The sequence below is a fragment of the Paraburkholderia sp. BL23I1N1 genome (genome assembly GCF_003610295.1).
Taxonomy (GTDB): Bacteria; Pseudomonadota; Gammaproteobacteria; order Burkholderiales; family Burkholderiaceae; genus Paraburkholderia.
In genome coordinates this window covers 285248-746620 of record NZ_RAPV01000001.1, presented here as the reverse complement: position 1 = coordinate 746620, position 461373 = coordinate 285248, and the positions used below count along the sequence as shown (strand labels likewise).

The 461373-nt window shown below is 62.2% G+C and carries 417 protein-coding genes, 7 tRNA genes, 2 other RNA genes, 10 pseudogenes and 2 riboswitches (1 of these 438 running past the window's edge); of the genes and pseudogenes, 202 read left to right on the top strand and 234 right to left on the bottom strand.

The window, feature by feature from the left end:
- The 5 genes in view from B0G76_RS03640 to B0G76_RS03620 are tightly spaced (at most 43 nt apart) and all read right to left on the bottom strand, a layout consistent with a single transcriptional unit that may run on beyond the window.
- Positions 1-568 carry the 5' end (the start) of an FAD-binding oxidoreductase gene (locus B0G76_RS03640; RefSeq protein WP_120290177.1) on the bottom strand. The gene continues 719 nt to the left of window position 1, outside the view, so only the first 568 of its 1287 coding nucleotides appear in the window; the start codon lies at positions 566-568; its stop codon lies beyond the left edge, outside the window.
- A 3-nt stretch (positions 569-571) separates the two neighbouring features.
- Entirely contained in the window at positions 572-1300 is a 729-nt protein-coding gene (locus B0G76_RS03635; protein ID WP_120290175.1) for an amino acid ABC transporter ATP-binding protein, read from the bottom strand.
- Entirely contained in the window at positions 1278-2012 is a 735-nt protein-coding gene (locus B0G76_RS03630) for an amino acid ABC transporter permease (protein WP_120290173.1), read from the bottom strand. The genes B0G76_RS03635 and B0G76_RS03630 overlap by 23 nt, the downstream gene beginning before the upstream one ends.
- A gap of 2 nt (positions 2013-2014) precedes the next feature.
- Positions 2015-2713, bottom strand: coding sequence for an amino acid ABC transporter permease (locus B0G76_RS03625; protein WP_120290171.1), 699 nt, complete (start codon positions 2711-2713; stop codon positions 2015-2017).
- Between the two features lie 43 nt (positions 2714-2756).
- Positions 2757-3587: an ABC transporter substrate-binding protein gene (locus B0G76_RS03620; RefSeq protein ID WP_259460492.1), complete on the bottom strand. Its 831-nt coding sequence runs from the start codon at positions 3585-3587 to the stop codon at positions 2757-2759.
- 148 nt (positions 3588-3735) lie between these two features.
- Between B0G76_RS03620 and B0G76_RS03615 the strand changes: the two genes are divergently transcribed.
- Both B0G76_RS03615 and B0G76_RS03610 read left to right on the top strand, forming a co-directional pair.
- The gene (locus B0G76_RS03615; protein ID WP_120290167.1) at positions 3736-4674 is read left to right on the top strand and encodes a LysR family transcriptional regulator; all 939 of its coding nucleotides are present in this window, start codon (positions 3736-3738) and stop codon (positions 4672-4674) included.
- Entirely contained in the window at positions 4602-5561 is a 960-nt protein-coding gene (locus B0G76_RS03610; protein ID WP_259460491.1) for a LysR family transcriptional regulator, read from the top strand. The genes B0G76_RS03615 and B0G76_RS03610 overlap by 73 nt, the downstream gene beginning before the upstream one ends.
- Positions 5562-5764: 203 nt before the next feature.
- Here the strand turns inward: B0G76_RS03610 and B0G76_RS03605 are convergent, their stop codons facing one another.
- A complete protein-coding gene (locus B0G76_RS03605; protein ID WP_120296179.1) occupies positions 5765-6115 on the bottom strand; it encodes a hypothetical protein in 351 nt (116 codons plus the stop codon).
- Positions 6116-6333: 218 nt separating this feature from the next.
- Positions 6334-7044, bottom strand: coding sequence for an IclR family transcriptional regulator (locus B0G76_RS03600; protein ID WP_120290165.1), 711 nt, complete (start codon positions 7042-7044; stop codon positions 6334-6336).
- Between the two features lie 165 nt (positions 7045-7209).
- On the opposite strand from B0G76_RS03600, the gene B0G76_RS03595 reads away from it, so the two are divergent.
- The 11 genes from B0G76_RS03595 to fahA all read left to right on the top strand — a co-directional run bounded on the left by B0G76_RS03595 (position 7210) and on the right by fahA (position 19806).
- Positions 7210-7908 (top strand): RraA family protein, encoded by a 699-nt coding sequence (locus tag B0G76_RS03595; protein WP_120290163.1) that lies wholly within the window; start codon positions 7210-7212, stop codon positions 7906-7908.
- On the top strand, positions 7908-8855 hold the full coding sequence (locus B0G76_RS03590) for an NAD(P)-dependent oxidoreductase (RefSeq protein WP_120290161.1): 948 nt from the start codon (positions 7908-7910) through the stop codon (positions 8853-8855). The genes B0G76_RS03595 and B0G76_RS03590 overlap by 1 nt, the downstream gene beginning before the upstream one ends.
- A 25-nt stretch (positions 8856-8880) precedes the next feature.
- Positions 8881-9810, top strand: coding sequence for an SMP-30/gluconolactonase/LRE family protein (locus B0G76_RS03585; RefSeq protein ID WP_120290159.1), 930 nt, complete (start codon positions 8881-8883; stop codon positions 9808-9810).
- A 106-nt stretch (positions 9811-9916) separates the two neighbouring features.
- Complete coding sequence (locus B0G76_RS03580; RefSeq protein ID WP_259460800.1) at positions 9917-11263, top strand: MFS transporter; 1347 nt, start codon at positions 9917-9919, stop codon at positions 11261-11263.
- A 58-nt stretch (positions 11264-11321) separates the two neighbouring features.
- Positions 11322-12470, top strand: coding sequence for a porin (locus tag B0G76_RS03575; protein ID WP_120290157.1), 1149 nt, complete (start codon positions 11322-11324; stop codon positions 12468-12470).
- Positions 12471-12485: 15 nt separating this feature from the next.
- Complete coding sequence (locus tag B0G76_RS03570; RefSeq protein ID WP_120290155.1) at positions 12486-13532, top strand: amidohydrolase; 1047 nt, start codon at positions 12486-12488, stop codon at positions 13530-13532.
- A gap of 14 nt (positions 13533-13546) precedes the next feature.
- Positions 13547-14815, top strand: coding sequence for an MFS transporter (locus B0G76_RS03565; protein WP_409076744.1), 1269 nt, complete (start codon positions 13547-13549; stop codon positions 14813-14815).
- Positions 14812-16053 (top strand): MFS transporter, encoded by a 1242-nt coding sequence (locus tag B0G76_RS03560; RefSeq protein WP_120290151.1) that lies wholly within the window; start codon positions 14812-14814, stop codon positions 16051-16053. Before B0G76_RS03565 ends, B0G76_RS03560 begins: the two co-directional genes overlap by 4 nt.
- 15 nt (positions 16054-16068) lie before the next feature.
- Positions 16069-17394 (top strand): MFS transporter, encoded by a 1326-nt coding sequence (locus B0G76_RS03555; protein ID WP_120296177.1) that lies wholly within the window; start codon positions 16069-16071, stop codon positions 17392-17394.
- A 4-nt stretch (positions 17395-17398) separates the two neighbouring features.
- Positions 17399-18331 carry an amidohydrolase gene (locus tag B0G76_RS03550; protein ID WP_120290149.1) on the top strand — a complete coding sequence of 311 codons (933 nt, stop codon included), beginning with the start codon at positions 17399-17401 and terminating at the stop codon, positions 18329-18331.
- Positions 18332-18492: 161 nt separating this feature from the next.
- A complete protein-coding gene (fahA, locus tag B0G76_RS03545) occupies positions 18493-19806 on the top strand; it encodes a fumarylacetoacetase (RefSeq protein WP_120296176.1) in 1314 nt (437 codons plus the stop codon).
- Between the two features lie 309 nt (positions 19807-20115).
- Here the strand turns inward: fahA and B0G76_RS03540 are convergent, their stop codons facing one another.
- The 4 genes from B0G76_RS03540 to B0G76_RS03520 all read right to left on the bottom strand — a co-directional run bounded on the left by B0G76_RS03540 (position 20116) and on the right by B0G76_RS03520 (position 23269).
- Positions 20116-20940 carry a Sir2 family NAD-dependent protein deacetylase gene (locus tag B0G76_RS03540; RefSeq protein WP_259460490.1) on the bottom strand — a complete coding sequence of 275 codons (825 nt, stop codon included), beginning with the start codon at positions 20938-20940 and terminating at the stop codon, positions 20116-20118.
- Positions 20941-21224: 284 nt separating this feature from the next.
- Entirely contained in the window at positions 21225-21665 is a 441-nt protein-coding gene (locus tag B0G76_RS03535) for a hypothetical protein (RefSeq protein WP_120290147.1), read from the bottom strand.
- A 116-nt stretch (positions 21666-21781) separates the two neighbouring features.
- Complete coding sequence (locus tag B0G76_RS44685; RefSeq protein WP_120290145.1) at positions 21782-22102, bottom strand: NIPSNAP family protein; 321 nt, start codon at positions 22100-22102, stop codon at positions 21782-21784.
- 288 nt (positions 22103-22390) lie between these two features.
- Positions 22391-23269 carry a porin gene (locus B0G76_RS03520; protein WP_120290141.1) on the bottom strand — a complete coding sequence of 293 codons (879 nt, stop codon included), beginning with the start codon at positions 23267-23269 and terminating at the stop codon, positions 22391-22393.
- Positions 23270-23440: 171 nt separating this feature from the next.
- On the opposite strand from B0G76_RS03520, the gene B0G76_RS03515 reads away from it, so the two are divergent.
- The 3 genes from B0G76_RS03515 to B0G76_RS03505 all read left to right on the top strand — a co-directional run bounded on the left by B0G76_RS03515 (position 23441) and on the right by B0G76_RS03505 (position 27313).
- Positions 23441-24400, top strand: a complete 960-nt coding sequence (locus tag B0G76_RS03515) for a LysR family transcriptional regulator (protein WP_183081980.1) — start codon at positions 23441-23443, stop codon at positions 24398-24400.
- A gap of 117 nt (positions 24401-24517) precedes the next feature.
- On the top strand, positions 24518-25942 hold the full coding sequence (locus B0G76_RS03510) for a sulfatase-like hydrolase/transferase (protein WP_120290137.1): 1425 nt from the start codon (positions 24518-24520) through the stop codon (positions 25940-25942).
- A 72-nt stretch (positions 25943-26014) separates the two neighbouring features.
- On the top strand, positions 26015-27313 hold the full coding sequence (locus B0G76_RS03505) for an MFS transporter (RefSeq protein ID WP_120290135.1): 1299 nt from the start codon (positions 26015-26017) through the stop codon (positions 27311-27313).
- 39 nt (positions 27314-27352) lie between these two features.
- On the opposite strand, the pseudogene B0G76_RS03500 reads toward B0G76_RS03505, so the two are convergent.
- From B0G76_RS03500 to B0G76_RS03480, 5 genes and pseudogenes are all read right to left on the bottom strand, one after another.
- Positions 27353-27532 (bottom strand): annotated as a pseudogene (locus B0G76_RS03500) (3-oxoadipyl-CoA thiolase); the annotation flags it as partial.
- A gap of 146 nt (positions 27533-27678) precedes the next feature.
- Entirely contained in the window at positions 27679-28293 is a 615-nt protein-coding gene (locus tag B0G76_RS03495; RefSeq protein ID WP_120296174.1) for an RNA 2'-phosphotransferase, read from the bottom strand.
- An 82-nt stretch (positions 28294-28375) separates the two neighbouring features.
- Positions 28376-28759, bottom strand: a complete 384-nt coding sequence (locus tag B0G76_RS43440) for a hypothetical protein (protein ID WP_259460489.1) — start codon at positions 28757-28759, stop codon at positions 28376-28378.
- A gap of 174 nt (positions 28760-28933) precedes the next feature.
- Positions 28934-29488 (bottom strand): hypothetical protein, encoded by a 555-nt coding sequence (locus B0G76_RS03485; protein ID WP_147393998.1) that lies wholly within the window; start codon positions 29486-29488, stop codon positions 28934-28936.
- A 271-nt stretch (positions 29489-29759) separates the two neighbouring features.
- Positions 29760-30218 (bottom strand): hypothetical protein, encoded by a 459-nt coding sequence (locus B0G76_RS03480; protein ID WP_147393997.1) that lies wholly within the window; start codon positions 30216-30218, stop codon positions 29760-29762.
- A gap of 217 nt (positions 30219-30435) precedes the next feature.
- Here B0G76_RS03480 and B0G76_RS03475 point away from each other — a divergent pair, with 217 nt between their 5' ends.
- The 3 genes from B0G76_RS03475 (at position 30436) to B0G76_RS03465 (ending at position 31937) form a co-directional block, all read left to right on the top strand.
- A complete protein-coding gene (locus tag B0G76_RS03475; RefSeq protein ID WP_120290129.1) occupies positions 30436-30789 on the top strand; it encodes a helix-turn-helix domain-containing protein in 354 nt (117 codons plus the stop codon).
- A gap of 49 nt (positions 30790-30838) precedes the next feature.
- Positions 30839-31324, top strand: a transfer-messenger RNA (tmRNA) gene (ssrA, locus tag B0G76_RS03470).
- A 244-nt stretch (positions 31325-31568) separates the two neighbouring features.
- Positions 31569-31937, top strand: coding sequence for a hypothetical protein (locus B0G76_RS03465; RefSeq protein WP_120290127.1), 369 nt, complete (start codon positions 31569-31571; stop codon positions 31935-31937).
- A 161-nt stretch (positions 31938-32098) separates the two neighbouring features.
- On the opposite strand, the gene B0G76_RS03460 is transcribed toward B0G76_RS03465, so the two are convergent.
- Both B0G76_RS03460 and B0G76_RS03455 read right to left on the bottom strand, forming a co-directional pair.
- Entirely contained in the window at positions 32099-32365 is a 267-nt protein-coding gene (locus tag B0G76_RS03460; RefSeq protein ID WP_120290125.1) for a hypothetical protein, read from the bottom strand.
- Positions 32366-32474: 109 nt separating this feature from the next.
- Positions 32475-33554: a substrate-binding domain-containing protein gene (locus B0G76_RS03455; RefSeq protein WP_120290123.1), complete on the bottom strand. Its 1080-nt coding sequence runs from the start codon at positions 33552-33554 to the stop codon at positions 32475-32477.
- A 133-nt stretch (positions 33555-33687) separates the two neighbouring features.
- Here B0G76_RS03455 and B0G76_RS03450 point away from each other — a divergent pair, with 133 nt between their 5' ends.
- From B0G76_RS03450 to B0G76_RS03435, 4 genes are read left to right on the top strand one after another with little or no spacing between them, the layout of a single operon-like run.
- Entirely contained in the window at positions 33688-34173 is a 486-nt protein-coding gene (locus tag B0G76_RS03450) for an NAD(P)H-dependent oxidoreductase subunit E (protein ID WP_120290121.1), read from the top strand.
- Positions 34170-35741 (top strand): NADH-quinone oxidoreductase subunit NuoF, encoded by a 1572-nt coding sequence (locus B0G76_RS03445; RefSeq protein ID WP_120290118.1) that lies wholly within the window; start codon positions 34170-34172, stop codon positions 35739-35741. The genes B0G76_RS03450 and B0G76_RS03445 overlap by 4 nt, the downstream gene beginning before the upstream one ends.
- A 14-nt stretch (positions 35742-35755) precedes the next feature.
- Positions 35756-38734, top strand: coding sequence for a formate dehydrogenase subunit alpha (gene fdhF, locus B0G76_RS03440; RefSeq protein ID WP_120290116.1), 2979 nt, complete (start codon positions 35756-35758; stop codon positions 38732-38734).
- 8 nt (positions 38735-38742) lie between these two features.
- Positions 38743-38994 (top strand): formate dehydrogenase subunit delta, encoded by a 252-nt coding sequence (locus B0G76_RS03435; RefSeq protein WP_120290114.1) that lies wholly within the window; start codon positions 38743-38745, stop codon positions 38992-38994.
- 39 nt (positions 38995-39033) lie between these two features.
- On the opposite strand, the gene B0G76_RS03430 is transcribed toward B0G76_RS03435, so the two are convergent.
- The 3 genes from B0G76_RS03430 to B0G76_RS03420 all read right to left on the bottom strand — a co-directional run bounded on the left by B0G76_RS03430 (position 39034) and on the right by B0G76_RS03420 (position 42484).
- A complete protein-coding gene (locus B0G76_RS03430; protein WP_120290112.1) occupies positions 39034-40758 on the bottom strand; it encodes an FAD-dependent monooxygenase in 1725 nt (574 codons plus the stop codon).
- Positions 40759-40826: 68 nt separating this feature from the next.
- Entirely contained in the window at positions 40827-42140 is a 1314-nt protein-coding gene (locus tag B0G76_RS03425) for a cation diffusion facilitator family transporter (protein ID WP_259460488.1), read from the bottom strand.
- Positions 42137-42484: a helix-turn-helix transcriptional regulator gene (locus B0G76_RS03420; RefSeq protein WP_120296171.1), complete on the bottom strand. Its 348-nt coding sequence runs from the start codon at positions 42482-42484 to the stop codon at positions 42137-42139. Before B0G76_RS03420 ends, B0G76_RS03425 begins: the two co-directional genes overlap by 4 nt.
- A 150-nt stretch (positions 42485-42634) precedes the next feature.
- Between B0G76_RS03420 and B0G76_RS03415 the strand changes: the two genes are divergently transcribed.
- Complete coding sequence (locus B0G76_RS03415) at positions 42635-44482, top strand: tetratricopeptide repeat protein (RefSeq protein ID WP_120290110.1); 1848 nt, start codon at positions 42635-42637, stop codon at positions 44480-44482.
- A 164-nt stretch (positions 44483-44646) separates the two neighbouring features.
- On the opposite strand, the gene B0G76_RS03410 is transcribed toward B0G76_RS03415, so the two are convergent.
- Positions 44647-45948, bottom strand: coding sequence for an MFS transporter (locus tag B0G76_RS03410; RefSeq protein WP_120290108.1), 1302 nt, complete (start codon positions 45946-45948; stop codon positions 44647-44649).
- A gap of 307 nt (positions 45949-46255) precedes the next feature.
- Between B0G76_RS03410 and B0G76_RS03405 the strand changes: the two genes are divergently transcribed.
- Together B0G76_RS03405 and B0G76_RS03400 are read left to right on the top strand one after the other, a co-directional pair.
- Positions 46256-46780 (top strand): GNAT family N-acetyltransferase, encoded by a 525-nt coding sequence (locus B0G76_RS03405; protein ID WP_120290106.1) that lies wholly within the window; start codon positions 46256-46258, stop codon positions 46778-46780.
- Between the two features lie 281 nt (positions 46781-47061).
- Complete coding sequence (locus B0G76_RS03400) at positions 47062-48276, top strand: hypothetical protein (protein ID WP_120290105.1); 1215 nt, start codon at positions 47062-47064, stop codon at positions 48274-48276.
- A gap of 90 nt (positions 48277-48366) precedes the next feature.
- Here B0G76_RS03400 and B0G76_RS03395 read toward each other — a convergent pair whose 3' ends face one another.
- The 3 genes from B0G76_RS03395 to B0G76_RS03385 form a co-directional block, all read right to left on the bottom strand.
- A complete protein-coding gene (locus B0G76_RS03395; RefSeq protein ID WP_120290103.1) occupies positions 48367-49083 on the bottom strand; it encodes a DUF2968 domain-containing protein in 717 nt (238 codons plus the stop codon).
- Between the two features lie 627 nt (positions 49084-49710).
- Entirely contained in the window at positions 49711-51219 is a 1509-nt protein-coding gene (locus tag B0G76_RS03390) for a gamma-glutamyl-gamma-aminobutyrate hydrolase family protein (RefSeq protein WP_120290101.1), read from the bottom strand.
- A 128-nt stretch (positions 51220-51347) separates the two neighbouring features.
- A complete protein-coding gene (locus B0G76_RS03385; RefSeq protein ID WP_120290099.1) occupies positions 51348-53105 on the bottom strand; it encodes a cation:proton antiporter in 1758 nt (585 codons plus the stop codon).
- Positions 53106-53325: 220 nt separating this feature from the next.
- Between B0G76_RS03385 and B0G76_RS03380 the strand changes: the two genes are divergently transcribed.
- The 10 genes from B0G76_RS03380 to guaD all read left to right on the top strand — a co-directional run bounded on the left by B0G76_RS03380 (position 53326) and on the right by guaD (position 66578).
- Complete coding sequence (locus B0G76_RS03380; RefSeq protein WP_120290097.1) at positions 53326-54015, top strand: DUF2848 domain-containing protein; 690 nt, start codon at positions 53326-53328, stop codon at positions 54013-54015.
- A gap of 7 nt (positions 54016-54022) precedes the next feature.
- On the top strand, positions 54023-55375 hold the full coding sequence (locus B0G76_RS03375) for an MFS transporter (protein ID WP_120290095.1): 1353 nt from the start codon (positions 54023-54025) through the stop codon (positions 55373-55375).
- 140 nt (positions 55376-55515) lie between these two features.
- The gene (locus B0G76_RS03370; RefSeq protein WP_120290093.1) at positions 55516-56196 is read left to right on the top strand and encodes a GntR family transcriptional regulator; all 681 of its coding nucleotides are present in this window, start codon (positions 55516-55518) and stop codon (positions 56194-56196) included.
- 91 nt (positions 56197-56287) lie between these two features.
- Complete coding sequence (locus B0G76_RS03365) at positions 56288-57667, top strand: amidase (protein ID WP_120290091.1); 1380 nt, start codon at positions 56288-56290, stop codon at positions 57665-57667.
- 132 nt (positions 57668-57799) lie between these two features.
- Positions 57800-58309, top strand: a complete 510-nt coding sequence (locus tag B0G76_RS03360) for a disulfide bond formation protein B (RefSeq protein ID WP_120290089.1) — start codon at positions 57800-57802, stop codon at positions 58307-58309.
- Between the two features lie 487 nt (positions 58310-58796).
- On the top strand, positions 58797-60350 hold the full coding sequence (xdhA, locus tag B0G76_RS03355; RefSeq protein ID WP_183081978.1) for a xanthine dehydrogenase small subunit: 1554 nt from the start codon (positions 58797-58799) through the stop codon (positions 60348-60350).
- Positions 60350-62809, top strand: a complete 2460-nt coding sequence (gene xdhB / locus B0G76_RS03350; protein WP_120290085.1) for a xanthine dehydrogenase molybdopterin binding subunit — start codon at positions 60350-60352, stop codon at positions 62807-62809. Before xdhA ends, xdhB begins: the two co-directional genes overlap by 1 nt.
- A 137-nt stretch (positions 62810-62946) precedes the next feature.
- Positions 62947-63960, top strand: a complete 1014-nt coding sequence (xdhC, locus tag B0G76_RS03345; protein WP_120296170.1) for a xanthine dehydrogenase accessory protein XdhC — start codon at positions 62947-62949, stop codon at positions 63958-63960.
- A 95-nt stretch (positions 63961-64055) separates the two neighbouring features.
- Entirely contained in the window at positions 64056-65108 is a 1053-nt protein-coding gene (locus B0G76_RS03340; RefSeq protein ID WP_120290083.1) for an adenosine deaminase, read from the top strand.
- A 105-nt stretch (positions 65109-65213) separates the two neighbouring features.
- Positions 65214-66578, top strand: coding sequence for a guanine deaminase (gene guaD, locus B0G76_RS03335; RefSeq protein WP_120290081.1), 1365 nt, complete (start codon positions 65214-65216; stop codon positions 66576-66578).
- A 103-nt stretch (positions 66579-66681) separates the two neighbouring features.
- On the opposite strand, the gene B0G76_RS03330 is transcribed toward guaD, so the two are convergent.
- Complete coding sequence (locus B0G76_RS03330; RefSeq protein WP_120296169.1) at positions 66682-67935, bottom strand: NAD(P)/FAD-dependent oxidoreductase; 1254 nt, start codon at positions 67933-67935, stop codon at positions 66682-66684.
- 105 nt (positions 67936-68040) lie between these two features.
- Here B0G76_RS03330 and B0G76_RS03325 point away from each other — a divergent pair, with 105 nt between their 5' ends.
- Positions 68041-68769 carry a class I SAM-dependent methyltransferase gene (locus B0G76_RS03325; protein WP_120290079.1) on the top strand — a complete coding sequence of 243 codons (729 nt, stop codon included), beginning with the start codon at positions 68041-68043 and terminating at the stop codon, positions 68767-68769.
- Positions 68770-68846: 77 nt separating this feature from the next.
- On the opposite strand, the gene B0G76_RS03320 is transcribed toward B0G76_RS03325, so the two are convergent.
- The 17 genes from B0G76_RS03320 to B0G76_RS03240 are packed head-to-tail and all read right to left on the bottom strand — an operon-like array spanning position 68847 to position 85526.
- Positions 68847-69272: a signal peptidase gene (locus B0G76_RS03320; protein WP_120290077.1), complete on the bottom strand. Its 426-nt coding sequence runs from the start codon at positions 69270-69272 to the stop codon at positions 68847-68849.
- Between the two features lie 33 nt (positions 69273-69305).
- Positions 69306-70535: a beta-ketoacyl synthase gene (locus B0G76_RS03315; protein WP_120290075.1), complete on the bottom strand. Its 1230-nt coding sequence runs from the start codon at positions 70533-70535 to the stop codon at positions 69306-69308.
- The gene (locus tag B0G76_RS03310) at positions 70532-71758 is read right to left on the bottom strand and encodes a beta-ketoacyl-ACP synthase (protein ID WP_120290073.1); all 1227 of its coding nucleotides are present in this window, start codon (positions 71756-71758) and stop codon (positions 70532-70534) included. The genes B0G76_RS03315 and B0G76_RS03310 overlap by 4 nt, the downstream gene beginning before the upstream one ends.
- Positions 71758-72483: a 3-ketoacyl-ACP reductase FabG2 gene (locus tag B0G76_RS03305; RefSeq protein WP_120290071.1), complete on the bottom strand. Its 726-nt coding sequence runs from the start codon at positions 72481-72483 to the stop codon at positions 71758-71760. The genes B0G76_RS03310 and B0G76_RS03305 overlap by 1 nt, the downstream gene beginning before the upstream one ends.
- Positions 72480-72965 carry a hotdog family protein gene (locus B0G76_RS03300; RefSeq protein WP_120290069.1) on the bottom strand — a complete coding sequence of 162 codons (486 nt, stop codon included), beginning with the start codon at positions 72963-72965 and terminating at the stop codon, positions 72480-72482. Before B0G76_RS03300 ends, B0G76_RS03305 begins: the two co-directional genes overlap by 4 nt.
- An 8-nt stretch (positions 72966-72973) precedes the next feature.
- The gene (locus B0G76_RS03295; RefSeq protein WP_120290067.1) at positions 72974-74170 is read right to left on the bottom strand and encodes a beta-ketoacyl-[acyl-carrier-protein] synthase family protein; all 1197 of its coding nucleotides are present in this window, start codon (positions 74168-74170) and stop codon (positions 72974-72976) included.
- Entirely contained in the window at positions 74167-76632 is a 2466-nt protein-coding gene (locus B0G76_RS03290; RefSeq protein ID WP_120290065.1) for an MMPL family transporter, read from the bottom strand. The genes B0G76_RS03295 and B0G76_RS03290 overlap by 4 nt, the downstream gene beginning before the upstream one ends.
- On the bottom strand, positions 76632-77312 hold the full coding sequence (locus B0G76_RS03285; protein ID WP_120290063.1) for an outer membrane lipoprotein carrier protein LolA: 681 nt from the start codon (positions 77310-77312) through the stop codon (positions 76632-76634). Before B0G76_RS03285 ends, B0G76_RS03290 begins: the two co-directional genes overlap by 1 nt.
- Positions 77300-77731: a thioesterase family protein gene (locus tag B0G76_RS03280; protein WP_120290061.1), complete on the bottom strand. Its 432-nt coding sequence runs from the start codon at positions 77729-77731 to the stop codon at positions 77300-77302. The genes B0G76_RS03285 and B0G76_RS03280 overlap by 13 nt, the downstream gene beginning before the upstream one ends.
- Positions 77728-79353, bottom strand: coding sequence for a histidine ammonia-lyase (gene hutH, locus B0G76_RS03275; RefSeq protein WP_120290059.1), 1626 nt, complete (start codon positions 79351-79353; stop codon positions 77728-77730). The genes B0G76_RS03280 and hutH overlap by 4 nt, the downstream gene beginning before the upstream one ends.
- Positions 79340-81082, bottom strand: a complete 1743-nt coding sequence (locus B0G76_RS03270; RefSeq protein WP_120290057.1) for a glycosyltransferase — start codon at positions 81080-81082, stop codon at positions 79340-79342. Before B0G76_RS03270 ends, hutH begins: the two co-directional genes overlap by 14 nt.
- On the bottom strand, positions 81082-82788 hold the full coding sequence (locus B0G76_RS03265) for an AMP-binding protein (RefSeq protein ID WP_120290055.1): 1707 nt from the start codon (positions 82786-82788) through the stop codon (positions 81082-81084). Before B0G76_RS03265 ends, B0G76_RS03270 begins: the two co-directional genes overlap by 1 nt.
- Positions 82785-83459 carry a hypothetical protein gene (locus tag B0G76_RS03260; RefSeq protein WP_120290054.1) on the bottom strand — a complete coding sequence of 225 codons (675 nt, stop codon included), beginning with the start codon at positions 83457-83459 and terminating at the stop codon, positions 82785-82787. The genes B0G76_RS03265 and B0G76_RS03260 overlap by 4 nt, the downstream gene beginning before the upstream one ends.
- On the bottom strand, positions 83459-83710 hold the full coding sequence (locus tag B0G76_RS03255; RefSeq protein ID WP_007180827.1) for an acyl carrier protein: 252 nt from the start codon (positions 83708-83710) through the stop codon (positions 83459-83461). Before B0G76_RS03255 ends, B0G76_RS03260 begins: the two co-directional genes overlap by 1 nt.
- A gap of 2 nt (positions 83711-83712) precedes the next feature.
- Positions 83713-84012 carry a phosphopantetheine-binding protein gene (locus tag B0G76_RS03250; RefSeq protein WP_120296168.1) on the bottom strand — a complete coding sequence of 100 codons (300 nt, stop codon included), beginning with the start codon at positions 84010-84012 and terminating at the stop codon, positions 83713-83715.
- Complete coding sequence (locus B0G76_RS03245; RefSeq protein ID WP_120290052.1) at positions 83987-84781, bottom strand: 1-acyl-sn-glycerol-3-phosphate acyltransferase; 795 nt, start codon at positions 84779-84781, stop codon at positions 83987-83989. The genes B0G76_RS03250 and B0G76_RS03245 overlap by 26 nt, the downstream gene beginning before the upstream one ends.
- Positions 84765-85526 carry a beta-ketoacyl synthase chain length factor gene (locus B0G76_RS03240; protein WP_120290050.1) on the bottom strand — a complete coding sequence of 254 codons (762 nt, stop codon included), beginning with the start codon at positions 85524-85526 and terminating at the stop codon, positions 84765-84767. Before B0G76_RS03240 ends, B0G76_RS03245 begins: the two co-directional genes overlap by 17 nt.
- Before the next feature lie 624 nt (positions 85527-86150).
- Positions 86151-86365: riboswitch (yybP-ykoY riboswitch) on the top strand.
- A gap of 12 nt (positions 86366-86377) precedes the next feature.
- Between B0G76_RS03240 and B0G76_RS03235 the strand changes: the two genes are divergently transcribed.
- Positions 86378-86950: a TMEM165/GDT1 family protein gene (locus B0G76_RS03235; RefSeq protein ID WP_120290048.1), complete on the top strand. Its 573-nt coding sequence runs from the start codon at positions 86378-86380 to the stop codon at positions 86948-86950.
- Positions 86951-86973: 23 nt separating this feature from the next.
- On the opposite strand, the gene B0G76_RS03230 is transcribed toward B0G76_RS03235, so the two are convergent.
- Positions 86974-87672 carry a DUF4136 domain-containing protein gene (locus B0G76_RS03230; protein ID WP_120290046.1) on the bottom strand — a complete coding sequence of 233 codons (699 nt, stop codon included), beginning with the start codon at positions 87670-87672 and terminating at the stop codon, positions 86974-86976.
- 211 nt (positions 87673-87883) lie between these two features.
- Here B0G76_RS03230 and pepN point away from each other — a divergent pair, with 211 nt between their 5' ends.
- The 5 genes and pseudogenes from pepN (at position 87884) to B0G76_RS03205 (ending at position 92808) form a co-directional block, all read left to right on the top strand.
- A complete protein-coding gene (pepN, locus tag B0G76_RS03225; protein WP_120290044.1) occupies positions 87884-90580 on the top strand; it encodes an aminopeptidase N in 2697 nt (898 codons plus the stop codon).
- A gap of 208 nt (positions 90581-90788) precedes the next feature.
- Positions 90789-91073, top strand: a complete 285-nt coding sequence (locus B0G76_RS03220) for a type II toxin-antitoxin system RelE/ParE family toxin (protein WP_120290042.1) — start codon at positions 90789-90791, stop codon at positions 91071-91073.
- Positions 91074-91087: 14 nt separating this feature from the next.
- Positions 91088-91537: a HigA family addiction module antitoxin gene (locus B0G76_RS03215; protein WP_120290040.1), complete on the top strand. Its 450-nt coding sequence runs from the start codon at positions 91088-91090 to the stop codon at positions 91535-91537.
- A 122-nt stretch (positions 91538-91659) separates the two neighbouring features.
- A pseudogene (locus B0G76_RS03210) lies at positions 91660-92677 on the top strand (class 1 fructose-bisphosphatase).
- Positions 92678-92732: 55 nt separating this feature from the next.
- Positions 92733-92808, top strand: a tRNA-Thr gene (locus B0G76_RS03205).
- Between the two features lie 205 nt (positions 92809-93013).
- Here the strand turns inward: B0G76_RS03205 and B0G76_RS03200 are convergent.
- Together B0G76_RS03200 and B0G76_RS03195 are read right to left on the bottom strand one after the other, a co-directional pair.
- Positions 93014-93214, bottom strand: coding sequence for a hypothetical protein (locus B0G76_RS03200; RefSeq protein ID WP_120290038.1), 201 nt, complete (start codon positions 93212-93214; stop codon positions 93014-93016).
- 239 nt (positions 93215-93453) lie between these two features.
- Positions 93454-94365 carry a LysR family transcriptional regulator gene (locus tag B0G76_RS03195; RefSeq protein WP_120296167.1) on the bottom strand — a complete coding sequence of 304 codons (912 nt, stop codon included), beginning with the start codon at positions 94363-94365 and terminating at the stop codon, positions 93454-93456.
- Between the two features lie 128 nt (positions 94366-94493).
- On the opposite strand from B0G76_RS03195, the pseudogene B0G76_RS03190 reads away from it, so the two are divergent.
- The 3 genes and pseudogenes from B0G76_RS03190 to B0G76_RS03185 all read left to right on the top strand — a co-directional run bounded on the left by B0G76_RS03190 (position 94494) and on the right by B0G76_RS03185 (position 97151).
- Positions 94494-95609: pseudogene (locus B0G76_RS03190) on the top strand (aldo/keto reductase).
- Between the two features lie 510 nt (positions 95610-96119).
- Positions 96120-96269, top strand: a complete 150-nt coding sequence (locus B0G76_RS42725; protein WP_028200145.1) for a hypothetical protein — start codon at positions 96120-96122, stop codon at positions 96267-96269.
- Between the two features lie 285 nt (positions 96270-96554).
- Complete coding sequence (locus tag B0G76_RS03185; RefSeq protein WP_120290036.1) at positions 96555-97151, top strand: chorismate mutase; 597 nt, start codon at positions 96555-96557, stop codon at positions 97149-97151.
- 124 nt (positions 97152-97275) lie between these two features.
- On the opposite strand, the gene B0G76_RS03180 is transcribed toward B0G76_RS03185, so the two are convergent.
- Both B0G76_RS03180 and B0G76_RS03175 read right to left on the bottom strand, forming a co-directional pair.
- Positions 97276-98430 (bottom strand): exonuclease domain-containing protein, encoded by a 1155-nt coding sequence (locus B0G76_RS03180; RefSeq protein WP_120290034.1) that lies wholly within the window; start codon positions 98428-98430, stop codon positions 97276-97278.
- A gap of 352 nt (positions 98431-98782) precedes the next feature.
- Positions 98783-98986 (bottom strand): cold-shock protein, encoded by a 204-nt coding sequence (locus B0G76_RS03175; protein WP_120290032.1) that lies wholly within the window; start codon positions 98984-98986, stop codon positions 98783-98785.
- A gap of 441 nt (positions 98987-99427) precedes the next feature.
- Here B0G76_RS03175 and B0G76_RS03170 point away from each other — a divergent pair, with 441 nt between their 5' ends.
- Positions 99428-99676, top strand: coding sequence for a hypothetical protein (locus B0G76_RS03170; protein ID WP_120290030.1), 249 nt, complete (start codon positions 99428-99430; stop codon positions 99674-99676).
- Positions 99677-100202: 526 nt separating this feature from the next.
- Positions 100203-101333 (top strand): porin, encoded by a 1131-nt coding sequence (locus B0G76_RS03165; protein WP_120290028.1) that lies wholly within the window; start codon positions 100203-100205, stop codon positions 101331-101333.
- A 189-nt stretch (positions 101334-101522) separates the two neighbouring features.
- Here B0G76_RS03165 and greB read toward each other — a convergent pair whose 3' ends face one another.
- A complete protein-coding gene (greB, locus tag B0G76_RS03160) occupies positions 101523-102092 on the bottom strand; it encodes a transcription elongation factor GreB (RefSeq protein WP_120290026.1) in 570 nt (189 codons plus the stop codon).
- Positions 102093-102212: 120 nt separating this feature from the next.
- On the opposite strand from greB, the gene B0G76_RS03155 reads away from it, so the two are divergent.
- Both B0G76_RS03155 and B0G76_RS03150 read left to right on the top strand, forming a co-directional pair.
- Positions 102213-102289, top strand: a tRNA-Arg gene (locus B0G76_RS03155).
- Between the two features lie 89 nt (positions 102290-102378).
- A tRNA-Arg gene (locus tag B0G76_RS03150) sits at positions 102379-102455 on the top strand.
- A gap of 111 nt (positions 102456-102566) precedes the next feature.
- Here the strand turns inward: B0G76_RS03150 and B0G76_RS03145 are convergent.
- The 5 genes from B0G76_RS03145 to B0G76_RS03125 all read right to left on the bottom strand — a co-directional run bounded on the left by B0G76_RS03145 (position 102567) and on the right by B0G76_RS03125 (position 107540).
- Complete coding sequence (locus B0G76_RS03145; protein ID WP_259460799.1) at positions 102567-103001, bottom strand: DUF2591 domain-containing protein; 435 nt, start codon at positions 102999-103001, stop codon at positions 102567-102569.
- Positions 103002-103191: 190 nt separating this feature from the next.
- Positions 103192-105546 carry a bifunctional (p)ppGpp synthetase/guanosine-3',5'-bis(diphosphate) 3'-pyrophosphohydrolase gene (locus tag B0G76_RS03140; protein WP_120290024.1) on the bottom strand — a complete coding sequence of 785 codons (2355 nt, stop codon included), beginning with the start codon at positions 105544-105546 and terminating at the stop codon, positions 103192-103194.
- 107 nt (positions 105547-105653) lie between these two features.
- Positions 105654-105857 (bottom strand): DNA-directed RNA polymerase subunit omega, encoded by a 204-nt coding sequence (rpoZ, locus tag B0G76_RS03135; RefSeq protein WP_006025620.1) that lies wholly within the window; start codon positions 105855-105857, stop codon positions 105654-105656.
- Positions 105858-105917: 60 nt separating this feature from the next.
- The gene (gmk, locus tag B0G76_RS03130; RefSeq protein WP_120290022.1) at positions 105918-106598 is read right to left on the bottom strand and encodes a guanylate kinase; all 681 of its coding nucleotides are present in this window, start codon (positions 106596-106598) and stop codon (positions 105918-105920) included.
- 18 nt (positions 106599-106616) lie between these two features.
- Entirely contained in the window at positions 106617-107540 is a 924-nt protein-coding gene (locus B0G76_RS03125) for a YicC/YloC family endoribonuclease (RefSeq protein ID WP_120296166.1), read from the bottom strand.
- Positions 107541-107831: 291 nt separating this feature from the next.
- On the opposite strand from B0G76_RS03125, the gene rph reads away from it, so the two are divergent.
- From rph to B0G76_RS03095, 5 genes are all read left to right on the top strand, one after another.
- Positions 107832-108572, top strand: coding sequence for a ribonuclease PH (gene rph / locus B0G76_RS03120; RefSeq protein WP_120296165.1), 741 nt, complete (start codon positions 107832-107834; stop codon positions 108570-108572).
- Positions 108565-109212: an RdgB/HAM1 family non-canonical purine NTP pyrophosphatase gene (gene rdgB / locus B0G76_RS03115; RefSeq protein WP_120290020.1), complete on the top strand. Its 648-nt coding sequence runs from the start codon at positions 108565-108567 to the stop codon at positions 109210-109212. Before rph ends, rdgB begins: the two co-directional genes overlap by 8 nt.
- Positions 109209-110438, top strand: coding sequence for a radical SAM family heme chaperone HemW (gene hemW, locus B0G76_RS03110; protein ID WP_120290018.1), 1230 nt, complete (start codon positions 109209-109211; stop codon positions 110436-110438). The genes rdgB and hemW overlap by 4 nt, the downstream gene beginning before the upstream one ends.
- A gap of 55 nt (positions 110439-110493) precedes the next feature.
- Positions 110494-110583: transfer RNA gene (locus B0G76_RS03105), tRNA-Ser, on the top strand.
- Positions 110584-111108: 525 nt separating this feature from the next.
- Positions 111109-111567, top strand: a complete 459-nt coding sequence (locus tag B0G76_RS03095) for a hypothetical protein (protein WP_120290014.1) — start codon at positions 111109-111111, stop codon at positions 111565-111567.
- A gap of 31 nt (positions 111568-111598) precedes the next feature.
- Here B0G76_RS03095 and B0G76_RS03090 read toward each other — a convergent pair whose 3' ends face one another.
- The 3 genes from B0G76_RS03090 to B0G76_RS03080 all read right to left on the bottom strand — a co-directional run bounded on the left by B0G76_RS03090 (position 111599) and on the right by B0G76_RS03080 (position 113740).
- Complete coding sequence (locus B0G76_RS03090) at positions 111599-112003, bottom strand: RidA family protein (protein WP_120290012.1); 405 nt, start codon at positions 112001-112003, stop codon at positions 111599-111601.
- 86 nt (positions 112004-112089) lie between these two features.
- On the bottom strand, positions 112090-112320 hold the full coding sequence (locus tag B0G76_RS03085) for a hypothetical protein (protein ID WP_054037416.1): 231 nt from the start codon (positions 112318-112320) through the stop codon (positions 112090-112092).
- Between the two features lie 199 nt (positions 112321-112519).
- A complete protein-coding gene (locus B0G76_RS03080) occupies positions 112520-113740 on the bottom strand; it encodes a Bcr/CflA family multidrug efflux MFS transporter (RefSeq protein WP_120296164.1) in 1221 nt (406 codons plus the stop codon).
- Positions 113741-113997: 257 nt separating this feature from the next.
- Here B0G76_RS03080 and B0G76_RS03075 point away from each other — a divergent pair, with 257 nt between their 5' ends.
- From B0G76_RS03075 to B0G76_RS03040, 8 genes are all read left to right on the top strand, one after another.
- On the top strand, positions 113998-114594 hold the full coding sequence (locus tag B0G76_RS03075; RefSeq protein WP_120290010.1) for a hypothetical protein: 597 nt from the start codon (positions 113998-114000) through the stop codon (positions 114592-114594).
- 139 nt (positions 114595-114733) lie between these two features.
- The gene (gene hemL / locus B0G76_RS03070; RefSeq protein ID WP_120290008.1) at positions 114734-116017 is read left to right on the top strand and encodes a glutamate-1-semialdehyde 2,1-aminomutase; all 1284 of its coding nucleotides are present in this window, start codon (positions 114734-114736) and stop codon (positions 116015-116017) included.
- A 72-nt stretch (positions 116018-116089) separates the two neighbouring features.
- Positions 116090-117259 (top strand): bifunctional diaminohydroxyphosphoribosylaminopyrimidine deaminase/5-amino-6-(5-phosphoribosylamino)uracil reductase RibD, encoded by a 1170-nt coding sequence (gene ribD / locus B0G76_RS03065; RefSeq protein ID WP_120290006.1) that lies wholly within the window; start codon positions 116090-116092, stop codon positions 117257-117259.
- Between the two features lie 15 nt (positions 117260-117274).
- Complete coding sequence (locus B0G76_RS03060) at positions 117275-117889, top strand: riboflavin synthase (RefSeq protein ID WP_120290004.1); 615 nt, start codon at positions 117275-117277, stop codon at positions 117887-117889.
- Between the two features lie 201 nt (positions 117890-118090).
- The gene (ribBA, locus tag B0G76_RS03055; protein WP_120290002.1) at positions 118091-119227 is read left to right on the top strand and encodes a bifunctional 3,4-dihydroxy-2-butanone-4-phosphate synthase/GTP cyclohydrolase II; all 1137 of its coding nucleotides are present in this window, start codon (positions 118091-118093) and stop codon (positions 119225-119227) included.
- Positions 119228-119277: 50 nt separating this feature from the next.
- On the top strand, positions 119278-119784 hold the full coding sequence (gene ribH, locus B0G76_RS03050; protein ID WP_115098789.1) for a 6,7-dimethyl-8-ribityllumazine synthase: 507 nt from the start codon (positions 119278-119280) through the stop codon (positions 119782-119784).
- Positions 119781-120215: a transcription antitermination factor NusB gene (gene nusB / locus B0G76_RS03045; protein WP_054037337.1), complete on the top strand. Its 435-nt coding sequence runs from the start codon at positions 119781-119783 to the stop codon at positions 120213-120215. The genes ribH and nusB overlap by 4 nt, the downstream gene beginning before the upstream one ends.
- A 195-nt stretch (positions 120216-120410) precedes the next feature.
- Complete coding sequence (locus tag B0G76_RS03040) at positions 120411-121607, top strand: pyridoxal phosphate-dependent aminotransferase (RefSeq protein ID WP_120290000.1); 1197 nt, start codon at positions 120411-120413, stop codon at positions 121605-121607.
- Positions 121608-121802: 195 nt separating this feature from the next.
- Here B0G76_RS03040 and B0G76_RS03035 read toward each other — a convergent pair whose 3' ends face one another.
- Complete coding sequence (locus B0G76_RS03035; RefSeq protein ID WP_120289998.1) at positions 121803-122975, bottom strand: lytic transglycosylase domain-containing protein; 1173 nt, start codon at positions 122973-122975, stop codon at positions 121803-121805.
- Positions 122976-123583: 608 nt separating this feature from the next.
- Between B0G76_RS03035 and B0G76_RS03030 the strand changes: the two genes are divergently transcribed.
- Positions 123584-125152 (top strand): UbiD family decarboxylase, encoded by a 1569-nt coding sequence (locus tag B0G76_RS03030; RefSeq protein ID WP_120289996.1) that lies wholly within the window; start codon positions 123584-123586, stop codon positions 125150-125152.
- Between the two features lie 126 nt (positions 125153-125278).
- A complete protein-coding gene (locus B0G76_RS03025; RefSeq protein WP_120289994.1) occupies positions 125279-125956 on the top strand; it encodes a LysE family translocator in 678 nt (225 codons plus the stop codon).
- A gap of 80 nt (positions 125957-126036) precedes the next feature.
- Here B0G76_RS03025 and B0G76_RS03020 read toward each other — a convergent pair whose 3' ends face one another.
- The gene (locus B0G76_RS03020) at positions 126037-127002 is read right to left on the bottom strand and encodes a threo-3-hydroxy-L-aspartate ammonia-lyase (protein ID WP_120289992.1); all 966 of its coding nucleotides are present in this window, start codon (positions 127000-127002) and stop codon (positions 126037-126039) included.
- 146 nt (positions 127003-127148) lie between these two features.
- Entirely contained in the window at positions 127149-127451 is a 303-nt protein-coding gene (locus B0G76_RS03015; protein WP_120296163.1) for a hypothetical protein, read from the bottom strand.
- Positions 127452-128220: 769 nt separating this feature from the next.
- On the opposite strand from B0G76_RS03015, the gene B0G76_RS03010 reads away from it, so the two are divergent.
- The 4 genes from B0G76_RS03010 to B0G76_RS02995 all read left to right on the top strand — a co-directional run bounded on the left by B0G76_RS03010 (position 128221) and on the right by B0G76_RS02995 (position 130507).
- Positions 128221-129159 carry a Rossmann-like and DUF2520 domain-containing protein gene (locus B0G76_RS03010; RefSeq protein ID WP_120289990.1) on the top strand — a complete coding sequence of 313 codons (939 nt, stop codon included), beginning with the start codon at positions 128221-128223 and terminating at the stop codon, positions 129157-129159.
- A 77-nt stretch (positions 129160-129236) separates the two neighbouring features.
- On the top strand, positions 129237-129557 hold the full coding sequence (locus B0G76_RS03005) for an EthD family reductase (protein ID WP_120289988.1): 321 nt from the start codon (positions 129237-129239) through the stop codon (positions 129555-129557).
- 229 nt (positions 129558-129786) lie between these two features.
- Positions 129787-130350 carry a YggT family protein gene (locus tag B0G76_RS03000; protein WP_093638987.1) on the top strand — a complete coding sequence of 188 codons (564 nt, stop codon included), beginning with the start codon at positions 129787-129789 and terminating at the stop codon, positions 130348-130350.
- Positions 130351-130433: 83 nt separating this feature from the next.
- Positions 130434-130507: transfer RNA gene (locus B0G76_RS02995), tRNA-Gly, on the top strand.
- An 18-nt stretch (positions 130508-130525) separates the two neighbouring features.
- Here the strand turns inward: B0G76_RS02995 and B0G76_RS02990 are convergent.
- Both B0G76_RS02990 and B0G76_RS02985 read right to left on the bottom strand, forming a co-directional pair.
- The gene (locus tag B0G76_RS02990) at positions 130526-131008 is read right to left on the bottom strand and encodes a hypothetical protein (protein ID WP_147393996.1); all 483 of its coding nucleotides are present in this window, start codon (positions 131006-131008) and stop codon (positions 130526-130528) included.
- A gap of 3 nt (positions 131009-131011) precedes the next feature.
- On the bottom strand, positions 131012-131395 hold the full coding sequence (locus B0G76_RS02985; protein ID WP_120289984.1) for a hypothetical protein: 384 nt from the start codon (positions 131393-131395) through the stop codon (positions 131012-131014).
- A gap of 282 nt (positions 131396-131677) precedes the next feature.
- Here B0G76_RS02985 and B0G76_RS02975 point away from each other — a divergent pair.
- A pseudogene (locus B0G76_RS02975) lies at positions 131678-132942 on the top strand (IS110 family transposase).
- Positions 132943-133236: 294 nt separating this feature from the next.
- Positions 133237-134031 (top strand): tRNA (guanosine(46)-N7)-methyltransferase TrmB, encoded by a 795-nt coding sequence (trmB, locus tag B0G76_RS02970; protein ID WP_120289978.1) that lies wholly within the window; start codon positions 133237-133239, stop codon positions 134029-134031.
- Between the two features lie 83 nt (positions 134032-134114).
- On the opposite strand, the gene B0G76_RS02965 is transcribed toward trmB, so the two are convergent.
- The 3 genes from B0G76_RS02965 to B0G76_RS02955 all read right to left on the bottom strand — a co-directional run bounded on the left by B0G76_RS02965 (position 134115) and on the right by B0G76_RS02955 (position 136045).
- Positions 134115-134951 carry an undecaprenyl-diphosphate phosphatase gene (locus tag B0G76_RS02965; protein WP_120289976.1) on the bottom strand — a complete coding sequence of 279 codons (837 nt, stop codon included), beginning with the start codon at positions 134949-134951 and terminating at the stop codon, positions 134115-134117.
- 81 nt (positions 134952-135032) lie between these two features.
- On the bottom strand, positions 135033-135626 hold the full coding sequence (locus B0G76_RS02960; protein WP_120289974.1) for a DUF1439 domain-containing protein: 594 nt from the start codon (positions 135624-135626) through the stop codon (positions 135033-135035).
- Between the two features lie 89 nt (positions 135627-135715).
- Positions 135716-136045, bottom strand: coding sequence for a YkgJ family cysteine cluster protein (locus tag B0G76_RS02955; protein WP_120296162.1), 330 nt, complete (start codon positions 136043-136045; stop codon positions 135716-135718).
- A 232-nt stretch (positions 136046-136277) separates the two neighbouring features.
- Here B0G76_RS02955 and hemN point away from each other — a divergent pair, with 232 nt between their 5' ends.
- Together hemN and B0G76_RS02945 are read left to right on the top strand one after the other, a co-directional pair.
- Positions 136278-137663: an oxygen-independent coproporphyrinogen III oxidase gene (gene hemN / locus B0G76_RS02950; protein WP_120296161.1), complete on the top strand. Its 1386-nt coding sequence runs from the start codon at positions 136278-136280 to the stop codon at positions 137661-137663.
- 106 nt (positions 137664-137769) lie between these two features.
- Positions 137770-137854, top strand: a tRNA-Leu gene (locus tag B0G76_RS02945).
- Between the two features lie 121 nt (positions 137855-137975).
- On the opposite strand, the gene B0G76_RS02940 is transcribed toward B0G76_RS02945, so the two are convergent.
- Both B0G76_RS02940 and B0G76_RS02935 read right to left on the bottom strand, forming a co-directional pair.
- Positions 137976-138200 (bottom strand): DUF6900 domain-containing protein, encoded by a 225-nt coding sequence (locus tag B0G76_RS02940; RefSeq protein WP_120289972.1) that lies wholly within the window; start codon positions 138198-138200, stop codon positions 137976-137978.
- Positions 138201-138342: 142 nt separating this feature from the next.
- A complete protein-coding gene (locus tag B0G76_RS02935; protein ID WP_120289970.1) occupies positions 138343-139728 on the bottom strand; it encodes an amino acid permease in 1386 nt (461 codons plus the stop codon).
- A gap of 214 nt (positions 139729-139942) precedes the next feature.
- Here B0G76_RS02935 and B0G76_RS02930 point away from each other — a divergent pair.
- Positions 139943-140906, top strand: a pseudogene (locus B0G76_RS02930) (alpha/beta fold hydrolase).
- 206 nt (positions 140907-141112) lie between these two features.
- On the opposite strand, the gene poxB reads toward B0G76_RS02930, so the two are convergent.
- The 10 genes from poxB to B0G76_RS02880 form a co-directional block, all read right to left on the bottom strand.
- The gene (gene poxB, locus B0G76_RS02925; RefSeq protein ID WP_120289968.1) at positions 141113-142837 is read right to left on the bottom strand and encodes a ubiquinone-dependent pyruvate dehydrogenase; all 1725 of its coding nucleotides are present in this window, start codon (positions 142835-142837) and stop codon (positions 141113-141115) included.
- A gap of 152 nt (positions 142838-142989) precedes the next feature.
- Entirely contained in the window at positions 142990-143823 is an 834-nt protein-coding gene (locus B0G76_RS02920; RefSeq protein WP_120289966.1) for a M55 family metallopeptidase, read from the bottom strand.
- Positions 143823-144941, bottom strand: a complete 1119-nt coding sequence (locus tag B0G76_RS02915) for a P1 family peptidase (protein WP_120289964.1) — start codon at positions 144939-144941, stop codon at positions 143823-143825. The genes B0G76_RS02920 and B0G76_RS02915 overlap by 1 nt, the downstream gene beginning before the upstream one ends.
- The gene (gene gsiD / locus B0G76_RS02910; protein ID WP_120289962.1) at positions 144938-145843 is read right to left on the bottom strand and encodes a glutathione ABC transporter permease GsiD; all 906 of its coding nucleotides are present in this window, start codon (positions 145841-145843) and stop codon (positions 144938-144940) included. Before gsiD ends, B0G76_RS02915 begins: the two co-directional genes overlap by 4 nt.
- Before the next feature lie 7 nt (positions 145844-145850).
- Positions 145851-146771: a glutathione ABC transporter permease GsiC gene (gsiC, locus tag B0G76_RS02905; protein WP_120289960.1), complete on the bottom strand. Its 921-nt coding sequence runs from the start codon at positions 146769-146771 to the stop codon at positions 145851-145853.
- 107 nt (positions 146772-146878) lie between these two features.
- On the bottom strand, positions 146879-148441 hold the full coding sequence (gene gsiB, locus B0G76_RS02900) for a glutathione ABC transporter substrate-binding protein GsiB (RefSeq protein ID WP_120289958.1): 1563 nt from the start codon (positions 148439-148441) through the stop codon (positions 146879-146881).
- Between the two features lie 123 nt (positions 148442-148564).
- A complete protein-coding gene (locus B0G76_RS02895; protein ID WP_120296160.1) occupies positions 148565-150487 on the bottom strand; it encodes a dipeptide ABC transporter ATP-binding protein in 1923 nt (640 codons plus the stop codon).
- 75 nt (positions 150488-150562) lie between these two features.
- Complete coding sequence (locus tag B0G76_RS02890; RefSeq protein WP_120289957.1) at positions 150563-151543, bottom strand: isoaspartyl peptidase/L-asparaginase family protein; 981 nt, start codon at positions 151541-151543, stop codon at positions 150563-150565.
- On the bottom strand, positions 151540-152505 hold the full coding sequence (locus B0G76_RS02885) for a MurR/RpiR family transcriptional regulator (RefSeq protein WP_120289955.1): 966 nt from the start codon (positions 152503-152505) through the stop codon (positions 151540-151542). Before B0G76_RS02885 ends, B0G76_RS02890 begins: the two co-directional genes overlap by 4 nt.
- A 156-nt stretch (positions 152506-152661) precedes the next feature.
- Positions 152662-153921 (bottom strand): MFS transporter, encoded by a 1260-nt coding sequence (locus tag B0G76_RS02880; RefSeq protein ID WP_120289953.1) that lies wholly within the window; start codon positions 153919-153921, stop codon positions 152662-152664.
- Positions 153922-154015: 94 nt separating this feature from the next.
- On the opposite strand from B0G76_RS02880, the gene B0G76_RS02875 reads away from it, so the two are divergent.
- Both B0G76_RS02875 and B0G76_RS02870 read left to right on the top strand, forming a co-directional pair.
- Positions 154016-154726 (top strand): pseudouridine synthase, encoded by a 711-nt coding sequence (locus tag B0G76_RS02875; RefSeq protein ID WP_120289951.1) that lies wholly within the window; start codon positions 154016-154018, stop codon positions 154724-154726.
- Positions 154727-154894: 168 nt separating this feature from the next.
- Positions 154895-155083 (top strand): hypothetical protein, encoded by a 189-nt coding sequence (locus B0G76_RS02870; protein WP_120289949.1) that lies wholly within the window; start codon positions 154895-154897, stop codon positions 155081-155083.
- 2 nt (positions 155084-155085) lie between these two features.
- Here B0G76_RS02870 and B0G76_RS02865 read toward each other — a convergent pair whose 3' ends face one another.
- Entirely contained in the window at positions 155086-156105 is a 1020-nt protein-coding gene (locus B0G76_RS02865) for an NAD-dependent epimerase/dehydratase family protein (protein ID WP_120289947.1), read from the bottom strand.
- Between the two features lie 94 nt (positions 156106-156199).
- Here B0G76_RS02865 and B0G76_RS02860 point away from each other — a divergent pair, with 94 nt between their 5' ends.
- From B0G76_RS02860 to B0G76_RS02850, 3 genes are all read left to right on the top strand, one after another.
- Positions 156200-157231 carry a CDP-6-deoxy-delta-3,4-glucoseen reductase gene (locus tag B0G76_RS02860; protein ID WP_120289945.1) on the top strand — a complete coding sequence of 344 codons (1032 nt, stop codon included), beginning with the start codon at positions 156200-156202 and terminating at the stop codon, positions 157229-157231.
- Between the two features lie 386 nt (positions 157232-157617).
- Positions 157618-158802, top strand: coding sequence for an acetylornithine transaminase (locus B0G76_RS02855; protein WP_120289943.1), 1185 nt, complete (start codon positions 157618-157620; stop codon positions 158800-158802).
- An 18-nt stretch (positions 158803-158820) separates the two neighbouring features.
- Entirely contained in the window at positions 158821-159288 is a 468-nt protein-coding gene (locus tag B0G76_RS02850) for a GNAT family acetyltransferase (RefSeq protein ID WP_120289941.1), read from the top strand.
- A 90-nt stretch (positions 159289-159378) separates the two neighbouring features.
- Here B0G76_RS02850 and B0G76_RS02845 read toward each other — a convergent pair whose 3' ends face one another.
- The 7 genes from B0G76_RS02845 to B0G76_RS02815 form a co-directional block, all read right to left on the bottom strand.
- Positions 159379-160095, bottom strand: coding sequence for an ABC transporter ATP-binding protein (locus B0G76_RS02845; RefSeq protein WP_120289939.1), 717 nt, complete (start codon positions 160093-160095; stop codon positions 159379-159381).
- A complete protein-coding gene (locus B0G76_RS02840; protein ID WP_120289937.1) occupies positions 160095-160895 on the bottom strand; it encodes an ABC transporter ATP-binding protein in 801 nt (266 codons plus the stop codon). The genes B0G76_RS02845 and B0G76_RS02840 overlap by 1 nt, the downstream gene beginning before the upstream one ends.
- 20 nt (positions 160896-160915) lie before the next feature.
- Complete coding sequence (locus B0G76_RS02835) at positions 160916-162085, bottom strand: ABC transporter permease subunit (protein ID WP_120289935.1); 1170 nt, start codon at positions 162083-162085, stop codon at positions 160916-160918.
- A gap of 13 nt (positions 162086-162098) precedes the next feature.
- Complete coding sequence (locus B0G76_RS02830) at positions 162099-163049, bottom strand: branched-chain amino acid ABC transporter permease (RefSeq protein WP_074282431.1); 951 nt, start codon at positions 163047-163049, stop codon at positions 162099-162101.
- A gap of 230 nt (positions 163050-163279) precedes the next feature.
- Positions 163280-164479 carry a branched-chain amino acid ABC transporter substrate-binding protein gene (locus B0G76_RS02825; protein ID WP_120289933.1) on the bottom strand — a complete coding sequence of 400 codons (1200 nt, stop codon included), beginning with the start codon at positions 164477-164479 and terminating at the stop codon, positions 163280-163282.
- Positions 164480-165021: 542 nt separating this feature from the next.
- On the bottom strand, positions 165022-165981 hold the full coding sequence (gene ispH, locus B0G76_RS02820; RefSeq protein ID WP_120289931.1) for a 4-hydroxy-3-methylbut-2-enyl diphosphate reductase: 960 nt from the start codon (positions 165979-165981) through the stop codon (positions 165022-165024).
- Between the two features lie 2 nt (positions 165982-165983).
- Positions 165984-166439 (bottom strand): peptidylprolyl isomerase, encoded by a 456-nt coding sequence (locus B0G76_RS02815; protein WP_063497119.1) that lies wholly within the window; start codon positions 166437-166439, stop codon positions 165984-165986.
- Positions 166440-166638: 199 nt separating this feature from the next.
- On the opposite strand from B0G76_RS02815, the gene radC reads away from it, so the two are divergent.
- The 4 genes from radC (at position 166639) to nadB (ending at position 169981) form a co-directional block, all read left to right on the top strand.
- Positions 166639-167481, top strand: a complete 843-nt coding sequence (gene radC / locus B0G76_RS02810) for a RadC family protein (RefSeq protein ID WP_259460487.1) — start codon at positions 166639-166641, stop codon at positions 167479-167481.
- Between the two features lie 241 nt (positions 167482-167722).
- Positions 167723-167956 (top strand): 50S ribosomal protein L28, encoded by a 234-nt coding sequence (rpmB, locus tag B0G76_RS02805; RefSeq protein WP_007180631.1) that lies wholly within the window; start codon positions 167723-167725, stop codon positions 167954-167956.
- Between the two features lie 10 nt (positions 167957-167966).
- Positions 167967-168134, top strand: a complete 168-nt coding sequence (gene rpmG / locus B0G76_RS02800) for a 50S ribosomal protein L33 (RefSeq protein WP_006050116.1) — start codon at positions 167967-167969, stop codon at positions 168132-168134.
- Between the two features lie 248 nt (positions 168135-168382).
- Positions 168383-169981 (top strand): L-aspartate oxidase, encoded by a 1599-nt coding sequence (gene nadB, locus B0G76_RS02795; protein WP_120296159.1) that lies wholly within the window; start codon positions 168383-168385, stop codon positions 169979-169981.
- 94 nt (positions 169982-170075) lie between these two features.
- On the opposite strand, the gene nadC is transcribed toward nadB, so the two are convergent.
- The 6 genes from nadC to purN form a co-directional block, all read right to left on the bottom strand.
- Positions 170076-170975 carry a carboxylating nicotinate-nucleotide diphosphorylase gene (gene nadC, locus B0G76_RS02790; RefSeq protein ID WP_120289927.1) on the bottom strand — a complete coding sequence of 300 codons (900 nt, stop codon included), beginning with the start codon at positions 170973-170975 and terminating at the stop codon, positions 170076-170078.
- The gene (nadA, locus tag B0G76_RS02785; RefSeq protein WP_120296158.1) at positions 170975-172114 is read right to left on the bottom strand and encodes a quinolinate synthase NadA; all 1140 of its coding nucleotides are present in this window, start codon (positions 172112-172114) and stop codon (positions 170975-170977) included. The genes nadC and nadA overlap by 1 nt, the downstream gene beginning before the upstream one ends.
- A gap of 142 nt (positions 172115-172256) precedes the next feature.
- On the bottom strand, positions 172257-173453 hold the full coding sequence (locus B0G76_RS02780) for a fatty acid desaturase (RefSeq protein WP_120289925.1): 1197 nt from the start codon (positions 173451-173453) through the stop codon (positions 172257-172259).
- Between the two features lie 202 nt (positions 173454-173655).
- Positions 173656-175011 (bottom strand): mechanosensitive ion channel family protein, encoded by a 1356-nt coding sequence (locus B0G76_RS02775; RefSeq protein WP_120289923.1) that lies wholly within the window; start codon positions 175009-175011, stop codon positions 173656-173658.
- Between the two features lie 73 nt (positions 175012-175084).
- On the bottom strand, positions 175085-176344 hold the full coding sequence (locus tag B0G76_RS02770) for an RsmB/NOP family class I SAM-dependent RNA methyltransferase (RefSeq protein ID WP_120289921.1): 1260 nt from the start codon (positions 176342-176344) through the stop codon (positions 175085-175087).
- Entirely contained in the window at positions 176341-176994 is a 654-nt protein-coding gene (purN, locus tag B0G76_RS02765) for a phosphoribosylglycinamide formyltransferase (RefSeq protein ID WP_120289919.1), read from the bottom strand. The genes B0G76_RS02770 and purN overlap by 4 nt, the downstream gene beginning before the upstream one ends.
- A gap of 118 nt (positions 176995-177112) precedes the next feature.
- Here purN and B0G76_RS02760 point away from each other — a divergent pair, with 118 nt between their 5' ends.
- From B0G76_RS02760 to dut, 6 genes are all read left to right on the top strand, one after another.
- The gene (locus B0G76_RS02760) at positions 177113-178108 is read left to right on the top strand and encodes a bifunctional riboflavin kinase/FAD synthetase (protein ID WP_120289917.1); all 996 of its coding nucleotides are present in this window, start codon (positions 177113-177115) and stop codon (positions 178106-178108) included.
- A 169-nt stretch (positions 178109-178277) separates the two neighbouring features.
- Positions 178278-181115, top strand: a complete 2838-nt coding sequence (gene ileS / locus B0G76_RS02755; protein ID WP_120296157.1) for an isoleucine--tRNA ligase — start codon at positions 178278-178280, stop codon at positions 181113-181115.
- On the top strand, positions 181115-181621 hold the full coding sequence (gene lspA, locus B0G76_RS02750; RefSeq protein WP_120289915.1) for a signal peptidase II: 507 nt from the start codon (positions 181115-181117) through the stop codon (positions 181619-181621). Before ileS ends, lspA begins: the two co-directional genes overlap by 1 nt.
- 81 nt (positions 181622-181702) lie before the next feature.
- Positions 181703-182917: a bifunctional phosphopantothenoylcysteine decarboxylase/phosphopantothenate--cysteine ligase CoaBC gene (gene coaBC, locus B0G76_RS02745; RefSeq protein WP_120289913.1), complete on the top strand. Its 1215-nt coding sequence runs from the start codon at positions 181703-181705 to the stop codon at positions 182915-182917.
- Positions 182918-182993: 76 nt separating this feature from the next.
- Entirely contained in the window at positions 182994-184013 is a 1020-nt protein-coding gene (locus tag B0G76_RS02740) for an LLM class flavin-dependent oxidoreductase (protein ID WP_120296156.1), read from the top strand.
- 14 nt (positions 184014-184027) lie between these two features.
- The gene (gene dut, locus B0G76_RS02735) at positions 184028-184474 is read left to right on the top strand and encodes a dUTP diphosphatase (protein ID WP_074282416.1); all 447 of its coding nucleotides are present in this window, start codon (positions 184028-184030) and stop codon (positions 184472-184474) included.
- 116 nt (positions 184475-184590) lie between these two features.
- Here the strand turns inward: dut and clpA are convergent, their stop codons facing one another.
- Both clpA and clpS read right to left on the bottom strand, forming a co-directional pair.
- A complete protein-coding gene (clpA, locus tag B0G76_RS02730) occupies positions 184591-186888 on the bottom strand; it encodes an ATP-dependent Clp protease ATP-binding subunit ClpA (protein ID WP_120289911.1) in 2298 nt (765 codons plus the stop codon).
- Positions 186885-187199 carry an ATP-dependent Clp protease adapter ClpS gene (gene clpS, locus B0G76_RS02725; RefSeq protein WP_006050100.1) on the bottom strand — a complete coding sequence of 105 codons (315 nt, stop codon included), beginning with the start codon at positions 187197-187199 and terminating at the stop codon, positions 186885-186887. The genes clpA and clpS overlap by 4 nt, the downstream gene beginning before the upstream one ends.
- 558 nt (positions 187200-187757) lie before the next feature.
- On the opposite strand from clpS, the gene B0G76_RS02720 reads away from it, so the two are divergent.
- Positions 187758-187964, top strand: a complete 207-nt coding sequence (locus tag B0G76_RS02720; RefSeq protein WP_007180614.1) for a cold-shock protein — start codon at positions 187758-187760, stop codon at positions 187962-187964.
- A gap of 74 nt (positions 187965-188038) precedes the next feature.
- Here B0G76_RS02720 and B0G76_RS02715 read toward each other — a convergent pair whose 3' ends face one another.
- The 5 genes from B0G76_RS02715 to icd form a co-directional block, all read right to left on the bottom strand.
- Positions 188039-188590 carry an IS630 family transposase gene (locus B0G76_RS02715; protein ID WP_120289909.1) on the bottom strand — a complete coding sequence of 184 codons (552 nt, stop codon included), beginning with the start codon at positions 188588-188590 and terminating at the stop codon, positions 188039-188041.
- The gene (locus tag B0G76_RS02710; RefSeq protein ID WP_259460486.1) at positions 188587-189048 is read right to left on the bottom strand and encodes a helix-turn-helix domain-containing protein; all 462 of its coding nucleotides are present in this window, start codon (positions 189046-189048) and stop codon (positions 188587-188589) included. Before B0G76_RS02710 ends, B0G76_RS02715 begins: the two co-directional genes overlap by 4 nt.
- Positions 189049-189217: 169 nt before the next feature.
- Positions 189218-190036, bottom strand: a complete 819-nt coding sequence (locus B0G76_RS02705; RefSeq protein ID WP_120289907.1) for a hypothetical protein — start codon at positions 190034-190036, stop codon at positions 189218-189220.
- A gap of 644 nt (positions 190037-190680) precedes the next feature.
- Positions 190681-191985, bottom strand: a complete 1305-nt coding sequence (gene ltrA, locus B0G76_RS02695; RefSeq protein ID WP_120289905.1) for a group II intron reverse transcriptase/maturase — start codon at positions 191983-191985, stop codon at positions 190681-190683.
- A 1041-nt stretch (positions 191986-193026) separates the two neighbouring features.
- Positions 193027-194283: an NADP-dependent isocitrate dehydrogenase gene (gene icd / locus B0G76_RS02690; protein ID WP_120289903.1), complete on the bottom strand. Its 1257-nt coding sequence runs from the start codon at positions 194281-194283 to the stop codon at positions 193027-193029.
- A 365-nt stretch (positions 194284-194648) separates the two neighbouring features.
- Between icd and B0G76_RS02685 the strand changes: the two genes are divergently transcribed.
- From B0G76_RS02685 to B0G76_RS02640, 10 genes are all read left to right on the top strand, one after another.
- Complete coding sequence (locus B0G76_RS02685; protein ID WP_120289901.1) at positions 194649-195218, top strand: pseudouridine synthase; 570 nt, start codon at positions 194649-194651, stop codon at positions 195216-195218.
- A 455-nt stretch (positions 195219-195673) separates the two neighbouring features.
- Complete coding sequence (locus B0G76_RS02680) at positions 195674-195868, top strand: hypothetical protein (RefSeq protein WP_041758551.1); 195 nt, start codon at positions 195674-195676, stop codon at positions 195866-195868.
- Between the two features lie 146 nt (positions 195869-196014).
- Positions 196015-196521 (top strand): DUF192 domain-containing protein, encoded by a 507-nt coding sequence (locus B0G76_RS02675; RefSeq protein WP_120289899.1) that lies wholly within the window; start codon positions 196015-196017, stop codon positions 196519-196521.
- Positions 196522-196841: 320 nt separating this feature from the next.
- Entirely contained in the window at positions 196842-198947 is a 2106-nt protein-coding gene (gene fusA / locus B0G76_RS02670) for an elongation factor G (RefSeq protein WP_120289897.1), read from the top strand.
- Positions 198948-199174: 227 nt separating this feature from the next.
- Complete coding sequence (locus B0G76_RS02665; protein ID WP_120289895.1) at positions 199175-199690, top strand: cupin domain-containing protein; 516 nt, start codon at positions 199175-199177, stop codon at positions 199688-199690.
- Positions 199691-199708: 18 nt separating this feature from the next.
- Positions 199709-200716 carry a HoxN/HupN/NixA family nickel/cobalt transporter gene (locus tag B0G76_RS02660; RefSeq protein ID WP_120289893.1) on the top strand — a complete coding sequence of 336 codons (1008 nt, stop codon included), beginning with the start codon at positions 199709-199711 and terminating at the stop codon, positions 200714-200716.
- 321 nt (positions 200717-201037) lie between these two features.
- Positions 201038-202702 carry an ABC transporter substrate-binding protein gene (locus B0G76_RS02655; protein ID WP_120289891.1) on the top strand — a complete coding sequence of 555 codons (1665 nt, stop codon included), beginning with the start codon at positions 201038-201040 and terminating at the stop codon, positions 202700-202702.
- Between the two features lie 61 nt (positions 202703-202763).
- Positions 202764-203774, top strand: a complete 1011-nt coding sequence (locus tag B0G76_RS02650; RefSeq protein WP_120289890.1) for an ABC transporter permease — start codon at positions 202764-202766, stop codon at positions 203772-203774.
- Positions 203771-204685: an ABC transporter permease gene (locus B0G76_RS02645; RefSeq protein ID WP_120289888.1), complete on the top strand. Its 915-nt coding sequence runs from the start codon at positions 203771-203773 to the stop codon at positions 204683-204685. The genes B0G76_RS02650 and B0G76_RS02645 overlap by 4 nt, the downstream gene beginning before the upstream one ends.
- The gene (locus B0G76_RS02640; protein ID WP_120289886.1) at positions 204682-206853 is read left to right on the top strand and encodes an ABC transporter ATP-binding protein; all 2172 of its coding nucleotides are present in this window, start codon (positions 204682-204684) and stop codon (positions 206851-206853) included. The genes B0G76_RS02645 and B0G76_RS02640 overlap by 4 nt, the downstream gene beginning before the upstream one ends.
- A gap of 436 nt (positions 206854-207289) precedes the next feature.
- Here B0G76_RS02640 and B0G76_RS42405 read toward each other — a convergent pair whose 3' ends face one another.
- Positions 207290-207592, bottom strand: coding sequence for a hypothetical protein (locus B0G76_RS42405; protein WP_147393995.1), 303 nt, complete (start codon positions 207590-207592; stop codon positions 207290-207292).
- 68 nt (positions 207593-207660) lie between these two features.
- Here B0G76_RS42405 and B0G76_RS42720 point away from each other — a divergent pair, with 68 nt between their 5' ends.
- The gene (locus tag B0G76_RS42720) at positions 207661-208266 is read left to right on the top strand and encodes a hypothetical protein (RefSeq protein ID WP_183081977.1); all 606 of its coding nucleotides are present in this window, start codon (positions 207661-207663) and stop codon (positions 208264-208266) included.
- A gap of 296 nt (positions 208267-208562) precedes the next feature.
- Positions 208563-209057 (top strand): hypothetical protein, encoded by a 495-nt coding sequence (locus B0G76_RS02630; RefSeq protein WP_120289884.1) that lies wholly within the window; start codon positions 208563-208565, stop codon positions 209055-209057.
- An 82-nt stretch (positions 209058-209139) separates the two neighbouring features.
- Here B0G76_RS02630 and B0G76_RS02625 read toward each other — a convergent pair whose 3' ends face one another.
- The gene (locus B0G76_RS02625) at positions 209140-209985 is read right to left on the bottom strand and encodes an aldo/keto reductase (RefSeq protein WP_120289882.1); all 846 of its coding nucleotides are present in this window, start codon (positions 209983-209985) and stop codon (positions 209140-209142) included.
- Between the two features lie 236 nt (positions 209986-210221).
- On the opposite strand from B0G76_RS02625, the gene B0G76_RS02620 reads away from it, so the two are divergent.
- Positions 210222-210968 carry a GntR family transcriptional regulator gene (locus tag B0G76_RS02620; protein WP_120289880.1) on the top strand — a complete coding sequence of 249 codons (747 nt, stop codon included), beginning with the start codon at positions 210222-210224 and terminating at the stop codon, positions 210966-210968.
- Between the two features lie 85 nt (positions 210969-211053).
- Here the strand turns inward: B0G76_RS02620 and B0G76_RS02615 are convergent, their stop codons facing one another.
- Positions 211054-212445: a CoA transferase gene (locus B0G76_RS02615; RefSeq protein WP_120296154.1), complete on the bottom strand. Its 1392-nt coding sequence runs from the start codon at positions 212443-212445 to the stop codon at positions 211054-211056.
- 150 nt (positions 212446-212595) lie between these two features.
- Between B0G76_RS02615 and B0G76_RS02610 the strand changes: the two genes are divergently transcribed.
- Positions 212596-213831, top strand: a complete 1236-nt coding sequence (locus B0G76_RS02610) for a citrate/2-methylcitrate synthase (protein WP_120289878.1) — start codon at positions 212596-212598, stop codon at positions 213829-213831.
- A 73-nt stretch (positions 213832-213904) separates the two neighbouring features.
- Here B0G76_RS02610 and B0G76_RS02605 read toward each other — a convergent pair whose 3' ends face one another.
- Positions 213905-214210 (bottom strand): DUF2917 domain-containing protein, encoded by a 306-nt coding sequence (locus B0G76_RS02605; protein WP_120289876.1) that lies wholly within the window; start codon positions 214208-214210, stop codon positions 213905-213907.
- Between the two features lie 216 nt (positions 214211-214426).
- Between B0G76_RS02605 and B0G76_RS02600 the strand changes: the two genes are divergently transcribed.
- From B0G76_RS02600 to B0G76_RS02590, 3 genes are all read left to right on the top strand, one after another.
- On the top strand, positions 214427-215845 hold the full coding sequence (locus B0G76_RS02600) for a PLP-dependent aminotransferase family protein (protein ID WP_120296153.1): 1419 nt from the start codon (positions 214427-214429) through the stop codon (positions 215843-215845).
- Between the two features lie 105 nt (positions 215846-215950).
- Positions 215951-217417: a multidrug transporter subunit MdtD gene (mdtD, locus tag B0G76_RS02595; protein WP_120289874.1), complete on the top strand. Its 1467-nt coding sequence runs from the start codon at positions 215951-215953 to the stop codon at positions 217415-217417.
- A gap of 247 nt (positions 217418-217664) precedes the next feature.
- Complete coding sequence (locus B0G76_RS02590) at positions 217665-218939, top strand: EAL domain-containing protein (RefSeq protein ID WP_120296152.1); 1275 nt, start codon at positions 217665-217667, stop codon at positions 218937-218939.
- Here the strand turns inward: B0G76_RS02590 and B0G76_RS02585 are convergent.
- Entirely contained in the window at positions 218895-219869 is a 975-nt protein-coding gene (locus tag B0G76_RS02585; protein WP_120289872.1) for a sigma-70 family RNA polymerase sigma factor, read from the bottom strand. The two genes, B0G76_RS02590 and B0G76_RS02585, sit on opposite strands and share 45 nt — an antisense overlap.
- A 208-nt stretch (positions 219870-220077) precedes the next feature.
- On the opposite strand from B0G76_RS02585, the gene clpP reads away from it, so the two are divergent.
- Together clpP and B0G76_RS02575 are read left to right on the top strand one after the other, a co-directional pair.
- The gene (gene clpP / locus B0G76_RS02580; RefSeq protein ID WP_120289870.1) at positions 220078-220725 is read left to right on the top strand and encodes an ATP-dependent Clp endopeptidase proteolytic subunit ClpP; all 648 of its coding nucleotides are present in this window, start codon (positions 220078-220080) and stop codon (positions 220723-220725) included.
- A gap of 177 nt (positions 220726-220902) precedes the next feature.
- Complete coding sequence (locus tag B0G76_RS02575; protein ID WP_120296151.1) at positions 220903-222333, top strand: NYN domain-containing protein; 1431 nt, start codon at positions 220903-220905, stop codon at positions 222331-222333.
- A gap of 251 nt (positions 222334-222584) precedes the next feature.
- Here the strand turns inward: B0G76_RS02575 and B0G76_RS02570 are convergent, their stop codons facing one another.
- The 9 genes from B0G76_RS02570 to xseA all read right to left on the bottom strand — a co-directional run bounded on the left by B0G76_RS02570 (position 222585) and on the right by xseA (position 232279).
- The gene (locus B0G76_RS02570; RefSeq protein ID WP_120296150.1) at positions 222585-224327 is read right to left on the bottom strand and encodes a pyrrolo-quinoline quinone; all 1743 of its coding nucleotides are present in this window, start codon (positions 224325-224327) and stop codon (positions 222585-222587) included.
- Between the two features lie 359 nt (positions 224328-224686).
- Positions 224687-225265, bottom strand: coding sequence for a glycine zipper family protein (locus tag B0G76_RS02565; RefSeq protein ID WP_120289868.1), 579 nt, complete (start codon positions 225263-225265; stop codon positions 224687-224689).
- A 349-nt stretch (positions 225266-225614) separates the two neighbouring features.
- Positions 225615-225773, bottom strand: a complete 159-nt coding sequence (locus B0G76_RS42715) for a hypothetical protein (RefSeq protein ID WP_183081976.1) — start codon at positions 225771-225773, stop codon at positions 225615-225617.
- A gap of 387 nt (positions 225774-226160) precedes the next feature.
- Entirely contained in the window at positions 226161-227096 is a 936-nt protein-coding gene (locus B0G76_RS02560; protein ID WP_120289866.1) for a c-type cytochrome, read from the bottom strand.
- The gene (locus B0G76_RS02555) at positions 227093-227788 is read right to left on the bottom strand and encodes a c-type cytochrome (RefSeq protein WP_120289864.1); all 696 of its coding nucleotides are present in this window, start codon (positions 227786-227788) and stop codon (positions 227093-227095) included. Before B0G76_RS02555 ends, B0G76_RS02560 begins: the two co-directional genes overlap by 4 nt.
- 113 nt (positions 227789-227901) lie before the next feature.
- The gene (locus tag B0G76_RS02550) at positions 227902-228933 is read right to left on the bottom strand and encodes a substrate-binding domain-containing protein (protein WP_120289862.1); all 1032 of its coding nucleotides are present in this window, start codon (positions 228931-228933) and stop codon (positions 227902-227904) included.
- 9 nt (positions 228934-228942) lie between these two features.
- Positions 228943-229533 carry a hypothetical protein gene (locus tag B0G76_RS02545; RefSeq protein ID WP_259460485.1) on the bottom strand — a complete coding sequence of 197 codons (591 nt, stop codon included), beginning with the start codon at positions 229531-229533 and terminating at the stop codon, positions 228943-228945.
- A gap of 568 nt (positions 229534-230101) precedes the next feature.
- Complete coding sequence (locus B0G76_RS02535) at positions 230102-230680, bottom strand: superoxide dismutase (RefSeq protein WP_120289858.1); 579 nt, start codon at positions 230678-230680, stop codon at positions 230102-230104.
- Positions 230681-230899: 219 nt separating this feature from the next.
- Entirely contained in the window at positions 230900-232279 is a 1380-nt protein-coding gene (xseA, locus tag B0G76_RS02530) for an exodeoxyribonuclease VII large subunit (RefSeq protein WP_120289856.1), read from the bottom strand.
- Positions 232280-232871: 592 nt separating this feature from the next.
- Between xseA and lpxK the strand changes: the two genes are divergently transcribed.
- The 5 genes from lpxK to B0G76_RS02505 all read left to right on the top strand — a co-directional run bounded on the left by lpxK (position 232872) and on the right by B0G76_RS02505 (position 236948).
- Positions 232872-233888, top strand: coding sequence for a tetraacyldisaccharide 4'-kinase (gene lpxK, locus B0G76_RS02525; protein ID WP_120289854.1), 1017 nt, complete (start codon positions 232872-232874; stop codon positions 233886-233888).
- Complete coding sequence (locus B0G76_RS02520; RefSeq protein ID WP_006050060.1) at positions 233869-234072, top strand: Trm112 family protein; 204 nt, start codon at positions 233869-233871, stop codon at positions 234070-234072. The genes lpxK and B0G76_RS02520 overlap by 20 nt, the downstream gene beginning before the upstream one ends.
- 155 nt (positions 234073-234227) lie before the next feature.
- Positions 234228-235028 (top strand): 3-deoxy-manno-octulosonate cytidylyltransferase, encoded by an 801-nt coding sequence (gene kdsB / locus B0G76_RS02515; RefSeq protein WP_120296149.1) that lies wholly within the window; start codon positions 234228-234230, stop codon positions 235026-235028.
- Positions 235029-235242: 214 nt separating this feature from the next.
- Positions 235243-235908, top strand: coding sequence for an adenylate kinase (gene adk, locus B0G76_RS02510; RefSeq protein ID WP_120289852.1), 666 nt, complete (start codon positions 235243-235245; stop codon positions 235906-235908).
- A 281-nt stretch (positions 235909-236189) separates the two neighbouring features.
- Entirely contained in the window at positions 236190-236948 is a 759-nt protein-coding gene (locus tag B0G76_RS02505; RefSeq protein WP_120289850.1) for a 3-hydroxyacyl-CoA dehydrogenase, read from the top strand.
- Between the two features lie 114 nt (positions 236949-237062).
- Here B0G76_RS02505 and B0G76_RS02500 read toward each other — a convergent pair whose 3' ends face one another.
- Positions 237063-237905: a SirB1 family protein gene (locus B0G76_RS02500; RefSeq protein ID WP_120296148.1), complete on the bottom strand. Its 843-nt coding sequence runs from the start codon at positions 237903-237905 to the stop codon at positions 237063-237065.
- 5 nt (positions 237906-237910) lie between these two features.
- Positions 237911-239461, bottom strand: coding sequence for a murein biosynthesis integral membrane protein MurJ (murJ, locus tag B0G76_RS02495; RefSeq protein WP_120289848.1), 1551 nt, complete (start codon positions 239459-239461; stop codon positions 237911-237913).
- A gap of 556 nt (positions 239462-240017) precedes the next feature.
- Between murJ and rpsT the strand changes: the two genes are divergently transcribed.
- Positions 240018-240296 (top strand): 30S ribosomal protein S20, encoded by a 279-nt coding sequence (gene rpsT, locus B0G76_RS02490; RefSeq protein WP_054034306.1) that lies wholly within the window; start codon positions 240018-240020, stop codon positions 240294-240296.
- A 216-nt stretch (positions 240297-240512) separates the two neighbouring features.
- Here rpsT and B0G76_RS02485 read toward each other — a convergent pair whose 3' ends face one another.
- Entirely contained in the window at positions 240513-240860 is a 348-nt protein-coding gene (locus B0G76_RS02485; protein WP_120289846.1) for a DUF3579 domain-containing protein, read from the bottom strand.
- Positions 240861-241298: 438 nt separating this feature from the next.
- Here B0G76_RS02485 and argF point away from each other — a divergent pair, with 438 nt between their 5' ends.
- Positions 241299-242228, top strand: a complete 930-nt coding sequence (gene argF / locus B0G76_RS02480) for an ornithine carbamoyltransferase (protein ID WP_120289844.1) — start codon at positions 241299-241301, stop codon at positions 242226-242228.
- 250 nt (positions 242229-242478) lie between these two features.
- A complete protein-coding gene (locus tag B0G76_RS02475; RefSeq protein WP_120289842.1) occupies positions 242479-243705 on the top strand; it encodes an argininosuccinate synthase in 1227 nt (408 codons plus the stop codon).
- A gap of 155 nt (positions 243706-243860) precedes the next feature.
- On the opposite strand, the gene murB is transcribed toward B0G76_RS02475, so the two are convergent.
- On the bottom strand, positions 243861-244904 hold the full coding sequence (gene murB, locus B0G76_RS02470; protein ID WP_120289841.1) for a UDP-N-acetylmuramate dehydrogenase: 1044 nt from the start codon (positions 244902-244904) through the stop codon (positions 243861-243863).
- Between the two features lie 188 nt (positions 244905-245092).
- On the opposite strand from murB, the gene B0G76_RS02465 reads away from it, so the two are divergent.
- The gene (locus B0G76_RS02465) at positions 245093-245578 is read left to right on the top strand and encodes a YajQ family cyclic di-GMP-binding protein (protein ID WP_028197943.1); all 486 of its coding nucleotides are present in this window, start codon (positions 245093-245095) and stop codon (positions 245576-245578) included.
- 206 nt (positions 245579-245784) lie between these two features.
- Here B0G76_RS02465 and plsY read toward each other — a convergent pair whose 3' ends face one another.
- Complete coding sequence (gene plsY, locus B0G76_RS02460) at positions 245785-246429, bottom strand: glycerol-3-phosphate 1-O-acyltransferase PlsY (protein ID WP_120289839.1); 645 nt, start codon at positions 246427-246429, stop codon at positions 245785-245787.
- A 113-nt stretch (positions 246430-246542) separates the two neighbouring features.
- On the bottom strand, positions 246543-247034 hold the full coding sequence (ybaK, locus tag B0G76_RS02455; RefSeq protein WP_120289837.1) for a Cys-tRNA(Pro) deacylase: 492 nt from the start codon (positions 247032-247034) through the stop codon (positions 246543-246545).
- Positions 247035-247174: 140 nt separating this feature from the next.
- On the opposite strand from ybaK, the gene B0G76_RS02450 reads away from it, so the two are divergent.
- Positions 247175-248737: a class I adenylate-forming enzyme family protein gene (locus tag B0G76_RS02450; RefSeq protein ID WP_120296147.1), complete on the top strand. Its 1563-nt coding sequence runs from the start codon at positions 247175-247177 to the stop codon at positions 248735-248737.
- Positions 248738-248836: 99 nt separating this feature from the next.
- Here B0G76_RS02450 and xerD read toward each other — a convergent pair whose 3' ends face one another.
- The 3 genes from xerD to queG form a co-directional block, all read right to left on the bottom strand.
- Positions 248837-249772, bottom strand: a complete 936-nt coding sequence (gene xerD / locus B0G76_RS02445) for a site-specific tyrosine recombinase XerD (protein WP_120289835.1) — start codon at positions 249770-249772, stop codon at positions 248837-248839.
- Positions 249769-250239, bottom strand: a complete 471-nt coding sequence (locus tag B0G76_RS02440) for a methylated-DNA--[protein]-cysteine S-methyltransferase (RefSeq protein ID WP_120296146.1) — start codon at positions 250237-250239, stop codon at positions 249769-249771. The genes xerD and B0G76_RS02440 overlap by 4 nt, the downstream gene beginning before the upstream one ends.
- Positions 250240-250379: 140 nt before the next feature.
- A complete protein-coding gene (queG, locus tag B0G76_RS02435; protein ID WP_120289833.1) occupies positions 250380-251621 on the bottom strand; it encodes a tRNA epoxyqueuosine(34) reductase QueG in 1242 nt (413 codons plus the stop codon).
- Between the two features lie 17 nt (positions 251622-251638).
- Here queG and tsaE point away from each other — a divergent pair, with 17 nt between their 5' ends.
- Both tsaE and B0G76_RS02425 read left to right on the top strand, forming a co-directional pair.
- Entirely contained in the window at positions 251639-252211 is a 573-nt protein-coding gene (tsaE, locus tag B0G76_RS02430; RefSeq protein WP_120289831.1) for a tRNA (adenosine(37)-N6)-threonylcarbamoyltransferase complex ATPase subunit type 1 TsaE, read from the top strand.
- Positions 252193-253785 carry an N-acetylmuramoyl-L-alanine amidase gene (locus B0G76_RS02425; protein WP_120289829.1) on the top strand — a complete coding sequence of 531 codons (1593 nt, stop codon included), beginning with the start codon at positions 252193-252195 and terminating at the stop codon, positions 253783-253785. The genes tsaE and B0G76_RS02425 overlap by 19 nt, the downstream gene beginning before the upstream one ends.
- 97 nt (positions 253786-253882) lie before the next feature.
- Here the strand turns inward: B0G76_RS02425 and B0G76_RS02420 are convergent, their stop codons facing one another.
- The 3 genes from B0G76_RS02420 to vapB form a co-directional block, all read right to left on the bottom strand.
- On the bottom strand, positions 253883-254764 hold the full coding sequence (locus B0G76_RS02420) for an EamA family transporter (protein WP_120289827.1): 882 nt from the start codon (positions 254762-254764) through the stop codon (positions 253883-253885).
- 74 nt (positions 254765-254838) lie between these two features.
- On the bottom strand, positions 254839-255240 hold the full coding sequence (locus B0G76_RS02415) for a type II toxin-antitoxin system VapC family toxin (protein ID WP_120289825.1): 402 nt from the start codon (positions 255238-255240) through the stop codon (positions 254839-254841).
- Positions 255240-255473, bottom strand: a complete 234-nt coding sequence (gene vapB, locus B0G76_RS02410; protein ID WP_120296145.1) for a type II toxin-antitoxin system VapB family antitoxin — start codon at positions 255471-255473, stop codon at positions 255240-255242. Before vapB ends, B0G76_RS02415 begins: the two co-directional genes overlap by 1 nt.
- A gap of 185 nt (positions 255474-255658) precedes the next feature.
- Here vapB and B0G76_RS02405 point away from each other — a divergent pair, with 185 nt between their 5' ends.
- A complete protein-coding gene (locus B0G76_RS02405; RefSeq protein WP_120289823.1) occupies positions 255659-256534 on the top strand; it encodes a pirin family protein in 876 nt (291 codons plus the stop codon).
- A gap of 97 nt (positions 256535-256631) precedes the next feature.
- Complete coding sequence (gene trxA / locus B0G76_RS02400; protein ID WP_120289821.1) at positions 256632-257480, top strand: thioredoxin; 849 nt, start codon at positions 256632-256634, stop codon at positions 257478-257480.
- Positions 257481-257548: 68 nt separating this feature from the next.
- Here the strand turns inward: trxA and tcdA are convergent, their stop codons facing one another.
- A complete protein-coding gene (tcdA, locus tag B0G76_RS02395; protein ID WP_120289819.1) occupies positions 257549-258406 on the bottom strand; it encodes a tRNA cyclic N6-threonylcarbamoyladenosine(37) synthase TcdA in 858 nt (285 codons plus the stop codon).
- A gap of 230 nt (positions 258407-258636) precedes the next feature.
- Here tcdA and pdxH point away from each other — a divergent pair, with 230 nt between their 5' ends.
- The 3 genes from pdxH (at position 258637) to B0G76_RS02380 (ending at position 262096) form a co-directional block, all read left to right on the top strand.
- The gene (pdxH, locus tag B0G76_RS02390; RefSeq protein ID WP_120289817.1) at positions 258637-259278 is read left to right on the top strand and encodes a pyridoxamine 5'-phosphate oxidase; all 642 of its coding nucleotides are present in this window, start codon (positions 258637-258639) and stop codon (positions 259276-259278) included.
- A gap of 141 nt (positions 259279-259419) precedes the next feature.
- Positions 259420-260634, top strand: coding sequence for a cyclopropane-fatty-acyl-phospholipid synthase family protein (locus B0G76_RS02385; RefSeq protein WP_120289815.1), 1215 nt, complete (start codon positions 259420-259422; stop codon positions 260632-260634).
- Between the two features lie 103 nt (positions 260635-260737).
- Positions 260738-262096: a DUF72 domain-containing protein gene (locus tag B0G76_RS02380; RefSeq protein WP_259460484.1), complete on the top strand. Its 1359-nt coding sequence runs from the start codon at positions 260738-260740 to the stop codon at positions 262094-262096.
- A gap of 143 nt (positions 262097-262239) precedes the next feature.
- Here the strand turns inward: B0G76_RS02380 and msrA are convergent, their stop codons facing one another.
- The gene (msrA, locus tag B0G76_RS02375) at positions 262240-262788 is read right to left on the bottom strand and encodes a peptide-methionine (S)-S-oxide reductase MsrA (RefSeq protein WP_120289813.1); all 549 of its coding nucleotides are present in this window, start codon (positions 262786-262788) and stop codon (positions 262240-262242) included.
- Between the two features lie 256 nt (positions 262789-263044).
- Here msrA and B0G76_RS02370 point away from each other — a divergent pair, with 256 nt between their 5' ends.
- A complete protein-coding gene (locus B0G76_RS02370) occupies positions 263045-263554 on the top strand; it encodes a flavin reductase family protein (RefSeq protein WP_120289811.1) in 510 nt (169 codons plus the stop codon).
- A gap of 74 nt (positions 263555-263628) precedes the next feature.
- Here the strand turns inward: B0G76_RS02370 and B0G76_RS02365 are convergent, their stop codons facing one another.
- Complete coding sequence (locus B0G76_RS02365) at positions 263629-264138, bottom strand: Lrp/AsnC family transcriptional regulator (protein WP_120289809.1); 510 nt, start codon at positions 264136-264138, stop codon at positions 263629-263631.
- 130 nt (positions 264139-264268) lie between these two features.
- Between B0G76_RS02365 and kynB the strand changes: the two genes are divergently transcribed.
- From kynB to kynA, 3 genes are read left to right on the top strand one after another with little or no spacing between them, the layout of a single operon-like run.
- Entirely contained in the window at positions 264269-264907 is a 639-nt protein-coding gene (gene kynB / locus B0G76_RS02360) for an arylformamidase (RefSeq protein ID WP_120289808.1), read from the top strand.
- 60 nt (positions 264908-264967) lie between these two features.
- Positions 264968-266218, top strand: a complete 1251-nt coding sequence (gene kynU / locus B0G76_RS02355) for a kynureninase (RefSeq protein ID WP_120289806.1) — start codon at positions 264968-264970, stop codon at positions 266216-266218.
- Positions 266219-266228: 10 nt separating this feature from the next.
- The gene (kynA, locus tag B0G76_RS02350) at positions 266229-267161 is read left to right on the top strand and encodes a tryptophan 2,3-dioxygenase (protein WP_120289804.1); all 933 of its coding nucleotides are present in this window, start codon (positions 266229-266231) and stop codon (positions 267159-267161) included.
- Positions 267162-267468: 307 nt separating this feature from the next.
- Here kynA and B0G76_RS02345 read toward each other — a convergent pair whose 3' ends face one another.
- Genes B0G76_RS02345 through B0G76_RS02335 form a run of 3 tightly spaced genes read right to left on the bottom strand, consistent with a single transcriptional unit; the run spans position 267469 to position 268704 of the window.
- Complete coding sequence (locus B0G76_RS02345; protein ID WP_259460796.1) at positions 267469-268068, bottom strand: IS3 family transposase; 600 nt, start codon at positions 268066-268068, stop codon at positions 267469-267471.
- Complete coding sequence (locus B0G76_RS02340) at positions 268052-268417, bottom strand: IS3 family transposase (RefSeq protein WP_147393994.1); 366 nt, start codon at positions 268415-268417, stop codon at positions 268052-268054. The genes B0G76_RS02345 and B0G76_RS02340 overlap by 17 nt, the downstream gene beginning before the upstream one ends.
- Positions 268414-268704 (bottom strand): hypothetical protein, encoded by a 291-nt coding sequence (locus tag B0G76_RS02335; RefSeq protein ID WP_147393993.1) that lies wholly within the window; start codon positions 268702-268704, stop codon positions 268414-268416. Before B0G76_RS02335 ends, B0G76_RS02340 begins: the two co-directional genes overlap by 4 nt.
- 57 nt (positions 268705-268761) lie before the next feature.
- Between B0G76_RS02335 and B0G76_RS02330 the strand changes: the two genes are divergently transcribed.
- Positions 268762-269370 carry a T6SS effector amidase Tae4 family protein gene (locus B0G76_RS02330; protein ID WP_120289796.1) on the top strand — a complete coding sequence of 203 codons (609 nt, stop codon included), beginning with the start codon at positions 268762-268764 and terminating at the stop codon, positions 269368-269370.
- A 611-nt stretch (positions 269371-269981) separates the two neighbouring features.
- Here B0G76_RS02330 and B0G76_RS02315 read toward each other — a convergent pair.
- The 7 genes from B0G76_RS02315 to B0G76_RS02285 all read right to left on the bottom strand — a co-directional run bounded on the left by B0G76_RS02315 (position 269982) and on the right by B0G76_RS02285 (position 278081).
- Positions 269982-270719, bottom strand: coding sequence for an SDR family oxidoreductase (locus B0G76_RS02315; protein WP_120289790.1), 738 nt, complete (start codon positions 270717-270719; stop codon positions 269982-269984).
- Positions 270716-272260 carry an FGGY-family carbohydrate kinase gene (locus B0G76_RS02310; RefSeq protein ID WP_120289788.1) on the bottom strand — a complete coding sequence of 515 codons (1545 nt, stop codon included), beginning with the start codon at positions 272258-272260 and terminating at the stop codon, positions 270716-270718. Before B0G76_RS02310 ends, B0G76_RS02315 begins: the two co-directional genes overlap by 4 nt.
- A 57-nt stretch (positions 272261-272317) precedes the next feature.
- Positions 272318-273412 (bottom strand): alcohol dehydrogenase catalytic domain-containing protein, encoded by a 1095-nt coding sequence (locus tag B0G76_RS02305; RefSeq protein WP_120289786.1) that lies wholly within the window; start codon positions 273410-273412, stop codon positions 272318-272320.
- 34 nt (positions 273413-273446) lie between these two features.
- The gene (locus B0G76_RS02300) at positions 273447-274454 is read right to left on the bottom strand and encodes an ABC transporter permease (protein WP_120289784.1); all 1008 of its coding nucleotides are present in this window, start codon (positions 274452-274454) and stop codon (positions 273447-273449) included.
- The gene (locus tag B0G76_RS02295) at positions 274441-275961 is read right to left on the bottom strand and encodes a sugar ABC transporter ATP-binding protein (RefSeq protein ID WP_120289782.1); all 1521 of its coding nucleotides are present in this window, start codon (positions 275959-275961) and stop codon (positions 274441-274443) included. The genes B0G76_RS02300 and B0G76_RS02295 overlap by 14 nt, the downstream gene beginning before the upstream one ends.
- A 58-nt stretch (positions 275962-276019) precedes the next feature.
- Positions 276020-276973 carry a substrate-binding domain-containing protein gene (locus B0G76_RS02290; protein ID WP_120289780.1) on the bottom strand — a complete coding sequence of 318 codons (954 nt, stop codon included), beginning with the start codon at positions 276971-276973 and terminating at the stop codon, positions 276020-276022.
- A 124-nt stretch (positions 276974-277097) separates the two neighbouring features.
- On the bottom strand, positions 277098-278081 hold the full coding sequence (locus tag B0G76_RS02285; RefSeq protein WP_120296144.1) for an AraC family transcriptional regulator: 984 nt from the start codon (positions 278079-278081) through the stop codon (positions 277098-277100).
- Between the two features lie 386 nt (positions 278082-278467).
- On the opposite strand from B0G76_RS02285, the gene dalD reads away from it, so the two are divergent.
- The 3 genes from dalD (at position 278468) to B0G76_RS02270 (ending at position 282510) form a co-directional block, all read left to right on the top strand.
- Positions 278468-279880 (top strand): D-arabinitol 4-dehydrogenase, encoded by a 1413-nt coding sequence (gene dalD / locus B0G76_RS02280; protein WP_120289778.1) that lies wholly within the window; start codon positions 278468-278470, stop codon positions 279878-279880.
- A gap of 122 nt (positions 279881-280002) precedes the next feature.
- Positions 280003-281484, top strand: a complete 1482-nt coding sequence (gene xylB / locus B0G76_RS02275) for a xylulokinase (protein ID WP_120289776.1) — start codon at positions 280003-280005, stop codon at positions 281482-281484.
- A 78-nt stretch (positions 281485-281562) separates the two neighbouring features.
- Positions 281563-282510 (top strand): sugar-binding transcriptional regulator, encoded by a 948-nt coding sequence (locus tag B0G76_RS02270; RefSeq protein ID WP_120289774.1) that lies wholly within the window; start codon positions 281563-281565, stop codon positions 282508-282510.
- Between the two features lie 45 nt (positions 282511-282555).
- Here B0G76_RS02270 and B0G76_RS02265 read toward each other — a convergent pair whose 3' ends face one another.
- The 6 genes from B0G76_RS02265 to B0G76_RS02240 form a co-directional block, all read right to left on the bottom strand.
- Positions 282556-283665: an ABC transporter ATP-binding protein gene (locus tag B0G76_RS02265; protein ID WP_120289772.1), complete on the bottom strand. Its 1110-nt coding sequence runs from the start codon at positions 283663-283665 to the stop codon at positions 282556-282558.
- Positions 283666-283747: 82 nt separating this feature from the next.
- Positions 283748-284461 carry an HAD family phosphatase gene (locus tag B0G76_RS02260; RefSeq protein WP_120289770.1) on the bottom strand — a complete coding sequence of 238 codons (714 nt, stop codon included), beginning with the start codon at positions 284459-284461 and terminating at the stop codon, positions 283748-283750.
- Positions 284458-285339: a carbohydrate ABC transporter permease gene (locus B0G76_RS02255; RefSeq protein ID WP_120289768.1), complete on the bottom strand. Its 882-nt coding sequence runs from the start codon at positions 285337-285339 to the stop codon at positions 284458-284460. The genes B0G76_RS02260 and B0G76_RS02255 overlap by 4 nt, the downstream gene beginning before the upstream one ends.
- Complete coding sequence (locus tag B0G76_RS02250) at positions 285336-286271, bottom strand: carbohydrate ABC transporter permease (RefSeq protein WP_120289766.1); 936 nt, start codon at positions 286269-286271, stop codon at positions 285336-285338. Before B0G76_RS02250 ends, B0G76_RS02255 begins: the two co-directional genes overlap by 4 nt.
- A gap of 221 nt (positions 286272-286492) precedes the next feature.
- Positions 286493-287815, bottom strand: a complete 1323-nt coding sequence (locus B0G76_RS02245; protein WP_120289764.1) for a sugar ABC transporter substrate-binding protein — start codon at positions 287813-287815, stop codon at positions 286493-286495.
- A gap of 97 nt (positions 287816-287912) precedes the next feature.
- Positions 287913-288695 carry an L-iditol 2-dehydrogenase gene (locus B0G76_RS02240; RefSeq protein ID WP_120289762.1) on the bottom strand — a complete coding sequence of 261 codons (783 nt, stop codon included), beginning with the start codon at positions 288693-288695 and terminating at the stop codon, positions 287913-287915.
- Between the two features lie 380 nt (positions 288696-289075).
- Between B0G76_RS02240 and B0G76_RS02235 the strand changes: the two genes are divergently transcribed.
- Genes B0G76_RS02235 through B0G76_RS02225 form a run of 3 tightly spaced genes read left to right on the top strand, consistent with a single transcriptional unit; the run spans position 289076 to position 291796 of the window.
- Positions 289076-290050: a metal ABC transporter solute-binding protein gene (locus B0G76_RS02235; protein ID WP_120289760.1), complete on the top strand. Its 975-nt coding sequence runs from the start codon at positions 289076-289078 to the stop codon at positions 290048-290050.
- Positions 290047-291021, top strand: a complete 975-nt coding sequence (locus B0G76_RS02230) for an ABC transporter ATP-binding protein (protein WP_183081974.1) — start codon at positions 290047-290049, stop codon at positions 291019-291021. The genes B0G76_RS02235 and B0G76_RS02230 overlap by 4 nt, the downstream gene beginning before the upstream one ends.
- Positions 291014-291796, top strand: a complete 783-nt coding sequence (locus B0G76_RS02225; protein ID WP_120289756.1) for a metal ABC transporter permease — start codon at positions 291014-291016, stop codon at positions 291794-291796. The genes B0G76_RS02230 and B0G76_RS02225 overlap by 8 nt, the downstream gene beginning before the upstream one ends.
- A gap of 37 nt (positions 291797-291833) precedes the next feature.
- Here B0G76_RS02225 and fghA read toward each other — a convergent pair whose 3' ends face one another.
- The 3 genes from fghA to B0G76_RS02210 form a co-directional block, all read right to left on the bottom strand.
- Positions 291834-292685, bottom strand: coding sequence for an S-formylglutathione hydrolase (gene fghA / locus B0G76_RS02220; protein ID WP_120289754.1), 852 nt, complete (start codon positions 292683-292685; stop codon positions 291834-291836).
- 79 nt (positions 292686-292764) lie between these two features.
- On the bottom strand, positions 292765-293871 hold the full coding sequence (locus B0G76_RS02215) for an S-(hydroxymethyl)glutathione dehydrogenase/class III alcohol dehydrogenase (protein ID WP_120289752.1): 1107 nt from the start codon (positions 293869-293871) through the stop codon (positions 292765-292767).
- Between the two features lie 241 nt (positions 293872-294112).
- Positions 294113-295654 carry a xylulokinase gene (locus tag B0G76_RS02210; protein ID WP_120289750.1) on the bottom strand — a complete coding sequence of 514 codons (1542 nt, stop codon included), beginning with the start codon at positions 295652-295654 and terminating at the stop codon, positions 294113-294115.
- Between the two features lie 436 nt (positions 295655-296090).
- Here B0G76_RS02210 and B0G76_RS02200 point away from each other — a divergent pair, with 436 nt between their 5' ends.
- On the top strand, positions 296091-297500 hold the full coding sequence (locus B0G76_RS02200) for a nucleobase:cation symporter-2 family protein (protein ID WP_183081973.1): 1410 nt from the start codon (positions 296091-296093) through the stop codon (positions 297498-297500).
- A 231-nt stretch (positions 297501-297731) separates the two neighbouring features.
- On the opposite strand, the gene B0G76_RS02195 is transcribed toward B0G76_RS02200, so the two are convergent.
- The 3 genes from B0G76_RS02195 to B0G76_RS02185 are packed head-to-tail and all read right to left on the bottom strand — an operon-like array spanning position 297732 to position 303711.
- Positions 297732-299249, bottom strand: a complete 1518-nt coding sequence (locus B0G76_RS02195; RefSeq protein WP_120289744.1) for an efflux transporter outer membrane subunit — start codon at positions 299247-299249, stop codon at positions 297732-297734.
- 1 nt (position 299250) lies between these two features.
- Positions 299251-302472, bottom strand: a complete 3222-nt coding sequence (locus tag B0G76_RS02190; RefSeq protein ID WP_120289742.1) for an efflux RND transporter permease subunit — start codon at positions 302470-302472, stop codon at positions 299251-299253.
- A gap of 15 nt (positions 302473-302487) precedes the next feature.
- The gene (locus B0G76_RS02185; protein ID WP_120289740.1) at positions 302488-303711 is read right to left on the bottom strand and encodes an efflux RND transporter periplasmic adaptor subunit; all 1224 of its coding nucleotides are present in this window, start codon (positions 303709-303711) and stop codon (positions 302488-302490) included.
- A 430-nt stretch (positions 303712-304141) separates the two neighbouring features.
- Here B0G76_RS02185 and B0G76_RS02180 point away from each other — a divergent pair, with 430 nt between their 5' ends.
- Positions 304142-304789, top strand: a complete 648-nt coding sequence (locus B0G76_RS02180; RefSeq protein ID WP_120289738.1) for a TetR family transcriptional regulator — start codon at positions 304142-304144, stop codon at positions 304787-304789.
- Positions 304790-304820: 31 nt separating this feature from the next.
- Here the strand turns inward: B0G76_RS02180 and B0G76_RS02175 are convergent, their stop codons facing one another.
- Positions 304821-305453 (bottom strand): cysteine hydrolase family protein, encoded by a 633-nt coding sequence (locus B0G76_RS02175; RefSeq protein ID WP_120289736.1) that lies wholly within the window; start codon positions 305451-305453, stop codon positions 304821-304823.
- Positions 305454-305632: 179 nt separating this feature from the next.
- Here B0G76_RS02175 and B0G76_RS02170 point away from each other — a divergent pair, with 179 nt between their 5' ends.
- Positions 305633-306628 (top strand): helix-turn-helix domain-containing protein, encoded by a 996-nt coding sequence (locus B0G76_RS02170; RefSeq protein WP_120289734.1) that lies wholly within the window; start codon positions 305633-305635, stop codon positions 306626-306628.
- A gap of 15 nt (positions 306629-306643) precedes the next feature.
- Here B0G76_RS02170 and B0G76_RS02165 read toward each other — a convergent pair whose 3' ends face one another.
- From B0G76_RS02165 to B0G76_RS02140, 6 genes are all read right to left on the bottom strand, one after another.
- Positions 306644-307393, bottom strand: a complete 750-nt coding sequence (locus B0G76_RS02165) for a CoxG family protein (protein WP_120289732.1) — start codon at positions 307391-307393, stop codon at positions 306644-306646.
- A 32-nt stretch (positions 307394-307425) separates the two neighbouring features.
- Positions 307426-307818, bottom strand: coding sequence for a DUF427 domain-containing protein (locus tag B0G76_RS02160; RefSeq protein WP_120289730.1), 393 nt, complete (start codon positions 307816-307818; stop codon positions 307426-307428).
- Between the two features lie 172 nt (positions 307819-307990).
- The gene (locus B0G76_RS02155; protein WP_120289728.1) at positions 307991-308488 is read right to left on the bottom strand and encodes a carboxypeptidase regulatory-like domain-containing protein; all 498 of its coding nucleotides are present in this window, start codon (positions 308486-308488) and stop codon (positions 307991-307993) included.
- Positions 308489-308724: 236 nt separating this feature from the next.
- The gene (locus B0G76_RS02150) at positions 308725-310242 is read right to left on the bottom strand and encodes a DegQ family serine endoprotease (RefSeq protein ID WP_120289726.1); all 1518 of its coding nucleotides are present in this window, start codon (positions 310240-310242) and stop codon (positions 308725-308727) included.
- A gap of 179 nt (positions 310243-310421) precedes the next feature.
- Complete coding sequence (locus B0G76_RS02145; RefSeq protein ID WP_120289724.1) at positions 310422-311723, bottom strand: ATP-binding protein; 1302 nt, start codon at positions 311721-311723, stop codon at positions 310422-310424.
- Positions 311724-311727: 4 nt separating this feature from the next.
- Complete coding sequence (locus B0G76_RS02140) at positions 311728-312390, bottom strand: response regulator (protein WP_120289722.1); 663 nt, start codon at positions 312388-312390, stop codon at positions 311728-311730.
- A gap of 264 nt (positions 312391-312654) precedes the next feature.
- On the opposite strand from B0G76_RS02140, the gene dacB reads away from it, so the two are divergent.
- The 3 genes from dacB (at position 312655) to B0G76_RS02125 (ending at position 316756) form a co-directional block, all read left to right on the top strand.
- A complete protein-coding gene (gene dacB / locus B0G76_RS02135; RefSeq protein ID WP_120289720.1) occupies positions 312655-314268 on the top strand; it encodes a D-alanyl-D-alanine carboxypeptidase/D-alanyl-D-alanine-endopeptidase in 1614 nt (537 codons plus the stop codon).
- Between the two features lie 195 nt (positions 314269-314463).
- Entirely contained in the window at positions 314464-315414 is a 951-nt protein-coding gene (locus tag B0G76_RS02130) for a sterol desaturase family protein (protein ID WP_120289718.1), read from the top strand.
- Between the two features lie 94 nt (positions 315415-315508).
- Positions 315509-316756, top strand: a complete 1248-nt coding sequence (locus B0G76_RS02125) for an SGNH/GDSL hydrolase family protein (protein ID WP_120289716.1) — start codon at positions 315509-315511, stop codon at positions 316754-316756.
- Positions 316757-317095: 339 nt separating this feature from the next.
- On the opposite strand, the pseudogene B0G76_RS02120 reads toward B0G76_RS02125, so the two are convergent.
- The 13 genes and pseudogenes from B0G76_RS02120 to B0G76_RS02060 all read right to left on the bottom strand — a co-directional run.
- Positions 317096-318019 (bottom strand): annotated as a pseudogene (locus B0G76_RS02120) (IS3 family transposase); the annotation flags it as partial.
- A 15-nt stretch (positions 318020-318034) separates the two neighbouring features.
- Positions 318035-319390, bottom strand: a complete 1356-nt coding sequence (locus B0G76_RS02115) for an IS110 family transposase (protein ID WP_120289714.1) — start codon at positions 319388-319390, stop codon at positions 318035-318037.
- 231 nt (positions 319391-319621) lie between these two features.
- Positions 319622-319882 (bottom strand): annotated as a pseudogene (locus B0G76_RS02110) (transposase); the annotation flags it as partial.
- Positions 319883-319942: 60 nt separating this feature from the next.
- Positions 319943-321040 (bottom strand): IS4 family transposase, encoded by a 1098-nt coding sequence (locus B0G76_RS02105; protein WP_259460795.1) that lies wholly within the window; start codon positions 321038-321040, stop codon positions 319943-319945.
- A 242-nt stretch (positions 321041-321282) separates the two neighbouring features.
- Positions 321283-322335, bottom strand: coding sequence for an L-threonylcarbamoyladenylate synthase (locus B0G76_RS02100; RefSeq protein ID WP_120289712.1), 1053 nt, complete (start codon positions 322333-322335; stop codon positions 321283-321285).
- Positions 322336-322345: 10 nt separating this feature from the next.
- Positions 322346-323542: a 5-(carboxyamino)imidazole ribonucleotide synthase gene (locus tag B0G76_RS02095; RefSeq protein ID WP_120289710.1), complete on the bottom strand. Its 1197-nt coding sequence runs from the start codon at positions 323540-323542 to the stop codon at positions 322346-322348.
- Positions 323543-323651: 109 nt separating this feature from the next.
- Positions 323652-324170, bottom strand: coding sequence for a 5-(carboxyamino)imidazole ribonucleotide mutase (gene purE, locus B0G76_RS02090; protein ID WP_120289708.1), 519 nt, complete (start codon positions 324168-324170; stop codon positions 323652-323654).
- Positions 324171-324302: 132 nt separating this feature from the next.
- The gene (locus tag B0G76_RS02085; RefSeq protein ID WP_120289706.1) at positions 324303-325193 is read right to left on the bottom strand and encodes a phosphoribosylaminoimidazolesuccinocarboxamide synthase; all 891 of its coding nucleotides are present in this window, start codon (positions 325191-325193) and stop codon (positions 324303-324305) included.
- A gap of 132 nt (positions 325194-325325) precedes the next feature.
- A complete protein-coding gene (fba, locus tag B0G76_RS02080; protein WP_120289704.1) occupies positions 325326-326390 on the bottom strand; it encodes a class II fructose-bisphosphate aldolase in 1065 nt (354 codons plus the stop codon).
- A 227-nt stretch (positions 326391-326617) separates the two neighbouring features.
- The gene (pyk, locus tag B0G76_RS02075) at positions 326618-328054 is read right to left on the bottom strand and encodes a pyruvate kinase (RefSeq protein ID WP_120289702.1); all 1437 of its coding nucleotides are present in this window, start codon (positions 328052-328054) and stop codon (positions 326618-326620) included.
- A 452-nt stretch (positions 328055-328506) separates the two neighbouring features.
- Complete coding sequence (locus B0G76_RS02070; protein WP_120289700.1) at positions 328507-329700, bottom strand: phosphoglycerate kinase; 1194 nt, start codon at positions 329698-329700, stop codon at positions 328507-328509.
- 272 nt (positions 329701-329972) lie between these two features.
- The gene (locus B0G76_RS02065) at positions 329973-330296 is read right to left on the bottom strand and encodes an AzlD domain-containing protein (RefSeq protein WP_120289698.1); all 324 of its coding nucleotides are present in this window, start codon (positions 330294-330296) and stop codon (positions 329973-329975) included.
- Positions 330293-331039 carry an AzlC family ABC transporter permease gene (locus tag B0G76_RS02060; protein WP_120289696.1) on the bottom strand — a complete coding sequence of 249 codons (747 nt, stop codon included), beginning with the start codon at positions 331037-331039 and terminating at the stop codon, positions 330293-330295. Before B0G76_RS02060 ends, B0G76_RS02065 begins: the two co-directional genes overlap by 4 nt.
- A 194-nt stretch (positions 331040-331233) precedes the next feature.
- Between B0G76_RS02060 and B0G76_RS02055 the strand changes: the two genes are divergently transcribed.
- The 6 genes from B0G76_RS02055 (at position 331234) to B0G76_RS02030 (ending at position 336105) form a co-directional block, all read left to right on the top strand.
- Positions 331234-332157 (top strand): branched-chain amino acid transaminase, encoded by a 924-nt coding sequence (locus B0G76_RS02055; protein WP_120289694.1) that lies wholly within the window; start codon positions 331234-331236, stop codon positions 332155-332157.
- 77 nt (positions 332158-332234) lie between these two features.
- Positions 332235-332429, top strand: a complete 195-nt coding sequence (locus B0G76_RS02050; protein ID WP_042321180.1) for a zinc-finger domain-containing protein — start codon at positions 332235-332237, stop codon at positions 332427-332429.
- 266 nt (positions 332430-332695) lie between these two features.
- A complete protein-coding gene (waaF, locus tag B0G76_RS02045) occupies positions 332696-333721 on the top strand; it encodes a lipopolysaccharide heptosyltransferase II (RefSeq protein WP_120289692.1) in 1026 nt (341 codons plus the stop codon).
- Between the two features lie 176 nt (positions 333722-333897).
- A complete protein-coding gene (locus B0G76_RS02040; protein WP_120289690.1) occupies positions 333898-334344 on the top strand; it encodes a nuclear transport factor 2 family protein in 447 nt (148 codons plus the stop codon).
- A 56-nt stretch (positions 334345-334400) separates the two neighbouring features.
- The gene (locus B0G76_RS02035; protein WP_120289688.1) at positions 334401-335540 is read left to right on the top strand and encodes a hydrolase; all 1140 of its coding nucleotides are present in this window, start codon (positions 334401-334403) and stop codon (positions 335538-335540) included.
- Complete coding sequence (locus tag B0G76_RS02030) at positions 335533-336105, top strand: DUF2946 family protein (RefSeq protein WP_120289686.1); 573 nt, start codon at positions 335533-335535, stop codon at positions 336103-336105. Before B0G76_RS02035 ends, B0G76_RS02030 begins: the two co-directional genes overlap by 8 nt.
- Positions 336106-336234: 129 nt before the next feature.
- On the opposite strand, the gene B0G76_RS02025 is transcribed toward B0G76_RS02030, so the two are convergent.
- Entirely contained in the window at positions 336235-337908 is a 1674-nt protein-coding gene (locus tag B0G76_RS02025) for a M48 family metalloprotease (protein ID WP_120289684.1), read from the bottom strand.
- 134 nt (positions 337909-338042) lie between these two features.
- On the opposite strand from B0G76_RS02025, the gene moaC reads away from it, so the two are divergent.
- A complete protein-coding gene (moaC, locus tag B0G76_RS02020; protein ID WP_120289682.1) occupies positions 338043-338519 on the top strand; it encodes a cyclic pyranopterin monophosphate synthase MoaC in 477 nt (158 codons plus the stop codon).
- 69 nt (positions 338520-338588) lie between these two features.
- Here the strand turns inward: moaC and B0G76_RS02015 are convergent, their stop codons facing one another.
- From B0G76_RS02015 to recA, 8 genes are all read right to left on the bottom strand, one after another.
- A complete protein-coding gene (locus tag B0G76_RS02015; protein ID WP_120296143.1) occupies positions 338589-340373 on the bottom strand; it encodes a Wzy polymerase domain-containing protein in 1785 nt (594 codons plus the stop codon).
- Positions 340374-340509: 136 nt separating this feature from the next.
- Positions 340510-341133, bottom strand: coding sequence for a pilin (locus B0G76_RS02010; protein ID WP_120289680.1), 624 nt, complete (start codon positions 341131-341133; stop codon positions 340510-340512).
- 206 nt (positions 341134-341339) lie between these two features.
- The gene (locus tag B0G76_RS02005; protein ID WP_120289678.1) at positions 341340-342044 is read right to left on the bottom strand and encodes a TerC family protein; all 705 of its coding nucleotides are present in this window, start codon (positions 342042-342044) and stop codon (positions 341340-341342) included.
- 155 nt (positions 342045-342199) lie between these two features.
- Complete coding sequence (gene sucD / locus B0G76_RS02000; protein ID WP_120296142.1) at positions 342200-343081, bottom strand: succinate--CoA ligase subunit alpha; 882 nt, start codon at positions 343079-343081, stop codon at positions 342200-342202.
- 139 nt (positions 343082-343220) lie between these two features.
- The gene (gene sucC / locus B0G76_RS01995) at positions 343221-344387 is read right to left on the bottom strand and encodes an ADP-forming succinate--CoA ligase subunit beta (protein ID WP_120289676.1); all 1167 of its coding nucleotides are present in this window, start codon (positions 344385-344387) and stop codon (positions 343221-343223) included.
- Positions 344384-345124 (bottom strand): DUF2889 domain-containing protein, encoded by a 741-nt coding sequence (locus tag B0G76_RS01990; protein WP_120289674.1) that lies wholly within the window; start codon positions 345122-345124, stop codon positions 344384-344386. The genes sucC and B0G76_RS01990 overlap by 4 nt, the downstream gene beginning before the upstream one ends.
- A gap of 211 nt (positions 345125-345335) precedes the next feature.
- Positions 345336-346016 carry a recombination regulator RecX gene (recX, locus tag B0G76_RS01985; RefSeq protein WP_120296141.1) on the bottom strand — a complete coding sequence of 227 codons (681 nt, stop codon included), beginning with the start codon at positions 346014-346016 and terminating at the stop codon, positions 345336-345338.
- Between the two features lie 7 nt (positions 346017-346023).
- The gene (gene recA / locus B0G76_RS01980) at positions 346024-347100 is read right to left on the bottom strand and encodes a recombinase RecA (protein WP_120289672.1); all 1077 of its coding nucleotides are present in this window, start codon (positions 347098-347100) and stop codon (positions 346024-346026) included.
- A gap of 233 nt (positions 347101-347333) precedes the next feature.
- Here recA and B0G76_RS01975 point away from each other — a divergent pair, with 233 nt between their 5' ends.
- From B0G76_RS01975 to B0G76_RS01950, 6 genes are all read left to right on the top strand, one after another.
- Positions 347334-348146 (top strand): response regulator transcription factor, encoded by an 813-nt coding sequence (locus B0G76_RS01975; RefSeq protein ID WP_120289670.1) that lies wholly within the window; start codon positions 347334-347336, stop codon positions 348144-348146.
- Positions 348147-348155: 9 nt separating this feature from the next.
- Positions 348156-349712, top strand: coding sequence for a sensor histidine kinase (locus B0G76_RS01970; RefSeq protein WP_120289668.1), 1557 nt, complete (start codon positions 348156-348158; stop codon positions 349710-349712).
- Between the two features lie 230 nt (positions 349713-349942).
- Complete coding sequence (locus tag B0G76_RS01965) at positions 349943-351601, top strand: MFS transporter (RefSeq protein WP_120289666.1); 1659 nt, start codon at positions 349943-349945, stop codon at positions 351599-351601.
- An 88-nt stretch (positions 351602-351689) separates the two neighbouring features.
- A tRNA-Met gene (locus tag B0G76_RS01960) sits at positions 351690-351766 on the top strand.
- 98 nt (positions 351767-351864) lie between these two features.
- Entirely contained in the window at positions 351865-352230 is a 366-nt protein-coding gene (locus tag B0G76_RS01955; protein ID WP_120289664.1) for a hypothetical protein, read from the top strand.
- 111 nt (positions 352231-352341) lie between these two features.
- Positions 352342-353664 carry an IS1182 family transposase gene (locus tag B0G76_RS01950; RefSeq protein WP_120289662.1) on the top strand — a complete coding sequence of 441 codons (1323 nt, stop codon included), beginning with the start codon at positions 352342-352344 and terminating at the stop codon, positions 353662-353664.
- Positions 353665-353907: 243 nt separating this feature from the next.
- On the opposite strand, the gene B0G76_RS01945 is transcribed toward B0G76_RS01950, so the two are convergent.
- Positions 353908-354351, bottom strand: coding sequence for a MarR family winged helix-turn-helix transcriptional regulator (locus B0G76_RS01945; RefSeq protein WP_120289660.1), 444 nt, complete (start codon positions 354349-354351; stop codon positions 353908-353910).
- A 168-nt stretch (positions 354352-354519) separates the two neighbouring features.
- Here B0G76_RS01945 and B0G76_RS01940 point away from each other — a divergent pair, with 168 nt between their 5' ends.
- Positions 354520-356058 carry a DHA2 family efflux MFS transporter permease subunit gene (locus B0G76_RS01940; RefSeq protein WP_120289658.1) on the top strand — a complete coding sequence of 513 codons (1539 nt, stop codon included), beginning with the start codon at positions 354520-354522 and terminating at the stop codon, positions 356056-356058.
- A 45-nt stretch (positions 356059-356103) separates the two neighbouring features.
- Here B0G76_RS01940 and B0G76_RS01935 read toward each other — a convergent pair whose 3' ends face one another.
- The gene (locus B0G76_RS01935; protein WP_183082191.1) at positions 356104-356811 is read right to left on the bottom strand and encodes an FCD domain-containing protein; all 708 of its coding nucleotides are present in this window, start codon (positions 356809-356811) and stop codon (positions 356104-356106) included.
- A gap of 208 nt (positions 356812-357019) precedes the next feature.
- Here B0G76_RS01935 and dgoD point away from each other — a divergent pair, with 208 nt between their 5' ends.
- The 3 genes from dgoD to B0G76_RS01920 all read left to right on the top strand — a co-directional run bounded on the left by dgoD (position 357020) and on the right by B0G76_RS01920 (position 359020).
- On the top strand, positions 357020-358168 hold the full coding sequence (gene dgoD / locus B0G76_RS01930; RefSeq protein WP_120296140.1) for a galactonate dehydratase: 1149 nt from the start codon (positions 357020-357022) through the stop codon (positions 358166-358168).
- A gap of 288 nt (positions 358169-358456) precedes the next feature.
- Positions 358457-358759: a hypothetical protein gene (locus tag B0G76_RS01925; protein ID WP_120289654.1), complete on the top strand. Its 303-nt coding sequence runs from the start codon at positions 358457-358459 to the stop codon at positions 358757-358759.
- 30 nt (positions 358760-358789) lie between these two features.
- Complete coding sequence (locus B0G76_RS01920) at positions 358790-359020, top strand: YodC family protein (protein WP_120296139.1); 231 nt, start codon at positions 358790-358792, stop codon at positions 359018-359020.
- Between the two features lie 96 nt (positions 359021-359116).
- On the opposite strand, the gene B0G76_RS01915 is transcribed toward B0G76_RS01920, so the two are convergent.
- Together B0G76_RS01915 and copC are read right to left on the bottom strand one after the other, a co-directional pair.
- On the bottom strand, positions 359117-360046 hold the full coding sequence (locus tag B0G76_RS01915; protein WP_120289652.1) for a CopD family protein: 930 nt from the start codon (positions 360044-360046) through the stop codon (positions 359117-359119).
- Positions 360043-360420 carry a copper homeostasis periplasmic binding protein CopC gene (gene copC / locus B0G76_RS01910; RefSeq protein WP_120296138.1) on the bottom strand — a complete coding sequence of 126 codons (378 nt, stop codon included), beginning with the start codon at positions 360418-360420 and terminating at the stop codon, positions 360043-360045. Before copC ends, B0G76_RS01915 begins: the two co-directional genes overlap by 4 nt.
- Positions 360421-360789: 369 nt before the next feature.
- Between copC and B0G76_RS01905 the strand changes: the two genes are divergently transcribed.
- From B0G76_RS01905 to B0G76_RS01890, 4 genes are all read left to right on the top strand, one after another.
- Positions 360790-361521: a cytochrome c gene (locus B0G76_RS01905; RefSeq protein ID WP_120289650.1), complete on the top strand. Its 732-nt coding sequence runs from the start codon at positions 360790-360792 to the stop codon at positions 361519-361521.
- A gap of 21 nt (positions 361522-361542) precedes the next feature.
- The gene (locus B0G76_RS01900) at positions 361543-362841 is read left to right on the top strand and encodes a cytochrome c (protein WP_120289648.1); all 1299 of its coding nucleotides are present in this window, start codon (positions 361543-361545) and stop codon (positions 362839-362841) included.
- Positions 362842-362962: 121 nt separating this feature from the next.
- Positions 362963-363583 carry a PAQR family membrane homeostasis protein TrhA gene (gene trhA / locus B0G76_RS01895; protein ID WP_074282261.1) on the top strand — a complete coding sequence of 207 codons (621 nt, stop codon included), beginning with the start codon at positions 362963-362965 and terminating at the stop codon, positions 363581-363583.
- A gap of 224 nt (positions 363584-363807) precedes the next feature.
- Positions 363808-365355, top strand: coding sequence for a DEAD/DEAH box helicase (locus B0G76_RS01890; RefSeq protein WP_120289646.1), 1548 nt, complete (start codon positions 363808-363810; stop codon positions 365353-365355).
- A gap of 49 nt (positions 365356-365404) precedes the next feature.
- On the opposite strand, the gene B0G76_RS01885 is transcribed toward B0G76_RS01890, so the two are convergent.
- From B0G76_RS01885 to ggt, 4 genes are all read right to left on the bottom strand, one after another.
- A complete protein-coding gene (locus B0G76_RS01885; protein ID WP_120296137.1) occupies positions 365405-365929 on the bottom strand; it encodes a pyridoxamine 5'-phosphate oxidase family protein in 525 nt (174 codons plus the stop codon).
- Positions 365930-366077: 148 nt separating this feature from the next.
- Complete coding sequence (locus B0G76_RS01880) at positions 366078-366905, bottom strand: ferritin-like domain-containing protein (RefSeq protein ID WP_120289644.1); 828 nt, start codon at positions 366903-366905, stop codon at positions 366078-366080.
- Between the two features lie 338 nt (positions 366906-367243).
- Entirely contained in the window at positions 367244-368608 is a 1365-nt protein-coding gene (locus B0G76_RS01875; protein ID WP_120289642.1) for an MFS transporter, read from the bottom strand.
- A gap of 192 nt (positions 368609-368800) precedes the next feature.
- Positions 368801-370438, bottom strand: a complete 1638-nt coding sequence (ggt, locus tag B0G76_RS01870; protein WP_120289640.1) for a gamma-glutamyltransferase — start codon at positions 370436-370438, stop codon at positions 368801-368803.
- Between the two features lie 365 nt (positions 370439-370803).
- Between ggt and B0G76_RS01865 the strand changes: the two genes are divergently transcribed.
- The 3 genes from B0G76_RS01865 (at position 370804) to B0G76_RS01855 (ending at position 372814) form a co-directional block, all read left to right on the top strand.
- Positions 370804-371583, top strand: a complete 780-nt coding sequence (locus B0G76_RS01865) for a DeoR/GlpR family DNA-binding transcription regulator (RefSeq protein WP_120289638.1) — start codon at positions 370804-370806, stop codon at positions 371581-371583.
- A 307-nt stretch (positions 371584-371890) separates the two neighbouring features.
- Positions 371891-372088 carry a hypothetical protein gene (locus B0G76_RS01860; RefSeq protein ID WP_054034465.1) on the top strand — a complete coding sequence of 66 codons (198 nt, stop codon included), beginning with the start codon at positions 371891-371893 and terminating at the stop codon, positions 372086-372088.
- A 99-nt stretch (positions 372089-372187) separates the two neighbouring features.
- Positions 372188-372814, top strand: coding sequence for a TetR/AcrR family transcriptional regulator (locus tag B0G76_RS01855; RefSeq protein WP_120289636.1), 627 nt, complete (start codon positions 372188-372190; stop codon positions 372812-372814).
- A gap of 78 nt (positions 372815-372892) precedes the next feature.
- Here the strand turns inward: B0G76_RS01855 and B0G76_RS01850 are convergent, their stop codons facing one another.
- Positions 372893-373267 (bottom strand): hypothetical protein, encoded by a 375-nt coding sequence (locus tag B0G76_RS01850; protein WP_120289634.1) that lies wholly within the window; start codon positions 373265-373267, stop codon positions 372893-372895.
- Positions 373268-373483: 216 nt separating this feature from the next.
- Between B0G76_RS01850 and glpD the strand changes: the two genes are divergently transcribed.
- The 4 genes from glpD (at position 373484) to B0G76_RS01830 (ending at position 378448) form a co-directional block, all read left to right on the top strand.
- On the top strand, positions 373484-375013 hold the full coding sequence (gene glpD, locus B0G76_RS01845) for a glycerol-3-phosphate dehydrogenase (protein WP_120289632.1): 1530 nt from the start codon (positions 373484-373486) through the stop codon (positions 375011-375013).
- Positions 375014-375258: 245 nt separating this feature from the next.
- Positions 375259-376758: a glycerol kinase GlpK gene (gene glpK, locus B0G76_RS01840; protein WP_120289630.1), complete on the top strand. Its 1500-nt coding sequence runs from the start codon at positions 375259-375261 to the stop codon at positions 376756-376758.
- A 91-nt stretch (positions 376759-376849) separates the two neighbouring features.
- Positions 376850-377563: an MIP/aquaporin family protein gene (locus B0G76_RS01835; protein ID WP_120289628.1), complete on the top strand. Its 714-nt coding sequence runs from the start codon at positions 376850-376852 to the stop codon at positions 377561-377563.
- A gap of 198 nt (positions 377564-377761) precedes the next feature.
- Positions 377762-378448: an HAD family hydrolase gene (locus B0G76_RS01830; RefSeq protein WP_120289626.1), complete on the top strand. Its 687-nt coding sequence runs from the start codon at positions 377762-377764 to the stop codon at positions 378446-378448.
- Between the two features lie 100 nt (positions 378449-378548).
- On the opposite strand, the gene ribB is transcribed toward B0G76_RS01830, so the two are convergent.
- From ribB to B0G76_RS01810, 4 genes are all read right to left on the bottom strand, one after another.
- Positions 378549-379268 carry a 3,4-dihydroxy-2-butanone-4-phosphate synthase gene (ribB, locus tag B0G76_RS01825; RefSeq protein WP_120289624.1) on the bottom strand — a complete coding sequence of 240 codons (720 nt, stop codon included), beginning with the start codon at positions 379266-379268 and terminating at the stop codon, positions 378549-378551.
- A 146-nt stretch (positions 379269-379414) separates the two neighbouring features.
- Positions 379415-379742, bottom strand: a riboswitch (FMN riboswitch).
- Between the two features lie 120 nt (positions 379743-379862).
- Positions 379863-380552 (bottom strand): helix-turn-helix domain-containing protein, encoded by a 690-nt coding sequence (locus B0G76_RS01820; protein WP_120289622.1) that lies wholly within the window; start codon positions 380550-380552, stop codon positions 379863-379865.
- Positions 380553-380808: 256 nt separating this feature from the next.
- Positions 380809-381975 (bottom strand): MFS transporter, encoded by a 1167-nt coding sequence (locus tag B0G76_RS01815; RefSeq protein WP_120289620.1) that lies wholly within the window; start codon positions 381973-381975, stop codon positions 380809-380811.
- Positions 381976-382006: 31 nt separating this feature from the next.
- Positions 382007-382408, bottom strand: coding sequence for a VOC family protein (locus B0G76_RS01810; RefSeq protein ID WP_120289618.1), 402 nt, complete (start codon positions 382406-382408; stop codon positions 382007-382009).
- A gap of 115 nt (positions 382409-382523) precedes the next feature.
- Here B0G76_RS01810 and B0G76_RS01805 point away from each other — a divergent pair, with 115 nt between their 5' ends.
- The 7 genes from B0G76_RS01805 to lnt all read left to right on the top strand — a co-directional run bounded on the left by B0G76_RS01805 (position 382524) and on the right by lnt (position 390351).
- Complete coding sequence (locus B0G76_RS01805; protein WP_120289617.1) at positions 382524-383507, top strand: LysR family transcriptional regulator; 984 nt, start codon at positions 382524-382526, stop codon at positions 383505-383507.
- A 151-nt stretch (positions 383508-383658) separates the two neighbouring features.
- Entirely contained in the window at positions 383659-385032 is a 1374-nt protein-coding gene (gene miaB / locus B0G76_RS01800) for a tRNA (N6-isopentenyl adenosine(37)-C2)-methylthiotransferase MiaB (RefSeq protein ID WP_120289615.1), read from the top strand.
- A 47-nt stretch (positions 385033-385079) separates the two neighbouring features.
- Positions 385080-386153, top strand: coding sequence for a PhoH family protein (locus tag B0G76_RS01795; protein WP_120289613.1), 1074 nt, complete (start codon positions 385080-385082; stop codon positions 386151-386153).
- A 122-nt stretch (positions 386154-386275) separates the two neighbouring features.
- Entirely contained in the window at positions 386276-386737 is a 462-nt protein-coding gene (ybeY, locus tag B0G76_RS01790) for an rRNA maturation RNase YbeY (protein WP_120289611.1), read from the top strand.
- A 27-nt stretch (positions 386738-386764) separates the two neighbouring features.
- A complete protein-coding gene (locus B0G76_RS01785; protein WP_120289609.1) occupies positions 386765-387445 on the top strand; it encodes a gamma-glutamylcyclotransferase in 681 nt (226 codons plus the stop codon).
- 220 nt (positions 387446-387665) lie between these two features.
- Entirely contained in the window at positions 387666-388559 is an 894-nt protein-coding gene (locus B0G76_RS01780) for an HlyC/CorC family transporter (protein WP_091799238.1), read from the top strand.
- Between the two features lie 49 nt (positions 388560-388608).
- Positions 388609-390351 carry an apolipoprotein N-acyltransferase gene (gene lnt / locus B0G76_RS01775; protein WP_120289607.1) on the top strand — a complete coding sequence of 581 codons (1743 nt, stop codon included), beginning with the start codon at positions 388609-388611 and terminating at the stop codon, positions 390349-390351.
- Positions 390352-390415: 64 nt separating this feature from the next.
- Here the strand turns inward: lnt and B0G76_RS01770 are convergent, their stop codons facing one another.
- The gene (locus B0G76_RS01770) at positions 390416-391174 is read right to left on the bottom strand and encodes a M48 family metallopeptidase (protein ID WP_120289605.1); all 759 of its coding nucleotides are present in this window, start codon (positions 391172-391174) and stop codon (positions 390416-390418) included.
- Positions 391175-391469: 295 nt separating this feature from the next.
- On the bottom strand, positions 391470-392084 hold the full coding sequence (locus B0G76_RS01765) for a glutathione S-transferase C-terminal domain-containing protein (protein WP_183081971.1): 615 nt from the start codon (positions 392082-392084) through the stop codon (positions 391470-391472).
- A gap of 231 nt (positions 392085-392315) precedes the next feature.
- Between B0G76_RS01765 and B0G76_RS01760 the strand changes: the two genes are divergently transcribed.
- From B0G76_RS01760 to ruvB, 8 genes and pseudogenes are all read left to right on the top strand, one after another.
- Positions 392316-393722, top strand: a complete 1407-nt coding sequence (locus B0G76_RS01760; RefSeq protein WP_120289603.1) for an aminopeptidase P N-terminal domain-containing protein — start codon at positions 392316-392318, stop codon at positions 393720-393722.
- 19 nt (positions 393723-393741) lie between these two features.
- Complete coding sequence (locus B0G76_RS01755) at positions 393742-394977, top strand: UbiH/UbiF/VisC/COQ6 family ubiquinone biosynthesis hydroxylase (protein ID WP_120289601.1); 1236 nt, start codon at positions 393742-393744, stop codon at positions 394975-394977.
- A 246-nt stretch (positions 394978-395223) separates the two neighbouring features.
- Positions 395224-396291, top strand: a complete 1068-nt coding sequence (gene dusB, locus B0G76_RS01750) for a tRNA dihydrouridine synthase DusB (protein ID WP_120289599.1) — start codon at positions 395224-395226, stop codon at positions 396289-396291.
- Positions 396288-396521, top strand: a complete 234-nt coding sequence (locus B0G76_RS01745; RefSeq protein ID WP_007180440.1) for a Fis family transcriptional regulator — start codon at positions 396288-396290, stop codon at positions 396519-396521. The genes dusB and B0G76_RS01745 overlap by 4 nt, the downstream gene beginning before the upstream one ends.
- A 46-nt stretch (positions 396522-396567) precedes the next feature.
- On the top strand, positions 396568-398133 hold the full coding sequence (purH, locus tag B0G76_RS01740; RefSeq protein ID WP_120289597.1) for a bifunctional phosphoribosylaminoimidazolecarboxamide formyltransferase/IMP cyclohydrolase: 1566 nt from the start codon (positions 396568-396570) through the stop codon (positions 398131-398133).
- A gap of 179 nt (positions 398134-398312) precedes the next feature.
- Positions 398313-398855 carry a crossover junction endodeoxyribonuclease RuvC gene (ruvC, locus tag B0G76_RS01735; RefSeq protein WP_063497310.1) on the top strand — a complete coding sequence of 181 codons (543 nt, stop codon included), beginning with the start codon at positions 398313-398315 and terminating at the stop codon, positions 398853-398855.
- A gap of 139 nt (positions 398856-398994) precedes the next feature.
- Positions 398995-399577, top strand: a pseudogene (ruvA, locus tag B0G76_RS01730) (Holliday junction branch migration protein RuvA).
- Positions 399578-399698: 121 nt separating this feature from the next.
- A complete protein-coding gene (gene ruvB, locus B0G76_RS01725) occupies positions 399699-400763 on the top strand; it encodes a Holliday junction branch migration DNA helicase RuvB (protein ID WP_120296135.1) in 1065 nt (354 codons plus the stop codon).
- On the opposite strand, the gene B0G76_RS01720 is transcribed toward ruvB, so the two are convergent.
- From B0G76_RS01720 to tyrS, 3 genes are all read right to left on the bottom strand, one after another.
- A complete protein-coding gene (locus B0G76_RS01720; protein WP_120289596.1) occupies positions 400732-401463 on the bottom strand; it encodes a histidine phosphatase family protein in 732 nt (243 codons plus the stop codon). The two genes, ruvB and B0G76_RS01720, sit on opposite strands and share 32 nt — an antisense overlap.
- A gap of 111 nt (positions 401464-401574) precedes the next feature.
- A complete protein-coding gene (gene dtd, locus B0G76_RS01715; RefSeq protein WP_120289594.1) occupies positions 401575-402033 on the bottom strand; it encodes a D-aminoacyl-tRNA deacylase in 459 nt (152 codons plus the stop codon).
- A gap of 53 nt (positions 402034-402086) precedes the next feature.
- On the bottom strand, positions 402087-403331 hold the full coding sequence (gene tyrS, locus B0G76_RS01710; protein WP_120289592.1) for a tyrosine--tRNA ligase: 1245 nt from the start codon (positions 403329-403331) through the stop codon (positions 402087-402089).
- Between the two features lie 206 nt (positions 403332-403537).
- Here tyrS and B0G76_RS01705 point away from each other — a divergent pair, with 206 nt between their 5' ends.
- Complete coding sequence (locus B0G76_RS01705; RefSeq protein WP_120289590.1) at positions 403538-404668, top strand: anhydro-N-acetylmuramic acid kinase; 1131 nt, start codon at positions 403538-403540, stop codon at positions 404666-404668.
- Positions 404669-404751: 83 nt separating this feature from the next.
- Here the strand turns inward: B0G76_RS01705 and erpA are convergent, their stop codons facing one another.
- The 3 genes from erpA to rplM form a co-directional block, all read right to left on the bottom strand.
- The gene (gene erpA / locus B0G76_RS01700) at positions 404752-405117 is read right to left on the bottom strand and encodes an iron-sulfur cluster insertion protein ErpA (RefSeq protein WP_007180424.1); all 366 of its coding nucleotides are present in this window, start codon (positions 405115-405117) and stop codon (positions 404752-404754) included.
- A 280-nt stretch (positions 405118-405397) separates the two neighbouring features.
- Complete coding sequence (gene rpsI / locus B0G76_RS01690) at positions 405398-405790, bottom strand: 30S ribosomal protein S9 (protein ID WP_007180423.1); 393 nt, start codon at positions 405788-405790, stop codon at positions 405398-405400.
- An 11-nt stretch (positions 405791-405801) separates the two neighbouring features.
- Positions 405802-406230, bottom strand: a complete 429-nt coding sequence (rplM, locus tag B0G76_RS01685; RefSeq protein ID WP_007180422.1) for a 50S ribosomal protein L13 — start codon at positions 406228-406230, stop codon at positions 405802-405804.
- A gap of 682 nt (positions 406231-406912) precedes the next feature.
- Here rplM and B0G76_RS01680 point away from each other — a divergent pair.
- Entirely contained in the window at positions 406913-407335 is a 423-nt protein-coding gene (locus tag B0G76_RS01680) for an OsmC family protein (protein WP_063497318.1), read from the top strand.
- Positions 407336-407435: 100 nt separating this feature from the next.
- Here B0G76_RS01680 and rnpB read toward each other — a convergent pair.
- The 3 genes from rnpB to pyrC form a co-directional block, all read right to left on the bottom strand.
- An RNA gene (gene rnpB / locus B0G76_RS01675) (RNase P RNA component class A) lies at positions 407436-407849 on the bottom strand.
- Between the two features lie 54 nt (positions 407850-407903).
- Positions 407904-408764 (bottom strand): DUF3025 domain-containing protein, encoded by an 861-nt coding sequence (locus B0G76_RS01670; RefSeq protein WP_409076696.1) that lies wholly within the window; start codon positions 408762-408764, stop codon positions 407904-407906.
- Entirely contained in the window at positions 408749-409828 is a 1080-nt protein-coding gene (gene pyrC / locus B0G76_RS01665) for a dihydroorotase (protein WP_120289586.1), read from the bottom strand. The genes B0G76_RS01670 and pyrC overlap by 16 nt, the downstream gene beginning before the upstream one ends.
- A gap of 189 nt (positions 409829-410017) precedes the next feature.
- Between pyrC and B0G76_RS01660 the strand changes: the two genes are divergently transcribed.
- The gene (locus tag B0G76_RS01660) at positions 410018-410944 is read left to right on the top strand and encodes a class II glutamine amidotransferase (protein WP_120289584.1); all 927 of its coding nucleotides are present in this window, start codon (positions 410018-410020) and stop codon (positions 410942-410944) included.
- A 194-nt stretch (positions 410945-411138) separates the two neighbouring features.
- Here B0G76_RS01660 and B0G76_RS01655 read toward each other — a convergent pair whose 3' ends face one another.
- From B0G76_RS01655 to B0G76_RS01630, 6 genes are all read right to left on the bottom strand, one after another.
- On the bottom strand, positions 411139-411864 hold the full coding sequence (locus B0G76_RS01655; protein ID WP_120289582.1) for an amino acid ABC transporter ATP-binding protein: 726 nt from the start codon (positions 411862-411864) through the stop codon (positions 411139-411141).
- The gene (gltK, locus tag B0G76_RS01650; protein ID WP_120289580.1) at positions 411861-412538 is read right to left on the bottom strand and encodes a glutamate/aspartate ABC transporter permease GltK; all 678 of its coding nucleotides are present in this window, start codon (positions 412536-412538) and stop codon (positions 411861-411863) included. The genes B0G76_RS01655 and gltK overlap by 4 nt, the downstream gene beginning before the upstream one ends.
- Positions 412538-413278, bottom strand: coding sequence for an amino acid ABC transporter permease (locus B0G76_RS01645; protein WP_120289578.1), 741 nt, complete (start codon positions 413276-413278; stop codon positions 412538-412540). The genes gltK and B0G76_RS01645 overlap by 1 nt, the downstream gene beginning before the upstream one ends.
- Positions 413279-413360: 82 nt before the next feature.
- The gene (locus B0G76_RS01640) at positions 413361-414254 is read right to left on the bottom strand and encodes a glutamate/aspartate ABC transporter substrate-binding protein (protein ID WP_120289576.1); all 894 of its coding nucleotides are present in this window, start codon (positions 414252-414254) and stop codon (positions 413361-413363) included.
- A 312-nt stretch (positions 414255-414566) separates the two neighbouring features.
- Positions 414567-415880 carry a Glu/Leu/Phe/Val dehydrogenase gene (locus tag B0G76_RS01635; RefSeq protein WP_120289574.1) on the bottom strand — a complete coding sequence of 438 codons (1314 nt, stop codon included), beginning with the start codon at positions 415878-415880 and terminating at the stop codon, positions 414567-414569.
- Positions 415881-416017: 137 nt separating this feature from the next.
- Positions 416018-416980, bottom strand: coding sequence for a LysR family transcriptional regulator (locus B0G76_RS01630; RefSeq protein WP_120289572.1), 963 nt, complete (start codon positions 416978-416980; stop codon positions 416018-416020).
- Positions 416981-417129: 149 nt separating this feature from the next.
- Between B0G76_RS01630 and purB the strand changes: the two genes are divergently transcribed.
- Complete coding sequence (gene purB, locus B0G76_RS01625) at positions 417130-418518, top strand: adenylosuccinate lyase (RefSeq protein WP_120289570.1); 1389 nt, start codon at positions 417130-417132, stop codon at positions 418516-418518.
- 87 nt (positions 418519-418605) lie between these two features.
- Here the strand turns inward: purB and B0G76_RS01620 are convergent, their stop codons facing one another.
- Positions 418606-419280: a class I SAM-dependent methyltransferase gene (locus tag B0G76_RS01620; protein ID WP_183081970.1), complete on the bottom strand. Its 675-nt coding sequence runs from the start codon at positions 419278-419280 to the stop codon at positions 418606-418608.
- A gap of 134 nt (positions 419281-419414) precedes the next feature.
- On the opposite strand from B0G76_RS01620, the gene B0G76_RS01615 reads away from it, so the two are divergent.
- Positions 419415-420611, top strand: coding sequence for an IS4 family transposase (locus tag B0G76_RS01615; protein ID WP_120289567.1), 1197 nt, complete (start codon positions 419415-419417; stop codon positions 420609-420611).
- 415 nt (positions 420612-421026) lie between these two features.
- Here the strand turns inward: B0G76_RS01615 and B0G76_RS01610 are convergent, their stop codons facing one another.
- The 4 genes from B0G76_RS01610 to edd all read right to left on the bottom strand — a co-directional run bounded on the left by B0G76_RS01610 (position 421027) and on the right by edd (position 425770).
- A complete protein-coding gene (locus B0G76_RS01610) occupies positions 421027-421530 on the bottom strand; it encodes a gluconokinase (RefSeq protein ID WP_120289565.1) in 504 nt (167 codons plus the stop codon).
- 10 nt (positions 421531-421540) lie between these two features.
- Positions 421541-422926: a GntP family permease gene (locus B0G76_RS01605; RefSeq protein ID WP_120289563.1), complete on the bottom strand. Its 1386-nt coding sequence runs from the start codon at positions 422924-422926 to the stop codon at positions 421541-421543.
- A gap of 271 nt (positions 422927-423197) precedes the next feature.
- Positions 423198-423839, bottom strand: a complete 642-nt coding sequence (gene eda, locus B0G76_RS01600) for a bifunctional 4-hydroxy-2-oxoglutarate aldolase/2-dehydro-3-deoxy-phosphogluconate aldolase (protein ID WP_120289561.1) — start codon at positions 423837-423839, stop codon at positions 423198-423200.
- Positions 423840-423865: 26 nt separating this feature from the next.
- Entirely contained in the window at positions 423866-425770 is a 1905-nt protein-coding gene (edd, locus tag B0G76_RS01595; RefSeq protein WP_120296133.1) for a phosphogluconate dehydratase, read from the bottom strand.
- A 292-nt stretch (positions 425771-426062) separates the two neighbouring features.
- Between edd and B0G76_RS01590 the strand changes: the two are divergent.
- Positions 426063-426909: pseudogene (locus tag B0G76_RS01590) on the top strand (MurR/RpiR family transcriptional regulator).
- Positions 426910-427139: 230 nt separating this feature from the next.
- Here B0G76_RS01590 and B0G76_RS01585 read toward each other — a convergent pair.
- From B0G76_RS01585 to bamE, 11 genes are all read right to left on the bottom strand, one after another.
- Positions 427140-429470 (bottom strand): YadA-like family protein, encoded by a 2331-nt coding sequence (locus tag B0G76_RS01585; protein WP_120289559.1) that lies wholly within the window; start codon positions 429468-429470, stop codon positions 427140-427142.
- 183 nt (positions 429471-429653) lie between these two features.
- Positions 429654-430574 carry a YadA family autotransporter adhesin gene (locus tag B0G76_RS01580; RefSeq protein ID WP_183081969.1) on the bottom strand — a complete coding sequence of 307 codons (921 nt, stop codon included), beginning with the start codon at positions 430572-430574 and terminating at the stop codon, positions 429654-429656.
- Between the two features lie 555 nt (positions 430575-431129).
- The gene (locus tag B0G76_RS01575; protein ID WP_120289555.1) at positions 431130-431546 is read right to left on the bottom strand and encodes a CopD family protein; all 417 of its coding nucleotides are present in this window, start codon (positions 431544-431546) and stop codon (positions 431130-431132) included.
- Between the two features lie 111 nt (positions 431547-431657).
- Positions 431658-432929, bottom strand: coding sequence for a glutamate-5-semialdehyde dehydrogenase (locus B0G76_RS01570; RefSeq protein ID WP_120289553.1), 1272 nt, complete (start codon positions 432927-432929; stop codon positions 431658-431660).
- Positions 432930-433181: 252 nt separating this feature from the next.
- Positions 433182-434300: a DNA polymerase III subunit delta gene (gene holA, locus B0G76_RS01565; RefSeq protein ID WP_120289551.1), complete on the bottom strand. Its 1119-nt coding sequence runs from the start codon at positions 434298-434300 to the stop codon at positions 433182-433184.
- Positions 434301-434370: 70 nt separating this feature from the next.
- Positions 434371-434922 (bottom strand): LPS assembly lipoprotein LptE, encoded by a 552-nt coding sequence (lptE, locus tag B0G76_RS01560; protein WP_120289549.1) that lies wholly within the window; start codon positions 434920-434922, stop codon positions 434371-434373.
- A gap of 92 nt (positions 434923-435014) precedes the next feature.
- Entirely contained in the window at positions 435015-437609 is a 2595-nt protein-coding gene (gene leuS, locus B0G76_RS01555) for a leucine--tRNA ligase (RefSeq protein ID WP_120289547.1), read from the bottom strand.
- Between the two features lie 196 nt (positions 437610-437805).
- Positions 437806-438237 (bottom strand): biopolymer transporter ExbD, encoded by a 432-nt coding sequence (locus B0G76_RS01550; RefSeq protein WP_120289545.1) that lies wholly within the window; start codon positions 438235-438237, stop codon positions 437806-437808.
- 24 nt (positions 438238-438261) lie between these two features.
- A complete protein-coding gene (locus tag B0G76_RS01545; protein ID WP_120289543.1) occupies positions 438262-438984 on the bottom strand; it encodes a MotA/TolQ/ExbB proton channel family protein in 723 nt (240 codons plus the stop codon).
- 78 nt (positions 438985-439062) lie between these two features.
- Positions 439063-439860, bottom strand: a complete 798-nt coding sequence (gene dapB, locus B0G76_RS01540) for a 4-hydroxy-tetrahydrodipicolinate reductase (RefSeq protein ID WP_120289541.1) — start codon at positions 439858-439860, stop codon at positions 439063-439065.
- 189 nt (positions 439861-440049) lie between these two features.
- Positions 440050-440889, bottom strand: a complete 840-nt coding sequence (gene bamE, locus B0G76_RS01535; RefSeq protein ID WP_120289539.1) for an outer membrane protein assembly factor BamE — start codon at positions 440887-440889, stop codon at positions 440050-440052.
- A 157-nt stretch (positions 440890-441046) separates the two neighbouring features.
- Here bamE and fur point away from each other — a divergent pair, with 157 nt between their 5' ends.
- Together fur and B0G76_RS01525 are read left to right on the top strand one after the other, a co-directional pair.
- On the top strand, positions 441047-441475 hold the full coding sequence (gene fur / locus B0G76_RS01530) for a ferric iron uptake transcriptional regulator (RefSeq protein WP_012434340.1): 429 nt from the start codon (positions 441047-441049) through the stop codon (positions 441473-441475).
- 84 nt (positions 441476-441559) lie between these two features.
- Positions 441560-442690 (top strand): annotated as a pseudogene (locus tag B0G76_RS01525) (IS630 family transposase).
- Between the two features lie 196 nt (positions 442691-442886).
- Here the strand turns inward: B0G76_RS01525 and B0G76_RS01520 are convergent.
- The 3 genes from B0G76_RS01520 to B0G76_RS01510 all read right to left on the bottom strand — a co-directional run bounded on the left by B0G76_RS01520 (position 442887) and on the right by B0G76_RS01510 (position 445892).
- Positions 442887-443405: an ureidoglycolate lyase gene (locus B0G76_RS01520; protein ID WP_120289537.1), complete on the bottom strand. Its 519-nt coding sequence runs from the start codon at positions 443403-443405 to the stop codon at positions 442887-442889.
- A 13-nt stretch (positions 443406-443418) separates the two neighbouring features.
- Positions 443419-444429, bottom strand: a complete 1011-nt coding sequence (gene alc / locus B0G76_RS01515) for an allantoicase (protein WP_120289535.1) — start codon at positions 444427-444429, stop codon at positions 443419-443421.
- 134 nt (positions 444430-444563) lie between these two features.
- Entirely contained in the window at positions 444564-445892 is a 1329-nt protein-coding gene (locus B0G76_RS01510; protein WP_120289533.1) for a C4-dicarboxylate transporter DctA, read from the bottom strand.
- A 228-nt stretch (positions 445893-446120) separates the two neighbouring features.
- On the opposite strand from B0G76_RS01510, the gene B0G76_RS01505 reads away from it, so the two are divergent.
- On the top strand, positions 446121-446813 hold the full coding sequence (locus B0G76_RS01505) for a FadR/GntR family transcriptional regulator (RefSeq protein WP_120289531.1): 693 nt from the start codon (positions 446121-446123) through the stop codon (positions 446811-446813).
- A gap of 77 nt (positions 446814-446890) precedes the next feature.
- Here the strand turns inward: B0G76_RS01505 and gap are convergent, their stop codons facing one another.
- Both gap and tkt read right to left on the bottom strand, forming a co-directional pair.
- Positions 446891-447901 carry a type I glyceraldehyde-3-phosphate dehydrogenase gene (gap, locus tag B0G76_RS01500; protein ID WP_106285226.1) on the bottom strand — a complete coding sequence of 337 codons (1011 nt, stop codon included), beginning with the start codon at positions 447899-447901 and terminating at the stop codon, positions 446891-446893.
- 96 nt (positions 447902-447997) lie between these two features.
- Complete coding sequence (tkt, locus tag B0G76_RS01495) at positions 447998-450019, bottom strand: transketolase (RefSeq protein ID WP_120289529.1); 2022 nt, start codon at positions 450017-450019, stop codon at positions 447998-448000.
- Between the two features lie 281 nt (positions 450020-450300).
- On the opposite strand from tkt, the gene speE reads away from it, so the two are divergent.
- The 3 genes from speE to B0G76_RS01480 all read left to right on the top strand — a co-directional run bounded on the left by speE (position 450301) and on the right by B0G76_RS01480 (position 452499).
- Positions 450301-451212 carry a polyamine aminopropyltransferase gene (gene speE, locus B0G76_RS01490; protein WP_120289527.1) on the top strand — a complete coding sequence of 304 codons (912 nt, stop codon included), beginning with the start codon at positions 450301-450303 and terminating at the stop codon, positions 451210-451212.
- 113 nt (positions 451213-451325) lie between these two features.
- Complete coding sequence (locus B0G76_RS01485) at positions 451326-451739, top strand: glyoxalase/bleomycin resistance/extradiol dioxygenase family protein (RefSeq protein ID WP_120289525.1); 414 nt, start codon at positions 451326-451328, stop codon at positions 451737-451739.
- 19 nt (positions 451740-451758) lie between these two features.
- Entirely contained in the window at positions 451759-452499 is a 741-nt protein-coding gene (locus tag B0G76_RS01480; protein ID WP_120289523.1) for a 16S rRNA (uracil(1498)-N(3))-methyltransferase, read from the top strand.
- Between the two features lie 102 nt (positions 452500-452601).
- Here B0G76_RS01480 and B0G76_RS01475 read toward each other — a convergent pair whose 3' ends face one another.
- From B0G76_RS01475 to B0G76_RS01465, 3 genes are all read right to left on the bottom strand, one after another.
- Positions 452602-453162: a barstar family protein gene (locus B0G76_RS01475; protein ID WP_120296132.1), complete on the bottom strand. Its 561-nt coding sequence runs from the start codon at positions 453160-453162 to the stop codon at positions 452602-452604.
- A 16-nt stretch (positions 453163-453178) separates the two neighbouring features.
- A complete protein-coding gene (locus B0G76_RS01470) occupies positions 453179-453595 on the bottom strand; it encodes a ribonuclease (RefSeq protein WP_120289521.1) in 417 nt (138 codons plus the stop codon).
- A 425-nt stretch (positions 453596-454020) separates the two neighbouring features.
- Positions 454021-456360: an NADP-dependent malic enzyme gene (locus tag B0G76_RS01465; protein ID WP_120289519.1), complete on the bottom strand. Its 2340-nt coding sequence runs from the start codon at positions 456358-456360 to the stop codon at positions 454021-454023.
- Between the two features lie 207 nt (positions 456361-456567).
- Here B0G76_RS01465 and thiL point away from each other — a divergent pair, with 207 nt between their 5' ends.
- The 4 genes from thiL (at position 456568) to B0G76_RS01445 (ending at position 459271) form a co-directional block, all read left to right on the top strand.
- The gene (gene thiL, locus B0G76_RS01460; RefSeq protein WP_120289517.1) at positions 456568-457566 is read left to right on the top strand and encodes a thiamine-phosphate kinase; all 999 of its coding nucleotides are present in this window, start codon (positions 456568-456570) and stop codon (positions 457564-457566) included.
- Positions 457556-458128 carry a phosphatidylglycerophosphatase A gene (locus B0G76_RS01455; protein ID WP_183081968.1) on the top strand — a complete coding sequence of 191 codons (573 nt, stop codon included), beginning with the start codon at positions 457556-457558 and terminating at the stop codon, positions 458126-458128. Before thiL ends, B0G76_RS01455 begins: the two co-directional genes overlap by 11 nt.
- Positions 458129-458213: 85 nt before the next feature.
- Positions 458214-458714, top strand: coding sequence for a CinA family protein (locus B0G76_RS01450; RefSeq protein WP_120296130.1), 501 nt, complete (start codon positions 458214-458216; stop codon positions 458712-458714).
- A 32-nt stretch (positions 458715-458746) separates the two neighbouring features.
- Positions 458747-459271 (top strand): cupin domain-containing protein, encoded by a 525-nt coding sequence (locus B0G76_RS01445; protein WP_120289515.1) that lies wholly within the window; start codon positions 458747-458749, stop codon positions 459269-459271.
- 30 nt (positions 459272-459301) lie between these two features.
- Here B0G76_RS01445 and pyrF read toward each other — a convergent pair whose 3' ends face one another.
- On the bottom strand, positions 459302-460117 hold the full coding sequence (gene pyrF / locus B0G76_RS01440) for an orotidine-5'-phosphate decarboxylase (RefSeq protein WP_120289513.1): 816 nt from the start codon (positions 460115-460117) through the stop codon (positions 459302-459304).
- Between the two features lie 136 nt (positions 460118-460253).
- Positions 460254-461306, bottom strand: a complete 1053-nt coding sequence (locus B0G76_RS01435; RefSeq protein WP_120289511.1) for an aldose 1-epimerase — start codon at positions 461304-461306, stop codon at positions 460254-460256.
- Positions 461307-461373: the final 67 nt, after the last annotated feature.

Below are 461373 nucleotides of genomic sequence, written 5' to 3'. Positions count from 1 at the left end.
TAAGCTCCGGCTCCATTTCTGTAATTAGTTCTGCTGAAATTCTTTCAGCCGCCAAACCAAATGAATTCCAGGTTCGCAAAGAGCGACATTTTGCTTCAAGGCCCGCGAGCGTCCGAAACGCGACCAATCCGCCTTCGCGCGTGAGGAGCTGCTGTGCGTTGGCGGCGGTCAGAAGCTCATCAAAGCTCTCGTATGCGAGCGTCGTCATGCTTGCCAGCCCAGTCAAAATATTCTGATAAGAAGCCGGCTTGAGCGCCGCTACTGCCTTGACAGCCCAAGGAATCATCTTGGTTGCATAGTCGGGCTTGATAACCAGGGGGCCTTCTTTCGACAGCATGAATTTCGGCAGCTGGCGCAGCATGTCTGGCGACGCTGGAGGGAAGATGTTGGCTTCCGACAGGTATCCGGCGTTTCCGTAGGATGTGCCATGCATTGGTTCACCCTTTTCGACCACCGTAACCTTGAAGCCATCGAGATGGAGCTTGAGAGCGATGGACAGTCCGACGATTCCCGCTCCAAGGACTGTCACACCACGCGATGCTGCGCCGTTATTTTTCGGATGCGTCATGATTTAATGCGACCGGATGTCGGACAGGAATGCCTTGGCTCGAGCATGCTTCGGCGCAGTAAAGAACTCCTTCGGTGCCGCGCGCTCAAGAATTACACCGTTGTCCATGAACCAGACGATGTCCGATACCTCTCGTGCGAAATTCATCTCATGCGTGACACACACCATCGTCATTCCATCCTTTGCGAGCGACTTCATCACGTTGAGGACTTCTCCGACCATCTCGGGGTCAAGTGCTGACGTAGGTTCATCGAACAGCATGACCGGAGGCTCCATGGCAAGTGCCCGCGCAATTGCAACACGCTGCTGCTGACCGCCGGAAAGCTGCTGAGGGTAAGCATCTGCCTTGTGCGCGAGACCAACCCGCTCGAGAAGCGTCATAGCTTGCTTCTTCGCATCCGCAGGCTTTTTCTTGCCCAGTTTGACGGGTGCCAAGCAAATGTTGTTTGTGACAGACAGGTGCGGAAAAAGGTTGAAAGACTGGAATACGAAGCCGACACCCGTTCGGAACTCATTCACGTTCGTCGACTTCGCATGGACGTCGCGACCGTTCAGTTCTATCGTTCCAGACTGAATCTCTTCCAGCCGATTGATGGTACGAATGAGCGTGGACTTTCCGGAACCCGACGGCCCGCATACCACCACGACCTCGCCCTTCTTCACTTCTGCGGTTACGTCAGTGAGAACGTGGTGTGTGCCGTAAAACTTGTTAACCTTCGAGAACCGTATCATTTTCCAAACTCCTGGTTACAACGTTCGTGCGGGAGCGCCGGCGGGTTACGCTGCGTTCGAGATGGTGGGCCACTTGAGTCAGGGCAAAACATGCCGCGAAGTAAGTCAGCGCCAGAATCATGAAGACAGCGAACGGACGGGTCAGCAGATTGTTGTTCACAGCGTTGGCAGCAAACGTGAGCTCCTGGACGCTGATGACGTAGCCAATCGAAGTCTCTTTGATGGTCGACACAAACTGACTGATGATGCTCGGAACCATGTTATAGAGGGCCTGCGGCAGGAGCACAAAACACGTCGTCCGCCAGTAGCCCAAACCAAGCGCCCGTGCTGCTTCAGTCTGCCCCCTCGGCAACGAGACGAGACCGGCCCGAATAACTTCCGACAGATACGCAGCTTCGTAGATGACGAGCGTGCAAAGCAGCGCGGTCACACCTGAAACGTTATGACCGAGCAGAACCGGCACCAAAAAATATGTCCAGAAGACCAGCATCACCAGCGGAATGCCGCGGACGATGTAGACAAACACTGTCGCCGCAGATGCGAGCCATTTGATTGACCCCGTCCGGCACAATGCGAGGCCAACGCTAATCGGGAAAGAAAGGCCCAGACCGAGAACCGACAGAATCAGTGTCAGCGCGAGGCCGCCCAACGGACCACTCGGATATTGCCCAATCAGAAAAACCAGCCAGTTGTCTCTGATGATGTCAATCATGACTACCTCGTCGGAACGCTGCTACGCCGTGACACAATCGCTCCGAGCGCCATCAGGCCAAGTGAAACAGCAAGATAGAAGCCGGTAGCGACGGCATAGGACTCGAAGGTTCGGAACGTCTGGTTCTCTATCTCACGAACTGCGTAGGTCATTTCTGCAGCGCCCACGACCATGGCCAAGCTGGTGTTTTTGAACAGTAGAACGGTGTGGTTGATAAATGGCGGCATCGAAACGCGAAACGCCTGCGGCAAAATCACATATCGCATCGAGCGCACATAACTCAGGCCGAGAGAGCGTGCCGCTTCATGCTGCCCCCAAGGAACCGACCGCAATCCGCTTCGGATGTCTTCAGAGAAGTAAGCCGACATACAAAGCCCGATTGCGATGCCCGAGAAAAACATCTCGCCGTTGTGCGCGTTGACCCAGCTTTGCCAGCTGTCTGGCAGCAACGTGGGAACGCCGAAGTACCACAGAATGATTTGCACCAGCATCGGCACGTTCTGGTGGTAGGCGACGAAGCCCGCAACGACACGTTCGGCTATCTTGTTCCCGGTGGCTCGTACAACCGCGAGAGCGGTTCCAAGGCCGACGGCCAAAATCCAGCTTTCAGCTGTCAGCGCGAGCGTGACCTTGGCGCCCTTAATCAGCTCCGGCCCGTAAGGCGCGGCGAAGACTGCACTGAAGTCGAGGTGTAGAGACATCAGGAACTCCTGTAATACGACGCCTTGCTGCTTTCGAGCTTGCTCAGTTCGTCGGAATCTGCTCGGTCTTGAAGCTGCGAGCCATCTTCAAACTGGATTTTTCCCCAAGCCATTTCTCAAAAATCTGCTGGGACTCGCCGCTCTTTTCCATGTTGTCGAGAGCAGTGTTCACGGCTTCGAGCAGCTTGGGCTCACCCTTCTTCAAGCCGAGTCCCCAGTATTCGACGCCGACTGCAGGTGTAAGGACGGAAATCTGATTCGCATTGGCGCCGAGCTTTTCGATGAAACGTCGCATCAGGGTTTCCGAGAGCACGAAGCCGTCAACCTTGCTCTGCACCAGAGCCATGAATGCGGACGGGCCATCGTCATAGCTCACGAGTTGTGCCGTCGGAAGGACACGCTCAATCACCGGGATGTTGCTGGAGCCCTTGATGGTGCTGACCCGCTTTCCGGCGAGGTCGTCACGATGCTTGAGGGGACTGGTCGCCTTCGCAGCTATAACCTGCTGGCTGACGAAATAGGCCTTCGAGTATTCGACCTGCTGAGCACGCTGCGGGTTATAGCCAAGAACCGCAGCTAGGATGTCGACACGGCCCTGAGTCAGTTCCGGAATGCGCGAGTCGAGCGACATGACCTTCAGTTCGGGTTTCACGCCGAGTTGCTTCGCAACACCCTTACAGAAATCGACGTCGTACCCGACAACCTCGCGGGTGTTCGGGTCCTGAAATCCAAATGGCGGCAACGTACTCAGCACGCCGCACACCAGGGTACCGCGCGATTTGATGTCGGCGAGTTCGTCGGCGTGGGCGACGCTTGCCCAGGCGCTGGTAGCGAGCACTGATGCGAGGCACAGCAATTTGAAGGTCGTTTTCAATTTCGTCTCCGTAATATGAAGGCCGCGATGAAATCCACGTTGAATCCGCCGCCGTTGAGAAATCATCCCAAAACTCTATAATTAGAGAAAGAGATATTTTTCGATGTTTCTTCATGCGAAATTGAGATGAAACGGGCGGGATTTCCCTATGACGACCTTCCGACAGTTAGAGGCCTTGGTGTCCCTTGCGGAGACGGGCACATTTGAGGGGGCCGCCGAGAGAATTGGCATCGTGCAATCGGCCGTGTCCCGTCATATCAAGGAATTTGAAGAGCTGTTCGGCTGGCCCTTGCTGGACCGAACCGGACGTGCCGCGCGTTTGACGCTGGAAGGCGGAGAGGTGCTGGCGCGCGCACGCACCATTCTTCGGCAGCGGGACGCAATCATCGATGCCGTTGCCAGAAGTGACGTGATTCACAGAAGGGTGCGCTTCGGGGTGACAGAACTCTGCGCGCTAACATGGCTGCCGCGACTCATGGGACTTATGCGCGCCTCCTTTCCCTCGGTGACCACGGAACTTGTTGTTGACCACAGTCTCGCTCTGCACGGGGGGCTGATTGCTGGCGAAATCGACTTGGCGTTCGTTCCCGATGTATTCAAGTCGGCTACCTTGCCCTCATTGCCCTTGGCAAACGTTCGTCATCACTGGTGCTGCAGCCCAACCTTCGATGCACCATCGACAGAGATACCGGCCAGCGCATTGGCTGCATATCCTCTGCTGATGCAACAGGCGCCCTCAGGTATCGCAACTGTCATTGAACCGTGGCTCACAAAAGCAGGAGGCCGCAGCCGAAGCAGCGTCGGAACTGCAAGTCTGGTGGCCCTTGCAGGCATGGCCCTATCGGGGCTCGGGATAGCGCTGCTTCCAACCGCTGTTTGCTCGCCTCTGATAGGTACGGGTGTGTTGTGTGAGGTGAAAGTAAATCCGCCGCTCCCCGAAATCCCTTATGTTGCGTTGACGCGCGCTGATGCAGCGACCGCTTTCCATCAAAGGATTATCGGATTGTCGCAATCATGCTGCGACTTCGAGATGTCGTATCAGTTGCAGGCGCTCGCGAAAGCCGGGAAACACAGCGAGATGCGATGATGTTGACAATAAAGCAACTCGAAGCGTTTTACTGGGTGGCTCGTCTCGGCACTGTTGACCGCGCTGCAAACAAACTGCACATCACACAGTCGGCCGCGACCAAGCGCCTCCAAGAACTCGAAGCCATCGTTGTTGAACCAGTTTTCGAGTCACAACGCACCAAATCAAAACTGTCTGCGAAAGGCCAAGAGCTATTTGAGTTGTGCAAGGACCTATTGGAGAGTGTCGCTAACCTTGAAGAACTCCAGTCCTCGACGCGCAGCGTTGCTCGGATACTTCAAATTGGAATGACTGAGCTCGTTGCAACAACCTGGTTTCCTCGCTTCGTCGGGAAAATGAAGGAAATATATCCCAACGTCCTTGTTCAACCTGAGCTGGTACACCTATCAGTAGAACTTCGTGCGAAGGTACTCGAAGGTTCGCTTGATATGGCTTTCATACCTGATGCTGAGATGCCGAAGGCGTTGACCCGCGTCGAACTGAATTCGGTTCCGTTCGCGTGGTTCTGTGCCCCTGGTATATTCCCCGCAGACACACCGGTCACACTGCAAAAGTTGTCCGAGTCTGCTGTCATTGAACAGGACGAGCGGTCCATCATCACGCAGCTATGCAGGCGCCTGTTTAGTGAAGCGGGCGTGGAACCAAGACGCTTGTTTGGAGGCAGCAGCGTGTTGGCGATGGCGGGATTGATTGAGGCGGGAATTGGCATCAGTTGCTTACCAGAGTCAATCGTGAGCAACTATGTATCGGCGGGGCGTCTGCAGATGGTGCGTACCCGGCCCCCAGCGCCGTCGTTGCGCTACTGTGCCATCTTCATGAACAACCCACAGTCGCGCATCGGGTACTCTGTCGCAGAGATTGCTCGTCAGTGCAGCGCGTCGGCTTAAGTTCGAGCCCCGCCACGTTTATGTCGCAGTTACATCTATCACCATCAGCTCCCTACGGCACGGCTCGCACGCAGAGGACTACTCGTTCCGAATTCACCAGCTGCAATGAGCGATTCTGCGCAGGATAAGTGTTACCGAGGTAGCCGTGGAATAGAACCTGCTGTTTCCGTCGGCTGCGTCGGCTTTCCCAACGGATGGGCTCGCTAGTCGTTGGTCGCAGCCAGCAGTTGCCGCGCGCGCGTCATGACCCAAACCACCTCACGCTGGGAAAAGTCCCATTCACCAGCGTCGACCTTCAATCTCACGCCTTTCTCGGCCCGGGTCAACGTGACGTCTGGCGACAGACCAGCGGTATCAATCTTCCGCGAGACGTACGCGGATAGCTGACTAGCAAGGTCTTCACACGCGTCGAAGCGTACCCACAACTCCCCGTCTGAGAGGGCATTCTGATAACGGCCGTCCATTTCGCGAACAAGAAGCTTCGGTTGAACCCCAGTGACAGCACCGGGGTCCGGTTCTCTCGGAAAGTCTCCAGGCGCACGTGGGTCTGTCATCTCGTTCTCTATAGCTGTGGCAACTGTCGAGTCGGTGTGACCATCGGACACGGCTCACATTTCGTCGCCCCGCGCGCGATTCGGCTCAGGAAAGCGCGGAACACCTGGCTGCCGAAGTGTATCCGCACTATGCGGTTGAGCGGCGCATGGCCGCACTGGTCGAATAGACTGTCGCGAAAAACCGATTATAACCGCTGCCCGGCGAAGGGTCCGTCATCTCAGGCGCCATACATTCTTTCGCAAAATGCCGCACTCGCACCAAGTTTCCGGGACAGCTCAGACGCGGCGTTCAACTGAAGTCGGTCAAGAGCTCCCGATTCTCGCGCGGCGTCGAGTCGAGACCTTACGCCGGTCAAACTAAGCGCAGCCTTAAACGTGTCGCCCTCACCAAACACCGGAGTGGCGAACCCCGCCGTATGCTGGTCACGAGCACCAGACGTGAACAGCGGCAACGTTGGAGGCGTCTCGTATAAAGGCTGCTTTAGCCCCCAGAACTTGAGCACCTGACTAATGGCCGCGTCATCCAGCGGAAACGATGTGCCAGGTAAGCGTGTTTCTCTCAGGCCTTCGGACGGCTCTGCCCTGAAGAGGCATAGTCGCTGCCCGTTGTCGATAACGTAGTACGAAGCGCTTTCCTGCGATTCGGCAGCCAACCTATGCAATATCGGTTCGACGAGCGAGGAGAGATGGAACGATTGCTCGTAGAGTTTGCCGAGGTAAAGAACCCGCGGACCAAGCGAGTACATGCCAGTCTCGGAGCGAACGACATAATTCATTCGTTCCAGGGAATTCATCAATCGATATACCGTCGTCTTGTGCATCCCGGACGACTGCGCGAGTGCGGCCAGCGATAGCGCCTCGGCCCCCGGCTTGAAACAGTCCAGCAACGACAGTGCCTTCTCGACTGCGGCCACCCCTTCGTTTCCCATTTTTGTCTCCCATTACCCGTGCTGGTGATTGTACACAGTACAACCATGGTTTACACGGTAAAAGGGTAAACGCCAGTGGAAACGCACGTTCCTCGCGAGCTATAGTTATTTCACACAGTACACCATAGTTGTACATCGTACAACGCAACTTGCAGAGGTAACGTCATGAGCACCACTTCGAACGGTTCGTCAGCCATTTCCCGCGACATCGAGCGCGTGTCGCCGGAGCTTGTCGCAGAAGCTTCTGAATTTCAGGCAGCCATCCTCGCGGATGTCGCCGGCCGCCGCGGCACCCTGAATAGCAGGGTGAAGCCACTGTCGCCGAAGATGAAAGTGGCAGGTCCGGCTATCACCGTTGAAGTTCGCCCGGGCGATAACCTCGCAATTCACGCGGCGCTTGCCATCGCAAAGCCAGGTGACGTGATTGTGGTGGATGGCAAAGGCGACCAGACCTGCGCCCTCATTGGCGAAATCATGGCCACACAAGCTCACGCAACGGGCATCGCCGGTTTCATTATCGATGCGGCCGTGCGTGACTCGCACGAACTCGCAAACGGCGAGTTTCCGGTGTTCTCGGCCGGTCTTAATCCGTGCGGGCCGACCAAGAGCGTAGCCGGTCGCGTGAACGCCCCCATTTCTGCTGGCGGGACGACCATCAATCCGGGTGACCTTATTGTTGGCGACGCGGATGGCGTGGTCGTCGTGCCGCGCCACGACGTCCCGATGATTCTCGAACTAGCCCGGAAAAAGGTCGAAGCGGAAACAAAGCGTATCGCGGCAATCAAGAACGGCGACACTCGCGCGACGTGGCTTGAAAAGGAACTGCGTGCAGTGGGCATGTTGGCAGACGGCGAGGCTTTGTGATGCAAGCGAACAAGCAAAAGCCAGTCGTTCTGGTCACCGCTGCCGACCTCGCCCCGCAGGCGCTCGAGATGTTGAGCGGCTTCGAGGTAGTGTTTGCTGGCAAGCAGCCCACTGAGGATGAGGTCGTCGCGCTCTGCGCCATGCATAAGCCCGTGGCCATCATCGTTCGCTATGGCAAGGTCAACGCGCGAATCATGGACGCGGCGGGCCAGCTCCAGGTCATCTCCAAACATGGCAGTGGCATCGATGTCATCGACCAGGAAGCAGCCGCTCAACGCGGAATAGAGGTGCGTGCGGCAGTCGGTGCAAACGCAGCTGCGGTCGCCGAGCATGCCTGGGCTTTAATTCTTGCGTGTGCCAAGTCAGTCACGCATCTGCATGTCCGCATGCGTGCGGGCCATTGGGACAAGGCAACCCACAAGTCTGTGGAACTGGAGGGGCGCACGCTTGGCCTGGTCGGCCTTGGCGCCATCGGACGGCGCGTCGCGGCGGCAGGCCTCGCTTTCGGGATGAATGTGATTGCATACGACCCGTTCGCGAAGGAAGCCCCCGCTGGCATGACGCTCGTCGAACTCGATGCCCTGTACTCGAGTTCGGACGTCGTCTCGCTTCATTGCCCGCTGACTCCAGAGAATCGCCAGATGCTGAACCGCCACACGTTCGCCCGCTTCAAGCGGGGCGCAATTCTCGTCAACACAGCTCGTGGTGGACTCATCGACGAAGCTGCTTTGCTCGACGCGCTAGCCGCAGGTCAACTGCGATGCGCGGGTCTGGACAGTTTCGATGTCGAGCCGATGTCGAATCCTCACCCATTCCAGAGCGTTGCCAACCTCATCCTCTCCCCGCACATCGGTGGGGTAAGCGATGCCGCTTACGTGAACATGGGTAAAGGCTCCGCAGCCAATGTGCTTGCAGTGCTCGGAGAGCGGACGCGCGCAACAGTCTGATTTGTTTCTGTAGCCAGAGGTCGACATGTTTTTCCTCAACTCACCCGACGTGCGCTCTGCAGAAGTCTTCACGCGCATGCCCCAAAAATACCGCAAGCCGGATGTTCAGACGGACTGGGCGGTGGCGAACCGGGCCGGACAAAGCACAGACTCGTTTCTCGAAGGGCCAGTCTGGAGTCAGGCCGGCTTTCTTTACGTAACGGACATTCCTCACGGCCGGATATTCCGTATCACACGCACGGGAGAGTGGGAGCTTGTCGTCGAGTATGACGGCGAGCCAAACGGGATGAAGCTTGTTGATGATAGTCATCTGCTCATTACCGACTATCGAAACGGACTGATGTTGCTCAACCTCGAACGCGGTGACGTTCGGCCGTACCTCGAACGCAGAAATAGCGAACGCTTCCGGGGTGTCAACGACCTGACCTTCGATTCGGCCGGCAACCTGTACTTCACGGACCAGGGCCAGACGGGATTGCATGACCCGACAGGCCGCGTGTATCGGCTCAGCCCAGCGGGCAAGCTCGACATGCTGCTCGGTAACTGCCCGAGTCCAAACGGCCTGGTGCTCTCCCCAGATGAAAAGGTTCTTTACGTCGCGATGACGCGCGGCAACTGTGTGTGGCGTGTTCCGCTTCAAGCCGACGGTTCCGTTAGCAAGGTCGGTCAGTACTTCACTTCATACGGTCCGAGTGGCCCCGATGGTTTGACCATCGACGCGGAAGGACGCCTCTTCATCGCCAACCCGGGCCTTGGCCGTGTCTGGGGTCTCAATCATCGTGCCGAGCCTGTCGTCGTGTTGACCAGTCCCGGGGGCGCGTCGCTCACGAATCTCTGTTTCGGCGGTGCCGACATGAAGACGCTATTCATGACCGAATCGGTCAGCGGCACTGTTCTCGTCGCTCAGATGGATGTTGCGGGCGTGCTTCCAAAGCAGGGAAAACCTAGGCTCTAAGGACTGACCCGCGCGGCGGGATTTGTTGGGAAACCAGACTACAAGTCGCGTTCCACGAATCGCGATGGAGGAGTACATCATGCAGATTTCTAACACCGCCCACGGCATGGCACTCAAGGCAGACGAAGAGCCTGTCGCGGATGAAGCCACACTTTCAACGGAATATGCCGCCAGTGAGCGCACGCTTGCCAAGGTGTTCCGTCGAATCCTGCCATTTATCTTCGCGTGCTACGTAATCAGTTATCTCGACCGCACCAACGTGGGCTTCGCCGCGCTCACGATGAACCAGGACCTGGGTTTGACTGCTGAGCAATTCGGCTGGGGTGCAGGACTTTTCTTCATCGGTTATTTCCTGTTCGAGATTCCCAGCAACCTCATCATGCAGAAGGTAGGCGCGCGGATATGGATAGCGCGAATCATGATTACGTGGGGCGTCTTCTCGATGTTGACCGCGTTTGTGGTCGGCCCCAAAAGTTTCGCCGCAGCACGCTTCCTGCTTGGTATTGCTGAAGCTGGATTTACTCCTGGCATCTACCTCTATTTCACACACTGGTTTCCCGGCAAGTGGCGCGCAAAGGTAACGGCTTCGTTTCTCGTAGGTATCCCTGTCGCGAACATGATTGGTTCGCCGATTTCGGGCGCGTTGCTTCAGCTTGGAGGCATGCACGGCTTACGTAGCTGGCAGTGGCTGCTCCTGATTGAAGGTGTGCCCGCAGTTATCCTGGGCGTTGCCTGTCTATTCGTACTGGCTGACCGCCCGGAGAAAGCGAAATGGTTGAGCAGCGACGAGAAGGCCGTGCTCGCGCGCCGTCTCGCAGCAGAACAGAAAGGCATCGCTACGAAGCACGGCGCAAACCTGCGCGATGCGATGACCAACTGGCGGGTTTTCGTACTCGCGTTCGTCAACTTTTGCGGCATCGTTGGCTCCATCGGTGTCGGTCTCTGGATGCCGCAAATCATCAAGCAGTTCGGCGTCAGCCATGCGGTGGTCGGTGGACTGACCGCCGTGCCGTACGCCGTCGGTGCAGTGGTGATGCTCCTGTGGGCACGCCTGGCTAATCGGGCTAGCAATCGGATTCCATATGTCGCAGGAGGACTCGTCGTCGCGGCTATTGCGTTGACAGCGAGCGTAATGACCGATGTGCCCGCTCTGAAGCTGGTCGCTCTCTGCTTCACCGTCAGCGGAATTCTTGCGTTTCAGGCTACCTACTGGGCTATTCCCTCAAGTTTCCTGACGGGCCGCGCCGCTGCTGGCGGCCTCGCACTCATCGTATCGGTTGGCAATCTCGGCGGCTTCGTCGGTCCGTCGATGATTGGTCTCATCAAGCAGATGTCTAACGGATTCACCGCGCCGCTAATGGCGGTGTCTGCCGTGCTCCTCGTCGGCGCAGCAACCATTGCATGGCTCGGCGACCCCGGTGCAGATACAGAGGCGCCGGTCACTGGCCACTGAACTTCCCACAGTGGAAGAACTTAACTCATCAAATTACAAACTCAGTCATGGAGACGTGATGCTGCTGAAAAAGACCTGTAAAAATTTTCGCATCGAACCGCTGGTCGTCTTCGGGGCGACGACAGTGCTCGGGATGTCGTTTGCTACCGCATCCTACGCGCAAAGCAGCGTGACTTTGTACGGCATCGTTGATGTAGGCGTCGAGCACATCAACAACACGACCGCCGGAGGAGGGCAAACACGCCAGGTGTCGGGCAACCTGTCCGGTTCACGCTGGGGGATGAAGGGCATCGAAAATCTCGGCGGAGGGTTGTCTGCCATCTTCGTTCTTGAGGACGGTTTCAACGTTAATGACGGCACCACTGCTCAGTCGACCAAGGGCATCGGTGCAAATGCGACGACAACATCGCGTCTCTTTGGACGTCAATCATTTGTTGGTCTTGCTGGAAAGGGCCAGCAGCTCACCTTCGGCCGTCAAAACTCGCTGCTGTATGACCAGGCTGTCCCGTTTGACCCAATGGGGGCGTCATCGCGCTACTCGACCCTGTCGCTCGATTATGCGATGGCTGGACGGATTGATAATTCAGCAAAATATGTAGGCACCTTCGGTCCGTTGACGGCCGCTGCGATGTACAGCACCCGGTACGACACGGGTTATGGCGCCGAAGTGCCGGGCGCTCAAATCACGGGACGCTTCTACAGCGGCTCACTGACCTATGGCACAGGCCCGCTCGCGGCGAGTGTGTCGTTCGAGCAGCGCAATAGCAACACGGTCGCCACAAACACCTCGAGCGAGCGGCGGGTCACCGCTGCCGCCACGTATGTCATCGGAAACGTGAAGGCGTTCGCAGGGTATCGCTTCCTTCGGGCCTCGCGCGCATTTCTGCCAGTCAACCCGGTTGTTACGGCCAACGGCGCCGATGCCGGGTACGCCAATATGTATTGGACGGGCGCGCAATACCGGGTGACGCCGGCGCTACAGCTCACCGCTGCCGCGTACTACCAGGACGTGCACGCCAGCAGCGCCGACCCGTGGATGGGAGTGCTGAACGCCGATTACTCGCTGTCCAAGCGAACTGACCTGTACGCGACGGCTGCCTTTGCGCGTAACAAGAGTGGCTCTGCCCTTGGCGTCAATGGATACGGCACCGTCGCCGCGGGGTACAACCAGACCGGCTTCACGGTCGGCATGCGTCAGAAGTTCTAACGACCGGAGCCGCTGATGCAAGTCGTAAACGCCCCTCATCTTCCCGTTCGACCGGACTGGCTCGCTCTGCATGACGAGCCAGTCCTGGAAGCACACTGGCCCATCGTCGACGCTCACCACCACCTCTGGGACCGACAGAGCGGACGTTATCTCGCGCACGAGTTTGTCGATGATGTCAATTCTGGTCACCGTGTTGTTTCCACGGTGTACGTCCAGTGCAGGTCAATGTTGCGCGCGGATGGCCCTGTGGAAATGCGTCCGGTGGGTGAGGTGGAGTTTGCGAATGGTGTCGCCGCGATGAGCGAAAGCGGCGTGTATGGACAGACGCGGTGTTGCGAAGCCATTGTTGGTGGAGCTGACCTGACACTAGGAAGCGAGGTCGCACCTGTGCTCGAGACGATGCTGCAGGTATCGGGTGGAAGGCTACGTGGCATCCGCAATCCGCTTGCCTGGCACGAGAGCGCAGCGGTCAGCTCGAGCCCTGTGACGCCGCCTCGCGACCTGATGCAGAACGTCAAATTCAGGGCGGGCGTCGCAACACTTGCAGGGTACGGACTGTCGCTAGATGTATGGGTTTATCACACTCAACTCGATGCAGTCTACGAGCTTGCGCGCGGCGTTCCCGACGTAATGGTCGTCATCAACCACTTCGGGGGGCCGGTAGGCGTCGGGCCACATGCGGGACGACGAGCCGACGTCCTGGGCGAATGGCGCAACAGCCTTCAGCGGCTCGCGAGGCTTCCAAACACCCTCATGAAACTTGGCGGTGCCGGCATGTCGGTGTTCGGGTACGAGTTCGCCAGTGCCGAATTGCCACCCTCATCGCAGCAACTCGCCGACGCGTGGCGGCCCTATTTTGAGGTCTGCGTGGACCTGTTTGGTGCGGACCGCTGCATGTTCGAAAGCAACTTTCCCGTGGACAAGGGGATGTTCAGCTATCGGGTTCTCTGGAACGCCTTCAAGCGATTGGCCGACGGCGCATCGCAGTCTGAGCGTCAATCGCTCTTATGCGGCACAGCGAGCAGAACCTACCGCTTGCGCGGAACAGGAGACAAAGCATGAAATCACCTGTCAGTATGCCGGCACCCGAAGCGGCCAGCGCGCCGGATATTGAATCGCGCCGCTACAGAAGTATCACGCTCCCGGAGTGGCGTTCGCTGACGCTCGCTGGACTGGGATGGACGTTCGAGAGCTACGACTCCTTTCTTCTGTCGCTATTGCTACCTGTCCTCGCGATTCAGTTCGGCTTGTCAAAGGCTCAGCTTGGACTATTCACGAGCATTACGGCGGCGGGTCAGATTGTAGGGGGAATCATTTTCGGATGGGTGTCGGACCGGCTCGGGCGAGTAAAAACGGCGATGCTTTGCATTGGCATCTACTCGCTCTTTTCGGGATTGCTGTCCATTGCGCCGGATGAGCACTGGTTCGCAACGTTCCGGTTCTTTGGTGCACTCGGCATGGGCGGCATGTGGACTTCGGGCGCAGCGCTGGTCGCTGAGACATGGCATGCCAGCCGCAGAGGCAAGGGTGGCGCTCTGATGCAGATGGGCTTGCCGGTCGGCGCGATTCTGGCCATTACCGTTGCGGGTGTTGTCAGCACCTCGTACGGCGGCCTGGCCGGCAACGGATGGCGGTTACTGTTTCTGATTGGCGCATTGCCGTTCTTCATTCTGTTTTTTGTCGCGCGCAAAACCCCCGAGTCAGATATCTGGCGGGAGCGCCGGGTCGCGAAAAAGCAGATATCCGCTTCCGTATCGACACCGTCGGCCAGAACAAATGTTCGCGGATTACTTATCGCGTTTACTTTTATCTTTTTCCTGCAGTACCTCTACTGGGGTGTGTTCACCTGGACTCCGACGTTTCTTCTGACGGTCAAGCATCTCGATTTCGTGCACAGCCTGAAGTTCGTCTTCGCGCTTCAATTCGGTGCAATCGCAGGCTTTCTACTTTTCTCCGCCCTGGTCGACCGGCTTGGACGCCGCCCGATGTTTCTTGCGTACCTGCTGGTGGGCGCCGTCGCGGTCGGCGTGTACATCGTCTCGACGGACCCGTTAGCACTGATGGTCGCAATCTTTCTGACCGGGTTCGGCGTGAACGGTATCTTCGCGGGCGCGGGACCATTCCTCGCAGAGGTCATCGGCAATACCGCGTCGCGCGGACTGCTGATGGGACTGGCCTATAACGGCGGACGACTTGGAGGCTTCATTGCGCCACTTGTCATCGGGGCTCTGGCTTCGACGGCAGGAGGTTTCACCCTCGGGCTTGCAACAACTATCGTGGCATTTGCCGCAGCTGCAATCGTAGTTCTGCTTGCCCCGGAAACACGTGGCAAGGCGCTCGAATGAGTACCACTAGCCAACACGCGCGCTTCTACGCGCGCATGTTTCCCGCGCTTGCAGAGTCCGCCTTGCGCCGCTATCTCAGCGGCCAGGTCGCCTCCGTATTGGGGAGCTGGACACAGAGCGTCACACTGAATCTGCTTGTCTATCATCTGTCGGGGTCGGCCGCGATTCTTGCACTGCTTAATTTCCTGCTCTATGGGCCGCAGCTTGTCGTCGCCCCGCTAGCCGGCTCGCGCATTCGCTCCGCCAACGCGAAACGCGTGACGCTCTGCGTACTGACGACTTCACTGTTGCTGACCTCAAGTCTCTTCACCTTGTCGGTAGTTGGCATCCTGGGAGTGAAGTTGATTCTTGCGCATGCGCTCGCTATTGGAGTGTCAAGCGCAGTGGAAACACCGGCACGCCAGGTGTTGCTGCTAACCAGTTTGCGGGACGTGCGCCTGACGTCCAATGCGGTTGCCATGAACACAATGGTCTACAACGTGGGGCGGATGGTCGGTCCGACCATAGCCGGCTTCATTTATCCGACGCTTGGTCCCGCAATGTCCTTCGTGATTTATGCAGTTGCGCTCTGTTTCATGGCGACGTGCATTCGTTCCATAAGCGCGGTCTCGGAGGCAAGACCGTTGCGTCCGGACAGCGGATTGAGGGACGCGGTCGGATACATCATGTCCGATGCATTCTCCGGGCGCTATCTGCCGATTCTCGCGTGCGTTGGGCTGTTCGCAGGCAGCTATCAGACACTCGTGCCGCTACTTGCTGACCACGCATTCCATGATGCAGCAAGGTTCACGGGGGTGTTCTTCGCCTGCGCCGGTGCCGGCTCACTGACCTCAGCCATCCTGCTGTCATCCGCTTTGGGCCCCCGCGCGTCCGCGCGCTTCATCGCATGGGCGCCCTGGACTGCTGTCCTCGCCCTCGCAGTTCTTGCGGGCACCACCGAGGTATACGAATCCGTACTGGCGTTCTACGCATTGGGATTCAGCCTGACGTTCGCCGCAACGTCGACCAACGCCACCATCCAGCGCCAGTGCCCTGAACACGTGCGTGGTGGTCTCGTCGGCATGTATGGCATGGCCTACAACGGAACGATGCCGATTGGCTATCTGCTGGTCGGCACGGCGTCCGAGGCGTTGGGCGTGCGCAGCACATTCGGAGCAATGGCTGCAGTGCTGACCGTCGGCGTCGTGGCCATCATCGTATTTCCTCAATTCAGAAGGCAGCGCCCAGGCGCACAATAGACTGTGGAGACAAAAATGCAACGTACCAACGATACTGCGATTTCTGCCATCGAGCGGCAGACGGTCCGCAAGGTAGTCTGGCGGCTAGTGCCTTTCCTGATGGTCTGTTACCTCCTCGCCTTTATCGACCGGGGTAACGTGGGTATGGCATCGCTTCAGATGAACAATGACCTTGGCATGTCGGCGAAGGTCTTTGGGTTCGGCAGCAGCCTTTTCTTTGTCTCCTATTTCTTCTGTGAGGTGCCAAGCAATCTGGCGCTGGAGAAGTACGGTGCGCGAATCTGGATTGCTCGCATCATGATTACGTGGGGCATCGTTTCAGCAGCAACGGCGCTGGTGCATAACGCGACTTCGTTTTATGTCCTTCGGTTTCTGCTCGGTGCGGCCGAGGCCGGTTTTTTTCCAGGCGTCCTGCTTTATCTCTCGTACTGGATTCCGGCCACCTATCGCGCTCGCATTGTGGCCACGTTCATGGTGGCAATTCCAGCCGCAAGTTTCATTGGCTCGCCGATTTCGGCATTGCTTCTTCAGATGGACGGTTTCATTGGTCTGAGAGGCTGGCAGTGGCTGTTCATCCTTGAAGGCGTTCCCACTGTCCTGCTCGGAATCGCGTGTCTGTTCCTGTTGACAAACAAGCCGGAAAACGCGAAGTGGCTCAGTGATGACGAGCGTAAATGGCTTGCGGGCGCGCTGGCGTCTGAACAGAAGACTCCCAAAAAAGTCCTGTCGATGCCGTTGATGAAGCTATTCCGCAACAAGTATGTGTTGTGCCTTGCGCTCGTCGACACATGCGCATCGGCAGCCGGTAGCACGCTCTCTGTCTGGCAGCCTCAATTGCTCAAATCGTTTGGCCTCACAGTGATGCAAACCGGGTTGGTCAACTCGGTCCCCTACGCGGCCGCTTCCATACTCATGGTGTATTGGGGGCGGCGTTCGGACCGTCTTGGCGAACGTCGTTGGCACACTGTAGTACCGATGCTGTTGATTGGCGTCGGGTTGTTTGCGACTTCGCTTAGCGGGTCCCTGGTGCCGACAGTGTTTATGCTCTGCGCGGTTCTGGTCGGCGCTTATTCATTCAAAGGCCCATTCTGGGCGCTCGCAACGGACATGCTGTCGAACAGCGCGGTTGCTGCAGGCCTTGCGACGATTAACGCCATCGCGAATTTGCTGGGTGGCGGACTGATGGTCAACGTGTACGGGGCGGTCAAGGAAGCGACGGGTAGTTATGCGCTCGCACTCATGCCACTCGCCATCCTGACGCTCGTGAGCGTAGCCACTCTCCTGTTGCTCACTCGTGCGAGCCGCGCTAAACAACTGCCCAACAAAACCAAGGTCGTTTAAAAAAATGCAGAACAAAACAAGACGCGCGTTTTTGCAGTATGCGGGAGCGGCGATGGCGGCCTCTGCGTTACCTATGATGGCAATGGCAGAAGAAAACTGGTCTAGTGGTTCGGAAGCACCTTCGTTCAAGCTGCCTGAGGGAGCTATCGATTGTCATATGCATATCTACGATGACCGCTTTCCCGTAGCGTCAGGCACGACTCTGCGGCCGCCGAACGCGACCGTCGAGCAATATAAGCTGGTGCAAAAACGGTTGGGAATGCGCAGAAACGTCGTCGTGACGCCATCGACCTACGGGACGGACAATCGTTGCACGCTCGATGCGCTAAAGAAGTTCGGAGTGAATGCTCGGGGCGTCGCTGTCGTTGACTCGTCAGTAACCGATTACGAGCTTCGCAACTTGCACAATGGCGGCGTCCGCGCGATTCGCTTCAACCTTAGCTATCCTGGTGCGACTACCCTTGACATGCTCGGTACGCTGGCGGCTCGAGTTTCATCTCTTGGGTGGCACATTGAACTGGTCGTTCAGGGCGCCCGCCTTCCTGAACTCGAAAGTCATCTCGAAGCCCTGCCGTGTCCGCTGGTCATCGACCACATTGCGCATGTCCCTCAGCCAGGGGGCCTGTCGACGGACGCCTTCCGTACTGCAGCGCGGTTGGTAGATAAGGGAAATACGTGGATTACATTGTCCGGGCCATACGTGGACAGCAAGATAGGTGCACCTACCTATGCCGATGTCGCGCCCGTCGCCAAGAGGTTCATAAGCATGGCGCCAGAGCGGATTCTCTGGGGTTCGGACTGGCCGCATCCCACCGAGAAGTCTTCGAAGCCCGACGATGCACTTCTCCTGGACCTCTTCGCGAACATGATTGAACGACCTGACTGGCAGCAACTGGTGTTTGTTTCCAACCCCTCAAAGCTCTATGGCTTCTCGTGAATTCGGCGGCACGTATGCTCTGTGAGGATGATTCCTCGGTTCCTCGTCTAAGATGTGCGAACGAGACGCCGCTGTCTTAAGAAAAACTCCCTCGTCGGTGCCCCTGCTAGCAGGTGTCAGTATGCTCCGACGCACAGCCACAACGGACTGGAGCAGAAATGCTGACAATCAACGAGACCCATGACGCGGAGATTGCGAGCTGGGTCGCATCAGCGAACGAACCGGAAAGTGATTTTCCTATTCAAAACCTTCCTTTCGCTGTTTTCCGACGGGCAGGTAGCAACGAGTCATTCCGGGGAGGCGTGGCAATCGGTGACCAGATTGTCGACTTGGCTCGGGTCGCACAAATCGGCCTATTTTCCGGACTGACGCAGAAGGCGCTCGAACAGTGCGCGGGCGCGTTCCTGAATGGATTTATGGCCATGGGTGAGGAAGCCTGGTCGGCGGTGCGCCTGGCGTTGTCGCGTGCATTGCGCACCGGTGCGATGCAAGAGCAGGCATTGGCCGAAGCTCTCGTGCCACAAGCGGAAGCGGAGTATGACGTCCCGGCTCAAATCGGCGATTACACAGATTTCTACACGTCGGTGTACCACGCGACAAATATCGGCAGGCAGTTTCGGCCGGACAACCCGCTTACACCAAACTACAAGTGGGTGCCCATCGGCTATCACGGACGAGTATCTTCGATTGGCGTGTCCGGTCAATCATTCCCGCGCCCTGTAGGTCAGTCTTTAGCGCCGGGCGCGATTCAACCAGATTTTGGACCGTGCAAGCGTCTCGATTACGAGTTGGAACTGGGTATTTTCGTCGGACAGGGGAACGAGCAGGGTAAGCAAATTCCGATTGATACGGTCGAGGAGCACATCTTCGGCATCTGCTTGCTGAATGACTGGTCTGCGCGCGACATTCAGGGTTGGGAATACCAGCCACTCGGTCCATTTCTGTCGAAGAATTTCGCCACTACCATTTCTCCATGGATAGTGACGCTGGAAGCGCTTTTACCGTACCGGGTCCCGTTCGTCCGCCCCGAAAGTGACCCGCAGCCACTCGCATACCTCGATTCGATAGCCCAACGCGCGGCCGGGGCGATTGACCTTCAGCTGGAAGTCTCGCTGGAGACCGAGGCGATGCGCCGGTCGGATTTGCCTCCAACCGTTCTGACTCAAACAAGCTATCGGCACGCTTACTGGACGGCCGGTCAACTGGTTGCTCACCATACGGTGAACGGCTGCAACCTGAGACCCGGCGACCTCTTTGGCAGCGGCACGCTCTCTGGCCCTACACTTGACGAGGCCGGTGCTTTGATTGAGCTGACGGTTGGGGGAAAGCAGCCCGTGCATGTATCGCCCGACGAGGCTCGAACGTTTCTTGAAGACGGCGACACCGTCATTATTCGCGGGTGGTGCGAGAAGCAGGGAAATGCACGAATCGGGTTTGGAGAGTGTCGCGGAACGGTTTTGCCAGCCCGAATCTAGGTGTTGCGGGGCGCAGTACACGTAATGTTTGCGTCCTCGGCAGAGTTGCAGGATGACGCTGGCTCTCGACAGCCCCGCAACGCCGCTTAGCTGGACATTGGCAACCTCCTTCCCCTCCGTCTGCTTCCACGTCTTTCGGCTAGCGCCACGTTTTGGCTGTGCAACTGCTGAACGTTCGTAACCGAGAAGGGTTCGGCCGCATCCGGCCGCCCGCGCGAAAACTAATGCACGCAAAGGCCAGAGGACAGCCGAACCAACCTGCGACGAAGTAAGCGCTCTCGAGTCGCGGTTGCTGCCGTTGCACTTAATTCACTGCTGGGCGTCGAGCAGTCCGAGCATCGCCACGGCACCGCCCTCAAGTCCGACACCGTGCGACGTATTGGTACTTGCCTCACGAGGATTAATCCGGATGAGCCGGTTCCGCGCGTTTTTTTCGCTGAACCGTCGCACAGTCGGCAGGGCCTTTCCGGCACCGAGTTCTACGACAACCAGCTTCGCTACCGTTGAAATCCAGGCATCCAAGCGTTGCATTTGCTTTTCATAAGGTGCATCCACCCACCCCCAGTCGCCGAACATCAAAATATTTGGGCGCGCGAGAGACCCGCAGCGCGGGCAACGAGGCATTGGATTTTCCAGAATGGACATCTCCTCATCTACTTGCGGATGAAACTCCTCCGCCGACCATATGGCGTTCGTGCAGGCATTCAAGCATTGAAGTGCGTGAATAGACCCATGGCATTCACGGACCCGGCTTCCCGAGAAGCCAGCTTTTTGGAACTGCCCATCAACGTTGCTCGTGAACACGAACGCGCCACGGGTCATACGGTCCGCCCATCGGCGCAGAATCGTGAAGCCCTCGTGAGGGACAGTCTTACGGTAAAGCTTCAGCCGGTGTCCGTAGAAGCCCCATGCAAGTTCGGGATGCTCCGCGAACATTGCTGGGTTTGCCACGTCCTCGAACGAGAGGCCCTGGTGCCGAAGCGCGGGATAGGCGCACCAGAAGCCGTCTCGGCCGCGAAAGTCAGGAAGGCCCGAATCGACCCCCATGCCCGCGCCAGCGGTGATGAGCAGACCGTCTGCTTCTCGCAGCCAGCCAGCTGCTTTCTCCAGTTTTTCGTCTTGCGAATCGGTCACCTCAATGCTCCCTTTACAATGCGACGACTATCGATGGGCTGAAACGCCGATGCATCAAACTAACGCGCCGCGGGTGCGACGTGTGCGGCAGCTTGCCTTGCGCTCGTCTTCATCGTCGCACCGTCGACGAAATTTGGCCTCGCTGATTAAGCGCAGCACCGTCGCCACGCTTTCATGTCCTCGATGGTCACCCCTTGGACCGAGGATTCCACGGCTCCCGCCAACTCCAGAAGCGACTTCGATTTTGCGCGTGCCGAAGACATCAAGCGCCGGGTTTCCGCGGTTCACACGCTTTCCATTCTGCCTCGTGCGATATTGCCGCCGCATCCTCGCAATGCCAAACCAACGGTGACGGAAATCGCAGCGACAGTCGCCATGTACAGACCAGGTGACGCGGTATTGTGAGTGAACTTGATAACGTTCGTGATGAGGAGGGGCGTGATTCCTGCGAAGGCAATGTTCGACAGATTCAACGAGAACGCGACACCACTGAAGCGTAGGTTGGTCGGAAACAGGTCTGCAACAAGATACGCGTACGTTCCATTGAAGGTCCCTGCTACGACGTCGACGAGTGCAAAGGCCAGCGCAAGACTTATCTCATGGCCGACGAGCTTCAAGGACAACCGGTAAGTAATGGCGCACATCACAAGTGTGCCGATGCGATGAATGATAGCGGGCCGGAGTTTCTGACCGAGCCATGCAAACGTGACAAGAGACACCGCCATACACGCAATGCCAACGTTCTGCCCCAGGCTAAAGCTAGCTCATCTGCTTGAAGAGAGCGCGTCGCATCGCACCACGCTCCTGACTTCCCGCGAAGAAACTCATTGATGCTTCATCGTTACTGCATCTTTGAAAAGCTAGTCGGGCGATAGATAGAGCTTTCTTGCGAAATCAAATGGTTTGATGCGGCCATGCTGCGTAGGAACGTTCGCCACCTGTCGTCCTGCTGCATGGCGCCTCGACGCGCCTCGCGGTCCGCCATGTCTTCGAATCTCCACAGGTGCACGACCTCATTCAAACTCCCGACCTCACTCACGAACCATCCGAGCGGTTCACCAAGGTAATGACGCTGGAGCGGCAGACCTTCTTTCTCGTATGCATCGAGAAACAAGGGCACTGTACCAACTCGGCAGGTATAAGTCCGAATCTCTACAATCACGAGTTCGCATCCTCAATGAAAGACGGAAGCGAGACCTCCGCTTCCAACTGGAATCGTTAGAAAAGTTCGCGCACGCCCACCATCACACCAGTCTGGCCGCGGCCCGCCACTGGAGCGGCCGGGACCGGCGACGTGCTGGACACAGAGAAGGTCGCAGCGTGGCCGTTGAACAGATGTGCGCCCGCAACATAGACCGAGCTTCGTTTTGAGAGCAAATAGGTAACGCGAGCGATGGCTATATCGCCGCGCACGCCGTCAACGGAACTGCGCAAACCGACGTATTGACCGTCAAGCAGGAACGACGGAGTGGCGAGGTAAGTAACACCGGCGAAAAAACAGATTGGTTTGCAACGACACGGTGTCGGCTCTGAGACGGCGATAAATCCATCCTGCACCGAGCTTTAGGTTACCGAACTTGACGAACCCATCAACCAGGAAGCGAGAGTCTTTATCCGACGATGACTTGAAGGCGATAGTTGGCTGACTCGGAATGAGGGTCACCGAAGAAGTTTCGCCGCCGCGCTGCTCGTTATACGCGACGGATGCACCCCAAGCCGCACTGTTATATTGGAGCATTGCTGACCATGCATGACAGGCAACGCCTTCGCCGGGTTGCTGACCTGCGCAGTTACCCGGTGCCAACGTGTCTCTCCCGAGGCTGAACGTCCCGCCCAAGGTGAAATTGCCAAAGGTGTTCGTGTAAGCGACAGAATTGTCCTGGCGTGCGCTTGCCAGGAACGGGTCGAATACAACCATCGAGTACGACGCCGAGCCGATGTTGTCTGCCTGAATCAACGCAGTCCACAGCATCTCCTGCTGTCGACCGAACGTGAGTGTTCCCCACGGATTGCTGCTCAAGCCGACGTAGGCCGAGCGGCCAAACAGGCGACCGCCTTGGTTCAATTGCCCGTTTGAAACGGAAAAGCCGTTCTCGAGGCGAAAGATTGCCTTCAGCCCATTGCCCAAGTCCTCTGCGCCTCTGAAACCCCAGCGGGAAGGCTGCTGCCCAGTAAGCTGGGTCGCCCGGAACAGGTTCTTGTCCGCTGCTCCAACGTTGCTCACATACTCAAAGCCGGTATCCACGATGCCGTAGAGTTCGACGCTGCTCTGTGCCAGTGCCATATGGGATGCGCCGCACAAGATGGCGGCAACTGCGACCTTCTTCATTCGTTCTGTCTCCGATTTTTAATTCTGTGCGATGCGCTTTGTCTATTCGCCTAGGCGTCTGCCAGGCGCGCTTGTTTCGCTGTGGAATAGAGACTATGATTTTTTTCAATAACAAAAAATTGACAATTTTTCCCAAACTCATAACCCCACGGTTATTTCATGAGCAGTCAAGTGAGCGATACGACGCAACCTGCGGCTATTGAGAGATTCTTCCGGGCGGGCCTGAAGCTCCAGCAGTTGCGGATTCTGGTGCGGTTGGCGCAAGTGGGCCAGGTTCGTAAAGTCGCAGAAGCGTTTCATGTCACACAACCTGCAATCTCCAAGCAGATTGCCGAGATGGAAGCGGCGCTTCAGATGCCTCTCGTTCAGCGGGCGGGCCGGCGCTTGAGATTCACAGCGGCTGGCGAGACGCTGGTCACCCATGGCCGGGAAATACTTCATCATCTGGAGCAAGCCCGAATTGAGTTGGATTCGTTGGCCTCAGGCGTTGCGGGGAAAGTGACGGTCGGGGCCGTCGGGACCACGACGCCTGTCCTTGTGCCGCGAGCCATCGCGACGTTTCAGCGGTACGCGCCTAACGCCTCGGTCTTGCTAATAGAGAGCACGACAGACCGCATGTTTCCGATGCTGCTGGAAGGTGAAATCGACATCGTCATCTCTCGGACTCCGCCACCGAACCAGCGAGAGTTCGACCAGACACCGGTTTGCAAGGACCCCATAGTGGTTGTCGCAGGTAAGGACCACCCGCTTGCATACCGTCGCGCTATCACATGGAGAGACGTCCAGGACGTGCCCTGGATATTGCCGCCGACAGGCTCTGCGCTCGACAAAGCGCTCGAACAGATTTTTTCCCGGCATAAGCTGGAATTGCCGCAGGGATGCGTGCAATCCGCGTCACTCCTGGCGTATCCGGTTTTGCTGGAAGCCGGCAATGCGATAACGGTGCTTCCGCACTCGTACGTGCAGCGAAGCGTAGATGCCGGTGAACTTGCAGTGCTGCCTTTGTCGCTGCCTCATCTTTCGTCGCAAATCCTGATGACTCGTCGGCGCAACCACGTCAGCCCCGTTGTCGGATTGATGCAGCGATGCTTTGAGGAAGCTGGCGCAGCAATGCCAGTAGTAACCCGATAAATAACCTGGAGGTAATGGAAAAGAGAAAATTCGTAACTTGTAGCACCGGTCACTTGGAAGCAGGATGCGTATAGCTGGCGGCTTTTCCCGCTTCAGAAAACGAACTTAGTGACCTCAATGAAGCAATCAAATGTGCTGTTCATTTTGTCCGATGAACACCAACACGGCTTGATGGGTTGTGCGGGCAACCAGGTTGTTCACACGCCGAATCTCGACCAACTCGCCGCGCGCGGAACGAGGTTCGAGAATGCGTACACCCCATCTCCCATCTGCGTGCCTGCAAGGGCGAGCCTAGCTACTGGCCGTCACGTCCATGAAATTCGCTGCTGGGATAACGCGATTGCCTATGACGGTGAGCCTAAAGGTTGGGCGCATCGGGTGGGCGAGGCTGGAATTGCGGCTGACTCAATTGGCAAGCTCCATTACCGTAGCGCCTCCAGTCCCACGGGCTTCCGCCGACAAATTTCGCCGGCCCACATCATGGGCGGAATCGGTCAAGTTTGGGGTTCCGTTCGTGACCCGCTGCCGGAGACTATGGGGCGGTCTCCACTGTACGACCAAGTTGGGCCGGGTCACTCGTCATATAACGAGTTCGATGAAGGCGTCGCTGGGCACGCTGTCCGTTGGCTTGCCGAACACGCGGAGCAGGAAGAGCCGTGGGTTCTCTTTGTCGGCTTCGTGGCGCCACATTTTCCGCTCGTCGTTCCTCAACGCTACCTGGACCTTTATCCGATTAACAGCATCGAGTTGCCAACGCTGCATCCTGACCGGGGATATAAGCGGCACCCCTGGGTTGAGCGGCAAGCGCGTTATATGGACCACGACCTGGCTATCGGAAGCGACGAGCAGCGGCGTCTCGCCATCGCGTCGTATCTGGGGCTTGTTTCATTCGTTGACGACAATATCGGGCGAGTCCTCGGCGCCTTGCGGGAGCTTGGCCTGGACGGGTCGACGACGGTCATTTACACCAGCGACCACGGTGAAAATCTCGGCTCACGTGGAATGTGGAATAAGTGCTTGATGTATCGCGAATCCACGGGTATTCCGATGATTCTTGCCGGCCCCGAAATTCCCGCAGGCCGGGTCTGCGAAACCCCGGTCTCGCTGCTGGACGTCCATAACACCATTCTCGATTTGGTCGGCGCGCCCGAAGACATCGCCTCGCCCGGTACATCCATGGCGCGGCTGGCAAATTCGCCAGACGACTCAACCCGAACCGTCTTCAGCGAATACCACGCAGTTGGCTCTGAGTCAGCGGCGTACATGCTTGCGAACAAGAAGTACAAATACCACTACTACGTAGGACTTGAGCCTGAGCTTTTCGACCTCGAGGCCGACCCCGCCGAAACGTCCAACCTTGCATCGCTGCCAGACTATCGCGAACTGGCCTCGGAGTTCGAAGCACAGCTTCGAAACATCGTCGACCCGGAAGCTGTGGATGCGTCCGCCAAGCAAGACCAGAACGCTCTGATTGAAAGCTTTGGTGGACGTGAATCAGCGTTGAAAACCGGAACACCTGGCGCCACGCCCGTGCGTCAGTAGGACGCTCTCACCCGTCCGGCGTCATTGCCGGAACCAGAGCTAGCAGCAATAAAAATCTTAGGAGACAGAGCAATGCTTACAACGAGCACAGCTCAACAACAGGCCGCCTTCTCTATGCGAAAGTGGAAGACTGTCTTTCTGGCGAGCCTCGGCAGTTCGCTGGAGATGTATGACTTCATCGTGTACGGCGTCTTCGCAAAAGAAATCGCATCGCAGTTTTTCCCGTCGTTCGACCCAGTCGTCGCTCTCATCAGCTCGTTTGGCGTCTTCGCCGTGGGATACGTTTCGCGTCCCCTCGGCGCTATTGTTCTCAGCAGTTTCGGTGACCGCCACGGACGGAAATGCGTGTTTCTCGTCTCCGTTCTGGCAATGTCCGCCTCGACCATTGGTATCGGGTTGCTGCCAGGCTACGCATCAATCGGGGCCGTGGCGCCAGCACTGCTCATTTTGTTGAGACTCATGCAAGGCTTCTTCCTCGCCGGAGAGCTGCCCTGCGCCATCACATATGTGGTCGAAGAGGTCCCGCAAAAGGCCGGCTTTGTGAGTGGCCTTGTGCTCTTCTTCTTGAACAGCGGCATTTTCATTGCGACGATGACGAATTTCGTCATCCAGTCTTCTCTCAGCGCTGCAGATGTGCATTCGTACGGCTGGAGAATTGCGTTCTGTCTTGGGGGCCTACTCGGCTTGCTCAGCTACTTCCTGCGACGCTCCCTCGAGGAGACTCAAGAGTTTGCCCGCATGCGGACCCACGTGTCCCGCAAGCCATTCCGCGACCTCATTGCTCGTCACGGTAAGGCAGTATTGATTGGCGTTGGCATCTCGAGCGTGGTGAACGCATCAAATATCATGCTCTTCGTGTTCTTCCCTAACTTTGCCACCAACACATTGCACCACGACCCTCGCGTCGTCAGTGCCTGCCAGAATGTCGGCATCGCGTGCCTCTCCATTTCAATTTTGTTCTCTGGATGGCTTTGCGACCACGTACCTCGCCGGTTCGTGCATCGGATTGGCACGTTGCTGATGATTGGCGGCAGCTACCCGCTGTATATGGCGCTGGTCTCTGGCACCGTCGACCTCTGGACTGCCGTAATCGTTATGGGTCTCGTTGGTGGCCTCGTCGCCGGCGCCTACGCCTGCATCCTCGCGGACCTGTTCCCGACTGAAGTGCGATTCAGTGGCATCGCACTGTCTCTGAACCTTAGTACGGTCATCTTCACTGGTCTCACCCCGGTTGCCATCACCTTTCTCATTAAGGCAACGAAGCACGCGGCGATTCCTGGGGTCTACATCGCTCTTATCGGCCTGCTCGCGCTGTGCGCCGGGCTTTTGCTCAAGCGATTCGGTGGGAAACTGCGTCAAGTCGATGCGTAATGACACTGGGCACGAGGGTCGAAAGGTCTTTTCTGACGCTCGTGCCGCCGCGGTTTCGCTCGCGATGTGCAGCGCGCAAGCTCCGTCGTTCACGCCAGATGCTTTTCCAGCCGTCACACTGTCGTCAGGACGCACGACGCCCTTAAGCTTCGCCAACGCTTCAAGCGACGTCTCATGAGGATGCTCGTTACAGTCGACGACGATATGCGTGCCACTTTCCGATTGTGTTCACCGGCCTGATTAGCGCAGCCGTAAATGACGTCGGCGACTTGCGCCCAGTCGACCGATTTGTTGCGCGCAATCGGTTCTCCAATGAGGACCCGTTGCGCCGTGACGGATTCAACACGGGAACGCAGCTTCGTGACTTAACTGCGCTCGTCCGGCGTTAACTTTGACAGATATGCCGCCGGAACAACTGAAGTAAGCCAGACGCCGTTATCCGAGCGGGTAAACGTATACCCATCGGCGTACATCTGCACGGCATTCACGACCAAAACTAACGGTTGGCCGTGGCGAGCACCTATGCGCGTCGCTGTGTTGACGTCCGTGCTCAGATGGACGGCATGCCGGGTCCGAGGCGTCAATCCATCCGCAGCAATACTCTCCCAGTTCCTCCAAGCGGTGCCGTGATAAAGAACAGCCGGCGGCTCCATATCGGTATATCCGAGGTCCACGCCTATCGAGTGACCCTGTGCCGCGCGTATCCGCAGCCCATCGGGTGAAAGCGAAAAGCGCTGTTTGTCGCTCGTGGCCACGACCGCGAGGATGACGTCTCGCGTGATTGCTGGCAATGTCCTCAGTCGCTTCGACGCACCCGCCTTACGTGCGGTGCGTTCTATTGCGCGTATCAGTTCATCGACAGGTACCCAACCGTGACGGTCAAGACGTATGCCTACCATCTCGGGCTCGTGGCGGAGAACTTTGGAAAGAAGTCTGCTCACGGTGACGTAGTTTTCCGGTGACCGCGAATCGTTGTCCATGTCCATAGAGGTTACAAGCTTGCGGGGGCATCCAGAATGTACAGTGAAGCGAACACGCAGCCGCCGCGGCGTTGCGTTCGTTTCAATCCGGTTTCGGGCGTGCCGCGCGGGACTGTTCCAACTCCTCGCTGAGCGCGTCTATCAGTGCTTGCATGCCGGCCGCTCGTTTCAGTAGCTGTCCGACTTGATACCAGTAGGCATATCCTAAGTCCCCGTCCTCTAGGCCCAATTCGTGAAGCTTGCGAAGCGCAATCTCAAGGTCAATATCGTTATCAGCGTTCATCTCTTTTTCCGCTGATTTTGAGGCGTTGTGGTCGCGCTGCCTCGCAGGCTTGCGCCTAAACAAGACCCCTTCGTTCACGTATCTCCTTTTGATGCGCACCACGACCAGACTGAGTACGAACCCGACTGCCGGCACGACCAGAAGTGCGGGGTTATTGAGCGCGAAGGTCAGGAGTTCTTTCATGGCGAGCAGACGTAAAACTGCGGTCTCGTGCCTACGTGAACAGCCGCGCGTATTGCTTTGCAATGGTCGCGGCTTCCTCAACCACCGGCTCAACATTTTGGAGCCGATGCAGTAGCGGTAAGTCTCGGAGAACGAATTCCAGAATTTCTTCCATGGTCTCGAGAGCAGTTGTGCTCAGCGCTCCGCGAATTCTCCAGCGGCCTTCAGTACAGGCTTGACCTTTTTAATCGCAAGAAATTGGAGGGGCGTCGAACCGCCAAGCGTCTCTGCCGGAGTGGTGAAAAAGTCCCACCTGTTCCACCCGGGTGTATCACCTAGCCTACGTATGACCTTCGCGAAGTCGTTGTGATGAATCATGGGGGAAAGAAAGAATCCTGGGATGTACATCCCTGCGTCCAGTTCAACGCTAAAGACTCTCCCTGAGGCGACTTGCTTACTCAGTTTCTTCTCTGTGACATCTGCCGCCCCAAGGTAGTCCACCATACGCAGCAACTTTCCCTGACGCACGAGGGCGTATCGCTCGGGGTTTGCCGAGGTGCTCTGTACCGCATCCTCATGGTCGGGCGTTCGCGGTTTTGACTGACCGCGAATGCGCTTGCGTAGTTTCGCGTCCTCCTCACGCATCGAGCGGAGGTCTAAGTCGAGTATCGTTGAGACGCCAATGACTTCCCATAGCCGATTCTTCAACATACGACCGAGCTCTTCATCTGGGATGTCGAGAAGTGCCAAGGCGCCTATAGGGTCAACCAAGACTGCAGCGACAACCGCACGATGAATCGCATGGTCTATCCGCGCAAGCCGTGCTTCTTCAAGCGAAGGCGTGTCTCGTCTTTGACGAGGTGGCCGTGGTGTTGGTACTGCCTTGGTTGTGATTCGATTCATGGCGGCAGGGGCTAGTTAGAGAATGTACGATTCCAAGGTCGCTGCAGAGCAGTCAGTCAATCCCATGAACGCCGAAGGCCGCCATCGGGTGCGACTTCTAGCCTCCGAAGCGAAATGCTCAGGGGCTGTCTTCTGTTTCGGCTGTCGATGTCTGGGACCCAGGCGAAACCTTAAGTTTTGCAAGAGCGCGCACGGCAGCCTCCCCATACGTGTACCCGTGAGCGGTAACGCCTTTTACCGTGCAGACAGCGAAGCCATCACCCGCCTCGAAGCTCGCTCCTTGAACTTGGGCATAGTCCAAGGCGGCAAGCATGGTCGATTTTGGGTCAGAGGCAATGTCGACTGCTTTTGTATCCCGCGCGTACACGTGGAGAGTACGAGTGCCGGAATCGAAATGCGCAAACGCGCTTTTTGGGTCGCCCGCCACCTGCAGGCCATCCTTTTTGCAGAGCATGAAAAGTACTTCCAGTATGTCCAGAGAATCGATGTTGGCCGCAGCGGCCGATTCCGGTTTCGGTTGAGTCTCTGGAACAGTTTCGCGCGCCGTAGCGTGCACGATGCTTTCCAAGCGCGACATTACGGCTCTGCGCCTCGCATTGCTCCGGGATTCCATAGCCACCTCGTATAGCGTAAAACGGGCCGTTCGCTGCATGCTGACGGTCCACTCGCGGGTGTCGCCCTCAAGGGAGGGTGTTCCCATAAAAAAACAAATAGTCGAATTTCGACTATAGTCGATTTTGGACTATTCGAGACTGGACCGCAAGCTGTCGCCGTTTTGACACCTTGGCCTCCTCGTGCAAAAGTCCATCTACACCGAGCATTACGGTCTTCTGTTGTCCACGCTACGGGAAGCGCGGAAGAAGGCAGGACTGTCACAAGTCGAACTGGCCAAAAGGTTGGAACTTACTCAGTCAATCATCGGTAAGTGCGAGCGAGGCGAACGGCGCCTCGACGTCATCGAGGTCCGAGAGTGGTGTGTTGCGATTGGTCTTACGCTCAGCGAGCTGGTCAGTGACCTTGAGGCTGCCATCTCGCATGTTGAGCAAGTAAAGGCGACCGGGACAAAAACAGTCCGGAAGACAGCCCGTAAATCAGCCCACAAGTCAGCACGAAAAACGTTACGGAAAAACCGCCCCCGAACGGCTTAAATGTGCCTTTGCCGCTTCCCCGTGTGCACAACTTCGCTGCCCACACCACGAGGGTGTGGACAGCCGCCTGACGGCGGTTCCGAAGTTGCACACACTTGAGGCTGACGCGCCGGCTACGCCGGCTTGCCCAAACATAAATATATAAAACTTACAAAACCGTCGCTCCGGCGGCCACGGCGACTGTCGTTTTCGTCAAAACCCAACACCAAACCCTTCAAGCATCAAGAAGTATGGATGGAATTTAGGGGGGTGGTTCAAACGACGAAACGTTCGCACTGGCAGCCTAAGGGCCGCCGTCCTCTGCCTAGTTCACTGACGGGCTAGAGTCGCAAGACCGGTAGCAATACCGACAGAGGTCATATACGTCAGTTAAGCCTTGGCGGCGTCACGACGCCCGGGTCGAAAATCTAGTGAATCGCCGTCACGCAGCGTGTTCGTCCGCGTCGTGGTGGTTAAATCAAATGACAGAACTAAGTATGTAGAACTAGTCGTAGAGTGCTTCTGGACGCGGGTTCGATTCCCGCCGCCTCCACCAGACGCTGTTTCAAGCTGCACCATCAAGACTCACTCAAAACCCGTAAGTGGCCTGCTGCTTGCGGGTTTTTTGTTGGCTGCCTATAAAACAGAAGGCCCGCTCATCGAGCGGGCCTTTTTGCTCGCGGGTATCACAGCCGCGCAAAGCCAAAGGAATAAACGCACCCCTTCAATCGTTTATTCCCCACGCGCGCCCGCACGCCGCGTTCCGCGCGAGACCAACATCAAAATCAGGAGCCAACATCATGCGCAAGACTCTCTTATGCCTCTCCACGCTGACTCTCCTCGCGCTGCAACAGACTGCCTTCGCTGAAGCACCGAAGATCGTCGACGGCCGCTTCGTCACCGCCGACGGCATGACGCTCTATACCTTCGACAAAGACACCACGCCCGGCGTGAGCGCCTGCACCGGTGGCTGCATGAGCTACTGGCCGGCAGCCGTGGCGGGCCCGTCGGACAAGCCGTCAGGCGACTGGACGCTGATCCCTGCCGCCGACGGCAAACAGCAATGGGCGTACAAGGGTCACCCGTTGTATCGCTACGCGGCAGACAAGCAGGCGGGAGAAATGAAGGGGGACGGCTTCAAGGACATGTGGCACATGGCGAAGCCATAACCGATCGCCATTGAACCACGGGCCAGAGCCGAATGGCTTGATATCAGCCACCCACGAAGGGACCGACGAAGGTACCGACGCAGGCGCCAACGAAAAACGCCGGCAGCATGCCGGCGTCTCAAACAAACACTAAAGCGGAACCCGAAAGCGCCGACTCGCGCTTATTCGTCTTTAGGACACTGCAAATTACACCCGTTCGGATCGCCGTTGTCGCCGCGCTTGCGCATGGCCGACTTTTTGTTGGACTGGTATTTGTCCGAGGGTGCGGAGGCCGCAAACGGCATCTGCGGATGTTCGGCAAGACGGAATTGATCTTGCAGGATACCGCCCGGCACACCCGGCGAATTCTGTGCGCAGGCAACCGAAACAGTAGCGAGAAGCACACCAGCCGTTGCTGCCGCAGCACATGCGTGAAAAAGAGCTTTCATATCGATTCAGCGCGGCATAGCGCGCGGTTAAGGCGTAAGCGGAAAGTTAGAGATTATCCTAAACATACGCCCCACGCAGCGATGACGGCGCCATTTTGTTTACAGTCGCTTACACCGCCGTTGGGCCAAGCCCAGTATCGAGATCGAGCAATTTGCCGCAGTCGTGCGGATCGTAGCCTTCGAGTTGATCGACGCTATGCCGGAACGCGGCGCCGCGCAGCAAACCGAGCACCGTTGCAAGCGGCGTGCGCTCCAGCCGGGCGCGGTCGCAGGCGAAGTAATAGTCTTCGTCGACGATCGGAATGAAGTCGAGCCCGAAGTGATGCGCCGCCGGCTCGACGCCGAAACCCACGTCCGCCATACCGCTTGCCACGAATGCCGCGATCGCCGAATGCGTGAGTTCCGCCGACGCATAACCGTTGACCCGGTCCGGATCGACCCCGACTTTTCGTAGCGCAAGGTCCAGCAGCATGCGCGTGCCGGAACCGGGCTGACGATTGACGAAGCGAATGTCGTCGCGCGCGAGGTCGCTCAGGCCGCCGATTCCCTTTGGATTGCCCTTGCCGAGAAACAGACCCTGCTTGCGCTTCGTCAGATGCACGAGCACGTGGCGCTGCGGATCGAGCCAGCGCCGATACGTATCGGCGCATGCCGCGCGAAACTCGCCGAGCGGTAAGTGGAAACCCGCCAGATCGCATTCGCCACGGGCAAGCGCGCTCACCGCGTCCGCGCTGTCGCGGTATTTGATATCGACCGGCAGATCGTTCGCGACCAGCGCCGTCACCAGCGCCGCCACGGCGTAACCGTGCGACGCGTAGATCCGCACGTCGTCGGCCGGTGGCGCGAGCCAGCGGTTCAGATCGCTGGCGACTTCGCTCGCCAGTGCGTGCATGTTGCCGTCGAGCCGCTCGCCGCACAGACGCTGTGCGCGCAACACGGCCTGCCCGAGTTCGGAGAGCACCGAGCCGCGCCCGCGTTCCTTCGCGATCAGCGGACCACCCAGACGCTCCTCGATGCTGCGCAACAACCCCCACGCATGACGGTAGGACAAACCCTTAAGCGTCGCCGCCTGCGCGATGCTGCCGGATTCGTCCACCAGCGCGAGCAGCGGCACCACGTCCGACAGGCTTGCCTCGCGGCCATCCGGACCTTTCACAACCAGTTGCGCCTGGCACTCGATTCTGATCATATATGTTCAGCTCCTTCCTATTGCACGACGCGTATCACCCGCCTATTGTTCCGCTATCCCCTATCGAATAAACAAAGCATAAGTGCACACATTATGAATGACAAGTGCATATATGACTTTGGAGGAGCCCCACTTGGACGATTCCATTGCCATCGCGCCTGACCAGTTGGTGCAGCGTCACGCACAGCCGGGCATGTCGCTGCTAGCCGTGCTGCACGCCATTCAGGACGAGCTCGGCTACGTGCCGCCCGACACGGTCGCGCCTCTCGCGCGTGCCATGAACCTGTCGCGCGCGGAAGTGCACGGCGTCATCACCTACTACCACCACTTCCGCACGCAGCCCGCGGCCGCTGTCACCGTGCAACTGTGCCGCGCCGAAGCATGCCGCAGCATGGGCACCGAGGCGCTCGCGCAGCATATCGAGGCACACACCGGCTGCCGTTTTGATGCGGAGCATCGGCATGGAGCGACGGTCGAGCTGGAATCGGTCTACTGCCTCGGCCAATGCGCGCTGTCGCCGGCGCTGATGCTCAACGGCACGCTGCACGCGAAAGTGACGCCGAAAAAGTTCGATGCGCTCCTCGCCGCCGCCAACACACGCGTGGAGGAAACGGCATGACGCGCATTTACGTTCCCTGCGATTCGTCAGCGCTTGCGCTCGGCGCCGATGCCCTCGCCCAAGCGATCGAAGCGGAAGCCACACGCCGCGGCGTTGAAATCGACCTGGTTCGCAACGGTTCGCGCGGTTTGCTATGGCTCGAACCGCTCGTCGAAGTGACGACGGCTGAAGGCCGCGTCGGCTACGCGAATGTCGAAGAGAGCGACGTTGCAGCGCTATTCGACGCCGGCTTTATCGAAGGCGGCGAGCATGCCCGCCGTGTCGGTGCGGTCGATGAAATACCGTATCTGAAGAACCAGCAGCGTCTGACCTTCGCGCGCATCGGTATCACCGATCCGCTTTCCATCGACGACTACGTCGCCCACGGTGGCCTCGAAGGTTTGCGCAATGCTTTGCAAACCGACGGCGACGCCGCCTGCGAAGCGCTGATCGAATCCGGCCTGCGCGGCCGCGGCGGCGCAGCCTTCCCCGCCGGCATCAAATGGCGCACGGTACGCGGCGCCAAAGCGGCGCAGAAATACATCGTCTGCAATGCGGACGAAGGCGACTCCGGCACCTTCTCCGACCGCATGGTGATGGAAAGCGACCCGTACGTGCTGATCGAAGGGATGATCATCGCAGGCGTCGTGACCGGCGCGACAGTGGGCTATATCTACGTACGCAGCGAATATCCGCACTCGATCGCGACGCTCGAAGCCGCGATCGCCCGGGCGCGCGCCGCCGGCTGGCTCGGCGATAGCGTGCTCGGCTCGGCGGCGCATCGCTTTGACCTGTTTGTGGCGAAGGGCGCAGGCGCTTATGTCTGCGGCGAGGAAACAGCGCTGCTCGAATCGCTCGAAGGCAAACGCGGCGTCGTGCGCGCGAAGCCGCCGGTACCGGCGCTAGTCGGTCTCTACGGCCAGCCGACCGTGATCAACAACGTCATCACGCTCGCCACGGTGCCGATCATCTTCGCCCGCGGCGCTGCGTTTTACAAAGACTTCGGCATGGGCCGTTCGCGCGGCACGTTGCCGTTCCAGCTCGCCGGCAATGTGAAACAAGGCGGTCTGGTCGAGCTGGCGTTCGGCGTCACGTTGCGTGAACTGCTCTTCGACTACGGTGGCGGCACAGCAAGCGGACGCCCGGCGCGCGCGGTGCAGGTCGGCGGCCCGCTCGGCACCTATCTGCCGGAAAGCCAGTGGGACATCCCCATGGACTACGAAGCGTACGCGGCGGTCGGCGCGGTGATCGGCCACGGCGGCATCGTCGTGCACGACGACACGTCGAATCTCGCCGAACTCGCGCAATACGCCATGCACTTCTGCGCGCTCGAATCGTGCGGCAAATGCACGCCGTGCCGGATCGGCTCGACGCGTGGCGTCGAAGTGATCGGACGGATTCGCAACGGCGATACGTCCACGCGGCAAGTGAAACTGCTGCGCGATCTGTGCGACACGATGGTGTCCGGCTCGCTCTGCGCGATGGGCGGCATGACGCCGTACCCGGTGCTGTCCGCGCTCGACCATTTCCCCGAAGACTTCGGTCTCGATAACGTACACGACCACGCGCCCAAAGCGGCTGCGGCTTGACCCAGGAGCCTCACATGTCCGATGTGCTCAACTCCCCTGCCGGCGTCCCGAAGGAAGTCTCTTTGGGAGGCGGCTGCGGCTCCGGCAACTGCGCGTGCAAATCGCAAGCACTTGCACAACAACGCGCGCCCCGTTCGTTCTTTGACGACGCCGATTACGGCACACCGGCGCGTCATGCCGACGTCGACGTCACGCTGGAAATCGACGGCCAGGCCGTAACGGTACCGGCCGGCACGTCCGTCATGCGCGCCGCCGTCGAAGCCGGCGTCAACGTGCCGAAGCTCTGCGCGACCGATTCGCTCGAACCGTTCGGCTCATGCCGTTTGTGTCTGGTCGAGATCGAAGGCAAGCGCGGCTACCCCGCTTCGTGCACGACACCCGTCGAAGCCGGCATGAAGGTCCGCACGCAAACCGATCGTCTGCAATCGCTGCGCCGTAACGTGATGGAGTTGTATATCTCCGATCACCCGCTCGACTGCCTGACCTGCCCCGCCAACGGCGACTGCGAATTGCAGGACATGGCCGGCGTCACCGGTTTGCGCGAAGTGCGCTACGGCTTCGACGGCGCGAATCACCTGAAGGACAAGAAGGACGAATCGAATCCGTACTTCACGTACGACCCGTCGAAATGCATCGTCTGCAATCGCTGCGTGCGCGCGTGCGAGGAAACCCAGGGCACGTTTGCGCTGACGATTGCCGGGCGCGGCTTTGAATCGCGCGTGGCTGCAAGCGAAAACAAGCCGTTCATGGAATCGGAATGCGTGTCGTGCGGCGCGTGCGTTGCCGCGTGCCCGACCGCGACCCTGCAGGAAAAGACCGTCATCATGCTGGGCCAGGCCGAGCATTCGGTCGTCACCACTTGCGCGTATTGCGGCGTGGGTTGCTCGTTCAAGGCCGAGATGAAGGGCAACGAAGTCGTGCGGATGGTGCCGCACAAGAACGGCCAGGCCAACGAAGGCCACGCGTGCGTGAAGGGCCGCTTTGCATGGGGCTATGCGACGCACAAGGACCGCATCACCAAGCCGATGATCCGCGCGAAGATCACCGATCCGTGGCGTGAAGTCAGCTGGGAAGAAGCGCTCAGTTACGCGGCGTCGGAATTCCGCCGCATTCAGGCGAAGCATGGCCGCGATTCGATCGGCGGCATTACGTCGTCGCGTTGCACGAACGAAGAAACGTATCTCGTTCAGAAGCTCGTGCGCGCGGCGTTCGGCAATAACAACGTCGACACCTGCGCGCGCGTGTGCCACTCGCCGACCGGCTACGGCCTGAAGACCACGCTCGGCGAATCCGCCGGCACGCAGACCTTCGCCTCAGTCGACAAAGCCGACGTGATCATGGTGATCGGCGCGAATCCGACCGACGGCCACCCGGTGTTCGGCTCGCGGATGAAGCGCCGCATCCGTGAGGGCGCGAAGCTGATCGTGGTCGATCCGCGCCGCATCGATATCGTCGATACGCCGCACGTGAAGGCGTCGCATCATCTGCAATTGCGTCCGGGCACCAACGTCGCGGTAGTCAATGCGCTCGCGCATGTGATCGTGACCGAAGGGTTGTTGAACGAAGCGTTCATCGCCGAGCGCTGCGAAACGCGCGCGTTCGAGCAATGGCGTGCGTTCGTCGCCCTGCCCGAAAATGCGCCGGAAGCGACCGAGGAACTAACCGGCGTACCCGCCGCGTCCCTGCGCGAAGCGGCCCGCATCTACGCCACCGGCGGCAACGCCGCGATCTATTACGGCCTCGGTGTCACCGAACATGCGCAAGGCTCGACGATGGTGATGGGCATCGCGAATCTGGCAATGGCAACGGGCAATATCGGCCGCGAAGGTGTCGGCGTGAACCCGCTGCGCGGTCAGAACAATGTGCAGGGTTCGTGCGACATGGGCTCGTTCCCGCACGAACTGCCGGGGTATCGTCACATTAGCGATTCGATCACGCGCGCGCTGTTCGAGGAAGCATGGAGCGTGACGTTGCAGCCCGAACCGGGCCTGCGCATTCCGAACATGTTCGACGCCGCCGTGCATGGCACATTCAAGGGCCTGTACTGCCAGGGCGAAGACATCGTGCAATCCGATCCGAACACGCATCACGTGTCGGCGGCATTGTCGTCGATGGAATGCATCGTCGTGCAGGACATTTTCCTCAACGAGACCGCGAAGTACGCACATGTGCTGCTGCCGGGTTCGTCGTTCCTCGAAAAGGACGGCACCTTCACCAACGCGGAGCGCCGTATCTCGCGCGTACGCAAGGTGATGCCGCCGGTACCGGGTTACGCCGACTGGGAAGTCACCGTGATGCTCTCTCGCGCGCTCGGTTATGAAATGGACTACACGCATCCCTCGCAGATCATGGACGAGATCGCGCGTCTCACGCCGACTTTCCACGGCGTGTCATACAGGAAGCTCGATGAACTCGGCAGTATCCAGTGGCCGTGCAACGAGAGCGCGCCCGACGGTACGCCGACCATGCACATCGACACCTTCGTGCGCGGCAAGGGCAAGTTCGTGATTACGAAATTCATCGCCACGCCGGAAAAGGTGACGCGCAAGTTCCCGTTGCTGCTTACCACGGGCCGCATCCTGTCGCAGTACAACGTCGGCGCGCAGACACGCCGCACCGAAAACTCGCGCTGGCATGACGAAGACCGGCTGGAACTGCATCCGCACGATGCTGAAGAACGCGGTATCAAGACTGACGACTGGGTCGGAATCGAATCGCGCGCGGGACAAACCGTGTTGCGCGCGAAAGTGACCGAGCGGATGCAGCCGGGCGTCGTCTACACGACGTTCCACTTCCCCGAATCGGGTGCGAATGTGATCACCACCGATAGCTCGGACTGGGCCACCAATTGTCCGGAGTACAAGGTGACCGCGGTGCAGGTGATGCCGGTCGAACACCCCTCGCAATGGCAGCAGGAATATTCGCGCTTCAACACGGAGCAGCTCGATCTGCTGAGGCAGCGCGAGCTGGCCAACGCAACGTCGGGTAAGTGAGGCGAGCCATGGACAATCAGAATCTGATCGACATGGCGAACCGGATCGGCGATTTTTTCGATTCAATACCGGACCGCGAAGAAGCGCTCGGCGGCATCGCCGATCATATCGGCCGCTTCTGGGAGCCGCGCATGCGGCGCGCTTTGCTGGCGGCGCTCGATGAGCCGGATGCGAACGGCATCGAGATGTCGGCCATTGTCCGGGAAGCGCTGGTCAAGCATCGTGAGGGGCTGACGCCGGCTGCACCCGCTACGGTGTAGGCGAGCCGCCGCCGTTCAACCAGCGCATGGCGGCCCCCATCACAGGGCCGCCTGCTCCGGTATCACACCGCCCTCTGTGAACCACGCTTCGCAATGCCGCAGCAAGCCGTGCAGATCGGAACCCGTGCGCCCGCGCGCGCAGATGTAGCCGTCCGGGCGCACCAGATAGAACGACGGCCGCGTGCGTCCATATGCTTCGGATAGCGCCGGGGCGCCCTCGCCGGTCGTATCGGTCACGCGCCAGATGCGTACCCCATCCGGCAACAATCGCTCGACTTCCGCAACCAGTCGCTCCAGTTCCGGATCCGGCACCGGCGCGTGCTTCGCGGCGGGATCGAGCGGCGTTTCGTCGGCGGGTAACGGCGGGACCATCAGGAACAATGAGAAGAACGCCGGATCGTGCAAATCGAAAATGCAGCCGACGCCCGGCGCGCGCCCAAGCGGTCCATCCACCACATGCACCAACGCATCCGGCGCACGCTCGCCGGCGCGCGGACCGCCGTCGAGCACACGTTCGAGCGTCAGCGGACTGCGCCGATACTGGATCGACAACTCGCTGATGGTCATCCGCGCCGCGTCGCGCAGCGGACCGAGCGCGGCCAGCACCGGCATCACGCGATCGCGCAGCAGCTTCAGCGGTCCGTGATCGGCCTCGGCCATGTGCGTGACGAAACCAGTCTGCCGTAGCACGTCGCGCTCGATGGGATGCCGTTCGTGGTGGTACGTATCGAGCAGGCGGTCAGACGCCGCGCCTTTCAAAACGCGCGCGAGCTTCCAGCCGAGATTGAACGCTTCCTGAATGCCCGTGTTCATCCCTTGTGCGCCGGCCGGACTGTGCACGTGAGCCGCATCTCCCGTGAGGAAAATGCGGCCGACACGCAGTCTCTCCACCATCCTGCTGTTCAGATGAAAATGCGACGACCATGCCAGCTCCGACACGTCGACGCGTTCTCGCACACGCCGGGCGATCAGCGCCTTGCATTCGGCAAGCGACGGCGGCAACACCTGATCGAGCGGCGGTTCACCGAGCGCAGCAGGCGTCGCCGGCGCAGAGACGGTGGCCGGTTCGGCCGAATGATCCGCAATCAGACGATGACGGCCATGGCCCATCGGAAACAACGCGACGAGACCCTCGCCTGAAGCGAAGATATGGAATTCGTCGTCGGGCCAATCGGTTTCGGCATGCACGTCGGCAAGCAGAAACGTCTGCTCGAAGGCATTGCCCTCAAAGCTCAACCCGAGCCGGTGACGGATCGTGCTATGCGCGCCGTCGGCGGCGATCATGTACGACGGGCGCAGCGTCTCCGTGTGGCCGTCCGCGCGACGCAGCGTCGCCTGCATGCTGGCGGAACCCTGCGAGAACATCGTCAGTTCGACGCCGCGCTCGACCGTCACGCCAAGCGTCGCGAGATGCTCCGTCAGCAGACGTTCAGTCACGGATTGATCGAGAAATAGCAGATACGGATAGCGGGTATGCAGGGGATCGAAATCGAGGCGCGCGAGACGCATGCCATTGGAAAAAAGATTGGCGATGCGCGCGCGATGACCGAGTTCGAGAAATGGCTCGATCAGCCGGTGCTGTTCGAATAGCTCGAGCGTGCGCGCCTGAATGCCGATGGCCCGCGAGTAGGGGTTCGGTTGCAGCGCCTTGTCGATTAGACGCACGGGGATGTGGGCGCGCGCCAGACTCATGGCCGCGGCAAGCCCGGTCGGACCCGCCCCGACGATCAGCACCGGCGACGTATCGTGAGCGGCAGCGTCCATGCGGGCCTCCGGAGACGACAGGACGTCCTAGTGTACGCCGCCGGGAATCCGCTCAACGGTGCGCTGCATCAATCGTGCGGATGATTCATTGCGCATTGATGCTCGGTGGTGCCGAGGTCGACTTGCAGCGTGGCGTGCTGCATCGAAAAACGTTCGCGCAGTGTGACGACGATGCCGTCGATCGACTCGTCGCCGGGATGGCCGGCCGGCATCACCAGATGTGCACTGAGCGCATTGCCGGTGGTCGACAAGGCCCACACGTGCAGGTCGTGCACGTCGGTGACGCCGGGCTGTCCGGCAAGATAGTCGCGGATGGGCTGCGGGTCGACGCCGGGCGGCACGGCGTCGAGCGCCATGCGCACCGAATCGCGCAGCAGGCCCCAGGTACCATAGACCACCACCGCGACCACCAGCAGGCTCATCACCGGGTCGAGCCACGTCCAGTTGGTGTAGAGAATCACGAGGCCGCTGATCGCAACCGTGGCGGAGATGCCGGCGTCCGCGGCCATATGCAGAAAAGCGCCGCGGATGTTCAGGTCTTCTTTCTGGCCGCGCATGAAAAGCCATGCCGAGAAGCCATTCACCACCACGCCAACCGCCGCGACGACGAAGACCACCATTCCCGCCACCGGTGCTGGATTCATCAAACGCCCGATCGCCTCGGCGACGATCACGCCGCACGCGAACAGCAATAACGCCGCGTTGGCGAGCGACGCCAGGATCGACGAACTGCCGTAGCCGAAGGTATAGCGTGCCGACGGACGGCGCATAGCGAGCCATGCTGCGCCCCAGGCGAGCAGCAGGCCGAGCACGTCGGAGAGATTGTGGCCGGCGTCGGCGAGCAGCGCGGTGGAATGGGCGATCACGCCGTAGACGGCCTGGATCACCACGATCGCGATGTTCAGTGCGACGGCGATTGCGAAGGCGCGGCCGTGGCCTGCGACGGGTGCATAGGCGCGGCTGTGGCCGGCGTGACTGTGGCCCGCATGGCTATCGGCGCTGTGACTGTGGCCAGCGTGGTTATCGTGGCCGTGGTCGCTGTGGCTCTGCACACTGCGGCTGTCTGCGCTTTGGCTGTGATCGTGATCGTGGTCATGGTCGCGATCGGCACCGTGGTCGTGATCGTGGCCGGTGGAGGCGCCGCCGTCGTACGAACCGTGCGCGCGTGCGTCGTGCTCCTGCCCGCCACCCTCAAGCGCATCGTCAGCATCGCGACGAGCCGCACCGTGGCGATGCCCGTCTCGACCATAAGCTCCGCGCTCATCGCCCTCGACCTGCGCATCTTCGCTGTCGATCGCGTCGGACTCCCCATCGAGCCACACCGGCGCGTGGTCGTCCTCGCGTTCTTCGGCGCCCCGGTTCGGGGTGGTGGTTTTCTTCATGACGGGTCCAGGGGAAATTCGCCGGCCGGCTCAGCCACATGCTCGAGCATGCCGGCCAGCATCGCGCTGATGTGACGGTCCGCGGCAAGATAGAACACCTGCTTACCCTGCCGCTCCGCGCGCACGATCCGCGCCGCGCGCAACAGCCGCAGATGGTGGCTCACCAGCGACGGCGACAAGCCCAGCCCCTCCGCAATCGCGCCCACCGCGCGCCGCTCGTCGACGCACGCAAGCACGATGCGCAAGCGCGTCGGGTCGCCGAGCAGGCGAAACAGGTCGGCCAGCGGCACGATCGTCTCCACCGGACGGTCTTCGAAACTGACCGACGATATAGCGGAAGTCATGGTGAACATCATCAATGACATACGTATGAACAGGTGTTCATATGTTATAGATATCGAGATGGCAGGTCAAACAACAGGTCAATTCGGAGGGCGGTCCGGCGAGTGTGGGAAAATGCGGCGTCCGCCTTACCCGAAATTCCATCCCCCGTCATGCAACAAGTATTTGACCGCGCGTTCGCGGCGCATCGTGACGGCCGCCTCGACGACGCCGAACGCGGCTACCGCGCGACGCTCGACGGCAATCCCGTGCACGTCGACGCGTTGCACCTGCTGGGCGTCCTGCGCCACCAGCAGGGCCAGCACGCCGAAGCCGCCGAGCTCGTACGGTGCGCGGTGAACCTGCGCCCGGAAGACGCCGCGCTGCAACTGAACCTCGGCAACGCGCTGAAAGCGTTGGGCCAGATCGACGACGCCATCGAGCAGTTCCGCAATGCGCTCACGCTGGCGCCGTCGTTCCCGATGGCGCACTACAACCTAGGCAATGCGTATGCGTCGGTGGGCCGCCACGAAGACGCCGCCGACGCCTTCGAGAAATCGTTGCGCCTGCAACCGAACGACGCCTCATCGCACAACAATCTCGGCAACGCATTGCATGCGCTCGGCCGTCATACGGAAGCGATCGCGTCGTTCCAGCGCGCGCTCGGACTGCGCCCGGGGCATGCGGGCGCGCTCAACAATATGGGCATGTCGCTGAATGCGCTTGAGCGCGCGGACGAAGCAATCCCTTGCTTTCAGGCGGCACTGGCGGCGGAACCGCGTTTCGTCGCCGCGCACTTCAATCTTGCCAATACGCTCGACGCCACCGGCCGCCACGAAGAAGCCGTCGCCTCTTTCCAGGCGGCGCTCGCCTTGCAGCCGAATCTGCCGCCCACCATCTTCGGGCTCGGTAACGCGCTCGCGGCACTGGGGCGCCATGCTCAGGCGCTACCGTATCTCGAACGCGCGGTGGGTCTCGATCCGCAATTCGCGCTCGCATGGCTGAGCCTCGGCACGGCACATCAAGCGCTCGGCGCGCACGCCGCGGCAGTGCGGGCATTCGATCAGGCGCTGCGTTTGCGCCCCGATCTCGCGTCTGCGCACATGAACCGCGCGCTCGCCTGGCTCGCGTTGCGCGATTTCGCGCGCGGGCTGCCGGAATACGAATGGCGGCTGCAAACCACCGCGCAACCGGCCATCCAGACGTTGCCGCGCTGGCACGGCGAGCCGATCGAACAACGTACGCTCCTCGTCCACGCCGAGCAGGGTTTCGGCGATACGTTGCAATTCGTGCGCTTCGTGCCACTGGCCGCGCAGCGTGCTGCGCGCGTCGTGCTCGAAGTGCAGCCGCAATTGCTGCCATTACTTGCGCCGGCCGCGCAAACGTGGCGCGTCACGCTGATCGCCCAAGGCACACCGCGGCCGGCGGCGGATCTGCACTGCCCGCTGCTGAGCTTGCCGCTCGCGCTCGGCACAACCTACGACACGATTCCCACCCGCACGCCCTATCTCAGCGCACCGCCGGCTTACGGCCGCAAATGGCGCGGCTCGCTCGGCGGTCATGCGAAACGCAAGATCGGCATTGCGTGGTCAGGACGCATCCAGCAGAACGAAACCCGTTCGATGCCGCTCGAGGCGCTTGCTCCGCTGTTCGCGCTCGAAGGGATCGACTGGATCGTGCTGCAACCTGAACTGAGTGCCGAAGAACGCGCGGCGCTCGACACGCATCCGCGCGCCGCGTCGATTCATCGGCTGGATAAACGGATCGGCGATTTTGCGGATACCGCGGCGATCATCGAGCGGCTCGACGCGGTGGTATCGATCGATACGTCGATCGCTCACCTTGCCGGCGCGCTGAAAAAACCGCTCTGGCTGATGCTGCCGTTCGCTGCGGATTGGCGCTGGTTCGTCGGCGAGACGCGCAGCCCGTGGTATCCGGGCGCAACGCTGCTGCGCCAGCCGCAACCCGGCGCGTGGGGCGACGTCGTGGAGGCGGTGGCAAACGAATTGCGCCTTGGATAGCGAGGCGTGATGAAGGCCGTTGCAAACGACTTGCACCTCAGTTAGCGAGGCGGTCTCATCGAAACTGATTGCCAGGTGGCGATGCGACGCCCATGAAAAAACCCCGCGTTCACGAACGCGGGGTTTTTGTTTGTCCGGCTGAACGGTGACCCGTCAGCTCAACCTTAAGCCGTTCGATACTGATCGCGCGACGCCGGCGTGCGATACAGCACCAGCGTCGCGATCAGCCCGCAGATCGCCGCCACGCCCAGGAACAGGCCAGGCGCCGCCTTGTTGCCGGTGGTGTGAATCAGCAGCGTCGAGATGGCCGGCGTGAAACCGCCGATCGTCGTAGCCAGGCTGTAGGCCAGCGAGAAACCGGCGGTTCGCACTTCGACCGGCATCACTTCGGTCAGCGCCACCACCATCGCACCGTTGTAGCTGCCGTACAGGAACGACAGCCACAACTCGACCGCCAGAAGACGGGCGAACGACGGTTCGGCAACCAGCCATTGGAGCGCCGGATACGCGGTGACGATCGTCAGGATCGTGAAGACCAGCAGTACGGGACGGCGGCCGATGCGGTCCGACAACGCGCCCGAGAGCGGCAACCAGACCAGGTTCGACAAACCGATACAGACGGTGACCACGAGCGTATCGATCGACGACAGCTTCAGCACTTCCTTGCCGAAGGTCGGCGTGTAAGCCGTGATCATGTAGAACGACACGGTGGTCATGATGACCATGCCCATGCCGCCGAGCACGATGCCCCAGTTCGCGGCCATCGTCTTCATGATCTCGCCCATGCTCGGATGATGCTTGCGCGCCTTGAATTCCTCGGTTTCCTGCAGCGAACGGCGGATCAGGAATAGGAACGGCACGATCAGGCAGCCGATCAGGAACGGCACGCGCCAGCCCCAGGCCGTCATCTGGTCGGCAGGCAGCACTTTGTTGAGCATCACGCCGATCAGCGCGGCGAACACCACGGCAACCTGCTGGCTGCCCGACTGCCATGCGCAATAGAAGCCCTTGTTGCCCTTGGTGGCAATCTCGGACAGATAGACCGACACGCCGCCCAGTTCGACCCCGGCGGAGAAGCCTTGCAGCAGCCGGCCGCCCAGCACGAGTACGGGCGCGAGCACGCCGATGGTCGCGTAGCCCGGTATCGACGCGACGGTGAGCGTGCCGAGCGCCATCAGGCCGAGGGTGAGAATCAGGCCTTTGCGCCGGCCGTGATGGTCGATATAGGCACCCAGCACGATTGCACCAAGAGGGCGCATCAGGAAGCCCGCGCCGAATACCGACAGCGACAGCATCAGCGAGGCAAATTCGTTACCGCTCGGGAAATAGGTCTTGGCGATCGCGGAGGCGTAATAGCCGTAGACCATGAAGTCGTACATCTCAAGAAAGTTGCCGCTGACCACGCGGAAAACTGTCTTGACTTTGGATTCTCTGGATGAAGCGGTAGCGTGTGACGCAGTAGACATGACATTCTCTGATTAACCCGTCGCCACGCAGACTCGGTGGCGCTCAGGCAGTTGAAACGATTCACCGCGGTTGGCAAGCGGATGCCACAGGCAACTTGATAGAACGCGCCGGGGGCGCTGCATTTTCATGCCGGACGCATTCATGCGGTATCAGGGTAAACGTTGTGAAACAGCCGGAGGCCGCAACACGTAATGTTACCGTTCATGGCACTGTCGCGCATTTCATACAGTTTCATTACAGACAACGCCGGCTCGCCCTTGCGGTAAACTTTTTGCAGACAGGCAATTCCCGTTGACCACCCTCCCGATGCAAACCTCCCGCGCACTTTCGCTGCGCCCTGCGACTCTCGCGGATGCAGCACTGATCGCCTCGATCCATAGCGCTAGCTGGCAGGCTACCTATCGCGGCCTGTTACCGGACGCATTTCTCGACGGCGAAGTGACGCGGGAGCGTGCCGCCTATTGGGAAGCGCGCCTGCGCGCGCCGGGCGGCGAGCGTCGCATGGTTCTGATCGCCGAACTCGCGGACGAGCCGATCGGTTTTGTCTGCGTCGAACGGCAACCGGAGTCCGCGTGGGGTGTCCTGCTCGACAACCTGCATGCGCTGCCGGCGCACCAGGGCATCGGCGCGGGCAAGCTGTTGATGCGCGCGGCCGAGGACTGGGCGCGCGCCCAAGGAGAGAGGCAGTTGTACCTTTACGTACTCGAGGGCAACACATCGGCGATCGGCTTTTATGAAAAGCAGGGCTGGCAGTTTGTCGGCGCCGAACCCGATCATATGGGCGGCGTGGATATTACTGCGTTGCGCTATGTGTACCGGCTGGATCCATAAAACAGGCGCTTCCTCTTTGGTTGTCGTCCGAAAACGGGCCGACTCGGAACTCAATGGCGCGCCTTTTTCGGATCAATCTGATCGTTAGTTGGGCCACTTCCAGGCATCATCTTCCACACCCCGATGGCTTCTCAGTGACCGCTCATGCGGCGGCGTGCTCGACCTGAGTACGGCGTTTCCATATGGCGTTGTGTATCGCGCTTTCACACGCATCGCTTCGAAGCCAGAGCCCCCTGAGCCGCCAGCCCGCGGTCCCTTTACGAGGCGCTGCGAAGATACCAATGTCGACCACCATCCCCCTCACCCTGATCGAAGGCTCCATGCCGCTGCCGAGCCTGTCGCCGCTGGGCCGCCTGCTGCCCGCGCCATTCGGCCGCGATTGGGCGCTGCTGCCGCCGGCGTACAGTTTGCGTGCGGAACTCGAGGCGCTCTATGCGGCCGTGTTACGTACCTTTTGTCTGAATGCGGAAACCATTCGCGCGCTCTGCCAGTGGGAATCGTTGCGCAAGCCGCCGGTTGCATCCCCAGGCTCCGCCTTGCCGGCGCCCTCGACAACCGTGTTCGACCTACCGGCTGATGAAGCTTCGCGAACCTTCGCAGAAACCGCCGCTTTCTCGACGGTCAGCGCACCATCGGTTCCTGCCTCTCCGCGCGGCGGGTCGATGCATTGGGGTGCGCTAGCGGGTAGCGCTTGCGCACTCGGCGGCGCCGCAATGCTTGCCTGGGTTGCGTTCGGCCATCTCTCGCAGCGTCAGGCGATTAGCGAGGTCAAACTAGCGACAAACGCCCCAGTGCGTCAGGAGGCGCAGTTGGCGAGTCGTCACTCGCCTGATGTCGCTGCCCTGCCCTACGCCGATGCTAACAACCGTGCAGCGGCGTCTGCACCGGGCGCTGCTTCGTTGCCTGTGGATGTAGCGAGCGTGGCGGGTGCGTCTGGATCGGTCTCCACATCCGAAGCCGCGTCGCCTGATACTTCATCGCAGGCACTTGCCGCGACTCCGCGGCGCGATTTTACGGCGAGTCCCGCCACGGGAATCGTCACGACAGTCAAGGCAGCGCCGCCGCACGCTACAGCCGGCAGAAACGTTTCGCGACGCAGGGATAAGCTTCGCGAAAGCGCCCCGAGCCGGGACGAACGGAACGGCCGCAGTTCGCAGGCCATCATCGCGACTCAGGTGTCGCCGCAACTGCCATCGCAGTTGCCAAGCATCTCGCCGACGAATTACGACGTGCCGCAGATCACCGTGCCGGCGGCTGCACAACGAACGTCGCCGAAACCGTCGACGGCGGGTCCTTACTCGCCACTCGCGCCATCGCAGCTCGGCACCGAAGAATACGCGTCGATGACCATGTCAGCGGGCACACACCTGCGCAATATTGCGCCACCATCGCGCCCTGCCTCGTCGATCAATCCGCCTGAAAACGCTGGGACAGAATGGGTCAATCAGATGTCGCATCGTCGTGTGACCGAGGTACCTGATCAGTTCGCGAAGTAGGTTCGTAAAGCAGGCGCACCGTTATCGCAAAATCACGGCACAAAAAAAGCCCGGCAATTCGTTTTGCCGGGCTTTTTTACGCTCACGCGCTTACTTCTGGGTTGGCAATCCGAACTCGGTTTGCCGCTGCAACTGCATGACTTCGCCTTGCACCTGACGCAACTGTGCCTGCGCCTTTTCCTTTTCCGCGTGCAGCGCAACCGCCTCGCCTTGCGTCTGCCGCTGATAGTCGTTGACCTTGGCCTGCTGCGTACGCGCGACGTCGAGATCGGCCTGCAACCGTTTCGCGCGATCTTCCGACAACGCGATGATGTCTTCAATATACGCCTTCTGCGCCTGCAACTGCGTGCGGCGAATCTCGACGTCCGCGAGTTGCTCCGTCTGCTGGACGAAGCCAGCGTAGACCGCTTCAGCTCGGCCTACGTCCGCCGACTTGATCACACGCCAGAAATGCTTGTTCTGGAAAAGCGCAACGTAATACGTCATTTCCTGCGGATAGAAAAACAGACTCGCGCCGTAACTGCCGTTATACGTGGTGCGCAATTCGCTCAGCTTCGCGCCGTGAATCATCTGCGTCAGTTCGGCAACATTGCCTTGTGCGTCACTGGCAGCAGCCGGCGTGCCTGAAGCCGCACTGCGCAGCGCAGCAGCGACCGGTTGCGGCGTTAGCGTATTCATGGCCGGGCGCGTACCGACCAGAGGTGCGGCCTCGCCGCTTTGTGCTGCCAGCACGAACCCACCATGCTGCAACAGCGCACACGAGGTCGCGAGCAGCATGGCGCGCCGTACAACTAAGGGGTACTTCATACGTGCATGCTCCATGCAAATCCAAAACAGCTTTAGATTATCGCGCGGATTAGCTGATAAGCGAAGCACTCAGGTGCCACACTGACAGACTTTAAATCGAGATAAATCGAGATAAATCGATAACGAATGATTTGGCTGGGTGGGCCCATTAGTCGCGAAATAAAATATTTCAGATAAGACAAAAACGCAACAATCTGACTCAGGCATCCGTCATGCAGATATTTCCTAATCTGCATGGCGTTCGCACGAATCCAACATTGAGCAGAGCGACAATATGAAGATAAGTAACCCGATGAATAGATCGCTCGACTGCGCGTTTTTATTTCGCACAAGCCCGATGAAAAAGAGACCGCACAAGATCCGTCGGAGAAAACGCGCGACGCATGATCGAGCGGCCCGAGCGCCTCGGTCGACAATCCCTCGCTATCCTGACTATCTTGATAATGTGCCGCCAACGGCCGGCGAATAGCGACCTTCCATCCCGATAAGAAAGCGAAGGGAAAGGGAAAGAGAGAGGGAGCGAGAAAACTCCCGCGCGGTGCGCTGCCGCCGAACATGCCAGCATGCGCACCACAAGAATTCGACCCTGAGAATCCAGACTCGAACGCGCGGCTCAAAGGTGCAGGCTTAAAACCGCGTTTCGCGCGCGACCCGGAGGAAGGTATCGAGCAACGGCGTGCAATCGAGCAACTCCGGACCGCCTGCTCGATGAAACTCCGGGTGCCACTGCACCCCCATCACGAACGGCGCACGCCGATAGCGCACGGCCTCGATGATGCCGTCCGACGCCGATACCGCCTCGATATTCAGATCGCGGCCAAGCGTCTTGACCGCCTGATGGTGTATCGAGTTGACGATCGCCTCACGCCGGCCCGGAAACATATTGACCAGGGTCGAGCCATCCGGGAAATGAACGCTGTGCCGATGCTGATCGTAGTTCTCGTTGACGTGCGCACCGGCGGTCGGCACGTCGGTGGCAATGTCCTGGTACAGGGTGCCGCCGAACGCCACGTTGATCAGTTGGCAACCGCGGCATACGCCGAGCACCGGCTTGCCCGACTCGATGAACTCGTGCAGCAGTTCAAGTTCGTACATGTCGCGCACGCGGTCGCCCGGCCACTCGTGGCTCGTCGCCTGTTCCGCATAGGACTGCGGCGAGACATCCGCGCCGCCCTGCAGCAGCAGGCCGTCGAGATGCTTTGCATAGTCGCGCAAACGGATATTGCTCGGATGCAGCATGCCCTGATGGCCGACCGTCGGAATCATGAACACCAGCACGTCGCGCGACATGACCCAGTGCGCAATCGATTCCTCGAGGTATTGCAGCGTCTTGCCCCGCAGCCCCTTCGCGCCCGGCTCCGGGTGGAAGATGCGCGCCGACACGCCGATGCGCAGCGTACGCTGCGTGATCCTCTGGCCCGCGCGATCGAACAGTTGGCGCGCGCGCGCCGCGACGATGCGGCCGAACACGGTCCACGCCGAATCGCTTTGCTTCAGATAGCGCGGCGGCGAAGGCGGCAACGCGTTCGGCGGCGGTGGATTCGATGCCGTGAAGTCTGGCGCAGCGCCAAAACCCGGCGGCGGCGAGCCGGCCGGGCGAGCCGCGGCGGCAGCTTTCCCCGCCTCTTCCACTGTTCCTTCTTTTTCCGTGACGGCAACCTCGTCAGCCGTCCCGCTCAATTCGCCGACGAGCGGATCGCTGCCTCCGACCGTAATCGGACGCGAAACGGGACCTTTGGCGACATGGCCCGTTCTGCCGGCTGCCTCGCGCTCATGGACCTCGGCCTCCTGCTTCGCGGTCGACGCGGCAGCCGCACTGCGCGCTTCGGCCGCGTCGCGTTGCTGCGCCGTTTGCGGACTGGTGGGAGTAACCGTGGACGCGCTCTCAGGGTCGTCGGTCGACGACCTCACCGCGGCTTCCTCAGCCGCCGGCGTCACGACGTCCTTGATCGCGGACTGAATGGAATCTTCGTGGGAGAGCGGTAGCGAGGCCACCGGCTCAGGCGGCAAAGTGGCGGGTTTCGCTTCGCCAGGGGTTGTGCCGGACGGCACTGACGACGTCGTAGGCGTAGGCGTCCGCGACGGCGACGATGGGCTGCCGGGCTTGCCGGCGTTTTCAGGTTTGTTTTCGCTCATGACTGTCAGACAGGCGCCTTCCACGCGAACGAATGAATATGCCCTGATTATCCGCTAGCGCGGCAAGCCCGGCAAACCCGCACACAATTACTCACATTGTTGCGGGCCAGGACACGGAACCGTCTAACTTAAGGATCCGGCTGTTCATCGAACGTTTCGCGCAGCGCGATCTGCATCGCCGCGTGGATTTTCACGCACCAGCGCCAGACCAGCGCCAGCAGCAGCGCGGCGCAAACCAGCACTGCGGTCAGGAGACCCGTCGGCGGCAAAATGCTGCCGGAGAGCGCCGCGACCAGCAGGAACACGCCGACCATCGAGACCACCGGCACCAGGTCGGAGATCGCGTAACGGATCGCACGGGTGAAGCGCCCCGCTGTCGCCGGCTGCACGCTCACCTCGGCAAGCAACAGCGCGAGCGACTTGGTCTTGCGGTAGACCGCCACCAGGAACGGCATCGACAACACCAGCGCGATGCTCCACAGCACCACACGCTGCATCGGCTCGGAAGCCATCCAGCGGGCGAGCAACGTGCTGGCGTACGGCGCGCTATACGACACGATCAGGAAGATCGCCGCGACCAGCGCGAGATTGACGACGATCTGCAAAATGATCCGCTGCGTCATGCTGAACAGCGTCGGCTCGCCGGTCCCGGTGCTCAAGCTGCGCAGCCACTGCCCATACATGCTGAACACGTTGGCGAGCGTCGGTGGCATCGCCTGCCCGAGGCGCTGCGTCAGCGGATCGGCGGCGCGAATCAGGTAAGGCGTGAAAAGCGTGGTCAACGCGGAGACGGCCACCGCGATCGGATACAGAAACGCGCTCGTCACCTTCAAGGTCAAGCCGAGCGACGCGATGATGAACGAGAACTCGCCGATCTGTGAGACGGTCATGCCGACCCGCATTGCCGTGCGTCCATCCTTGCCAGCGAGAAAAGTGCCGAGGCCGCATGAAACGATCTTGCCGACGATCACCGCCACCGTAATCACCGCTATCGGCCATGCGTAGTCGACCAGCACGGCCGGGTTCAGCATGAGTCCGATCGTCACGAAGAAGATCGCCGAAAAGGCGTCCCGCAGCGGCGCGATCAGGTGCTCGATCCGATGCAGATGACGCGACTCGGCCATGATCGCGCCGATCAGGAACGCGCCGAGCGCCATGCTGTAGTCGAGCTTCACCACCAGCAGACAGAAGCCAAAGCAGAACCCAAGCACCGACACCAGCAGCATTTCGTCGCTTTTGGCGCGCGCCACGTAGTTCAACGCGCGCGGCACGACCAGAATGCCCACGACCAGCGACACCGTCATGAAGAGCAACAGCTTGCCGAGCGTCACAACGGCGACTCCCGCGCTCAACTGGCCGGTCTGCGCAATGCCGGAGAGCAGCACCAGCATCGCAATGGCGAGAATGTCCTCGACGATCAAAATGCCGAACACCAGTTGCGCGAAGCTCTCGCGCTTCAGGCCCAACTCGGACAGCGCCTTGACGATGATGGTCGTCGACGAGATCGCGAGAATCGCGCCGAGAAACAGCGAGTCCATCGGACTCCAGCCGAACGCGCTGCCGATCTCGTAACCGATCCACAGCATCAGCACGATTTCGGAAAGCGCCGCGACGATCGCCGTCGCGCCGACCTTGAACAGCTTGCTTAGGCTGAATTCGAGCCCGAGCGAAAACATCAGGAACACCACGCCGAGTTCGCCGAGCGTCTGGATGGTCTGCTCGTCGTGGATCAGCTGAAACGGCGGCGTGTACGGCCCGATGATCACGCCCGCGGCGATGTAGCCCAGCACCACCGGCTGTTTCAGGCGATGGAACAGCACGGTGACGACGCCGGCGAGCGCCATCACGACCGCCAGATCCTGAATGAAGCCGATACCGTGATGCATGAATGCGCTTCCTTACAAATAGTAACGTCTCAAAAAAAGCAGTGTAACGCACGCATGCGTCGCACCGAATCGCGCAAACGTCGAAAGGGCATGGGATTCACCGGAGCGCAAAGCACACAAGGCACACAGCTAACCGCGTCATCCGAAACTTTTTTGACACGCTGGACACCAGTGAAATATCACAATAATATTTGACGCATATTTTCTTGGGAGTCGAGTGATGCAGCAGGTGTCGTTCAATGTGGTAGATCGTTCCGGCGAGCGGCGCGCCGAAAGCGTCGAAGTGAATCGTCTGACGATCGCCGGCTGGGCCGGGCGCGATCAGGCGGCGATCGAGCATCACATCGCCGAACTGGCCGAGCTCGGCGTGAAGCGGCCGTCCACCACGCCCTGCTTCTATCGCCTCGGCGCGGAGTTGCTGACGCAGGCCGAACAGATCGACGTGGTCGGCGTAAAGTCGAGCGGCGAAGCGGAGTGCGTGCTGCTGCGCTCGAAGGCGGGGCTGCTCGTCACCGTCGGATCGGATCACACCGACCGCGAAGTCGAGGCCTACGGCGTCACTGTGTCCAAACAGGTTTGCCCGAAGCCGGTCGCACGCGACGCATGGCGTTTCGACGATGTCGCCGGCCACTGGGATCAGCTTGAACTGCGTGCTTTCGCGGTGACCTGCAACGGCGAGCGCCGCATCTATCAGCAAGGCACCGTCGCCTCGCTGCTGCCGACAGTCGATCTGCTGGAGCGCGCGCCCGTCACGGAAGGCGCCGCGATGTTCTGCGGCACGCTGGCCGTCCAGGGCGGGATCGTCGGCATGGCCGACGGCGACGCGCTCGAACTCGAACTGCACGACCCCATCCTGAACCGCACGCTGCGCCACGCTTACCGCGTGCATGCGCTACCTATCGTCGAATGAGGCACCCATGAGCTCCCCTTCGCTATCCGCCAACGCCGATGCGTCGTCAGACGCGCGGCTCGAAGCCGACGCCCTGCGCAAGATCACCTGGCGCATCATGCCGTTCCTGTTTCTCGTCTACGTGTTGTCGTACCTGGACCGCGTCAACATCGGTTACGCGAAGCTGCAGTTCACCGGCGACCTCGGCCTTTCGAATGCGGCGTACGGACTCGGCGCGGGAATCTTTTTCTTCGGCTACTTCGTGTTCGAAGTGCCGAGCAATCTGCTGCTGAAGAAGTTCGGCGCGCGCGCCACCATCGCCCGCATCACGATGCTATGGGGGCTGCTGTCGTGCCTGATGATGTTCGTGCACTCGGAAACGATGTTCTACGTGCTGCGCTTTTTCCTCGGTGTCGCTGAGGCCGGTCTGGTGCCGGGCGTGGTGCTGTATCTGACCTTCTGGTTTCCGTCCGACCGGCGCGCGCGGATGGTTGCCGTGTTCATGGCGGCGATTCCGGTCGCGGGCATCATCGGCGCGCCCTTGTCGGGCTTTCTCATGTCGGCGCTGCATGAAGCGCACGGCTTGCGCGGCTGGCAATGGATGTTCCTGATCGAAGGCATTCCGTCGATCCTCGCCGGCTTCTGGGCGCTCGCCGTGTTGCGCAATACGCCCGCTGAAGCCGCCTGGCTCACCGACGACGAAAAGCGCGTCATTCTCAGCCGCCTCGCGCGGGAAAACACGGTCGCGGCAGCCGGCGGCGCCGAGCATAGCCTTGCGGTCGCCTTGCGCTCGGGCCGATTCTGGCTGCTGACGCTGATCTATTTTTGCCTCGTCACCGGCAATGCGGGCTTCTCGTTCTGGCTGCCGCAGATCGTCAAGGACCTCGGCGTCACCAACCTCGTCGCCAACGGCTTCGTCACCGCGATTCCCTACCTCGCCGCGGGCATCGGCATGATCCTGATCGGCCGCTCGTCGGATATCACGGGTGAGCGGCGCTGGCACTACGCCGTGTGCTGTTTCATCGGCGCAGCGGGCCTGCTCGGCAGCGCGTCAGTGACGAATTCGATTCCGCTCGCCGTCACCGGTTTGTCGATCGCCTACATCGGCATTCTGGCGGGCTTCGGCATCTTCTGGTCGATGTCCACCACGTTCCTGCAAGGCACAGCGGCCGTTGCCGGCATCGCCGTGATCAACTCGATTGCGAATCTGGCCGGCTATGTGAGCCCCTATGTGCTCGGCATCGTCAAGGACGCGACGCATAGCGTGACCTTCGGGCTGGTGCTGATTGCGGGCGCGTTGGTCGTCGGCGGACTGGTCACATTGATGATGCCGCGCGTGAAGGTGCAGCACGCCGCGGCGGTGACGCCGAGGAGCGCCTGAGATGTTTTGATTGCAGTGACTACCGTGATGTAGGACCACGCATCACGCGCAGACAGCGCCGGCAAGCAACCTCCCGCCAGGCGCCGTCCGCGCAAAACCTTGCTCTACAATGCGGACGACACCGTCCGCTCCCTTTTCACATGACGCTTTTGCAGACTGCCCGCCGTTCCAGTGCCCCCCGCGAGACCGCCACAGCGAGCCTCGCCGAACAGGCTTATGCCTTCGTCAAGCGCGAGATCATCACGATGCGCCTGCGGCCGAGCGAGGTGCTCAACGAAGCGGAATTGATGACGCTGACGGGCATCGGCAGAACGCCGGTTCATCAGGCGCTGCACCGGCTGGTGCACGAAGGCATGCTCACCATCATGCCGAGAAAGGGCATCATGGTCCGCCCGGTTTCGCTCGACGACGTGCTGGCGATCATCGACGTGCGGCTCGTCAACGAAAGCTACTGCGTCGAACTGGCCGCGCGCCACGCGCAGCAACACGATTTCGACGCGATGCAGACTTTGCTCGAGCGCTCCGAGCGGTGCGTTGCCGCGCACGATATTGAAGGCATGATGGATATCGACCGCGAATTTCATCTGGCGATTTCGGCGGCGTCGCGCAACCCGGTGCTGGCCGACATCCTGCGTGGGCTGCATGAGCGCTCGCTGCGCTTTTGGTTTATTTCGCTCTCCGAGCCGCACCATCTCGAAGACGTTCACGAAGAACATCTGGAACTGTTTCGCCTGCTGCGCGAACGCGATGCCGAAGGCGCCCGGCAATCGGTGCAAAAGCATATCGAAGCGTTCCGCGCGACCTTGTTCAACCGCATCTGATCGACCGCGTTTCATCGAACGAATTTCATCGACCGCAGCCAATCGACCTCACAACCGGCTTCACCCGGTTCAACTGGATTCTCCCGATACCATGGCCACTGAATTCACGCCCTTCCCGCCGCTAGCCCAGCTTGCCGCCGATCTCGCCGCCGGCCGCACCACGAGCCGCGCGCTTGTCGAAACCGCGCTCGAACGGATCGCCGATCCGGCCGGCCAGGGCGCGGTCGCCTTCATGCATGTCGACGCCGACAGCGCCCGCGCCGCGGCTGACGCGCACGACCGCCTGCGCGCCGCCGGCACGGTCCTCTCGCCGCTCGCCGGGATTCCGGTGTCGGTCAAAGACCTGTTCGATATCGAAGGCCAGCCGACTCGCGCCGGTTCCGTGGTGCTGGCCGACGCGCCCGCCGCCAAGGCGGACGCAGTCGCTGTCGCGCGCCTGAAGCGGGCGGGCGCGGTAATCGTCGGGCGCACCAATATGAGCGAGTTTGCGTTTTCCGGACTGGGCCTGAACCCGCACTATGGGCATCCGCTGTCGCCGTATCAGCGCGGCGTGAAAGGCGACGAGCGGATTTCGGGCGGTTCTTCGTCGGGCGCGGCGGCATCGGTCGCGGACGGCATGGCCGCCATCGCGCTCGGCACCGACACCGGCGGCTCGATCCGCATCCCGGCAGCACTGTGCGGCCTGACCGGCTTCAAGCCGACCGCAGATCGCATCCCGAAACAAGGCGGCGTGCCGCTTTCGCCGACGCTCGACTCGTTCGGGCCCATCGGCGTCTCGGTCGCCTGCTGCGCGCTGGTCGACCGCATGCTGGCCGGGCTCGAGCCGCGCATCCCGACAGCCCGCCCGCTTGAAGGCGTGCGCATGGGCGTATTGACCAACTTCGTGACCGACGGCGTCGAACCGGCTGTCGCCGCCGCGATCGACACGGCGCTCAAGCATCTGGAAGCAGCCGGCGCGATCGTCAGCGAAGTGCGCTTCGCGCCGCTCGACCGTCTGCCCGAAATCAACCGCTTCGGCTTTTCGCCGATCGAAGCGTATGCATGGCACCGTCCGCTGCTGGAAAAGCACAGCGAGCAGTACGATCCGCGGGTGCTGGTGCGCATCCTCAAGGGTCAACCCGCCAGCGCCGTCGACTATCTGGACCTGGTCGCCGAGCGCCAGGCCATGCTCGAGGAAGCTGCGCGCACGCTGTGGCAGCGTTTCGACGTGGTGGTCGCACCCACCGTGCCGGTCGTGCCGCCGCGCGTGGCCGATCTGATGACCGGTGACGACGCGTTTGGCCGCACCAACGCGCTGATTCTGCGCAATCCGAGTGCATTCAACTTCCTCGACGCCTGCGCGCTGTCGCTGCCCTGCCACATGCGCGGCGACGCGCCGGTCGGCCTGATGCTGGCAGGCGCGCCGCATGCCGACGACGCCTTGCTGGCCATCGGCCGCGGCGCCGAACGGGTGCTCAACGCAATTCGCTGATCGGGATCTGGGCAGACTCCGGCCGGGCACGGACCGGTATTGCGACTTAAAAGCGCGATAAGCGCCAGGGCGGGGGTTCGCGCTAGAATCGCGGGCACCCGCCCTTTCCGTTTCCAGACAGCCACACGACCCATGAATAACGACAATGCGATGTTGCGCCGCGAGCGCTCCCTGCTGGTTCTGCTTGGCCTGATCTGCGTTGGCCTCGTTGCCGGCGCGCTGTATCTGCAATACGGCTTGCATGAAGACCCCTGCCCGCTGTGCATCATCCAGCGCTACTTCTTCCTGTTGATCGCGATTTTTGCGTTCCTCGGCGCGCGCTTCAACAGCTGGCGCGGCGTGCGGCTGCTGGAGGTGATGGCGGCCCTGTCGGCGTTGGCCGGCATCGTCGCCGCCGCGCGCCACGTGTATGTTCAGGCGAACCCGGGCTTCAGCTGCGGTTTCGACGCGCTGCAGCCGGTGGTCGACAGCTTGCCGCCCGCGCACTGGCTGCCGGGCGTTTTCAAGGTCGCCGGGCTCTGCGAAACGGCCTATCCGCCGATCCTCGGTCTGACGCTGCCCATGTGGTCGCTGGTTGCCTTCGTAGTGGCTTTCGTGCCGCTGGCGCTCAGCCTGCTCAAGAATCGCCGCCGCTTCGCCTGAACCAGTAGTTCCGATCAAAGTAAGCGGCTTCGCGCCGGCCTTTGCACCGTCTCTTACGGCGGCGCGAAGGCCGGCGTTTTCACATCGGCTCCGGCTTCGTGAATTCGGCTATGCCAACCCTCGGCCAGCCCGGCCAGTAATCGCTGCGCCTCGCTTTTGCGGTAAAACAACGCGACGGGCAAGCGTAAATGCCGAGCCGTGCCCACGCGCTTCCTGCAACGCTTTGTGCGCCGCAGCAATGCCCATAGTCCGGCTCCGCCCCGCCTGATTCCCCCCATCCGCCCCGCCTCACGCAACTTCCCGCCACCGCGCGAATCGTACTTATCACATGACCGCTTCCGAATAAGCTTCATGCGAGTTGGGAAATCTTTTCGGGACAAGGTAGTGCTATCTTCGGAACTGGATGGCGATCTACGTGCGCGAGGCCGGCTTTGGCGCGACCCCATGCGTAACGCGCGCCCGGTCCGCACTGTCTTTCGGATTCGCCATGACAACGCAAACCATCCGCTTTTATCACCAGGGGTCCGTCCGTGAGGTCGCGGGCGTCCCGGCGTCGCGCACCGTGCTTCAGCACCTGCGCGAGGATCTGCATTGCACGGGCACCAAGGAAGGCTGCGCGGAGGGCGACTGCGGCGCCTGCACGGTTGTCATCGGCGAACTGGATGCAGAAGGCGGCATCGCGCTGAAAGCGGTCAATGCCTGTATTCAGTTCCTCCCGGCGCTGGACGGCAAAGCCCTCTTCACCGTCGAAGACCTGCGCGCCGCCGACGGCGCCCTGCACCCCGTGCAACAGGCCATGGTCGATTGCCACGGCTCGCAGTGCGGCTTCTGCACGCCCGGCTTCATCATGTCGATGTGGGCGCTGTACGAAAACCAGCCGGCCGCCGCGGGCCTCCCCACCCGCGATGAAATCAACGCCGCGCTATCCGGCAATCTGTGCCGCTGCACCGGCTACCGGCCAATTGTCGACGCGTCGCAAAAGATGTTCGACTACCCGCAATATCCGCGCGTGACGCTGGACCGCAAGGCGGTCGCCGACACGCTGCGCGAGATTCAACGCCGCGACACCTTCGAATACAGCGCGCCCGATGCGCGCGGCGCCACGTTCGGCTCGCCCGCCTTCTATGCCCCGGTCACACTCGATGCGTTCGCCAGACTGCGCGCCGAGCATCCGCAGGCACGCCTGCTGGCCGGCAGCACCGATGTCGGCCTGTGGGTCACCAAGCAGTTCCGCGATCTCGGCGACATTCTGTATATCGGCAACGTCGCCGAATTAAAGACGATCGAGCGCGACGCGCAGACGCTCACGATCGGCGCCGCCGTCACACTCGAAGACGCCTATGCGGCGCTCGCCGCCGATTACCCCGAACTGGCGGAACTGTGGACGCGCTTCGCGTCGCTGCCGATCCGCAATGCCGGCACGCTCGGCGGCAACGTCGCGAACGGCTCGCCGATCGGCGATTCGATGCCAGCGCTGCTCGCGCTCGACGCCGAAGTCGTGCTGCGCCACGGCGCCAAAACCCGCACGCTGACGCTCGACGCGTTCTACCTCGGCTATCAGAAAACCGCGCTCGCGGCCGGTGAATTCGTCGCGGCGCTGCGGGTGCCGCGTCCGGCCCGCGATCTGCGTTTTCGCACCTACAAGGTATCGAAGCGCTACGATCAGGACATCTCCGCGGTGTGCGCCGCGTTTGCGCTCCACATCGGCGAAAACGGCACGATCACGGACGCCCGCATTGCGTTCGGCGGCATGGCCGCGACACCTAAACGCGCTGCGCAAACCGAAGCCGCGCTGAATGGCGCAACATGGAACGAAAGCACCACGCGGCAAGCGATGAACGCACTCGTCGCCGATTATCAGCCGCTCACCGACATGCGCGCCTCGAGCGCCTATCGACTGAAGGTGGCGCGCAACCTGCTGTGGCGCTTCCACCTCGAAACGCGCGATGACGCGCCGCTCGCCCTCTTCGACGTGAATGCGTTCGCGTACGAATCCGGCGTGCCGGACGCAACCGTGGCCGTCGCAAAGGAGTCGTCGTGATGAACCGGACCGATGCTTTCGTCGAACATGCTGCAAGGCACACCGCCGCTCAGGAAAGTGAGACGGCGATTGGTGTGTCGTTGCCGCACGAATCCGCCACGCTGCATGTGAGCGGCGAAGCCACTTACACCGACGACGTCCCCGAATTGCAAGGCACGCTGCACGCGGCGCTAGGACTCTCGCGGCACGCGCACGCGCGGATCGTGTCGCTCGATCTGGACGCCGTCAGAAAAGCCCCCGGCGTGATCGCCGTGCTGACCGCCGAAGATATCCCCGGTGAGAACAATTGCGGACCCGTGCTGCACGACGATCCGATTCTCGCGGTAAACGAAGTGCTGTATCTCGGCCAACCGGTGTTCGCGGTGATCGCCGAAACGCATGAGCTCGCGCGCCGCGCCGCAGCGCTCGCTAAAAGCGATGACGTCGTGCGATACGAACCGCTCGACGTCGTTCTCACGCCCGCCGAAGCGAAGGCCAACAAGCAGTACGTCCTGCCGCCGCTGCATCTGAAACGCGGCGACCCCGACGCGCAAATCGCCGCCGCGCCGCATAAAATCCGCGGCACGTTTGAAGTCGGCGGCCAGGAACAGTTTTATCTCGAAGGTCAGATCGCGTACGCCGTGCCGAAGGAAATGGACGGCATGCTCGTCTACAGCTCGACGCAGCATCCGAGCGAAATGCAGCAGGTCGTCGCGCATATGCTCGGCTGGCCGGCGCACAACGTCGTGTGTGAATGCCGGCGGATGGGCGGCGGCTTCGGCGGCAAGGAATCGCAATCGGCGGTGTTCGCGTGCGTGGCCTCGCTGGCAGCGAAACTGCTGCGCCGCCCAGTCAAACTGCGCGCCGATCGCGACGACGATTTCATGATCACCGGCAAGCGCCACGACGCGGTCTACGAGTACGAAGCGGGCTTTGACGATAGCGGCCGCATTCTCGGCGCGCGCGTTGAAATAGCGTTGAGAGCAGGCTACTCCGCCGACCTGTCGGGCGCGGTCGCGACACGTGCCGTCTGTCACTTCGACAACGCGTACTACCTGTCCGACGTCGACATCGTCGCGTTGTGCTGCAAGACGAATACGCAGTCGAACACCGCGTTTCGCGGCTTCGGCGGCCCGCAAGGCGCGTTGGTGATGGAAGTGATGCTCGACAGCATCGCGCGTCAATTGCACTGCGACCCGCTCGACGTGCGGCTCGCCAACTACTACGGCATCGGCGAACGCGACACGACGCCGTACGGACAACGCGTCGAAGACAACATCATCGCGCCGCTGACCGATAAGCTGCTCGAAACCAGCGACTACCGCGCCCGCCGCGAAGCGATCGCCGCGTTCAATGCAAACAGTCCGGTGCTCAAACGCGGCCTCGCGTTCTCGCCGGTGAAGTTCGGCATCTCGTTCAACGTGCCGTTTCTGAATCAGGCCGGCGCGCTGGTCCATGTGTACAAGGACGGTTCGGTGCTCGTCAATCATGGCGGCACCGAAATGGGCCAGGGGCTCAATACGAAGGTCGCGCAGGTTGTCGCGAATCAGCTCGGCTTACCGCTTTCGCGCGTACGCGTCACGGCAACCGATACGTCGAAAGTCGCCAACACCTCGGCAACAGCGGCGTCCACCGGCAGCGACCTGAACGGCAAAGCCGCCGAAGCCGCGGCGCGGACCATTCGCGACCGGCTCGCCAAACTCGCGGCAAAGCAACTCGGCGGCACCGCCGACGCGGTGGAATTCGTCAATGGTGAAGTAACGGCGAACGGCGGTGCGATGCCGTTCGAGCAGCTGGTCGGCGCAGCGTATCTGGCGCGCGTGCAGTTGTGGTCGGACGGTTTCTATACGACGCCGAAAGTGCACTGGGATGCAAAAACGCTGACCGGTCACCCGTTTTATTACTTTGCGTATGGCGCAGCGGTGTCGGAAGTGGTGATCGACACGCTGACCGGCGAATGGAAACTGGTGCGCGCGGACGTGTTGCACGACGCCGGCCAATCGATCAATCCGGCAATCGATATCGGCCAGGTGGAAGGCGGTTTCATTCAAGGCATGGGCTGGCTGACCACGGAAGAATTGTGGTGGAACCGCGATGGCCGCCTGATGACGCACGCGCCGTCGACGTACAAGATTCCCGCCGTCAGCGATACGCCCGCGGCGTTCAACGTGCAGCTTTATCAGAATCAGAACGCCGAGCCGACCGTGTTTCATTCGAAGGCCGTAGGCGAGCCGCCTCTGCTGCTGCCCTTCTCGGTGTTCCTCGCCATTCGCGACGCAATCGCGGCGGCGGTGCCGGGCGCGGAGAATGCGCCAGCGTTGCGCGCGCCGGCCACGCCTGAAGCGATTCTCGATGCACTGGACGCGTTGCAACCGTCCGTGACGGCAACGGAACACGCTATAGGAGAAACGGCGGGACAACCGGCGAAACAGCCAACAGAAGCGGCAATCACGGCCACAGCTGCCACTACGCCGGTTTAGCAACATGACGAAACGTTGAACGACATCAAGCAACGTTAAGCAACTTTAAGGCAAGGCCCGACGCGACACGAACGCGTCCCGCCACGCTCAACCGGCCGCACGGACACCCCGCGCGGCCATGTATGGAGAACCGCCGGATGCAAGCCTGGCTACCTGACCTGCAACAACTGCTCGCGCACGGCGACGCCGCCGTGCTGGTGACGGTCGCACGCGTCGAAGGTTCGGCGCCCCGCGAAGCCGGCACCAAGATGATCGTCACGCGCGATTCAGCCAGGCATACGATCGGCGGCGGACATCTCGAATGGAAGGCCATCGAGACCGCGCGCCAGGTGCTGCGCGACGGCATGCGCTCGCCGCATATGCGCCGCCTCGAACGCTTCGCGCTTGGGCCCAGTCTCGGTCAATGCTGCGGCGGTGCCGTGATTCTCGCTTTTGAGCGCCTCGACATCGGCGACCTCGGCTGGATCACGTCGCTCGCGAAACGCGTGGCCGCGGGCCAATCGACGGTGCGTAGCGTATCATTCGGCCCCGCACCGGATGCGGTGATGCTGTCCGACCCCGAGCCGGGTGTCGATGGCGCCGACTGCCTGCTGTGGGACGGCGCCGGTTTCGACGACAGCGGCGCGCTGCTCACCGAAACCATCGCGCCAAGCGACTTCCGGGTCGTGCTGTTCGGCGCCGGTCACGTGGGCGCGGCGCTGGTTCGCGTGCTGGCTACGCTGCCTTGCACCGTGCGCTGGGTCGACGAGCGCGACGCGCAGTTTCCGCCCGTGGAAACGCTGCATGCGCCGAACGTGAAGATCGATCCGAACGACGCACCCGACGAAGCCATCGACCAGGCCGCGCCGCATACGTACTTCATCGTGATGACGCACAACCATGCGCTCGATCTCGAGTTGGCCGAGCGCATTCTGCGGCGCGGCGATTTCGCGTTCTTCGGCATGATCGGCTCGCACACCAAGCGCAAGCAGTTCGAACATCGGCTGGCCGCGCGCGGCATCGACCCCTCGCAGATCGCGCGGATGAAGTGCCCGCTCGGCGTTGACGGGATCGTCGACAAGTCGCCGGAGATCATCGCGATCTCGGCTGCCGCCCAGGTATTGCAGGCGGTGGAGGCGAATGCGGGCGCGCATGCGGCGCAAACGGTCTGATTTGCCGCACAATCGACCTGCCGCCCCAAGCGATTGCATTCTGTCCTGCATCCTGCATCCGGTGCGAACCGACTCCAACGAACTCCTGACCGACCATGAATACAACAACCGCTAGCTCTACGCCACTCATCGAGAAAACCGCTCGCGCGCCGAAGGCCGAGCTGCACATTCATATTGAAGGCTCGCTCGAACCCGAGCTGATTTTCGCGCTCGCCGAACGCAACGGCGTAAAGCTTGCCTACGACTCGATCGAAGCCTTGCGCGCCGCCTACGCGTTCACCGATCTGCAATCGTTCCTCGACATCTATTACGCCGGCGCGAGCGTGCTGCTGCACGAGCAGGACTTCTACGACATGACGATGGCGTATGTCGAACGCAGCCTCGCCGACAACGTGATTCACAGCGAAATTTTCTTCGATCCGCAGACGCACACCGAACGTGGCGTGCCGATCGCAACCGTGGTGGCCGGTATCGAACGCGCGCTCGCCGATGCGGAAAAACGCGGCATGTCGAGCAAGCTGATTCTGTGCTTCCTGCGCCATCTGTCGGAAGAAGATGCGCTCGCCACGTTTGAAGAAGCGCGCCCGTTGTTCGAGCAATACAAACATCGCCTGATCGGCGTGGGTCTCGATTCGTCCGAGCGTGGTCATCCGCCTTCGAAGTTCGAACGCGTCTTCGCCCAGGCACGCGCGCTCGGCCTGAAGCTGGTCGCGCATGCGGGCGAAGAAGGCCCACCGTCGTATATCTACGAAGCGCTCGATCTGCTGAAAGTGGATCGGGTCGACCACGGCGTGCGCAGCATCGAAGATCCGGCGCTCGTCACGCGCCTCGCCGATACGCGCGTCGCGCTGACCGTGTGCCCGCTGTCGAACCTCAAGCTCTGTGTGTTCGACGACATGACCAAACATACGCTGAAGGACCTGCTCGATCGCGGCGTCGCCGTCACGGTGAACTCCGACGATCCGGCTTATTTCGGCGGCTATGTGAACGCCAACTATTTCGCCACCATCGACGCGTTGAAGCTCAACGATGCCGAGGTCTACGCGATCATCCGCAACAGCTTCGAAGCGTCGTTCGTCACGCCCGAGCAACGCAGCGAACTGATCGCAAAGCTCGACGCGCACTGGCACCCAGGCGGCCCGCACTGACGGGCCAATGAATAGCAGTCGGCGGCGGCATGGGTTCGTTTCAGAGCCAGATTGAAACCGTCGTCCGCGCTGCTTAGCTCCTCACAAATACGGAGACGGTTTTTCATGACTCAATCGGCACTATCGGCACAACCCGCCCAATCGGCATTCCGCGCGCAACTGCTGACCTTCAATGGCGACCCCGCGCAATCGCCGAACGCGGCGGTCTTCCACGAGGACGGCTTGCTGATCGTCGAAGACGGCCATGTCGTCGCGGCGGGCGCCTATGCCGCGCTCGCGCCGCAACTCGCGCCGGGCACCCATGTGCAGGAAATGCGCGACAAGCTGATCGTGCCGGGTTTCATCGATACGCACATTCATTATCCGCAGACCGACATGATCGCGTCGCCGGCGCCGGGGCTCTTGCCCTGGCTCGACACGTACACGTTCCCGACCGAGCGCCGCTTTACCGATCCGGCGTATGCGCGCGATACGGCAAGCTTCTTCGTCGAAGAACTGCTGGCGTGCGGCACGACCACCGCGCTCGTTTATTGCACAGTCCACAAGGAATCCGCCGACGCCCTCTTCACCGAGAGCGAAGCGCGCAATCTGCGCATGGTGGCCGGCAAGGTGCTGATGGACCGCAACTGCCCCGAGTTCTTGCGCGACACCGCGCAATCGGGCTATGACGACAGCGCCGAGCTGATCGGCCGCTGGCACAACCGTGGCCGCCAGATGTACGCGCTCACGCCGCGTTTCGCGCCGACCTCGACCGGAGCGCAACTCGAAGCGTGCGGCGTGCTGGCAGGCAAGCATCCCGACATCTTCATTCAGAGCCACGTCGCGGAAAACACCGACGAGGTGAAGTGGGTCGCCGATCTGTTTCCGGGGCACCGCAGCTACCTGGACATTTACGATCACTACGGCCTGCTGCGCCGCCGCGCGGTGTACGGCCATTGCATCCACCTCGACGAGGAAGACCGCAAGCGCATGGCGCAAACCGGCACGGTCGCCTCGCACTGCCCGACTTCGAACCTGTTCCTTGGCAGCGGTCTGTTCGACTTCGACAAGGCCGACGAAGCCGGCATGCCGATCGCGCTGGCGACGGACGTCGGCGGCGGCACCTCGTTCTCGATGCTGCAAACCATGAACGAAGCGCACAAGGTCGCGCGTCTGACCGGCCATCATCTGACGGCCACGCGCATGTTCTATCTGGCCACCGCGGGTGCGGCAGAAGCGCTCGATCTGGCGGACAAGGTCGGTACGTTGAAGCCGAAGTCGGAAGCCGACTTCGTCGTGCTCGATCCGCAAGCCACCCCGCTGCTCGCACGCCGTACCGCGCGCACTGAATCGCTCGAGGAACTGCTGTTCGCGTTCGCGCTGCTCGGCGACGACCGCGCGATCTTCGAAACGTATGCGGCAGGCAAGCGTGTGCATCGTCGCGACGACGTGCGTCAGCATGCGCCGCGTGCGGCGAAAATCGCGGCTTGAAGGGATTGCCGATCTGAGTCGTGAGTTGATTCAGACGGCCGAACAAAAAACGGCGCTTCCTTCAGGAAGCGCCGATTTCATTTGCTCATGCTGTGCAGCCCGATCACCGATGAGTACACACGTCGTGCAACGCATTCAGACGGCGCACCGGATCGGCGACATAGGGATTCGTTTCATCCCACGCGTAACCCGCCAGCACCGCGCTGATCATGCGACGGATCGAGGGTGTCTGGTCCGGATAGAAAATGATGTCCTGCAACTCGCCCGTGTACCAGCGCTCAACGAAGGCGCGGAACGTGTCGATCCCCTTGCGCAAGGGCACGTCGTAAGCGGCCGACCAGTCGACCGGCTCGCCCTCCAGTTGGCGGTTCAACGTCTGCACCGCGAGATGCGCGGAACGCAGCGCAATCGTCACGCCGGACGAGAACACCGGATCGAGAAATTCGCCCGCATTGCCGAGCAACGCATAGCCCGGTCCATGCAAACGCTCGACATTCGCCGCGTAGCCGCCGATGTGACGCACCGGCATCAGGAACGGCGCGTTGCCAATGAAGGGACCGAGGGTCGGCTCCTGCTGGATCAACGCGCGCAGCTTCGCTTCGCGCTCCGCTTCCGGCACGTCGAGGAAACTGGCCTCGGCGACGCAACCCACCGAGGAACGGCCGCCCGCCAGCGGAATCATCCAGAACCACACGTCGCGGCGCTCGGGGTGGGTCGCCACGCAGATCTTGTTACGGTCGGTCGCGCCGGCCGGAATACCGTCCCGCACATGCGAGAAGATCGCGGCCCGCGTCGGCATGTGCGTGGGCGCCTCCAGGTTTTTCAAGCGCGGCAGCACACGGCCGAAGCCACTTGCGTCGAACACGAAGCGCGCTTCCACTTCATAGGCGTTCTCCGCTTCGTCGATCACTTCGAGCACCGGCTTGTCGTCGTTCCTCGCGGGATGCATCGCGCGGACCGTGTGGCCGAAGCGCACGTCGGCGCCCTGCTCCGCCGCACAGCGAATCAGAATATCGTCGAACACCGCGCGCTCGACCTGGTACGTGGTGCCCCAACCCGGCGAATGCTTGTCGCGGAAGTCGAACGCCGACGACTGGCCACGGTGAATAAAATGCGCGCCGTTCTTGTACTGGAAACCGGCTTCGACCACCGCCTGCAGCATGCCCGCCTCTTCGAGGTAGGCCATGCTTTGCGGAAGCAGACTTTCGCCGATCGAGAAGCGCGGGAAATGCTGGCGCTCCAGCACCAGCACCGAGCGGCCCGCGCGGCGCAATAGCGCCGCCGCGACCGCGCCTGCCGGACCCGCGCCGATGATCGCTACATCGACGGTCATGCGCTTTGACGAATGTGTACTCAAGGTTGCCTCAATCGATTGCTTGCTCGGAACTGCGTTACGCTGCATCCTTACTTCTCGTTACAATTACGCGCTACAGCAAAAACAATATTTCGCCTGGGAGCCAGCGTGTCGCCATCCGAAACATCCAGTGTGCCTTTCGTGCCGGAAACGGCCTTCGGGATCTGGTTCCTGCGTACCTATACGTGGGAACACCATGTTCTGCGGGTCGCGATCAACGACCTCAAACGCCTGATCGACGCGCCGCTGCCCACCGCGCCGGTGATCGTAGACGTCGGCTGCGGGCAAGGCATTTCGTTCCGCCTGCTCGCCGAGGCGTTCAAGCCGCGCCGCATTGTGGGCGTCGATTTTCATGAACCGTCGCTGACGCTTGCCGCTAACGCAGCCCACGCCTGCCGCGACAAGCTCGCAGATATCGAGCTGCTGCACGGCGACTGCGCGCAATTGCCGCTGCCCGATGCCAGCGCCGATATCGTGTTCTGTCATCAAACCTTCCACCACCTCGTCGAGCAGGACCGCGCGCTCGTCGAATTCCGCCGCGTGCTCAAACCGGGCGGCGTCCTGCTGTTCGCCGAATCCACCGACGCGTACATCAAATCATGGGTGATCCGGCTGCTGTTTCGCCATCCCATGCACGTACAGAAAAGCGCCGACGGGTACCTCGACATGATCCGCCGCGGCGGTTTCCGCTTCGATCAGCGCAACGTCTCGCTGCCGTATCTCTGGTGGAGCCGCGCGAAAGACTTCGGCCTGCTCGAACGCCTCGGGCTGTACCGTCCGCAGCCTGGCAAGCGTCGTGAAACATTGGTCAATGTCGCGGCGGTCAAGGCGGATTGAATTTCGCCAGGGTGGTGGCAGGCCATCGCCCTCGCCCTGGCAAGCATCAAAACGTGACTATTTGTACACGTTCTGACCTAATTCGCTTCCAGCACGACAAGCTGCCCGCTCACCGCGACCGCAGCCGCGCTAGGGCTCACGCCACAGGTGAAGTCGGTCGATGAATCGGTCGTGGTGCTATGAAAGCGCGTCGACACGTCGATCACGGCATTCGCGTTGCGTTCGCGAGCGGCCGCGCGCAACTTCTGCACGGCTTCGGCGAGCGCTTCATGGCATGCGTCCTCCGGGCTCGCTACCTTGCGCGCGATCCGCGCCGAGTAGGACACGTCGCCCAACTGGCTCTTCACCGCGGGGTGGCTCTGCTGACCGAAATACACCGGCACGCCGCCACTCGACTGACCAGCGGCCGCCGCGAGCGGCACGGATTTCACGTCCGTGGCACATCCCGCCTGCGTCAGCACCACCACCGCCGCCAGCGTACCCAGTACAAAACGTTTTTTCATTTTTATTGCCTCGTTTTTTAAATGACGGCGGCTTCAACCGCCTTGCCACGCTTCAAACATCAGGCTTGCGCAACTGCCGCCGAACCCGAAAGAAATCGACATCGCCGTGCCGATGCGCGCCTCGCGCGTCGTGCGCACGAGCGCCATGCTCTCGACGCCAGGCTCCGGCGTCTCGATACCCACCGTCCCCGCGATGAAACCGTCGCGCATCATCAGCAACGTATAGATCGCCTCGTGCGCCCCGCATGCGCCGAGTGGATGCCCGGTCATGCCCTTGGTCGACGAGAACGCGGGGACGTCGCCGCCGAACACGTCGCTCAAAGCGCGCAGTTCCTCGACATCGCCAAGCGGTGTCGACGGTGCGTGTGTGTTGATGTAGTCCGGACGCTTGCCCGCTTCGCCCAGCGCGCCACGCATCGCTCGCGCGATGCCGGCCGCGCGCGGCGCGACCATGCCTGCGGCGTCCGTGCAATCCCCGAAACCCGTCAGCTCGGCGTAAATCCGGGCTCCGCGCGCCAGCGCATGATCGAGCGATTCGAGCACCAGCACGCCGCCGCCCGACGCGATCACGAAGCCGTCGCGCGCCGTATCGTAGGGACGCGAAGCATGCTGCGGCGTGTCGTTAAAGCCGCGCGACAACGCCCCCATTGAATCGAACAACAGCGTCATGTTGTCGTGCAGCGATTCGCTGCCGCCGGCCAGCACGATTTGCTGGCGGCCGGTCTGGATCAGTTGCATCGCCTGGCCAATGGCGAGCGACGACGTCGTGCATGCCGACGACGGCGAATAGCTCACGCCCTCGAGTCCGAACACCTGCGCGACATTGGCCGAGGCAGTGCTGCTCATCGCATGCGGAACCGTGTACGGCGGCACTTTGTCGACGCCACGGGTATTCGCAATCGCGATCGCTACGTCGTAACTCGACATCGTGCCGACACCCGAGCCGATCACGGTACCGGCCCGCGGCGATCGCAATGCGGCGGGGTCGAGCCCGGCGTCGTCGATCGCTTTCCTCGCGGCGTGACACGCAAAGCGCGCGGTGTCGCCCATAAAGCGCTCGAGCTTGCGCGCGAACGGCGGCTCCTCCGCGACCGATGCGACGCCCGCCACCTGCGATCCAAAACCGCGCTCACGCCAGGCGGCGATCCGCTCGATGCGCGAGCGGCCCGCGCGCAACGCAGCGGAGACCTCGTCGAGCGAATTGCCGAGGCACGACACGATCCCCATGCCGGTGACGACCACGCGGTGCAGCGCCATGCTCATCGAACGCGCCTGAAAATCAGCGACGTGTTGATGCCGCCGAATGCGAAGTTGTTGCTCATCACGTGTTCGGCGTCGATCTCACGGCCCGTACCAACGATGTAATCGAGTGGCGCGCAGGCCGGATCGACGTTCTCCAGGTTCAAGGTCGGCGCATACCAGTTGCGCTTCATCATCTCGATAGTCCACCACGCTTCCAGCGCACCGCACGCGCCAAGCGTATGGCCGACATAGCTCTTGAGCGAACTGATCGGCATGCGTGCGCCGAAGGTCTGCGCGGTCGCATGGCTTTCGGCAATGTCGCCACGGTCTGTCGACGTGCCATGCGCGTTCACATAGGCGATCGCTTCGGGCGGCAGTTGCGCATCGTTCAGAGCGAGCTGCATGGCAAGCGCCATGGTTTCGGCCGTCGGCTGGGTCATGTGCGCGCCATCCGAATTGCAGCCGAAGCCGGCGATCTCCGCATGAATCCGCGCGCCGCGCGCCACCGCGTGTTCATATTCTTCGAGCACCAGCGTCGCCGCGCCTTCGCCGACCACGAGTCCGTCACGCGCGGCATCGAACGGACGCGGCGTGAGATGCGGCTCGTCGTTGCGCGTGCTGGTCGCGTACAGCGTGTCGAATACGGCGACCGCCGGGCCCGATAGTTCTTCCGCGCCGCCCGCCAGCATCAGCGTCTGCTTGCCGGCCTGGATCGCCTCATACGCGTAGCCGATCGCCTGACTGCCCGATGCGCACGCACACGAGGTCGGGATGATCCGCCCTTTCAGATCCCAGAACAGGCCGACGTTGACCGCCGTGGTGTGCGGCATCATCTGCACGTAGCTATTCGACGTGACATCGCTCATCGAGCCGGATTCGAGCATGGTGCCGAACGCACGAATCGGCTGCACCGAGCCCGATGACGATCCATAGGCGACGCCCATGCGGCCGTCCTTGATGAGGACGTCGTCGGCGAGGCCCGCGTCAGCGAGCGCCAGTTCGCTCGCGCGCACCGAGTACATGGACACCGGTCCCATCGAACGGGTTTTCTTGCGCGGATAATGCGCGGGCGCCGTGAAGCCCGGCAACGGGCAGGCGAGCCGCGTATGCAGCGACTCGAAGTAATCCCACTCGGGCATCCGGCGCACTGCGTTCACGCCGCGCGTCAGGCGCGCTTCGATGACGTCCCAGCTATCGCCGAACGCCGTGACACCGCCCATGCCGGTAATGACGACGCGCTTCATCACACCATCCCACCGTTGACGCCGATCACCTGGCGCGTGACATACGAGGCCGCATCCGACATCAGGAAGCTGACCACGGACGCCACTTCGGCAGGCTGGCCGACGCGGTTCATCGGCACCGTCTTCAATGCCTGCTCGAGCGGCATCTCGTCGAGCATGCCGGTCTCGATCAAACCCGGCGCTACGCAGTTGACGGTGATGTTGCGCGTCGCCAGTTCGACGGCGAGCGCCTTGGTCGCGCCGATCAGTCCGGCCTTCGCCGCGCTGTAGTTAACCTGCCCGCGGTTGCCCATCACGCCGGAGACCGACGCGATCGTGACAATGCGGCCGCCCTTCTTCGCCCGCACCATCGGCATGGTCAGCGGGTGGACGACGTTGTAGAACGAGTCGAGGCCCGTTTCGATCACGATGTCCCAATCTTCCCCGGTCAGCGCGGGGAACGCGCCGTCGCGGGTCACGCCCGCGCTGCACACGATGCCGTAGTACGCGCCGTGGGTCACGACGTCGACTTCGAGTATTTCGCGGCACGCGGCGCGATCGCGCACGTCGAATTGCAGCACGCGCGCCGTGCCGCCTTGCGCGGCGATGCCCGTTGCCACTGCTTCGGCTTCAGTACGGCCCGTGCGGCAATGCACGGACACCGCGAAGCCGTCGGCGGCCAACTTGTACGCAATCGCACGGCCAATGCCACGGCTTGCGCCGGTAACGAGAACACGCCGGCTCATGAACTGAAACTCCCTTCAATGAATGACTGAAAATCAGGCGGCTGAAAGACCTTGATGACCGCCTCGGCGCAACACACATCGCCGTGGTGGATCGTGCATTCGTAGGCGCCGTGGCCCTCTTCGCTGCGCAGCAATTCTGTGGCGTGGATCAGCAACTCGGTGCCGCCGGCGAACGACGGCCGCAAAGCTTTATAGCTGCGCGAGCCGAGCAGCACGCCGGGACGCGCTTTGCCGCCGCCGCGCATGGCGAGCAGCGCGACGTGCGCCGCGATGGCCTGCGCCATCAACTCGATGCCGATCCATGCGGGCATCGCGCCGTCGGCATCGGCGTACCAGGCGTCGGCGCGCACGGTGGCGCGCGCGCTCAGCGCGTCTTCGGTAAAGGTGTTGACCCCATCAATCAGCAGCATCGTGCCGCGATGCGGGATGATCGCTTCGATCGGTTGCAGGAAGAGGTCCTGAATGGAGGGCGTTAGGGTCATCGCGCGTGTCACCGTTCAAGGATCAGGCTGACATTGCTGCCGCCGAACGCAAACGAATTGCTCATCACGTATTGCGGTCCAGCGCCGCGCGGCAGGAAGCGTTCGCTTTCGACCAGATCAAGCACCGGCAAAGCGGGATCGGCCTCGCCGTCCCACAGGTGACGCGGCAGCGATACGGGTTGTCGCACGTTTTCGCGCGCGAGCGTCAGCCACGCGAAGGCGAGTTCGGTTGCGCCCGCCGCGCCGAGCTGGTGCCCCGTCAGCGGCTTGGTGCCGCTCGTCGCCGCGCCGTTGGGGAACACGCGCGCCATCAGCTTCGCTTCCATCTCGTCGTTCTTGCGCGTGGCGGTGGCATGCAGATTCACATAGCCGATCGCCGACGATGCGATGCCGGCATCGTCCAGTGCCGCGCGCAAGGCAAGTTCTCCCCCCACGCCTAATGGGTCGGGCGAAGAAATGTGATGCGCGTCGCTCGATTCGCCGACGCCCGCGAGCCGGACTTCCGCTTCGTCGCGGCTCATCAGGAACACGGCAGCGCCTTCGCCGACGTTGATCCCGTTGCGATTGCGGCTCATTGGATTGGTACGCACGCCACTGGTCGATTCGAGCGATGCGAAACCCTGCACCGTCAGCTCGCACAGCGAATCAACGCCACCCACCACCACCGCATCGCACAGTCGCAATTGCAGCAGCCGGCGCGCCGACGCAAACGCCTTCGCGCTCGAAGTGCAAGCGGTCGAGATCGTAAACGCCGGGCCCTGCACGCCGAGCGCCGCAGCGGCAAACGGCGCGGCGGTGCCGATTTCCATCTGCCGGTAGTTGAAGTTGGTGGGCAGATTGCCCGCTTGTGCCTGGTAGACGAACGCGGCTTCGGCCGCTTCGATGCCCGACGTGCTGGTGCCGAGCACCACGCCGATCCGATGCGCGCCGTAACGCTCGCGCGCCGCTTCGACCGCCGGCGCGATCTGCGCCAGCACGGCCAGCAAAAGGCGGTTATTACGGCAGTCGTAACGCGCGAGCGCGGCCGGCGGCGCCAGATCGAGCGGCGCGAGCACGCTGCCGACAAACGCTTCGCCAACGCCCGTATGCGCGTTCGCCATACCGGGTGCGTGAGCGGCGGCAAGCGCCGGGACGATGGCATCGAGGTCGCTGCCGAGGGCATTGATCATGCCGAGCGCGTGCAAATAAACTGATGGCGCCTTCATGCGGCCCTCCTTGATTCCGACGGCATGCCGATCGGCGCGAGCAGCACCGATACCGCAATGCCGAGCGCGAGCGTGGCGCCGAAACTCTTCAGCGCGGGCATCGCACTCATACCGAGCATACCGAACGACAGCAGCGTGGTGGCCGCCGAGAGCAGCACGCCCGTCCACACCGCGCCGAGATCGGCGTCCGCGCGCAAGCAGCCTTCGCGCAGAAATACCGCATAGTTTGCGCCGACGCCGAGCACCAGCATCAGCGCGAGCCAGTTGAACAGATTAAGCGGCACGTGGGCGTAGCCGAATACGGCGAGCGTGACGCCGATCGCGAGCAGCACCGGCAACGTCACGGTAACGCCGCCACGCACGCGGTCCGCCAGGCGGATTTTCTGCGGAGCGCCCGCCAAGGGGGAGGCTTTCGGGGCGTACCGCAGTATCAGCAGGACGAGCATCAGCGCCAGCGCCCCGCCGAGCCACCAGCCGCTATCCACACGATACGCGCCGAACAGTTTCGACACGCTCGCCGCCTTGTCGACGAATACAACGCCGGGCAACGCATGCGCAGTCGCGATCAATGCGGGCTCGTTCTGCGGCGTCACGCCTTGTGGAATCACAACGGCTGCATACGCTTTGGTGGCCGAATCGACAACGCCCAGCCACAGATGTCTGTCCGGCTGCGACCACGGCGCGGCGAGCCACGTATCGACGGTAAGCGGCCGCTGCGGTTTCGCATAGGCAGCGAGCCAGGCGTCGGCGACTTCGTCTTTGAAGCCTGCTTTCAGCAGCGTGGCGCGCAGTGCGGCCGGGTCGTTGAACACGTGCTGCGCGAGCCATGCGCGGTCGTCAGTCTGCTGTTTCGCGGACGGCACGAACTGCGCCACCGACTGATAGCTGCCGACCTTGTTCGCCGTGCCGTTCAAGCCGTCAAGCTTCGCGCCCAGCGCTTCGGCGCGTTGCAGCACGATCTCCGGCGTCTCCCCACGCACCACAAAAAACTGCGCGCTGTTATCGACGCCAACCGCCGCACGCACCTTGTCTTCCTGCGCGACCAGCGCAGGATCACGCTGGATCAACAAATGGATATCGTCGTCGCTGGTCAGACGCAGCCAGCCGGGAATCGCCACGATCAGCAACAGCGCCGCGACCAGCCACGCGCGCTTGCCGCCGATCGTGCGATGCCAGCGCGTCAGCAACCGCGCCGCGCCGGTAAAAACGCGCTTCGGGCCGCGCTTCGGCGGACGCGTGAGCAGTGCGGGCAACAAACCCAGCACGGATGCAAACGCCGTCACGATGCCCGCCATGGCGAAGCATGCAATCTGCTTGAGCGCGGGAAACGGCACCCACATGAGAATCGCGTAGCCGAGCAAGCTGGTAGCCAGTGCGACCGTCAAGGCCGGACGTACGGCACGCGCACCGCGGCGCGAATCCCAATCGCGCCCCGCGCCGAGATAGACCACGAAATACTGGATCGAATAATCGACCGCCTCGCCGATCAGGCTCGCGCCGAACACGAGCGTCAACAGATGCAATTGGCCGAACATCAGCATCGTCACCGCGAGCGCGCAGACAATGCCGAGCGCCGTCGAAACGAAACCGAGCAGCAAGAGGCGCGGCGAGCGGAACACCCACATCATCAGGAGCGCAATCCCGCACAGTGACGCGACGCCGATCAGGTGAACTTCATGTTCCGACGCGCTGCGTGCCGATTCCGCGTAGAACACCGCGCCGGTTCTCGCCACCGACACGTCGGGGAATGCCTGCTTCAATGCGCTTTCGCCTTCAGCGAGCGCGGCGAGCACGGCGTGCTGTGTCTTCGATTCGTAGGCAGAGCCCGGCAGTGTGGCGACGATCAACACACTCGTGGTTGCGCCGCGATGCGACACCAGCATGTTGTCCTCGAGTTCGAGATTCGACGTGGCGAGCGGCAAACCGCCGAGCCAATGTTCGAGCCAGCCGAACGGATCGTCGGCGAGCGGCGTGGTCAAACCGCCGCGCAATGGGCTGTAGATGCGCTGCGCGAGCGCGTCCCCCAAAGTCGCGCTTGACGCATTGTTCCCTGCGAGTGCTGCGCGATCAGAAGGCGTCTGCAGACCGAAGCGATAAGGCATGTATAACGCGGCGATCTGCGACAGATCGAACGGCGGCAATTCCGCCGTCACCGAGCCGAACGCCCCGCTCTTCTGCAAAGACGCGCCGAGTTGTTTCGCCGCCGCTTTCGCGTGCGCATCATCATTGCTGGTGACCAGAAAAACGGTGCGGTCGCCGAGCGCGCCCGCCAGCGTATCGACCGCCTTTTCGGCAACCGGATCCGCTTCGGTGGCGGGCAGCAACGCCAGCAGATTGGTCTGCAGCGGCGAGGGTCCCGCGAAACGCCAGCCGCAATACAGCGCCGCGGCGAGCGCGAGCAGCAGCCACGCGGCGCGCATGCCCCACGCCTGTTTCGCGGACCGCTGTCGCAGCACCTGCATTACGGCGCCCCAAGCAAGCTGCGCTCGGCCGGCGTCGGTTCGGTCACCGCCGCGCTCTTCGCAAAGTCGAGCTTGGTGATGTCGCCGTTCGCGAGTGTGATGCGCAAGCTTTGCAGATAGTCGCCGCCATTCATCTGCAAGCCTTTGATCGACTGCGCGATCTGCGGCTGGTTCGGCGTGAGACGCATGCGCCATTGCGCGGCGCTGCCTTCGGCCTCTACGTCGAATTGCGAATACAGCGCCGACAGATCGCCACCGAGCATCGCGCGCATCATCTTCGAGACTTGAGCGACGCCGCGCGTGCCTTGAGCGCTGTGAGCCGTCACGCGCTGGCCGTTGGCGTTGACTTCGGCGACGCCCGCGTCGGTGATCACGTAGGTGGCTTTGTACGGCGTGTCGATCTGCCAGATCACGCCACGATCGCGGAAGAACAGCAGCGAACCGGTGCTGACGAGCGGCTGCTTCATCGCGGCGAGCGTCTGCGTCTGCGTGAATTGCGCGCGAACGCCCTTGGCTTGGGCGAGATGCGTGGCGATTTGCGAAACCAGCGCCGGGTTGCCGGCGACGGCTTCTTCTGCCGCGGACGCCGTCGCCGGCCATGCTGCCAGGTTCAAAACGCTCAGAGTGCTCAACGCGAGCAACGCGCCCGCAGCGGAGCCACGCAAGGTCATCGTCCCCATATGCGCTCCAGCTTTTCGAACACGACCGGCGGCGATACGAACTGCAACTCCTGCGTCGCGGCATCGACCGCGACCTGGATCGTGTAGCCCTTCGTCAGCCGCGTACCGGTCGCGCAATCGACGATTTCATAGCCTATTTTCAGGCGATTTTCGTGTTCGAGCAGTTCCGTGCGCACTTCGATCGCCTGGCCGTAGTTGGCCGGACGCACATACTTCAGATGCGCCTCGACGATCGGCCACAGGTAGCCCGATGCCTGCATTTCGCGGTAGTCGTAATCGAAGGTGCGCAAGAGCGCCGCGCGGCCGATCTCGAAGTACTTCAGGTAATGGCCGTGCCAGCACACGTTCATCGCGTCGACGTCGTGAAACGGCACTTCGACCGTCGCGCTGGCTGTCAGCACTTTAGCGGAGCCGGTCATGCGCGCGAGCCTCCGCGATAGTCGCTCAACACGTCGCACGCGGCGATGCGCGCGGTCAGTGCGCGCAGGTCGCTTTCCAGCGCGCGGTCTTCGTCGACGAACGGCGAGTGCGCCGTCACGCTGTCGATGAACGCTTGCAGCGGCGCCGGAACCGGCGTGGCGCTGTCGATCTTCAAGCGCAAGCGCGCGGCTTGCACCGTGGCTAGCGTGTGCGCGGCGGCGACCTGCTCGGTCAGCTCAAGCACGCGCAAACAGTCGCGCGCGGCGATCGTGCCCATGCTGACTTTATCCTGATTGTGCGCCTCGGTGGAACGCGAGAAAACGCTCGCGGGCATGGTGTTTTTCAACGCTTCGGCCGTCCATGCGGACGACGAAATCTGCACGGCCTTGAAACCATGATTGATCGCGGCACGCGCGGGGGCCGCACCGGACAGATTGCGCGGCAAGCCGTTGTTAAAATTTACGTCGACCAGCAGCGCGAGTTGCCGGTCCATCAGATCGGCGAGATTGGCGACGGCGACCTTCAGCGAGTCCATGGCGAACGCGATATGGCCGCCGTAAAAGTTGCCGCCGTGCAGCACGCGCTCGTTGTCGGGATCGATCAACGGGTTGTCGTTCGCGCTGTTCAGTTCGTTCTCGACGTCACGGCGCACCCACGACAAGGCATCGCGCGCCACGCCGATCACATGTGGCGCACAGCGGATCGAATAGCGGTCTTGCAGACGATGCCCCGGCGTATCGTCGCGGCCGGTCAGGTCGTCGCGAATCCAGGCTGCCGCTTCGGCCTGACCTGCGTGCGGTTTTACTTCGAACAGGGTCGCGTCAAAATGCGCGGCGCGGCCGTCGAGTGCGACGGTGGAGAGCGCCGTGAGGCGCGCGGCGAGGCGCGTCAGATGATCGGCACGCGCGAACGCGAGACAGGCGAGGCCCGTCATCACTGCAGTGCCGTTCATCAGCGCGAGACCTTCTTTCGGCGCGAGCGTCAACGGCTCGTGACCCAATTCAGTCCAGACCTCGCGCACGTCGCGCAGCGAGCCTTCGAACATCACATCGCGTTCGCCGGCCAGCGCGGCGGCCACATAAGAAAGCGGCGTCAAGTCACCGCTTGCGCCAACCGACCCTTCCGACGGAATACGCGGCAACACGCGATGATTGATCAGATCGGCGAGACGTTCGAGCAACACAGGCCGCACGCCGGAAAAGCCATAAGCCAGCGAATTCAACCGCGCGGCGATCACCGCGAGCGTTTGCGCATCGTCCAGATACTGGCCCATGCCGCAGCCGTGGTAACGCGTCAGTTGCAGTGGCAGGGCTTCGACGAGTCCCATCGGCACATCGACCACGCATGCATCGCCATAGCCGGTGTTAACGCCGTACACGGTCGCGCCCGACGCCAGATGCCGGCGCAGAAAATCCGCGCCGCGCTGGATGCGCGCGCGCCACGCCGGATCGGCGCTCAGCGCAATCGCCGCGCGATGCTGGGCGATCGCGACGACCTCTTCAATCGTTAGCTTGCGCCCGTCGATTGTCACGGTCGTCACCGCCATCACCGCCGCCTCGCTTGCGCGGGTGTTCTCACTTGCGCTGCCGTTCGGCGCCTCGATCAGATCATGTTCGGCCATGCGTGCCTCGCTTGGGGCTGGCCCAGAAATCGAAGAAATTGAACCATTGATAAGGTGCCTTGCGGCAATAGTGTTCTAGGCGCGCCGCGTAACGCTGCGCCCACGCCGCAAGATGCTGCGCGCGTTCGCGGCGCGGCAACTCGATGCGTTCGGCAAACGGTTCGAAGTACAGACGGTAGCCGTCGCGCTCCTTCAGGCAGAAGAATAGATAGACGGGACAGCCCAACGCATGCGCGAGCACATAGGGGCCTTGCGCGAACGGGGCGGTCGAGCCGAGAAATTGCGCTTCGGTCGTGCGGCCCGCTTCGTGTGCCGGCACGCGGTCGCCGACGATTACCAGCAACTCGCCCGCATCGACGCGCTCCTGCATCATCATGGCCGTCTCGGGGCCGAAGTCGCTGACTTCGAGCAGATGCCGGGCGAACTGGCTATTCGCCGACGCCAGGACGCTATTGAAGCGCCGCGCGTGTTCCGTATACACCACGGCGGTGACTTTCGCGTAGGCGCCCTGCGCGGCGAGCGCGCGGGTCATTTCCAGGTTGCCGAGATGCGCACCGATCACGAGCGCACCTTTGCCGCTCGCCACCAGCGCTTCGAACGCCGAGGGATCTTCGAATTTGACGTCGGCATTGTTGACACGGCCGGACCACGCCGCGAGCTTGTCGAAGCCCGATTGCGCGAACGCCAGCATGTGGCGATAAGCGGACAGCCAGCCGGGACGCGGCGTATCGCCGTGCGGCGCGGCTTCGCCAAGACGCGTGAAGTAGTTGCTCGACGCCTCGCGCGCGGCGCGGCCCGTCAGCAGAAAGTACGCCACGATCGGATGCAACCAGAGCGCGGTGAAACGGCGGCCGAACAGCTTGCAACTGAGCGCGAGCAAGGACATGCCCAGATGGCTGCCACGTTCGGCGATCCGCCACCAGTCTTGCGGACTCGGTTCGCTTGGTTCGGCCTGCTGGCCTGGCTCGCTTGCAACGACCCGGCGGCGTGGCATTACTTTGTGCGCGAGCAGCATCGGCAGACGCCACAGCATGCCGAACACGAGACGCGTATGGCTGCGGCTGATACGCACGTTGTCCCACAGCACGTCGAAATGCGAGACGCCATCGGTGGCGTACGTCACCCGCGTTGGAATCGAGCGGAACGCCGCGCGCCACCAATAGAGGCGCACGAGAATTTCGATGTCGAAGTCCATGCGAGTCGGCAGTTGCACGCTGTCGATCAGCTCGCAGGCGAGCGCCAGCGGATAGAGGCGGAAGCCGCACATCGAATCGCGAATTGTCAGTGAGAGCGTTTCGATCCACACCCACACGTGCGTCAGATAACGGCCATAGAGGCGCGATTTCGGCACGCTCTCGTCGTAGATCGGGCGGCCGAGGATCACCGCGCCCGGTTCGGCGAGCGCCGCTTCGATGAAGCGCGGCACATCGGTCGCGTCGTGCTGGCCGTCGGCATCGATTTGCAGCGCGTGCGTGTAAGCCGCGGCGCGCGCGGCGCGCAACCCCGCCATCACGGCGGCGCCCTTGCCGCCATTGTCCGGCAAACGCAGCAGCGTGAGCTGCCCCGCGTACTGTTGCGCGAGCGCGGCGAGCACCTGCTGGGTCGCCTCATCACTGCCGTCGTCGACCACAAGGATCGGCAAGCCATGCACCGCGAGGTGCGCTACGGTCGCGCCGATCGCGTCCTTGTGGTTGTAAATCGGAATCACAATGCACGGAGCGAACGTCATCACGCAGGCTCCCGATACACGATCACGCCAGACGCACATTCACGCCCGCTCAGCCGGTACGTGAACTGCACGCGTCCACGCGCGGCGTCGTGAGCGAGCGCGAGATCCAGCACCGCGCCCGGCGCCACCGGCGCCATGAACTTGAGCCGGTCGATCGAGGCCAGCGCGCGCACGGCGGGTACGTGTTCCGCGGCCAGATGCATGGCCCAGTGCACCTGGACGACGCCCGGCAGAATCGGCAGACCGGGAAAGTGGCCGGCGAAATGCACGAGCGTTGGCGGCACGCGTAGTTCGTAGTGCAACGTATCCGCACTGCGAGCTTCGGCGAGCACTTCCACACCGTCCGCACGCGGCTCGAAAGCCGCCGCGACCGCGGTCACCGGCAGTTTGCCGCGCGCGTCGAACGGCAACGTGAGACGAAAACGCCAATGACGCGGCAGCACCACCGCGTCAAAATAGTCAGCGAGATGCCGGCGCAGGGTTTGCGCGAGCAGCACGCGGCCTTCCGCGCACAATACCTCGCTGCCAGCTTCGGTCAGCGCCACCACGGCGCCGACGCGCTCGCGCGAGGCACCTTCCAGCGGCACGATCGACGCTTGCGCGACATACGGATGCAGTGCGAGGCGCGCTTCGAGCTCCGGCAGTGAAACGCGCTTGCCGTCCAGCTTGAGCACGCGATCGAGCCGGCCTTGCAGGCGAAAACGGCCATCGGCGTCGATGGCGATTTTGTCGTCCGTGCGATGCCAGCCAGCGCGATCGAGGTGCGGCGAGCGAACGTTTAGCGCACTCTCTTCGTCGCAGCGTACTTCGATACCGGTCACCGGTTGCCACGCATCGGTCTGGTCCTGACGACGCCACGCGATGCCGCCAGTTTCCGTGCTGCCGTAGATTTCAAGCGGCGCAGCGCCGTAGGCCGTCGCATATTCCTGCGCGGCTTCGAAAGCGAGCGGGCCGCCTGAAGAAAAGAATGCGCGCGGCGCCGGCGTCAGCGCGGCGAAGCCGGGCAACGCGGGCCAACGCGACAATTGCGCGGGCGTCGAGACGACCACCGTCGCACCGTTTCGCTCGATCTGCGTTTGCAATTGCACAGGCTCGATGCTGATCGCGCGATCGAACGCGCGGCCCGCGGCGAGCGGCCACAATACGCGAAACAGCAAACCGTAAATGTGATGATGCGGCACGCTCGCGAGCATCGTCGCATCGCCGAGCAGAGCGCCCCACTGCTTCTCGAGCGTGTGCACTTCGGCATTGAATTGCGCGAGCGTCTTGCGGATCGGCTTGGGGGTACCGCTGCTGCCGGAGGTGTAGAGCGTCAGCGGGGCTTGCGGATCGATCGTATGCGAGGCGATTGGGGCGGGTGCGGCATCAGCATTTGCGTCTTGCACGGCACGCGGCAAGTCGGCGTCGGTCAGCACCGCGTCATACGCGTCGGCGAGATCGGCGAGATAGCCCGGCGTCGCATTCGCCGGAATCACCGGCTCCTTGCCGCACGCGAACAACGCAAACAACGCGCAGGCGAAATCGAACGGATCGTCGATGCACAACGCGTAACGTTGCGCGTCTTGCCTTTGCATCAGCGCGACCAGAGTCGAGACACGCGCGCGAAAGGCAGCGCGGCCGAGCACCGTCGCACCGTCGCGGCATACTGGTGCATTCACGCCGGCTGCTCCATGGCCCGCCGACAACAGATCATGCAACGCAATCATGCCGCCTCCGAACGCGCGGCTCGCGGCAGCACCACCAGATAACGCCAGATAACTTCGGCCACCAGCAGCACGCCGATCAACCCATAAGCGATGGCGCCGTTATAGAGCGACCAGCTTGCGCGGCTCCAATAAAGCGCCGTATACGCGGAGAACGCGCCGTTCAGCGCGAAGAATCCGCACCACACCTGGGTCACGCGCCGCGTATGGCGCACGGCGCCCGGCAACAGGTTGGGATTGCCCAGCCGCGCGAATTTTTCGATCATCGACGGCCCGCGCACGAGCGTCGCGCCGAACGCGATCAGCAGACCGAGATTGACGAGCGAAGGATAGAGACGCAACAGCAGCTCGCTGTTGGTCAGCACGATTGCCGCCGAGGCACAGCTCAGCAAGCCAACCACGGTCCAATCGATCGAGGAGAGCCGGCGCAGCGAGGTCGCGACCGGACCGCTGCCGGCCCAGCGTTGCAGCCACAGAATCGCAAACAGCATGCAACCGACATAGCGCGGCGTGTCCCAGCGCCAGGCGCACAGAATCAACGCGGGATACGCGAGTTTTAGCAGGATCTGCAGCAGCGTTTTCGCCCAGTGGCGCTCTGTGCCGGGCGATGCGCCGGGCGATGCGCCGGCGGGCCGGCTCGCCGCAGCTTGCATTCGCGAGCGCACGGATGGCATCAGCCTTGTGCCGCCAGCAGGGATTCAACTGCACCGATCACATCGCCGACCGTGCGCACCGACTTGAATTCTTCGGGCTTGATGCGGCGACCGGTCATTTCCTGCAGCTTGATTGCAAGGTCAACGGCGTCGATGCTGTCGAGATCGAGATCTTCGAAGAGGTGCGCTTCGGGCGTCACGCGCTCCGGCTCGATCGCGAAGTTCTCTTTGAAGATGGCGCGGATGCGTTCAAGAATCTCTGCCTCGGACACGATTAATCCCCTTTTCTTGTGGTTTCGTTCACAGCATGCGCCGTTTCGCGTTGACTCGCGACCAGCGCGGCCAGCGTGCTGATCGAGCGGAAGTGTTCGCGGGTGCGTTCGTCGTTCGCTGCGAGGGTCAGTTGGTATTGTTTGCGCAGCACGATGCCGATCTCGAGCGCGTCGATCGAGTCGAGACCGATACCGTCGGTATCGAACAACGGTGCGTCGTCGTCGATATCGGCCGGGCTCAGGTCTTCCAGATCGAGGGCTTCGATCAGAAGCTGTTTAATTTCCAGTTTTAAAGAATCCATAATCGAACAGGTGCTGAGTAATGTGTGCTTCGATGGCGCTGGTCACGCTGCGCGCCGCGAGAGACGGTGAGGCATCGTGGTCTGCAAGTTGCTCGACGCCAAGCGGCTCGAGCACGTTCACGCGGATCCGGAAAGCACGCGCCGGCACGTCGTACCAGCGCATCTGCTTGGTGAATGCCGGCGGATCGCAATCCATCAGCACCGGCACGATCGGCGCGCCGACCTTCAACGCCATGTGCGCGAAACCGCGTGAAAACGCGTGCAGCCGGTTCGGCGCGGGGCTGCGCGTGCCTTCGGGAAAAATAATCATCGTGTAGCCTGCTGCGAGCTGCCGCGCGCCGGCCTCGACGAGTTCCGAGGGATCGGCGTTGCTCACATATTCCGCCGAGCGCACGATACCCCAGAAACACGGATTGCCCCAGTGCGCGTTTTTCACCACACAGCAGGCCCGCGGTGTGAGCGACAACAGCACCATCACGTCCAGGTAGGTCGGGTGATTGGCGACCACGATTGCCGGCCCACCGTTGCGCAATGCCTGTGCGCCCGACACCTCGAGCTCCATCACGCCGATGCGCCGCAAGACCGCGACCAGCGCGCGGAAGAACCAGTGGATTACCGTCGTCACCGCGCGCTGACGCGACGCACGATGTGGCCACAGCCACGCGAGCGGGAACACCAGTATCGAAAACAGCACACCGCAGATGCCGAACACCACGAAGGCCATGCCCGTCGCGCAGAACCGCCAAAGGTAATCAAGCCGCGCGCTCATGCCACCTCCAATGCCAGGCAGCGCCTGCGCCTTGCCAGACGGCAGGCCTGCCTGTTTCCAGGCAGTGCAGCAACGCCTGGCTCTGGGTCGGGAAACTTTCGTCCGTGCTTGCCGTGTTTGCCTTGCCTGCGTGGCTTGCCGGCTGCGCGGCCTCTGCGACGTCTCCCGCCTCTGCAGCCTCCAGCTCGCCTGCGCCGGACAAGGTGCAGACCAACTGCCCCGTCGCCGCTTCGCTATTCAGCAGGATTGCGATCGCGCCGCCCTGCACTTCGTCTTCAATCGTTCCGTAGGCCGGATCGGCCGGTTCGTCAGCGTACACCAGCAGCACCGGCGAATCGGGCTGTGTTGCGTGTTGCGCGTACGCTTCCAGCAGCGCATAGCCAAGCGTCTCCGCGCCGGCCGAGATCGCGCTGGCAGCGGAACGATCGCCGCGCGCGATGCCGAACACGCCGGTCATGGCGTTCAACACCGACAGGCTGAAGGCGGTCGGCGAGACAGGTTCGCCCGTGCTAATGGTCCGCAGGACGTCCGTGGTGCGCCGCAATTCGCCATGGCGTGAAGCAAACACCACCCGCACCTCGTCTTGCGCCACGCAATCGTGCGCGACCTTCAGGGCGACTCTGGACAGCGTGCTCAGGCGACGCCGCACGATCGGCTCGATAAAGCCGATATCGGGTGCGGCAGATGCGGCAGCAGGCCAGCTAGACCAGCGAGCGACCGGAATGGTCCAGTGCAGATCGGGCATATCGGTGTTCGCGCGTAGAAGCGAGGAGAGGCTGAGGGCGCCTGACGGAATACGCACCCGTCACAGCGTATGCGCGCCGCGCGGAACGACAATCTCCAGCCGGGGGTCAATCCAATCTTCTTATATAGGGCTCAGCGATTTAACGGCACTTGGCCCCGATTATTTAGGCGCCTTTGCCGATTTGTCTGATGGATTGACTCAGGCTCCCTGTGGTCGCCGGAATCATACTGAATATTGTGAATTAAATCAGCCACCAAAGACGTATCTATCTGTATCCGTATCACTGGTGCGACGGATGACTGGACAGCACCAAAATGCAGGCCTGGCGGCTCTTGCAAATCTTGCGATCGACCCTTGAAGCCACTGCCGGCGCTGCTTCAAGGCCAACCGGACGCTAGTGCATCCACACATAATCACAAATACTTTCATTTAACTTTCAAAATAAGTGTTTCGTTTCGGAACATTTCAATGCTTCGGCCCTATTCTGCCGATACTGTGCCGCGCATCGCATCGCTTAGATTTCATGCGCGACTCAGGGCGCTTACGCAACGTCATTTTTTGTCAGTTCGCGGCGGCACCTGCATCAGCGGATTTCGCCGGACGCGCGGCCATGCCTGCTATACTCCGTCCCGCATTGGGGAGTAGCCGCCCCGCGGCATGTCCGCACCGCTTTCATACGGGTGCGTCGAACGTGCGGTTCGCGGGGGCGCCTGTCAACAGACTTGGCCTTTATGGCCATGGCAGCCGCAGCCTCTGGCCTGGCGAGACCGATGATCCACACGCACCGAACAGGGCCCGGCGTGTTGTGGGTCGTCGCTCGTTCATATCTCGGCCCGAGGAATCAACACACCGTGGATCACGCTTTCCTCATTTCGACCGGAGCAGTCGCGCTCGCCGAAATCGGCGACAAGACGCAACTGCTCTCGCTCGTTCTCGCCGCCCGCTATCGCAAGCCGATACCGATCATTCTGGGCGTGCTGATCGCTACGCTCGTCAATCACGCCTGCGCCGGCGCGCTCGGCGCCTGGCTCGGCACGCTGCTCACGCCAACCATCATGCGCTGGGCACTCGCCGCGTCGTTCATTGCGATGGGCTTGTGGATACTTGTGCCGGACAAACTGGACGACGTAGAAGCCAACACCAGCCGTACGCATTTCGGCGTGTTCGGCGCAACGGTGGTGACGTTCTTCCTCGCGGAAATGGGCGACAAGACGCAGATCGCGACGGTCGCCCTTGCCGCGCGCTTTCACGACTTCTTCGGTGTGGTGGCCGGCACGACGCTCGGCATGATGATCGCCAATGTTCCGGCGATCCTGCTCGGCGACCGCTTCGCCCATCGGTTGCCGACCAAAACGGTGCATGCCATTGCAGCCGTCATGTTCGTGATTCTGGGAACAATGGCGCTGTTCGGCGTGGGCGTTTAGTCCTGCATTGTTTAGTCCTGCGCTTACTGCACGACCTTCGCCCCCGACGCCGCAGCCGGCGCAGCCGCGGGTGCGGCGCCCGTCGTCGCGACTTCGTTCGAGATTCCACCGTTCTTGTCGACGGGAATCTTCACGGTATGGACCACGCCGTTGCCGAGCGGAAAGTCGGCCAGCGCGCTGCGCGCCAGATAGGGCATGGCTCTCACCAGCGACGACTCCTCGTCCGAGTTGCGCGCCGTCACGTTATAGACCTCTTTGCCGCCGGCACGCTCGGTGATCCGCACACCGAGCAGGTGCGTGAAAATCGGGTAGCTCTGATTCACGTACGCGGTCGGATACGGACCCCACGGGCCCCACGGATCGAACGACCAGCCCCAGTACGGCGCCGGCCACGGGTTGTAATACACCGGCTGCGCGACCGTCACCATGTCCGAGCGAATCCCGTACGACAGTCCGACCAGATAGCGCGCCTGGGCAGCGTCGACCTGGCGGAACGCGTGCGTGGCGAGTTCGTTGCCGACGAGGCGCTCGTAAGTGGTGAGTTCGAGATTGTTCTGCTGATCCGCCGCCCGTGTGAAGGCATACGTACGAGTGGCGTCATTGCCGCGCCAGTCGGAGAAAGCCGTGACCTGAGTGGTCACGTAGCTCGTGCAGCCGGACAGCAACACCGTCAGCGTGGCCAGCAGCAGCGTGGCGCGGCGGGTCCATCGATTGATTTTCATGGTCTACCTCGTGTTGCCTGTTATCGCCAGTCTTGACCGGGTTCGTTTGCGCGCCGCAATCGTGCGCGGGGCCCGATAATACGCTGACCAGACGATTCGGTAAAAAGTTCGACCCGCACGATCCGCCGAGCCTTTGTACAATGGCTCGACACGCCCGGCTCGCGCGCCATAAGCACGCGTGACGGCTCGAGTCCCATCACTACAGAACGCCATGGCCGATACCGCAACGCCCAATGTGATCCGCCGCGCCGATTACGCGCCGCCCGCCTTCCTCATCGACGCCGTCGCGCTGGAGTTCGATCTGGTTCCCGAACGCACCGTCGTGAGGAACACGATGCGCGTGCGCCGCAACCCGGACGCGTCCCACGCCGCGAATCTCGAACTGATGGGCGAACAACTCGAGTTCGTCGGCGCCGCGATCGACGGCGCCCCGTTCGCCAACGCCCATGCGCACGAGCACGGCCTCACGCTCGGCAACGTGCCGGATAGCTTCGAACTGACGCTCACCAGCCTCTGCAATCCGGCGGACAACACCACGCTGTCGGGCCTGTATGTGTCGGGCGGCAACTTCTTCACCCAGTGCGAGGCCGAGGGCTTTCGCCGCATCACTTATTTCCTCGACCGCCCCGACGTGATGGCGACCTATACGGTCACGCTGCGCGCCAGCAAGGCCGACTATCCGGTGCTGCTGTCGAACGGCAATCTGCTCGAAGAAGGCGAGTTGCCGGATGGCCGTCATTTCGCCCGCTGGGAGGATCCGTTCAGGAAGCCGAGCTATCTGTTCGCGCTGGTCGCGGGCAAGCTGGTCGCACTCGAGGAACGGGTGACGAGCGGCTCGGGCAAGGAAAAGCTGCTGCAGGTGTGGGTCGAACCGCACGATCTGGACAAGACCCGTCACGCCATGGATTCGTTGGTCAACTCGATCCGCTGGGACGAGGCGCGTTTCGGGCTGGAACTGGATCTGGACCGCTTCATGATCGTCGCGGTGAGCGACTTCAACATGGGCGCGATGGAGAACAAGGGGCTCAACATCTTCAACACGAAGTACGTGCTGGCGAACCCCGAAACGGCCGCGGACACCGACTTTGCGAACATCGAGGCGGTGGTCGGCCACGAGTATTTCCACAACTGGACCGGCAACCGCGTGACGTGCCGCGACTGGTTCCAGTTGAGCCTGAAAGAAGGCCTGACGGTGTTCCGCGATCAGGAGTTCTCGGCCGATATGGCGGGCGGAGCGACTGACGAAGCCGCCCGCGCCACCAAACGCATCGAAGACGTGCGCGTGCTGCGCCAGATGCAATTTGCCGAAGACGCGGGTCCTATGGCGCATCCGGTACGCCCGGAAAGCTACGTCGAGATCAACAACTTCTACACGATGACGGTCTACGAAAAAGGCTCCGAAGTCGTGCGGATGTATCAGACGCTGTTCGGCCGCGACGGCTTCCGCAAGGGCATGGACCTGTACTTCAAGCGTCATGACGGCCAGGCCGTGACTTGCGACGATTTCCGTCACGCGCTCGCCGATGCGAATGGCCGCGATCTCGCGCAATTCGAGCGCTGGTATAGCCAGGCCGGCACGCCGCGCGTCTCGGTCCGCACGCAGTACGACGCCGCGCAACAGCGCTACAGCGTGACGCTCACACAAGGCTACGGCGAGACCGCGCCGGCGGCGCGCGAAACGCAAAAGGGCCCGTTGCTGATTCCCTTTGCGATCGCCTTGATCGGCAACGACGGCCGTGACCTGCCGCTGCAACTGGATGGCGAAACCCGACCTTCGGATTCCACCACGCGCGTGCTGGAATTCACGCAGACCGAACAGACCTTCACGTTCGTCAACGTCGAGCAGGAACCACTGCCCTCGCTGCTGCGCAATTTCTCGGCGCCCGTGATCGTCGAATACGACTATTCAGCCGACCAGCTCGCGTTCCTGCTCGCGCATGACAGCGATCCGTTCAACCGCTGGGAAGCCGGGCAGCGGCTCGCCACGCGCGAGTTGCTGACGCTCGCCGGGCGCGCCGCTTCCGGCATGCCGCTGCAACTCGACGACTCGGTGGTCGCCGCGTTCGCCCGCGTGCTGACCGACGAGACGCTCTCGCCCTCGTTCCGCGAGCTGGCGTTGATGCTGCCGTCGGAAGCGTATCTGGCCGAGCAGATGGCCGAATCGAATCCGGCTGCCGTGCATGCCGCGCGGCAATTCGTCCGCAAGCGCCTCGCGAATGCGCTCAGGAAGGACTGGCTCGCCGTGTACGAAAAGCACCGCACGCCGGGCGCCTATGAAGCCACGCCGGAGGCATCCGGTCATCGCGCGTTGAAGAATCTCGCGCTGTCGTATCTCGCGGAACTGGACGATCCGGCTGAAACCGTGCGTCTCGCGTCCGCGCAATACGACGCCGCCAACAACATGACCGACCGCTCGGCGGCGCTCTCGGTGTTGCTCAATGCGTCGGCGGCGAATGGCGGCAGCGTTGAGGCGCAGCAGGCGCTGGACGACTTCTACCGGCGCTTCGAAAAGGAGCCGCTCGTCGTCGACAAGTGGTTCGCCTTGCAAGCCACGCAACGCGGCAGCGCACAGCGTCCGGTGATCGAGATCGTGCGCAAGCTGATGGCGCACCCGGCGTTCAACCTGAAGAACCCGAACCGCGCGCGCTCGCTGATTTTCAGCTTCTGTGCGGCGAACCCCGCGCAGTTCCACGCCGAAGACGGCTCAGGCTACGCGTTCTGGGCCGACCAGGTGATCGCGCTCGACGCCATCAATCCGCAAGTGGCCGCCCGCCTCGCCCGCTCGCTGGAACTGTGGCGTCGCTTTACGCCGGCGCTGCGCGACGGCATGCGCGCGGCGCTGGAGAAAGTGGCGTCGCAGGTGAAGTCGCGCGACGTGCGCGAGATCGTAGAGAAAGCGTTGGCATGATGATCGTCTGAAGCGCTTTCCGCACCGAAAAGCCGGCACGTGTTGCCGGCTTTTTTTCGTCCTGAATTTCATCATGCGACGACCCGCGGACCTCAACGGAGGACTTCAACGTTAGCCATCTGGACGACTGTTCGTATCGCCTCGACAGGGTGAAAGTAAACGCATTCATTTAACGGTTTGCGTTTAACGCAACGCGTTATATCATCCCATGATCACGACATTCGGCGACAAGGCCACCGCGGCGCTGTTCGAAGAAGAATTTGTCCGCTCACTTCCGACCCAGATTCAAGACATGGCGCGTCGCAAACTGGGTCTGATCGATGCGGCGGAGACCATTGAAGACCTGCATAGCCCACCTGGGAACCGCCTCGAATTATTGCAGGGGCGACGCAGCGGCCAATGGAGCATCCACATCAACGCTCAGTGGCGGATCTGTTTTCACTTTGTCGGGGGCAACGCGATGAATGTCCAAATAGTTGACTACCATCACTAGACCGGGAGCCAGAAGTGGTTATCAAACGCGCTGACTTGGACAGCATCGATTTTATGGATATCGGGACTGGCGAAAAGATCCCTGCCATTCACCCGGGCGAAATCCTGCGTTACGAATTTCTGGATCCGCTGAGCATGTCAGTCAATGCGCTGGCGCTCGCCCTACATGTGCCAGCCCCGCGCATCAACGACGTCGTCCGCGGCAAACGCGCCATTTCTGCTGAAACCGCCTTGCGGCTGGCTCGTTATTTCGGCACGAGTACGCAGTTCTGGCTCAATCTTCAGAACGCTTACGACCTGCGCATCGCTACCGAGGCCGCAGGAGAACAGATCAAACGCGAGATCGAACCGTTGCAAAGACCGCCGACAATTGGGACCGCCGCAGAAGCCAAGCCACAATCAGCGCCTCGCAGGGGACGGGCAGTCGACGCGCGCGGCCAGATCAAGGCACGCCGGAAAGACTGATTTCTTTGAAGTCCTGGGTTCGCAAATCAGTAACGAACAACAGCCTCCATCTCAAAAGCACGGAACCGACACAGCGAGCGGTTAAAATCGAGGGATTCCTCAAGCCTCCCTGGAGTACAGCAATGGCTTTGCAACGTCGTACCACTCTCACGAAGTACCTGATCGAGCAGCAGCGCGAGACCAACAACCTGCCGGCCGACCTGCGCCTTTTGATCGAAGTCGTCGCGCGCGCGTGCAAGGCGATCAGCTACCACGTCAGCAAGGGCGCGCTGGGCGATGCGCTCGGCACGGCGGGCAGCGAGAATGTCCAGGGCGAAGTGCAGAAAAAAACTCGACATCCTGTCGAACGAAATCCTGCTCGAAGCGAATGAATGGGGCGGCAACCTGGCGGGCATGGCATCCGAGGAAATGGAGCAGTTCTTCCCGATCCCGGCCAACTACCCGAAGGGCGAATACCTGCTGGTGTTCGATCCGCTCGACGGCTCGTCGAACATCGACGTCAACGTGTCGATCGGCACGATTTTCTCGGTGCTGCGTTGCCCGGACGGCCAGCAGCCCACCGAACAATCGTTCCTGCAGCCTGGCACGCAGCAGGTCGCGGCAGGTTATGCGGTGTACGGTCCGCAAACCGTGCTGGTGCTGACCACCGGCAACGGCGTGAACTGCTTCACGCTCGACCGTGAACTGGGTTCGTGGGTGCTCACGCAAAGCGACATGCGCATTCCGGTTGAAACGCGTGAATTTGCGATCAACGCGTCGAACGAGCGCCACTGGTATGAGCCGGTCGAGAAATACATCGGTGAATTGAAGGCTGGCAAGGAGGGTCCGCGCCAGAGCGACTTCAACATGCGCTGGGTCGCGTCGATGGTGGCCGACGTGCACCGTATCCTGAACCGCGGCGGCATCTTCATGTATCCGGCCGACAAGCGCACGCCGGACAAGCCGGGCAAGCTGCGCCTGATGTACGAAGCGAATCCGATGGCGTTCCTCGTGGAGCAGGCGGGCGGCGCCGCGACCAACGGCGAGAAGCGGATTCTCGACATCCAGCCGAAAAGCCTGCACGAGCGTGTGGCGGTGTTCCTCGGCTCGAAGAACGAAGTCGACCGGGTCACTCGCTACCATCTCGAAGCAAAAAAGTGACCATAGGGGCTTGCCAAGCTCGTAAAGAAGTCCCTATAATCTTGGTTCTCCTGATGCCGGAATAGCTCAGACGGTAGAGCAGCGCATTCGTAATGCGAAGGTCGGGGGTTCGATTCCTCTTTCCGGCACCACAAGATTCAAGCAAAAAGCCCAGTCCTCGTGACTGGGCTTTTTGTTTTGCGCTGCCTGCTTTTGCGGTTCTTTCTGCGTCCCTCCCCGGCATCCGCTTGCCTCTGCCCCTGCTTTCTGAAAACCGCAGAAACTCAACTGGGCCTCCCGGTCAACGCAATTGCCGCTTCAACACCGACTGCGGCAATGACCAACGGCGGCTCTCGTTCACCCGCCGAAATCCAATCGATCGCCTCGCGTGGTCACGCCGAGATTGCGAACGACCACAGCGTCTTCAACGATCACGTTCTCAGCCGGCTTGGTGCCATATGCCAGCACCGCTTCCTGCGGCGCCGACGGAAACCACAAGATCCGGCCGGCAGACTCGATCCCGACCTGGCGACCTTTCCAGTAGACAGCGTTTTCCATGATGAACTCTCTGAAGGGCGAAGACAGCCATCTTCCGCGCCGTACCTGGCGCGTCCGTTACCCACCGCACTCTGCGCAGCGGATAGTTGCTTCAATGATAGACGGCGGATAGGCGGCGGCATGATCGTGGCGACTGGTGCGACGGTTGAAGTTGCGTGCCCCAAGTCGAGCCGCACCGCACCCTATCTGAAGCAACGGCACCCAGCCTGGAGCCTCGAAGCTGAAGTAGCACGCGAGCTTTACCGGACCCCGCGCTTCTCCCTAAGGAAATCGATCAACGCGCGCAATTTGAACGGCATCTGCGCGCGGCTCGCCGTGTACAGATAAAAGCCCGGAAAGCTCGGACACCATGCGTCCAGCACGCGCACCAGGCGGCCGTCTTCGAGTTGTTCGTTCACGTAGTTATCGATCACGTGAAGGAGGCCTATGCCCTGCTCCGCCGCTCGCACCATCGTGCGTAGATCGTTGGTGACCAGACTTCCGCGCGTCTCGACTTCGAACACGCGCGACGAATCGTCGGGCGACGCAAACTCCCATCGATAGATACCGCCGCTGCTCGAGAAACTGTAGCGCAGGCAATCGTCAGCGGCGAGATCGGCCGGCGTCGCCGGCGTTGGATAGCGCTCGAAGTAAGCCGGCGAGCCGGCGACGACCATGCGAATCTCCCCACCCAGCGGCACCGCCACCATGTCCTGCGCGACCCGTTCGCCGAGGCGGATACCCGCGTCGAAGCCTTCGCCCACTACGTCGGCGAAACCGTCGTCGAGCGTCAGGTCGAGACGGATCTGCGGATAGCGGCGCGTGAACTCGGCTAGGTGCGGCAGTACGAGCAACTCGCTCGCGACTCTCGGCAAATTGATGCGCAGCGTGCCGGCGGGTTGGTCGCGCGTTTCATCGAGTGCCTCGAAGGCTGCCTCCAGCTCCCCCAGCGCAGGCGCGACGCGCGCGAGAAACTGCGCACCCGCCTCCGTCAGGGCGACACGCCGGGTGGCCCGGTTGAACAGGCGCACATTCAGTTGCGTCTTGAGCGCGCGAATGCTCTGCGACAGCGCCGACGCCGTCACACCGGATTCAGCGGCCGCGCGCGTGAAGCTGCCGTGGCGTGCGACGCACGCGAACGCCACCAACGCCGGCAACTGGGCTGGGTCCATCGCACTCTCCATTGTTAAGCCATACTTCAAAATCCTTGCAGACGGACGGGATTTTCCCAAGTAAAAAATCGGTGCTCGATAGCGCCATCGAATTAATTCTTCCCGTCTGACCGCCCAAGGAGACTGACATGACGATGAACCGCTACAACCTGCTCGGCCGCTCGGGCCTACGCGTGAGCCCGATCGCACTCGGCACGATGACCTTCGGCACCGAATGGGCCTGGGGTGCCGAGGAACAATCGGCGCAACGTCTGTTCGATTTGTACGTGGATGCCGGCGGCAATTTCATCGATACCGCCGACCTGTACACCGAAGGCACCAGCGAAAAATGGCTCGGCAAATTCGTCGCGGCACGCGGTCTGCGCGACCGGCTTGTGATCGCCACGAAGTACGGCTACAACGCCGAGACCGGCAATCCGAACGCGGGCGGCAACCATCGCAAGAATCTGCTGCGTGCGCTCGACGGTTCGCTCAAGCGTCTAGGCACCGATTACATCGACCTGTACTACCTGCACACATGGGATCGCGTCACGCCGGTGGACGAAGTGATGCGCGCGATGGACGACGCGGTGCGCGCGGGCAAGATCCGCTACGTCGGCCTGTCGGATACGCCCGCGTGGTTCGCCGGGCGCGTGCAGACGCTTGCCGACTGGCGCGGCTTCGAACCGGTTGCGGCCATGTAGATCGAATACTCGATGATCGAACGCAACGCTGAAAACGAGTTCGCCGATCTCGCCGCCAATCTGGGCATGGGGCTCGTGCCGTGGAGTCCGCTGGGCATGGGGGTGCTGTCGGGCAAATACCGCCCTTCGCAAGGTGGAGCGGCGGGTTCTATTTCCGGCGACGGGCGCCTGGCGAGCGTCGCCAGCGCGCCGCCGCCGGGGTTCGACAAGCTGACCGAGCGCAACTTCCGCATCGTGGCGGAACTGGAGGCTGTTGCGAATCTGGCGGGGCGGCCGATGGCGCAAGTCGCGCTGAACTGGCTGCATCAGAAGCGTGGCGTCTCGAGCATCATCGTCGGCGCCAGCCGGCCGGAGCAGTTGCAGGAGTCGCTCGGCTCGCTCGATTTCAAGCTCGCCCCGGAATTGGTCGCGCGGCTCGATGCCGTCTCGGAACCCGCCCGTCCATTCCCGTACTACATGTTTGCAGACGGTCATCAGGCGCGGATTCACGGACAAGTCGAAGTCGCCGACAAACCCACGGCCTACTCCGCGCCCGTGAAAATTCCAGCACCGAACGCGTAAAAATCGTCCGCCGCAAGCGCCGCGTTTCGTCCAGAACGCGGCGCTTTTTTATCTGCGAAAAATAACTGGAAAAGTATTCCCACTCGTCAACGAAGTGGCGCAATCGTTCGTTTACAAACAATTAGGGGGCTGAATGAACGCACTGAACCAATCAGTAATTAACGAACGTTCGGTCTAACGCAGAAAAAATCGTTTAAATGCGGCAGTGCACAAAAATCGCTGCGATTTGTTCATATCAACACATGTGAACACGCGGTGTTGTGACGCAGCAAAGATAATGTGCGAAAGGCTTGCGGGGCAAGGCTGGGAAGGGAGCGGCGGAGATATCGGACTGTTTTTGATTGGCAGCGGCGAATTCGGCTACGCGCAGTCAACCGATAAATTCTATTCAAACATTCCTCTCCTATGTTGGCCTGTACCGTTAAAGCAACACCCAACATGTGAACCGCATCAGAGACTGGTGCAAAACGGGGACTGAGGCAGATAATCAGTTTGTAAAGGAGAAAGATCATGGATGCCAAACCACCGAAGATTCCGACCCCGGATAAAGTTTTTAGCCCGGATCCGGAACCCGCTGGCGTCGAGTTTCTGGGTGCAGAACTGCCTGAGCACGTTCGCGCATTTTTCGACGAACAACGCAAGTCGTGCGACTCGAAGTAATTGTGAAGTGGCGCGATGCAGCATCAGCGTCCGCGCGTCCGGCGCGCGGCGAAGAGTTGCGTGCGCCCCTACGATTGTCTTTCGCCGCTTTCGCGGCATGGGTTGTGCCTGCTTGATTGCTGCGCCTGGTTGATGCGACCAGGCGCCGTGACTGCGCGCGTCTCTAACGGATGCCTTCAAATTTCCTGGTTGCTTGTTTTCGATCGATCGGCGCACCCGCTTGATCCGCGCATCGTCTATTCTTCAGGCTTTTCTTCTGCGGCCGACCGGTCACTTCCCACTTCCATGAATCGCTCGTATCGCTTTGGAGCGTCATGCGCTCTCGCGCTGTTTACCGCGCTTGCGCTCGCGCCCGCCTCCGCCGTTGCGGACGGCGACGACACCGCACTGACTAATCTGATAGCACTGGCTTCGCAGCGTCTCGCGCTGGCGGAACCCGTCGCGCGCTGGAAATGGGCGAACCATCAGGCGATTACGGATACGCCGCGCGAGAACGCGCTGCTCGCCGATGTCGAAAAGCGCGCTGTCGACGCGAACGTCGATCCGGCGTTTGCCCATGCCTTCTTTCAGGATCAGATCGACGCCAGCAAGGACGTGCAAAACGCCCTGTTTGACAACTGGCGTAGCACGCGCCCGCCCGAAGGTCCTGCGCCGGACCTGGCGACCAGCACAAGGCCGCAGCTGGACCGGCTGACGCAGTCACTCGTGGCCGGGCTCGCGCGCGTGCAACCACTGCGCACGGCGCAGGATTGTCCGTCGCGCGTGGCGCAATCGCTTGCTAACTGGAAATCGTTGACGCGCTACGATTCGGCGCATTCAAGCGCGTTGACACGCGCTCTCGGCCACGTGTGCGAAACGGGCGGAGTCGGCGCGACGGGCTAATTCGTCCGTACGGTCCGTGCGGTCCGCGCAGTCGAACCGGGGGGCTTGGAACCCCCATTGATCCGCCACGCTCTGGTGCGATTTGAACCCGGCTTGAGCCACGGCTCGTTGCGCAAAAACCGAGTTAAGCCGCACTCGGCACGGCCGTGGCGCTTGAGACGCTCAACGGCATCACACGCAAGCCACGCGCGAGATGGCTCTGCAGAAGTCGATAAGTCGACAGTTCGAACGGCCCGGCCGCGCTCGACGCATACAGCACCGCCGCCTCCGCGAGCGAAGTTGCATGCCCGAGGTAACGCCACCGATCGACAACATGAAAAGCGCGCGCATGTGACGCTTCTTCGCGCTCCTCAAAGACGACCGGACCTTCGAATGGCCAGGGCGCATCCACCGGATCGCTCTTCGTGACGCGCGGCACCCGGTTATGGCCGGGGCGCAGCGTCGCGATCAGTTGCGCTTCCGCGAGCATGGCGCCCAGCTCACCGCCCGTTGCGCGCCACTCGACACGCCGCACTTGCTGCGCGAGCCGCATATCCTTCGACGAACGCCGCTCACCCGTCAAATGTGAACGCAGCCGTTGACGCACACGGACGCTTCGCCCGACGTACAACGGCAGGTCGCCTTCTCCGTAGAAGGCGTACACACCGCATCCTGCCGGCGCCGTGTCGAGCAGGTCTTCAGTGATATCGCCGGCAAGCCGGTAGCGCCGGGTGGTGCGGTCGATCTGCGCCTGCAACACCTTCAGTGGCACGAGACCGCCATGCAGGCGCTGCCAGAACTGCCAGATCAGATCGGCATCGGCTAGCGCGCGGTGACGATCGGAGGGAACGAGACCATGACGTTCCACCAGCGCATCGAGCCCATGGCGCTTTTCCGCCGGAAACAAGGCGCGCGACAGACGCACAGTGCACAGCACATCGGGATCGAAAACGATCCCGGCCCGGCGAAACTCGCCGCGCAGAAAGCCGCGATCGAAACTGGCGTTGTGCGCCACGAACAGTTTGCCGTTCAGGCGTTCGAATAAAGCCGGGGCAATGGCATCGAACGTCGGCGCGCCGCGCACCATCGCATTCGTGATACCCGTGAGCTGCTGAATGAATGAAGGAATCGGTTGCTGAGGGTCGACCAGGCTGCTCCAGCGCGACACGCCGGCCGGTCCTATTTCAACGACCCCGACTTCGGTGATGCGATGCTCGCTGGTCGAGCCGCCGGTGGTTTCAAGGTCCACGAAGACGATCGGCACATCCAGGGCCGCTTCTGGCAAAAACTGTTCAGACATGGAAAAGAATACTTTGGACGCGTGGCTTTGCGGCAAGTATGCACCAGTTAGCCGTCCCGCACCCACTCAGCTTTGCTTTGCCGTTGGCGCTTTGCGCCATGCGGACCGCATTTCCGCGCGAGCCACGAACCACCCGGCGAGCTGCGAATGATTATATTTTTATGACGCCGCCTTTAAATTCCAAAAATATCATTTGATCTTCCATCGCCTCTTTATATTTAATCCGAACCAGATAGTTAATAAACTCAACCACACTAACAATGAGGAACGGCAATAAAAAGGCCTTCGGTCTCACGAAGGCTTTTTGGCGATCACACTGCCCGGCGCCACGCGCGGAGCAGCGCCATACGGCTTACAGCGGCTGGATGTTCGCCGCTTGCTTGCCCTTCGGGCCAGTCTTGACGTCGAAGGACACGCGCTGGCTTTCCTTCAGCGACTTGAAGCCTTCAGAGCGGATCTCCGAAAAGTGCGCGAACAGGTCTTCTCCACCCGAATCCGATGTAATGAAGCCAAAGCCCTTAGCATCGTTGAACCATTTGACGATACCAGTTTCCATGTTCCAGTTTCCCTCGATGATTTATCAAAATCGGACATTGCCCTCAGGCCGCATTTCATAACCGTTTCATCTACGATCAAGCATTTTGGAAGACCCTGCGCTTTCAGATCGGGTGATTGAAATTCAGCATTGCCGTTATACGGGGAACGATGAATCAACGTCAAGTGAATTTTTCATATGCTCTTAGCACGCGGCTCAATAATTCAATGCCAGATGAATCGAAAATCATGCCAGCATATTCAGCAAAAACAGAATAACGCCTCACGTCAATATTACTCAATCAATAGCGGTTCAGATCAGAATCGGGAAAAATTTCTGCATATCGGCGAGAACATGTAACAAAACATGTTTTTGGTAAGTGTTTGTCCGAGTTGTTGCGCTGCACTCATCGCAGGATGATGGAAATAAGTAGAGGGAAGTAATGCGCGTCAGGAGATTGCCATGCTGTTCAATGAATTCCGCCGCCTCGTCACCTGGCTCACCCAATCGCACACAAAAACGGTTCCCGCTCAATTCGATCCGACTGCCGCGTCACCTTCGGCCTTCGAATTCGATCCCATGTGGCATGGGGACCACTGGCAAAACCTGCTGTCGTCCCCCATGGACGCGCGCCGCTATGTCATGGAAGACTGGAGCATTCCGATGGCAACCGACTGGAGCGAAGTAGACGGCGCCGCACCGGCGCACTGATCGGCGTTCGCGAATCGGCAACCGGAAGGCAAAAAAAAGCGCGACTGGGAAGTCGCGCCGACAAAGGTTTGGAGATCTTCTTCGTCAACGAAAAAGTCTGCTTCGGAAAGCAGAGATTTCAGTATAACGGCTTTGACCATATCGATTACTCACATAATCAACAATCATTCATTGCTATTACAGAAACAATCTCTTTTTTAAGATTTATCGCGTTGTTTTTTTGCATCGATTACTGTCGCAAATGAGCAACGCGACTCAGTTGACTTGCTTCCCACTCCCCGTCAATAACGCTGCAAGCCTTTATCAGCAAGGCTTAAGCGGCATTCACCTATCGTTTCATATCTAGTAATTCTTTATTGCGAAAATCGGAACATCCGCTTGGCGAGGTGTCTCTCTACACTCTGCCTAACCGGAAACCGGCGCGCCTAAAGCGCGCTTCTCACGCGGATTTCGCCTCTCGCAGCGCCCGCGTGAAGGTCTCCTTAAGCCTGGGTTCAAAACCCACTCTCGCTCTCGGAGTTACAAGATGAAAAAGACTCTCATGGTCGCGGCCCTCACGGGCGTTTTTGCAACGGCAGCACATGCCCAGAGCAGCGTCACGCTGTATGGCTTGATCGACGCCGGCATCACCTATACGAATAACCAGCACGGCCACAGCAACTGGCAGGAAACGAGCGGTTCAGTGAACGGCAGCCGTTGGGGCTTGCGTGGCTCTGAAGACCTGGGCGGCGGTCTCAAGGCTATCTTCACGTTGGAAAATGGCTTCGGCATCAACAACGGCACGCTGAAGCAAGGTGGCCGTGAATTCGGCCGTCAAGCGTTCGTCGGCCTGTCGAGCGACCAGTTCGGCGCCGTGACCCTCGGCCGTCAATACGACAGCATGGTGGACTTCGTCGGCCCGTTGTCGCTGACGGGCACGCAATACGGCGGCACGCAGTTCGCCCACCCGTTCGATAACGACAACCTGAACAACTCGTTCCGCGTCAACAACTCGGTCAAGTACACCAGCGCAAACTACGGTGGCTTCAAGGGTGGCGCGATGTACGGCTTCTCCAACCAGGCTGGCGGATTTGCAAACAACCGCGCATACAGCGTTGGTGGAACGTATAACTGGGGCGGCCTGAACGTCGCAGCTGCGTTCATGCAGTTGAACGGCAGCGGCACGGCGAATACCGGCGGCGCAGTATCGGACGACTTCACGTTCGGAGCCAAGCGTCAGCAAACCTGGGGCGTAGGCGCGAACTACACGTTCGGCCCGGCAACGGCAGGCCTCCTGTACACGCAAACCAACCTGACTGGCCTGACCAGCATCAGCGCAGCTGCAGGGGGCACCGCGGCTGCCGTCGCCCTGCCGAGCAACAGCGCTCACTTCCAGAACTTCGAAGTGAACGGCCGCTACGCGCTGACGCCGGCAGTAAGCGTGGCGGGTTCGTACACCTACACGCGCGCCAGCCTGAACGGTGTGCGTCCGAACTACAACCAGTTCAACCTGCAAACGGACTACGCGCTGTCGAAGCGCACGGACGTGTACCTGCAGGGCGTGTATCAGCGCGTGAACGAAGGTTCGGGCCTGGATGCGAACATCAACGGCCTGGGCGCTGCGTCGTCGACGAACAGCCAGGTCGCTGTGACCGCTGGTCTGCGTCACCGCTTCTAAAGCAGTTAGCAACACCAGCATCACCGAAGGCGCCGTTCGCGGCGCCTTTTTTATGCCTTACCGAAAACACGCTTTGCCAGCCAGAACGAGGTGGGCAGCCTGCCAGACGCCAAACGGGAGCGTATCGCCGGCGATCACGTCGAAACAGCCTGAACCCGGCGCCCTCACCCGCCACGCCAAGGCATTCGCCTAGCCACCGGCATCAGGCTGCGGATACTTGACGTCAAGTATGTCGATCGGCTGCGGACCCGCCGGCGTGTACAACGTCACGGCATCGCCGATTTTCGCCTTGAGCAGGGCTCGCGCGATCGGCGAAATCCAGCTCACGTGGCCGACATCCAGATCGACCTCGTCGACGCCGACGATCGTCAGGGTATGCACTTCGCCGTCTTCCGTTGCGTATTCCACGGTTGCGCCGAAGAAAACCTGATCGACGTTTTCCTGTTTGCTGCTGTCGACCACTTCGGCAATGTCGAGGCGCTTGGTCAGAAAGCGAATCCGCCGATCGATTTCCCGCAGACGGCGTTTGCCATAGATGTAATCGCCGTTTTCCGAGCGGTCGCCGTTCGAGGCCGCCCACGACACCAGTCTGACCACCTCCGGCCGCTCGACATCGATCAGATGCAGCAGTTCATCGCGCATCCGCCGGTGACCGGCGGGCGTGATGTAGTTTTTCGTACCCGGTGGGATTTCGGGCTGGGCGACGTCGAGATCGTCGTCATTCTCTTCACTCGACTCTTTGACAAAGGCCTTGTTCATGATGGTCCATTAACTGCAGCAAACGACTGCCTATCAAGGGTACACGATCACGGCAATGAGACAAATCGCAGTTACACGCTTCCCTTTTTTGAAACCTTTGCTATAATCTCGTTTCTGCGTGCGGCTGTAGCTCAGTTGGATAGAGTACTTGGCTACGAACCAAGGGGTCGTGGGTTCGAATCCTGCCAGCCGCACCACTTATTTGAGGGCCTCCCTCCGGGGAGGCCCTATGTTTTACCCCGGTTTCTTCGCAGTTTCATTGAAATTAGCGTCACCTGTTTAGCGTGCGGCTGTAGCTCAGTTGGATAGAGTACTTGGCTACGAACCAAGGGGTCGTGGGTTCGAATCCTGCCAGCCGCACCACCTATGAAGGGCCTTCCGATCGGAAGGCCCTTTGTTTTTGCGCGACCGTTTTGCTTCAACGCCCCACCACCACCACGCCCGGCCTTCACACCCCGGCGAGCGTCACGGCAACTATCGCGGCGCCGACTTAATATCGCCGATCTGCCCATCTGGACTCGGCATATCCTCGAATGAACTTCCTACCGATTCCTCACCGATTGGCGTCGCACGCGCGCCAGTAACCGCCTGCGCCTCGCGCAACACATCGTCCACGCTATCGCCGAAGCGACTTTCGACAAATGCCCGCAGCAACGCGACCCGCAGCGAATCGCCCCGCCCTTCCACCGCTCGATGACCGCCTTCGAACTCCGCGATGCAATGCGCGGCACCGCAATAGTTCCGCTCACGCACCTCCAGCCGTTGCGCTCGCTCCAGCAGCGCGGCGGCCGCTTCCCAAGACGTGGACGGCGTAAAACGGCCGTCCCATGGGCGGCCGTGGTCATTGCCGCGGATATAGACGGTTTCGCCGCTGTCGGTAAAGTAGATTTCGCGCACGAAGTCATGCAGGCTGCGGGCGACCCATTAGTCGAGCGCCACGCCGGTGAGGTCGGCTACGTTGATAAGCGTTCTCCCGGAAAACGAGTGAGACCCGGATGAAATTCGCTGCGACGGGTGCGTTCAGATTCGAACGGAGGCCGCTTGAAATCATCCTGGCCGGCCAGGCGTCCGCGTGGAACGGACTCAGCCAGCCGTCAGATCAGTAATCCGCCCGCTCGCGGTCGATCCGCATCCCGCCGTCGTGACGGTGATGCCCTTCCTCGCTCGGCCGCTCGCGCGCAATGCGCATCACGTCCGGATTCGTACGCACGCGGCGCATGACGTTGGCGAGATGGACGCGATCGCTCACCTGGATCACGAAGCGCAGCACCGTGGATTCCTGCGACAGGTCTTCGTCCATCGCGATGTGGACGATGTTCGCATCCGCCGACGTGATGTCGGCAGCCACGCGGGCAAATACGCCCTTGGTGTTCTTCACCAGCACCTTCACCGCGACGTCGAATAGACGCCCTGGCTGCGGCGCCCACGCCACGTCGATCCAGCGCCCCGGATCGCGCCGGTGGATGCGCTGCGCGACGCGGCAATCCGTGGTGTGGATTGCCATGCCGAGACCAATGCCGATGTAGCCCATGATGTCGTCGCCCGGAATCGGACGGCAGCACGCGGACAATTGCACCGACATGCCTTCGGTGCCGGTGATGACGACCGGCGGCGCATGCGACGCCGTGCCGTCGCGCGAACCGTCGTCGTCGGCGTCGCGGCCGCTCATTAGCACTTCGATACGCTTGGCCATAACCGCGGCGACACGCCGGCCGAGACCGATATCCGCGAAGATTTCCTGACGGTTCTTGTTGCCCGTCCACTGTACGAGTTTTTCCCACGCTTCCGGCGTCACGTCCGACAGCGCCAGTCCGTAGCCCTTCAGCGCCTGATCGACGAGACGCTCGCCAAGCTGCACGGACTCGTTCAACCGCATCGTCTTCAGATAATGGCGGATCGCCGAACGCGCCTTGCCGGTGCGCACGAAGCCGAGCCAGGCCGGATTCGGCTTCGAATACGGCGCCGTGATTACTTCGACAATGTCGCCACTCTTCAACTCGGTGCGCAGCGGCAGCAGTTCGTTGTTGATCTTGACCGCGACGCACTGATTGCCCAGGTCGCTGTGGATCGAATACGCGAAGTCGAGCGCGGTGGCGCCGCGCGGCAATGCCATGATCTTCGACTTAGGCGTGAACACGTAGACCGCGTCCGGGAACAGATCGATCTTGACGTGTTCCAGGAATTCGCTCGAATCGCCCGCTTCGCTCTGAATGTCGAGCAGCGACTTGAGCCACTGGTGCGCGCGTTTCTGCACATCATTCAGATCCGCGCCGCCGTTCTTGTACAGCCAGTGCGCAGCGACCCCCGCTTCGGCAATCTCGTGCATCTTGCGCGTGCGCACCTGGAACTCGATCGGCGCGCCGAACGGGCCGACCAGTGTGGTGTGCAGCGACTGATAGCCGTTCACCTTCGGGATCGCGATGTAATCCTTGAACTTGCCCGGCACCGGCTTGTAGAGCGCATGCAGCGCGCCGACGCAGGTGTAGCACTCGAGCGCGCTTTCGACCACCACACGGAAGCCGTACACGTCGAGCACCTGCGAGAACGACAACTGCTTGTCGCGCATCTTCTTATAGATACTGAAGATGGTTTTCTCGCGGCCAGTGACTTCGGCGTCGAGCTTCGCGTCGGCAATCGCGCGCTGCACCGACTCCAGAATCTTGCCGACGACTTCACGCCGATTGCCACGCGCGGCCTTGACGGCTTTTTCGAGCGTGGCGTAGCGATGCGGGTTGAAGTTCGCGAAGCTCAGGTCCTGCAGCTCGCGATAGGTATTGTTCAGGCCAAGCCGGTGTGCGATCGGCGCGTAGATATCCAGCGTTTCGCGCGCCACGCGGCGGCGCTTTTCATGCGGCACCGCACCCAGCGTACGCATGTTGTGCAGCCGGTCGGCGAGTTTGACCAGAATCACGCGGACGTCGCGCGCCATGGCGAGCAGCATCTTGCGGAAGTTTTCCGCCTGCGCCTCTTCGCGATTGCGAAACTCCATCTTGTCAAGCTTCGACAACCCGTCGACCAGTTCCGCGACCTTCGCGCCGAATCGCTCGGCGAGTTCGGCCTTGGTCACGCCCTGATCTTCCATCACGTCATGCAGCAGCGCCGCCATGATCGACTGGGCGTCGAGATTCCAGCCGGCGCAGATCTCCGCGACGGCGACAGGATGGGTGATGTAGGGCTCGCCGCTCTGGCGATACTGGCCGAGGTGGGCTTCGTCGCTGAAATGGAACGCCGCCTTGATGTCCTTGATTTCTTCCGGCTGCAAATAGCCGGACAGAACGGCGGTCAGCTTGGCGATCGAAACGACGTCATGCCGGCGCGGTTGCTCCGGCGTGGCGGTCGGCCCGAACAGATGGCGAAACGACTGTTCGAGGACCGCGTCGATGTACTTCCGTGCAGACGAGGGCGAGTCGGCGTCGTGCTCCACTTCCGTGGCGGTGGGCGGGGTAGCACTCATTTTCGCCTCCGTAGCGGTTAGGGTTGGACGCCGGTCTGCACGTTGATGCAACTACGTGTAGCAAATGGGTGTAGCAAATTCGGCAATCGAAAACGGAATAGTGCGCCTTAGACCGGCACCTTCTTCAGCATTTCGACGCCAACCTGGCCAGCTGCGATTTCACGCAATGCGACAACCGTGGGCTTGTCGCGGCTTTCGATCTTCGGCGTGTGACCTTGCGCGAGCTGGCGCGCGCGATAGGTCGCGGCAAGCGCGAGTTCGAAACGGTTCGGGATCTGTTTGAGACAGTCTTCGACGGTAATGCGGGCCATGTTGGATTCCTTCTCAGTATGTTGCTTATTCTACCTTATGTGCTCGAACCACCGCCGCGCTCACGCGTGCGGCAGGTGAATGCCGAGCTGCACAAAAAGCTGCGTGTGGCGTGCGTATTGCGAGGCGAAGCGCGAACGCGTCGCGGCCACGAGGCACCGCAGTTCACCGAGCGCGCGATCGAAGTTGTCGTTGATCACGACATACTCCGCTTCGGCCGCGTGCGCCATCTCGCTGCCGGCTGCGAGCAGACGGCGCGTGATCACGTTCGGCTCATCCTGGCCGCGCTTTTTCAAACGCTCTTCGAGTGCGTCGAGAGAAGGCGGCAAGATGAAAATTTCGACTGCGTTGTGAAACTGTTTCTTCACCTGCTGCGCGCCTTGCCAGTCGATTTCGAGCAGCACGTCGTGCCCGCTTTTCATCTGCTCTTCAATCCACACGCGCGAGGTTGCGTAGTAGTTGCCGTGCACTTCCGCGCTTTCCAGAAACTCGCCCGCCGCATGACGCGTCAGGAAATCGTCGACTGTCGTGAAGTGATAGTGCTCGCCGTCCTGCTCCTTCGGACGCGGCGGGCGCGTGGTATACGAAATCGACAGACGGATCGCGTCGTCGCCGGCGAGCAGCGCGTTCACGAGCGTCGATTTGCCCGCGCCCGAAGGCGCGACCACCATGAACAGGTTGCCGGGATAAGCACCGGCGTAAGGGTTGCGCCGTGCGCTGGTTTCGCGTGTGTGGTCGGTCATGTTCTCGGGGCTCCTGCCTTACTCCAGATTCTGTACTTGCTCGCGCATCTGTTCGATGAGCAGCTTCAAGGTCATCGACGAATCGGCCAGTTCCTTCGCGGCCGCCTTCGAGCCGAGCGTGTTCGCTTCGCGATTCAGTTCCTGCATCATGAAGTCGAGCCGCTTGCCGACCTTGCCGCCCTTTTCGATCACATGACGCGTTTCGTTCAGGTGAGCCGTCAGGCGCGACAGTTCTTCGGCGATGTCGATACGGATGCCGTACATCGTGACTTCCTGGCGAATCCGTTCGTTGATTTCTTCGCGCGAGACGATCGTCGCGGCCGTATCGGGCGCGGCAATGCCGAGCGCCTCCTGCAGACGTTCGACGATCTTCTGCTGATGCTTCGCGATCAGTTCCGGCACGAGCGGCGTGATCTTCGTGACGATTGTTTCCATTTCGGTGACGTTGGTGAGCAGCACCGTCGCCAGTTGCGCGCCTTCGCGGCCACGCACATCGATCAGATCGGCAATCGCCTGCTTGCCGCATGCAAGCACCGCGTCGCGCAGCACTTCCGGCGCCACGCCGGTTTCGGCCAGCACACCCGGCCAGCGCAGAATTTCGCCGGTGCGCAGGCGCCCTGCTTCCGGGAACGTCGACAGCACGGTGCGCTCGAGCAGCGCGAGTTGCGTCAGCGCATCGCGGCTGACCGAACCCGCGTTGGCCGACTGTTCACTGCGTTGCAGGTTGATCCGGATATCGACCTTGCCGCGCGAGAGCTTGTTCATCAGCATTTCGCGCAGCGTCGGTTCGCAGACGCGCACGTCTTCCGGCATCCGGAAGTTCAGATCGAGAAAGCGCGAGTTCACGGTGCGCAGTTCGACCGATACGCTCACGCCGCCTGTGCCCGAGGCCGCGACGAGTTCGCGCGTGGCGCTCGCATAGCCAGTCATGCTGTAGATCATCGTATTTCTCGCGATCGTGGCCATGCGTTCGACGATGGCCGGAGAGTCGAATCGCCCGGCGTGTACGAGACGCGGGGCGGGGAATCCGCATTATCCCATTTTTACCGACGAGGCCGCTTCGAGCCGGCGCAGCACGAGGCCAGCACAAGCGCCGCCACGCCGGAGGCGCTGCTTCGCGCAGAGCCCCGGCACATGCGGGCGGGCGTCCGCCGGACAGGCCATCCCGCGCCCGGCGCGATCGGCGGTAAAATTGCGCTTTCCCTCCTGCTTTTCTTCCAGACCGATCCCAACATGACCAACGACACCCAACGCCCCAGCGGCCGCCAGGCCAATCAGCTGCGCGACGTGCGCATCACGCGCCACTACACGAAGCATGCGGAGGGCTCGGTGCTGGTCGAATTCGGCGACACCAAGGTCATCTGCACGGCGAGCATCGCCGAGAGCGTGCCGTCGTTCCTGCGCGACCGCGGCCAGGGCTGGCTGACCGCCGAATACGGCATGCTGCCGCGCGCCACGCATACCCGCAGCGACCGCGAAGCCGCGCGCGGCAAGCAAACCGGCCGCACCCAGGAAATCCAGCGTCTGATCGGCCGCGCACTGCGCTCGGTGTTCGATCTCGAGAAGCTCGGCGCGCGCACGCTGCATATCGATTGCGACGTGATCCAGGCCGACGGCGGTACGCGCACAGCCAGCATCACCGGCGCGTTTGTGGCCGCCCATGACGCGGTGGCCAAACTGCTGGCTACGGGCCGCATCGAAACCTCGCCGATCGTCGATTACGTCGCGGCGATTTCGGTTGGCGTGTACGACGGTTTGCCGGTGCTGGATCTCGATTACGATGAGGATTCGCAATGCGACACCGACATGAATGTGGTGATGACGGGTGCGGGCGGTTTCGTCGAAATTCAGGGCACGGCCGAAGGCGTGCCTTTCTCGCGCGATGAAATGAATTCGCTGCTCGATCTGGCGAGCGACGGCATCAACACGTTGATCGCGAAGCAGAAAGCAGCGTTGGAGCAAAAGAGTGAGTGAGGTTCGTCAAAACAGCGGCGCGGTTGCGTCTGACTCGCCGCTGAAGAAAGTCGTGCTGGCGTCGAACAACGCGGGCAAGCTGCGCGAGTTCGCGGCACTGCTCGGCGCGGCCGGCATCGACCTGATTCCGCAAGGCGAGTTGAACGTGCCGGAAGCCGAAGAGCCGCATCCGACTTTCGTCGAAAACGCGCTGACCAAGGCGCGTCACGCGGCAAAGCTCACCGGCCTGCCCGCGCTCGCCGACGATTCCGGCTTGTGCGTGCGCGCGCTGCGTGGCGCACCCGGCGTTTATTCAGCACGTTACGCGCAGCTTGCCGGCGGCGAAAAGAGCGATGCGGCGAACAACGCACAGCTCGTCTCAGCCTTGCAAGGTGAAACCGACCGCCGCGCGTATTACTACTGCGTGCTGGCGCTCGTGCGTCATGCGGACGATCCCGAACCGCTGATCGCCGAAGGCCGCTGGCACGGCGAAATGCTGGATGCGCCGCGCGGCAAGCATGGTTTCGGCTATGACCCGTACTTCTTCCTGCCGTCGCTGAATGCAAGCGCCGCGGAACTCGAACCGGCGGTGAAAAACGCCAGCAGCCATCGCGCGATTGCATTGCGCCAACTGCTCGCGCGTTTGACGGAGGAAGCGTGATTCCGATCAAACCGACGCCTGCCGACATCGGCAACGGCATCATCAAGGCTTTCACGTCGCCGGGCAGCATTCGCCTGACCTCGTTGCCGCCGCTGGCGCTATATGTGCACTTTCCGTGGTGCGTGCGCAAGTGCCCGTACTGCGATTTCAACTCGCATGAGTGGAAAGGCGACACGTTCCCGGAGACCGAGTATCTCGACGCGCTGCGCGCCGATCTCGAGATGGCGCTGCCGCTCGTGTGGGGGCGTCAGATGCATACGGTGTTCATCGGCGGGGGCACGCCCAGCTTGCTGTCGGCGGCCGGTCTCGACCGGATGCTGTCCGACGTGCGCGCCCTACTGCCGCTCGACGCCGACGCGGAAATCACGCTCGAAGCCAACCCCGGCACGTTCGAAGCCGCCAAGTTCGCGCAGTTTCGCGCGAGCGGCGTGAATCGCCTGTCGGTGGGCATCCAGAGTTTCAATGAAGCGCATCTGAAGGCGCTCGGCCGGATTCACGACTCGACGCAAGCACGCCATGCGGTTGAAGTGGCCGCGACCACCTTCGACAACTTCAATCTCGATCTGATGTTCGCGCTGCCGCAGCAGACGCTCGCGGAATGCCAGGCTGACGTAGAGACGGCATTGTCGTTCGCGCCGCCGCATTTGTCGCTGTACCACCTCACGCTCGAACCGAACACGCTGTTTGCGAAATTCCCGCCTGCGCTCCCCGACGACGATGCGTCCGCCGACATGCAGGACTGGATTCACGAACGCACGACGGCCGCCGGTTACGAACGCTACGAGGTGTCCGCGTATGCGCGGCCGCATCGGCAGAGCAAGCACAACCTGAACTATTGGCGCTTCGGCGATTATCTGGGCATCGGCGCAGGAGCGCATACCAAGCTGTCGTTTCCGAACCGCGTGCTGCGTCAGGTGCGCTACAAGCATCCGACCACCTTCATCGAGCAAGCCAAGGCCGGCACGGCCGTGCAGGAAGAGCATGAGGTGGGGGCGCGCGATCTGCCGTTCGAGTTCATGTTGAACGCGCTGCGGCTGGTGGAGGGGTTTCCGGTGCATCGGTTTATCGAGCGCACGGGGCTCTCGATGACCTCGATCGAACCGGCTTTGCAGGAGGCGGAACGGCGCAAGCTGATCACACGCGACCACGAAAAGATTGCGCCGACGCCACTTGGCCAAGCGTTTCTGAATGATCTGCAAGGGCTGTTTCTGAAAGATCCGCAGTGATTGCAGCTCGACCGGGCGCCGCAACGAGGATTTTTCAGGTTACAATTTAAAGCTTGGAGGTGTGGCCGAGCGGTTTAAGGCACCGGTCTTGAAAACCGGCGAAGGAGTGATCCTTCCGTGAGTTCGAATCTCACCGCCTCCGCCAGACAAACAATGAATACGGGCCTGCTGGCCCGTTTTTCATTTCTGGCCACCGAAGAAGCCGCCAATCGGCGAATGCACAGCGCGTCAAACGGGTAAGCGACTGTAAATAAAGCCTGATAACACCGAGACGGCGTAATTTGCCGTCACAAGGCAGGCCGAACGAATGCCGCTCCCGGCTCCTCCAAGTCATAAAGAGGGAGGAATCATGCTCAAATTACTGTTAACGATAGGTTTCGCATTGGGCCTTTCCGGATGCGTCGTCGCACCGCCCTACGGCTACGCACCCGCGTACGGATATGCCCCCGGCTACTACGCCGTCCCGAGTGTCAGCGTGGGTGTTGGCGTCGGCGGTTATTACGGCGGCCGCGGAAGGTGGTAATTTCTGGCCGCGCTCGTTCCTGGCCAAGTTCGTATCGGTCAATCTCTCGGCACCGCCCGCATTAAGGGGAACCCCTCCCTCAACACCTCGCTCCCATGGTCGATATCAAGACTATCTGTGCCGTCAGCACACGCCAGGGAGTCGCTCATGAACGTCCGTACTTTAGCCGTTGCGTTGATTTGGGTTGTCGCGGGCACGGCCGTATCATCCCCGTTTGCAGGCGCGTCAACGGCACCATCCGACAACGATAGCGCAACGGTGTTCGGCTCGGCCACGCTGTCGAATCTGCAAGACGTAGGCGGCAGCGCGAAAGCTGGCGGGTCCGCAGCGACCGTGGGCGCGAATGCGCTGCGAGGCGCAAGCGGCAATATCGGCGTAAACCTCGCAGCCGGTGCGCTGAATGCGCAGGCCAACCAGATCGCCCTCATCTCCACGCCGAAAGCCGCGATCACATCACAACAGGATCTGCATACGGTCGCACAGTTGACGGGCAGCACAACCGCTAAACTCAGTGCCGGCTCACTGGCGGCACTGAGCGGCAACGTCGGCGTGAATATCGCGTCCGGTGTAGGCAATGCCCAGCTCAACGGGCTCATCATTCACTGAGGCCGAGACGCCTCGAATCTGCAGCCACAACTTAAACCAGAGCCGTCGCCTCGACCTCAACCTTCAAGCCGTAATGCAGATGGGGAACCGGCACGACTGCCCGTGCAGGTCGAGCCTCGCCCGCCCAACGCGCGTAGATCTGATTGAAGCTCGCCCAGTGTTCGACGTCGGCGATATAGACGCGCACCTGCACCAGTTGCGCAATGCTGCTGCCGGCACCTTCGAGCGCAGCCTGCACATTGGCCAACACCTGTTCGGCCTGAACTTCGAACGAGGCTTCAGCGAGCTTCCCGCCCTGTGCGTTGATCGGCAACTGTCCCGAGACGAAAACAAAGCCATTCGCGATCGCGACGTGACTGTAATGACCGCCCGGCTTTGCCAACGCGGCGGGATTGTCCGTGTGCGGCACATGCGGGTCGTGCTGGCTGACAGCCATGAATACAACTCCAAAGGGGATGGCGCCATCGCGGCGCATGGCAACGCGCCGGACGCTGCATGCTACTCACCGCGCGTGTCAGCGCGTCATACGCTAAGCGCATCCAGCTTCTCACGCGCATCGGCGCAACGGCGATTCAGGTCGCGATGCATCAACTGGCTGTCGAGCAGCGCCGATACATCAGACAAACCGTAATCAAAGCGCAAGACGTATTCGATGTCTGTGTAATCGTGATAGGCGCCGCTGTCTGCCAGCTTCTGCGCTTCGGCAAAGGCAGCATGTTGCCGCTCGCCGTTCATCAAATCTCTGATCGCCATGATTGCCGCTCCGAGGAACAGTGACTCCATCATAGCAATGCAATTCGAAACGCACGGTAGCGCGCGCGCAACACCTGGTGTTTTCCGTAGTCGCGCTGCCTGGCGCGGGGCGCAGAAGCAAGCTTGCCGCGCGTTTCGGCTAAGGAACAATGATCCGCCAATAGCCTGGGACTCGCGCTTCACACAGCGACACGCCACCTCAAATGGCAGCGACGGGCGCCTTCATTCCGTGCCATTTGACAACCAGCATCCGGCCGACGTAACACAACACGCCCGCCACGCCCACGACGATGCCCATGCCCTTGGGCGAGCCATCCTGCCAGAGTCCGACGGCGAGGCTCGCCAACGCGCCGAGCGCCAACTGCACTGCGCCGAACACGGCGGCCGCGGCGCCGGCATTCACCGGATACCGATGCATCAGATCGGTCGTGCAGTTAGCAGACAACAACCCCACCACGCCGACCACGAAGAACAAACCGAAGACGATCGACCACAACCCGCCCCACCCCGTCAGCGAAACGAGACAGACGAACAAGGACGCAATGCAGCTCACGGTCGCGGCAAAAGAAATGATCGGCAGCGAACCGAGCCGGCCGACGAGGTGCGTATTCATGAAGTTGCCGAACATGATGCCGACGATATTCAGCGCGAACAGGAAGCCGTAATGCTGCGCCGAGATGTGGAAATATTCGATGTACACAAACGGCGTCGCGGTGATGTACGCGAACATCGACGCGAACGCCATGCCGCCGCACAGCATGTGCCCCCACGCGACCGGATCGCGCAGCAATTTGCCGTAGGCACCGAACGATTTCAGCAGCGCCGAATGCGCACGCTTTTCGGGCGGCCATGTCTCCGGCACCTTGAGGTACGCGGTCACCGCGCACACCGTACCGAATAGCGTCAGGACGATGAAAACGACACGCCAGCCGCCGAGCAACAACAACTGGCCGCCGATCAGCGGCGCGAGCAACGGCCCGATCGACGTGACGATGGCTAGCATCGACAGCACGCGCGCGGCATCGGTTGGCCCGTGCGCGTCGCGAGCGATCGCGCGCGCTAGCACCGAGGCCGCTCCCGCGCCGAGCGCCTGCACGAAGCGGAACATCACCAGCGATCCGATCGAAAACGACAGCGCGCAGGCCACGCTCGCCAGCGCATACATGATGATGCCACCGAGCAGCACGGGCCGGCGGCCATAGGTATCCGACAGCGGACCATAGAGCAGCATACCGATCGAAAAGCCGAACATGAAGCTGGTGAGCGTGGTTTGCGCGGCGCCGTTGCTGATGGCGAATGCCTGCGAGATCGTCGGCAGGCTCGGCAGATACATATCGATAGAAATCGGCCCGCATGCGGCAAGCGCACCGAGCAACAGAATCAGCCGGCCATCGGGCCGGCGTCTGGTGACGTGAGACATGGGAATCCAGTTGAAGCGCCGCGCCGTCATCGGCAGCGAAACGCGGTGAAACGGGGAAAGCAGCAGCTTGACGGCCCCAATTGTACGCGACGGTTAAACCATCCGCCGAGCCAAGGCCTGGCTGGGCGGGCCGCCCATGCTCCGCGACAGGCGCGCCGCCGATCGGTTAAGCTGCCGCCAGAACGCTTCGGCGCGCGACACAAGTGACACAAAGCTGTTCGCTGCGCCCTTCCACACTGCCCTGTCCCGACCCTGACATGACTGCTTTTCTGTTGATCTGGAGCCCCAAGAAATGGCCGTGGCCCGAGCTGCCCTACGTGGCCAAGCGGGTCGCCGCGGGCGTAGCGGTGGCTGATGTGTGGGGTTGCGGATTTGCCCGCGGCATCCTGCCGGGCGACCGCGTGTTTCTGCACCGTGTCGCGCAGGAACCCAAGGGCATTTTCGGCTCGGGCTACGTCACGCGCGCGCCATACGAAGTCCCCGACCCGGCGACGAAACGAGGCTACCGGTTGTGCATCGACTTCGTGTACGACTGGGTGGTCGACGCACACGAGGGTGTCGTGATTCCACGCGAAATGTTGCGGACGCATCCGTTTTCGGTGCAGACATGGGACGCGCAGAGTTCGGGCACCGTGATCAAGCCAATTGCGGAAGGCGCGCTCGAAAAGCGCTGGGCTGAACTCACCGGCAAGCGCAAACCACCGGAACTCGATGTCCCGAATGGCCCCATACAGTCCAGCAAGGTAACGGCCCACGCAGCAGCAGCGGAAAAAAACGCCGCGGAAGGTAACGTGAGGACAAAGCCAAAGGTAACGCCGAAAAAAGCGCCAACGAGACGCGCGCAAGGAAGCTGAGAGCGACCTCCGCCCGGCAGGTATATGCACAAGACCTGTTCACGCTGACTCCGGTACAATTTCTGTACTCATCCCAGCGCCGCGCCAGCCTCCTCCAGGCTACCCGCGCCGTTGCGCAACCCAATTTCCAGCCATCGCCATGTCCAACAATCAGACCCTCTTCGAGCGCGCGCAGCGCACCATCCCCGGCGGCGTGAACTCGCCGGTCCGCGCCTTCCGGTCGGTCGGCGGCACGCCGCGCTTCATCGAGCGCGCGCAAGGCCCCTACTTCTGGGACGCGGACGGACAACGCTATACCGACTACATCGGCTCGTGGGGCCCGATGATTCTCGGCCACGTCCACCCGGAAGTGCTGGAAGCGGTCCAGCGCGTGCTGGCCAACGGCTTCTCCTTTGGCGCGCCGACGGAATCCGAAATCGAAATCGCCGAAGAAATCTGCAAACTGGTACCGTCGATCGAACAGGTCCGCATGGTTTCCAGCGGCACTGAAGCGACCATGAGCGCGCTGCGTCTCGCGCGCGGTTTCACGAACCGCAGCCGCATTGTCAAGTTCGAAGGCTGCTATCACGGCCACGCGGACAGCCTGCTGGTCAAAGCCGGCTCGGGCCTGCTCACGTTCGGCAATCCGACTTCGGCGGGCGTGCCGGTCGATATTGCCAAGCACACCACGGTGCTTGAGTACAACAACGTCGTGGAACTCGAAGAAGCGTTCAAGGCGTTCGGCAACGAGATCGCCTCGGTGATCGTCGAGCCAGTGGCGGGCAACATGAACCTCGTGCGCGCCACGCCTGAATTCCTGCAAGCCTTGCGTCGCCTGTGCACGGAGTACGGCTCGGTGCTGATTTTCGACGAAGTGATGTGCGGCTTCCGCGTCGCCCTGGGTGGGGCGCAAGAGGTCTACGGCATCACGCCGGATCTGACGTGTCTGGGCAAGGTGATCGGTGGCGGCATGCCGGCGGCGGCCTTCGGCGGCCGGCGCGACATCATGGCTCACCTCGCGCCGCTCGGCGGCGTCTACCAGGCGGGCACGTTGTCGGGCAATCCGATCGCAGTCGCGGCAGGCCTGAAGACGTTGCAACTGATCCAGGCGCCGGGCTTCTACGACACGCTTGCCGCCCGCACCACGCGTCTCGCGCAAGGTCTCGCGAACGTCGCGCGCGAAGCGAAGGTGCCGTTCGCGGCCGATTCGCTCGGCGGCATGTTCGGCCTCTACTTCACCGAGTCGGTTCCGACCAGTTTCGCCGAAGTCACGAAGAGCGACGTGCCGCGCTTCAATGCGTTCTTCCACAAGATGCTCGACGCGGGTGTGTACTTTGCGCCGTCCGCGTATGAAGCGGGCTTCGTTTCGATCGCACACGACGACGCGATCATCGACGCCACGATCGACGCGGCGCGCGGCGCATTCGCCTCGCTCGCGGCCTGAGGCGGGCGAAACGCAGCACCCGCCGAAAACCTGATTCACTACTGCCTGGCAACTGCACCCGACCGGATACCGATGTTTTCGCAAACCGACTTCGTCCACATGGAGCGCGCGCTCGCGCTGGCCAAACGCGGCATGTACACGACCGACCCGAATCCGCGCGTCGGTTGCGTACTCGTCAAGAACGGCGAGGTGATCGGCGAAGGCTTCACACAACCGGCCGGCCAGGATCACGCCGAAGTGCGCGCGTTGAAGGACGCGCGTTCGCGCGGCCATGATCTGCGCGGCGCCACGGCTTACGTGACGCTTGAACCATGCAGCCATTTCGGCCGCACGCCGCCGTGCGCGAATGCGCTGATCGAAGCGCAGGTTGAGCGCGTGGTCGCGGCGATGGAAGACCCCAATCCGCAAGTCTCGGGGCGTGGTCTCAAGATGCTGCGCGACGCGGGTATTGAAGTGCGTTGCGGGCTGCTCGCCAACGAAGCGCACGAACTGAACATCGGTTTCGTGTCGCGCATGACGCGGGGCCGACCGTGGGTCCGCATGAAAGTGGCAGCCTCGCTGGACGGCCGCACCGGCTTGCCGTCGGGCGTCAGTCAATGGATTACCGGCGAAGCGGCGCGCGCCGATGGTCACGCGTGGCGCGCCCGCGCGTCGGCCATCCTGACGGGCATCGGCACCGTCCGGGAAGACAATCCGCGCATGACGGTGCGCGCCGTCGACACGCCGCGCCAGCCACAACGCGTGCTGATCGACAGCCAGCTCGACGTGCCGCCCGAAGCCCAGATTCTGGCCGGCGCACCCACGCTGATTTTCTGCGGCAATCTCGATGAGCGTCATACCGAGCGTGCCGCCGCGCTGCGTGATCGCGGCGCGGAGATCGTGCAACTGGCAAACGCAGCGGGCAAAGTCGATCTGCCTGCCATGCTGAAAGTGCTTGGCGAGCGTAACGTGAATGAACTGCACGTCGAGGCGGGCTACAAGTTGAATGGTTCGCTGCTGCGCGAAGGCTGCGTCGACGAACTGCTGGTTTATCTCGCGCCTAGCGTGCTCGGCATGGACTCGATGAGCATGTTCAATCTGAGCGCGCCGGAAACGCTCGAGGCTCGCCAGCAACTGAATTTTCACGCGGTGGATCGGATCGGCGACGATCTGCGGATTCTCGCGCGCTTTGTGCCTCGCGTGGCACCTCAGCCAGCGCCCGAAGCCGGGACCGAGCCCGCGCCCCGACCAACTTCGAATTAATCAAGGATTAACACGATGTTTACAGGAATCGTCGCGGCAGTGGGCCGCATCGAATCAGTCAACCCCCTCGGCACGGATGGCGATGCGGGCGTGCGCCTGAACGTCGAAGCCGGCGGCCTCGATCTCGAAGACGTCCAGCTCGGCGACAGCATCACGATCCAGGGCGCCTGCATGACGGTCGTGGCAAAAACCGCGCATTCGTTCGAGGTCGACGTCTCGCGCGAAAGCCTGAACTGCACGGCGGGCCTGGGCGAGGCTGGCGAGGTCAATCTCGAGAAGGCGCTGCGCGCGCATGACCGGCTCGGCGGGCATATCGTCTCCGGCCACGTGGACGGCCTCGGCACGGTCACGCATTTTGCGCCCGTGGGCGAATCGCACGAACTGCGCGTGCTGGCGCCGCGCGAGATCGGCCGCTACCTGGCCTACAAAGGTTCTATCACTGTCAACGGCGTGAGTCTGACCGTCAACTCGGTTAAAGATCGCGACGACGGCTGCGAGTTTTCGATCAACCTGATTCCGCACACGGTCGAAGTGACCGCGCTCAAGCGCCTGCGCGAGGGCACGCAGGTGAATCTGGAGATCGATCTGATTGCGCGCTACGTCGAGCGCATGCTGAACGCGCCGAAATAACCCGCGACAAAGCCCGCCGCGCATGGGCTGGCGGCGGCGCCCTGCCGCTTTCAACCGGTTCATGCGTCCATCGTTTTTCGAGCATACCGGTGCCGGGCGGCGCAACACCAGTCGGCCGAATGGCCTATACCATCCGGGCCTGGCGACTTGGCGGCGCGCGTGGCGTAAAATACGCGCTTTCCCGAAAAACTCTCCGCCACCATGACGCTCGCCTCCACCCAAGAGATCATTGCCGAACTGAAAGCAGGTCGGATGGTGATCCTCGTCGACGAAGAAGACCGCGAAAACGAGGGCGACCTTGTAATCGCCGCCGAATTCGTTACACCGGAAGCGATCAACTTCATGGCCCGCTACGGCCGCGGCCTGATCTGTCTGACTCTTACGCAGGAACGCTGCAAGCAGCTGAACCTGCCGCTCATGACCTATCGCAACGGCACGCAGTACGGCACGGCGTTCACGGTCAGCATCGAGGCGGCCGAAGGCGTGACCACGGGCATCTCGGCGGCCGACCGCGCCCGCACGATCGCCGTTGCGGTCGCGCCGGACACCAAGGCCGAGCACATCGTGCAGCCTGGACACGTGTTCCCGATCATGGCGCAGCCTGGCGGCGTGCTGGTACGCGCCGGCCATACCGAGGCCGGGTGCGACTTCACCGCGCTGGCAGGCCTCACGCCGGCCGCGGTGATCTGCGAAGTCATCAAGGACGACGGCACGATGGCGCGCCTGCCGGATCTGATGGAATTCGCCAAAGAGCACGATCTGAAGATCGGCACGATCGCGGATCTGATTCACTACCGCAGCCGCACCGAATCGATCGTCGAGCGCATTTGTGAGCGCACCATGCAAACCGCGCACGGCGCGTTTCGCGCGGTGATGTACCTCGACCAGCCGAGCGGCCAGCCGCATATCGCGCTGGTGCGCGGTACGCCGAACCCTGAGCACGACACGCCGGTGCGCGTGCATGAGCCGCTGTCCATGCTGGATCTGCTCGAAGTCGGCAAGTCGACTCACTCATGGACGCTGGACGCGGCCATGAAAGAGATCGCCCAGCGCGACCTCGGCGTGATCGTGCTGCTGAACTGCGGCGATTCGAAAGATCATCTGGTCGACGTGTTCAAAGCGTTCGACTCGAAAGAAAAGGCCGAGGCGCTCAAACGCCGCCCGGTCGACTTCAAGACGTACGGCATCGGCGCGCAGATTCTTCGCGAGCTCGGTGTGGGCAAGATGCAGGTGCTGTCGAACCCGCGCAAGCTGGGCAGCATGTCGGGCTACGGCCTCGAAGTCACCGGCTTCGTACCGATGCCGGGCAGCACCGCACAAGCTCCGCAACAAGGCTGATCCGACCATTCACGCGCTTAAGCGCCAACCCAAAACACTACGGAATTCACATGGAAATCGGACAATACCAACCGAATCTCGACGGCGACGGACTGCGTATCGGCATCGTGCAGGCGCGTTTTAACGAACCCGTTTGCAACGGCCTCGCGGATTCGTGCATCGAAGAACTCGAACGCCTCGGCGTGACTGGCGAAGACGTGCTGCTGGTCACCGTGCCGGGCGCACTGGAAATCCCCCTGGCGCTGCAAAAGCTCGCCGAAAGCGCGCAATTCGACGCACTGATCGCGCTGGGCGCGGTCATTCGCGGCGAGACGTACCACTTCGAACTGGTGTCGAATGAAAGCGGCGCGGGCATCACGCGCATCGGCCTCGACTTCGGCATTCCGGTCGCGAACGCCGTGCTGACCACGGAAACCGACGAACAAGCCGTCGCACGCATGACCGAGAAGGGTCGTGACGCGGCGCGCGTGGCCGTTGAAATGGCCAATCTCGCCGTCGCGCTCGAACAACTCGGCGGTGACGACGAAGAAGAAGACGAAGAAGAGGAAGAGGCATGAAGAGCGCACGCCGACGCTCCCGCGAACTGGCCACGCAGGGGCTTTACCAGTGGCTGCTGTCGGGCTCGCCCGGCGGTGAAATCGACGCACAGCTGCGCGGCGCGCAAGGCTTCGACAAGGCCGACCACGAACACCTGGACGCCATCCTGCACGGCGTGATCCGCGATTCGGAAGCACTCTCCGCGGATATCGCACCGTGCCTCGACCGTCCGATCGACCAGCTTTCACCAGTCGAACGCGCGGTGCTGCTGGTCGCCGCGTTCGAGTTGAAGAATCACGTCGATATTCCTTATCGTGTGGTCATCAACGAAGCCGTCGAACTCGCCAAGACATTTGGTGGCGCCGACGGCTACAAGTACGTGAACGGCGTGCTGGACAAGCTGTCCGCGCAACTGCGCGCTGCTGAAACGCAGGCAGCTCGCAAGCATTGAAGGTAAGGCGCGTGACCTGGTCGTGCGCTTTACGCTAATGCGGATTCGCCGGTCGACGGATCGTCCGCTGGCCGGTCGAATCCAATGCGGAACAATGCAGCCCCATGCTGGCGGGTGCTTGCAAGGACGGCGCCGTGCGCATGAACCCATGCGCACGGCACTGTCCCGCTTTTGCTTCTGAACTGGATTGATCGTATGAACTCCGTGACCGAACCCTTGGTGCGGCTTGCTGCCCGCGTCGACGCCATCCAGCCTTTCTATGTGATGGAACTGGCCAAGGAAGCCGGGCTACTCGAGCGCGATGGGCGCGACATCATCCACATGGGAATCGGCGAACCCGATTTCACCGCGCCAGAGCCGGTCATCGAAGCGGCCGCGAACGCACTGCGCCGCGGCGTTACCCAATACACCAATGCGCTCGGCCTGCACGCGCTGCGCGAGGCGATCTCGGCGCATTACGCCGAGGCCTACGGCGTCAGCGTCGATCCGGCGCGAATCGTCGTCACCGCTGGCGCCTCTGCCGCGCTACTGCTGGCTTGCGCGGCGCTGGTCGATCGCGACGATGAAGTGCTGATGCCGGACCCGTGCTACCCGTGCAACCGCCACTTCGTAATAGCGGCCGAAGGCAAGCCGGTGATGGTGCCAAGCGGGCCGGCCGAACGCTTCCAGCTGACCGCCGCCGACGTCGAGCGCCTGTGGAACGAGCACACCCGTGGCGTGCTGCTGGCGTCGCCATCGAATCCGACCGGCACGTCGATCGAACCGGCTGAACTCGAACGCATCGTCAAGACTGTGCGGGCGCGCGGCGGCTTCACGATCGTCGACGAAATCTACCAGGGCCTGAGCTACGACGCCAAGCCCGTCTCGGCGCTCTCGTTCGGCGACGACGTCATCACCGTCAACAGTTTCTCGAAGTACTTCAACATGACCGGCTGGCGTTTGGGCTGGCTGGTGGTGCCGCCCGGCATGGTCGGCGCATTCGAAAAGCTCGCGCAGAACCTGTTCATCTGCGCGTCGGCGCTCGCGCAGCATGCGGCGCTTGCCTGCTTCGAACCGGAAACGATCGCCATCTACGAAGCGCGCCGCCTCGAATTCAAGCGCCGTCGCGACTTCATTGCGCCGGCGCTCGAATCGCTGGGTTTCTCGGTACCGGTAATGCCTGACGGAGCGTTCTACGTGTACGCCGATTGCCGCACGGTCGCGCATCAGGCGGCGGGAGACAGCGCGGCGCTCACCAAAGCGATGCTGCACGACGCGGGCGTGGTGTTGGTGCCTGGCATGGACTTCGGCACGCACGCGCCGAAGGACTACATCCGGCTGTCGTACGCAACTGCCCTGCCGAAGCTGGAAGAAGCGGTCGAGCGACTGGCGAACCTCTTCAGGCGGCACTGACCGGACAGGATAAGCGTTGCTGCGGTTTGCAGGCTCCCAAAGGACTCGCCAAGACAGATTGCGATGCCCGACTCATGCTTCACGACCGCGCACGCCGCCGCAAGTGCAAGCCACAAAAGAAAAAGGACACCGATAAGGGTGTCCTTTTTTATACCAGCCGCTCTCGTGTCAGGCGAGAACCGCGTTACTTGAATCTCAGGCGCCCAACTCCGCGGCCGATGCCACGTGCTTAGGCGCATTGGAGCTAGCGTCGTCCTGTTCGGACACCGGCGTCTTCACCGGCGCTGCCGCGCTCAACGGATGGCTGGCATCGAGCGTCATCTGCACGCGCTTGCCGTTAGCCGATGAGGCAGCAGCCGTAGCCGTGTTCGACGCCGTCAGAACCGGAGCCTGCGGTGCATTGATCGGCACCTTGCGGCCACGCGCCACATCGCGCAGACGGCCACGCTCGGCCATCACCTTGGCGCCGTAGCCGCCGTCGTCCTGCGAGGTCGAGCCGACGTAGAGACGCAGGCCGCCTGGCAGCGAACCGCCGCGTGCGATGCAATCCTTCAGCACCAGCGCGCCCACCTTGATGTTCGCGACCGGTTCGAGCGCGGCGCTCTGGCCGCCGAAATACTGGAATTTGTCCGAGTGAACCTTGGACATTACCTGCATCAGGCCCTGCGCGCCCACGCCGCTCTCGGCGTACGGGTTGAAGCCCGATTCGATAGCCATCACGGAGAGCAGCAGAAGCGGGTCGAGACCGACTTCGCGGCCGGTGTCGAACGCTGCCTTCACGAGCTCGCTTACGGGCTCCTGAGCCACGCGATAACGCCGCGCCAGGTACGACGCGACCAGATCCTGCTCGCGGGTCGAGACCAGCACACGATCGTCGCGCGCGTCGGCCGAGACGCGCTGCGCCGGAATCAGCCGTGCCAGCGCGGAAACGCTCTGCATGGTGCGCGGGTCAAGGCCGTTCAAAGCCGCGACGCCCATGCCGGACGTACCGGTGCCGTCGAAGGCGCCGTCGTAGCTGGTGTTGCTGGCGGTGACGCCATTGTTCGCGCCGCTAGCGGCGTCGCTACCGGTCGAATTTGCGGCCAGCGAGTCGTCAGACGACGCGCCAGGCGGCCCGAAAGCCGGCAGCGGGTGGCCCTGCAGCAGACGGGCGGGACCGGCCTGCACAGCGGCGGAAATAACCGGCATCAGCTTGGCGGCAAGGCTGCCGCGCCAGGCTGGCATCAGCCACAGTGCGAGTGCCAGCACGACAGCAACACCGCCGACGATGCTAAACAGGTGATGACTCATTCGCGTCCCGCGACGCAACGCACCACGCACAACTTGCGCGATACGTTCATCGGGACGCCACGATAACCAGGCGTTCATTCAGATCTCCCATGTTGCATGATCCGCGAACTCCGCCAGTTGAACAGGCGGTAACACACGTTCGCAGAGTCAAGACATCGCGCGCTCTGTCTGGTTAGGGCAGCAGCGACGTCGGGAAAACGGTAAATACCGTTTGTGGGGAGCCATCTTGAAAAGATGGCCCGCGGCATGCCAAATAAGCACGCAGGCGGTAGCTCCCACGCGAAAAACCAGCGTCAGATGGCGCTGGCGAGGACTTCAGTAAGGCCGTCAGATACCGTGCAGGGGGTCGGTAAACGGTGACGCGTTGCGTCAAAAGGGACCGGGGGCAGTGGTAAAAGGTTCACGCCCTGCAACCAATGTGGACGGATTCTATGCAGGGTTTTATAGATCGTCAACACTATAGATAGGCAAATGTATAACTAATTGTAATAATGAACAGTGTTCAGTCTTTGCAAAACCGCGTGCCGCGCGCGTCTTGAGCTATCTCAATTACGCCTCCCGAAGGTGGCCGTTTGGCCAATCTACGTGCGCCTGCCGACACAGGTAAAATCAACAATCGTTTTGGCGCCGCGCAGTCTGACGGTGCCTTCCATTTTTGCCGCTTGCGCGGCTCCCTACCGCACCAGATGAAATACAAAGACCTGCGCGACTTCGTCGGCCGTCTCGAAACGATCGGTGAACTGCGCCGCATCTCGCAAAACGTCTCGCCCGTCCTGGAAATGACCGAACTGTGCGACCGCGTCCTGCGCGCCGGCGGTCCGGCGATATTGTTCGAGAGCCAGCAGCAGCACGCGTTTCCGGTCCTCGGCAACCTGTTCGGCACGCCGCGCCGCGTTGCACTCGGCATGGGTATCGACGCAGAAGCAGGCGCGGGCGACAGCGCTGCGCTGGAGTCGCTGCGCGACGTCGGCCGCCTGCTCTCCGCACTGAAGGAGCCGGAGCCGCCAAAGGGGCTCAAGGACGCCGGAAAACTGTTCTCGCTCGCGAAGGCGGTTTGGGACATGGCGCCCAAAACGGTGAGCGCGCCACCCTGTCAGGAAATCGTCTGGGAAGGCAACGACGTCGACCTCGCAAAGCTGCCGATTCAGACCTGCTGGCCGGGCGATGCAGGGCCGCTGATCACGTGGGGCCTGACCGTCACAAAAGGCCCGAACAAGAGCCGACAAAATTTAGGCATCTATCGCCAGCAGCTGATCGGGCGTAACAAACTGATCATGCGCTGGCTCGCGCATCGCGGCGGCGCACTGGATTTCCGCGAATTCGCGCTGCAGAATCCAGGCAAGCCGTATCCCGTGGCGGTTGTGCTGGGCGCCGATCCGGCGACCATCCTCGGGGCGGTCACGCCGGTGCCCGACACACTCTCGGAATACCAGTTCGCCGGGCTGCTGCGTGGCGGCCGCACCGAACTCGCGAAGTGCATCACGCCGGGCGTCGACGGTTTGCAGGTGCCGGCACGGGCCGAGATCGTTCTTGAAGGTTTCATCTATCCGCAGGAAGGCACGCCCTCGCCCGCCCCCGCAGGCGCGCCGTCGCGTCCGGCGAAAGGCGCATCGGCCGCTTACGAACACGCGCTGGAAGGCCCCTATGGCGACCACACCGGCTACTACAACGAGCAGGAGTGGTTTCCCGTCTTCACGGTCGAGCGCATCACAATGCGGCGCGACGCGATCTATCACTCCACCTACACCGGCAAACCGCCCGATGAGCCCGCCGTGCTCGGCGTCGCGCTCAACGAAGTGTTCGTGCCGCTGTTGCAGAAGCAGTTCACCGAAATCACCGATTTCTATCTGCCGCCCGAAGGATGCAGCTACCGGATGGCGATCGTGCAGATGAAGAAGAGCTACCCCGGCCACGCCAAACGCGTGATGTTCGGCGTGTGGAGCTTCCTGCGGCAATTCATGTATACGAAGTTCATCGTCGTGGTCGACGAGGACGTGAATATCCGCGACTGGAAAGAAGTGATCTGGGCCATCACCACGCGTATCGATCCGGCGCGCGACACCGTGCTGGTCGATCGCACGCCGATCGACTATCTGGATTTCGCCTCGCCGGTAGCGGGTCTCGGGTCGAAGATGGGACTCGACGCGACCAACAAATGGCCCGGCGAAACCGATCGCGAGTGGGGCCGCCCGATTGAGATGGACAGCGCGGTCAAACAGCGTATCGACACCTTGTGGAATGAATTGGGACTGTAAAAACAGGCCTCGAATCACACCATTGAATTTTTAGGATTCTGTCGGCATCGAAGCGATCCGGTCGCCATCCGGGTCGGTCGCGCTAGAACAAGTCTGAATAACAAAACTGATGGAGCAGTTGCGCGGATGCATGCCTTTTCAATGATGTCGGACGGTTTTTTTCTGTCGTTGTCCTTGTGTCTGGATATCGGTCTCGTCAACGTCGCGATGATTTCGCTGACGCTGTCGCACGGCTTCAAACCAGGCTTCTGGTTGGGCCTCGGATCCTGTTTCGGCGATCTGGTTTACGCGACGCTCGCGCTTGCGGGAATGGCTGCGCTGCTGCAGTTCGAATCGGTGCGCTGGGTAGTGTGGATCGGCGGCGCGGCGATTCTGCTGTTTCTCACGTGGAAGATGGCGCGTGAAGCCATGTTCCCGGCGTCGGCACCTGCCGTTGCCGGAGAAGCGGATGCCAACGCGCCGCATCTTTCCGCGTGGCGCGGTTTCTTGCGCGGCGTGTTGCTGGCGATGTCGTCGCCTTCGGCGATTCTGTGGTTCGCCGCAGTCGGCGGCGCGTTGATTGCGAAAGCCGGCGCCACCAGCGTGACGACTGCACCGGTATTCCTCGGCGGCTTCTTCCTCGGTGGCATGTGCTGGACGATCTTTATCTGCGGACTCGGCAGCCACGGACGCAAACGCGCCGGCACCGGTTTGCTGCGCGCGTGCCATGTGTTGTCGGCGCTGCTGTTCGCGTACTTCTCGTATAGCGTGATCGTGAACGGGTATCGCGATCTGATCGTGCAGACCGCTCAGGTGGCGAGCTAAAAAAAACGGCTCGCCTTGGCGAGCCGTCTTCCATCGATTTCAATACGCGCAGCGCGGCGCAAATTCAATCGCGCAGCCTGTCAGGCGAGATACTGCGCCAGCTTCTCCAGATCGACGTTGCCGCCGCTCACCACTACGCCCACCCGCTTGCCCTTCACCGGCACGATGCCATTGAGCACGGCCGCCGCGGCGAGGCAACCCGTCGGTTCCACCACGATCTTCATGCGCTGCGCGAAGAAACGCAGGGTGTCGATCAACTGCGCGTCGCTGACCGTTTCGATCTGCGCGACTAACTTCTGAATGATCGCGAACGTGTAGTCGCCGAGATGCGTGGAGGCAGCGCCATCGGCGATCGTGCGCGGTGCGTCGATATGCACGATCTCCCCGCGAGCAAGCGATTGCTGGCCGTCGCTGCCCGCTTCGGGCTCAACGCCGATCACGGTACACCCCGGACTCAATGCCGCCGCCGACAACGCGCTGCCGCCGATCAGCCCACCGCCGCCGAGGCAAACGAACAGCATGTCGAGCGGGCCGATTTCTTCGATCAATTCCTTCACTGCCGTGCCCTGCCCCGCGATCACGTGCGGATGGTCGTACGGCGGAATCAGCGTCATGCCACGTTCTTCGGCGAGCCGCCGGCCGATCTCTTCGCGATTCTCGGTGTAGCGGTCGTAACTGATCACTTCGCCGCCATAGCCCTTGGTCGCCGCGACTTTCGCGGCAGGCGCGTCGTGCGGCATGATGATCGTCGCGTGAATCCCGGCGAGGCGTGCCGACAGCGCGATTGCTTGCGCATGATTACCCGACGAATACGTCAGCACGCCCGCTTTGCGTTGCTCCGCGTCGAAATGCGAAATCGCGTTGTACGCGCCGCGAAACTTGAAGGCGCCCATGCGCTGGAAATTTTCGCACTTGAAGAACACTGACGCACCCGTGCGCTCATTGAACGTGCTGGAAGTGAGAACGGGAGTACGGTAGGCGACGCCTTCAAGACGCGCAGCGGCGTCGAGTACGTCGTCGAAAGTGGGAGCGGGAAGCGCTTGCATCGGCGAAACTCTCCAGGAGCGGTGGCGAAACAGCCATTCTCCCAGCTTCGACAGTGCTTTGGTATGCCGCTGTGAAAACACAAACGGCGTAACCCGGCGATCAAGCCGGCGTTACGCCGTCAATACATCCCGCGCGCTTCTTGCGATCAGCGGCGATAGTAGCCGTGGCCGTAATAACCGCGACCGTAGTAGCCATGGTGATAATAAGGACGGCCATAACCACCGTAATATCCACCCACCACAACTGCCGGCGGTGCGTAATAGCCCGGCGCGTACACCACCGGCGGAGGCGGCGGCGCGTAATAGACTGGCGGCGGCGCGGCATAAACCGGATACGCCGGCGCGATCGGAATGCCAATACCGATACCGACGGAAACGTGCGCCTCTGCAGCAGTAGCGAACCCCACGCCGAGTGCGGCGGCAACGACAAACGGAACGATCTTTTTCACTTTTGTTCTCCTGGCGCGGCCCACTAAGGTCGCCGACATCGCATGCCTTGCATGCCATGAAATCAATGTATCGAAAAAGACCACGCATAGATGTTCGCATTTGTTGCAAATTGCAATTGGCGGCAATCGGTTGGAATTTGCGTCGGCGCGGTGCCGCCCGGGCACGCCCTGTAACGGACCGAGAACTAAGGGTTTGCCAGCGCTCGTGACGACGCAAATCCTCCGCTTTGCAACTCTTGCCGCTTCTGCCACTCACTTCCCAGTAATCTTTAATTACAAATTAGCTTCAATCCTGACGGCCCAAATGAAAAATGCCTGGCGCAATCGCACCAGGCATTTCTTACCCATGAGCAAACGGTATTTTCAGCCTACCTTCACGTAGGTGAATTCTCTGGAGACGTTGGGCGGGACGTACGCGCCGCTGATGCGTACGCGTGGCGTCAAGCGCTTCTTCTGATCCCACCAGCGACGGCGCTGCGAGTGCGTCAAAAACCGCAAGTGCTTTCGGTAAGAAAAAATATTCATCGTTACCTCCCGAATCTGACTGCGAGACGAAAAACCCAGAACAGCAACTGCCAAACCGGCTCAGGAAAAGAAATTGTGAGCAGTTTTCGGACCTGCGGGGCGCGCGAGGCCGGATGACTGACCGGAGGCTCCATATCGCACGCGCACTCATCAGAGGAATACTGGAACCGGGATACGTCACTGCCGGACGGATGCGCGATACTTCTGCTTTCCCGTTCAAGCATTCCGTCTGGAGCAGGCCCTCATGTCCCAGCCCTCTCTGCCGCGCCTCGGCTTCATCGGTGCGGGTCGGCTCGCGCGCTGTCTCGCGCTGAGTTTTTCACGCGCCGGCTATCCCGTCACGGCGGTGGCGAGCCGCACGGCAGCCTCGGCCAACCGGCTCGCCAGTCAAATCGAATCTTGCGCGGCGTTCGACGATCCACAACAGGTCGTCGACGCCGCAGACATCGTCTTTTTAGCCGTTCCCGACGACAGCATCGGTACGACAGCGCACACACTGCGGTTCGTGACGGACGCGGCAGGCGGCCCGCACGGCCGGGCGCTCGTGCATTGCAGTGGCGCCTCGCCGGTGGAACTGCTGGCTCCGGCGCGCGACCAGGGCGCTGCGATCGGCGGCTTTCACCCACTGTACCTCTTTGGCGGCGATCTCGCAGACATCGACCGGATCGCCGGCTGCTCGGTGACGATCGAGGCCGACGGCGCGCTCAAGGATGCGCTGACGGCACTGGCCGTGGCCCTGCATTGCCATCCGTTGTCGATTCCAGCGGGCGGACGCATGCTGTACCACGCCGCCGCGCATTACGCCGCGAGCTTCGCGCTGTGCAGCCTCGCTGAATGCGTCGCGCTATGGCGCACGCTGGGCTTTGCCGAAGACGACGCGTTGCGCGCGCTGCTGCCGATGCTCTCCAGCACAATCGAAACCGCCCGCGACAAGGGCCTGCCTAACGCACTCGCCGGCCCCGTGTCGCGCGGCGATACGGGTGTCGTGGAAAAGCAGTTGGCGCTACTGGAAGGCCTTGGCGGCGACCATGCCGCGCTGTACGGTTTGCTGTCGCGGCGCGCGGTCGGATTGGCCGAACGCCGCGCCAAACCGCCGGCCGCGATCGAGGCGATTGCCGAGGCGGTGGAAGAATCGCTCAACCGGTCGCTGAATCAGGCCGCAGCAGGTGCCAGCGTCAAGTAAGGCGTGATAATGTGACGTCCGGCGCCGCGCGCAATCCGCCAGCGCCGCGCTTCAGGACCAACAGACGAGAACGCACAATGATCAAGGTCAGCATCCTCTATCCGTATCGGGAAAACGGCCACTTCGACGTGGACTATTACTGCGTCACGCACATGCCGCTCGCGGCCACGCTGTTTGGGCCGTCGCTGAAAGGCTGGTCGGTCGACGTCGGCATCAATGCCGGGCCGCCGGGAACGCCGCCGCCGTATGTCGCCGCAGGCCACTTCCTGTTCGATAGCACGGACGACTTCTATAAAGTCTTCAAGTCCGCCTCGGAGCAGTTGGTTGCCGACATTCCGAATTACACCGACGGTGGCAACGGCACGATTCTAATCAGCGAAATCAAGGTTTCTGTGTGATGTCCCGTGGCCGGTTGCGGTTTGGCAGCATGCAGATTGCCGGTTAGTCTGACTCGAGCACCTGGAAATTGATCCACCGCGTCCCCACTTTGATGCGTAACTGATGCGTAATGCGCCCTCCCCTGGGAACGGCGCAAGCAAGCCCAACAAAACCGCCGGCGCACCGATCGGTCAGCGCCGGCACCCCGCGGCCGATCGACGGCCGTCATCCGAAGGATAAGGACACGAGATGTTTGGCGATATCGCCCGTTTTCTGCTCAATACCGTCTTTACGCTGTTCGGCGCAGCGTTGCTGCTGCGCGCATGGCTGCAGGTCGTGCGCATGCCGCCGTACAACCCCGTCACGAACGCCGTGCTGCAAGCCACCAACTGGATCGTGCTGCCTTTGCGGCACATTCTGCACAGCACCCGCAACATCGACTGGGCGAGTCTGGTCGCGGCTCTGATCGCGGCAATTGTTTACGTGGTGCTGATGGTGGTGCTCACGGGCGCCGATCCGCTCACGCTTGTGCCGACGTTGTTGATCGTGGCCGTGCTGACCGTCATCAAGTGGGCGCTGAATCTGATCATCTGGATGACGATCCTGATGGCGCTGCTGTCGTGGCTCAATCCGCGCTCGCCGGCCATGCCGATCCTGTACCAGCTGACCGCGCCGTTTCTGAATCCGCTGCGCCGCGTGGTGCCGCAACTCGGCGGCATCGACCTCTCGCCGATCCTGCTGTTCGTGATCGTGCAGGTGCTGCTGATGGTGGTGACGCGTGCGGCTGTTCAGTTGACCTACTTCGTGATCTGAACGACGCTCCGTGCGGCTTGCAGATAAGGGGCGGCGGCGCGATTTGCGCTAACTGCCCCTTCCCGAGTAGAATTGTGCGCTCTGCGGGCGTCGTATAATGGTAATACCCTAGCTTCCCAAGCTAGAGCCGTGGGTTCGATTCCCATCGCCCGCTCCAGAATTTCTCAAATCGTCACTAGTTCTTCGCGGTCTTCTCGACCGCCTTGACCAGTTTGAAATTCCCTTCTTTATCCAACGCGTAGTAGTACGTCCCGCTTCCCTCTTCATTCCGGCTGCCGTGAACCACGAGGAGGCGACTGTCGCGCCGGAATTCGAGCGGCTCCTTCACATCCACATCCCAGCAGCACACCGTAAAAGGCAGCCACGTGACGCGGCCGGTCTTCGCATTGATCGCCACGCTCGACACGCAGGACGCCCCGCAGCCCCAGCTTGCCAGCACGCAGTGCCCGGCGAAGTTGGGCTTCTGCCGACTGGCTTCGCGGATACGCGTTGCATATTCCTTGTCGCTCGCGGATACGAGCCGCACTTTCGCCGCTTTGCCCGCAAAGGTGTCGCTCACCGCGAACTCTTCAAAGCGCGGCGTGCCGGCATCAACGGCTTGCGCTACGCCCATCCAGCACGCGGCCGAAACGAAGCCCATCAATAGAAACTTGTTCAATGCTCAACACCAGTGGTTTGCTTCCCATGCGAGCCGCGCTGACGCAGCGGTGTGATATCGCCCGAGAATATAGCGAATCCCGCCCTGACATTCTTCAATTGCATTGCCGAACGATTTTTCGCCATTCGGATTCAATTCATATTGAGGCGGCAGCAACTGATAAAGCCCGCGCGCGGACGATTTGCCATTGCGCACGTCCGCCACGCCGCACGACTCCTGCGCCATCAGCCACAGTAAATCGTTGAATTGCGTGAGCGGCACGCCTTCAATGGCCATCGCTTTACGAAGCGCATTCTGGGAAGTAGTCAGAACCGCGGTTGGATCGATAGCGACCCAATCCGTTTTGGCGGCTTTTGCCTGCCGATGATTGTGCGCGTATTTGCCCATGATGGATTTTCGCTTTGATAATCGTTGCAAGAGGAAGGCTTACAACGCGATTAAATCATACGAATCTCAATCATGGTTATGAAAACGTAATCTTGGTGCCGATTCCCCGTTACTATCTTCACTCCTCGATAATTGAGGATTTGGCCAGCTAGGCCCGGCATGATTCTCGCCCCCAGTCGCAGCCATGATCCGGGGGGGGGGGTTGTCACCGGGCCTGGTGGGTGGCTGGTGATCGCTAATAGGGGCTCGGCCGGGAACATCTTGAGGCCGTCCGTAACGTGGATGCCGAGACTTGCCACCGATGTTGCAGGCCAACCAGCTCAATCTGCATAAACACTTCGATGCAAGAAAACCAACAACATAACTCCGTCGACGTCTTCGTTGGCGTTGACGTAGGTAAAGGCCATCATCACGCCGTCGCTCTCGATCGGACCGGAAAGCGCCTGTACAACAAAGCGCTTCCAAACGATGAGACTAAACTGCGCGCCCTCATCACTGAACTCAAGGCGCACGGTCAACTTCTATTCGTCGTCGACCAGCCCGCCACCATCGGTGCGTTGCCGCTGGCAGTCGCCCGCGCCGAAGGCGTTCTGGTCGCCTATCTGCCAGGTCTGGCCATGCGCCGCATCGCCGATCTGCATGCGGGCGAAGCCAAAACCGACGCCCGCGATGCCGCCATCATTGCCGAAGCTGCCCGCTCGATGCCGCACACGCTGCGCTCGCTTCGACTGGCCGACGCGCCGCTCGCCGAACTCACCATGTTGTGCGGTTTCGATGACGATCTCGCCGCACAGATCACACAGACCAGCAACCGCATTCGCGGCCTGCTTACCCAGATCCATCCTGCACTGGAACGGGTTCTGGGGCCGCGCCTCGACCATCCGGCCGTGCTCGATCTGCTTGAGCGATACCCGTCGCCCGCCGAGCTTGCCGCAACCAGCGAAAAAACACTCGCCAACCGCCTCACCAAACTTGCACCTCGTATGGGCAAAAACCTCGCTGCCGAAATCGTTCAGGCGCTCAGCGAACAGGCTGTGGTCGTACCCGGTACTCAGGCATCAACCATCGTCATGCCGCGTCTGGCCCTGCAGCTCGCATCTTTGCGCAAACAACGCGACGAGGTTGCCAGCGAAGTTGAACGCCTGGTACATGCGCACCCTCTTTGGCCAGTCCTGACCAGCATGCCGGGAGTCGGCGTCAGGACCGCCGCCCGACTCCTCACTGAAGTTGCTCACAAAGCCTTCGCGTCAGCCGCACATCTCGCCGCCTACGCCGGCCTCGCCCCGGTCACTCGACGCTCAGGCTCTTCTATCCGTGGCGAACACCCATCCAGGCGGGGCAACAAGGTGCTCAAGCGTGCGCTCTTCCTCTCTGCCTTTGCCGCCCTGCGAGACCCGATCTCAAGGGACTATTACGCCCGCAAGGTCCAGCAGGGCAAGCGCCACAATCAGGCTCTCATCGCCCTTGCCAGACGGCGCTGCGACGTGCTGTTCGCAATGCTGCGCGACGGCACCCTCTACCAGCCGAAATCCGCCCCTAATGCTTGACGAAACACATAGGGGCATCCCCCCTCAAACCGCCGACCGTCTGGACGCACCCTTTTCGGGTGTGCTACCGTACGCGCACTTGCAACGCCCGCTCCACCTTCCTGCTGAACCATCAGCAGAATCCAGCACGAGCCGCCTCCCATGAAGGCGGCTTTTTTGTAGTGGCGGCGGCTAGCCTGGCGATTCGAGCAAACCGCGCCTGCGAACTGCGGCCCGCGCCGCTCAAGCGCAAAAAGGCGCCTCGCAATACGCCATGCAAGCCGCCGAGCCCTCACCCTTGTAGCAGCATCGATAATGATCCACGATCCAAACGACGCCGGCTTGCCGGACGAACTCCCGCCGCCTTCCATCGAAGCTGAAGACCAACCGGCCGACGCCGATGCCGGCACCGACACCCCGCCAGAAGAAGCCCTGCATCGACGCCGCATCCGCAGCTTCGTCACACGTGCGGGTCGCGTGTCGACCGGCCAGCGCCGCGCGATGGACGAACTCGGCCCGCGCTTCGTCGTGCCCTTCACACCTCAGCAGCCCGACTGGACTGGCGTGTTCGGCCGCGCGGCGCCGCGTGTGTTGGAAATCGGCTTCGGCATGGGCGCAACCACCGCGGAGATTGCCTCGCACCGTCCGGACGACGACTTCCTCGGCGTCGAAGTGCATGAGCCAGGCGTCGGCGCGCTGCTGAAGCTGATGGGCGAGCAGGCGCTGTCGAACATCCGCATCATTCAGCACGACGCGGTCGAAGTGCTCGAGCAGATGATCGCGCCGGACAGCCTCGACGGCGTCCATATCTTCTTTCCCGACCCATGGCACAAGGCGCGCCACCATAAGCGCCGGCTGATCCAGCCGAAGTTTGTCGCGTTGCTGGTTTCGCGTCTGAAGCCGGGCGCGTACCTTCATTGCGCGACCGACTGGCAGAACTACGCTGAGCAGATGCTCGAAGTCCTGGGCGCCGATTCCGCTCTGGAAAATACCGCCGACGGCTACGCGCCGCGTCCCGAATATCGTCCGGTGACGAAGTTCGAGCGTCGCGGGCTGCGACTTGGGCACGGCGTGTGGGATCTCGTGTTCAGGAAGCGCGGCGCGGCGTAAACCGCACGCTATAACTCGCTCGCCCAAAGAAAAAGGTCCGCAAACGCGGACCTTTTTTCATGATTCGAAAGAGGACTGAAGACTCAGTCCGCCCAGCTCAACGCGCCGCTGTAGCCGACCAGCAGAATCAACAGGCCGAAGCCGATCCGGTACCACGCGAACACGGTGAAGTCGTGCGCGGAGATATACCGCAGGAGCCAGCGCACGCAAGCAAAGGCACTGATAAAGGCCGCCACGAAACCGAGCGCGAAACTGCCAAACGCGTCCACGGACAGCAAATGCCAGTCTTTATAAAGCTCGTAAGCCGTCGCGCCGAAGATGATCGGAATCGCGAGGAAAAAAGAGAACTCCGTGGCGACACGCCGCTCGAGGCCAAACAGCATCCCGCCGACAATCGTCGAACCCGAGCGCGACATGCCAGGGATCAGCGCGAAACACTGAGCGAGACCGACTTTCAACGCATCCAGCGGGCCCAAATCGTCGACGTGCTGAACGCGCGCCGCCGCGTCGCCCCGCGTGCGCTGGCGCGCTTCGGCCCAGAGAATCACCACCCCGCCCGCCACCAGCGCGAAGGCGACCGGCACCGGCGAAAACAGTGCCGCCTTGATGGCCTTCTCGAACAGCAAGCCGAGCACGACAGCCGGAATCGTTGCGATGATCACGTTCAGCGTGAAGCGCCTCGCGTCGGGCCGGCTGGGCAAGCCAACCACCACGCTGCCAATGCGCCGACGAAACTCCCAGCACACGGCCAGTATCGCGCCGAGCTGGATCACGACATCGAAGGTTTTCGCGTGTGCGTCCGTGAAATTGAGCAGACTGCCCGCGACGATCAAATGGCCGGTACTCGACACCGGCAAAAATTCCGTCAACCCTTCGACGACGCCCAGAATCAGCGCCTTGCAAGCCATTAGCCAGTCCATCCGTGACCCTCATCGCTGTAGATAGTCGAAACGAACAGGGTCAGCACGGTGCGCGCGCGGCCCTGCCAGCCGCGCGCAGCGTCATTTCTCGACGATTTGCACGCGTATGCCGTTTGTAAGGATGGTGATTGTACCGGGTTCGTAATTCACCCCGGCAAATTGAAGCTGTTCGGGCTTGAAGGTGTAGATCGGATAGTTGGTCAGCAACTGCGTGGCGAGCACGGCCGCCGCGGAATTGATCTGCTGCGTGTAAGCCTGCGCCTGCCCGCTTACGCTGACGTTGTCGACGTTCGGCGACTTCAGCACGACCGATTTGCTGGCGGCGTCGTAAGCCAGCTCGCTCGACAGCGTGAAGACACCATCGACCGGTTGCGGCATGAACGGGCTCGCAAAGCGTGCATCGAGCATCACCGAAACGCGGTTCGCGTCCGGCAGGAAACCGACCACCGGATTGGTCAGCGCAACCTCGAACACCTGCGAAACCGTGCGTTGATACGGGAATTTGCGCTGCACCGCGTCCTGCACCTGCTGCTGCGAGAACGTGTAATGCGAGGGGATGAACGGAAAGATCGGCGTCGCGCAGGCCGCCAGCGACACGGTGAGGCCAAGCGCGGTGGTGCCTGTCAGCGCTGCAAGCAGGAAGCGGCGCCGGGTCGGCGCAGCGGGTCGAGTCATGCGAAATCTCCTGGGGAAGCCTTCTCGAGCATGCGGTTACGTTGGGTTGTGCCTGTCTGCGAGGATGGCAAGGCGGAATCGTTCAAGCGCTATCGGCGTGCCGCCTGTTGCGGTTGCGTCAGCGTTTCCAGCTGGGTAAGCCACGCGAGTGCTTCGCTGCGGCTTGCGCCGCACATGTCCGCCTGCGGTTGCAAACCGGAACAACATGCCGGCCGCTCTGGCTGACCGAAGATCGCGCAGCGCAGATCATCGCCGAGTTGCACGCAGCGCACGCCCGCCGGTTTGCCATTCGGCATGCCTGGAATCGGGCTCGAAATCGACGGCGCGATACAGCACGCGCCGCAATCGGGGCGGCACGCATGACCGTCCACATGGAACGGGGACTCGCGCTTCAGCACGCTGTTCGGTATATCACTCACAACATTTTTCCTGAACTCGAAAACCAGCAACACAACTGACAACGCAGCGCCAGACCCGCATTGTGCCATCGCATCCCGTGCGACCTTTTTACACAATCCGGCAGAAGGTCGCTCACGTAAACTTGATGGCTACGAAAGGCCACGCTCAAGAGGCGTTTGCGCTGTTCGATCCGGTCTCGAGAACCCGCCGGTTCGTGCCTCTTCAAGGGTGGCCGTCAAACCCGAGCGCTCCATGACCACCGCCAACACACTATTCCGCCCCGACCTGCTCGCCAAATACAACGCGAACGGTCCACGGTATACGTCCTATCCGACCGCCTTGCAGTTCCGCGACACGTTCGATCCCGCCGACTATTTACGCGCCGCGGCAGACCCCGGCGCTTGCGCCACCGATCTCTCGCTGTACTTCCACATCCCCTTTTGCGACACCGTATGTTTCTACTGCGGCTGCAACAAGGTCGCGACGAAAAACCGCGCGCACGCGCGTCCTTACGTCACGCAACTGAAGCGCGAAATGGCCTTGCAGGCAGCGTGTTTCGACACGCGGCGCCCGGTCTCGCAATTGCATTGGGGCGGCGGCACGCCCACGTTCCTGTCGCATGACGAAATGACGGAACTGATGGCAACGGCGCGCGAGCACTTCACGCTACTGCCCGATACTGAAGGCGAGTATTCGATCGAAGTCGATCCGCGCGAGGCATCGCCAGAGACCATTGCGCATTTGCGCACGCTAGGCTTTAACCGGCTCAGTCTCGGCGTACAGGATTTCGATCCGGTGGTGCAGCAGGCGATCAATCGCATTCAACCGCTCGAGATGACTGCCTCGGTCATGCAAGCCGCGCGTGGCACGGGGTTCCACTCGATCGGCGTCGATCTGATTTACGGGCTGCCGCATCAAACGGTCGATAGCTTCAGCCGCACGCTCGACACGATGATCGAACTCGCGCCCGATCGCCTTTCGGTGTTCGCGTATGCGCACATGCCGCAGCTCTTCAAGATGCAACGGCAGATGGATGCGGCCACGCTGCCCTCGCCGGCCGTGCGCCTCGCGATTCTGCAACGGGTGGTCGAACGGCTGACGGGCGCGGGCTATGTCTACATCGGCATGGATCACTTCGCGCTGCCCACCGATGAACTCGCGCGCGCACAGGCGCAGCGCACGTTGCATCGAAATTTCCAGGGGTACAGCACGCGCGCTGAATGCGATCTGATCGGCTTCGGCGCGTCATCGATAGGCAAGGTCGGCGACGTGTACGCGCAGAACGTCAAGGACCTGCCGGGCTATGCCGCGGCAATCGATGCCGGCAAGCTCGCGATCACGCGCGGCGTGCGCCTCACTGCCGACGACCGTCTGCGTCGCGATGTCATCACGCAGTTGATGTGCAATTTGGAACTGCGCTTCGACGAATTCGAGGCCGCGTACGGCATTCGCTTCGCCGATACGTTCGAGCCGGAACTTGAGCGCTTACGTAGCTTCGAGCAGGATGGGCTGGTGTCGGTAAGCGGCAGCAAGCTCGAAGTGCAGATGGCCGGGCGCATGCTCGTGCGCAACATCGCGATGGTGTTCGACCGCTATCTCGCCCAGCAGACGCTCGAACGGTTTTCACGCACAGTTTAATGACTGAGCACGCGAAGAAGGCATGCGGCTTGCCCGCCATCGAATTTTCCGCCATAATCTCCGTCTTCGCCGCGCGCCATTCGCTGACGCGTGCGCTGCGGGACCTGCCCAGGTGGTGAAATTGGTAGACGCAGGGGACTCAAAATCCCCCGCCGCAAGGCGTGCCGGTTCGATTCCGGCCCTGGGCACCAAAAAAGATTCGAGCAGTACCGCATAAAATCAGAAAGCCCCGCCCAGTCATGCTGCGCGGGGCTTTTTGTTGCCCTGCCTGAAACATTGAAATAAGGCATTGAGATACGGTGCTAATCCGCATCACTGTTGCTGGCCCGCAAGACCTCGGTTGGCGCTTACTCGACGACCGACCATGAGGCCGGCATCGTAGGCCGCTTCCAGCGCTCTCGCGAGGCTATCGACGCGCACGATACGCAAATCGGCGCTCGCCTTGCCGCTCAGTTCGAACGTCGCGATGCCGAGCGTTTCATGCGCGATCGACAGCAGCAAATCCAAATGTGCGTCGCGTTCGATGGTGGTGGTCATGGTCGGCTCCTGATAGTTGGCATTGCACTTATCAGCTTAGGCAGTAATTGCCCATGCAATATGTGACGTTCCGTCGCATATTGAAGCTCTTCTCGACATTGAGCGAGCCGACGCCAACGGCGCCGGTGCTCATATCCGCCGCCTACTGCCCCGCCACCCGCGCGCCGCCATGCATCGTCGCGCGCCTGCGCTTGAAGACATAGCTGGCCCACATCACGACCAGCCATGCGGGCACAAGCCACACCGAGACCGAGAGGCCCGGCGTCATGGCCAGAATCACGAGGATCAGCGCCATGAACGCGAGGCAGATCCAGTTGCTGACCGGGAACCAGAACGACTTGAACACGAGCGTCTCGCCCGCCGCCACCATCGCCTTGCGCGACTTCAGGTGCGTCAGGCTGATCAGCGCCCAGTTCAGCACGAGTGCGGCTACCACGAGAGCCATCAGCAAACCGAGCGCTTCAGCCGGAATCAGATAGTTGATGATCACGCACGTGAACGTGGCGAGCGCCGACAAACCGATCGCCATATACGGCACACCGCGCCGGTCGACCTTCATCAGCGCACGCGGCGCGTTGCCCTGTTCCGCGAGACCGTAGAGCATGCGGCTATTCGCATACACGCCGCTGTTGTACACGGACAGCGCCGCGGTCAGCACCACCACGTTGAGCACATTCGCGGTCAGCGTCGAGCCGATCTGCGAGAAGATCATCACGAACGGGCTGCCGCCTGCCGCGACCTGACTCCACGGGTACAACGAGAGCAGCACCGCCAGCGAGCAGATGTAGAAAATCAGAATCCGGTAGATCACCTGATTTACGGCCTTCGGAATGCTCTTCTGCGGGTCGGACGCTTCTGCTGCCGTAATGCCGATCAACTCGAGGCCGCCGAACGAGAACATGATGACCGCGAGCATCATGAACAGGCCATGAAAACCATGCGGGAAAAAGCCGCCGTCGGCCCAGAGATTCGTGATCGAGGCCTGCGGCCCGCCATGCCCGCTGATCAACAGATAGCCGCCGAACAGGATCATGCCGATCACCGCCACCACCTTGATGATCGCAAACCAGAATTCGGTTTCGCCGTACGCTTTGACGTTGGCAAGATTGATCGCGTTGATAATGCCGAAGCACACCAGCGCCGAGACCCACGTAGGCACTCCCGGCCACCAGTAATGCACGTAGGTGCCCACCGCGGTCAGCTCGGCCATGCTCACGAGCACGTACAGCACCCAGTAGTTCCAGCCGGACAGAAAGCCGGGGAAGTCGCCCCAATACTTGTAGGCGAAGTGGCTGAACGAACCGGCCACCGGTTCCTGCGCGACCATTTCGCCGAGCTGCCGCATGATCATGAAGGCGATGATGCCGCCGATCGCGTAGCCGAGAATCATCGACGGGCCGGCTGCCTTCAACACGCTGGCGGAGCCGAGAAACAAGCCGGTGCCGATCGCCCCGCCCAGCGCAATCAGCTGGATGTGACGATTCTTGAGCCCGCGCTTCAGGCCGTCTTGCTGCTGTGCACTATTCAAAATTGCGCCCCAGTGTATGGATATCGATCGCCCGATCAGACTTATGGTCTGCCCCGGCAGAACCTGAAATTTTACCGCGGCCGATATTAGCTAAATACTGGGACCAACCCGCGCTTGGTTCTGCGCCGCACTTAACGGCGAGGATAGTGATTGTCACTGGCGTGGGGCTTCTGTATGTTGCCCTAGTCGAGGTTTCCGCCTTCGGAGATTCAACATGTCGCCCAAACGCCTGCTTTGCGCCACTGCTGTGTGTCTCTGCTTCGCCGGGGCTGGTGCCATCGCGCAAACCGCGGCGCCCACGGCGGAACCCGCCGCCGAACCGGCCGAGATGCCCGGCATGGAGTCAAGCGCACCTGAAGCACCAGTCCCGCCACCCGCCGCGCCGGCCGTAGTACCCACAACGCCTGCCGCCACCGCACCAGCGACCCCAAAGGCGAGCGCCCCTACACCGACCGCGGCGCCCGCGGCACCCATGACCGGCCCCGTGCGCAACGTCGTGCTGGTTCATGGCGCGTTTGTCGACGGGTCGAGCTGGAACGGTGTCGTCGCGAAGTTGCAGCAGAAGGGGTATCACGTGAGTTCGGTGCAGAACCCGCTCACCTCGCTCGCCGACGATGTTGCGGCCACGCGCCGCGTCCTCGCGCGCCAGCAGGGCTCGACCATTCTGGTGGGCCACTCGTGGGGCGGTGTCGTGATCACCGAAGCGGGCGCGAACGCGCCGAACGTCGCCGGTCTCGTGTACGTCGCGGCGATCGCGCCGGACCTGCATGAATCCACGGCAGACCTCATGAAACGCGCGGCACCGATGCCCGCGGATCAAGGCATCACCGCGGACTCCAGCGGTTTCCTCTGGCTCGACCGCACGAAATACCACGCCGACTTTGCCGCGGACGTGCCCGAAAACGTCACGCGCGTGCTGTCCGCCGCGCAAGTCCCAATCGCCGCGACGGCATTTAGCGAAACTGTCAGTCACGTAGCGTGGAAAGAGAAGCCGTCGTGGTACGTGGTGACGACCCGGGATCGCGCGTTGTCGCCTGAAATCGAAAAATTCATGGCCGAGCGGCATGAACGCGAAGGTCGTGTCGATGTCATCGAGTCATCTTGCACCGGTGTCGCATGCGGGTGCAATTGCCGACGTAATCGATCACGCGGCGCGTGAACTGAGCCGGCAACAGTAGACCGTAGCCAGTTAATGCGTATGCGCGAGATCGAGCGCGCATACGCTGTAGTCGGCAAGCACACGTTTTGGCGCTTAAGAACAATCAAGCTCACCCAGGTATCCACGCACACGCACACGCACACGCACACGCACACGCACACGCACACGCGCACGCAAGCACCAAAGCAGAACTAAAGCGCTAACGCTTCACGACTCCCACGCCTCTCACCGCAGATTCGTCGTCGCCAATTCAACCACCTCATCACCGCGGCCATTCAGCACCGCTCGCAGCATATACAAACTGAACCCCTTCGCCTGCGCCCATTGAATCTTCGGCGGCAATGCGAGTTCGTGCTTCGCCGTCACTACGTCGATCACCGCGGGCCCAGGATGCGCGAATGCCTCGCGCAATGCGGGCTCGATGTTTTCCGACAATTCGATCCGCGCGCCATAGATGCCCGCGCCGCGTGCAATCGCCGCGAAATCGGTGGCGGCGAGATCGGTGCCGCTTTCGAGGTAGCCGCCCGCCTTCATCTCCATCGCGACGAAGCCGAGCGTGCTGTTGTTGAATACGACCACCTTGATCGGCAGATTCAGTTGGCGCGCGGTGAGCAGATCGCCGAGCAACATCGAGAGGCCACCGTCGCCCGATAGCGAAATTACCTGGCGTTGCGGCTCCGCCGCTTGCGCGCCCAACGCCTGCGGCATCGCATTAGCCATCGAACCGTGATTGAACGAGCCATGCAGACTGCGCTTGCCGTTCATCGTCAGATAACGCGCGGCCCAAAGCGTCGGGGTGCCGACGTCGGCACAAAACACGGCGTCTTCGTTCGCCACTTTGTCGATGATACTAGTCAGATATTGCGGATGAATCGCACGCCCCGGATCAGACGGGCGGGCGAGATCGTCGAGGTCCTTGCGCGTATCGGCGTAGTGCTTGCGGGCGTTCTCGAGAAAGCGTCGATCGGTCTTGCGCTTGATCAACGGGAGCAGTGCCTGCAAGGTCGCCTTGACGTCGCCGACGAGGCCCAGCTTCAACGGCGCACGCTTGCCGAGCGTGGAGCCGCGGCGATCGATCTGCACCACGTTGCCGTGCGACGGATAAAAGTTGCGATACGGGAAATCGGTGCCGAGCATCACGAGCGTGTCGCACGACATCATCGCGTGATAGCCCGAACTGAAACCGATCAGGCCGGTCATGCCGACATCGAACGGGTTGTCCCACTCCACGTATTGTTTGCCGCGCAATGCATGCACGGTGGGGGCGCCGAGCTGATCGGCGAAGGCCACCACTTCGTCATGTGCGTCAGCGCAGCCGCTGCCGCATAGGAGCGTCACGCCACCGGCCTGATTCAGCATATCGGCGAGCCGGTCGAGATCCGCGCCGGAGGGCACCACCGTCGAACGTTCGAGCGTACCGGCCCACGCCGGCGTTTCGTCGGGGGCTTCGCTGAGCGCGACATCGCCGGGCAGCACGATTACCGCGACGCCACGCTCCTCGATTGCGGTGCGCATCGCGCGCGCCAGCACGCGAGGAAACTGCGACGGGTTCGTCACCAGCTCGACGTAGTGGCTGCACTCCTTGAACAACTCTTGAGGATGGGTTTCCTGGAAGTAACCGAGGCCGATCTCCGAGGAGGGAATGTGCGCGGCGATGGCGAGCACGGGTTGATGATTGCGATGACAGTCGTACAGGCCGTTGATCAGATGCAGGTTGCCTGGACCGCAACTGCCCGCGCAGACGGCGAGCTTGCCGGTAGCGGCGGCATCGGCGCCGGCGGCGAAGGCCGCGACCTCTTCGTGGCGCGTATGCATCCAGCGAATCGAACCGAGCCGTTGCAAGCTGTCCGACAGGCCGTTCAGACTGTCGCCGGTCACGCCCCAAATCCGTTCGACATCTGCTGCCGCCAGTGTTCTGGCCAGATAATCCGCGATAGTCTGCTTACCCATGTTGTACTCCGCTAAGTGAGAGAGACGGTACCTCTGGAATGCCAGAGAGTACCGCGTCCTCGCAACACCTGTCACAGAGGGGGCAGCGTTTTATCGAAACGTAAGCGTGGGGGATGGCCGCGCTTGCCGGGCTGCTTTGTTCGTCACACGGCTCAGCGCAACATGAACGACATCGCCGACAGGCAATTCAGCATCCGCACCACATGTTCCGCCGACGCCGCGCTGAAGCGCAACGTGACGGCGTCGACGCGCGTGAGCGTCGGCCATTGGCAGAACAGATCGGCAAGCGCGGTAGTTTGCACGCGCAACTCGCAGTCGACGGGCTTCGCGGCAACGCGCGTGGCCTGAGGCGCATGACCCTTGTCGACGTAATACCGCACCACGTCGCGCGCGGCATTTTCAATCGCATCACGGGCGCTCGCCGGCGTTTGCGTCACGCCGCTCGCATGCCCCGTCGCGCTCTTGGTGACGACGAAACGCGCATCTGGAAAACGCGGCGCGGTTTCCTCGGCGAATACGTCGTCGCCGGATAAAAGCGCGACCTGTGCACCGTATTCTTCCGCCAGCGCTCCATACAATCCCGCCTCGCCCACTTCGACGCCGTTCAACGATACACGCGCGAAGGCGAAGCTGTTGATCGTATGCGAGAGAATGCCGCGAGTTTGCGACCTTGCGTGATAGCCGATCATGAACACCAGCGCCGCGCCATATTCGAGGCCAGCCATCATGCCGAGCGTACGCGGCTTGCCGAGCACGACCTGGGCGCGTGCATCGAGCAGATCGGGCAGCAGATTGCGGAAACCGCCATGCGAATCGTTGACCCATACGTGGGTCGCACCGCCGGCGAATGCGCCTTCGATCGCGGCGTTGGCTTCGAGTGTCATCCAGCGGCGCGCGACTTCATATTCGCCGTTGCCCGCACGCGTTTGCCCAGGGTGAAACACGCCGGCTACGCCTTCGATGTCGGCGGAAATCAGGACTTTCATCAGAGAGATGGCTTGAGAAGTTGAGCGAGGTCGGGGGCGATGTCGTGCAGCGATAGACGGCGGTGGCCATCGCGGCCTGTTAAAGATGTCGCGCTCCACAACGCATCGACGATCGCTTGCTCGACGCTGTCCGCGCAAGCGCGGAATAGCGAATCGAGGCGTGTGTCGGCCAGCATCGGCGGCAGCGCGACGAAGTCGGATTCGTGCGGCACGGTGTAGGCCGTTGAAAACGCCAGCGCGATATCGCCGCTGCCGTGGCCGTACACCGAACCGGTTCGTGCGAGACCGGCCGCGGCGCGCAATGACAGGCGCTTGAGCTGGCGAGCGTCGAGCGGCGCGTCGGTGGCAACGATCATGATGATCGAGCCTTGTTCGGGTTTCGAGTCGGGTGATGGGTTAGTGGGATTTGCCGAGGCCGCCGAGCCGGCTGCTTCAGCATTGGCAGTGCGTTCAGCCAGCACACGCCCGAGCGGCACGCCATCGATCGTCAACATCGGCAACCGGCCGAAGTTCGCCAGCACTAGCGCACCGACGGTATAGCGCCGCCCTGCCAAGTCGACCACGCGCGACGCATTGCCGATTCCGCCTTTCAGGTCGAAGCACGACATGCCGCGGCCTGCGCCGACCGACCCGCTCGCGATCTCAACGCCGGCCGCGTCACACGCGTCGTTGTAATGCCGTTCGCTTACCGCCAAAGCCTGAATATCGTTCAGGTAGCCGTCATTACATTCGAACACCAACGAATTGACGGTCGACCATTCGCGCCCGATTCGCGGATTGGCATGGCTTGCAGCGCGAATCTGCGCTTGTGCAACCGCCGCGACGCCGAAGGTATTAGTCAACGCAATCGGCGTTTCCAGCACACCGAGTTCTTCGACTTGCACCAGCCCGATGCTTTTACCAAAGCCGTTGATCACCGATGCAGCCGCGGGCACCTTGTTCAGAAACGGATCGCCGGCATGCGGATGAATCACGGTCACGCCGGTTTGCACAGCGTCTTCATCCAGCGTGCAATGTCCGACCGTCACGCCTGCTACATCGGCAATCGTCCCATGCGGTCCGCTCGGCAACACGCCGATGTGCGGTGCGTCATTCTCTGAAACTTTAGTCGAATTCATGGCCGGTCGAGCTTCGGATCGAGCGCATCGCGCAAACCGTCGCCGAGCAGATTGAACGCCAGCACCGTGAGAAAAATCGCCAGACTCGGAAACAGCGCGATATGCGGCGCAGTGACCATATCGGCACGCGCTTCGTTGAGCATCGCGCCCCACTCCGGCGTCGGCGGTTGCGCACCGAGTCCGAGAAACGACAAACTCGCCGCGGTGATGATCGACGTACCGATCCGCATCGTGAAGTACACGACGATCGACGAGATCGTCCCCGGCAGAATATGCCGCACGATGATGGTCCAGTCCGATGCGCCGATGCTGCGTGCCGCTTCGATATAGGTGAGCTGCTTGAGCATCAGCGTATTGCCGCGCACGAGCCGCGCAAACGCCGGGATGCTGAAAATCGCCACCGCACAGATCACATTGATCATGCCATTGCCGAGAATCGCGACCACACCAATCGCCAGCAGAATGCCAGGGAATGCGAACAGCACGTCGGCGACGCGCATCGTGATACGGTCCCACCAGCCTTCGTAGTATCCGGCCAGCAAACCGAAGAACGTGCCGATCACCGCGCCGATCGCCACCGACAGAAACCCGGCCTCGAGCGAAATACGCGAACCTGCCAGAATGCGGCTGAAAATATCGCGGCCCAGCGAATCCACGCCGAACCAGTGCGCGGCCGAGGGCCCCGCATTCAACGCGTCGTAGTCGAAGAAATTCTCAGGATCGTACGGCACGATATGCGGCGCGAGAATCGCGACCGCGACCAGCGGCAGCACGAAAACGCCGGCGGCGAGCGCCACATGCTGCTTACGGAATTTGCGCCAGAATTCACTCCACGGCGTGCGGATCGTACTTTCTACGAGGGCGGCCTTGGCTGCATTCGCCTCGGCGGCTGAGATGCTCATTCGGGCCTCACTTGAAACGGATGGTCGGGTTGATGACGGCGTACAGCACGTCCACAACCAGGTTGATGATGATGAACTCAAGCGAGAACAACAGCACTTCGGCCTGAATCACCGGATAGTCGCGCATCGCCACGGCGTCCACCAGCAGGCGTCCAAGCCCCGGCCAGTTGAACACCACTTCGACCACGATCGAGCCGCCCAGCAGGAAGCCGAATTGCAGCCCCATCATCGTGACGACGGGAATCATCGCGTTGCGCAGGCAGTGTTTGACGATCACGAGCCGTTCAGGCACGCCCTTGGCGCGTGCGGTGCGCACAAAATCTTCATTCATCACTTCGACGAACGAAGCACGCGTGAAGCGCGCCATCACTGCGGCCACGGCCGCGCCCAGTGTGAGCGACGGCAGCACGTAGCTCTTCCACGAACCGTCGCCCACGATCGGCAGCCAGCCGAGCTTCACCGAAAAGATCTCCATCAGCAGCATGCCGAGCGCGAACGCGGGAAACGAAATGCCCGACACCGCGAGCGTCATGCCGAGCCGGTCCGGCCAGCGATTGCGCCACACCGCCGAGACAATGCCAATGCCCATGCCGAGCACCACCGCCCACACCATGCTTGCGAGGGTGAGCAGCAGCGTCGGCATGAAGCGTTCGCCGATTTCCTGGCTGACCGGCCGCTTGCTGCGCGTAGATGTGCCGAAGTCACCGTGCGCGATCTTCACGAAGAAGTTGACGAACTGCTGTGGCATCGGCTTATCGAGGCCGAGATCGGCACGCACCAGCGCAACGGTCGCTTCGTCCGCTTCGGGACCGGCCGCGAGCCGCGCCGGATCGCCGGGCAGCAGATGCACGAACAGGAACACCAGCACGGCGACGATGAAGAGCGTCGGCAGCAGACCAAAGATACGTTTGACGAGGAAGTTCAGCATGAAACCAATCCGGCAATGAGGCGGGCAACGAAGAATCGTTAAGAGCGATACGCGACCGTCCGGCCCGTGTGTTCGTGAAGAACACGCCGCGCCGAACGGTCAGCTCATCACTTGATTGCGATCTCGTCGAAATTAAACGAGCCGTCCGGCGCGACATAAGCACCCGACAAGCGCTTGCTGCGCGCGTACACCACCTTTTCCTTGACGAGAAAAATCCACGGCGCGTCGGCCCAGATGCGTTTTTGCGCGTCGGTGTAGAGCTCGGCCTTCTTGGCGCGGTCGGTGGTTTCGAGCGCCTGCTTCAGGTCGCTGTCGACGGTGTCGTTCTTGTAGTACGCAGTGTTGACCATCTTCGGCGGGAACGAGACCGAGCCGAGCAGCGGCGTAATTGCCCAGTCCGCTTCGCCCGTCGACGACGACCAGCCCGCGTAGTACATCCGCACCGGTGCGGTCACCGGGTCTTGCGCGCTTTCCACCTTCGCGACGCGTTGACCCGCTTCGAGCGCTTCAACCTGCGTCTTGATGCCGACTTGCGCCAGTTGCTGCTGCACGAACTGGATCACCTTCTGCGCGGTCGAGTAGTTATACGCGGACCACAGCGTCGTTTCGAAACCGTTCGGATAACCCGCCTCCTTCAGCAGTTCACGCGCCTTGGCCGGATCGTACGGCCAGGGGCCGAGCTTCACCGCGTAATCCACACCTTGCGGCACCACGCCGTCGGCCGGCGTCGCGTAACCGGCGAACACGACCTTCGTCAGCGCCTCCTTGTTGACCGCATAGTTCAGCGCTTCACGCACCTTCGGATTGTCGAACGGCTTCTGATTCACATTCAGGCTGATATAGCGCTGGATGATCGACGGCGACGCGATCAGATCGACCTTCGGGCTCGACTGCAATTGCGCGGCCTGTTCGAACGGCACCTGGAACGCGAAGTCCGCTTCGCCCGTGCGCATCAACGCAGCACGCGTGTTGTTGTCGACCACCGGCTTCCAGTCGATCGCATCGACCTTCGGATAGCCCTTCTTCCAGTAGCCGGCGAATTTCTTCACCGTGAGGTCGCCTGCCGGGTCCCACTTCACCAATTCGAACGGACCTGTACCGACCGGATGAAACGCGATGTCCTTGCCGTACTTCTTCAGCGCGTCAGGCGAGATCATCACCGCCGACGGATGCGCCAGCACGTTGACGAACGCCGAGAACGGCGCCTTCAGCGTGATCTTCACCGTGTACGGATCGATCACTTCGGTCTTCTCGATACGGTTGAACATGTTGTAGCGCTTGAGCTTGTTCGCCGGATCGGTCACGCGGTCGAAGTTCGCCTTGACCGCGGCTGCATTGAAGTCGGTGCCGTCCTGGAACTTCACGCCGTGGCGCAGCTTGAACGTGTAGACCTTGGCTTCCGGACTCGCTTCGTAGCTGTCGGCCAGCACGTTGACCAACTTCATGTCCTTGTCGAAGCCGAACAGGCCTTGATAGAACGACTTGGCGACGGCTTGCGACAGCGTGTCGTTCGCGTCGTACGGATCGAGCGACGTGAAGGTCGACGCAACGGCCATCACGGCCGTCGTGTCGGCGTGCGCCACATTGCCCGCGAGCATCGCGAACACCACCGCGCCGCCGCTGACCAGCGCGCGCAAACGAAACGGAGAAGACGGGACCAGCAGGTTCATGAGGTTGGCTCCAGGCTGCGAATTGAAACTGGGTTATGTGCTGCGAGAGAAAATGGTTTTGCTTCAGGTCTGGTACTTCGTTTTGATCTGCATTCGTGTCTGCGTTCGGACTGGCGTTCGCGCTTAGTAAGCGCCGCCGACTCGATGCTGGGCCACGAAATGATCCGGTCCCACCGCAACCAGCGGCGCCACGATCGGTTCGTCGTTCAGCGCGCGGATCGGGCTCGGAATCTCATCGTCGGCGAGCATGCGTTTGGCGTGACGGCGCGCCGGATCGGCAACCGGCACCGCGCCCATCAGCTTCTTCGTATAGGGATGCTGCGGCGCTTCGAACACCGCGCGGCGCGGACCGATCTCGACGATCTGGCCGAGATACATCACCGCCACGCGATGGCTCACGCGCTCCACCACCGCCATGTCATGCGAAATAAACAGATACGCGACGCCCAGCTCGCGCTGCAGATCGAGCATCAGATTGACGATTTGCGCCTGCACGGAGACGTCCAGTGCGGAGACGGATTCGTCGGCGATCACGACTTTCGGATTCAAGGCCAGCGCACGCGCAATCGCGATGCGTTGCCGTTGTCCGCCCGAAAATTCGTGCGGATAGCGGCTTGCGGCCTCGCGCGGCAAGCCAACCTTCTCAAGCAACCACGCAACGCGCGCCTGCGCTTCGGCACCTTGAGCGACGCCATGCACGAGCAAGGGCTCCATGATCGAGAAACCGACCGTCAAACGTGGATTCAGCGAGGCAAACGGGTCCTGAAAAATAAACTGGATATTGCGGCGCAGTGCTTGCAACGCAGGGCCTGTGAGCGAGCTGATTTCCTTACCGTCAAATTCGATCGAGCCGCTCTGGCTTTCGACCAGACGCAGCAACGAACGGCCCGTGGTCGATTTGCCACATCCCGATTCGCCGACCAGCGCAAGCGTCTCGCCCGGACGCAGATCAAAGCTGACTTTCTCAACCGCATGCACGCGGCCCGTGAGGCGTCCGAACACACCGCTCTTGACCGGAAAGCGCGTGACCAGGTCGCGCACGCGCAGGATCGGCGGCGTGCTGTCGTGGATCACGGGTTGGGTTTCCTGCGCGACGGCGATTGCGGGACGAATGGGTTCATCCGTGCCGGTGAGCGCCGCCTGCTCGACGGTCAGAATCGGAAACCTGGCGGGCCGATCGGTGCCTTCCATTGCGCCAAGGTGCGGCACTGCGGCGAGCAACGCCTTCGTATAAGGATGAGACGGCGCGGCGAACAGCGCATCTGAAGCACCCTCTTCCACTTTCTCGCCGCGATACATCACCAGCACGCGATCGGCCACTTCGGCCACCACACCCATATCGTGCGTGATAAAGATCACGCCCATATTCATCTCGTCCTGCAGGCCGCGAATCAATTGCAGAATCTGCGCCTGGATCGTGACGTCGAGCGCGGTGGTCGGCTCATCGGCGATCAGCAATGCAGGCTTGCACGACAGCGCCATCGCGATCATCACGCGTTGGCGCATGCCGCCAGAGAGCTGATGCGGAAAACGTGCGGCCATCCGGCGTGCTTCAGGAATGCGAACGAGTTCGAGCAGACGCAGCGTTTCGGCGTGCGCCTCGGAACGGCTTTTCCCCTGATGCAAGGCAATCGCTTCGCTGATCTGATCGCCGACCGTAAACACCGGATTCAGCGAGGTCATCGGCTCCTGGAAGATCATCGCGATGTCGGCACCGCGAATCGAACGCATCGTGCCGGACGACGCTTTCGCGAGGTCGAGCACGCTGCCGTCGCGGCGCCGGAAGGCGATGCTGCCGCCGGCAAGGCGCCCACCGCCATGCTCGATCAGCCGCATCAAGGCAAGCGACGTCACCGATTTGCCCGAACCCGATTCGCCGACGATCGCGAGCGTCTCGCCACGGTCCACAGTCAGCGAGAGATTGCGCACCGCATTGAAGGTCTTATCGCCGCTGCGAAACGCGACCGACAGATCGTCGACGGCAAGCACGTGCTGCGACGGCAAGGTTTCGATAAGCGGGCGGGCGGTGTGCGATGAAGTCGGCACGATGGCTCCTTTGGATTCGAACGCGGCTAACGATGATTCAAACAAAAATTCAAGCGACGGCGCAGCGAGAACGCGTTAGCGATAGATCGCCGTCACCGGCGTCTCGCCGATCCGCGCGAATCCGCGATACATGCCCTCGGTATTGAACGGCAGCGTGACGTTGCCGCGCGCATCGACGGCGACCAGACCGCCGCGTCCGTCGATCTTCGGCAAACGGTTCATCACCACGTCGTGCGCGGCTTCTTCGAGCGAGACGTTGCGGTACGCCATCTGCGCCGCGACGTCGTATGCGGCCACCATCCGCATGAACATCTCGCCGGTGCCGGTGGTCGAGACCGCGCAGGTTGCGTCGTCGGCATAGCAGCCCGCGCCGATCAACGGCGTATCGCCGACCCGGCCGGCCTGCTTGTTGGTGACGCCGCCCGTCGAGGTCGCAGCCGCCACGTGACCGTGCTGATCGAGCGCGACCGCACCCACGGTGCCGAACTTACGATTCGGATCGATCGGCTCGTGCGGCGTGGGATCGTCATTGTTCGAGGCCAGCGTCGCGCCATCATGATCGAGCATGGCGCGCTGCTGAGTGCTTGCGAGTTGCCACTGCCGATGACGCGCTTCGGTATGGAAATATTCGGGCTCTACGAATTCGAGTCCTTGTGCGGCCGCGAAGGCTTCAGCGCCCTCGCCCGTGAACAGCACATGTTCGCTGCGCTCGAGTACGCGGCGAGCCGCCAGAATCGGATTGCGCACGCGCGTCACGCAGCAGATCGCGCCGGCGTCGAGCGTGCTGCCGTCCATGATCGCCGCGTCGAGTTCATGCGTGCCGGCCGCCGTGTAAACCGCGCCACGCCCCGCGTTGAAGAGCGGACAGTCTTCGAGCAGGCGCACGGCTTCGCTGACGGCGTCGAGTGCGCTGCCGCCGTCGGCGAGGACGCGCTGCCCGGCGCTCAGCACGGCATGCAACGCAGCGTGATAGTCGGCTTCGGCGCTGGCTGACATCGATGCGCGCAGGATCGTGCCTGCTCCGCCGTGAATGGCAATGACTGCGTTGGGGTTCATTTTTTGGCTTTGGTGGTGCGGGGAAAACGAGTGGAAGCGCTCACGGGCTGCGCGCTTGTGCCGGTGGCCGCGGCTTGCGGATCGGTGAGCCACGGCAGCACGAATTCGGTGACTTCAGCGGCCGCCTTCACCGAGCGTTTCGCCCGGTAGGCGACCGCGTCGCACAGCGCTTCGATCACGGCCAGCACGGCCGAATCGGCATTGGCCGCGAGGCGGCGCTCGGAGCGGATATAGAGCGAGAGATCGGCGAATTGCGCGAGCGGCGAGTGCGGCCCATCGGTCAGCGCAAGCACGCGTGCGCCGCGACTTGCCGAGCGCCGCGCGAGTTCGATCGTGTCCTCGACGTAACGCGGAAACGCGATCCCGATCACCAGATCGCCTTCATTCGAAGCGAACAGACGCCGCGCGGCATGCGACGGTCCACCGACGAACGCGAGCGACTGCACGTTGTCGTGGTACGGCATCAGACCGTGTTCCATCAGGCCCGCGAGGAACGCGCTCGAACCCGCGCCGAGCACGAAGACGCGACGCGCGGAGATGATCGCTTCCACGGCGGCTTCGGCGGCGGCGTTGTCGATTGCCGCGCGAGTGGATTGCAGATTGGTGGCGGCCTGCTCGAGCGACGCGTCGATCAGATCGTCGCCGGAAGCGAGCGATTCCTGCGCGCTACGCAGCCGCTCGACCGGTGCGAGCGTCGCTTCGAAGCCGCGTACCAGCGCTTCGCGAAACTGCGGATAGCCGTCGAAGCCAAGCGCGCGAGCAAAGCGATTCGCCGTTGCCACCGACGCATCGACCACGCTCGCCAGTTCGTCGATTCGCATGGTTGCCGCGCGGAACAGATTCGCGAGCACATATTCGCCCATGCGCCGGTGAATCGGCGTGAGGGTCGGCATCGCTGCGGCAATGCGCGCGGCGATCGCCTGCTCGGCGGGATTGGAAGCAACGGACGAGTGATGAATCATGCGAGCGAGCCGGCGCGGCGGCGTAAGCAAAATGAATGAAAGTATATTTACATAGAAACCACTCCGAAAAAATTCATTTTCATTTTCAAGGGTTTCCACCGATGACCTCGGGCGCGTCAGAACGCCACTCAGTCGCCCAATGAAAACCGGTTTTCATCATTGCGCGATGGCGGTGCCCTCGGGAATGTCCGCGAGCCGTGCCGCCGGCGACATGACGATGATCAACGCCTGCGCAAGGAACGCCGCTGCCGCCGCGACCAGACACGCGTCCATCCCCCAGCGCGCACTGATCGCCGCACCGAGCAATGCGCCCACCGGCCGCGCACCGAAAGTCGCCGTGCTATTGAGCGCCGAGACGCGCCCCATCATCCGTTCAGGCGTGATCGCCTGACGCAGCGTAGTCGAACCCACCACCCACAAAATCGGTCCGGCGCCGAGCAGGAAGAAGCTCAGCATCGCCAGCCAGAACGACGGCGTGACGATCGTCGCCACCATCACGAGCGAGGCGAGCAAACCGCATGACGGTCCGATGATCAGCACGCGGCCGAACGCGAGACGCCGCGCGATGGCCGGTGCGGCAAGCGCACCGCACACCATGCCGACGCCATACGCGCCGAGCGTCACGCCGACCATCGACGCGCTCAATCCCAAACGATGTACGGCGTACGGCACATACACCGCTTGCAGCACGAAGAAACCAAGATTGAAGAAGATCGCGGTGGCGAGCATCGGACGCAGCAGCGCGTCGCGCAGCACGAAGCGCGTACCGTCGCGCAGTTCCAGCATGAAGTGCCGCTGGGCTGCCGCCGCTCGCGGCGGTTCGCGCAGTCCCGCGAGCAAGGTGACGGCCAGCGCCGATAGCCCGGCCGCGCAGCCATACGCCCAGCCCGCGCCGATCCAGCCGACCAGCAGCCCGCCAAGCGCCGGCCCCGCCGAATACGCGACGCTGCGCGCCAGTTCGAGCCGGCCGTTCGCCTGGGCATACGCCTCGCGCGGCACGATCGAAGGCACCAGCGAAGGCGCCGCGACGTTGTAGGCCACAGTGCCGGTCGCCGCGATGAAGCCGAGCGCGGCGAGCAGCGGCAAGCTCAGCGAATGCGTCAGCACAAGCAGCAGCACGCACAGCATCGCGACCACGCGCACGCTTTCGGCGAGCGCCATCAACGTGCGGCGCGAGCGGCGGTCGGCCCATACACCGAGCGGAATCGACAACAACAGGAACGGCAGCGTCTGCGCGGTTTGCAACAGGCCGGTCTCGCGCGCGCCGGCGCCGAGCGCGAACACGGCGACGAGCGGCGCGGCGGCGAGGCTGATCTGCTCGGCGGATTGCGCGACCAGATTCGACCATGCGAGCCGCTGGAATGCGGCCGGCAGACGGATCACGGATGAAGACGATGAAGAGGAAGCGGCGTGCATCGATGAACTCCTGCGACGGAATGTGGAAAGCTCATCGTGGCCGCTACGGCGTTGCGCGGCGCTCCGCTTCTTGCGGTGTTATTCTTCGCACGCCATGAATCTCGAAAGCATCCTCTTTACTCAAGGTTTCGGCTCGCGACGCCAATGTCGGGCGCTGATCGGCGACGGCCGCGTGAGCATCGACGGCTCAGTCCGCACCGATGCCGACGCCGATTTTCCAACCCATGACGGCACGTTCTGCTTCAGTGTGGACGGCGTCGTCTGGCCGTATCGCGAGCACGCCTATCTGCTGCTGAACAAGCCCGCCGGCTACGAATGTTCGCGCGACCCGCAGCATCATCTGAGCGTGTTCAGTCTGCTGCCGCCGCAGTTCGCCGAACGCGGCGTGCAATGCGTGGGCCGCCTCGATCAGGACACCACCGGTCTGCTGCTGCTCTCCGACGACGGCAAGTTCGTTCACATGTTCACGTCGCCAAAACGCAAAGTGCCGAAGCTGTACATCGCCACCACACGTCATCCCATCGACGACGCCCAATTGAGCGCTTTACGTGACGGCGTCTTGCTGCACGGCGAGCCCAAACCGATCGCCGCCATCGACGCTCAGGCGCGCGGCGAGCACGCGCTCGCCCTCACCGTGATGGAAGGCAAGTATCACCAGGTCAAACGGATGATCGCGGCAGCCGGCAATCGTTGCGAAGCGCTGCATCGCGAGAGGATCGGCGGACTCGCGTTGCCCGCGACGCTCGCGGAAGGCGCGTGGCAATGGCTCGACGAAACCGACCTCGGATCTTTACGGAGCGGGTAAACCGGTAGGGCCCTTTTAAAGCCTTGATGCGTCAGGATATTCGTGTGCGCCCCCGCACACAGGCCCCAAGGGACACCCGATTACACGCTGCAGCGCAGCATGCTCTTCCTTACAGCTCGCCCTATACTCGTTTAAACAAAGACTACAAAGGGTTCAAGGAGGGGCGCCATGGTCATCCACGACACCGTCGCATTTTCAAATGTGATGATCGCTTTCGTGTGCCTCGGCCTGGTTTTGATCGGCGGACTGCTGGTCATGATGCGGCTACGGCACAAATATCATCCGAACCTGATCGGCGCACTGATCGGTGCAATGCTGTGCTTCCTGTTGCTGGAGGCGTTGCCGGCACTGACGTAAACTTACGGGGTCTCGCGGAAAAAATCGTCAACGCTCGGATACCGCAAGCGCACGTGCAATTCCGCTTTGAGGCGGCGGTTCACAAGCCGCCTCGATTCACGCATGAACGACAGCAAGGTCGGTTCGATCTGCTGCTCTGCTTCTACGCGCGTAATGCGCGGCGCGCGTTCAAGGCCGAACGCATCGGCCACCACATCGAAGTACGCTCCCATTTTCAGCGTCGTATCGTCGGACGCGTGGATTGCGCGTCCCGGCCGCCCGTGCGTGGCAAGGCGCACGAGAATCGCGGCGAGGTCGTCGGCGTGGATATGGTTGGTGTAGACGTCGTCCGCGTCGATCAAGGCAGGGGTGCGCTTTTCCAACCGCGCGAGCGGCAAGCGGTTGCTCGCGTAGATGCCCGGAATTCGCGCGATGGTGGCGGCCACCACACCGCGCGCCGTGGCGCGCCGCAATTGCCGCTCGGCCGACACGCGGCGTTTCGCGCGTGAATTGGCCGGCTGCGACGCGCGCGTCTCGTCGATCCACGCGCCGCCGCAGTCGCCGTAGACCCCTGTCGTGCTCGCGTACACCAACTTCACGGGCGCCTGCGGAGCGGCGGTCCAGCGCACCCTGTCGGGTACAATATTGGCTGCTTCAGATTCCGCCCATGAGGCACGAATGCGGCGCAGCCGCCCCACAGGCACCACCGCGCCGCGTGCGGCACGCAGTGCCCGATCGCGGCGCGCGCCGAGCGTAGCGAGCAACGCACGGGTACGGCGGTCGTCGTTGCCGGTCTTCTGCGGCGGCGCAAGATGCAGCACCGTCGGCGCGAGGCCGGCAAGCCGTTTCAGGCTGCGGCGCGTGTCCAGGTCGCCAACCAGCGGCGTGACCCCCGCGGCGCGCAATTCGGCGCTGCGTTCGGCGTGACTGGTGAGCGCGAAGACATGCGCGCGTGGCCGCAATAAGGGCACACAGCGCATCCCAACGTCACCGCAGCCCACTATCAACACGCGCGGCCGGCGTAATTTTCGTGTCGCTTTCATGGTGGACGCATTGTAGCCGTCAAGCGCGGCAGGTACCGCACAGTTGCACCGCGGGTCCGATAACGATTACCGACTTTTCGAATTCGAACACTCTATGGCATTTAACGTCACGCTCCGGCAAAGCGGCCGGCAATTTCAGGTAGAACAGGACGAACCGGTCCTGATCGCGGCCTTGCGCCAAGGCATCGGCCTGCCGTACGGCTGCAAGAACGGCGCCTGCGGCTCATGCAAAGGCACCGTGGTCAGCGGTCAGATCGAACAGCGCCAGCATTCGTCGTCGGCCTTGTCGAACGACGAAAAGACGCGCGGCATGGCCCTCTTCTGCTGCGCGACGGCGTGCTCCGATCTCGAAGTGGACATTCGCGAAGTGGCCGGCGTGGGCGACGTGCAGGTCAAGAAACTGCCGTGCCGCGTGAACGCCATCGAGCGCAAAGCCGACGACGTCGTCGTGCTGAAGCTGCAGCTGCCGGCCAACGAGCGTCTGCAATATCTGGCCGGCCAGTACCTCGAATTCATTCTGAAGGACGGCAAGCGCCGCAGCTATTCGATGGCGAATGCGCCGCACGCGGAAGGCCCGATCGAATTGCACATCCGTCACATGCCCGGTGGCGCGTTCACCGACCACGTCTTCAATACGATAAAGGAGCGCGACATCCTGCGCTTCGAAGCCCCGCTCGGCACCTTCTTCCTGCGCGAAGATTCGGACAAGCCGATCGTGCTGTTGGCCTCGGGCACGGGCTTCGCGCCGCTGAAGGCGATCGTCGAACATGCGGTGTTCAAGAACCTGAACCGGCCGATGACGCTTTACTGGGGCGCGCGCCGCAAGAAAGACTTGTACTTGCTCGAACTCGCCGAACAATGGGCTCGCGAGATCCCGAACTTCAAGTTCGTGCCGGTGCTGTCGGAACCGGACGCGAGCGACGCATGGACCGGCCGTGTCGGCTTCGTGCATCGAGCGGTGATCGAGGACCTGCCGGACCTGTCGCCGTATCAGGTGTACGCGTGCGGCGCACCTGTGATGGTCGAGTCGGCACAGCGCGATTTCACCCAGCATCACGAGCTGCCGGAAGACGAGTTCTACGCGGATTCCTTCACGAGCGCGGCGGATCTGGCGAACGCGGTTTGAGGCGGTGAATGGGTTGACAGGCTAACGATCAACCCATTCATCAAAACGAAACAGGCGCGCTGGCAGACTTGCATCAATCCGCGTTGACGCGACTCTGTGCAAATTCATGGTTTACACCAGCGCTTTCCTTGTCGTATTCTTTCGCGCATGAACCGCATCCAACCCGAACTCCGACGTCGCCGCTCGCCGCTCCCTTAGGGACGCCGCTGGCTTCGTCACGGATTCGCGCCGCACAAGGGCGCAAGCAGTTCGAATCATGAAAGCCACGGCATGCCGTGGCTTTTTTGTTTGCTTTTTCGTTCGCTTTTTCGTCTTCCCCCGGCCCCTGTTTGATGGGTGGCCAACCGCTCATTAATCCTTCACCCCGCTGTCTGGAGCCTGCCGTCATGAATTTCAATGAGTACCCGATCGAGTCGCTGATGTACATCACGAACCGGCCCGAAATCGTTTTCACGCACGGCAAGGGCTCGTGGCTCTACGACAATAACGGCAAGCGATATCTGGACTTCATCCAGGGCTGGGCGGTCAACAGCCTCGGTCATTGCAACGACGGCATGATCGAAGCGCTGAACAAGCAGTCGCAATTGCTGCTCAATCCGTCGCCGGCTTTCTACAATGGTCCGATGGCGAAACTCGCGGGCCTGCTCACGCAGCACAGCTGTTTCGACAAGGTGTTCTTCGCGAACAGCGGCGCCGAAGCGAACGAAGGCGCAATCAAGCTCGCGCGCAAGTGGGGCAAGAAGTTCAAGGATGGCGCGTTCGAAATCATCACGTTCGACCACAGCTTCCACGGCCGCACGCTCGCGACCATGTCCGCAAGCGGCAAACCGGGGTGGGACACGATCTACGCGCCGCAAGTGCCGGGCTTCCCGAAGGCGGACCTGAACGACATCGCGTCGGTTGAAAAGCTGATCAACGCAAAAACGGTCGCGGTGATGCTCGAGCCGATTCAGGGCGAAGGCGGCGTGATTCCCGCCACGCGCGAATTCATGCAGCAACTGCGCGCGCTGACCAAACAACACAACCTGCTCCTGATCGTCGACGAAGTGCAAAGCGGTTGTGGCCGCGCCGGCACCCTGTTCGCCTACGAACTGTCGGGCATCGAGCCGGACATCATGACGCTCGGCAAAGGCATCGGCGGCGGTGTGCCGCTCGCGGCGTTGCTCGCGAAAGCCGACATCGCCGTGTTCGAGGCGGGCGACCAGGGCGGCACGTACAACGGCAATCCGCTGATGACCGCGGTCGGCTACTCGGTGATCTCGCAGCTGACCGCGCCGGGTTTCCTCGAAGGCGTGCGTGCGCGCGGCGAATATCTGCGCGCGAAGCTGCTCGAACTGTCGGAAGAACGCGGTTTCGAAGGCGAACGCGGTGAAGGTCTGCTGCGCGCGCTGTTGCTCGGAAAGGACATCGGCAATCAGATCGTCGAGAAGGCTCGCGTGATGCAGCCCGACGGCCTGCTGCTGAACGCGGCGCGTCCGAACCTGCTGCGTTTCATGCCGGCGCTGAACGTCACGAATGAAGAAATCGACCAGATGATGGCGATGCTGCGTTCAATTCTCGACACGCTGTAATCACGCAGGAAAGCGCGTATGACGACGACCGCAACGCTATCGATCCGCCGCTTCGACGTGAGCGACACCGATGCCGTGGTCGCGCTGTGGCAGCAAGCGTTCCCCGAGTACCGGGACGTGACGCGGCCGCAGCGCAATCCGCATCTGTCGATCGCCAACAAGCTGGCGACGCAACCGGAGCTGTTCTTTGTCGCGGTGTTCGGCGAGCGTATCGTCGGCACGGTGATGGGCGGCTATGACGGGCACCGAGGCTGGCTGTATTCGCTGGCAGTGGATGAGACGCTACGTCGTCACGGTATCGGCACGCGTCTGGTCGCGCATGTCGAAAACGCGTTGACCGAGCGTGGATGTCCGAAGCTGAATTTGCAGGTGTTGTCCGCGAAGGCCGACGTGCGCGCGTTCTATGAGGCGCTCGGTTATCGCGCGGATGCTGTAATCAGTCTTGGCAAACGCCTTGGCGAACTGGCAGAGACGCCGGCTGCTTAGGCGTCAGGAAAGCGCTTCAATAGAGAAAGGCCGCATGCGCGATTGAAGCGCATGCGGCCTTTTTTACGGCTCAAGCAAATTTAGTCCGGGTTATTCACCCAAATACGCCGCCCGAACCTTCGGATCATCCAGCATCTGCTTCGCGTCGCCGGACATCGTCACCAGACCCGAGTCCATCACGTAGCCGCGGTTCGCCGCCTGCAAGGCGAGACGCGCGTTCTGCTCCACTAGCAGCACGGTCATGCCTTCGGCCGAGATCGCGCGCACCACTTCGAAGATCTTCTCCACCATGATCGGCGACAGGCCCATCGACGGTTCATCGAGCAACAACAGCTTAGGCTTGCTGATGATCGCGCGTGCCATCGCCAGCATCTGTTGTTCGCCGCCCGAGAGCGTGCCCGCGTATTGCGTAGCGCGTTCCTTCAGGCGCGGGAAGAAGCCGAACATGCGATCGACGTCCGCCTTGATGGCGTCCGTGTCGCTACGCAGATAAGCACCCATCTGCATATTTTCGACGATCGACATGCGCGAGAAGATGCCGCGGCCTTCCGGCACCATCGCGAGACCCCGCTTGAGCAGTTCGTGCGCCGGGATGCCCTTGATCGACTGACCCATGTACTCGATGTCGCCTGCCGAGTACGGCTTCAGACCCGTGATCGCCTTCATCGTCGTGGTCTTGCCCGCGCCGTTCGCGCCGATCAACGTGACCAGTTCGCCCTGCGCAACTTCGAGGTCGATACCCTTGACTGCCTGGATGCCGCCGTAATTGACCTGCAGGCCCTTGATTTTCAACATTGCCGTAGCCATTAGTGGACCCCCGCACCCAGATAAGCTTCGATCACCTTCGGATCCTTCTGCACGTCCGACGGCAGACCTTGCGCAATCACCTTGCCGTAGTCGAGCACCGTCATCTGGTTGCACAGACCCATCACCAGTTTCACGTCGTGCTCGATCAGCAGAATCGTCTTGCCGTCGCTGCGGATTTTGTCGAGCAGCTTGGTCAGTTCGACCTTTTCCGTTGCGTTCATGCCGGCCGCCGGTTCATCGAGTGCGAGCAGCTTCGGATCCGTTGCCAGCGCGCGGGCGATTTCCAGGCGACGCTGGTGCCCGTACGACAGATTGCGCGACGTGTAGTCCGCGTACTGCGCGATGCCGACGTATTCCAGCAACTCGATTGCGCGTTCCTTGATCTCGCGCTCTTCGCGGCGCTCAGCCGGCGTCTGAAACACCGCGCCGATCAGGCCGTGCTTCGTGCGCACGTGACGGCCGACCATCACGTTTTCCAGCGCGGTCATGCCGCCGAACAAACGGATGTTCTGGAACGTACGCGCAATACCCGCCTTCGCCACCTGGTAGACAGCGGTCGGCGTGTATTCCACGTTGTCGAGCTTGAACTCGCCCGAATCGGGTGTGTACAGACCCGTGATCACATTGAAGAAGGTCGTCTTGCCGGCGCCGTTCGGACCGATCAGGCCGTAAATCTGGCCCGACTTGATCTGCAGACCGACGTCGGACAGTGCCTGCAGGCCGCCGAAGCGCTTGTTGACGCCTTTCACCGACAGGCGGATCTGATCGCTGCCCACGCTGTTGTTTACGTTATCGCTCATATGATTTCTCCACGCGGGCCTCAGGCGCGCACCGGCTTCTTGCCGGCGCGCTTCGCCAGTTTCGCAATCTTGTCTTCGTGCTTCGGCGACGGCCACAAGCCTTCCGAGCGGTACAGCATGATCACGACCATCGCGAGGCCGTACAGCAGCTGACGGATCACTTCCGTATCGACGATTTCATGGCCGAAGATCGCGTTCTGCAGCGGACCCATCGTCGAGCGCAGGAATTCGGGGAACACGGAGAGCAGCACCGCCCCGAGAATCACGCCGGGGATGTGGCCCATGCCGCCCAGCACCACGCAGGCCAGCACCACGACCGATTCCCAGAAGGTGAACGATTCCGGCGACACGAAGCCCTGGAAGCCGGCGAACATCGCGCCCGACAGACCGCCGAACGACGCGCCCATTGCGAAGGCCAGCAACTTCACGTTACGCGTGTTGATGCCCATGGCCTTGGCGGCGATTTCGTCCTCGCGGATCGCGGCCCATGCACGGCCGATACGGGAGTGCTGCAAGCGCGTACACGTCCAGATCACCAGCAGCGAGCACAGCACGAACAGGTAGTAATACATGTACACCGACGGGAACGAGAACCCGAGGAACGTGTGTGTCTGCGCCAGACTGAAGCCGCCCACCTGCACCGGGTCGATCCCCGTGATCCCCTTCGGGCCGTTGGTGATGTTCACCGGACGGTCGAGGTTGTTCATGAAGATCCGCACGATTTCCCCGAAGCCCAGGGTCACGATCGCGAGATAGTCGCCACGCAGACGCAGGGTCGGCGCGCCGAGCAGAATCCCGAACGTCGCAGCGAGCCCCATGGCGATCGGCACGATGATCCAGATCGGCGTATGCAGGCCGTTCGGAAACAGGTGCGCGATCCACTCGAACTGCGAAGTCAGGTGCGGCGAACTCAGCAGTGCTGCAACGTACGCGCCGATGGCGTAGAACGCGATGTAGCCCAAGTCCAGCAGACCGGCGAAGCCGACCACCACGTTGAGACCCAACGCCAGCATCACGTAAAGCATCGCGAAGTCGAGCACGCGGACCCAGTAGTTGCCGCCTGCCGCGCCGATGATCATCGGTGCCGCGATCACGAAGATCGCGGTGATGATGCCGACGGTCAGCGTCTTCGTCAGGTTCTTTTCAGGGATGAGCGTCGTGGACGGCTCGATCGGTTGAATTGAGGTCATGTCTGTCTACTCCTTATGCTCGATCCGCAACACGTTCGCCCAGCAGGCCCGACGGACGGAACACCAGCACGATGATCAGCACGATGAATGCGAACACGTCCTGGTAGTTACTGCCGAATACACCGCCCGTGAGGTTGCCGATATAGCCGGCCCCCAACTGTTCGATCAGGCCGAGCAGCACGCCGCCCACCATCGCCCCGCCGAGATTGCCGATCCCGCCCAGCACCGCCGCGGTAAAGGCCTTCAGACCTGGGATGAAGCCCATATAGAAGTGTGCGTTACCGTATTCGGACGCGATCATCACACCGGCGAGCGCGGCCAGCGCCGAGCCGATCATGAAGGTCGCCGAAATCACGAAGTTCGGATTCACGCCCATCAGGCTGGCAACGCCCGGGTTCTCAGCGATCGCTCGCATCGCGCGGCCGAGCTTGGTCTTGTGAACCAGCAGCAGCAGACCGCCCATCACGAGGAACGCCACCACGATGATCACGATTTCGGTCATCGAGATCACGGCGCCAGGCGTCGTGTCGGTGGCCTTGATCACGTTGATCGGGTCGGTGGGCAAGAGCTGCGGGAACGGCAGCGGGTTGCGCGACCAGATCATCATCGCGAGGGTTTGCAGCAGGATCGACACGCCGATCGCGGTGATCAGCGGGGCGAGACGCGGCGCCTTACGCAACGGCCGGTAGGCCACGCGCTCGATCGTGTAGCCGACCAGCGAGCAAACCACTGCCGCGATGATCAACGCGATGATGAGCGTCGGCACATTGCCGAGGCCGGGGAAGTGGTTCTGAAGCACGCCTATGGCTGAGAGCGCGACCATCGCGCCCACCATCAACACATCGCCGTGCGCGAAGTTGATGATGCCCAAGATGCCGTAAACCATCGTATAGCCCAGTGCGATGATGGCGTAAACGCTGCCAAGCACCAGCCCGTTGAGGACCTGCTGGATGAAGATATCCATTTAATGCTCCTTAGCCCGTGCGACTGGATTCGCGTTCTTCATCAGCCGGTGGGCGGTGATGCGGTACGCCAATCTCAACGGCACTGCGGGTACTGATGTAAAAGACCGGTAAGGGTTATCCGCTACCCGGTTCGTCTCACGACTGTGATGCAGTCGGGGACGAACCGATGGCGGATGCAAAAACGGCACCGTTGGGTGGTTTCGGTGCCGTCAGGCGTAACATCCCGTCATCACATCTTTACGACGTCGAGAACCGCTTTCTTGCCGTCCTTGAAGTCGTAAAGCGTAATGGCGCCCTCTTTCAAATCACCCTTGTCGTCGAACGCGATGTGACCGATTACCCCGTTGTAATCGGTGGACGGCATCGCAGCCAGCACCTTGGGCGCCTCGATCGAATTAGCGCGCTTCATTGCATCGACAATCACGTATACAGCGTCATACGTGAACGGCGCGTAAATCTGCACCGGCGTGTGGAAGCGGTCCACGTACTTCTTCTCGAAGTCCGCTCCCTTGTCCATTTTCGAAAGCGCGAGTCCCGCCTCCGAACAGACCAGGTTTTGCACGGCGGTTCCCGCCAGCTCACCCACCTTGTCGGTACACACGCCGTCGCCGCCAAGGATTTTTGCCCTGATACCGAGCGCCGCCGCCTGTTTGGTGAACGGCCCGCCCGTTGCGTCCATGCCGCCGAACATGATCACGTCCGGCTGAACACGCTTGATCTTTCTAAGGACGGCCTGAAACTCCGTAGCCCTGTCATTAGTGGCTTCGCGCGCGACGATCTTCGCCCCGCTCGCCTGTACCGTCTTCGCGAACTCGTCGGCCAGGCCCTTGCCGTAGACCGTCGAGTCGTCAACGATCGCGATGCGTTTCGCGCCGAGTACTTTCGTCGCGTAGTTGGCAAGCGCCGGCCCCTGCTCGGCATCGGTCGCGACCACCCGATAAGTTGTCTTGAAACCTTGCTGCGTATACCCCGGGTTCGTCGAGGACGGCGAGATCTGCACGATCCCGGCATCGCTATAGATCTTCGAGGCCGGAATCGAGACGCCTGAATTCAGGTGCCCGACCACGGCAACGACATGATCGTCGACGAATTTTTCGGCGACCGCTGTGCCCGTTTTCGGATCCGCGGCATCGTCCTCGGCGTCGAGTTCCAGCTGGATCTTGTGGCCGTCGATGGTCAAGCCCTGTGTATTGATTTCCTCGACCGCCAGACGCGCGCCGTTTTCATTGTCTTTACCGAGATGTGCAATGCCGCCCGTCAATGGGGCCGCATGACCGATTTTCACGACAATCGCCTCGCTCGCCGGTGCCGCTGCCGCCGTGGCAGCCGATGCACTTGCTCCCGCCTCGCTATCCTGTTTTTTACCGCACGCGGTCAACATCGCAACCGCGGTCACGACGGACACGGCGTAAGCAAACTTGACTCGCATTAAGTAGGTCTCCCGCGCCTTGCAAAATCCATTGTTCAGGACCCGGAGGCCTTGAGAACGCGCGCATTGTAACTCCAATTATGCGACGCGCAATATTGTTGAAACGGTGGGGTTTTCCTGCATTGCAACCTTATTTTGAGAAAGAAATCCATCAAAAGGCGCAACCGGGTTGCGACTGTTTTCCGTGCATCAGTTGCACCACCGTTGCGCCCAATGGCATCAAGTGTTGCGGCGAGTTGGCCCGATCCCCGATTGCACCGTGGTTCGCGTTAAGTATTACGTTTTCATTGATATCAAGATGCACGCACTATTTTAGTGCGCCAAAAATAGTCGTAACACACTGAGCGCGTTTTAAACGGGGTCACATCACAGGAAGTTCGATTAAACGCCAAATCACAATTCAAAAGAATTTGTGTGGGAGCACACTTGAAACGGCGCGGTGTAGTGTTATGGCCCTTTATTTTTGACAGACTTGCGAATGGGCGGACGTAAAAAAAGCGCGCCCTTGGGTGCGCTTTTCTTTCAGAAACGTCGGCTAATTGTCAGGCAGGCAGACCGAGCCCACGCGGCAACGGAAACGCGATGTTTTCCTCGATGCCTTCGAGCGCGCGCACATTGCGCACGCCGAGCTCACGCAAACGGGCAATCACCGCTTGCGCCAGCACTTCCGGCGCCGAGGCGCCTGCCGTCACGCCGATCCGGCGCTTGCCTTCGACCCAGACCGGATCGATCTGGTCTGGCGAGTCCACCATATAGGAAGGCACGCCGAGCTTTTCGGCCAGCTCGCGCAGCCGGTTCGAGTTCGAACTATTCGGGCTGCCGACCACGATCACCACGTCGCATTGCGGCGTCATGAACTTGACGGCGTCCTGACGGTTTTGCGTGGCGTAGCAGATGTCCTGCTTCTTGGGCTCGCGGATCGCCGGATACTTCGCCTTCAGGGCTGCGATGATCTCGGCTGCGTCGTCGACCGACAACGTGGTTTGCGTAACGAACGCGATCCGCTCGGGATCGGCCAACTGCAAGGCTTGCACGTCTTCGATGTCTTCCACCAGATGCATGCCTTCGCCCGCCTGCCCCATCGTGCCCTCGACCTCCGGGTGGCCCTTGTGGCCGATCATCACGATGTCAAAGCCGTCCTGGCGCATTTTCGCGACTTCGATATGCACCTTGGTCACGAGCGGACAGGTGGCGTCGTACACCCGCAGGCCGCGCGACTCGGCTTCCGAGCGCACCGCTTTCGACACGCCATGCGCGCTGAAAATGACCGTATTGCCGGCCGGCACTTCTTCCAGCTGTTCGATGAAGATCGCGCCCTTCTTGCGCAAATCTTCGACGACGTAGGCGTTATGGACGATTTCGTGGCGCACGTAGATCGGCGAGCCGTGCAGCTTGATGGCCCGCTCGACGATTTCAATGGCCCGATCGACGCCGGCACAGAACCCGCGCGGCTGCGCCAGCAGGATCTCGGCTTCGGCAAGAGTCGTATCCGTGATGCTCATGTTTACAGAATCCCGATGATTTTCACTTCAAACGCCAGCGCCTGGCCGGCAAGCGGATGGTTGAAATCGAACAACGCCGACGTTTCGCCCACTTCTTTCAGGACACCGGCATAGCGGCCGCCGCCCGGCGCGTTGAATTCGACCAGGTCACCCGGCGAAAAATCCTCGCCGATCATGCTGTTTTCGCGCAGCGTGGCCAGCGAGACCCGCTGGATCAGCTCCGGATTGCGCGGACCGAACGCCTGATCCGGCGTTAGCTGAAAGGTCGAATGGTGACCCACCTTCAAACCCAGCAGAATGTCTTCCAGCGGCGGCGCGAGTTGGCCCGCACCGAGCAGCAGCGTGGCCGGTCTGTCGGTAAACGTATTGATGACTTCGGCGCCATCGGCAAGGGAAAGCCGGTAGTGAAGCGTCACATGTGAACCGGGCTTCACTTCGGAAATGTCGATGATGCTCATGCAATGCTCGCTCAGTCGAAGCGCGCTACACGCGTGCGCCGCGGGCGCAGTCGACGCGTGTGGCAGACCGTCGGGGTGCCGTGCGCAAAGCGTCTATTGTAAGCCACATAACGGGCGGCGGCTTGCGTCCGTCGCGCGCGTCGCGGCCGGGCAGGCAGCGCGCGCCGCCGTAAACCTGAACTGGAGGATGCAACCCTATATGGCTGACTACGCCTGTACGATGGACGAAGCGACACTCGAAGCGGCCTTGCCGGCGCCTGCCGCGGCCGGGGCCGCAGCCCCCGCTCGGGTGGCACCGCGCGCTTGCGCCGCAGCCGGGGCCGGCAATGGCGTTGGCACCAGCGCGAACGTCGGCACACCCCCGTCCCGCCCGCTTGTACGAGGTAAATGGCTTAAAAACGATATGCCACGCGAACGCCTGATCGAGGAAGGGCCTGGCGTGCTGTCCGACACCGAAATGATCGTATTGGTGCTTGGCTCGGGCCTGCCCGGCCACGATGTGTTCGACGTCGCGCGCTCCCTGCTCGACCGGTTCGGCTCGCTACAGGCCATGCTCGACGCGACCTATTCGGACCTCGACGGCCTGCGCGGCATCGGCCCGGCAAAGAAGGCGCAATTGCTCGCCATCATGGAAATGGCGCGGCGCTCGCTGGTCGATAAACTGCATGACCGTTCGCTGATGAATTCGCCCGAAGCCGTGCAGGACTATCTGCGCATAGGCGGCAGGACGCAAGAGGTCTTCGTGTCGCTGTTTCTCGACGCCCGCCACCGGTTGATCCGCTGTGAAGAAAGTGCACGCGGCACGCTGACGCGCATGGCCGTTTATCCGCGCGAGATCGTGCGGCGAGCGCTGAGTCTCAATGCCGCGAGCCTGATCGTCGCGCATAATCACCCTTCCGGCGCCGTCCGGCCGAGCGCGAGCGACTGCCGACTGACGCATACGCTGCGCGAAGCCCTTGCATTGATCGACGTTCGACTCATCGATCATCTGGTGATCGGGGCCGACAACACCTACTCGTTTGCCCGTGCCGGCTGGCCGTAAAATGGCCTGAACCTGGGCCGCGGCAACGTCGCGTCGTATCTGGCATCGCAAATAAGGTTTGATTTTGCGGCTTTTTTTCTGCTAGAATTCCGGTTTGCCTATTTCCAACCCCCTGTTCCGAAGCCACCAAGGCGTTCCGGAAAGGAAACGTGCCTCGAGTTTCAATAAACTCTCAGCGCGGCTCTTTTCGGGAAACTTTCACGGCGTTCGAACTCAGAATTAGCGTATTAGGAGTGCTCTCATGGCACGCGTATGCCAAGTAACTGGGAAAGCGCCGATGAGCGGCAACAACGTTTCCCACGCGAACAACAAAACCAAGCGCCGGTTCCTCCCGAACCTGCAAAACCGCCGTATTTGGGTGGAAAGCGAAAACCGTTGGGTGCGTCTGCGCGTTTCGAACGCCGGCCTGCGCCTGATCGACAAGAACGGTATCGACGCTGTGCTCGCAGATCTGCGCGCACGCGGTGAAGCCTAAGGAGTAAATCATGGCGAAAGGCGCACGCGACAAGATCAAGCTGGAATCGACCGCAGGCACGGGTCACTTCTACACGACGACGAAGAACAAACGCAACATGCCGGAAAAGATGCTGATCAAGAAATTTGATCCGGTCGTCCGTAAGCACGTTGACTACAAGGAAACCAAGATTAAATAAATCTTGGTTTCTGCCTGACGAAGGCAAAAAGTTTGCAAAAAAAGCCTCGTATTCGTGCGAGGCTTTTTTGTTTTCTGCGTCCCGGCATCGCACTGTCTAGCTGCCCTTTAGCTGTCCTCTACCGGCCAGGACAGTCTTATCCGGTTCGGCCAGCTTTCCCTCATCCGTCGTGGCGCGTATCCTTTCTCGTTTTAGCGGCGTGCGAACCGCACGCCGTCATGGCAAAACGAAAGACGGAGATGCAGGCGATGGAATTCGATGTAGCGATTGTCGGTAGCGGTCTGGCAGGTTTGAGCGTTGCGCTCAATCTTGCGGAGACCCGGCGGGTTGCGGTGGTCGCCAAGCGATCGATGACCGAAGGCGCGAGCGATTGGGCGCAAGGCGGAATCGCCGCCGTACTGGATTCGGCCGACAGCATCGAAAACCATGTGCGCGACACGTTGATCGCCGGCGGCGGCTTGTGCGACGAGGCGGCGACACGCTTTATCGTCGAGCATGGGCGTGCCGCAATCGAATGGCTGATCGAGCAAGGCGTGCCATTCACTAAAGACGACGACGCCGAACTCGGCTTTCATCTGACACGCGAAGGCGGCCATAGCCATCGCCGGATCATTCATGCTGCTGATGCAACGGGCCATGCAGTGGTCGCCACGCTCAGCGAGCGTGTGCGTCGTCATCCAAACATCACCCTGCTTGAAGACCACTACGCAATCGACCTGATCACGTCCGACCGCCTCGGTCTGCCTGGCCGTCGTTGCCACGGTCTGTATGCGCTCGATCTGCAAAGCGGCCGCACCGTGACAATCGAAGCACCGCATACCGTGCTCGCCACCGGCGGCGCCGGCAAGGTCTATCTGTACACCACCAATCCCGACACCGCGACCGGCGACGGCATCGCGATGGCCTGGCGCGCGGGCTGCCGCGTGTCGAACATGGAATTCATCCAGTTCCATCCGACCTGCCTGTTCCACCCTTATGCGAAGTCGTTCCTGATCTCGGAAGCGGTGCGCGGCGAAGGCGGCATTCTGAAGCTGCCGGACGGCACGCGCTTCATGCCGAACCATGACGAACGCGCCGAACTCGCGCCGCGCGACATCGTCGCGCGCGCGATCGACTTCGAGATCAAGAAACGCGGCATCGATTGCGTGTATCTCGACATCAGCCATCAGTCGCCTGAGTTCCTGCGCGAACACTTCCCGACGATTCTGGCCCGCTGCCTCGAATTCGGCATCGACATCACCAAAGAGCCCATTCCGGTTGTGCCTGCCGCGCACTACACGTGCGGCGGTGTCGTGACGGATCTGGCAGGCCGCACCGACCTCGCGGGCCTCTATGCGGTCGGTGAAACGTCATGTACTGGCCTGCACGGCGCGAACCGGCTCGCCAGCAACTCCTTGCTCGAGTGTCTCGTGATCGGACGTTCCGCCGCGCAGGCCATCGAAGAACAAGGCTTCAGCGCCGCCGTACATGCGCCGCTGCCGGATTGGGACGAAAGCCGCGTGTCCGATCCGGACGAAGAAGTGGTGGTCGCGCACAACTGGGATGAACTGCGCCGCCTGATGTGGAACTACGTCGGCATCGTACGCACGGACAAGCGGCTTGCGCGCGCCAAGCATCGGCTTGCCTTGCTGCGTGACGAGATTCACGAGTATTACGCGAACTTCAAGGTGAGCCGAGATTTGCTTGAGCTGCGCAATCTGGTCGACGTGGCGTCGCTGATCGTTGAAGGCGCGCGCTCACGGCGTGAAAGCCGCGGCCTGCACTTCAGCCGCGATTGGCCAGCCACGTTGCCGAAGGCGCTGCCGACGGTACTGTCGCCCGAGCATGTGCGTAACCGCAACGTGTGATTGCCAATGCTGATGTGAAAAAGCCATCGCCGGTTTCCCAGCGATGGTTTCTTTCATTACTTTTTCTTTGATCGCGAACGCTCAGGCGCGCGGCTCAGACGATCCGCATCGAGTAATCCGTTGCGCGTACATCTTTGGTCAGCGCGCCGATCGACACCCGATCGACACCCGTCTCCGCGATGGTCCGCACCGTCTCGAAGTTCACCCCACCCGACACCTCCAGCACCGCCCGCCCTGCCGTGATACGCACGGCGTCGCGCATCGCATCGAACGAAAAGTTGTCCAGCAGAATGGATTGCGCACGATGCGCCAGTGCGGTTTCCAATTGCGCCAGCGTTTCGACTTCGATCTGGATCGACACACCCGCATTCAGCGCAAGTGCCGCATCCATTGCTGCGCCGACACCGCCCGCTGCGGCGATATGGTTTTCCTTGATCAGAATGCCGTCGTACAAGGCAAGCCGCTGATTCGCCCCGCCGCCCACGCGCACTGCGTATTTCTGCGCGAGCCGCAGGCCCGGCAAAGTCTTGCGCGTATCGAGGATGCGCGTTTGCGTGTGAGCAATTGCGTCGACATAACGACGCGTTGCGCTCGCCACGCCCGACAGCAGTTGCAGGAAATTCAGCGCATTGCGTTCAGCCGTTAATAGCGCTCGAACCGGGCCGCGCAGTTCGCAGACCGGCGTATCCGCCGCCATACGATCGCCCTCGCGATAGCACCACTGCACATCAATACGGGGATCGACCTGGCGCATCACTGCATTGAACCAGGGCACGCCGCACAGCACGGCCTCTTCGCGCACGATGATGCGTGCATCGCGCACGTCGTCTGCGGGGACAAGACGGCCGGTCTGATCGCCTGCGCCAATATCTTCCACAAGCGCGTCAGCAACGTTGCGTGCGAGCGCGGCATCGAATGCCGCGCCGTACTGCGCACGAATCTCTGCGAACAGCGGCGACACCGCTTCGCCCTGATTGCGTTCCACCGCCCCCATTACGCCGCTCCTACGTTCGAATACAGTTGCGCGTCGCGCGCGAGATCGCCGCTGGCCTGTACGCGCTTCTTGTGACGCGCCGCGAAGTCGAGCATCCGGTCAATCGGCAGACGCGCCCGCTCGCCGATCGCTCGATCGACGAAAATTTCGTTGTGGCCGCGTTCGAGCACGTCGGCCAGATTGGCGAGGCCGTTCATCGCCATCCACGGACAATGCGCGCAGCTCTTGCAGGTCGCGCTGTTGCCGGCCGTGGGCGCGGCAATCAACGTCTTGCCGGGCGCGGCGAGCTGCATCTTGTGCAGAATGCCGAGATCGGTCGCCACGATGAAATGCGTCGCGTCGAGTTTTTGCGCGGCGTCGATCAACCGGGTAGTCGAACCCACCACGTCCGCTTGTGCGACCACGTTGGCCGGCGACTCAGGATGCACCAGCACTTTCGCGCCCGGATATTCGGCGCGCAGCAGATCGAGTTCGATGCCTTTGAATTCGTCGTGCACGAGACACGAGCCCTGCCACAGCAACATGTCGGCGCCAGTCTTGCTCTGGATGTAGCTGCCGAGGTGCCGATCCGGCGCCCAGATGATCTTTTCGCCGCGTGCATGCAGATCGGCAACGATTTCCAGCCCGATCGACGACGTCACCATCCAGTCCGCACGCGCCTTGACGGCCGCGCTGGTGTTCGCGTACACGACCACCGTGCGATCCGGATGAGCGTCGCAGAAAGCCGAGAATTCATCGACCGGACAGCCCAGATCGAGCGAGCAAGTCGCGTCGAGATCGGGCATCAGAATGCGCTTGTCCGGGCTCAGGATTTTCGCGGTCTCGCCCATGAAGCGCACGCCCGCCACCACCAGCGTTTGGGCCTCATGATCGCGACCGAAACGCGCCATCTCCAGCGAATCGGCCACACAGCCACCGGTTTCGTCGGCGAGTTCCTGGAGTTCCGCGTCGACATAATAGTGCGCAACGAGCACGGCTTTCTCACGCTTAAGCAATGCGCGGATGCGCTGCTTCAACGCCACCTTCTTTTCCGCCGAAGGCGCGTCGGGCACCTTCGCCCATGCCTGCCCGATCCCGCAGGTCGTGCCCAGTGCCTGTGGCCGGTCGTATTCGACGGCCCTGATCGCCTGCTGATCCATGATCTCCTCTGCCTTCGCTCTGCCGCCGCGGACTGTCAATCGCGTACCGTTGAAATTGCCGCGGCCCAAAAAGCAAAACCCCGCCAACGCGGGGTTTTGTGACGTAACGAAATTTTAATAGATTTCGCGATCGGGCATACGGTCAAGCATAGCGACGCAGGCGCAGCGCGAATTCTTGCAGCGCTTTAATACCGCTCTGCTCAGCGCGATGACACCAGTCTTGCAACTGAATCAGCAGTTGATCGCGCGAAGCATTCGAACGCTCCCACATCGCCGCCAGTTCATTACGCATGTCGATGTAGGTCTTGAGCTTCTGGCTGTTCGCGAAAATTTGCGGCAACTGGCGCTTCTGCGGTTCATCGAGACCCGCCTCTTCCTTATGGAACCAGGTACGCGCACCGCGCATGACCTGATACTTCTCGCGCGCGCCGACTTCCTTCAGATGCGCCAACTCCTGGCGATAAGCACGCTTGAGCGCCTTGCCGTAACGCGCCATCACTTCATAGCGGTTTGCCAGCACGGCTTGCAACGTGTCCTGATCGAGCACCAGCTTGCCGGTGGTCAGGCGCGGCGTAGGCGCGACCTTCTTGACCTTGGCCAGACGGAACGCGGACATGATGCGGATGTACATCCAGCCGATATCGAACTCGTACCACTTGTTCGACAGCTTGGCCGACGTCGCATACGTGTGGTGATTGTTGTGCAGCTCTTCACCGCCGATGATGATGCCCCACGGGAAAATGTTGGTGCTGGCATCCGACGAGTTGAAGTTGCGATAGCCCCACCAGTGCGCGAGGCCGTTCACCACACCGGCTGCCCAGAACGGAATCCACACCATTTGCACTGCCCAGATGGTCAGGCCGACAACGCCGAACAACGCGACGTTCAGCACCATCATCAGGCTCACGCCGAGGATCGGGTACCTGGTGTAGACGTTGCGTTCCATCCAGTCATTCGGCGTGCCGTGACTGAATTTGCGCATCGTTTCTTCATTCTTGGCTTCGGAACGATACAGTTCCGCGCCTTCGAGCAGCACCTTCCAGATGCCGCGCGTTTGCGGGCTGTGCGGATCTTCTTCGGTCTCGCACTTGGCGTGGTGCTTACGGTGAATCGCGGCCCATTGGCCGGTCAGCATGCCGGTGGTCATCCACAGCCAGAAACGGAAAAAATGACTGACGATCGGATGTAGCTCCAGCGCGCGGTGCGCCTGGCAGCGATGCAGATAGACCGTCACGCCAATGATCGTGATGTGTGTCGCGACCAGCGTGTACAGCACAAGTTGCCACCACGAGAAGTGCAGCAGACCGTGGGCAAGGAAATCGAGCAAGGAATTCAACAAGGCAATTTACCTGTGGAACAAGAGACGCCAGACACACGCAAAATGCGCGTGTCAAGAAAGTGAAAGCATACAGCGGGATTGGACGATATTCTACTTGAAGCGTTCCAAGTGTTTGTAACAAATAGGGATTTTTTGCGAGGTATCAAGAGAACGGAACGCGCCGGAGGTTGTTTTCACCCCCCCGGCGGGTTCGAAGTGCCCGTCAGCGGGCGCTGTCCGCCTGATTGGCCGCGGGAGCGGTCATTGTTACCGCTTGCGGCATTGCGTCGCTCACGTTGCCGACGATTCGCACTTCGCGTTGTGCGAAAGGAATGGAGATGCCATGTTCGGAGAACAGGCGCCAGATGTTGCGATTCACAGCCGAGCGCACGCCGGCAGTACCCGTCGCCGCATCTTCGATCCAGAAGCCCAGCTCGAGGTTGATGCCGTCGGCGCCAAAGCTGGCCAGATAGGACGTAGGCGCCGGCTCCTCCAACACCCGCGCGACGCCCTGTGCGGCCTGGGCGAGCAACGCCATCGCCTGCTCGACGTCGGAGGAGTACGCGACCTGCACGGCCGCCTTGGTGTAGCCACGCGTCAGATAAGAGGACTGGTTCTGCACCACGTCCGTAATCAGCTTTTCGTTCGGGATCAGCGTTTCGTTGCCGTCCAGGCCGCGCACGACTGTATAACGCGTGCGGATCTGCGTGACCATGCCCTGCAGGCCACTGACATTGATCGTGTCGCCGATGCGCAGCGAGCGGTCGATCAGGATGATGAAGCCCGAGACGTAATTGCTGGCAATCTTCTGCAGCCCGAACCCAAGCCCCACACCCAGCGCGCCGCCGAATACCCCCAGCACGGTAATGTCGATCCCGACCAGCGACAGGCTGATCAGCACCGCCCCCAGCACGAACGCTGCACGCCCGACCCGGGCCACGACCACCTTGAGGTTCGCGTCGAGCGTGTTTGAGCGCATCAGGCGGTCTTCGAACGTGGCGCCGAGCCACATCGCGACGATCATCGTCACGCACACCCACAGGAGGCCCGTGGTGAGCGAGAGCAAGGTCATGTGCGCGTTCGCGACCCTGAAGCGCACACTGCCCATCCACGCGATCACGTCGTCCTGAATGCCCATCACCGTGAGCACCATGCCGATCCAGACGACCAGCGAGACGACCTTCTCCATCAGGAACAGCCACGGGTGGTTCGCGCCGTCCTGACTGAAGACCCGCCGTGCGAAGAAAAACACGATGTAAATCAGACCGATGCCGAACAGCGGCACCAGTGCCAGATCGAGCAGCGACGTGTGCATGAACTGGCCGGTGATCGCTTGCGCGAGCCAGACGAGCGCCGCGCCGATCAGCGGAAAGAACGCGCGATTCAGGCTCTCCGCGCCGAAACGCAGGGTCTGGTAACGCGTCTGGCGCCGCAGATCGAGCGAGCGGCGCACCAGTCGCGCGAGCAGCCAGGCGACAGCGAGCGTGCCAAGCAGCACGCCGACCTGCCACAGCATGACTGGCTGACCGAAGTCGCGCGCGAGGTCGCTGAACATGTGAGGAAAAATCCGATTTTGCATGATGTCGCTAAAATCGCCGGCACACCGGGTTCAGGACAAGAACCCGGCCGCGCCGGCAGATAGCCTGTTGCGTTTAGCTCTGGCGTTCCAGCACGGCTGCGAAGAAGCCGTCAGTGGCGTGGCGGTGCGGCCACAGCGACAGGTAGTCGCCCATTTCCAGGTCGATGCGCTGCTCGGCGAGCACGTCGCGCGCCGGCACCAACGCGAAGTCCGGATGGTCAGCGAGGAACTGCTGAACGACGGCTTCGTTTTCCGCTTCCAGAATCGAGCAGGTTGCGTAGACGAGACGGCCGCCCTTCTTCACCAGACGCGAGGCGCTGGCCAGAATCGACGACTGCTTCGGCGCCAGTTCGGCCACCGATTCCGGAGACTGACGCCACTTCAGGTCGGGATTGCGGCGCAGCGTACCCAACCCGCTGCACGGCGCGTCGACCAGCACGCGGTCGATCTTGCCGGCCAGCCGCTTGATCTTGGCGTCGTGCTCGCTGTCGATCAGCACCGGATTCACGTTCGACAGCCCGCTGCGCGCGAGGCGCGGCTTGAGCTTGGCCAAACGCCGCTCGGAAATGTCGAATGCGTACAAACGCCCGGTGGAGCGCATTGCCGCGCCCAGCGCCAGCGTCTTGCCGCCCGCGCCCGCGCAGAAGTCCACGATCATTTCACCGCGCTTGGGCGCGACCAGCGAACACAGTAGCTGGCTGCCCTCGTCCTGGACTTCGAGCCAGCCGTGCTGGAACGCGTCCAGCTTGGTGAGCGGCGGCTTGCCGACCACCCGCACGCCGAACGGCGCGAACGGTGTGGCGCCGGCCTCGATGCCGGCCTTCGACAGCGCGTTCAGCACGTCGTCGCGGCTTGCCTTGATCGGGTTCGCGCGCAGGTCCAGCGGCGCCGGATAATTCAGCGCAGCGGCCAGTTGCGCCAGTTCTTCGGGCTCGAAACGCTTGGAGAGCGCCTGATAGATCCAATCGGGCAGATTCAGGCGAATTCGCAACGGCAGGCTTTCAGGGTCGATCTTCGCGACGTGTTCGAGCCAGTTCGATTCGGTGTCCGACAAGAACGGCTTGAGCGCCGTGCGTCCGGCCGTCTGCATCAGGCCGAGCAGCGCCATGCGGCGCGCCGGGCTGCCCGCTCCGCTTTCGGCCAGATGGGCGAATTCCATGCGCCGGCGCAGCACCGCGAAGACCGCCTCGGCGATCACACCGCGCTCGCCGTGCCCGAGCTTCGGGTGCGCGCGGAAGAAGCGGCTGGTGGTGGCGTCGGCCGGGCCGTTCAGTCTCAGGACTTCAGCCAGCAAAGTCTCGGTTTGTCCAATCAAAAAACCATGTAATCTCATGCGCCCTCTCCGGCGGTGTGACCGGCAAAGAGCCATTGCGGCTCCGGCGGCGTAAGCGTGACACGCAAGCCGTCGAGAGCAAGACGCCCTTCGACGAACCAGCGCACCGCGCGTGGATAGATAATGTGTTCGGTTGCCAGCACGCGTTCGGCGAGCGTGGCGGGGGTGTCGCCGGCCTCGACGGGAACGGCCGCCTGCGCGACGATTGGCCCGTGATCCAGCTGCGACGTGACAAAATGCACCGACGCGCCGTGCAAGCGCACGCCGGCGTCCAGCGCCTGTTGATGGGTTTTCAGACCCGGAAAGCTCGGCAGTAGCGACGGGTGCACGTTCAGCATGCGCCCGGCGTAATGGTCGACGAAACCAGGCGTGAGCACCCGCATGAAGCCGGCGAGCACGACCAGGTCGGCGGCAAAGCCGTCGATTTCTTTCGCCAGCGCGGCGTCGAAGCTGTCGCGATCCGGAAACTGGCGGTGATCGACCACCGCCGTGGCAATACCGTGCGACGCCGCGAACGCAAGGCCCGCGGCGTCAGGACGGTTGGCAATCACGGCGGCGACTTGCGCCGCCCAGCCCTCGTCCGCGCAGGCGCGAATGATAGCTTCCATGTTGCTCCCCCGTCCGGAAATCAGGATGACGAGTTTTTTCATCCGCGGATTTTATCATTCGGGGGACACCGAAACGGCGACGCGCCGCCGTCTGGTGCGCTGAGCGTTTATAATCGTTTGTTTTGCGGCACCTCGGCCGCCCTACCTGAAACCCGCTATCGTGAGAGTCTTCCGCGGTCTTCCCAATGCTGAAAGCCGTGCGCCCTGCGCACTGACCATCGGCAACTTCGACGGTGTCCACCGCGGCCATCAGGCTTTGCTCGCCCACGTCCGGGCCGCAGCCGATGCACGCGGCCTGCCCGTCTGCGTGATGACCTTCGAGCCGCACCCGCGCGAGTTCTTCAATCCGGCCGGCGCGCCGCCGCGCATCGCGATGCTGCGCGACAAGCTCGAGGCGCTGCGCACCAACGGCGTCGACCGCGTGGTGGTCGAGCATTTCAACCACACCTTCGCTAGCCAGTCGCCGGATACGTTTGTCGAACGGATCATTGTCAACGGGCTGCATGCCCGCTGGGTGATGATCGGCGACGACTTCCGCTATGGCTCGAAGCGCGCGGGCGATTTCGCGTCGCTCAAGGCCGCGGGTCAACAGCACGGGTTCGAAGTTGAACAGATGGCGACCGTCGCCGATCCGTCCGGCGCGCGCATTTCCAGCTCGGGCGTACGCGCGGCGCTGGTGGCGGGCGATCTCGACTCGGCGCGTGCGGCGCTGGGCCGCGATTACCTGATCGGCGGCCATGTCGTGCATGGCATGAAGCTCGGCCGCGACCTCGGTTTCCCCACGCTCAATCTGCCGATCGCGCACAAGCGTCCGGCGCTCGCCGGTATTTTTGTGGTTCGCGTGCATGGCGTGGCGGACGAACCGCTGCCGGGCGTCGCCAGCCTCGGTCTGCGCCCCACCGTCGACGATTCCGGCCGCGTGCTGCTCGAAGTGCACCTGCTCGACTGGCACGGCGACGCGTATGGCAAACTCGTGCGCGTCGAATTCCTGAAAAAACTGCGCGACGAGGAAAAGTACGTCGACCTCGAAACGCTGACCGCCGCCATTGCGCGCGACGTCGCCAATGCGCGCGCGTGGTTCGCGGCCGTCGGCGCCGGCACGCCGGGCAGCCGTTCCACCGGTTTCGCCACTTCGGCCACCGACCGAATTAGATAGCCGCCGCGGTACATGCGAGCGCGCTGAGTGCTGCATGTACCCACCGCTACGCGCATCGATGGGCGTCCGTGAATTACGCGACATGCCTGCCGGGCGCGCCCAACGCCCTGCGCTTCGTGCGCATACCGCAGCCTCGCTGCGCTTAGAAAGAATTCACCGCGACCTCATCATGAGCAACAAGAAAGCCGATTCGAAACCGCAGTCACGCTACCCGGTCAACCTGCTCGACACGCCGTTCCCGATGCGTGGCGACCTGCCCAAGCGCGAGCCGCAATGGGTCAAGGAATGGCAGGAACGCAAGGTCTACGAGACGATCCGTGCGGCCAGCCGTGGCCGCAAGAAGTTCATCCTGCATGACGGCCCTCCGTATGCGAACGGCGACATCCACCTCGGCCACGCGGTCAACAAGATCCTCAAGGACATGATCGTCAAGGCACGCAATCTGGCGGGCTTCGACGCGGTCTACGTGCCGGGCTGGGATTGCCACGGCATGCCGATCGAAATCCAGATCGAAAAGCAGTTCGGCAAGTCGCTACCGGCCGCTGAAGTGATGCAGAAAGCACGCGCCTACGCGACCGAACAGATCGAGAAGCAGAAGGTCGGCTTCCGCCGCCTGGGTGTGCTCGGCGACTGGGACAACCCGTACAAGACGATGAACTTCACGAACGAAGCCGGCGAAATCCGCGCGCTCGCGAAGATCATGGAAAAAGGCTATGTGTTCCGCGGCCTGAAGCCGGTCAACTGGTGTTTCGATTGCGGCTCGGCGTTGGCCGAAGCGGAAGTCGAGTACAAGGACAAGAGCGATCCGACCATCGACGTGCTGTTCGGCTTCGCCGAACCGGAAAAGACCGCACAGGCGTTCGGCCTGAAGGCGCTGCCGCGTAACGAGGGCGGCATCGTGATCTGGACCACTACGCCGTGGACCATCCCCGCCAACCAGGCGCTGAACCTGCATCCGGAAATCGTCTATGCGCTGGTTGATACGCCGCGCGGCTTGCTGATCCTGGCCGAAGAGCGCGTTGAAGCGTGCCTTAAGCTCTACGGACTGGAAGGCACGGTCATTGCAACCACGCCGGGCGCGAAGCTCGTCAACCTGCGCTTCCATCATCCGCTCGCATCCGCGCATCCGGCCTACAAACGCACGGCGCCGGTTTATCTCGGCGACTACGTGACGACCGAAACGGGTACGGGTGTGGTTCACTCGTCGCCGGCCTACGGCGTGGAAGACTTCGTGTCCTGCAAGGCGCACGGCATGGCCGATTCGGACATCATCAGCCCGGTGATGGGCGACGGCCGCTACATCGAATCGCTCGCGCTGTTCGGCGGCCTGTCGATCTGGGCAGCCAATCCGCAGATCGTCGAGGCGCTGCAAGCCGCCGGTTCGCTGCTGCGCACCGAAAAGTACACGCACAGCTACATGCACTGCTGGCGCCACAAGACGCCGATCATCTACCGTGCGACCTCGCAATGGTTCGCCGGCATGGACGTGAAGCCGAACGACACCGACAAGACGCTGCGTGAAACCGCGCTCGAAGGTATCGAAAACACCGCCTTCTATCCGTCGTGGGGCAAGCAGCGCCTGTTCAGCATGATCGCGAATCGCCCGGACTGGACGCTGTCGCGTCAGCGCCAATGGGGCGTGCCGATGGCGTTCTTCGTGCACAAGGAAACCGGCGAGCTGCATCCGCGCACGCTGGAACTGCTCGAAGAAGTCGCGCAACGCGTCGAGAAGGCCGGGATCGAAGCGTGGCAAACGCTCGACCCGCGCGAATTGCTCGGCGACGACGCCAACATGTACGAAAAGAACCGCGACACGCTCGACGTCTGGTTCGATTCGGGCACCACGCATTGGCACGTGCTGCGCGGCTCGCACAAAGACGAACTGCAATTCCCGGCCGACCTGTATCTGGAAGGCTCGGACCAGCACCGCGGGTGGTTCCACTCGTCGCTGCTGACCGCTTCGATGCTCGACGGCCGTCCGCCGTACAACGCGCTGCTCACGCACGGCTTCACCGTCGACGGCGAAGGCCGCAAGATGAGCAAGTCGCTCGGCAACGGTATCGACCCGCATGAAGTGGCGAACCGCCTCGGCGCAGAAATCATCCGTCTGTGGATCGCCTCGACCGATTACTCGGGCGAACTGGCGATCTCCGAGGAAATCCTGAAGCGTGTCACGGAAGGCTATCGCCGTATCCGCAACACGCTGCGCTTCCTGCTCGCGAACCTGTCGGACTTCAACTTCGCGCAACACGCGCGTCCGGTCGAAGACTGGCTCGAGATCGACCGTTACGCGGTGGCGCTGTCGGCGAACCTGCAAAACGACATCCTCTCACACTACGACAAGTACGAATTCCATCCGGTGGTCGCGAAGCTGCAGACCTTCTGCTCGGAAGACCTCGGCGGCTTCTATCTGGACGTGCTGAAAGACCGTCTGTACACCACGGCGGCCGACTCCGTCGCGCGCCGTTCGGCTCAGACCGCGCTGTATCACATCGCACACGGTCTGCTGCGCCTGATGGCGCCGTTCCTGTCGTTCACCGCCGAAGAAGCGTGGAAGATCTTCTCGCCGGACAGCGAAACGATCTTCACCGAGACTTATCACGCGTTCCCGGCAGTGCCGGAAGCTGGTGAACTGCTCGACAAATGGACGCTACTGCGCGCCGCACGGAGCGACGTGACAAAGGCACTGGAAGAAGCACGCGTCGCGAACCTGATCGGTTCGTCGCTGCAGGCCGAACTCGAAATCCGCGCGAGCGGCGCGCGTTACGACGCGCTCACGAGCCTCGGCGACGATTTGAAGTTTGTCCTGATCACGTCGGCGGCGAACGTCGTAAAGGTCGACAGCGAAGCGGAAGAAGGCGTCGAAGTGATCGCCTCGAAGTATCTGAAGTGCGAACGCTGCTGGCACTACCGCGCGGACGTCGGCGCCAACGCCGAGCACCCCTCCCTGTGCGGCCGCTGCTTCAGCAATCTGTTCGGCAACGGCGAAACGAGGAGCGCGGCATAATGGCGAAAACCATGTCGAAAACGTCGGCTGGCAACAGTTCGCTGGCGCCCTGGCTTGGCGTCGCGCTGATCGTGATCCTGTTCGATCAGCTCACCAAGATAGCGGTCCAGAAGGTGTTCGCCTACGGTGTTCCTCACGAAATCACGCCGTTTTTCAACCTGATTCTCGTGTTCAACCGTGGCGCCGCCTTCAGCTTCCTCGCCATGGCGGACGGCTGGCAGCGCTGGGCGTTCACGGCCCTCGGCGTGGTCGCGGCACTCGTGATCTGCTATCTGCTCAAGCGTCACGGCGGACAGAAGATGTTCTGCACGGCGCTCTCGCTGATTCTCGGCGGTGCGCTCGGCAATGTGATCGACCGGCTCGCGTACGGCCATGTGATCGACTTTCTCGATTTCCACGTGCGCGCGTGGCACTGGCCGGCGTTCAATCTCGCCGACAGCGCGATCACGGTCGGCGCGATCCTGCTCGTGCTGGACGAGTTGCGGCGCGTGCGCGGCTCGCGCTAACGTCGCTTAGGGGCTGCTTAGGCGGCTAGCGGTGCGGCACCCGCACCGCTGCCCGCCACCACGCATTGTCGGAGGCTTTCGTTGGCAACCGCAGAACTCGCAGGAAAACACCTCGTCCTCGGCATGACGGGCGGCATTGCCTGCTACAAGATCGCCGAACTCACGCGCCTGTTGACGAAGGCCGGTGCGACCGTGCAGATCGTCATGACCGAAGCGGCCACGCAGTTCATCACCCCCGTCACGATGCAGGCGCTGTCCGGCCGGCCGGTCTACACGAGCCAGTGGGACGCGCGCGTGCCGAACAACATGGCGCACATCGATCTGTCGCGTGAAGCCGATGCGATCGTGATTGCGCCCGCCTCCACCGACTTCCTCGCCAAACTCGCGCATGGCATGGCCGACGATCTGCTCTCGACGCTGTGCGTCGCGCGTGATTGCCCGCTGCTCATTGTACCGGCGATGAACCGGCAGATGTGGCAAAACCCAGCTACCCAACGCAACGTCACGCAGCTACGCGCGGACGGCATTGAAGTGCTCGGCCCCGATTCGGGCCCGCAAGCGTGCGGTGAAGTCGGCGACGGGCGCATGCTTGAAGCGGCCGCGACTTACGAAGCGATCGCGTCATTCTTCTCACCGAAGATCCTGTCCGGCCGTCGCGTGTTGCTGACCGCCGGCCCGACCTTCGAGCCGCTCGATCCGGTGCGCGGCATCACTAATCGTTCGAGCGGCAAGATGGGCTTTGCGCTCGCGCGCGCCGCGCAACAAGCGGGCGCCGAGGTGCATCTGGTCGCTGGTCCCGTCGCGCTGGAAACGCCGTGGGGCGTGTTCCGCGAAGACGTGCAAACTGCGCAGCAAATGCACGACGCGGTGATGCGCTCGGTCTCGGACGCGGACATCTTTATCGGCGTGGCGGCGGTGGCCGACTGGCGAGTCGATCATGTCAGCGAACAGAAGATCAAGAAGACCGCCGAGCGCGCGCTGCCCATCTTCACGTTCGTCGAGAATCCGGACATTCTGGCAGCGGTCGCGAAGCTGCCGCATCCGCCGTTCACGGTCGGTTTCGCGGCCGAGAGCGGCAATCTCGACGTGCACGGCGAAGAAAAGCGCGTGCGCAAGAATGTGCCTTTATTGATCGGCAATCTCGGTCCCCTGACCTTCGGCATGGACGATAACGAAGTCGTCCTGTTTGAAGCGGCCGGTGCCACCAGGCTGCCGCGTGCCGACAAGCAGACGCTCGCGCGCGCATTGATCGTGGAAATTGCCAGGCGTCTGCCCGACACAGGTCTGATCCGCTAAAGCCGCGCGCCGGCGGCGCATGCTGCGTTCGCCGCGCGCGCCTCTGGCGCACCGAATCATCTGGAGCAGTACTGACATGACGCTACTTTCCGTGCTCGATCAAACGCCCGTGATCGACGGGCACTCGGTGGCGGACGCCATCGCCGCCACCATCGAACTCGCGCAACTGGCCGACGATCTCGGCTACACGCGCTATTGGTGCGCCGAGCATCACGGCTTGCGCGGCGTGTCGAACCCGTGCCCCGAGGTCATGCTGGCGCGCCTCGGCAGCGTCACCACACGCATTCGCGTGGGCTCCGGCGGCGTGATGCTGCCGTACTACAGCCCGTTCAAGGTCGCCGAGCAATTCATGATGCTCGAGGCGCTGTTTCCCAACCGCATCGACCTAGGCGTAGGACGCGCCCCTGGCGGCGACATGCACACGGCGCAGGCAGTCGCGGCCGGCGCCTACAATCGCGGCGATATTTTTCCGCAGCAGGTTGCCGATCTGGTCGGCCTGATGCACGGCACGTTGCCCGAAGACCACCTTGCGCATGGCGTATTGCTGCAACCGCAGATCGCTACGCGCCCGCAACTGTGGATGCTCGGCTCGAGTGAATTCGGTGGCCTGCTGGCGGCACAGCTCGGTATCCGTTTTGCGTTCGCGCATTTCATCAATGCGCATTTCGGGCACCAGGTGGCGCTGGCCTATCGCGAGCGCTTCAAAGCCGGCCTGGAGGCGCAGCAACCCTATCTGGCCGCGGCCGTGTTTGTCATCTGCGCGGACACCGAGCAGGAAGCCGCCGATCTGGAAAAAGCCGTCGACCTGCGTCGCGTGCAAATGGCCTATGGCATGAACGAGCCGATCCCGACGATCGAGCAAGGCGTCGCGCAGGAATACGGCGAGCGCGAGCGCCTCGTGATCGACCGCGAGAAGCCTCGCAGCATCATCGGCACGCCGGAAACCGTCACTGAGCGGCTTCATGCCTTGCAGGAGCAGTTCCAGGCCGACGAACTGATCGTGCTCACCGTAGCGGGCAGCTACCGCGCCCGGCTGCGTTCCTATGAACTTCTCGCCGACGCGTTCCAACTCGGACGCCCGGCCTCCACTCCTTAATCCTTCGGACCTGCATGAAACTCGACCTGAAAATTCTCGATGCGCGCATGCGCGACCAACTCCCGGCCTATGCAACCACCGGTAGCGCGGGCCTCGACCTGCGCGCCTGCCTCGACGAGCCGTTGACGCTGAAGCCCGGCGAAACCGCGCTCGTGCCGACGGGTCTGGCGATTCACGTCGCCGATCCGGGTTATGCCGCGTTGATTCTGCCGCGTTCGGGTTTGGGCCATAAGCATGGCATCGTGCTGGGCAACCTGGTCGGCCTGATCGACTCGGATTACCAAGGTCAACTGATGATCTCGACGTGGAACCGAGGCGAGACCACATTCGTGTTGAATCCAATGGAACGCCTCGCGCAACTGGTGATCGTGCCGGTGGTCCAGGCCGAGTTCAATATCGTCGACGATTTCGAGACCAGCGAGCGCGGTGCGGGTGGATTCGGCAGCACGGGCAAGCACTAAGACATCGATACGCGTTGAAGCGGCGCTTGCTTCCAGCAAACGCTTTGTACAACGCAAAAAGCAGAACGGCGCGGATTAAACCCGCGCCGTTCTGCTTTCAGAGGTACGACTAAAACTTACTCGACCTCAACCGCTTCCGGATTCGGATTGCGCGGCGCCGGATGTTCGTCGAAGGTCAACTGCACCTTGTCTTCCGCATCCACGTCGACCGTCACGCGGCCGCCGTTCATCAGCTTGCCAAACAGGAGCTCGTCGGCCAGCGCACGACGGATCGTGTCCTGGATCAGACGCTGCATCGGCCTTGCGCCCATCAACGGATCGAAACCGTGTTTCGCGAGGTGAGCACGCAGCGCGTCGGTGAAGAGCGCATCGACCTTCTTCTCGTGCAACTGATCTTCCAGTTGCATCAGGAACTTGTCGACCACGCGCATGATGATTTCTTCATCGAGCGAGCGGAAGCTGATCGTCGCGTCCAGACGGTTACGGAACTCCGGCGTGAACATGCGCTTGATGTCGACCATTTCGTCGCCGGTTTCCCGACGATTCGTGAAGCCGATCACCGACTTGCCCATTGCCTCGGCGCCCGCGTTCGTCGTCATGATGATGATGACGTTGCGGAAGTCCGCCTTGCGGCCGTTGTTGTCCGTCAGCGTGCCGTGGTCCATCACCTGCAGCAGCACGTTGTAAATGTCCGGATGCGCCTTCTCGATTTCGTCGAGCAGCAGCACGCAATGCGGCTTCTTCGTGACGGCTTCGGTCAGCAGACCGCCCTGGTCGAAACCGACATAGCCCGGCGGCGCGCCAATCAAACGGCTCACCGCATGACGCTCCATGTATTCCGACATGTCGAAGCGGATCAACTCGATCCCCAGCGTGAACGCCAGCTGCTTCGCCACTTCCGTCTTGCCGACGCCGGTCGGGCCGGAGAACAGGAACGCGCCGATCGGCTTGTCCAGCTTGCCGAGGCCCGCGCGCGCCATCTTGATCGCGGCCGAGAGTGCGTCGATAGCCGGGTCTTGCCCGAACACCACGCTCTTCAGATCGCGATCCAGCGTTTGCAGTTTGCTGCGATCGTCTTGCGACACGCTTTGCGGCGGGACACGCGCGATCTTCGAGATGATTTCTTCGATCTCGTTCTTGCCGATGGTCTTCTTCTGCTTCGACTTCGGCAGGATGCGTTGCGCCGCGCCGGCTTCGTCGATCACGTCGATCGCCTTGTCCGGCAGATGACGATCGGTGATGAAGCGTGCCGACAACTCAGCCGCCGCCGACAGCGCACCCGACGAATACTTCACGCCGTGATGCTCTTCGAAACGCGACTTCAGGCCGCGCAGGATCGCCACCGTTTGTTCGACGGTCGGCTCGGTCACGTCGACCTTCTGGAAACGGCGCGACAAAGCCGCGTCTTTTTCGAAGATGCCGCGATATTCCGTGAACGTGGTCGCGCCGATGCACTTGAGCGTGCCCGACGACAACGCCGGCTTCAGCAGATTCGATGCATCCAGCGTGCCGCCCGACGCAGCGCCCGCGCCGATCAGCGTATGAATTTCGTCGATGAACAGGATCGCATGCGGACGTTCCTTCAATTCCTTGAGGACCGTCTTCAGGCGCTGTTCAAAGTCGCCGCGATACTTGGTACCGGCGAGCAGCGCGCCCATGTCGAGCGAATACACCTGCGCATCGGCCAGGATATCAGGCACTTCGCCGCGCGTAATGCGCCAGGCGAGCCCTTCGGCGATCGCTGTCTTGCCGACGCCGGCCTCACCGACCAGTAGCGGATTGTTCTTGCGGCGACGGCACAGCACCTGCACCACACGCTCGACTTCCGACTCGCGCCCGATCAGCGGATCGATGCGGCCGTCTTTCGCCATCTGGTTCAGGTTCTGCGTGAACTGGGCGAGCGGCGTTTCTTTCTGCGCGGCGGCTTCGTCGGACTCGGCATTCGCGTCGCTCGCTTTCGCGGCGTCCGTGCTGCTGGTCTTGGCGATGCCGTGCGAGATGAAATTCACCACGTCCAGACGCGTCACGCCCTGCTGTTGCAGGTAGTACACCGCATGCGAATCCTTTTCGCCGAAGATCGCCACCAGCACGTTCGCGCCGGTCACTTCCTTCTTGCCATTCGAGGTGGATTGCACATGCATGATGGCGCGCTGGATCACACGCTGGAAACCCAGCGTGGGTTGCGTGTCCACGTCGTCCGTGCCGGGCACGGTAGGCGTGTTGTCATGAATGAAGTTGCGCAGGTTCTGGCGCAGATCCTCGATATTGGCCGCGCATGCACGCAACACCTCCGCGGCCGTTGGATTGTCCAACAGTGCCAGCAAAAGATGTTCGACCGTGATGAACTCGTGCCTTGCCTGGCGTGCTTCCATGAACGCCATGTGCAGGCTGACTTCCAGTTCCTGGGCAATCATGCTTCCTCCATCACACACTGCAGCGGATGCCCGGCCTGCCGTGCGTGGGTAACGACTTGCTCGACTTTGGTCGACGCGATGTCCCGCGTATAGACCCCACAAACTCCCCTGCCCTCGCGATGCACCTTCAACATAACCTGTGTTGCGGTTTCGCGATCTTTATTGAAATATTCCTGCACGATCATCACGACAAATTCCATTGGCGTGAAGTCGTCATTCAGCAGCACCACCTTGTACATGGAAGGCGGCTTCAGCTTCTTTTCCTGCCGCTCCAGTACGGTGCCGTCCTGCTTGTCCGGGATAATCGCCATACACCCATTCTAAACAACTAGGACAGGCCCGCAATCCTGTCAAAACCCGGCCGACCGGCCGGTGAGCCCGTTCGCTACCGCATGGTGGGCGAAGCCCCCCAAAGCGTTGCGTCATTCGACGAGCCGATTGCGGAGCCGGCCCCTATCCTGTAAAGCGTCGCAGTCGTGCTGCGCTGCAGTCGGATCGAGTATCGCACAACCTGCCAGCACTGGTTGAAGGCACTCGCCCGGTCAGCGCTGGCAGGTTGTGCGACCCGCAGAACAGCATGTGAGTCGATTATGCGACTTTTCAAGACGGCACGCTTGGGCAACCGCACATAACAAAACAAAAGCGGGAAAAACCCTGGAAAACGCCTGTTTGCAACGCGACAACGACATCTCAAAATTTTCTTGACACTCGAATAAAGAGCCTCAACAATCAAGCTGGCACTTTTTTCACTGAGCCATAAATCGAAAAAATGCCGATGGTGAGCTTGTGAGGAGGGAGCGGCTGCATCGCGCGGTCGTCGAGCTTTTCGAGGGCTCGTGGTAGTGACATGAGTTACAGGGGAAGTTGGAATGGCAACTGGTACGGTCAAATGGTTCAATGACGCAAAAGGTTTCGGATTCATCACGCCTGACGAAGGTGGTGAGGATCTGTTTGCACACTTCTCGGCCATCCAGATGAATGGGTTCAAGACCCTCAAGGAAGGTCAGAAAGTAACCTTCGAGGTCGTGCAAGGCCCGAAAGGCAAACAGGCATCGAACATCCAGGCACCTGCCTGAAACTGTTCGTTACCCGTCCTTTGAGACCCGGCTTCGTGCCGGGTTTCTTTTTTTGGGTAGCGCGTTCTAAGTGTTCACGAAAATCTGATTTGAAAATCTGAGCCGAATCCGTCGAGCAGTTTTTTGACCTCGGCATCGATGGTTTCCTTGGTCCAGGTGACGAAGCCGCGCCAGTGATACTTGGCGTGCTTCCAGAGGATTTCGATGAGATTCAGTTCGGGGCTGTAGGGCGGCAGATAGAACAGCACCATGCGATGTTCGAGAAACCATCGGTCGATTGTTTCCTGATCGATGTTGTGATGGATCGAGGCGTTGTCGAGCACCACTACGGTCGTCAGACCGGGCGTGCTTTTCCGCGCGATCTGCTCAAGGAATTGCACGACATCGGGGCGTTTGATCGTGGTCTTGCTGGTGTGATACGTCAGCAGGTTGGCGCCGAAATCCAGTGCACCAAGGACGGAGCGTTTGCAGTGCGGTTGCGGGAACACACGATGCGGTTCGCCGATGGGCGACCAGCCGCGCTGCACCGGGGGCGAAGCACTGAACCCCGATTGATCAAAGTAGAACAGCTGGCACGCACCGTCGAGTGCGGCCTGCTGTAGCTTCGCGAGGGTGGAGGCCTTCACGGCGAACTCCTCGGGGTTACGCTTTTTTTGAGCGAATAGCGACCACGCTTGTAGGAAAACCCCGCTCGTTTGAGCGCAGTCGACAAGGTATCCAGGCGGCAGGGAAACGGCACACCATGAGCTTCTTCAACGCGCTGCGCAATCTGTCTGAGCGTCATCAATTCGGCGCTGGCCGCCTCGATGGCGGTGGCGATCATGGCTTCAGACAACGAACGGGGACGTCCGCCTTTATGACCGACCAGCAGCCCACATATGCCGGATTCCCGCCACGCGCGCGCCCAGTTGTAGACCGACTGCCCGCTCACGCTGAGCTGCGCAGCCACTTCAGTCAGTTTGATCTTGCGGCCGAGCATCATCACGCCCGCGGCCCGGATGCGCATGTCGCGATGCTGGTGGTTCAACGACATCTGTTGCAAGGTCTTTTCCTCGGCTTCGCTCAGCTCTACAACACACTTCATCTGGACTCCGGCGCAATGGGTTCGCCGAAGTTAACAAAATTCAAACGCGTTTACCAGCAACACTTAATTTGAGGCGGAGTGCCACTGCGGCTACCGTGGTCTGAAACGTCGACAAAGCGAATGTCTCAAATACTGGACACCCGCCTTTCTTTCCGAAAGCTTTCGATAGTCACCCGTTGGCGGACGCATGACGACCCGCCATCGTACGTTGTAGCGCCAGACTGCGAGCGAGATCGCCCTCGTACACCGCAATGCCCTGGTGGCGCAGATTCGACCGCGCATCGACCGCTGGCGTGATACCGATGCTGGAGATGAGGCGGCAAAACGCATAGTCCTCGGACAGATACAGCCGCGATTCCGGATCGATCATGGTGTCGAAGAACGTGTAGAGGAATGCCGCCGGCTCACCCGTATCCAGTTCCGGACGACCCGCGAGCCTCGAACGGCAATGAAGCTCAGGAAACCGTTGTATCAGCGCGAGAAAGACTTCTCGCTTGATCAGCATGAAGCCGGTGGGCGCATAGAGAACGTCGAGAAAGCCGTCAGCGTCGGTTTCCAGACCCTCTCCGCGCACTATGGCGGGATACATGGCGTGGCGGGCGCGAAAATCGGCCTTCGTCGAACCGGCCGGGAGGGCCTGCTCCAGACCGGCGGCGGGCCACCCATCGTTCGTCAGCGGATAGACGCCGGCCGCCACCGGCCGATCGGAGTGCAATAGGCGAACCACATCCGCGCCTTTGAAGCCGATATCACCATCGATCCACATCAGATGCGTGAAGCGGGCATCGGCGAGAAATTCCGCCACCATGGTGTTGCGCGCGCGAGTGATCAGACTGTCGAAGCTGTTGAAGTTGACGCGCAAGCCGAAGCCTTGTTGAGCCGCCTCGTCGTAGAGGTCGAGAAGTCCCAGCGCGTAGTCGGTCGTCACGACCGCGCCATAACTGGGGGTGGCGACATACACATTGGCAACGGGTTCTTTATGAGTCATCGTTTTGTCACTCGAAGGCAAGGTACTTGGATTGAGGAGTCAAGTGGGGGCGCGCCTCGTTGTCCAGCAGGCGCGATTTTGCGACGGGCTTAAAGTACCCGACACTACGCGGCGAACGCCTCAATATCGGTCCGAAGCGAGGATGCGAAATTTCCCGAACGAGGATCGGATATTTGATCGGGGACGTCGGGAATTTGCAGTTGGCATGCATGGGGTTTGGACGCTGTCAATCGGCATAGGGGGCAGACATATATGACTGCCCCCCTGCCACATCACCGGCGAGCGGGTCCGCACCGGGCGGTTCAGAAAGTTGAGGTTATGAGAGGCTGGGCGCGCCGAGCCGGTTGAAGTACGCAATCGTGTGAGCACGCGCTTGATTTCCCGGTCGTTATTGCGCCACCAGTGGCGACTGTTGGCCGCCACCTGTCGCGCAACGTCATCCGATGCACCCAGCGCACGCCGTTCCCGGTAGATAGTGGTGCCACGCCTTGCCTGCCGCATCGACATAACGTTGAACAGGCCCTTCGTCGCCAGCCTTAGCCTCACCGGCCTATCCTGTGACTGTTGGGTCGGAGGAGGCGCGCTGACGCGCTGGCCTCCGTCCGCCGCTCAAACTGCACGTGCCGTTTTCCGGCATGCAGCTTTCACGAAGATGCAGCATGCTGGGACGCAATTGAAGGTATCAGTTGCACAAGGTTGACCAACCCGAACTCGCCATAGAGCCGCGCCTCGGGCAAGACCTTCCAGCCCATATTGCGCCAGCGCTTGAATCGATGCGACCAGATACGCCGCACGATCCATCGGTTGAGCCGGTTGAAGATTCGCCGGACGTGGGAGCGCTTGTAGTAGTGCCCCCAGCCCCGCAGGATGGGATTGAGCCGTCCAATCAGCTCCCGCGTTCGAAGCGGCACACATCTCTTTGTAAGACGACGCACCTGATCCATGAAACGCTGGACCGATTTCTCCCGGGGGTACGCGTACAGCGCACCCGATCGGGCGCCACTGCGGATTTTGGCCGTGGGCAGCGATAACTGCCGCCCACGCTTGATCTTGTAGCCGAGAAACTCGAATCCAAACCGGACATGCACGATCCGCGTCTTCTGCGGATGGAGTTGCACACCCAGTGCGCTCAGAATCTTCGTCGCCGCCGCGATGGCTGCGCGCGCTTCTGCCTGGGATGAACAGGTGATCACCCAGTCATCCGCGTAACGGGTAAGCTGGTAGCCCTTAAGCCGCATCTCCCGATCAAACGGCGTCAGGAGGATATTGCTGAGCAGCGGTGAAGCTACCCCACCTTGCGGCGTTCCACGCTCGCTCGGAAAGAGACGACCCTTGCCGAAACTACCGGCTTTAAGCATCGCCTTGATCAGGCTTAGTACCCGACCGTCAGCGATGCGCTGGGCAATGAGCGACAGAAGTTTGTCATGGTCAACTGATCCAAAGAAGTCCTTCAGATCAGCATCAACAATCCATTCCCTGCCGCCCTCGATCTCCCTCCAGATCTTGCGCAAAGCGTCGTGTGTCGATCGCCCTCGCCGATACCCGAAGTTGGCCTCGTCGAATACCGGCTCGAAGATCGGCTCCAGACGGTTGAGCAGCGCCTGCTGACATACGCGATCGTAAATCGACGGTATGCCGAGATTGCGGAACTCCCCCGGTTTGCCGACTTTCGGGATCGAGACCCGCCGGACCGGTTGCGGCTGATAGGTCCGCGCACGCAGTTCTGCCTGCAGACGGTCCAGATGCTGGTCCGCCTGTTCGGCAAAGTCTGCCACGCTGATTCCATCGACACCGCCACTACCCCGGTTGGCCCGGACTCGCTCCCAGGCGACTTCCAGATTCTTCCGTTGATAAACCTTGTCAATTAATGAGTGGACCTTCCTTGCTTCCATCGGGTTGATCCAGTCAGACAGTCTCCTCGGGCGCGGATGTACGGGTATTTCGCTCATGGAACTGATCCTCCTCCGTGTCCTTACTCACTGCCGTCCGGGTTCTTCCCAATCATCTTCGCCGGCTGCCTTCCCCGACCCACTTCTGTCGCCGATCGCTCGGTCACGTGGTTTTAGCCACGCTTCAGGTACTACTCAGCCGTCCGACTACTGACACAGCACCGCTCGCCACTTCGCTCCTCGCTTATAGGCTCACTTCCCGCGGTGCCACCCGCGGACTGTGCCAGTTCTCCTGGGGTCACACGCTGTTCTTCCGTACCGTGCCGTCCGCAAACACCTTGGTGCGGTGGGTGAATGAGAACGCCTTCGCCTCCATAGTGCAGGCTCGACCTTACCCCACCTTTGGCCGACCGGTTCGTCATCGGGGCAGCCCCCATCGACTACGGCCCGGTACTTCTCCTCATGCCCTTCGGATTCCGCCTCGCGGCGGACACCCTGCCCTCCGGAGTACTGCGAGATGATGGCTTCAGGTCCGCCTTGTCCGTTTCCGGCTTTCGCCTTCGTGCCCGGTTAGACGTCTCCATACCTTCCCACCTCTCTCCGGCCAGCAAGGCATTACCCCCGCTTTCGGATATGGCGCCCCTCATCCGAGCGCCAGAGGGACTTCAACCCTCCGGAACAACGCGCTGCCCAGCGCACACTTCGGCCTCTGCTGACTTCTCGCTCCGGCTCGACACCGTTACCCTTTCAGGCTCGAGGCGAGATCTCCCCAGGTAAGAACGCACTCCTTCGCTGCATAACCGCCGGATTTACGTCACCGCTCCTTGATCACAAGCGCTTTGCAGTCACTTGCCCGCTCGCCCTGATCGGCAACGCCTCATATCGGGTTCTTGTCCATCGGCTCGCAGTTTCGCTCCACGCTTCCTCCCCACACTCTGTCGCCCTCATGCAGTTGCGTTTCGCTTCGCTCGCTATGATCAACTTGCGGTGGGACTTGCACCCACTGGAGTGCGCCCATGCTGGGCGCACAAGAAAAAACCCCGGCCGCCTAACGGTGCCGGGGTTTTTTATTTTCGCGCCGCAGAAGCCGGCGCAATTCGCTTACATGTTTTCGATCAACACCTGACCAAAGCCCGAACAGGACACTTGCGTCGCGCCTTCCATCAAGCGCGCGAAGTCATACGTGACCCGTTTTTGCAGAATCGACTTTTCCATCGACTTGATGATCAGGTCGGCCGCTTCAGTCCAGCCCATGTGACGCAGCATCATTTCGGCCGAGAGAATTTCCGACCCCGGATTTACGTAGTCTTTGCCGGCGTACTTCGGCGCCGTGCCGTGCGTGGCTTCGAACATGGCGACCGAATCCGACATGTTCGCGCCCGGCGCAATCCCGATACCGCCGACTTGCGCGGCCAGCGCGTCCGAAACATAGTCGCCGTTCAGATTCAGCGTGGCGATCACGTCGTATTCGGCCGGGCGCAGCAGGATCTGCTGGAGGAATGCGTCGGCGATCACGTCTTTCAGCACGACGTCGCCACCCGTTTTCGGGTTCTTGATCTTCATCCACGGACCGCCGTCGATCAGCTCCGCGGCGAATTCCTTCTGCGCCAATGCATAACCGTAGTCGCGGAAAGCGCCTTCCGTGAACTTCATGATGTTGCCCTTGTGCACGAGCGTGACCGAGCGGCGATTGTTGTCGATCGCATACTGGATCGCCTTGCGCACCAGACGCTCGGTGCCTTCGCGCGACACCGGCTTGATACCGATCCCCGAGGTTTCCGGGAAGCGGATCTTCTTCACACCCATTTCTTCGCGCAGGAACTTGATGACCTTCTTCGCCTGTTCCGACTCGGCAGGCCATTCGATACCGGCATAGATGTCTTCCGAGTTCTCGCGGAAGATCACCATGTTGGTCTTCTCAGGCTCACGCACCGGCGACGGCACGCCCTTGAAATACTGCACCGGGCGCAGGCAGACATACAGATCGAGTTCCTGACGCAGCGCGACGTTCAGCGAACGGATGCCGCCGCCGACCGGCGTGGTGAGCGGACCCTTGATCGAAACGACGTATTCCTTCAGCACCTGCAGCGTTTCTTCCGGCAGCCACACGTCCGGGCCGTACACCTTGGTCGACTTCTCGCCGGCGTAGATTTCCATCCAGTGGATTTTCTTCTTGCCTGCGTACGCTTTTTCTACTGCGGCATCCACCACTTTCAACATCACCGGCGTGATGTCGAGGCCCGTTCCGTCGCCTTCGATATACGGAATGATCGGCTGGTCGGAAACGTTGAGCGAGAAATCTGCGTTGACAGTGATCTTGTCACCGCCGGTCGGAACCTTGATGTGCTGATACGGCATGATCGGACTCCAGTGAAAGCTGTGCTGAAAGCTGGTGGGAGACTGCGGAAACTGGGTGCTCCTCGCTGCGCGCAATGCTGGACGGCCGCGGGCAGCCTGCCGCGAGCGGCCTGGTCGCTTATTCTAGCCCACGCCGACACAGCACCGAGTCCGTAGCGGCTCGGTGTTTTCCAACATTGTCGAAAATCAAAAACCAGCAAGGCTGCTTCTTCTTATATGTTCTTATATCTTATATAAGACATATGACTTGCGGCAAATCATTATGCTTTATTATTCCGCCATTTACTACCGGGCTGGCGCCTCTCCCGGCCTGCGTGGCAAGTCCCCGCCGCAGCCTACACTGCTCGACCTTCATCGATTTCCTTATGCGACTTCTCGCCCTGAACAAACCGTTCGGCACCATCTGTCAGTTTTCGCCGCACGAAACGCGAGCATCGCTGGCCGACTGGGTGAAAGCGCCCGGCGTCTATCCGGCGGGCCGGCTCGACTCCGATAGCGAGGGGCTGCTGCTTCTCACTGACGACGGCGCGCTGCAAGCGCGCATCGCCGAGCCGCGTCACAAACTTGTCAAACGTTATTGGGCGCAAGTGGAAGGCGCAGTTGACGACGCCACGTTGAAGAAGCTCGCGCGCGGCGTCGATCTCGGCGATTACGTAACGCGGCCCTGTCGCGCCGACTACGTCGAGCCGTCCGACTCGCTCTGGGCCCGCACGCCGCCGATCCGCTATCGCGCCGCGATTCCCACTACGTGGATCGAATTGTCGATCACCGAAGGCAAAAACCGTCAGGTGCGACGCATGACCGCGGCGGTCGGTTTTCCGACCTTGCGCCTCGTACGCGCCGGTATCGGCGCACTCGATATTTTTTCGCTCGGGCTGCAACCGGGCGAGTGGGTTGAATTGCCGCTGAACGCGCCATGGGAAGGCATCCTCTAAACGTTTTTGCCTGTGCGCCACGTCTGTACCGAACGCGCATCAAACCCGCATTCCGACCCATAGAGAAAAAGCTAACTCGTTGTATCCGCAAACAAAATAGCGCGTGAAACCAATATGAAGAACGCGTGAAACAATTGCGTTCGCGATCACTGCGCCGCCATTCATTTGCATCAGCCCGCCGGCATATACATTTTCCACAAAAATCACGTCAACCAGTGTGCGAGCTCACGCGTTATTCGACGCAGATGCCGCCCGAAGCTATCCGGCATTCAGCCTTAAGGGCCTTTGCACAAACCGCACGCGCGGCGAGTACGGGGAGTCTGAGCGCTAAGCAGACGTGTCGAAAAAATTGTTCGATGCGGCTGTCAACCGAAAGGTGGATGGCACGTTTACCGACATGACTCTACATATAACCGGGTCATTTGGTTAATTAACTCAAGCTGAGGATTTACAAAATGAACAAACTGATCGCCGCTCTGGTCGCTGGCCTCTTCGCAACGGCAGCATTCGCACAAGCTTCGGCACCGGCAGCAGCTTCGGCAGCTCCGATGGCAGCAGCTTCGTCGGCAAAGAAGACCACGAAGCACGCTCACAAGAAGTCGCACAAGAAGGCAGCAGCAGCTGCTGCTGCTTCGGGCGCTTCGGAGTAAGTTTGTTGTAAAAACGCAGTCAAGAACTAGCTTCATTGCCGTTCTTACGGCGTTGAAAGGCAGATCACCGCAAGGCGATCTGCCTTTTTGTTTTTGACGCGCTCGCGTAACATTCGCGAGTTAATTTCCAAGGAAGGAGTCAAGCCGTGCGATTTCCCCTGCGCTCGTTGATGGCGCGTTTCGCTGTTGCCGTTGCACTGCCGCTCGCCGCGATGTCGTTCGCCGCGACCACCGCTGCCCCCGCTCATGCGCAACAGATGCCGGCCGGCGCGAAGCAGCCCGGCGACTTTCCGCGTGCAAAGCTGACGGCGGGCATGTTCGTGATCGACGCAGCCGTCGCCGCGAATGACGCCGACCGCGAACAAGGTCTGATGTATCGCACGACCCTCGCACCGAATGAAGGCATGCTGTTCGTCTTCAACGAAAACGCCGTGCATTGCTTCTGGATGAAGAACACGCTGATCCCGCTGTCGATCGCTTTCATGCGCGCCGACGGCACGGTCACCGACATCGACGAAATGCAGGCCGAGACCACCAACAATCACTGCCCGAAGAACAACGGCGTGTATGCGTTGGAAATGAGCAAGGGCTGGTTCTCGTCGAAAGGCATCAAACCGGGGATGAAAATCCGGGGCTTGCCGGCCGCGCAATAAAAGCGCCAACCGCGACAACATCCCGCCGCGCCTTCAGCGGCCGCTTTTTGGAAAGAGCTGGTGCCTTCGAGGAGGCGCCGGCTTTTTGCATTCTGCGCGCAACAGGAACTGCGTGGCAGTGCGCGGCATCGCACGGCGGAGGTCCGCGCCGTCCGTTAAGCCTATGCCGGCCGGCCGTCACGCGCGGCTGGCAAGATTCCTGCAAAAGACGGGCCGACGCGCTATCCTAGTATTCTTAGTAAAGCAGCAAAGAGGCTCCCCGGGTAGCACAGACTGCCGCCCGGCAAGCGTTTCAGGCGCGCCATTTCAAGGAGGTTCACGTGCCCCGCAAGACTCCCATCGAGCGCTACCGGAATATCGGCATTAGCGCTCACATCGACGCCGGCAAAACCACCACCACCGAACGCATCCTGTTCTACACAGGCGTGACCCACAAGATCGGCGAGGTTCACGACGGTGCTGCGACGATGGACTGGATGGAACAGGAGCAGGAGCGCGGCATCACCATCACGTCGGCGGCCACCACCGCCTTCTGGAAGGGCATGGCCGGCAACTATCCCGAACACCGGATCAATATCATCGACACCCCGGGCCACGTCGACTTCACGATTGAAGTGGAACGCTCGATGCGCGTGCTCGACGGCGCCTGCATGGTGTACGACTCGGTCGGCGGCGTGCAGCCGCAGTCCGAAACCGTGTGGCGTCAGGCGAACAAGTACAAGGTGCCGCGCATCGCGTTCGTCAACAAGATGGACCGCGTGGGCGCGGACTTCTTCCGCGTGCAGCGGCAGATCGGCGACCGCCTGAAGGGCGTCGCCGTGCCGATCCAGATTCCGGTCGGCGCGGAAGATCATTTCCAGGGCGTGGTCGACCTCGTCAAGATGAAGGCGATCTACTGGGACGAAGAGAACCAGGGGATCAAATTCGAGTACCGCGACATCCCGGCAGAGCTCGCGGCTACCGCGAAGGAATGGCACGACAAGATGGTCGAGGCCGCCGCTGAAGCGAGCGAGGAACTGCTCGACAAATATCTGCACGGCGGGATGCTGACCGAAGAGGAAATCAAGCACGGCATTCGTGTGCGTACCATCGCCAACGAGATCGTGCCGATGCTGTGCGGCAGCGCGTTCAAGAACAAGGGTGTGCAGGCCATGCTCGACGCCGTGATCGACTATCTGCCGTCGCCGGTCGACATTCCCGCTATCACGGGCCACGACGAACACGACAAGGAAATCGAGCGTCATCCGCGAGACGACGACCCGTTCTCCGCCCTCGCCTTCAAGATCATGACCGACCCGTTCGTCGGCCAGCTGATCTTCTTCCGCGTGTATTCGGGCGTGGTGAACTCGGGCGACACCGTCTACAACGCGGTCAAGGAGAAGAAGGAACGCCTCGGCCGGATCCTGCAGATGCATGCGAACGAGCGCAAGGAAATCAAGGAAGTCTACGCAGGCGACATCGCCGCGGCAGTCGGCCTGAAAGAAGCGACCACCGGCGACACGCTGTGCGATCCGCAGCACGTGATCATTCTTGAACGGATGATCTTCCCGGAGCCGGTGATTTCGCAGGCTGTCGAGCCGAAGACCAAGGTCGACCAGGAGAAGATGGGCATCGCGCTCAATCGTCTCGCGCAGGAAGACCCGTCGTTCCGCGTGCAAACCGATGAAGAATCCGGCCAGACGATCATCTCCGGGATGGGCGAGTTGCACCTGGAGATTCTGGTCGACCGGATGAAGCGCGAGTTCGGCGTCGAGGCGACCGTCGGCAAGCCGCAGGTGGCTTACCGCGAAACGGTGCGCAACAAGATCGAAGATGTCGAAGGTAAGTTCGTCAAACAGTCGGGTGGCCGCGGGCAGTACGGCCACGCGGTGATCACGCTCGAACCGGCGGCGCAAGGCAAAGGCTACGAGTTTGTCGACGCGATCAAGGGCGGCGTGATTCCGCGCGAATACATTCCGGCCGTTGACAAAGGCATTCAGGAAACGCTGAAGGCCGGCGTGTTGGCAGGCTATCCGGTGGTCGACGTGAAAGTGACGCTGACTTTCGGTTCGTACCACGACGTCGACTCGAACGAAAACGCGTTCCGCATGGCCGGTTCGATGGCATTCAAGGACGCGATGCGCAAGGCCAAGCCGGTGTTACTCGAACCGATGATGGCCGTCGAAGTGGAAACGCCGGAAGACTTCATGGGTAACGTAATGGGCGATCTGTCGAGCCGTCGCGGCATGGTGCAAGGCATGGAAGACATCGCCGGCGGTGGTGGCAAGCTGGTGCGCGCCGAAGTGCCGCTCGCGGAGATGTTCGGCTATTCGACGTCGCTGCGCTCGGCCACGCAAGGTCGCGCTACTTACACGATGGAGTTCAAGCACTACGCTGAAACGCCAAACAACGTCGCGGAAGCCGTGATCAACGCGAAGCAGAAGTAAGCGCCGCGGGTTGTAACGCACCATGCGCTGCGACCTGCGTTGCAATGAAAGCAATTAGCCGAAAGCCCGTCCCTTGTGGATGGGCTTTTTTTCATCCGTGACGCCGCCTGCGGTTGCACGACACGCGGCAGGCGGCTCTCACGTAACGCGCACGTTTTTTGATCGTGCAAAAATGCCGGAGGGCGCCGTGCCCAGCACCCGGATGTCCGCCCGCGAGGAGACACATCATGAGCCAGGATCACGAACACCCGCATTACAAGGACGAGCAAGCGCCAGCGCCGATCGACTGGCGCGAACACGGCGTCAAGGTCATCAAGGGCGACCAGCTCGACAGCAATACCGCGCAAACGCCGGGCATGAATCGCGCCGCGGCGATCAACGCGGCGCGCGTCGGCGCGCAGAAAATCTGGGCCGGCACCGTGACGATCCATCCGAACGCAAAGACCGGCGCGCATCATCACGGCGCGCTCGAAAGCGTGATTTATGTGGTGCGTGGCCAGGCACGCATGCGGTGGGGCGAGCATCTGGAATTCACCGCCGAAGCCGGCCCGGGCGACTTCATCTTCGTGCCGCCCTATGTGCCGCATCAGGAAATCAACGCAAGCACCGACGATCCGCTCGAATGCGTGCTGGTGCGCAGCGACAATGAAGCGGTGGTGGTGAATCTGAACATCGACGCGGTGGAAGCTCCGGAAACGGTGTTCTGGGTCGATCCGATTCACAAACATCCGCACGATCACTAAGCCTCTTTCACGCCACTCATGACGCCGACCGCTTCGCTGCGCCCTCGCCTCATCACGCTGTATGCCGTGCTGATCGCCGCCAATCTCGGCGCGTGGGCGTGGGCATTGATCGCGTTTCGCCACTATCCGCTGCTGCTCGGCACCGCGCTGCTCGCCTATGGCTTCGGTTTGCGCCACGCGGTGGATGCGGACCATATCGCCGCGATCGACGCCGTCACGCGCAAGCTGATGCAGGCGGGCAAGCGGCCGCTCGGCGTGGGTCTGTCGTTTTCACTGGGTCATTCGACGATCGTAATTGTGGCGACGATCGGCATCGCGTGGACCACGCATTCGCTGCACGGCCGCTTCGACACCTTCAAGGCGATCGGCACTGTGGTGTCGGCGGTGTTTCTGCTGGTGCTGGCATGCGTGAACCTTGTGATTCTGCGCGACGTGTGCCGCCGCTATCGACATGTCCAACGCGGCGGCGGACTTGCTGCCGAAATGGCGGCCAACGTCGCTCCCGCCGGCCTGTTGTCGCGCGCCTTGCGGCCCATGTTCCGGCTCGTGACGAAAAGCTGGCACATGTACCCGGTCGGCGTGCTGTTCGGTCTCGGCTTCGACACCGCGACCGAGATCGGGCTGCTGGCGATTGCCGCGTCCGAAGCCGGCAAAGGCCTGCCGCTCTATTCGATCCTCGTGTTCCCGGCGCTGTTCACTGCCGGCATGACGCTGGTCGATTCGACCGACAACGTGCTGATGATTCACGCCTACGGCTGGGCCATGGACGATCCGAAGCGCAAGCTCTACTACAACGCGAGCATCACGTTCGTCTCGGCGGTGGTGGCGATCGTCATTGGCGGCGTTGAAGCGTTGGGACTGCTATCGGACAAGCTCGGTCTGAACGGCGGCGTTTGGGACGCGGTGGCGAGCCTCAACGAGCACTTCGGCGCGCTGGGTTATGGCATCGTCGCGACCTTCATGGCGTGCTGGATCGGCTCGGTGCTGTTCCATCGCTGGCGCCGCCCGGGTGCGGTTGCGCGGTAAAACCACCTTGCCTTCGCGGCAGATCGGTAAGGTTTCCGCGCCGGTAGCGGCGATTTCCGCGCTGCGGCATCCCCCGCTTTGGCGCGGGCCATGCGCGACAACCGCCGAGCGTTGTGACGACGACACACGCCGGCCCTTTTATCCACCAAACGGCAACCGGAGCGCGCAGCAGGCGCTCCGAACCGGCGGCCAATCGCTTACACTGAAACCGCTTTTCACTACTGCAGCGCTGCAGCTTTTCGTCATTGCCATAAGTCGCCCTGTCGCGCATCCGGCGCGGCCCTTCAGAAACGACAGCAGAACGGACTGGACACCCCATCGATGAAGACTCCCGCGGACCGATTTCTCGAGCTCGACCTGGCTCGCCAACCCGCCGACGCCTACGGCAACCACGCCATCGACGAATTCATCGCCGGCCGCATCACGCGCCGCGATCTGCTGCGCTACGCGAGCGTGATCGGTTTGTCGCTGGTTGGCGGCGGCGTGCTGAATGCGCCGCAAGCCCGTGCGCAAGGCGCGCCGAGCCCGTCTAACCAGACCATTCGCGTGGCCCACCTCACGCCCGCCGGCGCGGTCGACCCGCTCACCGTAACGGATGCGGCAAGTCTCGCGCTGCTGAACCAGACCGGCGAATTCCTGATCGACGACGACGGCGAAAAGCTGGTGCTGAAGCCCGCCCTGGCCTTGTCGTGGAAGCCGAACGACAAGGGCGACGTGTGGACCTTCACGCTGCGCCAGAACGTCAAATTCCACGACGGCCAGACCTTCACCGCCAAAGACGTCGTCGCCACCTTTGACCGCCTCGCCGATCCGGCGAGCGGTTCGGCGGCGCTCTCGGTGCTCAAGGGCGTGCTATCGAAGGGCGGTGCGAAAGTGGTCGACGAACACACGGTCGCCTTCCATCTCGACGCACCGAATGGCAACTTCCCGTACTACGTTTCTTCGGACAATTACAACGCCGTGATCCTGCCCGCGAACTATGCGGGTGGTTATGAAAAAAGCTTCAGCGGCACCGGTCCGTTCAAGCTCGAAAAGTATCAGGCGAAGGTCGGCGCATCGTTCGTGCGCAACCCCGATTACTGGGGCGAGAAAGCGTTACCGCAACGCGTACAGTTCTCCTTCTACGCCGACGAACAGGCGCAGATGCTCGCCTTGCAAGGCTATCAGGCCGACGTGATGGGCACCTTCACCGTGCAGGGCGGCGCCGGCATTCTGAACAATCCGGACTACAAGGCAGTCGGCGTGAAGTCGAGCGCGCATCGCCAGATTCATATGCGCAATGACAGTCCGCTGTTCAAGGACAAGCGCGTGCGCCAGGCGCTGGCGTTGTCGCTCGATCGCGACGTGCTGGTGCGGGGTCTGTTCAAGGGCCGCGCGCAGCTCGGCAACGACAGCCCGTTCGCACCCGTGTTTCCGTCGTCCGATGCAGGCGTCGCGCAACGCAGGATCGACATCGCGAAAGCGAAGCAACTGCTTGCGCAAGCCGGCGTGCCGAACGGTTTCGACGTCACGCTGACCACCGAAAAGTACATGGAGATTCCCGATCTCGCGGTGGTCGTGCAGAACGCGGCGAAAGCGATCGGCGTGCGCGTCAATCTGAAAGTGGAGAGCCAGTCGCTGTACTACGGCGCGGGCACGCCAGGCAAATCGGATTGGCTCGACTCGCCGCTCGGCATCACCGATTACGGTCATCGCGGCGTGCCGAACGTGTTCCTGAATGCACCGCTCACCAGCACCGGTACGTGGAACGCCGCGCACTTCAAGAATCCGCAATACGATCAACTGGTCGCGCAATTCGTCGCGGCGGTCGACCTGGGCACGCAGCGGAAAATCTCCGGGCAGATCCAGACGCTGCTGCTCGACGAAACGCCCGTGATCATCCCGTTCTTCTACGATCAGCTGATCGCCATGCGCAAGGGCGTGAACGGCGTGCGCTTCACCGCGCTCGCGCAACTTTATTTCGACCGCGCGGTGTTGAGCGCGTAATGTTGGTTGCAAGAGCCGTTGAACGCACAGGCCTTCGGCACTTCTTCGGCAGGAACTCACGATGTCGACTACGGTGACCCCTTCCGCTGCCCCGGTCTCGAACGGCAACGCCGGCCGCGTCGCGCGATTTCTCGCGACGCGGGTCGGTTTGTCGTTGATTACGCTGTGGCTGCTGTCGGTGATCGTCTTCGCGGGCGGCCAGTTGCTGCCCGGCGATATCGGCCGCGCAGTGCTGGGGCCGCTCGCCGATGCGCGCGCGGTCGCCGCGCTCAATCATCAACTCGGCTCGGACCGGCCACTCATGACGCAATACGTCGAGTGGATCACGCATTTCATGCGCGGCGATATGGGGCTCTCCTATGCGTACCGTGAGCCGGTCGGACCGTTTATCGCCGACGCTCTCGCGCATTCGGCCAAGCTCGGCGTGCTCGCATTTATCGTCGTCGTACCGCTCGGCATTGCGGGCGGTGTGTGGTCGGCCATGCACGCGGGCCGCTGGCTCGATCGCACCATCAGCATCGCCGGATTGTCGGCGACCGTGGTGCCCGAATTCGTCTCCTCGATCGTGCTGATCCTGGTGTTCGGCGTGTGGCTTCGCTGGCTGCCGATCGAAGCGTCGTATCCGCTCGAAGCGAGCGCACTCGAACAATTGCGCTATCTGATTCTGCCGGTGCTGCCGCTGGTGCTGGTGTTTTTCGGCTACATCGCGAGAATGGCGCGCGCGGGCACCGTCGAAGCGCTCGACGCGGACTACACCCGCACCGCGATCCTCAAAGGCTTGCCGCGCCGCACCGTGATCTGGCGGCACGTACTGCGCAATGCACTGCTGCCCACCATCACCGTCGCCGCAACGCAGCTCGGCTATATGATCGGCGGTCTCGTGGTGGTCGAGACACTGTTCCACTATCAAGGCATCGGCTCGTTGATCTACAACGCCGCCAAGGCGAAGGATTTTCCGATGCTCGAAGCGGGCGTGCTGACGATCGGCGTGGTCTACACCGTCGCCAATCTCGTCGCCGATGCGTTGCATGTCCTGCTCAATCCGCGGCTGCGGGTGAGGAGCGCCGAATGAGCACCATCGTTCCGCCCGCCACTCCGCCTGCACCGCCTGCGCCACCTGCGCCACCTGCGCCACGTGCGCCACGTGCGGCAACCGAGCCGCGCTTCGACCCGTTGCGCGTGCTGCTGCGCTCGCCCACCTTTGTGGTCGGTGTGTTGATCGTTGGATGGTGGATCGTCTGTGCGATCGCTGGGCAGTGGATCGTGCGGATCGACCCGTATGCATCCGATCCGCTCAACTCGCTGATGCCGCCCGACGGCACGCATTGGTTCGGCACCGATCAGCTCGGACGCGACGTGTTCTCGCGCGTGATCGTCGGCGCGCGCGACATTCTCACCATCGCGCCTTTGGCGACCCTGCTCGGCACGGCGGCGGGCACGGCCCTCGGGTTGATCGTCGGCTACTTCGAGGGCTGGGTCGACAACATCGTGGGACGCGCGATCGACGCCGTGCTCGCGCTGCCGCTCGTGATCGTCGCGTTGCTCGCGCTGGCCGCGGTCGGCGCCTCGAACTTCACCGTGATTCTCGTGATCGGCATCACGTTCACGCCGATCACCGCGCGCACGGTACGCGCGGCCGTGTTCGCCGAACGGCATCTGGACTACGTCGCCGCTGCGCAACTGCGTGGCGAACGCGCGCCGTACATCATGTTCGCGGAGATTCTGCCGAACGTGCTGCCGCCGATCATCGTCGAGGCGACCGTGCGGCTCGGCTATGCCATTTTCGCGGTCGCGACGCTGTCGTTTCTCGGCTTCGGCATTCAGCCGCCCTCCGCCGACTGGGGGCTCGCGCTGTCCGAGTCGTACACGCTGATGGCAGGCGGTGCGTGGTGGACGGTCGTGTTCGCAGCCGGAGCCATCGCGTCGCTCGTGGTCGGCGTGAATCTGATCGCCGATAGCGTGCAAGGAGTGCTCGACCGATGAACGGCCCGCCGCCCTCCTCGTTCCCCGCCTTCGACGTATCGAAGAGCGATCGCACGGATGCGCTGACCGTTGTGGGACTGACGGTCACGTACCGGATGCGCGGACGTGATCGCGAAGTGCTGCAGGACGTCTCGTTTCGCGTGCGGCGTGGCGAAGCGTATGGCCTCGTCGGCGAATCGGGCTGCGGCAAATCGACGGTCGCGATGGCGGCGCTGCGCTATTTACCGCGCAACGGCAAGGTGAAGGCAGGCAAGATCATCATCGCCGGCCAGGACGTGCAGAAGCTCGACGCCGACGCGTTGCGCACGATGCGCGCGAACGCGATTTCGATGGTCTATCAGGACCCGGGGCGCGCGCTGAATCCGTCACTGACGATCGCGCGGCAAGTCACGGAAGCATTCGAAGCGGCCGGTGTCTCGCGTGACGAGGCCGTGCAACGCACGGTCGAGATACTGCAGCGCGTACGCATCGCTTCACCCGAGCGCGTGATGGACAGCTATCCGCATCAGTTGTCGGGCGGCATGCAGCAGCGCGTGGTCATCGCCATGGCGCTTGCCTCGAACCCGGCCTTGCTGATTCTCGACGAACCGACCACCGGGCTCGACGCCACCGTCGAAGCCGAAGTGCTCGACCTGGTGGCGCAGCTGCGCGAAGAACTCGGTACCGCCGTGCTGTTCATCAGCCACAACCTCGCGGTGATCGGGCGGATGTGCGAGCGCGTCGGCGTGCTGTATGCCGGCAAGCTGGTCGAGGAAGGCACGACCGAGGACGTGTTCGCGCGGCCGCGTCATCCCTATACGGTTGGACTGCTGCGCTGTTTGCCGAGCGCGGGGCGTAGCAAGGACACCGAACGGCTCGATACGATCGCGGGCCATCTGCCCTCGCCAGGCTCGGTGACGCAAGGCTGCATTTACGCGGACCGTTGCCGTCTCGCCGACGACCGCTGCCGCCGTGAAGCACCGCCGCCGTATCGGGTGAGCGCGGCGCACGGTGATCAGATGTCGCGCTGCCATTATCACGAACGGGCATTCGAACTGCCGCGCGCGACTGCGGAAGTATTGCCCCGGAATGGCAATGGCCTGCTTAAGGGCGAGCGCCCCGCTCTCGTGCTACGCGCGGAAAAACTCTCGAAGACATTCCACGTCTCCGGCGCCCCGCTGCGCGCGGTCGACGACGTGTCGATCGATCTCGCCAGTGGTGAAACGCTTGGCCTCGTCGGCGAGTCCGGCAGCGGTAAGACGACGCTCGCGAAACTGATGCTCGGCCTGCTCACGCCAGACGCGGGCAGCGTGCTCGAACTCGACGGCACGCCGCTCGCCGCGCGCGTCACGCGACGCAACGACGAGCAGGTCAAGTCGCTGCAGATCGTGTTCCAGAATCCGGACTCGGCACTCAATCGCGCGCATTCGGTAAAGCGCCTGATCGGCCGTGCGTTGTCGCGCCTCACCGCGCTGCGCGGCCCCGCGATCGACGAACGGCTCGCCACCTTGACGGCGGCGGTGCGTTTGCCCGAGCGCTATCTCGGCTCGCGCACGCGTCAATTGTCCGGTGGACTCAAACAGCGCGTGGCGATCGCGCGCGCGTTTGCCGGTGAGCCGCGTGTAGTGGTCTGCGACGAGCCCACTTCCGCGCTCGACGTCTCCGTGCAGGCCGCGATTCTCAACCTGCTCGCCGATCTGCAACGCGAGCGCGGCGTGAGCTACGTGTTCATCTCGCACGATCTGCACGTGGTGCGCTATCTGTCGGATCGCATCGCGGTGCTGTACCTCGGCCGGCTGCTGGAGATCGGACCGGCCACCGCAGTCTTCGACGGCCCGCATCATCCCTACACCGAAGCGCTGCTATCTTCGGTGCCTACGCTCGACACGCACGACAGCAAAGCCCGCATCCGTCTGTCCGGCGATCTGCCGAGCGCGTCATCGCCGCCGTCCGGCTGCGTGTTTCATACGCGCTGCCCGCGCAAGCTCGGCACGATCTGCGAGCAGCAAGACCCGCCCTTCCTCGAGGTCGGCGGCGGCGATCGTGCCCAGCCGTCCGCGCATCGCATCCGCTGCCATATCCCCGTCGACGAACTGCGCGTGCTGCAAGCCGTCTCGCGCGACAACGCCGCCAAACCCTCCGGCGACGGTTCTGAAAACGCGCCGGAAGACGCCGCACGTAACGAATAACGCGCAATAACGCGGCTTTCCGGCCGTGCGTTTCATCGTCGAAACGTTTTCATGCGTTTTTTTTCTCGCCTGTATCGCACCCCCCTATTGGACGCCCGTCACTGCAAGGCTTTGCGGGCAATGGCATGGATATCGCTAAGTACTGTCCAGACATTCGAAGCCAAAGAGATCGGGAGAACGTCAAACAGCGTAGCTTGAGCGAATCGCCATGACGAAGCGCGCGGACGGTATCGCCTGAAGCGCCTGTCAGCGCACCGGCTACGCAGCCGGGAAGACAGTGATGGTGTTTGACTTGCATCCGCAAACAGACTGGGGGGCGACGCGGCCCGCATTCAGACAGGCCCGTCGTCGGAGTATCAGCGTGGGAGATGACGGCAGCGAGGTGTCGGCGTCGCCTCGGGAGAGACGTGATGAAAACCAGAAAATTCAATCAGTACTACTGCGTGGTTATACGAAGTGCGGCGATCGTGGCCGGCGTGGCTTTGCTGGTAACCCAGGTTGCGTACTCGGAATCGACGGCTGTGATCCCCAAATCGATGGTGCTTGCCGATGCGCCAATGCCTGCGAGCGGCGCGCACAGCGCGACACGAATCGGCCAGGACGAGGGTTCGGCAGCAGGCACAGTGGCAACCGGCACAGTCACAGCCGGCACCGCGCCCGACGAGCCGACTGCCGCCGACGACGCAGCCTTGGTGTTCAGTCCTCGCGACTGCACAAGCACCAGTGTCGGCGGATGCACGCAGCATCGCGGAGGCAACGGCAACGGCGCGGCGAGCGCGGGCAACAGTGGCGCGGGCGTGAGCGGTAATGGTGCCGGCGGCTCCGGTGGGGCAGCGGGTTCGGGTGCGGCCGGTGGCGGCGGCAGGGGTAATGGTGGAAGCAACGGTGGTGGAAGCAACGGTGGTGGAAGCAGCGGCGGTGGCAGCAGCGGCGGTGGCAGCAGCGGCGGTGGCAGCAGCGGCGGTGGCAGCAGCGGCGGCGGTGGCAGCAGCGGCGGTGGCAGCAGCGGCGGTGGCAGCAGCGGCGGTGGCAGCAGCGGCGGTGGCAGCAGCGGCGGTGGCAGCAGCGGCGGTGGCAGCAGCGGCGGTGGCAGCAGCGGCGGTGGCAGCAGCGGCGGTGGCAGCAGCGGCGGTGGCAGCAGCGGCGGTGGCAGCAGCGGCGGTGGCAGCAGCGGCGGTGGAAGCAGCGGGAGCGGCGGCTGCGGTTGCGGTGGTGGTCCCGGCGGCGGCCCTGGCGGTGGAAAAGGAGGCGGCCCTGGTAGCGGCGGTGGCTTTGGCGGTGGCTTCGGTGGCGGGTTCGGCGGCGGCTTTGGCGGAGGCTTCGGCGGCGGTCACGGAGGCAAGGGTAGCGGCGGTAACGGTGGTGGCAATGGCGGAGGAAACGGGCACTAGCAGTCGCCTGCTTCCCGGGTAGGGGGCCCCCGCGCCCTACCCGTCGCTAACGGCATACTTCGGTATCCGTCCGCAGTCCCCCGGCATCGGCGGTGACGGCTCGATCCCCCGGTCGAGCGTCACCACCCGAAGCCGGTTCGCGTCGGCGGCACTCTCAGGCGGTCCGGCAAAAAAAAGCACGCATCGCCGCGAACCGCTGACCAGCAGCTCTCGCGCACGGTTAAAACTCAAACAATCGATCGCATCGTGCGCGGCCGGAACCAAACCGAAGCGATTGCCTCATATCAGATTCAACGTTCGATATGAGGGCACCACAACATGCAACGAAACGTCCCCCACACCATGGCGCGCACGGCCACCGGCCTGCTGATGGTCGCCGCGCTGGGCCTCGCATCGCTCGCTCATGCGCAAACCCCGGCGCAAACATCAGCGCAAAACCCTGCTGCGACGGCCCAGCCGCAACCACAAACCATGTCGCAAGCCGCGCCGCCCGTCGATCCCACCTTCTCCGCCTATTCACTCGCGCAAACCTGCAAAAAGAAAAACGACAACGTCGCGCAAGGTCAATGCGTCGGCGCGATCCGCGGCATCATCCACGGCTATCAGTACGGTGTGCTGTTCCTCGGTCAGCGCGCGTCGCTGCCGCCCAACGAAACGCAGCGGGTGTCGCTGTGTTTGCGCAATACGCAGGTGTCGTCGATCGTCGATGAATTCGTCGCCGACGCGGCCCAGGTCAACGAAGACTCGCTCAAGCACACGCCGGCTGAAGTCGCCGTTCTGGGTTCGGTGCACATGCACCACGGTTGCAATTGATGATTCCGGCGCAGCGGGCCGCGGCGGCGCACGCGCGCCGACCGCAAGGCCAGTTGCACTTCGCTAACGGCCGCCACGGCGCTTACAGCATTTCGAGCGGCCGCTTGCTGCGTGGCGGTTTGAAATGGGTGTCGATGGCAGCGAGTTCCTGAGCGTCAAGCTGCAATTGCAACGCCCGATGGTTGTCGCGCACATGCTCGACGCGGCCCGCTTTCGGAATCGCGAACACGCCGGGTTCTTGCAGCACCCACGCGAGCGCCACCTGAAACACCGACACACCGCGGGCGTCGGCGATATCGTCGAGCGGGGAGCGCTTCGGCAAGCGCGCGTGATCGACCGGGCTGTATGCCATCGCCGGCATCTTGCGCTCGGCGAGCCATGGCAGCAGGTCGAATTCCGATCCTCGGCGCGCGACGTTGTAGAGAATCTGATTGGTGGCGCACGCCTCACCGCCGGGCGTGGCGACGAGTTCTTCCATATCGTCCGTATCGAAGTTGCTGACGCCCCAGTGGCGAATCTTGCCCGCGCTGCGCAATGCCTCGAATGCCTCGACGGTTTCCGCGAGCGGCACCGAGCCGCGCCAGTGCAGCAGATACAGATCGAGCCGATCCGTTTTCAGGCGCTTGAGGCTCTGTTCGCAGGCCGCGATCACGCCGCGCCGGCTCGCGTTATGCGGATACACCTTGCTGACGAGAAATACCTGATCGCGCAGCCCCGCCAGCGCTTCGCTCAGGAGCGATTCGGTGGCGCCGTCGCCGTACATTTCCGCCGTATCGATCAGCGTCATGCCCAATTCGATGCCACAACGCAACGCGGCGATTTCCGCGGCGCGGCGCGCCGGATGCTCGCCCATCTCCCAGGTGCCCTGCCCCAGTTTCGGAATACGCTCGCCGTCGGGCAGGCTTACGCTTGCGATATCGGTCGTCATGCTTTCTCCTCGATGTGGCTGAAGTGGCAAAAGTGGCTAAGCGGATTGAAATGCACGTAAGGTCATACGAGTACGTCGACGCGGCGGCGCGGGCGAACGCGTGGCGCACGCTACGGAAATCTCAAGGACGAGTTTAGCGGTTGCCCGGGCATCGGATCGGGTCCCAGGCAAAAGCCCGCTATAACGGAGCGCGCCGATGTCATAGAATTGCCGCTTGCCCTTCTTGCGTAAGCCCCATGACCTCTGCCTCGGAAGACCGCTGGCGCGACCTGCGCCCGGACCCGGAAAACGACACGCCGTTATACCTGCAACTCGCTCGCAAGCTCGGCAGTGCGATTCACGAAAACCGCTGGAACGCGGGCGAGGCGCTGCCCTCCGAGCGTGTACTGTCCGAAGCGCTCGGCGTGTCGCGGATCACTTCGCGCAAGGCCATTGCCCTGCTGGTCGAACAGGGATTGATCCGCCGCACTCAGGGCGCGGGCAGCTTCATCACGCCGCGTTATGAAGATCCGCTGTCGCGTCTGTCGAGTTTCAGTGAAATGTTGCGGCGACGCGGTTTTACGCCGAGTTCGAAGTGGTTGTCGCGAGAAATTTCGCCGGCCAACCGCGACGAGGTGATTCAACTGGGTTTATCGCCGGCGGCGGCCGTGACCCGGCTGCGCCGCTTGCGCCTCGCCGACGGCATCGTGATGGCTGTCGAGAATTCCACCTTCCCTGCCGCGGTGATTCCCGATCCGCAGGCAATTGGCGATTCGTTGTACACGTACCTGGAAAATCGCGGACTGACGATCGTCCGCGCGCTGCAGCATTTTCGTGCGGTGAACGCGAATGAAGAAATCGCGCAGCAAATGAGCATTGCGCATAACGACGCGCTGTTGCTGATCACGCGCGTGGGGTATACGGCGGATCAGCGGGCGATCGAGCTGACCGATACCTACTGCCGGAACGATTACTACGATTTTGTGGCGGAGTTGAGGAAGTAGTTTTCCGCCCACGCGGCGCCTTTTCGCTGCTTCTGCGAAGAGGCGCCGTACGCAAGCGACCCGACGCCGTGCGGGCAAACACGCTTCACACCCATTTCGCCTCGTGTGTCCCGATCCGAGCCGGCGGCAACTCAAAATAGGCAGGCGTCTCATCCAGACGCTCGGCCGGTAGCACCCCGAGAACGCGCCCGAATCCGGACTCCACAGTCGCAAGGCAATCCCGCACGTCGTCGATCGAAACATCGGGCGCCTTCCAGCCGTCGGCAAGCAATCCAAACGACTGCAACCACCGCCCGGTCTGCGCGAGCGACACCCTCACGTGCCAGCTCCCGCCTTCGGTGGCTCGCCGCGCCAATGCGGCCATCGCACCGAAAGCAGCCAGATAGCCCGTCGCGTGATCCAACGCCTGACAAGGTAAATGCTTCGGCTCGACCCACCCTGCTGCCTCGCGCTCAGTAAAAGCAATCCCGCTCGCCGACTGCACCAGGCTATCGAAACCGCGCCGCCCGGCCCAAGGTCCCGTGTGCCCATAGGCGCAAACCGACACATAGACGATCCCCGGACCCACCCGCGCCAGATCCTCAGGACCAAACCCGCGTGCCGACAGAGCCCCCGGCCGATACGCCTGTAAAAATACATCGGCACCGTCGGCGAGTCCACGTAACGTGTCCTGTCCGGCGGCATCGCGCAAATCGACGACAGCCGAGCGCTTGCCGCGCCCGTTGTCGATCACGAGCGGCGCAATGTTCGGCAAGTGCGGACCGTTGACCAGCAACACCTCGGCGCCATGCTGCGCGAGCGCGCGCCCTGCCACCGGCCCGGCAATGATCCGCGACAAGTCGAGCACCCGCACCCCCCCCAGCGGCCGCTCGGCACCGTCCCGGCGCGGCGGCTCGACCGGCGCGTCGCCGATGCGCTCGATCTCGAACAACGGCAGGCCCGCAACTGCTTTCGCCTGATCGAGCGCGGCCCACTCGTCGGGCGAGCGAATCAGGGCGGCGCACAAACCGGCGTCGGCCAGCGTCTGGTCAAGCGTCGCGCCATCCCAGCCGCGAATCGCCTCGGCCACCGCCGCGCGATCGTTCGCGCAGCCAAGCACCTTCAACACCCCTGCAAGATGATGCGGAAAGTTCGTGTGCAGTTGAATCCAGCGATCGTCCCGCGTCGCGTAAAAGCCCATCACCGGATCACGCAAGGCGGGCGGCGGCCCCTCGTCGATGCGCAGATAGCGCTCGCTGCGAAACGAGGTGAGCGCGCGCCGCATCTCCACCGTGACGCGTTGGCGGCGCCCCGTGCGCAAGCGATGGTATTCGGCAGCCGCAAGACCAGTCGCGGCGATGGTCGCCGAGGCCAACGTGCCGACCCGATAGACCGACGGCAAGCCCGGATCAGTGCCGGCAAGCGAAACGGACCTCAGCGCAGTCGGGTCGCATCCCGCTGTTGTCCAGATATGGTTGAGCGCGAGTTCAGGCGTCATGGTGTTCATGTCGTTCATCTCGTTCGGGTTGCGCGTGTCGAAAGTCAGAACAGGAAGAAAGTGAACCGAGTCTAGAATTTCGCCTTGCCGCAATCAATCTTGATTATGATAATCAATATATATTGATTTCTTCGGTTTCCACACGTTTCCATGCCACCCTCCCATTCCCTGACCGCCGCCGAAGCCGCCGCCACGCTCGGCATCAGCCTGCCGACCCTGTATGCGTATGTCAGCCGTGGCATGCTGAGCTCATCGCCGGATGCGCACGGCAAGCATCGGCTCTACGACGCGGGCGAAGTGCGGCGGCTCGCGCGGCGCAAGGAAGACGGCAAGCGCGCCGGCAAGGTCGCGCAAAAGGTGCTGGATTGGGGCGTGCCGGTGCTCGAATCGTCGATCACGCTGGTGGCCGACGGCCACCTGTCGTATCGCGGGCACGACGCCATGGAACTGGCGCGAACGGCATCACTTGAGGACGTCGCGGCGTTGCTGTGGGAATGCAGTGCGAGGCGTATCGCCGAGGCCCCGCTGGTGCCAATCGCTGCCGCTCAGTGGGCGGCATGGCTCAAGCTCTGGAGCGACAGCACGCCGCTCGATCGCGCGCTCGTGCTGTTGCCGGCCGCCGCGGCGCAAATGCCGCGCGTATGGGCGCTCGGGCGCGATACGCAACTCGATACCGCCTGCGCGGTCATGCGATTGCTGGCAGCGGCGATGGTCTCGGCGGCGCCGTCGAACGAACTGCTGCACAAGCAGTTGGCTTCGGCGTGGAACGTGCGCAACCGTCAGCAGGCAGGGCTGCTGCGCGCGGCCTTGGTGGCATGCGCGGATCACGAACTGAATGCGTCGACTTTCACGGTGCGCTGCATTACGTCGACGGGAACGCACCTGTTCGGCGCGGTCGCGGGCGGTCTGGCCGCGTTGGCCGGGCCGCGGCATGGTGGCGAAACGGTGCGCATTGCCGCGCTCCTCGATGAAGCGTCGCGCGCCCCCGACCTCGATCGCTATCTGGCGAACCGGCTCGCGCGCCACGAACACGGCGCGCATAGGCCGGTGCTGTCGGGTTTCGGCCATCCGCTGTATCCGGAAGGCGATCCGCGCGCGCGGCTGCTGCTCGGGATGCTTGCGGGCTGCGCGCCGGCCCGCTCGCCGTTAGGCGAAGTCGAGGCGCTCGCGCGCACGGTGCGCGACACGACCGGCACTGAGCCGAACGTCGACTTCGCGCTCGCGGCCATCGAACGGGTACTCGGCCTGCCGGCCGGCGCCGCATTCACGCTGTTCGCGCTCGGCCGGGTCGTGGGCTGGATTGCCCATGCCATGGAACAAACGCGCGACGGCCGGCTGATCCGGCCGCGCGCGCGTTACATCGGGGAGTATGAAGCGGTAAGTTGAGGTGCGGCTTTGACCAACTGCGAGGCAAATGCGGTATGCACCTACCTGCACCTGAATTAGCCGCGGCAGCCCGTCACGCCACGCCCAACCAGCGCGGCAGCCAGTTCAACATCGGCAAACCACGCAGTGCCCGCGTTGCAGCGCTTTCCGACCCACTAGCCAGCGCGAAACGCGCACCCGCCCGCCCTGCGCTGACCCACGCCGCCGTACCGCGCGGCAACTCGATCGATTGCCCCGTTGCCAGCCAGTGATCGACGTTTTCGCCCTCGACGGTCAGCCAGATTTCGCCCGAGATCACCTTGAAGATCGACGGACGCGCGACACGCCAGGCCGCCGCGGGCTCGTCATGTTCCATTTCGAAAATACGGACTTCACGCATCGCTTTTCTCCTTCAAAAAACTATCCTGTTGTAGCGATTATTGACGTGCGATCATCGGATACCCATGCACAGTTCCGAACACTTTCATCGGAACTGTTCAGTCGAAAAAACGGACAGTTGGCTGCGCTCCCGCTTCGTGAGCGCGTGTGCGGCGCGCGCCGTGCCGACGGTTCCGCGCTCGGGCGCTCCAGCCGTCCGGCGAAGGAAAAGAACCGCATGAAACTCGAAATCCAGCTCGATCGGGATAACGGCGTACCGCTCACTGAGCAGATCGTCACGGGCATCACCGCCTGGATTCGTTCACGCACCGCTCACCCCGGCGCGAAGCTGCCGTCGATCCGCCAGTTCGCCGCTGACTACGGCGTGAGCCGTTTTCCTGTGATCGAGGCTTACGACCGGCTGGTGTCGCTCGGCTATGTCGACTCGCGCCACGGTTCGGGCTTCTATGTCGCCGACCGCCAGCCGCCAGGCACGCTTTGCCAGGGCACCTCGGACCCGCGCCGCGCCGAGGACGAATCGGTGCACCTTCTTCAGCAGTTCAACCACCCGGGTGAAACGCTCAAGCTCGGCAGCGGCTTCATTCCCGATGGGTGGCGCGACACGGATAGCCTCGCGCAGGCGATTCGCCACGTGTCGCGCACCGACATCGCGGCCATGGTCGATTACGCAACCCCGCTCGGCAATCTGACCTTGCGCGAACACCTGCAAGGCCGCATCGGCCAGTTGGGGATTCAGGCGGATGCCTCGCAGATCCTGATCACCAACGGCGCGAGCCAGGCGCTCGATCTGCTGATGCGCTACATGCTCAAGGCCGGCGACACCATGTTCGTCGAGGACCCCGGCTACTACAACCTGTATGGCCTGCTGAAGCTGCACGGCGTGAAGCTGATCGGCATTCCGCGCACCCGCAACGGTCCCGATCTCGATGTGTTGCAGGCGCAGTTGCAACTGCATCGGCCAAAGCTGATGTTCATCAACACGGTGTTCCACAATCCGACCGGCACCACGGTCGCGCCGCCGGTGGCGTTCCGGCTGCTGCAACTGGCGCGCGAACACGGTTTCAAGATCATCGAAGACGACATCTACGCCGACTTCCAGACCGACGTCACCGACCGTCTCGCGACCCTCGACCAGCTCGACCACGTGATCTACGTGGGCGGCTTGTCGAAGACGCTGTCCTCCTCGCTGCGGATCGGCTGCGTGGTGGCGAGCCACGCGATCATCAAGGATCTGGTCGACATCAAGATGCTGACGAGCATCGGCGGTTCGCGCTTTGCCGAGGCGGTCGCCGTGTCGTTACTGGAGCGCGGCGCGTACCGCAAGTATCTCGAACGACTGCGCCGCCGCATGCGCGACGCGCTCGGCTCGACCATCCAGACACTCGAAGACGCCGGCTGGGAATTGTTCGAAAAGCCCGTCGGCGGCAAGTTCGTCTGGGCGCGCGTACCGCATGTCGACAATGCCGAACGGCTCGTGACATGCGGCGCACCGCTCGGCGTGACGGTGGTGCCCGGCAGCTATTTCCGGCCGAACATGGAAGTCAGCCCGTGGATCAGGATTCACGCGGCGTTCGGCAACGAGCCGCGCGCGCAGGCATTTTTCCGCGCTGCCGCGGCGTTGCCCGCGTCGGTCTGAGCGGCGCATTCTGGCTTCCCATTTAGCGTCTATCCGCTGCGCCGGCCCACGCTTTTCCCTAGAATAGCGAGTCCCAGCCCGTCCCTGCGCGCCCAGCCGCCCTCCATGTCCACGCCGCCGCCTCTACCCGCTTCCGCCGCTACCCCTTCAGTCCCAGCGGGTCCCTCGCCCCGCTCGCTCACCGTGATGCTGTGGCTTGTCGCCACCGGCTTCTTCATGCAGACGCTCGACTCGACCATCGTCAACACCGCGCTCCCCGCGATGGCGACGAGCCTCGGCGAATTGCCGTTGCGCATGCAGTCAGTGGTGATCGCGTACTCGCTGACGATGGCGGTGATGATCCCGGTCTCCGGCTGGCTCGCGGACAAACTCGGCACGCGACGCGTGTTCTTCAGCGCGATCCTCGTGTTCGCGGTCGGCTCGCTGCTGTGCGCCAACGCGCATACGCTGAATCAGCTGGTGATCTACCGCATCGTGCAGGGCGTGGGCGGGGCGATGCTGCTGCCAGTCGGACGGCTCGCGGTGCTGCGTACCTTCCCCGCGGAACGCTACTTGCCGGCCTTGTCGTTCGTGGCGATCCCGGGGCTGATCGGGCCGCTGATCGGCCCGACGCTCGGCGGCTGGCTCGTGAAAATCGCTTCGTGGCACTGGATCTTTCTGATCAACGTGCCGGTGGGGATCGTGGGTTGCATCGCCACGTTCATCTTCATGCCGGACAGCCGCAATGAGCACACCGGCAAGTTCGACGTGAAGGGCTATCTGCTGCTGATCTTCGGCATGGTGGCGATTTCGTTCGCGCTCGACGGCCGCACGGAGTTTGGCATCCAGCACGCCACCGTGCTGGTGCTGCTGATTCTGAGCCTGGCCTGCTTCGTCGCCTACGGTTTGCATGCGGTACGCGAGCCTTCGCCGATCTTCCCGCTCGATCTGTTCAAGATCCACACGTTCAGCGTCGGTCTGCTCGGCAACCTGTTCGCGCGGATCGGCAGCGGCGCCATGCCGTATCTGATCCCGCTGCTATTGCAGGTGAGTCTCGGCTATAGCGCCTTCGAAGCCGGCATGATGATGCTGCCGGTGGCGGCCGCGGGCATGGCGGCCAAGCGCCTCGTCACAATGCTGATTGTCAAATACAGCTATCGGCGCGTGCTGATCGTCAACACCGTGCTGGTAGGCCTGACCATGGCGAGCTTTGCGCTCACCACGGCCGGCCAGCCGCTGTGGCTGCGGCTCGTGCAACTGGCCTTCTTCGGCGGCGTCAATTCGATGCAGTTCACCGCGATGAACACGCTGACGCTCAAGGACCTCGGCACCGGCGGCGCGAGCAGCGGCAACAGCCTGTTCTCGCTAGTGCAGATGCTCTCGATGAGTCTCGGCGTGACGGTCGCCGGCGCGTTGCTCGCCACCTTCACCGGCCTCCTGCCGCGCGTAACGGCCGCCAACTCGCTGCCCGCGTTTCATGCGACGTTCCTGTGTGTGGGCATCATCACCGCGGGCTCGTCGTGGATCTTCGCGCAACTATCGCCCGACATTCGCTCGCCCGCGAAGAAGACCGATCCTTCGGAGCGGACCTGAGGTTTGCGCCGGGTCGCGTCCCCCCGCCCCGACCCGCAAAGGGGCGCGGGCCGCACCACAGAAGTGCGAAGCATCGCTTTCGCAACCGCGCTGGCGCACAATCGCCGTACTGACCGTGGTAACCGGGCGTGCGCCATGTGTTTTCGTTCGCGCATAGTTCTTGCTCGCATATCCTGTAAACTCACAATTTGCGCGTGCCCACTCGTGTCGAGCATGCAAGCGCCGACACCTCCACACGACTGACATGATGAGCATGATCGAACTCGATCCTCCCGGCTTTCAGCCGCCGCGCCCGATGGCCGGCGACGAAGGCTCCCGACGCACCGTTCTGTACGGCGGCTACACCGTTTTCAGCGTGTTCCAGCCCGTTTTCTCGGTGTCGCACCGGCGCGCGATCGGTTATCACGCTTCACTGCGCGCACACGACGAACATGCGCTGCAAGTGCCGTCGCACGAGGTTTTCACGCAGGCGGCGCGGCGCGGCGACCTGCTGGAACTCGGACGGCTCGCCGAATCGCTGCATCTGGGCAACTTCAATGCATTCGACAGCCACGACGAATGGCTTTTCCTGAGCCTGCACCCGGCGGCACTGATGGACACCAGTTACGGCGACGCACTGCTCGCCGGCCTCAAGGCGCTGGGTCTGCCGCCGCAACGCGTGGTGCTGGAAGTGTCCGAGCAGGCAGGTGGCGAAACCACGCGCTTCGCCGACATCATCGACGCATTGCGCAAATCCGGTTTCCTGATCGCGCTGGACGGCTTTGGCGCGAAGCATTCGAACATCGACCGCGTGTGGAATTTGCGCCCGGACATCGTCACGCTCGACCGCTGCATCCTCGCGCAAGCGAGCGAGCACTCGCATATCGAACGCGTGCTGCCGGGCCTCGTCTCGCTGCTGCACGAATCCGGCCAGCTGGTGCTGATGGGCGGCCTCGGCACCGAGCGCGATGCGCTGATCGCGCTCGAATGCAACGTCGACTTCGTGCAGGGCGCGTTTTTCGCGGGCCCGAGCGTCGAGCCCGTGAAACCGCAAGCCGCGGCCGGCTTGATGGACTCGCTCTCCGCGGCGCTGCGCGAACGGGTCGCTTCGCGCGAACGCTCGCAGTCCGCACGGCTCGCACCCTATGTCACGGCGCTGGAAACGGCGGCTGCCCAACTCGTGGCCGGGGAATCGGTTACCCAGGCGACCGCCTCGCTGCTCACGCTCGGCGAAACGGCACGCTGCTTCGTGCTCGACGGTTCGGGCCGGCAGATCGGCGACAACGTGCTGCCGTCGGGGCGTGCTTCGCAACGTGCGAAGCGCTTCCGGCCGTTGCTGCATTCGGAAGGTGCGAGCTGGGAACGCCGCCCGTACTTCATCCAGGCGATGCGCGCGCCCGGCCGGGTGCACCTCACGCCGCCCTACCTGTCGATCAACGAGGCACACCTGTGCGTGACGGCCTCGATCGCCGCGCATACGCCGCACGGCACGCAGGTGCTATGCGTCGACATCAACTGGGAAGTCGCTGCGCATCGTAATTGAGGCAATGGCGTTCTGCTGGATCCGCGCGAGCAGCTTCATGACGGCCGCGCGGCCCAGCAAGCGGTTGGCTGCCTGCAAACGCACCGCACTGATGACAGCGCGCAATGCGACGATCTTCACCGAACCGTCCGGCAGACGTTGCGTGGACACGTCGATCACCCCGACAACCTCGCCTTCGAAGAGCAGCGCAATAGCCATTGCGCCTTCGACCGACACCAGCTCTGCATGGCTCGCCTGATGTGCGAGCGCGGTAACCGTCTCCATCCAGGCCACGGGCGCCAGTTCTTGCGTACACACCGGCGCGTCGCTGATAACCTCTGGCGCATCGCTAAAGAGACGCAGCAAACCAACCCGATCCTGCGCCTCCAGCGCCGTGCGCAAGCGCTCCACGATTCGCGCATGCGCGGCGGGATCGGGCCGTTCAAGCGGCGCACCTGCGCGCTGCAAACGCGTCTTGGCCCGGTGGACAATCTGACGGCAACTGGCCGGCGTACGGTCGAGGATTTTCGCAATCTCCGCGTAGTCGCAATCGAAAGCTTCGTGCAGCACGAATGCCGCCCGCTCGTCCGGCTTCAGACGCTCGAGCAGGAGCATCACGCCGTACGACATCTCCGCTGCACGCAAGGCCAGCTCCTCCGCCGATGGCGCCACCTCGTCGAGCCAGGGCTCCGGTAGCCAGCCGGCGGCCTGTGACGCGCGTTCGCGCTGCACATGGCGCAGCCGGTCGATGGCCGCGCGCGTGGTGATCGTGGTGAGCCAGGCTGCCGGCGTCTGCACCTCCTGCGTATCGGCGAGATGCCATTTGAGCCAGACGTCCTGCACCACGTCTTCCGCTTCGGCACGGCTGCCCAGCATCCGGTACGCCAGCGCGAGCAGGCGGGCGCGCATGGCCTCGAAGCCGGATGCCTTATCGATTCCTTGTTCTGTCATGCGTAGACCTCCAGATCTGCATCCTTTTCAGCTTGACGCTCGGCCCCTCGCCGATGTGACAGCTCGACAAAAAAATATTCCTGTCACGCCGCCGCCCTTCCCCGCGTCATACGAACAACAACCGGCGCAACGGGCGCCCGGTTGTTCGAATCGGCCAGCGCCACCGGCTATCGGCCATCGGCAACGCGCCGCCTGAAACGAGGCAAACATGCATTCCAGCTATTCATCCGTCACCGGCCTGGGCCTCGTACCCACCGTGATTGAACAGTCCGGCCGCGGCGAGCGCGCCTACGACATTTATTCGCGTCTTCTACGCGAGCGGATCGTTTTTCTGGTCGGTCCGGTGAATGAACAGTCGGCCAGTCTGATCGTCGCCCAATTGCTGTTTCTGGAATCCGAGAATCCCGACAAGGATATTTCTTTTTACATCAATTCGCCGGGCGGCTCGGTGTACGACGGCTTCGCCATTTACGACACGATGCAATTCATCAAGCCCGAGGTGTCCACCTTGTGCACCGGCTTTGCCGCCAGCATGGGGACGTTTTTGCTGACCGCCGGCCAGCGCGGCAAACGGTACGCGCTGCCGAACGCACGCATCATGATTCACCAGCCGTCGGGCGGCAGCCAGGGCACCGCGGCCGACGTCGAAATTCAGGCCAAAGAGGTGCTCTATCTGCGCGAACGGCTCAACGCAATAACGGCCGAGCGCACCGGGCGCAACATCGAGGAAATCGTCCGCGATACCGACCGCGACAATTTCATGTCGGCCCACGAAGCAAAGACCTATGGCCTCGTCGACGAGGTACTGGAAACACGCGCGGCGCTGGGTGACCCTGCCCGTTACCATGATACGTAGCGCGGCGCGTTCGCCGGTGCACACCTCCGCACTTCCACTCCTCCCAAAATCCTCACCCCGGACGGCTTTCGCCTGCCGTATCGGTGCGCGAGAAACACAAAATCTGATCACCGCCGTAGGAATCGCTATCATGGTCGCGATTCGTCGAATGTGACGATCGCTTCAATGGAGATATTCATGGCGTCATCCAACGAAACCGTCAGCATGGCGCTATTCTGCGACTTCGAAAACGTTGCGCTCGGCGTGCGCGACGCGAAGTACGACAAGTTCGACATCAAGCTGGTGCTCGAACGTCTGCTGCTCAAGGGCAGCATTGTCGTGAAGAAGGCGTATTGCGACTGGGACCGCTACAAGAGTTTCAAGGGCGCGATGCACGAGGCCAATTTCGAGTTGATCGAGATTCCGCACGTGCGCCAATCGGGCAAGAATTCCGCCGACATCCGGCTCGTGGTCGACGCGCTCGACCTCTGCTACACAAAATCGCACGTCAACACCTTCGTCATCATCAGTGGCGACTCGGACTTCTCGCCGCTGGTGTCGAAGCTGCGCGAGAACGCCAAGCAGGTGATCGGCGTCGGGGTCCAGCAGTCCACCTCCGATCTGCTGATCGCAAACTGCGACGAATTTTTCTTTTACGACGACCTCGTGCGTGAAAGCCAGCGCACGGTATCCAAACGCGAGTCCTCGCGCCCGCAACAGACCGCGCAGCAGACAGCCAAACGCGCACCCGACGAAGACAAATCGCGCAACAAGGAAGACCTCGAAAAGCGCCGTACCAAAGCCGTCGAGATCGCGGTGCAGACGTTCGATGCGCTCGCCTCCGAACGTGGCGACAGCGGCAAGATCTGGGCGTCGGTACTGAAGAACGCGATCAAGCGCCGCAAGCCGGATTTCAACGAGACGTACTACGGTTTTCGCGCATTCGGCAATCTGCTGGAAGAGGCGCAGGCGCGCGGGCTACTCGAATTCGGCCGCGACGAGAAGTCAGGCGCGTACGTTTATCGGGGCACGGCTGCGAACGTGGGCGCCGAAAACGTGAACGAGCCGGGCGAATCCGGCGAGGTGGCGGAACAGGTGGTTGAGGCGCGGGTTGCCGAAACAGTGGTCGCCGAGTCGGGCGGCAAGCACGAGCGCCGCAGAGGGCGTGGCAATCGCAAGCCCGGCGGCCGTGGCCAGCAGGAGGCCGCGCCGGAAGAGCGCGCGGCAGTCGAGCACGGTGGCCACGCGCAGGCTCAGGCGGAAGCCGTGCACACGCACGCGCCATCCGCCGGCGAGTCCGTTTTCGAACAGCCGGAAGCAGCGTGGGCAGAACCCGCGGCCTTTGCAGCTGAACCGGTCACGGTAGCTGGCGAAGCAACTCAGGAAGCGGGCGACGCTCAACCTAAGCGCAGCAAGGAACGCACACCGCGCAAGACAGCCGCGAAGAAAATGAAGAAGGCAACGCCGCGAAAGGCCAACGCGGTGCCGGAAATCGCAGCGCCTGTTGAAGCATCGGCGGCGTCTGTCGCCGAAGAAAAAGCACCCGTGGCCGCCAAAAAGGCAGCGCGCAAAGCGGCGCCACGCAGTCGCCGTCCGCGTAAAACTGCTGCGACGAGCGACTCGGAATAAGCGTCTCACGTTGTGTGACGCGTACCGATGCAAGGCAAGTGCATCAGACCGCGCTCCGCTGCAATCAAAAAGCCCCTGCTCGCGACGAACAGGGGCTTTTCCATTTCAGGCACGTGATGCTTCGAACGAGCTGATCGTCGAACCAGCACGCCCACCGTGCAACAACGCTTGCTCCGCGATCGGCAATATCAGCTCATTTCACCTCGTAACGGCAGGATCGGGCTGCGCCTGAAACCACGCGACAGCACCGTCTACAGCAACCCGAACACCGCCACCCCATTAGTCGCGCCGACAAACACTTTGCCCCGCGCGATCATCGGTGTGATGAACTTGTTGCCAGCGCCCCATTGATCGCGCGTGCCGGCCTGATTGCTGTTGTACAGCTCGTGCGCGAGGTTGCCGGCGTCGTATGCATGCAAATCACCCGTCGTGCCGTTTTCCGCCACCCAGACGATGCCGTTGCTCGTACCGTTGGCCGACACGGCCGGAGTCGCGCCGGGATAGGCAAACGTGGTAGGACTCTTCGCCGAAGCGGTGGTCGCGAGAAACGCGCCCGAGACCGGCAACGCCTTCAGGTTGTCGTTCCAGCCACCGTAATAGACCACACCGCTATAGTAAGCCGGCGAGCCCCAGATGCCCCCCGCGAGCGTGCCGGTCAGCACCTGCCAGATATTGTTCGCCGTCGGACTGAATTTACCCATCGAGTCGCGATCGACCACATAGATCAGGTTGTCTTTGCCCGCCGCCACCGCCAGGTGTTTGACGACGCCGCCCGCGGTGGTCTGATCCGGCAACAGCATCACGCCGCCCGAGCCGAAATCGTTGTCGGCGTTTGCCTCGGCCACCACGTTATCCATCGCGAAGTAATCGGTGACCTGCAGGTTTCCTGACGACAGCTTCATCAGCGAGTTGCCAAAGTCGCCGTCGACTGGGAAACCCTGCGCGTTCAGCGTGGTGCCGAACGTGCCGTTGCCGTCCACGACGTAAATCGAGGTGCCGTCCGAGGCCATCCCGGAACCGGCCATCCAGATCGATCCCTGGCTGCCGTTCGCCGTGATGTTGAGCACGCTGGTCTGGTGGAGTGTGTCAGCGCTATAGGCCATCAGCCAGCCGGTGTACGCGCCCGCCATGCAATGCGAGGTCCAGCCCATATAGATGTTGCCGCCAACCAGCGTGAGCGCCGCGCGTTCCGTATGCTGCGAAGGATTGAAGGTAAGCAGTCCATTGACGCTGCCCGCACCGCTGCCCGGGTAGGTCGCGGAGATCTCGGTCGGCCCGCCCAGTATCTCGGCACCAGTCGTCAGATCGAGCGCGTGCAGACGGTGATGATAGGCGCCGCTGCTGTCCCTGGTCATCGCGACGGCGTACAGAACACCGTTTGTGCCGCGATTGCGGTCAATGACCGGCGTCGACGTAATACCGATCTCCGGCGTGAAGTCCTGACAACTGAAGTTGTCGCTGACTGTCTCGCCACTGCCGATCAACGAGACTTTCCACAATTGCGCGAAGGTCGTGGCGTCATAGGCGTACACGCTGTCGTGTTCGGTCGCCACGTAGACCACATCGTGCGACGCGCCGCCGATCGGCAAACTCGTGACGAAAAGCGGCTGAGCGTCGACCTTGCCGTCCGCGGAGAGAAACGCGACTTTGCCGAAGCTCGCCGAATTGACATTGGCGAGCGTCAGCGTTGTCTCGGCAAGCATCTGGCCGGTGCGCGCGAGATCGTTGTGATGCATGAGCACGTCGGTGGCGTAGGCTGTCGATCCCATCGACATGCCGCCTGAACCGGTCGAGCCGGTTCCCCCCGTGCCGCCGGTTGTCGAGCCGCTGCTGGTGGTGCCGCCGCTGGCCCCTGAGCCCGAAACCGTACCCGATGTGCCGCCCGAGCCGCCACCGCAAGAAAGGAAAAAGGTGGCGACAAGGGCAACCGCAAGCCACCCGCACACGCGGAACCACGCTCTCGGATGGAACGTGCCGGTTTGCCGTGGCAGCATGATCGCCTCGCTTGCACGATGTCCGGCCAACTCCGTACGTCGGATAACTCGAACGGCGAAGTCAGAAACGGCGGGTGCCGGCAGGGATGGAGGGGGAGTGTGCGGGCTGTGCCAATCCGCCAGATAACCGGCGTCCTTAGCCCTCGGTCCAAACGTACGCCCTTTGCCGGGCGGCTTGCCGCCATCGTTTCGCGTCTTTCCGCCAGACATGACAGAAGCTTGACGGCAACAAGCTTGCCTGGCGCTTGCCTGATGTCCGGCGCAAACGGTGCGTTTCAGCGAAGCTGAGGCTGCGAATCAGCCTCAGTAGCTTGATTTCAATAGGTCGATTTCAGTAAGTCGATTTCACCAACTCAACCTCAGTAATAAGGGTAAGGCGCATACATCACCGGCGGCGGTGCGACATACCTCGGCGGCGGCGCGTAGTAGTACGGCTGCGGTGCGTAATAAGCGGGTTGCGGTGCGTAATAGGCAGGCTGCTGCGGCTGCGAGATCGTGTTGCCTTTCGAGGTCATGCACTGCGCGTAGGCGGCGTCGTAGCGCGCTTGCAGGCCCGCGGCGGAATACTGCGCGCCATTCGCGCCGTTCGCGCCGCCGATCAACAGGCCACTGCCCGCGCCGATTGCCGCGCCCGCGCCGGCGTTGCCCGCCGCCGCACCGATCAGCGCGCCGACAGCGGCGCCGCCGAGCGTGCCGATCGCCGCGCTGTTCACGCTGTTCGTGGTCGCCGCCTGCGCGGCCGCGTTCGGGTCGGTCGAGCGGTTCGCGTAGTCGCGGCATGCATAGTCGTCCTGCTGGAACTGACCGAGCGGCTCGCCGCTCTTCGGCAGTGCGACGACGCTCGGACCGCTCGGCGGCATCACCGCGCAACCGCCGAGCGCGAGCGCGACGACAACGGCAGGTAGGGCGATGCTTATCGACTTGGTGCTGGAGATCATGTTGGTACGCTTCTGAGACACTGGAATTCACACGTTAGGCCAATCGGTCCCGTCCTTGTTTACCAGATCGTTACTGAAAGTTTTTCGCTTACATTCGCGCAGCGGCCCGGACACTGCCCTGCGCGATGCAGGAATGGCGCTTCGATCATCGGTCCCGCGACGTTATATCGGGTAACGCTTGTAAGCGGCGCAGCAATCTGATTTCACGCCTTGCGGCCTAAACTGGCTGCCTCCAACGCCGCGCGTTCTGGCCGCCGAAGCGCGCTGCCCCGCGTCGCATGACAGTTCCGCCGCCACACGTGCGCTCACCCCGTCAGCCGTGGACGGCCCCCGTCAATGAAATTGAGGATCACTCGATGAATCGGCTTGTTTTCGTAGCGGCGGCGGCTTGTGTCGGCTGCGTATCGCCCGTCTTCGCCCAGTCGAATTCGACATTCCCGCGCAGTGCTATCGAACCGTCCACAACGACATTTCCGAGCGCCTCGATCGCGCAGAATTTCCAGTTCATCAATCACCCGCCGCCGGCTCCCGCACCGGCGAGTTCAACTGCACCCACCGGCGGCGGACGCGGCCATCGACATCGGCAGATGTCGACGGATTCCGATGCGGCCGGGGCCGCGTCGACGCAGCCTTGATGGAGCGCACACAAGGTCCGAATCGGCGTGCAACAAGGGTCCGCCGGCTTCGCCGCAGTTACCAACTGTGACAAAGCTTGCACTCGCCACCGACCCGCCACGCCCGATCTGACAATTGTTCCCCTCGCTACCGGGTAACCACCGGAAGCGCACGCGTATCCCGTCGTCCGATGGCGCGCGCGAATGCGACGAACGGCGAACATGCCAACGCCAACTAACGGCCGCCGTGCACCAGGTCGTGCCGGCGGCAACGCACTCCATCATCGCGATCCGGACGCACCCAAAACCTGCCCATTAACGGTTTGACCGTACATGGAGTGCGGCGAGTCATGGAACTTTGCGCGCGTCGTTTCAACTGAGCCCACAAAGCGCGGATCTTGCGGACGTTCATGGCTATCCATAAACGTCGCCACATCCCACGCCTGCTGGTCCGTCAGCGTTCCAGCCAGCCCCAACGGCATATTCGCCTTGATGAAACCGGCTGCGTTCTGAATGTCGCCCATGCCGGCACCCCAATTGAACGAATGAGCCCCCCACAGCGGCGGGAACACGGTTTGTCCCCCGCTTGACTGCCCTTGCCCATCGGCACCGTGACATAAAGCACAGTGCTGCGCATAGACGGCGCTCCCTCTCGCGTAGTCCGCCTTTTGCGCGGGCGCAGGAAGTTTGGGATAGCCTTGCCCCGGCAGCTTTTCGCCGACAGGCGCACCTTGCGCGAGCCAGTAAGCGTACGTTTCCAATGCCACGAGCACCGGATCGCCAAGCGGCGGCGCCTTGCCGTTCATGCTGTAGAGGAAGCACCCCTGGAGACGCTCGGCGAACGAGTTCACATGTCCATTCTTGCTCCGATAGGCCGGATACAAGGGATACGCGCCCCACAGCGGACTCGAATCCGCCTTTCGGCCCGCATCCAGGTGACAGTTGGCACAATTCAGCGTATTGCCGACGTACTTCCCGGCGAAAGTTTGAGTATGCGTAAAGATTTGCTCGCCCAATTTGACGAATTTGCCGAAACCGTCTGTCGGCATGCTCGATTCTGCCGGTGGTGCGAACGGCCTCACCGGTGACGACTGAGCGCCTTGCGCGGAAGAAGCGGGCAACGCCGGCATCTCGCCATTGGCAGCCAGGCACGAAACGGCAATTGCACTCAACACACCGGCGAACACGCTGCGGTACAACCGGGTTCGATTGATCATTGCTTGCTCCCGTTCGCGGATGTCGCTTCGGCCGGCGCGTCAGTCCCGCCGTAGTAGGCGGCGACAGCAGCGATATCCGTGTCGGAGAGCCTGTTCGCGACGGCCGGCATCAACGCCATCGGCCCAGGCGGCCGGGTGCCGCTCTTCCAGCCGTGCAGCTGCCCCGCTATATAAGACGCCGGCTGGCCGGCTAGTGGCGGGAACGTAGCGCCCACGCCGATTCCGCCAGGTCCATGGCATTGCACACAGGCAGGCAAACCCTCGTTCCAGCGTCCACGCGTGGCGATCCATGCGCCAACGTCCGATGGCTTGACTGACTCGTTGTCACTCGCTTTCATGCCCGGAGGCGGTTGCAGCGCGGCGAAGTACTGCGCAACCGCGTCGCGCTCGCGCGCGGACAGCAATTTCGCCAACGGCTGCATGATCGGGTTCTGGCGACTCCCGTCGGCGAACGATGTCAATTGCGCTGACAAATAGGATCCGCTGACGCCCGCAAGACGCGGAAAGCCTGCCGTCGCGTTGCCTTCGCCCTGCGAACCATGACAACTGATGCACGCGGCGACACCCTTCGCCGTGCCCTGCATCGCGATGGTTTGTCCCGTGCTGAGGTTGTCCGCGTGAGCGCCGGAGATCGCCAACACCGTGCCCGCCAACGCCAGTTGCATGGTCAGGTATCCGCGCCGCACTCTCATGACCGAATAGTCCACATCGTCTCCTTCAGATTATCGCGGGTTAGGACCTAGGACCCGCTCAGGCGCGGGTATCCGCTAGCGTTCGGCTGTCCTCGTCGAATCGTCACAGCGCATCATTGCATGCTCGAACTCGACGCCGGTTCGTACTTGCCGAAACCGTATCGCTGGAAGATCTGAAACGCCGCGGGCGAATGAATAAAGCTGAGCCACCGGCGAGCCGCTTGCGGGTGCGGTGCGCCATTGACCAGCGCGCCGGCGTAGATCGCGGTCGTGTTTTCATCAGAGGGAATATCGACGTGAGCAAGAGGATGACCGATCTGTTCCTGAAACAAGGCTTCGGATTTCCAGACCACACCCGCATCGGCACGATCCTGCATCAGAAAAAGCGCGGTTTGCCGATGACGTATCTGGGTCAGCTCCGTCGATCCGGTCCGCACTTTATCCTTGTAGACGGCCTCGACGAGCGCGTCGCCGCCGGCTTTCACCAGCGATGCCTTGATCTGTCGCGCCACTCCTTCAAATTCCGGATTGGGCATGGCGAGTCGCAACTCGGCCCTCGCGGGATCGTTGAGCGACATGACGTGCTGAGGGTTGTCTCGCCGAACCATGATCGTCAACTGATTCGTCACGTAGGGAACAGCGGGACCTGTTAGCGTGCCGTCCGCGATGAGCGCTTTCACCTTCGCCAGACCGGCGAAATAGGCATCCGGTTTGACCGTCCATGTCATATTGCCGACCGTGATCGTGCCACCGGCTTTCATCTGCTTGACCAGCAAACCGGGGGGAATCGTTTCCCAGAAAATCCACCCGCGATACTCAGGACTGTCTTTCTCGAACTGCGCGACCAGCGGCGCCATCGCGAAGAAATAATTGCCCCCCACGAACAGCACAAGCTTCGGAGAAGACAGGTTGCCGTGGAAATCGGCCAGCACGTCGACCTGCGGGACGGTGAATTCGAGTCCCCGATCCATCACGTCGTTATTTTCTCCATGCTGCCACGGCGAAAAGGCGTCAGCCTCCGTCGAAGCCGGCGCCGCGAATGCGATCCCGGCAGCGCAACTCAATGAGCACAGTGAGAGCGCAAGCGTGAGCCGCAGGGACCGTCGAGCCCCCTGCAACGGGTTGTGAGCGCGAGTGAATGCCATGGCTGATCCTTAACTGGCGTAGTGAAAACCGGCCTGCTGGAGTTCGACCAGCGTTGCCACTGCGCCGGGTGTCACGATCGCGCTCGTGATGACATGGTTGGTCAAATCGGCTGCAAGCCCGTCCAGCGGCAACTTGTCCGGATTCACGCCGGCCACGAGCAGTCTCTCCGCCAGTTCCCAGATCGCGTTGTGGCACGACAGAAAGACGACACCTCGTTTCAGCAACGCCGGAATGCTGTTGTCGTGCGACGAAAAGGCGCCGTCAGCACTTTCATGGCCGTCATTGCCGATGGCCTCGGCCGGTTTCCTGTCGAGCAGCGTGTTGGCCGAAAACGTGTTGCCGCTTATTTTCGCGAGACCGTACTTGTCCCACGCTGTCTGGTCGAACAAGGACAAATGGGCCGACCCATGCGTTGCCGATACCACGAGAAAATCCGGATGCCTGAACGACCAGATTTGCGCATTCAGGGCATTGCGCATCAGGTTCAACCACGGCCCGCCAAGCTCGGTGTTGTCCCAAACCTGTTTCGGATTGCCTCGACACCCGATAACGGCAGACAGCGCCTCATGATCCCATTGGTCAGGACGCTCGAGAATCATGGGGACCGTTTTAAAGTCACGCCGCCTTGGCGCTACAGCCAGTCTTTGAGTCAATTCGGCCAGATTGCTCGCCCCTCCGGGCAGCAACTATGCCGGGTCGGCTGCCATGGCTCGCGATGGCCCTGTGGCGCTCAGAAGCGCTGTACCGGCAGCGAGGCCAAACGTCTTTAACGCACTGCGGCGCGTAGTCTGGTTAGTCATGCCTGTATCTCCTTGTTGTTGTTCGAACTGTCGAGGTCGCGAAAATGCGCGCGCACGCGCGATTCAACCGGCATGGCAGAAGCCGTATTAACGTTTGCCAAGTCTAGGGATATCTGACCGATAAAAGAAATCGTGAATTCGGATTTGATGTATTCGCGTGGCCGATGATTCACGCGACGCGCGCCGGCCACTGAGGAATTGACGCCCTGTTTATGCAAATTGCTTGCAACGCCAAAAAAACAAAAAGCCCTCACGAAGGAGGGCTTTCTGTTTTACTACCGTTTCCGGACTGCATTGCAGCGATCAGTTCAGATTTTCAATTTCGTTTGAAATCCGAACTATCTTGTCACGCCGCACACCGGCAATCTCACGCGAAGTTCTTCGACGCGAATGCCCAGTTGACGATGTTCCAGTACGCTTCAACGAACTTCGGACGTGCGTTGCGATAGTCGATGTAGTACGCGTGTTCCCACACGTCGATCGTCAGCAGCGCCTTCGCGTCCGTGGTCAGCGGCGTAGCTGCGTTGCTCGTCGACACCAGGTCGAGCGAACCGTCGGCCTTCTTCACCAGCCATGCCCAGCCCGAGCCGAACGTGCCGACTGCGGTCTTGGCGAATTCTTCCTTGAACTTGTCGAACGAACCCCACTTGGCATTGATCGCGTCAGCCAGTGCGCCGGTCGGTGCGCCGCCACCTTGCGGCGACAGGCTGTTCCAGAAGAACGTGTGGTTCCACACTTGAGCAGCGTTATTGAAAATACCGCCCGATGCCTTCTTGACGATCTCTTCGAGCGACAGATTCTCGAACTCCGTGCCCTTGATCAGATTGTTCAGGTTAGTCACATAGGTCTGGTGGTGCTTGCCGTAGTGATACTCAAGCGTCTCTTCCGACATGTTCGGAACGAGTGCGTTTTTTGCGAACGGCAGCGGCGGGAGCGTATGTTCCATGGTGCTTTCCTTCTGTCTGTATCTGTTGTGGGGGAGTCTGCGGATAACGCTATTGAGCACTGGATTGTAGGCGAGTTGGAATAACCCCGCAAACCAATGGACTTTATGCCCGGCATCGGCAAACATGCCGCACACATAGCGTAATTAGTGCTTTCGCACGGGTCGTGCCTGCCCCATGCGAGAGTCAAAAATATGCCTTGGCGCGGTGTCGGCGAAGTGTCAGAAACCGTCGGTCAGGCGCGGTTGCACATCGGCGAGGGCAATGTCAGCAGCCCCTTCGGCGAGATGCACCGTGAGGCGCCGCCCCGGTTTCAGCGACGACGGCGCGCGCACCGCGCGGCCGCTCTGCGCATCGAGCACGGCGGCATAGCCACGCTCCAGTGTGCGCTTCGGACTCAGTACTTCGAGCCGCGCGGCCAGCGTGTCGATACGCGCGGTCTGACGTTCATGCTGGCGTAACAATGCGGTGTCCAGACGCTGCGCGAGATTGCCGAGCTTCGCCTGATGCGCGGCGAGATCGGGGCGCCAGCGCTCCCAGCGCATCTGCAGCAGAGAAAAACGCGCTCGTGCATCACGCACGGGACGCGCACCCGCCAAAGCGAGGCGCACGCTCAATTGCTGCAGGTGGGTGCGCTGCCGCGCGAGCCGCTCGGCCGGCGACACGAGCCGGCGCGCGAGCCAGTCGAGTTGCTGGGCGCGGCGCTCCATCATGCGGCCAAAACCGCGCGCGAGCGTCGCATGCCGATGATCGAGCTCGCGCAGCAACAGCACGCGCTGCGGGCTGACGAGTTCGGCGGCGCCGGTAGGCGTCGGTGCGCGCACGTCGGCGGCGAAGTCGGCAATCGTGAAATCGGTTTCGTGACCCACGCCGCTTACCACCGGTATCGCACTTTCAGCGATGGCACGCGCGAGCGCTTCTTCGTTGAACGCCCACAGGTCTTCAATCGAGCCGCCGCCGCGGCACACGATCAGCACATCGACCTCGCGGCGCGCGCTGGCCGCGTCGACCATCGCGGCCAGCCTGGCGCTGGCGCCCACGCCCTGCACCGGTGCCGGATAGACGATCACCGGAATGTGCGGCGCGCGCCGCGACAAGGTGGTCACGACGTCACGCAATGCGGCGGCCTGAAGCGATGTCACAATGCCGATCGCGCGCGGATGAGGCGGCAACGCGCGTTTGCGTTCGGCGGCAAAGAGACCCTCGGCTTCGAGTTGCGCCTTCAGCTTGAGAAAGGCTTCATAAAGACGCCCCTGCCCCGTGCGGCGCACCGCTTCCACATTCAGTTGCAGCTCGCCGCGCGGCTCGTACATTGTCACCAGCGCGCGCACTTCGATACGGTCGCCTTCGCGCGGCGTGAACTCGGCGTATTGCGCGCGACCGCGGAACATCACGCAGCGCATCTGCGCCTGAGCGTCCTTGATCGAGAAATACCAATGGCCGCTCGCGGCACGCGTGAAGTTCGAGACTTCGCCCGACACCCAGACGAGCGGAAACGAGCGTTCGAGCATCGTGCCAATCGCGCGATTGAGCGCGGAAACGGGGACGACAACTTCACCGCCGGGCGTAGCCGACGAAGCAAACGGGCTTTCGGGATTCATGCGAGGAATATCTGTGACTGGCCGGACAGACGATAGACCGAGTGGCCATCGGCGTCCAGCGCAGCGGTGGAATTGTTAAAAGTGTCCACATGTCGGGAGCCATTAGACGAATGCCGCCAAAACGCCCGCCAGCCCGCGCGAATTGGCGGCATGTCGTTGATTTATATGGATTTTGCATCTCGTTAATGAGATCAAATGCCGATACGAAGCGCTCGGCGCGGCCCTTCCAGCCCATCGAAGGGCAAGTTCTCCACAAAGTTATCCACAGGCTGTGGACATCGCCCGAAGCAACGGCTCGCCATGCGGCGCGGGGCGCGCAACTTGCCGTGCGGGACGCACGCGCGCTAGAGTGGCGGGTTCGACAGCATGCCGAACGCCCCGCAGCGCTCGTCATTACGGCACACTGGCGTCACGCTAATAGCACGCGGCGCGAACGCGCCAGATGTCGCCGCCGCTTCGCCTTTTCGCTTCACTTTTCGATTGTCCGGAGAACCGCGTTGATGCTTGCCCCGCGTAGTGCAACTGGCGCTTTCACGCCGCCGTCCTGTCTCCTTCGGGCGCGCGGTGCATCGCCTGTTATTGCGGCTCGCCAATGAGCGAATTGAACAACCGTCTCGAAGCGCGCCTTGCGCGTGAGTGGCAGCAACGCGGCCCGCTTGCGTGGGCGCTGACGCCTTTCGCCTGCGTATTCGCCGCGATTGCCGCCGCGCGTCGCGCCGCCTTCTCGTTCGGCTGGCTGAAATCCGTGCGCATTGGCGTGCCGGTGGTGGTGGTCGGCAACGTGACCGTTGGCGGCACCGGCAAGACGCCGACCGTTATCGCGCTGGTCGAAGCCTTGCGCGCCGCCGGCTTTAAACCCGGCGTGGTGTCGCGTGGCTACGGTGCGCGCGTCAAGGGACCGACGCCGGTTCTCGCGACGTCGGCAGCGAACGTCGGCGGCGACGAACCGCTGCTGATCGCGCGCCGCACCGGCGCACCGGTGTGGGTCTGCCCGGACCGGGTCGCGGCCGCGCAAGCGCTGTGCACCGCGCATCGCGAAGTCGACGTGATCGTCAGCGACGACGGCTTGCAGCACTATCGTCTCGCCCGCGACGCCGAACTGGTGATCTTCGATCACCGGCTCGGCGGCAACGGTTTTCTGCTGCCGGCCGGTCCGCTGCGCGAGCCTCTCTCGCGCCGCCGCGATGCCACGCTGATCAACGATCCGTACGCCCGCACGCTGCCCCCCTGGCCGAACACGTTCGCGCTGCAACTCGCGCCAGCCGACGCCTGGCACCTCGACAACCCCGGTCTGCGCCGCCCGCTCGCGCAATTCAGCGGCGATCGCGTGCTGGCCGCGGCCGGCATCGGCGCGCCGGAGCGTTTTTTCGCGACGCTGCGCGCGGCCGGTCTCACGCCCACCACCCGCGCCTTGCCGGATCACTACGCGTTCGAGCGCAATCCTTTTACGGACGTCGACGCGGATGCCATCCTGATAACCGAAAAGGATGCGGTAAAATTAGGGTCCTGGCACGACGCGCGCATCTGGGTTGTCCCTGTCGAAGCCGCGCTCGATCATCGCCTCATTGCATTAGTTGTGGAGAAAGTCCGTGGACGCTCGCCTGCTTGAAATTCTCGTCTGCCCGATCTGCAAGGGCCCGCTCAGCTACGACCGTTCGGCGCAGGAACTGATCTGCAATGCGGACAAGCTTGCCTATCCGATCCGCGACGGCATCCCCGTGATGCTGGTCGACGAAGCACGGCAGACCGTGGAAGGCACGCCGGTCGATCTGAATCCGGGCTCCGTTGCCTGAGTCGGCTTTACCCGGCGCAGGGCGGGCGCGAGGCCGGTACTTTCGGCGCATACCGCCGCTCTGATCCACATTTGCCGTCTTTCCCATCAGCGCCCGCAATGCCGCAATGCACTTGCGAGCGCTTTCTTCCGGTTTCATCGCCGCTCGTCCTTCCGATGACCAACGCTAACGTCGCCGCTCCTCCGTTCATCGCCGTCGTGCCGGCCCGGCTCGCCTCGACGCGCCTGCCCAACAAACCGCTCGCCGACATTGGCGGTAAGCCGATGGTGGTACGCGTGGCCGAACGCGCGCGCGAATCGGGCGCGCAGCAGGTGCTGATCGCCTCCGACGCGCAAGCAGTGCTGGATGTCGCCCGCGAGCACGGCTTCGAAGCCGTGCTGACGCGCGCCGATCATCCGTCGGGCACCGACCGTCTCGCGGAAGTGGCGGCGCAGTTCGGCTGGAGCGACGAGACGATCGTGGTGAACGTTCAGGGCGACGAGCCGCTGATCGACCCGGCGCTCGTGTGCGGCGTGGCGTCGCACCTGGCATCGAGCCACGGCTGCGCGATCGCCACCGCCGCGCATCCGATCACCGACCCCACGGAAATTTTCAATCCGAACGTCGTCAAGGTCGTGCTCGACGCGCGCGGCGTCGCGCTGTATTTTTCGCGCGCGCCGATTCCATGGGCACGCGACGCGTATCAGCCGCATTGGCCCGACGTGGCGTCGATGCCGGCGCCGCCGGCTCCCGCCGTCGTTCATCGACATATCGGCCTGTACGCGTATCGCGCCCAATTCCTGCGCACGTATCCGAGTTTCGCGATTTCGCCGATCGAGCAGGTCGAAGCACTCGAACAGCTTCGCGCGATGTGGCACGGCGAGCGAATCGCGGTGCTCGTCACTCAGAATGCGCCGCTGCCGGGCGTCGACACGCCCGCCGATCTCGCGCGCGTGCAGGCTTTATTCGGGGCTTGAGCGGAAAAACCCATGGCATAATCGGACGGTTGTGCGCGCCTCCCGTTAATCGCGAGAGCCAGGGTTTGCCCCGGTCGCACCGTTCCCGCCTTGCAGCGCCGTCGTTGTCGACGTGCAGCGCGAGACGCGAAACGGCAGCCGACGCGGGTCCCTCGGCAAGTCGTGGGATGGCTGCAGCGCCACCAAAGAATTCACATAGATCTGGAGATATCACATGCGTTTGATCCTTTTGGGTGCGCCCGGCGCGGGCAAGGGCACTCAGGCAACTTTCATCAAGGAAAAGTTCGGCATTCCACAAATTTCCACCGGTGACATGCTGCGCGCCGCCGTTAAGGCAGGCACTCCGCTCGGCCTTGAAGCCAAGCGCTTCATGGATGCCGGTGAACTGGTCACAGACGAGCTGATCATCAACCTGGTGAAGGAACGCCTGCAAGAGTGTGATTGCGCGAACGGTTATCTGTTCGACGGTTTTCCGCGCACCATTCCGCAAGCTGAAGCCATGAAGCAGGCGGGCGTCGCGATCGACTACGTGCTGGAAATCGACGTGCCGTTCGACGAGATCATCGTGCGGATGAGCGGGCGCCGCTCGCACGCGGCGTCGGGCCGTACGTATCACGTCAAGTTCAACCCGCCGAAGGTTGAAGGTGTGGATGACGTAACGGGCGAACCGCTGATCCAGCGCGACGACGACAAGGAAGAAACGGTCAAGAAGCGCCTGGACGTGTACGTTGCGCAAACCAAGCCGCTGATCGAGTACTACAACAACTGGGCGCAGAACGGCGACCCGACGACCCCGCTGAAGGCACCGCAATATCGCCGCATTTCGGGCCTTGGCACGGTCGACGAAATTCGCAACCGCGCGTTCGATGCGTTGAAGTAATTTCGTGTCTGCAGTTGCTGTTTGAAAAACCCGCCCATGCCGGCGGGTTTTTTTATTGCGAGTCGCGCTGAGTGGCATGCGCTCCGTCGCCATCTCCGCTGCCCGTCACGCCCGGCATTAGTTAGCGATCCGTAGCTTTCCGGAGATGCCACGGGTCATCCGTAATGGCCCCATGCGGCCGACACCCCACTTCGCTTTCCGCATTGCAACATAGCCGTTACAATCGATCATCGAGAAAATATTCGATCAAGACATTACTGAACTGAAGCAAAGGAGAAGACATGGAGATTCGTGACAACGTATTCCTGATCACCGGCGGTGCATCGGGCTTGGGCGCGGCCACAGCACGCCTTTTCGTCGAGAACGGCGGCAAGGTGGTGCTGGCCGATCTGAATCAGGATGCCGGTGAGGCGCTCGCCAAGGAACTCGGCGGTGTGTTCGTCAAGTGCGATGTGAGCCGCGAAGACGACGCCACGCAAGCCGTCGAAGCTGCCACGAAGCTCGGCACGCTGCGCGGCCTCGTGAATTGCGCGGGCGTAGCACCCGCCATCAAGACGGTCGGCAAAGACGGTCCGCATCCGCTCGAGTCGTTTACCCGCACCATCTCGATCAATCTGATCGGCACCTTCAACATGATCCGGCTCGCCGCCGCGGCCATGTCGAAGAACGAACCGAATGCGAATGGCGAGCGTGGCGTGATCATCAACACGGCATCGGTGGCGGCGTTTGACGGCCAGATCGGCCAGGCTGCTTATGCTGCGTCCAAGAGCGGCGTGGTCGGCATGACGCTGCCGATCGCACGCGACCTGTCGCGCAACGCGATCCGTGTCATGACGATCGCACCGGGCATCTTCGAAACGCCGATGTTGCTGGGCATGCCGCAGGAAGTACAGGACGCGCTCGGCGCGATGGTGCCGTTCCCGCCGCGTCTCGGCAAACCGGCAGAGTACGCAATTCTGGCCAAGCAGATCTTCGACAACCCGATGCTCAACGGCGAAGTGATTCGTCTGGACGGCGCGATCCGGATGCAGCCGAAGTAACGGGGTATCCGGCGTGCCGCCTACCTTACTTTAGGCGGCTGCGCCAATGAAAAACGCCTGCATGTGACTCAACGTATGTCACATGCAGGCGTTCTGTTTTGACCAGTTGAAAATTCAGTCGTGGTCGTCGTATTGGGTGCGCTGACGCAGTTCATGCAACTGCGACTCCACCACCGTTGCGTCTTCCGCATCCGGCCGGTCACCGAGATATCGTTCGAGATCCTCGAGTGCCGGACGCAGATAGTCGAGCCGCGCATAGGCGAAACCGCGATCGCGCACTTCCTCGATACTTTCCGGCAACAGGATCACAAGACGCTGCTGCACCGCCAACAAACGCTGCCAGCGTTCCGTCTGAAGATAAGTCGACTTCAGATTTCGCAGCATGCGAGCGATGATCTCGCGGCGCGTGGCCGGTTGCAACAACATGCGCAGCGCCCGGCTCACCGACTCGCCCGCCGACGCCACATACGGCTCCAGCATATCCACCATCTGCGATTCGGACAGTGAATGCCCACTGGTCGGGTCGAGCATCACGTCGCCATCCGGCGTGGTCACGCGCAACAGGAATTGACCCGGAAACGACACGCCGCGCGCCGGAATGCCGATCTGCTCGGCCATCTCCAGATACAGCACCGCCAGCGAAATCGGAATGCCGCGGCGCCGCTTGAGCACCGCGTTCAGATGACTGTTGTCGGGGTCGTAATAATCGTTGAGGTTGCTGGCGAAACCCAGCTCGCGGAAGAAGAACCGGTTCAGAATGCCGACTTTCTGCCTGATATCGGCGTCGTCCGGCATGCGGCGCTGCAAACGCACGACCAGCTCGTCGATCTCGGCCAACGTGCCTTGCAAATCGAGATCGGGGTAAGCGTCCTGCGCAAGCGAGAGCGCCGCCTCGGTCAGCGGCAGGCTGTCATCTTCGGCAACCAGCGTGCTGAAATAGTCGAGAACTCGCGTCATCGTGATCACTTCACTCGCCTTTTGAAATACGCGTACTTGAAGCCCATCAGCCAAAGCATACCGAAATATAGCGCGGCGAACAGCACGAGGCACGCCCCCAGCAACACGATGCGATCGACCGGCCGGTTATGCATGCCGATCCAGTCGAAGCTGATCGCGAGCCAATGCATCGTGCCGGCCAGCACCAGACAGGCGCCGAGCATCTGCACAAAAAACTTCAGCCAGCCGCTCGACGGCGTATAGATGCCGCGCTTGCGCAAGCCGAGAAACAGGAATAGCGCATTGACGCAAGCGCCGAGTCCGACGCTCAGCGTGAGACCCGCATGCGCGAAAATCGGCACGAACACGTAGTTGCTCAACTGCGTGACAATCAGCACGCCGATGCCGATCTTCACCGGCGTCTTGATGTCCTGCTTCGCGTAAAAACCGGGCGCGAGGATCTTGATGAGAATCAGGCCGATCAGGCCAATGCCGTAGGCAGACAGCGCGCGGCCCACCATCACCACGGAGTTGCCGTCGAACTTGCCGTAGTGAAACAGTGTTGCGGTGAGCGGTTGAGCGAAGAAGAACAGCGCGACGGCGCTCGGCGCGGCCAACAGGAAGGTAACGCGCAGCCCCCAGTCGAGCAGCGACGAATACTCGTGCGGATCGGCGTCCACGTGCGCCTTCGAGAGGCTTGGCAGCAGGATCGTGCCAAGCGCGACGCCGAGCAGCGCGGTCGGAAACTCCATCAGCCGGTCGGCGTAATTGATCCACGAGACGGCGCCCGGACCGATGCGCGACGCGATATTGGTGTTGATGATCAGACTGATCTGCGCGACCGACACGGCGAACATCGCCGGCACCATTTTCGACAGCACCCGCTTGACGCCGCGGTGCGCGAGCGCCTTCAGCGGATTCAGACCGATGCGCGGCAGCATGTCGATCTTCTTCAGACCCGGCAGTTGTACGGCGAATTGCAGCACGCCGCCGGCGATCACTGCCCACGCGAGCGCATACACAGGCGTTTGCAGGCGCGGCGCGACGAACACGGCCGCGACGATGAAAGCGACGTTCAGCAGAACCGGGGCGAATGCAGGCAGCGAAAAGTTCTTGTACGTATTCAGCACGCCGGACGCCAGCGACGTCAGCGAGATGAAAATGATGTACGGGAACATGATGCGCGTCATCGTGACCGCGAGCGCATAGGCCTGACCTTCATGCGCGAGCCCTGACGCGACGATGAACACCACGCCCGACGCCCCCACCACGCCGATCACGGACAGAATGGCGAGTGCCCAGGCAAGCACGGTCGAAGTGGCGTCGACGAGCGCTTTGGTGGCGTCGTGTCCCTGCTGGTTCTTGAACTCGGCGAGAATCGGCACGAAGGCCTGGGAGAACGCACCCTCGGCGGAAATGCGCCGCAGCAGGTTCGGAATGCGGAAGGCGACGTAAAACGCGTCAGTATATTGACTGGCACCGAACGCGCGGGCGATCAGCGTTTCGCGGGCCAGTCCGGTCACGCGCGACAGCAGCGTGAAGCCGCTGACCGTCAGCAGGGCTCGGAATAGATTCATGGGGCGCTTATTATACGGGTGCCGCAGGTGGCGACGACGAGCCAGAACGCGAATCGGACCGATTTGCGCCGTGGAGGTTCGTTCGGATGAGCGGATTGGGCCGTTTTTTGTTGCTTGCCAGACGCTTTGCCTACCGGGGCCACCGCCCGCTTGCCGGTTGAGCGCTCGCCGGCACACCCCTTCCCCGCCAGGGCGGTCACAGAATCCCGGATCTTGCGCGGCAGCCCCGCTGCATCAGGATTGGCGATTCCCCGTTGCCACGTGCCTGATTTTGTTGCTATAATCGCCGGTTTCGAAGCTCGCTCAATTTTCGGACGGGGTTCAGGCACGCCACAATACACGAGTGCGAACATCGCTCAAACCGTATTGAGGAAGCGCCAACCAGCCTCGGAACACACCGGAACACGGGCCCGCCTTCGCGTAGTCCGATCGATTTTTCGAATTATTTCGACACTTTTGCGCTCTTGGGCAATCGCTTCCAAGAGTTCGATCTAAAAGCAGCGCCTCACCACTTGAAGGTCAGGTACTGGAAACAGGAACAGGATAAGGAACCGTCATGGCTAATTCCGCACAAGCACGCAAGCGCGCCCGCCAGGCCGCGAAGGCAAACTCGCACAACTCGGCACTGCGCTCGAAGTTCCGCACGGCTATCAAGGCTGTCCGCAAGGCAATCGAAGCAGGCGACAAGGCTAAGGCCGTCGAGATCTTCCAGGCATCGTCGAAGACCATCGATATCATCGCCGACAAGAAAATCGTTCACAAGAACAAGGCAGCTCGTAACAAGAGCCGTCTGGCTGCAGCCCTCAAGGGCCTGCAAGCACCCGCAGCGCAGTAAATTCGGTCAGCCCGCTTCGGTGGACTACCTCCTGTTTCCGCTGCAACGGAAAAGCTCGCTTCGGCGGGCTTTTTTGCTTGGCACCAGCTGAGCCGCACGGTACCGCGCGACTCGTCGCGCACGTCTTCGACAGGCTACTCACAGAGGCCTCGGCCTCAGCCATAAAAAAACCCGCTGCTTGCGGGTTTTGTCTTTTGCCGATCCGGCTGGCTTGCGCTATATCGCATGCCTTTTGGCTTGCGGCGTGGCATGTTCAAGCTGCAACTCGCACGCCTCCGTCACGAGAAGGTCATTGTCTTTCGCGAAGTTCAGGACGAAATCGAAGGCCATCGGCTCGATGTCGCGCAAACGCGAATCGAGAATCACGCATTTGAGGTCGCCGATCATGGTGGGTCGGACGTACAACGAGTATTGCAGGTAAGCATTCGGCCCCTTGCCGCCCGGGCTCGGACCGAAGCATGCCATGACGCCTGCGAGCCGCTCCGACCAATCGCTCGGCCGAAATTTTTTCCCGGTCGACGTGATGCCCTGAATGAAATATTCGGTTGGAGCTGCTTCGGCCATGTAGGAATACCTGTGTGACTGCCCAGCGGGATGACGGCAAAGTTGACTGCAAAACGACTTTGGGATGCCTGAACACGTCGGCCACGCCTGAAAGGCGAGCAGCGCCGTCAGAAACCGCGAAGGGACGCACAAGTCGCATTGTCGCTCATCGCGACGGCGCGCACTGCGAGGAACTTTCCGGGGCGCGCAAGCCGTATGCGGCAGGCTAAATACCGGCCTGCTGGGCTTAGGGATAACCGGTAGATTATAGCGCAGCGGACCTCTTTCCGCAGCGCACATGAGCCTTGTCTGAGGGTTGCGAAAGGCTTTCAGACAGCTTGCCCAGCCTTTTGGCCGACTCGTCAAACGAGGCGAAATCCTTTATGCTGCATTGAGTTACCACAAACGACGGGGGCGCCGCCCGGCAATCCTGCCGGGTGAGACCGCCGTATTTGTTTCATGACCGCCAAGAAAATTCGCCACTACCTGCAGTTCAAGGATTTCTCGCTGGAAGACTACGAGTACGTGCTGGAACGCGCGCGCATTCTGAAACGCAAATTCAAGAACTACGAGACCTACCACCCGCTGCACGATCGCACGCTGGCGATGATCTTCGAGAAAAATTCGACGCGCACGCGCCTGTCGTTCGAAGCCGGCATCTTCCAGTTGGGCGGCCACGCCGTCTTCATGAGCACGCGCGACACGCAACTGGGCCGCGGTGAGCCGATCGAAGACGCAGCGCAAGTGATCTCGCGCATGGTCGACATCATCATGATCCGCACGTTCGGCCAGGACATCCTTCAGCGCTTCGCGGAGAATTCGCGCGTGCCGGTGATCAATGGGCTGACCAACGAATATCACCCGTGCCAGGTGCTGGCGGACATCTTCACGTACTTCGAGCATCGCGGTCCGATTCGCGACAAGACGGTCGCGTGGGTCGGCGACGCGAACAACATGCTGTACACATGGATCGAAGCCGCCCAGATTCTCGGCTTCAAGCTGCGCCTGTCCACGCCGCCGGGCTACAAGCTCGACCCCGCCATGGTCGCGCCTGAAAGCGCGCCGTTCTATCAGGAATTCGACGACCCGAACGAGGCCTGCGCGGGCGCCGACCTGGTCACCACAGACGTGTGGACCAGCATGGGCTTCGAGGCCGAAAACGAGGCCCGCAAGAAAGCCTTCGCCGACTGGTGCGTAGACGCCGACATGATGGCGCGCGCCAATTCCGATGCATTGTTCATGCACTGCCTGCCCGCCCACCGCGGCGAGGAAGTCAGCGCTGAAGTGATCGACGGCCCGCAAAGCGTCGTGTGGGACGAGGCGGAAAATCGTCTGCACGTGCAAAAGGCGTTGATGGAATACCTGCTGCTCGGCAAGCTCAATCACTGAGCGGGCCGCTGTTCAGCACCTTAAGCAACATCTGCGTGCAGCGCGACGGGGCCTTGAATACGAGGCAAGGCATCCACGTTTAGCGCCACGCATCGAGCCGGCGTCCACGGTTGCACGCGGACCCGGCTCACCCACCGCACAGCTCCAAAAACGCGGGCAGGCGGCGGTTTAGTGTCAAAATAGTGGTTTTCCGCGCTCCGGAACCGCCGGCGCGCCTTGTTTTCCCGCTTTCTCCAGCTACGAGTTCACCATGAGCGATATCAAGAAAGTCGTGCTCGCCTATTCGGGCGGCCTCGACACCTCCGTCATCCTGAAGTGGTTGCAGGACAACTACGACGCCGAAGTCGTCACGTTTACGGCCGACATCGGCCAGGGCGAAGAGCTGGAACCGGCGCGCAAAAAGGCCCTGCAACTCGGCATCAAGCAGGACAACATCTTCATTGAGGACCTGCGCGAAGAATTCGTGCGCGACTATGTGTTCCCGATGTTCCGCGCCAACACGGTCTATGAAGGCGAGTACCTGCTGGGTACGTCGATCGCGCGTCCGCTGATCGCCAAGCGTCAGATCGAAATCGCCCGCGCCACCGGTGCGCAAGCGGTTTCGCACGGCGCAACCGGCAAGGGCAACGACCAGGTTCGCTTCGAACTCGGTTACTACGCGCTGGAGCCGGGTATCAAGGTGATCGCACCGTGGCGCGAATGGGATCTGCTGTCGCGCGAAAAGCTGCTCGCGTACGCCGAAAAGGCCGGCATTCCGATCGAAATGAAGCACAAGCAAGGCGGCGCGCCGTATTCGATGGACGCGAACCTGCTGCACATCTCGTTCGAAGGCCGTCACCTGGAAGACCCGAAGGCCGAGGCCGAAGCCGATATGTGGCGTTGGACGGTGTCGCCGGAACAGGCACCGGATCAGGCCGAGTACATCGACATCGAATACGAGCACGGCGATCCGGTCGCGATCAACGGCACGCGTTTGTCGGCGGCTGAAATGCTGACCGAGTTGAACCGTTTGGGCGGCAAGCACGGTATCGGCCGTCTGGATCTGGTTGAAAACCGTTACGTCGGCATGAAGTCGCGCGGCTGTTATGAAACGCCGGGCGGCACGATCATGCTGAAGGCGCACCGCGGCATCGAGTCGATCACGCTCGACCGCGAAGTCGCGCACCTGAAAGACGACCTGATGGCACGTTACGCATCGCTGATTTATAACGGCTACTGGTGGAGCCCGGAGCGCCGTGCAATCCAGGTGCTGATCGACCATACGCAAGAGAAGGTCAACGGCTGGGTGCGTGTGAAGCTGTACAAGGGCAGCGTGTCGGTAGTCGCGCGCGATTCGAAGGAAACGCTGTTCGACAAGACCATCGCCACGTTCGACGACGACGGCGGCGCATACAACCAGGCCGACGCTGGCGGGTTCATCAAGCTGAACGCGCTGCGTATGCGGATTGCTGAGAACGCACGTCGTCAGCGCGGCTGAGGACGTGCGTTTCGGTGAAGGCTAACTTCGCGCAAGCGAAGTTAAGCGCCGCAAGGCGCGGCCGGAACCAAAACGCCAAGTCAGCGTAGCTACAAAAAAGGCACCGGGAGTTTCCTCCCGGCGCCTTTTTTCTTTCCCGCAAGCCACTTACCCAATCACAAACAAACCGGCTCCGCTTCCAGCTCCACCCCAAACCGCGCCAGCACATCCCGCTGAACCGCCTTTGCGAGCGCCAATACATCGGCACCGCTCGCTCCGCCGAGATTCACCAGCACCAGCGCCTGCCGTTCATGCACGGCCGCGGCGCCCATCGCGCGCCCCTTCCAGCCGCATCGGTCGATCAACCAGCCCGCCGCGAGCTTCACCCGACCGTCCGGCTGAAGGTAAGACACCACCTCGGGCTCCTTCACCATCAACGCCTCGAACTGCGCCGCCTCCACGACCGGATTCTTGAAGAAACTCCCAGCGTTACCCAGTTGAAGCGGGTCGGGCAGCTTCGCACGCCGCACCGCGACTACCGCGTCGAAAATCGCCCGCGCGCTCGGCACTGCATCGGTCGCACGGCCGCCCGCGGCCAGCTCACGCGCGAGATCGGCATACCCGACGCGCGGCTGCCACGCCTTCGGCAAACGGAAAGTGACCGACGTAATCACGAACCGGTCGCGCCCTTCCCGCTTGAAGACACTGTCGCGGTAGCCGAATCGGCAAGCGGCCGCATCGAGCTCGATCACGGCGCCCGTTTCCAGCTCAACCGCCCGCAGCGACGCAAACCGCTCGCACATCTCCAGCCCATACGCGCCGATGTTCTGAATCGGCGCCGCTCCCACCGTCCCCGGAATCAGCGCGAGGTTCTCCAACCCAGGCAGCCCTTGCGACAAAGTCCACTCGACAAAGTCATGCCATGGCTCGCCGGCAGCCGCCTCGACATACCATGCGTCGTCGTCCTCGCCCACAACACGGCGGCCTTGCAGCGCCACCAGCAACACCAGTCCGGCGAAGTCGTCCGTCAGCACGACATTGCTGCCGCCGCCCAGCACCAGCCGCGGCAAACCGGCGGCACGCGGATCGCGCACGGCAGCCATCAGTTGCGCTTCGCGCTCGATCCGACACGCAAACTGCGCGCGAACGTCGAAGCCGAAGGTGTTATGCGCCTTCAGCGGATAGCCGGCAATGAACGCGGCGGAGTCGGATTGGGACATCAATCAGATTGAGAAGAATAGAACGACGAACGAAACGACATCTGGCCCCGGCCGCGCGACAATGCGCGGCGGCCTTAGGCAAAAGGGAGCGGCGTCGGTAAAATGACGTCAGGTTCGTGATTATAGCGAGTGCCCCGTGAGCAGCCGACCGGCCGCGCCACGCACCGCAGCACTATTGGGAGAAAACAATGCCATCGTTTGACGTCGTCTGCGAAGCGGACATGATCGAAGTCAAGAACGCGATCGAGCAGTCCAACAAGGAAATTTCAACGCGCTTCGACTTCAAAGGGTCGGACGCGCGCGTCGAACACAAGGAAAGTGAAATCACGGCCTACGCCGACGACGATTTCAAGCTCGGCCAGGTCAAAGACGTTTTGCTGTCGAAAATGGCCAAGCGCAATGTGGACGTGCGCTTTCTCGACTACGGCAAGATCGAGAAGATCGGCGGCGACAAGGTCAAGCAGGTCATCAAGATCAAGAAAGGCGTGTCCGGCGATCTGTCGAAGAAAATCGTGCGCCTCGTGAAGGACAGCAAGATCAAGGTCCAGGCAAGCATTCAGGGCGACGCGGTGCGCATCACCGGCGGCAAGCGCGACGATCTGCAAAGTGTGATCGCGATGCTGCGCAAAGATGTGACCGATACGCCGCTCGACTTCAACAACTTCCGCGACTGAAGGCACGCCACGCTCGTTACCGGGCGCGTGCTGACGCTCGGCAACGGGCCGCGTTAAAGCTCACCGCAGAATGTTTAGCTGCATTGAGCCTCAGCACCCGGCACAGGTTAAACGCTCAGCACACAGCCGGTGCGCCTTCAATACGCACTCCGTCAACGCGCTAAGGCACGCCGGCTAACACCTGGCCGGACGCGCCCCGCCTTCGCTCAAGGCTCGTTACCGCCCGCCGCGCTGGCCGCAGCGTCGGTTTTCTTCTTATCGCCGATGCGGCTTTCCTGGCCGCGCATCAGCTTGGCGATGTTGCCGCGGTGGCGCCATACCAGCAGCGAACTCATCACGACAATCGCCAGCGCGATGATATGCGGCCCGAACAGAAAGCCGTCGAAGATCGGCGCGAACACCGCCGCCGCCAATGCAGCCAACGACGAATAGCGCGTGAAGAACGCCACGATCAGCCACGTCAGCAAGGTGGCGATGCCGAGGATCGGGTTGATCGCGAGCAGCACACCCGCCGCGGTTGCCACGCCCTTGCCGCCCTTGAAGCGGAAGAAGACCGGATACAGGTGGCCGAGAAACACGGCGACGGACGCAATCGCCACCGACGTATCGTCGAGGCCGAATCGAGCACCGAAGTGCACCACGAACCACACCGGCAGCCATCCCTTGAAGGCATCGCCGATCAGGGTGAGAATCGCGGCCTTCTTGCTGCCGCTGCGCAGCACGTTGGTGGCGCCCGGGTTGCCCGAGCCATACGAGCGCGGGTCGTCCAGCCCCATCGCGGCGCTCACGATCACGGCAAACGACACCGAGCCGATCAGGTAGGCAACGACAGCAACGATCAGGTTTTGCATCTGGGACTCTTATAAGGATCGGCGGTCTGAAACTCGATACCCCAACCGCAACAGGGAACAAGGCGGCGCACATTCTACCGAACCCACCTGCCCGGAAAACATTCAGGCAAACGTCAATCGACGCTCGCGCACTGAACCGGCTTCGCCGCCAGCAAGCCGGTCAGTATCCCAGGTTCGATGCTGACCAGAAAACCGCGCCGGCCGCCATTCAGCCAGATCGTGTCCATTTCGAGGATGCTCGATTCGACGTACACCGGCATCGGTTTGCGCGTACCGAACGGCGACGTGCCACCGATCAGATAGCCCGAATGCCGGTTCGCCACCTCGGGCTTGCACGGCTCGACGCGTTTCGCGCCGATCTGCCGCGCCAGATTCTTGGTGCTGACGGTGCGGTCGCCGTGCATCAGCACGATCAGCGGCTTGGCGTGCTCGTCTTCCATCACGAGCGTCTTGACGACATGATGTTCGTCCACGCCGAGTTGCCGCGCCGATTCCTCCGTGCCGCCATGCTCGACGTAATCGTAAGGATGTTCGCCGAAAGTGACGCCATGACGGCGCAGAAACTGCGTCGCGGGCGTTTCGGAAACGTGTCTGGATTTGCTCATCGGCGCATTGTAATAGCGAGTTTGCACAACGGCTATTTGCCGAACGGCCAATTGTGCGTGTCCGCCGCTTGTGGCACGATCGTTCGCAAATCTTCCGGCGCACCGTATGCCGGGCACCGAATCGTTTTGAGGAGACAGCGTTGAGCCTCGATTCTTCCACCCGTTCCACGATCGACATTCCCGCGCTGCTGGCCGCCCTGCCCGCGCGTATTGCCGACATTCCGGCGCTCGCCGCCGCGCGCGATCCGCAGCACGTCGCCTTGATCGAGGACGCGCGCCGCCTCACCAATGCCCAACTTCAGGAAGCCGTCGATGCCGCCGCCGCCCTGCTGCGCGAATGGGGCGTGCGTGGCGGCGATCGCGTGATGATCGTGGCCGAAAACAGCATCGTGCAGATCGTGCTGCTGTTCGCAGCCGCGAAACTCGACGCGTGGGCACTGGTGTCGAACGCTCGCCTGTCGGCAGCCGAACTCGACGCAATCCGCGCGCATGCGCGGCCTCGCGTGGTCGCGTATGCGGTCGAAAGCTCCGCGGATGCCCGGCAGCATGCCGAGCGGCATCAGGCCGTCACAGCGCCTGCCATCGCGCCGGATATCGGTGCCTGGTCGTACGCGATCGACGGCAACGCACAAGCCGAACCGGTCGAGGCCGCCAATCACCGCCAATGCGCCGCGCTGATCTACACCACCGGAACCACCGGCGCGCCGAAAGGCGTGATGCTGTCCCATCGCAACCTGCTCTTCATCGCGGCCGTGTCGAGCCGCTTGCGCAAAGTCGGTCCGGACGACGTCGTGTACGCCGTTCTGCCGATCTCGCACGTGTACGGCTTTGCCTCGGTTTGTCTCGGCAGCCTGCACGCCGGCGCGACCCTGCGGCTCGTACCGCGTTTCGCGCCGGAAGCGGTGCGTCGCGCGCTCGCCGAAGTGCGCGTGTCCATCTTCCAGGGCGTGCCGGCGATGCACGCCAAACTGCTCGAACATCTGCAAACGCACGGCCACGCATGGTCGGCGCCGCATCTGCGCTTCGCTTATTCGGGCGGCTCGCCGCTCGACGCCGCACTGAAGGCGCACGTCGAAAGCGTCTACGGCCTCCCGCTGCACAATGGCTACGGTATGACCGAGAGCAGCCCGACCGTCGCGCACACCATGCTCGATGCTCCACGCAGCGACTGCTCGGTCGGCGAGGTCATTCCCGGCGTTGAAGTGCGGTTCGTCGGCCTCGATGGCGTGGAGGCCGCGCCGGGTGAAATCGGCGAACTATGGGTGCGTGGCCCGAACGTGATGCTTGGCTACTATCGCAGCCCGGAGCAGACCCGCACGGTCGTCACCGAAGACGGCTGGCTCAAGACCGGCGACCTCGCACGGCAGGACGCGGACAGTGCGTTGCATATCGTCGGGCGCAGCAAGGAGCTGATCATCCGTTCGGGCTTCAATGTGTATCCGGCGGAAGTCGAGCATGTGTTGAACGCGCATCCGCAGGTGGTGCAGTCCGCGGTAATCGGGCGCGCCGTGGAAGGTAACGAGGAAGTGGTCGCGTTCGTCGAATTGATCGCGGGCGCGACGGTGTCGCCGGCTGAACTGATCGCGTGGTGCGGCGAGCGTCTCGCGCCCTACAAGCGCCCGGCCGAAGTGAAGGTGCTCGCGGCGCTGCCGGCGGCGTCGACGGGCAAGATTCTCAAGCACCGGTTGCGCGAGTTCGTTTAACGCTGTGGCTGTGGCTGTGGCGATAGCGGCAATGACAGCGACTACGGTAGCGGCCGCCACAACAGCAAACGCACCGCCCCGCGCAGCCGCTAACGAGCCTCACCCCCGCGGATGATGCTGCGCATGCAGCGACTTCAACCGTTCGCGGGCCACGTGCGTATAGATCTGCGTGGTCGAGATATCCGTATGACCGAGCAGCAATTGCACGACGCGCAAGTCGGCGCCATGGTTCAGCAGGTGCGTCGCGAACGCGTGCCGCAGCGTATGCGGCGAGAGCGGCGCGTGCACATCGGCCGCTGCCGCGTGACGCTTGATGATGTTCCAGAACTGCTGGCGAGTCATGCCCTCCGCGCGGCTCGTGACGAACAACGCATCCGTCGCGCGCGCTCCCAGCAAAGCAGGACGCGCTTCGCGCAGATAGCGTTCGATCCACCCGTGCGCCTCTTCGCCGAACGGAATCAGGCGCTCTTTCGAGCCCTTGCCCATGACGCGCACCACACCTTCGTTCAGGCCCACTTCCACCGTCTTCAGCGTGACGAGTTCGGTGACACGTAAGCCGCTCGCGTACATCAGCTCCAGCATGGTGCGGTCGCGCAGGCCGAGGGGCGTGTCGATATCCGGCGCACCGAGCAGCGCTTCGACTTGCGCTTCGGTGAGCGTGGACGGAAAACGCGGCGGTTGCTTGGCCGACCGGATGCGCACAGTCGGATCGGCTTTTGCGCGATGCTCGCGCACCGCCCAGCCGTAGTAGCGGCGAAACACCGAGAGCCGCCGGTTCGCCGAGGTGGACTTGTCTTTCTGACGCGCCGCGCTATAAGCGTTGAGATCGGCCTCGCTGGCGGTATCGAGCGACGTCTTGCGGGTTTGCGCGAGCCACTCGCAAAACAGCCGCAGATCGCGCCGATAGGCATCGAGCGTGTTGCGCGACAAGCCGTGCTCGAGCCACAACGCGTCGCAGAACGCATCGATCGAGGCCGAGCTCGCCACAAACAAAGGTGACGCGGCCGGCGCGTCTTCAGTTACGGTGTCGCTCATGCGTAGGGAATGCCTTCATGCGCCAGAAGCCAGCGCTTGACGTTGCGAAAGAAGCCGTCTTCGGCATGATGCGCGAATCCGCCGATGCCGCTCGAGCTGACCACCCGATGACACGGAATCACGATCGGAAAGTAATTCGACCCGCACGCCTGGCCGACCGCGCGTGGGACGCTGCCAAGCTGCCTTGCCAGTTGTCCATAGGTCAGTACGACACCCGGCGGGATGTCGCAGATCGCTTGCCACACGCGCCGCTGATACGTGGTGCCGACCGCTGCCAGCGGCAAGTCGAATTTCGCGGACGCAAGCTCGAAATAACGTTCGATCTGCTCGACGGCCTGCTTTGCCAGCGGCGTGTCCGGCGCGACGCTCTGGATTGAGTCCGGCAGATAGACGATCTCGCGCACAGCCTCGCCTTCGAGGCGGATACCGACCTTGCCGAACGGTGCATGGATCACTGCGTTGAACATGGTTGCCTGCTCCGTGATTGGCGGGGCATCTTTCAGATTGCACGGCGGCGCATCTGGATAAGCGCGGGCCGCTTGCAAACGCGCTACTCGCATTTCCCGTTGGTAACTCCCGGCGCAGCCCCCGCCCGATTGCCGCTACTTTACGCCGCTTCCAACGCCCATTCCACATGCTCGCGCACCACGGCGGAAGGGTCTTCGACGCGCAACTTCAGCGCGTCGACAATCGCCGCGCGCGCATCCCCACTCAAACTGTCCGACGAGGCCCGCAGCGCGTTACCCATCCCCACCGCGAGATTGCGCAGCCAGCTCTCATAGCCGATGCGGCGAATCGCACTCCCCTGCATGCGCGTATCGAACTCCTCCGCGCTCCATGCAAACAGCTCGACCAGCGTCGCGCGATCGAGTCCATGGCGCACATCGAAATCGGCGACCGGCGCGGCCTGCGCAAACTTGTTCCACGGACAGACGAGCTGGCAATCGTCGCAGCCGTACACACGATTACCGATTAGCGGCCGCATTTCCAGGGGAATATTGCCCTTCAATTCGATCGTCAGATACGAAATGCAGAGACGTGCATCGACCTTGTACGGCGCCACGATCGCCCCCGTCGGGCATGCGCCGATGCAGCGCGTGCAACTGCCGCAATGCGCACCTGGCGTTTCGGGCGCCTCGTCAGGAGACGTTTCGGCATCGGTGGGCAATGGCACGTCGACGTAGATTTCGCCGAGGAAAAACAGCGAACCGGCGTCGCGCTGCAGCAGCAGCGTGTGCTTGCCGCGCCAGCCGATGCCGGCCTTCTGGGCAAGTTCCACTTCGAGCACCGGCGCCGAATCGGTAAATACGCGGTAGCCGAATGCGCCGATCGCCGCCTCGATTTTCTCGGCCAGATGTTGCAGACGGTTACGCATTACCTTGTGATAATCGCGGCCTCGCGCATAGATCGACACCACCGCCGCCGACGGGTCCGCGAGCCGCGCATGCTCGGCTGCACGCCAGTCTTGCGATGCGAGCGGCGAGTCCTGCAAAGCGCTTTCGTGCGCCTTTCCACTCAATGTCTGTACTGGCAAATAGTCGATGCGCGCAGTAATCACACGTCGCGTGCCGGCCACAAGCTCGGCGGGCCGCGCGCGTTTCATGCCGTGTTTCGCCATATAATCCATCTCGCCGTGGCAACCTGCGTCCAGCCATGCTGCAAGCGGCGCTTCGGCAGCGGAGAGATCGGTGTCGCTGATACCGATTGCCCCGAAACCCAGTTCACGGCCCCACGTTTTGATGTTGAGCGCGAGCGCATTCAGCCCCGCTTCATCGAAATGACGCTCGGCACGCGCATCGTCGTTAGACGCAGGCGTGCAGGAAACAGGGGACTCCGGACTTCGGTTCATCACGCCATTTTACGAGAATGCCCGTCAATTCCGATCTCGCGATCCAACCGCCCGCCGATGTCCTGCTCGAACGCACTTTCGCGCTCGCGGACGAGGCCGCCACGCATGCATTCGGCGAGCGCTTTGCACGGGCAATCGAAAGCGTGCGCGGAGCACATCAACCCGCGCCGGGCACCGAAGGCAATCAGGCATTCCACGGCCTGCAAGTACAACTCGTCGGCGACCTTGGCGCCGGCAAAACCACGCTCGTGCGCGCAACCTTGCGCGGCCTCGGCCACACCGGCCGCGTGCGCAGTCCCACTTACACACTCGTCGAACCCTACGTGCTCGAACGGCCCGCTGGGGAACTCGGGCTCTATCACTTCGATCTGTACAGATTCACCGACCCGGCCGAATGGGCCGACGCGGGCTTTCGCGAGTACTTCGACAGCGGCGCTATTTGCCTCGTTGAATGGCCGCAGCGCGCCGGGCGTCTTCTCGGCGTGCCGGATCTCGTTTTCGCGCTCGACCTGGACCACGAGGGCGAAGGCCGGGTACTCGTTGCACGGGCATACAGCGAATCAGGAAAGGCATGTCTCGAAAGATGTTGATCAAACCGTTCCGCTCGATCGAATCGGCGGCTACCGCAACGCATAACTGGCGGCGCCGGCAGATTCTGCGCGCGGGTGCGTCCACGCTGGTGCTCGGCCTTGTCGCGCCGCGTCTCGCATGGGCGAGTTCGGTGCTGGGCGTGCGGGTCTGGCCGGCGCGCGATTACACGCGCGTGACGATCGAGTCGGATCTGCCTTTGCAGAACACGCAGCAGTTGCTGCAGGGTCCGGACCGGCTGGTGGTCGATCTGAGCGGCCTCGATCTGGATCAGGCATTGAAGGATCTGGTATCGAAAATTACGCCGAACGATCCGCAGATTCAGTCGGTGCGGGTCGGCCAATATCAGCCGCATGTCGTGCGCATGGTGTTCGATCTGAAGGGCTCGGTGAAGCCGCAGGTGTTCACACTGTCGCCGGTCGGCGCGTACAAATACCGGCTGGTGTTCGACCTGTACCCTGCTGTCGCGCCCGATCCGCTAATGGATCTGCTCGCGCAGACCGAGCGCAAGCAGCAGACGCTGGATGAAAACAACGCGCCGCCCGCCACGCTAAGCGGCCCGGGCATCACGCCGCCCGCCGCCGACAACAGCGAAGCCTTCTTCGAACGTTACGCACAGAACGGCAGCGGCGGGACAGCGTCGGGCGTGCCACGTCCGCCGGCGCATATCGTGCCGCCGGCTCCGCCCATCCTCGGTAAGCCTGCCACGCCGGCGGCGCCGCTTACGCCGCTTACGCCAGTCCCGCCGCCCACCGCGATCGCCCGCAACAAGGGCGGCAGCACAGCGGGCAACCTCGGTGGCGATGACAGTGACGGTGACGGTAACTACGCCTTCACCAACCCGAAAACCGGCAAGAGCAACACGGTGCGCCTGCTCACCGTCGCGATCGATCCGGGCCACGGCGGTGAAGACCCGGGCGCGATCGGCGCTTCGGGCACGTACGAGAAGCACATCGCACTCGACGTCGCGAAGAAGCTGCGCGCGAAAATTGACGCACAACCGAACATGCGCGCCATGATGACGCGCGACGCCGATTTCTTCGTGCCGCTTAACGTGCGCGTGCAGAAGGCGCGACGCGTCGGCGCGGACCTGTTCGTGTCGATCCACGCGGACGCGTTCACCACGCCCGACGCGAAGGGCTCCTCGGTGTTCGCCTTGTCGGAGCACGGTGCGTCGAGCGCCGCGGCGCGCTGGATGGCGAACAAGGAGAACTCGTCGGATCAGATCGGCGGGATCAACATCAAGTCCGCCGACGCGACCGTCAACCGCGCGCTGTTCGATATGTCGACCACCGCGCAGATTCGCGATTCGATGCGCTACGGCAACTTCGTGCTGAAAGAGATCGGCGGCATCAACAAGCTGCACAAAGGGTCGGTCGAACAGGCCGGGTTTGCCGTGCTGAAGGCACCGGACATTCCGTCGATTCTTGTGGAAACCGCCTTCATCAGCAACCCGGACGAGGAGCGCCGCCTGAACGACGACGCGTATCGGGAGAAGATGGCCGACGCGATCATGACCGGCATCAAGCGCTATTTCGCGGCGAATCCGCCGTTGGCGAAGAACCGCATGACTTGACGCCGCCGGGCATCACGCCGCGTGACGTCAATTCATGCAGGCAACAAAAAACGGCCGCTCGATGCGGCCGTTTTTCTGCCTCACGCCAAAGAGTCATTCAGCGCGCCGGCGAAATCCGCTGCACGACCCACCCCCCGAACACATTCACCACCAACCCCGCCATCACCAGCAAAGCGCCCACGATCTGCGCTTCGGACAACTGCTCGTCGAGAAACACGGACGCCGACGCCAGCCCGACAATCGGCACCAGCAGCGAAAACGGCGCCACCTGGCTGGCCGGATAGCGCGACAGGAGCCGGCTCCACAGGCCGTAGCCGATCAGCGTCGCGATAAACGCGAGGTACACGATAGCGAAGATCGACACCGCGCTGATCGCGGACAGCGCCGCGACGATCCGCTGCGGTCCTTCGAACGCGTACGACAGCGCGAAAAACGGTAACGGCGGGATCAGGCTGCCCCACACCACCAGCCCGACCAGATCGACCTTGCCGACCTTCTTCGTGACGATGTTGCCGAGCGCCCACGAACACGCGGCGCACAGCGTGAGCAGGAAACCGGCGAGCGTCATGGCGTGGCCGCCTTGCATGCCGATGATCGCGAGACCGCCCGCCGCGATCAGCAAACCGACGATGTTCGGCACGCGAAAGCGCTCATGCAGAAACAGGGCCGCGAAAATCAGCGTGAAGAATGCCTGCGCCTGCAAGACGAGCGAAGCGAGCCCCGCCGGCATACCGACATACATCGCCGAGAACAGGAAAGCGAACTGCCCGAACGAAATCGTCGCGCCGTAGGCAAGCAGCCAGCGCCACGGCAGTTGCGGCCGCTTCACGAAGAACACCGCCGGCACCGCGGCGAGCGCGAAACGCAGCGCGCCGAGCAGCATTGGCGGCACGCCATGCAGGCCCACCTTGATCACGACGAAATTGACGCCCCACGCAACCACGACGACCAGCGCGAGCAGTAAGTCCCTGGGCGACATCCCAGTCTCCATGTCATTGTTGGATTTGCCAGTTTAGCGGACGGCGCATCACTCGGCAGTGCGTTAAAACGTAGTTAGCCGTTCAGCCAGTTTTCTACGCGCAGCCCCGGGTACGCGGTGAAGTCGCGTTCGTTGTTGGTCACCAGCACCACGTCGAGCGCCACCGCATGGGCCGCGATCAGCTTGTCGGGCTGATCCTTCTTACGCTCGCGCGTCGCCTCGCGAATCGGACCGTACGCACTTGCCGCAGCGCTGTCGAACGGCATCACCAGAATGTCTTCGGCCAGTGCCGCCAGGTTGCGGCGCTCGCGCGCACGGTTCGCCGATACCGCCACGCCGTATTCGAGTTCCGCAAAAGTGATGGCCGACATCACCACGTCGCCAACGAGACATTCCGCAAAGCGCTTCGCGACCTGTTCCGGTTGGTTCTTCATCAGGTAGATGCAGATATTGGTGTCGAGCATGTAGCGCGGCATTACAAATCCTCGCGCTCTGCCTGCTCGTGGTCACCACGCCCTTCCGCCATGAAGTCGGGCCCAAATTTCGCGAATTTCTTGAGCACGCCGGTCAGCGGACGCCGGATTGGGCGGATCCGTAATTCTTCGCCGACTCGTTCGATTTCAACCTCGACATCGGCACGCTCGAATGCCAATTCGGCGGGAATACGCACGGCTTGCGAATTGCCGTTGCGAAAGACTTTGGTAAGCATGCTGAACTCCTGCTGCGAATACACGTTGTGTGTACGCTGTATGTACTAACGAACACTATAGCCCTCGATGCCGGCGATGTAAATACATGTGTGTACATGGAGTGCTGAATGCGGGCAACGCCTCAACCGCAGTAGAATCGGCTATTAAGCAAAAACCCGACTCCCCCTTCCAGCCGAGCCTGCCCATGTCTTCCTCGATTAAAGCAACTCTCAAACCGCATCTGCGCGACGTCGGCAGCCTCACCGTGCGGCGTGTGCTGCCGGCCATGGCCGCGCGGCTGATCGGGCCGTTCATCTTCTTCGACCACATGGGCCCCGCCACGCTCGAACCGGGCGTCGGGCTCGACGTGCGTCCGCATCCGCATATCGGCCTCGCCACCGTCACGTATCTGTTCGAAGGCTCGATCATGCATCGCGACAGCCTCGGCTCCGAGCAGAAGATCGTCCCAGGCGACGTCAACTGGATGACGGCGGGCCGCGGTATCGTCCATTCCGAGCGCACGCCGGCCGAAGACCGCGCGAGCGGCCTGACCATGCACGGCATCCAGACCTGGGTCGCACTGCCGCTCGAAGACGAAGACATCGAACCGTCGTTCGCGCATCACGCCGCCGACACGCTGCCGGTGGTCGAGCGCAACGGCGTCACGCTGCGCGTGATCGCGGGCACGGCTTTCGGCGAAACCTCGCCGGTCGCGACCTTTTCCGGCACGCTGTATGTGACCGCGGAGTTCGCCCAAGGCGGCGCCTTCGCGCTGGAACCGGAGCACGAGGAACGCGGCGTCTATCTGGTGGACGGCGACCTGGAGATCGACGGCACACCGCTCGAAGTCGGTCAGATGGCCGTGCTCGCGCTCGACGAAACCGTCACGCTTGCCAGCACCCACGGCGCGCGCGTGATGCTGCTCGGTGGCGAGAAGCTGGATGGCGAGCGCTTTATCGAATGGAATTTCGTCGCCAGTTCGCGCGAGAAAATCGAAGCCGCGAAGCTGGCGTGGACCAATCAGGAGATGGGCAAGGTGCCGGGCGAAACCGAATGGATTCCGCTGCCGACCAGAAAATAAGCGCGCATCCGCGCCAATAAATGTAGGCACGCGGCGTATTGAATTCGCCAGGCCCGGCCTCACCTAGCCAATCAACCGTTTTATCGACGAGGACGCAATGGACACCACTCTGGCCACTTTCGAACAGGACGTCATCACGGCGTCGACGCTGGCCCCCGTGCTGGTCGATTTCTGGGCGCCGTGGTGCGGTCCCTGCAAGACGCTCGGCCCGATGCTGGAGAAGCTCGAGGCCGAAGCCGCCGGCAAATGGAAGCTGGTGAAGGTGAACGTGGACGAGAACCAGGAACTGGCCGGGCACTTCCAGGTGCGCAGCATTCCGCACGTCATGGCGTTTGCCGACGGCCAGCCGGTCGATCAATTCGTCGGCGTGCTGCCGGAAGGCCAGTTGCGCGAATTTATCGAGCGCCTCGTGCCGCAAGGCGCGGACGCGGCACGTCTTGAAGCGCAAGCTGCGTTGGCCGAAGGCCGCCGTGACGATGCCTACAATGCGCTGCAAGCCGCACTCGCCTACGACCCAGGCTTCGACGAAGCGCGCATGGACCGCATCGAGATGCTGCTCGAAGATCACCGCATCGACGAAGCGCGCAATGAAGTCGATCTGTTGTCGCCGAAAACCACGCAAGGCATCGACGCCCGCTTCAACGCAATCAAGACCCGTCTCGACGCGGTGGACGCGGCGGCCGATCTGCCGCCTACGGACGCACTCGAAGCCAAAGTCGGCGCGAATCCGGACGATCTCGAAGCGCGCTTTAATCTGGCAAGCGCACTCATTGCCCGCCGTAAATACGAAGGCGCGCTCGAACACCTGCTAGCGATCGTGCAACGCGACCGCACGTTCCGCGACGACATCGGCCGTAAGACGATGCTGTCGGTGTTCGATCTTGCCGCGCATCAGCCGGAACTGGTATCGCAATGGCGTCGCAAGCTGAGCGCGTTGTTGTTCTAATTTGAGCCGTGTTCAGGTGCGGCGAGGAAGCCGCACCTGAATGCCTTGCGGCGTAGATTGCTTCAGCTTCAACCCGCCGCCTGCTTCGCCAAGGCCCGCAACACATGCGCGGCCGCGGCAAAGCCGAAGCTCGCGGTCACGCACACGCTCGACCCAAACCCCGCACAATTCAAACCAACCGGTCCCGTATGACCCGGCGACGTCGTAACGTGCTCCGCTTCCTCGTCGATATCGCACACGGCGGCTTCCGGATAGATCAGCGGTTCGTCGGAATACACCGCGCTCACCTTGAACTTCGCCTTCGGACCACGCGGAAAACCATGCTGTTTGCGCAACTGCCCGCGCACTTTCGACAGCAACGGATCCTGGATGGTCAACGCGAGATCGTCGATCCGAATGCGTGTCGGGTCCAGTTGACCACCCGCGCCACCCACCGTAATCAGCGGCTGCTTCTTCTCGACGCACCAGGCGATCAACGCGGTCTTGGTGCGCACGCTGTCGATCGCATCGATCACGTAGTCGAAACCGCCGCCGAGCGTCGCCGCGAAATTGTCCGGTTCGACGAAGTCTTCCACCAGCCGCACGTCGCAGAACGGATTGATTGCCGCGATGCGTTCGGCCATCGCCTCGACTTTCGGTTTTCCGTAGTTGCCGTCCAGCGCGTGGATCTGGCGGTTAGTGTTGCTCTCGGCGACATTGTCCAGGTCGATCAAGGTCAGCGTGCCGACGGCGCTGCGCGCGAGCGCCTCCGCCACCCATGAGCCGACTCCGCCGATGCCGATCACGGCGACGTGGGCCCCTTCGAACGCCGCGAGCGCCGGCGCGCCATACAGGCGGGCAATGCCGCCGAAGCGCCGCGCGCGGTCGGCAGTTTCACTCCCGTCGAGGCTGGTAGTAAGATCGGAAGGCGCGGTGGTGCTGGACATGGTGGAAGGCTCGTTCAAAGCAGGCAAAACACAAAGTGATAACGCTCAGGCGTTCGCAGCCCGTATTTTGCCTGATCGCGACGATCCCCATGGCCGCCCCTACTTAGACACAAACGCCCGCAAACCTGGCAGCGCGGATGACCACACAGCGCAGCGGGCCTTGATCTGGCTCCGCGCAAAGAATTCGGTCCCTGGCTATACTGGTTGTACTGTAGCGTTCGCATAAGAATATGACCTCACTCGCCGAACTTCGAAAAAACTATTCGCTGGGTTCTTTGGACGTTGCCGATATCAACCGCAACCCGTTTCGTCAATTCGACACGTGGTTTCAGCAAGCGGTAGACGCCGAACTGCCCGAACCGAATACGATGACGCTGGCCACGGTCGATTCACGCGGCCGGCCGTCGGCACGCATCGTGCTGATCAAGGGCGTTGACGAGCGCGGCTTTGTGTTCTTCACCAACTACGAAAGCCGCAAGGGGCGCGAACTGGGTGCCAATCCCTACGCGAGCCTGCTGTTTTACTGGATCGAACTCGAACGCCAGGTGCGTATCGAGGGCCGCGTCGTTAAAACCAGCGCAGAAGAAAGCGATACGTATTTTGCGTCGCGCCCGCTCGGTTCGCGCATCGGCGCGTGGGTATCGAATCAAAGTCGGGTAATTGAAAGCCGTTCGCAGCTCGAAACACGCGAACGCGAAATCAGCCTCCAATATGGCGACCAACCGCCCCGCCCACCGCACTGGGGCGGCTATCGTTTGGTACCCGAAGCAATCGAATTCTGGCAGGGCCGGCCGTCGCGTTTGCACGACCGTTTGCTCTACACGCGTTCAAGCGAAAACAGCGACTGGCAAATCTCCCGCCTATCGCCTTGAACCGGAATACAACACCGTACGCGCGTGGCCAACGCAGCTGCGCGCGCCGGTCGGACTGCGTCTCGTGGCATGGGAGTTGCGCCGCACTGAGTCGCGATCCACACAGGCTTTGCTTTAATTCAACGGACACGGAGAGATCACATGTTCTGGGAGAAGAAGCTGGCGCAGTGGGTGGACGATGTAAAAACCAAGGCTAACCTGCCAGCACGCCTTGTGCTGTGGGACGGTCAACAACATGACTTCGGGCAGTTCGCCGCGCCTCGGGTCACGCTACATGTCAAAAGCGCTACGGCGCTGCCTTATCTGCTCGAACCGAGCCTCGACAATCTCGGCGAGGCGTACGTGAAGGGCAAGATCGATATCGAAGGCAAGCTGTCGGACATCATCAACATCAGCTATCAGCTGGCGCGCAACACCGTCACCAGCGCAAGCAAGCTGGCGCGCGTACGGCGCTACTTCCAGCACTCGAAATCGTCTGACAAGAAGGCCATTCAGTATCACTACGACGTCTCGAACGAGTTCTACAAGCTGTGGCTCGACGAGAACATGGTGTACTCGTGTGCGTACTTCGAGAATGGCGATGAAGATCTCGCCACCGCGCAGATCAAGAAGATCGACCACATCCTCACCAAGATCCAGTTGCAACCGGGGCAGCGCCTGCTCGATATCGGCTGCGGCTGGGGCGCGCTCGTTTTGCGCGCGGCGCAGAAGTTCGGCGCGAAGTGCGTGGGCGTCACGCTGTCGCAGAACCAGTTCGATCTCGCTACCGCACGTGTGAAAGCCGCGGGCCTGGAAAACCAGATCGAGATTCGTCTGCAGGATTATCGCGACATCGACGGGCAATTCGACCGCATCACCAGCGTCGGCATGTTCGAGCACGTCGGCCGCAAGAATCTCCCGGGCTATTTCCAGAAGATCCACGATCTGCTCGTCGACGACGGCGTCGCCATGAATCACGGCATTACGTCGAGCGATTCGGACAGCGGCGAAACCGCGCTGGGCGGCGGCGAATTCATCGACCGTTATGTGTTTCCGGACGGCGAGCTGCCGCACATCAGCCTGGCGCTCGAAGCGATGCAGCGCGGCGGGCTCGAAGCGGTTGACGTCGAAAGCCTGCGCCGTCACTATGCGCACACGCTGGACATCTGGGCGGAAAACTTCGAGACGCATGCGGACGAAGCCCGCAAGCTGGTCGACGACGAAAAATTCCGCATCTGGCGCGTGTACCTCGCCGGTTGCGCGTACGCGTTCGAGAACGACGACGTGTCGATTTTTCAGGTGGTGTGCCGCAAAGCCGGCCGCAGCGCAAGAACCTTGCCCTGGTCGCGCCGCTATATGTACGACAAAACGTTGTGATACGGTTGCGCCGCGGCGATTTGCCGTTGCCGCGTGCCGGGGCTACGTGCCTTGCACGAGCGGGCCGACGCGGCGCAAACCTTAAACAGCAGGTCGAACATCGATGGACCAGAGCGGGACGAGCGGGACAAGCGAAGTTGAACAGCCGGTGAACGGCGAGCAGGACGCACAGGCCGACGCCGTGCAGTTCGATCTGTTCGGGATGCCGGTGGAGCAGACAGCGGCGACGTCGCCATCGGCACCGAAGCCTGATGCGGGCGCGAAACCAACGCGCACGAAGGCAAGCAGCGCTGCCTTGCTCTGGCAAGACGACGACACGCCAATACCTCCGGAAATCGCGTCCGAAGCCGAAACCACCGCAGCGCCCGCAACCGCCGATACGCCCAGGAAACGCCGTTCGCGCGACGTTCTCGCCGCACCGCCCTCTTCCGAACTCCTGGCGCTGGCTGCGGAACTGCCGCCGCAAGTCCATCTCGGTACGTCGACCTGGTCGTTTCCGGGCTGGAACGGCATCGTCTACGGCGACGATTACAGCAATAGCAAACTCTCGCGCGAAGGCCTGACGGCCTATGGCGCGCATCCACTGTTGAAGACCGTCAGCATCGACCGGTCGTTTTATCAGGCGCTCAGCGTGACCGAATACCTGCGCTACGCGCAGCAGGTGCCGGAACATTTCCGCTTCATCGTCAAAGCGCCGATGACCATCACCGACGCCACCGTGCGGGCCGAACGGGGCGAGCCGGTCTCGCTGAATCCCTGCTTTCTGAACGCGCAAATGGCGATCGACGAGTTTGTCACGCCATGCCTCGAAGGCCTCGGCGCGAAGGCCGGTGCGCTCGTGTTCCAGCTCTCGCCGCTGCCCGATCAGATGCTCGCGCAACCGGCAGCGTTCATCGAGCGACTCGCCGAGTTCCTGACCGCCTTGCCAAAGCTGCCGGAAGGCACGTGCTACGCGATCGAAATCCGCGACGCGAGTTTGCTGACGCCGCGCTTTATCCGCACGCTGAAAGCGGCGGGCGTGCGGTACTGCGTGGGGATTCATGCACGGATGCCGGACCCGCTGCGTCAGGCGGCGGCGCTCGCGCTGCTGGACGGCGAGCCGGCCGGCCCGCTGATCGTGCGCTGGAGTTTGCACGGCGGCTTCAAATACGAACAGGCGAAGGCCAAGTACGAACCGTTCAACCAGTTGGTCGACCAGGACCCGGCGACCCGCGTCGCGCTCGCCGAGATGGCCGCGCGCTATGCGCTGGCCGGCCAGCCGGTGGTGATCGCCATCAACAACAAGGCGGAGGGTTCCGCGCCACTAAGCTGCGTGGAATTGGCGCGGGCGATTATCGAAGCGTATGCGCGACTTGCTCATGAATATGAGCATGAACGCGAACAAACGCGTCAGGACTCGGAGCCAGAGTCGAAGCCGGAGCCGAACGAGAGTGGTCAACTCGAAGGTGGCGAGCAAGGCTGAGCGGCGCAGCGCCAGCGCATTGCCATCCGTCCGGTGTCGCCCGTCTTTCTGAGCCGCGATTCAAGCGGCGGCCCAGATTGAAACCCAAGCCGCCGCCAGTCCCACCAATCAGCCCGCCATCACATCTCAATCACCGCGCCGGCTCAGCTCGCCTTGATCCGATGCGCGAACTTCTGACGGAATTTCGCAACTTTCGGCGCCACAACGAACGAGCAGTAGCCCTGATTCGGATGCTGCGCGAAATAGTTCTGGTGATACGCCTCCGCCGGCCAGTAGTTGCCGTCGAGCGGCAACGCCTGGGTGACGATCTGGCCGTCGTAGATACCCTGTTCGCCAATCTCGCGGATCGCCTGCAGCGCCGTTTCACGCTGCACATCGGAGTGGGTAAAAATCACCGAACGGTATTGCGTGCCGACATCGTTGCCCTGCCGGTTCAACTGGGTCGGATCGTGGATCGCGAAGAAAATATCGAGAATCTCGCGATAGCTGATCTTTGCCGGATCGAAGTCGACGTTCACGACTTCCGCATGGCCCGTCACGCCGTCGCACACCTGTTCATAGGTCGGCCGTTGGGTCTGGCCGCCCGCATAGCCCGACTCCACCGCGTTGACGCCTTCGACGCCCAGAAACACCGCTTCAAGACACCAGAAACACCCGCCACCGAGGGTGGCGACTTCGCCTGTCTGACTCATGCTGCTTACTCCTTGATTCTCATAGTCGGCCGATGCCGGTCCCAGTTTTCCGCAACGCTCATGCCACCACCGAGACTTTCCAGCTTAGCGGTTTTTCCACTAACCGGCAGGTGTCGCGGCCAGTCCGCCGCGATTGCAGTTAAAATTGGGACAAATCGACGATTTTCACTATGACTTTCGAATCATTTGTTTCTGGCCACACACACGATGGGTTCGGCCCGGGGTTCACCCGGCCTGGCGCAAAGGCTTCCGCCCGATGAAGCACGCCAACCCGCCCAACTTCGACCAATCCGCCTTTAAACAGGCGCTCGGCCAATTCGCCACCGGCGTCACTGTCATCACAACGCGCGCAGCGTCCGGCCAATTGATCGGCATCACGGCCAGCTCGTTCAATTCGGTTTCGCTCAATCCGCCGCTGGTGTTGTGGAGTCTGGCCACGCGCTCGGCCTCGATGCCGGTATTCCGGGCGAACAGTCACTACGTGGTCAACGTGCTGGCCGCGTCGCAGCTCGATCTGTGCAAGCGCTTTGCCACGGTGAAGGGCGATCGTTTCGAAGGTGTGTCGCACGCCGAAGGCGACACCGGCATGCCGGTGCTCGATGGCGCGCTCGCCTGGTTCGAATGCCATAACCGCAGCCGCTATGAAGAAGGCGACCACGTGATTTTCGTCGGCGAAGTGGAGCGCTGCGGCGTCCACGAGAATGCCGCCGAGATTGCGCCGCTGGTCTTCCAGAACGGCCAATTCCACGGACTCAAGCCGTTCTGAACGCGGCCGCTGTGCGCTAACAGCGGCCGCCGCAAGCAGGTACACGCCGGCACAGGCTGACCGGCCGCCCGCACTCAGCTATGCGGCGCGCTGTGTCCGCTGGTTTTCGTCACGAGCGATACCGGCACGCCCGAATCTTCCTTCAGCGTCTGCAGCACGATATTCGAACGAATATCCATCACGCCCGGCGCCTTATACAGGCGTTGCAGCACGAAATCCGAATAGTGTTTGAGATTGTGGGCGAGCACCCGCAGCAGATAATGGGTTTCGCCGGTCACGACAAACGCGCCGACCACTTCCGGCCAATCCCGCACCGCTTCCGCAAAACGCTCGTGCCAGTTCTCCTGGTCGTTGCGCATCGACACCTGCACAAACGCTTCCAGTTCGAAACCCAGCACTTCGCGGTTCAAACACGCGCGGTAATGTTCGATGACGCCCTGCTCTTCGAGGAGACGCAGACGTCGTAGACAGGCCGATGGCGAGAGCGAAATGCGCTCCGCCAGGTCGAGATTGCTGATCCGTCCTTCTTGCTGAAGCACCGTCAAGATACGGCAATCGGTGGCGTCGAGCGAGATCGCGTTCATATTCGGTCTCCCTTTCCCATTTGACTCAAATTATGTTCCAAGACACGGCTCAGAAGGAGATTTTTTCGCAATCACATTTCGCGCCAAGCCACCTATCATTCCTGGATAGACACAATCCGCCGATGGAGACATGGAAACACTCTGGGACATCACCCCCGCCGTCGATACCGCGACGCCCGTCTGGCCGGGCGACACGCCGGTCGGCATCGAACGCGTGTGGCGCATGGAGGCGGGCTCGCCCGTCAACGTCGCGCGCCTGACGCTCTCGCCGCACACCGGCGCCCACACCGACGCCCCACTTCATTACGACGCGGAAGGCGCGGCAATCGGCCAGGTCGCACTCGATGCGTACCTTGGACGCTGTCGCGTGATTCTTTGCATCGGCGCTTCGCCTGTTGTGACGCCACAACACCTGGCCGGCTCGCTCGACGACCTGCCGCCTCGCGTCTTACTACGCACTTACAGGAACGCGCCGACTCAGGTCTGGGACAGCGCGTTCTGTGCGGTCGCGCCGGAGACCATCGATCTTCTTGCTGCTCGTGGCGTCAAGCTGATCGGCATCGATACGCCGTCGCTCGATCCGCAGGAATCGAAGACGATGGACGCCCACCATCGGATTCGTGCGCATCGCATGGCGATCCTCGAAGGCATCGTGCTGGATGCCGTTGCACCCGGCGACTACGAACTGATTGCGCTGCCGCTGAAGCTGACCACGCTCGATGCGAGCCCCGTGCGCGCCGTGTTGCGGGCGCTGCCCGACTCCCGCTGATCGCCGGCATCACCGACACGCTTCAAAACCGAACTCTCTGCCCTCTCTGACTGGACCATCATGAACACCCGTGACGAAGCTCTCGCGCTCGATAGCGCCGACCCGCTCGCAACGCTGCGCAACCAGTTCGCGCTTTCGCCGGCGACCATCTATCTCGACGGCAACTCGCTCGGCGTGCCACCGGCCGCCGCCGCACAACGCGCGCAGACCGTGATCGCCGCCGAATGGGGCGAAGGCCTGATCCGCAGCTGGAACACCGCCGGCTGGTTCGAATTGCCGCGCCGCCTTGGCAACAAGCTCGCGCCGCTGATTGGCGCGGCCGACAACGAAGTGGTCGTCACGGATACGATTTCGATCAACCTGTTCAAGCTTTTGTCGGCGGCCGTGCGGTTGGCGAATGCACGTGATCCGAAGCGTCGGGTGATCGTTTCCGAGCGTTCGAATTTCCCGACCGATCTGTACATCGCACAAGGCCTGATCGAACAACTCGACCGCGGTTATAAATTGCGTCTGGTCGACGATCCCTCCGAGCTGCCCGCCGCGATCGGCGACGACACCGCGATCGCAATGATCACGCACGTCAACTACCGCACCGGCTACATGCACGACATGGCCGCGCTGACCCAACTCATCCACGACAAAGGCGCGCTCGCGCTGTGGGACCTCGCCCATTCGGCGGGTGCGGTGCCGGTCGACCTGAATGGCGTCGGCGCGGATTACGCGGTGGGCTGCACGTATAAGTATCTGAATGGCGGCCCGGGTTCGCCGGCGTTCGTCTGGGTGCCGAAGCGGCATCAAAACGATTTCGCGCAGCCGCTGTCCGGTTGGTGGGGTCATCGCGCGCCGTTCAAAATGGACCCGACGTATCAACCCGACGACGGTATTGGCCGCTTCTTGTGCGGCACGCAGCCGATGGTGTCGATGTCGCTGGTCGAATGCGGGCTCGATGTGTTCCTTCAAACGGATATGCAGACGATCCGCGCCAAGTCGCTCGCGCTGACCGATCTGTTTATCGAACTGGTCGAGACGCGTTGCGGCGAGTTTCCCTTGAAGCTCGTCACGCCGCGCGACCATGCGCAGCGCGGTTCGCATGCAAGCTTCGAGCATCCGCATGGTTATGAGGTGATGCAGGCATTGATCGCGCGTGGCGTGATCGGCGATTATCGCGAGCCTCATGTGTTGCGGTTTGGTTTTACTCCGCTGTACACGCGCTTTGTCGATGTGTGGGATGCGGTGGAGACGCTGCGCGAGGTGCTGGCAGAAGAGAGCTGGCGAGCACCTGAATTTGCCGCCCGCGGCGCAGTGACCTGAGGAGCGCGCAATGAACGATCACATGCAAACACCGGGATTGCCGGAAGAGAAACCGGCGCAAGGGTGTCCGTTTGGGCATGGCAGCGGGACTGCTCATGCAGCGTCTTCGGCTGCCGATTCCGGCGAGGGTTGGCATGACGCGCAGCTCGATTTTTCGGAGTCGATGAGTTACGGCGACTATCTCTCGTTAGGGACGGTGCTGGAAGCGCAGCATCCGTTGTCGCCAGATCACAACGAGATGTTGTTCATCATCCAGCATCAGACGAGTGAGCTGTGGATGAAGCTCGCGCTGTACGAACTGCGTGCCGCGCTGAAGGCGGTGCATCGCGACGAGTTGCCGCCGGCGTTCAAGATGCTCGCTCGCGTGTCGCGGATCATGGAGCAGCTCGTCCAGGCGTGGAGCGTTCTCGCGACGATGACGCCGTCCGAGTACACGGCGATGCGGCCTTATCTGGGTAGCTCTTCCGGGTTCCAGTCTTATCAGTATCGGCAGATCGAGTTTTTGCTCGGCAATAAGAACGAGCAGATGCTGAAACCGCACGCGCACCGGGCGGATGTTCTTGCCGAGGTGACAGCTTCGCTGGAAGCACCTTCGTTTTACGATGAAGTCGTTCGACTGCTGGCGCGGCGTGGGTTTGCGATTTCACCTTCCAGGTTGGATCGGGATTGGACGCAACCGACTACTCATGATGCTTCTGTTGAGGCGGCGTGGCTGGAGGTCTATCGGAATCCTTCGCAGCATTGGGAGCTGTACGAGATGGCGGAGGAGCTTGTCGATCTCGAGGATGCGTTTCGCCAGTGGCGGTTCAGGCATGTGACGACGGTTGAGCGAATCATTGGATTCAAGCAAGGCACGGGCGGTACGAGCGGTGCGCCTTATTTGCGGAAGATGCTGGATGTGGTCTTGTTTCCTGAGCTTTGGCATGTGAGGACGATGCTTTAAAAGCCTTTGATTCTTCACTGATGCGCGATGCATTCGATCGTATTCGTGCGATGCACGGGTGGCCCGTTGACGGGTCGGTCCGAATGTAAAGATTAGTTATAATTCGCGCGTTTAGCTTGTGCGGTTGATCGTCTTAAAAAACGGTTGGGTTAGATTCCTATGTGCCGTTAGACAGAACGGCCGGGTGTGAGAGCCCGAAGCGTAAAACCGCACTACCCGCGAAAGTGGGTAGTGCACAACCCTGCACGTCTGTTCCTATGGGCGGGCTGAGGTTGACCCGGTTGGACGGACAGATTTGCAGTTGAGTTTAATGTGTTGTTGATCCTCCATGGATTGTTGGATCTCGGGTTGTCCACCGCCGGGCGGCGGGTCGCCTGTCACGACCGTGACGCTGCCCGGCCGTGGGCAACCCGCACTGCGATGGTGTTTGCTCCTGCGCATGCAGGCTTTCGAATTCGAGCGGTGCGCGATAACCGATGCTGCTGTGCAGGCGCCGTACGTTGTACCAGCCCTCGAGGAAGGAGAAGATGCGCCGCCTGGCCTGATCATGGGTATCGAAGTGTTCGCGCATGAGCAGCTCGGCTTCGAGCGTGCCGAAGAACGACTCGCACATCGCATTGTCATAGGCGTCGCCTGCGGTGCCCATCGATGGCTGCACACCTGCCTCGCGGCAGCGGCGTCCGAAGGCAATCGACGTATATTGGCACCCCTGATCCGAATGATGAATCACGCTCACGGGCCGCCGCTGCGACAATGCCATGTCCAGTGCACGTAGCATCAGTTCGGTGTACAGATGGTTCGACATTGCCCAGCCCACGATACGGCGGCTGAATACATCAAGCACTACGGCCAGATACAGGAACCCTTCGCCTGTCGGAATGTAGGTGGCGTCAGCCACCCACAGCACGTTCGGCGCGGCGGCGCTGAAGTGGCGGCGCACCAGATCGGGCGCGCTGGTGTGTGGTGAGCTTCCAGCGCCGGCGACTGGCCCCGCACAGACCAGCCAGACGCATCAGACGCGCCACCCGTTTGCGTCCCACGTGCACTCCCTCACGCGCGAGCTGCGCGTGAATACGGGGTGCGCCGTATGTGCCGCGCGAGCTCGCATGCAGGGTGCGGATGCGCCCCAGCAGCTGCGCGTCACTGCATGCATGCGCCGATGGCTCCCTTGCCAGCCACCCGTAATAGCCGCTCGTGGAGACCCTGAGCAGCCGCGCCATCGTGGCGATGGGCCAGCGGGCCCGGTTCGCTCTCACGAATCCGTATCCTTCGGCGATACAGCTCCCGTCTCCCGGGCAAACCAGGCCGCTGCGTGAGAGAGGATGTCTCTTTCCATCTTCAGTTGCCGGTTCTCGCGACGCAGCCGCGAAAGCTCCTGCCGCTCGGCGGTGGTCAGCCCGTCATGGCGCGTGCCCGCGTCACGCCCGGCCTGGGCCACCCAGTTATAGATGCTCTGCGCGGTCGGCTCGAACTCCTTTTCCAGTTCCTCCGGCCGAACCGAAGCGGACGGCAGCCTGCCCCGCATCGAGACACAGGAAGCCATCGACTACACCGCCTACTGGGGCGACGCAGCCCTTGCGAAACAACAGGGAAACTGACAATGCCGAACAAACCGGCTGTAGTTAGAACCAACTCAACGCCCGGTTCCGTCAAGGTCGTCGAGCCGAAAGTGGTCATTTTCTCTGAATTTTGGAGGGCCTATCCCCAAAGTGAGCCGTGCATAAACCCTTCGACGGGTAAGCCCGCGTTCGAAGATGAATGCGCGATTCGTCTAGGTACCTGTTTCGCGAATGTTGGCATTACCAATAGATCATTCAAAGGCCAAAAGTGTTGGTTTCACGGACATCCGCCTTGCCACATGCTTCGCGCTAAGGAAATAGCCGAGTGGCTAAATCGGCGCCCGTTTGCTGGTTGTCCCGTTGCGGAGACGGTAACAGGTAGAGACTGGCAGACATGTGCGAAAGGCAGAACAGGTATTATCTTCTTTGGAAGCTACTGGCGTCGCTCTCTCAAAGAGCGCAACCCTTCGGGCGATCATATCGACTTGTGGAACGGAGAACGGCTGACGCCAAGTACGGAAACCACCTTAAGGTTCGACATTGGGATTCCGAAGCTCTGGAATCCGCTGTCCGTCATCGGTGTCGGGCCGGAGAATCTGTTTTCTAATCTCGCAGACGCAAAGCAGATCTCATTCTGGGAAATAGCGTGAAAACAGCAATGCTCGTCCTCGCACTATTCGTCAGCGGGGCTATCGTTGGCGGTTTGATTGGACTGTACATCGCCTTGCCATATTCGACGGTCGAATGTGGCGACGAGTGCGGTGTGCGCGCTTTGGTTTTCGCCCTTCGCTGTGCATTGGCCGGTGCCTTGGTGCTTGCGATCGCTGGCGGGATCATCACCAAAGCGCGCCGTTCGAGCCGCCAGGGTTAGTCCAAGCGGAAATCGAATGAATAGGTGTTTCTTCACAATGGCTTGTTTCGGTCTTCTCGGGTTCGTGAGCGTACTGGCGTGGGGTGCTATAGACGTCAGATTGTGCAAGGCTTATCCGAGCTACTGCCGAGCGAAACCCGGCGTGTGTGCTGGCATTGACGTATACACCAGTGACGCGCACATGATCGTAGGTCTTGCACTAGTCGTGCTCGGGCCGCCCTTTCTATTCGCAATCCTCGGTTACCAGTTGAGCAGGAGAAATGTGAGCGCTCGGCAGCTATTCTTGTGCGGTTTTTTAGCCGTCTTCATTGATTGGTCGCTCACGCTCGTTGGCACGCGAGTGGTATCGTTGTAGGCCACACGCACAAGAAAAAGGCGCGCGCAAACACATCACCTAGCCGTATACCCCCCATCAATCGGCAAGCAAACCCCGCTAATCATAGAAGCCGCATCGCTCAATAAAAACATAATCGGCGCAGCGATCTCAGCCGACTCAGCGAAGCGCCCTAACGGAATCGCCTTTAAAGCCGGATCGCGTTTAACAGGATCGCTCCATGCCTGCACCGCCATCGGCGTTAACGTCACCGTAGGATTAACGCTATTCACCCGAATGCCGAAACGTCCCAGTTCAACGCACAGCGCACGCGTAACAGCATCGAGCGCCGCCTTCGAAGCTGAATAACTCAAGTGATCATCGAGCGCCACGAGCGCGGCCTGACTGGAGACATTCACGATACTGCCGGTGCGTTTAGCATCGATCATCCCGCGGGCCACATGCTTGGCAATCAGCACCGCCCCTCGCGCATTGACCCCCATCACGCGATCGAAACTCGCGCCAGTCGTATCCACCGCGCGCTCAAGCAAGGCAACCCCCGCACAGTTCACGAGTCCATCGAATACATCGAGCGAACCTAATGCATCGTCAATCGCCGCTTCATCGCTCACATCGAGCGTCAATGGCTCGCAGCCCGTTTCCTCAGCCAACCGCGCGAGTTCATTCACATTCCGCGCCGCCGCGACCACATTCGCGCCGGACGCGCACAACGCTTCAACCGTAGCCCGCCCAATCCCACTCGACGCCCCGGTCACAAGAATCGAGCGACCCGAAAAATCAAACGTAGCATTCATGATGTCTGCAACCGATGCATGACCGGCTTCAACGCCGGATACAAATCCGTATAAACACCAAAGCGTTGCTCGTACAACGCCATCCGTTGGGCGTTCGGCTCCGCACGCTCAATCAGCGTGACCCATCCGCGCTGCGCCTCTTCACGCGATACCAGCCCGACACCGACGCCCGCCAGCAACGCCGCGCCCATCGCTGCCTCCACGTGCTGCTCGATCGTATAGACCGGATAGCCGGTGATGTCCGCAATGATCTGCATCCACAAATCCGAATGCGCGGCGCCGCCCACGACGATCAGCTTGTCATCCAGCGATTGCGCACCTTTACGTCCCGCTTCGATGTTGTGCTTCAACGCGAACGACACGCCCTCCAACACCGCGCGATACAGATGCGCCCGCGTGTGAAACAGGCTCAAGCCGACAAATGCCCCACTCGCCTTTGCATCCCACACTGGACTGCGCTCGCCCATCAAATACGGCAGGAACATCACGCCGTCCGAACCCGCCGGGATCCGCGCGGCGCTTTCTTCCAGCAACCGATGCGGATCTCCATCCGGCATCGCGCGCGCCGCCTCAGTCTCCGCGCGACAGAACTGCTCGCGATACCACGTCACCGAAGCACCCGCCGTAATCGCGCCGCCAAACACATAAACATCGCGATGACCGTTGAACACATGCGGCATGCTGATCAACCCATGCCGCGCATCGACACGCTGATTGATATACCCCCAGCACATACTCGTACCGATCATCGCAACGTGCTGCCCGGCGCGCGTCACACCCGCGGCAAACGTCGCCACCGCCGCATCCACGCCACCCGCGACGATCGCCGTGCCCGGCTCCAATCCAAGCTGCCCGGTCCACTGCGACAACAATCCGCCCACCAGGTCCGACGATTCCACCAGGCGCTCCGGCATCATCGTCGCGGGAATACCGAGCATGTCGAGCGCTTCATCCGACCAGTCACGCTTGGCGATGTCGTAGATACCGCCGATATTGCCCGCCGAACTATGATCAACGGCGATCTCTCCAGTCAGCATATAGATCACATAGGCATTCGGCGGCAGGAAGTAACGCGTATGCGCCCATACATCCGGCTCGTGGTCGCGCAACCACATCATCTTCGTGTAACCGTAGTAGCTGTCCACACCATTGCCCGTGATTGCATACAAGCGCTCGAGGTCGATGTTTTCACGCACCCACTCGACCTGATCGGTCGCGCGCCTGTCCATCCAGATCAGACACGGATAAAGCGGCCGCATTTCGCTATCGACAGGAATCCCCGAGCCGCCATACAGGCTGCTTGCGCACACGGCTTTGATCGATTTCGCCTCAACACCCGCCGCCTTCGCTTTGCCGACGCACGCCCCGATGCATTCCACCACCGCCTTCAACCACACTGCCGGCCATTGCTCGGCCCAAAGCGGCTTGGGCGTATCCGGCTGATAGCTCGACGCATGCTGCGCGACGATCGCGCCGTGCTGATCGACCAGCAGCGCCTTGGTGCTCTGCGTGCCGATATCGACGCCGATGACGTAGTCCATACAGTCTCCGTTTTATGTGCCGCTCGTTCTTGACCCGCGCTGCGCCGAACCCTCAACTCAGGCACGCGGTTTCATCAACACCTTGATCGAATCGAGCGAGTTGGCGATCTTGATCGCTTCGTCCCATTCTTCCAGCGAAAAGCCGTGCGTGACAATACCCTTCGACGTAACGAGTCCGCGCGCCAGCAAGTCGATCGCAATCGGATAACAGTATGGGCCGAGATGCGCGCCGCGTACATCGAGCTCCTTGCGGTCGCCAATCACCGACCAGTCCAGCGTCGTATCCGCACCGAACACGGAAAACTCGACGAAGCGTCCAAGCTTGCGAATCATCTCCATGCCCTGATTGACACCGATCGGCACGCCCGTCGTTTCGATGTAGACATCGCAACCATAGCCGTCGGTTAGGGAATGAATGATCGCCAGCGCGTCGTCCCGTTTCGGATTGATCGTCACGTCCGCGCCATATTCACGCGCGAGTGCGAGGCGCTCTTCAACCAGATCGATCACCAAAAGCTTCTTCGGTGTTTTCAGATGTGCGACTTGCGTCATCATCAAGCCAAGCGGTCCCGCACCGGCTATCACCACCACGTCGTCGAGTTGCAGGTCGCCACGGTTCACGGTGTGAATCGCGCAGGCGAGCGGTTCGATGATGGCTGCGTCTTCGAGTGAGATGCCGTCGGGAATCTTGTGGACGATTGCCGTTGGCGGAATACGCATGTACTCGGCCATGCCGCCGTCCGCGACTTCGCGCTGGAAGCCGAAGATGTTATGCACTTCGCACATCCAGTACTGGCCGGATTTGCAATAACGGCACTTGCCGCAGGGCACGATCTGTTCGGCGATCACGCGGTCGCCGATCTTCACACCGAAATGATCGGCCGCGCCCTCGCCGATTTCTTCGACGAAACCGAAGAACTCGTGCCCCGGAATGACCGGAGCTTTGACCCATGGGCTCGGGCCGCCCCAAAACATTTTCGCGCCCGAATGACATTTGCAGTCGCTCGCGCAGATGCCGCTCGCGGCAATGCGAATCACCAGTTCATGTGCGCGGGCCCGAGGTTTGGACACCTGTTCGACGCGATAGTCTTTCGGTGCGTGGCAGACGATCGCGGTCATGTTTTGCTGATCGGATTGCGTGGATTGAGTCATTGCATCGTCCTGCTAAAAAGAGGTCGTTTAAGAGTTACTTTCTGCGGTCGCGGCTGATGTAGATCGCCAACAAAATAATTCCGCCCTTGATGACGTTCTGCACGTACGGATTCACACCGACCATGTTCAGGCCATTGTTCAGCACGCCGAGCAACAGTGCGCCGATCAAAGTGCCGATGATCGAACCACATCCGCCGGAAATCGAAGTGCCGCCCATCACCACGGCGGCGATGGCATCGAGTTCGAAGCCGACGCCCGCATTCGGCTGGCCACTCATCAAGCGTGCGGTCAACACGATGGCGGCGAAGGCGGAGGTCAAGCCCGCGAGCGTGTAGACGATCAGCTTGACGCGCGCCACGCGCACGCCAGACAAACGCGTCGCCTGTTCGTTACCGCCAATCGCATACACGTAGCGACCGAACGGCATGCGTTCGAGCAACACCCAGGCGATTGCATAGATCACCACCATGATTACGACCGGCGCCTGCACGCCGAGAATCTTGCCGCCGCCGAAGAAACTGACCCAGTCAGGCAGGCCGTCGATCGGATAGCCGCCCGTGTAGATCAGCGCGAGGCCGCGCGCGATACCCATCGTCGCCAGCGTGACAATGATCGGCGGCATGCCGGCGAACGCCACGAAGAACCCGTTCGCCGCGCCGAAGCCCAGACCGACCGCGATGCCGACCGCCAACGCGGCCACCGCATTCATTCCGGCGACCATCAGGCCCGCGGCGAGCGTGCCCGCCAAAGCCATCACCGAGCCAACCGACAGGTCGATGCCGCCGGTCAGAATCACGCACGTCATGCCCACCGCGATGATCGCGTTGATCGACACCTGGCGCAGCACGTTCTCGATATTCGCGGCGGAGAGAAAGCTGTCGCTCGCGAATACCATCACGACGCAAACCACCAGCAAGCCGATGAACGGATAGAACAGCGTCGAGCGCTTCAACGCGGCCCATGTAAAGCGCACCGGCGCGCCCGGCGTATTGCCGCTGACAGGCGACGTTTTCGGCAACGAAGAAGGACTAGGCGTGTTCATGAGCTGCTCCACGGGTGCCGGCTGTTGCATAGGTCATCACGGCGTTCGAGTCGATCTCGTCGCCTTCGAGCATCGCTTCGATGCGGCCCTGCCGGAACACGGCGACACGGTCGCACATGCCGACGATCTCCGGCAGTTCGGACGAGATCATGATGATCGAGTAGCCGCGCGCGGTGAGTTCGCGCATCAGCAGATAGATTTCGGCTTTGGCGCCGACGTCGATGCCGCGCGTCGGTTCGTCGAAGATAAGAATGTTGGTGTGGTGATTCAGCCAGCGCGCAATCACCACCTTTTGCTGATTGCCGCCCGATAGCGTCGCGACTTCGGTGTGCATCGTCGGCGCTTTGACGCCGACGCGCTTCATGATGTCGGCGGTCGCGCGCGCTTCGCTGCGCTGGTCGATGAAGAAACGCAGTGAGCGGTATTTGCCGAGGTTGTTGATCGAGATGTTCTGCTTGATCGAGAAATCGGTAATCAAACCTTCCGTCTTGCGGCTCTCCGGCAGAATGCCGACGCCGGCACGCAAGGCATCGGCGGGATCGGAGAGTTTCGCGGTCGTGCCGTTGACGCGGATTGCTTTCACATAAGCCGGGTCCGCACCGATCACGGCCAGTGCGGTTTCCGTACGGCCCGAGCCGACCAGTCCCGCAAAACCGAGAATCTCGCCTTCACGCAGTGTGAAGCTCAGCATCGGACTGTCTTTGAGCAACTGCAGATTGTCGACGTCGAGCACGGTCTTCGCATCGTCGCGTAGCGGTGGCTTCGGCGGAAAGCTGTTTTCGATGCGGCGGCCCACCATCATTTCCACCAGACGGCTGACATCCGATTGTGCAACCTCAGTCATGCCGACGTATTGACCGTCGCGCAGCACCGTAATGCGGTCGCACACCTCGAAGATCTCTTCAAGGTGATGCGAGATGAAGATCATCGCGACGCCCTGCTTCTTCAGATCGCGCATGATCGCGAACAGATGTTCAGCTTCGGCAGGCGTCAGCGTCGCGGTCGGCTCATCGAGAATCAGAATGCGCGCCTCCAAAGACAACGCCTTGCCGATTTCAACAAACTGCTGCTGCGCGACCGACAGTTCACGAATCGGCACCGACAAGTCGATCGCCACGCCTAATCGCTGAAAAATCGCTGCTGCCGCACGCCGCATCTTGCCGCGTTCGAGCAGACCGAAACCGTTCTTCAATTCACGGCCGAGAAACATGTTCTCTACCGCATTCAGGTACGGAATCAGGCTGAACTCCTGAAACACGATACCGACACCCGCGGCGACCGCGTCGTGGTAGTTAGTGAAGTGCCGCGTCTCACCCGCGATGGTGATCGTGCCTTCATCCGGCTGATAAATGCCGCACAGGATCTTCATCAAGGTCGATTTGCCCGCACCGTTTTCACCGAGCAATGCATGAATCTCACCGCGCGCGATTTCCAGATGAATGCCTTGCAGCGCCTTCACACCGGGAAAACTTTTGGTGACGTTGTCGAGCTTAAGTATCGTGTCCATCGGGTCCTCCTCTACTGCTCGTCGCCGCATCGAAGAAATTCAGCGACGAGCATTCGACTTACCAGTTGAAGCCCTTGGCATTGCTCTTGTCGATCATCTTCACGTCGACAGGAATGGCTTTCGGCACATTGGCGCCCCACTTCTTCGCGAGCGCAGTGCCGAGCGCGATACGCACCTGGTCGGCCGGGAATTGCGCGGACGTTTCGATGAACTTCGAGTTCGGCTTCTGGATCGCGGCGATCGCTTCCGGCGCACCGTCGACGCTGGTCAGCTTGATGTCCTTGCCCGATGATTCGATCGCCGAGAGCGCGCCCATCGAGCCGCCGTCGTTCACGCTGAACACGCCCTTCAGGTTCGGATGCGCCTGAATCATGTTCTCGGTAACGGACAACGCCGTGGCGCGTTCCTGCTTACCGTTCTGTGTATCCACGAGTTTGATGCCAGGCACTTTCGCGAGCGCCGCCTTGCAGCCCCGCACACGTTCGAGAATCGGCACCACTGGAATACCGTCGAGAATCGCCACTTCGCCGCTGCCGCCAAGGGACTTCGCCAGATAGTCACAGGCCATCTGACCCGCGTCGAAATTCTTGGAGCCGACAAAGGAATCAACCGGGCCGTTGGCATTCGCATCGACGGCGACCACCACCACGCCCGCTTTCTTGGCCGACGTCACCGCCGATTGAATGCCGGTCGAGTCGGTGGGGTTCACGAGCAGGATGTCGATCTTCTTTTGCAGCATGTCCTCGACGTCGCTCACCTGCTTGCTGACGTCGTGATGCGCGTCGGTGACGACGACCGTCGCGCCGATCGACTCCGCCGCATCGTTCAGCGCTTTTTGCATCGTCACGAAGTACGGGTTGTTCAACTCCTGAAACGTCATGCCGATCTTCAACGGCACGGCTTGTGCAGCCGGTGCTGCGATGAACGACAGGCCGAATGCGAGCACCGCCAGGGCGGCCGTGCTGCGCGCGAAGATCTTCGGCGATGCCTGCTTCGAAGGGGATTGCGTCATGGTTGTCTCCGCTATTGACTCTGTTCGATGAGATGAGCACGTCCCTCACGCTGTTTGCGGACAGCGCGAAAGGAGTTGAAACGCGGGTGAATTAAAACGCTTCGGCTCGAGGCGTTGCGTAGGACTACGTTGTCGGTGGATAAGCAGCCGCGCCGGTGCGCGGCAAACCTGGCGCAAGCACGATCGCGGGTGCATTGTCGATGCCCGTGCCGCGCGCGGCGGCCTCCTCGGAAGCGTCGCGGCTTGCATCGTTCAGTTGCTGATAGCGGCGGAATTTCGAAGGCGCCATCCCCTTCACCGCGAGGAACTGCCGGTTGAAATTCGACAGGTTGTTAAAGCCCGCCCTGAAGCAGATATCGGTGACGCTCAGCTCTTCGTCCGTGAGCAGTTGACATGCGAGATTGATACGCATGCGGTTCACGTACTGCACGAACGGCAGCCCCGTATGACGGCGGAAGTAACGCGAAAATGCACTCACGCTTTGTCCGGCGAGTTGCGCCAGGTCCGACTCGCGCAGATCGTTAGACAGGTTCTTGCCGATATACGAGAGCGCGTGATTGATGCGCGTCGACGCGAACCCGGTCGGGTCCGCCTGATAGGCAGGACTCGCGAGCATCTCGCGGTCCTCGGCGTTCATCAGGATTTCAAGCATCGACATGAACAGCACCAGACGGCGCAGTCCGCGCGCGGCCAGCAATTCGAGGAACAACGGCTGGATCGCGGCGCTCGTTTCTCCACCAAACGAAACGCCGCGGCGCGAGTCGGCAAGCAGCGCCTCGACCTGGCGCCACTCCGGGAAACTGCCCATGCAATTCGACACGAACGCCTGCCCGAATTGAACCACCAGATTGCGCTGCGCAATCGTCTCGCCTTCCGGCACGTCGCTGACCCAGTTGTGCGGCAGGTTCGGTCCCATCAACACCAGGTTGCCAGGCGCAAAGCTGCTGATATGGTCGCCGACGAACATCTTGCCGGTTGTCGCCACGATCAGATGAATTTCGAATTCCGGGTGAAAGTGCCAGCGCACCGTACGGTACGGATAGCCGTGCGACCACACTTTGAACGATTCGTCGCGCCGTACGACGACGAGTTCCAGATCGGGTTGCATCGTGTCTTCCTCCATGAAGCGGCGCGTTGCGGGTGCCGCTGAGCGTCGTCTTGTAGACCGAAAAGTAGCGCCCAAACGCCTTCTCCACCACTAAAAATGAAACCGCGGACCGATACTTTTTTGCATTCGGGTTAGTCCTGGCGCGATGAAAGTCAAATTTGATGCAATGCAATACGCACCGCGAGACACGTCCCGCAACGCGCGGGCGCCTCGCGCGTCGCGCCGAAAGCCCCGCCACGCCGCGCTGCGCCACGAAAAGCCGCTGACCTCGCCTTGACATTCGATTCGCCGGGTACGATCATTCGCTCACATGCAGAGCAAATGCTCCGCCACCGAGAAAAACGCACGCCCCGAGCCGTGCGGTCGAAGACATTCAGGAGACGCACATGAACAGCGGGCAAGGCAGCGGCGCGGCCGCACACGTGATCCTGCACATCGGCGCGGGATCGTTTCACCGCGCGCATCAGGCGTGGTATCTGCATCGGTTGAACGAGGCGAAGGTGGCGGGCGAGCAGCACTGGTCGCTGACTGTGGGCAATATCCGCAGCGACATGAACGCGGTGCTCGACGCGCTCGCCGCGCAAAACGGCGTCTATACGCTCGAGACCGTGACGCCGCAGGGCGAGCGCGCGTACGAGACGATTCGTTCGATTGAGCGGGTGGTGCCATGGACCGAGAGTCTCGACGCGCTGATCGAAGCGGGCGCCAATCCGGCCTGCAAGATCATTGCGTTCACCGTCACCGAAGGCGGCTATTACCTCGACGAACACGACGCGCTCGACACGGCCAATGCGGATCTCGCGGCCGATCTGAACGGTGGTCACACGACGATTTATGGTGCGCTCGCGGCGATTCTCGACGCGCGCATGAAGCGTGGCGCCGGTCCGGTCACGCTGCAAACCTGCGATAACCTGCGCAGCAACGGCGAGCGTTTTCACGCGGGGATGAGCGAATTCCTCGAACGGCGCGGCGCGGAAGAACTGGCTCAATGGTTCAACGACAACACCGCGTGTCCAAGCTCGATGGTCGATCGCATCACGCCGCGTCCGACGCCGGACGTGCGCGAACGCGTCAAGGCCGCCACCGGCGTCGACGATACCTGCCCGGTGATGGGCGAATCCTTCATTCAATGGGTGATCGAAGATCGTTTCATCGCCGGACGTCCCGCGTGGGAAAAGGTCGGCGCAGAACTGGTCGACTCGGTGCTGCCGTACGAGGAAGCGAAAATCCGCATCCTCAATGCGACGCATAGCTGCATTGCGTGGGCCGCCACGCTGGTCGGACTGAACTACATCCACGAAGGCACGCTCGACCCGGATATCAATAAATTTGCCTTCGACTACGTGACCGAAGACGTGATTCCGTGTCTCACGCCTAGCCCGCTCGATCTCGAACGCTATCGCGACGTGGTGCTCGAACGCTTCGGCAATCCCTACATCCAGGACACCAACCAGCGGGTCGCGGCCGACGGCTTTTCAAAGCTGCCCGGCTTTATCGCGCCGACACTCTCGGAATGCTTCGAACGGGGCGTCACGCCGGCGGCGACGGCAATCTTGCCGGCGCTGTTCTTCCGCTTCCTCGAACGCTGGAACGCCGGCACGCTGCCGTATGCGTATCAGGACGGCGTGATGGACGAGCGTGTCGCCCGTGCTTTCTTTAGCGCGCCCGATCCGTTGCAGGCGTTCGCTGCCGACCGCCCGCTGTGGGGCAGCATGGCGCAAACGCCCGAGTTGGAATCGGCGTTGGCAGGCGCATTGGCGCGTGTCGACGTGTGGCTCGCCAAACGCGGCGCGGCTTGACCCGCGCTGTATCGAACCACGCCAACCACCCGAACCATGCCGGTGCCAGGCTTAAACCGCATGGCACCGCGCGCCCTATGCGGCTAAAGTAGCGCATCTCTAACGACGAAGGTTTCGCGCCCATGTATCTCGGCATCGACCTCGGCACGTCCGAAGTGAAAGTCCTGCTGCTCGCCTCCGATGGACGCGTGATCGGCACCGCAGGCTCACCCTTTACCGTTTCGCGCCCGCATCAGCGCTGGGCTGAACAGAATCCCGAAGATTGGTGGGCTGGCACGCGCACGGCGCTGGCCGCGTTGCGCGCCAGACATCCCGACGAGTTCGCGCAGATTCGCGGCATCGGCCTCTCGGGGCAGATGCACGGGGCCGTGCTGCTGGACTCACAGAATCGCGTGTTGCGGCCCGCGATCCTGTGGAACGACATGCGTAGCGACAAGGAGTGCGCGGAGTTGACCGAGCGCGCGCCGGAGTTGCACACCGTGGCCGGCAATCTCGCGATGCCCGGTTTCACCGCGCCGAAGCTGCTATGGGTTGCGCGCCACGAACCGGACATCTTCGCGCAGACCGCCTGCGTGCTGCTGCCGAAGGACTACCTGCGCCTGCAACTGACCGGCGGCAAGGTGTCCGATCCATCAGATGCCGCCGGCACGCTGTGGCTCGACGTCGCGAAACGCGACTGGTCCGATTCATTGCTCGCCGCCTGCAACATGACGCGCGCGCAGATGCCCAGCTTGTGCGAAGGCAGCGCGCCGTCCGGCACGCTGCTGCCCGCCGTGGCGCGCGAGTTCGGTTTGAGCGACGGCGTGATCGTCGCGGCCGGCGGCGGCGACAACGCCACGAGCGCGATCGGCATCGGCGCGACGCAACCGGGCGACGGCTTCGTCTCGCTCGGCACGTCGGGCGTGCTGTGCGTGGTCGGCGACAGTTTCCGGCCGAATCCCGCTTCCGCGGTACACGCGTTCTGTCACGCGATTCCGGATCGCTGGCATCAGATGAGCGTGGTGCTGTCGGCGGCAAGCTGTTTGCGCTGGGTCTGCAAGCTCACCTCAACCGACGAACCGACACTGCTCGCCGAAATCGAAGCGCTGCCCGCGGAGGCATTGACCAGCGCGCCGCTCTTTCTGCCCTATCTGTCCGGTGAACGCACGCCGCACAACGACCCCTACGCGCAGGGCGTGTTCTTCGGCATGAATCACGCGACCGATCGCGCGTTGCTCGGCTACGCGGTACTCGAAGGCGTGACGCTCGCGCTCACCGACGGCCTCGACGCGTTGCGCGCGGCCGGCACCGAAGCGAAGGCGCTGTCCCTGCTCGGCGGCGGCGCGCGCAGCGACTACTGGGCGCAACTGCTCGCCGACGCGCTCGACACCGCCACCCGCAAACACGGCGGCGGCGAAACCGGCGCGGCGCTCGGCGCGGCGCGCCTTGGCTGGCTGGCCGCCGGCGGCGACCCGGCCAAGGTGCTCACCAAGCCGCCGATCGAAAAGGAGTTCACGCCCAACCCGCGACGGCATGCCGAATTGCGCCACCGGCTCGAAGCGTATCGCGCGCTCTACCGCCACGTGCGGCCGCTGTTCGACCCCGCGCGGCAACCGCTCGCCTAACCGGAAAAGCACGGCTGGTTCCCGTTGAGAGGCGGGGACCGGCTGCTATCATCGCCGCACTTCAAGCGAACCGTCACCGTGCCCAAGTCCACAGAAAAATTAGATCTTGCTACCCGCGCCGCGTGGCTTTACTACGTCGCAGGCAATACCCAGAACGAGATCGCCGAAAAACTCCAGGTGTCACGTCCGGTCGCGCAACGGCTGGTCGCCTTCGCGGTGGAAAAGAACCTGATTCGCGTGCGCGTCGATCACAAACTGGCCGATTGCCTCGCGCTCGCCGATCAACTCTCGAAGCGCTACGGCCTGAGTATGTGCGAAGTCGTACCGATCGACAGCGACACCTCGGAGGAAGTCGACCGCAAGCTGGCGGTGGCCGGCGCGCAGGTCATGGAACGCTATCTCGGCGAAGACAAGCCGATGGTGGTCGCCGTAAGCAGCGGCCGTACGCTCAAGGCCGCGGTCGATCAGATCGCGCAGCTGGAGCGTCCGCAGCACCGGTTGGTATCGATGGTCGGGGCGATCGCCTCGGACGGCTCCTCGAACCGCTACGACGTCGCGCTGCACATCTCGGAGAAGACCGGCGGCAAGCATTTTCTGCTGCCCGCGCCATTGCTCGCCGATAGCGAGGCCGAACGCGCGCAGTGGTGCAATCACCGGCTATACCGGATCGTCGAATCGCTGTCGGCTAAAGCGGATGTCGCGTTCGTTGGCATCGGCAATATCGGGCCGAAATGTCCGCTGCACGAAGACGGCTTTATCACGTCCGCGGAAGTGAAGGAGTTGATGCAGAACGGCGCGGTGGCCGAAATGCTCGGCCTGCCGATCGACGCGGCCGGCGCGCACGTCGAATCGCCGACCGGCCGGCGCGTCACCAGCATCGCACTCGACTCGCCGCCGCGGCGCCCCACCATCGGGTTTGCCGGCGGCGAGCGCAAGCGTGAAGCGCTGATCGCGGTGCTTAAAGGCGGCTGGTTGTCGGGGCTGGTGACCGACGAGTTGTGCGCACGCGCGGCGCTCGAAGCCTGAATTAAAAAGGAAAGCGGCGCACCCGCCGCTTTCCCGTTCATTGACTCACGCAGCCAGTACTTCCACGATCTTCCGCTGGAAGGCTTTCCCTTCGCTGTCGAACAGATGGCAGTGCTCAGGGGTGGCGCCGACCCTTTGCGTTTCGCCCTTGCTGTGGCGCTCGAGCGGCGGAATCCGCGCGATCAGGCCATCCGGCGCCACGCTCGATTCCGCGTACAGATACGCCGCGTCACCGAGCGATTCAACCGCCATGGTTTGTGCCGACACGCCGTCGTCGGCCATGCCGAAGTGCAGATGTTCCGGACGAATACCCACAGTCACCTTATCGCCCTGCTTCACCGTGCCCGGCTCCACCGCGACGCGCTGCGTCTCGCCGGTTTCGTAGCGCGCCGTGACGCCGTCGTGCGTCACCGACTGCACGACGCCTTCCATGAAGTTCATCTTCGGTGACCCGATGAAGCCCGCGACGAAGCGATTGGCCGGCGCGTGATACAGCATGGTCGGGCTGCCGACCTGCTCCACATTGCCCGCCGACAGCACGACGATCTTGTCGGCCAGCGTCATGGCTTCGACCTGATCGTGCGTCACGTAGATCATCGTGGTCTTCAGCTCGTCGTGCAAACGCGCGAATTCGAGGCGCATCTTCACGCGCAGCGCGGCGTCGAGATTCGACAACGGTTCGTCGAACAGGAACACTTTCGGCTTGCGCGTGATCGCGCGGCCGATTGCAACCCGCTGGCGCTGCCCGCCCGAAAGCTGCTTCGGCTTGCGATCGAGCAGATGGTCGATGTGCAGAATCTTCGCCGCGTTGCGCACGGCGGCGTCGATCTCCGGCTTCTTGGTGCCGGCGAGTTTCAGGCCGAACGCCATGTTGTCGTACAGCGTCATGTGCGGATACAGCGCGTACGACTGGAACACCATCGCGATGCCGCGCTTGGCGGGCGGCACCTCGTTCACGCGCGTGCCGTCGATGGTCAGATCGCCGCCGGTGATGTCTTCGAGGCCGGCGATCATCCGCATCAGCGTCGATTTACCGCAACCGCTCGGGCCCACGAACACGACGAACTCGCCGTCCAGAATGTCGAGGTTGATGTCGCGCATCACTTCGTTGTCGTCGTAGGCTTTTCTGATGTTGCGCAGAGTTACGCTTGCCATGATGTCTCTCCGTGTATTGCTCTTACTGCGTTAATTCATTGATCCAGGTGCTGTACCAAGTACGATGCCAACGCGGCCGCGCTTACGGCGCCGCTGCTGTCGCGCTCAATGTCCATTGTGCGACCAGGTCCGGCAACTGCAGCATGTCGTCGAATACGGTACGCGCGCCCGCTGCATGCAAGGCGTCGATCTGCGCGTCACTCGCATGACCGCCGCCGATAAAGCCCAGCACCGTCATGCCCGCTGCCGCGGCCGCCGTCACGCCCGTCACGCTGTCTTCCACCACGAGGCAGGCGGACGGTGCGAGGCCGAGACCCAGTGCGGCAGCAAGATAGACATCGGGTGCGGGCTTCGGATTCGGCACCGCGTCGGCGCAAAAAAGCCGGTTGCCGAAGAATTTCACGAGGCCCGTGCGCACCAGCACGTTCTCCACATACGGGCGGAAACTGTTGCTCGCGCAGGCTTTGGTGAGCGGCACCTGCGCGAGCGCGGTCTCGATTCCAACGACCGTCGGCGCCTGCATCGCCGCTGCCTCCACCGCTCGGCGGATCGCCTCGATATCCTCACCGCTGAGGCGCCTGCCAAGTTGCGCCGCCGTGCCTTCCAGGACCTTTTCGATGCGCAAGCCGAGCAGCGGCAGCACCACCGGTTCGACATCGGCGTCGGGCCAGCGCGCCTCGAGTTCGTGCACCAGCATGCGCGCCGCCACGGCTTCGCTGTCGATCAGCACGCCGTCGCAATCGCAGATCAGCGCGAATTGACCGACAGTCGGGCCTGCACTCGTGCCTGCCGTCATTTGACCGCCCCGAACGTAAGGCCGCGCACCAGTTGCTTCTGCGACAGCCAGCCGACGATCAGGATCGGCGCCACCGCGAGCAGCGACGCTGCGGAAAGCTTCGCCCAGAACAAACCTTCAGGACTCGAATACGACGCGATGAACACGGTCAGCGGTGCGGCGTTCGAACTCGACAGGTTGATGCTCCAGAACGCTTCGTTCCACGACAGGATCACCAGCAGGAGCGCGGTGGAGGCGAGCCCCGGCAACGACATCGGCATCAGCAGGTAGACGATTTCCTGCCACGTCGCCGCGCCGTCGATCCGTCCTGCTTCGAGAATGTCGCGCGGAATTTCAGCGAAGTACGTGAACGACATCCACACCGCAATCGGCAGATTGATCAGCGTGTAGACGATCACCAGTCCGGACACCGTATCGAGCAGGCCGCTGTTCTTCCACAGCAGATAGATCGGCACCAGCACGCCGACCGACGGCATCATCTTGGTCGACAGCATCCACAACAGCACTTTCTGCGTGCGGCGCGTCGGAAAGAAGGCCATCGCGTACGCGGCCGGCACGGCGAGAATCAGGCACAGCACCGTGACGCCCGCCGAGATCAGGATCGAATTCCACGCGAACGAAAAGTAATTGCTGCGCGCGAACACCTCGCGGAAGCTATCGAGCGTCGGGATGAAAAACAGCGACGAGGAATACGCCTGCTGCTCCGTCTTGAACGCGGTGATCGTCATCCAGAAGATCGGGAAGAACAGCAGCAGCGCGACCAGCCAGGCGATCACGCCGGGAATGCCGCGGCGGATCGCGTCGAACGGCGACTTGGTGGGCACGGTAACGGCAACCGCGGGCGTGGTGGACGCCGGTGTAGAGGCAACGTGGCTCATTTTTCGTACTCCCCTTTCAGGTTCTTCGCGAGCATCCGCACCAGGAAGAACGACACGATGTTAGCCAGCACGACAGCCAGAATGCCGCCAGCCGAAGCGAGACCGACGTCGAACTGTTGCAGGCCCAGCGAATAGATCAGGTACGACAGATTAGTGGTCGCGGTGCCCGGACCGCCGCCCGTGGTCGTATAGATTTCGGCGAAGATCGACAGCAGGAAAATCGTCTCCATCATCACCACCACCGCGATCGCCCGTCTCAGGTGAGGCAGCGTGATGTAGAAGAACATCGAAAACGGACCCGCACCGTCAATGCGCGCCGCTTCCTTCTGCTCCTGATCGAGCGACTGGATCGCGGTGAACAGAATCAGGAACGCGAACGGCAGCCACTGCCACGCGACGATCATGATCACGGCCGTGAGCGGATAGTCGGCGAACCAGTCGATCGGCTGCATGCCGATCGCGCGCATGCCCTGCGCGATCAGGCCATACACCGGGTGCAGGATCATGTTCTTCCAGATCAGCGCGCTGACCGTCGGCATCACGAAGAACGGCGCGATGGCCAGGAGCCGCGCGATGCCCTGGCCGTAGAACTTACGGTCGAACAGGATCGCCATCAGCACGCCGCCCACCACCGTGATCACCAGCACCGAGATGATCAGTTCGAGCGTGTGCCCGATCGACGGTCCGAACGACGGATCGGTGGCGAGATATTTGTAGTTGTCGAATCCGGCGAAACCTTTGAGATCCGGATTCAGCAGGTTATAGCGCGAGAACGAAAACCAGATCGTCATCGCCAGCGGTATCGCCATCCACAGCACGAGTACTGCGACTGAGGGCGACACCAGCCAGCGGGCGGAATTGGCTTTGCGGGCTTCGCGTTCTTTTTCTGTCTGGGGATGGGCATGCATGAGAGGTAGGCGCAGAGGACGCATGATTGACCACCTGTTCGGTAATGCGCGGGCTGTCCGCTGAAGACGCTGCCTTCGCCGCCTCACTGGCCGCGACGCCAGGCGATGTCGCGGCGCGTGTGTGTCAATGAGTGGCGAGTGAGTGCCGAGGACGGCTCGCTGTGCTGCGTGGGCCGGCTGACGGGCGTCAGCCGGCGCGTTTCACCTTACGTTGTAATGCTTGCGTTGTGGCTTAACACTGCGGCTTACTTCTGATAGCCGGCTTGCTGCACGGCGCGATTCGCCGTTGCCTGCCCGGCTGCCAGCGCCTGATCGACCGTCATCTGACCGGCAACCGCGCCGGAGATGCTCTGACCGACCACCGTGCCGAACGACTGGAACTCAGGAATGCCGACGAACTGCACACCGGTGTACGGCACCGGCTTCAGTGTCGGATGGTCCGGATCCGCCGTTTCGATGGCCTTCAGCACGAAGTCGCCGAACGGTGCGGCCTGCTTGTATTCAGGGCGAGCGTACGTCGAATGACGCGTTCCCGGCGGCACCGAAGCCCAGCCTTCATCTTTCGCGACCAGTTCGATGTACTGCTTCGACGTAGCCCACGCGATGAACTTCTTCGCCGAGTCGGCCTGCTTCGACGACTTCGGAATCGCCAACGCCCACGCCCACAGCCAATGCGAACCCTTCGGCGTGACCGCCGTCGGCGCTGCGGCAAAGCCCACCTTGTCGGCGATCTGCGACTGCTGCTTGTTGTAGAGCATGCCGGCAGCCACCGTGGCGTCGATCCACATTGCGCACTTGCCCGAGGACATCAGCGTCAGGTTTTCGTTGAAGCCGTTCGAGCTCGCTCCCGGAGGGCCGTCTTTCTTCAACAGATCGACGTAGAACGAAATGGCCTTCTTCCATTCCGGCGATGTGAGCTGCGCTTGCCACTTGTCGTCGAACCAGCGGCCGCCGAAGGTGTTCACCACCGTCGTCGCGTACGCCATGTTTTCGCCCCAGCCGGCTTTGCCGCGCAGGCAGATGCCGTACATGCCGTTGGCTTTGTCCGTGAGCTTGTCGGCGAATTGCGCGATCTGCTCGTAGGTCGGTTGATCGGGCATCTTCAGGCCCTTGGCCGCGAACAGATCCTTACGGTAATACGTCATCGAGCTTTCGACGTAGAACGGCAGCGCGTACAACTGGCCGCCGCTCGAGAGGCCGTCGCGGGCCGTCTTCACGACGTCGTTCAGATCGTAATCAGCGGGCAGGCCGGTGAGCGGCGTGAGCCAGCCGCGCTTGCCCCATTGCGGCGTTTCGTACGCGCCGATCGTCATCACGTCGAACTGGCCGCTGCCGGTCGTGATGTCGGTGGTGGCGCGCTGACGCAGCACGTTTTCTTCGAGAATCACCCAGTTGAGCTTGATATCCGGATTCGCCTGCTCGAAGGCGGGCGAGAGCTTTTTCAGCTCGATCATGTCCGGATTGTTCAACGTGGCGATGGTCACCGTGGCCGCCTGAGCGCTCAGCGCAAAGCAGGCAAACGCACCGGCACTGAGCACCTTCAGCGCGGATTGGGTAGCTGGTTTCATGTGTTGTCTCCTTTCTCGTACGTTATGTGATGCTGCGTTTGTTCTACGAAAATGACGAAGGGTGAAGCGAATTCAGCACGTCCACGCTGTTATCCGTTCAACTCATCCAGTTCCCGCCGTCGACGTTCAGGGTTTGCGCGGTGATGTAATCGGCATCCGCCGACGCGAGAAACAGGGCGGCACCGGTCAGGTCCTCCGGCACACCCATCCGGCCGAGCGGCACCGCTTCACCGACCAGGCGCTTCTTCTCGCCGAGCGGCCGGTTTTCATAGCGGGCGAAGAGCGCGTCGACCTCGTTCCACATCGGGGTATCGACGACGCCCGGCGCGATACCGTTCACATTGATCTTGTGCGGCGCGAGGGCGAGAGCTGCGGATTGCGTATAGCTGAGGACGGCGGCTTTGGTTGCGCAGTAGTGCGACACCAGGGCCTCGCCGCGCCGCCCGGCTTGTGAGGACATATTGATGATCTTGCCGCCGCGGCCCTGCTCGACCATTTTCCGGGCGACGCTTTGCATCAGGAAGAACATGCCCTTCACGTTGACCGCGAAGAGGCGGTCGAACACGTCCCAGGATTCGTCGAGGATCGGGCGCATATCGAAGAGCGCCGCGTTGTTGAACAGGATATCGACCTGGCCGAAGCGCGCGAGCGTACTCGCCAGGATGCGTTCGATGTGTTCGCGGCGCGTCACGTCGGCGCTAACGGTCAGCACGCGGTCGCCGTATGCGGCGACGAGCGCGTCGCCGAAACTGTCGGCCGGCTTGACATCGACCAGCACGCAACGCGCGCCTTCGTCCAGATAGCGCCGGGCCACGGCTTCACCGATCCCGCTTGCCGCGCCCGTCAGAATGGCCACCTTGTCTTGCAATCGTGCCGCCACTGCTTGTCTCCGGTTCGTTTCGCTTCTTGAGGCGCGGTGAGCGAACGCTCGTTGCCCGAACAATTGCTCTGTTTGTGATCGAATGATCGGATACGTACCGGGTCATGTCAAGGCGCTCGACCAGATTTCGATGGTGCAGCGCGGCAGGATTGCCACACCTCCTCGTCCTGTCCCGACTGGCACTGGACCCGCACTAATACGAGAAATCGACGGTGGCCAAGCTGCTTTCCCCTCAAGCCGCTGACAAAAAATCGAGATACGTTATATCATTTCGACCTCGCTTCGCTTTGTGCCGGCGGCACACATGCCCCGACGACCGCCAAAGCACGCCGCGCCTAAGTTTTGTAGGTCATTCAACTCTCACGCAGCAGGAATCAACGATGAAGACATTCGGCTCGATGTTGAACGGGGCGCGCCGTGCGCTGACACTGTCGAAGAGCGTGGCCACGGTCGCGACGGCCGCTGCCGCTTTCACGCTCAGCCATGGCGCGTTTGCCGCGGATGCGAAAATCCCGGTGGTGGCAGCGGAAAACTTTTACGGCGACGTCGTGCAGCAACTGGGCGGCGACCGCGTCGACGTGACGAGCATCCTCAGCAATCCGGATCAGGACCCGCATCTGTTCGAAGCCAGCCCGAAGACGGCACGCGCCTTGCAGCATGCGAGCCTTGTGGTCTACAACGGCGCCGACTACGATCCTTGGATGGCGAAGCTGCTGGCCGCCTCGAAGAGCGCGAAGCGCACCACGATCGTCGCCGCGGATCTCGTCGGCAAGAAGGGCGGCGATAATCCGCACCTCTGGTACGACCCGGCGACTATGCCGAAGGTGGCGCGCGCCGTGAGCGAAGCGCTCGTTGCGGCTGACCCGGCGCACAAGTCGGCGTACGATGCGAACCTCGCGAAGTTTCTCGATTCGCTGAAACCGATCGACGCCAAAGTCGCCGATCTGCATGGCCGCTATGCCGGCGTGCCGGTAACGGCGACCGAGCCGGTGTTCGGCTATATGTCGGACGCGGTAGGCCTCTCGATGCGCAATTTGCGCTTCCAGATGGCGACGATGAACGACACGGAAGCCAGTGCGGCCGATATCGCCGCATTCGAACGCGATCTGCGCGAAAAGCGCGTGCGCGTTCTGATCTATAACAGCCAGGCAACCGAGGCCCTGACCAAACGCATGTTGAAGCTCGCGCAGCAATCGAAGGTGCCGACCATGAGCGTCACCGAAACCGAACCGGCCGGTAAGACCTATCAGACGTGGATGCTGACACAGCTCGACGCGCTGGGCACGGCGCTGGCTGCGGGCGATGCGAGCGGAGCGAATGCGGCGGCGGCCCCCGCCAAAGGAAAAACTCAATGACCGAAACTGGCCGCAGCACGCCAGTTCATGCATCAGTAAGTGCAACCAGTGCGTCACCCAGCGGACGCGCCAATGCGCCCGTGCTCGAACTCGAGCATGTGACACTCGAACTCGGCGACCGCACGATTCTGCGCGACACCGGCTTCGTGGTGAACCAGGGCGAATTCATCGGCGTGCTCGGGCCGAACGGCGCGGGCAAAACCACGCTGATGCGCGCCGTGCTCGGCCTTGTGCCGGCGGCGAGCGGCGCGATCCGCGTGCTCGGGCAACCGGTCGAGCGTGGCAACGCGTCGATCGGCTATATGCCGCAGACGCGCAGCGCGCTGGCAGGGCGCCGCGTGCGCGGCCGCGATTTCGTCGCGATGGCGGCCGACGGGCACCGCTGGGGCCTGCCCCATGCGGACCGCAAGACCCGCGCGGACGTCGAACGGGTGCTGGATCTGGTGGGCGGTCGCCAACTGGCCGCGCGGCCGTTATCGGAACTGTCGGGCGGCGAGCGTCAGCGCCTGCTGCTCGCGCAGTGCCTGCTCGGCAACCCGAAGCTGCTGCTACTCGATGAACCGCTGATCAGTCTCGATCCGCATCATCAGAAAAGCGTAGTTGAACTGGTGCGGCGCGTGCAGCAGGAACTCGACATTGCCGTGCTGTTCTCGGCGCATGAACTGAATCCGCTTCTGAACTCGCTCGATCGCGTACTGTACCTCGGCAGCGGCGTGGCCGCGCTCGGCACCGTCGACGAAGTCATTACGAGGCCCGTGCTGTCGCGTCTCTACGGTTCGCCGATCGACGTGATGCGTGTGAACGGCCGCATCTTCGTGATGTCGGGTGGCGTCGAAGTCGAAAAACACGATCACGAGCACGAACACGACGAGAACGGCGGCCACAGCCACGCGCATTCGCACGACCACGGCCACGCACATGGCCACTCACACCAGCACGACTCACGCGACGGACACAAGCACGATGTTTGAATACGATTTCATGGTGAACGCGTTCGCGGCGTCGGGGATCGTCGCGGTGCTGGCAGGCGTGGTGGGCTACTTTCTGGTGATGCGCGGACAGACCTTCGCGGGCCACGCGCTTTCGCACGTCGGCTTCACCGGCGCGACCGGCGCGGTCCTGATCGGTATCTCGCCGATCTGGGGGATGATCGGCTTCACGCTCGCCGCAGGAGTCGGCATGGGCGCACTTGGCGAGCGGCTCGCCGGACGCGACGTCGCGATCGGCGTGATCCTGTCGCTGTCGCTCGGCTTCGGCTTGCTGTTCCTGCACTTCTTCACCGCGTACGCGACCCAGGTCACCGCGCTGCTATTCGGCAATGTGCTCGGCGTGAATGCGTCGACGCTCGGCGTGCTGGCAGCGTTGGGCGTCGTCAGTTTGCTGGCGCTCGCGGCGATCATGCGGCCCTTGCTGTTTGCTTCGCTGCAGCCGGAATTGGCCGAGGCCAAGGGCGTGTCGTTGCGCAAGGTGTCGGTGCTGTTTCTGTCGATCGCCGCGCTGGCGGTGGCGGCATGCACGCAGATTGTCGGTGTGCTGCTGGTGTTCACGCTGATGGTCGGGCCGGCTGCCGCCGCGCAGAACATGACGACGCGACTCTCGACCGGTCTCGTGCTCGCCGCCGTGTTCGCACTGGTGCAGGCGTGGCTAGGTCTGACGCTGGCGTTCTATACCGATTGGCCGACGAGCTTCTGGATCACCGTGCTGTCGGCGGTGGTGTATGGCGGGAGTTTGCTGCGGCGGCATTGAGGCGGCGTTGAGGTGGCGTTGAGGTTGCCTTGCAATCTCAACCGACCAGCACCTTCGCGTGATGCGCGATGTGATCCTCGATGAACGTCGAGATGAAGTAATACCCGTGGTCGTAGCCCGCATGACGACGCAAGGTCAGCGGCTGGTCTGCTGCCTTGCAGGCCGCTTCGAACACGTCCGGGTTCAACTGTTCGGCGAGGAACTGATCCGCCAGCCCCTGATCGATCAGGATCCCTTCCTTGAACTTGCGTGACGCCCGCGCGACCAGTTCGCTCGAGTCATACCGACGCCACGCTTCACGGTCTTCGCCGAGATATCCGCTGAACGCCTTCACGCCCCACGGGCACTGTGAAGGCGCGGCGATCGGCGCGAACGCCGACACCGACCGATAGATCTCCGGATTGCGCAGCGCCAGCATCAACGCGCCGTGACCGCCCATCGAATGCCCGAAGATACCCAGACGCGCGCCGTCCACCGGCAGATTCGCGAGCACCGTTTCGCGCAGTTCATCGCGCACATACGAGTACATCCGGTAATGCTTCGCCCACGGCTGCTGCGTCGCGTTGACGTAAAAGCCCGCGCCCACGCCGAAGTCCCACGCCGCGCTTTCGCCCGGCACGCCCGCACCGCGTGGACTGGTGTCCGGCGCGACGAGGGCGATGCCGTGTTGTGCGGCGAAGCGCTGCGCGCCCGCCTTGATCGGAAAAGTTTCTTCCGTGCAAGTCAGGCCCGCGAGGTAGAACAGCGCAGGCACATTCGCGTTGGCCTGCAAGGCTTGCGGCGGCAGATACACCGAGAAACGCATCGGCAAACCGACGGTCTGCGAGTCGTGGCGGTAGATCCGCTGCTCGCCGCCATGGCAGGCATGCGACGACAATAATTCAAGCATCGACGTGTTCCTTTGCGTGCTGGGTCAGGGGCGCATAAGTGGCGCATGAGCCCCGCTTGAGTGCCGCTTGAGTGCCGCGTTAGTACAGCACCACCGAGCGGATCGACTCGCCCTTTTTCATCAGATCGAAGCCTTCGTTGATGCGATCGAGCGGCAGACGGTGCGTGATCAGGTCGTCGATATTGATCTTGCCTTCCATGTACCAGTCGACGATCTTCGGCACGTCCGTGCGGCCGCGTGCGCCACCGAATGCCGAGCCTTTCCACTCACGGCCCGTCACCAGCTGGAACGGACGCGTACTGATCTCCTCGCCCGCCGCCGCCACGCCGATAATGAACGATTGCCCCCAGCCCTTGTGCGTGCATTCCAGCGCCTGGCGCATCACCTTGGTGTTGCCGATACACTCGAACGAATAGTCGGCGCCGCCATCAGTGAGTTGCACGATATGGTCGACCACGTTCTCAACTTCGTTCGGGTTGATGAAGTGGGTCATGCCGAACTTCTTCGCCAACTCAACGCGGCCCGGATTGATGTCGACGCCGATGATCTTGTCAGCGCCCACCATCTTCGCGCCTTGGATCACATTCAGACCGATGCCCCCGAGACCGAACACCACCACGTTCGCGCCCGCTTCGACCTTCGCCGAATACACGACAGCGCCCACACCGGTTGTCACGCCGCAGCCGATGTAGCAGATCTTGTCGAACGGCGCGTCTTCACGCACCTTCGCCACTGCGATTTCCGGCACGACGATGTAGTTCGAAAACGTGGACGTGCCCATGTAGTGAAACAGCGGCTTGCCATCCAGCGAGAAACGCGAGGTCGCATCGGGCATCAGGCCTTTGCCCTGCGTCGAACGGATCGCCTGGCAAAGATTGGTCTTGCGCGACAGACAGAATTTGCACTGACGGCATTCCGGCGTGTAAAGCGGAATGACGTGATCGCCTTTCTTCAACGTGCCCACGCCCGGGCCCACGTCGACGATCACACCCGCCCCTTCGTGGCCGAGAATCGCCGGGAAGATGCCTTCCGGATCGGCACCCGAGAGCGTGTAGTAATCGGTGTGGCAGATCCCGGTTGCCTTCACTTCGATCAGGACTTCACCGGCGCGCGGGCCTTCCAGATCCACTTCTTCGATCGTCAACGGGGCGCCGGCTTTCCATGCGATTGCTGCTTTGGTCTTCATCGTGAATGCTCCTGTGAGTCTGTGAATGCCCGGCGCGTCGCGGCGGGATATCGCGCGGCGTGCCGGTGTGGCGATTCGGGTGCTGCAGGTTGGCCCGCTGAAGCTAATTCGTGTGCCTGGCTGTGAGCGGACGATGTTGCGCTCGTCCGGCATCACGCGCCGGCTTCTACCTTAGCTTGCGAAAGCCGTCATGGTATTGCAAAGTACGTCGCGGCATTGTCCATAGCTGACATCGATCCGGTTACCGAAGCGGGGGTTCGCCGAACCATGATTCGACGCGACCATACAGATCGAGAAAGCGCGCATAACGTTCGGCGAGCGCCGCATCGCCTTGTGGCACAGCGACACGCGTCGCGCCCGGCGCAAGCGCGGCGAGATCCCTCGCGTGCCAATGGCCGCTCGCCAATCCGCCGAGAATGGCCGCGCCACGCGGTGCCGCGTTGGGACAATCCACCGCATAAAGTTCGACGTTCAAGGCGTCGGCGAGCAACTGCCGCCAGCGTGCATCGACGGAACCGCCGCCCGCGAGCTTCAACGCCGTCACCGTCGCGCCGCCCGTGCGAATCGCGTCGAGCCCGGCGCGCAACGAGAACGCGACGCCTTCGAACGCGGCGCGCATCATCGTGCCGCGCGAGTGGTCGAGCGCGAGGCCGAGCCAGCCGCCACGCGCCGCCGGATTGAGCCACGGGGTGCGCTCGCCGGTGAGGTACGGCAGAAAAGTCAGGCCAGCTGCGGCGCTTGAGATATTGGCTGGTGCGTCACCAAGGGCGCTGCTTTGGGTGTTGCCCGAGGCGATGCCGGAGAGTCCGCCGAACGCAGCGCCTGAAGCAGCACTTGAAGCACCGCCGGACGCTTCACCGAACGCATCACGATAGGCATCGGCCCATTCATACGACAGCCAGCCCCGCACGCGTTCAAGCGCGACGCCGACGTTTTGCATCGCCGCCATCCGGTACCAGTGATCGCTCGCGGCGCGATAGCGATGCAGGCCCTTCACCGCTTGCGGCGCGTGTTCGGCAATCACGACGATTTGTCCACCGGTGCCGGTCGTGAGCAATGCGTCGCCATCGCTCGCGAGACCACTGCCGAGCGCGGCGCACGGTGTATCGGCGGCGCCGATCGCAAGCACAATGCCGGCGCGCAGACCCAGTTCCTGCGCCGCTTTCTGCGACAACATGCCACCTGCCGCATAGGAAGGCGCAAGCGGCGCAAACCATTCATGCGGCAACTCGAGCCGATCGAGCAACGCCCTATCCCACACACCAGCAGGATCGGCCAGCGCGGTCGCGCAGGCGTCGGAGGGATCGGTTGCGACCGCACCGCCAAGCGCGACACGCAGCCAGTCCTTCGGTTGCAGCGCCCAGCGCGTCTGATGTGCGGTTTGCGGTTCGTTCTGCACGATCCAGCGCAGCAACGGGCCGGCCATGCCGGGCGCAACCGGATTCGGCTGCGGCTCGGGCCACTGGTCGAGCAGATCCAATGCACGTGTGTCGGGCCAGAGCATCGCGGGGCGCACGGCCTCGCCGTTGGCATCGATCAGAACAACGCCGTGCATCTGTCCGGAGAATCCGATTGCCTGCACCCCTCGGCGCAAATCTTCAGGCAAACGCGCCGCCGCTTCGCCGAGCGCGCGCCACCAGGTTTGCACCGAGATTTCGGCCCATCCAGGATGCGGCGTTTCGAGTGCATATGGGACACTGGCCGCTGCCTGCTCGCGGCCGTTTTTGTCGACGATTGCGACTTTGAGCGAGCCGGTGCCGAGGTCGATGCCAAGAAAACTCATGGGCGATAGGACGTCAATTTGAGCGTGGGAATAAGCACACGAAAAGTGCCTGGAACGATGTATTTTCCATCACCGCCCCGTCACCATCGCGTCGCTTCGGAAGCGCACTGCAATACACACTGAAAACCCGGAATCGCGGGTTAACCCCGCCGCGCGCGGCGCCGCGCAAAAACAGCACTATGCGTCAGGCGAGATACACCTCATTGATTCTCACACATATCCCACCTGGACGGGCGCGCGCGGCGCGTAAGTGCCCACCACCGCTGCGTGGGGCTTACAGCCGATTTGTGAGATACCCGCATTTCTTTTGACTTTCAAATGAGCAGCGTGCATATCGTCACCGGGAATGCCGGAATAGGCCCCAGTGGTCTTGTTGCACTTTTTCGTTCCGCATACCTTGGAGCCATCCCAAAACGAGATGGTGGAGAGAGACAAAATGCAATCGAACACGGTTCACCCGTGCGACGAGCGACTGCCCGCGGGCCAGTTGCTGACGCTCGGCATTCAGCACGTTTTGGTGATGTACGCAGGCGCAGTTGCGGTGCCGCTCATCGTTGGCGCGGCGTTGAAACTGCCGAAAGACCAGATCGCGTTCCTGATCAGCGCCGATCTGTTTTCCTGCGGCATCGCTACGCTGATTCAGACGCTCGGTCTGTGGATCTTCGGCATCCGCCTGCCGGTCATCATGGGCTGCACCTTCGCGGCTGTCGGTCCGATGGTCGCGATCGGCACGAATCCATCGCTCGGTATTCTCGATATCTTCGGCTCGACAATCGCGGCCGGCGTCATCGGTATCCTTCTCGCACCGGCGGTCGGCAAGCTGCTGCGCTTTTTCCCGCCGGTGGTGATCGGCGTGGTGATCTCGGTGATCGGTCTCTCGTTGATGGAAGTTGGCATCAACTGGGCGGCCGGCGGCGTGGGCAATCCTGACTACGGCAATCCGGTCTATCTGGGCCTGTCGCTGGTCGTGCTGATGCTGATTCTGCTCATCAACAAGTTCGCCAAGGGTTTCCTCGCCAATATCTCGGTGCTGCTCGGCATCGTCGCGGGTTTCGTGATCGCGCTGGCGCTCGGCCGCGTCAACATGGACGGCGTCACGCACGCACCGTGGGTCGGCTTCGTCATGCCGTTCCACTTCGGCCTGCCGCACTTCGATCCGCTCGCGATCGCGACGATGGTCACCGTGATGTTCGTCACCTTCATCGAATCGACCGGCATGTTCCTCGCGGTCGGCGACATGGTCGATCGTCCGGTGGATCAGAAGACGCTGGTGCGCGGTCTGCGCGTCGACGGTCTGGGCACGCTGATCGGCGGCATCTTCAACTCGTTTCCGCATACCTCGTTCTCGCAGAACGTCGGCCTGATCGGCGTGACGGGCGTGAAGAGCCGCTTTGTCTGCGCGATGGGCGGCGTGATCCTGGTGCTGCTGGGCCTGTTCCCGAAGATGGCGCAGGTGGTCGCTTCGGTGCCGGCCTTCGTGCTGGGCGGTGCGGGCATTGTGATGTTCGGCATGGTCGCGGCGAACGGCATCAAGGTGCTGGCCAAGGTCGACTTCGTGAAGAACCACCACAACCTGTTCATCGTCGCGGTCAGTATCGGCATGGGTCTGGTGCCGGTGGTGTCGCCGCAGTTTTTCTCGAAGCTGCCGCCGGCGCTCTCGCCGCTGTTGCACAGCGGGATCCTGCTGGCGTCGGTGTCGGCCGTGGTACTGAATCTGATCTTCAACGGTGTGAAGAGCGAGAAGAAGGCACAGTGCGAAATTCGCAAGGCCGGACATGATTTCGACGGACGCGGCGGGAACGATGCGCCGCGCGACGAAATGCTGCGCGCGGCGGATCTGCACTGAGCATCTGACTGCAACCGGCGCCGCGCGACAGAGATTGTGCCGAGCGCGAGTGCCGGGTTGGGTTGGGTTGGGTTGGGTTGAATCGACCTGAGTCGGTCTGAATCGAGCATGAAAAAAAACGCCACGGCATGCCGTGGCGTTTTTTTATTACCGGCTGCACAGGGCTGTTTTCCTGAAACTGAAACCCGCCCTGCGCGCCTGCTACTGCAAGACAACAAGACTACAGGAGACTCAACCCGCGGTCGCTGCCGAAGCCGCCACCGGCGCGCTCGCCGCACCGTAATCGACCGGTGCATCGGCCGGACGCGGCTGATCGCCTGCCCGTTCGATCCAGCCGCCGCCGAGTGCCTGGTACAGCGTGACCAGGTTCTGCAGACGCTGCATGCGCGCCGTCACCAGCAGCTGCTGCGACGCATACAGATCGTTCTGCGCTGTCAGCACCGACAGATAGCTGTCGACGCCGTTCGTATAGCGCAGATTCGACAGATCCAGCCGACGCTGTTCGGCAAAGGTATTGCGCTCCAGCGCCTGGATCTGCTGATCGTACGTGCCGCGTGCCGCCAGTCCGTCCGCCACTTCGCGGAAGGCCGTCTGGATCGCCTTTTCATACGTCGCGATCTGGATGTTCTTCTGCACGGTGGCGAGATCGAGATTGGCCTTGTTCTGGCCGCCTTCGAAAATCGGCAACGTGATCGACGGCGCGAAACTCCATGCCGCCGAACCCGGCTTGAACAGACCACCGAGCGACGGGCTCAGCGTGCCGAAACTGCCGGTCAGCGAGACCTTCGGGAAGAACGCTGCGCGCGCCGCGCCGATGTTCGCGTTGGCCGCAAGCAGGTTCTCTTCGGCCTCCATGATGTCCGGACGACGTGTGAGCAGATCGGACGGCAATCCCGCCGGGATATCCGTCAGTAGGCTCTGACTGTCCAGCGTCATGCCCGGCGGCAGATCGGCCGGCAACGGCTCGCCGAGCAGCAGGACGAGCGCGTTATCCGCCTGAGCCCGCAAACGCGCCTGCGACTGCAGGTTGGCGTTCGCCTGCTCGACCACCGTTTGCGCCTGCCGCAGATCCAGTTCCGAACCCGTGCCGTTGTCGAACTGCAGCTTGGTGATCCGGTACGACTCCTGGGCGGTCTTCAGCGTGTTCTGCGTGACCTTCAGCAGATCGTCCACCTCGAGCACCGTCATGTACTGGTTCGCCACCTGCGAGACCAATGCGATTTCCGCGGCCTTGCGCGCCTGAGCGGTAGCCAGGTACTGCGCCAACGCCTGATCCTTCAGGCTTTGAATCCGCCCGAAGAAGTCGATTTCCCAGGAGGCGTTCAGACCCACCGAGTACGTGTTGGAGATCGTGAGGCCAGTGGCCGTCAGATCCTTAGGCGTGCGCTGTTTGGTTTGTGAAGCCGCAGCATCCAGCGTCGGGAACAGCGCCGCGCGGGCAATCTGATACTGCGCCTGCGATGCCTGGATATTCAGCACCGACACGCGCAGATCGCGGTTGTTCTTCAGCGCGATTTCGATCAGCCGCTGCAAACGCGCGTCGACGAAGAAATCGCGCCAGCCGATATCGGCCGCCGCCTGACCGTTCGCGGTACGCGCGGTACCCGCCGCGCCCGGTTGCGTGTCGTACACGCCGCCGGTCGGGAAGGCCGCCGTCACGGGCTCGGCCGGGCGATGGTACTTCGGCGCCATCGTGCAACCCGCGGCGAACAGCGCAACCGCCACTGCAATCAAAGAGTGTTTTTGCATCTCAATGTCCGTCCTTGCCCGAGCCTTCATCCGTCGACCCGCCAGCCGAGCCGCCACCCTGGCCGTCATGCGGATGGTGCTGGTTGTAGTGTGCGAGCGCCTCATCCGGGTCTTCCTTCTCACCGCCGAATTTCGCGCGGATTACGACGAAGAACATCGGGATCATGAAAATCGCGAGGAAGGTCGCCGTCAACATCCCGCCGATCACGCCGGTACCGATTGCGTGCTGGCTGGCCGAACCCGCGCCGTTACTGATCGCGAGCGGCATCACGCCGAGAATGAACGCGAGCGAAGTCATCAGAATCGGACGCAACCGCAGACGTGCCGCTTCCAGCGCGGCCTCGATCGGCCCCATACCCTCACTCTGTTGCAGCTCGCGGGCGAACTCCACGATCAGAATCGCGTTCTTCGCCGACAGCCCCACCGTGGTCAACAGGCCCACCTGGAAGAACACGTCGTTCTCAAGCCCGCGCAGCGTAGCGGCAAGCAACGCGCCCAACACGCCGAGCGGCACCACCATGATCACCGAGAACGGGATCGACCAGCTTTCATACAGCGCCGCGAGACACAGGAACACGACGAGGATCGAGATGCCGTACAGGATCGGCGCCTGCGAACCGGACTGGCGTTCCTGCAACGACAGGCCCGTCCATTCGTAGCCGATACCCGCCGGCAATTTCGCCGCAATCGATTCCATGGCGCCCATTGCCTGACCGGTACTCTTGCCAGGCGCTGCGGCACCCTGGATTTCGACCGCGGAAATCCCGTTGTAGCGTTCGAGTTTCGGCGAACCGTAGGTCCAGCTGCCCGAGGCGAACGAGTTGAGCGGTGTCATCCCGCCCGCCGAGTTGCGCACGTACCAGTAGTTCAGATCTTCCGGGTTCATCCGGAACGGCGCGTCGCCCTGCACGTACACCTTCTTGATCCGGCCGTCGATATCCAGGAAGTTGTTCACGTAGACCGAGGCCCACGCGATCGAGAACGTCTGGTCGATCGCCGACAGCGACACACCGAGCGCCGACGCCTTTTCATGATCGATCGAGATCTTGAATTGCGGCGTATCGTTCAGGCCGTTCGGACGCACCTGGGCAAGCGTCGGATCCTTCGCGGCCATGCCGAGCAGCATGTTGCGCGCTTCCATCAGCTTTGCGTGGCCCAGACCGCTACGATCCTGCAACTCGAAGTCGAAACCCGATGCCGTACCCAGTTCAGGAATGGACGGTGGATTCACCGGATACACCAGCGCGTCCTTGTACGTCGAGAAGTGCATGAACATCCGGCCGATCAAAGCCTGCACCTTCTGGTTCGCGTGCTGGCGCTCGGAATAGCCCTTCAACTTCACGAAGACGAGACCGGCATTCTGACCGCGGCCCGCGAAGCTGAAACCGTTCACCGTAAACGCGGATTCGACGATGTCCTTTTCCTGGTTCAGCGCGTAGTCCGAGACGTCCTTGAGGGCACGCGCCGTACGCTCCTGGGTCGAGCCGGCCGGCGTTTGCACCAGCACGAACATGATCCCCTGGTCTTCATCCGGCAGGAACGACTTCGGCAGGCGAACAAACAGCAAACCGACCGCGAAGATCACCACCAGGTAGATGATGAGCCAGCGACCCGAGCGCTTGATCACGTGGTGCACGCCGCTGTGATACTTGTCGCGGCTCGATTCGAAGGTCCGGTTGAACCAGCCGAAGAAGCCCTTCTTCACTTCGTGGTGGCCCTTCGGAATCGGCTTGAGAATCGTCGCGCACAGCGCCGGCGTAAGAATCAACGCGACCAGCACCGACAACACCATCGCCGCCACGATCGTCAGCGAGAACTGCCGATAGATCGCGCCCACCGAACCGCTCGAGAACGCGACCGGCACGAACACCGCCGACAGCACGAGCGCCACGCCGACCAGTGCGCCGGTGATCTGGTCCATGGCCTTGCGGGTGGCGTCGCGTGGCGACAATCCCTCCTCGGCCATCACCCGCTCGACGTTTTCCACCACCACGATCGCATCGTCCACCAGCAGACCGATCGCGAGCACGAGCCCGAACATGGACAACACGTTGATCGAGAAGCCCACCGCGCTCATGATCGCGAACGTACCCAGCAGCACCACCGGCACGGCGATCGTCGGAATCAACGTCGCCCGCAGGTTCTGCAGGAACAGGTACATCACGAGGAACACGAGCACGATACCCTCGAGCAGCGTCTTCACCACGTCTTCGATCGACAGGCGCACGAACGGCGTCGTGTCATACGGGTACTTCACGACGAGGCCGTGCGGGAAGTACTTCGACAGATCGTCGATCTTCGCCTTCACGTTCTTCGCGGTCTGCAGCGCGTTGGCGCCCGTCGCGAGCTGAATGCCCAGACCGGCGGTCGGCTTGCCGTTGTAGTGCGTGTCGAAGTTGTAGTTTTCACCGCCCAGCTCGACGCGCCCGACGTCTTTAATGCGGACCTGCGAGCCATCTGTGTTCACCTTCAGCAGCACGTTGCCGAACTGCTCAGGCGTATTCAGCAGCGTCGCCTCGGTGATCGTTGCCTGCAACATCTGGCCCGGCACCGAAGGCGTGCCGCCGAGCGAACCGCCTGCCACCTGAACGTTCTGCGCTTGCAGCGCCGTCTGGACATCGACCGGCGTCAGATTGAACTTGGTCAGCTTCGACGCATCGAGCCAGATCCGCATCGCGTACTGCGTGCCGAACAGCGTCACGGTACCCACGCCGTCGAGACGGCTGATCGGGTCCTTGACGTTCGACGCGACGTAGTTCGCGAGGTCGATCTTGTTCATGCTGCCGTCTTCGGAATTGAACGCCAGCACGAGCAGGAAGCTGCTGCTCGACTTGGTGACGTTAATCCCCTGTTGCTGCACGATGGTCGGCAGAAGCGGCGTCGCCAGTTGCAGCTTGTTCTGCACCTGCACCTGAGCGATGTCCGGATTCGTGCCGGCCGCGAACGTCAGCGTGATGGTCGCCGTCCCGGAGTCGTCCGAGGTGGACGACAGGTACAACAGGTGGTCGAGACCGCTCATCTGCTGCTCGATCACCTGCGTGACGGTGTCTTCCACCGTCTTCGCCGACGCGCCCGGATACACGGCGCTGATCTGCACCGCCGGAGGCGCAATGGTCGGGTATTGCGCGATCGGCAGCGTAAACACCGACGCGATACCCGCGAGCATCAGGATGATGGCGATCACCCATGCAAAAATCGGGCGATCAATAAAGAACTTTGCCATGAAACAGGCTCCCTGTTATTTCGCGGCCGATGCAGCGGACGCAGCCTGCGCCATCTGTGCACCGCTGGCCGCCGGCGCTTCCTGAGCAATGGCGTCGGAGGCTGGCGATGGTGCGGGGACTGTCTTGACCGTCATTCCTGGACGTACCTTGTCGGTGCCGAGCACGATGACGCGGTCACCCGCGTTCAGGCCGCTCTCGACCACCCAGTTCGAACCGTAGGTCGACGCGGTGACGAGCTGGCGGACCTCGACCTTGTTTTGCGCGTCGACAACGAGCGCGGTCGGCTGGCCCTTCGGATCGTGCGTAATACCCGATTGCGGCACGACGATTGCCTTGTCATTGACGCCTTCGTCGATACGCGCACGCACGAACATGCCCGGCAGCAGGACGTGGTCCTTGTTCTGGAAGATCGCGCGGATCGTGACCGAACCGGTGCCCTGGTCGACCGTCACGTCGGTGAACTGCAGCTTGCCCTGCTCGGAATAGGTACGACCGTCTTCGAGGATCAGCGTGACCTTCGCCGCGTCCGGGCCGTTCGTCTTCAGACGCCCTTCCTGGACCTGGCGGCGCAGCTTCAGCCCGTCGAGGCTCGATTGGGTCAGGTCCACATAGACCGGATCGAGTTGCTGGACCGTCGACATCAACGTCGCGGCGCTCGCCTGCACGTACGCGCCCGGAGTGACCTGCGAAATGCCGACCTGGCCGGTCACCGGCGAGGTCACGTCCGTATAGCCGAGATTGATCTGCGCCGTATCGACCGCCGCCTTGCCTGACGCTACGTCTGCCGCGGCCTGGCCTTCTGCTGCGACGGCGTTGTCGTAATCCTGCTTACTGACTGCGTTGGCGGCGACCAGCACCTTGTAGCGGTTTGCCTGCGCGGTGGTCGTGGCGAGATTCGCCTGAGCCTTCGCAAGCGCCGCCTTGGCGCTGTTCAACGACGCGATATACGGCGCCGGATCGATCTTGTACAGACGCTGGCCAGCCTTGACCTGGCTGCCCTCGGTGAATTCGCGGCGCAGCACGATGCCGTCAACCCGCGCACGCACTTGCGCCACGAGGAATGCATTGGTACGGCCCGGCAATTCGGTGACGACCGGCACGGTCGTCGGCTGCACCGTGACGATGGCAACCTCGGGGGTTTGTTGCGGCGGGGCCGATTGTTTTGGTCCGCACGCTGCCAGCAATACGGCAGCCGTCGCGGCACTGATTAAGCGGAATGGAACCCGTTCGACGCGCATGGAGCGACCTCTGTCAAAGACTGAGAATGAAAAAGTGCGCGCATCCCTACCCCGGGGACAACAGCGCACACATACGTCTTTCGACGTTTGACCGGAAGCCCACTGATGCACACCTAACCTGCTGGGGCATCCTGAGCGAAATGCGCCATACCGGGGAAATGCCGCACGGCGCCGTCCGTCAGGGCACGGCGCGAGAGCGTTTTGAAAGGCAACAGTGACGGATATTAACCGGTCGTCACGGCTTGGGCTATCCGATCGTGGGATGCTATTATATATACATCCACGAATGCATGTAAAAGTGCATTTGCTTCCTTGCAGCCGGGGGGCCTGCAAGATCGCATCGAAAATTGCTTAGCAGCGGACAGATTGTCATCGAGCGTACTTAAAAAACGCCGGGAAAACCCCCACAATCAGGGCAGGTCACATCATTATGGTCAGAAGAACCAAAGAAGAGGCGCAGGAGACGCGCAACAGCATTCTCGACGCGGCCGAAAGGGTTTTCTTCGAGAAAGGCGTATCGCGCACGTCGCTCGCCGACATCGCGCAGGCAGCCGGCGTCACGCGTGGCGCCATCTATTGGCACTTCGCGCACAAAAGCGATCTGTTTACCGAAATGTTCGACCGCGTGCTGCTGCCGCTGGACGAACTCAAGGCCTCCTTGCAAGACCCCAATGAACCCGACCCGCTCGGGCGCCTGATAGAAGTCTGCACGGTCTGCCTGCGCGACACCGCCAACGACCCGCGCCGTCGGCGGGTGTTCGACATTCTCTTTCTGAAGTGCGAGCTGGTCGAAGAGATGGGGCCGGTGATGGTCCGCTACCAGACCAATATGCGCGATGGGCTGAAGAAGGTCGAAGGCGCTCTGCGCAATGCGATCGCCAAAGGACAACTGCCGGCCGATCTCAATACCGGGATCGCGGCGGCGATGGTGCATGCGTTCATCAGCGGCTCGCTGCGCGACATGCTGTTTTTGCCGGAGGCGACCGATTTCGGCAAGCATGCGGAGCAGATGGTCGCGGGGATATTCGATGCGCTGCTGCTGAGTCCTGCGTTGCGCAAGGGAAAGACGGCCGGCTGACAGCCGGCCCGAACTGAGGTTTTATGCGTCCTTATGCAGCCGCCTGGCTCGCCCGTGCCTTCTGGTTCGACGCGTAGATGTTGCCGCGTTCGAGCGGCACGCCGCCCTTCACCGCCGCAATCCATTGGTCCGTGCTCACCACGGCCGCGAAGCGCGACTGCAACACCACGCTGAATACCCGGTGAATGTCCTCCGCGCTCGCAAAACCCGCGCTGTTCTCGTAGGGCACCGAACCCGTCGCGTCGTGCAGGAATTCGACGGTAAGACCCAGGTGGACCGCGTGGTTGATGGTCGACGCGTCGCAGTTATGGGTCATGTAGCCGACCACCGTCAACGTGTCGATCTGCTGCGCGGCGAGCCACTCGGCCAGATCGGTCTCGGTAAACGCGCTCGGCAGCGTTTTCTCCAGAAGGCGATCGTGAGCGCGCGAGCCCACCACCGGATGCAACTCAGCGCCCACGCTGCCACGCGCAAATAACGGCGAGGTGGCCGGCGAGAAGTTCTGCACGACCACTACCGGCACGCCGGCGGCATGGGCCGCATCCATCGCCCGGCCGATGTTGGCGAGCGAGGTTTGGACATCCGGATATTCGATCGGCAGATCGCCGGTGACGTATTCGTTCTGCACATCGATGACGATCAGCGCGCGGCGTGGTGCGGTCATGGCAAGACTCCTTGTCGGTTGAGCAGTTGAGGCTCGCGCTGCGTGGCCCGGGATGGGCGTTCAGCAGGCAGCGGCGATGACTGCATTGTTGGCCCGCTGCCGCTTTCCCGATAGCGACCCGAATGACAAGATTCGCTAGAATCGGGCCATCGTTGAATTTTCCAAGGCGACCGCAAGCCATGGCTACACCCATCTCCCCCATCGCCGCGCGCGACGACGCGCCCCGCCACGTCGTCGCGGTCATCGCGTTCGATTGCATCAGCCCGTTCCATCTTTCGGTGCCTTGCGTGGTGTTCGGCGAGGACCGCAGCGGCGGCGGCTTACCCGAGTTCGAGTTTCGCGTCTGTGCTGCCGAAACCGGCGCGCTGACCACCACCGCCGGTTTCTCGATCGCCGTCACGCATGGGCTGGAAGCGCTCGCCGACGCGGATACGATCATCGTGCCGAGCTGGCGCGACCCGAACGAGACGCCGCCCGCGGCGCTGCTCGACGCACTGCGCGCCGCCCATGCACGCGGCGCCCAACTGGTCGGGCTGTGTCTGGGCGCGTTCGTGCTGGCCGCCGCCGGCATCCTCGACGACCGGCCGGCCTCCACCCATTGGGCTTGGGCGGACGACTTCGCACGCCGCTATCCATGCGTGCGGCTCGATCCCGATGTGCTCTATGTCGACGACGGCAACGTGGTGACTTCGGCCGGCACCGCCGCCGGCCTCGACTGCTGTCTGCACGTGCTGCGCAAGATATGCGGCTCGCAAGCGGCAAACTACGTCGCGCGGCGGCTGGTGGTGTCCCCGCATCGGCAGGGCGGCCAGGCCCAATTCATTCAGCAGCCGGTGCCGCCGAATGTGCGCGGCGATCGCCTGTCAGGTCTGCTCGATTGGGTGAGCGGCAATCTCGATGCGCCGCATACGCTCGACACGCTCGCCGGGCGCGCCTTGATGAGCCGCCGCACGTTCACGCGACGCTTCCGGCTCGCCACCGGCACGACGGTCGGCGCGTGGCTGCTGGCGCAGCGGCTCGCCCGCGCGCAGCACCTGCTGGAAAGCACGGATGAGTCCGTGGAAGCGATCGCGGGAATTGCGGGTTTCGGCTCGACCGCCTCGCTCCGGCAACATTTCGCGGAGGCGTTCCGCACCTCGCCGTCCGCGTGGCGACGGGAATTTCGCGGCGTGTGAGCGGTCGTGAGGGGTTCAGTGTTCGCTAAGCCAACGCGCCACATATAACAGCAGCGCCACCAGAAAGATCATCGCCGCCCACGCCCAGTTCGGGACCACATGCGGACTGGGCTGGTGATGCGAGACGCCGTGCGACGCCCCGTGTGACGCGCTCGCTGCCCGCCCGGTCAGCGCGTTGCCATGATCCGTGCGGATGCGTCGGGCCATGCCGCCGAGCGTGATCGGCCGCAGAAACACGTGCTGCCGGCGCGCCGCCGACCCGCGTGCACGGTTCGGCCCTTGCCCATGCTTGGCACGAACGACCGCGCCGAACTCGTCGAAAAAATCGTCGGCCAGTTGATGCAGCGCGTTTTCGAGCTGGCGCGTAGGCAGTTCGGCAAGCGGCCCGGACGAGGTCGCCCAGATCGTGTAATCGATCCGCGTGCCCCGCTCCCGGCCGACGCCATGCGAGCCGTCGTCCGCGCGCAATCGCACTTCGATCTGTCCGCGCAACGAGCCAATGCCCTCGGCTCGCGCCTTGAAATTGATGGTGCGGCGCTGCGCGTCCGCCGGTCCGGAATCCTGGCCGGCAACGTGGGCGCGCGCTTCGTAACGCGCGCGCAACGGCCCGAGCGGCACAGTCATGGTGAGCGCAAATTCGCCTTGGCCAAGCCGCGTGAACGACTCGCAGTTGTCGAGGCTTGCACGCAACAAGGCGAGGTCCTGCAACGCGTCCCATACGTCGGACGGTGCAAGCGGGATCCGTAACGCGTCGTTCAGTTCCATCGCAGCCTCCCCGATAACCGCGCAACCGCCGATCAGGATGTTTGATCGATGCGGTCGACGCGTGAAGCGTAAAACGCGAGATACCCTTTTAAACGTGCCACCGGCTCAAGCGGCGTCTCATAGCTCCATGCGGCGTTTTCGATCAGACCGTCTTCGGTGCGCAAATGGAAGTAGGACGCCTCGCCCTTGAACGGGCAGTGCGAAGTATGTGTCGAGCGTTCGAGGCGCGCCATGTTGACGTCGCCGCGAGGGAAGTAGAACACGTCCGCCAGACCGGTTTCCGCGAGCGTGAGGCCCGCCTGGGTGTCGGCCATGGTCACGCCGCCATGAATCACACGCACCCGGTGATTGTTGCCGCTGATCGCGATGGTATGCCCGCCCGTGCTCGTGCCGGGGTTTCCGTGGGGTGTCAAGGCATCGCTCATGTCTCGGCTCCGGGGTGGTGTGCAACGCGTGTGCAGTCGTCCAGATAGTAAAGCCACGGGGGTACCCGTGGCTTCATTATCGGCCAAACTCCAGCCAAATGCGCGGCCTTCCTGATTGCGGCCGGGCGTCTCGTCCGGCGACGCTCAGGAAGGCGGGACGCCTGCTTGTTGCCTATTGCGTAGTCCAGTAGAACGCAGCCTTGGCGGTGCCCTTGGCCGGGATCGTCACCGGCCTGGTCTGGTCGTGATCCTTGTACTGCGCATGCACGGTGTAGCGGCCGGGGCGCAGCTTGACCAGCATATACGGCCCGCGCGAGGTGGCGCTCAGCACGTCGTCGTTGTGGGCGTCGACGATTCGCACGTGGACGTCGGCGAGAAAGTCCGAGCCGGGGCCCGTGAAGCGCAGCGACAGCGGCCACTCGCTTTCTGCGTGCCGCAGCGCCGTCGATTCGTCGAGACCGACTCCGCCCGACACGAACGAGACGTCGCCCTTCTGCTGGATTTGCGGCAGACCGCTACCGTTGGCGTTGCCGGCGCTGGTGTTGTCGGTGGTCGTGCCGCCGGCCACCTGGCCCGCCTGCTGCGCATAAGCGCCGCCCGCCAGAGCGAGTGTGAGCGCGGCGCATACCGCGGCGGCTACAATCGTTCGCTGATTGCGTTGGGTTTTCATCGGTTCGCTCCTTCTCAAGGTCCTTGCCGTCCGGGGGCCCTTGATGGGTCCCTGACCAAGGCAGACGCAACCTGCGTGCCAAGCCTCAGTTTGCGCCGTCTGGAAATCGCTGCTGCGCCACGCCACGCGGCGCAGTGCGCCTGGCTTCACGGCTTTGGAGTCGGTAAAAAAATGCCGGTCCGTCGGCAGTATGTACACGGACCGGCAAGCGTGACTTCGATTCGTGCAATGTGCTCTTAGCCGAGATCGACCGGCACGAAGATCTGCGCGTTATCGCGCTGGATCAGCAACGCGATGCTATTGCCCGCGCCGGCGATCATCTGCTTCAACTGGTCGACGCTCGTAACCGGCCGGCCGTTGACCGCGAGGATCACGTCGCCCGGCTGGATGCCGGCGCTTTCAGCCGCGCCGCCCGATTGCTGCACCAGCAGACCGTGCGACACCGACGCCCCGCTCTTCTCTTCCGGCGTCAGCGGCCGCACCGCCACACCGAGACGGCCTTGCAACTGGGTCGGCTGATCCGCTTTGTCGGAGGCCACCTTGGCATCCGACAACGAACCGATCGTCACCTTCAGGTCCTTGGTGGCCTTGTCGCGCCATACCTGCACGGTGGCCGGGCTGCCCGGCGCCAGACCGGCGACCTGCGACGGCAGATCCGACGAATCGCCAACCGGCACGCCATTCACCGACAGAATCACGTCGCCCGGTTGCAGACCGCCCTTGGCAGCCGGGCCGCCCGGATCGACCGAGCTGACGAGCGCGCCTTGCGGCTTCTGCATGCCGAACGAGTCGGCCAGCGTCTGGTTCATGCCCTGCACCGCGACGCCGAGACGTCCGCGGCTCACATGGCCGGTCTTCACGAGGTCGTCTTTGACCTTGATCGCTTCATTGATCGGAATCGCGAACGAAAGGCCCTGAAAGCCGCCCGTCTGCGAATAGATCATCGAGTTGATGCCGATCACTTCGCCTTGCAGATTGAACAGCGGGCCGCCCGAATTACCCGGATTCACCGGCACGTCGGTCTGGATGAACGGCGTGTAGTTCTCGTTCGGCAGCGAGCGCGACTTCGCGCTGATGATGCCCGAGGTCACCGTGTTGTCGAAACCGTACGGCGAGCCGATCGCGACCACCCATTGGCCGACCTTGCTCTGACGCGGATCGCCGATCTTCACGGTCGGCAGATTGCTCGCGTCGATCTTCAGCACGGCGACGTCGGACTGCTTGTCGGCGCCGACCACTTTCGCCCTGAATTCACGCTTGTCGGTGAGCTTCACCGTGACGACATTCGCGCCGTCCACCACGTGCGCATTGGTCAGGATGTAGCCGTCGTTGCTGACGATGAACCCCGAGCCGAGGCTCGCGCTCGGCTGATCGGGCGCATCGCCGCCGTCGCCGCCTTGCATGCCCGGCATGCCGCCGAAGAAGTGCTTGTAGAACTGATAGAAGGGATCGCTCGGATCGATCGGCAACTGGTTGCCGCCCATGGCGCCATTGCCGCCGTTGCCGCGCAGGGCCGCCTGCTTGACCACATGCTTCGCGCTGATGTTGACGACGGCGGGGCCATAGGTTTCAACGAGGCCCGAGAAATCGGGAATGCCGGTTTTCGCAGCGGCTTCGGCAGGCATCATCGCGGCCTGCGCCGGCGTGATCACCTGCGGCGCGGGCACGTCGCGATGCCCCGCCACGTAGCCGGCGGAGAGCGCCACGGCGACAGCCACTGCAACAGCGCTGCGGGACAAGGTTTTCGCGTTCATCGTGTACTCCTGACTGGGAGAAAGTGGCTCTGGAATGAGATGAAGCGTACGTGGCATCGCTTAAAAGAGTCTTAAGCAGCGCCAGATCGCGTCAAACCCGTTTTTAAGGCTTGTTTAAGCCTTGCTTACGCCACATTCGAACCACGTTCGAGCCACGTTACGAACAGAAGACCTCACCTTCAGAAGCGCACTTCGACCTGCAAACCACCCGCCGGAGATTCGTCGAGCTTCACCGCCGCATGGTGCTGCGTAGCGATGCGGCGCACGATCGCGAGGCCGAGACCGCTGCCCGCCACGTCGGTGCGCACGCGGTTCGCGCTGGCGCCGGCCCGGTAGAAGCGATCGAACACGCGCTCGCGCTCCGCCGGTTCGATGCCCGGCCCGCTGTCGGCAATCCGCACCACCGGATGCCCTTCTTCGACATGCAGACTGACGTCGACGCGGCCGCCGCGCGGCGTGTATTTGGTTGCGTTATCAACGAGATTGTTGAACATCACACGCAGCGCGTCGGCGTCGCCGGTCACCGTGGCAGATTCGCTCGCCTCGATGCCGAGATCGACGCCGCGATTCTGCGCCAGCGGCGCGTACGCCACCACGCAGTCCTGCAACAGCTCGCGCAAATCGATCGGGTTGGCGGCGGCGAGACCGTCCGGCTCCGATCGTGCGAGCGCCAGCAATTGCTCGGCAAGACGCGTGGCGCGCGTGACGCCCGCCTGCAGGTCGGTCAGCGCTTCGCTGCGCGCGGCGTCGTCTTTCGCGCGGGCCACCAGTTGCGATTGAATCTGCACGGCGGCAAGCGGCGTGCGCAATTCGTGCGCGGCATCGGCGACGAATGCTTTCTGAATATCGAGCGCAGTGGCGAGCCGTTCGAGCAGGCCGTTCAACGCACGCACGAGCGGCTGCACTTCGAGCGGCAGGCGCTGATCGGGCAAGGGATCGAGCGCCTCGGGGTGGCGCGCGTCGAGCGCGCTGGTCACGCGCCGCAACGGCCTCAGCCCACGCCCGACGGTCACCCACACCGCCAGCCCCAGCAGCGGCAGCAGCACGATCAACGGCCACAGGGTTCGCAACGCGACATTCGCCGCGAGCCGGTTGCGCACAGAAACCGGTTGCGCCAGTTGCACGACGTTATCGCCGACGATCGCGCCGTACACACGCCAGTCGCCGCGCTCCGTACGCTCGGTCGAAAAACCGAGTTCGGCGCGCGGCGCGAGCGGCGCACGCGGCCGCGAGTAGTACATCAGCACGCCGTTGCGATTCCAGATTTGCAGCACGATGCCTTCGTCGCCGGTGTCGCGCGAACCGAGCACCTGCGAGAACGGCTCCGACGGCAATGCCGCGGCGATCTGCTCCAGCTGGTAATCGAACAGTTCGTTGGCTTCGGCCAGCGCCTGCCGGTAGATCAGCCAACCCGCAATGCCGACGCCGAGCAACACCAGCGCCAGCAGCCAGACCAACAATTGACGGCGAATCGAACGCATCGGCTCAGGCGTCCTTGGCGATCATGTAGCCGAGACCGCGCACGTTGCGAATCAGATCCGCGCCGAGCTTCTTGCGCAGCGCGTGAATGTAGACCTCGACGGTATTGCTGCCGATCTCCTCGCCCCAGCCATACATTTTTTCTTCGAGCTGGCTCTTCGAGAGCACCGCGCCCGGCCGTGCGATCAAGGCTTCGAGCAGCGCGAATTCACGCGCCGACAACGCGACCAGCGCGCCGTCGAGCGTGACCTGATGTGAGGCCGGATCGAGCGTCAGGTTACCGTGGCGAATCGTCGAATCGCTCCGCCCCGATTGGCGCCGGATTAGCGCGCGCATGCGGGCGCCGAGTTCGTCGAGATCGAAAGGTTTGACAAGGTAATCGTCGGCGCCGGCGTCGAGGCCTTTGACGCGATCGGCGACCGCGTCGCGCGCGGTGAGGATCAGCACCGGCGTAGCGTGGCCTTTGGCGCGCAAGGTGCGCAGCACGTCGAGCCCATCGCGCTTGGGCAGGCCGAGATCGAGCAGCACCAGATCGTAAGGTTGGCTGGTCGCCGCGCTGAGTGCTGCTTCGCCGTCTTCCACCCAGTCGACCGCGAAACCTTCGCCGCGTAGCGCTTTGCGCACGCCTTCGGCGATCATCCGGTCGTCTTCGACTAGCAATATGCGCATGGTTGGTACGGTCCCGAAACATTTGATGATGCCGCATTCTAGCGCCCGGCCCCGTCGCGCGCGACGCGCGACGCTTTTTCACCGCAGCCTCACGGCATGTCTCTACAATGAGCGCTTTGCGCCGCGCGGCGGTTTTCCGCGCGTCACGCAACGCTTCTACACACTCTGAATTGCCGCGCGTCGCCGCGCCCCGAAATCCTGCTTCTTCGCCTGTCCATGACGCACGCTTTTTTGCCCGCTTTTTTCCCTTCTTTCGCTCGCCGTATGGCGCTGCGCCCACTCTCCTCTGCTTCCGTCTGCGCCCCACTTCGCCGGTTCGCGCCACGCGCGGCGGTATGGCTGCTTGCCTGCGCCGCGCTCGGCAGCGGCGCAGCGCTGCCGCTCGCCGCGCAGGCGCGCGTCAAGGCCACGCATCCGAGCGTCAACGTCACCACGGTGCTGCCGCAGACGGTCATGACCGGCCTGCAGCGCGCGCACGTGCCCTTGTCGTCGATTAGCGTGGTGGTCGAAAAAGTCGGCGATCGCACGCCGATCCTCGCGCTAAACGCCGGCAAGCCGATGATGCCCGCCTCGACGATGAAGCTCGTCACCACCTACTCCGGCCTGTCGATCCTCGGCCCGGACTATCGCTGGCGCACGAGCGCCTACGCCGACGGCACGCTCGACGCCAATGGCGTACTGCACGGCAATCTTTACATTCAGGGCACGGGCGATCCGAAACTCGTGCCCGAAGAACTGATCGACCTCGTGCAGAAAATCCACAAGGCGGGGATCAACGGCATCGACGGCGCGCTGGTGCTCGACAAGCGTTACTTCGACGCCTCCACGCGCGATCTGCCGCCGTTTGACGACGACGCCACCGCGCCGTACAACGTCGGTCCCGATCCACTGCTGTATGCATTCAAATCGCTGTCGTTCACGCTGACGCCTTCCCCGGATGGCAGCGTCGCAATCGACGTGCTGCCCGCGCTCTCGCAGTTGCAGATCGACAACCAGATGCACGCGGTGAATGGCCCGTGCCGCGGCGACGCCGCCTCCGTCTCGCCCACCGTGACGCCCCAGCCCAACGGCACCGTGGTTGCGTCGTTCGACGGCGACTACTCGGTGCGCTGCGGTCCGCGCACGATCAACGTGGCGGTGCTCGACCACACGGCGTTCTTCGCGGGCGGCTTCCTCGCGCTGTGGCAGCAAACCGGCGGCACCTTCAGCGGCGCGACCCGCGAAGGCGCGGTGCCGGTCGGCGCGCGCCTCGTCGCTACGCACCAGGGGCCGGTGCTTTCCGACATCGTTCGCGACATCAACAAGTTCAGCAACAACACGATGGCCCGCAACCTGTTTCTGACGATCGGCGCAACGGAAGAAAAGCCGCCCGCCACGCCCGCAAAATCGGCCCGTGCCATCGAGGCGTTTCTGCGCCGCGACAGTGTCGACATGCAATACCTGACGCTCGACAACGGCTCGGGCCTGTCGCGCGACGAGCACGTTACCGCGCTCTCGCTTGCCGATCTGCTGCAGCGGGCCAATGCGAGCCCGGTCGCCCAGGTGTTCGTGGAGTCGCTGCCGATTGCGGGCGTCGACGGCACGATGCGCAATCGCCTGACCAACCAGGGCGCGGGCGGCAACGCGCACATCAAGACCGGCACCCTGCGCGACGTGCGTGCGATCGCGGGCTACGTGGCCTCGGCGGACGGCAACAGCTACGTGGTGGTGAGCCTGATCAACGACCCGCATTCCGAGGCCGCGCGCGCCGCGCACGACGCCTTGCTCGAATGGGTCTACCAGGGACCGTCCCAGGGATTCACGAAAGTCTCCGCCCCCGTCACCGAACCGCGCAGCAGCAAGCCCAGGAAAAACCCGCACAAGCGCGGCGCCCATTGAGGATTCCTTCTATAGAACCCGCGCGCCGCAACGCGCCCAAGCGTGTACGCTGTCGGGCAGTGTTTGAGGCGCGCGTAAAACGTAACGCGTAGCGCATGAGCCGCGCACCCGTTACGGTCGCGTGGCCCGATCAAACGAAAACGACAACGTCCGCTGCGTCAAGCGCAGCGGCCAGGGACCACGGAGGAAGACACAATGCAATTCGATGCCGAATTGCTGCTGCTCGCCATGGCGCCAGTCTTTCTCGCATGCATTGGCTGGGAGGTGTGGCACCTGCGGCACACGCGCCCCGGCGCACAGCTTTATAGCTGGCGCGACACGTTCTGCAACGCCGGGCTCGCGCTGATGCAGCAAGCCGCAGACAAGCTCGCGTGGCTCGCGATCATCCCCGTTTATGCATTCTTCTACGATCACTATCGCGTCACCACGTGGCCGGCGACCTGGGTGTCGTTCGTCGTGCTGTTCGTCGCGCAAGATCTGCTCTATTACGTGTTCCACCGCTGCAGCCATCGTGTGCGCTGGCTGTGGGCCGCGCATGTCGTGCATCACTCGTCGGAGCGGATGAATTTTTCGACCGCATTCCGCCAGAGCCTGATGTATCCAGTTGCCGGCATGTGGGTGTTCTGGATTCCGCTCGCCGTACTCGGCTTTCCGCCGAAGCAGATCGTCGCCATCGTGCTGATCAACCTCGGTTTCCAGTTCTTCGTGCATACCCAGGCGATCGGCAAGCTCGGCTGGCTCGAATACGTGTTCAACACGCCCTCGATTCATCGCGTGCATCACGCGCGCAACGACCGCTATATCGACCGCAACTATGCCGGCGTGCTGGTGATCTGGGATCGCCTGTTCGGCAGCTACGTCGAAGAAGATCCGCACGACGCGCCGGTGTACGGCATCGTCGAGCCGCTGCACACGTATAACCCGCTGAAGGCGACGTTTCATGAATGGGGGTCGATGGCCGCCGATTTCCTGAGCGTACGAGGCTGGCGCAACAAGTTGCGCGCGCTGTTCGCGCCGCCCGCATGGGCCGCGGATTATCACGCGCACCGCGCCGCCGGCGCGGGGGCCCGTGTCGCGGCATCCGGCGGCGATACGAGCAGGGAAGATAAGCATGCGGCCGCGTTTCAAACGCAGCGCAGGCCGTAGAAGATTCTGTAAGCTGTCGTCACACCGCCGACGCGGTGGGCGCTGCCTGCAATACATGGCACAAGGGCCACACATACGAGGAGATGCAGTCAACATGAAACAAACAACATTGAAGAAGCGCAATTTCGTCCGCGTCACGCAGATCGCCCTCGCCAGCGCTGCGTTTGCTCTGCTCGCCGCTTGCGGTGGCGGCAGCGATAACAACAGCTCGAGCAGCACACCGGCGGGTGGTGTGAAATTGCAGGTCGTGTCGTTCGGTGACAGCTTGTCGGATGTCGGCACGTACGCGCCGGTGATCCAGTCGAGCTTCGGCGGCGGCCGCTTCACGACGAACCCGGGCGAAGTGTGGACCCAGAAGGTAGCGGAGTACTACGGCGGCACGTTGACTGCCGCGTATGTCGGCGGCTTCGGTCAACCGCTGGCCGCGACGGGCGGGTTTGGCTACGCGCAAGGCGGTTCGGACGTCGTCAACGCCCAGGGTGAAGGTTGGGCCCCGAACAACGCGGCGGCAACGACTGTGCCGGTGGTGACTCAGGTGGCAAACTACCTGGGCGCGCATACGAGCTTCAACTCGAACCAGCTCGTGCTGGTAAACGGCGGCGCGAACGATATCTTCCAGTTCGCAGGGACCACCGCCAATCTGACGGCGCTCGCCACCGCGCTACAGACGCAATACCCGCTGCTCGTGCAGGCCGGCAAACTACCGAACACGCAGGCAGGCCAGGTACAGTTCATCGCCGGCTACCTGCAGCAGCTGGCCAACCCCCAGATCGCGACGGCCGCTACGCAGCTTGCTGCGCAAATCCAGACCATCGTCAACTCGGGTGCGACCCACGTGGTGGTGTCGACGGTGCCGGACATCGGCAATACGCCGCAGGGCGTTCAAGCCAACGCGGCCTCGCCTGGCGCGGCAGCACTGCTGTCGGGGATTACCGCGGCGTATAACGGCATCCTGGTCCAGAGCCTGACGGCCCTCGGCCTGGTGGGTACGGGCAAGGTTATCGTGGCCGATGCGTTCACGTGGATTGATCAGCAGTTGCCGAACTATCAGGCACTGGGCTTCACGGTGTCCAACACCGGCACGGCGTGTAACCTGACGTCGATGGTGGCTAACGCAACCGCGTACGCTACCGCCAATCCGAGTGCAACGAATGGGTTGACCCCGGCGCAGTATGGCTCCCAGTTCGGGTCGTCGCTGTTCTGCTCGCCGCAGACTTATACGGTGGCTGGCGCTGACCAGACCTATATGTTTGCGGATTTGGTGCACCCGAGCTCGCACTTGCACACGCTGTTCGCGCAGTATGTTCAGCAGCAGATTGCTGCGACGGGTTTGGGGAAATAAGGTTGAGGCTGCCGCTTGGCGGTGGTTGAATGTGTGTTCTGCGAACGCCTGGCTTGTTGGTTGAGTCGGGCGTTTTTCTTTAATGCCTGTGCGGCGCGTTTTTGTGTGCCTGTGGTGTTGGCCTTTCCTTGAATTGTTAGTGGTTTATTAGCGTTGCCCCTGTGCGGGGCAATGCTCTCAACTTAAGCCCCACTGCATCAGGCGAGTTTGTAGGCGAGATGGAAGTGGGGCTTGGCTTTTCTGGGTGGCCTTGGATAGGAGCGTGAGGGCTGTATCCGGCATCGGGTCTGGTGGATCATTGACCTTGCCCCTGTTTGGCGAATCCCTTAACCGAGGAAATTACGCAGCCTCGCCTTGCCGGGCTGCGAACCAGTTTTTCTCGAATGTCATGGGACTGACGTAGTCGAGTGTCGAGTGTAACCGGCGTGCATTGTAAAAGCCCAGCCAGTCAATCACCTCATCCATTGCGGCACGCCGCGTGGCGAAGTGCCGACCATGCATGCGTGCGACCTTCAGCGAACCCCACAGACTTTCGGTCGGCGCGTTATCCCAGCAATCGCCGCGTCGGCTCATCGACGAACGCATGCCATAGGCCTTCAACGTGTCCTGGAACAGGCCGCTGCAATACTGGCTACCCCGGTCGCTATGCACGATTACGCCGGCTTCCGGGTGGCGCCGGAACCACGCCATACGCAGTGCGTCCGTGACCAGCTCAGCCTTCATGTGCGGCTGCATCGACCAGCCCACCACCTGCCGGCTGAACAGGTCGATGATGACCGCGAGGTACACCCACCCCTCGGCTGTTGCCAGATAGGTGATATCGCTCGTCCAGACCTGGTTCGGTGCGGTGGCGGTGAAATTGCGCTCCAGCAGATTCGGCGCCACCGGCAAATCGTGGTTCGAGTTCGTCGTCGCGATGTACTTGCGCTTGTGGCGGGCTCGAATGCCATGCTGCGCCATCAGCTTGCGAACCCGCTCCTTGCCCACGCGCACGCCACGCGCGAGCAGTTCCTTCCACATACGCGGCCAGCCGTACTCGCCCTTGACCTGCGCGTGAATCGCCTTAATGTTTGCGAGCAGTGCATCGTCGCTCAAGCGGCTTCGGTGCGGCCTGTCCTGTGCAGTGCGTTGCCGGCGCTGATGATATCCGCTGGGGCTGACCTCCAGCACTTCGCACAGCACCGAGACCGGCCAGTGGCGTCGATTGCGCTCAATGAATGCGTACTTCACATCGACTCCCTGGCGAAGTACGCAGCGGCTTTCCTAAGAAACTCACCTTTACGTTGGCGAGCCCTGAGGTTGCAGTGAATATCCAAATTGCGCCGCGCGGCGATGAAGCTGCTTGATAACACGGTCCCTGTACTGCTGTTCGTAATGATCCGCACCCGGGTCGCGGTAGTCCATGCCATAGCGCATCGCGTTATAAAACAGAACAGCGATCTTGCGCGCCGTCGCAGTCACGGCTTTGGCGTTACCAATTCGGCCGGCAAGGCGTCGGTAGAATGCGCCAAGCGCGGTATTGCTTCTTCCAACGCTCACCGCCGCAAGCCTGAGTGCGACTGTGATGCGGCTGCTGGTTTTGCGCATGTGCGATGACAGTACCTTGCCACCGCTGATCTTGCATCCGGGCGCAAGCGTGAGCCATGAAGTAAAGTGCTTGGCGGTTGGCCATCGGCTCAGGTCCGTTCCACATTCGCCAATCAGGCGCAGAGCGAGGAACGGGCCGATGCCGTGAATTTGCGTAAGGTCGGTCCCCGCAAGCTGGTACATGGCCGTGCGTACATCGAAGTTGGGATCGCTGGGCATCTTGTTGCGATGTTTCGCCTTCGGCAGCGGTGCTTCCGGAATCGGGTGAGCGATATTGAGGATTGCGACAGCACGTTCGATCTCAACATCGCACTCGTCGATGCACTGCTGGTAAAAGTCGTAGAGCGCAAGCGCCTGTTTCAGGGCGAACACGTGCTCGGGCTGGTAGTTGCCCACCAGCGCATTCCGAATGGTTTCAAGGCTTTCCTTGCAGCGGACGTCGCGCATCGCCGCCAGCCTGTCTGGATCGCGCTCACCAGCGACGATCGCACGGATGATCCGCAGTCCCGTGACACCCGTGATAGTCGCGATCACGTGGTGCAGTTGGATATTCATGAAGGTCAGCGCCTTCTGCATGTGCTGGATATGCGCGGCGGCATAGTCGGTGTGCTTTTCGCGGCAGCGCAGGTACGCGCGTAATTCCGCTATATCGCGGCCAGGCCGGAAACTGGCCCGTAGTAGCCCACACGCGTGCAGTCGCTGCAGCCATTGTGCGTCGTTGACATCACTCTTCCTTCCAGGGACTGCGCGCGCCTCGCGTGCATTGGCAAGAACGACTTCAAGGCCCCGGGACTCCAGCACCTCGTAGGCGGCGACCCAGTACACGCCGGTCGATTCCATCACAACCGTCTTTGTGCCGGTCGCGACGAGCCAGTCGGCCATGCGTTGCAAATCGGCGGTAAAAGCCTGGAATGTCTGCACCGGCTCGTCGCACAGGTCCGGACTGACGGCGACAACATGGAACCGTGAACCGATATCAATACCGGCCGCAAACGGATGAATGATCGGCAACCCTGAGGGCTTGGATCGGGTTCGGTCTTTTGGCATCACCCACCTCCTGAATAATCAGGCGCAGGACGGGGACTCGGAATTAATCAATTTCCTAAACGGGGTCGCCCGAAGACGCCACCACAGATGAGTCCGCAGCTTCCCCTGGGCCAGGTTTTTTGACGGGGTTCATACCTCCAAGAAGCTTACGGCCACTGTCTCTGCGCGCATCGAGTGTACCCCCTGGGAGTTTCTACTCATGAGGGGGGCGCGCAAGCGCGTGGGGCGGTTTTTTAAAATATCTCGCTCCATCTTCAGGCGAGCCACCTCCGCACGCAGCCGGGCCAGCTCCATCTGTTCCGGGCTTACTGGCTTTGTTCCAGCCCCCGCCAGCTTGCCTTCCCGGTCAGCCTTCACCCAGTTGTACAGCGTCTGTTCAACCACACCCAGTGTCGCCGCCACTGCTGCCATGCTTTGCCCGGCCTTGACCAGTCGCACCGCTTCCAGCTTGAATTCGAGCGTGTACTGTGCCCGCTTTGCCTTGCCTGTCATCGTTCTTCTCCTTGCGTGAGCTTACCTGCTCAGCAAGGGATTCGTTTTTCGGGGGCAAGCTCACATTTCCAGCACACCGGCAAGGCCGTCCAGACAGCGCCGGATGCGCAGAAGGCACGCGCCGAGGATGGGCTTTAGTGCGCCCAGTGCGTACACCCGGTTAGGACGGCTGGCATGTCTGTCGTCGTGCGGCGCATCGAGATCGCTGAGCAATGTACACAGGTTGTCGGCGAGGATTTTTGCACCGAAGTCCTGCTGCAATGCCAGGTAATCGAGGCCTGTAACGGCTTCCAGCCTGAGACGGTGCTTGAGTCGTTTGAACGCCTCCTCGACCCGCCAGCGCTGGTGATAGAGCGCGCCGAACGATGCGGCCGGATAACGCTCGCCATCGAGCAGCGAGGTCATCAGCACACGCACGCGCCCGCCTGGCGTGACGTCGCGGATCAGCCGCACGGTCGTCGGCGTACGCGCCAGTTCATAGTCGCGGGCATCCAGTTCGCTGGGCGCCTCCAGTGTCACGACGCGCTCGGCTTTACCGCTGCGGGCAAAGACGGTGACGCACTTCCAGTTACGCGCATCCACGCGCATGCAGAACGGGATCTCGCGCTGCGCGAGCGCCGCCACCATCGCGTTGCCGATATAGCCGCGATCGAGCAGCAGCAGGTCGGTGCGCGGCTGCAGTACATCAAGGGCTTCGAACAGCATCTGCCGCTCGCCGCCGTCGGCGGGATGAAGTGCGGCGTGCAGGGTCAGTTCGGAGCCCGGCAGGAACAGCGCAAACGCGTAGTGATCGGCGCGCAGTTCATGGCCGCGACGCGTGCCCACACGCAGGCGACTACCGTCCGCTGCGACCAGTCTCAGCCCGTTCCAGCGCATCGAATCGATATGGGGTTGGGCCAGTGAAATCAGGCGGGTGCGGGCCAGTTCGAACAGTTCGGCAGACAGTCCCTGTCGCGCCTTGCTGAAGGCCTGTGCGCTGACAGCGCGGGTGCGTCCGCCGCTCCCCAGTGCGCCGAATAGCGCGTCAAGTTCGGTCTGCACGCTGGCGCACATGCCAGACATCATCAGCGCGGCCATGCGCGGCAAGGTCAGTCTGCGATTGCGGGTAAAGGCGGTGGGAGAACGACGCACGCGATCGGCGAGCGCCGGATCGAGCAGGAAATCGGAGAACTCAGCCAGAAACCGCGAGGACGCTGGTATTTGAGTTCATATCGTTGATTTATCAGTGAGTTATGCGATGAAGTTTACAGGGGCAATGCCTCGTTTACAAGCCCTTTAAGGCTTAAGTTGAGAGCATTGCCCCGCACAGGGGCAACGCTAATAGACCACTAACAAAACAAGGAAAGGCCAACACCACAGGCATACAAAAAAAGCGCCACTACAAGGCAAAACCCACCCCATCAAACCTGCGCTTCAAAAGCAGCCGCCGCACGCCCCAACCGATCATTAACAGCAATCCACTCAATCGAATCCGGCAACTTCTCGATAAGAATCCGACTCACATCCGCGCGATCCAGCGTCCTTAGCAAACCATACAACTCACGCGCATAAACATGCGGATCTTCAGGCGCGGCAATGAAATGCACGCCTTCGGCATGAGCCCATTCACCCGCGCGTGAAGCCCGCGCCACCAGCGCAACGCGCTCATCGCCCAACCGAGCCGCGAGCACACTCTGCAACGCATCAAAAGGCAGCAAAACCAAAGGCGTCCGCGGCGCATAGTGCGCCTTCAACGTACCCGAAGCCCGCGGCGCAGTCGCATCCGAACCATCGGCCAAACGCGGCGCCTCGCCGAGCACGTCGGCGATATCTTGCGGCGTCACGCGCCCCGGCCTCAACAGCGCCGGAAACCCCCGCGACAAATCGAGAATCGTCGATTCAATCCCGACATCCGATGCGCCCCCATCCAGCACATGAATCGCGCCGCCGAATTCGTCGCGCACATGCTGCGCCGTCGTCGGGCTCACATGACCAAAACGATTCGCCGACGGCGCGGCAACACCGCCATGCCCGCCGCGCAACGCGCTGAACGCTTCCAGCAAAGCCTGAGCAACCGGATGCGACGGGCAGCGCAACCCCACCGAATCCTGCCCACCGCTCACCGCTGCATCAATTCGCGCGGCGCGCTTCAGGATCAAGGTGAGCGGTCCCGGCCAGAATGCATCGATCAGGCGCTGCGCCTCCGCAGGCAAATGCTCGACCCAATAGTTCGGATCGCCCTGCGGCGCCAGATGCACGATCACCGGATGGTTCGCCGGCCTGCCCTTCGCCGCGTAAATACGCGCGACCGCGTCCGGACTTTCGGCGTCGCCGCCGAGTCCGTAGACAGTCTCCGTCGGGAACGCGACGAGGCCGCCCGCGTCGAGCAGCGCGGCGGCGTGCTCGATCTGCGCGGCGCTCACAGGCAGGACGCTCGCGGCGCCGCCTTCGGCAGGTTTGCTTTGATCCGGCATGGCGTTCGCGTCAGCTCGTGATGATGTGCAGGAGCCGCGCGCAATCGCGCGCCGTCGTGCGGGCTTCTTCGAGCGTCGCAGCCGTGAAGTTCACGTGGCCCATTTTGCGGCCGCAACGCGCTTCTTCCTTGCCGTACAGATGCAAACGCGCCGCCGGCATGGCGGCGACCTCGTGCCACGGCGGCGTGACCGCGGCGCCCTTCGGGCCGCCCGGGAACCAGACGTCGCCGAGAACGTTCAGCATCACCGCCGGCGAGTGCTGGCGCGTGTCGCCAAGCGGCATGCCGGTCATCGCGCGGACCTGCTGTTCGAACTGACTGGTCGCGCACGCGTCGACGGTGTAATGGCCGGAGTTGTGCGGACGCGGCGCCATTTCGTTGGCGACCAGCGTTCCGTCTTCGAGAATGAAGAACTCGACGCACAGCACGCCGACATAGCCGAGCTTGTCCGCGATTTGCAGCGCGGCCTGCTGCGCCTGCTGGACCAGCGTCGGGCTCGCATCCGGCGCGGGAACGATGGTGTGCGACAGCACGCCGTCGCGATGCGTGTTCTGCGCCAGCGGATACACCACCGACGCGCCGCTCGCCGCGCGCGCGATCAACGCGGACACTTCGAACTTCAACGGCAAGCGCTTTTCCAGCACGCACGGAACGCCCGCCAGCGACGCGTGCGCCTCGCGCACTTCCTCGGCGTTGCGCACGCGGATCTGGCCTTTGCCGTCATAGCCCATGCGTGCGGTCTTGAGAATGCCCGGCAGCACGGCTTCGAGTTTCGCATCGTCGAGCGCGGCCAGCGCGTCCGACGATTCGATCACGACATGCGGCGCCACCGTCACGCCCGACGAGGCGATGAAGCGCTTCTCGGCGATCCGGTCCTGCGCCACGGCGACGCAACGGCCGGCCGGGCTCACGAAGGTGGTCTTCGCAAGAAAATCGAGGCTCGCAGCCGGCACGTTCTCGAACTCGGTCGACACCGCCGCGCACAGCCGCGCGAGCTCAGTGAGCGACGCTTCGTCGTCGTAAGGCGCGCGGATATGGCGGTCGGCAACCGCGCCCGCGGGACTGTTTTCGTCCGGGTCGAGCACGGCGACGCGATAGCCCATCGCCTGAGCGGCAAAGCAGAACATGCGGCCGAGCTGGCCGCCACCGACCATGCCAAGCCATGCGCCGGGCAGAATCGGTGAAACCGGTGTGTTGTCTGGGTTCATCTTGTGTGGTCGGTCACGGCCGGATGCGCATATAGAGCAATGAAGCAATTGCAGCACCCGGCCGGGGGTCGGACATCGGGGGACGTCTTTAAGCAATCAGCCTTGGCGCTTACAGCGCCGGCAGCACCATTGCGTGGGCTGCTTCGTTCTGGCGCACGCGGAACGCTGCCAGTTTTTCCGCATATTCGGCGCTCGTGCCGCTCAGAATCGACACCGCGAACAACGCCGCATTCGCCGCGCCCGCTTCGCCGATTGCAAACGTGGCGACCGGCACGCCCTTGGGCATCTGCACGATGGAATGCAACGAATCAACGCCCTTCAAATATTTACTCGCCACCGGTACGCCGAGCACCGGCACCGTGGTCTTGGCGGCCAGCATGCCCGGCAAATGCGCCGCGCCGCCCGCACCCGCGATGATCGCGCGAATGCCGCGCTCGCGCGCGCTTTCAGCATAGGCGAACATTTCGTCGGGCATGCGGTGCGCGGACACGACCTTGGCTTCGTACGGCACGCCGAATTCTTGCAGAATCGCGACGGCGTTCTTCATCACTTCCCAGTCGGAACTGGAGCCCATCAGCACGCCGACAACCGGCGCGCCATGCGTATGGGCAGTCTGGACTTCACTCATCTTACGGCTTCCTTGTTTCTTGAGAGCGCCCCCCGACCTGTCGCTTCGCGCCAGGTCCCCTCGAAGGAGGTGAGGCAACTTGGGGCGCCCCGGCGTTTTCTCACGCGGCGCGGATCCGACAGGTGCGCGTAATCAGGCGAGCTTGTGTCCGGTCAGGCGTTCGAGCGCTTCCTGGTACTTCTCGCCCGTCTTCGCGACCACGTCGTCCGGCAGCTTCGGGGCGGGCGGCTCTTTCTTCCACGGTTGGGTTTCGAGCCAGTCGCGCACGAACTGCTTGTCGAACGACGGCGGGTTGGTGCCGACCTGATACTGGTCAGCCGGCCAGAAGCGCGACGAATCGGCGGTCAGCGCCTCGTCCATCAGATACAGCTGGCCGTGGTTGTCCAGACCGAATTCGAACTTCGTATCCGCGATGATGATGCCGCGCGTGGCGGCGTAATCAGCGGCTTCCTTGTACAGCTTGATCGAGATGTCGCGGATCGTGGCCGACAGTTCGGTGCCGATGCGGCGTTCCATCTCGTTGTACGTAATGTTCTCGTCGTGGTGGCCCATTTCGGCCTTGGCTGCCGGCGTGAAAATCGGCTCGGGCAACTTTTGCGCGTTTTGCAGGCCCGGCGGCAGTTCGACACCGCACACCGAACCGGTTGCCTGGTAGTCTTTCCAGCCGCTGCCGGCCAGATAGCCACGCACCACCGCTTCAACGAGGATCGGCTCGAGGCGCTTCACCACTACGGCGCGGCCCTTCACCTGCTCGACTTCGTCTGCCGCCACCACGGATTCGGGCGCCACGTCCGTGAGGTGATTCGGCACCACGTGTTTGAGTTTCTCGAACCAGAAGTTCGCCATTTCATTGAGCACGCGGCCCTTATTCGGAATCGGCTCGCCCATGATGACGTCGAACGCCGACAGACGGTCGGTCGTGACGATCAGCAACTGGTCGTTGCCCACCGCATAGTTGTCGCGGACTTTACCGCGGCCGAGCAGCGGCAGCGAGTGGAGCGTGGATTCGTAAAGGGTAGACATCGTCGTGGTTCGCTAAAAGTGGGGCAAAAAGTGTGACCGGAACAAAAGGGAAACGCCGTTCCCCGGATGATGCGGGAACGGCGATCGAACGACAACCTGGCCAATCAGCCAGGCGTAGAGCCTGCTTATAGCTTAGCGGACGACTTGCGCGAGGTCGCCCGATTTGTACTTCTCCGCGATTTTATCAAGCGAAATCGCTTTGATCTTGCCCGCCTGGCCTTCGCAGCCGAATTGCGTGAAGCGCTTGAGACAGATCTTCATCGCGGCTTCGCGCGCCGGCTTCAGGTAATCGCGCGGATCGAACTTGCCCGGGTTGGTCGCCATGTAGCGGCGGATCGCGCCGGTGATCGCCAAACGCAGGTCGGTGTCGATATTGACCTTGCGCACGCCGTTCTTGATGCCTTCCTGAATTTCCTCGACCGGCACGCCGTAGGTTTCCTTCATGTCGCCGCCGAATTCGCGGATTTCCGCCAGCAGTTCCTGCGGCACCGACGACGAACCGTGCATCACCAGGTGCGTGTTCGGAATGCGCTGGTGAATTTCCTTGATGCGCTGGATCGACAGAATGTCGCCCGTGGGCTTCTTGCTGAACTTGTACGCGCCGTGCGACGTACCGATCGCGATCGCGAGCGCGTCGCATTGCGTCTGCTTGACGAAGTCGGCAGCCTGCTCCGGGTCGGTCAGCAGTTGTTCGCGGGTCATCGTGCCTTCCGCGCCGTGGCCGTCTTCCTTGTCGCCCTTCATGGTTTCCAGCGAACCGAGCACGCCCAGTTCCGCTTCCACCGTGATGCCGATCGAGTGCGCCGCTTCAACCACCTTGCGCGAGACTTCGACATTGTATTCGTACGATGCGACCGTCTTGCCGTCGGCTTCGAGCGAACCGTCCATCATCACGCTGGTGAAGCCGCTGCGGATCGCCGCCATACAGACCGCCGGCGATTGACCATGATCCTGGTGCATCACAACCGGAATGTGCGGGTAGGACTCGACCGCGGCTTCGATCAGGTGACGCAGGAACGGCTCGCCCGCGTACTTACGCGCGCCGGCCGACGCCTGCATGATGACCGGAGCGTTGACCTTGTCGGCCGCGGCCATGATCGCCTGCACCTGCTCCAGATTGTTCACGTTGAACGCCGGTATGCCATAACCGTTTTCGGCAGCATGGTCCAACAGTTGACGCATTGATACGAGAGGCATGCTTAACTCCTTAGATTGAAACGAATTCTGTGCCGTCGGCATCTTTTTTGGCGATTTTATCGCGAAGCAAGCTGCATACCCTTTCACACGTTCCCTAAAGCGCGTTTCCCCCACGCGCGATTGGAGTCTGTGCGCCGCCTCTCGCGGGGCATGACAGCCTGCTTCACTCAATCCAGCCTACGTGCCGATCGAGCAGTCTCCGGCTCACGCCAGAGCGCTGATGCCAATCAATACGGCTCGCCCACGCGTACGATTTTCAGCGTGTTCGTACCGCCTGCCTGGCCCATCGGTTCGCCCACCGTCAGCACCACCATGTCGCCGCGCGACGCGTAGCCCTTGCTGACCACGGTTTCCAGCGCCTGCTGCAACGCCGTGTCGCGGTCGCTGCTGGTGTCCAGATGCAGCGAGGTGACGTTGCGGTAGATCGCCATCGCCCGTTCGCTGCCGACGCGCGGCGTGAGCGCGAAAATCGGCACGTGGGTCCAGTGACGCGACATCCACAGCGCGGTCGAACCGGATTCGGTCAACGCGACGATCGCCTTCGCGCCCAGGTGATAAGCCGTGAACAGCGCACCCATGGCGATCGACTGGTCGATCCGCGTGAACGTGCGGTCGAGGAAATCCTTGTCCAGTTCCGACTGTTCCGATTTCTCGGCTTCGAGGCAGATCGCCGCCATCGTCTCGATGGTCTGCACCGGGTACTTGCCCGCTGCGGATTCGGCCGACAGCATCACCGCGTCCGTGCCGTCGAGCACTGCATTCGCGACGTCCGACACTTCGGCGCGGGTCGGCACCGGTGCGTAGATCATCGACTCCATCATCTGGGTCGCGGTGATCACGAACTTGTTCGATTCGCGCGCCATCCGAATCATGCGCTTTTGCAGCGCCGGAACTGCGGCATTGCCCACTTCCACGGCCAGATCGCCACGCGCGACCATGATGCCGTCCGAGGCGTCGAGGATGCCTTGCAGTGCCGGAATCGCTTCCGCCCGCTCAATCTTCGCGATCATCTTCGGCTTGATGCCGTACGGCGCACCCGCGATGTTCGCCAACTGGCGAGCCATTTCCATGTCGGTGGCGTTCTTGGGGAACGATACTGCGACGTAATCCACGCCGAGCGACATCGCCGTGCGGATGTCTTCCATGTCTTTGGCCGTAAGGGCCGGCGCCGTGAGGCCGCCGCCCTGGCGGTTGATCCCCTTGTTGTTCGACAGCTCGCCGCCGATCGTCACGGTGGTGTGAATCTCGCTGCCGAGCACGCGCACGACGTCCAGCACGATCAGGCCGTCGTTGAGCAACAGCACGTCGCCCGGTTTCAGGTCGCGCGGCAGGTCTTTGTAGTCGAGGCCGACGCGATCGTCGTTGCCGAGTTCACATTCGGCGTCGAGAACGAAGGGGTTGCCGGGGACCAGCGTGGTCTTGCCGTTTTCGAATTTGCCGACGCGAATCTTCGGACCTTGCAGGTCGGCCATGATGCCGACTTCGCGGCCGGCCTGGCGGGCCGCCTCGCGCACGAATTCGGCGCGCTGGCGGTGGTCGTCGGCAGTGCCGTGCGAGAAATTGAGCCGCACCACGTCGGCCCCTGCCCGAATCATTTGCAGCAGGATTTCCGGCGTACTGGAAGCCGGTCCGATGGTAGCGACAATCTTGGTGGCGCGATGCATGAGTCTCCTCGTCTGGATAGGATCGCTGGAATGAGCGCTGCGAGTCGGATGCGGAGGCTGCGCACCGAAGGATGCTGCCGGGGGCTGCGCGCCGGTTGAAAACCAGCGTCGCTTTATGGGGTGAAGCGGTGTTCGACACCAGCACGGGGGATGCCGGTGGGGGTGCGGGCGCGACCTCTGCGTCCGGGAGTTCTGCCGGCGAGGGGGCGGCTTGCACAGCGTTTGCACTGGACAATTCCGCTGCCTCGTTGGCAGTGGCCAACTCCGCGAGCGCGAGGGGCGACCCGGATTCTTCCTGCTCGGTTACTGCGTGGGCTGTTGCGTGGTTTAACGCTTGCGGTACTGCGGCGGAGCGCGCTTCGCGCTCCCCTGCCGTTGCAGCTGCGGTGTTGCGCGGCAACATGCTACCGCGCGCTTTTGCAGACTTCGCTGAGGGGGAGCGCGTCGCCACGTTAAGCCCGCGATTCCAGAACTTCGACCGCCGGCAGCTTCTTGCCCTCAAGGAACTCGAGGAAGGCGCCGCCGCCCGTTGAAATGTAGCTGACCTTGTCGTGGATGCCGTACTTGGCAATCGCGGCCAGCGTGTCGCCGCCGCCTGCAATCGAGAACGCCGGCGATTTGGCGATCGCGTCAGCGAGCGTCTTGGTTCCGTTGCCGAACTGATCGAATTCGAACACGCCGACCGGGCCGTTCCACACGATCGTGCCGGCCTTTTCCAGTTGTGCGGCGAGCACCTTGGCGGTTTCCGGTCCGATGTCGAGGATCATGTCGTCGTCCTGCACGTCCGCCACGGCTTTCACTTCAGCCTTGGCGGTCGGCGAGAATTCTTTCGCCGTGACCACGTCGATCGGAATCGGCACCGAGGCGCCGCGGGCTTTCGCGGCGTCGATAATGGCCTTGGCTTCGTTGACCAGATCGGCTTCGGCGAGCGACTTGCCGATCTTCAGGCCCGCCGCCAGCACGAACGTATTGGCGATGCCGCCGCCAACGATCAGCTGATCGACCTTGTCGGCGAGCGACTTCAGGATGGTCAGCTTGGTGGACACCTTCGAGCCGGCGACGATTGCCACCAGCGGACGCTTCGGCGCGCCCAGCGCCTGGCCGAGTGCTTCGAGCTCAGCGGCCAGCAGCGGCCCCGCACAGGCGACCGGCGCGTATTTGGCGATGCCGTGCGTGGTCGCTTCGGCGCGGTGCGCGGTGCCGAACGCGTCGTTCACGTAGATGTCGCAGAGCTTCGCCATTTTCTGCGCGAGTTCGTCGGAATCCTTCTTTTCGCCCTTGTTGACGCGGCAGTTCTCCAGCAGCACGACCTGGCCCGGCGCGACGTTCACGCCGTTTTCCACCCAGTTGGCCACCAGCGGCACGTCACGGCCGAGCAGCTCGGCCAGACGCTTCGCGACCGGCGCAAGCGAGTCTTCCGGCTTGAATTCGCCTTCGGTCGGGCGGCCCAGATGCGACGTAACCATCACGGCGGCGCCTGCGTCCAGCGCGGCCTTGATCGCCGGCACGGAGGCGCGGATGCGGGTGTCTTCGGTGATGTTGCCTTGATCGTCCTGCGGCACGTTCAAATCGGCGCGGATGAACACGCGTTTGCCGGCTAGCTTGCCTTCGGCGATCAGATCGGAGAGACGCAATACCTTGTTCATGGGCGTGTATGTGCGAGTTGATGAGAAGGCGGTGGCGGACGACGCGCTGGGTCGTGAGCGCGGCAAACTCCAGCGCTTGGGCACGGCAGCGGCTCCACTGAGTCGGGCGCCGGCGGCAGAGCCGCGGCTGTCGCGCCATGCAGCGGCGCGCTTATCCCGGAAACAGCCATTTTAACTGATCCACACTGCCTTCAGACCCGCAACCAGGCGAATGTCCCGTATTTGGAGGATGCATCGCGCATGTTGCAACACAGCATTTTCAGTTCAATCAATTACATGAAGAGGCGCAAGAGCGTGAACACGACCATTCCCACCACAATCGTGCCGAGCATGGTGCGTCGCAACAAAAACCACGCGAGACCGGCCAGCGTCGCGTAAAACTCGTGGTTCGACGGCGCAAACGAGAGCCCTTCCGGCGTGCTCAGCACATCGGGCAGCACGACGGCTGCCAGCGCCGCGGCCGGCGCATAGCGCAGCATCCGCTGAACGCGGGCCGGTAAAACCGTGCGCTCGCCGCCGATTAGAAACATGGCGCGTGTCACTGCGGTGACGAAGGTCATGCCGATAATGGCCAGCCAGATCTGCGTGGATGTCATGGGGAATCTCCGGCGCGGTTACGGATGCGGCGCAAATCGGCACGCTCGACCATCAGGTCGGCGGCACTGCCCGCGAGAATCGCCGCGATCACCGCCAGCGGCAGCTCGAGCCGGTACGGCAGGTCGAAAGCGAGCAGCGACACGAGGCCCGCAATGCTGACGGCAACCAGCGTGGAACGCGTGGCGATCGCCGACACCATGATCGGCAGCAACGCCAGCGTGCCCGCGAGCGCGAGGCCCCAGTTGTCCGGAATCAGGCTCGCCAGCAGGATGCCGACGATCGACGAGACCTGCCACGACAGCCAACTGCACACCGCCATGCCCCAGAAATACGCCTCCTTGCCAGGCAGGTAACCGGTCTGGAAGCTCTTCTTCTGAAACAACAGGTAGATCACGTCGCCGTTGAAATAGCCCAGTACGATGCGCCGCCACATCGGCAGATAGGAAAAGTGCGGCGCGAGACCGGCGCTGAAGATCACAAAGCGCGTATTGACCATCGCGGCGGTGAGCAGCACGGTCCAGACCGGCAGCTTGGCGGCGAGGAGTGGCAGCACGGCCAGTTGCGACGAACCGGCGTAGCACAGCAGCGACATGGTGAGCGCCTGCGGCAGCGCGAGCACGGACTTGCTCATCGCAATGCCAGTGACGAGGCCCCAGGAGAAAATCGCCATCAGCGTGGGCGAATAGTCGCGCGCGCCTTCACGGAAGGCACGGCGATCGGTATCTGACAGTCGAGCGAGCATGGGGCGAAAACGCGGGCGTGAGACGGCGCCGCAACGAAGGGAAGTCGGCGCCAGGTCGTCAAGCACCCGCTGGCGCATCCGGATTTGAATTATGCGTGCGCCGAATTATAGCGCCCGGTGTGCGGCCAAATGCCCGTTTCGTGTGCAAAAGACGCTAAAATGACGCTCTTTCACCGCACCCGCTGGAGAATCGTATGTCAATGGCCGACCGCGACGGCAAGATCTGGATGGATGGCAAGCTCATCGACTGGCGCGACGCCAAGATCCACGTGCTGACCCATACGCTGCATTACGGCATGGGCGTTTTCGAAGGTGTCCGCGCCTACAAGACGGCGGATGGCGGCACGGCGATTTTCCGCCTGCAGGAACACACCAAGCGCCTCTTGAACTCGGCCAAGATCTTCCAGATGGACGTGCCGTTCGACCACGAAACGCTGGCCGCCGCGCAATGCGAAGTGGTCCGCCAGAACAAGCTGGAATCCTGCTACCTGCGCCCGATCATCTGGGTCGGCTCGGAAAAGCTCGGCGTGTCGGCCAAGGGCAACACGATCCACGTGGCGATCGCCGCCTGGCCGTGGGGTGCTTACCTCGGTGAAGACGGCATTGCCAAGGGCATCCGCGTGAAGACTTCGTCGTTCACGCGGCATCACGTGAACGTGTCGATGGTCCGCGCCAAGGCGTCGGGCTGGTACGTGAACTCGATTCTCGCCAACCAGGAGGCGATCGCCGACGGTTACGACGAGGCGCTGCTGCTCGACGTGGACGGCTACGTGTCGGAAGGCTCCGGCGAGAACTTCTTCCTCGTGAACAACGACAAGCTGTACACGCCGGATCTGTCCTCGTGCCTCGACGGCATCACGCGCGACACGGTTATCACGCTGGCGCGCGACGCGGGCATCCAGGTGATCGAAAAACGCATCACGCGCGACGAGGTCTACACCTGCGACGAAGCGTTCTTCACCGGCACCGCCGCCGAAGTCACACCGATCCGCGAACTCGACAACCGCACGATCGGCTCGGGCGCACGCGGCCCGATCACCGAGAAGCTGCAATCGGGCTTCTTCGATATCGTGAACGGCAAGAGCGACAAGTACGCGCACTGGCTCACCAAGATCTAACGCGCGCTGCACCGGCCCGGGCCCCTGGTCTTTTGCCGGCGCAACGCACGCACCCTGCATACAACGAGAACGTCCCCATGAGCGAAATCAAGGAAATGCCGCTGGTCGAACTGTCGGCAAAAGACCTGCCGGCGTATTGCCCGAACCCGGCCATGCCGCGCTGGAGCGCGCATCCGCGCGTCTTCATCGACGTCACGCACGGCGAAGCAAAATGCCCGTATTGCAGCACGCGCTACAAGTTGCGCGACGGCGAAGTGGTCAGGGGTCACTAACCTGAATATCGCGCACTGAGCACCGATCGCTTGCTGCGCTCTTTGCCGGCTCGCCCGCTGCCCGCCGGTTCGTCACGTGACGCGCCGGCTTTGCTATTGCAGCAGGTGGCGGCAAGACAAGCGCTTCGCAGCCAAGCCGCAGCCGCGGCGGGACTGGCCATGCCGGACCCGCACCGCAAAGCTCGCGGCTTTTCCCCTTTGACACCATCGAACGCCACGCGCATGGCGCGCGCGGCGCTTCGTTTCGACACCGGACACTCACTCTGATGCGTCGCGCGTTGGTTATCGCACCGAACTGGATCGGTGACGCATTGATGGCGCAGCCGCTGTTTGCGCGCCTCGTGAAATTGCATCCGCGCATCGTGATCGACGCGGTCGCGCCCTCGTGGGTCGCACCCGTGCTCGAACGCATGCCTGAGATTCGCGACGTCTACGCAACCGACCTCGCGCACGGCAAGCTGCAGATGCTGCGCCGCTGGCAACTGTCGAGCGACTTGCGCGACGTCGGCTACGACGCGGCTTACGTCCTGCCGAATTCGCTCAAGTCGGCACTGATTCCATGGATGGCGGGCATTCCGCTACGCATCGGCTACACCGGCGAAAGCCGCTACGGCTTGCTGAACGTACGTCACGCGAATCCGCGCAAAGACGAACGCCCGCCGATGGTCGGTCACTACGCCGCGCTCGCCTACGCGCCCGGCGCCAAGATCCCCGACGACCTGCCGATGCCCCGGCTCGATGCCGACTTGAACGAAGCCTCGCGCGTCTCCGCGCGCTTCAATCTGGATACGCGTGTGCCGCTGCTGGTGTTCTGCCCGGGCGCCGAGTACGGTCCGGCCAAGCGCTGGCCGCCCGAGCATTTCGCAGCGCTCGCGCAGATCGTCGGCCAGTCGTTCCCGTACACGCAGATCGTCGCGCTCGGCTCGCCGAAAGACGCGCCGCTTGCCCAGGCCATCGCCGAAAAAGCGCCGAACGTGCGCAATCTGTGCGGCCAGACCGCGCTGAGCGAGGCGTGCGCGCTGATCGCGCGGGCCAACGCCGTCGTCACCAACGACTCCGGGTTGATGCACGTGGCCGCCGCGCTGCGCCGGCCGCTGGTGGCCGTGTACGGTTCGACCGATCCACGCCACACGCCGCCCTTGTCCGAGCTTGCGAAGGTACAATGGCTCCATCTCGAATGCAGTCCCTGTTTTCAGCGCGAATGTCCGCTAGGGCATCTGAACTGCCTGAAGCAGCTGAGCGCCGAGCAGGTATTCGGCGATTTGCGCGGCATGTTGCTTGCGCAACGTTGAGCCAAACTGATTCGACTGATACTTGCACGCAACACCGCACGCCCCTGAACGCGTCGCGTCATGTTCGCGCCTTGCGGCGCGGGCATTCTCGCGCTTGGGTGCGATTGTCCGGTGCTCCGGACTGTCCCGCTGAGCTGCCCCGCAACCGCGCGCCGCGCACAAGAGACTGACGAGCCATGCCACGTTTTGCCCATATCTTCGAAGCCGCCGCCGATACGCTGAACGCCTATTACCAGGCCGTCGCCGAGGTGAATATCGACAGCTTGATGGGCCTGTGGATCGATGAGGAGTTCGTCAGTTGCATCTGCGCCGACGGCTCCCATCTGCACGGCCTCGACAGTATTCGCGCCGGCTTGCAAATCCAGCTCGAAACCGCGCCCGTTTCGATTGAACCGCTCGATATTCGCGTCTACGACAGCCTCGGCACGGTCGTCTACGCCATTGCCGAAGCGCACCGCCCGGCCGATCCGAAGGCGGCGCCCACCATGGTGTTCACCACTTACGTCATGGTCCACGAACGCGGCGAGTGGCGGATCGCGCATATTCACGCGAGTCCGATGCCGAATGAGACCGCCAGTCAGTTCGCCACCAAGATGCGGCATGGTCAGGGATCGCTGCACTGACGTTTGACGGGCGTTTGCCTGTTTCACCGGTTTGATCTTTTTGCTTCGACGCTGGTATGAGTACGCCCCGCAGGAAGTCCCCCGTCTCGAATGAGGTCCCGATTGGGCATTGGGGGACGACGCACGATACATCCGCCTCTACCGGCGCAACACGCGCCGCAGCCGCTGCCAGGACCACGCTCGATCTGTTCTACCGCGCGCCGCTCTGGCTGCCGAACCGGCATGTGCAGACCATCGTTCCCGCGTTGTTCGCGCGCCGTCCGGCCGTCACGTTCCGGCGTGAACGCTGGGATACGCCGGACGGCGATTTCATCGATCTCGATTGGGTGGTGCATGACGGCCAAGCCGCCTCCGCGCTCTACCCGCTCTCCCCGCCTCAAGTTCCGGCCGAAGACGCGCCGCTGTTCGTCCTGTTTCACGGCCTCGAAGGCGGTTCCACGTCGCACTATGCGGCCACGTTGATGGCCGCCGCGCGCGACTACGGCTGGCATGGCGTCGTGCCGCACTTTCGCAGTTGCAGCGGGCCGCTGAACCGGTTGCCGCGTTTTTATCATCTCGCCGACAGCAACGAAGTCGACTGGATCCTGCGGCGCCTGCGCGCCACGCATCGCGGGCCCATCGTGGCGGCGGGCGTGTCGCTCGGCGGCAATGTGCTGCTGCGCTGGCTCGGCGAGCGGCGCGAAGACGCGTCGCCGGTGCTCTCGGCTGCCGCGGCGATTTCGGCGCCGCTCGACGTGCATGCCGGCGGCCGTGCGCTATCGCAAGGCTTCGGCATGGTCTACACGCGCAATTTCCTGAAGACGCTGAAGCAGAAGGCCGAGCAGAAGCTGGCGCAGTTTCCGGGGCTGTTTGACCGCGACACGATGCTGGCGAGCCGCACCATTTACGACTTCGACAACGTGGTGACGGCGCCGCTGCACGGCTTTCGCGACACAAACGACTACTGGAGCAGCGCGACCACCCGGCCGTTGCTGCCTGGGATTGCCGTGCCGACACTGGTACTGAACGCGCGCAACGACCCGTTCTTGCCGGCCGAAGCGTTACCGGCGCAGCATGAGGTGTCGGCATCGGTAGAGCTCGATCAGCCCATGCACGGCGGCCACGCCGGCTTTATGACCGGACCCTTCCCGGGCCGCATCGACTGGTTGTCACAGCGCGTGCTCGGTTATCTGGAGCGGTACGTCGATCATGGATGACATCGTCAAGCAGGCCTTGGCTAAATGGCCGAATGTGCCGAGTTGCACCGGCTGGCTGATGCTGGACCGGCGCGGCAATTGGCGCATGCGGGATGAAACCGCTCAGGCCAGCGGCGCGCCTGGCACGCCGATCCGGCACGAGGCGTTGCTCGGATTTATCAATCGGAATTACGACGCCGATGAACGCGGGCAGTGGTTTTTTCAGAACGGGCCGCAGCGCGTGTATATCGAGTTGGGTTATACGCCGTGGGTGGTGAGGTTGTCTGCCGATGCCGCCGGGGTGCTTTCTTTGACGGATCAGGCTGGAGGGGCTTTCGTGCCTTCGGCGGTGTTGGTCGACGATGAAGGCGGGATTCTGTTCGTCGACGGCTCGGCGCCACCGAGAGTCGCTGTTTTGCACGACCACGACCTCGAGGTTTTTTCTGACCACGCGACGTTGGGCGATGACTCGATGAGCGGGATGTTTCGCTGGAACAATGGCGTTGTGCTGCCCTTGCAGGGCGTGCAGCGAAACGAGGTTGCCGCGCGGTTCGGGTTTGTCGACAGTCCGGCGGCGAACGCTTAGGTTTTGCCAGCTTAGTGCCTGGGTCTTTTGCACACTTTTGCACAGCCCGCGTTCTGGTCAGACTGCGAAGGCCAGCAACACCCCCTAACTCTTCTCGTCGAGCCGCTCCTCTTTATATCGGCTCTCCATCTAATGTAACCGGGCATCGACGGTCGCGAGATCGTAGTAGCCGATCACCTTCAGATCACGCGCTTCCTTCAATTGCCGGATGGCCGACGGCCAGGCTCCCTCGAGGGCGAATTTCTCGGCCAAGGCCCGATGCTGCGTCAACGCATCTCCACTGCCGGCGCTTGCCTGTGCAAGGTACATCCACCAGGCAGGCTGATCGGGTTGCGCACGCGTTTCCTTCAAAGCCAGCGCCTGCGCGGCGGTAAATTGCTTCAAGGTCAGCAAGGTCTGGATATGCACGTCGATCGCGGCGTTCGACTGCGGCCAGCGCTTCTGCGCAAATTCGGCAAGACGAGCCGCCTCATCATTACGCCCGGCACGGCGTGCGATGTCGGCCGCCAGCACGTCGAGACTCGGCGAACTGCACATGGGCCCACCTTCACCGCGTTCACCGCGTTCGGCACGCTCACTCGCTCCAAACACCGCGCGCGACGAAGCCAGCGACGCCACCGCATCGTCGTAACGTTCGAGCAGCATCTGCCCATACGCGATCCCGTACCAGTTCGCGGCGACGTTCACCGCGGTACGGTCCTCGATTTCGGAACGCAGGCGCGAAATCTCATCGGCGTATTCGCTGCGCGAGCGGTCCTGCAGCAAGCGCGCCCGCGCCCGCACAAATCCGTATTCGGAGGTCTGATGCGGCTGCCGGTATGGCGCGCGGCGCGCACGGTCTGCCATGTCGGCGATCCGTTCGCCGGTCAACGGGTGGGTGCGCGCGTAGGCCGGTATGCCCGTGTCGTTCATTGCCGCGCGATCGAGGCGGCCGAAAAACGTCGTCATCGCGTAGGGGTCGTAGCCGGCGCCGGCCAGCAGCAGAAAGCCGACTCGGTCCGCTTCGTGCTCGGCGAAGCGCGAGAAACGCAACTGGTTGTCGACCGCATACGCCTGGCCGCCAATCGCAATCGCGCTGCCGAGGTCGCCGCTGTGCGCGAGCACGCCCGCCACGATGCCGAACAACAAGCCGGCGAGCGCGGCATAGGAGCTGTGTTCGCCGGTGGTGATCATCCGCGAAATGTGCCGCTGCAAGACGTGCCCCATCTCGTGACCGAGCACGGAGGCGAGTTCGGAGTCGGTTTGCGTCGTCACGATCAAACCGGCGTTCACGCCGATAAAACCGCCCGGCAGCGAGAAGGCGTTGATCTGCGTGTCGCGGACCGCGAACAGCTCGAAGTCCGGACGATAGCCGCCGATGTAGAGCGCGCTCGCCGCTGCGGAAAGTTTCGCGTCGACCGAGTTCAGATAGTCGCGCACCAGCCAGTCGTCGAGATAGTCGGGGTCGCGGCGCACCTCTCGCATTACGCGCTCGGCTTGCGGCGTCAGCGAGCCGGAGCCGCCGTTGCCGAGGTCGGGCAGTTGCTGCGTGACGATGGGGACACGCCATCCGGTGGTCGCGCTCGCGTTGCCGGAAAAGCGGCTCTGCGCGCCGCCATAGACGCCGAAAACGCGTTGGGCGATATCGGGTGGCACGATCGGGTCGGCAAATGATTCGACCGGGCCGCTCTCCAATGGCGGTTCGGCGGACTGCACGTTGAGCGCGAGGTTCGTGTTCGATGCGGCGCGCGATTGCGCGAACACGCCCGGCGGCGCCGCGAGCGCGACAGACAACAACGCAGCAAGAATCCGTTTCGAACGCATCGCGAGGTCGATATGACGAAGTCGAAAAGCGACACCCGCCGCTCGGACTAAGATAACGGGCATAGGGCAATTGTAATCATCCCGGCCCGCGCGGCCACACTGCTATGATAGGCGCCCTCTGAAGGAGCCCAACCATGCCTGAACTCACTCATTTCGATGCCGCCGGTCAGGCGCATATGGTGGATGTCGGCAGCAAGCAGGAGACGAAGCGCATCGCCATTGCGCGTGGCTCGATTCGCATGCTGCCGGAAACGTTCGCGCTGATTCGCGATGGCAATGCCAAGAAAGGCGACGTGATCGGGATCGCGCGGATCGCTGCGATTCAGGGTTCGAAGCGCACCGCCGATCTGATCCCGCTATGTCATCCGCTCGCGCTGACGCGCGTCAAAGTGGACTTCGAACTCGATGAAGAACTGCCCGGCGTGCACTGCACGGTGCAAGTGGAGACGCTGGGACGCACGGGCGTGGAAATGGAAGCGCTAACCGCCGTGCAGGTTGGACTGCTGACGGTGTACGACATGTGCAAGGCGGTGGATCGCGGCATGACGATCACCGATGTGAAAGTGCTGGAGAAGCACGGCGGGAAGTCTGGGGATTGGGTGGCGGGTTGATGACGGCCAAGGCCATCGCCCCGCTCCACCTCTAAAGCATCAGCTACGGCTACAAAACGACAGCGCAGCTCAATCCTCGTCGCTGTCGTCGTCCTGATTGACGTTGCCGGACGGCAGGCCGTAGCGCTTGACCAGTTCCGCCTTGAAACCGGCCAACGTCTTCTGCTCGTCGCACAACTCATACACGTAGGCCAGCTGCGAAGGCCAGTCGTTCAACTCCACAGCGAAGATCTTCAGACGCTCAATGGTGTCGAACGCCCCCGCCGTATCGCCGCTCAACGCCTGCAGCACCGCGTACCGGCGCAGCACGGTTTCGCCCGGCAGCAGCGCCATCGCCTGCTTATGCATGGCGAGCTTGTGCTGCAGGTTCATCGAATTCATGGGTTCCAACGTCGCCAGGCCATATTCGCCCCACGCCCGGAACAGGAACGACGGATCCGCGCGATACTGCTCGGCCGGACGCGAGCCGTAATACAGCACCTCGGAACGCTGGTAGTCGCGAAACACGGGATACAGCGCGGCCACGCCACCGAACACGACCACCGCAAACACACCGAACGACAGGCGGCCAGGCACGAGGCGCAGCGGCCGCGTCTCGAGCAACCCGAACACGAACATTGCCGGCAGCAGGAAGAACATGTACTGCTGCGGATACTCGACCAGCGCATGCATGACCAGCACGCCGATCAGCGCAATGCCGAACACGCGCGCGGCGCTCTGCGGCGCGCGAACCACGCGCACCAGCCACGTGATCAGGCCGAACAGCACGATGGCGAGACCGATCAAACCGGTTTTCGCGAGCAGGTCGATGAAGATGTCGTGCGAATTATTGGCAATCTCGACGCCGCCCAGCGACTTCGCATACTCGAACTGGTAGCTCGGAAACTCGCCCCAGCCGACACCCAGCAGCGGATGCGCCTTGAACATCGTCCAGCCGTATTTCCACAGCGCAAGGCGCGGCGCGATCTGGCCGGCGTCCTTGAAACGGTCAGCCGCCGACTGCCCAAGTTCCAGGTGGTAGCGCACGTTGGCCCAGCGGATCAAGGCATTGACGACGAAGAACAGCACCGCCAACACGATCGGGATCAGCCATTCGCGATTGCCGCGGCGCAGAAGCGGCTGGCTGCGCGTCTGCGCAAAGGCCATCCAGAAACCCGCCACCACGATCACGCCCATCTGCAGCCAAGGGCCGCGCGATACGGTCAAAGCGAGACCAATAGCGAAAATCGCCGACGCGAGCAGCCAGATGCTGACGGCGATGCGGCGTGTCTGCACGAGGAACAGCGCACCCGCCATCGCGAATGCGATATAGGTGGCGAGGTGGTTCGCCTGCGCCATATTGCCGAACGGCCGGCGCTCGACGGTGATGTTATAGGCGACGACAAACGGCGACACGCGCACTTCGAGGTGAAACAACTGGATCACCTGGCAGAACACGGCAAACAGGCCGCCAACGATCAACGCCCCAGCGACCCAGCGCAGCACCGTTTCGTTCAGCTTGACGCGGGTGAAACCGTAGCCCGCATGCGTGGCCATGAATGCGGCGAGCAAGTAACCGCCGCCGAGCCAGTTCATCGACGGCTGGGTGACCGGCAGCAGCACCGACTGCGCCACCAGCACCAGCCCGAACAGCAACGGCACCAGCGCGACGACCGGCGACGCAAACGTCACGCGCGGCCTGGCCGTCGAAACCAGCAGCACGACGCCCGCGCCCATTAGCAGATACAGCGCGAGCGCCGTGAATTCAGCGTAGAAGGTCGGAATCGGATACGTGTGGGTGACGACTGCATAAGGCAGCACCAACGCAAGAGCCAACAGAATGAGAGACAGATAGCGCGCAAATGGGGTGGGCATCGAATAACCGGAGGGCGTCAGCAACCGGCGCACTATACAAAGAAATTCTCCTGCTGTGCGCCGGCTGGGCTGAAATATCCCGAAAATCAGTGTTTTACGTTCGGATAACAACTCCCCCGATCGTTCGCCCGATGACTTATGAACGGCACTCCGGTGGTGCAAGATTCGACGGCAACGATGGCGCATCGGCAGGTGCGGGCCCGGCGCCAGGCGCTGGCAACGAGGAGGGCGTTTTACCTCCGGCGAAACACTCCCAGGTGACCGCGCCCGCCTGCACGGCACCCTTGCTCAAGGCGATCCGCGCAGTGGGTGCGTCGGCATTGTCCGGCACCGAGGGCACGAGTGTCAGCGTATTCGAACCGGCAGGCGCGACGCGCGTCGTGAAAGCAACGGTGATCTGGCCGTTGTCGTCGTCGACATGAACGGATTCGACGTTGCGGGTGGCGGGCGGCGATGCATAGCCGCCGCCGAACGCGTTGCCACTGGCGGCGTTTTCGGACACCGCGAGCCGTGCGGATGCGGCCAGCGAGAGCCCTTCCCCCACACGGCTGCGGGCCAGATAGTCCTGATACGCCGGGATCGCATAGGCCGCGATGACGCCGACAATCGCCAGCACGATCATCAACTCGATCAGCGTGAAGCCGACACTAAAGCAGCGGCAAGCGCGCGCGAGGGGTGCACTCCAGCGCGCTCTTTCGAACGCGTGCCGCGGGGAAGGCGTGGACAGTGAAAAAGGGGAGTACGGCAAAGTAACGGTCATCGGCAGGCTCCTGAAACGAAAAACGCCTGCCCCGCGAATCGGGGACAGGCGTTTCAATCGTAGCCAGCGGTGCTCGTTTCACACAGTCAGCCGAATGGCTAACGTTGCGCGCCAATACGGCTGCGGCTGCGGCTGCGGCGGATACGGCTTTAAGCCCGGGCCGCCGCACCGTTATCGTTCAGCACCCGACTCAGATCAGCTTAAGCTCAAACCGCCGCGCGGTTTGCGTTGCGGCGCTTGAGCAGATAACCCAGGATCACGACGAACAGCGCACCGGCGATGCTCATGCCGTACTCTGCCGCCGGCGTATCGAGGATCGGCCAACGGTCCCCAGCCGGGTCGTTGATGATCAGGCCGCCCGCGATCCAGCCGAGCAGTGCCGCGCCGAGCGTGATGACGATTGGAAAGCGGTCGAGCAGCTTCAGCACCAACTGGCTGCCCCACACGATCAGCGGAATACTCACCACCAGGCCGAAAATCACCAGCGCGAGGCGATGTTCGGGGTCGGCCGCCTCGGCCGCGCCCGCGATCGCGATCACGTTGTCGAGGCTCATCACCGCGTCCGCAATGATGATGGTTTTAATCGCCGCGATAAGCTTGTCTGCCGGCTTGATATTCTCGTGGACGTCATGGGCGGGCGCCATCAGACGCACACCGATCCACAACAGCAACAGGCCGCCGGCAAATTTCAGCAACGGCACGTCGAGCAGCGCCACGGCAAACGCAATCAGCGCCACGCGCAGCACAATCGCGCCGGCCGTACCCCACAGCACGCCCTTGGTCCGCTGCTCAGGCGGCAGGTTGCGGCAGGCAAGCGCGATCACCACCGCATTGTCGCCACCCAGCAGGATGTCGATGACGATGATCTGAATGACTGCGCCCCAATGGAGCGTGGCGAAGAACTCGAGCATGAATGAAAGAGGACGAAGGGATCGGACGAATCGGACGCGCCGGCAATAAAAAAGCGGAGGAGTCTGCACTCCCCCGCTTTTTTAAGACTGCCCGCTCACGAAAGGATTTCGTAAGCGTATCAAAAAACGCGCCAGGGCTGCGCGCGAATTTTGATTTACAGCATCGCCTTCAGAAGACGCGCCATTTCCGACGGGTTCTTCGTGACCGTGATGCCGCAGGCTTCCATGATTTCCAGCTTGGCTTCAGCCGTGTCCGCACCGCCCGAGATCAGCGCGCCGGCGTGGCCCATTCGCTTGCCCGGAGGCGCCGTGACACCGGCGATAAAGCCAACCACCGGCTTCTTCATGTTGTCCTTGATCCACTCAGCAGCGTTCGCTTCGTCCGGACCGCCGATCTCGCCGATCATGATGACGGCGTCCGTTTCCGGATCGTCGTTGAACATCTTCATCACGTCGATGTGCTTCAGACCGTTGATCGGGTCGCCGCCGATACCGACTGCCGACGACTGGCCGAGGCCGATCGCCGTCAATTGGCCGACTGCTTCATACGTCAGCGTGCCCGAACGCGACACGACGCCGATGCGGCCCTTGCGGTGAATGTGACCCGGCATGATGCCGATCTTCAGTTCGTCCGGCGTGATCGTGCCCGGGCAGTTCGGTCCGAGCAGCAGCGTCTTGCGGTTTTCTGCGCGCATGCGTGCCTTGAGCTCGATCATGTCGCGGACAGGAATGCCTTCCGTGATACAGATAGCGAGATCCAGATCGGCTTCGACCGCTTCCCAGATCGCAGCAGCAGCGCCTGCCGGCGGAACGTAAATCACCGACACGGTTGCGCCCGTTTCAGCCTTGGCTTCAGCGACGCTAGCGTAGATAGGAATGCCTTCGAAGTCTTCGCCGGCACGCTTCGGGTTCACGCCCGCAACGTACGCTTCGCGGCCGTTTGCATATTCACGGCAAGCACGCGTATGGAACTGACCGGTCTTGCCGGTGATGCCCTGCGTGATGACCTTGGTGTCTTTGTTAATCAGAATCGACATGTATTGACCTCTGTTCGTTTGGCGTCGCGCTGTTGCGCGCGAGGCGGGATGTTCTCCGCCCGCGTCGCTCGCGCGTCGCCATTCGTAATCCTGGTTGTCCTGGCTCAATGTGAAACTGAGCGCCCGACGAGCGCGCTCGTTACTTGCCTTGAGCGGCCGCAACGACCTTCTGAGCCGCTTCTTCCATGCTGTCTGCCGCAATGATCGGCAGGCCGGATTCAGCGAGCATCTTCTTGCCCAGGTCTTCGTTCGTGCCCTTCATGCGGACCACGAGCGGCACCTTCAGCGACACGGCCTTCGACGCCGCGATCACGCCTTCCGCGATCACGTCGCAGCGCATGATGCCGCCGAAGATGTTGACCAGAATCGCGGTCAGATTCGGGTTCTTCAGCATGATCTTGAACGCTTCCGTGACCTTCTCGGTCGTGGCGCCACCGCCCACGTCCAGGAAGTTCGCCGGTTCGCCGCCGAACAGCTTGATGGTGTCCATCGTTGCCATTGCGAGGCCTGCGCCGTTCACGAGGCAGCCGATGTTGCCGTCGAGCGAGATGTACGCGAGGTCGAACTTCGATGCTTCGACTTCAGCCGGATCTTCTTCGTCCAGATCGCGATACGCGACGATTTCCGGGTGACGGAACAGTGCGTTCGAATCGAAGTTGAACTTGGCGTCCAGCGCGATGACCTTGCCGTCGCCGGTCAGGATCAGCGGGTTGATTTCAGCGAGCGATGCGTCGGTTTCCCAGAATGCCTTGTACAGGCCTTGCAGGATCGAGCGCGCTTGCGGCAGCGAAGCGGCGGGCACGCCGATCTTCGTTGCGAGCTCGTCGGCTTCGGCGTCTTTCAGACCGGTCGACGGATCGACGGCGATCTTGTGGATCAGCTCAGGCGTCTTTTCCGCGACTTCTTCGACGTCCATGCCGCCTTCGCTCGATGCCATCACGACGATCTTCTGCGAAACGCGATCGATCACCAGGCCGACATACAGTTCCTTCTTGATGTCAGCGCCTTCTTCGATCAGCAGACGATTCACCTTCTGGCCTTCCGGACCGGTCTGGTGCGTGACGAGCTGCATGCCGAGGATCTGATTCGAGAATTCACGAACCTGTTCCAGCGACTTGGCGACCTTCACGCCGCCGCCCTTGCCACGGCCACCCGCGTGGATCTGAGCCTTCACGACCCATACCGGGCCGCCGAGCTCTTCCGCGGCCTTGACCGCATCATCCACCGAGAAGACCGGCTTGCCGCGCGGTACCGCGACGCCGAATTTCCGCAGGATTTCCTTACCCTGGTACTCGTGAATCTTCATGCGTGATTCCCTTCAGTCTGAGAGTTGGATTGAACTTCGTTTCCGCTGCCGTCGTTCATGCCGGACGCGTTGCCGCCCTCACCTGTCTGGCGGGCTGCCCCGTCGCCTGACGATGCCGCGCGATCCGCTGTATACGGAGCGCGGCCATACCAGCGCGGATAAAACTGTTGCACCGCCTCGCCGTCGAAACGCAGCGCATGGCAGCGTCCCAGCTGGAATGGCGGTTTGTCGTTGGAATGCTCGTCTGTGCTGTGCGACGTACCGTTCCCTGAACTCGCTGTCGCGCCTGGCGCGCTGTCACCTGTGTTCCATACGTCGCCGGCGAACGCCTGGATTGCGGCGGTAGGCAGGAGCGCGCACAACTCGGTGAGATGCGTACAGCCAGCCGTGCCGGCCAGCAAACGGGCAGCATCGCGACGGAAGTTCTGGAACAGATTGAGTCCGATGAGGGCACGGTAGGCGGGATTGCTGGCTTGGCACAAGCCTGGATAGGGCACCCAGTCGGACGACGCTTCGGCGTCGACGACGTTGAGCTTGCGATCGATGGTGATGCGAAGCCAGAGTTCATGGATCGGCTGACCATTGGGCCGGACGCCCGACGCAAGCACCACATCGCGCGGTTTTTCGTCGGTCAAGCACGCTTCCACATCCCACAGGCCATCGGCTCGCTCATAGGCTTCCGCTCTGATTGCGCGACGGTGGCGCAACTGACGGGACACTGGCGGGGAGAGCGGCATGCGGGAAGGAAAGGCCGGATTGGAAAACCCGTGAATTTTAGCATACTGGGTATTTGAGACAGGTTGGAATCCGCAGGCCCACCCAGCAGGCGGTTCAGCGCGGGAACCCTTATCACGAAGTGACGTACGCGGCGAGGGTTTGCTGCGGGATTGCCGCCGTTTGCCCGCGATTTGCCCGCGGTTTGCCCGCGGTTTGCGGCTATGCGCCACTTCAATCCTCGTCGAATCCTTTGAGGATTTTGCCGATCGTGGCACCCGAGAAACCGCGCGACGCCAGAAAGCGCGCCTGTTTGGCGCGCTCGGCGGCCGTTTCGGGCAGCCGATCGAATTTCTTCCCCCAGACGGCTCGAGCGCGCGCGAGTTCGGTTTCGCGCAGTTGCGCACTGGCCTCTTCGACCAGCGTTTGGTCCACTGCGTGCTGCTTCAATTCGCCGACGATCCGGCTTGCGCCCAGGCGTGACGCGCGCCGATGGATCAGGCTTTCAGCAAAGCGCGAATCGGACAGCCAGTTTTCGGCCTCCAGCGCGTCGAGCAAGGTATCGAGCGAATCGGTTTCTTCGACGAACGGCTTCAATTTGCGCGCCAGTTCAGAGCGGCTGTATTCACGCCGGGACAAATAGCCGAGCGCACGTCCTTTTAGCGAACGGGCCGGGCGTTGGGATTTTTTGGCTTCGTCCTGCCCTGACTTCGCCTCGCCGGGTGTGCGGCGCGAGCGGGTGTAGGTGGTTTCGGACGGGTCTGCTTCAGCTTGCGCGGAAGATTCAGACTGAGATTGACGACCCGAAGCGCGATCATGCGCGTCGAACGACTCGAACGGATCGTTGTCATCCTCGCGCGGGCCGTCCGCGTTGTTGCGTCCATTCTTGGACAGCGGCCGGCCCTTGCGTATCACGTGCTGGTTACTCTTCTTCGCCCGCGACTTCAGCGGCCGCACCGGTCGCCACTTCCGCCATGGCATTCACGCCCAGCGATTCGCGAATACGGTTTTCGATCTCACGGGCGACATCCGGATTTTCGCGCAGGAATTCACGCGCGTTGTCCTTACCCTGACCAATACGTTCGCCGTTGTAGCTGTACCAGGCACCGGCCTTGTCGACGATCTTGGCTTGCACACCGAGGTCGATGACTTCGCCCTGACGGGAAATGCCCTCGCCATACAGAATGTCGAAAATCGCTTCACGGAACGGTGGCGCAACCTTGTTCTTCACCACCTTCACGCGCGTTTCGTTACCGATCACTTCGTCGTTCTTCTTGATCGAACCGATCCGGCGAATGTCCAGACGCACCGACGCGTAGAACTTCAGCGCGTTACCGCCCGTGGTAGTTTCCGGATTGCCGAACATCACACCGATCTTCATACGGATCTGGTTGATGAAGATCACGAGGCAGTTGGTACGCTTGATCGTGCCGGTGAGCTTGCGCAGCGCTTGCGACATCAGACGCGCTTGCAGACCCGGCAGCGAGTCGCCCATTTCACCTTCGATTTCAGCCTTCGGTACGAGTGCCGCGACCGAGTCGATCACGATCATGTCGATCGAGCCCGAGCGCACCAGTGCGTCGGCGATTTCGAGCGCCTGTTCGCCGGTGTCCGGCTGCGAGACCAGCAGTTCATTAACGTTCACGCCGAGCTTGCCCGCGTACTGGATATCCAGCGCGTGCTCCGCGTCGATAAACGCCGCCGTACCACCGAGCTTCTGCATTTCAGCCACGACTTGCAGCGTCAGCGTGGTTTTACCGGACGATTCCGGACCATAAATTTCGACCACCCGGCCACGCGGCAAACCACCGACGCCCAGTGCGATGTCGAGGCCGAGTGATCCCGTTGAGACCACCTGGATATCTTCGACCGCCTCACCCGCGCCGAGCCGCATGACCGACCCTTTGCCGAACTGCTTTTCGATCTGCGCGAGCGCGGCAGCGAGTGCCTTGCTCTTTTCAGCAGTCAGTCCAGCCGAGCCTTTCTTGCTTTCTTCCATGAATCGTCCTTTGCTATGATGAACGGCGTCTGAGGCAGATGTGCGGCCCACTTTTAGATGGCAGCACACGAAACTCAGACACTGTATAAAAAAACAGTAGTTTTGGCAAGCACGATTCTCATGCGAACGCGCATTTTTACCGTCGCGCTGCCCAACTACCCACAATAATTTTCGGAGACCGCTGTGCGCCGGGGGGACACCCCACGGCGCCGGCCAGGCCAGGTTGGCGCACCATGCGAATTCTGATTGCCGAAGACGACAGCATACTCGCGGACGGTCTGGTTCGATCACTCCGCCAATCGGCCTATGCCGTCGATCATGTGAAGAACGGCGTCGAGGCCGACACCGCCCTGTCGGTGCAAACTTTCGACCTGCTGATCCTCGATCTGGGCCTGCCGCGCATGTCGGGGCTCGAGGTGCTGCGCCGCCTGCGCGCCCGCAATTCGAACCTGCCGGTACTGATCCTCACCGCTGCGGACAGCGTCGACGAACGCGTCAAAGGCCTCGATCTCGGCGCCGACGATTACATGGCCAAACCCTTTGCCCTGAACGAGCTCGAGGCGCGCGTGCGCGCGCTGACCCGGCGCGGCGCGGGCGGCGGCCCGACGGTGGTGCGGCACGGCTCGCTGTCGTTCGATCAGGTTGGCCGGATCGCCTATGTCAACGAGCAGGTGATCGACCTGTCGGCGCGCGAGCTCGGTTTGCTCGAAGTGCTGCTGCAACGGATCGGGCGGCTGGTATCGAAGGAACAGCTCGTCGACCATCTGTGCGAATGGGGCGAGGAAGTCAGCAATAACGCGATCGAAGTGTACGTGCACCGGCTGCGCAAGAAGATCGAGCCGAGCGGCGTGCGCATCATCACCGTGCGAGGCCTCGGGTACTGCCTCGAGAAAGCCGCCCTGCCCGCGAACACGAGCACAAATGTGAACGCGAGCGACAACCCGCTCGCGCCGCCTGCGTCCGGTGAGCCCGAAGCGCCGGCATCGCCGGGATCGCCGTCTTCGCCTCCGTCGGCCGCGATGCCGGCGAGCCATCACTACAAATAGAAGACGCCCATGTCCGCACGCGCAGACCGCGCTACGGCGCACGCGGCGGACCTCGACGAGGCACGCGACGAGCGCTACGCCAATCCGTTCGCCCCGCCCGACGAGACCGAAGCCGCCGCCGAAGCGCGCCCGCGCTCGCTGTTCGGCGAGATTCTCGACTGGATGCTGGCGCCGCTGCTGCTGCTTTGGCCGATGAGCCTCGCCGTCACCTACCTGGTCGCCAAGTCGATCGCCAACGGCCCGTTTGACCGCGCGCTCGAAACCGACGCCTACGTGCTGGCCCGCCAGATCCATCCGATCAACGGCGTGGCGGAGTTGTCGCTGCCCGATTCCACCCGCGACTTTCTGCGCACCGACAATGTCGACAGCGTGTTCTATCAGGTGCTCGGCACGCGCGGCGAACTGGTGGGCGGCGAGCGCGACATGCCGCTGCCGCACGAGGAGGACCGCCCTCCCCCGGGTCTCGTCGAATTCCGTGACGACGTGCTGCGCGGCAACGACATCCGCGTCGCCTATACGACCGTCGAGTTTCCGCAGACACCCGGCGCGCAGCCGGTGCTGGTGCAGGTCGCCGAGACGCTCGACAAACGCAGCCAGCTTGCCAACGACATCATCAAAGGCGTGATCCTGCCGCAGTTCGTGATCCTGCCGCTGGCGATCCTGCTGGTGTGGTTCGGCCTGTCGCGCGGACTTGCGCCGCTGCATGCGCTGCAGGCGCATATTCGCGCGCGCCGCCCGGACGACCTGTCGCCGCTCGAAGCTCGCCGCGCGCCGCCGGAGATCGAACCGCTGGTGACGTCGTTCAACGATCTGCTGACGCGCCTCGAACAGAACATGGAGTTGCAGAAGCGCTTTATCGCCGACGCCGCGCATCAGATGAAAACGCCGCTTGCCGGTCTGCGCACGCAGGCTGAACTGGCGCTGCGCCAGGACGCCTCCGAGGAAGTCCACCGCTCGCTCGAGCAGATCGCCACCAGTTCGGAGCATGCGGCGCGTCTCGTCACCCAGTTGCTCGCGCTGGCGCGCGCGGAAAACCGCATGTCGGGGCAGATTTTCACGCCCGTCGAAGTGACGGAAGTCGCGCGCAGCGCGGTGCGCGACTGGGTTCAGGCCGCGCTCGCCAAGCAGATGGACCTCGGCTACGAAGGACCAGAAGCGCCCGAAGCACCGGATACGCCGGTCGAAGTCGACGGCAATCCGGTCATGCTGCGGGAAATGTTGTCGAATCTGATCGACAACGCGATCCGCTACACACCGGCCGGCGGGCGAATCACCGTGCGGGTGCGGCACGACGTGACGGCGCGGCGCGTGCATCTGGAAGTGGAAGACACCGGGCTCGGCATTCCGGTGGCAGAGCGCTCGCGCGTGGTCGAGCGTTTTTACCGGATTCTCGGCCGCGAAGGCGATGGCAGTGGGCTCGGACTCGCGATCGTCCGCGAGATCACGACGATGCACGGCGGAGAGATGACGATCGACGATCACGTCTATCAAACCTCGCCGCGGCTTGCCGGAACGCTCGTGCGTATCAGCTTAAAGGTGCTCGAACGGGTACGGGACTTACCCTAAGCGCGCAAAAACCCTCGCTGGGCCCGTCGCCATATTGAGATACGTTAGCCGTAAATTGCGATAATTTACACGCCACTTAACGAATTTAGACGGAAATTCGGCCTAAAAATCCGAGACCGCAGTTTCACCCCTCCACGTCAGTACGCCGTAAGTTTTCACTCCAATAATCGGTTTCACGGGGACGCCTTTGCCGGCGGACCGCGTGCATATATCAATATTGGAGACGACTTATGGCTACCGTTGGCGGGCAACTCTCCCACGCGCCGATGACACACGAAGAGAAACGGGTGATCTTCGCGTCGTCGCTGGGTACGGTTTTCGAGTGGTACGATTTCTATCTGGCCGGCTCACTTGCGATCTTTATCAGCAAGAGCTTCTTCTCCGGCGTCAATCCGACTGCCGCCTTTATCTTCACGCTGCTCAGCTTCGCCGCGGGCTTCGCGGTGCGGCCGTTCGGCGCGATCGTATTCGGGCGCCTCGGCGACATGGTCGGCCGCAAATACACGTTCCTCATCACGATCGTGATCATGGGCCTGTCGACCTTCCTGGTCGGCTTCCTGCCCGGCTATGCATCGATCGGCATTGTGTCGCCGGTGATCTTCATCGCGATGCGCCTGCTGCAGGGTCTCGCACTCGGCGGCGAGTATGGCGGTGCGGCAACCTACGTCGCGGAACATGCGCCGCCGGGACGCCGCGGCTTCTACACCGCATGGATCCAGACGACCGCCACGCTCGGCCTGTTCCTGTCGCTGCTGGTGATTCTCGGCGTGCGCACGGCAATGGGCGAAGACGCATTCGGCGTATGGGGCTGGCGCATTCCGTTCATCGCGTCGATCGTGCTGCTCGGCGTGTCGGTGTGGATTCGCCTGCAACTGCATGAATCGCCGGTGTTCGAGCGCATCAAGGCCGAAGGCAAGACCTCGAAGGCCCCGCTGACCGAAGCATTCGGTCAATGGAAGAACCTGAAGATCGTGATCCTCGCGCTGATCGGCCTGACCGCCGGCCAGGCCGTGGTCTGGTACACGGGCCAGTTCTACACGCTGTTCTTCCTGACGCAGACGCTGAAGGTCGACGGCGCGACGGCCAACATCCTGATCGCGATCGCGCTCCTGATCGGCACGCCGTTCTTCCTGTTCTTCGGCTCGCTGTCGGACCGCATCGGCCGCAAGCCGATCATCATGGCCGGCCTGCTGATTGCTGCCTGCACGTACTTCCCGCTGTTCAAGGCGCTGACTCACTACACGAACCCGGCGCTGGAAACGGCTACGGCAAAGTCCCCGATTGTCGTGATCGCGAATCCGGACGAGTGCTCGTTCCAGTTCAACCCGGTCGGCACCTCGAAGTTCACGAGCTCCTGCGACATCGCCAAGAGCGCGCTCTCGAAGGCCGGCTTGAACTACGAGAACGTTGCGGGGCCGGCGGGCACGCTGGCGGAGATCAAGGTCGGCGATACGGTGATCAACACGTATGACGGCAAGGCCGCCGACGCCAAGGATCAGGGCAAGGCGTTCGACAAGACTCTGGCGACCACGCTGAAGACCGCCGGCTATCCGCCGAAGGCCGATCCGTCGCAGATCAACTGGCCGATGACCGTGGTGATCCTGACAATCATGATGATCTACGTGACGATGGTCTATGGGCCGATTGCGGCGATGCTGGTGGAGATGTTCCCGACGCGCATCCGCTATACCTCGATGTCGCTGCCGTATCACATCGGCAATGGCTGGTTCGGCGGCTTCCTGCCGGCGACTGCCTTCGCGATCGTGGCGGCCAAGGGCAACATCTACTCGGGCCTGTGGTATCCGATTGTGGTCGCGCTCGCCACGCTCGTGATCGGCATGCTGTTCGTCAGGGAAACCAAGGACTCGGATATCTACGCGAAGGACTGAACCGCCTGATGATGGATGGGCAATTTGAAAAAGTTGTGCGGCGGGGGTTGACAGCCCCCAGCCCTATCCTCATAATCTCGCTTCTTTCGGCGAATTAGCTCAGTTGGTTAGAGCGACGGAATCATAATCCGCAGGTCCGGGGTTCGAGTCCCTGATTCGCCACCAGTTGCAAGAAGAAGCCGCTGATCCACAAGATCAGCGGCTTTTTTGTTTTGGCTTTCCGTTTTGGCTTTCCCAAACAGCAACTTCAAGGAGGTTTCTTGATGACGTTCCGCACCGCCGCGCTTGCCGTGGCCACCGCATCCACCGCGCTTTTTGCCGCCGCATCGCCGCTCTTCGCCAACGCCCAGGCGAATGCCCAAACCAACACCCAAGCGAACACCCAAACGCCGCCCGACAATCAGTGGCGCGCCAGTCCGATCACGCTTTCAACGCTGCTGCAGGACGGCTACAAAATCGTCGCAGTGATCAATGGCGCACGCGGCAGCGTCGGCACAACTGATACCATTTTTGTTCAACGCGACCAGAGCGCGTTCAAATGCATCGACCCGGCGCAACCCGATGCGAAATCAAAGGCGGCCTGCTTCGAACTGGTTCAACCGTCTGGCGCCGCGCCTGAATCGAAATAAGCAGTGAACCTGGCCGCTGCAATTCATCGGCGAATGCCATAAAAAGAGCTAGGAGCGTGCGCGGCAGAAGTCTGATGTCATCCGGTCGGGCAGGGTAAACGTTGTTAGCAGATGACAACAAGCTATCTCCCCTACGAGCCGCAGCAGCAGATGTTGCTGCCCCACGCGCTGCAAGACTGGCTGCCCGAAGGGCACCTTGCCTACTACATCAGCGACACGGTGGACTCACTCGACCTCTCCGCTTTCCATGCGCGGTATGCCGGCGGTGGTCAGCGCAACCAGCCCTTTCATCCGGCGATGATGGTGAAGGTGCTCGTGTACGGCTATGCGACCGGCGTGTTCTCGTCGCGCAAGCTGGCCAGGAAGCTGCATGAGGATGTCGCGTTCCGGGTCCTGGCGGCGGGCAACTATCCGGCGCACCGGACGCTGTGCGACTTCCGCGCCTTTCACCTCAAAGAACTGTCGGACCTGTTTGTGCAGGTGGTGAAACTGGCCAGGGAGTGCGGACTGATCAGGCTCGGGACGATTGCCGTTGACGGCACGAAGATCAAGGCCAATGCCTCGCGCCACAAGGCGATGAGCTACGACCGGATGAAGAAAGCCGAGCTTGAACTGAAAGAACAGATCGATGCGCTGCTGGCAAAAGCGAAAGTGGCCGATGACGCTGAGAAGAACGAGCCTGAACTCGATATTCCGGCCGAGATCACGCGGCGCGAGGACCGGCTTGCGGTCATCCGTGCTGCGCGTGCGCGTCTGGAAGAGCGCCAGCGCCAGGCCGATATCGCGCGTGGTCGTAGCGACGACGACACGCCGCCGGACGGCGGCGACAAGCCGAAAAAGAAGTCGCGCTTCAAGTACAGGTTCGGCGAGCCCAAGCCCGACGCCCAGGAGAATTTTACTGACCCGGAAAGCCGGATCATGAAGCACGCCGGCGGCGGCTTCGACTATTCCTACAATGCCCAGGCTGCCGTCGACGACACGGCCCACATCATCGTCGCGGCCGAACTGGGTAACAGTGCCGCCGACAGCGGCCAGTTGCCAGGCGTTCTTGCTGCCGTGCTGCGTGACGCTGGCGCCAATCCCAGGCAAGTCCTTGCCGACGCGGGCTACCGGTCGGAAGCGACGTTCGAGCAATTGCGCGAGCATCCCGCCGAGCTGATTGTGGCGCCCGGACGCGAGGGCAAGAAAGATGTGAGGGTCGATGCCCTGAAGCGCCCGCTGTGCGCCGCGATGGCAGAAAAGTTTACTTCTGCGCAAACTCAGGCGGCCTATCGAAAGCGCAAATGGCTGTCCGAACCGCCGAATGCCTGGGTAAAAAGCGTTCTCGGATTTCGACAATTCAGCATGCGCGGACTGGCCAAGGCTCAGGCCGAGTGGAAGCTCGTCTGCGTGGCGCTGAACCTGCGCAGAATGTCGAAAATGAAACTTGCGTAAGCCCGGAAGGGGGCAAGTTTGCCTGATTTCGCCCCCGGGCAAACCATTTTTGCGCGCACTGGCGGGCAAAACTGCAATCGCAGTTGACGCCGCCCGATCTGGCGTCAACTCCGGAGGCTCAAATTCTGTCTGCCGCGCGGACTCCTAGCGCACGCTAGCTTGTTCGCGATACCGCGTTTCGCGCCCCCGGCACGCGCCCGCTGCTTGCATCACGCAAGCAGCGCATCACCCGAATCGTCACGCTCAACGATCGACCAGCCGGCTGAGATTGCCGCGCACCCGTTGCAGCAATGCGATGAGCTGCTTCGATTCTTCGTCGGTGAAACCGTTTAGCGCTTCGAGCGCGACTTCATCGCCTACTTTGCGGGCCTTGCCGAGCATGCGCTCGGCCTTCGGCGTCATGCGCACCTGACGCTCCCGGCGATCCTGCGGATTCGCCGTGCGCTCGATCCAGCCGCCATCTTCCATACGATCCAGCAAACGTCCCGCCGAAATCGGCGCGACTTCGAGCAGGTCCGCGAGTCGCGCCTGATTGACGTCGCCGTAGTGGGCGAGGTTGGCCAGCACGCGGCACTGCGCGCGCGTCAGATCGACCGATGATTTCGCGAGATCGTCGTAACGCTTGCCTGTCAGGCGGCCGACGTCGGAAATCAGAAAGCCGAAGCGTTCTTCGAGTTGGGTGGTCATGCGCGGATTATACGAAAGGCTTCTGTTTGTCATCGTCGAAACGGGCGAAAGCGGGCGAAAACGCGCCAAAACGGGCGCAATTCAGGCTCCGCATAATTCCTGGTGGGCACATTCGCTCGAAGCCGATATAGTAAGCATGCTTACTAATTTTGACGATCCCGGTTTCCCATGTCCTCCGACTCCACGCCGACGAGCGCCGCCGCCCCGCTCAACCGGCCGATGATCACCGTCGCGATCATGCTCGCCACGCTGATCCAGACGCTCGACAGCACCATCGCCAACGTCGCGCTGCCGCACATGCAGGGCACGCTGTCCGCGTCGCAGGACGAGATCACGTGGGTGCTGACCTCATATATCGTCGCGGCCGCGATCGCCACGCCCCTGACCGGCTGGCTGTCCGACCGGCTGAGCGTCAAGCGGCTGCTGATCTTCTCGATCGGCGGCTTCACCGTGGCCTCGGCGCTGTGCGGGTTGTCGGAAACGCTGACGCAGATCGTCGCGTCGCGTCTGCTGCAAGGGATTTTCGGGGCCTCGCTGGTACCACTGTCGCAGTCGATCCTGCTCGACATCAATCCGCGCGAAAAGCAGGGCCAGGCGATGGCCGTGTGGGGCATGGGCGTGATGGTCGGGCCGATTCTCGGCCCGACGCTCGGCGGCTGGCTCACCGATAGCTACAACTGGCGCTGGGTGTTTTTCATCAACGTGCCGATCGGTGCGTTTGCGCTATTCGGCGTGGCCACCTTCCTGCCGGCGCGCGAGCCGAAGCACGACGCGAAGTTCGACGCGTTCGGCTTTGCCACCCTGGGTCTCGCCATCGGCGCGTTGCAGGCAATGCTCGACCGCGGCGAGCAACTCGACTGGTTCGGCTCGAATGAAATTGTCATTGAGGCGCTGCTCGCGGCGATCAGCTTCGCGTTCTTCCTCGTGCATACGGCGACGGTCGGCAAGAAATCGTTCTTCAAGTACGAGTTGCTGAGGGATCCAAACTTCGCGACCGGCACGTTCTTCATCTTCGTGATCGGCGCGGTGATGTATGCGACACGCGCGTTGCTGCCGCCGATGCTGCAGAACCTGATGAACTATCCGGTCGCGACCACGGGTCTCGTCACGGCGCCGAGCGGCGCGGGGACCATGGTCGCGATGCTGTTTGCCGGGCGGCTATTGAAGCGGATCGACGCGCGGCTGTTGCTGCTCGCCGGCTTCCTGATCTCCGCATTTGCGCTCTGGCAGATGATGCAATACACGATCGTGCTGTCGGCGTCGGACATCGTCTGGCCCGGCGTGATCCAGGGCTTCGGCCTGGGTCTCGTGTTCGTGCCGCTGAGCGCGCTGACTTTCTCCACGCTCGCGCCCGAGCTGCGCGCGGACGGCACCGCAACGTACAGCCTGATGCGTAATATCGGCAGCAGTATCGGCATTTCGATCGTGCAGACGCTGATGACGCGCAACACGCAGGTCTCGCATGCCGACCTCGCGGCGAATATCACGCCCTTCAATCCGGCGATCCAGCCGATGCTCAACAGCGGCTCGAATTACGACCTGGCGGTGCTGAACGCGTCGATTACGCAGCAGGCGTCGATGATCTCCTACCTGAACGACTTCAAACTGATGTTCGTGGCCACGCTGCTGGTCATTCCGCTGCTGGTGTTGATCCGGCCGGCGCGCCAGGCGCCGGATGCGTCGGTGGCGCATGCGGCGATGGATTGAGCACGATCATGATGGCCGGCGGCAGGCGGCGCATTCGCGTCACGCTTACGCCTCGATTCTTCCGCGCGTCACGCCCAGCAATCCCGCCATCGCCTCGCGCGCCGCCACCGCCTTGCGGTCACGGATCGCTTCGAACACTGCCGTGTGCTCGGTCAGCGACGCGTTGAACACATCCGCGCGTTTCGCGTTCAGGCGCAGTTGCGCCTCCAACGTACGCTCGATCAGTGTGCCGAGCGGAATCAGCAATTCGTTGCTGCATGCCGTCAGCACGCTCAGATGAAACTGCAGATCGGCGCGCACCCATTCATCGACATTGCGCGCCGCGACCATTGACGCATGCGCTGCCGCCAGCGCGTTGAAGGTGTCGTCCGTGTGCGAGGCAGCCGCCAGAGCCGCCGCGTATGGTTCGATCATCTCGCGCATTTCCTGCAGCTTGAGCGCGAAGGCCATGGGCTCGGCCACGCGCGAGTACCAGTCGAGCACGTCGGCATCGAGCAGATTCCACGCCTGTTTCGGCCGCACTCGTGTACCCACCCGCGGACGCGATTCAATCAGCCCTTTCGACGTGAGCGTACGCAGCGCCTCGCGCAACACCGTCCGGCTCACGCCGAAGGTGTCGATCAACTCCGCCTCGCGCGGCAGGATCGAGTCGGGCGCGTAGTCGCCGCGCAGTATCGCGGTCGCCAGCAGATGGGCGACGCGCCCATGCAGATCGTGCTGAATAGCTTTCTCCCGGCAGCCTCTCGGCGCTATTGATATCGGACCTGAGCCCGGAATGGACCGCGATTATCCGGTATCTCAACCGGCTTACCCACTACTTGGGCGCCGCCACACACCCACCGCCCAGCCACTATTTGGCAAATAGTACTATTAATAGTACTTAAACGTGCTTTTGTTGTAGCATGTGAATCCTCGAAATTGCCTGCACACGCAGGCGCCCAGCCGCAAGGAGACGCACACCATGAAAATCACCAAGCTCGAAACCTTCATCGTTCCGCCGCGCTGGTGCTTCCTGAAGATCGAGACTGACGAAGGCATCGTCGGCTGGGGCGAGCCGGTGGTCGAAGGCCGGGCGCATACGGTGGCGGCCGCCGTCGAGGAACTGTCCGACTATCTGATCGGCAAAGACCCGCTGCTGATCGAAGACCACTGGCAGGTGATGTATCGCTCGGGCTTCTACCGCGGCGGCCCGATCACGATGAGCGCGATCGCCGGCGTCGACCAGGCGCTGTGGGACATCAAGGGCAAGCATCATGGCGTGCCGGTTCATGCGCTGCTGGGCGGCCAGGTGCGCGACAGGATCAAGGTGTATTCGTGGATCGGCGGCGACCGTCCGAGCGACGTCGCGAACAACGCGCGCGCCGTGGTCGAGCGCGGCTTCAAGGCGGTGAAGATGAACGGCTCGGAAGAGCTGCAGATCATCGACACCTTCGACAAGGTGCAAGGCGTCATCAACAACGTCGCCGCCGTGCGCGAAGCGGTTGGTCCGAACATCGGTATCGGCGTGGACTTCCATGGCCGCGTGCATAAGCCGATGGCGAAGGTGCTGGCTAAAGAACTCGACCCGTACAAGCTGCTCTTTATCGAGGAGCCGGTGCTGTCGGAAAACGCGGAAGCCTTGCGCGACATCGTCAATCAGACCAACACGCCGATCGCTTTGGGCGAACGTCTGTATTCGCGCTGGGACTTCAAGCACATCCTGTCGGGCGGCTACGTCGACGTCATCCAGCCGGACGCGTCGCACGCGGGCGGGATTACCGAGTGCCGCAAGATCGCGTCGATGGCCGAGGCGTACGACGTCGCGCTCGCGCTGCACTGCCCGCTGGGTCCGATTGCGCTGGCCACCTGCCTGCAGATCGACGCGGTGAGCTACAACGCGTTCATCCAGGAACAGAGCCTGGGCATTCACTACAACCAGGGCAACGACCTGCTCGACTACATCAGGAACCCTGAAGTCTTCAAATACGAAGACGGCTTCGTGTCGATTCCGCAAGGCCCGGGCCTCGGTATCGAAGTGAACGAAGAGAAGGTGCGCGAGATGGCGAAGGTCGGCCACCGTTGGCGCAATCCGGTGTGGCGCCACGAAGATGGCAGCGTCGCGGAATGGTAAAGGTGTGACGGCTTAACGGATTGACGAAGCGCCGCCTGCGGGCGGCGTTTTTCTTTTTCGGCGCTGGGCACGGGCGTTACGGTGCCGTGACGCGCGCTCCGTCGCAGTTACGTAACATCACGGACCGAAACGGCCTCAAGCCGCACTTTTCAGCCTTTCAACCGCCCCGCCCTGCTCTGCGCAAAGCCTTATCCAGAAAGGTTTTCCCGTCGTTCGTTCGGCACCGGACATACGCATGGCCCGCTCCTTGCTCAAATGCATTCAAACGACAATGCATCGGGGCAAATCATGGGCGAATTCCTTCCAGACTATCTGCTGCGCGAACAGGCCGCTGTCGGCGCCCTGGTGGCGTTCGGCGTGCTTCGCCTCATCGGCGCGATGCTCGCCTATGAACGCGGCTGGCGCATCTCCGTGGTCGAAAAGTGCTTTATCGCCGCCGCGGTGCTGTACTGCCTGCCGCAGCTCTTCGATCTGCTGACGCATATGTACGGCTCGCGTGCCGCAGGCGCGGAACTGGAAGGCAAAGCTGCGGGCTGCGCGATCGCGCTCTTCTGCACACCGATTCTCGGGCATCGGCTCGGCCTCGAATAACCGGGTTCACCGAACGAACGGATGCTCGCCATGCGACTGGGAAAGAGACCTGCGAAAGCCGCAAAGCCTGCTTACCGCGCCGGCGACGTGCTGACGCTCAAATCCGGCGGACGTCCGATGACGGCCACCTGGACCGGGCCGGTCCTGTTCGCGCCGGGCAACTGGCTGATCTGCCAGTGGTTCGGCAACGACGGCGAACTGCAGCAGGAGATGTTTCCGGAGGAGACACTGGAACGGGCGCACAACGCGCTCGCTGCGTAGAGGGCAATAGCAGAGTAGTAACGGATCAGCCAGCCACCGCCGGGCGACCGTGTGTATTGCGCCGCACGCTTTTGCAGTGCGGCGCTTTTTTTAGTCTCAGCCCAACGCGGCGAAGGCCGGCACGCTGTGCGACAAGACGGCCGCTGCGACGAACACGCCGATCATCGCCAGCGCCTCGAGATACAGCACGTTGACGAAGGTATGTGCGTCCATCGTCGAGGCCGTGCGGCGCAAGCGCGGCAGCGCCGAAAAGCGGTTGAGCCCTCCGAGCACCAGCGCGAGCGCGATCAGCGCAAGCTTCATTGTCAGCACATGGCCCCACGTGCTCATCTGGATCGCTTCAAACGAGCCGCCCGAACCCCGCACGGCATTGAACACGCCGGTGATCAGTACGAGCCCGACCGCCACCAGCGATACGCCCGACACCTGCGTTGCCGTGCGGATCAGCATCCCGCGGGCGGTCGACGTGCCGAGCGCGGGCAAGACCGAGATCCCCGCCGCCATCGCCAGCCCACCCCAGACGCTCGTGACCAGCACATGCAGCGTCTGCATGGCGATCGCCGCCGAGGCGGGGCCGGCGTCGGCCGCATGTCCGAGCGACGCCTTGCCCGCCGCGATCGCGATCACCGCGAGCCACAACAGCGCATTGCGCAGCATGCCCGTATGACTGGCCATGGCTGTGCCCAGCAACACCAGCGCGCCGGCGAACGCCACGCTCCAGCCATAACCCACATGGGTTTGCGTCAACACGGTCGGCACCACGCCGATGGCCGACGGCAACGCGACGCCGCTCATCGACGCCGCCTGATACAACAGCCAGCCGATATCCGCGAGCACCAGCACGACGGTGGCGGTCAGCATCGACCGTTGCGCGCGCAACCAGGCGGGCCGCGCCGGCGCGATCTTGGCCTGTGCGTCTTTAGCGAGCCACCCGCCAAGCAACGCCGAACCGACGGCAAACGCAAACGCGACATTCATGAGCGCGGCCATGGCGACCTGCCCGATCCACAGTCCGTCCATGCTCATTTGACGATGAACGCAAAGTTGCCCTGGGTGCGGTGGCCGTCCGTGGCAACCGCCGTCCACTGCACCGCGTAGCGGCCGGCCGTCAACGGCGGCAGCGCCAGATGCATCACTTTTGCGTCACTTTTGTCGACTTGCGCCGCAGCCGGCGCGGCGGGCTTGCCGTTCGCGTCGCTCAGTTCGATCTTGCTGAATGCCGGTTCGAGCGGCTCGGTGAAATGGATCGTCACTTCAGTGGCGGCGGTGACTTCGGCGTTCGCCGCGGGCTCGCTCGACACCAGATGCGCATGGGCAAAAGCCGTAGACGTCATGACCAGCGCGGCGGCGCCGAGCGTCAACGCACGCAGCGCCGGACGGGAAATATTGAATAGCTTCATGTAAGGCCGATAGCTTATGGAAAGTAAAACGATGGACGTTGAGCCAAGGGGCGTGGGCATCGGACAGACGCCGGCGCGCCCGGAAGTGTACGCTTCGATGGTCGGCGCGCGCGTCGGTTCAACCTGGTTTGTTATATAAGCGAGCAGGAGCAGCACGTGCGCCCGCGATCGAGCGAACAAAATCGAGATGGCCGACTCGCTTGCCGGACGGTGATGCGCGTCAAACTGTCGCACGACTGTCACAGCTGGAACCTTCTCTAATGTGGCAAATAGTCACCATCACCCTTCGATGATAGAATGCTGCGTCGCCGCAGCGCCGGCTGCCCTTCACACCGAGCCGCTCGAAGTTCGGTCAGGTCCCCGATTTTGATGGAGTTACGCGTGTCTTCAAGACGCATTTTCCGCCCGTTGCTTGCCCTTCTGCTGATCGGCTCCGCGGGTGTCTATAGCGCTGCGAAAGCGCAGACTCAACCGAAGGCCCCCGATACGATGGAAGCGCGCGTGCAAGGTTGCACGGCCTGCCACGGGTCGCACGGCCAAGGTACCGACAACGACTACTTCCCGCGTCTGGCGGGCAAGCCGGCCGACTATCTGTACAACCAGTTGCAGAACTTCCGCGAAGGGCGCCGCAAGTACCCGCCCATGAACTACCTCGTCACGTATCTTTCCGACGACTACCTTCATCAGATCGCCACGTACTTCTCGCAGCAACGCCCGCCGTACCCCACGCCGGCCAAGCCGACCGTGTCGGCGGCGATCGTTTCACGCGGCCAGCAGATCGTGCTGCACGGCGACGCATCCAAACAGATTCCGGCGTGCGCGGCTTGCCACGGCAAGGCGCTGACCGGCATGGAACCCGCTATCCCGGGTCTGGTCGGTCTGCATGCTGACTACATCAGCGCGCAGTTGGGCGCATGGCGTTCGGGCTCGCGTCATGCCATCGCACCTGATTGCATGCACACCATCGCCACCCGTCTGACCGATGACGACGTGAACGCCGTCGCAGCATGGCTTTCCACGCAAACGGCCCCACAAAACCCCGTGCCGGCTCCGGCCCGCTCGATGAAGACTCCGCTTGCCTGCGGCAGCGAACCGCAATAAGGCACCGGGAGAGACACTCAAATGAAACGCAAGTCTTTGTTCGCCCTCTCGGCAGTTGTCGTCGTTGCGGCTGCCGCACTCGTTCCCGTCCTGTGGTCGGGCGGCGACAATCTGCATAACGGCACGGCTATGGCGGCAACGCCCGCCGACCAGGCCGCGCTGATCAAGAAGGGCGAGTACCTCGCCCGCGCCGGCGACTGTATCGCCTGCCACACGGTGCGCGGCGGCAAGCAGTTCGCCGGCGGCCTGCCCATGGCCACGCCGTTCGGCACGATGTTCACGCCGAACATCACGCCTGACGACCAGTACGGTATCGGCAAGTGGACGCAGGACGACTTCTACCGCGCCATGCACACGGGCCGTTCGAAAGACGGCAGCCTGCTGTACCCGGGTTTCCCGTTCACGAGCTACACGAAGGTCACGCGTGCCGACTCGGACGCGATCTACGCGTACCTGCGCTCGGTTACGCCGGTCAATGTGCCGAGCCGTCCGCACGAACTGAAATTCCCGTTCAATCAGCGCAACATGCTGATCGGCTGGCGCACGCTGTTCTTCCGCGAAGGCGAGTACAAGGCTGATCCGACCAAGTCGGTCGAATGGAACCGTGGCGCTTACCTGATCGAAGGCCTCGGCCACTGCGGCATGTGCCACACCTCGATCAACGCGATGGGCGGCCCGGTCAGCTCGGCCGCGTTCGCCGGCGGCCTGATCCCGCTGCAGAACTGGTATGCGCCTTCGTTGACGTCGAACAAGGAAGCCGGCCTCGGCGACTGGGAAACCAAAGATATCGCCGATCTGCTCAAGACCGGTGTGTCGAACCGCGGCGCGGTGTTCGGTCCGATGGCTGAAGTGGTTCACAACAGCCTGCAGTACATGTCGGACGAAGACATCAACGCGATGGCAACGTACCTGAAGACGATTCCGCAGAAGAGCGAAGCACCGGAACAGCTGCAGCTCCAAACGTCGGAAAAGTTCGGTGGCGAACTGTTGAAGCAAGGTCAGAAGATCTACGCTGACAACTGCGCGAAGTGTCACGCGGAAAACGGCCTCGGTATGCCGCCGTCCTTCCCGCCGCTCGCGAATAACCAGTCGATCCAGATGCCGTCGGCGGTCAACCCGATCCGTATGGTTCTGAACGGCGGTTATCCGCCGAGCACGGAAGGCAATCCGCATCCGTACGGCATGCCGCCGTTTGCCCAGGCGCTGTCGAACACGGAAGTGGCAGCTGTCGTGACGTACATTCGTATGTCGTGGGGCAACCACGGTACGGCTGTGTCGCCGCAGCAAGTGTCCGATCTGCGTTCGGCGCCGCTCGACTAAGCAGCGCGAGATGCACCTGGGGCGCGGCCTGCGAATAACGCGGCCGCGCCCTTCGTTTTTTCAGGACCGGTATCATGTGGGTGGTATAAACCCTAATGAAACCGCGCAGGAGGAAAGAGCCGTGCATGTCGGTGAGCGTTTCAACAGCATTACCCATCTCGTCGGCGCCGTGCTGTCGGTGGCGGGGCTGGCTACGCTCGTGACAATGGGCGCGCTCGACGGCGACGCGTACAAGGTGGTGAGTTTCAGTGTCTACGGTGCGATGCTGTTCGTGCTGTATGCTATCTCGACGCTTTACCACAGCGTGCGCAACCCGCGTGTCAAAGCGGTTCTGCAAAAATGCGACCATTCGGCGATCTACCTGTTGATCGCCGGCAGCTACACCCCGTTCACGCTTGTGACCTTGCGCGGACCGTGGGGCTGGTCGCTATTCGGCGTAAGCTGGGGGCTTGCCGCTCTCGGCATCGTGCAGGAACTGACGCTCGGGCGACGCACCCGCAGCGTTTCGATGGTGCTGTATGTATTGATGGGATGGCTCGCGCTCGTTGCCGTCCGCCCGCTGGTTCAAGCTTTACCAGCAGCGGGTACCGCCTGGCTCGTGGCCGGCGGGATCATCTACAGCGCCGGTATCTACTTCTTCATCAACGACGAGCGCATCCGGCACGGACATGGTATCTGGCACCTGTTCGTACTGGCGGGCAGTCTGTGTCAATTCGTCAGTGTTGCGCGCTACGTCGCGTGACATCCCACGGCGGCGAAATGCAACTTAAGGCCAGTCAACGTGTCTGCATAGCGCGTTGAAGCATTCGGCACGCATTTGAGCGTGCCGCCGATTTCTCAGCGACCGGAACCGGGCTTTGGCCTCGAACGCGCCATCAAGGCGTGTTCATGCCGTGCTTGGGCCCGCTTGGGCACCCATTGGTGCCGTCTGGCTCCGTTCGCGAAACTGCATTGCAAAGAGCATTTATGTCTTTTGATTCCCTCGGCTTGTCCGAACCGCTGGTCCGCGCTGTACACGAACTCGGCTACACCACCCCGACTCCGATCCAGACGCAAGCGATCCCTGCTGTGCTCAACGGCGGCGACCTGCTGGCCGGCGCGCAGACTGGCACCGGCAAGACCGCCGGCTTTACGCTGCCGATCCTGCAGCGTCTTAACACCATGCCCGCTGTCACCACGGCCTCGGGCAAGCGCGCCGTGCGCGCGCTGATCCTCACGCCGACGCGCGAGCTGGCCGCCCAGGTTGAAGAAAGCGTGCGCGCCTACGGCAAGTATCTGAAGCTGAAGTCGACCGTGATGTTCGGCGGCGTCGGCATCAATCCGCAAATCGGCGCGCTGCGCAGCGGCGTGGACATCGTCGTCGCGACGCCCGGCCGTTTGCTCGACCACATGCAGCAGAAGACCATCGATCTGTCGCATCTCGAGATTCTCGTGCTGGACGAAGCCGACCGTATGCTCGACATGGGCTTCATCCATGACATCAAGCGCGTGCTTGCGAAGTTGCCGCCGAAGCGTCAGAACCTGCTGTTCTCGGCCACCTTTTCGGACGAGATCAAGACGCTCGCCGACAACCTGCTCGACTCGCCGGCGCTGATCGAAGTCGCCCGTCGCAACACAACGGCAGAGACGGTCGCGCAGAAGATTCACCCGGTGGATCGCGACAAGAAGCGCGAACTGCTCACGCACCTCATCAAGCAACACAACTGGTTCCAGGTGCTGGTGTTCACGCGCACCAAGCATGGCGCGAACCGCCTCGCCGAACAGCTGACCAAAGACAGCATCAGCGCGCTGGCGATTCACGGCAACAAGAGCCAGTCGGCCCGTACTCGCGCGCTTGCCGAGTTCAAGGACGGCACGCTGCAAGTGCTGGTCGCCACTGACATCGCGGCACGCGGCATCGATATCGATCAGCTGCCGCACGTGGTCAACTACGATCTGCCGAACGTGCCGGAAGATTACGTGCACCGCATCGGCCGCACGGGCCGCGCAGGCGCGACGGGCGAAGCGATCTCGCTGGTGTGCGTCGACGAACTGCAACTGCTGAAGGACATCGAGAAGCTGATCAAGCGTCCGGTGCCGCAGGAAGTGATCGCCGGCTTCGAACCGGATCCGACCGCGAAGCCGGAGCCGATTCTGCGCCGCGGCCAGGGTGGTGGTGGCGGTGGCGGCCGTTCGCCGCGTCAGGGCCAAGGTGCGCCGAAACGCGATGGCGCATCGTCTGCAAAGCCGGCGCAACGTTCGGGTCAGCGTCCGGCGAATGGTCAGCAGCAGCCGAAGCCGCAAGGTGCGAAGCCGGCCGGCAATGGTGGCCAGCCGCGCCGCGACGGCCAGCGTCATGACGGCCAGCCGCGTGCAGCAGCGCACGAAGGCAGCGCCGCGCAACATGCGCCGCGCAAGCCGCAGGGCGCAAAGCCGCAAGGCGGCAATCCGGGTGCTTTGCTGGGTGGCGCCAAGCCGCGCAGCGATGCGCCGCGTGGTGGTCAGCCGACGCGCAGCGGCCAACGCGGCCGCTAAGTGGCCGTTAAGTTTCAGGCACTGCCTGCTCGCTAGCCGTCTTTCGAGACTATCGGCTAGCCGCAGCGGCAGCTTGCTTCAGGTGCTCGATCTGTCGTTCCCATCGATCGAGCACCTTCTCCCCCTCCCCTTGCAGTTCAAACGTAATGCCGCTTGTCAGGCGCGCATAACGCACGCTCTGCGCCTCCCCTGTGTCAATCGAGCCGATGAGGTACACGAGGCCGCTGTCGTCGCCCGTCACGCCCGCTAGCGGCGTGCAACGCAACTGCACCTGATAGAACGCCTCGTCGCAAACGAATGTGAGCGCGGCCCGGCCGCTTTGCGCGATCACGCGCGCCGCCCGAGCCTGCGGCCACAATGCGAAGCACAGCGAGCGCGAATCAGGCGCGTACAACTCGCCGACGCCGAGCAGCGACGTACGGACATGGCCATTCGCATCGACGGTGAGCAGCGACGCAGTGAAGCCCGTCTTGCTCGCCAGCGACGAACCGTCGAATAACGTGCGGACGGCGTCGGGCCATTCGTCGAACACGTTCTGTTCGAGCGGACGTTCGGGTGAAGGAGATTCGCTCATCGTATCGATCCGGTCAGAAGCAAGTTGCGAAGGTTGCGAACGCTTGCAAAGATCCGCTTGCAAAGATCAATCATGCCTCGAAAAAATATGTCCCGCGCGAGCGGGTCATGCAACTTCATCTGTACGCCATAGGCTCAGCAGATAAACATCAGCGAAAGAACACGTGCTGCGTGATCTTGGCGAGCGGGTAATGCACGCCCGGCTGAATCTTGGCCGGCAGATCGAGCGGCTTGAGCAGCATCTTCACGCACATGTCCGCCGACAGATTGCGCCGCACCAGCGCGTTGATTCGAGCCGCGCGTTCGCGGTTATAGGCCGAATCGTGCACGCGTTCAGGATAACGAATCGCAAAGACATGGCGCAATGCGATCTCCGAGTCTTCGTTCTTGATTTCCATCACGCGGCGCATCAACGCACCGAGAACGGCAAGACGCCCATTGCCTTCGATCTTGTTGTACTTCTTGAAGAACTTGAAAAAGTGCTTGTAGTGACGAACTTCGTCGGTGCGAATGTTGTCGGTAATCTGCTTGAGCATGGGCTCGTCCGAACATTCGCCGATCGCGCGATAGAGCGTAGCGGTACCCGTTTCCACCACACAGCGTGCAACCATCTCGAGCGCGCGGGTTTTTTCGAAGTCTTCGAATGAGCAGGTCAGCGAATACTCTTCCATGAAATTGCGGAACGCAGTGTCCCAATCGAACTCAGGCCAGACGTAGGCGACATACGTCTTGAGCGCGCGGCCGTGCTGCATCTCTTCCGGCTCCCATTCCTGGTTGAGCCAGGCGGAGACTTCCGGGTCGCCGTCGAAGAAAGTGCTCAGATTGCTGGTGTAAAGATCAGTGCCGCTTTCGATAAATGAAGCGGCGCACAACAGAAGCAGCAGGTCTTCGTTAGCGACAGCCTTCTGGCGATCTATGCGCGTGAGGTCGATATCCTCGATCCGCCAGGGCATCACATGGTTCAGCTCGGTGTGCATTGTTTCGTTGCTCCGAAAGCTGTATCGACTCGTGGAGCACGCTCGAAACCGTCCGCTATCGCAAGGACGGTCCGCCGTGTCAGATACAGCGCCTTGAATTAGAGTTAACCCCTTGTATCTTGCATCTTAGCTGGTGTTCGGCAACTCTGCAGATAACCCAGCACAGACCATACCCGGCCGCTGCAGTTCCAATTTCACAGTAGTCAAATCCTTCGGATGGTTACAAGGGGCTCGCGCAGGGCACAAAAAAAGCCAGCTCGAAGCGCTGGCTTTGACCTGAACAGAATGCGCGTCAAGCGCGGCAAGGCTCGCTGCGCAGCACAATGGCCGCTAGACCGTCATGCGAGTTGAACGCCTTCGAGATGCCTGAAGCGCCGCATACGCCACGCAACCACGACGAGCGACAACCCCGACAGCACCGCGGCAATCAGGACGTAATAACTTGGCGCGAGCTTGTCGCCGGTCAAGTGAATGAAGGTCTCCACAATCGTCGGCGCAAAGCCGCCAAAAATCGTCACGCCAATGCTGTAACCGATTGAAAGACCCGTCGAGCGCACTTGCGTCGGGAAGATCTCGGACATCAGCGAGGGCATCGGTCCGGAGTAAGCCGCCTTGAAAATTCCGGCGGTGCCTTGCAACAGTAGCAGCCAGCCGATCGTCGGATGCGATTGCAGCAAAGCGAACATCGGATAGATCAATAGGCCCATGAGAATCGACGTCGTCAGCATGATGCGAATCCGGCCGATGCGGTCGGACAATGCGCCCATCACCGGCGACAGTAGAAACTGCAAGCCGCCATTGAGCACCACCACACCGAACGACGCCGCAGCCGGCATGTGCAACTGCTTGACCGCATACATCGGCATGTAAAGTTGCAGCACGTACACGCCGACCGTTGATTGCGCAACGATGCCCACGGCCAGCAGCAGGTTCACCCACTGGTTGCTGAATGACGCGCTCTTGTCCTCAGGCATCGCCTGACGCTTACTTGCGGTCTCACGCGCTTCACGCAACGCGAGAAACTCCGGCGTCTCATCGAGATGCGAACGGATGTAGTAGCCCACCGGCCCGACCAGCAGACCGAACACGAACGGCAGGCGCCAGCCCCAGCTATTGAGTTGCTCGGGCGGCATCCACGCGGTCAGGAGCGAACCAAAGGCCGCAGCGGTGATCGCGGCCAGACCCTGGCTCGCGAACTGCCAGCTCGCGTAGTAGCCCCGCCGCGACGCGCTGTGCTCGACCATGAAGGCCGTGGCGCTGCCGAACTCGCCGCCCACCGCAAAGCCTTGCACGAGCCGGGCGAGCAGGATCAACACGGGTGCCGCAATACCGATCGACGCATACGGCGGCATCACCGCCATGGTGAAGGTGCCGACCATCATCAGCGCGATGGCGAGCGTGAGCGCCGCCTTACGGCCCTTGCGGTCGCCGTAGACGCCCAGCACAACGGCGCCCAGCGGCCGCATCAGGAACGAGATGCCGAAGGTGGCGATGGCGAGCAGCGTCGAGAGCCACTCGTCCTGCATCGGGAAAAACTGTTTTGCGATGATGGTCGCGAAGTAGCCGTAGACCAGAAAGTCGAACCACTCGAGCGCGTTGCCGACCGACGACGAAAACACGATACGCCGCACCGTCGCTTTGGAAAGCGGCGCGGACGTGGAATGGAGGGAAACTGTTGCGGGTTGCGACGCGGGGATGTTCATGGTGTCTCCTGCCCTGCCTGATTTTTGATGCGCCCGGTGCCCGGCTGTCACGCGCGGTCCGTTGCCTGCGCGTGACGCCTTGCTTTAATGGCTTGATCGGTTTGCCCCACGAGAATGCGTCATGCATCGTCAACGGATGAACCGAGGCGCGGCCGCCGCATATGCGGCGCCGCGCTTCTTCGCTTGAGTCGTTTAGAACCCGGCGGCCAGCCCGTCGCGACGGCCGTCGCTCGCCGCGACATAGCCGCGCTCGGGATCGTTACGGTCGAGCTTCCAGATGTACTGGCCGGAGCCGAAGTCCATATACGGATCGTCGACCGACTTGATCGTGTGACCCAACTTCTGCAGTGCCGCGGCGGTCTTCGGATCGAGCGTCGATTCGATGTCGATGGTGAAGTCGCGATTGACCTTCCAGCGCGGTGCGTCGCAGGCGGCCTGCGGCTGCTGACCGTAGTCGAGCATCCGCACGATCGATTGCAGATGGCCTTGCGGCTGCATATCGCCGCCCATCACGCCGAAGCTCATCACCGCTTCCGGCCTGCCGTCCACCTGCTGCGTCAGGAACGACGGGATGATGGTGTGGAACGGGCGCTTGCCGCCTTCCACCACATTCGGCGACTTCGGGTCCATCGAGAATCCGCAGCCGCGGTTCTGCATGGCGATGCCGCTGTCCGGCACCACGATGCCCGAGCCGAAGCCCATATAGTTCGACTGGATGAAGCTGACCATCATGCCGCGCCCGTCCGCCACCGACATGTAGATCGTGCCGCCGGCCTTCGGCATGCCGAAGTCGAACTGCGTGGCGCGCTTCGGGTCGATCAGCTTCGCGCGCGACGTGAGGTACGCGTCGTCGAGCATCTGCTCGGGCGTGACTTCCATCGAACGCGGATCGGCGACGTAGCGGTAGACGTCGGCGAACGCCAGCTTCATGGCTTCGATCTGCACATGCTGCGACTCGACGTTGTCGACGGCGAGTTCTTTCATGTCGAACTTTTCGAGGATGCCCAAGGCGATCAGCGCCGCGATGCCCTGGCCGTTCGGCGGAATTTCATGCACGGTGTAACCGCGATAGTCCTTGCCGATCGGTTCGACCCAATCGGCGCGGTAGTTGCGCAGATCGTCGAGGGTCAACGCGCCGCCGCCTTCCCGCGCAAACGCCGCGATCTGCTCGGCGATCTCGCCTTCGTAGTACGCGCGCGGGCCCTGTTCGGCCAGCTTGCGCAGCGTCTTCGCGTGGCCGGGAAAGCGCACCAGCTCGCTGACTTCCGGCGCGCGCCCGCGTGGCATGAAGGTTTGCGCGAAGCCCGGCAGGTCTTTCAGCTCCGGTACGGCCGCCGCCCACTTGTAGGCGACGATGCTCGCCACCGCATGACCGCGCTCGGCGATTTCGATCGCCGGCTCCATCAGGTCGGCGAACGGCAGCGTGCCGAATTTCTGATGCAAGGCTTCCCAGCCGGCAATCACGCCGGGTACCGTCACCGCGTCCCAACCGCGTTTGGGTTGCTTCGCGAGACCATTTTCCTCACCGTATTTGCGCTTGAAGTAATCGACGTTCCACGCCGCCGGCGAGACGCCCGACGCATTCAGGCCATGCAGCTTCTGGCCGTCCCACACCAGCGCGAAGGCGTCGCCGCCAAGGCCGCACGACACGGGCTCGACCACCGTGATGGCGGCTGCCGCCGCGATCGCCGCGTCGACGGCGTTACCGCCTTTCCACAACATCCGCAGCCCGGCTTGGGCGGCGAGCGGATGCGAAGTCGAAACGATGTTGCGCGCGAATACAGGCAGACGCGGCGTCGGATAGGGGTTTTGCCAATTAAAGCCAGTCATGTCGAACACTCTCGAAAGCGTGGGCCGACGCGTTTTCGAACGCCGGAAACCAAGGGAAACGGGTAACAACGCGGGTAAAGCGCGGAACCATGGATTGCAGCGCGATCCGGCACAAAAAACAAATTCATTTATCAAATGAATAAATGCGCAAAAGACCTGAATGATTCGCCTCAGGGTCGTTGCCGGGTCGCTGCTGGCTCGCTGCTGGGTCGCTCCGCATCCGAACCATGACGCACGAGTTGGCAGACATGACGTGCGATGGTCTTACAATACGCTCACCCTCGTTCACGCATGATCCGTTTTCCAGCTCGGCTTTTTGCGCCGGTGGCGGGCAGCGCCGATAAAAAACCCACGACCCGAGACACATGACCCGAGACCCCCGCCTGACTCTCAACGCCCGGCAACAGGAACTGCTGGAGTGGGTGCAACGCGACGGCTTCGTGACCGTGGACGACCTTGCGGCTCACTTCGACGTGACACCGCAGACGATCCGCCGCGACGTCAACTGGCTCGCCGACATGAACCTGCTGCGCCGTTATCACGGCGGCGCCAGTCTGCCGACCAGTTCCGAGAACGTCTCGTACACGGCGCGTCAACGGATGTTCCATGAAGAGAAACGGCGCATTGCGGCGCTAGTGGCCACTCACATTCCCGACCAGGCGTCGCTCTTCATCAACCTCGGCACGACCACTGAAGAAGTCGCGCGGGCGCTCAACCGGCATCGCGGCCTGCGCGTGATCACCAACAATCTGAACGTCGCCAGCATGATGAGCGGCTACCCGGATTGCGAAGTGCTGGTGACAGGCGGCATCGTGAGACCTTGGGATAAGGGCATCGTCGGCGAACTGGCGATCGACTTTATCCGGCAGTTCAAGGTGGACTTCGCGATCATCGGGACGTCGAGCATCGAAGCGGACGGCACGCTGCGCGATTTCGACACCCGCGAGGTGCGCGTGGCCGAGGCGATCATCCAGCACGCGCGCACGGTATTTCTCGCCGCGGACAACTCCAAATTCGGCCGCCCGGCGCTCGTCCGCCAAGGTCATCTCGACCAGATCGACGCGCTTTTCACCGACGCCGCCCCGCCCGCCGAAATGAGCGAAACGCTCGCGGCCGCCAACTGCCAGGTGTATATCGCCGAGTAATCCAGGCGTCTTCGGCCATGTTGCAGTGCACGCAAAACTTCGAGTGAAATCAAGGATCTGGCCGCTGCTCCAAACCGCCTCTGCACCGCCCAATTGTCAAAGGGAAAATTTACTGGGGCCCCTTTGGTGTTTGTCTGGCGGTTGACTACACTCCAGTTCCCCGGCGTCCGTTCCGCGTTACGCGGTGCGCCGGCAGCGTGAACCTGTCGTGATAGCCGCACCTCCCGCCTGATCCTCTAGCGGACTTCACTGGCCTCGGGCCAGTCGCCTGCAAGGCCGTCCGCGTTAGCTTGACATGGAGAGAACGATGCTGAGTCCGCATGAATTCGCCACGTTGTTGCTCGTCAAGGACGCCCCCAATCAAGTCGACATGGAACGAGAAGAGCTCGACGCCCTGCTGGAACGCCAGCTTGTGCAGCTCGAACGGCTCGCATCGGGCAACGAACAATGGCGCGTAACCGAAACCGGCGACAGCGCACTCCGGGCCATCAAACGTTTTTCCTAGTACGTTGGATTTTGCAGAAGCGGCCGCTCGATCGGCCGCTTTGTTGTGTCCAATTCATTTACACGGTAAATTGACGCGACGGACCTTCTGCCTTCGCGCATGCCAAAAACACTTTCCTCCGACGACATCCAGCAATTCCGCGAAACCATGCGGCGCGTGGCCGAAAACGCGTTCGCCACGCGCGGCGCGCAAGGCGTGACGATGCGCGAACTGGCAAAGGAACTGGGTTGCAGCGCGATGACGCCCTATCGCTACTTCCGCGACAAGGAGGAGATCCTTGCGATGGTTCGCGCCGCGGCGTTCAACCGCTTCGCGGCGCGGCTCGAAGCCGCGGCGAAACAGGCTCCGGCGACCGACCACTCCGCCGTCGCCGAAGCCTACGTGGCGTTCGCGCTGGACGAGCCGCATGCCTACCGCCTGATGTTCGATCTGACCCAGCAGGACGGCGCTTACCCGGAACTCACCGCCGCGTCGCAGCGTGCCTGGCGCATGCTCGGGGCGCACTTCGAGCAGCTCGTGGCTGCGGGCATTCTGGAAGGCGACCCCCAATTGATCGGCTACGCCTACTGGGCAAGCCTGCACGGCTTCACCATGCTGGCGCTCGCCAATCAGTTGCCATTGCCACAGGCGCAACAAAGCGCCGCGAGCAACGCGCCGACGCGCGAAGCCGTGTTCGCGCAGATTCGCCGGATGTTGTGGCGCGGAGCCCTGCCGCAGCGCGGCTAGCCTCGCATTCGCCGGTCAACTCGCTCGACGCGAATCTCCCGGCGGGAAGGAACGGATGGAGAAAACCGCGCGTGAAGTTCAGCCCGCGCGCAAGGTCGGGTCGGCTGCCGCGCGCCAGCTCAACGCCTTGGCTCGCTGGTCGATGAAGAACGCAACCCACTGATTGCGCACCTGCGGATCGGCACTCACGCCCTGGCTCGAATAGCGCTGCGCAATCGACGCCTGGAACGCGCAGTAATCGTCCTTCGATAACTTGCCACGCCGGTTCGCCACGTACGCGTCGAACAGCGTCGCGTAGACGCTTTGCGCGTCGTTGCCGTAGTCGATCGTTTGGGCACTGCACATCTGTTGCAACGATGCGAACGAGGGCGCGCCCATCGTCCCGTTCAAGCTCGGCGAGCTGATGCATCCCGTCAGGAGCGCAGCGGCGCCGATTATCCAAAGTCCACGCATAAATTCACCTCGAAATGGCTGCTGCCGAGAGTATCGTCCGTGGCCACGCGTTTCGCCACCACCGTTTCGCCACCACCTTGACCAATCGCTAGAGGAAAGCCTAAGAAAACCGAACTTTACTTTTTCGAATATGTTCATTAAAGTTCGAAAACGAACACTATCGGTTCGATAGTTTTTCCAAACAGCTTTCCGAATTCGACGCAGGGGACACAGCAGGTGACGCAAGGCTCGAGATACGATTTGCTCGTCGTGGGCGGCGGGATCAACGGCGCAGGCATCGCACGCGATGCGGCGGGCCGCGGCCTGTCGGTGCTGCTCTGCGAACAGGATGATCTGGCGGCCCATACGTCGTCGGCCAGTACCAAGCTGATTCACGGCGGCCTGCGCTATCTCGAGTACCGCGAGTTCGGGCTGGTGCGCAAAGCCCTGCAGGAGCGCGAAACGCTGCTACGCGCAGCGCCGCACATCATGTGGCCGCTGCGCTTCGTGATGCCGCATATGCCTGATCTGCGCCCGGCCTGGCTCATTCGCGCCGGCCTGTTCCTTTACGATCACCTCGCTAAACGCGAACTGCTGCCCGGCTCGCGCGGCATTGTGATGCACAATCATCCTGCCGGCGCGCCGCTGGTCGATTCGATCAAGCGCGGTTTCGTGTATTCGGACGGTTGGGTGAATGACGCGCGCCTGGTCGTGCTCAACGCGCTGGATGCGCAGGAACGCGGCGCAAAGATTCTCACGCGTACCAAACTGCTGAGCGCGGTGCGCGCCGGTGGCGAATGGCGCGCGCAACTCAAGCGCGCGGACGGCACGATTCTCGACGTGCGCGCGGCTTCCATGGCAAACGCGGCCGGTCCGTGGGTCGGCGAACTGCTGCAAGGCGCGCTCGGCCGCGAGGCGACGCATAGCGTGCGCCTCGTGAAAGGCAGCCATATCGTCACGCGCCGCCTGTTCGATCACGATCACGCGTACATCTTCCAGAATCCGGACAAGCGGATCATCTTCGCGATTCCGTACGAACACGACTACACGCTGATCGGCACGACCGACCTCGAATATCGCGGCGACCCATCGAAAGTCGCGATCGACGCGGACGAAATACAGTATCTGTGCGATTCGATCAACCGCTATTTCAAGCAGAAGATCTCGCCGCAAGACGTGCGCTGGACCTACTCGGGCGTGCGTCCGCTGCTCGAGGAAGAAGGTGCGGACAACCCGTCGGCGGTCACGCGCGATTACTCGCTCGAATTCGACGCGCCCGCGGGCGAAGCACCGCTTCTGTCCGTGTTCGGCGGCAAGATCACGACGTTCCGCAAGCTCGCGGAAGAAGCCGTGGACAAACTCGCTTATGCGCTGCATAACGGCACGCCTTCGTGGACAGCCGGTGCGCCGTTGCCCGGCGGCGATATTCCGCAAGCCAACTTCGAGCGCTTCCTCGCCGGTTTCAAGCAGCAGAACGCGTGGCTGCCCGCCGATCTGGCTCATCGACTCGCGCGTGCATACGGCACGCGCGTGAAGCATGTGATTGGCAATGCGCGCTCGGTGGCGGACCTCGGCCGCGCTTTCGCGCCAGGCCTGTACGAAGCCGAACTCACCTATTTGCGCGACACCGAATGGGCGCGCAGTGCGCAGGACGTGTTGTGGCGCCGCTCGAAACTCGGCCTGCACATCGAACCGGGCACGCTCGATTCGATCACACACGACATCGACGCGTGGTTCGCCCGCGAACCGTTCCGACAGAGTGCCTAGTCAAGGCAGTTAGTTATTAATTAGGTTACCTGGTTAAACCACGTAGTCGCATCGTATGGCCAGTCTTTATCAACGCGGCCCGACTACGTGGACGAACCCGCACGAACTGAATCGATTTTCACCCCTCGGCTACTGACAAAGCCGGGACGCGCAACCTCAAGCTATTGCCGCCCGCTTAAAACAACAAGCCGTTCCCGTCGCCGGATAGAAGTCCGGCGATTCATAAAACAAATGGAGAAGAGACAATGCAGGATCAGTACATCCTCGCGCTAGACCAAGGCACCACCAGCTCCCGCGCGATGCTGTTCGACCGGCTCGGCAACGTCGTGTCGACCGCTCAGAAAGAATTCCAGCAAATCTATCCGCGTCCGGGTTGGGTCGAGCACGACCCGCAGGAAATCTGGTCGACCCAGGCCGGCGTCGCCGCCGAAGCCGTCACGCGCGCCGGCATGAATGGCACGTCGATCGCCGCGATCGGCATTACCAATCAGCGCGAGACCACCATCGTGTGGGACCGCGAAACCGGCCATCCGATCTATAACGCGATCGTCTGGCAAGACCGCCGCACGGCCGACTTCTGCGACCAGCTCAAAGAGCAAGGTCTCGAAGAAAAAGTCCGCGCGAAAACCGGCCTGCCGATCGACTCGTATTTTTCCGCAACCAAGATCCGCTGGATTCTCGACAACGTCGAGGGCGCGCGCGAAAAAGCGAAGCAAGGGCGCCTCGCGTTCGGCACGGTGGATAGCTGGCTGGTGTGGAATTTCACCAAGGGCGGCCTGCACGTCACCGACGTGACCAACGCGTCGCGCACCATGCTGTTCAACATCCACACGCTGAAGTGGGACGACGAGCTGCTCGAAGCGCTCGACATTCCGCGCAACATGCTGCCGGAAGTGCGGGCGTCGTCGGAAGTGTACGGGCCGACCAAGACCACCGTGTTCGCTTCGAAGATTCCGCTCGCGGGCATCGCCGGCGACCAGCACGCGGCCCTGTTCGGCCAGATGTGCACGGAGTCGGGCATGGTGAAGAACACCTACGGCACCGGCTGCTTCCTCGTGATGAACACCGGCGACAAGCCGATCGAATCGAAGAACAATCTCGTCACCACGATTGCCTGGCAAATCGGCGACCAGATCAACTACGCGCTCGAAGGCAGCATCTTCATCGGCGGCGCGGTGGTGCAATGGCTGCGCGACGGCCTCGGCATCATCAAGAACGCCGCTGAAATCGAAACCCTCGCGCAGAGCGTGTCGCATAGCGACGGCGTGTATCTGGTGCCCGCCTTCGCCGGTCTCGGCGCGCCGCACTGGAACGCCCGGGCGCGCGGCACGCTGTTCGGTGTGACGCGCGGTACGAGCTCGGCGCATATCGCCCGCGCCGCGCTCGACTCGATCGCCTATCAATCGCTCGACGTGCTGAAAGCGATGGAAGCCGACTCCGGCATTCGTATCGGCGAATTGCGCGTGGACGGCGGCGCGTGCGCGAACAATCTGCTGATGCAATTCCAGGCGGACATTCTCGGCGTCGACGCGGTTCGTCCGAAGGTATCGGAGACGACCGCATTGGGCGCGGCGTATCTGGCCGGTCTCGCGGTCGGCTACTGGAAAGACGTGAACGAACTGAAGAGCCAATGGGCGCTCGACCGCCGTTTCACGCCGGCCCTCCCGCACGCCAACGTCAAGGAATGCCTCGACGGCTGGCAGCGCGCGATTCGCGCCGCGAAGGCCTGGGCCGATACGCCCTGATTGCCTCGACCCGTTCCATAAGACATCTTTCGACATAACGAAGCCGCTTTTCCCGCGGCTTCCCTAACAACTATATTTCGGATACCAAATCATGTCTCCTTACATTGCGGAATTCATCGGCACCGCGCTACTGGTGCTGCTCGGCAACGGCGCGGTTGCCAACGTGCTGCTCGCGCGCACCAAAGGCAAAGGCGCGGACCTGATCGTGATCGTGATGGGCTGGGCGATGGCCGTGTTCATCGCCGTGTACGTCACCGCGTCTTACAGCGGCGCGCACCTGAATCCTGTCGTCACGATCAGCCTCGCGCTGGCCGGCAAATTCGCATGGGCCAAGGTGCCGGGCTACATCGCGGCGCAGATGCTCGGCGGTATGGCGGGCGCCCTGCTTGTGTGGCTCGCGTATCGTCAACATTTCGCGAAAGAAGGCGATGCCGACGTGAAGCTCGGCGTGTTCTGTACGGCGCCCGCCATTCGCAGCGTGCCGCATAACCTGCTCACCGAAATGATCGCGACCTTCGTGCTGATTCTCGGCGTGCTGTATCTGGCTTCGCCGCAAGTTGGTTTGGGCGCGCTCGACGCGCTGCCGGTCGGCCTGCTCGTACTCGGCATCGGCATTTCGCTCGGCGGCCCGACCGGTTACGCGATGAGCCCGGCGCGCGACCTGTCGCCGCGTCTGATGCACGCGCTGCTGCCGATTCCGGGCAAGCGCGACAGCGACTGGCGTTATTCGTGGATTCCGGTGTGCGGTCCGCTGCTGGGCGGCGCAGCGGCAACGGGCTTGTATCTGTACCTGCACGCGCACTGATTCTGCGGCGCACATGGGGCGCATATATAAGGCGCGCACACGGCGCACTAAACACACGCCCAAGGCGCAAATAAGCGCCGACGGAAAGCGACGGCGCCGCGCACGCGGCGCCAAAGCACGTATCATGATGCTTTCAATCTCCGCGCATGAGCTTGCAATCGTCTTGCTCGCGTGCCTCTCGCTTTCCGTTTTAAAAGCATGATCGACCACCTCATCTGTGACTGCGACGGCGTGCTCGTCGACAGTGAAATCATCGCCGACCGCGTGATGCTCGAAACGCTGTCCGCCACCTTCCCCGGCCTCGACTTCGAACCTGTCGTCAAGACGGCGTTCGGCCAGCAGACCTCGCGCTTCCTCGAAGGTATCGAGAAGTCGTTCGATATCACGCTACCCACCGATTTCTTCAATACGATCGAGCACAACGTCGAGCTTGAGCTCGCGGCCTCGCTCAGCCCGATCAACGGCGTGCGCGACGCCTTGCAACGCGTCACCCTGCCGGCCGCTGTCGTGTCGAATAGCCGGATGGCGCGTGTGAATGCGTCGGTGCGGCGCGCGGGCTTGCAGCAGATTTTCGGCGAACGGATTTTTAGCGCCGAACAGGTGGCGCGGCCGAAGCCTTACCCCGATGTTTATCTGTTCGCTGCAAAGACACTGGGCGTGGAGCCGGCGCGATGCGTCGTCGTGGAAGATAGCGTGGCCGGTTTGAATGCGGCGCGTGCGGCGGGCATGAAGACGATTGCCTTCGTGGGTGCGAGCCATATCCCCGACGGTTATGCGGATGCCCTGCGTAAGATGGGCATGACCCGCATCATGAAGCATATGGATGAACTGCCCGCGCTGGTTGAAGCCGGCGTGCGCGGTGAGTTTGGCGACGTGCAGTCGTAACGGATGCTGCAATAAAAAAGCCGGCTGCGGTAGCTGGCTTCAGGCTTCAGACATGACAAACCCCACGCTTTTCCAGGCGTGGGGTTTGTTTTTGCAAACATCAAACCTCGTCGGCGACACATTCGCGCGCCGTCGCCAGCGCCTCGCGGAATTCCACCAACTCCGCGATCGTCAGCATCGGCAGATTGTGTTGCGCCGCGAAGCGCTCCACGTCCGCACCGCGCGTCATCGTGCCGTCCGCGTTCATCAGTTCGCACAGCACGCCGGCCGGCTTCAGACCCGCGAGAACCGCCAGATCGACCGTGCCTTCGGTGTGGCCGCGACGCGCCAGCACGCCGCCAGGCTGCGCGCGCAACGGGAACACGTGACCCGGGCGCACGATATCGGCCGGCTTCGCCGTATCGCTGATCGCCGCGCGGATCGTGGTCACGCGATCGAGTGCGGACACGCCGGTGGTCACGCCATCGCGCGCTTCGATCGAGACCGTGAACGCGGTGCCATGACGGCTTTCGTTGTTGACGGCCATAGGCGGCAATTCGAGTGCGCGAATCTTCTCGTCGGGCAGGCACAGGCAGACGATGCCGCTGCATTCGCGAATCAGCAAGGCCATGGTTTCGACGGAAAGACGCTCGGCGGAAACGATCAGATCGGCTTCGTTCTCGCGGTCGTGATCGTCTTGCAGGACGACGGCGCGGCCATCGCGCATGGCCTGCAAGGCGGCGGCGATACGCGGCGGAACGGGCTCGGTGTCGAGCAGGGGGAGATCGAGCGATGCATCGGGTGCAATCGTCGACGGAGCAGGAAAAGTAGCAAAGGACATAGTTGAAACGCTCATCGCAAAAGTTGGGCGAGAAACGTTTCAGGGCATTGCAAACAGACAAAGACGCGCCGTTGAACGCCGCGAAAAGCGACGCTCGCGCCCCGCTTCAACTGCTAGCGGCGCCACGGAAACGAACATGACTATCTGCACATCTTCTTCCATCCGGACTCTAACCGTCGGCTCTGGCTTCTCACCAGATCTGCTGACCCCCTGTCGACCCGAGTTGCCGCTTTAGCGGTTACTCGGGTCCCATGCAAGGCTGTCGACCTGAGTTAGCGCTTTAGCTGTCGATCGAAGTTCGCGCTTTAGCTCGCTACTCCGATCCCATGCAAAGCACTTACTCTCGTCCCATGCAACGTAGTTGCACAGTGCCAAACACATTGACGACACGGGCGCTCGCGGGCTCACCGGCTCACGCTTTCGCGCTGCCGGCATACCGCCGGTGGGGAATTTCACCCCGCCCTGAAGACGCACTGATTGCCGGACCAACCGGCTGGCGAAGCATACAACAGTCGCGCAAGACCTGCAGCGCGACCCCTACTGGGTAGACGGACTTTGCTGCTTCATCGTCCGATCCGCCTGAAAAAGTATTCGTCAGACCGGCACGGCCTGCCTTGGCAAATCGTGCGGCGCGGGCACGTCCCAGCGCGGCGGCGTTTCCGCCTTCAGCGTCACGCGAAACGCGCGCGCTTCTGTGTCGCCGGGATTGCGCAGGCTGTGCGGCTGGTCGGCGTCGAACACAATAGCGTCACCCGTTGCCAGTAATTGGCGCTGATCGTGCACGCTGACTTCCAACGTGCCCTCGCTCACCACCAGATTCACGGTGGTGCCCGGCGCGCGGCGTGTGCCGGCCTCGGTATGCAACGGCGCGATACGCAACTCATGAAACTCGGCAGCAGTCGGCTCGGCGTCGGGATAAAGCGGCCGGGCCGAGTAGCGCCCATTCGAGCTGACGACACGCGACGAACGCTCCGCCGGCAAATGCTCGAAGCCGTTGGTCGCATGACGTCGCAAGAACGCCGCCACCGATACCTTCAACGCCGATGCGACCTTGCACAGCACCTTGATCGACGGCACACTGCGCGCCGACTCGATCTGCGCGAGCATCGCTCGCGAGACGCCCGAAGCACGGGCGAGAGCATCGAGCGAAAGTTGGCGCTCGGCGCGCAAACGGGCGAGATTCACGCCGACCAGATGTTCAAGCGCATCGAAGGGTTCAGTGGCACGCGGCGACCCATCGGTGTCAGCCGTGGGATCGCGAACCAACGCAAGCGGGGAATGCATGATTGCCTCCAGGAGCGCCGCCGGACGGCGGGCAAGCGGTTAGTGGAAGCAAGATAGCATCGCGCCTCGCCGCGCCCAACGAAGTTATCTTCACACTGTTATCAGCATTGCGGAGGACGGTTCTCGCAAAGCTTGTGCGAATTTTTCATATGGGCGTGGCCGCGCCGATGCGAGCGCTCGGACGCTCCCGGGCAGGCGTTTAGACGCACCCCGGGCTCGCCAAGGCGCTCGCGCACACTCAGGCGCTCACCCACACTCACGCGCTTTGCGCCACAGCCCTCGCCGGCGCATCCATCCTCGCCGCGAACCACGTGAGCAGCAACGCCACCACACTGACCGCCGCCGCAACCCACGGCAGCGTATCGAGCGAATGGCCGTGATTGATCACCAGACCGCCTAACCACGCGCCGCCTGCATTGCCCACGTTGAACGCACCGATGTTCAACGTCGAAGCCAGATTCGGCGCCGCCGCGGCTTTCTCGACCACGCGCATCTGCAATGGCGGCACGGTCGCAAAAGCAGCAATGCCCCACACAAAAATGGTGATCGCCGCGGCCACTTGCGAATGGCTGGTCCGCGCGAAAATCGCCATCACGACCGCGAGCGCCACCAGAATGCCCATCAGCGAAGGCATCAATGCGCGGTCCGCGAGCTTGCCGCCCACGGTATTGCCGATCGTGAGGCCGATACCGAACAGCACCAGAATCAGCGTCACGCCGCGCGGCGAGAATCCGCTGACCTGCTCGAGAATCGGCGCGATATAAGTGAACACGACGAACACGCCGCCGAAGCCGAGCACCGTCATCGCAAGCGCGGTCCAGACTTGCGGGTCCTTCAGCACGCGCACTTCGTGACCCAGGCCGACCGGGCCGGAATCATGACGATTCGGCACCAGCAGCGACACGCCAGCCAGCGACAGCACCCCAAACACGCTGACGATCCAGAACGCCGCACGCCAGCCGAATTCCTGACCGACGAACGTGCCGAACGGCACACCGAGCACGTTCGCGAGCGTCAAGCCGGTGAACATCAGCGCAATCGCGCTCGCCCGCTTTTCAGCCGGCACGAGCGAAGCCGCCACCACTGCGCCGATGCCAAAGAACGACCCATGCGCAAACGACGTCACCACGCGGGCGAACATCAGCACGGAATAGCTGGACGCAATCGCGCACAGCGTATTGCCGACGATGAACACGCCCATCAGCAACTGCAACGCGAGCTTGCGCGGCATCTTGCTGGTGACCACTGCGAGCAGCGGCGCGCCGACGGCGACGCCGAGCGCATAGCCACTCACCAGCAAACCGGCAGACGGAATCGACACGGCCAGATCGCGCGCAACATCGGGCAGCAAGCCCATGATCACGAACTCGGTCGTGCCGATCGCGAAAGCGCTGATCGCTAACGCCAGTAATGGAATGGGCATTTTTCTACTCCAGGTTCTAAAGTTAAGCGTGTTAGCTGCGATGAACGTGACGCAGCGCGGTCACGAATTCGATGACCACACCCGGCGCGAGCGCGGTGAACAATTGCAATTCGGCTTGCTGCGGACCCATCTGTGGCACTTCGGCGAGTTGATAAGGCACATCCGCCGCATGCAAGCGCTGCAACAGCGCCTGCCATTCGTCGGCGCTGTCCAGCCGGAACGCGACATGGTCGATGCGCGGCGCGGCCCTGCCTGTCTGGGCAGGCACCGTCGCGTCGATCAGATGAATCACCGGACGGCCGTTTGCATACAGCCAGTGGCCGTCGACCGAAAACGGCGGACGCGCGCCATCCGTCAGCCCGGCAACGTCGACAAAAAAACGTCGCGCGGTCTTCAGGTCGGCGGTGACGATCGTTGCGTGATCGAGTTGCATGGCGGGGCTGCACGAAGCACTAAGGGTTTACGAGGAGTGCATTGTGAGCGGAACACGTCGTTTTGATAATTGGCGTAGCATTTGAAGCATTTTAAAATTATTTTAAAAGATCGCGATGGATAACCTCGGTGATATCCGCCTGTTCGTCGAAGCGGCGCAGCAGGGCAGCCTCTCGGCGGCGGGCCGCAAGATGGGCCTGACGCCGGCCGCCGCCAGCGCGCGGTTGGCCAAACTCGAAGCCGGCCTGAAAACACGTCTGTTCGAGCGCACCACCCGTCAACTCAGGCTCACGGACGAGGGCCGGCTGTACCTGAACTGCTGCCGCCAGGCGCTGCAATCGCTCGACGACGCCGAGGCCGCGCTGCAAGCCGGCCAAGGCGTGGTGCGCGGCAAGGTGCGAATCTCGGCGACTTCGGACTTCGGCCGCAATCTGCTGATGCACTGGCTCGACGAGTTCAACGCGCTTTACCCGGAAGTCACGTTCGCGCTGACGCTTTCGGACTCGCTATCGAATCTGGTGCAGGAAGACATCGATCTGGCAATCCGCTTTGGCGTGCCGCGGGACAGCTCGCTCGTCGCCCGCAAGCTGGCGTCGAACCGGCGGGTGCTGTGCGCCTCGCCGGACTACATCGCTCGCAAGGGCGAACCGAAAGATCCGCACGACCTGGCGAACTTCGACTGCATCGTGCTCGGCACCGCGTCCGGACCGGTCAACGAGTGGCGTTTCACACGCGGTGACGAAGTGCAGCACTACACCGTGCCGTTCGAGACCTCCCGGGAAACCAACGACGGCGCCGTGGCCCGGGAATGGGCGCGGCGCGGCTACGGCATCGTCATCAAGTCGATGTGGGACGTGGAAGCGGACTTGCGGGGCGACTGCCTGAAAATCCTGCTGCCCGAATGGCGCTATCCGGACGCGCCATTGCACGCGCTCTACCACCGCAACCGTTTCATGGCGCCGCGCGTGCGCGCGCTGCTGGATTTCCTGAGCGAGCGCTTCGCGCAAGTGTCGGACGAACTGGAAGGCCTGCTGGGCTTGCCGCCGGAGCGGCCGCGAGCCAAGGCCGCGGCGGAAACCGCATCCGATGAAGGGCTATAATATTGCGCTACGCTGCAAACGTGTATTGAAAGTGGACCGAAATGGGCTCAGGCAAGCACCAGCGCCGCCCCGTGGCCCGTCCGCACGTTTCCAACCCCCTTTACCTTTTAAACGATGCCCCCAGGTTAACCACTGCGACCGGCGAAAATCGATGACCAAGAAAGTTTATGTAAAGACCTACGGCTGCCAGATGAACGAGTACGACTCCGACAAGATGGTCGACGTACTCGGCGCGGCTGAAGGCCTCGTCAAGACCGACACGCCGGAAGATGCGGACGTCATTCTCTTCAACACCTGCTCGGTGCGCGAAAAAGCGCAGGAGAAAGTCTTCTCCGAGCTCGGCCGTGTGCGCGAGTTGAAAGAAGCGAACCCGAATCTGATCATCGGCGTGGGCGGTTGCGTGGCAAGCCAGGAAGGTGCGTCGATCGTGGCGCGCGCACCGTATGTCGATCTGGTGTTCGGACCGCAAACGCTGCACCGTCTGCCGCAAATGATCGACAAGCGCCGCGAAAGCGGCCGTGCTCAGGTCGACATCTCGTTCCCGGAAATCGAAAAGTTCGATCACTTGCCGCCGGCGCGCGTCGATGGCGCGAGCGCGTTCGTCTCGATCATGGAAGGCTGCAGCAAGTACTGCAGCTACTGCGTCGTGCCCTACACGCGCGGCGAAGAAGTGTCGCGTCCGCTGGACGACGTGCTGACCGAAATCGCCGGCCTCGCCGACCAGGGCGTGCGCGAAGTCACGCTGCTCGGCCAGAACGTGAACGCCTATCGCGCCGGTATTACGCTCGGCTCGAGCGAAATCGCCGACTTCGCTCAGCTGATCGAATACGTTGCGGATATTCCGGGCATCGAACGGATTCGCTACACCACGTCGCATCCGAAGGAATTCACGCAGCGTCTGATCGACACCTACGCCAAGGTGCCGAAGCTCGTCAGCCATCTGCATCTGCCGGTGCAGCACGGTTCCGACCGCATCCTGATGGCGATGAAGCGCGGCTACACGGTGCTCGAATACAAGTCGGTGATCCGCAAGCTGCGCGCGATCCGTCCGGACCTGTCTTTGTCGACCGACATGATCGTCGGCTTCCCCGGCGAGACGGAAGAAGACTTCGACAAGATGATGGCGTTGATTCACGAGATGAAGTACGACACCAGCTTCTCGTTCATCTACAGCCCGCGTCCCGGTACGCCGGCTGCGAATCTGCACGACGACACGCCACACGAAGTGAAGCTCAAGCGTCTGTACCATCTGCAGGCTACGATCGAAGAAAACGTGCAGCGCATCAGCGATTCGATGGTCGGCAAGATCGAGCGGATTCTGGTCGAGCGCCCGGCGCGCAAGGATCCGAACGAACTCGCGGGGCGCACCGAGAACAACCGCGTGGTGAATTTCCCGGCGCCGGTCGCATCGCATGCGCGGCTGATCGGCCAGATGGTGGACGTGAAAATCGTCCATGCGTACCCCCATTCGTTACGTGGCGAACTCGTGCTGGTGCACGACGACACCCACGCGACCACTCACTGAGCGACGCCCGCCCGGCGTCACGAACCCGACAGGATCGATCCACCGCCTTGAAGACCACTCAGCAGCATCTGGAATTCACCGCACCGCGCGACGACAACGCGCGGCTCGCCAACCTCTGCGGACCGCTCGACGAAAATCTGCGGCAGATCGAGCAGGCGCTTGACGTCACACTGCAACGCCGTGCCCACCGCATCACGATTCGCGGGCGCGGCGCAAAACTCGCGCTCACCGCGCTCGAAAACTTCTACAACAACGCGCGCGAGCCGCTGTCGGTCGACGACATCCAGCTCGCGCTCGTCGAAGTGCGTCACCCGGCGCGCCATCGCGCGAATGGCAACGGCCAGGGCGCGGACGCCGCAGACACACGTTTTCCCGGCAATCCGGACCATCCATTCGATCAGCCCGCCGACAGCAGCGAAGACGATCTCGAAGAACTCGGCCCGAAGCTGTACACGCGCCGCGCCGATCTGCGCGGCCGCACGCCGATGCAACGCGAGTATCTGAAGCAGATCATTTCGCACGACGTAACGTTCGGCGTCGGTCCGGCGGGTACGGGCAAAACGTATCTCGCGGTGGCTTGCGCGGTGGACGCGCTGGAGCGCGATCAGGTGAAACGCATCGTGCTGACGCGTCCAGCCGTCGAAGCGGGCGAACGCCTCGGCTTCCTGCCGGGCGATCTGGCGCAGAAGGTCGATCCGTATCTGCGTCCGCTGTACGACGCGCTGTACGACCTGCTCGGCTTCGACAAGACCGCCAAGATGTTCGAGCGGCAGATGATCGAAATCGCACCGCTCGCCTACATGCGCGGCCGCACGTTGAATCACGCGTTCATCATCCTCGACGAGGCGCAGAACACCACGCCCGAACAGATGAAGATGTTCCTCACGCGGATCGGTTTCGGCTCGAAGGCCGTGGTGACCGGCGACACGACCCAGGTCGACTTGCCGCGTGGCGCGAAGAGCGGGCTGATCGAAGCGCAACAGGTGCTGGCGGACGTGCGCGGCATTGCGCTTACGCGTTTCACGAGCGCGGACGTGGTGCGACATCCGCTGGTCGCGCGAATTGTGGAAGCGTACGATGCCCATTCGCAGAAAACCGCCAGTCCGGTGAATTCGCGCTAGTTTGTGGCCTTGATTGGCGTCGCTCATTTGCGGCGCTAATTTGAGTCACTCAATTGCGTCACTCATTTGCGTCAGTTTTCACCGGATATGCCGTAGCAACCCAAGCAACAAGCCGACACCGCATGAGCCGCGCACCAAAACTGACGTTGAATCTGCAATTCCCCGCCGCCAAGGCCTGGCCGGAACACAAAGCGCTGCTGCCGCGCGCGACCGTGGCCGGCTGGATCAAGGCGGCGCTCTTCGCGGACGGCGAACTGACCGTGCGTTTCGTCGACGCCGAAGAAGGCCGCCTGCTTAACCGCACCTATCGCGGCAAGGATTACTCCACCAACGTGCTGACCTTCGCCTACGCCGAATCGGAAGACGATCCGGTGACCGGCGACCTGATCCTGTGCTGCCCCGTGGTGGAGAAAGAAGCCGCCGAGCAGGGCAAACCGCTGATCGCGCACTACGCGCATCTGCTTGTGCACGGCACCCTCCATGCGCAAGGCTACGATCACGAGATCGAGGAAGAAGCCGAGGAAATGGAAGCGATCGAAACCGAAATCCTTGGCAAGCTCGGCTTCCCGGATCCTTATCAATAGTCTGTGCCGCCATCTTCAAAAGTCACCGTGAGCACGTCCTCCCCTGAAGCCGAGACCCGAAATACGCCCTGCCCGGACTATCCGCCCGCGCTCGGCGAGTCGCGGCTGCTGACGGACGAGGAGTTGCGCGCATCGCTCGACTGCGCGTTGCGCGACTGGGACCGCAAGAGCGACCTGTGGCTATTCGGCTATGGTTCGCTGATCTGGAATCCTGGTCTCCCCACCATCGAAGCCACCCGTTCGAAAGTGCACGGCTATCACCGCGGCCTGTATTTGTGGTCGCGCGTGAATCGCGGCACGCCCGAGCAGCCGGGCCTCGTGCTCGCGCTCGATCGCGGCGGCTCGTGCTCCGGCATCGCCTTCCGCCTCGCCGCCGAGGGCGCGATGCCGCATCTGGAAGCGTTGTGGCGCCGTGAAATGGCGATGGGATCGTACCGCCCGGCGTGGCTGCCCTGCGTGCTCGCCGACGGCCGGCGCGTCGACGCGCTCGCGTTCGTGATGCGGCGCGACGTGCCGAGCTACACCGGCAAGCTGCGCGACGAGATCGTCAAAGCCGTGTTCGGCTGCGCGAGCGGCCGCTACGGCACCACGCTCGAATACGTCAGCCGCACCGTCCATGCGTTGCGCGAAAGCGGCATGCCCGACCGCGCGCTGGAGGCGCTGCTTGAACGTTGCTGTGAGAAAAGCCGCAAGGCCGGGCAGAAATAGGGCAACGGCGGACAGCCTTGGAGCCAGCGCGCTTTTTTGCTCGAAAACGCTTTTCCTCCTGTAATCAGTTAGGATTGACCTACGCCCCCACCGCACGCGGCCGGGCGGCTTGATTACCGTTTCACTCATCGCCAGACCAGGCGGGACACGGTCCTGCCATGTGACTGGTGTATCCTTAATGCTCTGCAACAGCGCGCCCAGTCTCGCCGGGCGCACTACCATGAACGACACGTATCCCAGTCGACGTCAAACCGACAAACCGCAAGAAAAACGCTCACTCCTCGAGCGTCTGACCGACTTCATCTCGCCCGAGCCCGACTCGCGTGCAGAACTCCTGGAAATCCTGCAGGACGCGCACGAGCGCAACCTGATCGACGCCGACTCGCTGTCGATGATCGAGGGCGTATTCCAGGTGTCCGAACTGAGCGCCCGCGACATCATGGTGCCGCGCGCACAAATGGACGCGATCAACATCGCGGACAATCCCGCCGAATTCATCCCCTACGTGCTGGAAAAGGCGCACTCGCGTTATCCGGTCTACGAGGGCAATCGCGACAACATCATCGGCGTGCTGCTCGCGAAAGATCTGCTGCGCTACTACGCCGAAGAAGAATTCGACGTGCGCGGCATGCTGCGCCCCGCCGTCTTCATCCCCGAGTCGAAGCGCCTGAATGTGCTGCTGCACGACTTCCGCGTGAATCGCAACCACCTCGCGGTGGTGGTCGACGAATACGGCGGCGTGGCGGGCCTGATTACGATCGAAGACGTGCTGGAACAGATCGTCGGCGATATTGAAGACGAATACGATTTCGACGAAGAAAGCGGCAACATCATCGCGTCGCCGGACGGGCGCTTCCGCGTGCGCGCGCTCACCGAAATCGAGCAGTTCAACGAGGCTTTCGGCACGCATTATTCGGACGACGAAGTCGATACCATCGGCGGCCTCGTCACGCATCATTTCGGACGGGTGCCGCATCGCGGTGAAAAAGTCCGCCTCGACGATCTGATCTTCGAGATTCTGCGTGGCGACGCCCGCCAGATTCACATGCTGCTGGTGCGCCGCGACCCGCTTGCCGGCCAGCGCGAGCGCGAAGCACAGCACGTGCAAACCTGATCCGCTATTTTTCTTCGCTTCTTCAACTCCTCACGCCGACCGCGCAACAATGGCCGACCCGATTACATCCCGTTCGCGCCGCGGCGTGAGTGCTCCTGCCGCCCCTGCCACCCGAGATGCACGCGGCCGTGCGCTGCCCCGCTGGCATTACCTCGTCGCGTTGGCCGCTGGTGCGGCCAATACGTTGTCGTTCGCACCGACGCCGCACGGCGGCTGGCTCGAACTCGTGATCTTCGCTTTCTTCTTTGCGTGGCTGACACGTACCACCAGCTGGAAAAGCGCAGCGCTGACGGGTGGTGCTTTCGGCTTCGGCAACTTCGCCACCGGTGTGTGGTGGCTGTACGTGAGCATGCACGATTACGGCGGCATGGCCGCGCCGCTCGCGGGCGCGGCGGTCGTGCTGTTCTCGCTGTATCTGGCGGTGTACCCGGCGTTCGCTGCGGGCATCTGGTCGTTCTGCGCCGGACATGCGCGCAACGGCGCCTCCGCTACCGGCACGTCCGACACCGACCAACCGTTCTCGCCGACCTGGCACGGCGCGCTGGCTTTTGCGAGCGCGTGGGCGATCGGCGAATGGTTGCGCGGCACCGTTTTCACCGGCTTTCCGTGGCTTGGGAGCGGTTATGCGCAAGTAGACGGCCCGCTCGCAGGCTTTGCACCCGTGGCGGGTGTGTATGGAATCGGCTGGATGCTGGCGCTGGTGGCGGCGTTGATCGTGCAGGCGCTGGTACCACTGCTGCCGTCGCGCGGGCAACGCGATGCTGCTGCAGCAAGCAACGCTGGAAATGCTGGCAATGGCGCTAAACGCCATATCGCGCGCATCGCGGTCCCGGGGGGCGTCGCGCTTGCGCTGATCGCGGCCGGTCTGCTGTTGCCGCTCGTGCAGTGGACCCTGCCGGCCAACGCGCCGCTGACGGTACGTCTCCTGCAAGGCAACGTCAAACAGGAAATGAAGTTCGAAGAAGCCGGCATGCGCGCCGCGATCGACATGTATCAGCAGATGATCACGTCGAAGCCGGCCGACCTGATCGTCACGCCGGAAACCGCCATTCCGGTGCTTGCCCAGCAATTGCCGCCGCAGTTCGCCTCGGCAGTGCGCAACTTCTCGGATACAACGGGCACCGCGATCGTGTTTGGCGCGATCGGCGGCACCATCACGCCGGAAGGCCAGGTGGTCGACTATACGAATAGCCTGTTCGGCGTCACGCCGGGCATTCGCGACGTGTATCGCTACGACAAACACCATCTCGTGCCGTTCGGCGAATTCGTGCCGTGGGGCTTCCGGTGGTTCGTGAATCTGATGAGCATTCCACTCGGCGATTTCGCGCGCGGCGCGCCCGTGCAGAAGCCGTTCATCGTGCATAACCAACCGGTCTCCGTCGACATCTGCTATGAGGATATTTTCGGCGAGGAGATCGCGCGGAACATTCACGAGAGCAATACGCCGGCGGGCGTCCTCGTCAACTCGACCAATCTCGCCTGGTTCGGCGACACGATCGCACTCGATCAACATTTGCAGATCGCGCGCATGCGTTCGCTGGAAACCGGCCGCCCCATGCTGCGCGCCACCAACACCGGCACGACCGCCGCGATCGACGCCAACGGCAAGGTGATCGGACGCCTGCCGCCGTACACGATCGGCTCGCTCGATGTGAAGGTGCAAGGGACCTCGGGCAGCACGCCCTATGTGACAAGCGGCAACAACACGGTGCTGGCGGTTTCGTTGTTCTTGCTGGCGTTCGGGTTTGCGTTCGGGCCGGGAATCAGGCGGCGGCAAAACGGTAAAAAATAATCCGCCTCAATAGAAAACGCGCGCTCCGAAACATCGTGAGCGCGCGTTTATAAAAAATCAGGCGTTACTGATTCGAAGCAATCCGCTGCTGAATATGCTGCGCGCGCGCCGGAGAGGCCGGATGCGAACTCAACATACTCGACTTGCCGCCATCCAGTTGTGCGAGCTTGCTGAAAGCCGTTACCAATCCCGATGGATCGAGACTCTTCTTTTTCTGCAAGTCGAATGAATAATCGTCGGCTGCGCTTTCCTGGGCTTGAGAGAACTGCGCATTAATCAGCTTCTCGGAAAAATCGCCAAGCTGCGAGCTGGACAAACTCCCCGCCACGCCGCCCGCCGACGAAGCCACCGAGCGCGCCGCCGAAGTCGCGTACGCGACCTGCAGCGCCTTCCTCGTATGGCCGAGCGCCACGTGGCCCATTTCATGGCCGACCACGCCGCGCACTTCGTTGTCGTTCATCATGTCCATCAGGCCGCTATAGACGCGCACGCAGCCATTTGCCATCGCCCATGCATTGACGTCCTTGGTGACGTAGACCTTGTAGTTCACCGGCACGCCGTTGATGTTATTGCCCAGTTGCGCGGCGATCTTATTCAGACGTTTCTGGTACTTGCTGTTCGCCGCGGCAATCTGATTTTCGCTATCCAGTTGTGCGCAAGACTTGTCGGTCAGCGAGCGCACGTCGGTGTCGCTGAGCGTGGCGGCCTGAACGGCCTGCTGGCCGGACTGGATCAGCGCAGTCGGATTGACGTTGTTGACGCTCGAACACGCGGCAAACAGGGCGCAGGCAGAAGCGGCAATGACAAAGCGGTACGGTTTTATGGTGGAAGTCTCGGTTGCGGACGTTATTAATATCGACGGTGCGTTTTAAGGCGCCGCCCATTCGCAATGGCCGCATATCACCGGAGAAAAACTCCACCTATGTCGATTGCATAAACCATTGCGTCACGCGACAGACAAAAAAAATGCGCCTGACGGGTAGGCGCATTTTTACCACAGTCGCAAGCTTTAATTTATACAAATGAAAGCTTGAATGACATCATTTTGCAATCTGGCGAACATTTTAGGCATTTCGCATCCAGACAACCGCTCCGCTTCGCGGCCAGGAGGACTTCTCTCAATTCGCCGGTACCGTATCGATAAACGACTGACGCAACGACAGCTTCTGGAAATGCTTATCCAGATTCGGATACGGTTCGCGCCAGTTCAACTCAGGCATGCGGAAATCGAGGTAACCCAGCGCGCAACCCACCGCGATATCCGCGAGCGTGTAGTGATTGCCCGTGCACCATGGCTTGCCGCCCAAACCTTGCGACATCGCGATCAGGCCTTCGTCGATCTTGCGTTGCTGCCGCGCCACCCACGCGTCCACGCGCTGCTCGGGCGTGCGCTGGGTACTTTCGAGGCGAATCAGCACCGCGGCGTCGAGGATGCCGTCGGCGAGCGCTTCCCAGCACCGCACTTCGACGCGCTCGCGCCCCGACGGCGGAATCAGCTTACCGACCGGCGACAACGTATCCACGTATTCGCAGATCACCCGCGAGTCGAACACCGCTTCGCCGTCTTCCATGACGAGGCATGGCACCTTGCCGATCGGATTGAAGGTGTGAATCGTGGTGTCCGGCGCCCAAACGTTCTCCTGGACGAGTTCGTAGTCGATCTTCTTGTCGGCCAGAACGATCCGCGCTTTGCGCACGAACGGGCTGGCGAGCGAACCGATGAGTTTCATCATTGCCATCTGCCTTTTCTTGAATTCGGCGAAAGTATAAGTGGTCGGCGGCATTCCCGAGTATGGTGAAGCCGCTTCGCAAGCCGCATGGATGCTCGCTGTGGATGGATTGCAACATTGCCGCAGCGCTCGCGCGCAGTCTACCCGGCCAAATGGCCAATGCGGTTGGGGGCCACCTTCTCCCGTCAGTATCCGTGCAAAATAAGTCGCCGCATTGGGCGCTACAATCGCAAAATGAACCAGCCGACCGAACCCATCATCGCCACCGACGTCTACCGCACGCGCCGCGAGCGCGTACTCGCCGCGCTGCGCGCAGCAGGCGGGGGCGTCGCCATCGTGCCCACCGCGCCGGAAAAGCTGCGCAACCGGGACGCCGACTACCCCTACCGGCACGATAGCTACTTCTACTATCTGACAGGCTTCACCGAACCCGAGGCCTGGCTGGTGCTCGACGCGAGCGCCGCGCCTGGCGGCCCGGCGTCGATCCTGTTTTGCCGCGAAAAGAATGTCGAGCGCGAGACGTGGGACGGATTCCGTTTCGGGCCAGACGGCGCGCGCGAGGCGTTCGGCTTCGACGCCGCCTTCGCCGTGAGCGAAGTCGATACGCAACTGCCGCGTATTCTCGCTGACAAGCCGTCGCTGCATTACGCGCTCGGCACCTCGGCGGAACTGGACGAACAGGTGCGCGGCTGGCTCGACGCGGTGCGTGCGCAGGGCCGCAGCGGCGTCGCCGCCCCCACCGTCGCGCAGGATCTGATCCCGCTGCTCGACGACATGCGGCTCGTCAAGGATCACCACGAGCTCGCCATCATGCGCCGCGCCGGACAGATTTCGGCGCAAGCGCATCGTCGCGCCATGGCCGCCTGCCACCCCGGCGTGCGCGAGTACGAACTCGAAGCCGAGTTGCTCTACACATTCCGCAAGTTCGGCGCGCAGGCGCCGGCTTACACGTCGATCGTCGCTGCGGGCGCCAACGCCTGCGTGCTGCACTACCCGGCCGGCAATGCAATTGCCCAGGACGGCGATCTGATCCTGATCGACGCCGCCTGCGAACTCGACGGCTATGCATCCGACATCACCCGCACCTTTCCGGCAAGCGGCCGCTTCACGCCGGCGCAGCGCGAGCTGTACGGCATCGTGCTGGCCGCCCAGCAGGCTGCCGTCGACGCCACCCGCGTCGGCGCCACCTTCGACGATCCGCACCAGGCCGCTGTGCGCGTGCTGTCGCAAGGGCTGCTTGACACCGGCATCATCGATCGCACGAAGTTCGCCTCGGTCGGCGACGTAATCGGCGAGCGCGCCTATGCGCCGTTCTATATGCACCGCACCGGCCATTGGATCGGCATGGACGTGCACGATGTCGGCGATTACCGCGAACGGGGCGCACCGCGCGACGAAGCGGGCGCGCTGCCGTGGCGCACGCTGCAGGCGGGGATGGCGCTGACCGTCGAGCCCGGTCTGTACATCCGTCCGGCCGAGGGCGTGCCCGAGCGCTACTGGAACATCGGTATCCGCATCGAAGACGACGCGATCATCACGCCGGACGGTTGCGAGCTGATCACGCGCGACGTCCCGGTGGCCGCCGAGGAGATCGAGGCGCTGATGCAGGAAGCCCGCGCTGCCCAGGATGCTGGGAAGTAACCCAAGGAAGCAACCCGCAATGAACGACGTTTCCCAGTCGACGGTAATTCTGAAACCCGCCGTGTCCGACCGTCCCTTCGATTTCGACGTGACGATCGTCGGCGCCGGGCCGGTCGGGCTGGCGCTTGCCGGCTGGCTGGCGCGCCGCAGCGCGACGCACGCGCTGAAGATCGCGCTGATCGACGCGCGCGAGCCGGAAGATTCGATCGCCGATCCGCGCGCGATCGCCGTGTCGCAGGGCAGCCGGATGATTCTCGAACCGCTGCGCTGGCCCGCCGACGCCACCGCGATCCAACGCATCCACGTGTCGCAGCGCGGCCATTTTGGCCGCACGCTGATCGACCACAGTGAGCACGGCTTGCCGGCGCTCGGCTATGTGCTGCGTTATGGCGCGATCGTGCATGGTCTCGCCGAAGCTGTTCACGCGACGTCCGTGCACTGGTTCCGCTCCACCTCCGCCGCGGCGCCGACTCAGGATCTCGACGGCGTCACGCTGCCGATCGAAACCGCGGGTGTCGAGCGCCAACTGCGCACGCGGATTCTGGTCAATGCCGAGGGCGGCCTGTTCGGCGACCAGAAAACCGCCGGGCGCGCAGGAAGCGGCGCCAGCGGTGACTCACGCGATTACGGACAGACCGCGCTGGTCGGCACGGTCAGCGTGTCGGCGCCACAACCGCACGTGGCGTGGGAGCGCTTCACGTCGCAAGGGCCCATCGCGCTGCTGCCAATGGGCGGCGTGCGCGGCGCGAATTACGCGCTGGTGTGGTGCTGCGCCCCCGAAGAAGCCGCGCGACGCGCCCAGCTCCCCGACGACGAATTCCTCCGCGAACTCGGCGCCGCATTCGGCAGCCGCATGGGCAGCTTTACGCAAATCAAGGGGCGCGCGTCGTTTCCGCTGGGACTGAACACGGTCGATACGCTCGTCAAGGGCCATATCGTCGCCATTGGCAATGCGGCGCAGACGCTGCATCCGGTGGCGGGCCAAGGTCTGAATCTTGGCTTGCGCGACGCGCATGCGCTTGCCGATGCCTTGTCGACGGAGGGCCCCACCCCGCTCGCGCTCGCTACGTTCGCGCAACGCCGCGCGCTCGACCGGCGCCTGACGATCGGCGCGACCGACACGCTCGCACGCCTTTTTACCGTCGACTTCCCACCGCTCGCCGCCTTGCGCGGCCTCGCTCTCACCGCGCTCGAATTCGTGCCGCCGGTGAAAACCGCGCTGGCGCGGCAAATGATGTTCGGTCAGCGCCGCTAAGTGGCGCCAAGCATAGCCCGCTCGCGCCCCACCGCCGCTGCAGCCTTTTTAGGCACCGCATGCGGAGCGGCGCGAGCGGTGCCGGTTCTATGAACCGCACCACTTTCATAGAAGATTTAATGAGTTACGACGGCCCCAAGTCGGGTGCCGACCAGCTGTTAACGCTAAAATAGCTGTTTTCCCTCGCATTTCGCGATCGCGCCGATTGACAGAATTTGAACAATCGGCCGCGGGCGCGTCCAAGTCATGCCTACTCTCGGCTCCCACAATCTGCGTAATAACCTGTTCGTCGCCCCCATGGCCGGCGTGACCGACCGTCCGTTCCGGCAATTGTGCAAGCGGCTGGGCGCGGGCTACGCGGTGTCGGAAATGGTCGCGTCGAATGCGCAGTTGTGGAAAAGCGAAAAGACCATGCGCCGTGCCAATCACACGGGCGAGGTCGAACCCATCGCCGTGCAGATCGCCGGCGCCGATCCGGCCATGATGGCCGAAGCCGCGCGCTACAACGTGGCGAACGGTGCGCAGATCATCGACATCAACATGGGCTGCCCGGCCAAGAAGGTGTGCAACGTGGCCGCAGGCTCGGCGCTGTTGCAGAACGAGCCGCTGGTGCAGCGCATTGTCGAGGCGGTCGTGGGCGCGGTCGGCACCGGGCCGGATGCCGTGCCCGTCACGCTGAAAATCCGCACCGGCTGGGATCGCGACAACAAAAACGCTTTGTCGGTTGCGCGTCTGGCCGAAACCGCCGGCATTTCCATGCTGACCGTGCACGGCCGCACCCGCGCCGACCTGTATCACGGCGACGCCGAATACGAAACCATCGCCGCCGTCAAAGCGGCGGTGCGTATTCCGGTGGTCGCCAATGGCGACATTACGTCGCCGCAAAAAGCCCGCGAGGTGCTCGCCGCCACCGGCGCCGACGCCATCATGATCGGCCGCGCCGCGCAGGGGCGTCCGTGGCTGTTCCGCGAGATCGAGCATTTCCTGCAAACGGGCGAGTTGCTGCCGCCGCCGCGCATCGACGAAATCCAGCAGGTGATGAACGAGCATCTCGAAGATCACTACGCTTTCTACGGCGAATTTACGGGCGTCCGCACAGCGCGTAAGCATATCGGCTGGTACACTCGCGGCCTTTCTGGCGCCAACGTGTTCCGGCACCGCATGAATACGCTGGACACCACGCGCGAACAACTCCTCGCCGTCAACGAATTCTTCGACGCCCAAAAGGCGTTCTCCGACCGCCTCGTCTACGTTGACGAGACGCTCAGCAAGAACGACGGCGAGCCGGACCATACCGACCGACTAGCAGCATGAGCAAGAACAATATCGAACAATCTGTCCGCGACAGCCTGGGAATGTATTTCCAGGATCTCGACGGCTCCAATCCGCATGACGTCTACGACATGGTTATTTCATGCGTAGAAAAACCCTTGCTCGAAGTGGTGCTCGAGCAGGCCGGCGGCAACCAGTCGCTGGCCGCCGAGTATCTCGGCATCAACCGCAATACGCTGCGCAAGAAGCTGCAACAGCACGGTTTGTTGTAATTTCTCGGCGCCCTGCCACGTTTCCCTTCGGCTATTCGTCTTCATCATGATCAAGCAAGCGCTCATCTCCGTTTCCGACAAGTCCGGCATCGTCGATTTCGCCAAGTCGCTGTCGGACCTCGGCGTCAAGATCCTGTCGACCGGCGGCACCGCGAAACTGCTCGCGGACGCGGGCCTCTCCGTCACCGAAGTCGCCGACTACACGGGCTTCCCGGAAATGCTGGACGGGCGCGTGAAAACGCTGCATCCGAAGGTGCACGGCGGCATTCTGGCGCGCCGCGATCTGCCGGAACACATGGCCGCGCTTGAAAAGCACGACATCCCGACGATCGACCTGCTGGTCGTGAATCTGTATCCGTTCGTGCAGACCGTGTCGAAAGAAGAGTGCTCGCTGGAAGACGCGATCGAGAACATCGACATCGGCGGCCCGACCATGCTGCGCTCGGCCGCGAAGAATCATCGCGACGTGACGGTGGTGGTCGATCCGGCCGATTACGCAGTGGTGCTGGACGAAATGCGCGCGAATAGCAACGCGGTGTCGTACAAGACGAACTTCCGCCTCGCCACCAAGGTGTTCGCCCACACCGCGCAGTACGACGGCGCGATCACGAACTACCTGACGAGCCTCACCGACGAATTGCAACACGCGTCGCGCAACACTTACCCGGCTACATTCAACCTCGCGTTCGACAAGGCGCAGGACCTGCGTTACGGCGAAAACCCGCATCAGAGCGCCGCGTTCTATCGCGACCTCGCCGTGCCGGCGGGCGCACTGGCGAACTACGAGCAGTTGCAGGGCAAGGAACTGTCGTACAACAACATCGCCGATTCCGACGCAGCGTGGGAATGCGTGAAGACGTTCGACGTGCCGGCCTGCGTGATCGTCAAGCACGCGAATCCGTGCGGCGTGGCAGTGGGCGCGGACGCGAACGAAGCGTATGCGAAGGCGTTCCAGACCGACCCGACCTCGGCGTTCGGCGGCATCATCGCGTTCAACCGTGAAGTGGACGAAGTTGCTGCGCAGGCGGTGGCCAAGCAGTTCGTCGAAGTGCTGATCGCTCCGTCGTTCAGCGCGGCGGCTCGCCAGGTGTTCGCGGCCAAACAGAACGTGCGCCTGCTGGAAATCGCTTTGGGCGAAGGCCATAACGCGTTCGATCTGAAGCGCGTCGGCGGCGGCCTGCTGGTGCAATCGCTCGATTCGAAGAACGTGCAGCCGCACGAATTGCGCGTGGTCACGAAGCGTCACCCGACGCCGGAGGAAATGGACGACCTGCTGTTCGCGTGGCGCGTCGCGAAGTACGTGAAGTCGAACGCGATCGTGTTCTGCGGCAACGGCATGACGCTCGGCGTCGGCGCGGGCCAGATGAGCCGCGTGGACTCGGCGCGGATTGCGAGCATCAAGGCGCAGAACGCTGGGTTGACGCTGAACGGTTCGGCGGTGGCGTCGGATGCCTTCTTCCCGTTCCGTGACGGTCTGGATGTGGTGGTTGCGGCAGGCGCGACCTGCGTGATTCAACCGGGCGGTTCGATGCGCGACGACGAAGTAATCGCCGCGGCTGACGAGCACAACATCGCGATGGTGGTGACCGGCGTGCGTCATTTCCGGCATTGATTCTTCAAGCCTCACGGGCGGCCATGGCTTCTTCGTGAAGCAACGGCCACCGAGTTGGCCTGAACGCAACGGCCCGGCGGATTGTTCTGCCGGGCCGTTTTTATTCCGCCAGCCTCGCCACACCGCGCGTTCGTTGTAGTATCCCAAGCACCTGGTTTTCACCGCACCTGCGGCACCTCATGAGAATTCTCGGCATCGACCCCGGCTTGCGCGTCACCGGCTTTGGCGTCATCGATCAAACCGGACACACGCTCAGCTACGTCGCAAGCGGCGTGATCAAAACCGCCGACGCCGATCTGCCGTCGCGTCTCGGCACCATTTTCGAAGGCATCTCGACGCTGATCCGTCAGCATTCGCCGGATCAGTCGGCGATCGAAAAGGTGTTCGTCAACGTCAACCCGCAATCCACCTTGTTGCTCGGCCAGGCGCGTGGCGCGGCGATCTGCGGACTCGTGGCGGGCGGCGTGCCGGTCGCCGAATACACGGCGTTGCAGTTGAAGCAGGCCGTGGTGGGCTACGGCCGCGCGACCAAGGAGCAGATGCAGCAGATGGTGGTACGGTTGCTTAACCTCTCCGGCGTGCCCGGCACCGACGCCGCCGACGCCCTCGGCATGGCGATCTGCCACGCGCACGGCGGCACGACGCTTAGCACGCTAGGTGGCATTGCGCCGTCGCTTGCCAAGAAAGGCCTGCGAGTGCGGCGCGGACGGTTGGTGGGATAGGCGAATGCACGACACCAGCGCTAGCGGCGCAAGCCCGTTACCGTCGCTCGTGCGCGCAGGAACCGCCGCTTAAACGCGGACGCACGCGCCGCTGTCCCGCTGCGCTACACTCGCCCTTTCTCTCAAGATTGAATCCGCCATGATCGGTCGCATTGCCGGCGTTCTGCTGGAAAAAAAACCCGCCGCATCTACTCGTCGACTGCAACGGCGTCGGCTACGAAGTCGATGTGCCGATGAGCACGTTCTACAACCTGCCCTCGACCGGCGAACGCGTCGTGCTGCTCACGCAAATGATCGTGCGTGAAGACGCGCATCTGCTCTATGGCTTCGGTACCGCCGAGGAACGCTCGACCTTCCGCGAATTGCTGAAGATCACCGGCATCGGCGCGCGCATGGCGCTTGCCGTGCTTTCCGGCATGAGCGTGCATGAACTGGCGCAGACCGTCACGATGCAGGACGCCGCGCGCCTGACCCGCGTGCCTGGCATCGGCAAGAAAACAGCGGAGCGGCTGCTCCTCGAACTGAAGGGCAAGATCGGCGCCGACCTGGGCGCGCTGGCCGGCGCGGCGTCGGCATCCGACCATGCCTCCGATATTCTCAACGCGCTGATCGCATTGGGTTACTCCGAAAAAGAAGCGTTGGCGGCCGTCAAGAACGTGCCGGCGGGCACCGGTGTTTCCGAAGGTATCAAGCTCGCGTTGAAGGCGCTCTCCAAGGGTTAAACGCTCATGCCGCGGCGGTGGCGTTGCGTGCGATAGGTAAAGCTTCGCACACGAAGGCGCGACGCGCACCCTGGCCGTTCGGCCGAGTTTCGCAATGGGCGGGGCGCGGTACAATGACCGCATGATCGAAACCGACAAACTTGCCGCCGAGCGCATCATCGCGGCCACGCCCGTCTCGCCGAACGAAGAAGCGTTCGAGCGCGCGCTGCGCCCGCGCCAGCTCGAAGAATATGTCGGGCAGGAAAAGGTGCGCGGTCAGCTGGAAATCTTCATCGAGGCCGCCAAGCGCCGCTCGGAATCGCTCGACCACGTGCTGCTGTTCGGGCCGCCGGGTCTCGGCAAGACCACGCTCGCGCACATCATCGCGCGGGAAATGGGTGTGAATCTGCGGCAAACGTCTGGTCCGGTGCTTGAACGCGCCGGCGACCTCGCCGCACTGCTAACCAACCTCGAAGCCAACGACGTCCTGTTCATCGACGAAATCCACCGGCTCTCGCCGGTCGTCGAAGAAATTCTGTATCCGGCGTTGGAGGATTATCAGATCGACATCATGATCGGCGAAGGGCCGGCCGCGCGCAGCGTGAAGCTGGATCTGCAGCCGTTCACGCTGGTTGGCGCAACCACCCGCGCGGGCATGCTGACCAATCCGTTACGCGATCGCTTCGGGATCGTTGCGCGGCTCGAGTTTTACAACGCAGAAGAACTGGCGCGCATCGTCACGCGTTCGGCGTCGTTGCTCCATGCGCAGATCCATCCGGACGGCGCGTTCGAAATCGCCAAGCGCGCGCGTGGCACGCCGCGGATCGCAAACCGGCTGCTGCGCCGCGTGCGCGATTTCGCCGAAGTGAAAGCAGACGGCAACATCACCGCGCAGGTGGCCGACGCCGCGCTCAAAATGCTCGACGTGGACGCGGTCGGCTTCGACCTGATGGACCGCAAGCTCCTCGAAGCGATCCTGCACAAGTTCGACGGCGGCCCGGTCGGCGTCGACAATCTGGCGGCGGCCATCGGCGAAGAACGCGACACGATCGAAGACGTGCTCGAACCGTATCTGATCCAGCAAGGCTTCCTGCAGCGCACGCCGCGCGGCCGCGTCGCTACTTTGCTCACGTACCGGCATTTCGGTCTCGCCACGCCGGACGCTTCGAGCCCCATCACCGGCCTGTGGGATTCGGCCGCGACCTGAGTCGGATACAAGCCTCGCCGCTTAACGTCCCGGTTTCCGGCACGCGCTTGAAGCTATCGTCCGCGCTTGGTGCATCGAGATGCGACACGTCCGCCCAGGAAACGATCGTTGCCTTGGTGGCGTCGTCGGCGAAATCCACCACGTTGACGCTCGTGTTCAACAACGCGTAATCACGCGGCGCATCGAGCGACAAGCCGGACGCAAACCGCCGAACGCAATCCAGCACGCCACCATGCGCGACACAGGCGATCCGCCCGCCCGGATGCGCGGCCACCAGCGGCTCGATCGCATGCAACACGCGGTGATAGAGCGCGCGCTGCGACTCGCCTTCGGGCGGCGCGAAACCCGGATCGCGGGTTTGCCAGTGCGCGTATTCATCGGGGAAACGAACGGCAATCTCGTCGCTGTCATGCCCCTGGAATGCACCGTACGAGCGTTCGCGCAAACTTTCACGCAGTTGCAACGGCAAGCCAAGTGCGTCGGCGATCGGCTGCGCGGTCTGCTGTGCGCGTTGCAGATCGCTCGAATAAATCGCGTCGAACCGCGCGCCCTCTTTCACCTCATTCGCGATGCGGCGCGCAAGGCGTTGCGCCTGCGCGAAGCCGGTCGTCGCGAGCGGAATGTCGATGTGACCTTGAATGCGCTTGATGCGGTTCCAATCGGTCTCGCCGTGGCGGATGAACAGAATCTGCGTGGTCATGAGATGAGCGTGGGCGCCATTAGCCGGTTATGCCGAGCCGCTATTGTCGCAAAAAGCGGCTGGAGGAGTGGATGCGTGCCGCCGCATGCACCATGCGACGGCAGTTGAATCTCAAGCGTTCGTCTGCAGCCAGAACGTGACCGGCCCGTCGTTGACGAGCGACACCTGCATATCGGCGCCGAATTCGCCTGTCTCGACGATCGGATGTTTCGCGCGCGCTGCCGAGACGAAGTAATCGAATAGCCGCTTGCCCTCATCGGGCGGCGCGGCGGGCGTGAAGCTCGGGCGCAGGCCGCTGTTGGTGTCAGCCGCCAACGTGAACTGCGAAACCAGCAGCAAGCCGCCTGCCCGCCCGGCACCGTCGAGATTCTGTACGGAGAGATTCATCTTGCCGGCCGCGTCGCTGAAGACCCGGTAGCCGAGCACCTTGGCGAGCAGCCGGTCAGCAGCGGCTTCCGTGTCGCGGCGCTCGGCGCACACGAGCGCGAGCAGGCCCGCCTCGATCGCGCCGGTCACGCGCTCGCCCACGCGCACTTCTGCGCGCCGTACGCGCTGGATCAGCGCGATCATCGGCTCGACTCCGGATGCACTGCTCTAGACATCATCGCGTTATCGCTGAGCCATCAAGCCGTCAGCGTGACGCGCGCAAAACGACGCTTGCCGACCTGCACGATGTACTCGCCGGCTTCGACCTTCAAGCCCTTGTCCGACACGGTCGTGCCATCAATCTTCACGCCGCCCTGCTCGATGTTGCGCAATGCTTCGCTCGTCGACGGCACGAGGTTGGCCTGCTTGAGCAACTGGCCGATTGCGAGCGGTGCGCCCGCGAGGGTCACGCCCGGAATATCGTCAGGCACGCCGCCCTTCGCGCGATGATTGAAGTCTTCGAGCGCGCGCTCGGCATCGGCTGGCGAGTGGAATCGCGCGACGATTTCCTGCCCGAGCATCACCTTGAAATCGCGCGGATTGCGGCCCGCTTCGATCTCTTTTTTGAAGCCGGCGATTTCGTCCATCGGACGGAACGACAGCAATTCGAAATAACGCCACATCAGCACGTCGGAGATGCTCATCAGCTTGCCGAACATGTCCGTCGGCTTTTCGCTGATACCGATGTAGTTGTTCTTCGACTTCGACATCTTTTCGACGCCGTCGAGGCCTTCGAGCAACGGCATCGTCAAGATGCACTGCTGTTCCTGACCGTACTGCTTCTGCAGCTCACGGCCCACCAGCAGGTTGAATTTCTGGTCCGTGCCGCCGAGCTCGAGGTCGGCATTGAGCGCGACCGAGTCGTAGCCTTGCATCAGGGGATACAGGAATTCGTGGATCGAGATCGGCACGCCGCCCTGGAAGCGCTTGGTGAAATCTTCGCGCTCGAGAATACGCGCCACCGTGTAGCGCGAGGCGAGCTTGATCATGCCGTCGGCGCCGAGCGGCATCGACCATTCGCTGTTGTAGCGGATTTCAGTCTTGTCGCGGTCGAGCACGAGTGCGGCCTGCTCGAAATACGTTTTCGCGTTCGATTCGATCTGCTCGCGCGTGAGCGGCGGACGCGTGGCGTTGCGGCCTGACGGATCGCCAATCAGCGAGGTGAAGTCACCGATCAGGAAAATCACCGTGTGACCCAGGTCCTGCAACTGGCGCATCTTGTTCAGCACGACCGTGTGGCCGATGTGAATGTCGGGCGCGGTCGGATCGAGGCCGAGCTTGATACGCAGCGGCACGCCTGTCGCCGCACTCTTCGCGAGCTTTTGCGCGAATTCGTCTTCGATCAGCAGTTCGTCGACACCGCGCTTGGTGACGGCGAGCGCGTGACGGACTTCGTCGGTGATCGGGAAGGCGGGGCTGGGCTTGGTGGACTCGGTGGTCATGCTGGAAACGTGAAGTCGCAAAAAAAGGAGATTGTCCCATAGATGCGCACCGCCGCGCCCACTGACTCAGCCATAAGCGCCTCGCCGGCGCATGATTTCGGCGTGGCCGGTCGTGCGATTGGCGTCGTCACGCTTTATATTCGGCCGCGCTTGCGCCGATAATCTGCTAAAACAGATCGCAATGAATCACTGAGAGGAGCAGCAACGTGGCGCAAGACCCCGCAGACGGCGTGTACTTGGGATTGATGTCCGGCACGAGCATGGACGGCGTGGACGGTGTGGCCGTCAGATTCGCCCAAGGGAAACCGCCGGTGGTGCTGGCCGAGGCGTTTGTCGGCTTCGCTGCCGGCTTACGCGATGCGCTGTTCGCGCTTCAGCAGCCGGGCGACAATGAAATCGAGCGCGAAGCGCTGGCCGCCAATGCGCTCGCCACGCGCTACACGGTGTGCTGCCACGAATTGCTGCAAGGCAGCCGCGTACCGGCCGCAGAAGTCCGTGCAATCGGCGTCCACGGCCAGACGGTGCGGCATCGGCCGGAAAAGGGTTACACGCGGCAGATCAACAACCCCGCGCTGCTCGCGGAAATGATGCATATCGACGTGGTCGCCGACTTCCGCTGCCGCGACGTCGCGGCCGGCGGCCAGGGCGCGCCGCTCGTACCGGCGTTTCACGCCACGGTGTTCGGCGCGAAAAACGAAACGCGGGTGGTCTGCAATCTCGGCGGCATCAGCAACATCACGATCCTGAACGCGACGGGCGGCGTGCGCGGGTTCGACTGCGGGCCGGCGAACGCGTTGCTCGACGAATGGGCACAGCGCCATCTCGGCAAGCCCTTCGACGAAAACGGCCATTTCGCCGCGGGCGGACAGGTCGATCGCACGTTGCTGAACGCGCTGCTCGACGAGCCCTTTTTCTCGCAGCAACCGCCGAAAAGTACCGGCCGCGACTTGTTCAACCCGCAATGGCTGGATGCGAAGCTGCAACCGTTCGCCGCCCTCGCCCCTGCGGACGTGCAAGCCACACTGGTCGCGCTGACCGCGGTTACGGTGGCTCGCGAAATCGAACGGCATGCGTCGGACGCCAAGGCGGTCTACGTGTGTGGCGGCGGTGCGCGCAATCCGGAGATTCTGAAGGCCCTGCAACAGGCGCTGGAGGACAGCGGCGTAAGCGGCGTGCCCGTGATGACAACCGACGCACTCGGCGTCCCGCCGAGCCAGGTCGAACCGCTAGCATTCGCCTGGCTTGCCATGCGTTGTATGGCGCGCCTGCCGGGCAATTTGCCGGCCGTCACCGGTGCCACTGCCGAGCGCGTACTCGGGGCCATCTACCCGCGCTAAGCGAAGCGCCGGGGTTTGGCGCAGGCAATAAAAAACGGGGCCGAAGCCCCGTTTCCTTTTACAACCTGTCGCCTAACTGGCCATCAAACCGAGAACGACGAGCCGCAACCACAGGTGGTCGTAGCATTCGGGTTCTTGATGACGAACTGCGCGCCGTTGATGTCGTCCTTGTAGTCGATCTCAGCGCCGACCAGATACTGGTAGCTCATCGAATCGATCAGCAGCTGGACGCCGCTCTTGTTCATGACGGTGTCGTCTTCGTTGACGGCTTCGTCGAACGTAAAACCGTACTGAAAGCCCGAGCAGCCGCCGCCCTGCACGAAAACGCGCAGTTTGAGGTCCGCATTGCCTTCTTCTTCGATCAGTTGCTTGACCTTGTCAGCCGCTGCGTCGGTAAAAACGAAGGGGGCGGGCATCTCGGTCACGGGTGTATCGGTGACTGCGTTCATTCGAACTCTCCAAAAAGCTTCTAACCGCTATTGTAGGGCTGATCTCGATATCGTGCCGAAGCCCACAAAATCAATGGGTTCTTCCAGGAACCGCTATCGATGTGCGCGCCAGCCGTCGTCAGCCTGCCTGAGCGGACGAAACCACCGCTCCAGCGAGAAAACTGTCGTCGCAAACTCAACGAGGAACAGCCAATAAAAGCCAATAAAAAAGCCGCCTTCGCGAAAGCGTTGGCGGCTTTTGCAGCATTCCAGCCCGAAAGCCGGTTTGCACACGAAGCGATTAACGCTTCGAGAATTGCTTCCGGCGACGTGCCTTGTGGAAGCCGACCTTCTTACGTTCGACTTCACGAGCGTCACGCGTCACGAAGCCAGCCTTCGACAGTTCCGGCTTCAGCGTTGCGTCGTAGTCCATCAGCGCGCGGGTGATGCCGTGGCGAACCGCACCGGCTTGACCCGTTTCACCGCCACCGTTCACGTTGACTTTGATGTCGAACGTAACGCCGTGGTTCGTGAGTTCCAGCGGCTGACGCACGATCATCAGCGACGTTTCGCGCGAGAAGTAATCGGCGATAGGCTTGCCGTTTACAATGATCTCGCCCTTGCCAGCCTTGATGAAGACGCGTGCGACGGCGCTCTTGCGGCGGCCCGTGCCGTAATTCCAGTTACCGATCATGTGGGCTCCCCTTAGATCTCGAGCGCTTTCGGCTGTTGTGCCGAATGCGGATGCGTTGCTTCAGCGTAGACCTTCAGCTTCTTGATCATCGCGTAGCCGAGCGGGCCCTTCGGCAGCATGCCCTTGACCGCTTTCTCGAGCGCACGGCCCGGGAAGCGTTCTTGCATCTTGCCGAACGTCGTTTCATAAATACCGCCCGGGTAACCCGAGTGACGGTAGTACTTCTTGTCAGTAGCCTTGTTGCCCGTGACACGCAGCTTGCCGGCGTTGATAACGATGATGAAATCACCGGTGTCGACGTGCGGAGTGAATTCAGGCTTGTGCTTGCCGCGAAGACGGTGTGCCACTTCGCTGGCGACACGCCCGAGAACCTTATCCGTCGCGTCAATCACGTACCATTCACGCGTAACCTCATGGGCTTTTGCGGAAAACGTCTTCATGATCGATCCAAAAAAATTGCTGCGCCCAATGTATTTTTTCCTGCTTGTAGTGTGCGCATCGAGGCGCGTGCAGGCTCTCCCTGGTTCTTCCTCCGCGGGCGCGGATGCGGAAAAGCTCTGAATTATAAAGGAATTTGTCACGCCGAGTCAAAGATTGCGGCGTTTCGGGCGGGAAGTGATGCGCGGCGACGGCCGGATAGCGCCATTCGACGTTCTTCCTGGCTCACCGAACGGCATCGTCTCGGGGAAAGCAGGGACGAAAAAAAACCCGAACTAGCGGTTCGGGTTTAATCCACCAAAGGAGGAGGTGGAGGAGACAGCGGAGGTTGCAAAACTGTTGCAGCCGATGGGACCGATTATATGAGGCCGCCTTGTGCGACGCAAGAACATTTGCATTGCGAAATTCGATCCCATAATGCGATACAACAACATTCAGACAAAAAGATACAGAATTCCCTTTAAAATCAAATACAAACGCCATTTTAAGCCGACGCGTAAACAGACATCGACTAGAGTAAAACCCCTAAACCCGTCAGGACATTCCCGAATCGGCGGAACATGCCGCACCGCAACACGCAAGCAGCCATTGCGCATAAGTTCCCCCGAAAGTCTCTTCGGGCGGACACGCAAACACCGGGCTACAATGCGTTTTCGATATAAGCGCAGCGCGGTGGAGCACAGCATGGAATGCAAAGTTAGCTGGATGGGGCAAGACGGGATGGCGTTTGCGGCCGAGACCGGCAGCGGTCATCTGGTCACGATGGACGGCGCGCCGGAAGGCGGCGGCCGCAATCTCGCGCCGCGTCCGATGGAAATGGTGCTGCTCGGCACGGGTGGCTGCACGGCGTACGACGTCGTGATGATCCTGAAGAAGAGCCGCCAGGAAATCGCCGGCTGCTCAGTGACGCTGAAGGCTGAGCGCGCCAGCGAGGATCCGAAAGTGTTCACCAAGATCCACTTTCATTTCACCGTGACGGGCAAAAATCTGAACCCGGCCACGGTGGAACGCGCGATCAATCTGTCGCACGACAAATACTGCTCGGCGTCGATCATGATCGCGAAGACCGCCGAGCTCACGCACTCGTTCGATATCGTCGCAGGTTGAGCGCGGCGCTTCGGCGCGGATAGCTGAGGCGCATTTAGCCAAACCGGCGCGTCAAATAAAAATGCCGGCGTCCACACGGACGCCGGCATTTTTTGTTGGGTGGCAAAGCAGGCCGATAAGCCGGATTCTGTGCACGCGCCACGTCCGAAAACACGACGCGCGTAGCAGTCATTCCTCTAGGCACGCCATTACTGACGCGCTCAAGCTTCCTACCCGCAGACGTGACGGGGGCCCCGTCCTGCACCTCGAAGATGCTAGCCTGCCTACTTGGAATTGCTCCGGGTGGAGGTTACCGTGCCGGTCTGCCTTGCAGCAGCCGCGGTGCGCTCTTACCGCACCGTTTCACCCTTACCTGATCCCGGCTTGCGCCGGGCCATCGGCGGTTTGCTTTCTGTTGCCCTGTTCCGCGTGTCGCCACGGATGGCCGTTAGCCATCACCCTGCCCTATGGAGTCCGGACTTTCCTCGCCCTCTTTGGCCGAAGCCGTAGAGGCCGCGACTGCCTGGCCTGCTTTGCTGGGGCGCATTTTAACACTGTGACGGATAGGGGGCGGATGAACCGCAAGTCTTTAGCGCGAACGGCGCCCCGCGCGAAAGACGGACGTGTCGTCGTAAAACACCGGCGATTCGTTCCCAGCGCACCAACCCGGAATCCCCAGCACGGGCAGCGGCGCAAACAGGCGGCTCGTCAAAGCATCCGTCTTCAGGAGTGCCGTGCTGACAGACTCGTCGAGCCAGGCGTCGCGTGCCGCAGCGCTCCAGCCGAAGTAGTCGGATGGCACGTCGACGATCCACGCGTGGCCCGTGCAAGCCTTGAACGGCGCAATCAGCTTTTCAAGCAGCGCGTGGCCAAAGCAGCGCACCTCGCAGCGCGCCCCCCATGCATCACGGTGAGCCACCAGCAGCGTCTGCCAGTCGAACCCGCGCAATGCCGCGCTCAACGCCGGGTCGGCACTGGCGAACAGCACTGCGTTTTCATCGAACAAGGTCAACGTGTCGCGTATGCTGCCGCGGGTCGGGCCGACGCCTAATACGTCGATCGCCGCCGACTGCCGCGCGTTCAGCGCCGCCTTGATACGCGGAAACGCAAACCACATCGACCCGTTGAAGAAGTCGTGCAGGTTGTGGCGTGTCGGCACGCAACCCGTCGACGCGATGTGCGCCTCATAAGCCGCGCCCGGCGGCAGATCGTCCTGCGCAATGAACGCGAGGCGCTGACCGCGCCCCGTGACCTGCCGCATTTCGCCGGCATCCGCATTCATTTCCGCAAGCAAGGCCGCGTAGCTCGTCAACGCGCCCTGCTGCCAGCGCGCGCCGCGTGCCGCGAACGGCGCGAACCACGGCTTCGACCAGTCGATATCGGCGAGACAGAAGTCCACGCGCGCCGCCTCTTGCACCTGCATCGAATCCAACCTCAGACGAGGCGCCAACCGATCGACTCGCCGCCACGCAGCGGCACAACCGGCGTGTCGCCGACCGGCAATTCAGCCGGCAGCGTCCATTCTTCGCGACGCAGGGTGATCTTCTCTTCGCTGCGCGGCAGGCCGTAGAAATCCGCGCCGAAGAAGCTGGCGAAGCCTTCGAGCTTGTCCAGCGCACCGGCTTTGTCGAACGCTTCGGTATAGAGTTCGAGCGCGTGCAGCGCCGTGTAGCAACCCGCACAGCCGCACGCGTGCTCCTTCAAGCCCTTCGGATGCGGTGCGCTATCCGTGCCGAGGAAGAAGCGCGGATTGCCCGAGGTTGCCGCCTCGACCAGCGCCACGCGATGCGTCTCGCGCTTCAACACCGGCAGGCAGTAGTAATGCGGGCGAATGCCACCCTGGAAGATCGCGTTGCGGTTGTACAGCAGATGGTGCGCGGTGATCGTCGCACCCAGCAGCCCCGGCGCCACGCCGGCTTCGCGGATGTAGTCGACTGCATCTTTGGTGGTGATGTGCTCGAACACCACTTTCAGCGCCGGAAACGCGCGGCGCAGCGGCGTCATCACGCGGTCGATGAACACCTTCTCGCGGTCGAACAGGTCGATCGACGAATCCGTCACCTCACCGTGCACCAGCAACGGCATGCCGGTTTCCTGCATCACTTCGAGCGTTTTGGCGCACTTCATGATGTCGGTGACGCCGGCGTCCGAGTTGGTCGTCGCCCCCGCCGGGTACAGCTTCACGCCATGCACGAAGCCGCTTTCGCGCGCGCGGCGGATTTCGTCCGGCGGCGTGTTGTCAGTCAGGTACAGCGTCATTAGCGGTTCGAACTTCGCCCCAGCCGGGATCGCGGCGACGATACGCTCGCGATACGCCTCTGCCATCGCGGTCGTGGTGACCGGCGGCTTCAGGTTAGGCATGATGATCGCGCGGCCGAACTGGCGCGCGGTGTCCGGCAACACGGCAGCGAGCATCTCGCCGTCGCGAACGTGCAGGTGCCAGTCGTCCGGGCGGGCGAGCGTGATGCTGTCGATCGTGTCGATCGAATCGAGGGAGGCGTTGGAAGCGGTCATGGCGGGAGAGGAACGAGATTCGGCGGCAAAAAAGCAAATCGGCATGCTCAAAGCGTTGCAAATCAGAGCAAATCGCAACGCTAAGCCCTAAACATACGTCAATTTCGCTATTTGGCGCTTCTGGCTCGGTGATATGCTTGGAAAATCATCATTGTAACGGCTCGCCCCGTTCACCGGCTTACCCGCAACATGTGCCAACTTCTCGGAATGAACTGCGCCGCGCCGACGGACGTCACGTTCTCGTTCACCGGCTTTGCGGCGCGCGGCGGCGTCACCGATCACCACGCGGACGGCTGGGGCATCGCCTTCTTCGAAGACAAAGCCTGCCGCCTGTTCATTGACCATCAATCGTCGGCTACCTCGCCGATTGCCGAGATGGTCAAACGCTACCCGATCAAGTCGAAGAACACGATCGCGCATATTCGCAAGGCGACGCAAGGGCATATCCTGCTCGAGAATTGCCATCCGTTCATGCGCGAACTGTGGGGGCGTCACTGGATCTTCGCGCACAACGGCGACTTGAAAGATTATTCGCCGGCGCTAACCGGCGTTTATCAACCTGTCGGCACAACCGATAGCGAACTCGCGTTCTGTGCGTTGCTGCAAGGCTTGCGCAAGGCCTTCCCGGGCACGCAGCCGCCGCTCGACGAACTGTTCGCCGCGCTCGAAACGCTCACGCGCGAAATCACGCAATTTGGCGTGTTCAATTTCCTGATGTCGAACGGCCAGGCGCTGTTCGCGCATTGCTCGACGCATCTGCACTACATCGTGCGGCGCTGGCCGTTCTCGACTGCCCATCTGGTCGACGCGGACGTGTCGATCGATTTCGCCAAATACACGACGCCGGAAGACCGCGTCGCCGTGATCGCGACCAAACCGCTCACCGATAACGAAGTGTGGACTGCGTTCAAACCAGGCGATTTGTTGATGTTCCAGCACGGCGAAGTGATCGGCCGAGTGAATGTGCCGGTGCCGACTTCGGTGCTGGAAAAGCTGCGCAATCCGGCGTTGGACGCGTCGGCTTCGGCGACCACGATTGCGGCTTCGGTTGAGGCGGTGGCTGTCGCCGAGGTCGACCTTGAAGCCGCGGACGACACCGCCGCTTTCGAGTCCTGATCTGCGCGTGCGTCCACGAGCGCCAGAACAACTCGGGCCAACATCTGCGTTCGCCAACTGAAGAACGCCTCAACTGGAGCGTCCTTTCACAAGCCAGCACTTCAGAACGTCGGAAACAAAAAAAGCCGCTTCTTCCGAAGCGGCTTTTTTTGCATGAGCCACGCCAACCGACCAGCGCGGCCGCAGCAACACCCTCAGTGCAGGATCTTCGCCAGAAAATCCTTCGCGCGATCCGACTTCGGATTCGCGAAGAAGTCTTCCTTGCGGTCGTCTTCCACGATCAGGCCCTTGTCCATGAAGATCACGCGGTGCGCGACCTTCTTGGCAAAGCCCATTTCGTGCGTGACGCACATCATCGTCATGCCTTCCTGGGCGAGTTCGACCATCACGTCGAGCACTTCGTTGATCATTTCCGGATCGAGCGCGGAAGTAGGTTCGTCGAACAGCATCGCGATCGGGTCCATCGACAACGCGCGCGCAATCGCCACGCGTTGCTGCTGACCGCCCGACAATTGCCCCGGAAACTTGTCCGCATGTGCGCGCAGACCGACGCGATCGAGCAGCTTGTGGCCCTTCGCCGTTGCTTCGTCGCTCGAGCGGCCGAGCACCTTGACCTGTGCGAGCGTCAGGTTCTGCACGATCGACAGATGCGGGAACAGCTCGAAGTGCTGGAACACCATACCGACCTTCGCACGCAGCTTCGACAGATTGGTTTTCTTGTCGGTCAGCGATTGGCCGTTGATAACGATCTCGCCCTTCTGGAACGGCTCGAGGCCGTTGACGGTTTTGATCAGCGTGGACTTGCCCGAACCCGACGGCCCGCACACCACCACCACTTCACCTTTTTTGACTTCCGTCGTGCAGTCGGTCAGCACTTGAAACTGACCGTACCACTTCGAAACATTCTTGATAGAGATCATCTTGCGACCTTTTTCTGAAGACCTTTGACGAGGCTCGACGCGATCACGCAGATCACGAAATAACACGCGCCCGCGAACAGTACCATTTCGACATTCGTACCGTCACGGTCGCCAATATTCGTGGCGGTGCGGAAGAAGTCGGCGAGGCTGATCACGTAGACAAGCGACGTATCCTGAAACAGCACGATACCTTGCGTAAGCAGCAGCGGCACCATCGCGCGGAACGCCTGCGGCAGCACGATGAGGCGCATGGCTTGCGGGTAGCTCATGCCGAGCGCAAACGCGGCATTGACCTGCCCACGCGGCACCGCCTGAATGCCGGCGCGGATGATCTCGGAATAGTACGCCGCCTCGAAGAGCGAGAAAGCGACCATCGCCGAAGCCAGCCGGATGTCGATGTCCGGCGACAAGCCCAGCACGTTTTGCAGCACCTGCGGCACGATCAGGAAGAACCACAGCAGCACCATCACCAGCGGGATCGAACGGAAGATCGTGACATAACCCTTCGCGAACCATTCGAACGGCTTGAACGGCGAGAGCCGCATGATCGCGAGAATGGTGCCCCAGACGATGCCGATCACGATCGCAATCAGCGTGATCTTGAGGGTGACGATAGCGCCGGTCCACATCGTAGGCAGTGCGCCCGGAATACCGCTCCAGTCGAAATGATGCATCACTTACCTCCGATATAGCCGGGCAACCGGCTCTTGTGTTCGACCCAGCGCATCAGTTGCATCACGACCAGATTGATCAGCACATACGCCAGCGTGACCGCGATGAACGACTCATACGTCTGCGACGTGTAGTCGACCAGTTGGCGCGCCTGGGCCGACAGATCCAGCAGACCGATGGTCGACGCGACCGCCGAGTTCTTGAAAATATTCAGAAACTCGGACGTGAGCGGCGGCACGATGATCCGGTACGCAACCGGCAGCAGCACGTAGCGATACGTCTGCCATTGCGTGAAACCCATTGCCAGCCCCGCGGCGCGCTGACCCTTCGGCAATGCGTTGATACCCGAGCGCACCTGCTCGCACACGCGCGCGGCCGTGAAGAGCCCGAGACACACAATCGACGACGAGAAGAACTGCGCACCCGGCGGCAGTTGCTTGAACCAGTTGCCGATCGACGGCGGCAACAATTCCGGTATCACCAGATACCAGATAAAGAACTGCACAATGAGTGGAATGTTGCGGAAAATCGCGACATAGAGCGTACCGATACCCGACGCCCATCTGTTCGGCACCGTGCGCAGCACACCGAAAAATGAACCGACGATCAGCGCGATCACCCATGCCGACAGCGACACGGTGATCGTCACCCAGAAGCCGGACATCAGCCAGCCCAGATAGGTACTCGGCTCGCCGGTCGAAACCGGACTCAGCAGAATGCCCCAGTTCCAGTGATATGACATGACCAAGACTCCAGCAAAAAGAAACGGAAGAAGCGCGTGGCCCCTTCCGTCTCGTTCAGCGTTTCAAAAAAACAGCTAAGGTTTAATCGATTGCCTTGTCATTCGGGCTCTTGTAGAGCGCCTTCATGTCATCGCTTTCCGGGAAGTTCAGGTTCAGGCCCTTCGGCGGAATCGGCGATTCGAACCACTTCTTGTAGATCTGATCGGCTTCGCCCGAGGTTTCGACCTTCGCGATCGCGTCGTCAACAACCTTCTTGAATTCCGGATCGTTCTTGCGAATCATGCAGCCGTACGCTTCATGCGATTGCGGCGTACCGACGATCACGAAATCGCCCGGGTTGTTCGACTTGGCGCGTTCGCCTGCCAGCAGCGCGTCGTCCATCATGAACGCAGCAGCGCGGCCGGTGGAGAGCGTCAGGAACGACTCGCCGTGGTCCTTCGCGCTGATGATGTTCATGCCCATGCTCTTGTCCTGATTCATCTTGCGAAGCAGGCGCTCGGAGGTCGTGCCGGCGGTCGTGACGACCGTCTTGCCCTTCAGGTCGGCCCAGTCTTTGATGCCGGAGTCTTTCTTGGTCATCAAACGCGTGCCGATCACGAAGATCGTGTTCGAGAAGGCAGCCTGTTGCTGGCGCTCGGCGTTATTCGTGGTCGAGCCGCATTCCATGTCGACGGTGCCGTTCTGCACCAGCGGAATACGGTTTTGCGACGTGACAGGCGTGAGCTTGACCTTCAGGTTGGGCATGTTCAGCTTCTGCTTGACCGCCTCAACCACCTTCAGCGCGAATTCCTGCGAATAGCCGATGACATTCTGCTTGTCGTCGTAATACGAAAACGGGATCGACGATTCGCGATGACCCAGCGAAATGACGCCCGTGTCCTTGATCTTTTTCAGCGTACCCGCGTCTTGCGCTTGTGCGCCGACCGTAAACAGTCCGAGAGTGGCGAGCAGCAGCGCAGCTTTTTTAACCTTCATGTGTGATCTCCTTGGCCAAGAACCGACGCCAGTTTAGCAAAGTAATTATTCTGAAAGTATCGCTATCAACCATGTTTGTTGCGTGTCCCCAAAAGGGGACTTCCTTCGGGGCGGGGATTTCCGCCAGGGCGCATGCCGGTACGGGATTATGGCGCTATAACCCGGCAATCCCAAACCCCGTGGATACGCAAAGGCGGGCGGCATCGATACGATGCCGCCCGCCGGGTGAAGCACGCCGTCTTGTGGACCGCGTCGAAGCAAGTTTTTTGCAGCGGCCCGCGCGGTGGCGGCCCGCCGTTTCACGCAATCAGATCAGGGATACAGGCCGCGCAATTCGCGCGCTTCCAGGATCCGCTTACACGCGACGATAAACGCCGCGGTCCGCACGGACACCTTCTGCTCGCTCGACACTTGCCACACAGCGGCAAATGCTTCGCGCATCACGCGCTCGAGACGCTGGTTGATCTCGTCTTCAGTCCAGAAGAAGCTCGAGAAGTCCTGCACCCACTCGAAGTACGACACGGTCACGCCGCCGGCATTCGCCACCACGTCCGGAATCACGAGGATACCGCGGTCGTGCAGAATGTCGTCCGCTGCCGTGGTGGTCGGGCCGTTGGCGCCTTCCACGACGATCTTCGTTTTGATCTTGCCTGCGTTCTTTTCGGTAATCTGGTTTTCCAGCGCCGCCGGAATCAGGATGTCCGATTCGACGTTCCAGAATTCTTCGTTCGCGATGACGTCGGCTTCCGGGAAACCGCCCACGCCGCCGTTCTTCGCGACGTAATCCAGCAACGCGACCGCGTCGATACCGGTCGACTTGTACACCGTGCCGGTGTGATCCTGCACCGCGACCAGCTTCGAACCCGCTTCCTGGAACAGACGCGCGGCGATGCCGCCCACGTTACCGAAGCCCTGCACGGCGATACGCGCACCTTCGATGTCGACGCCAATGCGGCGTGCGGCTTCGGAGGCAACCACGAACACGCCACGGCCCGTTGCTTCGCGGCGGCCCAGCGAACCACCCAGCGCGATCGGCTTGCCGGTCACGACGCCCGTCGCCGTTTGGCCCTGGTTCATGGAGTACGTGTCCATCATCCACGCCATGATCTGCTCGTTCGTGTTCACGTCCGGCGCGGGAATGTCGGTGTTCGGTCCGATGATGATGCCGATCTCGCTCGTGTAGCGGCGCGTCACGCGCTCCAGCTCGCCACGCGACAGCGTACGCGGGTCGACACGAATACCGCCCTTCGCGCCGCCGTACGGCACGTTCACAGCAGCGTTCTTGACCGACATCCACGCCGACAGCGCCATCACTTCCGACAACGTCACGTCCTGGTGATAACGCACGCCGCCCTTGCCCGGACCGCGCGACACGTTGTGCTGCACGCGATAGCCTTCGAAGTGCGCGACCGTGCCGTTATCGAGTTCGATAGGCACGTCGACGACCAGAATGCGCTTCGGGCGCTTCAGGGTTTCGAGCCAGCGGGACAGTGAGCCGAGGTACGGCGCGACGCGGTCGACCTGACGCAGGTAGTTGCCCCACGGGCCGAGGTCGTCTTTATTCAGGTAGGAAGGAACGGACTGCAACGTTGATGCGGATTGTGCGGCTTGTTGCTGGGATGACATGAACGCTCCGGCGTTGATCGAATGACAGCATTGTCGAAAAACGCCGTTTTGAAATCCAATGCCGTTTCCTTATCCGATTATGTTTTTTTTGCATAACCGTTAAGAAGCCGCAAATTTGCGTCGCAGGGAAGCAGGTTTCAGGCGGCGCCCGTGCTCTGCGCAAGTTCCTCGGACACGACGTCCCATAGTTGCCGCACGAGTATCTGCCGCGCATCGTCGCCTTTCGCGGCCAGCTTGTCGCGATAGAGGCGGATCTCCATGGTCAGCGTGAGCTGCCCCTCGGGCGTGCCGCGCGTAGCGCGATCGAGGCGGATCAGCTTACCGTCGGCAACCGCGTCTTCCACGGCGCTGTACGGCAGGAAGGCGATGCCGTGGCCGGCCAGCGCCATCGCCTTGAGCCCCTCGGCCATGTCGGTTTCGTACAGCCGGTCGAGATACAAACGCTCCGGCGCGTTAGCGAGGATCACCTCGGTCATGCGGCCCAGGTACGCGTTCGGCGTGTAGGTCAGATAGGGCGTGGGCGCGCCGGCCGTGCCCGGCAGCGTGTGCCGGGGGCGCCCGGCGCGGCCCGGCGCCGAGAACGGACTGATCGGTTCGATGCCGAGCGTCAGCATGTCGTAGCGGGCCGGATCGAGGGCGATTGGATGACTCGGATGGTGATAGGCCATCATCAGATCGCAGCCGCCTTCCACCAGCGCCAAAGCCGCATCGTGCACGTTCAGCGCCCGCAACCGGGTATGGATCGGGCCCATTTGCGCTTCAATGCGCTGCAGCCAGCGCGGAAAATACGTGAGCGACAGCGTGTGCGGCACGGCGAACTCGATGGTCGCCTGCGGCGTCGCCGTGTGTCCGCGCAAGAGCGCGCGCGCCTCGTGGAACTGCGACAGCATGGCGAGCGCCTGCTCGTAGAACACCTGGCCGGCCGCCGTCAGCCGCGTCGGGTAAACCGAACGATCGATCAGTTCCGTGCCCAGCCATGCTTCCAGGGCCTGAATCCGCCGCGAAAACGCCGGCTGCGTGACGTGGCGCGATTCGGCCGAACGGCTGAAACTACGCGTTTCCGCGAGCGAAACGAAGTCTTCGAGCCATTTCAGTTCCATGCGAAGCCTGCTGCCAGCGGGAGGGAGGAAGTCAGCATTCTAGCGGCGCGACCGGGATCGCCGCCAACTTCGGCCGGTACGCCGCACAGTGGTAAAATTCGCGGTTCCCTCCGTTCCCGATCCGCCTTCTGAGCGCTCACGCCCCCATCATGTCCGACACCCGCCCCGACACCCTGTTCGCGCTGAACGCGCTCTCCCCGCTCGACGGCCGTTACGCCTCGAAAACCGAAGCCCTGCGCGACTGGCTCTCGGAAGCCGCTTTCATGCGCAATCGCGTGACGGTTGAAATCCACTGGCTGATCGCGCTTTCGCACGCCGGTTTCGCCGAAGTGCCGCGCTTTTCCGAAGCATCCGAACAATTCCTGCTGCAACTGGCCGAGCGCTTCACCGCGCACGACGCCGCGCGCATCAAGGAAATCGAACGCGTGACGAATCACGACGTGAAAGCGGTCGAGTACTGGCTGAAGGAGTCGGTGAAGGGTCAGGCAGAACTGGAACGCGCGAGCGAGTTCATCCACTTCGCGTGCACGTCGGAAGACATCAACAACACGTCGCACGGCCTGATGCTCGCCGGCGCACGTGAACACGTGATGCTGCCGGCGCTGCGCTCGGTGCATCAGCGCCTCGTTGCGCTGGCTCACGCGCAAGCCGAACAGCCCATGCTGTCGCGCACGCACGGCCAGCCGGCCAGCCCCACCACGCTCGGCAAGGAAATCGCCAACGTCGCCGCGCGTCTTGAACGCGCGATCGAGCGTATCGCGAAGGTCGAACTGCTCGGCAAGATGAACGGCGCGGTCGGCAACTTCAATGCACACCTGTCGGCGTATCCGGAATTCGATTGGGAAGCGTTCTCGCGCGAAGTGGTCGAGCAGCGTCTGAAGCTCACGTTCAATCCGTACACGATCCAGATCGAGCCGCACGACTACATGGCCGAACTGTTCGACGCCGTGTCGCGCGCCAACACGATCCTGCTGGATCTGGACCGCGACGTGTGGGGTTACATCTCGGTCGGCTACTTCAAGCAACGCACGAAGGCCGGCGAAATCGGTTCCTCGACCATGCCGCACAAGGTCAACCCGATCGACTTCGAGAATTCGGAAGGCAATCTCGGCCTGGCCAACGCCACGCTGCGCCACCTCGCCGACAAACTGCCGATTTCGCGCTGGCAGCGCGACCTGACCGACTCGACGGTGTTGCGCAATATCGGCGTCGCGTTCGGCTACTCGCTGCTCGCGTACGACTCGCTGATCCGCGGCCTGGACAAGCTCGAAGTGAACGCCCAGCGTCTGAACGAAGACCTCGACAACTGCTGGGAAGTGCTGGCCGAGCCGGTGCAAACGGTGATGCGCCGCTACGGCATCGAGAACCCGTACGAGCAGTTGAAGGAACTGACGCGCGGCAAGGGCATCACGCGCGAAGCGCTGCAAACGTTCGTGAGCGGCCTCGCGATTCCGCAAGACGCGAAGGATCGTTTGCTCGCCATGACGCCGGGTTCGTATATCGGCAAGGCGGTTGAACTGGCGAAGCGGATCGCTTAAGGCCGCACTGGGTGGCATGCTGCCGTGCAGCTAACGCCGTTCAGTTGAACACTGAACGGCGTTTTTCATTTGAGCGCCGCAAGCATGCTACGACAACCAGTGCGGCACGTCGCGCAAGGCAAGGTGGGGGTTCTGGTCGAAGTGATGCACGCGATAGCCGAACGCCTCAAAGAGCACGTCCAATGAGCGGGACGTGCGGATCGTGATGTGTCCGTTGCGCGGTGCGATGTACCAATGGTCCATTGCACGCGGCGGCAGCGTGTCGATCGTCAAGGTCGAAAAAAGCATCACTCCGTGTGGCCTGAGCTTGCTGAGTGCGCTTGCGATCGTTACGCGCGGCTCGGGCGTATGCCCCAGCACTTCGAACGCCGTCACCAGATCGAATGATTCCGGCGCAGGTTCGTCGCCGTCTTGTTCCATCGGATCCCAACTGTGGGCATGGACGCCACGTTCGCGCAGTAGCGCCGCCAACCGGCCATTGCCACCTCCATAGTCAAGACACTTGAGCCCGCCGTCGGCTCTCGCGATGAAATTCGCCACCGCCGTCACATTGGCTCCCGGACGGGCCTCGATATAGTCGGGGTCGACGTCCGCATAAGCGGCGTTGTAAATGTGCTTAACAAAAGCGCTCTTGCTCCAGCGATCGAATGCATGCGTGAAAACCAGACCGCAATCATCGCAGCGGTGGTAGTAAATGGGGATCGCCGCAAGGGGTAAGAAATGGCCGCGGCGTTCCTCGCAGTTCTTGTTGAAATCGACCACGCCGCAAAGTGGCGCCCTGCCCTGGCAAATCTTGCAGATTGAAACGCCTGCGACCGGGTTAAGCCCAATACTGTTAACAAGCTCAAATTTGTGTTAACTTTCAAGCCTCTGAACCAACAAGAAGAGCTTGAAGGATGGCAAGAACGGAAGCAACGCTGCCAGGCGGGGCGCGGCTCGCGGACTATCTGGCGGTGGGGTATCTGGCGCTGAACTGCTCCCTGGGACAGGTCAAGGAGGCGCTCACGAAGTGCGGCGTGCAGACGCGCGTGCGCCGCGACATGCCGCGTGAAGTGCTGGTGTATTTCGTGATGGCGATGTGCCTGTATCCGCGCGTGGCCTATGAGGAAGTGTTTCGTCTGGTGATCGAGGGACTGCGGCGCATCTACGGCGACCAGGTACGCGACGCGCAGGTCAGCAAGGCGGCGATCTCGCAGGGTCGCGCACGCCTGGGATGGCAGGTGATGCGCGAGCTGTTCGCCCGGCAGGCGGCGCAACACCCACGAACCGCAGGCGGCGACTATGCGGGCTATCGGGTCATGAGCGTGGACGGCTCCACGCTGGATGTGCCCGATGAGAAGGCCAATGCGCAAGCGTTCGGATATGCGCAGGGAGGGCGCGGTGAGGCCGCGTATCCGCAGATTCGCTTCGTAGCGCTGGCCGAATGTGCGACGCACGCGCTGTGTGAGGTCCAGATGGGCGGGGTATGCGAGCACAGCGAACAGGCGCTCACACGCCAGCTGTTTCCGGCATTCTCGGACGACATGCTGGTGCTGGCCGATCGCCTGTTCTATGGCTATGACATGTGGCGCGACGCGGTGGCCACCGGAGCGAAGCTGCTGTGGCGCGTGAAGTCGAATTTGCGGCTGCCGTGCGAAGTGCCGCTGGCAGATGGTTCGTACCTGAGCACTGTCTATGCCAGTGACACCGACAGGCGACACCAGCGCAACGGCATGCAGGTGCGGGTCATCGAGTATCGCCTGGAAGGTGTGCCTGATGCCGAGCCGCAGTATCGCCTGATCACCAATCTGCTGGACGCAGCGGTGGCGCCTGCCATAGAACTCGCGGCGCTGTACCACCGGCGCTGGAAAATAGAAGAGATGTTTGACGAGATCAAGACACATCTGTGCGACGGCAAGAAGGTGCTGCGTAGCAAGACGCCTGATCTGGTCCGTCAGGAGTTCTATGCGTTAATGCTTACCCACGCGGCGATCCGTCGACTGATGTATGAGGCTGCCCAGGACAGCGGGCAGCACCCGGAAGACTTATCGTTCGTTCATGCCGTACGCGTGTTGAACCGACGCCTGCCCGAGGCGGCGGCCGTTCCCCCCTGAGCAGTGGCAAAGTTGGAGGCTCAGCTTACTGCGGGAAATCGCCAGTGGGCGTGCCGTGCAAAGCCGCGGCAAGCGTAATCCCCGCGGCGTGAAGCGAAAGATGTCGAACTTCCGGATACGCCGACGATCGGAGCCGCTGAATCAGCGAATTTCACCGAAAGCGGTCATCAAGTGAACAGTATTGGGGTTAAGCCTGTCGCCCTCGATATGCATCATGTTCGCCGCCTTTGATTTCCGATCCGCCAGAGAGACTGCGATTGGACCAAAGCATGGAAAACAAGAGAATCGGACGCGTCCCAAAGCACCGGCGTCCAGGCTGAACCTTCGGCGCACAGGTGAGAAACTTCGCCCAAATTGAAACGACCCGGCTGTTTGCGCGGCCGGGTCGTCGATATACGGTGTGTGCCTTAGCGCCTCACCGTGTCTTCATTTGCTTCAACACCTCTTCGACGATCTCTTCCGGCGACAGTTCGATACTCACCGTAATCGCTTCATCCGCGCCCGGTTCTTCAAGCGTATCCAGCTGGCTTTGCAGCAGCGACGGATCGAAGAAGTGCCCGGTACGCGTGGACAACCGCTCGCGCAGCATCTCAAACGAACCCTTCAGATAGACGAAGCACACACCCTTATCACCGTTGCTACCGCCGCGCAGAACATCGCGGTACGAACGCTTCAGCGACGAACACGTGAATACCGCCTTCTCGCCCGCTTTCTGCTTCACTTCGATCGCCGCACGAATGGTTTGCAACCACGGCCAACGGTCTTCGTCGGTCAGCGGAATGCCGTGGTGCATCTTCTCCTTGTTGGCGGCGCTGTGAAACGCGTCGCCGTCGGTGAATGCGCAGTGCAGGCGCTCCGCCAGCATTTCGCCAATCTTCGTTTTGCCGGCGCCCGACACGCCCATTGCGATCAAAATCATCAAAAACTCCTTACACGACCGTCGCGAGCGCGAAAGTCAAACCCAAGCCCATCAGTGAAATGATGGTTTCGAGGAGCGACCATGTCTTGAAGGTCTGCCCCACCGTCATACCGAAGTATTCCTTGATCAGCCAGAAACCGCCGTCGTTCACGTGCGAGAAAATCAGCGAACCCGAACCGGTGGCAAGCACCAGCAATTCCGGCGTGACCTGCACGCCGCTGGCGGCTGTGATCGGCGCGACGATGCCGCAAGCGGTGGTCATCGCCACCGTCGCCGAACCCGTGGCCAGGCGGATCAGCGCGGCCACCAGCCAGCCGAACAGCAGCGGCGACAGATGCATGGCCGTTGCCACATGGACGATTTCCTTCGAGATGCCGCTATCCATCAGCACGCGCCCGAAGCCGCCGCCCGCACCCACGATCAGCGTGATGCCCGCGATCGGCGCGAGACACTCGCCGCAGAATTTCTGGATCTGCTCGCGATTGAAGCCGCGGCTCGCGCCGAAGGTCCAGAAGCTGACCAGCACAGCGATCAACAGCGCCACGTCCGAATTGCCGACGAAATGCAGCAGATCGTTCGGCAAGGTCTTCGGCGTGGAGACGAGGTCGGCCCAGCTGCCGATCAGCATCAGGATCACCGGCAGCAGGATCGTGAACAACGTGACACCGAAGCTCGGCAGCTCGCGCTTCGGCGCCGCGCTCTTCGCGCTATTTTGCGCATCGTCGCCGTGGCCGAGGAATTGCGCGGCGAGCGGATTGTTGTTCGGCAGTTTGATGAAACGGCTGATCAGCAGCGCGAACAACGGACCGGCCACGATCGCCGTCGGCACACCCACGATCAGACCGTATGCAATCGTCTTGCCGATGTCTGCGTGATACGCCTGCACGGCGAGCATTGCGGCCGGGTGCGGCGGAATCAGACCGTGCACGACGGACAGACCCGCGACCATCGGCAAACCGACCAGCAGCAGCGACTTGTTGGTGCGTTTCGCGACGTTGAATGCAATCGGAATCAGCAGCACGAAACCGACTTCAAAGAACACCGGCAAGCCGACGATGATCGCCACGACCATCATTGCCCAGTGAATGTTCTTTTCGCCGAACCAGTCGATCAGCGTGGTCGCGATGCGCTCCGCGCCGCCGGACTCGGCCATCATCTTGCCGAGCATGGTGCCGAGGCCGACCACCACGGCAATATGGCCGAGCGTATTGCCGTTGCCGGTTTCGAACGATTTGACGATCGTGCCGATCGGCATGCCGGAGGCGAGACCCAGCAGCAGCGAAACGATGATCAGGACGAGGAACGGATAAACCTTGTAGCGGGTGATCAGCAGGATCAGAAGTGCGATGGCGATCACCGCGAAGACCAGCAGCGTGCTGCCGTGGACAGCTTCCATGAAGCTCCTCCTTTGCATTATTGATATCGGTGCGGAAGACGGCTGGCACCTGTCTCACGGCGACCTGCAGCGGTGCCAGAAAACCCGGCAAGCCGCGCGGACGCTGAATTTTACTGTTTGTTGTCTCTAAAAGCGCGCGAATCCGGCACGCATATCGAAAGGAGCCTCGCCGCGACAGCCTGACAGGCTGTCGCGGCGAGGCTCCTTTACTCTTTGCCCTTTACCTTTTACTTAGGACGCGGCTCGCGGTCAATCCGTGCTTCGACGAAGCTCAATGCGCCGGCGCGGCCAGCTCGCTGGCGGCACGCGCGAGGCGCGTGACTTCGTCCCAATTCTGCGCGGCAACTGCAGCCTTCGGCGTCAACCACGATCCGCCCACGCACACCACGTTCGGTTGCGCGAGGAAATTGATGGCGCTTTCGGCCGTGATGCCGCCGGTCGGGCAGAACTTCAGCGTCGGGAACGGGCCGTAAAACGCTTGCAACATCGGCACGCCACCGGCTTGCTGCGCCGGGAAAAACTTGACGATCTCGTAGCCGAGTTCCAGCGCGGTGATGATGTCGGTCGGCGTCATCACGCCTGGCAGCAGCGGCAAGCCTGCATCCTGCGCGGCCTTGTGCATGTCTTTCGTCAGACCCGGCGAAACGCCGAACTGCGCGCCCGCTTTCTTGGCCTGAGCGCAGTGCTCGGGCTTCGTGATCGTGCCCACGCCGACCACGATGTCTTCAGCCAGTTGGCTCGCGCGTTCGATTGCTTCAAGACCGGCTGCGGTGCGCAGCGTGATTTCCAGCACCTTCACGCCACCGGCGTGCAGTGCGCGCGACACGTTTTCACCCTGCTCGACCGAGTCGAACGCGAGCACCGGAATCACCGGGCCAAGGCGCACGATATCGCTTACTTTTTTCGCTGTCATAGTCAGACTCCTTGTTTCAGCAGCGGTTAGCTGGCTTGAGTGGTGCTTGTGTGTTCTTCGGTGCGTGCCTTGGCCCGCTCACCGTGTTGCGCCGCGCGCTCGCCCACCATCGGACCGAATACCGAGGCGCCCTGCTCCGCGGGCGCTGCCGCCGCACGGAACACGCCGAACAATTCGCGGCCGAAGCCGACTTCGTTTTCCGCCTGATGCTGCGGCAAAGCTTCCGGCCGCGCCGCCCATTCGGCGGCATCGATTTCGATGTCGAGCACGCCGGCGTCCGCGTCGATCACCAGCATGTCGCCAGTGCGAACCTTGCCGATCGGGCCTTGCAGCAATGCTTCCGGCGACAGATGAATCACCGCCGGCACCTTGCCTGACGCGCCCGACATGCGGCCATCGGTCACCAGTGCAACGTGGAAGCCTTGATCCTGCAACACACCGAGCAACGGCGTCAAACGATGCAACTCGGGCATGCCATTTGCCCGCGCGCCCTGGAAGCGCACCACGGCGATGAAGTCGCGTTTCAGTTCGCCGTTGTCGAAGGCTTTCTGCACCGCTTCCTGCGAATCGAACACGATAGCCGGCGCCTTCACCTTGCGATGCTGCGCCGCCACCGCGGAAATCTTGATCACGCCGCGGCCGAGCTTGCCTTGCATGAGACGCAAGCCGCCGTCCGGTTGGAACGGTTCCTTGATGCCGCACAGCACCGCCGTGTCTTCGCTCTTTTGCGCACCCGGCACCCATTGCAGCTTGCCGTCGATCAGCTTCGGCTCTTTGGTGTAATGATGAAGCCCCTTGCCGGCGACCGTGTTCACGTCTTCATGAAGCAAGCCGCCTTCCAGCAGATTGCGGACCAGGAACGCGACGCCACCGGCCGCGTGGAAATGGTTCACGTCGGCCTTGCCATTCGGGTAAATCTTCGCGAGCAACGGCACGGCTTGCGACAGCGTGTCGAAGTCGTCCCAATCGATCACGATGCCCGCTGCACGCGCGATCGCGACCAGGTGCAAGGTGTGATTGGTCGAACCGCCGGTGGCCAGCAACGCGACGATGCCGTTGACGATTGCCTTCTCGTCGACCACATGGCCGATCGGCATGTAATGACCACGGTCCACCGTCAGATCGAGCACGCGACGCGCGGCCTGCGCGGTCAACGCGTCGCGCAGCGGCGTATGCGGATGCACGAAGGCCGAACTCGGCAGATGCAGGCCCATCACTTCCATCAACATCTGGTTGCTGTTGGCCGTGCCGTAGAAGGTGCAGGTGCCGTGGCTGTGATACGCGGCCGCCTCTGCTTCCAGCAGCGCGTCACGGCCGCATTGTCCGGTGGCGAATAGCTGCCGCGTCTTGGCTTTGTCGTCGTTCGACAGGCCGCTGCCCATCGGGCCGGCAGGCACGAAAATCGTCGGCAGGTGGCCGAATTGCAGCGCGCCGATCAGGAGGCCAGGCACGATCTTGTCGCAGATGCCGAGGCACAGCGCCGCGTCGAACATGTTGTGCGTGAGGGCAACCGCCGTGCTCATCGCGATCACTTCGCGCGAGAACAACGACAGCTCCATGCCCGCATTGCCTTGCGTGACGCCGTCGCACATGGCCGGCACGCCGCCCGCGAATTGCGCGACGCCGCCGTTTTCACGCGCGGCTTCCTTGATGATGTCCGGGTAGTTTTTGTACGGCGCGTGCGCCGACAGCATCTCGTTGTACGACGACACGATGCCGATGTTCGGCTGGCGGATCTGCTTGATGACGAGCTTGTCGTTACCTTCGAGGCCGGCAAACCCGTGGGCCAGATTGGCGCACGAGAGCGCGCCGCGCGCCGGGAATTTGCCTTGAGCGTGTTCGATGCGGGCCAGATAAGCCTCACGGGTGGGCTTGCTGCGCTCGACCACGCGTTGCGTGACCTTCGACAATTGCGAATGCGGGGAAACCATCGGAGCTCCTTCGTCGCTGGCGGCAGACATGCGCGCACTCTGCCAGGTAGGTATCGCGGGGATGTCGGATCAGTCGACTGACGCAATTTTAGTAGAAAAACTACACGATCGCAATTACGATTTCTGTTGCATCGCGGCATCCTGAAATGGGCGCATTGCCTTACTGGCACTGCCTTCAAGGTATTGACATCAAAACCTAGGGATTACACCTATCGCTCGATATGTAGTTTTTGTAGCTTCTTCAGTAATCAGATATAGTCCACGCATTCTTCAGCATAGTGCGAGTTTTCCGATGATGCTGTCCCAGGTGGAAGAGATGCGCGAGCAGTTGCGCCCGTCCGAGCGCAAGCTGGCCGACTACGTGATCGAGGCGCCGCGCGAGGTGCTGGATCTCTCAATGACCGAGGTGGCCGCGCGCGCGGGCGTGAGCCAGCCGACCATCGCGCGGTTTTTGTCATGCACTCGGCTTTTCGGGGTTTCGCGAGTTCAAGATCCGGCTGGCGCAAGGCATTGCCGCGGAAGTGCCCGCCGTCTACCGCGACGTGCGGCCGGATGAGCCGACGCCGGGCGTCGCCGCGAAGGTGCTCGACCGGACCATCGGCGCGCTGATCCAGGTGCGCAACAATCTGTCATCGGATAGCGTGGCAGCGGCGATCGCGCTGCTGGCGCAGGCGCGGCGCATCGAGTTCTATGGGGCAGGCGGTTCGGGTATCGCCGCGCTGGACGTGCAGCACAAATTCTTTCGCCTCGGCATGCCGAGTGTCGCGTATTCAGACCCGCATACGTTTCTGATGTCGGCCGCACTGCTGGGTGAAGGCGACGTGGTGGTGGCGATTTCGAACACCGGGCGCACGCGCGATATCGTCGATGCGGTGAAGTCGGCGCTTGCCGCGGGCGCGAAGGTGATCGCGATCACGCACGGCAATTCGCCGTTGGCGCGGCTTGCTACGGTCGGATTGTTTGCCAATGTGGACGAAGACACGGATATCTTTTCGCCGATGACCTCGCGCGTGTCGCATCTGGCGATCGGGGACATTCTCGCGGTGGGCGTGGCGCTGAGCCGGGGACCGGAACTGGTCGAGAAGATGGCGCAAGCGAAGGAGGTCATTACTCGTCGAAGGATCGATCCGGGCGCGTAGTGGGTCACAGCTGGGTTGCGACCGGGTAATTGCGCCCGATTTGCGCCGACGCGACTGGCATCTCGGCAAGCGCGATCCCGCGCAAGCGGATTGCCCAGGGTGCTGCGCCGGTCCATACGAAAAAGGACTCCCCGAAGGGAGCCCACTGTCCTGCTCAACTATCTGATCAAGCCAGGCTCGCGAAAGGCAGCCAAACAAGCGCAGCGCTTTTCGCGATCCTCACACAACGCTTACCACTGATACGACGCACCCGCGCCGACTGTCGTTTCGCTGCCGCTAATCCCGGCGCCCACCTTGACCTTCACGTTCGCCGTGATACGCGCCGACGCGCCCACCGCTGCTGCCTGATACCCCTTGTAGGTCGCCCCGGCGACGCCGATTGCCAGCGTCTTGCCCGGATCGACTTGCGGAATCATCGTCAGCGCGGTGGCGGCTGCAACGCCGCTGTAGGCCGCGCGCGCCGTTTCACCAACAGCCGACTGCATCTGGCCGAGGTTGACCGCATCCGTCGCTGACTTGCCCGGCGCGACGTTCGTGATGGGACGCTCGTTGCCTTGCGAGCCGACTGAAAGGGTGTTGGCCTGATCGGCCACCGAACCCGCGCCGATAGCAACCGAGTTTTCGCCGCTCGCCTGCGATCCGCCGCCAAGCGCCACCGCATTGGTGCCCGACGCTGCGGCCGCCGGTGCGCCTCCCGTGTTGAGCGACATTGCGGCGCTACCCGTTTGCTGCTGGTTTTGCACCGACTGGCTCAGATCCGACAGTTGCTGGTTGGTATTCCACAACTGCGCACCGGTCACCGCATCGCTGCTGGTTGCCGACAGTTCGCCATCCTGCAGATTGGTCAGCTTCACCTTCGGCGCATCCGCCGATCCACTCATCGTTACCTGATTGTGAGCGGCGGTGACGTACTGCACCGCATTCGCAACCGACGTGCTCATCGTGCCGACGGTCGACTGCAGGCTCGCGATGTCCGAGGTGTTCTGCGTCACACGGCCGTCGATGTTCGTCAACGCGGCACCGACGGTGTACACCGGCGCCGAAATCGTGCCGTCCTCGTTGACGGTCGAACCGCCGCCGAGTGCCGCTGCCGTGCCGGCTGCATGCGAATACAGTTGCGAACCGTTCACCGCATCGTTGCTCGACGCGCTCACTGCGCCCGCTGCCACACCCGTCACGGCGCGGTTACCCGCCGTGCCGGCCATGTTGACACGCAGGCCGTCCGTCGTTGCACCGACGAGAATGTCGCGCGAGGTCTGGTCTTGCGTAACCATGCCGATGCTGCCGTTGTTGATCTGTGTCTCAAGCGACGACAGATTGGTGTCGAGCGTATCGAGCGCGTCGCCGACCGTGGTCTGCGTGCCGCCTTGCATGTGGTACGTCGGGCTGACGATCGAACCGTCCGTGTTGACCATCGCACCGCCGCCGAGCATCGCGACAACCGGGCTCAACTGACCGAGGTTGACCGCGGAGGTAGCGGTCGTGCCGGCTGCGACGCCGAACAGCTGACGCGCACCTGCGACACCCGCGAAGTTGATCGCCGAGCCGCCCGTGCCGGCAGCGACCGTCAGATCGCCGGTCAACGCGTCCTGCTGGATCAGACCCACCGTACCGCTGTTGAGCTGCTTGGCCAGATCGCTCACCGAGCCTTCGACGCTCGTGACACGAGTATCGAGCGCCGCGATGTTGTCGGTGTTGGTGGCGATGTCGCTGGTGTTTTGTGCGATGGCGCTGGTGTTGGCCGAGATATCGCTCGTCGCCACGGCGTTCTGCGCAACGTTCTGGTTCGTCGTGTAAAGCTGCGCACCGTTCACCGCGTCCGTGCTCGATGCAGACAGCGTACCGGCCTTCAGGTTGGTGATCGTCGTGCCCGATGCGCCAGTCAGCGTGACCGAATCCAGAGCGGACGAGTCGTACGCGACCGCACCCGCCATCTGGCCATTGATCGTGCCGACCTGGGTATTCAATGTGCCGGTGTCTGTGGTGTTCTGCGCGATGGCCGCAGTGTTTTGCGTGACGCTCTGGTTCGTCGTGTAAAGCTGCGAACCGTTCACCGCGTCGGTGCTCGAGGCCGATACCGCGCCCGTAGCCACGTTTGTCAGCGTCGTGCCGGATGCGCCGCCGAGCGTCACCTTGCCTTCGGTCGAGTCGTCGTAGGCGACGAACGCGTTGGTTGCGTTACCGCTCGCATCAACCTTCAGACCGGCTGCCTGGAGCTGCGCGTAGTTGACCGCGTCGGTTGCTTGCGTGGTGGCCCCTACATTGACCACTTGACGCGTCGAACCGGTCGCACCCACGGAGACCGTGTTTGCGCGATTCGCCACAGACTTCGCGCCCAAGGCTACCGAGTTGTTGGCCGACGCCGTTGCATTGGCACCAAGTGCCGTTGTTGCGGTCGTCGACGCGTTGGCATTCTGCCCGAGCGCTACTGCTGCCTGTCCACCGCCGGCCGCCTGGGCACTCATACCGAACACGGCGTCGCCGATATCGGCAGCCTTTGAGCCCGGGCCAATTGCGACGGTGTTGTTCGCAAGCGCCGAAGAGTCGGATCCGACTGCCAATGCGGAGCCAGGCCCGTTGCTTTTCGCTTTCGCCCTTGAACCAACAGCGACGTCGCCGGCACCTGCCGCAGACGAATCGCCGCCACCACTATTAGCCGCTACTGCGTGGAAATAGGTGATGCCGTTGCTGTTGATGCTGGTGACCGAGGTCTGCAGGTTTGTGATATTCGTGGCGTTCGTCGTCTACCGGCCGTCAAGATTGGTCAGGGCCGAACCGACGTTGTCCACGGTCGTACCGCCGACCACGTAGGAGGGTGCCGAGATGCTGCCGTTTGCGTTCACGCTCGAACCGCCGCCGAGGGCCGATGCGTTGCTCGCGGCAACGTTGTAAAGCTGGGAGCCGTTTGTCGCGTCCGTGCTTGATGCAGAAACCGCGCCGGCGGCTACGTTCGTGAGCATCGTGCCGCTTAGGCCATTTAGCGTCACTGTGTTTGCGCTCATGACATCGTACGCAAGGAACGCGTTGCTCACGTTGCCGTTCGTATCCGTCTTCAAACCTGCGCTCTTTAATTGCCGAAGATTCACGGCGTCGGTGTCGGACGTACCGGCCGCCACGTTCACAATCTGACGTTCCGCGCCGGCCGCACCTACGGAAACCGTGTTGACACGGTTAGCCACCGAGTTTGCACCCAGTGCAACGGAGTTGGCCGCAGAGACTGAGGATCCGTTACCCATAGCCATGCCGTCTACCGCATTGGTTACGGTTGCAAGTCGACCAAGAGCGATGCCGCCGGCCGAATTTGCATCGACTTTCGTGTTGGTGCCTATTGCGACCGCATCTTGTGCCGCTGCTACGCCGGTGCCATCCGTGTTTGCACCGAGGTAGATTGAGTTGCCGCCAGCTGCCTTGGCGCCCATGCCCTCGGCAATTGCGTTGGCGCCAGTGGCCTGCGCACTCGGTCCTACTGCTACGGAATTGGTACCGGTGGCGCTGCCGCCATCCACAGAGCCCGCGCTCGCGTCCATGGACGCTCCAATCGCCAGAAGTGCCGATACCAGCGCACTCTTGCTCAAGCTCGTCTTCCCCTTGTTCCGCGCCACTTCCGAAGCGGCGACATACGTTCCGGTGGTTTCATTCCAAACGGTTTTGTACGACTTGTTCATGATTTCTTCCTTCTGAAGATCTGGTCTCGGGTCCATGCCGCGTGAGGTGTTTGAAGAAAAACCTGCGCGCGTCATTGGGTTTTCAGAAGGATTGAAATCTGGGCCGTCTCAGCAATTTTTTCGGGCCATCCCATTAATCCTTCCGGGTTGGCACCACTATAAAATTAGGAATTTCGCCTCTTAATAAGACGATTCTTAAAACATTCCTACAGCAAAATCGAATATCCGCTCGCCAAAAGAGATGAAACAGGACTTGATGTGAGGTAAATGCCCACTGCGAAAGGAGTTCGACCTACATCACGCCAGATTCGCCGCACACGAGCGAGCGCAAGCCCCACGCAAATTAGGAACATTCCTAACGGATGGATGGTGTGGACGAACGTCCAGAGAAGGCAAAGACAGGCCCCAAAGCCGGGATAAAATCCAACGGCTTCGGGCTTATATCAGATGAGGGAATTCAAAACGAAGTGCGACTAGCGAGTCGCATTTCCACGGCAGCAGATACCATGAGATAATAAAATTCGATTTACCGAATTAAATAACAATATCCGGATTTTAAAACGGCTTAATCACAACCAACGCAACCGCCGCCAACATCCCCAGTACCGGCAATTCATTAAACATCCGATACCACTTATGCGAGCGACGATTCTCGCCGCGTTCGAAGGTCCGCAGCAGCACCCCGCAGTACGCGTGGTAAATGATCAGCAACACCACCACACCGACCTTCGCGTGAATCCAGCCCTGCCCGCTTCCGATACCGACCGCGAGCCACAGCCACAGCCCGCAAGCGAGCGCCGGCACTGCGATAAACGTCATGAAGCGAAACAGCTTGCGCGCCATGATCAGCAATCGTGCGGTCGCGGCGGGTTCCGTTTCCATCGCCAGATTGACGAAGATGCGCGGCAAATAGAACAGGCCGGCAAACCAGGAAGCAATCAGAACGATGTGAAACGTTTTAACCCAAAGCATCAGAGGTCCTCGTACTGAGTGTCAGCGTGGAAATGAGCGGCGCCACCGGCGCACTAAACGGAAAGCTTGCGTCCATCCCGGTGACGGCGGCAGCGCGTCGGCAACGAATCGTTACTGCCGCCCTTCGCCGTGCCCAAGCACGATGTATTTCAACGACGTCAACCCTTCCAGCCCCACCGGCCCACGCGCGTGCAGCTTGTCGTTCGAAATGCCGATTTCCGCGCCTAGACCGAATTCGAAGCCATCCGCGAAACGCGTCGATGCGTTCACCATCACGCTTGCCGAATCGACTTCACGCAGGAAGCGCATCGCGCGGTCGTGGTCTTCGGTGACGACCGCGTCGGTATGCTGCGAACTGTAGGTGTTGATGTGCTCGATCGCGGCGTCGAGATTGTCGACCACCTTGATCGCCAGCACCGGCGCGAGATATTCGGTGCGCCAGTCTTCTTCGGTGGCATCGACGAGAGGGCCGACACCCGCATCCGCCAACACAGCGCGAGCCGCCGCGTCCACGCGCAATTCCACTTCCTTGTCGCGATACAGCTTGCCCAACGGCGGCAGCACTTCAGCGGCAATACCGCGCGCCACCAGCAGCGTTTCCATCGTATTGCAGGTGCCGTAGCGGTGCGTCTTCGCGTTGTCGCAGACAGTCAGCGCCTTGGTCAGATCCGCACGGTCGTCGACATACACGTGGCAGATGCCGTCGAGATGCTTGATCATCGGCACACGTGCTTCGTTCATCAGCCGCTCGATCAGGCTCTTGCCGCCACGCGGCACGATCACGTCGACGTATTCGGTCATCGTGATCAGCTTGCCGACCGCTGCGCGGTCCGACGTGGCCACCACTTGCACCGCGTCCTGTGGCAAGCCGGCGGCTTCCAGCCCTTCGCCGATCAGCTTCGCCAGCGCCGTGTTGCATTCGAGCGCTTCCGAGCCACCACGCAGAATCGTCGCGTTGCCCGATTTGAGGCACAACGCCGCGGCGTCGATCGTCACGTTCGGGCGCGATTCGTAAATGATGCCAATCACGCCGAGCGGCACACGCATCTGGCCCACCTGAATTCCGCTTGGGCGGTACTTCAGATTGCTGATCTCGCCGATCGGATCGGCTAGCGCAGCAACCTGGCGCAGACCTTCGACCATCGTCTTGAGCGCCTTGTCCGACAGCGTCAAACGGTCGATAAACGCAGCGTCGAGACCTTTTTCGCGAGCGCGCGCGACATCGCGTGCGTTGGCTTCTTTCAGCAACGGCGCATCGCGCTCGATCGCCTGAGCGACTGCGGCAAGCGCGGCGTTCTTTGCGGCCGTCGATGCCCGCGCCATCGCACGCGAAGCGTGGCGGGCGCGGCGGCCGAGGTCGGTCATGTACTGGTCGATATCCATGGTGAGTCTCATAGCGCCGCGCACGCCTTTTACATGCGGCGAACAGGCAGTTTTAGCTAGCGAAAGATCAAACAATTGTAAGTCGGGTAGCGGTGCTTTGCTTGCCGCGGAGCGGCCCGTGTTGCCTGCGGTCTCGTAGCGTGGGCACGTTGAACGCACCCAGTGCGAGATGTCATCAAGGCACTGACGGTGACGATCTCGCCGCTACCTGAGCATGAATCAGACCGGGTCCGGCCGCATTGGCGATATAGCTCAGACAGGCCTGCGTGCTGGGGCAACTGCTCCGGCGCGAGGTCGTGGCGGCGGTACCGGCGCTCCCTTCGGCGCAGCCACCGTCATCGCCAGGTCGAACAAACCATCCCACGGATCAGGCGGCGGATCATTGCGATGATTGCCCGGCGTGCCGCCGGACAGCCCCTTCACCTGCCGATCCAGCCGCGCGGCTAAAGCAAGCGCCTTTTCAAGCGCGCTTTCCGTGACGCGCGACAGCGCCGGCCCAATCAGCCGCTCACGCGGACCCCACACGCGGTTTTCGCGCACCAGCATCGCGAGCGGTTTGCCGGCCGCGACACCACGCTTGATCCGCAACAAGGTCCGCACTTCCTCGACGACCGCCCACAGCACCAGCACCGCGGCCTCGCCTTCGCCGCGCAGACCGTCGAGCATGCGCGCGAGGCGGCCGACATCGCCCGCCAGCATCGCTTCGTTCAGCTTGAAAACGTCATAACGGGCGACGTTCAGCACCGCATCCTGAATCTGTTCAAAGCTCAACGAACCCGCCGGATACAGCAGCCCGAGCTTCTGGATTTCCTGATGCGCGGCAAGCAGATTGCCTTCCACGCGTTCGGCGATGAATGCCAACGCGCGCCGCCCTTCTTCACCGGCGGCGACCCGCTGGCCTTGAGCCGCAAGTCGCTGACCGACCCAATTCGGCAACTGCGCGCGCTCGACCGGATCGATCTTCAGTGCCACGCCGGCATCGGACAGCGCGGTGAACCATGCAGATTTCTGCGTAGCCGCGTCGAGCCGCGGCAGCGTGATCATGGTCAGCACGTCGTCATTCACGGCGGCGGCGAGCGCCTTCAGCGCATCCGCGCCTTCCTTGCCCGGCTTGCCCGAAGGAATGCGCAATTCGACGAGTTGACGGTCGCCGAACAGCGACATCGATTGACTCGCGCCGAGCAGCGAACTCCAGTCGAAACCACGCTCGACCGTGAACACCGAGCGATCGGTAAAACCAGCCGCACGCGCCGTAGCACGAATCCGGTCGCACGCTTCTTGCGCGAGCAGGTGCTCGTCGCCGTACACGACGTACAGTCCGGCGAGTCCCTTCGCGAGATGCGCTTCGAGCGCGTCAAGTCGCAGTTGCATGGCTACCGATCAACGAGGTTAAGAGCGCATAAGCACGCGCAGCAAGCTAAACAAAGACACAGCGCGACGCTCACAGCGGCGGCGGCGGCAACGGCGCGCGCGGCGCAACCGACGGCACCTGCTCACCCGGCGCCGGATGCAGCGAGCGCACCAGCGACAGACGGCGCGAAAGCTGGTCGATCGCGTCGTTTTCCATGTCCGCGAACAGAATGTCGGCTTCAGCCGACTTGGCCTGCGAGTACTGGTCGCTATAGGTCATCGCGCGGTTCAGCGCAATCGCGCTCGGCGGAATCAGCACCGTGCCGTCCTTGCCGACCAGCGTGTAGTTCATCGAAAGATTCAACGCATATTCTTCGACGACGCCAAGCGAGTTCAGCGTGAGCGTACTGGTGCCGCGGCCTTCGGTGATCTGCAACGTTGCGTCGGCATTCGCGACGGACGTCACCACCACCGTGTCGCTGCCGCCCTGCACGAGACGGGTCAGCCGCGCGCCGGCCGCAGCCGAACCGCCGGAGATATAGAGTCGTTTGAATGCGTAATCCTGCTGGCCGCGCAGCTGGAAGCCGCAGGCGGACAACATCAGCACGCTGCACACCAGCGTCAATAACGATCTGCGAGTCACATTGGCTCCTGGTTCGCAGTAAATTCCGCAGCGAGAGACAAGCGCCGCCACGCGCGACGGCGTCCTGCCTGCTGTCATGTTCCCGTGCGCGGTCAAACGACCACGTTCACGAGACGGCCCGGCACCACGACGATCTTCTTCGGCGCCTTGCCTTCGCTGAACTTCTCGACCGCTTCATGCGCGGCGGCGAGCTTTTCGATCGCTTCACGTGTGGCGTCTTTCGCCACCGTGAGCGCGCCGCGTACCTTGCCGTTCACCTGCAGCACGAGCTCGATTTCGGCTTGTTCGAGTGCCTGTTCGTCGACCTTCGGCCATGCGGCGTCGAGCAGCGAGCCGAATTCGTCGGCGTAACCGAGTTCCTGCCACAACTGGAACGTCTGGTGCGGCACGACCGGATACAGCACGCGCAGCAGCACGCTGTACGTCTCGCGCAGCACCGCCGGTTGCGCGCCCTTCGCGCTGTCGAGCGCGTTGAGCATCTTCATCGCCGCCGACACCACCGTGTTGTACTGCAAACGCTGGTAGTCGAAGTCGGCTTGCTTCAGCACGTTGTAGATCTCGCGGCGCAGCACCTTGTCGACTTCGCCAAGTTGCGCGGCGTCGAACTTGCCACCCGTGCGCAGCGCTGCTTCGTTCGCGTGACCGAAGCTCCACACGCGACGCAGGAAGCGGCTCGCGCCTTCCACGCCCGAACCGGACCATTCGAGCTGCTGCTCGGGCGGTGCGGCGAACATGACGAACAGACGCGCGGTGTCGGCGCCGTGTTGATCGATCAGCAATTGCGGATCGACGCCGTTGTTCTTCGACTTCGACATTTTCTCGACGCCTCCGAGCACCACCGGCTGCCCGTCCGAGTTCAGCACGGCGCCGACCGGGCGACCCTTGTCGTCGAACGAGACAGTAACGTCAGCCGGGTTGTACCAGGTCTTCTTACCCGCTTCGTTTTCGCGGTAATAGGTTTCGTTGAGCACCATGCCCTGCGTCAGCAGGTTCTTGGCCGGCTCGCCGAACTCGACCAGACCCATGTCTCGCATTACCTTCGCCCAGAAGCGCGAATACAAGAGGTGCAGAATCGCGTGCTCGATACCGCCGATGTATTGATCCATCGGCGCCCAGTAATCGGTGCGCTCGTCGACCATGGTCTTCGCATCCGGCGACGCATAGCGGTAGAAGTACCAGGACGAATCGACGAAGGTGTCCATCGTGTCGGTTTCGCGCTTTGCCGCGCCGCCGCAGGTCGGGCACGTGCAATTCACGAATGCTTCGGACTTCGCGAGCGGATTGCCCGTGCCATCCGGCACGAGGTCTTCCGGCAGCACAACCGGCAGATCTTTTTCCGGCACCGGCACGTCGCCGCACGACGGGCAGTGGATGATCGGAATCGGCGTGCCCCAGTAACGCTGGCGCGACACGCCCCAGTCACGCAAACGCCACGTGATCTGCTTGTCGCCGAGACCGAGTTCTTTCAGATCGGCGGCGATCGCGTCGACCGCCTGCGTGTAGTTCAGACCATCGTACTTGCCACTGTTGATGCAGACGCCGCCTTCCTTCTCGCCATACCATTCTTGCCAGGCTTCGGTGGAGAATTCCTTGCCTTCAATCGCCACCACCTGCTTGATCGGCAGACCGTATTTCTTCACGAACGCGAAGTCGCGCTCGTCGTGCGCGGGCACGCCCATCACGGCGCCTTCGCCGTAGCTCATCAGCACGTAATTGCCGATCCACACTTCGACCTGTACCTGCGTCAGCGGATGCGTGACGTAGAAGCCGGTGCCCATGCCCTTCTTTTCCATCGTCGCGACGTCGGCTTCAGCCACACCGCCGCGCTTGCATTCCTCGATGAAGGCTTGCAGTTCCGGCTTGTCTTTGGCGAGACGCGTGGCGAGCGGATGCTCGGCGGCAACCGCGCAGAAAGTCACGCCCATGATCGTGTCTGCACGCGTGGTAAACACGCGCAGCAGCTTCTGTTCGCCGTCGATTTCATACGGGAAACCGAAGTTCACGCCGAAGCTCTTGCCGATCCAGTTCTGCTGCATGATCTTGACGCGCTCGGGCCAGCCGAGGCCTTCGAGGTCGTTCAGCAGTTCATCCGCGTACTGCGTGATGCGCATGTAGTACATCGGGATTTCGCGCTTTTCGATCAGCGCGCCCGAACGCCAGCCGCGGCCGTCGATCACCTGCTCGTTGGCAAGCACGGTCTGATCGACCGGGTCCCAGTTGACGGTGCCGGTTTTCTTGTACGCGATGCCCTTTTCGAGCATCTTCAGGAATAGCCACTGGTTCCACTTGTAGTAATCGGGGCTGCAGGTGGCGACTTCGCGCGACCAGTCGATCGCGAGGCCCATCGACTGCATCTGCTTCTTCATGTAAGCGATGTTGTCGTAGGTCCATTTCGCGGGCGGCACGTTGTTGGCCATCGCCGCGTTTTCCGCCGGCATGCCGAACGCGTCCCAACCCATCGGCATCAGCACGTTGTAGCCGTTCATCCGCAGATAGCGGTACATCACGTCGTTGATCGTGTAGTTGCGCACGTGCCCCATGTGCAGCTTGCCCGACGGGTACGGCAGCATCGAAACGCAATAGAACTTGGGCTTATCAGTAGTTTCCGACGTCTTGTACGCGTCGATGGCGCGCCATTGCCCTTGCGCGGCGGCTTCGACGTCGGAGGGAACGTATTTTTCGTGCATGGTGTGATGAGATCGCTGGGTTCGGTGCTTTCGCACCGCCCGCTTTGGTGCTCTGCTGGATGAAATGGCGTCGTTTCCCCTTCGGCGGGGGAAAGGGCTGATTATACCGTTCGCGGACGGGTGCGCCGCGTGGCGTGGTGTGCGGGGGCGACGGGGTTGCGCCTGAGCGGGAGCACGGTGCCGCCGGATGCCGTCGCTACGGTTTCGCCCCCGGCGGCGGCGAATCGGTGACGAAGCCGATTCGCTCGAGCCCGGCCTGTTGCGCCGCACCCATCACCTGCGCGATCACCTCGTAACGCGTGGAACGCTCGGCGCTGAGCTGGATTTCCGGCTGGTCGACCTCTTTACCCGCTTCCACGAATCGCGTGCGCATCTGCTGCAGCGTGATGACGCTGCCGTTCCAGTACAGCTTGCCGGCGGCATCGATTGAAAGAGAAATGGTTTGCGGCGTTTGCCGTGCGGGCGCGGCCGCGACTTTGGGCAAATCCAGCCGGATCGCGTGCGTAAATAAAGGCGCGGTAATGATAAAAATCACCAGCAGCACGAGCATCACGTCGATCAACGGCGTCATGTTGATCTCGGCCATCGGCGCGGCCGTCTGCTTTTTCTCGAGTCCGCCGAATGCCATGTCGCCTCCCTCTTTTTTCCGGTCTCAGCCGTGCGCCTGTTGGGTTCGGGCGTGGACTTGCTGAGGCTGGGGCCGGGGCTGATCCGCTGGCGCGCACACATAGGCGTGCAAATCGTGAGCGAAGCCGTCGAGTTCTTCCGACAACTGCCGCACCATGCGCCCGAACACGTTATAGGCGAGCACCGCTGGAATCGCGACCACGAGGCCGAAGGCGGTCATGATCAGCGCCTCGCCGACCGGACCCGCGACGTTTTCGATCTGCGCCTGACCGCTCGCCGCGATACTGCCGAGCGCGTGATAGATGCCCCATACCGTGCCGAGCAGGCCCACGAACGGCGCCGTGCTGCCCACCGAGGCCAGCAGCACCTGGCCGAACTCGAGCCGCCGCTGCGACGCGTTGAGCGCTTGACGCAGCGCTCGTAACACCCGCTCGCTGCGCTCCACGCGGGCGAGCAGCGCGCCGGGAATGTCCACTTCGGCGGCGTGCAGCGCGGCCTCGGCGAGTGGCGTGAACACGCGCTCGCGGTCCATGCGCCTCAATGCCGCGACGCCGTCCGACAGCGTCGATGCCTGCCAGAACTGCGCAATCGCCGGCGTGGCCTGACGTTTGGCGCGCGTGAGGATCCAGCTTTTGACGATCAGAAAGCACCAGCTCGCAATCGACATCGCCAGCAGCACATAGGCGACGCCATGCGTGATCGCGTCGCTAGTTTCCAGGTAGTGGATGATGCCGCTGCTGCCTGCCATCTGGCCTCGCCGTTGGAAAATGACTACAGGGGCGCTACAAACGAGCAAAGCGGGGCCACAACCGGCCCCGTGACACGCTCAACGCAGGCCGAGCACGTCCTGCATGTCGAAAAATCCCGTCTCGTGACTTTCGAGGAAACGCACGGCACGCAGCGCGCCTTGCGCATACGACAGGCGGCTCGCCGATTTGTGCGTGATTTCGATACGCTCGCCAATGCCTGCAAACAGCACTGTATGGTCGCCGACGATGTCGCCGCCGCGGATCGCCGAGAAGCCGATCGTGGACGGGTCGCGTTCGCCGGTCACGCCTTCGCGGCTGTAGACCGCGCAGTCGTCGAGATTGCGGCCAAGCGCGTGGGCCATGACTTCGCCCATGGTCAGCGCGGTGCCAGACGGCGCGTCGACCTTGTGACGGTGATGCGCCTCGATGATTTCGATGTCATAGCCGGTCGCGAAATGCTTCGCGGCGTATTCGAGCAGCTTCAGCGTGACATTGACGCCCACGCTCATGTTCGACGAAAACATGATCGCGACCTTGTCCGCCGCGGCGCGCAGTTGCGCTTTCTGTTCGTTGTCGAAGCCAGTCGTGCCGATCACCATTTTGACGTTGTGGCGCTGCGCGGCTTCCAGATGCATCAGCGTGCCTTCGGGGCGCGTGAAGTCGATCAGATAGTCGGATTCGGCGAATACGCGCTCGATATCGTCCGTCAGCAGCACGCCCGTCTGTTTGCCGAGAAACGCGCCGGCGTCCTGACCGAGTTGCGGGGCGCCCGCACGGTCGAGCGCGCCGGACAGCGTTGCGCCGGAATCGTTGAGGACGGTTTCGATGAGCATCCGGCCCATACGGCCCGATGCGCCAGCAATGGCAATTTTCATGGCTACGAGGGTTCGAAAGGGGTAAAACGCGGCAAACGCGGGCAAAAGCGGCGCCGGGCAGCACACCCGGGCGCCGCGCATACAGGAACAACAACTACAACCAGCACAGCAGAAAGGCTGACGGGCGCTGCTCACGGTGCATTCCGTCGCAGCGCCCGTCTTAACCGCCCTAAGAGAAGGACAGCGAGCTTAGCCGCCCGTTCCCGTAGTGGACGAAGAAGACGTCAACGGCGCGTTGTGCGTCGGGCCGCCGTTGCTGCTTTGCGGGCCCGTGGGTCCCACCGGATTCTCCTGCGTGCCGGGAACCTGCGGCGGCGGCGGACGGTGGAACTGGAACTGTGGCTGCCCGGCGGCCGTTGGACCTTGCGACGGAATCCCGCCACCGTTGGCGGTCGGTGCGGTAGAGCGCACCGACGATCGCTGATTGCCCGACGGCGATTGCACCGCATTGGTCAGCCGATTCGCGGCCTGCGCGGCTTCGGCGTTGGCGTCTGTCGACGGGATGGCCGCTGCTGCGGCGGCCGCGTCCACCGACGGCGAACGCGTGGTGTCAACAGTAGCCGGCGCTGCCGCCACCGGCGCGCTGGCGCCCGTTGCGGCGCTTGCCACGTTCGGCACGGCGGCCTTCTTCTTGCCGGCCTTGTCGCCGTCGATTTCCGCCAGCAACTCGAGGTTGGAAGGCAGATCGTCGCCGCCCGACCAGCTCGCGACGCGGTCGCCCGCGAATATGACTACGAAGTCGCGCTGTTGCACAACGCTAGTCGAGCCGCGTTTGAAATAGAACACGTAGTCCCAGCGGTCTGCGTGGAACATATCGGTCAAAAGCGGCGTGCCGAGCAACTGCTTCACCTGCGCGCGCGACAAACCGACCTGCATCTGCGCCGCCGCTTCTTTCGAGACGAAATTGCCTTGCACCACCGTAATACGATACGGCGTAATGCTTTGGGCAACACGCTGCGTCAGGCTGTCGTACGTGGAACATCCGGCAAGAACCGCGACAGTCGCAACAGCGATCAAGGTACCCCGCATGCGGCTCCCCCGGTAGATCAATTGAGAATTTGAAATCATTTCACTCACCGTGCGAGCCCGCTGACGAGCGCGCGAGTTTCATTCCATCGAAGATGACCAGAACGGCAAAAACACATTACTATGAGAGCCCAGCATTGTACTCTAGGGATCCCTTGTCATGACCAATCCAACCGATCTCAAGAATATCGGGCTCAAGGCGACCCTTCCGCGCCTCAAAATCCTTGAGATTTTCCAGCATAGCCCGGTGCGCCATTTGACCGCAGAAGACGTCTACCGCAACCTGCTGCACGAAGAACTCGATATCGGCCTCGCAACCGTGTATCGCGTGCTGACGCAGTTCGAGCAGGCCGGTCTGCTCTCGCGCAGCAATTTCGAATCGGGCAAAGCCGTGTTCGAACTGAACGAAGGGTCGCATCACGACCACCTCGTTTGCCTCGATTGCGGGCTCGTCGAAGAATTTTTCGACTCCGAAATCGAGAGCCGTCAGCAATCCATCGCGAAGGAACGCGGCTTCAAGCTGCAGGAACATGCGCTGGCGCTGTACGGCGCGTGCACCAAGGAGAATTGCCCGCATCGTAAGCACTAGTGTCGTGACTTCCGTGAACTGTCGGTAAATATGGGGCCGGGGAAAGACGTTGTAACCACGAGCACGCTGCGCGAAAATCGGGGAATGGAAAAATACATCGTTACCCTGACGGCGAAAGAAAGAGAGCAACTCGAAGCGATTGTGAGCAAAGGTTCGCACCAGTCCCAGAAGGTAATCAACGCTCTCATTCTGTTGAATTGCGACACCTCTTCAGGGCGCTGCCGTCGCTCCGGGCAAGAGGTCGCAGCGGTGTTGCACGTGAGCGCGCGCAAGATTGACCGGGTGAAGAAACGTTTCGTGGAGGAAGGCTACGAAGCCGCGCTTGTCAGGCCGCCGGGCCAAAGGGTCTACGACAGCAAGATTGACGGCGAGCTTGAGGCCCGCCTGATTGCGCTGAGCTGCGGCGAGCCTCCCGAGGGCCAGGCGAACTGGTCGCTGCGGCGATTGGCGCAGCGTGCCGTAGAGCTGGAGTACGTGGATAGTCTCTCGCACGAAACGGTGCGGCGTGCGCTCAAAAAAACGAACTCAAGCCGTGGCGCAAGATAGGCTGGATTATCCCGCCCAAAGCGAACGCGGAGTTCGTGGCGGCCATGGAAAACGTGCTCGATGTGTACCACCGGCCCTACGACGCGACGGGCCCCGTGGTGTGCATGGACGAGACGCCGCGGCAGTTGATTCGCCAGACCCGCGAACCGATCAAAGCGGCACCAGGGCGTCCTGCGCGGGAGGACTATGAGTACGAGCGCTGTGGCGTGTGCAATGTCTTCATGGCATCGGAACCCCTTGCCGGACTGCGTCTGACGAAAGCCACCGACTCCCGGACCAGGGTGCAATGGTCCCGCTTCGTACAGGACATTGCCCAGGCCTTACCCGGATGCGCAACGAATCACCCTCGTGATGGACAACCTGAACACCCACACGGCCGCCGCGCCCTACGAAACCTTCCCGCCATCGCAGGCCAAAGCGCTGTGGGACCGGTTTGAATTTGTCTACACGCCCAAACATGGCAGTTGGCTGAACATGGCCGAGATCGAACTCAATGTGATGATCAAGCAGTGCCTCGACCGGCGCATCGACAACATCGACACGGTGCGCCGCGAGGTGGCCGCCTGGCAGGCTCGACGAGATCAGCTTAAGGCCAGGATCAACTGGCAGTTCACCACCGACGATGCCCGCATCAAACTGTCCAGGCTATATCCGACATTTGAGGCCTGACAAAACACTAGGCTGAATGAGTGCGATGCCGGCCGCGTCGGGGTGCGCGGCTCGGTGAGCAACGAAAAAACCCGGCCGATGAAAATCGGCCGGGTTTTCTTATGCATGCGGCGCTGCGGCTGCGTTGGGAGGCTCGCGCCTGCGCCTCCTCCCATGTGCGTATGGCCGCCGCGTTGGGACTCCCGCCTACGCCCGCCTATTCCGCCAATTCGACGCTCGCTTCCGCTTCGAACAGCAGCCGCCACGGCTCGGCCAACGGCAATTCGTCGCAGTTGGGCTGCTCGCCGCCACGATCCACTGCCACAAAGTCGCTCACCTGATCGAGCGCGAGCAACGGATGGTGCCAAACGCCCTTGGCATAGTTCACGCCCTGCCAGCCGTCGCTCCAGAACGCCCGCATCCGCGCCGGATCGAACTCGCCGGCCGGCGCAACGACCACCAGATAGCGACGTTCCGTTAAGGGAATGAAAGCCTGACTGCCCAGCGGATGCCGTTCCATCATGGCGATTTCGATCGGCAGCGTGCGCGGCTGCGCCCGAAACAGATTGATCAGCGGCCGGCCGCCGTTTTCCGTCACGTCGACCTTCGCGAGGTCGTGATAACGCTCGGTCGTGCCGCCGTTGATCGGGAAATGGCGCGCGCCGTCCAGTTCGATGACGTCGCCGAACGGCGCGAAGGCCGCGCGCGTCAGGCGTTCCACGTGCAATGTTTTCATCGACACCACTCCGTTATGCGATCTCGCCCCACAAGCGCAGGCGCGATACGCCGCCGTCCGGGAACATGTTGAACCGCACGTGCGTGACCGGCCCGAGGGACGCGATGTCATCGGTGAACGTGTGCACGTGGTCCATCTGCAACTTCTGCTCGCCGATCAGCACCGGCCAGAACATCGCCTGGGTGATCAGCGAATCGTCCGTGCCGCCCGTCACCGAGGCCGCCTGCAGCGAATAGCGATCCGGATAGTTGCCCTTGAAGTGCGCCGTATCCACTTCGATCTTGCGAATCACGCCCGGCCGTGCGAGCGCGACGATCGCCCAGTCGTTGCCCGGCTCGCGACGGCGTCGCGTTTCCCAGCCGTCGCCCATATTGACGCCGCGGCCCGGCATCAGCATCTGCGAGGCCGGCCCGAAATGCTGGTTGTTCGCGGCGACAAGATACGCGCCGTTTTCGATCGCGGCGAGATCGAGCAGCGTGCCGCGCTCGACCCGCTCCCAGTCGCGCTTCGGCTGGCCGTACACACGCAGACGCGCCAGACCGCCGTCCGGATACAGATTCACGCGCAGATGGGTGAAGGCACGGGCGTCGTTCACGTCGACGTAATGGTGATGGTTGCCCTGCAGCGTGGTGGCCGGCACCAGCGTCTGCCAGTCGGCATTGTCGGGCGGCACGTCGCCGTCCACGTAGCACGCGTCGATCGACGCGGCCGGCGGGAAATTGCCCGTGAAGTGACTCGTGTCCAGATCGACGCCGTACACGACGCCCGGCCGGGCGAGCCGGATCACGCAGTAGTCGTGGCCGGTGGTCCGCTTGCGGCGAGTTTCCCAGCCGTCCATCCATTTGCCGTGGTCATCGTATTTACCGGGAATGAACACCGCCGGCTGCGGTTCGAGCATGCGTTCTTTCGGCGCGAAGAATTCGTCGCTCGCGTAGAGTGCCTGCGCGCCCAGACGCGGGTCGGCGAGGTTCATGTAGCGACGGGTGAAAGCGGGAGCGTTGGGGTCGAGGATCGGATTAGCCATAGTCTCAGTCAGACAATGAAAAGTGAGGGAGAGTCGGCGGAGTCAGCGCATCCGCCGGGGCAGAACCGCGCGCTGCATTGGCGCGCGGTTGAATAGCTTTGAATCTGGTCACGGTACGACGTGGTCGCGCCTAGTTAGACGGCCGGCACATGTTCACCGGCGGTGGGCTCCGCGCCCGTGATTTCGCCTGCCGGCACGTAGCGCAACGCTTCATCGCGGTTCAGCACGCGATGAGCGCGCACCCGGTCGATATCGTTTTCCCACACAGCCACCACCACGGTCGCCACGCAGTTGCCGATCAGGTTGGTCAGCGCACGCGCGATACCGACGAACCAGTCGACCGGCAGAATCAGCACGAGACCGAGCACCGGAATCGCAGGAATAGCGGACAGCGTCGCGGCCAGAATCACGATTGCCGAGCCGGGAATACCGTGTGCACCCTTCGACGTCACCAGCGACACCAGCACCACCACAATCAGGTCATGGATCGACAACGGCGTGTTGGTGGCTTGCGCAATGAAAATCACAGCCAGCGTCAGATAGATGGAGAAGCCATCGAGGTTGAAGGAGTAGCCGGTCGGAATGACCAGGCCGACGGTCGAATCCTTGACGCCCATCCATTCGAGCTTGCGCATGATCTGCGGCAGCACCGCATCCGACGAAGCCGTGCCGAGTACGATCGACAGCTCTTCGCGCAGATAACGGATCAGCTTGAAGACGCTGAAACCGGCCAGACGCATCACCACGCCCAGCACGACCACCACGAACACGAAACAGCTTGCGTAGAACACCAGCACCAGCATGCCGAGTTGCTTGAGCGACTCGACGCCGTAGGTGCCGGTCGTGAACGCAATCGCGCCGAGCACGCCGAGCGGCGCGAGCTTGATGATGAAACCCATCACGCGGAAAAACACCTGCGAAAGCTCGTCGATCAGGCTGCTGACGCGTTGCGCCTTACTGCCCAACAGCGAAAGCGCCGAGCCGAACAGCACCGAAAACACGAGGATTTGCAGAATGTCGCCGGTCGCGAAGGCGTTGATCGCCGTATCGGGAATGATCTTCAGCAGAAAGCCGGCCGTGTCCTTAAGGCTCTTCGCGTGCTCGGTGTAGGTCGACAGCGAAGCAGGATCAAGCGAATGCAGGTCGATGTTCATACCGACGCCAGGCCGCGTTGCGTAGGCCAGCACCGCGCCGATCACGAGCGCGATCGTCGTCATGACCTCGAAGTAGACCACCGCCTTCAGGCCGACGCGACCCACCTTGCGCAGATCACCGGCATGCGCCATGCCGCTCACCACAACACAGAAGACGATCGGGCCGATCACCATCTTGATCAGCTTGAGAAAGCCGTCGCCGAGCGGGCGCAGCGATTGGGCAATATGCGGGAACACGGCGCCGATCACGATACCCGCCACCAGCGCTATGACGACCCGGCCAAACAGTGAATTGAAGAACTTCAACACGGCTTCCTCCTGATTACGATTCGCATCTGTTCAGACTGGTCCGACCAGTTCTGTTATCTCGAATAGTAGGAAGCCGATATACTTGCGTCAAGGATTCGTTAAATAGCGTTTACCCGCTGTTTTTTAACCGTTTTGGGGCGGGATTGCGCAAATTAAACGACCCGCCGTACGAGCGTTCAGAACGCGTACTACAATGCTGGTCAGACCGCGCACCCCAAGTGAGCCACGATGAAAAACGTTCCGCATACCGTTACTGATGCCGCCATCGCGACCATCCGCGAAAGGATCGAAGGGGGCGTCTATCCGGTGGGCAGTTTGCTGCCGGCGCAGCGTCAGCTCTCCGAAGAATTGGCGATCAGCCGCGCGTCACTGCGCGAGGCACTCTCGACGCTCGAAGCGCTCGGTCTGCTGATGATCCGTCCCGGCAAGGGCGTTTATGTGGAAAGCGCGCAGGCCACAGCCGCGCAATCGTGGCGCTTCGCGGAACAGTCGTCGCTGCCGGATACCTACCAGATGCGTTTCGCGCTTGAAGGCTTTATCGCGCGCATGGCGGCCTTGGCCGTCACCGATTCCGACCTCGACTGGTTCGAAGACAACATCACGGGCATGCAAACGGCGCTCGCCTGCGATGAACTCGACGAAGCCGCCCGCCTCGACTACGACTTCCATATGAGGATCGTGAGCATTGCCGGCAACGCGGCGATCGAGGCGATCCTGGGCAGCGCCGCGGAAATCATGAAGGAAAGCCAGCGGATGCCGTTTTACCGGCGTGAACTGGTGCTGTCCACGTACACCGAGCATCGGGCGATTCTCGATGCGCTGAAGGCACGGGATTCCGCCGCGGCCGGCAAGGCAATCGAAACCCATATCTCGAACGCCGCGCAGCGCGCCGGCGTCTATTTCCCGACGCCGCAGGCGTAAAAAAGCCGCTCCGAAGAGCGGCTTCTGTCTTTCGCCCGGCTGACCGCGCGGGCCGCAGGGCATGCGAATCAAACAGCTTACTTCGCGTTGGCCAGCGCCACAGCCGTGTCCAGCATGCGGTTCGAGAAACCCCACTCGTTGTCGTACCAGCTCGACACCTTCACCAGACGGCCCGACACCTTGGTCAGCGTTGCGTCGAACGTCGACGAAGCCGGGTTGTGGTTGAAGTCGATCGAGACCAGCGGTGCCTCGTTGTAACCGAGGATGCCCTTCAGCGAACCTTCCGACGCTTCCTTCATGATCGCGTTGACTTCTTCAACCGTCGTGTCGCGCGCGGCGATGAACGACAGGTCGACGACCGACACGTTGATCGTCGGGACGCGAATTGCGTAGCCGTCCAGCTTGCCGTTCAGTTCCGGCAGCACCAGGCCGACTGCCGATGCAGCACCGGTCTTGGTCGGGATCTGGCTGTGCGTGGCCGAGCGCGCGCGGCGCAGGTCTTCGTGGTACACGTCCGTCAGAACCTGGTCGTTCGTGTACGCGTGGATCGTGGTCATCAAACCGTTCACCAGGCCAATCTTGTCGTTCAGCGGCTTGACGAGCGGCGCGAGGCAGTTCGTCGTGCACGATGCATTCGAGATCACCGTGTCCGATGCCTTCAGGACGTTGTGGTTCACGCCGTAGACGATCGTTGCGTCGACGTCCTTACCGCCCGGCGCCGAGATGATGACCTTCTTGGCTCCACCCTTGATGTGCGCGCTGGCCTTTTCCTTGGTCGTGAAAAAGCCCGTGCATTCCATCACGACGTCGACGTTCAGCTCGCCCCACGGCAGCTCTGCCGGGTTGCGGTTAGCCAGCACGCGGATCTTGTCGCCGTTGACGACCAGATAGTCGCCGTCCACCGACACTTCGCCCGGGAACTTGCCGTGCGCGGTGTCGTATTGCGTCAGGTGAGCGTTGGTCTTGGCATCGCCAAGATCGTTGATGGCGACGATTTCGATATCGTGCTTCTTGCCGTTTTCATAGAAGGCGCGCAGCGTGTTGCGGCCGATCCGGCCGTAGCCGTTGATTGCGACGCGAATCGTCATGATCTATCTCCTGATGGCTGAAAAAAAATCTTCCATGTGGGCCTGATGTGCCGGGATTGCCGCGCGCGGGGTGCGCGCGACAGCCTCGAACGCAAATCAGCCGAGTGCGGCTTTTGCCGTCTCTACCACGTGCTCGACGGTGAAGCCGAAATGCTTGAACAGCACGCCAGCCGGGGCCGATTCGCCGAACGTGTCGATGCCGACCACGCCGCCTTCCAGACCCACGTACTTGCGCCAGAAATCCGTTACGCCCGCTTCGATCGCAACGCGGCGCACGCCATGCGGCAGCACGCGTTCGCGGTATTCGGCGTCCTGCTTGTCGAACACCGTGGTCGACGGCATCGACACGACGCGTGCCGCGATGCCTTCACGAGCCAGCGGCTCGACAGCGTTCAACGCCAGTTCGATTTCCGAACCGGTGGCGATCAGAATGACCTTGCGCGCGACGATCTCATCGTTCCAGTCGCGCAGCACGTAGCCGCCCTTTTCGATGTTGGCGATCTGCGCGTCGGTACGCTCCGAGAACGGCAGGTTCTGACGGCTGAAGATCAGGCACGACGGGCCGTGATGCTCGACCGCGTGGGTCCAGGCCACCGCCGTTTCGACCGTATCGGCCGGGCGCCACACTTGCAGATTCGGGATCAGACGCAGGCTTGCAACATGCTCGATCGACTGGTGGGTCGGACCGTCTTCGCCCAGACCGATCGAGTCGTGCGTGAACACGAAGATCGACGGTGCTTTCATCAGCGCGGCGACGCGCAATGCGTTGCGGCTGTAGTCCGAGAACGTCAGGAACGTGCCGCCGAAGGCCTTGAAGCCGCCATGCAGCGCGATACCGTTGATCGCGGCGCTCATGCCGAATTCGCGCACGCCGTAGTTCACGTAGTTGCCGGCAGCCTTGCCTTCGGCGTTCACGCGCACCGGCTTGGCGGCCTTCCAGTTGGTCAGGTTCGAACCGGTCAGGTCGGCGGAGCCGCCGAGCAGTTCCGGCAATACGGCCGACAAACCTTCGATTGCCTGTTGCGAAGCCTTACGCGTCGCGACGGTTTCCTTGCGTTCGTTCGCGCCGGCGATGATGGCCTTCGCCTTTTCCTTCCAGTCGGCGGGCAATTGCTTCGCGTCGCGGCGCGTGAATTCAGCGGCTTCCTGCGGGTATTTGGCTGCGTACGCCGCAAACGCCTTGTCCCAATCGGATTCGTTACGTGCGCCGGCTTCCGTCGCGTCCCATGCTGCGTAGACTTCCTGCGGAATGACGAACGGCTCCCACTTCCAGCCGATCGCTTCACGCGTTGCCGCGATTTCCTTGTCGCCGAGCGGCGAGCCGTGCGAGTCATGGCTGCCGGACTTGGTCGGCGCGCCTTCACCGATCACGGTCTTGCAGCAGATCAGCGTCGGCTTGTCCGATTGCTTGGCCTGCTTGATTGCCGCGTCCACTGCATCGACGTTGTGACCAACAACGTTCGGGATCACGTTCCAGCCATACGCTTCGAAGCGCTTCGGCGTGTCGTCGTGGAACCAGTGAACCACTTCGCCGTCGATCGAGATGCCGTTATCGTCGTAGAACGCAATCAGCTTGTTCAGCTTCAGCACGCCCGCGAGCGAGCAGGCTTCGTGCGAGATACCTTCCATCAGGCAGCCGTCGCCGACGAACACGTACGTGTGGTGGTCGACGATCTTCGCGTCAGATTTGTTGAATTCGGTGGCGAGCAGCGATTCGGCGAGCGCCATACCGACCGCGTTGGCCAGACCCTGGCCGAGCGGGCCGGTGGTCGTTTCGACGCCCGGCGTAATGCCGTATTCCGGGTGACCCGGCGTCTTCGAATGCATCTGGCGGAAGTTCTTCAGCTCTTCCATCGGCAGGTCGTAGCCGGTCAGGTGCAACAGCGAGTACAGCAGCATCGAGCCATGGCCGTTCGACAGGACGAAACGGTCGCGATCGGCCCACTGCGGGTTCTTCGGATTGTGACGCAGATGGCGCGACCACAAAGCCACGCCGATTTCGGCCATGCCCATCGGCATGCCGGGGTGGCCGGAATTCGCTTTTTGAACAGCGTCCATGGACAACGCGCGGATTGCGTTGGCCATCAGGGAGGTGGGTGCGGGAGACGGGGTCGTCATGTCGAGTCCGGAGACAGAGTCAGAAAGCGGTGTGCGCTTGAGGCCCGGATGCTCGAATGCCAGTCCACTTCGGCGCACGGTGCGGCGCCAGGAGACGCGAAACGGGCAGAGCAAACGGACAAGGCTGAAAGCGTGACATTCTAACAGAACGCTAACCCGCCCCCCGCTCGGGAAGCCGCCTGCTTGTGTGGCCTGGCGCACTCGGCGGGGCCGCGCGGCGCTTCCGCCCTTTACAATTGGGCAACCTGAACCGACCACGCTCCGAAAGGAGCCCGCCATCCGTGAGCGCTCCCTTGCTGTTCCAACCCACCGCCAACGCCGTCTACGGATTTCCGAACGCGCGGCGGCTTGCGCGCGTCGATTCGCCCTACCAGCGTATCGAGGTGTGGGACACGCCGCAGCTCGGCCGGCTGTTCACGCTCGACGGCCGCCCGATGACCTCGACCGGCGACGAATTCATTTATCACGAGTGCATGGTGCATCCCGCCGCGCTGGCGCATCCTTCGCCGAAACGAGCGCTGGTGCTGGGCGGCGGCGATGGCGGCGCCGTGCGGCAATTGCTGAAGCACCCCGGCATCGAGCGGATCGTGGTGGCCGAGCTCGATGCCGAAGTCGTGCGCATGACGCGCGAGTATTTGCCTGAAGTGCAATGTGGCGCTTTTGACGATCCGCGTGTTGAGCTGGTGATTGGAGATGCAGCGCAGTATGTTGCGGGGGCCGCCCATGCGGGCGTTGCACAGGCACACGCCGCCGGTTCGGCCTCCGCGCAGTTTGATCTGATCGTCTTCGACCTGACGCCGCCAGACTCGCCCGCCGCGGGCCTCTACACGCCGGACTTCTACATGCAGCTCAAGCGCGTTATGAGCCCGGCCGCCGTGCTCTCGCTGCATCTCGGTTCGCCGTACTTCCATGCCGGACGCGTCGCCGGCCTGCTCGACGATCTGCGCGACACATTCGCCATCGTGCGCACGATGCATACCTTCATCCCGCTCTACGGCTCGCTCTGGATGATGGCGACCGCCAGCGATACGCTCGACCCCGCCGCGCTCACCGTCGAAGTCCTCGCGGAGTGCCTTGCCGCGCGTCGGATCGACTCGCTGATGCACTACGACACGGCCCTGCATGCCGGACTGTTCTCGGCATCCCGGTCCGTGCGCGATAAACTAAGTCAATTCTTAAAGCCCTCAAGCTAACGCGTGGGCAAAATGCACGGTTCGGTCGGCGCGCGCTATCGGAATTTCGATACGCGCCGCCCACCTGGCCTCGCAGCATGCATCCCGCAACCCCAATAGATCCGGAGAACCCCATGACCGCCTCCCGCCCAGCCGGTGTGCCCTGGTTGACCCCCTATCTGACGGTGCGCGAAGCTCGTGCCGCGACCGCGTTTTTCGAAGCGGCATTCGGCTTCGAAGTACGCGATAGCGTCCAGGACGACGGTGTCGTCATGCATGTCGAGATGACCTATCAAGGCCAGCTGATCGTAATGTTCGCGCCGGAAGGCGCGTTCGGCTCGGCGGCGAAAACACCCAAAAGCGCGGGCGCGATTGCGCCGCAATCGTTTTATGTCTATGTCGACGATGTCGACGCGGTTTACACGCGGGCGCTAGCCGCCGGTGCAAAATCGCTGAGCGAGCCACAGGATCAGTTCTGGGGCGACCGGTTTGCCCAGGTCGAAGACCTGGACGGCTACCGTTGGGCGCTCGCTCGCCACCTTTCGTGAACCAATGAGTATTTTTTTGATGCCTCGCTTCTTCGTCGGTACGCCTCTCGAGCCCGACGACATCCTGCAGTTGCCCGATGACGTCACGCGCCACATCCTCGTGCTGCGTTTGCAGCCCGGTGATTCGATCGTGCTTTTCAATGGCGAAGGCGGCGAATACAGCGCCGAACTCGTCGAAGTCGAACGCCGCTCGGCCAAGGTGAGAATTCACGAATTCCGAAATATCGAAGTTGAGGCGCCGTATCACCTGACCCTCGCGCAGGGCATTGCCGGCGGCGACAAGATGGACTGGCTCATCGAGAAGGCGGTCGAACTCGGGGCATCGTGTTTCGTGCCGCTCACCACCACGCGCAGCGTCGTGCGTCTTTCCGGCGACCGCGCGCAGCGGCGGCATGTGCACTGGCAGGGCATCGTGCGGGCGTCGTGCGAACAGTGCGGGCGCAATCGCCTGCCAGAAGTGATGCCGGTGCGTGAAATCGCCACGTGGCTCGGCGCGCTGCCTCGCACACCTGAAGAAGGCGAGATGCGCATTCTGCTGTCGCCGCGCGCCAGCATCAGCTTTTCAGCGCTGCCCGCCAACCCGCCATTCGGACGCGTAACCGTGCTGGTCGGCCCCGAAGGCGGTTTTTCGGCCGCGGAAGAAGCCGCAGCGACCGATCACGGATTTGCCGCAGTCGGTCTCGGTCCGCGTGTATTGCGCACGGAGACGGCGGGCATAGCAGTACTCTCGGCGCTGGCGGCCCGCTGGGGTGGCTGGTAAGTCAAGATATTTGAGCGTCAAAAGCAAAGGCCCGCCAATTGGCGGGCCTTTCTCTTTCTGCTTCAGCATGAATCAATGCCCAGACACTCGCCCGGGCATGCCTCACGCAAACGAATAAAACACCCGGAACGCGACCTTGCGCTCTGCCCAGAACTCGGACGCTTCGCGGAACACGTCCAATAGCGTCTCGCGCCCTTCTTTGTCGAACTTTTGCGCAACCGGCAGCTGCTCGAGCACGATCACGAACCCGGGCTGGGTGCCTGCCTTATGCACCAGATCGGTCAGGCAATCGTAGAGCGCGTCGTAATTCTTGCCGAAATGCTTTGGAAACAGGAACGACGTAGCGATCGTCTCCAGCACTTCCTGTTTGGACTGGGCATTCGCGCAATACGCATAGAGAAAATGCTGGCCGAGTTGATTGGCCTCGTCAGCGAGATCCTGCACGCGAAACGCGCGGATCGACTGTACGATGTTCGGTCGTACGGTCTTGAAAAGGCTCATGGGCTCCTCGTTCGATGAAAGCACAGTGCTGCCTTCGCTCTGATTATCCCGGCCCTGGTCGCCGGCGCGCATCCGCATGACGCGCTGGAACAAATTGCCGTCGCCGGCCGCGAAAAGATCCGTCGCGACTCCGGAGTCGTGCGCGTAGACGTTGTCGCTCATGCCGTTCATCCCGATGTCATTCAACAATACGATTAAAACTGGTGTAATGGTCGTCCGAGTAATAACAGTTGTCGATCCGCTGTAGCGGACCTCCGCAGACGATGCGACGCGCCCCGCGGTTTCGTGAACGAGCCGTTGGAACGGTGTATTCGTGGTAATAGCCGCGCCGATGCGGCGGTAGCAACCGTTCGCGATTGCCGAATACGATGCCGTCCTTCTCATACGGGTAAGGCCCGCCCGCGGCAATCAAGTTCAATGTATTGACCGCTTCGCGCGGCAACTGCGCCGCCGCGATGGTGCCCTGCACCTGTGCTTGTGTATCGGCGGATGCCGTGTAGTCGCGTGCAAACGCGCCAGGCACGGAGCCGGATAAAGCGCAGAGCGTCAAAGCACCGATCAGCACGCCTTTAATGCGTTGCCACTTGCGTGCCATGAATCAAGGTTCCCCGCTGTTAGATCACGAGTTTGACGACCATGAAAGTCGTAAGGGTATCGCTAAAACCCCACAGAATCAACGTTCACCGGACGGGCAACAGCCTCCAATCGCGCGGGAAAGAGCCACAGAACGGGCTTTGACGACTTTTGACAGAATATTTAGCTTGTGTAAGCTAAAATTAACCTAATGAGGCAAATGATGACAGGCCGATACCCGTAGGGCGCCCGTCGTGCAGCCCATCCTCTGCACTGAAAGCCTTGCGATTCCTGCAGTCTCTCGGAGGCGGGATGATCTCATTCAGCTTTTTTTAGGGTGGCTATCCCCTGTTCACCCGCAGGCGTGCCCATTGCGGGCACGCTTTTTTTTTGCGTGGCGCCCCCAACTCAGTCAGGCAACGCCACGCTTCAGTCCCGGATCAAGGATCAGCGGGCTGCGATCACATCGGCAACCAGCAGCGCCGTCATGTTGACGATGCGGCGAACCGTCGCCGAAGCGGTCAGTACGTGCACCGGCTTGGCCGCGCCGAGCAGCATCGGACCAATCGCAATGTTGTTGCCCGCGGCGGTCTTCAGCAGGTTATACGAGATGTTGGCCGCGTCGATATTCGGCAGCACCAGCAGGTTCGCGTCGCCTTCGAGCGTCGAGTCAGGCAGCACTTCGCGGCGCAGATTCGCGTCGAGTGCGAGGTCGCCGTGCATTTCGCCGTCTACTTGCAGCTCCGGCGCGCGTTCGCGCAGGATCGCCAGCGTGTCGCGCATTTTCTGTGCGCTCGGCGCATTGCTGGAGCCGAAGTTCGAATGCGACAGCAGGGCGACCTTCGGTTCGATACCGAAGCGGCGCACTTCCTCGGCGGCCATGATCGTGATCTCGGCAAGCTGCTCAGGCGTCGGGTCAACGTTCACGTGCGTGTCGACCAGGAAAATCTGGCGGTTCGGCAGCACCAGCGCGTTCATCGCCGCATAGACCTTCGCGCCTTGCTTCTTGCCGATCACCTGATCGATGAAGTGCAGGTGACGATGCGTGGTGGACACCGTGCCACAGATCATGCCGTCCGCCTCGCCCTTCTCTACCAGCATTGCGCCGATCAGCGTGGTGCGGCGGCGCATTTCGAGCTTCGCCATCTGCTCGGTGATGCCTTTGCGGGACATCATCTTGTGATATTGCTGCCAGAAATCGCGGTAACGCTCGTCGTGGTCGGTGTTCACGACCGTGTAGTCCTGACCCGCGACCAGACGCAGACCGTAACGCGCAATGCGCTGTTCGATCACCGCCGGACGGCCGATCAGGATCGGCTTTGCGAGCTTTTCGTCGACGATGATCTGCATGGCGCGCAGCACGCGCTCTTCTTCGCCTTCCGCGAACACAATGCGCTTCTTCTCCGGCTCGACGCCACGCGCCAGCTGGAAAATCGGCTTCATGGTCGTGCCGCTGTGGTACACGAACTGCTGCAGATGCTGTTCGTACGCTTCCATGTCTTCGATCGGACGCTCGGCAACGCCCGAATCCATCGCGGCCTTCGCCACGGCCGGCGCGACCTTGACGATCAGGCGCGGGTCGAACGGCTTCGGAATCAGGTATGCCGGACCAAACGAGAGATCCTGGATACCATAAGCCGTCGCGACGATATCGCTCTGCTCCTGGCGTGCCAGTTCGGCAATCGCGTTGACCGCGGCGATTTCCATTTCACGCGTGACGGTCGTCGCGCCCGCATCCAGCGCGCCGCGGAACAGGAACGGGAACACCAGTACGTTGTTCACCTGGTTCGGGTAGTCCGTGCGGCCCGTGCAGAGCACCGCGTCCGGACGCACTTCGAGCGCCAGTTCCGGCAGGATTTCCGGGGTCGGGTTGGCCAGCGCCAGGATCAGCGGCTTGTCCGCCATCTGCTTGACCATGTCCTGCTTCAGCACGCCGCCGGCCGAGAGACCGAGGAAAATGTCCGCGCCGCCGATCGCCTCAGCGAGCGAGCGAGCGTCGGTTTCACGCGCAAAGCGTTCCTTGTCCGGGTCCATCAGTTCGACGCGGCCCTTGTACACCACGCCGGCCAGATCGGTGACGGTGATGTTCTCGAGCGGCAGGCCGATGTCGACCAGCAGATCCAGACACGCCAGCGCCGCCGCGCCCGCGCCCGACGCCACCAGCTTGACCTGCTTGATGTCCTTGCCGACCACCTTCAAACCATTGGTGATGGCTGCCGCGACGACGATGGCCGTGCCATGCTGGTCGTCGTGGAAAACCGGAATCTTCATGCGCTTGCGGCATTCGCGTTCGACGATGAAGCAGTCCGGCGCCTTGATGTCTTCGAGGTTGATACCGCCGAAGGTCGGCTCCAGCGCGGCGATCACCTCGACCAGCTTGTGCGGATCGGACTCGTTCAGCTCGATGTCGAACACGTCGATGCCGGCGAACTTCTTGAACAGGACGGCCTTGCCTTCCATGACCGGCTTCGAGGCGAGCGGCCCGATGTTGCCGAGACCCAGCACCGCGGTGCCGTTCGTGACGACGCCGACCAGGTTGCTGCGCGCGGTGAAACGGGCGGCGTTCAGCGGGTTCTCGACGATTTCCTCACACGCGAACGCGACGCCCGGCGAGTACGCCAGCGCGAGATCGCGCTGGTTGATCATCTGCTTGGTCGGGGCGATCGCGATCTTCCCAGGGGTCGGGAACTCGTGATAATCGAGGGCGGCTTCGCGGAGTTTGCTATTGACGGGAGTCGACATAAGGCGGGCTTCGAAGTGCGGATTAGAATAGATGTTCGACGGCATTGTAGCCCCAATTGCCGGCTCAATTCCTTCAATACGGGTACAACTGCCGCGACTGAAACAATGCGAAAGTCAGACGTAGCGCGTTTCAGGCCAACCACGCGTCGAGTCGGAATTGAATGCAGATAGGGTGTTGACCCGTGAGCATTTCCATACAATGCGCGCCGTTAGCGGTTTTTCGTTGCACTTATCCGTTCACCCATTGCCACCATGCTCTCCGAGTTTTCGCTGATCGATCGCTTCTTCGCCCGCCGCGCCGCCGCTGCGGCGTCCCGTGCCGATGACGGCACGCTCGGAATCGGCGACGACTGCGCCCTGCTCGCGCCGCGCCCCGGGGAAATGCTGGCGATATCGACGGACATGCTGGTAGAAGGCCGTCACTTCTTTCCCGATATCGATCCCGAGGCGCTCGGTCACAAGGCGCTCGCGGTGAACCTGTCGGACCTGGCCGCGATGGGCGCCAGCCCGCAGGCGTTCACCCTTGCGTTCTCCTTGCCGAAGGCCGACGAAGCCTGGCTCGCCGCCTTCAGCGAGGGCCTCTTCGCGCTGGCCGAGCGCTACGGCTGCGATCTGATTGGCGGCGACACGACCGGCGGCCCGTTGAATCTGTGCATTACCGTGTTCGGCAGCGTGCGTCCGCAAGATGCACTGCGCCGCGACGCCGCGCAGCCGGGCGACGACATCTGGATTTCCGGTACGCTCGGCGACGCCCGCGCGGGGCTGGGCGTGCAGCGCGGCGAGTGGTCCGCCGATGCCGACGACGCTGCGACGTTTCGTCGCGCCCTTGAGCGCCCCGAGCCGCGTGTCTTCCTCGGCCTCGCGTTGCGGGGCATCGCCCATGCGGCGCTCGATCTATCGGACGGGCTCGCCGGCGACCTGTTGCATATCCTGGAACGCTCGAACGTGGGCGCTATGGTCGACGTCGACGCCGTGCCGCGTTCAGCCGCGCTGCGCCGCCTCTCACCCGAGATCCAGCGGCGTTGCACGCTAGCCGGTGGCGACGATTACGAGCTGTGTTTCACCGCACCGGTTGCCGCGCGCGCCAAGGTCGAAGCGGCCGGTCGCGAGGTCGCGATTCCGGTCACCCGCATCGGTACAATAAGCGCTCTTCAATCGGCGGCCGACCGCCCGGCGATCGGCTGGCGCGATGCCGCCGGCGCGCCGCTCACTCTGACGTTGCAAGGCTTCGACCACTTCCATGCAGACTGATCCCCCGCTGGTCCCCGCCGACGATCTCATCGGCAATTCGCAGCCCAACGCGTCCGGCCCGCGCGCGCCGCGCCCTCAGCCGCGCCGCGCCACCGCGCGCTTCATGCTGTCGCATCCGCTGCACATTCTGTCGCTGGGTTTTGGCAGCGGCTTGTCGCCGATTGCGCCGGGCACGATCGGCACGCTGTTCGCGTGGGCATCGTTCGCCGTCTTGAGCCGTTACCTGACCGTGGTCGAGTGGGGTGTGCTGATCGTCGTCGGCTTTTTCGCCGGCATTGCGATTTGCGGCTTCACGGCGAAGAAACTGGGCACCGACGATCCGTCGCCGGTGGTCTGGGACGAAATCATCGCGTTCTGGCTGGTGCTGCTGATGATCACGCCGGTCACGCTGACCGGGCAGATCTGGGCGTTCGTCGTGTTCCGCTTCTTCGATATGGTGAAACCGCCGCCGATCGGCTATTTCGACCGCCGACTGAAAGGTGGCTTTGGCATCATGTTCGATGATCTGGTCGCCGCGTTTTTCACGCTGCTCGTGATCGCGCTCTGGCGTATGTCGGTTTAACCGTCGGCCGTTGGCCGGTGTGTCGGCCAGCCGCAGCGCGCCGGCCGGCCGCCTTCCGCAGTTTCTCGTTTTCCGGATTGACGCCATGCCTACCGATTCCGTGGTTCACCAGCTCGCGATTCGCGTGAGCAACCGCCTGCGCGACGAGCGCCTGATGCTCGTCACCGCGGAATCCTGCACGGGCGGCATGGTAGCGACCGCGATCACCGATATTTCCGGCAGCAGCGGCTGGTTCGAGCGCGGCTTCGTCACCTATTCGAATCAGGCGAAGTCGGAAATGATTGGCGTACCGGCCGACCTGATCGAAAAGCACGGCGCGGTCAGCGAGCAGGTCGCGCACGCGATGGCCGAGGGCGCGCTGCGCAACAGTCGCGCGCAGGTGTCCGTCGCGATTACCGGCGTTGCCGGCCCGGGCGGCGGCACTGAAACCAAGCCGGTCGGCATGGTGTCGTTTGCCTGGAGCAATCGGCTGCATACGTCGGTGGAAACCAAGATTTTCAAGGGTGACCGCGAGAAAATCCGCGTGCAAGCCGCCGCGCACGCATTGCGCGGCGTGCTGGCCCTGCTCGACGAGCGCGAACATTAACCCCCGGTTCAAAACCTGAGGCGCCGCCTACGATGTCAGACACGTCTACTTCCCCTGCCGCCAAAGACGAGTTGATCCGACGCTTCGATCTGAAGCCGCATCCGGAAGGTGGATTTTTTAGCGAGACGTATCGGTCCGCAGAAGCCGTCCGTCGCGACGACGGTTCAACGCAGACGCGCTCAGCGTCCACCGCGATTTACTACCTGCTCTGCGACGGCGCGCATTCGGCGTGGCATCGGATCAAGTCCGACGAAGTCTGGCACTTCTATGCCGGCGAGCCGCTGAACGTCCACGTACTCGACGAAGCGGGCTCGCTGACTGCGCACAAGTTGGGCAATGCGCTGACGCATCCGGATGCCGTGTTTCAGGCGGTGGTGCCCGCGGGTCTGTGGTTTGCCGCAGAGTGTGCCGACCCGGCGACGCTCGCGCTATTAGGCTGCACGGTGGCGCCGGGGTTTGAATTCAGTGAGTTCGAACTGGCGGATGTGCACGCGCTGAAGGCGCAACATCCGCAGCATGCGTCGTTGATTGAGCGGCTGGGGCCAGGCGCTGCTTAACCGGTCGTCGCTCACGACGGCCGTCCTCCGTCACCGGAACGCATTGATCCGGTCACGGGTCTCCATCGCGGCTTTCGCGGCGGCCTCAGCAAAATCGTCGTCCTTGCTGGCGTAACTAATCGCCCGCGACGAGTTGATCAGCATGCCCGTGCCGTTCGCCGTGCGGCCGGCATTGACCGTCGCCTGAACATCGCCGCCTTGCGCGCCGATGCCCGGAATCAGCAGCGGCATATCGCCGACGATTCCACGCACCATTTCAATCTCTTTCGGGAAAGTCGCACCGACCACGAGACCCAGTTGGCCGCTCGCGTTCCACTTGTCCGCCACCAGTTGCGCGACGACCTGATACAGCGGACGCCCACCCGTCTCCAGAAACTGCAGGTCCGAGCCGCCCGAGTTCGAGGTCCGGCACAACACGATCACGCCCTTGCCCGTGTGCTCCAGATACGGTTCGATCGAGTCGAAGCCCATGTAGGGATTCACCGTCACCGCATCCGCCTGATAGCGCTCGAACGCCTCGCGCGCATATTGCTCGGCGGTGCTGCCGATATCGCCACGCTTTGCGTCCAGAATCACCGGCAAACCCGGATGATTCGCATGAATGTGCGCGATCAGTTGCTCGAGTTGGTCTTCCGCGCGATGAGCGGCGAAGTACGCAATCTGCGGCTTGAACGACGACGCATACGGTGCGGTCGCATCGACGATGGTGCGGCAGAAGTCGAAAATCGCTTCGGGACGGCCCGCGAGCGCGTCCGGGAATTTGCTGGGCTCGGGATCGAGGCCGACGCACAGCAGCGAGTTCGTGCGCTGCCAGGCGTCGTTGAGTGTCTGGATGAAATTGGACATGGTGAGTCTCGCGGCGAGCCGATAACGGAAGAGGCGCGTATTTTACCCGTCCCGTGCAGCAGAGCGCGGCCACGCGTCATACCGGCTCGGGTCTGAGCTTGGCGGGCACGTCGTGCCGCTCCGCCCGACTCCCCTGTTACTGCCGCCGCCGCGTCCCACGCGCACCCGGCATCGAGCGCAAACCGGTGCGCTCGACGCTGAAGCGGAACGTGCGAGTGAGTCGTTCGCCGCGTCCCAGCATCGTCATGCCGTTCTCGCATGCGCCGCCGGCCAGATTCATTGCGTTGATCGGATGATCGACCGGCTCGAAGCAGAAGAAGTCTTCGCCCGGTGGCGTGTACAGCACGTAGTAGTCGGTGTCGGCGGCAATATTCAGCGACAGGCGACGCTTCGGCCATACCACCGCCGCCTGCCCGCTCCAGCCCGTGAACGCGTGATTGACGATGGTGTCCGGCAACGGATACGCCACACCGAATTGCCACGCGGGCGGCGCCGACACGTGACGCACCGGCAGCCAGTCGTCGCCGGAGAGCCACAGACCACCCGCCGCCGCCGATAGTTTGGTATCCGCATCGCGAACGAAAAAGGGATGCACGCCCAAGCCGAAAGGCAGCGCCTCACGGCCGGCATTCTCGATTTCAAGCGTGATGACGAGCGTGGGGCCGTCCAGCGCATAGGTTTGCGCCGCGTGGAAGGCGTACGGTTTGCCGTCACGGCGATCGAGCGTCAGCCGGACATTTTCACGGTCCGACTCCGCGACCTGCCAGGCGGATAGCCAACCGTCGCCATGAATCGGCAGGGGTTCGTCGGCGCGATTCTGCGGCACCTCGACACGGCGCCCCGCCACGTTGAAATGACCGCCGCCGATCCGGTTCGAATACGGCAGCAGCGGATAACAGGCCAACTGGTTCGGCTGGGTATCGACCGCAACATGGCGGCAGCGCCGGAAAATCGGCGTGAGCGCGCCGTCGTTGCGCCAATCGAAACGGGTGACGCCGCCGCCGAGCGTCGGCGCGACATCGAGGCGCAAATGCGCGTTGGCCAGCGTGACGCACGCGAGCTCGCCACCGCTCGTTTCACCGACCGCAACTGCTGACGTACTGGGACCCGGAAGCACCGGATTGGCCGCCGCGTTGAGTCGCGCGCGTCGGCTTTGCGAAGAAGCGGAAACAGGATTCGCAACAGTCATATCTGGCTCCATCGAGAGGCGTGGGACATTGCCGTCATTGCTGACGGATGGTGTTGGGCGATTTTTT

What these genes read in the sequence shown, in the direction of transcription:
- glpK (WP_120289630.1), top strand. Translation starts at nt 375,259, where the DNA reads ATGCAGGATCAGTACATCCTCGCGCTAGACCAAGGCACCACCAGCTCC.
- B0G76_RS01865 (WP_120289638.1), top strand. Translation starts at nt 370,804, where the DNA reads ATGACCCGAGACCCCCGCCTGACTCTCAACGCCCGGCAACAGGAACTG.
- B0G76_RS03195 (WP_120296167.1), bottom strand. Translation starts at nt 94,365, where the DNA reads ATGGACCCAGCCCAGTTGCCGGCGTTGGTGGCGTTCGCGTGCGTCGCA.
- B0G76_RS02710 (WP_259460486.1), bottom strand. Translation starts at nt 189,048, where the DNA reads ATGAAGTGTGTTGTAGAGCTGAGCGAAGCCGAGGAAAAGACCTTGCAA.
- B0G76_RS02210 (WP_120289750.1), bottom strand. Translation starts at nt 295,654, where the DNA reads ATGAGTTTTCTTGGCATCGACCTCGGCACCGGCTCGCTCAAAGTCGCA.
- B0G76_RS01680 (WP_063497318.1), top strand. Translation starts at nt 406,913, where the DNA reads ATGGAATGCAAAGTTAGCTGGATGGGGCAAGACGGGATGGCGTTTGCG.
- B0G76_RS03220 (WP_120290042.1), top strand. Translation starts at nt 90,789, where the DNA reads ATGATCACGACATTCGGCGACAAGGCCACCGCGGCGCTGTTCGAAGAA.
- B0G76_RS02775 (WP_120289923.1), bottom strand. Translation starts at nt 175,011, where the DNA reads ATGCAAAATCGGATTTTTCCTCACATGTTCAGCGACCTCGCGCGCGAC.
- clpA (WP_120289911.1), bottom strand. Translation starts at nt 186,888, where the DNA reads ATGATTGCCCAGGAACTGGAAGTCAGCCTGCACATGGCGTTCATGGAA.
- nusB (WP_054037337.1), top strand. Translation starts at nt 119,781, where the DNA reads ATGAAGAGCGCACGCCGACGCTCCCGCGAACTGGCCACGCAGGGGCTT.
- xylB (WP_120289776.1), top strand. Translation starts at nt 280,003, where the DNA reads ATGTATCTCGGCATCGACCTCGGCACGTCCGAAGTGAAAGTCCTGCTG.
- ybeY (WP_120289611.1), top strand. Translation starts at nt 386,276, where the DNA reads ATGAGCCGCGCACCAAAACTGACGTTGAATCTGCAATTCCCCGCCGCC.
- B0G76_RS01875 (WP_120289642.1), bottom strand. Translation starts at nt 368,608, where the DNA reads ATGAACATCCCCGCGTCGCAACCCGCAACAGTTTCCCTCCATTCCACG.
- B0G76_RS02245 (WP_120289764.1), bottom strand. Translation starts at nt 287,815, where the DNA reads ATGAAACCAGCTACCCAATCCGCGCTGAAGGTGCTCAGTGCCGGTGCG.
- lnt (WP_120289607.1), top strand. Translation starts at nt 388,609, where the DNA reads ATGGCCGACCCGATTACATCCCGTTCGCGCCGCGGCGTGAGTGCTCCT.
- B0G76_RS03095 (WP_120290014.1), top strand. Translation starts at nt 111,109, where the DNA reads ATGAACGTCCGTACTTTAGCCGTTGCGTTGATTTGGGTTGTCGCGGGC.
- B0G76_RS01915 (WP_120289652.1), bottom strand. Translation starts at nt 360,046, where the DNA reads ATGAGCATGGACGGACTGTGGATCGGGCAGGTCGCCATGGCCGCGCTC.
- B0G76_RS02025 (WP_120289684.1), bottom strand. Translation starts at nt 337,908, where the DNA reads ATGCGTTCGAAACGGATTCTTGCTGCGTTGTTGTCTGTCGCGCTCGCG.
- B0G76_RS02265 (WP_120289772.1), bottom strand. Translation starts at nt 283,665, where the DNA reads ATGGCAAGCGTAACTCTGCGCAACATCAGAAAAGCCTACGACGACAAC.
- kynU (WP_120289806.1), top strand. Translation starts at nt 264,968, where the DNA reads ATGAACACCCGTGACGAAGCTCTCGCGCTCGATAGCGCCGACCCGCTC.
- gmk (WP_120290022.1), bottom strand. Translation starts at nt 106,598, where the DNA reads ATGACCGACCACACACGCGAAACCAGCGCACGGCGCAACCCTTACGCC.
- B0G76_RS03550 (WP_120290149.1), top strand. Translation starts at nt 17,399, where the DNA reads ATGCAGAACAAAACAAGACGCGCGTTTTTGCAGTATGCGGGAGCGGCG.
- B0G76_RS02965 (WP_120289976.1), bottom strand. Translation starts at nt 134,951, where the DNA reads ATGGACTGGCTAATGGCTTGCAAGGCGCTGATTCTGGGCGTCGTCGAA.
- plsY (WP_120289839.1), bottom strand. Translation starts at nt 246,429, where the DNA reads ATGCAAAACCTGATCGTTGCTGTCGTTGCCTACCTGATCGGCTCGGTG.
- B0G76_RS02180 (WP_120289738.1), top strand. Translation starts at nt 304,142, where the DNA reads ATGGTCAGAAGAACCAAAGAAGAGGCGCAGGAGACGCGCAACAGCATT.
- xdhC (WP_120296170.1), top strand. Translation starts at nt 62,947, where the DNA reads ATGCAAGCCTGGCTACCTGACCTGCAACAACTGCTCGCGCACGGCGAC.
- B0G76_RS01905 (WP_120289650.1), top strand. Translation starts at nt 360,790, where the DNA reads ATGGAGTTACGCGTGTCTTCAAGACGCATTTTCCGCCCGTTGCTTGCC.
- B0G76_RS03635 (WP_120290175.1), bottom strand. Translation starts at nt 1,300, where the DNA reads ATGATACGGTTCTCGAAGGTTAACAAGTTTTACGGCACACACCACGTT.
- B0G76_RS02300 (WP_120289784.1), bottom strand. Translation starts at nt 274,454, where the DNA reads ATGAACACGCCTAGTCCTTCTTCGTTGCCGAAAACGTCGCCTGTCAGC.
- B0G76_RS01900 (WP_120289648.1), top strand. Translation starts at nt 361,543, where the DNA reads ATGAAACGCAAGTCTTTGTTCGCCCTCTCGGCAGTTGTCGTCGTTGCG.
- B0G76_RS01940 (WP_120289658.1), top strand. Translation starts at nt 354,520, where the DNA reads ATGTCCTCCGACTCCACGCCGACGAGCGCCGCCGCCCCGCTCAACCGG.
- B0G76_RS03590 (WP_120290161.1), top strand. Translation starts at nt 7,908, where the DNA reads ATGCAAGCGAACAAGCAAAAGCCAGTCGTTCTGGTCACCGCTGCCGAC.
- B0G76_RS02250 (WP_120289766.1), bottom strand. Translation starts at nt 286,271, where the DNA reads ATGCGTCCTCTGCGCCTACCTCTCATGCATGCCCATCCCCAGACAGAA.
- B0G76_RS03580 (WP_259460800.1), top strand. Translation starts at nt 9,917, where the DNA reads ATGGCACTCAAGGCAGACGAAGAGCCTGTCGCGGATGAAGCCACACTT.
- B0G76_RS03000 (WP_093638987.1), top strand. Translation starts at nt 129,787, where the DNA reads ATGTTTGGCGATATCGCCCGTTTTCTGCTCAATACCGTCTTTACGCTG.
- B0G76_RS02870 (WP_120289949.1), top strand. Translation starts at nt 154,895, where the DNA reads ATGGTCATCCACGACACCGTCGCATTTTCAAATGTGATGATCGCTTTC.
- B0G76_RS03320 (WP_120290077.1), bottom strand. Translation starts at nt 69,272, where the DNA reads ATGAAAAAACGTTTTGTACTGGGTACGCTGGCGGCGGTGGTGGTGCTG.
- B0G76_RS01745 (WP_007180440.1), top strand. Translation starts at nt 396,288, where the DNA reads ATGAGCAAGAACAATATCGAACAATCTGTCCGCGACAGCCTGGGAATG.
- B0G76_RS01545 (WP_120289543.1), bottom strand. Translation starts at nt 438,984, where the DNA reads ATGGCAGGCAGCAGCGGCATCATCCACTACCTGGAAACTAGCGACGCG.
- B0G76_RS02640 (WP_120289886.1), top strand. Translation starts at nt 204,682, where the DNA reads ATGAACGGCCCGCCGCCCTCCTCGTTCCCCGCCTTCGACGTATCGAAG.
- B0G76_RS03420 (WP_120296171.1), bottom strand. Translation starts at nt 42,484, where the DNA reads ATGACTTCCGCTATATCGTCGGTCAGTTTCGAAGACCGTCCGGTGGAG.
- B0G76_RS03435 (WP_120290114.1), top strand. Translation starts at nt 38,743, where the DNA reads ATGGACAATCAGAATCTGATCGACATGGCGAACCGGATCGGCGATTTT.
- B0G76_RS02405 (WP_120289823.1), top strand. Translation starts at nt 255,659, where the DNA reads ATGTCTTCCTCGATTAAAGCAACTCTCAAACCGCATCTGCGCGACGTC.
- queG (WP_120289833.1), bottom strand. Translation starts at nt 251,621, where the DNA reads ATGAACCGAAGTCCGGAGTCCCCTGTTTCCTGCACGCCTGCGTCTAAC.
- xdhA (WP_183081978.1), top strand. Translation starts at nt 58,797, where the DNA reads ATGACAACGCAAACCATCCGCTTTTATCACCAGGGGTCCGTCCGTGAG.
- B0G76_RS03265 (WP_120290055.1), bottom strand. Translation starts at nt 82,788, where the DNA reads ATGATTGCGTTGCATGATCTGTTGTCGGCGGGCCATGGAGCAGCCGGC.
- B0G76_RS01970 (WP_120289668.1), top strand. Translation starts at nt 348,156, where the DNA reads ATGTCCGCACGCGCAGACCGCGCTACGGCGCACGCGGCGGACCTCGAC.
- B0G76_RS03340 (WP_120290083.1), top strand. Translation starts at nt 64,056, where the DNA reads ATGAATACAACAACCGCTAGCTCTACGCCACTCATCGAGAAAACCGCT.
- B0G76_RS03085 (WP_054037416.1), bottom strand. Translation starts at nt 112,320, where the DNA reads ATGGCGATCAGAGATTTGATGAACGGCGAGCGGCAACATGCTGCCTTT.
- B0G76_RS03610 (WP_259460491.1), top strand. Translation starts at nt 4,602, where the DNA reads ATGCTGCGACTTCGAGATGTCGTATCAGTTGCAGGCGCTCGCGAAAGC.
- B0G76_RS02485 (WP_120289846.1), bottom strand. Translation starts at nt 240,860, where the DNA reads ATGGCCGAAGCAGCTCCAACCGAATATTTCATTCAGGGCATCACGTCG.
- B0G76_RS02310 (WP_120289788.1), bottom strand. Translation starts at nt 272,260, where the DNA reads ATGGACTACGTCATCGGCGTCGATATCGGCACGCAGAGCACCAAGGCG.
- dusB (WP_120289599.1), top strand. Translation starts at nt 395,224, where the DNA reads ATGCCTACTCTCGGCTCCCACAATCTGCGTAATAACCTGTTCGTCGCC.
- B0G76_RS02630 (WP_120289884.1), top strand. Translation starts at nt 208,563, where the DNA reads ATGCAACGAAACGTCCCCCACACCATGGCGCGCACGGCCACCGGCCTG.
- B0G76_RS02535 (WP_120289858.1), bottom strand. Translation starts at nt 230,680, where the DNA reads ATGGAACATACGCTCCCGCCGCTGCCGTTCGCAAAAAACGCACTCGTT.
- ileS (WP_120296157.1), top strand. Translation starts at nt 178,278, where the DNA reads ATGAGCAACAAGAAAGCCGATTCGAAACCGCAGTCACGCTACCCGGTC.
- B0G76_RS01885 (WP_120296137.1), bottom strand. Translation starts at nt 365,929, where the DNA reads ATGAGCGAATCTCCTTCACCCGAACGTCCGCTCGAACAGAACGTGTTC.
- B0G76_RS02260 (WP_120289770.1), bottom strand. Translation starts at nt 284,461, where the DNA reads ATGACGGCAGGCACGAGTGCAGGCCCGACTGTCGGTCAATTCGCGCTG.
- pyk (WP_120289702.1), bottom strand. Translation starts at nt 328,054, where the DNA reads ATGCATCGCGCCACCAAGATTGTCGCTACCATCGGACCGGCTTCCAGT.
- ruvC (WP_063497310.1), top strand. Translation starts at nt 398,313, where the DNA reads ATGAGAATTCTCGGCATCGACCCCGGCTTGCGCGTCACCGGCTTTGGC.
- ribBA (WP_120290002.1), top strand. Translation starts at nt 118,091, where the DNA reads ATGACGCTCGCCTCCACCCAAGAGATCATTGCCGAACTGAAAGCAGGT.
- B0G76_RS03170 (WP_120290030.1), top strand. Translation starts at nt 99,428, where the DNA reads ATGCTGTTCAATGAATTCCGCCGCCTCGTCACCTGGCTCACCCAATCG.
- B0G76_RS01635 (WP_120289574.1), bottom strand. Translation starts at nt 415,880, where the DNA reads ATGTCATCCCAGCAACAAGCCGCACAATCCGCATCAACGTTGCAGTCC.
- B0G76_RS01920 (WP_120296139.1), top strand. Translation starts at nt 358,790, where the DNA reads ATGCGACTGGGAAAGAGACCTGCGAAAGCCGCAAAGCCTGCTTACCGC.
- trmB (WP_120289978.1), top strand. Translation starts at nt 133,237, where the DNA reads ATGATCCACGATCCAAACGACGCCGGCTTGCCGGACGAACTCCCGCCG.
- dalD (WP_120289778.1), top strand. Translation starts at nt 278,468, where the DNA reads ATGAACAGCGGGCAAGGCAGCGGCGCGGCCGCACACGTGATCCTGCAC.
- B0G76_RS02235 (WP_120289760.1), top strand. Translation starts at nt 289,076, where the DNA reads ATGAAGACATTCGGCTCGATGTTGAACGGGGCGCGCCGTGCGCTGACA.
- B0G76_RS01455 (WP_183081968.1), top strand. Translation starts at nt 457,556, where the DNA reads ATGCAGACTGATCCCCCGCTGGTCCCCGCCGACGATCTCATCGGCAAT.
- B0G76_RS03425 (WP_259460488.1), bottom strand. Translation starts at nt 42,140, where the DNA reads ATGAAGAAAACCACCACCCCGAACCGGGGCGCCGAAGAACGCGAGGAC.
- B0G76_RS02170 (WP_120289734.1), top strand. Translation starts at nt 305,633, where the DNA reads ATGGCTACACCCATCTCCCCCATCGCCGCGCGCGACGACGCGCCCCGC.
- B0G76_RS03430 (WP_120290112.1), bottom strand. Translation starts at nt 40,758, where the DNA reads ATGGACGCTGCCGCTCACGATACGTCGCCGGTGCTGATCGTCGGGGCG.
- B0G76_RS02890 (WP_120289957.1), bottom strand. Translation starts at nt 151,543, where the DNA reads ATGAACCCCAACGCAGTCATTGCCATTCACGGCGGAGCAGGCACGATC.
- B0G76_RS02185 (WP_120289740.1), bottom strand. Translation starts at nt 303,711, where the DNA reads ATGCGCGTCGAACGGGTTCCATTCCGCTTAATCAGTGCCGCGACGGCT.
- B0G76_RS02555 (WP_120289864.1), bottom strand. Translation starts at nt 227,788, where the DNA reads ATGAGAGTGCGGCGCGGATACCTGACCATGCAACTGGCGTTGGCGGGC.
- B0G76_RS02600 (WP_120296153.1), top strand. Translation starts at nt 214,427, where the DNA reads ATGAAACTCGAAATCCAGCTCGATCGGGATAACGGCGTACCGCTCACT.
- B0G76_RS01720 (WP_120289596.1), bottom strand. Translation starts at nt 401,463, where the DNA reads ATGACCACGCAGATTCTGTTCATCCGCCACGGCGAGACCGATTGGAAC.
- B0G76_RS01780 (WP_091799238.1), top strand. Translation starts at nt 387,666, where the DNA reads ATGAACGACACGTATCCCAGTCGACGTCAAACCGACAAACCGCAAGAA.
- rpsT (WP_054034306.1), top strand. Translation starts at nt 240,018, where the DNA reads ATGGCTAATTCCGCACAAGCACGCAAGCGCGCCCGCCAGGCCGCGAAG.
- B0G76_RS02720 (WP_007180614.1), top strand. Translation starts at nt 187,758, where the DNA reads ATGGCAACTGGTACGGTCAAATGGTTCAATGACGCAAAAGGTTTCGGA.
- edd (WP_120296133.1), bottom strand. Translation starts at nt 425,770, where the DNA reads ATGGTTTCCCCGCATTCGCAATTGTCGAAGGTCACGCAACGCGTGGTC.
- B0G76_RS02860 (WP_120289945.1), top strand. Translation starts at nt 156,200, where the DNA reads ATGGCATTTAACGTCACGCTCCGGCAAAGCGGCCGGCAATTTCAGGTA.
- rpmB (WP_007180631.1), top strand. Translation starts at nt 167,723, where the DNA reads ATGGCACGCGTATGCCAAGTAACTGGGAAAGCGCCGATGAGCGGCAAC.
- B0G76_RS01810 (WP_120289618.1), bottom strand. Translation starts at nt 382,408, where the DNA reads ATGCAACTCGATCACGCAACGATCGTCACCGCCGACCTGAAGACCGCG.
- ribH (WP_115098789.1), top strand. Translation starts at nt 119,278, where the DNA reads ATGGAAATCGGACAATACCAACCGAATCTCGACGGCGACGGACTGCGT.
- B0G76_RS03375 (WP_120290095.1), top strand. Translation starts at nt 54,023, where the DNA reads ATGAGCTCCCCTTCGCTATCCGCCAACGCCGATGCGTCGTCAGACGCG.
- B0G76_RS03575 (WP_120290157.1), top strand. Translation starts at nt 11,322, where the DNA reads ATGCTGCTGAAAAAGACCTGTAAAAATTTTCGCATCGAACCGCTGGTC.
- B0G76_RS02015 (WP_120296143.1), bottom strand. Translation starts at nt 340,373, where the DNA reads ATGCCCACCCCATTTGCGCGCTATCTGTCTCTCATTCTGTTGGCTCTT.
- B0G76_RS02115 (WP_120289714.1), bottom strand. Translation starts at nt 319,390, where the DNA reads ATGCCAAAAGACCGAACCCGATCCAAGCCCTCAGGGTTGCCGATCATT.
- B0G76_RS02190 (WP_120289742.1), bottom strand. Translation starts at nt 302,472, where the DNA reads ATGGCAAAGTTCTTTATTGATCGCCCGATTTTTGCATGGGTGATCGCC.
- B0G76_RS02425 (WP_120289829.1), top strand. Translation starts at nt 252,193, where the DNA reads ATGTCTCGAAAGATGTTGATCAAACCGTTCCGCTCGATCGAATCGGCG.
- greB (WP_120290026.1), bottom strand. Translation starts at nt 102,092, where the DNA reads ATGAACAAGGCCTTTGTCAAAGAGTCGAGTGAAGAGAATGACGACGAT.
- pyrF (WP_120289513.1), bottom strand. Translation starts at nt 460,117, where the DNA reads ATGTCCAATTTCATCCAGACACTCAACGACGCCTGGCAGCGCACGAAC.
- B0G76_RS01835 (WP_120289628.1), top strand. Translation starts at nt 376,850, where the DNA reads ATGTCTCCTTACATTGCGGAATTCATCGGCACCGCGCTACTGGTGCTG.
- sucD (WP_120296142.1), bottom strand. Translation starts at nt 343,081, where the DNA reads ATGTCGATTCTGATTAACAAAGACACCAAGGTCATCACGCAGGGCATC.
- B0G76_RS01655 (WP_120289582.1), bottom strand. Translation starts at nt 411,864, where the DNA reads ATGATCTCTATCAAGAATGTTTCGAAGTGGTACGGTCAGTTTCAAGTG.
- B0G76_RS03480 (WP_147393997.1), bottom strand. Translation starts at nt 30,218, where the DNA reads ATGTCGCGCTTGGAAAGCATCGTGCACGCTACGGCGCGCGAAACTGTT.
- B0G76_RS03165 (WP_120290028.1), top strand. Translation starts at nt 100,203, where the DNA reads ATGAAAAAGACTCTCATGGTCGCGGCCCTCACGGGCGTTTTTGCAACG.
- miaB (WP_120289615.1), top strand. Translation starts at nt 383,659, where the DNA reads ATGACCAAGAAAGTTTATGTAAAGACCTACGGCTGCCAGATGAACGAG.
- purE (WP_120289708.1), bottom strand. Translation starts at nt 324,170, where the DNA reads ATGAGTGAAGTCCAGACTGCCCATACGCATGGCGCGCCGGTTGTCGGC.
- B0G76_RS02130 (WP_120289718.1), top strand. Translation starts at nt 314,464, where the DNA reads ATGCAATTCGATGCCGAATTGCTGCTGCTCGCCATGGCGCCAGTCTTT.
- B0G76_RS03445 (WP_120290118.1), top strand. Translation starts at nt 34,170, where the DNA reads ATGACGCGCATTTACGTTCCCTGCGATTCGTCAGCGCTTGCGCTCGGC.
- B0G76_RS02610 (WP_120289878.1), top strand. Translation starts at nt 212,596, where the DNA reads ATGCCACCCTCCCATTCCCTGACCGCCGCCGAAGCCGCCGCCACGCTC.
- B0G76_RS02305 (WP_120289786.1), bottom strand. Translation starts at nt 273,412, where the DNA reads ATGACTCAATCCACGCAATCCGATCAGCAAAACATGACCGCGATCGTC.
- B0G76_RS02055 (WP_120289694.1), top strand. Translation starts at nt 331,234, where the DNA reads ATGTCAATGGCCGACCGCGACGGCAAGATCTGGATGGATGGCAAGCTC.
- xseA (WP_120289856.1), bottom strand. Translation starts at nt 232,279, where the DNA reads ATGAATCCCGAAAGCCCGTTTGCTTCGTCGGCTACGCCCGGCGGTGAA.
- B0G76_RS03465 (WP_120290127.1), top strand. Translation starts at nt 31,569, where the DNA reads ATGCGCAAGACTCTCTTATGCCTCTCCACGCTGACTCTCCTCGCGCTG.
- B0G76_RS03290 (WP_120290065.1), bottom strand. Translation starts at nt 76,632, where the DNA reads ATGCAGGTGCTGCGACAGCGGTCCGCGAAACAGGCGTGGGGCATGCGC.
- B0G76_RS02815 (WP_063497119.1), bottom strand. Translation starts at nt 166,439, where the DNA reads ATGAGCATCATCGACATTTCCGAAGTGAAGCCCGGTTCACATGTGACG.
- fdhF (WP_120290116.1), top strand. Translation starts at nt 35,756, where the DNA reads ATGTCCGATGTGCTCAACTCCCCTGCCGGCGTCCCGAAGGAAGTCTCT.
- B0G76_RS02840 (WP_120289937.1), bottom strand. Translation starts at nt 160,895, where the DNA reads ATGAGCGATAACGTAAACAACAGCGTGGGCAGCGATCAGATCCGCCTG.
- B0G76_RS02420 (WP_120289827.1), bottom strand. Translation starts at nt 254,764, where the DNA reads ATGTCGCCCAGGGACTTACTGCTCGCGCTGGTCGTCGTGGTTGCGTGG.
- B0G76_RS02100 (WP_120289712.1), bottom strand. Translation starts at nt 322,335, where the DNA reads ATGCCGGATCAAAGCAAACCTGCCGAAGGCGGCGCCGCGAGCGTCCTG.
- B0G76_RS01990 (WP_120289674.1), bottom strand. Translation starts at nt 345,124, where the DNA reads ATGCCGCTCTCCCCGCCAGTGTCCCGTCAGTTGCGCCACCGTCGCGCA.
- B0G76_RS02155 (WP_120289728.1), bottom strand. Translation starts at nt 308,488, where the DNA reads ATGAAAACCCAACGCAATCAGCGAACGATTGTAGCCGCCGCGGTATGC.
- B0G76_RS02200 (WP_183081973.1), top strand. Translation starts at nt 296,091, where the DNA reads ATGCAATCGAACACGGTTCACCCGTGCGACGAGCGACTGCCCGCGGGC.
- B0G76_RS01925 (WP_120289654.1), top strand. Translation starts at nt 358,457, where the DNA reads ATGGGCGAATTCCTTCCAGACTATCTGCTGCGCGAACAGGCCGCTGTC.
- B0G76_RS02550 (WP_120289862.1), bottom strand. Translation starts at nt 228,933, where the DNA reads ATGGCATTCACTCGCGCTCACAACCCGTTGCAGGGGGCTCGACGGTCC.
- recA (WP_120289672.1), bottom strand. Translation starts at nt 347,100, where the DNA reads ATGGAAGAAAGCAAGAAAGGCTCGGCTGGACTGACTGCTGAAAAGAGC.
- B0G76_RS03030 (WP_120289996.1), top strand. Translation starts at nt 123,584, where the DNA reads ATGAAATACAAAGACCTGCGCGACTTCGTCGGCCGTCTCGAAACGATC.
- B0G76_RS01855 (WP_120289636.1), top strand. Translation starts at nt 372,188, where the DNA reads ATGCCAAAAACACTTTCCTCCGACGACATCCAGCAATTCCGCGAAACC.
- holA (WP_120289551.1), bottom strand. Translation starts at nt 434,300, where the DNA reads ATGCAACTGCGACTTGACGCGCTCGAAGCGCATCTCGCGAAGGGACTC.
- vapB (WP_120296145.1), bottom strand. Translation starts at nt 255,473, where the DNA reads ATGCTTACCAAAGTCTTTCGCAACGGCAATTCGCAAGCCGTGCGTATT.
- B0G76_RS02475 (WP_120289842.1), top strand. Translation starts at nt 242,479, where the DNA reads ATGAGCGATATCAAGAAAGTCGTGCTCGCCTATTCGGGCGGCCTCGAC.
- tkt (WP_120289529.1), bottom strand. Translation starts at nt 450,019, where the DNA reads ATGACGACCCCGTCTCCCGCACCCACCTCCCTGATGGCCAACGCAATC.
- B0G76_RS02605 (WP_120289876.1), bottom strand. Translation starts at nt 214,210, where the DNA reads ATGCGTGAAGTCCGTATTTTCGAAATGGAACATGACGAGCCCGCGGCG.
- rpsI (WP_007180423.1), bottom strand. Translation starts at nt 405,790, where the DNA reads ATGATCGGTAACTGGAATTACGGCACGGGCCGCCGCAAGAGCGCCGTC.
- B0G76_RS03400 (WP_120290105.1), top strand. Translation starts at nt 47,062, where the DNA reads ATGTCGACCACCATCCCCCTCACCCTGATCGAAGGCTCCATGCCGCTG.
- kdsB (WP_120296149.1), top strand. Translation starts at nt 234,228, where the DNA reads ATGACCAACGCTAACGTCGCCGCTCCTCCGTTCATCGCCGTCGTGCCG.
- B0G76_RS03565 (WP_409076744.1), top strand. Translation starts at nt 13,547, where the DNA reads ATGCCGGCACCCGAAGCGGCCAGCGCGCCGGATATTGAATCGCGCCGC.
- B0G76_RS03060 (WP_120290004.1), top strand. Translation starts at nt 117,275, where the DNA reads ATGTTTACAGGAATCGTCGCGGCAGTGGGCCGCATCGAATCAGTCAAC.
- B0G76_RS02010 (WP_120289680.1), bottom strand. Translation starts at nt 341,133, where the DNA reads ATGACCGTTACTTTGCCGTACTCCCCTTTTTCACTGTCCACGCCTTCC.
- gap (WP_106285226.1), bottom strand. Translation starts at nt 447,901, where the DNA reads ATGACGATTCGCGTCGCAATCAACGGCTACGGCCGGATCGGCCGCAAC.
- B0G76_RS02440 (WP_120296146.1), bottom strand. Translation starts at nt 250,239, where the DNA reads ATGTTCAACGCAGTGATCCATGCACCGTTCGGCAAGGTCGGTATCCGC.
- argF (WP_120289844.1), top strand. Translation starts at nt 241,299, where the DNA reads ATGACCGCCAAGAAAATTCGCCACTACCTGCAGTTCAAGGATTTCTCG.
- B0G76_RS01480 (WP_120289523.1), top strand. Translation starts at nt 451,759, where the DNA reads ATGCCTCGCTTCTTCGTCGGTACGCCTCTCGAGCCCGACGACATCCTG.
- B0G76_RS03510 (WP_120290137.1), top strand. Translation starts at nt 24,518, where the DNA reads ATGAAGCAATCAAATGTGCTGTTCATTTTGTCCGATGAACACCAACAC.
- mdtD (WP_120289874.1), top strand. Translation starts at nt 215,951, where the DNA reads ATGTCCACGCCGCCGCCTCTACCCGCTTCCGCCGCTACCCCTTCAGTC.
- B0G76_RS02825 (WP_120289933.1), bottom strand. Translation starts at nt 164,479, where the DNA reads ATGCGAGTCAAGTTTGCTTACGCCGTGTCCGTCGTGACCGCGGTTGCG.
- B0G76_RS01570 (WP_120289553.1), bottom strand. Translation starts at nt 432,929, where the DNA reads ATGGATATCGACCAGTACATGACCGACCTCGGCCGCCGCGCCCGCCAC.
- B0G76_RS02195 (WP_120289744.1), bottom strand. Translation starts at nt 299,249, where the DNA reads ATGCAAAAACACTCTTTGATTGCAGTGGCGGTTGCGCTGTTCGCCGCG.
- B0G76_RS02505 (WP_120289850.1), top strand. Translation starts at nt 236,190, where the DNA reads ATGGAGATTCGTGACAACGTATTCCTGATCACCGGCGGTGCATCGGGC.
- B0G76_RS03140 (WP_120290024.1), bottom strand. Translation starts at nt 105,546, where the DNA reads ATGAGTGCTACCCCGCCCACCGCCACGGAAGTGGAGCACGACGCCGAC.
- B0G76_RS02230 (WP_183081974.1), top strand. Translation starts at nt 290,047, where the DNA reads ATGACCGAAACTGGCCGCAGCACGCCAGTTCATGCATCAGTAAGTGCA.
- B0G76_RS03455 (WP_120290123.1), bottom strand. Translation starts at nt 33,554, where the DNA reads ATGATCAGAATCGAGTGCCAGGCGCAACTGGTTGTGAAAGGTCCGGAT.
- B0G76_RS02295 (WP_120289782.1), bottom strand. Translation starts at nt 275,961, where the DNA reads ATGGACACGATACTTAAGCTCGACAACGTCACCAAAAGTTTTCCCGGT.
- eda (WP_120289561.1), bottom strand. Translation starts at nt 423,839, where the DNA reads ATGACAGCGAAAAAAGTAAGCGATATCGTGCGCCTTGGCCCGGTGATT.
- B0G76_RS01640 (WP_120289576.1), bottom strand. Translation starts at nt 414,254, where the DNA reads ATGAAGGTTAAAAAAGCTGCGCTGCTGCTCGCCACTCTCGGACTGTTT.
- B0G76_RS02655 (WP_120289891.1), top strand. Translation starts at nt 201,038, where the DNA reads ATGAAGACTCCCGCGGACCGATTTCTCGAGCTCGACCTGGCTCGCCAA.
- xdhB (WP_120290085.1), top strand. Translation starts at nt 60,350, where the DNA reads ATGAACCGGACCGATGCTTTCGTCGAACATGCTGCAAGGCACACCGCC.
- nadB (WP_120296159.1), top strand. Translation starts at nt 168,383, where the DNA reads ATGGAATTCGATGTAGCGATTGTCGGTAGCGGTCTGGCAGGTTTGAGC.
- B0G76_RS02335 (WP_147393993.1), bottom strand. Translation starts at nt 268,704, where the DNA reads ATGGCTTCCTGTGTCTCGATGCGGGGCAGGCTGCCGTCCGCTTCGGTT.
- B0G76_RS03380 (WP_120290097.1), top strand. Translation starts at nt 53,326, where the DNA reads ATGCAGCAGGTGTCGTTCAATGTGGTAGATCGTTCCGGCGAGCGGCGC.
- murB (WP_120289841.1), bottom strand. Translation starts at nt 244,904, where the DNA reads ATGTCCCAATCCGACTCCGCCGCGTTCATTGCCGGCTATCCGCTGAAG.
- gltK (WP_120289580.1), bottom strand. Translation starts at nt 412,538, where the DNA reads ATGCATCATTTCGACTGGAGCGGTATTCCGGGCGCACTGCCTACGATG.
- B0G76_RS02575 (WP_120296151.1), top strand. Translation starts at nt 220,903, where the DNA reads ATGGCGTCATCCAACGAAACCGTCAGCATGGCGCTATTCTGCGACTTC.
- fur (WP_012434340.1), top strand. Translation starts at nt 441,047, where the DNA reads ATGACCAATCCAACCGATCTCAAGAATATCGGGCTCAAGGCGACCCTT.
- trxA (WP_120289821.1), top strand. Translation starts at nt 256,632, where the DNA reads ATGGACACCACTCTGGCCACTTTCGAACAGGACGTCATCACGGCGTCG.
- rpoZ (WP_006025620.1), bottom strand. Translation starts at nt 105,857, where the DNA reads ATGGCCCGCATTACCGTCGAAGACTGTCTCAAACAGATCCCGAACCGT.
- dacB (WP_120289720.1), top strand. Translation starts at nt 312,655, where the DNA reads ATGGCGCTGCGCCCACTCTCCTCTGCTTCCGTCTGCGCCCCACTTCGC.
- B0G76_RS01450 (WP_120296130.1), top strand. Translation starts at nt 458,214, where the DNA reads ATGCCTACCGATTCCGTGGTTCACCAGCTCGCGATTCGCGTGAGCAAC.
- guaD (WP_120290081.1), top strand. Translation starts at nt 65,214, where the DNA reads ATGACTCAATCGGCACTATCGGCACAACCCGCCCAATCGGCATTCCGC.
- tyrS (WP_120289592.1), bottom strand. Translation starts at nt 403,331, where the DNA reads ATGACCACCGAGTCCACCAAGCCCAGCCCCGCCTTCCCGATCACCGAC.
- B0G76_RS02060 (WP_120289696.1), bottom strand. Translation starts at nt 331,039, where the DNA reads ATGCTCGCTCGACTGTCAGATACCGATCGCCGTGCCTTCCGTGAAGGC.
- B0G76_RS01760 (WP_120289603.1), top strand. Translation starts at nt 392,316, where the DNA reads ATGAACCAGCCGACCGAACCCATCATCGCCACCGACGTCTACCGCACG.
- B0G76_RS02855 (WP_120289943.1), top strand. Translation starts at nt 157,618, where the DNA reads ATGAATTTCAATGAGTACCCGATCGAGTCGCTGATGTACATCACGAAC.
- B0G76_RS02085 (WP_120289706.1), bottom strand. Translation starts at nt 325,193, where the DNA reads ATGTCTACCCTTTACGAATCCACGCTCCACTCGCTGCCGCTGCTCGGC.
- B0G76_RS02560 (WP_120289866.1), bottom strand. Translation starts at nt 227,096, where the DNA reads ATGATCAATCGAACCCGGTTGTACCGCAGCGTGTTCGCCGGTGTGTTG.
- B0G76_RS03035 (WP_120289998.1), bottom strand. Translation starts at nt 122,975, where the DNA reads ATGAACGCCTGGTTATCGTGGCGTCCCGATGAACGTATCGCGCAAGTT.
- B0G76_RS01755 (WP_120289601.1), top strand. Translation starts at nt 393,742, where the DNA reads ATGAACGACGTTTCCCAGTCGACGGTAATTCTGAAACCCGCCGTGTCC.
- B0G76_RS01615 (WP_120289567.1), top strand. Translation starts at nt 419,415, where the DNA reads ATGGCAAGAACGGAAGCAACGCTGCCAGGCGGGGCGCGGCTCGCGGAC.
- tsaE (WP_120289831.1), top strand. Translation starts at nt 251,639, where the DNA reads ATGCCCGTCAATTCCGATCTCGCGATCCAACCGCCCGCCGATGTCCTG.
- B0G76_RS02885 (WP_120289955.1), bottom strand. Translation starts at nt 152,505, where the DNA reads ATGATTCATCACTCGTCCGTTGCTTCCAATCCCGCCGAGCAGGCGATC.
- B0G76_RS03630 (WP_120290173.1), bottom strand. Translation starts at nt 2,012, where the DNA reads ATGATTGACATCATCAGAGACAACTGGCTGGTTTTTCTGATTGGGCAA.
- B0G76_RS03125 (WP_120296166.1), bottom strand. Translation starts at nt 107,540, where the DNA reads ATGATCTACAGCATGACTGGCTATGCGAGCGCCACGCGCGAACTCGTC.
- B0G76_RS02030 (WP_120289686.1), top strand. Translation starts at nt 335,533, where the DNA reads ATGGATGACATCGTCAAGCAGGCCTTGGCTAAATGGCCGAATGTGCCG.
- B0G76_RS01975 (WP_120289670.1), top strand. Translation starts at nt 347,334, where the DNA reads ATGCGAATTCTGATTGCCGAAGACGACAGCATACTCGCGGACGGTCTG.
- B0G76_RS03605 (WP_120296179.1), bottom strand. Translation starts at nt 6,115, where the DNA reads ATGACAGACCCACGTGCGCCTGGAGACTTTCCGAGAGAACCGGACCCC.
- nadA (WP_120296158.1), bottom strand. Translation starts at nt 172,114, where the DNA reads ATGGATCAGCAGGCGATCAGGGCCGTCGAATACGACCGGCCACAGGCA.
- erpA (WP_007180424.1), bottom strand. Translation starts at nt 405,117, where the DNA reads ATGAACGCAGTCACCGATACACCCGTGACCGAGATGCCCGCCCCCTTC.
- B0G76_RS03005 (WP_120289988.1), top strand. Translation starts at nt 129,237, where the DNA reads ATGATCAAGGTCAGCATCCTCTATCCGTATCGGGAAAACGGCCACTTC.
- B0G76_RS02035 (WP_120289688.1), top strand. Translation starts at nt 334,401, where the DNA reads ATGAGTACGCCCCGCAGGAAGTCCCCCGTCTCGAATGAGGTCCCGATT.
- B0G76_RS03595 (WP_120290163.1), top strand. Translation starts at nt 7,210, where the DNA reads ATGAGCACCACTTCGAACGGTTCGTCAGCCATTTCCCGCGACATCGAG.
- B0G76_RS43440 (WP_259460489.1), bottom strand. Translation starts at nt 28,759, where the DNA reads ATGAAAGAACTCCTGACCTTCGCGCTCAATAACCCCGCACTTCTGGTC.
- purN (WP_120289919.1), bottom strand. Translation starts at nt 176,994, where the DNA reads ATGAAAAAACTCGTCATCCTGATTTCCGGACGGGGGAGCAACATGGAA.
- B0G76_RS03385 (WP_120290099.1), bottom strand. Translation starts at nt 53,105, where the DNA reads ATGCATCACGGTATCGGCTTCATTCAGGATCTGGCGGTCGTGATGGCG.
- B0G76_RS03040 (WP_120290000.1), top strand. Translation starts at nt 120,411, where the DNA reads ATGAACTCCGTGACCGAACCCTTGGTGCGGCTTGCTGCCCGCGTCGAC.
- B0G76_RS01860 (WP_054034465.1), top strand. Translation starts at nt 371,891, where the DNA reads ATGCTGAGTCCGCATGAATTCGCCACGTTGTTGCTCGTCAAGGACGCC.
- gsiD (WP_120289962.1), bottom strand. Translation starts at nt 145,843, where the DNA reads ATGAGCATCTCAGCCGCCGAGGCGAATGCAGCCAAGGCCGCCCTCGTA.
- B0G76_RS02330 (WP_120289796.1), top strand. Translation starts at nt 268,762, where the DNA reads ATGCCGAACAAACCGGCTGTAGTTAGAACCAACTCAACGCCCGGTTCC.
- B0G76_RS03495 (WP_120296174.1), bottom strand. Translation starts at nt 28,293, where the DNA reads ATGGACAACGATTCGCGGTCACCGGAAAACTACGTCACCGTGAGCAGA.
- B0G76_RS02145 (WP_120289724.1), bottom strand. Translation starts at nt 311,723, where the DNA reads ATGCGTTCGATTCGCCGTCAATTGTTGGTCTGGCTGCTGGCGCTGGTG.
- B0G76_RS03615 (WP_120290167.1), top strand. Translation starts at nt 3,736, where the DNA reads ATGACGACCTTCCGACAGTTAGAGGCCTTGGTGTCCCTTGCGGAGACG.
- poxB (WP_120289968.1), bottom strand. Translation starts at nt 142,837, where the DNA reads ATGGGTAAGCAGACTATCGCGGATTATCTGGCCAGAACACTGGCGGCA.
- B0G76_RS02370 (WP_120289811.1), top strand. Translation starts at nt 263,045, where the DNA reads ATGAAGCACGCCAACCCGCCCAACTTCGACCAATCCGCCTTTAAACAG.
- B0G76_RS03625 (WP_120290171.1), bottom strand. Translation starts at nt 2,713, where the DNA reads ATGTCTCTACACCTCGACTTCAGTGCAGTCTTCGCCGCGCCTTACGGG.
- ltrA (WP_120289905.1), bottom strand. Translation starts at nt 191,985, where the DNA reads ATGAGCGAAATACCCGTACATCCGCGCCCGAGGAGACTGTCTGACTGG.
- gsiC (WP_120289960.1), bottom strand. Translation starts at nt 146,771, where the DNA reads ATGCTGAACTTCCTCGTCAAACGTATCTTTGGTCTGCTGCCGACGCTC.
- B0G76_RS42715 (WP_183081976.1), bottom strand. Translation starts at nt 225,773, where the DNA reads ATGAACTGGAAATTCTGCGCGATCGAGGCGCTCGGAAATGTCGTTGTG.
- B0G76_RS02385 (WP_120289815.1), top strand. Translation starts at nt 259,420, where the DNA reads ATGTTCTGGGAGAAGAAGCTGGCGCAGTGGGTGGACGATGTAAAAACC.
- B0G76_RS01815 (WP_120289620.1), bottom strand. Translation starts at nt 381,975, where the DNA reads ATGCCCATTCCATTACTGGCGTTAGCGATCAGCGCTTTCGCGATCGGC.
- leuS (WP_120289547.1), bottom strand. Translation starts at nt 437,609, where the DNA reads ATGCACGAAAAATACGTTCCCTCCGACGTCGAAGCCGCCGCGCAAGGG.
- B0G76_RS02740 (WP_120296156.1), top strand. Translation starts at nt 182,994, where the DNA reads ATGACGCTACTTTCCGTGCTCGATCAAACGCCCGTGATCGACGGGCAC.
- B0G76_RS03520 (WP_120290141.1), bottom strand. Translation starts at nt 23,269, where the DNA reads ATGAAGAAGGTCGCAGTTGCCGCCATCTTGTGCGGCGCATCCCATATG.
- ribD (WP_120290006.1), top strand. Translation starts at nt 116,090, where the DNA reads ATGTTTTCGCAAACCGACTTCGTCCACATGGAGCGCGCGCTCGCGCTG.
- kynB (WP_120289808.1), top strand. Translation starts at nt 264,269, where the DNA reads ATGGAAACACTCTGGGACATCACCCCCGCCGTCGATACCGCGACGCCC.
- copC (WP_120296138.1), bottom strand. Translation starts at nt 360,420, where the DNA reads ATGAAGCTATTCAATATTTCCCGTCCGGCGCTGCGTGCGTTGACGCTC.
- B0G76_RS01475 (WP_120296132.1), bottom strand. Translation starts at nt 453,162, where the DNA reads ATGAGCGACAACGTCTACGCGCACGACTCCGGAGTCGCGACGGATCTT.
- B0G76_RS01610 (WP_120289565.1), bottom strand. Translation starts at nt 421,530, where the DNA reads ATGATTTTGATCGCAATGGGCGTGTCGGGCGCCGGCAAAACGAAGATT.
- ybaK (WP_120289837.1), bottom strand. Translation starts at nt 247,034, where the DNA reads ATGAGCAAATCCAGACACGTTTCCGAAACGCCCGCGACGCAGTTTCTG.
- B0G76_RS02865 (WP_120289947.1), bottom strand. Translation starts at nt 156,105, where the DNA reads ATGAAAGCGACACGAAAATTACGCCGGCCGCGCGTGTTGATAGTGGGC.
- B0G76_RS03200 (WP_120290038.1), bottom strand. Translation starts at nt 93,214, where the DNA reads ATGGAAAACGCTGTCTACTGGAAAGGTCGCCAGGTCGGGATCGAGTCT.
- fba (WP_120289704.1), bottom strand. Translation starts at nt 326,390, where the DNA reads ATGCCTCTCGTATCAATGCGTCAACTGTTGGACCATGCTGCCGAAAAC.
- B0G76_RS03315 (WP_120290075.1), bottom strand. Translation starts at nt 70,535, where the DNA reads ATGAGCATGGCGCTGCACCGCGTGGTCGTCACCGGCATGGGGATCGTG.
- B0G76_RS02290 (WP_120289780.1), bottom strand. Translation starts at nt 276,973, where the DNA reads ATGACGCAATCCCCTTCGAAGCAGGCATCGCCGAAGATCTTCGCGCGC.
- B0G76_RS01945 (WP_120289660.1), bottom strand. Translation starts at nt 354,351, where the DNA reads ATGACCACCCAACTCGAAGAACGCTTCGGCTTTCTGATTTCCGACGTC.
- B0G76_RS01830 (WP_120289626.1), top strand. Translation starts at nt 377,762, where the DNA reads ATGATCGACCACCTCATCTGTGACTGCGACGGCGTGCTCGTCGACAGT.
- B0G76_RS03230 (WP_120290046.1), bottom strand. Translation starts at nt 87,672, where the DNA reads ATGAAAATCAATCGATGGACCCGCCGCGCCACGCTGCTGCTGGCCACG.
- B0G76_RS02845 (WP_120289939.1), bottom strand. Translation starts at nt 160,095, where the DNA reads ATGGCTACGGCAATGTTGAAAATCAAGGGCCTGCAGGTCAATTACGGC.
- pepN (WP_120290044.1), top strand. Translation starts at nt 87,884, where the DNA reads ATGGCCGATACCGCAACGCCCAATGTGATCCGCCGCGCCGATTACGCG.
- gsiB (WP_120289958.1), bottom strand. Translation starts at nt 148,441, where the DNA reads ATGAACCTGCTGGTCCCGTCTTCTCCGTTTCGTTTGCGCGCGCTGGTC.
- B0G76_RS02985 (WP_120289984.1), bottom strand. Translation starts at nt 131,395, where the DNA reads ATGGGCAAATACGCGCACAATCATCGGCAGGCAAAAGCCGCCAAAACG.
- B0G76_RS02835 (WP_120289935.1), bottom strand. Translation starts at nt 162,085, where the DNA reads ATGACCTCAATTCAACCGATCGAGCCGTCCACGACGCTCATCCCTGAA.
- B0G76_RS01965 (WP_120289666.1), top strand. Translation starts at nt 349,943, where the DNA reads ATGGCTACCGTTGGCGGGCAACTCTCCCACGCGCCGATGACACACGAA.
- alc (WP_120289535.1), bottom strand. Translation starts at nt 444,429, where the DNA reads ATGGCTAATCCGATCCTCGACCCCAACGCTCCCGCTTTCACCCGTCGC.
- fghA (WP_120289754.1), bottom strand. Translation starts at nt 292,685, where the DNA reads ATGCTTGAATTATTGTCGTCGCATGCCTGCCATGGCGGCGAGCAGCGG.
- sucC (WP_120289676.1), bottom strand. Translation starts at nt 344,387, where the DNA reads ATGAAGATTCACGAGTACCAGGGTAAGGAAATCCTGCGGAAATTCGGC.
- B0G76_RS01465 (WP_120289519.1), bottom strand. Translation starts at nt 456,360, where the DNA reads ATGCCGTCGAACATCTATTCTAATCCGCACTTCGAAGCCCGCCTTATG.
- B0G76_RS02645 (WP_120289888.1), top strand. Translation starts at nt 203,771, where the DNA reads ATGAGCACCATCGTTCCGCCCGCCACTCCGCCTGCACCGCCTGCGCCA.
- B0G76_RS02685 (WP_120289901.1), top strand. Translation starts at nt 194,649, where the DNA reads ATGCGACTTCTCGCCCTGAACAAACCGTTCGGCACCATCTGTCAGTTT.
- hutH (WP_120290059.1), bottom strand. Translation starts at nt 79,353, where the DNA reads ATGGCCGAACATGATCTGATCGAGGCGCCGAACGGCAGCGCAAGTGAG.
- dut (WP_074282416.1), top strand. Translation starts at nt 184,028, where the DNA reads ATGAAACTCGACCTGAAAATTCTCGATGCGCGCATGCGCGACCAACTC.
- pdxH (WP_120289817.1), top strand. Translation starts at nt 258,637, where the DNA reads ATGACCTCACTCGCCGAACTTCGAAAAAACTATTCGCTGGGTTCTTTG.
- B0G76_RS01605 (WP_120289563.1), bottom strand. Translation starts at nt 422,926, where the DNA reads ATGGAAGCTGTCCACGGCAGCACGCTGCTGGTCTTCGCGGTGATCGCC.
- tcdA (WP_120289819.1), bottom strand. Translation starts at nt 258,406, where the DNA reads ATGTCCAGCACCACCGCGCCTTCCGATCTTACTACCAGCCTCGACGGG.
- B0G76_RS02065 (WP_120289698.1), bottom strand. Translation starts at nt 330,296, where the DNA reads ATGACATCCACGCAGATCTGGCTGGCCATTATCGGCATGACCTTCGTC.
- B0G76_RS01765 (WP_183081971.1), bottom strand. Translation starts at nt 392,084, where the DNA reads ATGATGAAACTCATCGGTTCGCTCGCCAGCCCGTTCGTGCGCAAAGCG.
- msrA (WP_120289813.1), bottom strand. Translation starts at nt 262,788, where the DNA reads ATGAGTCAGACAGGCGAAGTCGCCACCCTCGGTGGCGGGTGTTTCTGG.
- B0G76_RS02165 (WP_120289732.1), bottom strand. Translation starts at nt 307,393, where the DNA reads ATGGAACTGAACGACGCGTTACGGATCCCGCTTGCACCGTCCGACGTA.
- bamE (WP_120289539.1), bottom strand. Translation starts at nt 440,889, where the DNA reads ATGCGGGGTACCTTGATCGCTGTTGCGACTGTCGCGGTTCTTGCCGGA.
- B0G76_RS02650 (WP_120289890.1), top strand. Translation starts at nt 202,764, where the DNA reads ATGTCGACTACGGTGACCCCTTCCGCTGCCCCGGTCTCGAACGGCAAC.
- B0G76_RS02565 (WP_120289868.1), bottom strand. Translation starts at nt 225,265, where the DNA reads ATGATCTCCAGCACCAAGTCGATAAGCATCGCCCTACCTGCCGTTGTC.
- B0G76_RS02225 (WP_120289756.1), top strand. Translation starts at nt 291,014, where the DNA reads ATGTTTGAATACGATTTCATGGTGAACGCGTTCGCGGCGTCGGGGATC.
- B0G76_RS02615 (WP_120296154.1), bottom strand. Translation starts at nt 212,445, where the DNA reads ATGACGCCTGAACTCGCGCTCAACCATATCTGGACAACAGCGGGATGC.
- B0G76_RS03365 (WP_120290091.1), top strand. Translation starts at nt 56,288, where the DNA reads ATGGCCACTGAATTCACGCCCTTCCCGCCGCTAGCCCAGCTTGCCGCC.
- murJ (WP_120289848.1), bottom strand. Translation starts at nt 239,461, where the DNA reads ATGAATCTATTCCGAGCCCTGCTGACGGTCAGCGGCTTCACGCTGCTG.
- B0G76_RS02150 (WP_120289726.1), bottom strand. Translation starts at nt 310,242, where the DNA reads ATGAACGCGAAAACCTTGTCCCGCAGCGCTGTTGCAGTGGCTGTCGCC.
- B0G76_RS02160 (WP_120289730.1), bottom strand. Translation starts at nt 307,818, where the DNA reads ATGAGCGATGCCTTGACACCCCACGGAAACCCCGGCACGAGCACGGGC.
- B0G76_RS01880 (WP_120289644.1), bottom strand. Translation starts at nt 366,905, where the DNA reads ATGCACACCGAGCTGAACCATGTGATGCCCTGGCGGATCGAGGATATC.
- B0G76_RS03240 (WP_120290050.1), bottom strand. Translation starts at nt 85,526, where the DNA reads ATGCCCGATCTGCACTGGACCATTCCGGTCGCTCGCTGGTCTAGCTGG.
- ruvB (WP_120296135.1), top strand. Translation starts at nt 399,699, where the DNA reads ATGATCGAAACCGACAAACTTGCCGCCGAGCGCATCATCGCGGCCACG.
- B0G76_RS01630 (WP_120289572.1), bottom strand. Translation starts at nt 416,980, where the DNA reads ATGGAACTGAAATGGCTCGAAGACTTCGTTTCGCTCGCGGAAACGCGT.
- B0G76_RS02005 (WP_120289678.1), bottom strand. Translation starts at nt 342,044, where the DNA reads ATGCTCGAGTTCTTCGCCACGCTCCATTGGGGCGCAGTCATTCAGATC.
- pyrC (WP_120289586.1), bottom strand. Translation starts at nt 409,828, where the DNA reads ATGACCGCTTCCAACGCCTCCCTCGATTCGATCGACACGATCGACAGC.
- lpxK (WP_120289854.1), top strand. Translation starts at nt 232,872, where the DNA reads ATGAGCGAATTGAACAACCGTCTCGAAGCGCGCCTTGCGCGTGAGTGG.
- B0G76_RS01505 (WP_120289531.1), top strand. Translation starts at nt 446,121, where the DNA reads ATGAAAAACGTTCCGCATACCGTTACTGATGCCGCCATCGCGACCATC.
- B0G76_RS03185 (WP_120290036.1), top strand. Translation starts at nt 96,555, where the DNA reads ATGAATCGCTCGTATCGCTTTGGAGCGTCATGCGCTCTCGCGCTGTTT.
- dapB (WP_120289541.1), bottom strand. Translation starts at nt 439,860, where the DNA reads ATGAAAATTGCCATTGCTGGCGCATCGGGCCGTATGGGCCGGATGCTC.
- B0G76_RS02125 (WP_120289716.1), top strand. Translation starts at nt 315,509, where the DNA reads ATGAAACAAACAACATTGAAGAAGCGCAATTTCGTCCGCGTCACGCAG.
- B0G76_RS02500 (WP_120296148.1), bottom strand. Translation starts at nt 237,905, where the DNA reads ATGACGCGAGTTCTCGACTATTTCAGCACGCTGGTTGCCGAAGATGAC.
- B0G76_RS02665 (WP_120289895.1), top strand. Translation starts at nt 199,175, where the DNA reads ATGAGCCAGGATCACGAACACCCGCATTACAAGGACGAGCAAGCGCCA.
- B0G76_RS01445 (WP_120289515.1), top strand. Translation starts at nt 458,747, where the DNA reads ATGTCAGACACGTCTACTTCCCCTGCCGCCAAAGACGAGTTGATCCGA.
- rpmG (WP_006050116.1), top strand. Translation starts at nt 167,967, where the DNA reads ATGGCGAAAGGCGCACGCGACAAGATCAAGCTGGAATCGACCGCAGGC.
- B0G76_RS02095 (WP_120289710.1), bottom strand. Translation starts at nt 323,542, where the DNA reads ATGAACCCAGACAACACACCGGTTTCACCGATTCTGCCCGGCGCATGG.
- B0G76_RS03370 (WP_120290093.1), top strand. Translation starts at nt 55,516, where the DNA reads ATGACGCTTTTGCAGACTGCCCGCCGTTCCAGTGCCCCCCGCGAGACC.
- B0G76_RS02830 (WP_074282431.1), bottom strand. Translation starts at nt 163,049, where the DNA reads ATGGATATCTTCATCCAGCAGGTCCTCAACGGGCTGGTGCTTGGCAGC.
- B0G76_RS03175 (WP_120290032.1), bottom strand. Translation starts at nt 98,986, where the DNA reads ATGGAAACTGGTATCGTCAAATGGTTCAACGATGCTAAGGGCTTTGGC.
- B0G76_RS02465 (WP_028197943.1), top strand. Translation starts at nt 245,093, where the DNA reads ATGCCATCGTTTGACGTCGTCTGCGAAGCGGACATGATCGAAGTCAAG.
- B0G76_RS02140 (WP_120289722.1), bottom strand. Translation starts at nt 312,390, where the DNA reads ATGCGCATATTGCTAGTCGAAGACGACCGGATGATCGCCGAAGGCGTG.
- B0G76_RS02660 (WP_120289893.1), top strand. Translation starts at nt 199,709, where the DNA reads ATGACGCCGACCGCTTCGCTGCGCCCTCGCCTCATCACGCTGTATGCC.
- B0G76_RS02545 (WP_259460485.1), bottom strand. Translation starts at nt 229,533, where the DNA reads ATGATTCTCGAGCGTCCTGACCAATGGGATCATGAGGCGCTGTCTGCC.
- B0G76_RS03010 (WP_120289990.1), top strand. Translation starts at nt 128,221, where the DNA reads ATGTCCCAGCCCTCTCTGCCGCGCCTCGGCTTCATCGGTGCGGGTCGG.
- B0G76_RS02705 (WP_120289907.1), bottom strand. Translation starts at nt 190,036, where the DNA reads ATGACTCATAAAGAACCCGTTGCCAATGTGTATGTCGCCACCCCCAGT.
- B0G76_RS02215 (WP_120289752.1), bottom strand. Translation starts at nt 293,871, where the DNA reads ATGAAGACCAAAGCAGCAATCGCATGGAAAGCCGGCGCCCCGTTGACG.
- B0G76_RS01660 (WP_120289584.1), top strand. Translation starts at nt 410,018, where the DNA reads ATGTGCCAACTTCTCGGAATGAACTGCGCCGCGCCGACGGACGTCACG.
- B0G76_RS02570 (WP_120296150.1), bottom strand. Translation starts at nt 224,327, where the DNA reads ATGCTGCCACGGCAAACCGGCACGTTCCATCCGAGAGCGTGGTTCCGC.
- hemN (WP_120296161.1), top strand. Translation starts at nt 136,278, where the DNA reads ATGACCACCGCCAACACACTATTCCGCCCCGACCTGCTCGCCAAATAC.
- B0G76_RS02680 (WP_041758551.1), top strand. Translation starts at nt 195,674, where the DNA reads ATGAACAAACTGATCGCCGCTCTGGTCGCTGGCCTCTTCGCAACGGCA.
- ggt (WP_120289640.1), bottom strand. Translation starts at nt 370,438, where the DNA reads ATGACTGGCTTTAATTGGCAAAACCCCTATCCGACGCCGCGTCTGCCT.
- B0G76_RS03075 (WP_120290010.1), top strand. Translation starts at nt 113,998, where the DNA reads ATGACTGCTTTTCTGTTGATCTGGAGCCCCAAGAAATGGCCGTGGCCC.
- icd (WP_120289903.1), bottom strand. Translation starts at nt 194,283, where the DNA reads ATGCCGTATCAGCACATCAAGGTTCCGACCGGCGGTGACAAGATCACT.
- B0G76_RS02040 (WP_120289690.1), top strand. Translation starts at nt 333,898, where the DNA reads ATGCCACGTTTTGCCCATATCTTCGAAGCCGCCGCCGATACGCTGAAC.
- B0G76_RS01470 (WP_120289521.1), bottom strand. Translation starts at nt 453,595, where the DNA reads ATGGCACGCAAGTGGCAACGCATTAAAGGCGTGCTGATCGGTGCTTTG.
- B0G76_RS02625 (WP_120289882.1), bottom strand. Translation starts at nt 209,985, where the DNA reads ATGACGACCGATATCGCAAGCGTAAGCCTGCCCGACGGCGAGCGTATT.
- B0G76_RS02770 (WP_120289921.1), bottom strand. Translation starts at nt 176,344, where the DNA reads ATGAGATTACATGGTTTTTTGATTGGACAAACCGAGACTTTGCTGGCT.
- B0G76_RS03560 (WP_120290151.1), top strand. Translation starts at nt 14,812, where the DNA reads ATGAGTACCACTAGCCAACACGCGCGCTTCTACGCGCGCATGTTTCCC.
- B0G76_RS01820 (WP_120289622.1), bottom strand. Translation starts at nt 380,552, where the DNA reads ATGCATTCCCCGCTTGCGTTGGTTCGCGATCCCACGGCTGACACCGAT.
- B0G76_RS01890 (WP_120289646.1), top strand. Translation starts at nt 363,808, where the DNA reads ATGTCTTTTGATTCCCTCGGCTTGTCCGAACCGCTGGTCCGCGCTGTA.
- B0G76_RS02175 (WP_120289736.1), bottom strand. Translation starts at nt 305,453, where the DNA reads ATGACCGCACCACGCCGCGCGCTGATCGTCATCGATGTGCAGAACGAA.
- B0G76_RS02940 (WP_120289972.1), bottom strand. Translation starts at nt 138,200, where the DNA reads ATGACCACCACCATCGAACGCGACGCACATTTGGATTTGCTGCTGTCG.
- B0G76_RS02875 (WP_120289951.1), top strand. Translation starts at nt 154,016, where the DNA reads ATGAATCTCGAAAGCATCCTCTTTACTCAAGGTTTCGGCTCGCGACGC.
- B0G76_RS02960 (WP_120289974.1), bottom strand. Translation starts at nt 135,626, where the DNA reads ATGACTCGACCCGCTGCGCCGACCCGGCGCCGCTTCCTGCTTGCAGCG.
- rplM (WP_007180422.1), bottom strand. Translation starts at nt 406,230, where the DNA reads ATGAAGACGTTTTCCGCAAAAGCCCATGAGGTTACGCGTGAATGGTAC.
- B0G76_RS03295 (WP_120290067.1), bottom strand. Translation starts at nt 74,170, where the DNA reads ATGAAGGCGCCATCAGTTTATTTGCACGCGCTCGGCATGATCAATGCC.
- thiL (WP_120289517.1), top strand. Translation starts at nt 456,568, where the DNA reads ATGCTCTCCGAGTTTTCGCTGATCGATCGCTTCTTCGCCCGCCGCGCC.
- lspA (WP_120289915.1), top strand. Translation starts at nt 181,115, where the DNA reads ATGGCGAAAACCATGTCGAAAACGTCGGCTGGCAACAGTTCGCTGGCG.
- B0G76_RS03405 (WP_120290106.1), top strand. Translation starts at nt 46,256, where the DNA reads ATGCAAACCTCCCGCGCACTTTCGCTGCGCCCTGCGACTCTCGCGGAT.
- B0G76_RS03300 (WP_120290069.1), bottom strand. Translation starts at nt 72,965, where the DNA reads ATGACCCTAACGCCCTCCATTCAGGACCTCTTCCTGCAACCGATCGAA.
- B0G76_RS03600 (WP_120290165.1), bottom strand. Translation starts at nt 7,044, where the DNA reads ATGGGAAACGAAGGGGTGGCCGCAGTCGAGAAGGCACTGTCGTTGCTG.
- B0G76_RS03460 (WP_120290125.1), bottom strand. Translation starts at nt 32,365, where the DNA reads ATGAAAGCTCTTTTTCACGCATGTGCTGCGGCAGCAACGGCTGGTGTG.
- B0G76_RS02070 (WP_120289700.1), bottom strand. Translation starts at nt 329,700, where the DNA reads ATGAACAAGGTATTGCGTCTCTCCGATCTGATCGCCGAAGGCAAGCTA.
- B0G76_RS02315 (WP_120289790.1), bottom strand. Translation starts at nt 270,719, where the DNA reads ATGAATGCTACGTTTGATTTTTCGGGTCGCTCGATTCTTGTGACCGGG.
- B0G76_RS42725 (WP_028200145.1), top strand. Translation starts at nt 96,120, where the DNA reads ATGGATGCCAAACCACCGAAGATTCCGACCCCGGATAAAGTTTTTAGC.
- nadC (WP_120289927.1), bottom strand. Translation starts at nt 170,975, where the DNA reads ATGGGGGCGGTGGAACGCAATCAGGGCGAAGCGGTGTCGCCGCTGTTC.
- B0G76_RS02850 (WP_120289941.1), top strand. Translation starts at nt 158,821, where the DNA reads ATGACGACGACCGCAACGCTATCGATCCGCCGCTTCGACGTGAGCGAC.
- B0G76_RS03555 (WP_120296177.1), top strand. Translation starts at nt 16,069, where the DNA reads ATGCAACGTACCAACGATACTGCGATTTCTGCCATCGAGCGGCAGACG.
- B0G76_RS03285 (WP_120290063.1), bottom strand. Translation starts at nt 77,312, where the DNA reads ATGGGGACGATGACCTTGCGTGGCTCCGCTGCGGGCGCGTTGCTCGCG.
- B0G76_RS03360 (WP_120290089.1), top strand. Translation starts at nt 57,800, where the DNA reads ATGAATAACGACAATGCGATGTTGCGCCGCGAGCGCTCCCTGCTGGTT.
- B0G76_RS03245 (WP_120290052.1), bottom strand. Translation starts at nt 84,781, where the DNA reads ATGAGCGCGCGGCTTGATTACCTTTGGCGGTTCTGCGCGACGGGCATG.
- B0G76_RS03305 (WP_120290071.1), bottom strand. Translation starts at nt 72,483, where the DNA reads ATGAGCCGGCGTGTTCTCGTTACCGGCGCAAGCCGTGGCATTGGCCGT.
- xerD (WP_120289835.1), bottom strand. Translation starts at nt 249,772, where the DNA reads ATGAGCGACACCGTAACTGAAGACGCGCCGGCCGCGTCACCTTTGTTT.
- B0G76_RS03080 (WP_120296164.1), bottom strand. Translation starts at nt 113,740, where the DNA reads ATGTCTCACGTCACCAGACGCCGGCCCGATGGCCGGCTGATTCTGTTG.
- kynA (WP_120289804.1), top strand. Translation starts at nt 266,229, where the DNA reads ATGAACGATCACATGCAAACACCGGGATTGCCGGAAGAGAAACCGGCG.
- B0G76_RS03415 (WP_120290110.1), top strand. Translation starts at nt 42,635, where the DNA reads ATGCAACAAGTATTTGACCGCGCGTTCGCGGCGCATCGTGACGGCCGC.
- B0G76_RS02880 (WP_120289953.1), bottom strand. Translation starts at nt 153,921, where the DNA reads ATGCACGCCGCTTCCTCTTCATCGTCTTCATCCGTGATCCGTCTGCCG.
- B0G76_RS02285 (WP_120296144.1), bottom strand. Translation starts at nt 278,081, where the DNA reads ATGCAACCCGATCTGGAACTCGTCGTCGTACGGCGCGACGAATCGTTC.
- B0G76_RS02915 (WP_120289964.1), bottom strand. Translation starts at nt 144,941, where the DNA reads ATGAATTCGACTAAAGTTTCAGAGAATGACGCACCGCACATCGGCGTG.
- B0G76_RS03570 (WP_120290155.1), top strand. Translation starts at nt 12,486, where the DNA reads ATGCAAGTCGTAAACGCCCCTCATCTTCCCGTTCGACCGGACTGGCTC.
- B0G76_RS01435 (WP_120289511.1), bottom strand. Translation starts at nt 461,306, where the DNA reads ATGACTGTTGCGAATCCTGTTTCCGCTTCTTCGCAAAGCCGACGCGCG.
- B0G76_RS02050 (WP_042321180.1), top strand. Translation starts at nt 332,235, where the DNA reads ATGAGCGAAATCAAGGAAATGCCGCTGGTCGAACTGTCGGCAAAAGAC.
- B0G76_RS01520 (WP_120289537.1), bottom strand. Translation starts at nt 443,405, where the DNA reads ATGAAAACATTGCACGTGGAACGCCTGACGCGCGCGGCCTTCGCGCCG.
- ribB (WP_120289624.1), bottom strand. Translation starts at nt 379,268, where the DNA reads ATGTCCTTTGCTACTTTTCCTGCTCCGTCGACGATTGCACCCGATGCA.
- B0G76_RS03310 (WP_120290073.1), bottom strand. Translation starts at nt 71,758, where the DNA reads ATGAAGCGCGTCGTCATTACCGGCATGGGCGGTGTCACGGCGTTCGGC.
- moaC (WP_120289682.1), top strand. Translation starts at nt 338,043, where the DNA reads ATGCCTGAACTCACTCATTTCGATGCCGCCGGTCAGGCGCATATGGTG.
- B0G76_RS01580 (WP_183081969.1), bottom strand. Translation starts at nt 430,574, where the DNA reads ATGAACAAGTCGTACAAAACCGTTTGGAATGAAACCACCGGAACGTAT.
- B0G76_RS02620 (WP_120289880.1), top strand. Translation starts at nt 210,222, where the DNA reads ATGACCTCTGCCTCGGAAGACCGCTGGCGCGACCTGCGCCCGGACCCG.
- B0G76_RS03180 (WP_120290034.1), bottom strand. Translation starts at nt 98,430, where the DNA reads ATGTCTGAACAGTTTTTGCCAGAAGCGGCCCTGGATGTGCCGATCGTC.
- B0G76_RS01645 (WP_120289578.1), bottom strand. Translation starts at nt 413,278, where the DNA reads ATGTCATATCACTGGAACTGGGGCATTCTGCTGAGTCCGGTTTCGACC.
- B0G76_RS01805 (WP_120289617.1), top strand. Translation starts at nt 382,524, where the DNA reads ATGGATAACCTCGGTGATATCCGCCTGTTCGTCGAAGCGGCGCAGCAG.
- B0G76_RS03025 (WP_120289994.1), top strand. Translation starts at nt 125,279, where the DNA reads ATGCATGCCTTTTCAATGATGTCGGACGGTTTTTTTCTGTCGTTGTCC.
- B0G76_RS03585 (WP_120290159.1), top strand. Translation starts at nt 8,881, where the DNA reads ATGTTTTTCCTCAACTCACCCGACGTGCGCTCTGCAGAAGTCTTCACG.
- B0G76_RS01950 (WP_120289662.1), top strand. Translation starts at nt 352,342, where the DNA reads ATGACAACAAGCTATCTCCCCTACGAGCCGCAGCAGCAGATGTTGCTG.
- B0G76_RS03090 (WP_120290012.1), bottom strand. Translation starts at nt 112,003, where the DNA reads ATGGCTGTCAGCCAGCACGACCCGCATGTGCCGCACACGGACAATCCC.
- B0G76_RS42720 (WP_183081977.1), top strand. Translation starts at nt 207,661, where the DNA reads ATGGTGCCGGCGGCTCCGGTGGGGCAGCGGGTTCGGGTGCGGCCGGTG.
- B0G76_RS02255 (WP_120289768.1), bottom strand. Translation starts at nt 285,339, where the DNA reads ATGAGCCACGTTGCCTCTACACCGGCGTCCACCACGCCCGCGGTTGCC.
- dgoD (WP_120296140.1), top strand. Translation starts at nt 357,020, where the DNA reads ATGAAAATCACCAAGCTCGAAACCTTCATCGTTCCGCCGCGCTGGTGC.
- B0G76_RS03505 (WP_120290135.1), top strand. Translation starts at nt 26,015, where the DNA reads ATGCTTACAACGAGCACAGCTCAACAACAGGCCGCCTTCTCTATGCGA.
- B0G76_RS03020 (WP_120289992.1), bottom strand. Translation starts at nt 127,002, where the DNA reads ATGCAAGCGCTTCCCGCTCCCACTTTCGACGACGTACTCGACGCCGCT.
- B0G76_RS03260 (WP_120290054.1), bottom strand. Translation starts at nt 83,459, where the DNA reads ATGCCATCCGTGCGCTCGCGAATGCAAGCTGCGGCGAGCCGGCCCGCC.
- purB (WP_120289570.1), top strand. Translation starts at nt 417,130, where the DNA reads ATGTCCGACACCCGCCCCGACACCCTGTTCGCGCTGAACGCGCTCTCC.
- B0G76_RS02585 (WP_120289872.1), bottom strand. Translation starts at nt 219,869, where the DNA reads ATGACAGAACAAGGAATCGATAAGGCATCCGGCTTCGAGGCCATGCGC.
- B0G76_RS03280 (WP_120290061.1), bottom strand. Translation starts at nt 77,731, where the DNA reads ATGACCGGCTCCGCTAAAGTGCTGACAGCCAGCGCGACGGTCGAAGTG.
- rph (WP_120296165.1), top strand. Translation starts at nt 107,832, where the DNA reads ATGACCAACGACACCCAACGCCCCAGCGGCCGCCAGGCCAATCAGCTG.
- clpP (WP_120289870.1), top strand. Translation starts at nt 220,078, where the DNA reads ATGCATTCCAGCTATTCATCCGTCACCGGCCTGGGCCTCGTACCCACC.
- B0G76_RS02415 (WP_120289825.1), bottom strand. Translation starts at nt 255,240, where the DNA reads ATGCCGCGCTACATGCTCGACACCAATATCTGCATCTACCTGATGAAG.
- B0G76_RS01485 (WP_120289525.1), top strand. Translation starts at nt 451,326, where the DNA reads ATGACCGCCTCCCGCCCAGCCGGTGTGCCCTGGTTGACCCCCTATCTG.
- B0G76_RS02380 (WP_259460484.1), top strand. Translation starts at nt 260,738, where the DNA reads ATGGACCAGAGCGGGACGAGCGGGACAAGCGAAGTTGAACAGCCGGTG.
- B0G76_RS03395 (WP_120290103.1), bottom strand. Translation starts at nt 49,083, where the DNA reads ATGAAGTACCCCTTAGTTGTACGGCGCGCCATGCTGCTCGCGACCTCG.
- B0G76_RS01550 (WP_120289545.1), bottom strand. Translation starts at nt 438,237, where the DNA reads ATGGCATTCGGCGGACTCGAGAAAAAGCAGACGGCCGCGCCGATGGCC.
- purH (WP_120289597.1), top strand. Translation starts at nt 396,568, where the DNA reads ATGATCAAGCAAGCGCTCATCTCCGTTTCCGACAAGTCCGGCATCGTC.
- B0G76_RS03535 (WP_120290147.1), bottom strand. Translation starts at nt 21,665, where the DNA reads ATGGCGGTGTCTCTTGTCACGTTTGCATGGCTCGGTCAGAAACTCCGG.
- B0G76_RS03270 (WP_120290057.1), bottom strand. Translation starts at nt 81,082, where the DNA reads ATGACGTTCGCTCCGTGCATTGTGATTCCGATTTACAACCACAAGGAC.
- adk (WP_120289852.1), top strand. Translation starts at nt 235,243, where the DNA reads ATGCGTTTGATCCTTTTGGGTGCGCCCGGCGCGGGCAAGGGCACTCAG.
- B0G76_RS03410 (WP_120290108.1), bottom strand. Translation starts at nt 45,948, where the DNA reads ATGTCTACTGCGTCACACGCTACCGCTTCATCCAGAGAATCCAAAGTC.
- B0G76_RS01955 (WP_120289664.1), top strand. Translation starts at nt 351,865, where the DNA reads ATGACGTTCCGCACCGCCGCGCTTGCCGTGGCCACCGCATCCACCGCG.
- B0G76_RS01575 (WP_120289555.1), bottom strand. Translation starts at nt 431,546, where the DNA reads ATGCTTTGGGTTAAAACGTTTCACATCGTTCTGATTGCTTCCTGGTTT.
- B0G76_RS02590 (WP_120296152.1), top strand. Translation starts at nt 217,665, where the DNA reads ATGAGCATGATCGAACTCGATCCTCCCGGCTTTCAGCCGCCGCGCCCG.
- B0G76_RS02920 (WP_120289966.1), bottom strand. Translation starts at nt 143,823, where the DNA reads ATGAAAGTCCTGATTTCCGCCGACATCGAAGGCGTAGCCGGCGTGTTT.
- dtd (WP_120289594.1), bottom strand. Translation starts at nt 402,033, where the DNA reads ATGATCGCGCTGATCCAGCGCGTACGGCGCGCAGAAGTGCGCGTGGGC.
- hemL (WP_120290008.1), top strand. Translation starts at nt 114,734, where the DNA reads ATGTCCAACAATCAGACCCTCTTCGAGCGCGCGCAGCGCACCATCCCC.
- B0G76_RS02365 (WP_120289809.1), bottom strand. Translation starts at nt 264,138, where the DNA reads ATGAACGCGATCTCGCTCGACGCCACCGATTGCCGTATCTTGACGGTG.
- B0G76_RS03390 (WP_120290101.1), bottom strand. Translation starts at nt 51,219, where the DNA reads ATGAGCGAAAACAAACCTGAAAACGCCGGCAAGCCCGGCAGCCCATCG.
- B0G76_RS01850 (WP_120289634.1), bottom strand. Translation starts at nt 373,267, where the DNA reads ATGCGTGGACTTTGGATAATCGGCGCCGCTGCGCTCCTGACGGGATGC.
- clpS (WP_006050100.1), bottom strand. Translation starts at nt 187,199, where the DNA reads ATGGCGATTATCCCGGACAAGCAGGACGGCACCGTACTGGAGCGGCAG.
- B0G76_RS03250 (WP_120296168.1), bottom strand. Translation starts at nt 84,012, where the DNA reads ATGGATTCTTTAAAACTGGAAATTAAACAGCTTCTGATCGAAGCCCTC.
- radC (WP_259460487.1), top strand. Translation starts at nt 166,639, where the DNA reads ATGGCTGACTACGCCTGTACGATGGACGAAGCGACACTCGAAGCGGCC.
- waaF (WP_120289692.1), top strand. Translation starts at nt 332,696, where the DNA reads ATGCGTCGCGCGTTGGTTATCGCACCGAACTGGATCGGTGACGCATTG.
- ispH (WP_120289931.1), bottom strand. Translation starts at nt 165,981, where the DNA reads ATGAGCATCACGGATACGACTCTTGCCGAAGCCGAGATCCTGCTGGCG.